This window comes from Microbacterium altimontanum (genome assembly GCF_058349865.2).
In genome coordinates this window covers 202,562-526,578 of the sequence record NZ_JBYRJB020000001.1, presented here as the reverse complement: position 1 = coordinate 526,578, position 324,017 = coordinate 202,562, and the positions used below count along the sequence as shown (strand labels likewise).

Below are 324,017 nucleotides of genomic sequence, written 5' to 3'. Positions count from 1 at the left end.
ATGATTCCGTTCGAGTGGGATATGAGAGTTTCCTCGAAGGATCACACGGTGACCGCGTCTACGTCGCATCCGACGAGCCCGGCCACCGCGCGCTACACCACTATGCAGGACTCCACTAGGGTGTCCAGTCCTGCACAGATCAGCCGAACGTCGGGACTCGCGTCAGATACCCACAGATCGCCCTCGATGGCCCCGGCCCATGTCCGGCTACGGCATCTTTGCAACGTGGATCAGAGTGCAGCAGCTTCACGAATCCTCCCGTCGACGCGAGGAGCGTTCGCTCCCGATGCAGCGCGGGCAGCGGGAAGAAGTCTGGCCCGCCTGTGCATCGGTGCCTACGTCCTCCAGGAGGAATGGGAGACGCTGTTCGTCGAGGAGCGCATCCGCACGAAGATGCACGCGGTCCGGTTCCGCGACACCCTCGACCACACCGCATACTGTCTCGCATCCGCTGCGGCGATGCATGGGCTCCCGCTGTACCGGGTGCGGGACGATCGCGTCGACGTGATCGTCTCTGGCGAACATCCCCGACACAGCGGCCGCGACGTCCACCGTCACTACATGCCGCTCCCCGAAGAGGACGTAGTGACCATCGAAGGGTTGCGTATCACGTCACTTGATCGCACCGTCTACGACGTCATCAGGAACACGTCCCTCGAAGCAGCGGTGGTCGTGTTCGATGCGGCGCTTCGTCTCATCGCGTGGGATGACACGACGAACACCTACGACACCGCAAGCGCCGAAGAGTTTCGGCAACTCGTCCGGAACCGTGTGAGCAGCCATGCTGGTGCCCGCGGCATCCGGCAAGCACGCTTCGTCACCGACCTCGCGGACGGGCGCGCCTGCCTGCCCGGGGAGAGTATCGCCCGCTTGTGGATGTGGCAACTCGGCGTACCCATGCCGGAGCTCCAGTATCGGATCGACCTCCCCGATGGCACATATGCGCTGCTCGACTTCGGCTGGCCGGCTCTGCGGCGCTGGGCGGAGTTCGACGGCCTCTTCAAGTACACCGATCAACGGATACTGGCGGGCCGCCACCCGGATGAGGTCCGTGCGGCACAGAGCCGCCGCCAGGCAATGATCGAGGCCGCGACCGGGTGGCGCTGCGACCGGTGGGGATTCGAGAAGATGTCGTCGATCGACGAGTTCGCGAAGCACATGCGCGAACTGGGCCTGCTCGGCAGCAGCCGCCCCGGCGAGCGGCCGGTCCCACCCCGAGCGTGAGAACAGGCAGGTGTCGCGGCGAACTCAGGGGCAACTCGGTGAACGGAGGGGCAACTCGGTGAACCGGGGGACAACTCGGTGAACGGAGGGGCAACTCGGCGAACCGAGGGGCAACTCGGCGAACCGAGGGGCAACTCGGCGGACAAGCCGGACGGGCGGGCGGGCCGGGCGGGCGGGCGGGGTCGGACCGAAGCGCAGGGCCACGACGGGGCGGGCCGGGGAGCAGGCCGGTGGGGGAACTCACAGGAGCGGCAGGCGTGCTCGGTTTGCGACACGCCCGGGATACACGTAGACTATTGAGGTTCCATATTCCTGCGCGTGCTTCAGCGCGCGCACGGATCACTGCCAGGGCAGTGCATAGGCAGCTCTTCCGAGCGAGATCCTAGGCCGCGGGCAGCAAGAACGAGTGCAGCATCGGTGAACCCGTCTGCTGTGCGCCAATCCCACACCCCCTCCCTCCCTGGGGAGAGGTGCGTGCGGGAGCCGGATGCCCTGCGTCCGGTCCTGACAGCAGAACAGTGGTGCAGCATCGCCGGCCCCGGCCGGTGCACGTGCCCCGGCGCGCAAGCGTCGCCGTGCGTCCAATGCGCGAGAGCGTAAGACGCGAGAAAGAGAGTGAGCAGACAATGGCGGGACAGAAGATCCGCATTCGCCTGAAGTCGTACGATCACGCCGGCCTCGACTCGTCGGCCCGCAAGATCGTCGACACCGTGACCCGCGCCGGCGCATCCGTCGTCGGCCCGGTGCCGCTTCCGACCGAGAAGAACGTCGTGTGCGTCATCCGGTCGCCCCACAAGTACAAGGACAGCCGCGAGCACTTCGAGATGCGCACCCACAAGCGCCTCATCGACATCATCGACCCGACGCCCAAGGCCGTCGACTCGCTGATGCGTCTCGACCTGCCGGCCGATGTCAACATCGAGATCAAGCTCTGAGGTTCGACATGGTTGACATCAACTCCAAGGTTTCGAAGGGCCTGCTGGGCACGAAGCTCGGCATGACCCAGGTGTGGAACGAGCAGGGCAAGCTCGTCCCCGTCACCGTCATCCAGATCGCGCCGAACGTGGTGACCCAGGTTCGCACCCCCGAGAAGGACGGCTACAACGCCGTGCAGATCGCTGCCGGCCAGATCGACCCCCGCAAGGTGAACAAGCCCCTCGAGGGCCACTTCGACGCCGCCGGCGTGACGCCGCGTCGTCACGTGACCGAGGTGCGCACGGCGGATGCCGCTGACTACTCACTCGGTCAGGAGCTCACCGTCGAGGGCACGTTCGAGTCCGGCCAGCTGGTCGACGTCGTCGGCACCAGCAAGGGCAAGGGCACCGCGGGTGTCATGAAGCGCCACAACTTCAAGGGCGTCTCGGCCTCGCACGGTGCACACCGCAACCACCGCAAGCCCGGTTCGATCGGCGCCTCGTCGACCCCGAGCCGCGTCTTCAAGGGCATGCGCATGGCCGGCCGTATGGGTGGCGAGCGCGTGACCGTCCTCAACCTCACGGTGCACGCCGTCGACGCCGAGAAGGGTCTGCTGCTCGTCAAGGGCGCCGTCCCCGGCGCGCGCGGCCGCATCGTCTACGTCCGCAACGCAGTGAAGGGTGCCTGAGTCCATGGCTGACACGACCCTTGACGTCCGCAAGGCCGACGGCAAGAAGGCCGGCTCCGTCGAGCTGCCCGCCGCGATCTTCGACGTCAACACCAACATCCCGCTGATCCACCAGGTCGTCGTCGCGCAGCTCGCGGCGGCTCGCCAGGGCACCCACTCGACCAAGCGTCGCGGTGAGGTCTCCGGCTCCGGTCGCAAGCCGTTCAAGCAGAAGGGCACGGGCAACTCGCGTCAGGGTTCGATCCGTGCACCTGAGCACACCGGCGGTGGCATCGTCCACGGTCCGAAGCCGCGCGACTACGCGCAGCGGACCCCGAAGAAGATGATCGCGGCCGCCCTCCTCGGCGTGCTCAGCGACCGTGCCCGGGGCGAGCGCCTCCACGTCGTGGAGTCGTTCGGCATCGACGGCACGCCCTCCACGAAGACCGCCGTGTCGGCCCTGAGCGCGCTCGGTGCCGTCAAGAACGTCCTCGTGGTCATCGAGCGCGACGACGAGGTGACGCTGAAGAGCGTGCGCAACCTCGAGTACGTGCACGTGCTCAGCTTCGACCAGCTGAACGCCTACGACGTGGTCGTCTCGGACGACATCGTCTTCACCAAGGCCGCCTTCGACGCGTTCGTGTCGTCGAAGACCGCCGCCACCGAGGAGGTCTCGGCATGACCGCCGCGAACGCAACCGACCAGGCGGGTCGCTCCGTCCGAGTAAACAAGGACCCGCGCGACATCATCCTGAAGCCGGTCGTCTCCGAGAAGAGCTACGGTCTGATCGACGAGGGCAAGTACACGTTCTACGTGGACACCCGCGCCAGCAAGACCGAGATCAAGCTCGCGATCGAGAAGATCTTCGGCGTCAAGGTCGCTTCGGTCAACACGCTGAACCGCGCCGGCAAGGCACGTCGCACCCGTTTCGGCACCGGCAAGCGCAAGGACACGAAGCGTGCGATCGTCACGCTGAAGTCCGGCACCATCGACATCTTCACGGCAGTCGGCTGACGGTCGGAACAGAGGACGAGAGAACATGGCAATTCGCAAGTACAAGCCCACGACCCCGGGTCGTCGCGGCTCGTCGGTGGCGGACTTCGCTGAGATCACCCGATCGACGCCGGAGAAGTCGCTGCTGAAGCCGCTGTCGAAGACCGGTGGCCGCAACAACCAGGGCCGCATCACCACCCGTCACATCGGCGGTGGCCACAAGCGCCAGTACCGCGTCATCGACTTCCGTCGCAATGACAAGGACGGCGTGAACGCCAAGGTCGCGCACATCGAGTACGACCCGAACCGCACCGCGCGCATCGCGCTGCTGCACTACGTCGACGGCACCAAGCGCTACATCCTGGCCCCCGAGAAGCTCCGTCAGGGCGACATCGTGGAGTCGGGTGCGTCGGCCGACATCAAGCCCGGCAACAACCTGCCGCTGCGGAACATCCCCACCGGTACCGTGGTGCACGCCATCGAGCTGCGCCCGGGCGGTGGCGCGAAGCTCGCGCGTTCGGCCGGTGCCGGTGTGCGTCTGGTCGCCAAGGACGGCCCGTACGCCCAGCTGCGTCTGCCCTCGGGCGAGATCCGCAACGTCGACGTGCGCTGCCGCGCCACGATCGGCGAGGTCGGCAACGCGGAGCAGTCGAACATCAACTGGGGCAAGGCCGGCCGCAAGCGCTGGAAGGGCGTGCGCCCGACCGTCCGCGGTGTCGTGATGAACCCCGTCGACCACCCGCACGGTGGTGGTGAGGGTCGCACCTCCGGTGGTCGTCACCCTGTCACGCCGTGGGGCAAGCCCGAGGGCCGCACCCGCCACGCGAACAAGGAAAGCGACAAGTACATCGTTCGCCGTCGGACCGCCGGCAAGAAGCGCAAGTAGGTAGGAACAGAAGATGCCACGCAGTCTCAAGAAGGGCCCCTTCGTCGACGAGCACCTGCTTCGCAAGGTCGTCGTCCAGAACGAGGCGGGCACGAAGAACGTCATCAAGACGTGGTCGCGTCGCTCGATGATCGTGCCGGCCATGCTCGGCCACACGATCGCCGTGCACGACGGCCGCAAGCACATCCCCGTGTTCGTCAGCGAGAGCATGGTGGGTCACAAGCTGGGCGAGTTCGCGCCCACCCGCACCTTCCGCGGCCACGAGAAGGACGATAAGAAGGGCCGCCGCCGCTGACGCGGTGGCAGAGGAGAAGAAATGGTGGAGTCCATCGCACGCGTGCGACACATCCGCGTGACCCCTCAGAAGGCTCGTCGTGTCGTCGCTCTCATCAAGGGCAAGCAGGCTGAAGAGGCCCTTGCCATCCTGAAGTTCGCGCAGCAGAGCGCCAGCGAGCCCATCTACAAGCTCGTCGCCTCGGCCGTGGCGAACGCCCGCGTGAAGGCCGACCAGGCCGGAGAGTTCCTGGCCGAGCAGGACCTGTACGTGAAGAACGCCTTCGTGGACGAGGGGACGACGCTCAAGCGCTTCCAGCCTCGTGCGCAGGGGCGCGCGTTCCAGATCAAGAAGCGCACCAGCCACATCACCGTCGTGCTGGCGACCCCCGAGGTCGCCGAGACCGGTGCAGCTACGAAGAAGGCGAGCAAGTAATGGGCCAGAAGGTCAACCCGTACGGCTTCCGCCTCGGCATCACCACCGACCACGTGTCGCGGTGGTTCTCCGACTCGACGAAGCCGGGTCAGCGTTACGCCGACTACCTTGCCGAGGACATCAAGATCCGCCGACTGCTGCAGAAGCAGCTCGACCGCGCCGGTGTCAGCAACATCGAGATCGAGCGCACCCGCGACCGCGTCCGCGTCGACATCCACACCGCCCGTCCGGGCATCGTGATCGGCCGGCGTGGTGCGGAAGCCGAGCGCATCCGCGGCGAGCTGGAGAAGCTCACCGGCAAGCAGATCCAGCTGAACATCCTCGAGGTGAAGAACCCCGAGGCCGACGCTCAGCTGGTCGCCCAGGGCATCGCCGAGCAGCTCTCGGCCCGTGTGGCGTTCCGTCGCGCAATGCGCAAGGGTCTGCAGGGCGCCCAGCGCGCCGGCGCCAAGGGCGTCCGTGTCCAGGTGTCGGGTCGCCTCGGCGGCGCCGAGATGAGCCGGTCGGAGTTCTACCGCGAGGGTCGTGTGCCGCTGCACACGCTCCGCGCGAACATCGACTACGGCTTCTACGAGGCCCGCACCACCTTCGGCCGCATCGGCGTGAAGGTCTGGATCTACAAGGGCGACCTCACCAACAAGGAGCTCGCACGCGAGCAGGCCAACCAGAAGCCTGCCCGCGGTGACCGTCCGCGTCGTGCCCCGCGCACCGAGGCGCCCGTCGCAGAAGGAGCATCGGCGTAATGCTTATCCCCCGTAAAGTCAAGTACCGCAAGCAGCACCACCCGGGACGCAGCGGCCAGGCGACCGGCGGCACCAAGGTCTCCTTCGGTGAGTTCGGCATCCAGGCCCTCACCCCCGCGTACGTGACGAACCGTCAGATCGAGTCCGCTCGTATCGCGATGACCCGTCACATCAAGCGCGGTGGAAAGGTGTGGATCAACATCTACCCCGACCGTCCGCTGACCAAGAAGCCCGCCGAGACCCGCATGGGTTCGGGTAAGGGCTCGCCCGAGTGGTGGGTTGCGAACGTCAAGCCGGGCCGCGTCCTGTTCGAGGTCGCGGGTGTCGACGAGCAGCTCGCTCGTGAGGCACTGACCCGTGCCATCCACAAGCTGCCCCTGAAGGCACGCATCATCAAGCGCGAGGAGGGCGACGCGTAATGGCGATCGGCACCAAGGAGCTCGCCCCGAGCGAGCTCGACACGTTCGAAGACCAGCGCCTCGTCGAGGAGCTGCGCAAGGCCAAGGAAGAGCTGTTCAACCTGCGCTTCCAGTCGGCCACCGGCCAGCTCGAGAGCCACGGACGCATCCGTGCGGTCAAGCGCGACATCGCACGGCTGTACACGGTGATCCGTGAGCGCGAGCTGGGGATCCGCGCCACGCCGGCTCCGGTGGAGACGACGAAGGCGAAGAAGAGCAAGGCGAAGAAGGCGGATGCCGCTGCCGACGCCGATGTGAAGGAAGAGGCTGAGTGATGGCCACTGCGAAGAAGGCTCCGGCCGAGGTCGTCGAGACCGCCGGCCACGAGCACGCTGAGCACGACGTCCGCGAAGCGGGTGCCCGCGGCTACCGCAAGGCCCGCCGCGGCTACGTCGTCAGCGACAAGATGGACAAGACGATCGTCGTCGAGGTGGAGGACCGCGTGAAGCACCCGCTTTACGGCAAGGTCATCCGCGTGACCAGCAAGGTCAAGGCCCACGACGAGAACAACACCGCCGGCATCGGCGACCTCGTCCTCATCAACGAGACCCGGCCCCTGAGCGCCACGAAGCGCTGGCGGCTGGTCGAGATCCTCGAGAAGGCCAAGTAAATGATTCAGACAGAATCCCGACTCAAGGTCGCCGACAACACCGGCGCCAAGGAGCTGCTGACCATCCGTGTGCTCGGCGGCTCCAACCGCCGGTACGCGGGCCTGGGCGACACGATCGTCGCCACGGTGAAGGACGCCATCCCCGGCGGCAACGTCAAGAAGGGCGATGTCGTCAAGGCCGTGGTCGTGCGCACCGTCAAGGAGACCCGCCGCGCCGACGGCTCGTACATCAAGTTCGACGAGAACGCCGCCGTCATCCTGAAGAACGACGGGGAGCCCCGCGGCACCCGCATCTTCGGGCCGGTCGGCCGTGAGCTTCGCGACAAGAAGTTCATGAAGATCGTCTCGCTGGCCCCGGAGGTCATCTGATCATGGCGAACATCAAGAAGGACGACCTGGTTCAGGTCCTGTCCGGCAATGACCGCGGAAAGCAGGGCAAGGTCCTCGAGGTCCTGACCGAGCAGAACCGCGTCATCGTCGAGGGCGTGAACTACGTCACCAAGCACACGCGCGTGGGCCAGACCCAGCGCGGCACGAAGACGGGCGGCATCGAGACGATGGAAGCCCCGATCCACATCTCCAACGTCGCCGTGGTCGACCCCTCGAGCAAGAAGCCGACCCGCGTCGGCCACCGCGTCGAGGAGAAGATCAAGGACGGCGAGAAGCGCACCGTCCGCGTGCGCTACGCGAAGAAGTCAGGTAAGGACCTCTGATGAGCACCACCGCTGCCGCGGAGGCTGGCAAGATCCAGCCCCGCCTGAAGCAGAAGTACCGGAACGAGATCCAGCAGAAGATGCAGGACGAGTTCGGCTACAAGAACGTCATGCAGATCCCGGGTCTGGTCAAGGTCGTCATCAACACCGGTGTCGGCGAGGCCGCTCGTGACAGCAAGGTGATCGAGGGTGCGGTCGACGACCTCACCAAGATCACCGGTCAGAAGCCGGTCGTGACGAAGGCCCGCAAGTCCATCGCGCAGTTCAAGCTGCGCGAGGGTCAGCCGATCGGCGCGCACGTGACGCTGCGCGGCGACCGGGCGTGGGAGTTCCTCGACCGCCTGATCAGCCTCGCACTGCCGCGTATCCGCGACTTCCGCGGCCTTTCGGACAAGCAGTTCGACGGCCACGGCAACTACACCTTCGGCCTCCAGGAGCAGTCGGTCTTCCACGAGATCGACCAGGACCGCATCGACCGGGTCCGCGGCTTCGACATCACCGTCGTGACGACCGCGACCACGGACGACGAGGGCCGGGCGCTGCTGCGTCACCTGGGCTTCCCGTTCCGCGCGGCCGACGCCGCGGCGTGAGCTAGGCTGGATGCTTTCGTGCGCGTTTCGGCTCGCCGCTGGTGCGGCGGGCCGAAACCGCGCGAAGAGACAACTGAATAGCAGTCATAGAAGGTCGGCCGCGGGTGTACCCGCGTCCGAAACCTTATGAACAAAGGAATCAACTCATGACAATGACAGACCCGGTCGCAGACATGCTGACCCGTCTGCGCAACGCGAACTCCGCGCACCACGACTCCGTGGCGCTGCCGAGCTCGAAGCTGAAGACGAACATCGCCGAGATCCTCAAGCAGGAGGGCTACATCTCGGGCTGGGACGTCACCGACGCCCGCGTCGGCCAGACGCTCACCCTGACCCTGAAGTACGGCCCGAATCGCGAGCGGTCGATCGCCGGCATCAAGCGCGTCTCGAAGCCCGGTCTGCGCGTGTACGCACGCTCGACCGAGCTGCCGAAGGTCCTCGGCGGCCTCGGCGTTGCCATCCTGTCCACCTCCTCCGGTCTTCTCACCGACCGGCAGGCCGAGCAGAAGGGCGTGGGTGGGGAAGTCCTCGCCTACGTGTGGTGATCGACGATGTCGCGTATCGGACGTCTTCCCATCGACATCCCCGCCGGCGTGACCGTTGAGGTCGCCGGCCAGGACGTGCGGGTCAAGGGCCCCAAGGGCGAGCTGAAGCTCTCCGTGGCCCGCCCCATCGAGGTCAAGGTCGAGGAGGGCCAGGTTCTGGTCTCCCGTCCCGACGACGAGCGCGAGTCGCGCTCGCTGCACGGCCTGACCCGCACGCTCATCAACAACAACATCATCGGTGTGACGCAGGGCTACTCCAAGGGCCTCGAGGTCGTCGGCACCGGCTACCGCGTGCAGCAGAAGGGCAGCTCGGTCGAGTTCGCCCTCGGGTTCTCGCACCCGGTTCTGGTCGACCCGCCCACCGGCATCACGTTCACGGTCGAGGGCAACAACAAGCTCACCGTGAGCGGGATCGACAAGCAGGCCGTCGGCGAGGCGGCTGCGAACATCCGCAAGATCCGCAAGCCCGAGCCGTACAAGGGCAAGGGCGTGCGCTACGCCGGCGAGGTCGTTCGGCGCAAGGCCGGAAAGGCTGGTAAGTAAGCATGGCTGTGAAGTCGAAGTCCGACGCGCGTTCGCGTCGCCACGCGCGTCTTCGCAAGAAGATCGTCGGCACCGCCGAGCGTCCGCGCCTGGTCGTGACCCGTTCGTCGCGGCACGTGTTCGTGCAGCTCGTCGACGACAGCAAGGGCCACACCGTGGCAAGCGCCTCCACCCTCGAGGTCGACCTGCGCTCGTTCGACGGTGACAAGACCGCCAAGGCCCGCAAGGTCGGCGAGCTCGTCGCCGAGCGTGCCAAGGGCGCCGGTGTGGACGAGGCCGTGTTCGACCGCGGTGGCAACCGCTACGCCGGTCGCGTCGCGGCGATCGCCGAGGGCGCCCGCGAAGGAGGGCTGAACCTGTGAGTGACAACAAGGAGACCGAAGTGACCGCCGAGCAGGCAGCGTCCGCACAGGGCGCCGAGGCCACGGCCGAGACGACGTCGGAGCGCGAGCCCCGTCGCGGCGGCCGTGACCGCAACTCGCGTGGCGACCGCGGTGGCCGCGGTTCGCGTGACCGCAACGAGAGCCAGTTCCTCGAGCGCGTGGTGACCATCAACCGCGTTTCGAAGGTCGTCAAGGGCGGTCGCCGCTTCAGCTTCACGGCCCTCGTGGTCGTGGGCGACGGCAACGGCGTCGTGGGCGTCGGCTACGGCAAGGCCCGCGAGGTGCCCCTGGCGATCTCGAAGGGTGTCGAAGAGGCCAAGCGCAACTTCTTCCGCGTTCCCCGCGTCGGCAAGACGATCCCGCACCCGGTGCAGGGTGAGGCCGCGGCCGGTGTCGTGCTGCTGCGTCCGGCAGCCGCCGGTACCGGTGTCATCGCCGGTGGACCCGTCCGCGCCGTGCTCGAGTGCGCCGGAATCCACGACGTGCTCTCGAAGTCGCTCGGCTCGTCGAACACGATCAACATCGTGCACGCGACCGTCGAGGCCCTGAAGTCGCTCGAGGAGCCCCGTGCCGTGGCAGCCCGCCGTGGCCTGGACTTCGACCAGGTGGCCCCGGCCCGTCTCATCCGCGAGGAGGCCGCTGCGGCGGCCGCCGCTCGCGACCAGAAGGTAGGTGCCTGATGGCCTCCCGTCTGAAGGTCACGCAGATCAAGTCCAAGGTGAGCGAGAAGCAGAACCAGCGCGACACGCTGCGCAGCCTCGGTCTGAAGCGGATCGGCGACTCGGTCGTCCGCCCGGACGACGCGCAGACGCGTGGTTATGTCAACACCGTCGCCCACCTCGTGAAGGTTGAGGAGATCGACTAATGGCTGACAAGGCCGAGAAGAGCGAGGCCGTGAAGGCGGAGGCGAAGGCTCCCGCCGCCAAGGCTGCGCCCAAGAAGACCGCTGCGGCCAAGGCTGCGCCGAAGAAGGATGTCGTCGACAGCCGCCCCGGTGTGCTGAAGGTGCACCACCTGCGTCCGGTCCCCGGCGCCAACACCGCCAAGACCCGTGTCGGTCGCGGTGAGGGCTCGAAGGGCAAGACCGCGGGCCGCGGTACCAAGGGCACCAAGGCGCGCTACCAGGTGCGCCCCGGCTTCCAGGGTGGCCAGCTGCCCCTGCACATGCGCACGCCGAAGCTGCGCGGGTTCAAGAACCCGTTCCGCGTCGAGTACCAGGTCGTGAACCTGGAGAAGCTCGCCGAGCTGTACCCGAAGGGCGGGGACGTCACGGTCAGTGACCTCGTCGCCAAGGGCGCGGTGCGCAAGAACGAGAAGGTCAAGGTCCTCGGGGCCGGCGACATCTCGGTCAAGCTGAACGTGACGGTCGACAAGGTCTCGGGTTCCGCCGAGCAGAAGATCGTCGCCGCCGGCGGCACCGTGGCGAACGCCACCGCGGAGTAAGACGCCGAAACGGGGCCGGAGGGAATCTCCGGCCCCGTTTCGTATCCGCTCCGAATCAGCGCGACACGCGGAGTCGGCGCGCTGCGTTACCCTGGTTGTCTGTGTGCGCCGCGCGCGCACCGGGAACCCATTCTGGAGGAATCCACTTGTTCAGCGCCCTCGTGCGGGTCTTTCGCACCCCTGATCTGCGTCGGAAGATCGGCTTCACCCTGGCGGTCATCGTCCTGTACCGCCTGGGCGCGCACATCCCGACCCCGTTCGTCGACTTCGGCAACGTGCAGCAGTGCCTCGCCGACAGCGGCGGCACGCAGGGCCTCCTCTCGATGGTCAATCTGTTCTCGGGCGGTGCGCTCCTGCAGCTGTCGATCTTCGCGCTCGGCGTCATGCCGTACATCACCGCGACGATCATCGTGCAGCTGCTGCGCGTCGTCATCCCGCACTTCGAGACGCTCTATCAGGAGGGTCAGGCGGGGCAGTCGAAGCTGACCCAGTACACCCGCTACCTGACGATCGCGCTCGCGCTCCTCCAGTCGACGACGCTCGTGACGGTGGCCCGCAGCGGCCAGCTGTTCGGCTCGTCGGCGGCCACCTCCTGCCAGGAGCTGCTCACCAACCAGGCGTGGTGGGCGCAGGGCCTGATGATCCTCACCATGACCGCCGGCACCGGCCTCATCATGTGGTTCGCCGAGCTCGTGACGGAGAAGGGCGTCGGCAACGGCATGTCGATCCTCATCTTCACGTCGATCGCCGCGACGTTCCCGGCGGCGATGTGGCAGATCCGCCAGTCGCGCGGCTTCGAGGTCTTCCTTCTGGTGATCCTCGTCGGCATCGTCATCATCGCGCTGATCGTGTTCGTCGAGCAGTCGCAGCGACGCATCCCCGTGCAGTATGCGAAGCGGATGGTCGGCCGGCGCACCTACGGCGGGACGAACACGTACATCCCGATCAAGGTCAACATGGCCGGCGTGATCCCCGTGATCTTCTCGTCGTCGCTGTTGTACATCCCCGCGCTGATCGCGCAGTTCAACCAGCCGGCGGCAGGGGAGACCCCCGCCGCGTGGACCGTGTGGATCAACAACTACCTCGTCAAGGGCGACCACCCGCTCTACTGGCTGCTGTACTTCCTGCTGACGATCGGTTTCACGTACTTCTACGTCGCGATCACCTTCAACCCCGTCGAGGTCGCCGACAACATGAAGAAGTACGGCGGGTTTATCCCGGGCATCCGTGCCGGCAGGCCGACCGCCGAGTACCTCGACTACGTGCTGACCCGCATCACCCTGCCGGGCTCGATCTACCTCGGCCTCGTGGCGCTCATCCCGCTGATCGCCCTGGCGACCGTGAGCGCGAACCAGAACTTCCCGTTCGGCGGCACGTCGATCCTCATCATGGTCGGTGTGGGCCTCGAGACCGTCAAGCAGATCGACGCGCAGCTTCAGCAGCGCCACTACGAAGGACTCCTGCGATGACCCAGACCGCTCGACTGCTGATCGTGGGCCCCCAGGGCTCGGGCAAGGGCACCCAGGGCGCCCGGATCGCCGCCGCCCTCGGCATCCCCACCGTCTCCACCGGCGACGTGTTCCGTGCGAACATCTCGGCCGGCACGCCACTCGGCGAGCAGGTCAAGGCCATCACCGCGGCCGGCAACCTCGTCTCCGACGAGCTGACGGGTCAGATCGTCCGCGACAGGCTCGCGCAGGATGACGCGGCCGACGGCTTCCTCCTCGACGGCTATCCGCGCAATCTGCAGCAGGTGAAGGACCTGGATGCGTTCCTCGGCGAGCGGGGAGAGTCGCTCGACGCCGTGATCGAGCTCGAGGTGCCGCGGGAGGAGTCGATCGCACGTCTCGCCCTCCGGGCGAAGGAGCAGGGCCGCACCGACGACACCGACGAGGCGATCGCCAAGCGCCTCGCCATCTACGAGAGCGAGACGGCCCCGATCCTCGATGTGTATCGCGAGCGCGGCATCGTCGACGTGATCGACGGCGTCGGCACGCTCGACGAGATCACCGAGCGGATCACCGCAGCTCTCTCCGCGCGCGGCATCGCGCGCCCGGCTGCCGTCTGACGTGGGTCTTCGACGCGGCATCTACAAGTCGCCGGCGCAGCTGCGCGGGATGATCGAGCCCGGGCTGATCACGGCGGCGATGCTCGAGGCCGTGCGCCCGCTGATCGTTCCGGGCACGACGACCCTGCAGCTGGATGCGGCAGCCGACGCGGTCGTGAGGGGCCGGGGCGCGCTCTCGAACTTCAAGATGGTGCGCGGCTACCGCCACACCGTCTGCGTGTCGGTCAACGACGAGGTCGTGCACGGGATCCCCGGGGAACGGGTGCTCGAGCCGGGTGACATCGTGTCGGTGGATGCCGGCGCCGAGTACCGTTCATGGAACGGCGATTCCGCGATCACGGTGGTGGTTCCGGATGCGTCGCGGCCTGAGCTGGTCGCGGAGCGCGCAGAGCTCTCCCGCGTGACCGAGGGCTCGATGTGGGCGGGCGTCGCCGCCCTGGCGACCGCGTCGCACCTCGCCGAGGTCGGCGCCGCGGTGCAGGGCTACATCGAGGCATCCGGCCATGACTACGGCATCCTGCGCGACTACGTGGGCCACGGCATCGGCCGCAAGATGCACGAATCGCCGGCGGTGTTCAACTACCGCGTCTCCGACCCCGGGCCCGAGGTCCGGCCGGGGCTCGCCGTGTGCATCGAGCCGATGGTCGTCGCGGGAAGCGATGCGACGTATGTGGCCGATGACGGATGGACGGTGCTCACCGTGGACGGCACAGTGGGCTCACATTGGGAACATAGTGTCGCCGTGCATGATGACGGTATCTGGGTGCTGACCGCACCCGACGGCGGAGCCGCGGGACTCGCGCCGTTCGGCATCGTTCCCGCCCCGATCCCTTAGCGAGGACACATGGCCACGGCTGTGCGGAAGACGAACTGGTTCGCCGTCTGGGTGAGCGTGGCGGCGGTGGTCGTGTTGATCGCGGTCACCGGCGTGGTGATCGCGATCAACAACGCGGCATCCGGCCCCGGCGCCGAGCCGAAGGGCGACATCATCAACACCGAGACCGGTGCTGTTTCGTTCGGCAAGGGCGAGAACACGATCGACACGTACATCGATTTCCTCTGCCCGTTCTGCCATCAGTTCGAGCAGGCGGAAGGCGCGCAGATCAAGGAGCTCGTTGACGCAGGCACTGCCACGCTGAACGTGCACCCGGTGTCGATCCTGGACAACAACTCGTCGCCCGCCGGCTACTCCAGTCGTGCCGCCAGCGCCTTCTTCGCGGTCGCTGCGGCAGACCCCGACAATGCCTACGCCTTCATGCAGGCGCTGTACTCGAACCAGCCCGAGGAGGGATCCGCCGGGCTCACGGACGAGCAGATCGTGCAGGTCGCGAAGGATGCCGGCGTGAAGATGACGAGCGATCTCGAGAAGGCGATCACGTCGAACCGCTATCAGAAGTTCGCGCTGTCTCGGCAGTTGCCGTCGGGCGCGACCGGGACGCCGACGCTCGTCGTGAACGGGGAGACCGTGCCTGTCACGATGGATCCGGCCAAGGACATCACCGCGCATTTGAAGTAGGCACGGGGCCGGCCCGGCGAGTTGCCGCAGCGGGAACCGTGACGTACACTATTTCTTTGGTGCCTTGCGCCATCTTCGGCGTGTCTCCTTGAAGTCCCGCTTCAGGTGATCGCGGCATCATCCACCCATCCACGCAGACCGACCGATCTGCAGAATCGATAGCGAGGCTATGGCCAAGAAAGACGGTGTCATCGAGATCGAAGGCACGATTTCCGAGGCGCTGCCCAACGCGATGTTCCGCGTTGAGCTGACCAACGGACACAAGGTGCTGGCGACGATCTCCGGCAAGATGCGGCAGAACTACATCCGCATCATCCCCGAGGACCGTGTGGTCGTGGAGCTCAGCCCCTACGACCTGACGCGCGGCCGCATCGTCTACCGCTACCGCTAGACCGGTCGAGAAGTAACACCCCGGGCACCGCTGTGCCCGCCCGGTGAAGACAGCGAAGAGGAAATCATGAAGGTTCAGCCGAGCGTCAAGCCCATCTGCGATCACTGCAAGGTGATCCGCCGTCACGGGCGCGTCATGGTCATCTGCAAGTCGAACCCGCGCCACAAGCAGCGCCAGGGTTGAGCGAGGCCGCGCGAAGCGCGACCGAGTCGAAACCTGACAAGCAACACCCGCAGATACAACTCAATACACACACAGGCAGGATCAGAACCCGCAAGGGGGACACCTCGGGGCGGAGGCCCGGGCACCGATCCTGTTCCATACCTCCACTACTCCCAGGAGAACCGCATGGCACGTCTTGCCGGCGTTGACATCCCGCGCGATAAGCGCGTGGTGATCGCCCTCACGTACATCTACGGCATCGGCCGCACCCGCTCGAACGAGATCCTCGCCGCGACCGGGATCGACGAGAACATCCGCGTCAAGGACCTCAGCGACGACCAGCTCATCGCGCTCCGCGACCACATCGAAGGCACCTACAAGGTGGAGGGTGACCTGCGCCGCGAGGTCGCCGCAGACATCCGCCGCAAGGTCGAGATCGGCTCGTACGAGGGCATCCGCCACCGTCGCGGCCTGCCCGTGCGCGGTCAGCGCACCAAGACCAACGCGCGCACCCGCAAGGGCCCGAAGCGCACGGTCGCCGGCAAGAAGAAGGCGCGCTAGGCCCGCGCCGGCGCTGACAGGATTCAGGAGAACAGCACATGGCACAGGCCAAGTCCGCTGCGCGCAAGCCGCGCCGCAAGGAGAAGAAGAACATCGCGCTGGGCCAGGCCCACATCAAGTCGACGTTCAACAACACGATCGTTTCGATCACCGACCCGTCGGGCGCCGTCATCAGCTGGGCGTCGTCGGGTGGCGTGGGCTTCAAGGGCTCGCGCAAGTCGACCCCGTACGCGGCGGGCATGGCCGCCGAGTCGGCTGCCCGCCAGGCCGCCGACCACGGCGTGAAGAAGGTCGACGTCTTCGTGAAGGGCCCGGGTTCGGGCCGCGAGACCGCGATCCGCTCGCTGCAGGCCGCCGGCCTCGAGGTGGGTTCGATCCAGGACGTCACGCCGCAGGCGCACAACGGCTGCCGCCCGCCCAAGCGTCGCCGCGTCTGACATCCCGGTGCCGGATGCTCCCCACGCCCTCTCCACGCATCGCTACGCGCTGCGCGGAGCCTCGGGGCGTGTGGGCCCATGAGGCATCCGGCACCCACTTGCGCTCGGATGCCTCGGGCCGAGGCATCCCCTGGAGAAAACTCAACACCTCACAAACTGCACGTGTCATATAGCGGGCACGTCGCATGAAAGGAACACATAGTGCTCATTGCACAGCGTCCCACCCTGACCGAGGAGAAGATCGGGGAGTTCCGCAGCCGCTTCGTCATCGAGCCGCTGGAGCCCGGCTTCGGCTACACGATCGGCAACGCGCTGCGTCGCAGCCTCCTGTCGTCCATCCCCGGCGCCGCCGTCACCAGCATCCGCATCGACGGCGTGCTGCACGAGTTCAGCACGATCCCCGGTGTGAAGGAAGACGTCACCGAGATCATCCTGAACATCAAGCAGCTTGTCGTCTCGAGCGAGCGCGACGAGCCGATCACCGCGTACCTGCGCAAGACCGGCGCCGGTGAGGTCACCGCGGCCGACATCTCCGCGCCCGCCGGTGTCGAGGTGCACAACCCCGAGCTGGTCATCGCGACCCTCAACGACACGGCGCGCTTCGAGCTCGAGCTCACCATCGAGCGCGGCCGCGGCTACGTGTCGGCCACGCAGAACCGCAACGAGTACGCCGAGGCCGGTCAGATCCCGGTCGACTCGATCTACTCGCCGGTGCTGAAGGTCAGCTACCGCGTCGACGCCACCCGTGCCGGTGAGCGCACCGACTTCGACAAGCTGGTGCTGGATGTCGAAACGAAGCCGGCGATCTCGCCGCGCGACGCCGTCGCCTCCGCCGGACGCACCCTCACCGAGCTGTTCGGCCTCGCCCGCGAGCTGAACGTCGACGCCGAGGGCATCGAGATCGGGGCCGCCCCGGTCGAGACCGTCGCCTCCACCGAGCTGTCGATGCCGATCGAGGACCTCGACCTGTCGGTGCGCTCGTACAACTGCCTGAAGCGCGAGGGCATCAACACCGTGTCGGAGCTGGTCGCCCTCTCCGAGACGCAGCTGATGAACATCCGCAACTTCGGTCAGAAGTCGGTCGACGAGGTGCGCGACAAGCTCGTCTCGCTGGGCCTGTCGCTGAAGGACTCCGTGCCCGGCTTCGACGGCGCGCACTTCTACGGCGGCTACGACGACGACGCAGCCGAGAACGCCTGATCTTCTTTCACCCTGGAGTAACTGAGAATGCCTAAGCCCACAAAGGGTCCCCGCCTCGGAGGCGGCCCCGCACACGAGCGTCTGCTGCTTGCGAACCTCGCCGCCGCGCTGTTCACGCACCGTTCGATCAAGACGACCGAGACCAAGGCGAAGCGCCTGCGTCCCCTCGCCGAGCGTCTGATCACGTTCGCGAAGCGCGGCGACCTGCACGCCCGCCGTCGCGTGCTGTCGGTCATCGGTGACAAGGAAGTCGTGCACGTCCTGTTCACCGAGATCGCGCCGCTGGTCGCCGAGCGTGAGGGCGGATACACCCGCATCACCAAGGTCGGCAACCGCAAGGGCGACAACGCGCCGATGGCGGTGATCGAGCTCGTGCTCGAGCCCGTCACCAAGAAGACGTCGTCGGTGAAGAAGTCGAGCGCGAAGAACGACCAGCCGAAGGCTGAGGAGGCACCCGCCGAGGCTGCTGCTGCGGCCGAGGACGCCGCCGCCGAGGCTCCGGTTGCGGAGGCTCCGGCCGAGGACGCTGCTGCCGAGGTTCCGGCTGAGGCCGAGGCTCCCGCGGAGGACGCTGCTGCCGAGGAGAAGGCCGAGTAACGGCTTCCCTCCTACACGAAGAGACCCGCGGACCGTTTCGGTCCGCGGGTCTCTTCGTCGTCCCAGCCGGAGCAGTCAGGATGTGAGCGCCGCGACGCGCAGGAGCATGAGTTCGCGCTCCTGGGCGTGGCGCTCCTGGGCCGCCGAGATGGCGTCGGCGATGGCACCGGCGTAGAGCCGCCCGCCCGCGGCGCCGGGGTGGATCTCATCGCCCGCCAGGAGATCGGCATGGCCGCGGATCGCACCGGCCCAGTCAGCGACGATGACGTTCGAGTGGCTGTCGGCGTAGCTGCGCAGCGAGCGGTTCACCCCGTCGATCCACGAGCGGGGTGCGTGCGCGGTGACGAGCACGATCTGCCGCTGCGGTCCCACGGCCTGAGCGACGCGGTCGAGCGATCCGGTGTCGACGGCGCCGTTCGTGCCGAGCCCGAGCACGACGTACCGTCGCAGCTGGTGCCGGTCGGCCAGGCGCTGGACGATCCCGGGCGCCGCCCACATCGAGCGTGACACCTTCGCGTCGATGCGGATGCCCGGGTAGCGCTCCATGAGCGCGGGCGCGGAGGCGAGCATGACGGAGTCGCCCACCGCGACGATCTGGCTGCCGTCGACGACCGGCGTCGACGGCGTGCCGGCGTCGGCCGTGCCCTCGGGGAGAAGCGGCGGCCGCGGCGACGTCGTCGCCTCCAGGGCCCGCTCGCCGGCCTGCACGGCCGCCTGCGCGGATGACTCGTCGGGGGCGTCCGCGATCGCCGCGGTCGTACCGCCCACGACCACCACCCCGAGGGCCAGCACGGCAGCCACGCGGAAGCGTGCGGCCGGAGGCCCGGTGAGGCGCGCCTTCATGAGCCGGAGCGAACCGCGGAAGCCGTGGCGCCGGATCGGCTGTTCCACGAACCGGTACGAGAGCGCGGCGAACGCAATGGTGAGCGCGAGCGCCGCCATCCCGAGCCAGACCGGGAGGATGTCCGACCCGGCAGTCATCCCGCTCATCGCAGCCAGGAGCACCAGCAGCGGCCAGTGCCAGAGGTAGATGCCGTAGGAGCGGTCGCCGATCCATCGCACGGGAGCGACATCCAGCAGGGGCCCCAGCCGCGATCCCGGTGCCGCCCCGCAGACGATCGCGACGGCGGCGAGTACGCTGGCGGCCAGCAGGGTGCCCGGGAACGTCAGGACGTCCGGGCTCTCGCCCAGAAGGGTGAGAGCGAATAGACCAACGACCGCCGCGCCGCCGGCGAGGACGCCGGAGACGATCGCGGTGCGGCTCAGCACCCAGGCGGGCGGGTCGGTGAACAGGCGCTGAAGCCCCACCGCCAGCGCGACGCCCAGCAGCAGGCCGAACGCGTGAGTGTCAGTGCCGAAGTAGGCGCGCGTGAGGCTTCCACCCGACGCGACGGCCTCCGCCATCCAGGCCGCCGACGCTGCGGCCGCGAGGAGGGCGACCATCGCCCGTGCCCACGCGCGGGGGATCAGCAGAAGCAGGGGGAGCAGCAGCGGCCAGACCCCGTAGAACTGCTCCTCGACGGCGAGCGACCACAGATTGCGATAGAGCTCCGGGGTGGCGGCCGAGAAGTAGTCGGAGCCGTTCGCGACGGAGACCCAGTTGTAGCTGAACGTCGCCGCCCCGAGAACCTGCCAGCCGAGCCGCACGAGCACGTCGCCGCCCAGCAGCCACGCCCACGTCGCGGTGACCGTGACGAGGAGGGCGAGGGCGGGGATCAGCCGACGCGCGCGTCGCCGCCAGAAGTCGCCGAGGGCGATTCCACCGGTGCGGGCCCGCTCACGAAGCAGCAGCGACGTGATGAGGAACCCGCTGATGACGAAGAAGACGTCGACGCCGACGAAGCCCGATCGCATGATCCAGCCGGGGAAGAGGTGGTAGGCGACCACGAGGACGACGGCGAGGGCGCGGAGTCCGTCGAGACCTGTGAAGCGGGCGCGCGGGGGCACAGGCGAACTGGTGTCGGTCATCGTCTTCCGGGGTCGGCGGGGGCGGCCCAAGTCTACGTTTCGAGCCTGAGAGCCACGGTGCGGCTCGCTAGGGTGAGAACGTGCGGATCCGCCTCGACATCGCCTACGACGGCACTCATTTCCGGGGCTGGGCGCGGCAGCCGGCGCTGCGCACCGTGCAGGGCACGATCGAGCAGGCGCTCGCACGGATCGTCGGGGGAGAACCACGGCTGGTCGTGGCGGGACGGACGGATGCGGGGGTGCACGCGAGCGGACAGGTGGCCCATCTCGACCTCGACGAGGCGCAGCGCGATCGGCTGCTCGCCCGCGCGCGCCGCGACGGAGACGCCGATCCTGTGGAACGCCTCGCACACCGCATCCGGGGAGTGCTCGGCGCCTATCCCGACGTGACGGTCCACCGCAGCGCCGTCGCGCCGGAGGGGTTCGATGCCCGCTTCTCGGCGGTGTGGCGGCGGTACGAGTACCGTGTCGCCGACGAGGTGTCGGGCTACGACCCGCTGGAGCGTGCACGCACGACGACGGTTCGTGCGGTCCTCGACGGCGAGGCGATGGATGCCGCGGCCCGCTCGCTCATCGGACTGCATGACTTCGCCGCCTACTGCAAGCCCCGCGAAGAGGCTACGACGATCCGCACGCTGCTCGAATTCGACTGGCACCGGGATTCGCACGACGTCCTCGTCGCGCATGTGAAGGCCGATGCGTTCTGCCACTCCATGGTGCGCGCTCTCGTGGGCGCGTGCGTGGCGGTGGGGGAGGGACGGCTCGGCGTCGCCGACGTCGCCGATCTCCGCGACGCGGGAGAGCGGACGAGCGCGTTCAAGGTGCTCGCGGCGCGCGGACTCACCCTGATCGAGGTGGGATATCCGTCCGCTGACCTTCTTGCCGCCCGGGCGGAGCAGACGCGGGCGCGCAGGGACGCCGAGTAACGGCATCCGCCCGAACCTGCTCGCGGACGCTTACGCTGGGATGAGGATGAAGCTCATCTCGTACAACCTGCGCAAGCACCGGGCCGCCGCCGAACTGGCCACGCTGGTCGACCGGCACGGAGCCGATCTGCTGTGCCTGCAGGAGGCCGACACGACCGACATCCCGACGGAGGTCGCAGGCCTCCGCCTCGCCGATGCCACGCACCGCAACCGGCTCGGGCTCGCGCTGTATTACCGGATCAGCATGTACCGGCCGCTGGAGGTGCGGTCGATCTCGTTGAAGAAGTCGCTCCACGACCGCGTGCTCAAACCCGCCGAGGAGCGCATGCTCGGCGTGCGGCTGCACGACATCGACCAGGGGCGAGACCTCATCATCGCCTCGTTCCACGCGGCCCCCCTCACGGCGCTCAACTCGTTGCGGCGCCACCAGATCCGCACCGCGCTGAGCGAGCTGGAGCAGATCGGTCCGGGCCTTCCGGCGCTCATGGTCGGCGACTACAACTACCCCGTGTTCAAGGAGAACCTCGGTCAGAAGGTCCGCGAGCAGGGGTACGAGCTCACCCTGAGCGATTCGCGCACCTACACGCGCTACCGCTACTTCCGCGGCCACTACGACTTCGCCACCTCCGTGGGCTTCGACATCGAGCGCATCCGGACGCTTCCGCAGGGGCTGAGCGATCACCTGCCGATCCTCGTGACGGCGCGGATGACGCATCCCGCGACCCAGGCCAACGACGACGAGTCCGGATTCAGCGCGGCATCCTGACCTCGTCCGTTCGCACCGGGCGTCGGGACGGGGTAGCCTGGGAGAAGAATCGACCTCCGGAAGGATCCGCATGTTCATCCTCTGCTTTGTGCTCTTCCTCGCAGGGTTCGCATGCTTCGGCTACGCCCCGTACGTCGACGGCTGGCAGTCGGTGATCTTCATCCTCGGCATCATCCTCGTCTCCGTCGCGATCGGCATCCCGATGCACAAGTCGCGGCACGACCACAAGAGCGGCCAGCTTCCCTGAGCTCGCGACGCGAACTGCCGTCGAGAACGCCGGGCTCCTGAGGGATGCCCGGCGCTCGCGCATTTGGCCGACGCATCCGGATGCCGTAGACTCTCCCTTTGGTGCGTCGCCCTGCCGGCGCTGCCACGAACGTGAGCCCTCCACTGGCGTGTTCTCGACGATGTCGAAGAACCACCCCGGAGTGGGATTCACGAACCTCTCCGTTCGATCAAGAAAGCAGCACTTCCGTGACGCGCACTTTCACTCCCAAGGCTGGCGAGATCCAGCACGAATGGCTGGTCATCGACGCGACTGACGTCGTTCTCGGCCGCCTCGCCTCGCACGCCGCCGCACTCCTTCGCGGCAAGCACAAGCCGACCTTCGTCAACCACCTCGACACGGGCGACTTCGTCGTCATCGTGAACGCCGACAAGGTGGCGCTGACCGGTCAGAAGCTCCAGAAGAAGATGGCCTACCGTCACTCGGGCTACCCGGGCGGCCTCACGGCGACCTCGTACTCCGAGCTGCTCGAGAAGAACCCCGTCCGCGCGGTGGAGAAGGCCGTGCGCGGCATGCTCCCCAAGAACAGCCTGGGCCGCCAGCAGCTGAGCAAGCTGAAGGTCTACGCCGGCGCCGAGCACCCGCACGCGGCCCAGCAGCCCAAGCCGTACATCTTCGACCAGGTCGCCCAGTAAGCGCCGGCCCCTACAAGCGCAGACACAAAGGACACACTCGTGGCGAACACCGACTCCACCGAACTCACCAACTACTCCACTGAGAGCACGGCCGACGTGGCCGCCGAGACGGCGCCCCGTCCCGTGCTCAGCGTTCCGGGCGCGGCCGTGGGCCGTCGCAAGCAGGCCATCGCTCGTGTGCGCCTGATCCCCGGCGAGGGCAAGATCACGGTCAACGGCCGTGACCTCGAGGACTACTTCCCGAACAAGCTGCACCAGCAGCTCATCAACGACCCGTTCACCGTGCTGAACCTGACGGGCGCGTACGACGTCATCGCCCGCATCCACGGCGGCGGCGACTCCGGCCAGGCCGGCGCGCTGCGCCTGGGCATCGCGCGCGCTCTCAACGGGATCGACGTCGAGAACAACCGCCCGACCCTGAAGAAGGCCGGCTTCCTCTCCCGCGACGCGCGCGTCAAGGAGCGCAAGAAGGCCGGTCTCAAGAAGGCCCGCAAGGCGCCGCAGTACTCGAAGCGCTGATCGAGGCCGTTTCGATGCCGCTGTTCGGCACGGACGGGGTGAGGGGGCTGGCCAACGGCCCCCTCACCGCCGATCTCGCACTCACCCTGGCCCAGGCGACTGCCGTCGTCCTGGGCCAGGGCCGCTCTGCGGACGCGCGTCGCGCCGCGGGAAAGCGCCTCACCGCCGTCGTCGCCCGTGACCCGCGGGTGTCGGGGGAGTTCCTCTCGGCCGCTGTCGCAGCGGGCCTTGCCGCCTCGGGCGTCGATGTGCTCGACGCCGGTGTCATCCCGACCCCTGCCGCAGCGTTCCTCGTCGGCTCGATCGACGCGGACTTCGGCGTCATGGTGTCGGCGTCGCACAATCCGGCACCCGACAACGGCATCAAGATCTTCGCCCGCGGGGGAGTGAAGCTGCCCGACATCGTCGAGCGGCGCATCGAGGCCGCGATGACCGGACCGAAGCTCCTGCCGACCGGCGCCGCCGTCGGCCGCATCCGGCGATTCGCCGATGCCGAGGACCGCTACGTCGTGCACCTGCTGCAGTCGCTGCCGCACCGGCTCGACGGCATCCACGTGGTGCTCGACTGCGCGAACGGTGCCGCGTCGGGCGTCTCGCCCGAGACCTTCCGCGACGCAGGTGCACAGGTGACGGTGGTCGGCGCCGATCCCGACGGGGTGAACATCAACGACGGCGTGGGGTCGACGCACCTCGATCACCTCGCCGCGCAGGTGCTGCGCCTCGGCGCCGACGTGGGAATCGCCCACGACGGCGACGCCGACCGGTGCCTTGCCGTCGATGCGGCGGGCCGCGTGGTGGACGGCGACCAGATCATGGCGATCCTCGCGGTCGCGATGAAGGAGCGGGGCGCGCTCGTGCGCGACACGCTCGTCGCGACCGTGATGAGCAACCTCGGGCTGCATCGCGCGATGGCCGAGCACGGCATCCGTGTCGAGCAGACCAGCGTCGGCGACCGCTACGTGCTCGAGCGCATGAACGACGGGGGATTCGCCCTCGGCGGCGAGCAGTCCGGCCACGTCATCATGAGCGAGTACGCCACGACCGGCGATGGCCTGCTCACGGGGCTGCACCTGCTCGCCGAGATGGCACGGCAGGGCAAGAGCCTGGCCGAGCTCGCGTCGATCATGACGATCTACCCGCAGGTGCTCGTGAATGTGAAGGGCGTCGACCGCACGCAGGTCGCGCACCCGGAGGTCGCCGCCGCCGTCACCGCCGCGGAGGCCGAGCTGGGCGAGACGGGACGCGTGCTGCTGCGCGCATCCGGCACCGAGCCGCTCGTGCGCGTCATGGTGGAGGCGGCCGAGGCCGACGTGGCCTCCGAGATCGCCGGACGCCTGGCAGACGTGGTGCGCGAACACCTCGCACTCCCGGTCTGAGACTGCAGCGGCGCCGCGCCTGCAGCAGCGGCGCCGCGTGTGCGGCCACTCCGGCGCCGGCTGTGCGGTCGTGGCATCCGTCGCGCGTGCGGCCGAGGCATCCGTCGCCCGCTACGATGGGCGCGATGTCAGCCGACGAAACCGCCGCGTATCCGGCGTCCGCTCCGACCGCCGCACCGGAGCTGTACCGCGAGATCCCGCGCGCGGAATGGGCGCGCCTGGCCGCCGGGATGGCGCAGCCGCTGACGGAGACCGAGGTCGTGCAGATCCGCGGCCTGGGCGACCGCCTCGACCTCGCCGAGGTGCGCGACGTGTACCGGCCCCTCAGCCGCCTGCTGAGCCTCTACGCGCGCTCCACGAAGCAGCTCGGCGCCGACACCGCGGGATTCCTCGACGAGAAGGACTCCACCACGCCGTTCGTCGTGGGCGTCGCCGGTTCGGTCGCCGTCGGCAAGTCCACGATCGCCCGCCTGCTGCGCGAGCTGATGAGCCGGTGGTCGGACACTCCCCGTGTCGAGCTCATCACGACCGACGGATTCCTCTATCCGAACGCCGAGCTCGAGCGGCGCGGCCTCATGGACCGCAAGGGGTTCCCCGAGTCCTACGACCGTCGCGCACTCGTCGACTTCCTCGTCCAGATCAAGAGCGGCGCCCCCGAGGCGCGCGCGCCGTTCTACTCCCACATGCGCTACGACATCATGCCGGACGCGCACGTCACCGTGCGCCGACCCGACGTGCTGATCGTGGAGGGGCTGAACGTGCTGCAGCCCCCGCCCACGCCGAACGACGTGGCCGTGAGCGACCTGTTCGACTTCTCCATCTACGTCGATGCGGACGCCGCACACATCGAACGCTGGTACGTCGACCGGTTCCTCGCCCTGCGACACGGGGCGTTCAGCAACCCGCACTCGTTCTTCAAGGTCTTCGCCGACCTGAGCGACGAGGAGGCGGTGGCGCGCGCGCTGGGGTTCTGGAACGACATCAATCTGCCGAACCTCGAAGAGAACGTGCTGCCGACGCGGCACCGTGCCACGCTCGTGCTGCGCAAGGGGCCCGACCACGCCGTCGAGCACGTGCAGTTGCGCAAGCTTTGAGTGGCGCGCCAGCTGCCGCGGGCCGGAGCAATGCCGCGCAGCGGCGTTGATGCGGTGCGACTCAAGGTTGAGCGAGCGAGCGCAGCGAGCGAGACGAAACCCGCGCGCGCTGCAGCGGGCCGGGGCGCGCACCCGCGGCATCCGTTTGTTCAGAATCCTTGCAAACAGGCCTCCGTACGATGGAGTGCATGTGTGGAATCGTCGGTTACGTCGGCTCGCGTGAGAGTCAGAGCATCCTCATGTCGGGTCTGGCACGGCTGGAGTATCGAGGGTACGACTCGGCGGGCATCGCCGTGATCTCCGATGACGGCGACCTGGAGATGCGCAAACGCGCCGGCAAGCTCGCAGTGCTGCGCGACGACCTCGAGCGCGCCCCGATGGACGGAGGCAGCACGGGCATCGGACACACCCGCTGGGCCACTCACGGCGGTCCCACCGACGAGAACGCCCATCCGCACCTCGCCGACGACGGAAGGCTCGCCGTCATCCACAACGGCATCATCGAGAACTTCGCCGAGCTCAAGGCCGGTCTGCTCGCCTCCGGTGCCGAGTTCCTGAGTGAGACCGACAGCGAGGTCGCCGCGGTGCTCCTCGCCCGCGAGTACCACGCGAACGGCGACGACCTCGAGGCGGCGTTCCGCGCCACCGTCAACCAGCTCGACGGCGCGTTCACGCTGCTCGCGATGCACGAGGACCACCCCGACCTCGTCGTCGGCGCGCGGCGCAACTCCCCGCTCGTGATCGGGCTCGGAGAGGGCGAGAACTTCCTCGGGTCCGACGTCGCGGCGTTCGTCGAGCACACCCGCCGTGCCCTCGCGATCGGACAGGACCAGATCGTCGCCATCACCCCCGACGGCGTGCGGGTCACCGACTTCGCCGGTGGGTCGGTCGAGGTCGAGCCGTTCGAGGTCACGTGGGACGCCGCCGCCGCGGAGAAGGGCGGCTGGTCGTCGTTCATGGCCAAGGAGGTCTCGGAAGAGCCGGATGCGGTGGCCAACACCGTGCGCGGGCGCGTGCACGACGGCGCGGTGGCGATCCCCGAGCTCGACGGGCTCGACGAGCTGTTCACCGGCATCCACCGCATCCTCATCATCGCCTGCGGCACCGCCGCGTACGCCGGTCAGGTCGGCAAGTACGCGCTCGAGCAGTGGGCGCGGGTCCCCGTCGACGTCGAGCTCGCGCACGAGTTCCGCTACCGCGACCCGGTGCTCGACGACGGCACGCTCGTCGTCTCGATCAGCCAGTCGGGCGAGACCATGGACACGCTCATGGCGGTCAAGTACGCGCACGAGCGCGGTGCGAAGACGCTGTCGATCTGCAACACGCAGGGTGCGACGATCCCGCGTGAGTCGGACGCGATCGTGTACACGCACGCTGGACCGGAGGTCGCGGTGGCGTCGACGAAGGCGTTCGTCGCGCAGATCACGGCGCTCTATCTGCTGGCCTTGCATGTCGGCCGCGTGCGGGGGGCGATCACCCCCGCCGAGCAGGCGCAGCAGGTCGCCGAGCTCGAGGCGGTGCCGGGCAAGATCCAGCAGATCCTCGACTCCGAGCAGGAGCACACGACGCAGCTCGCGCACTGGATGGCCGACACCCGCTCGGTGCTGTTCCTCGGCCGGCACGTGGGCTTCCCGATCGCCCTTGAGGGCGCGCTCAAGCTCAAGGAGATCTCGTACATCCACGCCGAGGGTTTCGCGGCCGGTGAGCTCAAGCACGGCCCGATCGCGCTCATCGAGCCGGGTCAGCCGGTGTTCGTCATCGTGCCGTCGCCGATCCAGTCGCCCGTGCTGCACGACAAGGTCGTGTCGAACATCCAGGAGATCCGCGCCCGCGGCGCCCGGGTGATCGTGATCGCGGAAGAGGGGGATGCCGCGGTGCTGCCGTTCGCCGACGAGGTGCTGCGCATCCCGCTGGCCGGCCCCCTGTTCGAGCCGCTTCTCGCCGTCGTGCCGCTGCACATCTTCGCGATGGGTCTCGCCACGGCGAAGGGGCTCGACGTCGACCAGCCCCGCAACCTCGCCAAGTCGGTGACCGTCGAGTAACGCTCGTTGTTCGGCGAGGTCGTACGATCTCGCCGAATGCACATGAAACCGCGCGCAGTTCGATGTGCGCTCGCGGGTGTGATGTTCAGTCGCGGGTCGCGCGCGCTCGTTGTGGTTGTGCGAGGTGCACCGCGGTCAGTCTTCTCGCGGGATCACATGAAACCGCGCACTGCACATCACTCTTGCGTCGGATTGATGTGCAACGCGCGGTTTCATGTGAATTCGAACCGGAGGGCTACTCCGTCGGGAGAGCGGCGACGACGTCGATCTCGACGAGGATGTTCGCCAGCTGCGAGCCGACCGTCGTGCGCACGGGGTAGGGCTCGTTGAAGAACTCCTTGTACGCCTCGTTGAACTCCGCGAAGTCGGCCAGGTCGGCGAGGTGCACGGTGGTCTTCACGCAGTCGTCGAGCGTGAGCCCCCGCTCAGCGAGCACCGCGCCGACGTTGCGGAGCACCTGCCGGGTCTGCTCGGCGACCGAGTCGGCGACCGCGCCCGTCGACGGGTCCTGCGGGCCGAATCCGGCAGTGTAGAAGAAGCCGTTGGCGATCACGCCCTGGCTGTACGGTCCGGCCGGCTGCGGTGCGTTCGCGGTGCGGATGGCGGTCTTCGTCATGGGAGTTTCCCTTTCTCTCGGTGAACGATGGTCTGGTCTGGTCTGGTTCTGGAGGCGCTTCACTCCCGCCGCAGCCCCCGCCCGGGCAGGGCGCCGGTGAGCTCTCCGTCAGCGAGCACCTGCACCCCTGCGACGAAGACGTCGTCGATGCCGACGGACTCCCGCAGCGGGCGGTCGTAGGTGGCTTCGTCGGCGACGACGTCGGGCTGCACGACGATGACGTCGGCGACAGCCCCGGGAGCGATGGCGCCGCGGCGCCCCAGCCCGAAGCGCTCGACCGGCCCCGCCGAGAGGTGGTGCGCTGCATCCGTCCACGACCACGTGCCGGTCTCGCGCACGTATTCGCGCAGGAACCGCGCGAACGTGCCGCGCGCCCGCGGGTGGGGGTGCGTCCCGATGAAGATGCCGTCGGAGCCGCCCATATGGGCCGGATGCGCGAAGATGCGCGCCAGCTCGCCGACCGGCCGGTCATGGCGCACCGCCATGATGATGTTCGCGCGGAGGCGGCACGCCCGCATCGCATCGAGGGCGAACGAGATCGGATCGGTGCCGGCGCGTTCGGCCGCCTGCGCGATCGTCAGCCCGTGCGCCCACGCGAGTTCGGAGGCGGCGAGGTGCGCGAACGTGATCATGTGCGGCCAGTCGGGGCCGAGGCTCGGGTTCAGCGCGACGCGGGGGAACCACTCCCGCCGCAGCCGCCCCCGCACCGCGTCGTCGCCGAGCGCCGCCACGACCTCGTCCACCGGCAGGACCGAGAGCTCGGGCGGCAGCAGCGGCATGCCGATCAGGCTGCAGCCGCGGGTGTACGGATACGCGTCGAAGGTCGCGTCGACACCGGATGCCGCCAGGCCGTCGAGCTGAGCGAGCACGATGTCGGCGTCGGCGTGGAAGTGCGAGACGTGCACGCGCAGCGGAGCGCCCGAGTCGGCGCTCGCGGCGCGGGAGATCGCCGCGATCTCGTCGATTCCCGCCGCGGCGTTGGCCTCGTACCCGCCCCGCATGTGGCTCACGTACACGCCGCCGGCGCGCGCCACCGGACTGCACAGCGCGGCGAGCTCGTCGGCGTCCTGGAACAGGCCCGGCACATAGTCGAGCCCGCTCGACAGTCCGACCGCGCCGGCGTCCATCCCCTCCTCGACGAGGGCGACCATCGCGGCCCGTTGCGACGCATCCGCCGGCTCCTGCGACCGACCGCACACGGCGAAGCGCACGGTGCCGGCCGGCACGAGATACGCGGCGTTGACCCGCGACGTGCCGTCGAGCGCCGCGAGATACTCCGCCACCCCGCCGCCGGCATAACCGGGATGGGGGCCGTTGATCGCCGCGAAATACTCGGCGGCGTACGCCCCGTCGCCCGGGGCGTACGAGACGCCGTCCTGGCCGACGATCACCGACGTGACGCCCTGGCGCAGCAGCGCCCGCTGCACCGCGGCGTCGCCGATCAGCCCGTCGACGTGCGAGTGGGCGTCGACGAATCCCGGCATGACGAGCCGCCCCGTGCACTCGATGACGACATCGCCGGGGCGCGCCGCGACGGCGCCCACCTCGGTGATCACCCCGTCGCGCACGGCGACATCGGCATCCCGTTCACCCGTGGCGTCGACCACGCGGCCGCCCCGCAGGACGGTCCGACCGGCGGGCGCTGGTTCGGTCATCATCGGTCCTCAGAAGTAGGTGCGGACGAGGTCGACCACGGCGCCGGAGCGCCACGAATCAACGACCGGCAGCACCCGCCACTTGTCGAAGGCGGTGCACGGATGCGACAGCCCGAGCGCCACCACGGACGCGACCGGCGCCGTGTCGGCGGCGGCGGTCCGCAGGTAGCTGTGCTGGTCGTTCATCGCGGTGATCGTCGCGTCGGGGAGGGGCTGCCAGTCTGCTCCGAGATCGGATGCCGCGTGCCGCGGGATCGGCAGGCCTTCGTCGTAGGGGAAGTCGCGTTTGCCGCCGTCGAGCAGGGCGAGCTCCGCCTCGGGACGGGAGACGACCCGGGCGATGCCGTGCATCGCGGTGCGGAAGCGCGGGCCGCTCTCGTCGGTGCTGCCCTCGTCGAACGGCGAGATCTCACGATAGAAGCCGTCATCGTGCACGATGTACGCGCCCGAGCGCAGCGTGAAGTGCGTGCGGTGCTCGCCCGTGTCGGCTGCCCCGGTGCCCGGCGCTGCAGCGCCGGCGGCGGCGTAGACCTCCGCGACGACGTCGAAGTACGCGCTTCCGCCGGCGGTGACGTACACGTCGCCGTCACCGTAGAGGTGCTGGATGCGTTCGTGCAGCTCGACCTGCCGCTCGAGGTACTCGCGCACCGTGCGCAGGGCAGTCTCCGAGCGCTCGTGCGCAAGGCTCCCCTCGTACCCGGCGACCCCGGCGAGGCGCAGCGTCGGCGCCTGGGCGATGCGCTCGGCCACCTCGACGGCGGCGGCGGTGGTACGGGCGCCGGTGCGCCCTCCCGGTGCACCGAGCTCCACGCAGACGTCGACGGGACGGGGAAGGTCGACCGCGTCGAGCGCGGCCGTCATCGCCGCGACGGTCTCGAGAGAGTCCGCCCAGCACACGAACCGGAACGCGGGGTCGGCGAGCTCCCCGGCGAGGTACCGCAGCGACCGTTCGTCGACGGCCGCGTTGGCCAGCATGATCGACGAGACGCCGAGGCTGCGGGCGGTGCGAACCTGACCCATCGTGGCGAGGGTGATGCCGAGCGCTCCGGCATCGAGCTGCCGCTGCCACAGCGTCGGCGACATCGTGGTCTTGCCGTGCGGCATGATGTCGAGCCCGCGCTCCGCGCACCACGTAGCCATCGTCTCGACGTTGTGCCGCATCGCCTCGTCGTCGAGCACGATGAGCGGCGTCCAGAACTCCTCGAGCCGGGGAGAGGTGGCGAGGAACTCGGCGATCGTCATTCCGATCGCTCGTTCCGGGATGCCCTTGTCGCGCGCCGTCAGCCGTTCGTCGGCGGGACCGCTCATGGTTTCGGCTCCTCGGTTCATCGATGTCACTGCGCCGACAGCAGCTGCGCGAGAGCGGGCAGCTGCGCCGGGTCTTCGAGGGCGGAGCCCACCGCGACCACCCTCACCCCGGCCTGGAGGAACGCCGGCGCCGTCTGGGCGTCCATCCCGCCCGTCGCGACGAACGTCGACTGCGGGAAGGGTCCGCGCATCGCACCGAACCATCCGGTGCCCAGCAGGGACGCGGGGAAGGCCTTGACCCACGTGAGCCCTTCCTTCAGCGCGAGCTGCAGCTCGGTCGCGGTGCCGACCCCGGGCAGGGACGGCATTCCGGCCTCGTGCGAGGCGCGGACGACCTCCGCGTCGAAGCCCGGGCTCACCGTGAACGCGGCGCCGGCGTCCTTCGCCTGCCGGACATGCTCCGTGCTCACGACGGTTCCCGCGCCGACCCGGAGGCCCCGCGCCTGCGCCGCCTCGGCGACGACGCGCAGCGCCTCGACATCCGTCGGCGTCTGCACCGGCACCTCGACGGCCTCGATGCCGAGCTCCCACGCCGTCGTCGCGACGGCGAGGCTGCGCTCGACGCCCATGCCGCGGAGGATCGCCATGAGTCGCACCTCGCCGAAGAGTTCGGCGAAGGAGGAGTTGTCAGTCATGTCCGGTACCAGCCTTCCACTGTTCGGGCTCTTTCACGGGGGACGGGGACGATGCGCGACGAACGTCGTGCGTGCGTCATGCGTCGGATTCGGCGACGAAATCGCTCGTCGACAGGAGGACGAGGTGCGCGCGCGCATGCCCCGCGGTGAGCCGCGCCTCGGCCTCGGCGCCGTCGATCAGCGCGGCGAGGTAGCCTGCCGCGAACGCATCGCCGGCGCCCACGGGCTCCACCACCTCGGTCGGGATGGCCGCGACGAACGTGGCAGTGTCGACGCCGTCGGCGCGGTGGTACTCGGTGGCCCCGACCGCGCCGTCCTTGATGACGAGGGTCGTCGGCTCGGGGATGAGCCGCCGCACGTCGTCGGCGGTCTCGCATCCCCACACCGTCGTCGCCTCGTCGAGACCGACGAACACGATGTCGGCCCGTCGGGCGAGGGCGAGGAGAACCGGGCCCTCCTCGCCGGGCTGCCACAGCGCAGGCCGATGGTTCACGTCGAAGCTCAGCAGCGCATCGCCGGCCCCAACCCGCTCGATGACGGTGTCGATGAGCGCTGCGCAGGTGGGCGAGAGCGCCGGCGTGATGCCGGAGACGTGCACGACGGCGGCGTCTTCGAGGGGCACGTCGGCGACGGTGTCAGGTCCCATGCGGGATGCCGCCGAGCCCCGCCGGTAGTAGAGCACGCCGCGCCCGGGATCCTTGAAGTAGACGCCGGTCGGGGCATCCGGATCGGTGTGCACCCAGCCGACATCAACGCCCCGGCGCGCGACATCCGCCCGGACGCGGTCGCCGAGCACGTCGGCCCCGACCGCGCTGACCCACGCCGCATCGACTCCCAGCGCCGCCGCGTGCGTGGCGACGTTGGACTCGGCACCGCCGATGTGCAGCCGCAGCTCGTCGGCGCTCGCGAGCGACTGGGCGCCGACGGGCGTGATCATCACCATGGTCTCGCCGAGGGCGATCAGGCGGGGACGGCGGGTGGGGGATGCGGCGGTCTCGGTCATTTCACGGTGGCCCTGACGTTGTCGATCTTGATGCTCTGCGTCGCGGCGAGCACATGCAGCCGGCCGGCGCCCTCGACGTCCGGCCGGACGGAGGCGACGAGCGTCGCGATCACACCGATCACCGCGATCACTCCCGAGTACACCACAACCGGCCAGAAGGCGCCGCCCGCCGCGGCGACGAGCGCCGCGCAGATCAGCGGCGCGAACCCGCCGCCCAGCGTGTTCGAGAACTGGTACCCGATGTTGACACCGGTCGTCCGCGCCTCGGCGTCGAACATCTCCACCAGCATCGTGGAGAGCGTCGCCTGCATGGCGACGCCGAACACGACGAAGCCGAGGATCTGCCCGAGCCAGATCAGCCAGAGGTTGCCGGTCGTGAACAGCATGAACGCCGGGTAGACCATCGCCGCGAAGCCGAGGCAGCCGATGATGTACACCGTGCGTCGACCGATCCTGTCGGAGATCGCACCCCACAGCGGGGCGACGACGATCTGGAGGAGCCCCACGATCATGGTCCCGGCGAAGCCCATCCACGCCGGCAGGTGCTTGTTGGTCACCATGAAGCCGAGCCCATAGGTGAGGATGACGTAGCCGGCGATCGACTGCGGCAGACCGATGAGGATGCCCATGATGGCGTTCTTGGGGTGCCGGAACACCTCGATGAGCGGGTTGGCCTTCTTTCCCGCGGCCTCGAGCTGCAGGGCCTGCGTGGCGGTGAACTCCTCGGACTCCTCGAGCTTGCGCCGCAGCAGGATCGCGACGATCGCGAGCACGATCGAGAAGACGAACGGGATGCGCCAGCCCCATTGCAGGAACCAGGACGACGGGGTCAGCCCGAGCCCCGCCATCAGGCCGCCCGAGACGACGTTGGCGATGCCCGCGCCGCTGATGAGGAACGCGCCGTAGAGTCCGTGCTTGCCGGTGGGGGCGTTCTCGACGACCATGGTCGCCGCGCCGCCCATCTCACCGCCGACGAAGAACCCCTGGAACATGCGACACAACAGCAGGAGCAGGGGAGCTGCGATCCCGATCATGTGGTCGGGCGGGATGAGGCCGATGCCGGTCGTCGCGATGCCCATGCCGACCACGGTGATCATCAGCACGGCCTTGCGACCGACCCTGTCGCCGACGATGCCCCAGACGATGCCGCCCACGGGACGCAGCAGGAATCCCACCGCGAACGTCGCGAACGACGAGAGCTGCGCGATGATCGGGTCGTCGGTGGAGAAGAACACCGTCGGGAAGACGGCCGCCGAGGCGAGGCCGTACAGGTAGTAGTCGTAGTACTCCATCAGCGTGCCGATGGAACCGCCGGCGATCATCCGCCGCTGGCGTGCCGACAGCCCGCTGCGCGTGCTCGCTCCGGTCATGAGAGTCTCCTCGGTCCGTGGCCCGGGAGGGGCCTGGGATAGCGCCGGCGTCGTCGCCGACGAGAGCAAAGGTAATGCATTCTGAACGAACTGTCTAGCGAAGATACGTTTTGTTCATGCAAGAATGGTGATCAGCGGTACAGCGGTACAGCGGGCTGCGAGGCGGGGAGCGTGACGATGAACACACACGACACCTACGAGGATGCGTCAGAGGTCCTCGAGGTCTTTCGCCCGGTCATGCGCGCCATCGCCGCGGCCGGCGGCTCGGCGTGCGAGGTCGTGCTCCACAACCTCGATGGTGCCGATGTCGACCTCGGGCACACGATCGCCGCGATCGAGAACGGGCACGTCACCGGCCGGGAGGTCGGCGGACCGTCCACCAGCCTCGGGCTCACGGTGCTGCAGAACCGCAAGGAGAACCACGACGCCTTCGGCTACCGCGGCTTCACCGCCGACGGTCGGGAGCTGCGCTGCTCGAGCGTCTACTTCCGCAACCGGGCGGGCGACATCATCGCCGCGCTCTGCATCAACGTCGACCTGAGCGCGGTGCAGCAGGCGCGCGCGCTGCTCGATGCGCTGCTGCCCGCACCCGAGCCCACCGCTCCCGCCCAGCCGGACGAGTACTTCGGCCGCGATCTCGTGTCGGTGATGGACACCATGATCGGCGAGGCGATCAACGAGGTGGGCAAGCCCGCCGCGCAGATGACCCGCGATGAGAAGATCGCCGTGCTCCAACGGCTCGATGCGCGTGGCGCCACACAGATGCGCAAGTCGGTCGAGACGATCGCGGTGCGCCTGGGCATCTCGCGCGTGACGGCCTACGCGTACCTCGACGAGGCCCGGCGCGCGGCGAACTGACGAACCGAGGCAGCTCGATTCGGCGCTCGCCGAAGAGCCGCTCTCGCCCCTTCCCGGGGCCGTGACGTCCGCCCGCGATAGAGTCGAGGGATGCGGCGACCGCCGCCGGAGGGGAGCTCGGATGATCGTCGGGATCGGCGTCGACCTTGTCGACATCCCGCGGTTCGAACGACAGCTCGCCTGTACCCCGCGGCTGCTCGAGCGGCTCTTCGCACCGGCTGAGCGGCCCCTCGCCCCGCGGTCTCTCGCCGCGCGCTACGCGGCGAAGGAGGCGCTCATCAAGGCCCTCGGCGGATCCGACGGCGTGCACTGGACCGAGATCGAGATCGTGTCGGATGCGGCGGGCAAGCCCTCGTTCTCCCTCACCGGATCGACCGCGACCGTCATCGCCGATCGCGGGATCGCCGCCGTGCACCTGTCGATGTCGCACGACGCGGGCCTCGCCGTCGCATACGTCGTGGCCGACGCACCCGGCAGCGCCGACGGTCCGATGAGTGCCGATGCAGCTGGCGCCGGCGCCGCCGTCATCGTCGACGCATCCGTCACCACCGACGCATCCGTCACCACCGACGCATCCGTCGCCACCGACGCATCCGTCACCCGGGAGCTGAAGTCGTGAGCCACCTCGGCGACGGCGTGCTGTGCGAGGCCGTCATCGACGCTTCCGCGATCACCGCGAACACGCGGCAGCTGCGCCGGATGGTGGGCGTCGACGTCATGGCGGTGGTCAAGGCCGACGGCTACGGTCATGGGGCGGTGCGGTCCGCCGCGGCGGCGGTCGCCGGCGGTGCGACGCGACTCGGGGTCACCGACGTCGGTGAGGCGCTCGAGCTGCGTCGCGGCGGCATCGACGCCCCGATCCTCGCCTGGCTTCATGCTCCCGGGACCACGTTCGACGAGGCCGCGGCGTTCGGGATCGAGCTCGGCGTGTCGAGCATGGACCAACTGCAGCGTGCGGCGGCCGCAGCATCCGCCGACCGCCCCGTGGCGGTGCACCTCAAGCTCGAGACGGGTCTCGGCCGCAACGGCATCGCCCCGGCCGAGGCGGGCGCCGTCTTCGCCGAGGCCGCTCGTCTCGAGCGCATCGGCCGCCTGCGGATCGTCGGCCTGTTCAGCCACCTGTCGAACACGTCGGCCGCCGACGATCGGGCCGCGCTCGCCCGGTTCCAGGAGGGTGTCGCGGCCGCCGCCGCAGCCGGGCTCGCTCCGCGCATCCGGCACCTCGCGGCGACGGCGGCGGCGATCGACGTGCCCGAGACCCGGCTCGACTGCGTGCGACTGGGGATCGGCGTCTACGGTCTCTCCCCGTTCGAAGACCGGACGTCGGCCGACCTCGGGCTGCGGCCCGCGATGACGCTGCGGGCAGCGGTCGCCGCGGTGCGACGGGTTCCCGCCGGGCAGGGCGTGTCGTACGGCTACACCTACCGCACGGACGGCGAGACGACCCTCGCGCTGGTCCCGGCGGGATACGCCGACGGCGTGCCGCGGCAGGCGTCGAACGCCGGGCCGGTGGCGATCGGCGGGCGGCGGTTCCGCGTGGCGGGGCGGATCGCGATGGATCAGTTCGTCGTCGACGTGGGCGACGCCGACGTGCGGGTGGGGGACGAGGCGGTGCTCTTCGGCGACCCGACGCTGGGCGTGCCCGGTGCGGAGGAGTGGGCACAAGCGGCGTCGACCATCAACTACGAGATCGTGACGCGCATCGGCGCCCGCGTCCCCCGCCGACAGATGGACGGATGAGCGGCCTGGACGCGCTGGCGGGGCGCCATGACATCGCCTCGGCCGGCGAGATGGAGGATCTCGGCCGCCGCATGGGGGCCGTGCTGCGCGCCGGCGACCTCGTCGTCCTCACGGGGCCGCTGGGTGCCGGCAAGACCACGCTGACCCGGGGGATCGGCGAGGGCCTCGGCGTGCGGGGGCCGGTGCAGAGCCCGACGTTCGTGATCGCGCGGACGCATCCGTCCCTTGTCGGCGGGGATCCGCTCGTGCACGTCGACGCGTATCGGCTCGGCTCGGCGCTCGAACTCGACGACCTCGACATCGACGCCGACGGCTCTGTCGTCGTGGTGGAGTGGGGCCGCGGCATGGCCGAGGGGCTGCGCGAGACGTGGTGGGAGGTCGAGATCGAGCGCGCCGTCGGCGGGCACAGTGCCGACTCCGCCTGCGCGCTCCCCGGTTGGGACCCGGAGGATCAGGACGCCCCCGATCCCCGCGTGGTGACGATCTCCCGGCGCCCCTGAGGCGCGGCCGGTCGGGATGCGCCGACTACCCTGGAGGGGTGATCCTCGGCATCGACACCTCCCTCGGCACGACGGTCGCCGTCATCGAGGAGGACGGCGTCATCCTCGCCCAGGCAGACAGCGCCGATCCGCTGGCCCACGCGGAGGCGATCGGCTCACTGCTGCAGCAGGCGCTGGCCGAGGCATCCGTCGCCCCGGCGCAGATCACGCACGTGGCGGCGGGCATGGGTCCCGGGCCGTTCACGGGCCTGCGCATCGGGATCGCCGCCGCCCGCGCCTTCGCGCTCGGCCGTGGTGTGCCGGTCGTGCCGGTCGTCAGCCATGACGCCGTGGCGCTGGAGCTGCTGCTGCGCGATCCGTTCGACGACCTTCCCCGATTCGCCGTGGTGACGGATGCGCGCCGCCGCGAGTTCGCGTACTCCGTCTACGACGGCGTCGACGACGACGGTCTGCCCGTGCGGGTGAGCGGGCCGCAGCTCGCCCACCGCGACGAGATCGACGAGCTGCTCGCCGAGGCCGGTGCCGAGCGGCGTGACGCGCGGGCCGCATCCGGTGCCTTCGTCGCCCTCGTCGCCGCACGGGCGGTGGCGGCCGGGCGCGACGTCGGCCTGCAGGACGCGCTCTACCTGCGCTCACCCGACGTGGCCGCGCCCGCGGCCCCGAAGCGGGTCGCGACTGCACATCATGTCGGCGAGAGCACATCGATTCGCGCGCAGGATGATGTGGTTTCGGCGGAATCGTACGATCTCGCCGAACAGCGGGGCCGCGGAGGCGCGGGGCCGGCGGAGGGCGTCGGGTGAGCGCCGTGGTGCGCATCGCCTTGGTCGAGGACCTCGACGCGATCATGGCGCTCGAGCGCCGATCGTTTCCGAGCGATGCGTGGAGCGAGCGGACGATGGCCGACGAGCTGGCCTCGCCGCACGGCCGGTATCTCGTGCTCGAGCACGACGGCGAGCTCGCCGGTTACGCAGGCCTGCGCGCCGTCGCGGGGGCGCGCGACGGCGACATCCAGACGATCGCGGTGGCCGAGGCATCCCGGGGCCGCGGCTGGGGACGACTGCTCCTGACGGCGCTCGAAGACGAAGCGGTGCGGCGCGGCGTGCGTGACCTGTTCCTCGAGGTGCGCGCCGACAACCCGGTCGCGCAGGCGCTGTACGTGTCGGAGGGCTTCCGCGAGGTGGGCCGGCGGCCGCGCTACTACCAGCCCGACGACGTCGACGCGATCGTCATGCAGGCAGACCTCAGCAGGCGCCCGGCCGAAGCGGAGCAGAAGCAGGCGGAATCGGCCGTTTCCACGCTGCCGGCGACCGCCGAGGCCGATCCGGCCTGCTCTTGCGACGATTCCGACCCGGCAGGCCCAGGAGAGGGACGCCGCGGAGATGCCGGGGAGACCCGCCGCCGGTTCCTCGAGGAGAAGACATGATGCGTGAACCGCTGGTGCTGGGCATCGAGACGAGCTGCGACGAGACCGGAATCGGCATCGTCCGGGGCCGCACCCTGCTGTCGAACACGATCGCCAGCAGCATGGACGAGCACGCCCGATACGGCGGTGTGATCCCGGAGATCGCGGCGCGGGCGCATCTGGAGGCCCTGCAGCCGTCGATCGCCGCGGCGCTCGCAGAGGCCGACGTCGCGCTCGCCGACCTCGATGCGGTCGCGGTGACCTCGGGTCCCGGTCTGGCCGGTGCGCTCATGGTGGGAGTGGGGGCGGCGAAGGCGCTCGCCGTGTCGCTCGAGAAGCCCCTGTACGCCGTGAACCACCTCGTCGGTCACATCGCCGCCGACATCCTCGACGCCGACGCCGGTCCCCTCGAGTACCCCACCGTCGCGCTGCTCGTGTCGGGCGGTCACACGTCGCTGCTGCTCGTGCGCGATCTCACGACCGACGTCGAGCTGCTGGGCGAGACGATGGATGACGCGGCCGGCGAAGCGTTCGACAAGGTCGCGCGCATCCTCGGCCTTCCGTATCCGGGCGGTCCGGAGATCGACCGCGCCGCAGCGACGGGAGACCCGAACGCGATCCGGTTCCCCCGCGGGCTGTCGCGCGCGTCCGACATGGACGCGCACCGGTACGACTTCTCGTTCTCGGGCCTGAAGACGGCGGTGGCGCGGTGGATCGAGCAGCGGGAGGCGACGGGGACGGCGGTGCCGCTGGCGGATGTCGCGGCGAGCTTCCGTGAGGCCGTCGTCGATGTGCTCGTGACGAAGGCGCTCGACGCGTGCGCGCGCTACGGCGTCCCGCGACTCCTGCTCGGCGGGGGAGTGATCGCGAACCGGCGCCTGCGCGATGTCGCGCTGCAACGCGCGGCGGCCGCCGGCGTGACGGTGCGCATACCGCCCCTGTCGCTGTGCACCGACAACGGGGCGATGATCGCGGCGCTCGCGGCGCAGCTCATCATGTCGGGACGCAAGCCGTCGACGATGGGGTTCGGGGCGGATTCGACGCTGCCGGTGACCGAGATCCAGGTCGCCGAGCGGGATGCGGAGCAGGCGGCGTGACCGACGCGGGGAAGCGGGAGGACCTCGCCGGCGGCGATGGGCGCAGCGCCGCCGCCGGTGACGCGATGGCGCACCAGCCCAAGCCCGTCGACGCGGCGACGCATCCGTCGAAGCCGGCAGACGCGATCCCGCCCGATGCCACCCCGATCAGCATGAGCGCGCCATCGCCCGACGTCGACCTCGGCGAAGACGCTCCGGCGATTCCGGGCGAGCACAGCGGCGGCTTCCACCGCCTCCCGACCGGACCGGTCGAGACGACCGTCGATTCGGGACCGTCCGAGGAGCCCGAGCCCGAGGTGCGCTGGCTCATGCCCGAACCGGAGCGCCGCAGCGGCGGCAGCCTGTCGGGGTGGGCGCTCACCGTCGCGATCCTCGGCCTCATCGCGTCGTTCTTCGTCGGCTGGTGCTTCGCGATCGGGATCGTCGCCGTCATCCTCGCCATCGTCGCGCTGCGCCGGCCGGTCGAGAGCCGCATGGTCGCAGGCTGGGCGTTCGCCCTCGGCATCCTCTCGCTCCTCTACAGCGCCGGGTGGATCATCTGGGCGCTGACCCACCCGGTGTGAGGCCGGTTCGCCCGAAGATGACGTCGATCGCTTCGGGAAGCTCGACCACAGCGGTGTCCTGCGTGAAATGACCGCGGCCGGTGAGGACGTCGAGATCGGCGCGGAGATCCGTGGCGAGTCGCATCGTCGCGGTCACCGGCACAACCGGATCGGCGTCTGACGAGAGCACCACCCGGCGGTCGATGCGGTCGCTGACGCGCCGCGCCGGAGCCGGCGCGGTGAGGTACTCGTCCAGTTCGGGCAGGCCGGCCAGGGGACCGGAGAAGCCGGCGACAAGGAGCGTCCCGCCGAGCCGCCATGGTCCCTTCACCGCGTCGAGCACGCGGAGCGCCGTGACACAGCCCAGTGAGTGCCCCACGACCCATGTCCGCTGATCGGGTCGGCCGAGAGCGCCGGCGACGGCGGTCTCCCACGCATCACGGCGCGGCGTCAACGGATCTGGCAGTGACACGACGGAGACCTCGGCGCCGCGTGTCCCGGCTTCCTTCGCGAACCAGGGAAACCAGTGGCAGCCGGGATCGGCGCCGAAACCGGGAACGACGACGACGCGATCGGTCATCGCGGCGAGCGGTCGGGATGCACGGTGAGTTCCACATCGACGAACCGCGGACGGTAGATCGTTGCGTCGCGATACACGTCCCCGACATTGTCGAAGGAGTTGACGTTGTACGTGAGCAGCAGACGGTTCCCGTGCCGCAGTTCGGGATGCTCGTGCGCGTTGTACGTGAAGACGTCGGCGTCGCCGTAGGAGCCGAGCGCTCCCGTCTCAGGCGTTCGGTACAGCTCGGCAGCGTCGGTGAAAGGTCCGGTCGGGGAGCAGGCGACCTTCGCCACGATGCGCGTGCTGAAAAGTTCCGACGTGTCCTGCGTGATCATGAGGTAGCCGTCGCGGAACGGCGCGACGCTGAACTCGTTGGCGACATATGGAGCGACGGGAGCGGCGTCCGCCTCTTCGGCCGACCAGCCGGTGCCGTCCCAGAACGTCCATCGGGCCAACAGTGCCTTCCGACCCTGCGCGCGGGCGACATACGCGGAGCGGACGCCGGCGACATCTGTGATTCCGTAGATGTAGGTGGTGTTCCCTTTCTGCAGTGTCCAGGAGCCCCAGTTGATTCCGGTCGCTGACGGCAGGTCGACGGTTCGACGCAGCTCCAGCGTCTTCCGGTCGAGGATCGCCAGACGGTTCGCCGTCCAGTGGAAATCGAAGCTCCCGGTGCCGGTCTTCTCGAACTGCAGCAACGGCAGCTGAACGGTGCCACGCGGGCCGCTCGCCGGATCGCCCACCCAGTACCACCGTCCATCGGGCTCCGGCGGGACGACGCCGCCGTCGTCCTCGCCGGCGACGGTGCGAAGGCCATGTGCGTCCTGCACCACGATCGAGTTGTTCACGAACGGCGCATCCGTCGGGCGCGAGCCGTCGGCGTTCACGGTGCCGAGGAACGTGTCGGAGAAGAACCAACCCAGCCGCCCTTCGCCCAAGGGCAGGGAGAACGTGCTGTCGCCTCCCGTCCACCCGCCACCGGCGTCCCCGTAATCGGCGAACGTGTCGGTGAGCTTCTGGTCGACGTGCGCCGTCGCCGTGATCGTGCTGCGGGCGAGTGAGCACTGGCCGTTCCGGCCTGCGTGTCCCTGGTCGGCGACGGCAGCCTGCGGCAGCGCAAGCGTCAAAGTCGCCGCCGCGACGGCCAGCGCACCCACGGCGCGCATCCTGTTCTTCGTCATGCTCGTCACTCCTTCGTGTCGGCAGGGACCGCGGCGCGGCCCCTGATCAGATGGCGTCTTCCACTCGTCCGCCGGCGTGGACGTCGACGACGCGGTCACCGATGCGCAGCCCTCGGATGACGGCGTCGGGATCGAGCTGCGCCGCGCAGCCGCCGGCCGTGATCGTGCCGTCGGCGGCCACGCCGATCCCGAAAACACCCTCGAGGATGAGCTCGATCCACGCTCCGGACGACGAGCACGCCCAATCGATGATGTAGGGCAGCTGCGGGGGCGCCTTGCGGGCGCCGCGGCCGATCGGCTGCTGGGCTTCGTCGACGAAGTGCGCCTGTCCCATCGGCCCTTGATTCGCCGTGGCGGCGAGACCCTCGAGCCAGGCCGTGAGCACGTTCGGGGCGCCGAGGGCGACGAGGGCCCGCCCGGCGTCAGCGGGCCACGCCGGGTAGGCGCCGTTCCACTGGTGGTCGGGGCGCACGCTGTAGCTCGCGTCCGGATCCCAGGGGGAGAGCGCGCGCATCCAGTTCTCGGTCTGCAGTTCGCGGCGGAAGAACGCCACCATCTCGCCGCGCACAGGCTCCGGAAGGTCGTCGGGGATCGTGGTCCCGACGACGCTGAAGTCGTAGCAGTGTCGCACCGGCACGCGTGAGCCGTCGGGCTGGCCGGCGGCGAAGAACCCCTGCCCCTCCTGGTACAGCTCGAGCACGGCGGGCACGAGCGCGTCGGCCTGCGCGGTCAGCGCCTCCGCCATGGCGGCATCGCCGCGCAGCCGGGCGAGAGCGGCGACGGTGCGCATGTTCCACACGTTCGCCGCGTTGAGACCCGCCACCTCGTGCGTGTACGAGCTGACGCACTCGAGCAGGTTGTCGATCTCGCCGTAATCGGCCAGCCCGGACCCGGAGTCGGTGCGCAGGTCCTTCCAGGCCAGCGCCCACGAGAGCAGGGCGTCGAAGACGGTGCCGGCCGCGCCGATCGCCTCATCGAGGAACGCGGTGTCGCCGGTGAAGCGCACATAGTCGTGCACGAGGCGAGTCATCGCGTAGTCGTTCACCGAGTACCACTGGCCGACCGGCTCGCCGGTCAGCGACGACGTGCCGAAGTGGGTGTGCGTGTCGCGCTGGATCCAATGCATCACCTGTCGCCGCATCTCCGCGGGGTCGAGAAGCGCGTGACTGACGGAACTGAGGCTGTAGTCCCAGATGAACGTCGTGGTTCCCCAGTAGTTCGGCATCAGCGTGTCGAAGCTGCGCCCGAGCACGTTGCCGGCGAACTCTCGGCGGAACCAGACGAGCCCGAGCGCCGCCCACCAGTAGAGCCGGCGCAAGGGCTCCGACGTGGTGTCGAGCACCGGCAGGTGGCCCGAGTACTCGCCGTCGTCGGCCGTGAACGCTGCGGCCAGCTGGGCATCCCACCAGCGCTCCGCCTCGGCGACGGCCGCGGGGACGTCGCGCGCGACCGACGCGTAGGCACGGTCGGCGTCGTCCCTGCTCGTCCCGACGGCCTGGACGTAGCCGATCCGCCGGCTCTGGCCGGCCGGCACGGTGAGCTCGGCGACGAGCTCACCGCCGCGTCCGTTCCCACCGATACCCACGTCCAACTCCGCCGCCGACGGCACGACGGCGCTCAGCCGTGCCGTCCCCGCGACATCCAGGCCCTGGATGCTCCATGCCCGCTCATCGGGGGAGTGGAACAGGATGCGTCGTTCCTCCGCCTCGGCCGTCGCGGCACCGCTCGGCGACACGGCGTTCCGCCAGGCACCATCGGCCTGGGTGATTCCCGCAGCGACCGACAGGCCGAGGCGCACCGTGCGCTCGCGGCGCGTGCGGTTCTCGACCACGATGTCGATGGCGACGGCGGTACGCCCTGCGGGACACACGGTGGTCGTGGTGATCGCCCAGTCGTCGTGAACAGCGCTGCGTACGACCCGGTCCGGTCGCCATTCGTGCGTCACGGGAACGCCGAGCGAGGTGAACAGCCGCCCGTCGACGAACAGCACCGCCGTCTGGGTGAGGCCCTGCGACACGGGTGGGAACTGCACGGCGCTGACAGCGCACAGGCCGTGGTCGACGCGCACCGTGCCGAGGAAGTTCGTCAATCCCGTCGGTGCGATCATGTCGTCGTTGTGGTGGGTGACGGCATCCGCGGCGAGATCGTCGACAGCAGGGATGAGCGGATTCACGCGGAACCTTTCAGTACTGGCCGAGGGCGAGCCCCTTGGCGAAGAACTTCTGCGTGCACAGGAAGAGGACGACGGTGGGCAGTGAGACGAGAACGGCAGCAGCCAGCACCGTCGACATCTGCGCGCCGCCGTACGTGCTCTGCATTCCGGAGAGCGTCGTGACGATGGGGCGGATGTCGTCGGACTGGCTCAGAGTCAGACCCAGCAGCAGGTCGTTCCACACGAACGTCGCCTGAAGGATGAAGATCGCGACGAGGGCGCTCGAGGCGATGGGCAGGTACATCCGCGTGAAGATCCGCCAGGTCGTGGCCCCGTCGAGCACTGCCGCCTCGAACACCGTGTGTGCGACGCCGGTGAAGAAGTTGCGCATGACGAAGGCGGAGAACGGGATCGAGATCGCCGTGTAGACGATCACCATGCCGATGCGGGTGTCGTAGATGCCGACGCGAGAGTAGCCGTCGAACAGCGGCAGCAGGATCATCTGCATGGGGAAGACGGTGCCGCCGAAGATCACGACGAACCACCAGAAGCCGTGCTTGAGTTTGAGAGCGATGATCGCGAAGCCGGCAGCGGCTCCGACCACGACGGCAATCGCCGGGGCGACGATGGCGTAGACGACGGTGCTGACGACGCTCGTTCCCAGCCCTGACAGGGTCAGTGCCTCCGCGATGTTCTGGAAGAGGTGGAAGTCGGTGGGGATCCAGCTCTGCTTCGTCGTGAAGGTGGTCGGGTCCTTCGCGGCGTTCACGACGAGCAGATAGGTCGGCAGCAGCCAGATGATCCCGAGGACGATGAGGACGGCGGTGCGGATGATCCGTGACATGTCAGATCTCGTTCTTCGGCGACAGCTGCTGACGCAGGTAGATGACGGATGCGACGAGGGTGACGACCGTGAGGAACACCGCCACCGCGGAACCGAGTCCGTAGTCGCTGTTGACGAACGTCTCCTTGTACATCGTCAGCGCCAGCGTCTCGGACACCGTGCCGGGACCGCCCTTGGTCATGCTCCAGACGATGTCGAACGTCTTGAGGCTCGCCACGATCGACAGCCCGACCACGACGGCGGTCAGCGGGCGCAGCATCGGCCAGAGGACGCTGCCGAACAGCCGCAGCCCCCCGGCGCCGTCGATGCGCGCCGCCTCGAGAGGCTCCTTCGGAATCGACTGCAGCCCGATCGTGAACAGCAGGGCGTTCACTCCCACCCCCTGCCACGCGGCGGCGATGATCATCACGACGGTGTTCAACGGCGCGTCGATGAGCCAGCGTGGCGGATCGGTGATCCCGAAGGCTGCGAGAGCCTGGTCGAGCGCTCCGCCGGAAGACAAGATGAACGACCAGATGACGCCGACGCCGATGCCCGAGAGGGCGTAGGGGATGAGGAAGGGCAGACGCAGCCAGATTCCTCCGCCGAGGTTCCAGGTCAGCAGTGCGATCCCGAGCCCGACGCCCACCGGCACGATCAGGGTGCCGACGACCCACAGCAGCGTGTTCAGCGCTGATCCCAGGAAATCCGGATCAGCGAACATCGCGACGTAGTTGTCGAACCCCACCCAGTCGGGGCTGCCGAGCCCGTTGTACTCGGTGAAGCTGAGGTACACGGTCCACAGGAGCGGCAGGTACAGGAGGACTGCGACCAGGATCACGCCCGGGGCTACGAAACCCCGGGCGGACCACTGGTAGGACGTGGCGCGCGTCGTCATGCGGATGGGTGTTCCTACTTCTGCTTCGCCCAGTACTTGTCAGCCGCATCCTGGATCTTCTGCAGGAACGGCTGCGGGTCGCCCGGGTTCGCCGAGAAGGCGCCGAACTGCTCGATCGCCACCGTGACGATGTCGGTGGGCATGGCCTCGAAGAAGCGGTCGTACAGCTGGTAGTCGTCACCTGCGAGCTCCGTGCCGATCTTCGCAAGGGCCGGATCCGTCACGGTGGCCTTCGGGTTGAACGCGACGTCGCCGTGCGCCTTGTTCCACGCTGTTTGGGCGTCGGCGGACATCCACCACTCGGAGTACTTCAGACCCATGTCCTTCTGCGATGACTTCTGCGCGACGCAGATCGGTCCGGACTCGACCGCGACGGGTGTCTTGGTGAGGGAGGAATTGACAGCGGGAATCGCGAACATCCCGTAGTCATCGGATGTCATGCCCGCACCGGCGAGGTTTCCGGCGTACCAGGTGCCGAAGTCGATCATGGCGAAGTCGCCCTGCTTCAGCCCGACAGCAGGGTCGGTGGAGCTGCCGGCGTTGCTGAACCAGCCCTTCTTCTCCTCGTCGAGCCAGGTGTTCATGACGTCGACGATGCGCGGATCGGTGTATTTGACCGAGCCGTCCTCGAGCCCCTCGTAGAGGGCCGGATCGGTCGAGGCCACGAGGTGCTGGAACCACTGGAACGTGAACAGCTGGCTGGTCTGGTAGTACGGGGTGACGCCGTTGCCCTTGAGTGTCGCGGCCACCTTGTCGAGTTCGTCCCACGTGGTCGGAATCTGCAGGTCGTACTTGTCGAAGGTCTTCTTGTTGTAGAACATGACCCAGTACGCGATGTTCATCGGCACGCAGTACTGCTTCCCGTCGAAGGTGTAGGACTTGCGGAGGTCTTCGCTGACCCAGCCCTCATCGACGGCCTTGCTCCAGATGTCGGTCGTCTCGGCGATGAGCCCTTCGTCGACGAGCTGCTTGAGCGAGTCGCCCGTATGCCAGGTGAACAGCCCGGGACTCTTCGACGTGCGGAACGACTGCTTGATGAACGCGTCGTACTGGTTGGCGTCTGAGTAGCCGGTGGTCTTCAGGCTGATGTCGACGTCCTTCTTGCTCGTCGCGTTGAGCGACTCGAAGTCGGGCTTCCAGGCCGCCTTGTCGGTGTAGAAGTTCAGTGTGCCGCTGGTCTTGCCCTCGCCACCGGACGAACCGGAGCAGCCGGCAAGCCCGATCCCGAGGACGGTGAGGGCGGCCAGTGCTGTGGCCGTGATGCGTCGTGAGGTCATGAGAACTCCCTTGTTCATCGGCACCCGGCGGCGCCACTCTTGGTATCGTTACCAACCTGCTCGGCTAGATTAGCAATGCCTTTCGTGATCGTGCAAGGGCTGTCGGGTCGGCTTTCCCGGTATCGTTATCGACCCGTGCCCTGGCGGTCGTCCCCACGTCGCGTGCCGCGGACATACGCCTTCACGGTGGCGAACCGGTCGCTGCGTGAATGCGGGGTCCGTTCGATCCGGTACCGACCGACGGCTGCCGGGACGATGAACGTCTCGGCGTAGTGGATCGTGAACGGCTCGAATGCACCCGAGGGGCTCACCACCCGGACCTCATCGCCCTCCACGAGGTTCAGCACGTTCACCGTGCCGTCGGTGTCGTGATCGGCGCTCTCGTCGAACCAGTGGCGGCGCACCTCGATGAACTCCAGTTCGTGCAGCCCGGTGCGCTCTTCCCGCACGCCCCCCTGGTCGCTGATGACGTCCACGCGATCGACGAGATTCGTTCGGATCCATTCCGTGTTGCGGTCCCATTGGATGTTGCGGGCGCCGTGGTCGAGGTGCACGGGGCGTGGGATGCCGTCGAGACCCACCCGTCCCCAGTCCCACAGCTTGAAGGTGAAGATGAACGGCGTTGCCGAGATCTCGAGGACCATCGAGTCGGCGCCGGAGCAGTGCACCGTGCCCGCCGGGATGGCGAAGTGATCGTGCTTTCGCGCAGGGAACGAGTTGATGTATTCGTCGGCGGGGAACGGGTGGCCGCCGTCCTGGGCGAGCGCAAGGTCGCGCAGCATCGCCTCGCGGTCGATGCCGCTCTTCGTGCCGAGGTAGACCACAGCGTCGTCGCCGGCATCCAGCAGGTAGTAGCTCTCGTCCTGCGTGTAGTGCATGCCGAACGTGTTCTGGATGTAATCCGTCAGCGGATGCACCTGCAGGCTGAGGTTGCCGCCCTCCATCGTGTCGAGGAAGTCGAAGCGGATGGGGAACTCGGCGCCGAAGCGGGCGAACGTCTTCGCCCCGAGCAGGTCCACAGGGCGGCTCAGCACAAGATCAAGTGCCGGGATCTCGATCACCCCGCCGTCGCCCTGCAGCAGCAGCGAGTTCTCCTCGGGCACACAATCGAAGCACCACGCGTAGTTGTCCTTGCGTGGGTCGAGGCCGATGAGGTTCTTCATCCACTGTCCGCCCCACACGCCGGGGTCGAAGAACGGCACGACCCGAAACGGCCGAGTGGTCGCATGAGCGAGCGCGGCGCGGAATGCGGCACCCGTGATCATCCCCGCCTCGGCGGCACCGGGATGTGGTTCGGCCGGTGCGATCGCGTTGCCGTCGACGAGGAAATCGATGCGGTCGAACAGGCTGCGCTTGTGTCGGTCTGCGACCCGCCACTCCACGAAGAAGCCGCGCTTGTACTTGCGCAGGTTGTCCTCGGCCGCGTTGTCCGCGTGCCAGTTCGTCCCGCCTGCGCGCTGACGCAGCTGCAGCTCCCATCGCGCCATGTCGACGAGGGCGAGCACCGGCGGCGTGCTCAGACTCCTGCCGAGCAGATCGGCGCCCCATCCGAGGACGACGACGTTCTCGGTGGCGGCGTCGACGCGTTGCGCGAGCCGGTGGAGCGCGGCGGAGTCGTAGAAGTCGGGTAGGGTCGCGTGGCTGAGCACGCCGAACACCCGGTCATCGGTGAGGTTGGCCGCGATGAGGGCATCGATCTGCTCGATCGGCAGTGCTGCCTGCTCCACGGAGATCAGCTGCCAGCCGGGGAGTGCGGCGCGGATGTCCGCTTCGAGCGTGGCGAGGTCGACGCCGGGATACGTGTCGAAGATCATGCGGGCCGGGCTCCCCGCCGCGCGGGCGACGGCGGCGTCGGCGGCCTGCCGCCAGGCCGCGGCGCCCCGCACGATGCCTGTGTCGTCGGGCAGTTCGATCGTCGGCTGCGTGTCGTACATCCCACGCGGGGTGTGACCGTCGGACATCTCGTCGATGGTGCCGTTCATGTGGTCTCCTTCCGGCGGGAACTTCGGCTCCCGGCATCTGGGGTGGGTGCCGAGCCGGAGCCCCGGGTCTCAGCTGCGAGCGCGGCCAGCCCGCGCACGACAGAGAACTCCGGAGACGCGGGCACGACGATCTTCGGTCGGTGCGACGACGACCACAGGTGCGCGGCGACGTAGTCGGAGACGGGTACCCGCACGGCTTCTCCGGCTCGGAGGATCCCGCCGGAGAGCACCACGATGTCGGGGTCGTAGGCGTGGCACATCCCGACCACGGTCGCGCCCCAGACCTGAAGACAGTGCGCGAGGACCTCCTGCAGCCTCTCCGAGTGGGGCGCGCCGGCGACGAGGTCGCTGAACCCCGTCAGTTCGGGAAGCTCGGCGCGCAGTGCGCGTGTGCTCGCCAGCGACTCGGCGCAGCCGATATTGCCGCAAGGGCACAGCGGCGCGTCGATGTCCACAGTGATGTGGCCCCCCAGGATGCCGGCGTGTCCATGTGCTCCACGGACGAGCGCGCCGCCCATCACCGCTGCGGTGCCGATGCCGGTCCCGAGGATTACTGCCACCGCATCCCGCGCCCCGTCGGCGCAGCCTCCCGCGATCTCTCCGACGAGTGCGGCACGCGCGTCGTTCTCGATCACGGCCGGTGCATCGAACGTGGCACGTGCCCACTCGACGAGATCGACGCCGTGCAGGAAGGAGTACTTGTCGTTGGCCTGGAGCATGCCACGGCCGTCGGGGGTGACGACGCCCGGAACGCCGACGCCGACCGCCGAGGGACTCGTACCGCGTAACAGTGCGTGAGCCTGAGCGGCCGCCGCCTCCAGGTCGGCCCGGGAGCCGACGATCGCCACGGTCACGGACGCGACGAGCTCTCTGCGGTCGACGACGCCGAGCTTGACGGCGGTTCCGCCGAAGTCGATGCCGAGTTCCACGTCGTCCTTTCGTTCGTGTGCTGGTAACGTTACCAATGGCAAAGCAGCCCGTCAACCGGCGAGCACATCAGCGATGACGGCGGAGCAATGTCACGGGGAGCTCGAGCTCGCGCAGGGCCGACCCCGCACCACCTTCGAGGCGGTCGAGCAGCAGTCGGGCCGCGCGGCGCCCGAGTTCCCGCGGGTCGTGGTCGATCACGCTCACCGGAACCGGCATGAGGCCGGAGAGTTCGAAGTCGTCGAAGCTCATCAGCTCGGGCAACTCGTCGGCTGCTCGTCCCTCGTCGTCGATCTGACGTCCGATCTCGGTCACGGCGCCGATCGCGTTCCGGTTGTTCGCACAGAACACCGCCGTCGGCGGATCGGCGATCTCGAGCAGCGCACGCATGGCCGTCGCGGCCTCCCCGACCTCTTGCTGACCGTCGGGCACGAGCAGGGGATCGGGATCGACCCCCCACTCCTCGTGGGCATGGATGAAGCCGCGGTAGCGCCGTTCGCCCGTGAAGATCCGGCGGATGTTGCCGAGGAAGCCGATGCGTCGGTGTCCCGCCTCGAGGAGCGCAGTCGTACCTCGGAACGCCCCGTCCTCGTCGTCCAGCACGACGCTGTCGGCCGCGAGCCCGGCGACGCGTCGCGATGCGAGCACGACCGGCACACCGCTCTGCTGCGCGTGCTCGAGGTGGGTCGCCGCGACTCCGGTCGGAACGACGATGAGTCCCTCGACGCGCCGGCCGAGGAAGTCGCCGACCAGTTGCGCCTCACGCTGCGGGTCCTCAGCGGTGTTGCCGAGCAGGATGCGGCGCCCCGTTCCCGCGGCCTCCTCCTCGACACCGAGCGCGAAGGTGCTGTAGTAGGGGTTCGCGATGTTCGTGATGGCGATGCCGATGAGACCGCTGTGCTGGCCGGGGCGGATGCTGCGCGCGTTCTCGTTCCGGTGGTAGCCGAGAGCCGAGACCGCGGCGAAGACGCGCTCCTGAAGGTCAGGTCGGACGTTCACCCCGCCCGCAAGCGTGCGCGAGACCGTCATAGGGCTCACGCCGGCATGTGCCGCGACCTCCTTGACCGTGGGGCGCCGGCGCTGGTCGCTCATGTCGTGCTCGTTCCTCGTCGCTCTTCGAGGGAACGTTATCACCCGGTCCGACTCAGGCGACCCGGTCGGCGAGGATCGCGACACGGCGCGCGCCGACGCGGGTGAGGATGAGCGTCGCCGAGGCGTCGCCGCGCAGGGTCAGCTTGCGCCGGAACGCCGCCGGATCGATGTCGACGCCGCGCTTCTTGATCTCCAGGGTGCCGATGCCGTGAGACCTGAGCGCCGCGGTGATCGCCTTCGGCGCGGCCGGCAGCGTCTCGCGCACCCGGAACGACTGCACGAACGGGCTCGTCACGGCGGCGTCGCCGGTCATGTAGGCGATGTGCGGATCGAGCATGCCCGCATCGAGTGACCGAGCGACCTCACCGATGAGACGAGCGCGGATGACGGCCCCGTCGGGTTCGTGGACGAAGGCGCCCAGCTCCCGTGGCTCCGCATCCGGCGTGTCCCCGGCCGCGGTCAGCTCATGAGCGGCCTCGCCGCGCAGCACCAGGGCCGAACGGCGCACTCCCTCGCGGGCGAGTCGCCCCGTCCACACAACGAGCTCCACGACGCTGCCGTCGGCGCTCACCCACTGGGTCTCGGCCTCCTCGGGCAGCTCGTCGCGGTCGTGCCCCGGGCCGAGCTTGATGCCGGTCGGGAGAGTCCGCGCCGTCGCGAACGCCCATTCCAACGGCGGCGAGTACTCCGCGGCACGAACCCGCTGGGTCTCCGAGTGACCCGAGGTGCGCCGCGCCGGGTCGAGCCACAGCGCATCCACGTCGCTGAGATCGGATGCCTCGGCCTGTCCGTGCGCGACAGTCACGGCATCCGCGAACGGCGCGAGGTTGAACCCGGCGATCGCCGCCGTCACCTCGTCTGCGTCGACGGCGTGCACACGCATCCCCGCGGCCGCGAATGCCAGCGCATCACCGCCGATGCCGCAGCCCAGATCGGCGACGCTCTCGACGCCCGCGGTGCGCATCCGGTGCGCATGATGCGCAGCGACCGAGAGCCGGGTCGCCTGCTCGAGTCCCGCCCGAGTGAACAGCATCTGCCCGGCGAAGTCGCCGAACTTCGCTGCAGCGCGCGAACGCAGATGCGCCTGACCGACGACGGCGGCGACGAGGTCCGGCGAGTGTCCCGCGGCACGGAGACGTGAGACCGCGTGCGCCGCATCGTCCGTCGACGTGATCGGGCCCAGTTCGTCGAGCAGAGCCAGGCCCTCGCGCGTCAGCAGCACGGCCAGTTCGGAGGGTTCCATCACCTTCACGATACGGGCCCGCCACCCCCACGCCGGTCGGCGGGACCCGTCCCACCCCCTAATCCTCCGCGGGGGATACGGGGAAGGGCCCCGATGCCGCCCCGGTCCCCGCCGTTCGACACTCGACGCAGGCCATCCGGCACGGCGAGAAGGGAACCATCATGGCTGACTCCAACGCGAACCTCCTGGGGGCGCAGGTCAACACCGACCTGCTGTCCGACAACACGGTGGATTCGCACGACACCGACAACTCCGACAACTCCGTCGACGCCTCGGCAGACGGCTCGGACAACTCGACCAACACGAACACGGACAACTCGGACAACTCGACGGATGCGTCGGCCGACGGCTCGGACAACTCGACGAACACCGACAACTCCGACAACTCGGACAACTCCGACAATTCGGACAACTCGACGGATGCGTCGGCCGACGGCTCGGACAACTCGACGAACACCGACAACTCCGACAATTCGGACAACTCGGCGGACGGCTCGGACAACTCGACGACGACGAACACCGACAACTCGGACAACTCGGACAATTCGGACAATTCGGACAACTCCACCTGGACGGACAACTCCGACCACTCGATCTGGACCGACAATTCCACGTGGGCGGACAACTCCGACAATTCGGACAATTCCGACAACTCCGACAACTCGGACAACTCGGACAACTCGAGCGGGCGCAACCAGGACTCGTTCAACGTCACCAGCTCGTTCAACACGCAGACGCTGAACGACCACTCGACCACCATCGGCGTGCGGCAGTACAACACCGGCTTCGGCGACGTCGACTTCGGTGGCGCGGGCGGCGCCGGCGGAGCGATGGCCGGGATGGCGCCGCTGGCTGCCTCCACCGGCGGGGCGGGCGTCTCGATCGACAACCGTGCGATGTTCAACGACCAGTCGGTGAGCCAGGGCATCGACGCGGGTGGCGACGTCAACCAGACGTTCGGGCAGTCGGCCGTGTGGGCCGGCGGTGACGGCTCGAACGCCGCGGGCGGCGACATCGACAACTCGCAGACGACGATCGACGTGGGTGACATCAACATCGGCAACACGAACGTCGATGTCGCGCTCGACAACGCGTTCAACGACTACTCGACGCACACCTCGTGGGATGTCGACACCGACGTCAACGACTCGTTCAACGACCAGTCGACCGACGTGGACCTGAACGCGCAGTTCGACCACTCGTTCACCGACGAGGTCGACTCGCATGACATGCAGAGCTGGGAGAACACGGGCAACATGTTCAGCCCCGCCGGCGAGACCGGCCCCGGCGACCACGCGGACATGGATCTGAGCCTCTGATCCTCTGCAGCGGTGACGACGTGCCGGATGCCCCCGGGCACCCGGCACGCTGTCGCGCGTGGGCCGGCAGGCGTACTGTGAATGCTCATCAGACCTTCGTGGGGAGGAGGTCGGCCTGGTGGAGCCGATGATGGAGCGTCATGGTGTGGCGGGCGGCGTGGTGGGGACCGCGCCGACGAGCGCCGAACAACTGCCGGCCCTGATCGATGCGGTCGGCGAGATCGTCGAGGCGGCCGGTCGTGGTGACCTTGCGGGCCGTCTCCTGCAGGCGCGCGAACGCCTGCAGGATCCGACGGTGCGCGTCGTCGTCGTCGGGGAGTTCAAGCAGGGCAAGAGCAAGCTCATCAACGCCCTCGTCAACGCCCCGGTGTGCCCGGTCGACGACGACATCGCCACGAGCGTCCCGACCGTGGTCGGGTACGGAAGCGAACCGCAGGCGTGGATCATCACGCGCCTGCCCGACGGCAGCGACAGGGGTGCGACCGACCGCACCCCCGTCGCGCTCGACGAACTCGCCTCCTATGTGTCGGAGCACGGGAACCCCGGCAACGAACAGGGGCTCGTCGCGGCGGAGGCGTCGTTGCCGCGCGAGATCCTGAAGGGGGGACTGCGGCTCATCGACTCGCCCGGGGTGGGCGGCCTCGAATCGCGCAGCGCGCTCTCGACGCTCGCCGCCCTCGCCTCGGCACACGCCGTGCTCCTCGTCTCCGACGCCTCACAGGAGTACACCGAGCCCGAGATCCAGTTCCTCCGCTACGCACAGCGGCTGTCCCCCAACGTCGCGGCTGTGCTCGCGAAGACCGATCTGTATCCGCAGTGGCGGCAGATCGAATCGATCGACCGTCGCCACCTCGGGGAGGTCGGTGACGTCCCGATCTTCGCCGTGTCGAGCGATCTGCGGCTGCTCGCGGCAGCGGGCAACGACCGCGAGCTGAACGCCGAGTCGGGATTCCCCGCGCTCGTCGCGCACCTGCGGCGTGACGTCGTGGAGCGCGCCGCGCTGCTGCACGCCCAGGCCGCCGCGCACGATCTCGGTTCCGTCGTCGACCAGATGACGGTGGCTGTGCGCTCGGAGCGGGACGCACTGCGCAACCCGTCGCAGGTGCCGAAGATCATCGCCGATCTCGAGTTCGCGACCGCTCGCGCCGAGGAGTTCCGCGGGCGCACGGCCAAGTGGCAGATCGCCCTGAACGACGGCATCAGCGACCTCATCTCCGACATGGAGCACGATCTGCGCGAGCGGCTCCGCAAGGTGCAGCGCGAAGCCGAGGACGCGATCGACGAGGGCGACCCGGGGCCGATCTGGGAGCAGATCGTGGAGTGGATCGACCAGCGGACGGCGTCGGCCGTGGCCGAGACCTTCGTGTGGACGAACGAGCGCTCGCAGTGGCTCCTCCAGGAGGTGGCCGAGCTGTTCGCCGAGGGGGAGCGCTCGCTGCCCACGATCGCCGTCGATGACACGAACGGCGTTCTGGACACCGTCGACCGGCCGAACGACCTCGATCCGGGACACATGAACGCGGCGGAGCGGATCTATATCGGCGTGCGCGGCTCGTACGGCGGTGTGCTCATGGTGGGCCTCGCCACAGGACTCATCGGCCTGACGCTGATCAACCCCATCTCCCTGCTCGCAGGAGTGCTGGTGGGACGCCGTGCCTACCGGGAGGACATGAACGCGCGGCTCGGGCGGCGCCGATTCGAGGCCAAGTCGCTCGTGCGGCGCTACATCGACGATGCGATCTTCCAATCGGCCAAGCAGCTGAAGGACCGGCTCCGCGTCGTGCAGCGCACGGGCCGCGATCACTTCGGTGGTCTGGCCGACGAGCTGCACCGGTCGCTCACCGAGGCCGTCGCCCGTGCGCGGACGGCCGCGGGGGCGTATTCCACCGATCGCGAGAAGAGACTCGCGGTGCTGGATGCGCAGGCCCAGCAGCTGGAACGCCTCCGCCGGCGGCTCGGGGCGGCCGGACTGCTGCCGGCGCGGCCCGCCGAGCCGACCGGATCCGGCCGGGCATGACGGCGGCGACCGTGGCCGACGTGGCGGGCGACGCGCTCGCGCTCGTCCATGCGGCGCGGGCGGTGTTCGCCGACGACGCGGCCGCGTGCCGCCTGCTCGACGGGCTCGAGCGCCGCCTGCGCGAACCGCTCCGCGTCGCGGTGGCCGGCATCGTGAAGGCCGGGAAATCGACGCTGCTCAACGCGCTGCTCGGGGAGCAGATCGCGCCGACGGATGCCGGCGAGTGCACACGCGTGGTGACGTGGTATCGGTACGCCGACATGCCGTCGGTCACGCTGCATCCGCACGCCGGTCGACCCGCACCCGCGCCGGTGCGACGCCTCGACGGTCGGCTCGTGCTCGATCTCGGCCCGTTCGATGCCGAAGACGTCGACCACATCGAGGTGCACTGGCCGTCGCGCACGCTGCGGTCGATGACCCTGATCGACACCCCCGGCATCGCGTCGCTGTCGCAGCACCTGTCGGCCCGATCGCTCGACCTGCTCGCGCCCGACGACTCTCCCTCATCGGCCGACGCCATCCTCTACCTGCTGCGGCACCTGCACGCCTCCGACCTGAAGTTCCTCGAGGCGTTCCGCGACACGGCGGCGGGAAGCTCGCAGACCGTCAACGCGCTCGCCGTACTCTCCCGGGCCGACGAGATCGGATCCGGCCGCATCGACTCGCTCCTGTCGGCGCGGAAGGTCGCCGAGCGCTACGAGGCCGGTGGCGCGCTCTCGTCGCTGGCGCTCGCGGTCGTCCCCGTGGCGGGGCTGCTGGCCGAGGCCGCCCGGACGCTCCGGGAGAGCGAGTTCGCCTCGTTCCGGCGACTCGCGCGGCTCGATCGCGACCAGCGTGAGCCGATGCTGGTGTCGGCCGATCGGTTCCTGAAGACGGCGCACGTCATCGAGGACGGCGCGCGCGCCGAACTCCTCGATCGGTTCGGCATCTTCGGCATCCGCCTGGCCACCTCGCTCGTGCGCGGCGGTGCCGACGACTCGTCGGCGCTGGCCGAGCAGCTCGTCGCCCAGAGCGGGCTCAACGAGCTCGTCGCCACCGTCCGGCTGCAGTTCCGCTCCCGCTCGGCCGCACTGAAGACGCGCGCCGTGGCCGCCGCGCTCACGCGGCTCCTCGACGAGAAGCCCCGCGCCGCCGCGCGCCACCTCGAAGAGGGCCTGGAGAGGATCCAGATGGGCGCGCACGACCTGCGCGAACTGGCCCTGATCGGTCGGATGAGGATGGGGCAGCCTCCGCTTCCCGCCGCCCTGATCACGGAAGCGGAGCGCATCATCGGCGGCTCCGGCGATGGGGCGGCCGTGCGCCTGGGCCTCGCCCCGGATGCCGACGACGATCTCGTCCGCGCGGAGGTGCTGGCGAGCCTCGACCGCTGGCGCGCGCTCAGCCACTCGCCGACGATGCCGCGCGAGGCCGCCCAGGCGGCGGGCGTCGTGGTGCGCAGTCTCGAGCGTGTCGCGTCAGACCTCGGCTGCGGACGCATCCTTCCCGGCACGGCGGACGTCGTGCCGGCGGGCGGTCCACGCGATCGCCCGGCTGAAGGTGCTCAATAGCAGCGCGAGCAGTACGAGCCCGCACTGCAGCAGGAGCGTCGGGCGCAGCAGCGATCCCTGCGGGCCGACGGCGACGAGCTGGATGACCACGAGGTACAGCAGCACCTGTGCGATGAACGTCGCCAGCTGCCACCACCGGATGCCGGGCTTGCGGCTCATGAACGAGACCAGGAGCGTGATCTGCGCGAGCAGCAGGCTCACCATGATCGCGAAGCTCACCCAGAAGATGATGTCGGCCGCGCTCTCGTAGGTGGCGTCCTCCCGGGCGGAGTCGACGGCGCGCACGGCGTCCTGGATCAGCGGCAGCTGCTCCTTCCGGATGATGAAGAAGTACACCACCGAGAACCCGCCCAGCACGAAGCTCAGCACCCACATGAGCTGCGACAGCCGCACCGACACCGGCGGCGGGACCTTGACCATCACCGGAGCGGCGTTGGGATTCCGCAACTGCGGTCGTGCGGGCGGGGTGCGGTCCTCGGCCGGCGCCGCCGCCCCCGGAGCAGGGGACGGCAACGGCGCCGGCACCGTCTCACGGCTCATCGAACGAGACATCCGCCGGAGACTCCGCCTCGGGGTATGCACCGCCGTCATCGCCCGCGTCGTCCAGCCCGACATCGGCCGTGTCGATGACCGTCGCTGCCGCGGCGTCTGCCGCAGGATCGGGGGCCGCATCCGCCTCCGCCGGCGCCGCCTCCGCCGGAGCCGCATCGGCCGGCTCCTGCGCGGCCGGCGCGGCGGTCGACGCATCCGTCCCACCGTCGTCGGCATCAGCAGCGGTGTCGGTCGTCGCGGCGGCCGCGAGGCCCGAGCCCTGGTCGACGGCATCGCCGGCGGCCGTGCTCGGATCGGGCTGGCTGGCGCCGTCGTCGGCCCCCGTGTCGATGGTCGTGTCGATGCTCGTCGAGGTGTCGGTCGACGAGTCGTTGTACGAGCCGTCCACGGTGATGTTCGTGTCCTTGTTGCCGATCGAGATGTCTCCCGCCGTCGTGTCGGTGGTCGAGTTGTCGACGTCGTGGCCGGCGGCGTTCGACCCGTCGCCCGACGAGATCACCGCCTCATGGTCGAAGTCCTGCGTGACGTCGCCCTCGGCCCAGATGCTCTGGTTCACCGACTGGTCGACGATCGTCGACCGATTGTCGAAGTGGAACGTCTGCGCCATCGTGCTGATCTCGCGCACGACCGGGTCGGTGTGCACGCTCGTGTAGTGCACCGAGGCGACCTGCGGAGGCGGGTCGACGCGCAGCTGCACCTGCGGGTGGTCGATCACCACGGGTTTCACAGCCTGCACGTCGGCCGCGCACACGCCGCCCAGACCGTTGCGCGCGAGCGTGCCCTCGGGATCGTCCTTGAACTCGTCGAGCGCTGCGGGATCCCGCAGCAGGCTGAGGATGAACTCGATCAGCGCATCGGCGATCGTCGTCAGCAGTGTGGTCATCATGCACGCTCCTCACGGGTGCGGCCCGCAGCGATCGTCTCCGACGCTACGCGGCCACCGGATGTCAGGGATCGGGGTTGTCCCCGATACGCTCCAGGGTTCGATAGGGGGTTGAGCGGGATGGGCCCCGTGCTGTGCTCCGGCTGCAGCACGGGGCGCAGCTTCGACAGGAGATCCGAGCGGCTCTCGGCGGCGAGCTTCTGTCTGATCCGTGCGATGTGGTGCTCGGCGGTGCGTGGCGAGATGAAGATCGCCTTGCCGATCTCGGCGTACGTCTTCCCCTGCACGACCAGGCGCGCCACCTCGATCTCGCGGTCGCTGAGCCCGGCCTGATTGAGAACCGGAGACTGCTCGTCGGGCGTCTCGACAGGGGCGGGCGGATGGCCGACGTCCTGCGGGTGCAGCCGCCGCGCGCAGGCGAGCAGGCGTGCCGCCGTCTTGCGATCCGTGGTGCGCGCGGCGCCATGACCGGCGAGGCGCGCGCCGTCCCACGCGAGTCCGCACCCGGCGAGCTCCGCAGCGGCCGCTTCGACGGCATCCGGATCGACATGCCCCGCCAGCACCGACATCCAGAGTTTGCCCGCACGCGCCATCGTCTCCGCGACGGTGCTGTGCTCGGCGGCGTTCACGAGCGCGTGAGCGTGCGGTTCGAGCAGCTCCGGGCGGTCGAGGAGGATGCCCTGCTGGATGCCCGCCCACCGCAGATGCGCCGCCCACACCGGCGGCGAGCCCAGACCGGCGAGCAGCTGGACGGCCTCGCTCATGAGCGGCGCGAGCGTGCGGTCGTCGCCGAGCCGCGCCGCTGCGCTCACGAGCGTGGCGAGCGGCAGGACGAGGAACAGGTCGATCGTCGCCTGCTGGATCTCGTCGCGCACCTGATCCCACAGCACGCGCAGGTCTTCGAGTTCCTCGTAGCGGCGAGTGAGCGCGACCGTCACGGCGATGTCGAGGAGACGGTCACGCGGCGTCCACGAATGCTCGAGGCGCCGCGCCTCGCCCAGGCGCTCGCGGGCACGGGCGGGCTGCTCGGTCTGCACGGCGATCCAGGCTCCCCACAGCAGCAGCCGGCGTCGTGCCCATCGTCCGCCCTGGCCGCCGGTGATCGCCGCGTCGATGACGTTCGTCGCCGTCGCCGTCTCGCCGAGGCCGACGGCGGCTGTCGCGGCGACGACGGCCGGCAGTTCGGGCAGGGGCGCGCCGGAGCGGGCCGAGGTGTAGAGACGGGATGCGCGTGCCAGCTCGCCGAGCACCGCCGGGTCGGCGTCGGGCTCGAGCGTGCGACGGAGGCCCGAGACGAGCATCGCGAGGGCGACAGAGCGCGTCGTGGACCCCGCGGAGACGGGGGCGTCGACTCCGGTCCGCCGGCCGTTCGCGACGGCGGTCAGGTGGGCGTTCGCGCGGCCCGTCTGCTGCGGCATGCTGCGGTAGACGGCATCGGCGGTCGACATCATCGCGCGCGCCGACCAGATCGCGGCGCGGAGGTCGGCGATGAGCGGATCGCTGCCGGCCTCGAGCATCCGGCCCAGGCGGCTCGGGCGGCCGCCGTGATCGGGCTGATCGGTCTCCAGGAGCGAGGCCGCGACGTCGATCTCGCCCGCCGCCCACGCGGCGCGGGCCCGGCCGATCGTCGCCTCGGCGGTCGCCACTCCGGCTTCCAGCGCCCGGCGGCAGAGCGCGTCGGCACGGACGGGGTCGACGTCGAGAAGTCGCGCAGACTCTGCCATGAGCGTGCGCCCGACCTCCGCATCCCGCACCGTGCCCCACGCGGGGTGCGCCGGATCCTCGGCCACGGTCGCGGCGATCTCGGCGCTGTCGTGGGAGATGTCGACGAGGCGATGGAGGGGGATCGACATGCGCACGGCATGGTGCACGATGGGGATCGCGGAGCCGTTGCGGGTGAGCAGTCCCTCTGAGAACGCGTGGGCGATCACATCGTCGGTGATCCCGGCCGGATCCGGATCTCCGAGGCAGATGCGCTCGACGGCGGAGCGCACCGCCGTGTCGACCGAGGCGAGCCGCTGGGCGACGCGGTCGCCGAGGTGATGGCGCAGCGCGGTGTGCCCGGAGTCGGTGCACCCGCCGTGCTCGTGGACGTTCAGTGCCTCGGTGACCAGCCAGGTGGTTCCGCCGGTGATCTCGATGAGCTCGTCGAGGCATGCGGCGGGCACCTCCGTGCGGTGCGCCGTGAGGTACGCGGCGACATCGTCGGTCCACAGTCGTCCGGCGACGAGCGTCGGCAAGACATGCTCCAGGGTCGTGGTGGCCTCGACGAGCGCGTCGGTGCGCGGCCAGGGGCGGACGGCGACGATGAGCGCGTTCTGCGGTGCGGCCGCGCGCGTCGCGACGGCCCTGACGACGTGCGGCGGCAGGAGGTGGAGGTCGTCGACGAACAGGACGTCATCGGCGGGAATGCCGGTGACGTCGATGGATGGATGCAGGACGCGGATCGTCGTGCCCTGGGCGGTGAGGAGCGTTCGCAGCCGCGCGAGGATGCTGGACTTCCCTGATCCGGCGCTGCCCACGATGAACGCCCGGGGCGGCCCGGAGGTCGTGGCGAGCGCATCCACCAGGCGCTGCGCGTGGCGTGCACCGGTGAACAGCGACCGTTCGGGAGCGGCCGTCTCGTCAGGCGCGATCGTCGACATCTGATGCTCGTCTCACTCTGCAGGTTCTTCGGACGCGCCGGTGGCCGACGGGGTAGCGGAGTCGGACACCGCCTCGGGGATGGGCTGGTTCGCGGGTGCCGGGTCTGGGGTGTCGGCCGGGTCGGGTGTCGGGGACGGGTCGGGCGTGGGAGCGGGGTCGGAGGCGGGAGCGGGGTCGGAGATGGGAGCGGGGTCAGACGTGGGAGCGGGGTCGGATGACGGGGCGGGGTCGGGATCGGGGGACGCGGACGGGTCGGGCGTCGGGTCTGTGGCCGGCGCGGGGTCAGTGCTCGGAGCTGGGGCGGACGCGGGATCCGGTGTCGTCGCCGGGGTCGGAGTGCTGCCCGCGTCAGGAGTGGGGTCGACGGTCGTGGATTCCTGTCCTGCGGGCGCGGGATCGGCGGCGGGCGGAGCCGGCTCCGCGCCGGGTTCGGCGACCGGCGGGGCGGCGACCGTGGTGCCGCCATCGCTCTCCCCGGTGGGCGTGCGTCCGGTGTCGGTCGGGCCGCTCAGGATCGGGATGCGTCGCGGAGACGCCGTTCGCGGCGCATCCGCTGCCAGCAGGGGCGAAGCGGGGGCGAGGGCCGGCGGATCGTCGAGGATGCGCAGTCCGGTCTTCGGCGCCGGAGGAGCCGTGAACGCGCCCGACGAACCGTGGTGCGGCGCGACCACCGAGATGGCGCTGCGCTCTGCGCGCCCGGGGAGCCGTGGAGCAGCGGATGGCGTGTCGTCGCCGGCGTCGGAATCGTCGTCGTCAGCTGCCGCGGGCGGGAAGGCCGTGTCGTCGGGCCCGAGCCGCCATCCGGCGGCCATGGACCCGCCCAGGACGATTCCGGCGGCGACGATGGCCGCGCCGGCGATCAGGGCCGCCGAGTACCAGCGACCGGCGAGGGCGGCCGGCTCGCGCGGCGCAGTGAGGCGGGCCCCCGCGACGAGGTCTTCCTTGTCCCTGCCCTCCACGTCGGTCTCCCGATCCGCGGCGACCGCCCGCTCGGCGCCGAGACCATCCGGCACCCGGCGGGTGCTGCCGGCCCTTCCGGTGCTCGTGCGCCCCCGGCCTGACAGCGCCGTGAGCAGCGGGATGTCGGTGCGCGTGGGCGCCGGGGGCTCGACGTCGGTCCGCTGGGCCTCCACTTCGGGCGGCTCCGCGGCATCCGCGAGCATCCGTGCCTGCTCGGCGCACTCCCAGCCCCAGCGGGCGGCCTCGAGGCAGACCAGGAACGCCGGATCGGCGTCGACAGCGACGGGGCGGTCGAGGTGCTGCGAGAGCCGCTGCGCGACGAGCGGCATCCGTGCGCCTCCGCCGATCGGCACGGCCCGCGCCACCTGGTCGGCGGTCAGTCCGCCGGCGGCGAGGGCGGCGTCGACGCCGTCGAGGGTGCGCTGGAACAGCGGAGCGGCAAGGGTCTCGAGCTCCGCTCGCGTCAGCCGGATGCTCGACGGCTCCGGTCCGAGGGTGATCGGGATCACCGCAGCGCTGTCGCGGGAGAGGGCCTCCTTCGCGGCGACGCAGTCGTCCCGGAACGCGCTGAGGGCTGCCTGGGCCGTGGCATCCGGTGCGGACATCGCCTCGCCGACCGTCGCCGAACACACGACGGCGTGGCGGACCACGGCGTCGTCGATGTCGGCGCCGCCGAGGTCGGTGAGGACGATCGGCTCGCCCACGATACGGAGGTTGCGGTGCTCGTCTTCGCCCACGAGCGTCGCTGCGAACGAGGTCGCCCCGAGGTCGTACACGACGAGCACCCGGTCGTCGTCGAGCTCCTGTTCGGCGGCTCCCCGTCGTGCCGCCGCGAGGGGAGCGCTGATCATGTCGACATCGGCGACGCCCGCGTCGCCGAGCGCCGCCGCCACGAGGGTGCGCCGGTAGGCGCCCCAGTCGAGGGGGCAGACGACCGTGACGCGGTCAGGGTCGCGGCCCTCGCGGCGGCGGGCGAACTCGACCACGTGGGCGACGGCGGCTGCGAACAGCGCTTCCGGTCGGATGCGCCACCCGGCGACAAGCAGGGGGACGTCGTCGCCGACCAGCCGGGGCAGACCGTCGACCCGGGCGTGCGGCTGACGCATCCCTCGTGCGCGCGCCGTATCGCCGATGAGCACGCTGCCGTCGTCCTCGACGAACGCGACAGCGGGAATCGCGTCGTCGCAGACTCCGAGGGGGACCGGCGCGGCCGACACCGCGCCGCCCGGTGCCCGGCGAGCCGCCGCCGCCGTGATCGTGCTCGCACCGACGTCCACTGCCAGCGCGTACGCATCCCCCATACGTGCTTCGCCCCCAATTGCGAGCACACGCACCCGAACCAACCAACGCAACGGTCCCCAACCGCTGCCCGCCCCAGTGCGTGGTTCCTGCTGCCGTTCCCTTGCGGCAGTCGTGTTGCTGGGAGAGTGTACGCCGGGGGCTCTGCCCCGGCAAGGGTTCGCCCCAGGTCGATTTCCGTCGGGCCGCCTCGCGCCGTCGTGATTGGCACTCGCGTTGCGTGAGTGCCAGCGCATGCCTAAACTGGGATCAGCACTCGACACGTCGGAGTGCTAACGCGTCTTAGTCTCAACAAGGAAGAGGTAGACCGTGTCGGTTTCCATCAAGCCGCTCGAGGACCGCATCGTCATCAAGCAGGTCGAGGCCGAGCAGACCACTGCCAGTGGCCTGGTCATCCCCGACACCGCGAAGGAGAAGCCCCAGGAGGGCGAGGTCGTCGCGGTGGGCCCCGGCCGCATCGACGACAACGGCAACCGTGTTCCGCTCGACGTCGCCGTCGGCGACCGCGTGCTCTACAGCAAGTACGGCGGGACCGAGGTCAAGTTCGGTGCCGACGAGTTCCTCGTTCTGTCGGCGCGCGACGTCCTGGCGGTCGTCGTCCGCTGATCGCACTTCAGACGGGCCCGGATGCTTCGGCATCCGGGCCTTCGTCGTCTCCGGCACGAATCGAGGGGAGGCAGACGTGCCGAGGGAGGATGATCCGGCACATTCCGTCCTTGCTCGGTCCCGAACCCTCCCTCCGTTGCGGCACGAGCGCCGAACCGCGGGGAAACTCCGCGAACCGCGGGGAAACTCCGCGAACCGCGGGCAACTCGGCGAACCGCGGGGCAACTCGGCGAACCGAGGGGCAACTCGGCGATGGGGCGGGGGACTCGGTGCCGGGATCTAGGCTGAGTCGGTGAGCAGGAACGACGGGAAACGCAGCGACACCGTCGTCGGCGGATTCTTCGCCTTCTGCGCGTATCTGCTCTGGGGCCTGTTCCCGCTCTACTTCCTCACGCTGCTGCCGACCGGGCCGTGGGAGGTCGTCGCCTGGCGGGTGCTGCTCTCGCTCGTCTTCTGCGCGCTCGCGTTGACCGTCACCCGCGGCTGGCCCGCGCTGGCGCGGATCGTCCGCAGCCCGCGACTCCTCATGCTGATGGCCGTCGCCGGCATCCTCATCTTCGTCAACTGGACGGTCTACCTCATCGCGACCCTCAACGGTCATGTGATCGAGGCCAGCCTGGGTTACTTCATCAACCCGATCGTCACGGTGCTGCTCGGGGTGCTCGTGCTGCACGAGCGGCTCCGCCCTGCACAGTGGACGGCGATCGGCATCGCCGTCGTCGCGGTCGGCGTGATCGTCGTCGGCTATGGGCAGGTGCCGTGGATCGCGCTCACCCTCGCCTTCTCGTTCGGCCTGTACGGGCTCACGAAGAACCGCGTCGGCTCGTCGGTCGACGCGCTCAGCGGGCTGACCCTGGAGACGGCATGGCTCAGCCCCGTCGCGGCCGGAATGCTGATCTGGGTCTCGGCGACGAGCGGCATCACGATGGGCACCGCCGGCGTGGGCCACGGCATCCTCCTCGCACTCGCGGGAGTCGTCACGGCGGTGCCGCTGCTGTTCTTCGCCGCGGCGACCCGTCGTGCCCCGCTGAGCCTCGTCGGACTGCTGCAGTTCCTCACGCCGATCCTGCAGTTCCTCACCGGCGTGGTCATCCTGCACGAGGACATGCCGGCGGAGCGCTGGGCCGGCTTCGCGCTGGTGTGGGTGGCACTGGTGGTGCTCACCGTCGACTCCCTGCGCCAGGCACGTCGCCCGCGGGGCGCCACGGATGTCGCCGACCTCGCGTGACGGGGCCCGGGAAGCTCGCCGCCTGACCGGACGCGGGACGCTCGCCGCGTGACTGGACCCGGGAGGCTCACCGACCCGCGTGACCGGCGGGATCGTTAGCGACCCGATACCTCTCCGACGCCCGCGCAGCGCGCCGTGCCCATAGGGTAGGAGCACTCATCGTGGCAGCGACTGCCACGTTCAAGCAAAGGAGCACCATGAACGGACTGAGAGGCCTGCGCCGCGGCAGAGCTATCACGGCGATCGCCCTCGCGGGGGCGGCGGCCGTGGTGATGGCTGGCTGCAGCAGCACACCCGCGGCCTCGCCGAGCGACACGAGCGGCGGGAAGAAGGGGCCGGCGACCGAACTGACGTTGAAGCTCGGCTCATTGCTGCCGCAGACCGGGTCGCTGGCGTTCCTCGGTGCGCCCATGGAGGCCGGCGTCGCGCTCGCCGTCGACCAGATCAACCAGGCGAAGGCCGGCGTGACGATCGACCTCTCGCAGGCCGACGAGGGCGACACCGACACCAAGGCGTACGAGACCTCCATCGAGAAGCTCAAGAGCCAGGGCATCACCGCTCTTGTCGGCGCAGCATCGTCGAGCGTCACCAAGCTGATCATCGACGGCAACATCGGCGCGGGCATCCTCACCGTGTCGCCGTCGAACACCTCGGCGGACTTCTCGGGCCTGAACCCGCTGTACTTCCGCACGGCGCCCAGTGACAACCTCCAGGGTGAGGTGCTGGGCAACGAGGCAGCCGAGGACGGCGCCACCACGCTCGGGATCATCTACCAGAACGACGGCTACGGCACCGGGCTGGCGAACGCGATCAAGAGCACGTTCGAGAGCACCGGCGGCAAGGTCGTCGCGGAGGCGTCGTACAACGTCGGCGACGGCCAGTTCGACGCCCAGGTCTCGACGATCGCGGCGGCGAAGCCCGACGCCGTCGCCGTCGTGTCCTACGACCAGTTCAAGACGATCGCGCCGCTGCTGGGCAACGCCGGTATCGACACCGGCAAGCTCTACCTGGTCGACGGCAACCTGTCGAACTACGCGAAGGACAACCTGTCGGTCAAGCTCAAGGGCTCGAAGGGCACTCGTGCCGGCGCCGTTCTGCCGGACGACTTCCTCGACCAGCTCAACAAGGTGTGGACGGGTGCCGGCAACAAGCCGATCAACGACGTCACGTACTCCGCGGAGGCGTACGACGCCGTGAACCTGATCGCGCTGTCGGCTCTCGCGTCCGGCTCGGTCAAGGGCACCGACATGGCCGGCAAGATGCGTGAGGTCTCGGGCGGCTCGGGCGACGGCAAGAAGTGCAAGACGTTCGCCGAGTGTGCCGAGATCATCAACGGCGGCGGAACCGCCGACTACGACGGTCTGTCGGGTGAGGTCACGTTCGACGAGAACAACGATCCGGCTGGGGCCGCCATCGGCGTCTACCAGTACGGCGACGACAACAACAACACGCGGATCAAGTAATCCCGCGTGACAGGGGGCCCGGATGCGTCGCATCCGGGCCCCTCCTCGTCGGCGCTCCGTCGCGAGTGGCGCGACGCGCGATGCGGTCAGGCGACCTCGTCCTGGCCCAGGGTGCCCAAGTACAGGCCGATGACCTTCGGATCGTTCAGCAGGTCGCGGCCGGTGCCCTCGTAGGCGTCGCGCCCCTGATCGAGGACGTATCCCCGGTCGCAGATCTGCAGGCACCGGCGGGCGTTCTGCTCGACCATGATGGTCGTGACACCGGCCTTGTTGATGTCGGAGACGCGGATGAACGCGTCGTCCTGTCGCACCGGCGACAGGCCCGCGGAGGGCTCGTCGAGCAGCAGCACCGAGGGGTCCATCATCAGGGCGCGCGACATGGCGACCATCTGCCGCTCGCCGCCCGAGAGCGAGCCGGCGCGCTGGTTCAGGCGCTTGCCCAGCTCGGCGAAGATCCCGGTGACGAACTCCAGCCGCTCCTTGTAGATCTTCGGATTCTGGTAGAGGCCCATCTGCAGGTTCTCGGCGATGCTCAGCGACGGGAAGACGTTGTTCGTCTGCGGCACGAAGGCCACCCCCCGCGCGACGAGCTTGTCGGCCTTCAGTCCGACGATGCTCTCGCCGTCGACGGTGATGCTGCCGCCGCGCACCTGCACCATGCCGAAGATCGCCTTCAGGAGCGTCGACTTGCCGGCCCCGTTCGGGCCGATGATGCCGATGAGCTCGCCCTTGCGGGCGACGAGGTTCGCTCCGTTGAGGATGTTCACGCCCGGCAGATAGCCGGCGTGCACATCCGTCAGCTCGACGACGGCTTCGGTCGACGCGTCAGCACCGATCGTCATGACTGCTCCTCCTCGGCGTCCTCGGCTTCGATCTCGGCTTCCGCCTCGGCCTCGATGACCTCGCGTGCCCTCGCGGCCGCTGCGGTGTCGGTGACCACGTCAATCCTGCCCGTGACAGCCCCGAGGTCGAGGTCCTGATGGGCGCCCAGGTAGGCGTCCACCACAGCGGGATCCTCCATGACGGTGTGCGGCGGGCCCTCGGCGACGACCTTCCCCTCCGCCATGACGACGACCCAGTCGGCGATGTGGCGGACCATGTGCATGTCGTGCTCCACGAACAGCACCGTCATCCCCAGGTCCTTGAGTTCGAGGATGTGGCTGAGCAGCGACTGCGTGAGGGCCGGGTTCACTCCGGCCATCGGCTCGTCCAACATCACCAGCGTCGGATCGCTCATGAGGGCCCGCGCCATCTCCAGCAGCTTGCGCTGACCGCCGGACAGCGACGCGGCGAAGTCCTTCTCCTTCGTGTCGAGCTTGAAGCGGGTCAGCAGCGCGTGTGCGCGCTCCTCGATCTCACGCTCCTGCGCACGCCAGACGAACGGCAGCAGGCTCGACCAGAACCGCTCGCCGCGCTGATGTGTGGCGCCGAGCTTCATGTTCTCCAGCACCGTCAGCAGCGACAGCGACTTGGTGAGCTGGAACGTGCGCACCTGCCCCATTCGGGCGACCTTGAACGAGGGGATGCCCGAGATGCGCTTGCCATCGAACGACCAGTCGCCGCTGTTGGGTCTGTCGAAACCGCAGAGCAGGTTGAACAGTGTGGTCTTGCCGGCGCCGTTCGGACCGATCAGGGCCGTGATGGCCCCGCGCGGGATCTCGAGATGGTCGACGTCGACGGCGGCGAGACCGCCGAAGCGGCGCTGCACCCCGTCGGCGACGAGGATCGGGTCGACCTTGGGCACGCCGGGTGCCGCGGGTCCCTTCGCGAGTCCCGTGGCCATCGGGCGGTGACCGGTCGGCGCTGTCTCGTGCGGCTGCTTACTTGACAAAGGTCATCTCCCTCTTGTCACCGAGGATGCCCTGCGGGCGGAAGATCACGATCAGCATCAGCGCGACACCGGCGAGGATCCACCGCACGGTCTCGGCCTGCGGTCCGCTCATCGGGAGCAGACCGTGCGTGGCCATCTGGGGGAGCAGGTTGCCGAGGAAGGCGAACAGCATCCAGAACAGCACTGCTCCGAGGGTCGGCCCGAACACCGTCGCGGCGCCGCCGAGGAGCAGCACCGTCCACAGGAAGAACGTCAGCGACGTGGAGTAGCTGCCGGGCACGACCGCCGACGGGAGCACGAAGACGATGCCGGCCATCGCGCCGATGACGCCGCCGACGACGAGCGCCTGCATCTTGTAGGCGAAGACGTTCTTGCCGAGCGAGCGCACGGCATCCTCGTCTTCGCGGATGCCCTTGAGCACCCGGCCCCAGGGGCTGCGCATGAGCGCCCACACCAGGAGGATCGCCAACGCGAGCATGATCAGGCCGAACACACGGTTCCACAGATCGACCTCGGAGTAGCGCCAGGGGCCGAACCCGTAGGTGCCCGGCGGGAACGGATTGGCATTCCAGAACCCGCCCTTCTCGCTGTACCCGCGCAGGCCCTCCGCCGAGTTCGTCCACTTGTCGAAGACCTGGGTGAGGAACAGCAGCCGCACGATCTCTGCGGCGGCGATCGTCGCGATCGCGAGATAGTCGGCGCGCAGGCGCAGGGTCGGCACGCCGAGCAGCAGGCCGAACACGGCTCCGCCGGCCAATCCGATGAGCATGCCCAGCCACCACGGCGCCCCGAAGCTGAGGACCGAGATGGCGTAGCCGTAGCCGCCGATCGCCATGAACCCGGCCATGCCGAAGTTCAGCAGGCCCGCATAGCCGAAGTGCACGGCGAGGCCGGTGGCGGCCAGCGCGTAGGCGATGGTCACCGGGCTGAACAAGTACGCGGCGGTGTTGCCGAAGATCGCTCCGAAGTCCATGCCTCAGCCCAGCCTTTCCTTGCGGCCGAACAGGCCCTGGGGCCTGACGAGCAGGATCACGATCAGCGCGACGAGCGCGCTGGCGTACTTGAGATCCGACGGGATCCACAGGGTCGACACCTCGACGGCGATGCCCACGATGATCGACCCGATCAGCGCGCCGAGCGTCGAACCGAGACCGCCCAGCGTGATCGCGCAGAACATCAGGAGGAGCATCTGCATGCCCATGTCCCACTTCACGCCGGGACGGAAGTACGTCCAGAGGACGCCCGAGATCGCGGCGAGTGTGCCGGCGAGGATCCAGACGATGCGAATGACCTTGTCGACGTCGATGCCCGACGCGGCGGCAAGCTGCGGATTGTCCGAGATCGCCCGCGTCGCCTTTCCGATCCGGGTACGGGTGAGGAAGAGGCCCATCGCGATGATCACGGCCAGGCTGACGACCATGCCGATGATGTCGATGTACGAGAGCGAGATCGGCCCGAGCTTCATCGGGGTCGGGCTTGCACCCGGCAGCTGATAGGTGCCGCCGCCGATCAGGAACTGCAGCACATACCGCAGCGCCAGGGACAGGCCGATGCTCACGATCATGAGCTGGACGACGCCCAAGCCGCGGCGCCGCAGCGGCCTCCAGAGGCCCGCGTCCAGTGCCCAGCCGAGCAGCGCCCCGCCGACGACAGCGGCCGCGATGCCGAGCCACAGCGGCAGGTTCCAGAGCGACGTGGCCAAGAGCGCGACCACACCGCCCCACGTCACCATCTCGCCATGTGCGAAGTTGGACAGCCGAGTGGTGCCGTAGATGAGAGCCGCGCCCATCGAGGCGAGCGCCAGGAGCAGGCCGAAGTTGATGCCGCCTACAGTGCGGGAGAGCAGCTGATCGGCGAACGACACGGTGATCCGCTCACCTGCGCCGAGGAACAGGTTGACGATCTTCGTGCCGGTCAGACCGAATTCGGCGTCGAACGAGCCGGTGGTGCCCGAGACCGGCTCGACGCCGGTGGGGAGCTGGGATGCGTCGACGATCACGCCCTTGGGAAGGGTGTCCTCGTCGACGCTCAGCGTGTACGAGCCCTTCTTCGGCACGTACAGACGCCACTTGCCTTCGGCGTCGGTCTTGGTCTCGGCTGTGAATCCCTCGCCGTCGACCGACACGACGACGCCCTCGATCGGCTCGCCCTTGTAGGTGACGTTGCCGCCGAAGTAGAACGAGGTCTTCGGGGCGTTCTCGTCGGCGGGCAAGATGCCCGTGGCCGTTGCCGCCACGACAGTGTCCGCGGACGCGACGGCCGAGGTCGAGTCGGATGCGGCCGAGGCCGAGAATGCCGGTTGAACGAGGAGCAGAAGAGCCGCCGCCGCGGCGCCCAGCAGCGCGATGCGCCATCTGAATGGTCGGCGAAGCGCCGCTGTCCTGTGTCTCACGCAACCTCCACATCGAGTTCGCCGCGGCGCCGTCGGGTCTCGCTGCGCCGCCCAGCGCGATGTCACGAGCGTAGCCTGACCGAAGACCGAACTCCTATCGGCGCGGCGCGATCGTGCGCGGTTCGTGATACCCGCCCCGGCCCGGCGCCGTTGCAGAGCGGCTTCCCAGTCATGCGGGAATGTCCGGGCCGCGTCGGCGCTTAGACTGTGATGACGGCACGGATCTCGCCGCTGCATCGGCCCTGTTCGCATCGGCTCTGCCTGTATGGGCTCTGTGTCGCCCCGCCGCGATCCGCCACGCGCCCCGGGCGCGAGAGGAGCCTTCATGGAACAGCCCGATCCCTTCGGCTTCGTCGGTCTCACGTACGACGACGTCCTGCTCCTGCCGGGGCACACCGACGTCATCCCCAGCGAGGCGGACACCTCCTCGCGCGTGACCCGGCGCATCACGGTCGCCACCCCGCTGATCTCGGCGGCGATGGACACCGTGACCGAGGCGCGGATGGCGATCGCCATCGCACGCCAGGGCGGGCTCGGCATCCTCCACCGCAACATGTCGATCGCCGATCAGGCGAGCATGGTCGACCAGGTCAAGCGCAGCGAGTCGGGCATGATCACCGACCCGATCACGACCAGTCCCGACGCGACGATCGAAGAGGTCGATGCGCTGTGCGCGCAGTACCGCATCTCGGGTCTTCCCGTGGTCGACGAGGAACGGCACCTCCTCGGCATCATCACGAACCGTGACATGCGGTTCGTGTCGGGCTTCGAGCGGCAGACCACGAAGGTGCGCGATGTGATGACAAGCGAGGGGCTGATCACCGGCAAGGTCGGGATCAGCGCCGGCGAGGTCATCGCCACGTTCGCGAAGCACCGCGTCGAGAAGCTTCCGCTGCTCGACGACGACGGCAAGCTCGCCGGGCTCATCACGATCAAGGACTTCGACAAGAGCGAGAAGTACCCGCTCGCCACGAAGGACGAGCACGGCCGGCTGCGCGTGGGCGCCGCGATCGGGTTCTTCGGCGACGCGTGGGAGCGGGCCGAGGCGCTGCGCGACGCCGGCGTCGACGTCGTCGTCGTCGACACGGCGAACGGCCAGTCGGCCGGCGTGATCGACATCATCGGCCGGCTGAAGGCCGACCCGAGCTTCGCGCACATCGACGTCATCGGCGGCAACGTCGCGACCCGGGAGGGGGCGCAGGCGCTCATCGACGCGGGCGTCGACGCCGTCAAGGTCGGCGTGGGGCCGGGCTCGATCTGCACGACCCGCATCGTCGCCGGCGTCGGCGTGCCGCAGGTCACGGCCGTGTACGAGGCGTTCCTCGCCGCCCGTGAGGCGGGCGTGCCGGTAATCGCCGACGGCGGTCTGCAGTACTCCGGCGACATCGCCAAGGCGCTCGTCGCCGGAGCTGACGCCGTGATGATCGGCTCCCTGTTCGCCGGGACGGATGAGGCGCCCGGCGAGATCGTGTTCCAGGGCGGCAAGCAGTTCAAGCTGTACCGCGGCATGGGCTCGCTCGGCGCGCTGCAGACGCGCGGCAAGAAGACGTCGTATTCCAAGGACCGCTACTTCCAGGCCGATGTGCCCAGCGACGACAAGCTCATCCCCGAGGGGATCGAGGGTCAGGTCGCGTATCGCGGGCCCGTCGCCGCCGTGGCGTATCAGCTCATCGGAGGGCTGCGTCAGTCGATGTTCTACGTCGGCGCGCGCACGATCGAAGAGCTCAAGGCACGTGGCCGATTCGTCCGGATCACGGCCGCCGGTCTCAAAGAGTCGCACCCCCACGACGTGCAGATCGTGGTCGAGGCGCCCAACTACAAGAAGTAGTGCGCCCGGGCCGGGGCATCCTGCTCCGATGACGACCGAGACCGACGGCCCGCCGGTCGGTCGAGGCGGCGCAGGTAGGCTGGAACCGTGAGCATGGACATCGAGCTCGGACGCGCCAAGCGCGCCCGGCGGGCCTACACGTTCGACGACATCGCCGTGGTGCCCTCGCGGCGCACGCGCAACCCGGAGGACGTGTCGACCGCCTGGTCGATCGACGCCTACCAGTTCGCGGTGCCCGTGATCGGCGCGCCGATGGACTCGGTCGTGAGCCCCCAGACCGCGATCATGCTCGGCCAGCTCGGCGGCCTCGGCATCCTCGACCTCGAGGGCCTGTGGACCCGCTACGACGACCCCGAGCCCCTGCTCGTCGAGATCGCCACGCTCGACGACGGCGACGCGACCCGCCGCATGCAGGAGATGTACGCCGAGCCGATCAAGCCGGAGCTCGTGCGCGACAGGCTCGCACAGATCCGCGAGGCGGGCGTCACGGTCGCCGGATCGCTCACTCCGCAGCGCACGCAGGACCTCTACGAGACCGTCGTCGCCGCGGGCGTCGATCTGTTCGTCATCCGCGGCACCACCGTCTCGGCCGAGCACGTCTCGTCGGTCGCCGAGCCGCTGAACCTCAAGAAGTTCATCTACGACCTCGACGTGCCCGTCATCGTGGGCGGCGCCGCGACCTACACCGCGGCCCTGCACCTCATGCGCACCGGTGCCGCCGGCGTGCTCGTGGGCTTCGGCGGGGGAGCGGCATCCACGACCCGCGCCACACTCGGCCTGCACGCCCCGATGGCGACGGCCGTCGCGGATGTCGCGGGGGCGCGCCGCGACTACATGGACGAGTCGGGCGGCCGGTACGTGCACGTGATCGCCGACGGCGGCGTCGGCACGTCGGGCGACATCGTGAAGGCGCTCGCGATGGGCGCCGACGCCGTCATGCTCGGCGTGGCCCTCGCGCGCGCGACGGATGCGCCCGGCCGTGGCTTCCACTGGGGTCCCGAGGCGCACCACCCGCAGCTGCCCCGCGGCCGCCGCGTCCACGTTGACCAGGTCGCGCCGCTCGAGGAGATCCTCTACGGGCCGGCGCCCGTCGCCGACGGGACCGCGAACCTCATCGGCGCGCTGCGCAAGTCGATGGCCACGACCGGCTACTCCGACCTGAAGGAGTTCCAGCGGGTCGAGGTCGTCGTGGCACCCTACGGCGTGGACTGACCGCCCGCCGGAATGAGCACGACCGGAATGAGTACGCAGCGAGGTCAGGTCGACGACCTGCCCGAGGTGTTCCCGCCGACGCTGCGGGAGGTCATGCTGCGGCCCCGCTGGCTCGCGATGCTCGGCCTGTGCCTCGTCGTCGCCGGGGTGTTCGCGTGGCTCGGGCAGTGGCAGCTCGGCCGCGCCCTCGACACCGTCGCGTCGGAGCCGGAGCAGACCGAGACGGTCGTCCCGATCTCCGACGTGGTCAAGCCGGGCGCCTACCTCAACGCGCCCCTGGTGGGTCAGAAGGTGCAGGCGCACGGCGCGTTCGTGCCGGGTGACTTCCTCGTCGTGTCGCGCCGCATGAACGACGACGTCGAGGGCTTCTGGGTGACCGGCCAGTTCCGCCTCGACGACGCGACGCCGACGTCGCTCGCCGTGGCGGTGGGCTGGGCCCCGACGCTGCAGAAGGCGCAGGATGCCGCAGCCGAGCTCAACGCGAAGGGCGCCGATGTCTCGACTGTCACGGGCCGCCTGATCTCCGACGAGGGCCCTGCCGTGCCCCGCCGTGACGACCCGTTCGCGCTCACCACGATGTCGCCGGCGGCACTGCTCAGCCGCTGGCACGATACCGCCGGGCTGGATGTGTACCGGCCGTACCTGACGTCCGATGCGGCGATCGGCGGCCTCGTCACGATCTCCTCGCACGTGCCCGAGGACCACAGCGGGCTCAACTGGCTGAACCTCTTCTACGCCGCCGAGTGGGCGGTCTTCGCGGGCTTCGCGTTCTATCTCTGGTACCGGCTCGCGAAGGACGCGTGGGAGAAGGAAGTCGAGGAGCTCGAGGACTCCTCCGGCGAGCCTTCTGCCGGCTGACGCACCCGTCTCCCGGCTGGCGCAGCTCTCTGCGCCGCGCGGTTCGGCGACGCATCCGTCTGGCTCATGAGAGGCAGATGAACTTTGAGCGAACGCCATTGAGGATGTCGACGGCCCTCCATAGGCTCGCAGGATGCGGCTCGCTGAGCGCTCGCTGAGAGTCGGCGATGTGCTCGCTGAAGAGCCGGTCTGCCATCCCACGAGGAGGAAACTGCATGAACTCCGTCCGCGATGATGCCGCCGCCGTGCGCGTGTCGTCCCTTCGTCCCCCGCATGGAGCGGGTCACCGGCGCGCGGCCGGCCTTGCCGTCGCGACGGTCGCGGCGCTCGCCGTCGGCGCGATCGGCGCCGCACCCGCCTTCGCCGCCGACCCACCGACGCCCACGAACACGATCGCCGAAGTGCAGGGGACGGGCGACGCCTCGCCGCTGGCGGGCAAGACCGTCACCGTGCAGGGCGTCGTCACGGCCGACTACCGCGTCGGCGGATACAAGGGCATCGTCATCCAGACGCAGGGCTCGGGCGGCGCGGAGGATGCGACGCCGGGCGCCTCCGACGGCATCTTCGTCTACCTCAATGCGCTCGCTCCGACGCTCGCGATCGGCGACCTCGTCTCGGTCACCGGCGCCGTGAGCGAGTACTTCGGTCAGACGCAGATCTCGCCGAAGGTGCTCGCCGACGTGGTCGTGGTCACCCCCGACGCGGGCGTTCCCGCGGCCACACCGCTGCCCACGAGCGTGGTGGGCAGCGACCGCGAGCAGTACGAGAACATGTTCGTCGCGCCGACCGGCTCCTACCGGCTGGCGTCGAGCCACCAGCTCTACAACTTCGGGACGCTGTGGCTCGACCCCGACGAGCTGAACGTCAAGAACACCGAGACCACCAGGCCCGGCGCCGAGGCGAACGCGATCGCGGCGGAGAACCGGGCGCGCCGCATCCTGCTCGACGACGGATGGTCGGTGCAGATCTCGAACAAGACCCATGACGGCGACCAACCGTACTTCACGAAGGACACCGTCGTCCGCAATGGCGACAAGGTCGGCTTCTCCGACCGCGGGTACATCCTGCAGTACGGCTTCGACGACTGGCGTCTGCAGCCGGTGGTCCCGATCAACGACGGGAGCCCCGCCGCCGACAAGGTCACGTTCGACCAGTCGAACCCGCGGCCGGCCGCCCCGCCGAAGGTCGGCGGCGACGCACAGGTCGCGTCGTTCAACGTCTACAACTACTTCACGACGCTGCAGAGCGAGAACCCGGATGCGCGCGGCGCGAAGACCGCGGCGCTGCTCGCCGTCCAGCGTTCGAAGATCGTCGCGGCGATCAACGGGCTCGGCGCGGAGATCGTGACGCTTATGGAGATCGAGAACTCGGTGAAGTTCGGCAAGCCCGCCGACACTGCGCTGAAGGATCTCGTCGCCGCGCTGAACGCGGATGCCGGCTCCGACGCGTGGGGATACATCCCGACGCCGGCGGCCCTGCAGAACGCCGCGACCACCGACGTCATCACGAACGCCATCATCTACAAGAAGAATGCCGTCACCCCCGTGGGCGACGCCGCCACCGTGAGCGACGAGACGGTCTGGGGCAACGCGCGCGAGCCGATTGCGCAGACGTTCGACGTCGACGGGCGCACGATCTCCGTGATCGCGAACCACCTGAAGTCGAAGTCGCCGCCGGAGGGCGGCGGCGACGAGCCGGCCGACGGGCAGGGCTTCTTCAACGCCGACCGCGTCGCGCAGGCGAAGTCGGTGCTCGCGTTCGCCAAGGACGTCCAGGATGCCTCGGGAAGCGGCGACGTGCTGCTGGTCGGCGACTTCAACTCGTACAGCGAGGAAGACCCGATCGAGGTGTTCCGCACGGCCGGCTGGTCCGACCTCGTCGCCGACAAGACCGACGGCCAGTACACCTACACGTTCGACGGCGAGCTCGGCTCGCTCGACCACGTCATCGCGTCGCCGTCGCTGACCGCGTCGATCACCGGCGCCGGCGTCTGGGGGATCAACTCCCCGGAGTGGAGCGACCGGGGCTACTCGTTCGGCGCGGCCGAGGCGGGCACGCCGTACCGGTCGAGCGACCACGATCCGATCATCGTCGGGGTCAGCAGCACGCTGCCGCCCGTCGACATCGATGTCGTGACGATCAACGACTTCCATGGGCGGATCGAGGCCGACGGCGCCTCGGGTGGGGCTGCGGCGCTCGCGACCGCGGTGAAGCAGGTGCGCGAGAGCAACCCGAACACGATCTTCGCGGCCGCCGGCGACCTCATCGGCGCGTCGACGTTCACCTCGTTCATCGACGACGACAACCCCACGATCGACGCGCTGAACGCGGCGGGGCTCGAGGTGAGCGCCGCCGGCAACCACGAGTACGACAAGGGCTGGGCAGATCTGCGCGACCGCGTGCAGGACCGCGCCGACTGGGAGTACATCAACTCCAACGTCGTGCTGCGGTCGACCGGCAAGCCGGCGCTCGCCCCCTCGTGGGTGAAGAACGTCGACGGCGTGCGGGTCGGTTTCATCGGCGCGGTGACCGAGGCGCTCGGCTCACTGGTGTCGCCCGACGGCATCGCCGAGCTCGAGGTGAAGGACATCGCCGACTCGGTCAACGCCGCCGCCGACGACCTCACCGACGGCGACGCGTCCAACGGCGAGGCCGACGTCATCATCCTGCTCGTGCACGAAGGGGCCGAGACGACCGACCTGTCGAGCATCACGCCCGACTCCCCGCTCGGCGAGATCGTGAACCGCGTGGACGACGACGTGGACGCCATCGTGTCGGCGCACACGCACCTCGTGTACAACCACGTCATCGACGGGCGCCCTGTCGTCTCGGCCGGTCAGTACGGCGAGAACTACGGGCTCATGACGCTCAAGGTCGACCCGAAGACGAAGGATCTGCTGTCGATCAGCAACGAGGTCAAGCCGCTCGCCGCCGACGGCAAGCCGCTGTACGACGCCGATCCTGCCGTGCAGCAGATCGTGGATGCGGCGAAGGCGAAGGCCGACGTGCTCGGCGCGAAGAAGGTCGGTGACATCACCGCCGACTTCAACCGGGCTCGGCAGAGCAACGGCACCACGGAGAACCGCGGAGGCGAGTCGACGCTCGGCAACTTCGTCGCCGACGTGCAGAAGTGGTCGACGGGCGCCGACGTTGCACTGATGAACCCCGGTGGGCTCCGCAAGGACCTCACGTACGCGTCGACCGGCGAGGGCGACCCCGACGGCAACCTCACCTACCGCGAAGTCGCCACCGTGCAGCCGTTCGCCAACACGCTCGTCACGATGACGCTCACCGGCGCCCAGCTGAAGAAGGTGCTCGAGGAGCAGTGGCAGCCGGCGGGAGCGAGCCGGCCGTTCCTCAAGCTCGGCGTGTCGAAGGAGCTGGCCTACACGTACGACCCGGTCGCCGCTGCCGGATCGCACATCGGCACCATGACGCTCAGCGGCAAGACCGTCACCTCCGACGGCCCGTACACGGTCGCGGTGAACTCGTTCCTCGCCGCCGGTGGTGACAACTTCACCACCCTGGCGTCGGGGACGAACAAGGCCGACACCGGAAAGGTCGACCTGCAGTCGATGGTCGACTGGTTCGAGGCGAACAAGACCGCGACCCCGGATCTGGCGCAGCGCGCCGTGGGCGTCTCGCTCAGCGCGCCCGACGCCGATGGGTACAGCGCCGGCGACACCGTCACCGCGAAGCTCTCCTCGCTCGCGTTCAGCGCGGCGGAGAAGGCGCCCGGTGACGTGTCGATCTCGCTCGGCGACACGGTGCTCGCCAGCGGTGCCGTCGATCCCACGGTCGTCGACACCACCGACGAAGTGGGTCGCGCGACGCTGACGTTCACCGTCCCTGCCGGCGTGACCGGCGCCCGGGCGCTGACGATCTCGGTCGCGGGCACGGGCACGGGCACGCAGGTGCCGTTCGAGATCACCGGGTCGGGCGGCGGCGGCGAGTTCGCCGGCACGATCGACGTCGGCAAGGGCACCGTCGCCGCGGGCAAGAAGCTCGCGGTGACCGGCCAGGGGTTCGAGGCGGGCGAGACCCTCACCGTGCAGCTGCGCGGCAAGAAGGGCGTGACGGTGCCCCTCGGCACCGTGACGGCCGACGCGAAGGGCGCGTTCACCGCGTCGCCGACGGTGCCCACGTCGACGCATCCCGGCAAGTACACCCTCGCGGTGGCGCAGGCCGACGGTGACGAGGCGACGGCGACCGTGCACGTCAACCGCGCCGGCGGCGGAGGAAACGGGCACCTGGGCGCGCTGTTCGACTGGCTGTGGGACCTGCTCTCGCGGATCTTCGGCTGACCCTCCGGTGAACCGACGGCCGACGGATGCCGAGCACGCCGCTCGCATCCGCCGGCCGTCGGCGTTCGGCCCAACGCCGGGCGGGCGCCCAGGGCCGCACGGGTAGACTTGGCCCCATGCCCCTCGCCCCGAAGCTGGCGTCGTTCCCTGCCATCCGCGGCGCCCTCAAGCTCTACCAGATCTGCTCGCTCATCACCGGTACGTTCCTGCTGCTGCTGGTCGCCGAGATGATCATGAAGTACGGCTTCCACACAGAACTGTTCCTCGGCGGCTCGAGCGGATTCCTCGCGTTCTCGCCGGTGGGCGTCGACGGGGAGTCGACGGGGACCGGCCTCAACCTCAACATGACGATCCTCGTCGTGCATGGCTGGTTCTACGTCGTGTACCTCTTCAGCTGCTTCCGGGTGTGGAGCCTCATGCGCTGGCAGTTCTGGCGCTTCATCATGCTGGCCGCCGGCGGCGTCGTGCCGTTCCTGTCGTTCATCATGGAGGCCATCGTCGCCCGCGACGTGAAGCGCTACCTCGCGGAGCGCGAGCAGTCGGCCGCATCCCAGACCACCCCCGCCCCTGAAGGAGCCCGGTGACCGAGACCACTCAGACCGCGCAGCGTCCGGTCCTCGTCGTCGACTTCGGTGCGCAGTACGCGCAGCTGATCGCGCGCCGCGTGCGCGAAGCGGGCGTGTACAGCGAGATCGTGCCGCACACCGCGTCCGCCGCCGACATCGCGGCGAAGAATCCCGTGGCGCTCATCCTGTCGGGCGGGCCCTCTTCGGTGTACGAGGAGGGGGCGCCGCAGCTCGACTCCGCGGTGTTCGACCTCGGCGTGCCGACGCTCGGCATCTGCTACGGCTTCCAGTTCATGGCGCGCGCGCTCGGCGGCGAGGTCGCGAACACGGGACTGCGGGAGTACGGGGCGACGGATGCGTCGCTCACGGGCGACGGCGGAGTGCTGCTGGCCGGCCAGCCCGTCGAGCAGAACGTCTGGATGAGCCACGGCGACCAGGTCGCGAAGGCGCCCGAGGGGTTCGAGGTGCTCGCGAAGACCGCCGCCACCCCGGTCGCGGCGTTCGGCAGCGAGGAGAAGTGCTTCTACGGGGTGCAGTGGCATCCCGAGGTGAAGCACTCCGACCACGGTCAGCAGGTGCTGGAGAACTTCCTGCACAAGGCGGCCAGGCTCGACGCATCCTGGACCAGCGACAACGTCATCGCCGAGCAGGTCGAGCGCATCCGCTCCCAGGTGGGCGACGCCCGCGTGATCTCCGCCCTCTCGGGCGGGGTCGACTCGGCCGTGTCGACGGCGCTCGTGCACAAGGCGATCGGCGACCAGCTGACCGCGGTGTTCGTCGACCACGGGCTGCTGCGCAAGGGGGAGCGGGAGCAGGTCGAGCAGGACTACGTCGCGTCCACCGGCGTGCGCCTGGTCACGGTGGACGCCGCCGACACGTTCCTCGAGCAGCTGCAGGGCGTGACCGATCCGGAGCAGAAGCGCAAGATCATCGGGCGCGAGTTCATCCGCGCGTTCGAGAAGGCGCAGCTCGACCTCGTCGCCGAGGCGAAGGCGGAGGGTGCGCCGATCAAGTTCCTCGTGCAGGGCACGCTGTATCCCGACGTCGTCGAGTCGGGCGGCGGCGCCGGCACGGCGAACATCAAGAGCCACCACAACGTGGGCGGGCTGCCCGAGGATCTCGACTTCGAGCTCATCGAGCCCCTGCGGACCCTGTTCAAGGACGAGGTGCGTCAGATCGGCCGCGAGCTCGGCATCCCCGAGGCGATCGTGGGCCGGCAGCCGTTCCCGGGCCCGGGCCTCGGCATCCGGATCATCGGTGAGGTGACGCGCGAGCGGCTCGAGATCCTCCGCGAGGCCGACGCGATCGCCCGTGAGGAGCTCAGCAAGGCGGGGCTCGACGGCGAGATCTGGCAGTGCCCCGTGGTGCTCCTGGCCGACGTGCGCTCGGTCGGCGTGCAGGGCGACGGCCGTACGTACGGGCACCCGGTGGTGCTGCGTCCGGTCTCGAGCGAAGACGCGATGACCGCCGACTGGACGCGCCTGCCGTACGACGTGCTCGCGCGCATCTCGAACCGCATCACGAACGAGGTCCGCGAGATCAACCGCGTCGTGCTCGACGTGACGAGCAAGCCCCCGGCAACCATCGAGTGGGAGTAACCCCCACCCGCTGCCCCTCCGTTCGCCGAGTTGTCCCTCGGTTGGTCGAGTTGTCCCTCAGTTCGCCGAGTTGTCCCTCGGTTCGCGAGCGTTGTCGTGCCTTGACGCCCGAGCCGGGCAGGATGGATGAATGACCTCCGGCCCGACTGAGCACGCCGCAGCGCTGCCCGACGCCGCGTATGTCGTGCTCGCGAGCCGCGTCGCTCCGGCGCTCGACGGCGGATTCGCCGTCGCGGTGCCCTGGCGCGTGCGCCAGCTGCGCGACGCCGGCGCCCGGCGCCCGCTGCTCCTGACCGTCGATGCGGCCGACCCCGCGACCCACGCGGAATGGCGCGACGAGCTCGTCGCCCACGGACTGCTGCCGGATGCCGCATCCTGGCGCAATCTCTTCGACGATGCCGCCGCCGACCCCGCTTGGCTCTTCGCCGCCGCAGAACCGGGAGACGCCGACCCGACTCTGCCGCACCGGGAGATAACGGATGCGTCGGGCCGACCGCTCGTCTCCCTCCCCGTGGTCGAAGACCCTGCCTGGCACCTCACCGATGCCCCCGTCGTGATCCATGCACCCGGCGGCCGACGCATCCTGCGGGGCTTCCGGGGTCTCTATCGCGCCTGGCTCAAGCACGTCGTCGACGAGCTCCGCGACGGAAACCCCGACCGCCTCGTCGTCGTGGTGTGTGAAGCGCGCCAGGTCGGCGAGCTGCTCGTCGATTGGGACGATCCGCGCGTGCGCATCGTCCACACCGTGCACAACTCGCACCTGCCGGCGCCCTACGACGATCCCGGCGCCGAACTCGCCCCGCCGTGGGCGCGCTGGCTGGCGCACGTGCACGACTACGACGCCGTCCTCTGGCCGACGGCCGCACAGCGCGACGAGGTCGCGGCGCGGTTCGGCGGCGACGCGTCGTTCCATGTCGTGCCGAATCCCATCGATCCGGGACCCGAGCCGACGGATGCTGCTACCCGCGCCCCCGCGAAGGTCGTGATGGTGAATCGGCTCGCCGAGCAGAAGCGCATCGACCGCGCGGTCACGGCGTTTGAGCGTGTGCTGGCCTCCGTACCCGAAGCGACCCTCGACATCTACGGCGACGGTCCTCTGCGCGCCCAGCTGCAGGAGCTCATCGACGAGCGCGGCCTCACGGCTGCCGTCCGTCTGCACGGCACGATCACTCCCACCGAGCGCGATGCAGTCTTCGCCGAGGCCACACTCATGCTCGTCTCGGCCGCATTCGAGGGGCAGGGTCTCTCGATCGCCGAAGCGCTCGCGCGGGGGCTGCCGGTCGTGTCGTTCGACGTGCGGTATGGCCCCCGCGAGGTGATCGGCGACGGCGGCGTCGTGATTCCTCCCGGCGATGTCGAGGCGCTCGCCGAAGCCGTGATCGCGCTCCTCCGCGACCCCGACCGCCGTCGTTCTCTCAGCGCCCGGGCACGGCACGCGGCCCTGGCGTACGCCCCCGAGGCGATCCGGCCGGCGCTCGTGGCGGCGATCACCGCCGGCGCGCGGCGTCCCTCGCGCCGCGCCTGACCCGGGCGGCGGAGCGCCGGCACCGCGCCAGTCGCCGTTCAGACGGGGCTGTCGCCCACCGCGCGGCCGAACACCCGCTCGCCCCCATCCGCCCACCGCAGATCCACCCACGGCGGATCCCCGCGCACAGCGCCGCTGACCGCGCGACGCTGGTGGCATGACAGACGACACGAAGCCCCGGATGTTCGGCGAAGCCGCGCGTCGCGAGCTCTACGCACAGCGCGTCATCGTGCTCGACGGCGAGCTCGACGACGACAACGGCACCCTCCTCGCCACCCAGCTGCTCGCCCTCGCCGCCGAGGACGAGTCGGCCGACATCGCCCTGTGGATCCACTCGCCGGGCGGCTCGGTGCCGGCGATGCTCGCCATCCGCGACGTCATGCGACTCATCCCCAACGATGTCGCGACGCTCGTCCTCGGGATGGCGGCGAGCGCCGGCCAGTTCCTCCTCTCCGCCGGCACGAAGGGCAAGCGCCGTGCGCTGCCGCACTCCCGCGTGCTCATGCACCAGGGCTCGAGCGGATTCGGCGGCTCCGCCGTCGAGGTCGAGGCGCAGGCCGGCGACCTGCGGCAGCTGCGCGACACCGTGCTCGGCCTCATCGCCGACGACACCGGCCAGACGCCGGAGCGCGTCTTCGAGGACTCCCTGCACGACCGCTGGTACACCGCCGCGCAGGCGCAGGAGTACGGCTTCATCGACGGCATCGTGCGCGACTGGACCGAAGTCGTCCCGCGGCGCCGCCGACCCGTGGGTATCACCAGCGAAGGAGCAGCGGCATGAGCAGCTACAGCATCCCGAACGTCGTCGCCACCAACCCGCGCGGCGACCGCATCATGGACGTCTACTCGCACCTGCTCGCCGAGCGCATCGTGTACCTCGGTACCGCGATCGACGCCGGCGTCGCCAACGTGCTCATCGCGCAGCTCCTCCACCTCGACTCCGAGAGCCCCGACCGCGACATCCAGCTCTACATCAACAGCGAGGGTGGTGATCCGTCGGCGATGCTCGCGGTGTACGACACGATGCGCCACGTGCGGCCGGATGTCGCGACCACTTGCATCGGGCAGGCGGTCGGTGTCGGCGCCGTCATGCTCGCCGCCGGGGCACCCGGTAAGCGCGCCGTGCTGCCGCATGCCCGGGTGGTGCTGCACCAGCCGGCGGGGCAGGGCCGCGGCGCGATCCCGGACCTCATCGTGCAGGCCGACGAGCTCGTCCGCGTCCGCGGCGACGTGGAGCAGATCCTCGCCACGCACACGGGGCAGGATGCTGCGCGGTTGCGCGCCGACACAGATCGCGACCGCTTCTTCACGGCACAGGATGCGGTGGCCTACGGCCTCGCCGACCGGGTGCTCGAGGGTCGCTGAGCGAGGGGCGCAGCGACGAGTCGAAACGTGACCGCCATCCCGTCAGGTCGTTGAGCGAGGAGCGCAGCGACGAGTCGAAACGCGGCCGCCATTCCCGTCAGGTCGTTGAGCGAGGAGCGAAGCGACGAGTCGAAACGCGCCGGTGAGCCGTTTCGACTCGCGGAGACCCGCGCTGAGCGAGCGCAGCGAGACGAAGCGTCGCTCAACGACCGAGACCGACCGCTCAACGACCAGACGCTCGACCCGCCCAAGGATCGTAGTCGGCCAGGAGCTTCTCCTGTCCCGGCCGATCGCCCTCGGGCACGTGCTGCAGATTGATCCGCACCCGGTACCAGAGCGAGCTCGACCCACGCATCCCGTCCACCAGGACGTCTGCCGGATGCAGCAGCGCGGCCGCGTCGGCATGTGCGTCCTTCCACTGCTCGACGGCCGCCTCGGCCTCGGGCTTGGTGCGCGTGCGCGCGATCTCGATCAGCGGCATCGTCGACTCGCGACGGCCTGACGCAGACGACCCCCGCGGCGCCTTTTCCGCCGGGCCCAACTCCTCCGCGAGCCGCAGCAGCCCCTCGAGCGAGCCCGCCGCGTCATCGAGACCCGCGTGCGGGTCGCCCACCTCGGCGAACCGCTGCGGCACGGTGAGCACGGTGAACTCGTCGGGCCGGCACTCGCGCAGCTCATCCCACGACAGCGGCGTCGACACTCGCGCATCCGGCAGCGCGCGCACCGAGTACGCCGACGCCACCGTACGGTCCTTCGCGTTCTGATTGAAGTCGACGAACACGCTCTCGCCGCGCTCCTCCTTCCACCACCGCGCGGTGGCAAGCCCGGGCGCACGCGCCTCGACTTCGCGGGCCAGCGACTCCGCGGCGAGGCGCACCTCCCGGTAGTCCCACTCGGGACGCACCCGCACGAGGATGTGGATGCCCCGAGAGCCGCTCGTCTTCGGCCACCCCACGAGCCCCTTCTCCTCCAGCACATCGCGTACGACGAACGCCACGTCGACGATCTGCCCCCAGTCGACACCGGGCATCGGGTCGAGGTCGATGCGCAGCTCATCCGGGTGGTCGAGGTCTTCGGCGCGCACGGCGTGCGGATTCAGGTCGAGGCATCCCAGATTCACGACCCAGGCCAGCCCCGCCGCATCCCGGATCACCGCCTCTTCCGCCGACCGGCCCGACGCGTACTGCAGGGTGGCTGTGTCGATGTAGCCGGGCCGGTTCTCGGGAACGCGCTTCTGGAAGAACGGCTCCGCGTCGATGCCCTTCACGTAGCGCTTCAGCACCAGCGGCCGTCCGCCGGCCCCGCGCAGCGCGCCCTCCGCGATCGCGAGGTAGTACCGCACGAGGTCGAGCTTCGTCACGCCGGGCCTCGGGAAGACCCTCTTGTCGGGGTGCGAGATGCGCACATCCTGTCCGTCGACATCGAGGTGCGTGTCTTCCGTGGCGCTCATGCCGCCACGCTAGCGGCGAGCGGATGCCTCGGCCAGCCCCTTACGCGGCGTTGACCACAGCGCCGGCCGACGCGGAGCGCAGCCCCTCGAGACGTCGCGAATTCAGGCAATGACACCGATTCAGGCGGATCGGCGCCGAATCTGCCTGATGTCGCATCGTCGCCTGAATCGGTGACGAGGAGCAGCGTTACGCGCCTTGACGACAGCGCCGGCCGACGCGGAGCGCAGCCCCTCGAGACGTCGCGAATTCAGGCAATGACACCGATTCAGGCGGATCGGCGCCGAATCTGCCTGATGTCGCATCGTCGCCTGAATCGGCGACGAGCAGCGTTCACGCGGCGTTGACCACAGCGCCGGCCGACGCTGGGCGCAGCCCCTCGGCGACCAGCGAGGTGAGGTCGAGCAGCGTCAGGTCGAGGGCTCCAGCGACGGCGGCGAGCATCTCGCTCGACGGCTCTTTGCGCCCCCGTTCCATCTCGGAGAGGTACTGCGGCGAGACCCCCGAGCGCCGCGCCGTGTCGGTCAAGCGCTCGCCGCGCTCGTGACGGGTGCGCCGCAAGACGTCTCCGACCGCTTCGCGCCACAGCGGCTCGAGCCGCGGGCTCGGGTCGGGCTCCGGGCGGCGCTGCAGCGGGATGATCTCGGCCATGCGCCCACGATAGAGCGCTCGCCGCGTCGGCGCCCGACCATTCCGCTCACAGCGGATGAGTCGATTCGAGAAGCTTTTCGGCGTGCGTGTCGATCTGCGGCTTTCTCGCTCGACGTCATGAGTGAGAGGGTCGACACACGACCCCGAACGAGGAGACAGATCATGAAGTTCATGCTCATCATGCGCGCCGACGACAGCGGTGTCGAGGCGTACAAGGACATCCCCTTCGAGCAGGTCATCGAGGCGATGGGCCGGTACAACGAATCGATGATGAAGGCAGGGGTCCTGCTGGCCGGCGAGGGGCTGACCGACGCGGCCGAAGGCTTCGTCGTCGACTTCTCCGCCGAGACGCCGCTCGTGACCGACGGCCCCTACGGCGAGACGAAGGAGCTGTTCAACGGCTTCTGGATCATCGAGGTCGCGAGCCGGGAGGAGGCCGCCGAATGGGCGTGCCGCGCGCCGCTGGGACCGGGCGCGTTCCTCGAGGTGCGGCGGGTGACCGAGCTCGAGGACTTCCCGCAGGACAACGAGTGGATCCAGAAGGAAGAGGGCTGGCGCGAGGAGCAGGAGCAGCGTGCCCGCAGCTGAGCCGGAGTCGACCGCGCGGACGAGGCGGGATGCCTCGGCCCGCGCGGTCGCCGCCGTGTGGCGCATCGAATCGGCCAGGATCGTCGCCACCCTCACGCGGATGACGGGCGACTTCGGCCTGGCCGAGGACCTCGCCCAAGACGCCCTCGCGGAGGCGCTCGCACAGTGGCCGCGCGACGGGGTGCCGGCGAACCCTGCCGCCTGGCTGACGGCGGTCGCCAAGCGGCGTGCGATCGATATGTGGCGTCGCCGGGAACGCTACGACGCGCGGCTCGCTCACCTCGCGCAGGAGCTTGCGAGCGAGCCGGTCGCAGGCGGCGATCCGTGGGATCCCGATGCGATCGACGACGACGTGCTCCGCCTGGTATTCATCGCCTGCCATCCGGTGCTCTCGCGCGAAGCTCGGGTGGCCCTCACCTTGAAGGTCGTCGGTGGCATGACATCCGACGAGATCGCGCGGGCATTCCTCGTACCGGTCGTGACCGTGCAGCAGCGGATCGTGCGCGCGAAGAAGACCCTGAGCGCGGCGCACGTGCCGTTCGAGGTGCCTCCCCGCGAAGAATACGGAGCGCGGCTGGGGGCAGTGTTGAGCGTTCTGTACCTGGTCTTCAACGAGGGGCACGCGGCGCATGCCGGCGAGGACTGGATGCGCCCCGATCTCGCTCGCGAGGCGATCCGGCTCGGTCGCGTGCTCGCCGCGCTCGCCCCGCGAGAGCCGGAGGTCCATGGGCTTCTCGCGCTGATGGAGCTGACCGCCGCCCGTTTCCCGGCGCGTGTCGACGCGAACGGCGATCCCGTTCTGCTCGCCGATCAGGATCGCAGCAGGTGGGATCGCGCGGCGATCGCCCGCGGACGGGCTGCCCTCGCCCGCGTCGACACGCTCGGGCGCGGACGCGGTCCGTACGCGTTGCAGGCGGCGATCGCCGAGTGTCACGCGGTCGCGCCATCCGTCGACGAGACCGACTGGGAGCGCATCGTCGTGCTGTACGAGGCGCTCGGCCGCATCGCGCCGTCGCCCGTGGTCGAGCTCAACCGTGCTGCGGCGGTGGCGATGGCGACCGGTCCGGCCAGCGCGCTCCGGATCGTCGATGCGCTCGTCGACGACGGCGCGCTGCGCGGATACCACCTGCTGCCGGCGACGCGAGGCGAGCTGCTGCTCAGGCTGGGGCGGACGGATGAGGCGCGCAGCGAGTTCGCGACGGCCGCCGCCCTCGCCGGGAACGACCGCGAGCGCGCCCTACTGGAGGAGCGGGCCCGCACCGGCCGCTGAACAGCACCCCCACCCCACCGGTCGTTGAGCGAGCGCAGCGAGCCGAAACGACCCGCCGCACCGCCCCACCCCTTCGGTCGTTGAGCGAGCGCAGCGAGCCGAAACGACGCCCGCCCGCGCACGCCCGCCCGCCGGTCGTTGAGCGAGCGCAGCGAGCCGAAACGACCTACGCGCGGCCATGCCGCAGCATCCCGAAACGCCGAAAGGGCCGCCCTTCCGGACGGCCCCTTCACAAGTGCAATGACTAGTTGCTTCGCGCGATCGCGATGATGCGCAGGATCTCGATGTACAGCCAGACGACGGTCACCATGATGCCGAAGCCGCCGAGCCACCCGTACTTGCGGGGAGCGCGGTTGCGCACGCCCTGCTGGATGAAGTCGAAGTCCTGCACGAGCGAGTACGCGGCCATGATGACCACGAGCACGCCGATGATGAGACCGAGCGGGATGCCGAACACCTTGGCGCTGTAGAGGCCGAAGGTGTCGGCGGCGCTCAGCACGCCGGTCCACATGAGCACGATGTTGACGAGCTGGAAGACCATGTAGCCGATGATCGCGATCATCCAGATCTTGGTCGCGCGCTTCGAGGCACGGATCTTGCCGCTCGCGAACAGCGCGAGCGTCACGCCCACGACTGCGAGCGTCGCAAGGGTCGCCTGCATCACGATGCCGGGCCAGAGGACCTCGAAGAAGGCCGAGATGCCGCCGACGAACAGGCCCTCGAACGCCGCGTAGGCGAGGATGAGGGCCGGGCGCACCTTCTTGGAGAAGGACACCACCATGGCGAGGATGAAGCCGCCGGCGAGGCCGATGATCCAGGGGAGCATCGAGACGTTCTGCGTCGCCGCGGTGAGGCCGCCGAGCGACCACACCCATCCGACGACAGCCGTGACGACGAGCACGGCGAACAGGCCGAGGGTCTTGAGGACGGTGTCTTCGACCGTCATCCGGTCGGTCTCGACGGCGCTCGCCGAGGGGCCGGCGAACTGGCCCTCGAGCTGGGCGTTGACGGCGGCGGCCTGAGCCTGCTGGCTGAAGGCGGCGTTCTGTGACTGGCCGCCGATGGTGGCTGCGTTCGCACCGCCGGGGTAGCTGCGGACGGCGCTCTGATCCTGGAACGCCGGGTTGTTGAAGGCGGGGTTTGCCGAAGGCATGCTCGCACTCTCCAAAGTGTCGGTCACAGCACGGTGCTGTTCCCCTCAACGATAGCCGGGGCGGGTATCGCGCGCACGGCTGATCACTGTGATTCCCCTTTGAGAGAACGAAGAGTCGCGCCGCGCTGCGTCGCCGAAGCCGGGGCGGGGATAGCCTGTCGGCGTGCCATCCCGCGACCCTCTCGTGATCGGCCATCGCGGTGCGCCCGGGTACCGCCCCGAGCACACGCCGTCGTCGTACGAGCTCGCCCTCGCCCAGGGTGTGGACGCCGTCGAGCCCGACATCGTGGTGTCGAAGGACGGCGTGCTGGTGGTGCGGCACGAGAACGAGATCTCGGCGACGACGGATGTCGCGGCCCGGCCCGAGTTCGCCTCGCGGCGCACGACGAAGCAGATCGACGGCCAGGGCGTGATCGGCTGGTTCACCGAGGACTTCACGTGGGAGGAGCTCGCGACGCTGCGGGCGCGCGAGCGGCTGCCCGAGCTACGGCCGGGAAGCGCCGGCTTCGACGGCCAGGAGCCGATCCTGCGTCTGCGTGATGTGCTCGACCTGGTGGCTGCCGCATCCGTCGCCCAGGGTCGCCCGATCGGCGCCGTGGTCGAGATCAAGCACGCGACGTTCTTCTCACAGCAGGGGTGGGATGTCGCGCAGCTCCTGGCTGCGGAGCTCGGAGCGGCGGGATGGGCCGATGGTCGGCATCCGCTCGTCGTCGAGTCGTTCGAGTCGACGGTGCTGTCCGCCGTCCGGGCGCAGGGGATGGTGGCGCGCTACGTGTACCTGCTCGAGGCGGTCGGTCGCCCGTACGATTTGGTGGCGACGGAGGGCGACGCCGCGCCCACCTATGAGTGGACAGCGTCGCCCCGCGGCCTGGACACGCTGGTCGGCGTCGTCGACGGCATCAGCGTCGACAAGCGGATGATCCTCGCGCCGGATCGGCTGGGGCGGGTGAGCGCGCCGTCGTCGGTCGTCGGCGACGCCCACGAGCGTGGGCTGGACGTCTTCACCTGGACGTGCCGGCCCGAGAACGCGTTCCTGGCGCGGACGTTCCGCGGCCACGGCGGCAAGGCGGCGTTCGGCGACTACGAGGGGGAGTGGCGGATGCTGCGCGAGACCGGCGTCGACGGGGTGTTCGTCGACCATCCCGACCTGGGCGTTCGCGTCTTCCGCGGCTGAGCATCACTCGGCGTCGGAGAACACGCCGATCCTGTCGCCGTCGAGCACGAACTGCAGGGAGGTGCCCGCCGGTGCCACGTTCTTGAGCTCCGCCGGCATCGACTTCTCGACCCGCAGCTGCACCGTCGGGGGGAACGAGCCGGCGCCACAGCCGTTGTACACGGGGCCGGGAAAGTATTCCGCGTCGGCGTCGGCATCTCCCGAGACGTACGCGAGGAGGCAATCGACCGGCTCATCGGAGTTGTCGAAGGGCTGGGTCATGCGGATCACCGTCAGTCCATGGAACGCATACCCGTCGCTGGTCATGTCGGGACTCCGACCGCCGAGCGCTTTGGGCCAGTCGAAGGCAGGGTCGGGAGAAAGCGTCGCGATCTGCCGCGCGTCGCCGTGCCGCGCGATCTGTGGGATCCACGTGGCGGCGAAGGTGACGCCCGCCGCGACAGCCGCGACGGCGACGAGCGAGAGCAGCCACAGCAGCGCGAAGCCGGGGGAGAGGAGCCAGCGGCGTGGGGCCGTGGCGCCGTCCGGCGCGGGCGTGGCGGCCTCGGATGCACCGGCGATGGTGACGGTCGGCTCCCTCAAGCGGTCCCGCCGGTGTGCGACGGCGGCCGCGGCCGGAACTGTGGGGAGCGGTGGCAGCGGAGCAGACGCCGCCCGCTTGTCGACCGGGGGCGCCGCCTCCGCCGCGGGGCCGACGGCCGGTGCCGAAGCCTGTGACGTCGGACCGGGTGCGGGCGGCGCGGCCTGCGCCTCCAGCTCGCGCAATCGGCGCAGCGCGACGGGATCGTCGTGGATGTCCGCCGACGGTCCGTATGCGCGGGCGCGCAGCATCCGCAGTTCGTCACGAGCCGCGGTGTTCATGACCTGCATGCTCCCACATCGGGTTCCGGTTGCGGCGGTATGGTCTCCGATCGGCCCGGCGGCCGGACGTGGTGTCGGAGGCGCCCCGTACGCTCGCACCGTGGCCACTCTCAACGATCTGCGGCGCACGGCCCTTGCCCTGCCCGGGACCGAGGAGCGGGCCATGACGGGCGGTGCTGCGTGGTTCGTGCGGCGGAAGCTCTACGCGTGGGAGTGTCATCCCTGGCCGAGCATTCCGGAGGACATTCGCGAGATCATCGCGGCCGAACTGGTGGTGGGCATAAAAGTGGGCGATCGCCTGGACGCGCTGGCGCTGGTCGAGATGGCGCCCGACGTCTTCCTGCGCACCACGACCCGTTGGAGCGAGCCGCAGGTGGCTTTCCGCATGGCGCGCATCGACCCCGACCACCTCGTCGAGCTCGTGACGGAGGCATGGCGTATTCAAGCCCCGAAGTACTTGCGCGGCGACTGAGCGGCGCGTTGGGCCCGTCGACGTGGCGGGTGGCAGGAGGATTGGTTCGCTAATGAGCTGACGATGCCATCAGTACCGCAATGCCGGTGAGCACGAGGCCAGCGAAGAAAGCCACGAGTTGGATGCCGCCGACGATCCTGAGGTTCACGGCATAAGGGCTCGGAGCGTTCTCTGTCGCTTGGTTGCCTGCCAATGCCATCAGAGTGAGCATCCCGAAGAAGACCGAGAGAAGGAATGCCCCCCAGGACACAAGCAAGACGACTCTGGAGGCGGAGGAGGCATTTGGGGCAAGGTCGTGCATGAACGTGATCGACAACGCAACAACCGCCGTTGCGAGCGTGAGAACCTGCTTCGTCAAGTCGCAGACGACGTCGAACGAGCGAGCCGACCAGTCGGTCATGTCGTTCTCCTTCGTCATGATGAGCAGCTACTTGCAGAATGGCCAGAGCGGACAGATGGAGCGGAAGAGCGCTTCAGCCTCGAGCAAGGCAACTGCCTCACCATCGCCACCAGCAAGTGCCATGAGCGGGGCAGCCGCAGCGGCGGCCTGAAGGCGCTCGAGAACTTCCGATATGCCGTCCACGAAAGCCTCGGGACGGTCCGCCTGACGGGCAACCTCATCGCCATTCCTCAGCAGTTCGAGGAGCAGCTCCTGCGCTTCGCCGTCGAGAACGACGCTGCGATCACGCATAGCCTTCACGATTTCCGCAGCGGCCCATTCAGGCGTGCGATCGTCGAGGTTCGCCATGACGGAATAGTCCCGAGTCCACCCGTGCATGTCAAGGACGACTCCGATGGGGACTCCGAGCGAGGCTGGCTGTGCAATGGCCGGACGGATCGCAACTGATCAGGGCAGGTTGATGACGATGCGTCCCTCGTCGAGCCCCTTGTCACCGGGCTTCGGCGCAGGAGCTGGCATCTCGATCTGAGCCTTCCACTGCGCGTGCGCGTCCTCCGCCGACGGTCGCCACACACCATCCAACGCCGAACCCAGTCCCCCGCCGGGCCACTTCTCCCATCGTCTACGCGTATCGCGATGGATGAATGGCGCGAGCGCGAGAACGCCTGCCGTGGCAGCCACGATGATGGCACTCACAATCACCGATCCAGCATCCACCGGGCCATTCTCCCACCGAGTGTCTTTCTGATCGGCGTGCCCAACCGCATCGCCCGCCGATATCCGTCGTGCCCCGAACCGGTGTTCACGGCGGGAGAAGCAGACGCGACGGCGGGAGTCGAACCCGCTGCACGACCGGGTATGAACCGGCGCCCGGGACCACCCGGATCGTCGCGATGGATCCACGCTATGCGGAGGCCGCGACATCCCGCAGCCGATGACGCGGCGTGAACCACCGTGACGCCCGATGACACTCAAGGGTGAGAGGCAGAACGGCCTCTCGTGAGACGCCTCTCATCTGCGGTGTCGCCCATTGACCCGCCTTCAGGTTCCTCTTAGCGTTCCCCCTGGTGCCTTTCAGTTCCGCACGACGGAGCAGGCCAGGGCACCGCTCACTGAAGAGAAGGCAGATCCTCCTGTGTACAGACGGATACTGGCCGTCGCCGGCGCTTTGGCGCTGACGATCCCGGCAACAGCCGCGATGGCCGCAACATCACCTGATTCCGATCCCGGAGCACGATTCACGCAGACGTCGGCGTCGAAGACGACGAGCGACTTCACGCCGGTCGGCGCCGACCCGGCGCGCCGCGTGAGCGTCATCGTGCAGATGACCGGCGACCCCGTCGCCGTCGTGCAGGCAGACAAGGGCCGCGACCTCACCAAGAGCGAGCGGGCGTCGATCAAGAGCAAGCTCAAGAAGGAGCAGGATGCCGTGACCGGCACCATCCGCTCCAAGGGCGGCAAGATCGAGGCGCAGATGCAGTCGGCCTACAACGGCATCCAGCTGACGATCCCCTCCAACCAGATCGATGCGCTCGAGAAGCTGCCCGGCGTCGAAGCCGTGCACGCCACCGCCACCCACACGATCGACAACACCGTCTCGGTGCCGTTCCTCGGCATCCCCGACGTGTGGCAGAACACCGGCTACACCGGCAAGAACATCAAGATCGCCGTCATCGACACCGGCATCGACTACACCCACGCCGACTTCGGCGGCCCCGGCACCGCTGCCGCCTACAAGGAGGCGCACGCCACCGAGACCCAGCCGGCCAACCCGGCCTGGTTCGGCCCGAACGCCCCGCGCGTGAAGGGCGGCACCGACCTCGTCGGCGACGCCTACGACGCCAACGACCCCAAGTCGGTCCCCAAGCCCGACCCGAACCCGCTCGACTGCCAGGGCCACGGCAGCCACGTCGCCGGCACCGCCGCCGGCAGCGGCGTGCGCGCCGACGGATCGACCTACACCGGCCCGTACGACGACACCACGGAGTCGAACGACTTCGCCGTCGGCCCCGGCGTCGCCCCGCAGGCCGACATCTACTCGGTGCGCGTGTTCGGCTGCGGCGGCAGCACCAACGTCGTCGTCCCGGCCATCGACTGGGCGGTCGACCACGGCATGGACGTCATCAACATGTCACTCGGCTCCGACTACGGCCGCTCCACCGACCCGGACGCCGTCGCCGCTGCGAACGCCGTCGGTGCGGGCGTCGTCGTCGTCGCCTCCGCCGGAAACGAGGGCCACAACCCCTACATCGTCGGCTCGCCGAGCGTCGGTGGCGGAGTGGTCTCGGTCTCGGCCGTCGACAGCACCGCATCCTTCCCCGGCGCGAAGATCGCCCTGCCGGGCGGCACGATCGACGCCATCAACGCGAATGACGCCGACCTGTCGCAGACGAAGACGATGACCGTCGTCAACCTCAAGGACGACCCGAACACGAACGAGAACGAGGCGCTCGGCTGCTCGGTCGCCGCCTACACGTCGAACGGGGTGAAGGCGGGCGCCAACCAGCTCGCGGTCTCGCAGCGCGGCACCTGTGCGCGCGTCGCCAAGGCGATCTACGCACAGCAGGCCGGCGCGGCCGGTGCCGTCATGGTCAACAGCGACGACACCTACCCGCCCTTCGAAGGCAAGGTGACAGAGAACCCCGACACGGGCGAGGCGTTCGACCTCACCATCCCGTTCCTCGGTGTCAAGAAGTCCGACGGCCCGGCACTGCTCGCGGCCGAGGGGCAGACGGCCTCCATCAGCGGCAGTACGATCGCCAACCCCGCCTTCCGGCACTACGCCGACTTCACCTCGGGCGGTCCCCGCTCGGGTGACAGCGCGGTGGCTCCGGATGTCGCAGCGCCGGGCGTCAGCATCCGTTCGGTCGCGGTCGGCACCGGCAGCGGCTCGACCGTGATGTCGGGCACCTCGATGGCGAGCCCGCACGTCGCGGGCGTCGCAGTGCTGGCCGTGCAGGCGCACCCGACATGGTCGAGCGACGACGTCGCCTCGGTGCTGACGACGACCGCCGACCCGTCGAAGGTCGTCGGCCAGGACAACACCGTCGGAGGCGTCGGTCTCGTCGACGCTGCCGCCGCGGTCTCGGCCACGGTGACGGCCGCCGGCGACACGTTCCGCACCACGAGCGGCCGCGAGTCGCAGCCGACGATCAGCTTCGGCTTCGACAGCTCGTCGCTCGGCTTCGCGAAGGCGCGCACGATCACGCTGACGAACCACGGCACGTCCACCGTGACGTACAAGGCGTCGACGGTCGCGTCGGCCTCGTCGAGCAAGGCGAAGGTCTCCGTCTGGCCCTCCACCGTGACGGTGCGCCCCGGCAAGTCGGCGAAGGTCGTCGTCACGCTGGCCGCCCGCGCGAGCGACGTCGGCTCGTCGCTGAAGAGCGAGTTCTCGTTCTACCAGTTCGCCGGCGACGTCGTCTTCACCGCCAAGTCGTCGACGCTGCACGTGCCGTACCTGCTCGTGCCGCGCGCCGACGCGAAGGTCGGAGTGACGCACGGCTCGAAGTTCTCGAAGCAGGTCACGCAGAAGGGTGGCACCGAGAAGATCACGCTGCAGAACCGGTTCGGTGCGCTCGACGCATCCGCCGACTTCTACACCTGGGGCCTGTCGGACAAGTCCGACCTCCCGAAGGGCACGGAGGACAGCGGCGTCGATCTGCGGGCCGCCGGCGTGCAGTCGTTCGACACGGCTGAGGGCAAGCTGTTCGTGTTCGCCGTGAACACCTACAAGCGGTGGTCGAACGCGGCGAACAACGAGTACGACGTGGTCATCGACGCGAACAAGGACGGCAACGCCGACAAGATCGTGTTCGCCGCCGACAACGGCCTGGTGACCGCGGGATCGGTCGACGGACGCTCGGCGGTGTTCGTGTACGACGTCGCCTCCGGCAAGACCGTCGGCCCGTACTACCTCGCGCAGGCGCCCACCGACAGCAGCACGATCCTGCTGCCGATCGACGCGAGCGTGCTCGGGATCACGGGGTCGTTCGCCTACACGGTGCAGGCGGCGTCGGTCGTCGACTCCGCGATCAGCGACGAGTTCTCGTCGTGGGCCGCGTACGACCCGACCGCTCCGGCGATCTCGAACGGACAGTTCGGCGTCGTTCCGGCGCACGGCAGGTCGGTGTCGTTCGACGTCACGGTCGACGCGCCTCAGGTCGCCAAGCAGAAGCCGCTCGGCACCATGATCGTGGTTCCCGACAACCGCGCCGGCAGCGACGAGGCTCTGCTCGTCTCGGTGCGCTGAGCGCACGGCGGGGCGGCGGTTCGTCGCCCCGCCCACAGCACGAAGGGCGGTCCGCTTCGGCGGGCCGCCCTTCCGCGCGTTCGGGATGCGTCGGGGTTGCGGTGTGCGGGATGCGTCAGGCAGCGTGAAACGCGGTGCCCGGATGCGTCAGGGCGACGTGGTCGGGGTCGACGGCCCCGGGCACAGCAGCGGAGTGTCGGTCGTGCCGAACCGGTAGTCGTACGTCGTGCCGTCGACGGTCACCACGACGCGCATGCCGTGCACGATCGCCTGCGTGTACGTCGCGCCCGGCTGCGGGCACCCGAGCGCGCCGTTCGGCCAGGTCATCGCCTCGGCCGAGACGAGGGTCGGCGTACCGGCGACTCCGCGGTCGGCGAGGTCGGCCACGATCGCGTCCCACCGGGCCGGCGGCACCGCCGCCGGAGTGCCCGACGGGGTCTGCGGTGTGGGGGACATGCTCGTGAACGGCGGACGGCTGACGGATGCGGAATCCGAGGGCGCTGTCATCGAACCTCCCGCGCAGCCGGTGAGGGCGAGCGCGAGGAGTGCCACCGCCGCGGCTGCGATTCGTGCGGTCATCGTCACTCCTTCGCCTTGGCCCCAGAATAGGCCGTTCCGCGGCCGCCGTCAGGGGCGAAGCGTGGGCCGGAGCGCCCGCGGCCCACGGGTACTATCGATCCATGACGACGGCGGGCAGGCGAGGCATCCTCGCCGTCGCCATCGCCGTTCTCCTCCTCGCCCTCGGTGCCGGTGCCGCGGCGCTGGTGGAGGATGCCATCGGCGCGCAGGCGCCGACCCTGGCGCGGGCCCCCGGTGTCGCGGCCGACAACGACCCGCTCATGGCGTGGTTCGCGCGCATCCTGCTCGTCCTCGGTGTCGCCTGGCTCACGATCGGAGCCGTCGCGGCACGCACGAGCCTCGTCCGTCGCCCCGGTGCCGCCGCCGCACGCGCCTCGTGGCTCGCCGCGACCCGGCCCTGGCGCGCCCGCGAGTCGACGCTCGGGATGCTGTCGCTCGACCGGTGGCTGCTGTTCGCCGTGCCGGTCGCCCTGCTCGTGGCCACCCGTGCGGTGCAGACGTCGTTCATGGGCTGGATCAGGCTCATCGTCGTGATCGGCGCGTGGACGGTGTTCGCCCTCGCCCTCCGCATCGTCGTGCGCGGGCGCTCGCCGTGGCCCGTGATCGCGGCTGTCGGCGGCGTCGTCATGCTGCGCTGCATCGTCACGCTCATCGCGCTGTCGTTCGACGGCCCCGGCGGCTACTGGTACGCGTTCTGGGAGCTGCCCGACCTGCGCGCCGTCTACATCACCGTCGCGTTCGCGCTGTTCCTCTGGGTCTTCGTGGCGGGCGGCTGGTCGCTGTTCGCGCAGCTCGGCGTGCGGCGCGCCGTGGGAGCGGTGCTCTGCGCGATGGGTGCCGCGCTCGCCGTCCCCGCGGCCATCGTCGGCGCCGTCGGAGTGGAGAACGCGCTCGCCGTCTGGGACGAGCGCACAGCGCTGCTGCCGTGGGGGCTCGCGCAGATCCTCGCCGTGTCGATGCGGACGCCGATCAGCGACAGCATCGTGTGGTGGGCGGCCGCGGCGGGGCTTGTGCTGCTCATCGCGGGAGTCGCCCTCGCGGTGCGCTGGGAACCGGCCCGCCGCACGGCAGCCCGCTCCTGACGCTCACGGCTCGGCGTCGGACATCCCGCTTAGACTCGAAGGGACATGACCGACGCACCCTCGCCCCTCATCGTCGGCGCCGACGCCGGGCCGCAGCGGCCCGGTGCACGCCCTGACGAAGACCTCCTGGAAGGCCTGAATCCGCAGCAGCGCGAGGCGGTGGTGTATCGCGGCTCGGCCCTGCTGATCGTCGCCGGCGCGGGCTCCGGCAAGACCCGCGTGCTCACCCACCGCATCGCCTCGCTGCTGCGCGGCCGCGAGGCGTGGCCGAGCCAGATCCTCGCCATCACGTTCACCAACAAGGCCGCGGGGGAGATGCGCGAGCGGGTGGGGCAGCTCGTCGGCCAGCACGCACAGGGCATGTGGATCTCGACGTTCCACTCGGCGTGCGTGCGCATCCTGCGGCGCGAGGCGGAGCAGTTCGGGTTCACGAAGTCGTTCACGATCTACGACTCCGGCGACTCGCGCGCGCTGATCAAGCGGCTCGTGAAGGAGCACGAAGCGGATGCGTTCGGCATGACGCCCGCCGCGGTGCAGGGCCGCATCTCCAAGCTGAAGAACGAGCTCGCCGACGCGGAGTCGTACGCGCGCCAGGCGAACATGGCCGACCCCGCCGAGCGCAAGTTCGTGGAGGTCTTCGGCGACTACCAGCGGGCGCTGCAGAAGGCCAACGCGTTCGACTTCGATGACCTCATCGCGCAGACGGTGTACCTGTTCCGGGCATTCCCGCACGTCGCCGACGTGTACCGGCGTCGGTTCCGGCACATCCTCGTCGACGAGTACCAGGACACCAACCACGCCCAGTACGCCCTCATCCACGAGCTGACGCGGCCCGTCGTGGGCAAGGCCGCCGAACCGTATTCCGCGGGCGGCATGATGATCTTCGAGCCGGAGCATGCGCCGGAGCTGGAGGGGGCGTCGCTCACCGTTGTCGGCGACTCCGACCAGTCGATCTACGCCTTCCGCGGGGCCGACATCCGCAACATCTCCGAGTTCGAACGCGACTTCCCGGGGGCGAAGGTCGTGCTTCTGGAGCAGAACTACCGGTCGACGCAGAACATCCTCAGCGCCGCGAATGCGGTGATCAGCCACAACTTCGACCGCAAGGACAAGCGGCTCTGGACCGACGTCGGCGAGGGTGAGAAGATCGTCGGCTTCACCGGGTACTCGCAGCACGACGAGGCGCAGTTCGTGGCCGACGAGATCGACGCGCTCCGCCGTGCGGGCGTCGCCTACTCCGAGATGGCGGTCTTCTACCGGACGAACTCCCAGTCCCGTGCGCTGGAGGAGATCTTCATCCGCGCGGCCGTGCCGTACAAGATCATGGGCGGCACGCGCTTCTACGAGCGCGCCGAGATCAAGGACGCCCTGGCGTACCTCACCGCCGTCGCGAACCCCGCCGACGAGATGGCGCTGCGGCGCATCATCAACAAGCCCAAGCGCGGCATCGGCGATGTGACCGTCGAGACGATCGCCCGCTACGCCGCGAGCGAGGGGATCACGTTCCGGGATGCGCTGGCGAACGCCTCGGCGCTCGGCGTGGGGCCGAAGATCCAGACAGCGATCGCACGACTCGACGCGGTGCTGGCCGAGGCATCCGAGCTCATGCTGCCGTCCTCCGGCGAGGTCGCTCCGCCGTCCGCCGTGGGCGACGGGCTCGCCCTGCTGCTCGAGCAGAGCGGCTATCGCGACGCGCTGCGGATGAGCCGCGACCCGCAGGACGAGGCCCGCCTCGAGAACCTCGACGAGCTCGTCGCGGTGGCGCGGGAGTTCGCGCGCAACAACCTCGAGGGCACGCTCCTCGACTTCCTCACCGAGGTCGCCCTCGTGTCGGACGCGGATGCGCTCGACTCGGAATCCGGCACCGTGTCGCTCATGACGCTGCACACGGCCAAGGGGCTCGAGTACGAAGCGGTCTTCATCACCGGCGTCGAAGAGGACCTCATCCCGCACCGGATCTCCGCCGGCGAGCCGGGCGGACCCGCCGAGGAGCGCCGGCTGTTCTACGTCGGTGTGACCCGCGCGCGCAAGCGGCTGTACCTCACGCTCGCGATGACCCGGGCGCAGTTCGGCGAGGTGTCGGTCGCGATGCCGAGCCGCTTCCTGCAGGAGGTTCCGGCGGATCTGATCGACTGGCGCCAGTCGCCGGGAGACGTGAATTCCCGCGGCGGCATGCAATCGAGGGCGCTCAACGCCCGTCGCCCGGGCGGCGGCTTCGGACCGCGCCGGAACGACGACCCGCCGGCGCTGAAGCCGAAGTCGACGTCGATGGAGAGGTTCCCGAACCGCATCCCGGCGAAGGTCCGCGACAACGGCGACATGGTGCTGGGCGCGGGCGACCGCATCCGTCATGAGGACTTCGGAGACGGCATCGTCGATCTCGTGACCGGCGAGGGCGCGAAGCGTGTCGCCCACGTGCGGTTCGAGAAGGCGGGCGCGAAGAAGCTTCTCATCAAGATCGCGCCCATCGAGAAACTGTGAAACTTCCATGCCGGGTTAGGGTGGCGTAATGGCACTTTTCTCCCGTGGACCGAAGGCGAACGACTCCCGCGACGACGCGGCGACGCCGCAGCCGGAGTCCGATACGGCCGCGACCGACGCGGCGGACGCCGGCACGGCGGGCGCTGGCACCGCTGACGCCGGCACCGCCGACGCTGACGCCGGCACCGCTGGCGCTGCTGAGGCGAGCACTGCCGCGGAAGGCGAGGCCAGCGACGCGGCGTCGCACGCGCCGTCGACGGAGGACGCCGAGGAGAACGTGCCCGCGGTGGGCATCAGCACGACCTCGTACGGCGGGTTCGGCGCCGACGCCCCGACCGAGCCGCAGGCCGCTCCCACGGGTGAGGCGCCGGAGCCCACGCAGTCGATCCCCGGCCTTCCCGACAACGTCGTGCTGCAGGCGTCGCTCGCCGCCCTCAGTGCGGAACCCGAGGGCCACGAGATCCTCGGCGTCGCCCGCCAGCTGCTGCAGGGCAACGTCTACCTGCGCATCAAGGGAAACGCGCAGGAGCTGGTCAGCAGCGGCGCCGAGCTGCCCCTGGCGATCGCGACCCGCGACGAGGGCCAGTTCGTCATGATCTACAGCTCCGGCGCCGCCCTCGCCGCCGCGGTGAACGCCGACGGAGACACCGAGACGTCGGCGATGGGCCAGGCCGGCCCCGCCGTGCTGCAGTACGTCCTGCAGGGCGGATTCGCCGGCGCGATCGTCGATCACGCCTCCGCCCCCGCGGCCGTCGTGCTGCCGCGCGCGCTCATCGAGCGGATGACCGCCGAGATGGACCAGCACCACACCCTCAAGCGGCTCGTCTCCGGTCCGCGCACGGCCGAGACCGCCGCCGCCGTCGCCGAAGCGCTGACCACGGCTCCGCTGTGGATCGCGGTGAACCGCACATCGGACGACGAGGCCTGGGGAGTCGCGGAATCGCGCAGCGAGAGCGGAGAACGCATCCTCCCGGTGTTCTCGCACCCGCTCGAGGTCATCGCGCTCGGCCGCGGCGACCAGCCAGTGCCGTTCAGCCCCGCGCAGCTCGGATCGGCCCTGCGCTCCGACGAGGACATCGCCGGCGTGGTCGTCGACCCGGCCGGCCCCTGGATCCGCCTGGAGCGCGACGACCTCGGGCCCGTGCTCGCGCTGCCCGAACCGGAGCCGGCCGAGCAGATCGCCGACGAGGACGACGGCGCCGACGAGGGGGATGCCTCGACCGGCGGTGCCGATGTGGCGGCGGCGGACGATGTTGCGGCCGACGACGCGTCTAGCTCCAAGGAGGGCGCGGGTACCGAAGGCGCCGCCGAGAACGATGTTCCGTCCGACGGCGGAGACGCCTCGGAGACCGCGGTGCAGGATGCGTCGGCTGACGCATCCGTCTCGGGCGAGGGTGCGAACGACGCCGCCTCTGAGGAGGGTGCGGGCGACGCATCCGTCTCGGGCGACGCCTCCGGTGACGCAGCGGTTTCGGAGGAGGCCTCGGCCGACGCATCCGGTGCCGACGGCGACCAGGCGAACGGCGACGCGACCCGCGAGGGCTGACCCGCCTTACGCGTGTCGGCGGGCCGCGATAGCGTGGCCGCATGGCCTCCGAGCGGATCACCCTGCACGTTTCCGGACCGCACGGCGACCGCGAGGTGGGGCTGTCGAACCCGAGCCGGGTGATCTGGCCCGAGGCGGGCATCACGAAGCGCGAGCTCGCCGAGTACTTCGTCGCCGTCGCCGAGCCGTTCCTCGCCGCCAACGGCGACCGCCCGGTGTCGCTGCAGCGCTACCCCGACGGCATCGAGGGTGAGAGCTTCTTCTCGAAGAATCCGCCGAAGGGTGCGCCCGAGTACGTCGAGGCCGTCACCGTCACGTACAACAGCGGGCGGCGGCATCCGCAGCTCGTCATCACCGAGATCGCGACCGCGGTGTGGGCCGCGCAGATGAACACCGTCGTTTTCCACCCGTGGGCGTCGCTGTCGTCCGACACCGACAATCCGGTGGAGCTGCGCATCGACCTCGACCCGCAGCCGGGCACGGACTTCGCCGACGCCGTCGCCGTGGCGCCCGCGCTGCACGATGTGCTCGCCGAGGCGGGGCTCGAGTCGTGGATCAAGACGAGCGGCAACCGCGGCCTGCACGTGTTCTGCCCGATCGAGCCGGCCCACGAGTTTCTGGATGTGCGGCACGCCGTCATCGCGGCCGCCCGCGAGCTCACGCGACGCATGCCCGACAAGGTGACGGTCGACTGGTGGAAGGAAGAACGCGGCAAGCGGATCTTCGTCGACTTCAACCAGGCGAACCGCGACCGGACGATGGCGGGCGCCTACAGCCCGCGTGCGCTGCCGGCGGCGACGGTCTCGACTCCGGTGACGTGGGACGAGCTCGCCTCGGTCGACCCTGCGGCGTTCACGGTGCGGTCGATCCCGCAGCGGCTCGCCGACCGCGGCGACCCGTGGGCCGAGTTCGGCACGAACCCCGGCCGCATCGACACGCTGCTCGAGTGGTGGGAGCGCGACGTCGCCGACGGGCTGGGCGAGCTGCCGTTCCCGCCGGAGTTCCCGAAGATGCCCGGTGAGCCGCCGCGCGTGCAGCCGAGCCGTGCCAAGAAGAGCGAGGACGAGGGATGAGCGCCGCTGGAGTCGTCGACCGCGCCGTCGCGCGCCTGCTGCGGACGCAGTGGCTCGTCCGCGCGCCCATCGCGGTGTACCGCGCGGGCTGGGGATGGCTGTTCGGGCGACGGCTCGTGATGATCGAGCATCTCGGTCGGGTCTCCCATGAGCCGCGGTACGTCGTCGTCGAGGTTGCCGAACGCACCCGCAACCGCATCGTCGTCGCGTCGGGCTTCGGCAAGAGCGCCCAGTGGTACCGCAACCTCAAGGCGAACGGCGTGGCCTTCCTCAGCACCGGGCGTGCGCGCCGCGTTCCCGCCCAGGTGCGGCTGCTCGACGCCGAGGAGTCGAAGCGCGAGCTCACCCGCTACGCAGCCGAGCATCCCGTCGCGTGGAAGCGGCTGAAGGGCGCGATGGACGCGGATGCCGGCGGCGACGCCGTCATCCCGCTCGTGGAGTTCACCCCGCCCCGGTCAGCGGCGGCGGGCGACGCCGTCGCAACTGCGCCTCAGACGAGCACCCGGTCGACGTCGAACGCCGAGACCGTGTCGAGCTGATCGAACGTGCACGACCGTGCTTCACGGTCGAGACGCCAGCGCTCGAACTGCACGGTGTGCCGGAACCGGTCGCCCTCGAGCTGGTCGTACCGCACCTCGAGCACCCGCTCGGGCCGCAGACGCACGAACCGCACGTCCTTGCCGCCGCTGAAGCGGGACTTGTCGGTCTCTCCGGTCACGGCGTCGCCCGACGCATCCCGTTCGACCAGTGGCTCGAGCTCGTCGACGAGTTCGAGCCGGCGCGCATTCGTGAATGCCGAGACCGCGCCGACATTCCGCAGGGCGCCGCTGCCGTCGTAGAGGCCGAGGAGCAGCGAGCCGACGCCGTTTCCGGAGGTATGGACGCGGTAGCCGATCGCAACGACGTCGGCCGTGCGGGCGTGCTTGATCTTGAACATCGTGCGCTTGCCCGGTGAGTAGGGGAGCGCGAGCGGTTTGGCGACCACGCCGTCGAGGCCGGCTCCCTCGAACTCGTCGAGCCATCGGCGGGCGACGTCGGCGTCGCGCGTGGTGCGGGTGAGGTGGATCGGATCGGGCAGGTCGCCGACGAGCTTCTCGAGCTCGGCGCGCCGCACCTCGAACGGCTCGGGCTGCAGATCTCGGTCACCGCGACGCAGCAGGTCGTACGCGATGAACATGGCGGGAGTCTCCGCGGCGAGCTTGTTCACCCGTGACGCGGCGGGATGGATGCGCTGCGTCAGCGCGTCCCAGTCGAGGCGGCGCGACCCGGCCGGTCCGGTCGGCACGGCGATCTCACCGTCGAGGAGGCACGGCTCGGGCAGCAGCCGCGCGAACGCCTCGACGAGCTCGGGGAAGTACCGGGTGAGTGGTTTCGCGCCGCGGCTGCCGATCTCGACCGACTCGCCGTCCCACGACACGAGGCCGCGGAAGCCGTCCCACTTCGGCTCGTAGCTCATGCCGCCGTCCACGCTGTCGGGGGCCGGGATCGTGGGAACGGACTTCGCCAGCATCGGCGCGGGGATGTCGTGCGTCATGCGTCTCATCCTGCCCGGCCGGACGGCGCGCCGCGAGGGGTCGCGGCGGCGCGGCGACGCGGACCGGGGGGGGGGGGGGCAACTCGGCGAACGAAGGGGCAACTCGGCGGAACCGTGGGGCAACTCGGGGAACGGAGGGGCAACTCGGCGAACCGGGGGGCAACTCGGGGAACGGAGGGGCAACTCGCGGGGACGGGCGCGGCGACGCGCGGGTCAGGAGGCGCCGGGGAGGTCGCGCTGCAGGCGGCGGGCGACCTCGGCCGCCGGCATCCGGCGCGGGAACACCGCCACGACCACGTCGTCCTCCGCCGAGGACGTGGCCTCGTCGAGAACGCCGAACCGGCGCATCGCGTCGTCGAGGGCGGTCTGCAGCACCGAGACGGGCACACGCTTCGATCCGCGGATGAGGCGCCGCAGCACGTGGTTGTGGATCGCCGTGACGACGGCCGCGAAGCCCACGGCGTCCACCGGGTCGAGCCCGGGGAGGGCCCGGCGCAGGTACTCGTCGAACAGCCGCTCGTACCGGAACACCGTGACGATCTCGCGCTCGCGCAGCGCCGGCACCTGACGGACGACCGCATACCGGCGTCGTGCCAGGTCGGGATCCGCCGCGAAATGACGGAACACCGTGATCGACGCATCCCGCACCGCCCGCCACGGGTTCTCGTGCGGCTGCGCGAGATACTCCCGCAGCATCTCCAGGAGCAGCTCGTGATCCGCGAAGACGACGTCGTCCTTGCCGCCGAACTGCCGGAAGAACGTCGACCGAGAGACACCGGCGGCCTGCGCGATCTGCTCCACCGACGTCGCCTCGAACCCCTGCCGGCTGAACAGGTCGAGGGCCGCCGCCATCACCGCCGTGTGCGGGGCGGGCGAAGTCGTGCTCATCCTCCCGAGCGTAGTCGCGTCGCGGTCCGGCGCCCCCTCGCCGTCGCGATCCGCTCTCGTGTCAAGAGCGTTGCCGCACCGCCGTCGCCGGGGTGGGGTGGGGTCATGCGCCCACTGTGGAAGACGGATGCGGCACCGCCGCCGGGAACCCCGCTCGAAGACGGATCGCACCACGACGTCGCCATCGTCGGCGCCGGTCTCACCGGACTCGCGACGGCGGTCATGCTCGCCCGACGCGGCATGGACGTGGCGGTGATCGAGGCCGGGGAGGTCGCCCAGCTCACCAGCGGCGGCAACACCGGCAAGCTCTCCCTCCTGCAGGGCTCCGTGCTCTCCACGTTGCGCCGCCACCATCCCGCGTCGCTCGTGCGCGCGTACGTGGATGCGAACCGCGACGGGATGCGGTGGCTCGCCGCGTTCGCCGACGAAGCCAGCGTCAGCTACACCCACCGCACGGCGTTCTCGTACGCGCAGACGCCGGACAGCGAGCCGACCGTCGCAGCCGAGCAGGACGCCGCCCTCGAGGCCGGACTGCTCGTGCGGAGGGCGGTGCCCGACGAGACGGCGTTCCCCGTCGCCGCCGCGATCGCGCTCGACGATCAGATCGCGATCGATCCCGTCGCCGTGACGTCCGCTCTCGCACGCGAGTTCCTCTCCGCGGGCGGGTCGCTGCACACGCACACGCGCGTCACCGGCGTCCGCACCGTGCCGCGCGGCATCCTCCAGACGGACGCCGGCACGGTGTCGGCCGAGCACGTCGTCCTCGCCACCGGCACGCCGATCGTCGACCGCGGTCTCTACTTCGCCAAGACGCACGGGCTGCGGTCGTACTGCGTCGCGTTCACCGTCGACCCGTCGGCCGCTGTGCCGGAGGGCATGTTCCTCTCCGTGGACGGACCCGCCCGGTCGATCCGCCCGGTCGCGCCGTCGGACGGGCCCGACGCGGCGCAGCTCATCGTCGGCGGGAACGGCCATCCCGTCGGACGTGCGGCGTCGGAGCGCGAGCGGGTCGAGGACCTCATCGCGTGGACGCAGCGCCACTTCCCGTCGGCCGAGCCGGTGACGTCGTGGTCGGCGCAGGACTATCAGTCGCACGACCTCATCCCGTTCGTCGGGGTCATGCCGCGCAGCCTCGGACGCATCCGCTTCGCGACCGGCTACGCCAAGTGGGGGCTCTCGAACGCCCCCGCCGCCGCTCTGCGCCTCACCGCCGAGATCGCCGGCGTTCCGCGACCCGACCGTCCGGAGTGGATGCGGGTCATCTCCACCCGGTTGACGGTGCCCGCCGACATCGGCCGCGGCGGCGTCGAGAACCTCCGCGTCGGATGGGAGGCGACGCGCGGGTGGGCCGACGCGCTGCGCGATCCGGCGCCGATTCCGCGCCCGGCCGAGGGCGAGGGCATGCTGACGAGCCGTGCCGGTCACCCGATCGGCGTCTCCACGGTCGACGGCACGACCCGGGCGGTGAGTGCCGTGTGCCCGCACCTCGGCGGCGTGCTGCGGTGGAACGACGCCGAATGCACCTGGGACTGCCCGCTGCACGCTTCCCGGTTCACGGCGACCGGATGCCGCATCGAAGGGCCGGCGACGGAGGATCTCGCGGTGCTGCCGCGGTCTCCGCGCGAGGCCCGGGACGGGGCACGCAGCGGCATCCCTTCCACAGAGTGACACCCGGGAAAAGGCCTCCCAGACTCCGGTAGTAGGCTGGGGGATCGGTCGATTTATCTCGACGTCGAGACGTTTTTCGCCTCATCACCCCACATTCGTCCCAGCGAAGGATTGCACGTGGATCTCTACGAGTACCAGGCACGAGACCTGTTCGAACAGTACGAGGTGCCGGTGCTTCCCGGCATCATCGCCGACACCCCCGAGGAAGTGAAGGCCGCAGCCGAGAAGCTCGGCGGCGTGGTCGTCGTCAAGGCGCAGGTCAAGACCGGCGGCCGCGGCAAGGCCGGCGGCGTCAAGGTCGCGAAGACGCCCGACGAGGCGTACGAGGCGGCGAAGGCCATTCTCGGCCTGGACATCAAGGGTCACGTCGTCAAGCGGGTCATGGTCGCCGGCGGCGCCCGCATCGCCAAGGAGTTCTACTTCTCCGTGCTGCTCGACCGCGCGAACCGCTCGTACCTGTCGCTGTGCTCGGTCGAGGGCGGCATGGAGATCGAGCAGCTCGCCGTCGAGAAGCCGGAGGCGCTCGCGCGCGTCGAGGTCGACCCGCTGACGGGCATCGACGAGGCGAAGGCCCTCGAGATCGCGAAGGCCGCGAACTTCGACGACGAGCTCGCCCCCAAGGTGGCCGACGTCTTCGTCAAGCTCTACAACGTCTACACCGGTGAGGATGCGACCCTCGTCGAAGTGAACCCGCTCGTCCAGACCGAGGAGGGCGACATCATCGCCCTCGACGGAAAGGTGTCGCTCGACGACAACGCCGCGTTCCGCCACCCGAACCACGAGGAGCTCGAGGACAAGTCGGCCGCCGACCCGCTCGAGGCCAAGGCCAAGCAGCACGACCTCAACTACGTCAAGCTCGACGGTCAGGTCGGCATCATCGGCAACGGCGCGGGCCTGGTCATGTCGACGCTCGACGTGGTCGCGTACGCGGGCGAGAAGCACGGCGGCGTGAAGCCGGCGAACTTCCTCGACATCGGCGGCGGCGCCTCGGCGACGGTCATGGCCGCCGGCCTCGACGTGATCCTCGGCGACCCGCAGGTCAAGAGCGTGTTCGTCAACGTCTTCGGCGGCATCACCTCGTGCGTCGCGGTGGCCGAGGGCATCGTGAAGGCGCTCGAGATCCTCGGCGACGAGGCGAACAAGCCGCTCGTCGTGCGCCTGGACGGCAACCAGGTGGAGGAGGGCCGCGAGATCCTCGCGAGCGCCAACCACCCGCTCGTGACCCTGGCCGCAGGCATGGACGAGGGCGCCGACAAGGCCGCCGAGCTGGCGAACGCCTGAGCCGCACCGACGAGACAAGGACAAGAGAATGTCGATCTACCTCAACAAGGACTCCAAGGTCATCGTCCAGGGCATCACCGGCGGCGAGGGCACCAAGCACACCGCGCTCATGCTGAAGGCCGGAACGAACGTCGTCGGCGGCGTGAACGCGCGCAAGGCCGGCACGACCGTCTCGCACGTCGACGCCGACGGCAACGCCGTCGAGCTGCCGGTCTTCGGCTCGGTCGCCGAGGCCATCGAGAAGACGGGGGCCGACGTGTCGATCGCGTTCGTGCCGCCCGCGTTCACCAAGGACGCGATGATCGAGGCCATCGACACCGAGATCCCGCTGCTCGTGGTGATCACCGAGGGCGTACCCGTCGGCGACACCGCCGAGGCGTGGGCGTATGCGCAGAGCAAGGGCAACAAGACGCGCATCATCGGGCCGAACTGCCCCGGCGTCATCACGCCGGGCGAGGCGCTCGTCGGCATCACGCCGGCGAACATCACCGGCAAGGGCCCGATCGGCCTGGTGTCGAAGTCGGGCACCCTGACCTACCAGATGATGTTCGAGCTGCGCGACCTCGGGTTCTCGACCGCGATCGGCATCGGCGGCGACCCGGTCATCGGCACGACCCACATCGACGCGCTCGCCGCGTTCGAGGCCGACCCCGAGACCAAGGCGATCGTCATGATCGGCGAGATCGGCGGCGACGCCGAGGAGCGCGCGGCCGACTACATCAAGGCCAACGTCACGAAGCCGGTCGTCGGCTACGTCGCCGGGTTCACCGCCCCCGAGGGCAAGACGATGGGCCACGCCGGCGCGATCGTCTCCGGCTCGGCCGGCACGGCGCAGGCGAAGAAGGAGGCCCTCGAGGCCGCCGGCGTCAAGGTCGGCAAGACGCCGAGCGAGACCGCTGCGCTGATGCGCGAGATCATCACCGCGCTGTAACCGCGCGAGGTGCACAGGGGGACGGATGCCGCGGCATCCGTCCCCCTTTCGCGTTCCGCGGGACTGTTCGCCTGTCGCAAATCGACCTCGATGCCGCCTCGGAAGGTCGATGTGCGACAGGTGAGCGGTCCGGCGGTTAGCCTGGGGGCATGCCGCTGACAGGAGACTACGCACCGAGCACCTCAGAGTGGGCGCGGAAGCAGGCCGAGACGTTCGAGGCGAGCGCCGGCGCCGAGGCGAACACGCTCCAGGGAAAGCCCATCATCGTGCTGACGACCCTCGGCGCGAAGACGGGAGCCCTGCGCAAGACCGCGCTGATGCGCGTCGAGCACGACGGACGCTACGCCGTGGTCGCCTCGAAGGGCGGAGCACCGGCAGAGCCGAAGTGGGCGTCGAACATGCGCAAGCACCCCCGTGTGGAGCTGCAGGACGGCGACACGAAGCGCGACTACACCGCGCACGAGGCATCCGGGGCGGAACGCGACGAATGGTGGGAGCGCGCCGTCGCGGCGTGGCCCGCCTACGACTCGTACCAGGAGAAGACCGACCGGCTCATCGCCGTGTTCGTCCTCGAGCCGGTCGAGGGCTGAGTCAGCCCACGCAGCCGATCAGCCCTCGTAGCCGATCAGCCACGTCACGCCGAACCGGTCGGTGACCTGTCCGTCGTGATCGCCCCACGGCCGCAGCTGCAGCGGATCGATGACAGTGCCGCCCTCCGACAGCGCCGCGAACCAGTGCTCGAGCACGGCCGGCTCAGCGGTGCCGAGAAGGGAGAACATCACCCCTTCGAGCCGGAGGGTCGCCTGGCCGTCCACGGCGTCCGCGGCGAACAGCGTGACCGGCCCGGTGAGCCCGCCGTGCGCCACCGCGTCGGCGGGTCCGTCGTCCCGGCCGAACTCCGCGAACGTGTTCACGCCGACGTCGCCGCCGAACACCTCCTGGTAGAACGTCAGCGCCTCGCGCGCGGTGCCGGGGAAGTGCAGATACGGCGTCAGTCCTGCCATTCCGCGATGGTAGCGCGCTCACCCGACGCGGACGATGCCCGGCCGCGCGCGACGGCCGCCATGCCACGATGACGCCATGGACGAGGACGCCGAGCTCGCGGCGCTGCGCACCCGCGTCGCCGAGCTCGAGGAGCAGAACCGCGCGCTGTCGGCGGATGCCTCGGCCGACGCGCCCCTCGAGGAGGCCCGGCCACGCCGCGGCGGGCGGGGGCGCAGCATCGTCTCCGCGGTCGCGCTCGTGCTGGCGGCGATCCTCATCCCCATCGCGGTGCTCGGCACCTGGGCGCGGCTCGAGCTCGTCGACACAGACAGGTTCGTCGCGACGTTCGCCCCGCTCGCCGAGAACCCCGACGTGCAGCGGTTCGTCGCCGACCAGGCCGTCACGGCGATCGACGAGAACCTCGACATCGACGGCACCGTCGACATCCTCTTCAACGGGCTCGCACAGCTCGACCTGCCCGACCGGGCGAAGTCCGCGATCGGGCTGCTGACAGGGCCGGCGGTCGAAGGAGTGCACTCGCTCATCTCGTCGGCGGTGGATCGCGTCGTCGCCTCACCCGCCTTCGCCGACATCTGGGAACGTGCGCTGCGGCAGACCCACTCCCGCGCCATCGCGATCATCCAGGGACAGCCCGGCACCGCGCTGCAGCTCGCCGACGACGGCACGCTCTCGATCGACGTCGGCGTCGTGATCGACCAGGTCAAGCAGCGCCTTCAGGACCAGGGCGCGGGGATCGCCGATCTCATCCCGCAGATCAGCAAGGTCGTCCCGATCACGACCTCCGACTCGCTCATGCTGGTGCGCACCCTCTACCAGCTCGCGATCGCCGTGGGCTACTGGCTGCCGTGGGCGCTGCTCGGGCTCCTCGTGGTCGGTGTGGCACTCGCCCGCAACCGGCTGCGCGCGCTGGCGTGGACCGCGCTCGGCTGCGCCGTGGCGCTGCTGCTTCTCGCGGCGGGGCTGGGCATCGGCCGGATCTTCTTCGTCGGGACGGTGAGCCCGTCGATCATGCCCGCGGCGACCGCGAACGTGATGTTCCACCAGCTGACGCAGCTCATGTTCTCGACGACGGCGGCCCTCATCCTGCTGTCGGTGATCGTCGCCGTCGGCTCCTGGTTCGCGGGCCGGTCGCACAGCGCCACCGTCACCCGGGGCGCCGCCGACGCGGCGTTCGGCCACGCCCGCGCGTTCGCCGACGCGCACGGCATGGGAACGGGCCGCTTCGGACACGGCGTCGAGCGCTGGCGCACGACCATCCTCGTCGCCGCCGCGGTCATCGCGGCGCTCGCGGTCTTCTTCACCCGCCCCGTGACGGCGGCATCCGTCATCGTCGCGGTCGTGTGCCTGATCGTCGTGGTGCTGCTCGTCGAGCTGCTGCGGCGCCCGGAGCCGGTCACCGTCGAAGAGGCGCCGACCGCCGCGGACCCGGCAGGCGCACCTGACGGCGTGCGGAGTCAGCCGCCGATGACGGCTTCCAGCGGCCCGCGCGCGAAGTAGATCACGAAGCCGGCGGCGACGATCCACAGGAGCGGGCTGATCTCGCGTGCCTTGCCCGACAGCGAGCGGATGACGACCCAGGCGATGAAGCCCGCGCCGATCCCGTTCGCGATCGAGTAGGTGAACGGCATGACGGCGATCGTGACGAACACCGGGATCAGCACCGACAGGTCGGTGAAGTCGATGCGGCGGATCTGCGACATCATCAGCGCGCCGACGATGACGAGAGCGGATGCGGCGACCTCGGTAGGCACGATGGACGTCAGCGGGGTGATGAACATGGCGAGCAGGAACAGCACACCCGTCACGAGGTTCGCGACGCCGGTGCGCGCCCCTTCGCCGATGCCCGACGCCGACTCGACGAACACGGTGTTCGAGGAGCCCGACGTCCCACCACCGACCACGGCGCCGACACCTTCGATGATCAGCGCCGACTTCAGCCGCGGGAAGTCCCCGCGCTTGTCGGCGAGGTTCGCCTCCTCGGCGAGCCCGGTCATGGTGCCCATCGCGTCGAAGAAGTTCGTGAAGACGAGCGTGAAGACCAGCATGACGCACGCGATGACGCCGATGCGGCCCCAGCTGCTCACGAGGTCGACCTGGCCGACCAGGCCGAGGTCGGGGATGCTGAACCACTGCGACGGCAACGCCGGCACCGACATGCCCCAGCCGCCTGGGTTGTCGTCGCTGCGCGGGCCGATGTGCCAGATCGCCTCGATGATCATCGCGACGACGGTGCCCGACACGAGCGCGATGAGGAGGGCGGCCTTGACCTTGCGGGCCATGAGGATGCCCGCCAGCAGCAGCGTGAGGACGAACAGCAGCACCGGGATCGTGGCGATCGAGCCGCCCACGCCCAGCCCGACCGGGGGAGAGGGCAGACCGGTGGCGGTGACGAAGCCGGCGTCGACGAGACCGATGAACGCGATGAACATGCCGATGCCGACCGTGATCGCGATCTTCAGCTCCATGGGCACGGCGTTCATGATCATGCGCCGCAGGCCGGTGGCCGACAGGAGCACGATGATGAGACCGTTGATGACCACGAGCCCCATCGCCTCGGGCCAGGTGAGCTGGCCGACGACGCTCACGGCGAGGAACGAGTTGATGCCGAGGCCCGCCGCGAACGCGAACGGCAGCCGCGCGATGAGGCCGAACAGGATCGTCATGACGCCGGCGGTCAGCGCCGTGACGGCCGCGAGCTGCTGGTTCTGCAGCACATGCCCCGCGACATCCTTCGTCCCGCCCAGGATGATCGGGTTGAGGATGACGATGTAGGCCATCGTCACGAACGTGACGATGCCGCCGCGGATCTCCGTGCCGAGGGTGGATCCGCGCTTGGTGATCTCGAAGAACCGGTCGAAGCCGTTCTTCGGCTCGCTCGTGTTCGCGGCTGTCGTGTCGGGTGCAGGGGCAGTGCTCATTGTCGGGGGACCTCCGAGAGAAACTTAGCGTCACCGGTGGCCATCGACAGCATCCGTCCAGGAATGCGCGCGCGGGCGCGCCCGGCACGGCGCGCGCCGCACCGCCGGATAGTCTCGACTGCGCCCATGCATCGTGTTCTCGTCGCCCTCCTCGCCGCCTTCGACGCCGCCATCACCGCGGCCGTCGGCATCGTCGTCGTGCTCGCTCCGCTCACGCTCCTCTGGGTGGTCGGCGCGGGTGCACCCGAGTGGTCGGCGCTGTGGCCGGCCACCGCGGCGATCTGGCAGCTCGGGCACCTCGTGCCGCTCACGGTGCACCTCCCCGTGGAGTACGTCGCCGCCGCCGGTATCCCGGAGGCCGCAGCATCCTTCACCCTCTCGCTCGCCCCGCTCGCCCTCGCCCTCATCACCGCCGTGTTCGCGGCCCGCTCCGGCGTCCGCGCCGGGCGCAGCGGACGCGCGCCGGTCGCCGTCACCGCCGGTGTCGTGGCGTTCGCCGTCGTGGCCGTCGTCGTCGCGCTCACGGGGCGGTTCGCGCCGGTCGGCGCATCGGTCTGGCAGGCGGTGCTCCTGCCCACCCTCGTGTACGCCGTGCCGGCGGCGGGCAGCGCTCTCGTCGCCGCGTGGAGCGAGGGCGACGCCGGCGGCGCGCGCTTGCGCGAGCACCTCTACGACCTCCCGGGGCTGTGGCCCGACGTGCCGGCCCTCGTCGTGCGCGGTGCGGGGATCGCGCTGACCGCGCTCGTCGGTCTCGGCGGCGTCGCCGTCGTCCTGGCGCTGCTGGTGCGCGGCGGGCAGGTCGTGGCGCTGTACCAGGCGGGCAACGTCGACACGATCGGCGTCGTGGTGGTTTCGCTCGCGCAGCTCGCGTACCTTCCGACGCTCATCGTCTGGGGGATGGCGTACCTCGCCGGCCCGGGGTTCGCCCTCGGCGCCGACACCGCCGTGTCACCCGCGGGCACCGAGGTCGGCGTCGTGCCCGGCATCCCGGTGCTCGGCGGGCTGCCCGAGTCGGGTTCGCCGTGGCTCCTCGTCCTCGTGCTGCTGCCGATCGGCGCCGGCGCGCTGGCGGGATGGATGCTGCGCACCCGCGTGCGTGCGCTGTCGCCGCATCCGGAGTATCCGCTGCGGGTCGTCCTCGCGGCGGGGATCGGGGTGCTGTCGGCGGCCGGAGCCGCGCTCCTGGCATGGGCGGCGTCCGGCGCCATCGGCCCCGGGCGGCTCGCGCACGTCGGACCTCACCCGGGCGCGGTCGCGCTGGCGGTCGGCATCGAGGTGCTCGTGGGCTGCGCGATCCTGCTGCTCGGCCCCGACGGCGCGCAGCAGCACGATGGACACGACGGCCTGAGACGGACGCCCGACGAGACGGACGACCCGACGCGGCAGCCTGACGAGGCCGCCGAGCGCTGGACGCGTGGTCGAGGCGAGGGTCCGGAGGGCGTGACGCGGGAGCAGGAGGAGCCCCCGCGTGCCGCGGACCGCGACGAGGACCAGACCGACACCGCGCCCATCGACCCGGGATTCCTCGGCGACCGCCCCTGAGCCGAGACGGGCTCCGAGCGGGAGCGCCCCAGCAGAGAAGTGCGGCGCGGCGACCGCCGACCCTGCGAAGGAGCGCCGTGCGGCGGTAGGTAGACTGGGCGCGTGCTCACGGTCGCCGTCCTCATCTCGGGCACCGGCTCCAATCTGCGTGCCCTGCTCGACGCCGCTGACGACCCCGCATACCCGGCTCGCGTCGTCGTGGTCGGCGCCGACCGCGAGGCCGACGGTCTCGCCCATGCCGAGGAGTTCGGCATTCCGAGCTTCATGGTGCCCTTCACCGGCTTCGCCACGCGCGAGGAGTGGGGCGCCGAGCTCGACGCCCAGTTGCGCACCTGGAACCCCGACCTCATCGTGCTGAGCGGCCTCATGCGGCTGCTGCCCGCGACGGTCGTGGATGCGTGGGCGCCCCGGATCGTGAACACCCACCCCGCTTACCTCCCCGAATTCCCGGGCGCCCACGGCGTGCGCGACGCGCTCGCCGCGGGAGTGACGCAGACCGGGGCGAGCGTCATCGTGGTCGACAACGGCGTCGACTCCGGACCGATCCTCGCTCAGGAGCGCGTCAGCGTGCTGCCGGGCGACGACGAGCACACCCTGCACGAGCGCATCAAACCCGTCGAACGGCGACTGCTGATCGACGTGGTGCGCCGCGTCGCGACCGGCGAACTCGACCTCGCCGCGCGTGCCGCACAGGGCGTGTGACCTTCACCGTCAACCAGCAAGGAGCACCCATGGCCGGCCCCCGTCACGATCCTTCCCTCTACCGCGAGCGCGACGTCGTGCCGATCCGGCGGGCTCTGGTCTCGGTCAGCGACAAGACCGACCTGCTCGTGCTGGCCGAGGCGCTCGCCGGAGCGGGAGTGGAGATCGTCTCGACGGGGTCGACGGCCGCGACCATCCGAGACGCGGGCTTCGAGGTGACCGATGTGGCGTCGGTGACCGGCTTCCCGGAGATGCTCGACGGGCGCGTCAAGACGCTGCACCCCGCCGTGCACGGGGGCCTTCTCGCCGACCTCCGCCTCGCGTCGCACGAGGAGCAGCTCGCAGAGTTCGACATCCGTCCGTTCGAGCTCGTGGTCGTCAACCTGTACCCGTTCGTCGAGACCGTGCGCTCCGGCGCGTCGGGCGACGAGGTCGTCGAGCAGATCGACATCGGCGGTCCGGCCATGGTGCGCGCGTCGGCGAAGAACTACGCCAACGTCGCCGTCGTGGTCTCACCCGAGTCGTACCCCGCGGTGATCGAGTCGGTGCGCGGCGGCGGCACCACCCTCGCCCAGCGCAAGGAGCTCGCGGCCCGGGCGTTCGCGCAGACGGCGAACTACGACCGTGCTGTCGCGACCTGGTTCTCCGAGGAGACGCTCGCGGAGGGCGTCGACCTGCCCCAGCACCTCACGATCAAGGCGGAGCGCCTCTCGTCGCTGCGGTACGGCGAGAACGCCCACCAGCGGGCGGCGATCTACTCGCGTGTCGGCGGACGCGGGATCGCGCAGGCCGACCTGCTGCAGGGCAAGCCGATGTCGTACAACAACTACGTCGACGCCGACGCCGCCCTGCGTGCGGCGTTCGACATGGTGCTGCCGGCAGTGGCGATCGTGAAGCACGCCAACCCGTGCGGGATCGCCGTCACCGCCCCCAACGCGCTCGACGAGATCGCCAGCGCCCACCTCCGTGCGCACGAGTGCGACCCGCTGTCGGCGTTCGGCGGGGTGATCGCGGCGAACCGGACGGTCACGCTGAAGATGGCCGAGAACCTCCGCGACATCTTCACCGAGGTGATCGTCGCCCCCGACTTCCAGCCCGAGGCGCTCGAGCTGTTCAAGCTCAAGAAGAACCTGCGCGTGCTGCGCCTGCCCGCCGACTGGCAGCAGGAGCGGATGGACGTGCGGCTCGTCTCCGGTGGCCTGCTGCTGCAGGACGCCGACCGCTTCCCCGACGACATCGAGTCGGTGGCGAACAACTGGGAGCTCGTCTCGGGCGAGCGGCCCGACCCCGCCGACATGCAGAACCTCATCTTCGCGTGGAAGTCGTGCCGCGCCGTGAAGTCGAACGCGATCGTGCTCGCCAAGGGATCCGCGACCGTCGGCATCGGCATGGGCCAGGTGAACCGCGTCGACTCGTGCAAGCTCGCGATCGAGCGGGCGGGCGACCGCGCGGCGGGCTCCGTCGCCGCATCCGACGCGTACTTCCCGTTCTCGGACGGCCCGCAGGTGCTCATGGACGCCGGGGTCAGCGCGATCGTGCAGCCCGGAGGGTCGGTGCGCGACCAGGAGACCATCGATCTCGCCCGGGAACGCGGCATCACGATGTTCTTCACGGGCGAGCGCCACTTCTTCCACTGAGCGGCCCGTCTCGGCGTCGCCTCGCGTCGCCTCGGCGCCACCTCGCCTCCGGTCGTCTCGCCTCCGCTCGCGGCCGAGTGTGGGGTCTGGTGGGGCGCGGCGGCCCGGTAGGGTCGATGCGGGAAAGGGAGGACCCGCGGGTGATCTGGGAGATCGACGAATCGACGCGCACCGTCGAGGGACTCGACGCGCACGGGCGTGCGATGCCCGAGTACGCCGCGTCGCTGGGGCTCCGCGCGGCCCGACCGGGTCAGCGCGTTCTCGCCACCGTCTGCGAGCTCGCGATCGGCGTCGTGCTGACGCTACCGCTGCTGATCGGCACCGTACCGGTGGCGGTCGCGGCGGCCACCGCATCCGACCCCGCTGCGAACCTCGCGGCAGGCTCTGGTCTGCTCGTCGGCCTGATCTGCGCCGGCGTCACGATGTTCCTGACCACGGCGTTCATCGTGGTGCAGCTCGTGCTGCACGGGCGGCTCGGCGTCACCGTCGGCAAGGCGATCGCGGGCATCCGCTCGGTGAACGTGCGCACGCTGCAGCGGCCGGGCTTCTGGCGCGGCGCCGTGGTGCGCTACCTCGTGCTGTGGGCGAGCTTCATCGTGCCGCTCCTCGGTCCGGTCTTCGTGATCATGGTCTCGCCGGCCCTCGACCGCGAACGGCGCGGCCGCGGCTGGCCCGACCAGGCCGCCGCGACGTGGTTCGTCGACGCGCGCAACGGCCTGAACCCGTACGACGCGAAGCGGATGCGGATCGCCCGCAAGACCGTCGCGACCGAGCGGCACGACGAGGTGCAGCGGCTTCCCTCGCTCGCCACCCCGGTCGACGCGGCGGTGGGACCCGCCGCGTTCCCGCTCGCACGCAGCACCGGCGGCGTGCTCGGCGCCCCGCGCGCCGGACAGGCGACGGATGCGGCGGCCGCCGCTCCGGCACCCTCGCCGGCGCCCGCGCCGGTCGCGGTCCCGCCGGCACCCGCGCTGATCCCCGCCCCTGCCGCGCCCGCCCCCTCCGCTCCCGCGTCGGGCGCGCAGTCGTCCTCCCCGAGCTCGTGGGCGCCGCCGGCGCTCATGCCCGACGACCCGCCCTCGTCGGACAGAGCACAGGATGCCGCAGCCCCCGCGACGGCGGGAGCTGCCCGCGCCGCATCCGTCCCCGGCGAGCTCGTGCTCGACACGGGGCAGCACATCCCGCTCAGCGGCGGAGGCGTCCTCCTCGGGCGCGCCCCCGCCCGCGCGGAGGGCGACGACGAGCTCACACCGATCCCCGTCGACGACGCGACGAAGTCGGTGTCGAAGACGCACCTCGCCATCATCCGGCTCGCCGACGGTTGGTTCGCCGAGGACCGCCACTCCACGAACGGCAGCGCCATCGTGCGCGACGGCGCCCAGCACGAGCTCGTCCCCGGGCGTCCTGTGCCGCTGCGCGACGGCGACGACATCCGCTTCGGAGACCGCCACGCGCGGATCGGCCTCGGCTGATCCCCACTGACCAGCATCGCCCCCTGAGGAACCGCCGATGAGACTCAAGCTGACCCTGCAGCGGCAGACCGGACACGCGACCGACATCGTCGTCACGACCGATGCGACGGCGACGGTGCAGGACGTGGCGCGAAAGATCGCCGACACCGACCCCACCCGTCTCGTCCCCGCCGCGCCGCACGACGTCCTGAGCCTCAGCGTCGCACCGCCCACCTCGGGCGAGGCGACGCTCCTCGACCCCGACACCCTCATCAGCGACGCGGCGGTGGGATCCGGCTTCGTCGCCACCGTCGTGAATCTCGGGGCCGGCTACGCCGCGGCGCGCTCGTCCGACGGCCCGGCGGTCGCGACCCTGCATGTCGTGGCGGGGCCGGCGACGGGGCAGGAGTTTCCGCTCGCCAAGGGGTCGCTCACGATCGGCCGCGCACCCGACAACGACATCGTCATCGACGACCCGCTCCTGTCCAAACGGCATGCGCGCATCGAGGTGGGCGCGGGCGTGGAGGTCGTCGACCTGAACTCGGCGAACGGCATCGTCGTCGACGGCGGCCTCGTGCAGCGGCTGCGGGTCATCCCGGGGCAGCGCTTCATGCTCGGCGACACCGAGGTCGTCGTCCGCATGCTGCACGACTTCGCCCCTGTCGTGCAGGATCCGGTGCTCGAGCGCGGCGGCACGCTGATGTTCAACCGGAGCCCGCGCGTGGAGCCGCGCTTCGCCGGCGAGGAGCTGGCCGAGCCGCGCATGCCGAAGGAGCCGGTGACGCGGCTGTTCCCATGGCCGATGCTCGTCGCACCGCTCATCCTTGGTCTTGCGATGTTCGCGATGACGGGCTCGCCGCGGTCGCTTCTCGTTATCGCGATGTCGCCGCTCATGCTGCTCGGCAACTTCGTCTCGCAGCGCACCCAGGTGGGGCAGCGGCTGCGCAAGGACGGCGAGGTCTTCGAGCGCACATTCGAGGAGCTCGAGGAGAAGCTGTACCACGAGCGCCCCCGCGAGCGCGAGGTGCGCAACGCCGAGGCACCGCCGGTCGCGGTGGTCTTCGAACAGGCCATGCAGCTCGGGCCCATGCTGTGGACGCGGCGGCCGGAGCACTGGAACTTCCTCGCCGTGCGGCTCGGCAGCTGCACCGCGCCCTCCCGCACCACGATCGCCCGCACCGAGGCGCCGGAGTCGCTGCAGGAGTATGTCGAGCGCGTCGACCGGCTGCAGGAGCGCTACCGGATGATCGACGGCGTCCCGGTGCTCGAGTCGCTGCAGAGCGTCGGCGTCGTCGGCGTCGCGGGTCCGCAGCGCGAGGCGGCGGATGCCCTGCGCGGGCTCTGTGTGCAGCTGTTCGGGCTGCACTCGCCGAACGACCTCGTTACCGTCGCCCTCACCGAACCGGAATGGGCGCAGGAGCTCGGCTGGCTGAAGTGGCTGCCGCACACGTCCAGCGAGCGCAGCCCGTTCCGCGACATGCCGCTGTCGGACTCGGCCTCCACGGGCGCGGCACTCCTGTCGGGCCTCGAAGAGCTCGTCATGCGCCGGTCGAGGGCGTCGTCGTCGCCCCGCCCGCCCTACGGCGACGACTGGGACCCGATGCGGTTCGGCACGAACGTCAAACGTGCGGCGGAGGAGGCATCCTTCCCCGGACAGACGGCCGTCCTCGTGATCGTCACCGCCGACGCACCCGTCGACCGTGCACGACTCACGCAGGTGCTCGAGCGCGGCGCCGACGTGGGGGTGTACGGGCTGTTCGTGGCCCCCGTCGTCGAGGCGCTGCCGGCCGTGTGCCGCAGCTTCGTCGACGTGACGGCCGGGCTGGAGAACGCGCGGGTCGGCACGGTGCGCAGCGGCGTCGAGTACACGGATGCGGCGATCGAGGGCGTCTCGAACGAGCTCATGGCGGTGCTCGCCAAGCGCCTGGCGCCGGTCACCGACGCGTCGACGATCGTCGAGGACGCCTCCGACATCCCGAACTCGGTCATGTTCCTGTCGCTCGTCGGTTCGGAGCTGGCGACGAATCCGTCGTTCGCCGTCGACCGGTGGCGGGAGAACAACACGATCATCGATCGGTCGGGGGGCACTCTGCCGCGGCTGAAGAAGGCCGGCAACCTGCGGGCGATCGTGGGGCACGGCGCGACCGACGCGATGGCGCTCGACCTGCGCACGCAGGGTCCGCACGCGCTCGTCGGAGGCACCACCGGCGCGGGCAAGAGCGAGTTCCTGCAGGCGTGGGTGCTCGGCATGGCCGCCGCGCACAGCCCCGACCGTGTCACGTTCCTGTTCGTCGACTACAAGGGCGGGTCGGCGTTCGCCGACTGCGTCGAACTGCCGCACTGCGTGGGCCTCGTGACCGACCTCAGCCCGCACCTCGTTCGGCGCGCGCTCACGAGCCTGCGCGCGGAGCTGCACTACCGCGAGCACCTGTTCAACCGCAAGAAGGCCAAGGACCTCCTCGAGATGGAGAAGCGGCGCGACCCCGAGACGCCGCCCGCGCTCGTGCTCGTCATCGACGAGTTCGCGGCTCTCGCGGGCGAGGTGCCCGAGTTCGTCGACGGCGTCGTCGACATCGCCCAGCGGGGGCGCTCCCTCGGCATCCACCTCATCATGGCCACCCAGCGCCCCGCCGGCGTCATCAAGGACAACCTGCGCGCCAACACGAACCTGCGCGTCGCGCTGCGCATGGCCGACGAGTCGGATTCGAAGGATGTCGTCGACGACCCGATCGCGGGCAGCTTCGATCCCAGCATCCCGGGCCGCGGCATCGCGAAGACCGGGCCGGGCCGGCTCGTGCCGTTCCAGTCGGCCTACGCCGGCGGATGGAGCACCGATGAAGCCCCCGAGGCCGACGTCAGCGTCGCCGAGCTGCGGTTCGGCTCGGTGCAGAAGTGGGAGACCGAGGACCGCGACGACGGCGACGTGCACGACGGCGACCCCGGTCCGAACGACCAGAAGCGCATCGTCGCGACGCTCATCTCCGCAGCCGCGCAGGCCGGCATCCCCGCGCCGCGCCGCCCCTGGCTCGACGATCTCGAGACGACCGTCGACGTGCGGGAGCTCGCCGCCGGACGTGCCGGGTCGATCCTGCTCGGCAAGCGCGACGTGCCCGAGCGCCAGCTGCAGGAGCCGGTGTACTTCGAGCCCGACCGCGACGGCTCGCTGCTCGTGTACGGCACGAGCGGCTCGGGGAAGTCCACCGTGCTGCGCACCCTCGCCGTCTCGGCGGCGATGGGCCGCCGCGCCGAGAACGTCGAGGTCTACGGGCTCGACTTCGGCTCCGGGTCTCTGAAGAGCCTCGAGATGCTGCCGCACGTCGGCTCGATCATCCCCGGCGACGACGCCGAGCGCGTGCAGCGCATCCTGCGCACACTGGCCGCCGTGCTCGACGACCGCGGCAAGCGCTTCAGCGCGGCGAACGCGGCGAGCATCACCGAGTACCGCGAGCTGACCGGGCGCGACGAGGCACGGGTCGTCCTGCTCCTCGACGGCCTGCCCCAGTTCCGCACGGAGTGGGAGTCGACGAGCGCGCGGATGCCGTTCTACCAGGTGTTCATGCGGATCCTCGGCGAGGGCCGCCCCCTCGGCGTGCACGTCGTGGCGACGGCCGACCGCTCCGGTTCGGTGCCCACCGCGGTGAGCTCGAACGTGTCGCGCCGGGTCGTGCTGCGCCTGGCCGACGAGAACGCCTACGCGCTGCTGAACGCACCGAAGGACGTGCTCGACGAGCGGTCGGCTCCCGGACGGGCGATCGTGGACGGCTTCGAGACGCAGATCGCCGTGCTCGGCGGCACGCCGAACGTCGCCGAGCAGACCAAGCTGCTCGAGCAGCTCGCCGCCGAGCTGCGCGCACTGGGCGTGCGGGAGGCGGCCGAGATCGGGTCGCTGCCCACGCGGCTCGATCCGGCGGAGCTGCCCACCCGAGCGGGCGAGTTCCCGGTGCTGGGCATCGCCGAGGACACGCTCGCGCCGCGCGGCTTCGACCCGGTCGGGACGTTCGTCGTGGCGGGCCCGCCCCTCGCGGGCAAGACGACGGCGATGAAGTCGCTCATCTCGGCGATGGTGCGGTTCGACCCGGAGGTGAAGCTCTTCCACCTCGGCGGCCGCCGATCGCAGCTGAAGGACTTCGTCCCGTGGGTGCGCAGCGCCACGACGCCCGACGAGGCGAAGGAGCTCGTCACAGAGCTGGCCGACCTCGTGGCCGACGAATCGATCGGGATGCGGCTGATGATCGTCGTGGAGGATGTGCCGCAGTTCGCCGACTCCCCGGCGGAGCGGCCGCTGAAGGCGCTGTTCCAGGCGGTGAACCGGAGCGAGCACTTCCTCATCGGCGACGCCGACGTCTCCCAGGTCACGAGCGGCTTCGGCCTGATCGGCGACTTCAAGGCCGGTCGCCGCGGCATCGTGCTCAAGCCCGACTCGTTCGACGGCGACGCGATCTTCAAGGTGCCGTTCCCCAAGGTCAAGCGCTCCGAGTTCCCGGAGGGGCGAGGACTGTTCGTGCAGGCGGGACGTGCCGTGACGGTGCAGATGCCGCTGACTGAGGCATCCGAGCTCGCAATCCCGGAGCCCGCGGCATGAGTCGCGCGCCGTCCGCCAGGCAGCACGAGGAGAAGGTGAACCAGGGATGAAGAACGAACCGATCCGCCTGACCGGGAGCGACCGCGACATCGCCGCGATCGCACGACGCGCGTGGCGCATCGTGGCGTCGTCGCCCGAATCCCGTGGTGTGCTGCCGGCCCTGGATCAGCTGGGGCGGGAGCGCCGCGCGTTCATGGCCCGCCTCGCGACACCGACCGTGCCGGCTGGGGGCGTCGCGCCGCCCGCATCCGAGCGCGGCCGGAGGCCGATCGGCTGGTACGTCCTGTTCGGGGTCGGCCTGCTCGCCGCTGTCATCGCGGCGGCCTTCGCGGGACCGGTGACGAAGCGGATCGTCCTCGATCCCCAGTCGACGGTGCCCCTCATCTTCACCGCCGGCGTCGTGGCGATCGTCGTGCTGGGCGCCGCGCTCGCCACGTGGCCGTGGGCGCGCCACCGGTCGAGCACCGCCGTCACGCTCGCGGTCGTCGCCGGGCTCGCCGTGCTGGCCGTCGTGGTCTTCCGGTTCGTCGTCGGGCCGCACGGCGGCGCCACCGACCTGACGGCGACGCAGTTCGCGTGGTGGCAGGCGACCGGGATTATCCTGGTCATCGAACTCGCGGCTCTGGCGCTGCTCGGTCGCCCCGCGCGGGACGACGACGACCGCAGCATCGGCGCCGGAACGCGCGCCGATGGGCGACGCCTTCGCGCCGATGCCGCACGGCTCGCGGAGACCGATGTCCCCGACGCCGTCCGGAGCACCTGGGAGCAGGAGCTCGACGCAATCGGCGACGCAGACGCCGCCACTGTCGCGCAAGCACGCGAACTCGGCCCGGTCGCCTGGCTCGTGTGGTCGTTCTACGATGGCGAGCTCGACGTCTCCGCCGTGACTCGGGGCTGAGGGGTGGGGATTTGTCCCCATCGACGGGGTGGTGGGGTGTTGTTAGGTTCGTGGTGTCGGCCCGGTGGGGGTCGGGCTTTCTGAGCGAAGCGTTCTGAGTGAAGGAGTGGACGATGGCTGATTTCGGAGCATCGTATTCGGAGATGGAGCAGGTGGCGAACTCGCTGTCGCAGGCTCGTGATGACATCCAGGGGCAGCTTGACACGCTGAAGTCGCAGGTGGACACGCTGCTGGGTGAGGACTTCAAGACGCAGCACGCGTCGGGGAAGTTCGGTGAGGGTTATGAGGAGCTCACCACGGGTCTGAAGAACGCGGTGGACGGGATCGGTGACATGTCCGATGCGCTGACCGGCATGATGCACGCGATCCAGGACCTCGACCAGCAGCTCGCCGGCAGCTGATCTTCCACGCGGCGTCCGGCGGCTCCGGCCGTCGGACGCCGCTGTGCCGTCTTCCGCACCGCACCGCCGGCGCGGAAGAGGCGACCACCGCGCGTGTCGCCGCGCACCGTTCGCACCTGAGGGGGAGGTTCTCGCATGGCCTACGACGACATCGACATCCCGATGCGGAGCATGGAAGAACTCGAGAAGGCAGTGAAGGACACGATCGACGAGTTCGAGAACGCCACGCACAACAGCGAGGCGCTCGAGGCGGCGATCGGCAGCCCGCTCGGGCGCTCGGGCCTCCGTTCCGAGGCGCAGCGCTTCGAAGAAGCGTGGGACGACAAGCGCGACACTCTCAAGGACCACCTCGCCGACCTCCTCGAGCGCGTCTCGGGGACGCGGGAGAAGTGGGCGGAACTCGACGCTGAGCTCGCGAAGGCCGTCGACACATCGGATGGAAACGACGGATGACCGAGAACGACCCGAAGTACCGCTCCTTCGAGATGCTGCACACGCCGGGCGGCGGGCATGAGCTCCGGCGGATCAGCGGCAACGCCGACGACATCCAGAAGCGCGGCGCCTCGATGAAGGACCTGGGCGAGCGGATGCAGAAGGCGGCGAACGCCCTGAGTGCGATCGCGTCGGGCACCGAGGGCAAGGGGGCCTCCATCGACAAACTGCGTGACAGCGCCGAAGACGTCTACTCCGATCTGAAGAAGGCCGGCATCCGCTATGCGCCCAGCGGTGAGGTGCTCGCGCATTACGGCTCGGTTCTGGGACAGGTGCAGCATCCGATCGATGTGATCGTGACGGAGTGCGAGAGCCTCTGGGCAACCGTCCGCACGACCTCGACCGACCTCGAGACGGCCACCCAGTCCGGCGATGACGCCGACGCGGCGCAGTCGGCGTTCGACACCGCGGTGCAGGACTGGCGCGACGAGGCCGTGAAGTACAACAGTTACTACGACTCCTGGGACGCCGCATACGAGAAGGCTCACGGCGGGCTCGAGGATGCCAACGACAACGGTGTCAAGGACTCGTGGCTCGACAACGCGCTGCCCTTCCTCGACGCCCTCAGCACGGTCCTCACGTGGGTGGGGATCGCGCTCGTCGTCGCCGCATGCATCATCGGCGGGCCGTTCGTGCTCGCCGCCGCCCTCGTCGGCCTCGCCGCTCTCGGCGTGACGCTGCTGCGCTACGCGGGCGGGAGGGCGACCATGACCGACGTGATGTTCGCGGCGATCGCCGTGTTCCCGTTCGGGAAGGCGTTCGGTGCGCTGAAGGGCATCTCCAAGGCGGCCGGCCCCCTGGGCAAGCTGACGGCGGGCCTGCGCGGCGGCAAGGGAATGCTGGGCGACCTCGTCGGCCTCGGCAGCAAGACGAGCCTGAAGAGCCTGAAGGGCGTGCTGCAGAACGGCAGGCTCGCGAAGGTCTTCCACGGCAGCGGCGCCCTCAACAAGAACGGCACCGCCGTGCTGCGCGGGCTGTTCGCCAAGACCGGCAAGCCCAGCATCCTCAGCCGCCTCACGCAGGGATTCGACAACGCCGCCGGCGCGCACATGACCGACGTCGCCGCATCCCTGTCCAACAAGGCGAAGGGGAACCTCGCGCAGTTCCTGTCCAGCACACCGGGCGGCAAGGGCCTCGCCTCCGTGATGGGCGACGCCGGCGGCGCGCTCGACAAGGTGCTGAACTTCGTCGACGCGTCGGGCAAGGGCGGGCTGAGCTTCTCGCACGACATGGGATGGGTCTGAGCATGCGGGCCGGGCTCGTGCGTCAGGTGGAGGTGCCGTTCGACGCGCGGTACTTCCTCGAGGTTCCCGACGAGGTGCGCGGCGAGGCCGCCCGACAGCGCGGGCCGTGGCTGCACGAGGTCTGCGCCGACAACATCGTCGCCGACGAATGGCAGTCAGATCCAGGCGCCCTCCTGCAGCGCCTCGAGGTGCAGGTGGGGCTGCTCTCACCCGAGGCGTTCGGCGCGTTCCTGTTCTGTCCCCGCGGACTTCCCGGCGACGTGCTCGTCGAGGTGTACATCGGCGAGGTCGACGTCGACGACCTCGATGAGCTCGACCGCCAGCCGGCGCGTGTCGCCCTGCCCGAGCGGGTGCGGCCCGTGACCTCGGCGACCCTCGGGGAGGGACGGGTGACGAGTTCGGTGTCTGCCACCCCCGAGGGCGGGGCGATCGGCGAGCTGCTGTTCGAGTTCCTGCACGACGGCGTTCTCGTCGAGGTGTGTGCGGCGACGGCCGAGCTCGCCATCCTCGGCGCGGCATACCCGCTGCTGGAGGAGTTCGCGGCGGGCATCAGCGTCACCGCAGACGAGGGGAGCATCGGATGAACTCGCTGCGTGCGGAGCTGCTCGGCGTGCGCGATGCTCCGACCATCCGCATGCTCGTGCCCGGCGGCTGGGACGTCGTCCCGCTGGAGGGCGAGGGATACGAGCGCTTCGTGCAGCGGTTCCGAGCGACGGCGAAGAAGGCCGGTCGACCGGATGTCGACGCCTACGTCTCGTCGAGGCTGAAGCGCTGGATCGGTGAGCTGCGGGACCGGGGTGGACTGTACGCGGTGGTGCCCGCGGACCTGCCGGACGGCGCCATCCTGCCGATGTCGCTCACCGTGTCGGTCGTCGGTGACGACGGCGTCGGCTCCCTGGAGGACTGGGTCGCGGCGAAGATCCGCCAGGGCACGACGGAGTTCCTCGACGAAGGCCGCACCGTCCTCGCGTGGAAGACCGCGACCGCCGGGCGCGACGAGATGGCGGGGACCGTCTCGCAGCAGTACTCGTATCTCGTCCCCGTGCCCGGAACGAAGCGGCGACGGGCAGTGCTGCTCTCGGGTACGCACCTCGTCGAGGAGAACGAACCCGAGGACGCACCGCACCGCGAAGCGGCGAACGCGCTGTTCGATGCGATGGCGCTGGCGCTCGACTTCGTGCCCGCACCGGCGTGACCGGGGTGGGGATTTGTCCCCATCGACGGGTTCATCCCCCCGTTGGTAGCTTCTTGTCATCGGCCCGGTGGGGGTCGGGCTTTCTGAGTGAAGGAGTGGACGATGGCTGATTTCGGAGCATCGTATTCGGAGATGGAGCAGGTGGCGAACTCGCTGTCGCAGGCTCGTGATGACATCCAGGGGCAGCTTGACACGCTGAAGTCGCAGGTGGACACGCTGCTGGGTGAGGACTTCAAGACGCAGCACGCGTCGGGGAAGTTCGGTGAGGGTTATGAGGAGCTCACCACGGGTCTGAAGAACGCGGTGGACGGGATCGGTGACATGTCGGATGCGCTGACCGGCATGATGCACGCGATCCAGGACCTCGACCAGCAGCTCGCCGGCAGCTGAGCCGCCGGAACTCGACTCTGGACCAGGACGGGGGATCGGTCGACAACGGTCGCCGATCCCCCGATCTGCCACCTTCGAAGGGACCACGGGGATGTCCGACGGGATCTGGGTGCACTACACCGAACTCGAGCAGGTGAACGACAAGCTCAAGAACATCGTGACCGAGCTCGACGACGCCGGCTCGCGCGCCGACGCACTCGACGAAGCGATCGCGCATCCGTTCGGCCAGAACAAGCTGAACGACAAGGCCCATGAGTTCGAGTCGCGATGGGACGACAAGCGCCGCGACCTCTCCCGCGACATCGCGAAGGTGCAGCAGCACGTGCAGGGCATCCTCGACGGGATGAAGAACTGGGATCAGGACACGGCCAAGCAGTTCGAGGTCGACGTCAGCGGGCAGCACGACCCGCGACCGGCCTGACGGGGGAGAGGACAACATGGTCATGGACACGGCGCCCTCCGGGCGGTGGATCACGTCGCTCGACGGCAACCCGGGAGCCATCGAGAAGCGCGGCAACGAGATCACGGCGCTCGGCAACCAGATGCGCGACGGATCGTCGTTCCTCAAGGGACTCGTCGACCAGGCATCCGACCAGCGCGGCAAGGCGATCGAGAAGCTGCGTGAGATCGTCGGCGACACGTACGACAAGCTCGGTGAGGCCGGCGACCTGTACCGGCCCACCGGCCCCGTGCTCGTCACATACGCGAAGGCGCTCGCCGACGTGCAGCCCAAGGTGAACGCGTCGTACCACAACTGCGAATCGCTCTGGGAGACGTACCAGAACGCCCCCGGCTACCGGCAGGGCGACCGCCCGTACTGGGACAAGCCCGACGGCGACTCTCCGGAGGCCGACGACGCCTCCACCGACGACGCCAACAAGGAGGCGGCGTACGACGACTTCGTCGCGGAGGCGAAGATCTGGGACGCGCACGTCGACACGTGGGAAGAGGCGTTCGACGCCGCCGCGGACGGCATCGGCGACGCGATGGCCGGAAAGATCAAGGACGGCTTCTGGGACAACGTCGACGGATTCGTCGGCGGAGTGCTGAAGGTGCTCCAGGTCGTCGGCATCATCATCGCGATCGCCGCGATCATCATCGGCGGCCCGATCGTCGCGCTCATCGGCGCCGTCGTCGGCGTGCTCACGCTTGCGCTGACCGCTTACCAGTACATCCGCGGCGACACCGGGCTCACCCAGCTGATCTTCGCGGTGATCGGCGTCATCCCCATCGGCAGCCTCGGCAAGCTCTTCCAGGGCAGTGCCGGGCGCCTCGCGTTCCTCGGCGAGATGGCCACCGCGTTCAAGCCGTCGAGCTGGTCGGCGGCGATCAGCCAGGGCCGCTCCCTGAGCCTCGTGGGCGGACTCGCCGGCGGTGGCTGGCGCGGATTCTCGGCCATGAGCCGCGGACTGTTCACGATGAACAACCCGAACGGCGTCGGCGACGTGATGATGCGGCTCATGTTCGGCAAGAGCGTGTCGGGGATGGAGGACACCATCACCGCGATGACCGGGGCGGCGAACGGCTACTGCCGGTCGACGACGCTCGCCGCGGGGTGGGAGTTCGCCCACGGCATGCTGTCGGGCCCGTGGAAGATGGTCAACAACATCGCCCAGTGGACCGGCAACGGTGACAAGTCGCCGGGCTCGAACATGCCGTGGGTCGGGGCGTTCCTGTGACGGTCGACTCCATCGGCGTCGAGGGAGATCCCCTCGGCGCGGAGGCCGAGGCATCCGATGGCGTGCTGACCGCCACCACCTCGCTGCCGGGCTGGCTCGCGATCCCGGCGGCCGCCGATCCCGCGGAGCGCCAGGAGTGGGTCGCCGCCCGCGGTGCCGAGCTGCGTGCGACGTGGGGTGACCGGTGGGAGCCGGTGCACGACAAGCTCGTGCCGGCGCTGCTGCAGGCCGCGCTCGATCACCGTCGCGAGGAGGACGCGCTGGCGTTCCAGGTCTGGCCCACCGACGGGCCGGTCTGCCTCTTCGTCCATGTCGCGGTCGGGACGTTCCCCGAGGACACCCGGATGCCGCAGCCGGGCGACGGCATCCTCTGCGATGCCGAGGGACTCGGCCCGGGTGTGCAGCTGCCGATCGTCGAGCAGATCGGCGAGGTCCAGGCGCTCGGCACCCAGTTCGTGTTCGCCGACGCGCGCCGCGCCGTCTCGGTCGTCGTGGAGCCCACGCTTCCCGAGCTGCTGGCCATCCTCATGCTGCAGCTGCAGGCGTTCGTGCAGTCGCTGCAGCTGACGGGCGCCGACGGCACGCTCTTCCGCGCCGACACGCCGGGCCTCCTCGAGGCCGACCCCGCCGACAGCTGGGTCGAGGTGTGGGCCGATGGTGAGGACGACGTGGACGCCGGCAGCGGCGCCGACGTGGACGCCGGCAGCGGTTCCGACGTGCACGCGGGCAGCGGTGCCGACGTGGACCCGGGCAGCGGGATTGATAGCCTGACCACGACATGAGCACCCCGTACCCCGATGCGCGCACCTGGGCGCAGGAGCACTCTCTGGCGAATGTGCCGCGCCTTGCGCGCCTCGAGGGATTCGCGTTCCAGGCGCATCCCGACATCGTCGCGACCTTCGGCTCCGACGGCGCCGCCATGGCGCGCTTCGCCGCTGAGCACCGGCGGACCCCCGCCCGCACCGCGAAGAACTGGCTGGTCGGCGTGATCGGGACTATCGTGCTGCTCGCGCCGTTCGTCGGGGTCGCGGTGTACGCCGCAGGGCCCGGGTTCACCTACGTGGGCAACATCGGGATCTTCACCACCGGCGGCCCGATCGATGCCCGGATCGCGGTGCCGATCGCCGGCATCTGCTTCGCGATCGCGGCGCTCGGTCAGCTGGCACTGTGGATCGCCTGGCTGCGCGGCGGTGCGCGATGGTCGCCGGGCATGCTCGGCGTCGCGATCATCGCGGCGGTGCTGGCCGGGTTCGCCGGGCTGGGCGTGCCCAATGTCTCCGCACGCGACGGCGTGGCGGCGGGCGGCTGGCTCATCCCCGTGTGGATCACGCTCGTGCTCGGTGCGGCGCTCGCCATCGGCATCCTGCTCCGCGTGCGGGTGCGCCCTGCCGAGCCGGCGGCGCAGGCCGAGGCATCCGTCCCCACCGTCTCCGACCGGGAGCGCTCGCTCGTCCTCGTGCAGGAGCTGCCTGCGGGAGAGCGTCGGGCGTTGCGCGAGGATCGCGACGATGCGCTGCGGATCCTCTCCACGCGCGGCCTGATCGACGACGCCACGCTCCAGCGGGCGCTCGCGGCCGACCTGGGAACGCTGTACACCCTCGACCCGATCCGCGGAGACTGACGTGACAGATGCGAACCCGTCCGAGCCGACACGTGTGAGCCTGCGCCGGGAGCTCGGCGTCGCGTCCGATCCCGACTTCACGCTCGCGCTTCCGCCCGGGTGGGAGCGTCGCGACACGACTGCCGAGGAGAAGGACCGGATGACCGCGGCGATGCGCACGCGGCTCATGGAGGTGCACCGGCCGGATCTGTACGGACGGATGCGTCAGCTGCTCGACGACGCGTTCACGCAGATGGCGGGCGCCGACACGGTCGCGATGTTCCTGCCCGTAGCAGCCGAGGCGCTGCCGCTGCCGGCGTCGCTGACCGCGACCGTGCTGCGCGCGGAGCCGGGGCGGAGCCTCGACGACCTCGTGCGGGGAGCCGTGGCGCGTGAGGGCGCGACGCCGCTGCTCGGCGACAAGCGCTTCCTCCGCGCGGAGCGCGAGACGACGCAGTCGCTCGACGGCGACACCGGCATCGTGACGACGGTGCTGTACCTCACGCCGATCCCCGGCAGCGGGCGGCGTCGTGCGCTGCAGCTCACGCTCGTGATCGTGCGTCCGCCCGACGCGCCCGCCGACGACGAGCCGATGGTGCAGATGCGCGCCCTGTTCGACCTGTGCGTCTCCACCCTGACCTGGCTCCCCGCCGCCTGACGTCCGGGGCCTGAGGGTCGAGGCCCGCCGGGCTCTCCGGCGCCCGGTGCCGTCGCCGCGGCCCGATGCGGCGAGGTCGTACGATTTCGCCGAATGCACATGAGTCTGCGCGCAGGTTCATGTGCAGTCGCGGGTCCGATGTTCAGCCGGTAGCTGCATGTGAAATCGACGGGAGGGACGGGATGCTCCGCGCGACAGGGCGGCGTGGCACGGGCAGGACGCGCCGGGCGGATCAGGCGCTGTCGCGACCGTAGGCCTCGAGCCAGCGCAGCCACACCTCGCTGATTGTCGGGTACGCCGGCACGGCGTGCCACAGCCGCTTCAGCGGGACCTCGCCGACGACGGCGATCGTCGCCGCCTGCAGCGTCTCGGCGACATCGGCCCCGACGAACGTCGCTCCCACGATCACGCCGCGGTCCTCGTCGACCACGGCACGCGCCTGCCCGGTGTAGTCGTCGGCATATGTCGCGGCGCCGGCGATGTTCGCGAGGTCGATGTCGAGGACCCGGATGCGTCGACCCGCGTCGCGCGCCGCAGCCTCCGTGAGCCCGACCGATGCGACCTCCGGATCGGTGAACGTCACCTGCGGCACCGCGTCGTGATCGGCCGTCGCGACGTGTCGGCCCCAGGGGGCGTCGTCCACCGGCGCGCCCTGGGCACGCGCGGCGATGACATCGCCGGCGGCGCGCGCCTGGTACTTCCCCTCGTGCGTCAGCAGCGCCCGGCCGTTCACGTCGCCGACGGCGTACAGCCACTCGCTGCCCGGCACCCGCATCGTGTCGTCGACCTCGATCGATGCGCCCGGCGCCAGGCCGACGGCATCGAGTCCGACGTCGGCGGTGCGGGGCGTCCGTCCCGTCGCGACGAGCACCTCGGATGCGTCCACGGTCGTGCCGTCGTCGAGGGAGAGGTGCACGCCGTCGGCATCCCGGCGCACGGCCGTCGCCTCACCGGAACGGATGTCGACTCCGCCGCCGCTCAGAGCGGTGCGGACGGCATCCTGAGCGAACGGTTCCACACGGCCGAGCAGCCCCGACCGCACGATCATGGTCACGCGGCTGCCGAGGCCCGCGTACGCCGTCGCCATCTCGCAGGCGACGACGCCGCCCCCGATGATCGCGAGCGAAGCCGGGACCTCGTGCGCCGAGGTGGCCTCGCGGCTCGTCCACGGACGGGCATCCCGCAGCCCCGGGATGTCCGGGATCGTCGCCGTCGTCCCCGTGCAGACCGCGACGGCGTGCCGGGCGTGCAGCGTGCGGGTCGCTCCGTCGGCGGTCGTGACCACCACCTCGCGCTCGCCGGCGAGGCGGCCGTGCCCGCGCACGAGGTCGATGCCGGCGCCGTCGAGCCACTCGACCTGGCCCTCGTCGTCCCAGTCGTGGGTCAACGCATCCCGGCGTCGGAACACGCCGGCGGGATCGACTGGCCCGGTCACCGCCTGGCGCGCGCCGTCGACGTCGCGGGCGGCGCGGAGGGCGGACGCCGGCCGCAGCAGGCCCTTCGACGGCATGCAGGCCCAGTACGAGCACTCGCCGCCGACGAGTTCGCTCTCGACGATCACCGCCGACAGCCCGCCCTGCACTGCACGGTCGGCGACGTTCTCGCCCACCGGTCCGGCTCCGATCACGATCAGGTCGTACGTGTCCATCCCCTCACGCTAGGCCTCCGCCTGGCCCGGGCGACAGTCCCGTGGTGTCCGGTCCGCTCCCCGGCATTCCGCCGCGCCCGTGTCTCCGGGCCTCTCTCGATGCCGCATCGGCCCCATCGCCACTGAGCATCAAACCCGCGAACGCACATCATCCCGCGCGCAGACCGATGTGCATTCGCCGGAATCGTACGATCTCGACGGTCCGGGCGCCGAGCACGGCGATGTCCGATTTCCGCGAGACCGGGGAGGCGGGACGTGTCAGGCTGGGGACATGAGCTTCCCCGCGATGACCTTCGACGAACGGTGTCGGGCGATCGACGCGCGCGATGCCCGGTTCGACGGACAGTTCATCACCGCCGTCCGGTCGACTGGCATCTACTGCCGGCCGAGCTGTCCCGCGCGCACGCCGAAGCCTGCGAACGTCACCTTCTACCCGACGGCGGCCGCGGCGCACGAGGCGGGTTACCGGGCATGCAAGCGGTGCCTCCCCGACGCGGCGCCCGGCTCGCCGGACTGGAATCTGCGGACGGATGCCGCAGGTCGCGCGATGCGTCTCATCCAGGACGGCATCATCGAGCGGGAGGGGGTGTCGGGTCTGGCGCGTCGTCTCGGCTACTCCTCGCGCCAGCTGAACCGCATCCTCACCGCCGAGCTCGGTGCGGGTCCGCTCGCGCTGGCCCGCGCGCATCGCGCCCACACCGCCCGCATGCTGCTGGTCGGAACGGATCTGCCAGCGGCCGACGTCGCCTTCTCGGCCGGATTCGCCAGCGTCCGCCAGTTCAACGACACGTTGCGCGACGTGTTCTCGATGACGCCGCTGCAGCTGCGTGCGCGACGCCACACGGTGCCGGTGTCGGCCGAGACGGGGCTCGTGCGGCTCGTCCTGGCGCACCGCACGCCGATCGATCTGCCCGGACTGTTCGCCTGGATGGCCGCTCGCGCCGTGGACGGTATGGAGGATGCGTCGGCCGACTCGTATGCTCGCACGCTGGCGCTCCCGCACGGCACCGCGTGGATGCGCATCCACGCCGACGGTGACGTGCTGCGCCTCGACGCCCGGTTGTCGCACCTCGGGGACCTGCCCGGCGTGCTCAGCCGCGCACGCCGGCTCTTCGACCTCGACGCTGATCCGATCGGGATCGATGCGGCGCTCGCGCGGCATCCGGCGCTCGTGCCGGCCGTCGCCGCGACCCCAGGAATCCGAGTGCCCGGGTCGGCAGACCCGGGCGAGATGCTCGTGCGCGCCATGATCGGGCAGCAGATCTCGGTCGCCGCCGCCCGCACCGCGCTCACCCGCCTGACGGAGGCGCTGGGGGAGCGGACCGCCGACGGCGCGCTGCTGTTCCCCACCATGGCGGCGATCGCCGAGCACGGCGCGGAGGTCCTGCGCGGTCCCGGCGCCCGCATCCGGGCGATCACCGGAGCCGCCGCAGCACTCGCCGACGGCACGCTCGAGCTCAGCGCCGGTGACGACCCGGCCGAGCAGCGAGCGGCGCTGCTCGCACTGCCGGGCATCGGTCCATGGACTGCCGACTACGTGCGCATGCGCATCACCGGCGATCCCGACGTGTTCCTCCCGGGCGACGTCGCGGCGCGCGCCGGCGCCGCCCGACTGGGGCTGCCCGGCGACGCCAAGCCGCTCACCGAATGGGCCACCCGCGCAGCGCCCTGGCGCAGTTACCTCACGGCGCACTTCTGGCGGGCCGCATCCGCTCCCGTCGCGCCGGTTCGCGCGGCGACCCGCCCCGACGCATCCCGCCCCGACGCTTCCACTCGCGTCGCGCCGGTTGGCGCGGTATCCCACCCCGACGCATCCCGACCCGGCGCATCCCTCCGCGACGCGTCCCGGCCGGACGCATCCCTCCGCGACGCGTCCCGTTCGGACGCATCCCGCACCGAAGTATCCCGCCCCGCCCCCACCGAGGAGATCTCATGACCGCCACGATCCAGACCATCGACACCCCCGACGGCGCGTTCACGCTCGTCGCCGACGAGGCGGGGCGCGTGCTCGCGTCCGGCTGGAGCGCCGACGCCGGTGCCGTGCTCGGCCGCATCCACGCCTCGCTGCGACCGACCGACGCCGCCGTCGGGCAGACGGATGCGGCGGCCGCCGTCCGTGCGTACTACGACGGCGACGTCACGGCGATCCGGTCCGTGGAGGTGCGGCAGATCGGGACGGCGCTGCAGCAGGACGGATGGCGCGCGCTGCGTGCGATCCGTCCGGGGCAGCCGCTGGCGTACGCCGAGTTCGCGGCGGAACTTGGCCGACCGAGCGCCGTGCGCGCCGCCGCGTCGATCTGCGCGCGCAACGCCGTGGCCCTGTTCGTTCCGTGCCACCGCGTGCTGCGCGGCGACGGATCGCTCGGCGGCTTCGCCTGGGGCACCGATGTGAAGCGGCGCCTGCTCGCCCGCGAGGCGGCCTGACCTCGCGGCCCGATCCGGCCGCCCACCGCCACTGCACATCAAACCGGCGAGTGCACATCATCCCGAGCGCAGTCTGATGTGCGCTCGCCGAAATCGTACGACTTCGCCGCACGAGAGGGCACAGGGAAGGGCGACGCCACCCCGGCGGGTGAATTGGTGCTTGCACCCAGGGAACGTTCAGGCATAGGCTGAAGGGCTGTCGCGTGCTGCACGCGAAGCCCCGTCCCGCGTTCCAAGGAGGAAGCCATGTACCAGGCCGTCAACGACGTCAAGCCGGTCGTCCTCCGCCTCGTCGCGGCCGGGATCCCCGCCGAGGGATAGGCCGCTCGGCCTCCGCCTCCGCCGCCGTCGACTCCGCTCGACGGCCCCGCGTCACCTCCCGGCATCCGCTGCCGCTGCTTCCGCTGCCCCATTTCCGGGCCACATCTGTCACCTCACGCCCCCAAGGATCATGACCTCCACGTCGTCACCTCAGCGCCCCTCCGCCGAGCGCCTCTCCACGCCGCGAGCGCTCGCCCGGCTCTATCCCTTCGTCAAACCCGCGATGCCGCGGATGATCGGCGGGTTCGGTGCCGCCCTCGGCGCCGCGATCATGTCGCTCGTCATCCCGCTCGTGCTCCAGGGCGTCGTCGACGGCCCGATCGCCGACCGCAACGTCACGCTCATCCTCTGGGCCTGCATCGGCGTGCTCGCGCTCGGCGTCCTCGAAGCGCTGTTCGTCTTCCTGCGGCGCGTCTTCGTGCTCGAGCCGGGCACCAAGATCGAGTACGAGATCCGTCAGACGTTCTACCAGCGGCTGCAGCGGCTCCCGGTCGCATTCCACGACCGCTGGCAGTCCGGGCAGCTGCTCAGCCGCATGATGCAGGACATCAACATCATCCGCCGCTGGCTCGTGTTCGGCCTCCTGCTGCTCATCGTGAACGCCCTCACGATCGTCATCGGCACGGTGCTGCTGTTCCGCTGGCACTGGGCGCTCGGGACCGCGTTCATCGTCATCTCGATCCCGCTGTGGGTCTTCGGCTACCGCTTCGAGCGCAACTACGGCGTGCTCGCGCGGCAGAGCCAGGACCAGGCCGGCGACCTCGCCACCGCGGTGGAGGAGTCGGTGCACGGCATCCGCGTGCTCAAGGCGTTCGGACGCGGCAAGCACGCGCTCGCGAAGTTCCGCCGCCAGGCCGACAGCCTGCGCTCGACCGAGCTGCAGAAGGCCCGCGAGGTCGGCCTGCTGTGGTTCTGGCTCGACGGCGTGCCCGTCGTCGCGTTCGCCGCGTGCCTGCTCATCGGCATCTGGCTCGCGAGCGCCGGTCAGCTCACCGTCGGCGAGCTTTTCGCGTTCTTCGCGATGGCGACGGCCCTGCGCTGGCCGCTCGAGTCGCTCGGCTTCCTCTACTCGTTCGTGGTCGACGCGCGCACCGCGAGCGACCGCATCTTCGAGGTGCTCGAGGAGCAGAACACGATCGTCGACCCGGAGAATCCGACCACGATCCCGTCGCCACGGGGAGAGCTGGCGTTCCGGGGCGCCCGGTTCCGGTATCAGGATGCCGCGGCCGGCGAGCGCGACCTGCTCGACGGGATCGACCTCGTGCTGGAGCCGGGGGAGACGATGGCGCTCGTGGGCCTCACCGGCTCGGGCAAGACCACGCTCACCACGCTCCCGGCGCGGCTGTACGACGTGACCGGCGGATCCGTCGAGCTCGACGGCGTCGACGTGCGCGACCTGCGGCTCGAAGAGCTGCGCCGTCACATCTCGATGGCCTTCGAGGACGCGACGCTGTTCTCGGCATCCGTCCGCGAGAACGTGCTGCTCGGCCGCGACGACCTCGACCTGCACAGTCCGGAGGCGCAGGCGGTGCTCGACGAGGCGCTGGAGATCGCCCAGGCGCACTTCGCGTACGAGCTGCCCGAGGGCGTCGACACGACCGTCGGCGAGGAGGGGCTCAGCCTGTCGGGCGGCCAGCGCCAGCGGCTCGCGCTCGCCCGCGCCGTGGCGGCGAAGCCGGCGGTGCTCGTGCTCGACGACCCGCTGTCGGCGCTCGACGTCGACACCGAGGCGCTCGTCGAGGCGGCTCTGCGTCGCGTGCTCGCCACGACCACCGCGCTCATCGTCGCGCACCGCCCGTCGACCGTGTCGCTCGCCGACCGGGTCGCGGTGCTGGAGGACGGCCGCGTCACCGCGGTCGGGACGCACGCCGAACTGCTGCGCACGAGTGAGCACTACCGCTACGTGATCTCGAGCTTCGAGGCCGACGATCTGCGGCAACGAGAGATGGAGGTGAACCTGTGAGCACCGTCGTCGGAACCCAGGGTGAAGACCGGAACGACTACACGAAGGCCGAGAGCCGGGCCATCCGGCGCCGCTCCGTGAGGCTGCTCGGGTCGCTCGTCAAGCCGATGGTCCCGCTCGCCGTCCTCGGCGCGATCGTGGTCGTCGTCTCGACCGCGCTGCGCGTGATCGGGCCGACCCTCATCGCGTTCGGCATCAACACGGCGCTGCCGCGCGCCATCGAGGCCGCCGACTGGATGCCGGCGTTCATGATCTCGATCGTGTACGTGCTCACCGGCGGGATCGGCGCGCTCCTGATGGGCTGGTTCGTCGTGCTCTCGGCGAAGATCACCCAGGCGATCCTGCTCGATCTGCGCACGCGGATCTTCCGCCACACCCAGCGGCTGAGCCTGGAGTTCCACGAGACGTACACGTCGGGCCGCATCATCTCCCGCCAGACGAGCGACCTCGAGTCGATCCGCGAGCTGCTCGACGGCGGCCTGAACGAGCTGGTGTCGGGCGCCCTGTACGGCGTCTTCACCCTCGTGATGCTGCTCGTGCTCGACTGGCGCAGCGGTCTCGTGCTCATCGCGATGGGCATCCCCCTCGCGTTCTTCATGCGCTGGTTCTACCTGCAGTCGCAGAAGGGCTTCCGCGAGTCGCGGGTCGTGTCGGCCAAGCTCATCGTGCAGTTCGTCGAGACGATGACCGGCGTGCGCGCCGTGAAGGCGTTCCGGAAGGAGAAGCGCAACGACGGCGAGTTCGGCGAGATCGCCTGGAACTACCGCAACGTCAACCTCAAGCTCGTGAAGCTCTACGGCATCTTCGACCCGGGCCTCATTCTGCTCGCGAACGTCACGATGGCGATCGTGCTGCTGTGGGGCGCCTTCCGCGTCGTCGACGGCTCACTGCTGATCGGCTCGCTGCTCGCGGCGGTGCTGTACATCCGTAACTTCTTCAGCCCGCTGGAGGAGGTCGCGATGTTCCTGAACTCGTACCAGTCGGCCACGGCGGCGCTCGAGAAGGTGTCGGGCGTGCTCGAGGAGGAGCCGAGCGTTCCCGACCCCGACAAGCCCGTCGACCTCTGGGAGGCACGCGGCGGCATCCGCTTCGACGACGTGCAGTTCGCCTACGGGTCGGGCAAGACCGTCCTTCCCGACTTCTCGCTCGACATCCCGGCCGGGCAGACGATCGCGCTGGTGGGCACGACCGGCGCCGGCAAGTCGACGCTCGCGAAGCTCGTGTCGCGCTTCTACGACCCGACGCGCGGCGCCGTGCGGCTCGACGGTGTCGACCTGCGCGAGCTGCACCCGAAGGACCTGCGGCGCGCGATCGTCATGGTCACGCAGGAGGCGTACCTGTTCAGCGGGACGGTGGCCGACAACATCGCACTCGGCAAACCCGACGCATCCCTCGACGAGATCCGTGCGGCGGCACGGGCGGTGGGGGCGGATGCGTTCATCGAGCACCTTCCCGACGGGTACAACACCGATGTGAACAAGCGGGGCGGGCGCGTCTCGGCGGGCCAGCGGCAGCTGATCTCGTTCGCGCGCGCGTTCCTCGCGGATCCCGCCGTGCTGATCCTCGACGAGGCGACCGCGTCGCTCGACATCCCGAGCGAGCGCCAGGTGCAGGAGGCGCTGCAGACGCTGCTGGCCGACCGCACGGCGATCATCATCGCGCACCGCCTGTCGACGGTCTCGATCGCCGATCGGGTGCTCGTGATGGAGCACGGCCGGATCATCGAGGACGACGCGCCCGAGGCGCTGATCGGCGGCGACGGCAAGTTCGCCCAGCTCCACGCCGCGTGGCGGGAGTCGCTCGTCTGACCGGCGCGCTGTGCCCCTCACCGCACGCGCGGGAGGGGCACAGGGGCCGGTGCGGGATGGGCGGACGGCGAGCCGGGATGCGTCAGACGGCGATCTCGGCGATGACCTCGCCGTACTCCGTCTCGCCGACGGGGGTGAAGCCCACCCGCTCGAAGAACTTGGCGGGACCGCCGCTGCCGGCCTCGTAGATGACGTTCACGTGGTCCATGCCGCGTGTGCGGGCCTCGTCGAGCAGCCCCGACACGGCGAACCGGCCGACGCCGCGGCCCTGCTCATCGGCGTCCACGTTGATGCGCCAGAGCACCGAGCGGAAGTGCTCCTCGGGGAAGTCCTCGTCGAAGTTCGCGCTGATGAAGCCGACGACCTCCTCGTCATCGACCACGACGCGCTGCCACGATGTCTGCGGGTTCACGACGGTCGCGGCGATGCCGTAGCTGACGGGGGAGAGGAACTCCTCCTGGCCCGGCTTGAGCGAGAAGTTGTTCACCGCCACGATCGTCGACGCCGACAGTTCCACCAGTCGCAGGTCACCCATAACGCCAGAGTAGCCACATTTCCGACGCGAGCACATGCCGACGCATCCCACCATGACGCCCGGCGTCGCACCGCGAACGACCGGAGATATCTCGATATCAAGATATTTTCGGGGTCGCGATAAGCTGGACCGAACCCACTTGGCGACAGAACGAAGAGGCGAGCGGTGACCGACTCCACCATCATCTACACGTACACCGACGAGGCGCCCGCGCTGGCCACGGCATCCTTCCTGCCGATCGTCCAGGCCGTCGCCGGCACCGCCGGTGTGGACGTCACGACGCGCGACATCTCGCTCGCCGGACGCATCCTCGCGGCATTCCCGCAGAACCTCACGCCGGAGCAGCAGGTCGGCGACGCGCTCGCCGAGCTCGGCGGACTCGCGACGCTGCCCGAGGCGAACATCATCAAGCTCCCGAACATCTCGGCGTCGATCCCGCAGCTGAAGGCCGCGATCGCAGAGCTGCAGGACAAGGGCTACGACATCCCCGACTACCCCGACGAGCCGACCACCGTCGAGGAGAAGGACATCCGCGCCCGATACGACCGCATCAAGGGATCGGCCGTGAACCCCGTGCTGCGCCAGGGGAACAGCGACCGTCGTGCGCCGCTGTCGGTGAAGAGCTACGCCCGCAAGCACCCGCACACCAACAAGCCGTTCGCGGCGGGATCGAAGACTCGCGTCGCGACGATGGGCCACGACGACTTCCGCTCCAACGAGAAGTCAGTGGTCATCCCGAACGACGATGTGCTGACGATCCGCCACATCGCTGAGGACGGGACCGAGACCACGTTGAAGGAGGGCATGAAGGTCCTCACCGGCGAGGTCGTCGACGCCACGTTCCTCTCCGCGAAGGCGCTCGACGCGTTCCTCGCTGAGACGCTCGCCGAGGCCGAGGACGAGGGCCTGCTCTACTCGGTGCACCTCAAGGCCACGATGATGAAGGTCAGCGACCCGATCATCTTCGGTCACGTCGTGAAGGCGTACTTCTCCGACGTGTTCGACCGGTACGGCGCCGAGCTCGCGAAGGCCGGCCTCAGCCCCAACAACGGACTCGGGTCGATCCTCGCCGGCCTCGACAAGGTCGACGACGGCGCCGCGATCGCCTCGGCGATCGCGGCCGACCTGGAACGCGGCCCCCGGCTCTCGTACGTGAACAGCGACAAGGGCATCACGAACCTGCACGTGCCGAGCGACGTGATCGTCGACGCCTCGATGCCGGCCCTGATCCGCAACGGCGGAAAGCTGTGGGGCGCCGACGGCGGAGAGGACGACACGCTCGCCGTCATCCCCGACTCGTCCTACGCCGGCGTCTACCAGGCGACGATCGACGACGTGATCGCGAACGGGCCGCTCGACCCCGCCACGATCGGCACCGTGCCGAACGTCGGGCTCATGGCGCAGGCTGCCGAGGAGTACGGCAGCCACGACAAGACGTTCGAGATCGCCGCGGCCGGCCGCGTGCAGGTCGTCGACGGCGAGGGCGAGGTGCTCATGGAGCACACCGTCGAGCCCGGCGACATCTGGCGGGCGACCCAGACGAAGGACATCCCGATCCGCGACTGGGTGAAGCTCGCCGTCACGCGCGCCCGCGCCACCGGCGACCCGGCCGTGTTCTGGCTCGACGCGAACCGGGCGCATGACGCGCAGCTCATCGCGAAGGTCGCGACGTACCTCGGCAAGCTCGACACCGCGGGTGTGACCACGACGATCCTGCCGCCGGCGGAGGCCGCCCGGTACTCGCTGGCCCGCATGCGCCAGGGGCTCGACACGATCTCGGTCACCGGCAACGTGCTGCGCGACTACCTCACCGACCTGTTCCCGATCCTCGAGGTCGGCACGAGCGCCAAGATGCTGTCGATCGTGCCGCTGCTCGCGGGCGGCGGACTGTTCGAGACCGGCGCCGGCGGATCCGCTCCGAAGCACGTGCAGCAGCTGCTGGCGGAGGACTACCTGCGCTGGGACTCGCTCGGCGAGTTCTTCGCGCTCGCGGCGTCGTTCGAGCACTACGCGGACGTCACGGGCAACGCGAAGGCGCAGGTGCTGGCCGACACGCTGGATGCCGCGACCGGCACGTTCCTCGAGAACGACAAGTCGCCGGGGCGCAAGCTCGGCACGATCGACAACCGCGGCAGCCACTTCTACCTCGCGATGTACTGGGCGCAGGAGCTCGCGAAGCAGACGGCCGACCCGGAGCTCGCGGCGGCGTTCGCCCCGGTCGCCGAGGCGCTCACCGCGAACGAGCAGAAGATCGTCGACGAGCTGCTCGCCGTGCAGGGGCAGCCGGTCGAGATCGGCGGCTACTACCGCCCCGACGGGGAGCTCGTGGCGAAGGTCATGCGGCCCTCGGCCACGCTGAACGGGATCATCGACGGCCTCAGCTGATCGACGGCGCGACCATGTGAGAGGGCGGATGCTGCGGCATCCGCCCTCTCACGCTGTGGCGCCGTGGGCCGGTGCGCGCACGAGCTTCGGCGAACGGCGGGGCAGCTCGGCGAACGGCGGGGCAACTCAGCGAACGGCGGGGCAACTCGGCGAACCGAGGGGCAACTCGGCGAACCGGGAGCGGGTCAGCGGCGGACGGTGACTTCCATGCCCTCCGGCGACCAGTTGTACACGGTCCGGGCGATGTCGATCGGCATGTTGACGCATCCGTGGCTCATGACGTGGCCGAAGTTGCTGTGCCAGTAGGTGCCGTGGAACCCGATGTTCGGCGCGAAGTACGTCACCCAGGGGACGTTCTTCGTGCAGTACTCGGCACCGGGATAGCAGCCCATGTCCTGCATGCCGACGTGCGCGAACACGCGGAAGTACCCGGTGGGCGTCGCGTGCTTGGCATCGCCGGTGGAGACCAGGTAGCTGTTCCAGAGCTTGCCGTTCTGATAGAAGTACGCCCGCTGCTCGCTCAGGTCGACCACCGCGCTGCGCGAGACCTTCGTCATCTTCCCGGGGGTGCTGTCGACGGTGAGCTCGTAGACGCCGTCGCCCTTCTCGAGCTGCGCGGCGAACGCCGCAGCGATCCCGGCCGTGTCGCCGAGCGTCCGGCCGTCGAGCGTCTCGGTCTCCACGCGCAGTACCTTGCCCTGCGTGTCGGTGATCGACGTGCCGTTCTGCGGCTTGCGGTCGACCTTCTTCGCCAGCCCGTCGACCGTCTTCTGGATGGCTGCCTGATCGGCGGTGACGGTCAGGCCGTCCTCGCCCGGAGCGACGGTGAGCCAGGACGCGGCGACGCTGCGCGAGACGGGAACCGTCCGCTCGTCGCCGACATAGAAGCCGATCTTCGACAGCATCGCGTTGAGCTTGTCGGCGGTCGCCTTCGCCGCGCTCGTCGGGATCGCCGGCTTCGCCGCGACGGTGGCGTCGGTCGAGACCGTGGCCGACCCCTCCGTGAACGCTGTCTGCAGCGCGTCGGTCACCGTCTTCAGGTCGGCCGTCACGCCGTCGGCGGCTGCGGTCGTGACGTACTTCGCGGATGTCTCGTCGAAGCGCACGGTCGCGTCGGTGGCGTCGGCGAACATGTCGGGGGCGACGTCGCGGAGCGCTTCGGTCGCCTTCGCCGCGTCGAGCTCGACGGGAGCGTGGAGCGCGCCGGAGTTCCACGCGCCGATGTTCCACATCGGGTGTTCGCCGTACGCCGTGTCGGCGAGCGTCTTCGCGTCGACGGTCGCACCCAGCTGCGCGCCGGTGAGGGTCGCGTCGACGCCGTCGCCCGTCAGGGTGATCGTGGTGTTGTCGAGATGCTCCTGGATCGCGGCTGCGGCGGCGCCCGCCGTCATGCCGCCGACCTGCACCCCGGCGACGGCGGTGCCGGGCGCGATCAGGACGAGCGATGCCGCGACGACGCCGACGAGGGCGATGGCCGTGGGCGTGCCGATCCACAGTCCGAGGTGGCGCTTGCGGCGCGGCTCGGCCGTCGGCGCCCATGCGTACGTGACGTCGCCGGACTGCCCTTCTGACTCCCGCGGTTCATCGGCCACGGTCCACCCCCGTTTGTGTTCCCCTAGCGCCTTATGGTAGCCGACCGGGCGAGCCGAGCCGGAAGGGGATCGGGCGGCTCCGAGCAGGCCCCTCGCCGGATCTGGCGGGAATACGCGGAACGCGCTGGATAACGTTTTTGTAAACTCGCTGAGCAAACCAGGCGGCAGGCTTGCGCGGAATCTGTTCGTAAGGTTCACTAACAAATATGTCAGCCCTGGAAGCGCGGCGCGGCCCTTCCTCTCCCGAATCGGCGCCCGCTCACTCGTCACCGTCTGCGCTCGCGACCTCGCGACACCCGCGGCACGGGGCGAAGGTGCTGCCCGAGCACGCCCGCGCGCACAACCGCTCGCTCGTCCTGCAGACGCTTTTCCACCGCGGCGCGATGAGCCGGGCCGACTTGTCGCGTGAGACGGGCCTCACACGCGTCACCATCTCCGACCTCGTCGCGGAGCTCATCGCCGACGGCCTGGTCGCCGAGAAGGGCGTCCGCGAGGTGTCGCGGCCCGGCAAGCCGGCGATGCTCGTCGACCTCGACCACAACGGCCACCGGATCGTGGCGATCGACCTGTCCGGTCCGACGTCGTTCGTCGGCGGCATCCTCACCCTCGACGGCACGATCGTCGTGCGCCGCGAGATCGCGCATCCCGGCGCGACCGGCGACGTCGTCGCGACCATCCTCGCGTTCGCGCGCGAGCTCGTCGCCGACTCGCACGCCCCCGTGCTCGGCGTCGGCGTCGGCTCTCCGGGTGTCGTCGACGACGCGGGCGTCGTGCTCACGGCCCCGAACCTCGGCCTCGCCGGCTTCGATCTCGAGGGCGCGCTGCGCGCCGAGCTCGACCTGCCCGTCGTCGTGGCGAACGACGCGAACGCGGCGGTCCTCGCCGAGTACACGTTCGGCGGCGCCGGCGACGACGTCATGCTCGTCAAGGTGGGCCGCGGTGTCGGCTCCGGCCTGCTCTCCGGCGGCCGGCCCATGGTCGGCAGCCGCTTCGCAGCCGGTGAGATCGGGCACGTCACGGTCGCGACCGACGGCGGACCGCTCTGCTCGTGCGGCAAGGTGGGATGCCTCGAGGCCTGGATCTCGGCGCCCTCCCTCACGGCGCGGCTGGCCGACGCATCCGACGACGCCGCCCGGCAGGGCGTGCTGCGGGATGCGGGAGAGCGCCTCGGCATCGCTCTGGCCCCCGTGGTCGGCGCGCTCGACCTGTCGGAGGTCGTCCTCTCCGGCCCCCCTGAACTCCTCGACGGGCCGCTCTCGGCGGCCACCGCCGAGACGCTGCGAACCCGGACCCTCGCCAAGGTGCACGAAGGCATCCGGGTGCGCATGACCGAGCAGGGCCAGGACATCGTCCTGCGCGGTGCCGCGGTCATGGTCCTGTCAGGACAACTCGGGGTGTCCTAGACCCCCACATTCCCCCCGGATGGGCCGCCCGGCCTTTCCACACCAAGAAGAACCAACAAGGAGAGACACCATGCGCACATCACGCATCGTCGCGATCGGCGCCGCGGGCATCGCAGCCGCGCTCGCCCTCAGCGCGTGCTCGAGCGGCGGTTCCGGCACCGGCGGCAGCGACGGCGGCTCGGACAACGGCAAGATCGGCAAGGTCGACGGATCGGGCCGCACCCTCACGGTCTGGTCGATGACCGGTGACCTGTCGGACGACACGATCGCGGCGATCAACAAGGAGTTCGAGTCGCAGACCGGCGCCAAGGTCAAGGTCGAGACGCAGCAGTGGAAGGACATCGCGACCAAGATCACGACGGCCCTCGCCACCGACACCCCGCCGGACGTCGTCGACATCGGCAACACCCAGGTCTCGACGTTCGCCGCCAGCGGCGGTCTCGCCGACCTCACCGCGTACAAGGACGACCTCGCGCAGGGCCAGACCTGGCTCGGCGGCCTCGCCGACCCGGCGATGGTCGACGGCAAGCTCTACGGGGTGCCGTCGTTCGGCGCCACGCGCACCGTCATCTACAACAAGACGATGTGGAAGGATGCCGGCGTCACCGCCGCTCCGACCACGTACGACGAGCTGAAGTCGGCCCTCGACAAGGTCAAGGCGAAGAACAGCAGCGCCGACTTCTCGGCGTTCTACCTGCCCGGCCAGTACTGGTACGCGGCCATGCAGTGGATCTGGGACGCCGGCGGCGACATCGCCACCCAGAAGGACGGCAAGTGGACGGCGGGCTTCTCGTCGAGCGAGGGCCAGTCGGGCCTGAACGAGTGGAAGACGTTCCAGAACACCTACTCGTCGGTCGCGAGCCGCACGCTGAACACCGACAAGCCCGACCAGGACCAGGTCTTCGCCGACGGCAAGGCCAGCGCGGTCATCGGCAACAACTGGGAGATCGGCGCGATCCAGAAGGCGAACCCGAAGATCACCGACGCCGACCTCGGCACGTTCGCGATGCCGGGCGTCTCCGGCTCGAACCAGCCGGTCATGCTCGCGGGCTCCGACTGGGGCATCGCCGCCAAGAGCAAGAACCAGGACCTGGCGCGCGTCTGGGTGAAGATCGCCGCGAGCCCCGACATCCAGAAGAACAACGTCGTCAAGGACGGCTGGATCCCCGACAGCGTCGAGGGCTCGAAGGCGGCCGTCGACGGCGGCACGCTGACCGAGCTGCAGACGGCGTTCTTCACGGCGGCGCAGAACTCGAAGGCCACCCCGGCCTCGGGCAGCTGGGCGCAGCTGGAGGACCCCGGAATGAAGCAGTTCTTCCAGTCGGTCGCGTCGGGCGCCAAGTCGCCGGCGGATGCGGCCAAGTCGTGGGACGACACGGTCAACTCCGCGCTCAACAACCAGTAACCGACCGCCTCTGACGAAGAGACAGCATGAGTACCTCCACTGCGACGATCGTCGCAGGTGAGGGAGTGGCCGCCGCCCCGGGCAACCGGGATCAGCGGCGGCCACGGCCCCCTCGCCCCTTCAGCAAGCAGTCGCGATTCGCCCCCCTGTGGCTCTTGTCGCCGGCGGGTATCGTGATCGTCGCGCTCATCGTGGCGCCCATCGTCTTCCTCGTCTACACGTCGTTCACCGACTACGACCAGCGCACCCTCTTCACCGGGGAGTACCACGGCGTCGGCTTCGCGCAGTACGCGAAGATCTTCACCGATCCGCAGTTCTGGCGGTCGACCATCCTCACCCTGCTGTTCACCGCCGCCATGGTGCTGGGCAGCCTCATCATCGGCGTCGGCATGGCGCACCTCATGACCAAGCTCGGCACCGCCATGCGGTACGTCGTGACGATCGTGCTCATCTTCGCCTGGGGGATGCCGAACGTGGCGTCCGCGCAGGTGTGGGGCTGGCTGTTCCAGCCCGGCTACGGCGTCGTGAACTGGATGATCACGCAGCTGCAGATCTTCGGCGACCAGACGAACCTCGCCTGGTGGAACAACCAGTGGCTCGCACTGCTGAACATCTGGATGCTCGTGGTCTGGCAGGCGGTGCCGTTCATCGCCCTCACCACGTACGCCGCGCAGACCCAGGTCGACGGCTCGCTCATCGAGGCGGCCCGCATCGACGGCGCCGGCGAATGGCGCATCTACTTCTCCGTCATCCTGAACGCCCTGAAGCCCACGATCCTGCTCATCACGGTGCTGTCGATCATCTGGGACTTCAACGTGTTCAACCAGATCTGGCTGACCACCCAGGGCGGGCCCGACAACGGCACCGCGACCCTCGGCATCTGGGCGTATCTGACGGCATTCAACAGCTTCAAGATCGGCAGTGGCGCGGCGATCGCCGTCGTCACGACGGTCATGCTCATGATCATCAGCGGCTTCTACATCCGGAGCCTGCTTCGCTCGGGAGAAGACCTGTGAGCGCCACCGTCACCGAAACCCAGGTCATGACCACCGCACCGGCAGACCGCGCCGTGCGCCGCCGTCGGTCCCGGAAGAGGAAGGGCGTGGCCGCGACCGTCATCGCGCTCGTCTTCTCCGTGGTGTGGATCTTCCCCGTCTACTGGATGGTGATCACCTCGTTCAAGCCGCGCGCCGACGTGATGACGCCGACGCCGCAGTTCCTCCCGCTGCATCCGACGCTGGAGAACTTCGTCAACGCCGTCACGAAGACGAACTTCCTGCTGAACCTGCGCAACAGCGTCGTGGTCGTGTTCGCGGCGATCATCTTCGCGCTGCTGATCGCGCTGTTCGCCTCCGCGGCCCTGAGCCGGTTCCGCTTCAAGGGACGCCGCACCATCATGGTGCTGATCCTCGCGGTGCAGATGCTGCCGGGCGCGGCCCTGCTCATCCCGCAGTTCCTGATCTTCAACGACCTGGGGCTGCTCAACAAGTACATCGGCCTGATCCTCGCCTACATCGCCGCGGTGCTGCCGTTCTCGATCTGGTCGCTGCGCGGGTTCTTCATCTCGATCCCGGTCGAGGTCGAGGAGGCGGCGATGATGGACGGCGCCGGCACCTGGACGATCCTGTGGCGGGTGCTGTTCCCGCTCGTGATCCCCGGTCTCATCTCGACGAGCATCTTCGGGTTCATCACCGCCTGGAACGAGTACATCCTCGCCTTCACGTTCATGAAGGACACCACGATGTACACGCTCCCGGTGTGGCTCGCCGGCTTCGCCATCCCGAACCAGCCCGTCGACTACGGCGGCCAGATGGCGGCATCCCTGCTGTTCTCCCTGCCGGTCGTCGTGCTGTTCCTCATCATCCAGCGCCACCTCGTCACCGGCATGTCGGCGGGGGCGGTCAAGGGCTGATGCGCAGCGGTGCGCGAGCCGCCTCCCACGGGGAGGGCGGCCGATGAGAGTGGGACTCGACGTCGGCGGAACGAAGACGGATGCCGTCGCCGTCGCCGACACGGGCGGAATCGTCGCACGCGTGCGCCTCGCGACCGGGTGGGGACCCGACGGCGTCGCCGACACGATCGTGCAGGCCGTCACGGCGCTGCAGCGCGAGGGCGTCGGCGACATCGACACGATCGGCGTCGGCATCCCCGGGCAGGTCTCGCCCGGCTCGACCCGCGTGCTGCACGCCGTGAACCTCGGCGTCGCCGACCTCGACATCGCCGCCGCTGTGCAGGGCCGTCTCGCCGCGCCGGTCACGCTCGAGAACGACGTGAAGGCCGCGGCCCTCGGCGCGCACGCGCTGCGTGACGGCATGCGCGGCGAGACCATGGCCTACCTCAACCTCGGCACCGGCATCGCCGCGGGCATCGTGCGGGGCGGCCGGCTCTGGCGCGGCAGCCACGGCACGGCTGGCGAGGTCGGCCACATCTCGGTCGACCCGCACGGGCCGGTGTGCCGCTGCGGGCAGCGCGGATGCGTCGAGGCGCTGTGCGGCGGGGCGTCCATCGCCCGTCGCTGGGGCCGGCCGTCGCCGCTGCCCGTCCGCGACGTGCTCGACGCCGCCGATGCCGGCGATGCGTCCGCGCTGGCGCTGCGCGCCGACCTCATGACGGGCGTCGCCGCCGCCGTGCGGATCCTCGTCCTCACCGCCGATGTCGATGTCGTCGTGCTCGGCGGGGGCCTCACCGCACTCGGCGATAGGCTCATGACGGGGGTCGCCGCCGAACTGCGCGCGAGTGCGGAGGCGTCGGCCTTCCTGCGGTCGCTGCGGCTCGGCGACCGGGTCGAGCTGCTGCCCGCAGGCTCGGCAGCCGCCGCGTTCGGCGCCGCCCTGGTCGGCGCCGGTCAACACCTCGAACACCCCGAAAGCGTGATCCATGGCTGAAGTCGTCATCGTCCCGGATGCCTCCACCGCCGGCGAGCTCGTCGCCGACGAGATCGTGTCGCTCATCGCGGCCGATCCCGAGGTCGTGCTGGGCCTTGCGACCGGCTCGACCCCGCTGCCGGTCTATCAGGCGCTGCGGCCGCGCCTGGAGGGCGTCGACGTGTCGCGCGTGCGCGGCTTCGCCCTCGACGAGTACGTCGGCATCGACCCGAACCACCCGGAGAGCTACCGCAACGTCATCCGCCGCGAGGTCGTCGAGCCGCTCGGGCTCGATCCGGAACGCATCCACGTGCCGAACGGCGCGACCGCGACGATCGAGCACGCGGGGGACGACTACGAGGGGGCCATCGCCGAAGCCGGCGGCGTCGAGCTGCAGATCCTCGGCATCGGCACGGATGGGCACATCGGGTTCAACGAGCCGGGCTCGTCGTTCGCGTCGTCGACGCGGGTGAAGACCCTGACCGAGCAGACCCGTGCCGACAACGCCCGCTTCTTCGACTCGATCGACCAGGTGCCGATGCACTGCATCACGCAGGGACTCGGCACGATCCTGCGCGCCCGTCACCTCGTGCTGCTCGCGTTCGGCGAGAGCAAGGCCGCGGCCGTCGCCGGCGCCGTCGAGGGACCGGTCACCGCGTCGCTGCCCGGCTCGGCTATCCAGCTGCACCCGCGGGTCAGCGTCGTGGTCGACGAGGCCGCGGCATCGCGGCTGCGGTTCGCCGACTACTACCGCCACACCTACGCGAACAAGCCCGCCTGGCAGGGTCTGTAGGCGGGTCCACCGGCGCCATGCTGCAGATTCCCGCTGATGCGCCTGCTTTTTGCTGTCGCATCAGCGGAGACCTGTAGCCCTCGGTGAAACGGTGCCGCATCAGCATGATGCTGTAGCACTCGAAGGAGGGTGCCGGGCGGACCGGGCTCGCCCGGGCGCAACCGGGAGGATGACGCCGGTCAGCGGGCCGGCCGGGCTCACCCCGGGCTCACCTCGGGCGCATTCACCACTGAATGACCGCAGGGGGCCACCCGGATGGCCACGGTTACGGCGCGAATACCTTGCCCGGATTGAGGATGCCGCGCGGGTCGAACAGCGCCTTGATCTGCCGCTGCAGCTCCCACTGATCGGGGCCGAGCTCATCGGCGAGCCACCGCCGCTTGAGCACCCCGATGCCGTGCTCACCCGTGAGGGTTCCGCCCAGGCGCAGCGCCGCGTGGAACAGGTCGTCCGCTGCCGCCCAGATCACGTCGGGCACCTCGATGCCGTCGAAGACGAAGTTCGGGTGCAGGTTGCCGTCGCCGGCGTGCGCGACGGTCGGGATGACGACGCCGTGCTCCCATTCGACCCGCGCGATCTCGTCGAACATCTCGGCGAGCCTGCTGCGCGGCACCGCGACGTCTTCGATCAGGGTCGTGCCGAGCGTCTCCATCGCCGGGTGCATCGAGCGGCGCACCGCGAGCAGCCGCTCACCCTCCACGGGGTCGCCGGTCGTCTCCACAGAGCCGCCCGCGTCTCGGAGCACCTCGGCAATCGCTGCGGCTTCGTCGGCGGACGCGACCCCGTCGGCCTGGATCGTCAGCTGGGCGGCGCCGGCGAGCGGCGCCGGCAGGGCGAGCAGCCGGTGCACGGCGGCCAGGCACGTGGCATCCATCAGCTCCATCACCGACGGCTGGATCCCGGCCGCAGTGACGGCGGCTGATGCGGCGGCCGCCGCCCGTACGGTCGGGAACGTCGCGGTCAGGGTGTGCACCTGGCCGGGCACGAGGCGGCGGAGTTTCAACGTCGCGCCGACCACGACGCCGAGCACTCCCTCGGACCCGATGAACAGGCTCACCAGGTCGAGGCCGGTGACGCCCTTGACACTGCGATGCCCGAGGTGCAGCAGGCGCCCGTCGGCGAGCACGACGTCGAGGCCGAGCACCGCATCCCGCACGACGCCGTACTTCGCACAGAGCAGGCCGCCGGCGCCGGTCGCGATGTTGCCGCCGACGGTCGAGATGGCGCGACTCGCCGGATCGGGCGCCCACCAGACGCCGTGCTCGGCGAGGGCGTCGTTCAGGTCGGCGTTGATGATGCCGGGCTCGACCACGGCGAGAAGGTCGTCGGGGCGCACCTCGAGCAGACGGTCCATCGAGCGCAGGGAGAGGGCGATCTCGCCGCCGCCGGTGTTCGCACCGCCGGCAAGGCCCGTTCCCGCGCCGCGGGGAACGACCGGGGTGCCGGTCTCGTGAGCGATGCGCAGCGTCGCCTGCACGTCTGCGACGGATGCCGCGTGCACGATCGCCAGGGGAGTGCCGGGCGCCGCGTGCCCCGACTTGTCGGCCCGGACGGCGGCGAGCCCGTCGGCGCTCGTGTCGACGCGGGCGCCGAGCGCTGCGCGCAGGAGCGCGACGACGTCGCTGTGCTCCGGACGCGCCGTCATGCGGCCTGTGCCGTCATGCGAAGCGGCGACGCCCGGCGATGACGCCGGCGGTCACGGCGATGACGGCGAAGACGAGGCCGACCCAGGTCTGACCCATGCTCCACCACGCGATCGTGGCGCCCGCGTAGACGAGCAGCTCGATCACCGCGCGCACGAACGGGTGCACGCGGACGACGGCGCGCGGCGAGACGAACAGTGCCCACAGGAGGATCGCGACGACCGGAGTGCCGATCCCCATCACGATGTTCCAGGGGAACGGCCATCCGGCGAAGCCCCAGAACGCGAACGTGAAGAAGGCGAACAGCTCGCACGCGAACGCGAGCAGATCGACCGCCGACAGCGGGGCGCGGGTGCCGGGAGCGGCGTCTCCGGGCAGAGCGGCGTGGTCGGGGGAGGACATGCCTCCAGTCTACGTGGCCGCGTTCACGACCGGTTCTGCGGTGGTGCCGACGCCGACGGTGTCCGGATGCGTCGGCTCGGCGTCGGGCGCGGATTCCGCTGTCGCCGCCTGATCGCATCCGGCGGCCGCGTCAGGCGTCGAGCCGTCGACCGATGGGTGGTCCCGAACCTCGTCCGCGCACGCGGCGGGTGCGTCCGGGGACGTGTCGGGCTGCGGTGTCGGGTCCGGGGCCGGCGTCGGGCCCGTGTCCGGGGCGGGCTCCGGCTCAGGCTGCGGCTGTGGCTGTGGCTGTGGCTGTGGCGCGGGCTGCGGCGCGGGCTCGGGCTGAGGACCCGGCTCCGACCCCGGCTGCGGCGCCGACGCGGGCGGCGCGACCGACTCGTCCGGTTGCGTCGCGGCGGGTCCATCCGCGGCGGGTGCGCTGACGGCCGGCTCTCGGGCGATCGACTCGTCCGTCGCCGGGAGGTCGGCGGGCGGCGCCGGTGCCGCCTCCGGCGACCGCGGCGCGGGCGCCGGAGCGCGGCGAATCGGAGGGCCGAGCGGTGCGTCCGGCGCGACGGGCGGCGGCATGCTGACGATCTCGTCGGCCACGGCATCCGTCTCCGGCTTGACGACGTGTGCGTCGACGACGCCGTCTCCGGCGGCCTCGATCGCCACCCCGTCGGGGGAGTGTGCGGGGATGAGCGAGCCGGGCAGGACGACGGCGGCGACGGCGACGGTTGCCGCGATCAGCACGCCGGCCGCGATCAGGCCGGCCATCGCTCCCACCCCCGGCGTCCCGCCCGTCCTGCGGACCGCCGACGCGGCGTCCGCGGAGCTCCCGGCGGGTTCGGCCGCGGGCGACGCGTCGGCGTGCTCGCCGTCGCGGGGGTGTCTCATCATGTCCTCGGCGCGTGGTCGGATGACGCCCGTTCGGGTCATCGGGCGCCTGACCCATTCTGGTCAATCCCGGGCGGCTCCGCCATCCCACCGACAGGCGATGCCGGCTCCGTGCGGCGAAGCGTCCGCGTGCGACACTGGAGCCCGTGACGGTCATCGGCAATGCGATCTACGCGAACGACGGGCATCGGATCGCGACGCCCGCGAGTCTCGACGCCACCTGGGAGGCGCTCGACGCGCACGGCGGCTTCGCGTGGATCGGCCTGTACCGCCCCGACGAGGCCGAGCTCGATTCGGTCGCGGCCGAGTTCGGGCTGCACGGGCTCGCGGTCGAAGACGCGCTCCGCGGACATCAGCGCGCGAAGCTCGAGCAGTACGGTGACATCAGCTTCGCGGTGCTGCGGCCCGCGCGGTACATCGACGCAGACGAGCGGGTCGAGTTCGGCGAGGTGCATCTGTTCGTGGGCGGCGACTTCGTCGTCGTGATCCGGCACGCCGAGGCGCCCGACCTCGGTCATGTGCGGGAGCGACTCGAACAGGAGCCGGAGCTGCTCGCCCGCGGTCCGCTTGCCGTGATGTACGGCATCGTCGACCGCGTCGTCGACGACTACGCGCCCGTCGTCGCCGGGCTCGAGAACGACATCGACGAGATCGAGGAGCAGCTGTTCACCGGCGATGCCGCGGTCGCGCGGCGCATCTACGACCTGTCGGGCGAGGTGATGGATTTCCAGCGGGCGGTGAAGCCGCTCGCCCAGATGATCGAGAGCGTGCGCGAGCGGCTCCCCGAGGGCGATCCCGGCGCGCTCGAGCTGCGCCGGTCGTTCCGGGATGTCGCGGACCACGTCATCCGCATCACCGAGAAGGCCGACGAGCTGCGGCAGACACTGCAGAACGCGCTGTCCGTCAACGCCACCCTCGTCGCGCAGCGGCAGAACGAGCAGATGCAGCGGCTGAGCGAGACGAGCGTCAAGCAGGCGGAGCAGGCGAAGAAGATCTCGAGCTGGGCGGCGATCCTGTTCGCCCCGTCGCTGATCACCGGCATCTACGGGATGAACTTCCATGCGATGCCGGAGCTGTCCCTGCCGCTGGGGTACCCGCTCGCGATCCTGCTCATGGTCGGCTTGAGCGCCGCGCTCTACGCGGTGTTCAAGGCGCGCAGCTGGCTGTAGCCCGGAAGACGCAGCATCGCGACTGCTCCACTTCGCGCATCCGCTCTGCCGATCGACGGCGCAGACCCCGCGAAAAGGCGCGCACGCGTCACCGCAGCGGGCCGCCGAGGTGAGCCGTCAGACCGGTGCGCCGTCGACCCACACGCGCTGCACGGCGAGGTCGTCGTCGAGCAGCACCGCGTCGGCGGCGTAGCCCGGGAGCAGGGCGCCGAACCGGTCGGCCACCCCGACGGCCGCGGCGGGCGTCGCCGTCGCGGCGGTCACGGCGTCGGGCAGCGGCATCCCGACCCGCTCGACCATGAGCCGCAGCGCGGCATCCTGCGTCAGCGTCGATCCCGCGATCGAGTCGCCCTCGACGAGCCGTGCGACGCCGTCGGCCACCGCGACCGCGAGGCCGCCGAGGTCATACCGGCCGTCGCCGCTCCCGGCGGCGGCCATCGCGTCGGTGATGAGCGCCACACGTCCCGGTGCGCTCTGCGTCAGCACCCGGATGACGTCGGGGTGCACGTGCACGCCGTCGGCGATGACCTCGAGCCGCACGCGCTCGTCGCGCAGTGCCGCCACGATCGGGCCCGGGGCGCGGTGATGGATGCCGTTCATCGCGTTGAACGCGTGGGTGAGCAGCGTCGCCCCCGCGTCGAACGCCGCCGCCGCGGTCGCCTCGTCGGCATCCGTGTGCCCCACCGCGACCGCGACCCCCGACGACGACAGCCGCGCGATCGCGTCCATCGCGCCGTCGAGCTCGGGAGCCATCGTGATCTGCCGGATCGTGCCGGCGCCCGCCGCGAGGAGGCGGTCGACGGATGCGGCATCCGGCGCCCGCAGGAGGCCCGCCGTGTGCGCGCCCTTGTGCGCGACGTCGAGGAACGGCCCCTCGAGGTGCGAGCCGAGGACCGTCGGATCCGCCGCCGTGAGCTCGGCCACCATCGCCGCGCGCAGCGCGAAATCGTCGAGCGACGCCGTCACGAGCGACAGCACCGCACGGGTCGTGCCGTGCGCGCGGTGCACCGCCCGCGCCGTCGCCACCGCTTCGGGACCGTCGTCGTACGCGGCGCCCCCGCCGCCGTGCCCGTGGATGTCGACGAACCCGGGGGTGAGCCACGCCCCGCCCGCGTCGTCCGCATCGCGCGGCGCGAGGTCGCGCCATCCGTCGCCCGTGCCGAGGCCCGCCACCCGGCCGTCGACGAACGCGACCCACGCGTCGTCCGTGATCTGCCCCTCGTCGACGAGACGGGCGGAGTGGACGACGCGGTCGACGCTCACCGCGCGGCCTCTGCCTCGGGTTCTGCCTCGACGTCGCTTGCGGCGTCGGCCCAGTCGATCTCGGGGGAGCGGAAGAAGCCGATGCCCTGCCGCTCCCACAGCGGCGCGAGACCGCCGACCCGGTCGCGGAACGACGCCCACGTGCGCTCCGGCGCCGCCGCGGCCGCCGGCGACCATGCCACCTCGGCGGCCGACGCGATGCGCGGGAACGCCTGCGCCTCGATGTCGGCGGCGGTGCGGATGGTCTCGCTCCACAGCGGCGCCTCGATGCCGAGGATGTCGTCCTCGGCGATGTCGTCGATCACGGCCTCGGGGTGCCAGGCGTACGAGCGCTGCACGCTCGTCGGGCCGTTCGCCCAGATGAGGCCCAGCTCGGCGTCGACGTCGTGCTTCATGTCGAGGTAGATCGCGTCGGCGGGGGAGAGGATGAGGCGGCCGCCGCGTCGCACCAAGGCGCGGGCCTTGTCGTCCATGTCCTCGGTGGGCGTGACGTAGCCCCAGTACTGCCCGATCGTGCCGGGCGCGAGGGCGTCGGCGGAGCCTGCCTCGTGCCACGCGATCGGCGTCTTGCCGAGGTCGGCCACGATCGCCGAGACGCGTGCCATGTAGGCCGCGAAGTCCTCGTGCGGGGTGCCGAGCGCCTCGTCGCCGCCGACGTGGAGGTAGGGGCCTGGGGTCATCTCCGCGAGCTCGCGATACACGTCGGCGAGCAGCGCGTAGGTCGCCTCGTCGCGGGTCTTGAGCGACGAGAAGCCGACGGCGAGACCCCGGTAGGGCTTGCCCGGCTCGGGCAGGCCCCCGCCGTAGATGTCCACGACCTCCTTGACGTGGTCGGTGATGACGAGCGGCTCGGCGAGCTCGGGGTGTGCGATGCCGACGGCGTGGGTGTGGCTCGGCCCGTCGATCTCGGGCACCACGATCATGTGGCGAGCCGCGGCGTACGCGACGATCCTCGCGTAGTCGTCCTGCGTGTAGAAGCCGCCGGCGTCGCCGCCGACCGCGCTGTCCGACGCGAGATCGGTCAGCTCGGGATGCGAGTCGATGCGGATGCGCCAGCCCTGATCGTCGGTGAGGTGCAGGTGCAGCGCGTTGAACTTCAGCGCGACGGCCCGGTCGATGTAGCGCTCGACGACCTCGACGGGGAAGAAGTGGCGCGCGACGTCGAGCATCACGCCGCGGTAGGCGAACCGCGGGGAGTCTTCGATCCGCATCGCCGGGACGGTGGTCGCTGCCCCGAGCAGCTGCACGAGCGTGTGTACCCCGTAGAAGAGGCCGGCCTCGTCGCCGCCGACGATCCCGATCCCGGATGCGTCCACGGTGAGCGTGTACGACTCCGGCGCGCCGTCGGCTTGCAGCTCGAGGATGACGTCGGCCTCGGCGTCCCGACGGTCGTCGGCGATCTCGAGCGTGCGCCCGGCGACCGGGGCGAGCGCCTCGGCGGCGAGCTCGGCGACGGACCGGGTGGCCGGCACCGCGACGAGGCGCGAGGACGCCGTGAGCCGGAACGGCGCGGCGGCGGCATCCGTTCGCACCGACGACGGGATCGGGACAAGTGCGGGCATTGGTGCTCTCCTCAGGGCCGCGGGGTCGTCGGCATCATCGTCGCGCCGAGACTCTGTAAGGAACGCTAACAAACTCCGGATCGTGACGCCACGCACCGGGCCGGGCCGGCGCATCCGCTATGCTCGGGATGTCGCGACTGGCGTTGAGGTGGGACACCACCGGGAAGCGACCGACCGGCATTCGACCGCACGCCTGGGCCGATGTGGAACCCTACTTTCCGTGCGCCGAGTCGAGGAGACCGCCATGACCGATCGCTACTTCAACGCCCCGCTCGCCGAGGTCGACCCCGAGATCGCGCAGGTTCTCGAGCGTGAGCTCGAACGGCAGCGCGGCTACCTCGAGATGATCGCCTCCGAGAACTTCGTGCCCGTCTCGGTGCTGCAGTCGCAGGGCTCGGTGCTCACGAACAAGTACGCCGAGGGCTACCCGGGCCGTCGCTACTACGGCGGCTGCGAAGAGGTCGACGTCGCCGAGGAGCTCGCGATCGAGCGGGCGAAGTCGCTGTTCGGCGCCGCCTACGCCAACGTGCAGCCGCACTCCGGGGCGACGGCGAACGCCGCGGTGCTGCACGCGATCGCCCGCCCCGGCGACACGCTCCTGGGCCTGTCGCTCGACCAGGGCGGTCACCTCACGCACGGCATGAAGATCAACTTCTCGGGCCGCCTGTACGACATCGTCGCGTACGGCGTGAACCCCGAGACATCCGTCGTCGACATGGACGAGGTGCGCCGCCTCGCCCTCGAGCACAAGCCCAAGGTCATCATCGCCGGGTGGTCGGCGTACCCGCGGCAGCTGGACTTCGCTGCGTTCCGTGCGATCGCCGACGAGGTCGGCGCGGTGCTGTGGGTCGACATGGCCCACTTCGCGGGCCTCGTCGCGGCGGGCCTGCACCCGTCGCCCGTGCCGCACGCGCACGTCGTCTCATCGACGGTGCACAAGACGATCGGCGGCCCGCGTTCGGGCTTCATCCTCACGAACGACGCCGACATCGCGAAGAAGATCAACTCGGCGGTGTTCCCCGGCCAGCAGGGCGGCCCGCTCATGCACGTGATCGCGGCGAAGGCGACGGCGTTCAAGCTCGCCGCCACGCCGGAGTTCGCTGAGCGTCAGCGGCGGGTGCTGTCGGGGGCGAAGATCATCGCCGACCGGCTGTCGCAGCAGGACGTAAAGGATGCCGGCATTGCGGTGCGCTCGGGCGGCACCGACGTGCACCTCGTCCTCGTCGACCTGCGCGATGCCGAGATCGACGGCAAGAAGGCCGAGGATCTGCTGCACGACATCCACATCACGGTGAACCGCAACGCGGTGCCGAACGACCCGCGTCCGCCGATGATCACGTCGGGTCTGCGCATCGGCACCCCGGCCCTCGCGACGCGGGGCTTCAGCGACGCGGAGTTCACCGAGGTCGCCGATGTCATCGCGCACGCGCTGCTGCCGGCCCCCGACGTCGAGGCGCTGCGCGCGCGGGTCGCGGCGCTCACTGCGGCGTTCCCGCTCTACCCCGACCTGCAGCAGTAGTCCGGGCCGCACCGGGGCGCGGGCACGACACGAGGAGACGACGGATGACGGCAGCACGACTCGACGGCAAGGCCGCGTCGGCGGCGATCAAGGCGGAGCTCGCCGAGCGCGTGACCGCGCTCAAGGAGCAGGGCATCACACCGGGCATCGCGACGGTGCTCGTCGGTGCGGACCCGGCGTCGCAGCTGTACGTCGGCATGAAGCACACGCAGTCCGAGACGATCGGGATGAACTCGATCCAGGTCGAGCTGCCCGCCGACGCGACGCAGGCCGATGTCGAGGCCGAGATCGACCGGCTCAACGCCGACCCCGCGTGCCACGGCTACATCGTGCAGCTGCCGCTGCCGAAGCACCTCGACACCGACGCGATCCTCGAGCGGATCGACCCCGCGAAGGACGCCGACGGCCTGCATCCGACGAACCTCGGTCGGCTCGTGCTGAACGTCAACGGCCGCATCGACACGCCGCTCCCGTGCACGCCGCGCGGCGTGATCGAGCTGCTGCGGCGGAACGACTACGACCTCAAGGGAAAGCACGTCGTCGTGATCGGCCGAGGGGTGACGATCGGCCGCTCGATCGGGCTGCTGCTCACGCGCCGCGAGCTGAACGCGACGGTGACGCTCACGCACACCGGCACCGTCGACCTGCCCTCGTACCTGCGCCAGGCCGACGTCATCGTCGCGGCGGCGGGCGTCAAGCACATCGTGCGGCCGGAGGACGTCAAGCCGGGCGCCGCCGTGCTCGACGTCGGCGTGACCCGGGAGGACGACCCGGCGACCGGCAAGTCGCGCGTGTTCGGCGACGTCGACCCCGCCGTGGCGGAGGTCGCCGGCTACCTGTCGCCGAACCCGGGCGGCGTGGGCCCGATGACGGTCGCGCTCCTCATGACGAACGTCGTCGAGGCGGCCGAACGCGTCGCCGATCGCGCGTGACCGGCGTGCGCTGAGGACGCCTGCGGCGCTCGGCGATCACGTCGCCGACCAGGCATGGGTGATCGTGTCGAGCACCGTCGCGTAGGCGGCATCCCAGTCGAGCCCTGCCGGGCCGAGGCCGGCAAGCTCCAAGCTCACGACGCCGTGCACCTGACCCCAGATGGCGGTGGTCGCCACGGGAAGCGGCACCTCGCTGAGGGTTCCCTCATGCTGCGCGGCCGAGATGGCCTCCTGCAGCGGGTGCATGGCACGCGCACTCGAATCCGGTTCATCGCCACCAGGATCGGGCGGGCAGTCGATCGAGAACATCATCCGGTACAGCTGCGGATGCGACAGTGCCCAGTCGCGGTACGCGACGCCCAGGGCGCGCAGCCCGTCGGGGGCTGCGGCGCGCTGGGAACGCCCGAACGAGGCGAAGGCGGCGTCGAGCACTGCCGCCATGAGCTGCTGCTTGCCGCCGAAGAGGGCGTACACGGCGGAGGTGGAGGTCTCGGCCGCCCCCGCCACATCGCGCAGCGCCAGGGCGTCTTGGCCGCGTTCTTCGATCACCGAGGTCGCGGCCTCGAGAAGGCGCTCACGCAGTGCCACGTCGTACAGCGGAGGTCTTGCCATGAGGACCAGGATATCGTAACGTCGTTTTCTAACACGGTTACATAACGACGTTTCAGGAGGAACGATGACGAGGACGGTCTTTCCGGGCCGCTACACGGCGCGGCCCGGGGGCGACGACGTGACGGTGTTCCTCATCGGAATGCGGGCGAACAGGTGGTGGCACACGGCGAGGGTCGCCCGGGTGGCCGGAGCGATGCCGCGCATGCTGCGGCATCTCGCCGCGCATCCCGAGGCGGGGATGCTGGGATTCGAGTCATGGGTCGGGCGCACGACGATCCTGCTCTCGTACTGGGAGAGCCCGGAGCACCTGCAGCGGTTCGCCGCCGATCCCGACGCTCCGCACCTGGCGGCATGGCGCGACTACGCGCGTCGTGCCGGCACGGGAGCGATCGGTGTGTGGCACGAGACGTACCAGGTGCCGGCGCGCGACATGGAGGCCGTCTATGTCGACATGCCGGCCTTCGGACTTGCCGCCGCGACGGGGCATGGGCCGGTCGGACCGGGGGAGCGCACGGCCCGCCAGCGGCTGGGGCGCGACGCGCCGAACGCCACAGGTGCCGCATTCCGCCCGTGAGCCGTACCGCCTACGGCGCGGGGGCCGCGAGGACGGCGTCGAGTGCTGCCCGCGCCCCCGTCGTCGGCGCGATCGCCACCAGGCCGCGGTACAGCGTGACCAGCGTGTCGCGATCGAAGACGCCGGTTCTCGCGCGGTCGCAGTGCGCCGACTGGATGGCCGCCTCGAGCTGGAAGCGGCCGAGCGGCTCGCCGAGCCGAGCGGCCCGGTGCAGCAGAGCCTCGCCCTCGGCGATGAGCGTCCGGTCCCACAGGGCAGTGTCCTGCCCGTCGAGCGGGGGCCAGGGATCGCCCGTGCGCGCGGGCGCCCGTGACTGGGCGAGGGTGAGCAGCGCCGCGAGGCCCCAGGCCTCGGCATCCGTCTCGAGGAGTGTCGCCGTCAGCACCGCCAGCCAGCGGGCCTCATCGGCGATCGAGGTGCGGATGCCGTCGCCCTGGTCGAGCCAGTCGATCGCATACGCGCCATAGATCGCCTCGAGCACGGCGGTGGTCCGGCCCGGCATGTCGCCCCGCGAGGGAACCGCGAACGGGACGCCGGCAGCGCGGATCTTGCGCTTGCCGCGCACGAGCCGCTGCGCCATCGCCGCGGCGGGGACGCCGAAGGAGGCGGCGATCTGCGCCGCGTCGAACCCGAGCACGAGCTGGAGCATGAGGGGAGTGCGGATCGCCGGGTCGATCGCGGGATGCGCACACGCGTACAGCAGCTCGAGCCGGCGGTCGGGGATCGCCTCGCCGCGCTCGAGCAGGGCTGCGACATCCGGTCCTCGCACGTCCTCGTCGAGGGGCACGGAGGTGCGGTGGGCGGCCGAGCCGAGCACGTCACGAAGCCGATTGCGCGCCGCGGTGAGAAGCCATCCTTCCGGATTGTCGGGCACCCCGGCGTCGGGCCACGTCCGCAGCGCGCGTTCGAGGGCGTCGGCGAGGCAGTCCTCCGCGAGGGCGGGGTCGCCGGTGCCGGCCGCGAGCAGCGCCACGAGTCGGCCGTACGAGGCGCGGACCGCGCGCTCGGCGGCTTCCCGCGCCTCGTCGGTCGTCATGGCGCCTACTGGACCGGCGCCGCCCCCTGCCACGCGCCGTCGGCGTAGCGGGTGGCGACGGGCCGGACCTCGACGGCTCCCCACGAGACCGCGGGGGCGCGGCGCGCCCAGTCGAGCGCGGCGTCGAGGTCGCCGACCTCGATCACGAACGTGCCGCCGAGCTGCTCCTTGGTGTCGGCATAGGGACCGTCCTGCACGAGCAGCTCGCCGTCGCGTACGAGCACGGTGGTGCTCACGTTGCTCGGCTGCAGCACCTCGGCGCTGCGCAGCACGCCGGCGGCGTCGAGCGCCGCGGCGTACTGATCGAACGCCCGCATGCCCTCGGCGAGGGCGTCGGGGCCCAGGCCGTCGGCCGACATCTCGGGGTAGTGGAGGAGAAGGGTGTACCGCATGATCGATCCTTTCGAGCGGGGATGCTGACACGAGGATGACGATCGGACCGCGCGCGGATCGACATCCGGCTCATCCCAATTCGTCGAGCATCCTGCGCTGCTCGTCGGTGAGCCCGTCGCGGAGCTCACGGCGTCCGGACTGCTCGGCATCCGTCGGCCGTCGTCCTCCGGCGGTCGACCTGCCGGAGATGCCCTCGGCGGCCCTGTCGTACAGCGAGGACGCGTGGGCCTCGACCCTGTCGTCGATCGCGTCGTACACCGCCCAGCCGACGAGAAGGATGAGCGGCGGCAGGACGTAGCCCCAGAACCAGCCGCTCACGTGCACGCCGGACAGCAGCACCGTGATGATCCAGACGACGAACGCGACGGCGACGGCGAGGAGCGCCTGCACGACCTTCTCGCCGAGCTTCGTGCGCCGGCTCGCGGAGCGCGCCGCCATCGACCGGAACCACCGCGAGACGAGCGGCTTCACCCAGATCACGAGCGCCGTCATGATGATGCCGGCCCACAGCGCCGTCCAGCCGACGCGGGCGGGAGTGAGCCATCCGATGACCAGCAGCACGACGATGTTGAACGCGAGGAGCGCGGCGAACCGCACGATCCACTTCTTCATGCGCCCAGGATCCCACGCCGCGCCCTGCCACGCGACGCTCCCGCCCGCAGCCTGATGTGCAACGCGCGATTTCATGTGAGACCGCGGAGGGGGAGGGTCAGTAGGAGGCGCGCTCGGCGCGGTCGGCGGCGGGGATGAAGCGCGCCGCGAGCGCCTCGGACGCGCGGGCGAGCATCGCCACGTCGGCGCCCACCGCGACGAAGTCGGCGCCCTGCGCGACGTACGCGTCGGCGGCGGCCGGGTCGAACGCGTTCACCCCGACCTTCTTGCCCGCGGCCTTCACGGCGGCGAACGTGCGGTGCACGGCGTCGAGGACCTCGGGATGCGTCTGCTGTCCGAGATGGCCGAGCGAGGCCGCGAGATCCGACGGCCCGACGAAGACCTGGTCGACGCCCTCGACCGCGGCGATCTCCGCTGCCGCCTCGACGCCCGCGCCGTTCTCGATCTGCACGGTGAGCGACACGTGTGCCGCACCGTCGGCGAGATACCCGTCGACCCGGTTCCAGCGCGCGCTGCGGGCGAGCGCGCTGCCGACCCCGCGCACGCCCTGCGGCGGGTAGCGCGTCGCGGCGACGGCCGCGCGCGCCTCGTCGGCCGACGACACCATCGGCACGATGATGTTCTGCGCCCCGACGTCGAGCACCTGCTTGATCGCGACCTGGTCGTTCCACGGCACCCGCACCACGGGGCAGATGGGGTATCCGGCCACGACCTGCAGCTGCACGAGCACGGCCTCGAGCGAGTTCGCCGCGTGCTCCATGTCGATCAGCAGCCAGTCCAGGCCCGAGCCGGCGTCGACCTCCGCCATCACGGAACTGCCCGAACACGCCCACATGCCGATCAGCGGGCGGGATGCGTCGGCCAGCCGTTCGCGGAAGGTCGGGGTCAGACGAAGCGACATGTGATTGTTCCCATCGGTCCGTAGTCGCACAGCACGCTGTCGCCGGCCGAGACCCACATCGGGCGGGTGAACGAGCCGGCCAGGATGATCTCGCCCGCCTCCAGGCGCGCGCCGTGCTGGTGGAACTTGTTCGCGAGCCACGCGACGCCGGTCGCCGGATGGTTCAGGACGCCCGCCGCGACGCCGGTCTCCTCGATCGTCTCGTTGCGGTACAGCAGCGCCGAGACCCACCGCAGGTCGATCTGGTCGGGCCGCATCGGCGTGCCGCCGAGCACCATCCCGCCGTACGCCGCGTTGTCGCTGATCGTGTCGACGATCGTGCGGCCCTCCAGCTCGATGTGCGAATTCAGCACCTCGAGCGCCGGGGTGACGTACTCGGTGGCCCGCAGCACATCGAACAGCGAGCAGTGCGGACCCTCCAGCGGCGCGTTCAGGACGAACGCCAGCTCCACCTCGATGCGCACGTTCGAGAAGTTCGCGGTCGAAATCGTCGAGCCGTTCTCGTACACGGTGTCGTCGAACATCACGCCGTAGTCGGGCTCGGTGATCCCCGTCGCCTGCTGCATCGCCTTCGACGTGAGGCCGATCTTGCGGCCGATCAGGCGCCGGCCGGCGGCGAGGTTCTTGTCGCGCCACACACCCTGGATCGCGTACGAGTCCTCCACCGTGGCGTCCGGATACCGCGCGGTGATGCGCGGGATCACGGTGTGCGCGCGGTCGGCGTCGGCCAGCTCATCGGCGATCTGCGCGATCGTGTCGGCGTCCAGCATCCGGTTTCTCCTTGTTGGTAATGGTGGGTGGGCCGGCCCTTCGACTCGGGCCTGCGGCCCTCGCTCAGGGAAGAGCGAGGCCCTTCGACTCGGGCTGACGGGGCTGAAGGAGCCGGACCCTTCGACTCGGGCCTGCGGCCCTCGCTCAGGGACCTCGCGGGGCGGGAAGTGCCAGGTCCCTGAGCGAGCGGAGCGAGTCGAAGGGCCGGGCCGCCCTACAGCTGGTGGCCGAGCTTGTACTCGCCCTGCTTCCACTCCGGCATCGACTGATCACCCTCGTCGGAACGCGTGTACGAGAAGCCGTCGGCGCCGATCGTGACGGCCATCTCCGACGAGTCGGTGCGAGCGACGACCGGCTGCGGGTTGCCGTCGAGGTCGAGCACGAGCGACGCATCCGTGTACCAGGACGGCACGACCGGGTTGCCCCAGAAGTCGCGACGCTGGTTGTCGTGCACGTCCCACGTGACGACCGGGTTGTCGGGGTCGCCGGTGTAGTAGTCCTGCGTGTAGATCTCGACGCGGTGGCCGTCGGGGTCGCGCAGGTAGAGGTAGAACGCGTTCGAGACGCCGTGACGACCCGGGCCGCGCTCGATCATGTCGGAGCGGCGCAGCGCCCCGAGCTTGTCGCAGATCGCGAGGATGTTGTGCTTCTCGTGCGTGGAGAACGCCACGTGGTGCATCCGCGGGCCGTCGCCGCCGGTCATCGCCGTGTCGTGGACCGTGGGCTTGCGACGCATCCATGCGGCGTACACGGTGCCCTCCTCGTCCTGGATGTCCTCCGTGACGCGGAAGCCGAGGTCCTGCATGTACTTCGTCGCGCGCGGCACATCGGGCGTGACCTGGTTGAAGTGGTCGAGACGCACCAACGCGCCCGGGGTGTACAGGTCGTAGCGCCACGCGAGACGCTCGACGTGCTCCACCTCGTGGAAGAACTCGTACGGGAAGCCGAGCGGGTCGGTCACCCGCACCGAGTCGCCGATGCCCTTCGTGAAGCCCTCCGGATTGCGGCGCACGTCGCAGCCGAGCTCCTCGTAGAACGCGACGGCCCGGTCGAGGTCCTCCGGCGTGCGCACCCGGTAGCTGAACGCGGCGACGGCGGCCACCGGCCCCTGACGCAGCACGAGGTTGTGGTGGATGAACTCCTCGAGCGAGCGGAGGTAGACGGCGTCCTCGTCCTCCTCGGTCACCGTGAGGCCCAGCACGTCGACGTAGAAGTCGCGCGAGCGCTGCAGGTCGGTCACCTGCAGCTCCATGTAGGCGCAGCGCAGGATGTCGGGCGCCGGAGCGGACGGCGTGGGGACGGGGTTCTCGCAGCTGATCGGCGCCTCCTGGGATACGAAGAAGCCCGAGGAGGTGAGCGTCATGTCTTTGCGGTCGGTCATGTCAGTGGTCCTTGTGTGTGAGGGGGGCGCCGCGCGTCGCTCGCGCGACCACCGAATGTCGGGGTCAGCGGGGTTCCGGGTCGTCCAGCTCGACCTCGGTGATGTGGTCCTGGGTGCCGAACGTCGGGTTGTGCACCTTGCCGAGCGTGATGTGCACGGCCTGCTGGTCGGTGTAGAAGTCGATCGAGCGGTAGCCGCCTTCGTGACCGAGGCCGGAGGCCTTCACGCCGCCGAACGGCGTGCGCAGGTCGCGCACGTTGTTCGAGTTCAGCCACACCATGCCCGCCTCGATGTCCTGGGCGAAGTTGTGCGCACGCTTCAGGTCGTTGGTCCACACATAGGCGGCGAGGCCGTACTTCACGCCGTTCGCGAGCTTCAGCGCCTCCTCGTCGGTGTCGAACGGGGTGATCGCCACGACGGGGCCGAAGATCTCCTCCTGGAAGATCCGGGCGTCGGGCTTGACGTCGGCGAACACCGTCGGGGCGACGAAGTTGCCCTCGGGGAAGCCCTTCGGGCGGCCGCCGCCGGCGACGAGGCGCGCCTCGGTCTTGCCGATCTCGATGTAGCTCATGACCTTGTCGTAGTGCTCGGGGTGCACGAGGGCGCCGACCTCGGTGGAGGCCTCGTGCGGGTAGCCGACCTTCACGCGCTTGGCCTGCGCGGCGTAGCGCTCCACGAACTCGTCGTACACGTCACGCTGCACGAGGATGCGGCTGCCTGCGGTGCAGCGCTCGCCGTTCAGCGAGAACACGCCGAAGATGCACGCGTCGATCGCCGCGTCGAGGTCGGCGTCGGCGAACACCACGGCAGGCGACTTGCCGCCGAGCTCCATCGAGAGCCCCTTGAGGTAGGGCGCCGCGTTCCCGAAGATGATCTGCCCGGTGCGGCTCTCGCCCGTGAACGAGATGAGCGGCACGTCGGGGTGCTTCACGAGCGAGTCGCCGGCGTAGCCCTCTTCGCCGAAGCCGTTGACGAGGTTGAACACGCCCGTCGGCAGGCCCGCCTCTTCGAAGATGCCGGGCCACAGCGACGCCGACAGCGGCGTGAACTCGGCGGGCTTGAGGACGACGGTGTTGCCCGTGGCCAGCGCCGGTCCGAGCTTCCACGACTCGAGCATGAACGGCGTGTTCCACGGCGTGATGAGTCCCGCGACCCCGATCGGCTTGCGGTTCACGTAGTTGATCTGCCGGCCGGGCACCTTGAACGTGTCGTCGGCCTGGGCGACGATCAGGTCGGCGAAGAAGCGGAAGTTCTCGGCGGCGCGGCGCGCCTGTCCGAGCGCCTGGGTGATCGGCAGGCCGGAGTCGAACGACTCGAGCTCGGCGAGGCGGGCGTCGCGCGACTCGACGATGTCGGCGATCTTGTGCAGGACGCGAGAGCGCTCGCGGGGGAGCATACGGGGCCACGGACCCTCGTCGAACGCCTTCTTGGCAGCGGCGACGGCCCGGTCGATGTCGGCCTTCTTGCCCGACGCGGCCTGCAGATAGACCTCGTTGGTCACGGGCTCGATCACGTCGAACGTGTCGCCGTCGAGGGAATCGACGAACTCGCCGCCGATGTAGTGCTGGATGCGGGTGGGCAGATCCTCGGGCGTGTGCCGGGTCTGCAGAGCGGTGTCGGTCATTGGATCCTCCGTCAGTGGTGGGAGTCGGGGTGCCGGGCGGCGAGGAACTGGTCGAGCGTGCGCAGCCGGTGGTTGCGGGCGGCCAGCTCGATCTGGAGCGCGTCGCTGCCGGCCTCGATGAGACCCAGCAGCGCGTCGTGCTCGTCGACCGAGTGGCCGGCGCGCTCGGGGATGAACGTGAACGTCGAGTCGCGCACGCCGGGCAGGCGTCGCCAGCCGCGCTCGACGAGGTCGAGGATGTGCGGGTTCGGGCAGCGCTCGAACAGGATCGTGTGGAACTGCTGATTCAGCCGGGTGAACTCGTGCGGATCGAAGTGCTCCAGCAGCTGACGCATCCGCTCGTTCACGGAGCGCGCGCGTGCCAGGTCGTCGGGCGCGAGCAGGGGGGCCGCCATCGAGATCGCGGAGCCCTCGACGAGGCCGAGCGTCTGCATCGTGAAGACGTACTCGCTCTCGTCGGCGACGGCGACCCGGGCGCCGACGTTGCGCTCGAACGTGACGTAGCCCTCGGCCTCGAGCCGGCGGATCGCCTCGCGCACGGGCACGACGCTCATGTCGAGCTCCTCGGCGATCGTGCCGAGCACGAGGCGGTAGCCGGGCGTGTACTCGTGGTGGAGGATGCGGTCGTGGATGTGCGCGTACGCGCGCTCGGATTTGCTGACGGATGCGGCGATCGTCATCGCCCCGCCTCGCTCTCGTACCGCTCGCGCCACTGCGCGTTCATCGGGAAGAGCCCCTCGATGCGATGGCCCTCGGCGACGCGGGCGGCGATCCAGCCGTCCTGCTCCTCCTGGGCGAGGGCCGCGTCGACGACCTCCTCGACCAGCGCGGGAGGGATCACGACGATGCCGTCGCTGTCGCCGACGATGACGTCTCCCGGCTGCACCGTCACCCCGCCGCAGGCGATCGTGAGGTCGTAGTCCCAGGCCACGTGCCGGCGGCCGAGCACCGCGGGGTGTGCGCCCTGCGAGTGGACGGGGATGCCGACCGCGGCGACCGCGTCGTAGTCGCGGACGGCGCCGTCGGTGACGATGCCGGCGGCCCCGGCGGCGTGCGCGCGGATCGCGAGGATGTCGCCGAGGGTGCCGGCGGATGCGTCGCCGCGCGCCTCGATCACGATGACCTCGCCGTCGCCGACCGCGTCGAACGTGCGCTTCTGCGGGTTGTAGCCGCCGCCGTGGGCCGAGAAGAGGTCTTCGCGGTTGGGCACGAAGCGCAGCGTCTTGGCGGTGCCGATGAGCTTCGCCCCGGGATGCATCGGCGTCAGGCCGTCGATCGAGACGTTGTTGAGCCCGCGCTTGCGCAGCTGGGCCGACAGTCCGGCCGTCGGAGCCTTCTCGAGCTTCGCCCGCAGCTCCGGGGTGAGGGTCGGCTCGGGCTCGGTTGCCGTCAGGCCGGCGGCCTCGGCGGAGCCCCATGCGTCGGCGCGCTGCGCGTCGTCGACGGCGGGGAGCGAGCCGAGGTCGGCGTCGAAGCCGTGGGAGCCCTGCACGACGACGGTCCGGAGCCGGCCGGAGGTGGGGGAGCCGGCCGCGGTCGGGGCGTCCACCTCGACCTCGACGACGTCGCCGGGGACGACGACCGACGAGCCGGCGGGCGTGCCGGTGAGGATGACGTCGCCGGGCTCGAGCGTGAAGTGCTGCGACAGGTCGGCGACGAACTGCGCGAGCGGGAAGATGAGCCCCGCGGTCGTGTCGTCCTGCACGACCGCGCCGTTCACCCACGTGCGCAGGCGCAGCGCGGCGGGGTCGACGGTGCGCGCGTCGATGAGGTCGACGCCGATCGGGGTGTAGCCGTCGCCGCCCTTCGATCGGACGTTCGAGCCCTTGTCGGCCGCGCGCAGGTCGTACAGTCCGAAGTCGTTCGCCGCGGTGACGTACGCGACGTGATCCCAGGCGTCGGCGAGCGAGACCCGACGCGCAGGCGTGCCGATCACGAGGGCGATCTCGCCTTCGAACGCGAGCAGCTCGGTGCCGGCGGGACGCTCGATCTCGCTGCCGGTGGCGGCGACCGAGCTCGACGGCTTGAAGAAGTACGAGGGGGCGGCGGGCCGGCGTCCACGCTGATCGGCACGGGATGCGTAGCTGAGGTGGATCGCGACGATCTTGCCGGGTCGGGCCGGCAGGCCCGCGAAACGGGGGTCCGCGGCGGCCGCCGCATCCGTCATCGAAGTGCTGTCAGTGCTCATGAGCTCCCTCGCCCTGGTGGATATCTGAAATCGTATATGATCCCTCGACTCCTGGCAAGACACCCGCGCTCCTCCTGCGGCGAGATCGTACGATTTCGCCGAACGCACATCAATCTGCCGTCGGTTTGATGTTCACTCGGCGGGATCGTACGACTTCGCCGGAGGAGCCGGGGCGTGAGGCGCCGGGCGTGAGGCGCAGGTTGGGCGAGGCCGCGGTCGGTCAGTCGGGCGGGGCGACGGCGGCGACCTCGGCTGCGGTCAGGGGACGCGCGCGGTGGCCGTGCAGCAGGAAGTGCAGGCGCGCGGTCTCCTCGATCTCCTCGGCCGCGTCCATCGCCGCCGCGACGCTCGCGCCGGCCACGATCGGCCCGTGATGCGCGAGGAGCAGCGCGCGGTGCCTCGACGCCAGCCGCTCGGCCGCGGCGGCGAGCCGCCGATCGCCGGGCGGGAAGTACGGGAGGAGCGGCATCCGGCCCACCCGCATCGCGTAGTACGCGGTGTACGGCGGAAGGCAGTCGTCGGGATCGAGGTCGGTCAGGCACGACGCCGCTGCGGCGTGCGTGGAATGCGTGTGCACGACCGCGCCGGCGTCGGGACGCGAGCGGAGGAACGCGAGGTGGAGGAATGCCTCCTTCGTCGGCGCGGGGCCGTCGAGGTGCCGTCCCTCGAGGTCGACGACCGACAGCTCGCCGGCCGCGATGGTGCCGAGGCTGCGGCCGGTCGGCGTCATCAGCACCCGGTCGCCGATGCGCGCGCTGACGTTTCCAGTCGATCCGTGGGTTAGTCCCCGCGCGAAGGCGGAGTGCGCGGCCGCGACGATGGCGTCGCGCAGCTCCGGCTCCTGCGGCGACTCAGCCATCGATCACTCCCGCCGCACGCACGAGCAGGTCGGCGTCGCCGTAATTGCCCGACTTCAGCAGCAGCGCCATGGCAGGGGAGTCGTCGCCGTCGGTGAAGATCCACGGCACCCCGGGGGCCGCCTCGGCGCCCACACGGCCGTGCGTGACGCCGAGCGCGCGGATGACCGCGCCGGAGGTCTCGCCACCGGCGACGATCAGCCGGTCGACGCCGCGCTGTCTGAGGCCGGCGGCGATGAGCCCCAGGGCGTGCTCGACGATGTCGGCGGCCCGGTCGGCGCCGAGAGCGTCCTGCGATCGGCGGAGCTCGTCGGGGTCGGCGCTCGCGCGGATCAACGGCGCCCCCTCGCGGCGGTGCTCGTCGTACCAGGCGAGCGCGGCCGCGGCCAGCGCCGCCCCGTCGGGGGTGGCGACGGGGTCGAGGCGAAAGCTGGGCCCGCGCCACCGGCCGATCTGCTCCCGCGTGCGCGCCGAGCAGCTTCCGGCCAGTGCCGCGGCCGTGCCGGCCCGGGCAAGACGCGCGGCGGTGTCATCGGGCGCGGCCCCGTCGGGAGAGGGGTCCGACACGGATGCGTCGGCAGCGGATGCGTCGCCCTGCGCCCGCGCGAGCGCCGCTGCGAGGCCCGCTGCGCCCGTGACGAGGACGCTCTCGCGCACGGCCCCCGCCAGGGCATCGAGGTCGTCGTCGTCGACGGCGTCGACGACGACGAAGTCCGTCCCCCGTTCCCGGAGCCGCGCGAGGCGTGCAACGACCGCATCCGCGCCGCCCCGCACGGCCGCATGGTCGACGAGTCCCACGTCATGCACGGTCTGGGCGCCGAGCACCCGCACGAGGTCCGCATCCCGCATCGGAGTGAGGGGGTGGTCGCGCATCGACGACTCCGAGAGCAGCGTGTCTCCGACGAAGAGGTGGCCCTGGTAGACGGTTCGGCCCTGCGCCGGCGTCGTCGGCGCGAACACGACGGTGTCGGCGTCGAGCTCGACCGCGAGCGCGTCGGCCACGGGTCCGATGTTGCCGGCAGGCGAGGAGTCGAACGTCGAGCAGTACTTCAGGTAGATCTGCCCGCATCCGCGCCTGTTGAGCGCGCGGGCGGCCGTGAGCGACTGCGCGACGGCATCGGCCGCGGGGATCGTGCGCGTCTTCAGCCCGACCACGATGACGTCGAGGTCGTCTGTCGACGCGGTGTCGGCGACGGCGCCGAAGAAGAGGCCCACACGCAGCCCCGCGGAGCGGAAGGCGGCGGCGACGTCCGTCGCACCCGTGAGGTCGTCGGCGATCGCCCCGATCATCCCTCGGCCTCCTCGTGCGCATCCCCCCGGCCGAGGAGCACGGCGCGCATCCGGGCCGCCGCGCGCGGAGGACCGGCGAGCACAGGGATGCCCAGCCGGGCCGAGAGCTCGGCGGCCGCCGGGGAGATGGAGTACTGCGCGAGCAGCACGGCGTCGAGGTCCGCGATACCGCGCACCGCCCGCTCAAGCGCGTCGACGAGAGCCGCCTCGTCGTCGACGCCCGCCGCGCCGTCGGCAAGCACTTCGACGACCTCCGGGCCATCGCTGCGGTCGCCGAGGAACGCGGCGAACCGTATGCCGGCATCGGCGAGGGGGAGGGGAAGGGATGCGACGAGCGCGATGCGACGGTACCCGCTGGACGACGCATCCTGGAATGCCGCGTCGTCGGAGGCCAGCACCGGGACCGCGGCGCGCCGGGCGACCGCGTGCGCCACGGGTCCGTACATCGAGCACGTGAGCAGCACGCCGTCGGCGCCGCCGGCGATCGCGTAGTCGATGAGCGCCGTCATCCGCTGGGCGAGCGGCGGGGTGACGCCGCCGGCGGCGAGGGCGTCGGCGATGAGGCGATCGTCGAGCACGTTCCAGGTCTGAGCTTCGCCGAACGCCTCGGCGAACGCGCGCACGGCGGGCGGCGCCGCGGCGGCCACGGCGCCCACGAGCGCGATCCTCGGCGTCGACCCGGTCATGTCAGTGGTCGACGACGACGCCGTCTTCGTCGGCGTGCACCATGGCGCCCGGACGGATGACGGCGCCGCCGATCTCGACCTCCACGTCGACCTCGCCGGCACCGCCCTTGCCGCTCTTGCGCGGATTCGTGCCGAGCGCCTTGATGCCGAGGGGAAGGGCGGCGAGCGCCGCGCTGTCGCGGACGGCGCCGTTGATGATGACGCCGCCCCATCCGTTCGCCACCGCGAGCCCTGCGATGCGGTCGCCCATCAGCGCGCAGGCGAGCGAGCCGCCGCCGTCCACGACGAGCACCGCGCCGTCGCCCGGGGTCTCGAGGAGCGTCGCCAGCACGACGTTGTCCTCGAGGCAGCGCACCGTTCGCGCGGGGCCCGAGAACGCGATCTCGCCGCCGAAATCGCGGAACTGGGTGGTGAGGGAGCTGAGCCGGTCGCCGTGGTCGTCCCACAGGTCGGCGGTGGAGGTCGTCGTCATCGTGTGTCCTGTCCTGGTCGTCATCGTCCTGATCGTCATCGGTCGTTCTCGGCGGTCCCGTCCTCGGCCGGGTCGTCGTCGGCGCCGAGGAGCCGCGTCGCGGTCGCCCCGAGGCTCGACTGGATGTGCCGGCGCATGATCTCGCTCGCTCCGTCGGAGTCGCCGGCGATCACGCACATCATGAGCTCGTGGTGCTCGGTGTCCTTCTGATGCAGTTCGTCGTCGCCGCGGTTGCGACGCAGCCCGGCGAGGCGGTAGCGGTCGGACTTGTCCCACAGGGCGTCCAGTGTGGTGATGAGCACGTCGTTGTGCGACGAGCGATAGATCGCCTGGTGGAACCGGCGGTGCCGCACGAGCTGCTCGACGCTGGGGTGGCCCGGGAGAGCCCGGATATCGGATGCTGCGCGGATCTGCGCGATGTCGTCGCGCGTGCGCCGCTGCGCGGCGAGGCCCGCCGCCAGCGGGTCGAGAGCGAGTCGCATCTCGAGGAGGTCGCGCGCCTCTTCGACGCTGAGCTGGGTGACGAGCGCGTCGCGATGCGCCCCGAGGTCGACGAGGCCTTCGGACTGGAGTTTGCGCAGCGCCTCGCGCAGCGGCGTCGTGCTGATGCCGAGCTCGGCGGCGAGGTTCGCCTGGTTGAACGAGGAGCCCGGCGGATAGTCGTTCGACAGGATGCGGCGCCGCACGACGTCGTAGGCGAAGTCGCTCTTGACCACGTAATCGGTGCGGTCGGAGGTGAGAGTCACCCTTCCGTTATAACATAGCAATCGCTTCGTTATAACGACGGGACACCGGGGAATCCCCATATTCCGCGGGCCGTGAGCAATATGCACAAAACGTCGAGAAAGATCGAGAAACCGGTGACCCCGTTGACGGCCCTTCGTTATAACCATATGCTGACTTCCCATCCGGGGTGGATCCGATGCCCCGGCATGCATCACGAGGGAGTGAAAGTATGAATCGTTCGACGCGTTCATCACAGCCGATCTCGGCGCGCCGACGCTGGTCGACCATTGCGATCGCCTCGGTCGCCGTGGCGGGCATGGCGGTCTCGCTGAGCGCCTGTGCCGGCGACAGTGCGCCCAAGGCGCCGGAGAACAAGATCTCGCAGGGGGTGTGGCCCAGCTACTACCCGTCCGACTACGGCACCATCGTCGACGCCGCCAAGAAGGAGGGCGGCGAGCTGACGATCTACTCGAACACCGACCAGGAGAACTGGGCGCCGATCTTCCGCGACTTCCAGAAGAAGTACCCGTTCGTCACGAAGATCTCCGCGAACAACCTCGATTCCGACGAGGTCTTCCAGAAGCAGCTGAGTGAGACCGCGACCGGCAACGCTCCCGCCGATATCCTCGCCACCAACGCCGTGCAGGCGTGGGCCAAGTACATGGACGAGCCGGGCCGCGTACTGGACTACAAGTCGCCCGAGCTCGACAAGCTGCCCGACTTCGCACAGGTGATGCCGAGCGTCTACGCCCTCTCGATGGACCCGGTGGGCCTCGCGTACAACGAGCAGCTCCTGGGCAGCAACCCGACGAGCATCGCCGACCTCGCCAAGACGGTGTCGGCCGACCCCGCGAAGTTCAAGAACAAGATCACGACGCGCGACGTCAGCGGCTCGTTCGGCTTCACGGTCTCGAAGGGCTTCGTGGACGGCGACCCGGATGCGTGGACCTCCCTGGAGAAGATCCTGCCGTCGGCACGCCCCGAGACCTCGTCGGGCACCCAGATCGACAAGATCACCTCGGGCGAGTACCTGGCCGGGTTCTTCATCTCGAGCGCCGTCGCGTTCCCGCAGGAGACGAAGGCGCAGGGCATCTTCAAGTTCGTCTTCCCGAAGGACGGCACCGTCGTGCTCGGCCGCGGCATCGGCATCACGCCGAAGGGCCCGCACCCGGCCACCGCGAAGCTGTTCCTCGACTTCGTGCTGTCCGAAGAAGGGCAGAACGCGGTCGCAGAGGGCGGCCTGACCGCCTACCGCGACAGCGTGAAGCAGGTCGAGGGGCGCCACACCTACCAGGAGATCGTCGACAAGGCCGGCGAGGACGCCATCATCCGCGTGCCCTACAAGATCACGTCCGACGCCGACGTGAAGGCCTTCACCGACAAGTGGAACGGCCTGCTCGGCAAGTGAGCCCGCTCACCTGCGACATCCGAAAGCGGAAATGATCTCATGACAACTCTGACCAGCGCCCCCGAAAAGGCCGCGTCAGGTCGGTCGCAGACCCTCCCGGCGCCGAAGTACCTGCGGGTCTTCGGCGTCGGGCGGGACCGCGTCGTGCAGTGGGCGGTGCTCATCGTCGTCGCGCTGTTCGTCATCGCGCCGATCGTCCCCATCCTGTACCAGTCGATCCGCAGCAAACCGCTGTACGACTCCACGGGCGCATTCACCGTCGACTCCTACGTCAAGCTGTTCACCGAGGCCGGCTTCGGCCAGGTGATCCTCAACACGGCGATCTTCGCCGTCCTCACCACGTTCCTCACGCTGCTGTTCGCCATCCCGATGGCGGTGCTCGTCGTCCGCACGAAGCTGCCCTTCGGGCGCCTCCTGGCCGGGTCGATGCAGTGGCCGTTCTTCATCTCGTCGCTGCTGCTCGGCTTCGGCTGGATCACGCTCTACGGCCCGGCGGGCTTCATCAGCGTGGAGGTCCAGCGCCTCATCGGCGTCGTGCCGTGGAACCTCTACTCGATCCCCGGCATGGCGCTCACCGAGGCCGTCGGACTCGCGCCGATCGCGTACGTGTTCTGCGCGAACGCGCTGCGCAAGTCCGATGCATCCCTGGAGAGCGCCGCGCAGGTGTGCGGATCGGGCCCGCTGCGCATCCTCTTCCAGGTCGTCGTGCCGCTGCTGCGGCCGCCGATCGTGTACGCGTCGGTGCTGATCTTCAGCATGTCGATCGAGACGCTCAGCGTTCCGCTGCTGTACGGCACACCGGTGCGCATCGAGGTGTTCTCGACGTTCCTGTACACCCACGGCCTGCAGTCGATCCAGCCCGACTACGGCGTGCTCGCCTCGGCGTCGACGATCATCCTCGCCGTGACGATCGCGACCGTGGCACTCCAGGCCAAGGTCCTGAAGAACGCGCAGCGGTTCGTGTCGGTGCGCGGCAAGGCGGTGCGCCCGCGCCGTCTCGACCTCGGGTGGCTGAAGTGGGTCGCCACCGTCCTCATCGTCATCTACGTCGTGTTCGGCGCCGCACTTCCCATCCTCGGGCTCGTGCTGCGCTCGTTCACGCTGATCTTCACGCCGCTGCAGAGCCCGTTGAAGTCGCTGACCCTGCAGAACTACCAGACGGTGTTCACCTACCAGACCTACATCCAGTCGATCACCAACAGCGTCATCATCGCGGTCGTCGGCGCGATCCTCGTCAGCGCGCTGGCGCTGGTCGCGGTCGTGGTGGCCAAACGCTCGACGTTCCGGTTCGCGCGCGCCGTCGAGTACCTCGCGCTCGCACCGCAGGCGATCCCCGGCATCATCGTCGGCATCGGCTTCTTCTGGGCGTTCGCGATCATGCCCGGCGGAAACCTCATCCAGGGGACGCTGGCGGCGGTGATCATCGCCTTCGGCCTGCGCGCTCTTCCCACGGCCTTCGGGTCGATCTCGCCCGCGCTCATGCAGATCGCCACCGAGCTCGACAACGCCGGCCGCGTCGTCGGCGCCGACTGGGTCGGAGTGTTCGTCCGCATCCTGCGCAAGCTCCTGGTGCCGGCGTTCGCGGGCGCGATGCTCCTCGTGTTCGTCACGATGCTCAAGGAGTACTCGGCTGCGCTGTTCCTCTCGTCGGCCAGCACCAACGTGATCGGCACGACGATGCTCGAGCTCTGGGTGCAGGGCAACACCGGCTCGGTCGCGGCCCTCGCGACCATTCAGATCGCCATCACCGCCGTCGTCGTCGGTATTGCGAACCTCCTCATGAAAGAGAAGAAGGATGCCTGAGATCCGCGTCTCCCACATGGCCAAGACGTTCGGCGACGTCAAGGTCCTGAACGACATCGACTTCGAGGTGAGGGACGGCGAGTTCTTCACCCTGCTGGGCCCCAGCGGCTGTGGCAAGTCGACCACGCTGAACTGCATCGCCGGCCTCGAGGACCCGACCGAAGGGTCGATCTCGATCGGCGACCGCACCCTCGTCGACCGCGCCAAGCGCGTCTACGTGCCGACCGAGGAGCGCAACCTCGGCATGGTGTTCCAGTCGTACGCGCTGTGGCCGCACATGACGATCAAGCGGAACCTCGCGTTCCCGCTGAACATCCGCAAGGCGGGTCGCGCCGACAAGGACGAGCGCATCCACGAGGCGCTCGACAAGGTAGGGCTCGCGCACCTCGAAGACCGCTACCCGCACCAGCTGTCGGGCGGTCAGCAGCAGCGCGTCGCGCTCGCGCGCGCACTCGTCTACTCGCCGAGCGTGCTGCTGCTCGACGAGCCGCTGTCGAACCTCGACGCGAAGCTGCGCGAGCAGGCCCGCGCCTGGCTGAAGCGCCTGCAGGCCGACCTCGGCATCACGACCCTGTACGTGACGCACGACCAGGACGAGGCCCTCACCCTCAGCGACCGCATCGCGGTGATGTTCGACGGCGTGATGACGCAGGTCGGCACCCCGCACGAGATCTACGAGCGGCCCGCGACAGCGGCCGTCGCGGCGTTCGTCGGGAGCTGCAACTTCCTGCTCGGCACCGTCGAGCAGATGCGCGCCGACCACGTCGACGTGCGGCTCGCCGCGACCGGCACGACGGTCTCGATCGCGACCGACACCGACTGGCTGCCCGGCGCGCCGGTCACCGTGGCGGTGCGGCCCGAGAAGCTGAAGATCGTGCACGACCAGCCGGGCAGCCGCGACCTGAACGTGCTCGACACCGATGTCGTGACGAAGGCGTACGTGGGCTCGCGCTACGAGTACATGCTGCGCCTGGGCGACGTCGTGGTCCAGGTCGTGTCGCCGGACGGCTCGCTCGACGGCGCGGTGCGCCTCGTCTTCGGCGCGGACGACGCGCATGTCTTCCCGGGCGAATCCGGCCCGGGCACGGAAGCCCTTGATCTGATGAAGGTGGCGGTATGACAACGGATGCGTACAGGATCGGCCTGCTGGCGGGCGACGGCATCGGCCCCGAGATCGTGCCGGCGGCGGTGGCCTGCGTGGATGCGGCGGCCCGCGCCGTCGGCATCGCGCCGATCGACTGGGTCGAGCTGCCGCTCGGCCGCACGGCAATCGACACGCACGGCGCGGCGGTGCCCGACGAGACCCTGGCGGCGCTCGACGGACTGGAGGCGTGGCTGCTCGGTCCGCACGACAGCGTCTCGTACCCCGAGCCGCACAAGTCGCAGCTGAACCCGAGCGGCACGATCCGCAAGCATGCGGGTCTGTTCGCCAACATCCGCCCGGCGAAGTCGTTCGCGGGAAGCCCCGCGCTCGTGCCCGGCACCGACCTCGTGATCGTGCGGGAGAACACCGAGGGGTTCTACGCCGACCGCAACACGTACGCCGGCACCGGCGAGTTCATGCCGACACCCGATGTCGCGATCGCGCACGGCATCATCACGCGGGCCGCGACCGAGAAGATCGCCCGGGCGGCGTTCGAGCTCGCGATGCAGCGCCGCAAGCACGTGACGATCGTGCACAAGGCCAACGTGCTGCAGCTGACGACCGGACTGTTCCGGGATGTCTGCCGCGAGATCGGCGCGGAGTACCCCGAGGTGCACCTTGACGATTTCCACATCGACGCGATGACGGTGCACCTGGTGCGCCGGGCACCCGACTTCGACGTGATCGTCACCGAGAACATGTTCGGCGACATCCTGTCGGACCTGTCCGGAGAGCTGGCCGGCTCGCTCGGGATCGCGCCGTCGGTGAACAGCTCGCTCACGCAGGCGATGGCGCAGGCGTCGCACGGGTCGGCGCCCGACATCGCCGGTCGCGACATCGCCAACCCGATCGCGATGATCCTCTCCGCGGCGATGCTGCTGGAGTGGCTCGGCGCCCGGCACGACGACGAGCGGCTGCTGCGCGCGGCGCAGCTGATCCGCACCGCCGTCGACGACACGGTGGCCGGTGGAACCGCGACCGGCGATCTCGGCGGATCGGCGTCGACGAGCGGATTCGGGGCGGCCCTCGCCGATGCCATCGACGCCAGCTCCGTCACCGCATCCGCCCGCGGGTGAGCGGAGTGTTCGCCGTTCTCGTGACGATCGACGTGCGGGCCGACACGATCGACGCGTTCACGGAGGGCCTGCACGCGAACGCGATCGCGACGCGCGCCGAACCGGGGTGCCTGCGCTTCGACATCCTGCGTGCGCGCGATGAGCCGAACCGGTTCCTCCTGTACGAGCTGTATGTCGACGAGGACGCGTTCTTCGTCGGGCACCGGCAGGCGGCGCACTATCCGGCGTGGGTCGAGCTGTGCGAGCGGTGCGTCGAGCCCGGGGGACGCCGCAACACCTACGGCGTCCCCGTCTTCCCGGAGGAGATGCCGGAGCATGCCTGAGACCGCCACCGATCAGCTCGTCACAGCGTTCGACACGTATCGGATCGCGCCCCTGGACGGCGTGCCCGACCGGCTGCCGTACTCGATCCGCATCCTGCTCGAGAACGTCCTGCGCAATCAGGACGGCCACCGGGTCACCGCGCAGCAGGTCGACGCGCTGCGCGACTGGGGGTCGGCGGCGTCGTTCCGCACGGCGATCGAGCTGACGCCGTCGCGCGCGTTCCTGCACGACACGAACGGCGTCCCGGCGCTCGTCGACCTCGCGACGATGCGCGACGCGATGGCGGCGCTCGGCGGCGATCCGGCGGCGGTGCGTCCCTCCATCCCGGCGGAGCTCGTGGTCGACCACTCCGTGATCGCCGATTTCTTCGGCACGGCCGACGCGCGGGAGCGCAACGTCGAGCGGGAGTACGAGCGCAACGCCGAGCGCTACCGGTTCCTCAAGTGGGGACAGCGCGCGCTCGACGGGTTCGAGGTCGTGCCGCCGGGCGCGGGGATCATGCACCAGGTGAACCTCGAACGGCTCGCCCGGGTGGTGATCGCCGAGGACGGATGGGCGTATCCCGACGTGTGCCTCGGCACCGACTCGCACACCACGATGGTCAACGGCCTGGGCGTGCTCGGCTGGGGGATCGGCGGCATCGACGCGGAGGCGATCATGCTGGGGGAGACGTTCGGGATGCTGATCCCGCGCGTCGTGGGCTTCCGGCTGACGGGAGCGCTGCCGGCGGGGACCACCGCGACCGACCTCGTGCTGACCGTGACGCAGCTGCTGCGGCGGCACGGCGTGGTCGGGTCGTTCGTCGAGTTCTTCGGCGACGGCGTCGCGCGCCTTTCGCTCGCCGACCGGGCGACGATCGCGAACATGAGCCCCGAGTCGGGCGCGACGTGCATCTACTTCGCGATCGACGACGAGACGATCCGGTACCTGCGGTTCACCGGGCGCTCACCCGAGCGGGTGGCGCTCGTCGAGGCGTACGCGAAGAGGCAGGGTCTGTGGCACCGGCCCGAGCACACCGCCGACTACACGGAGATCATCGAGCTCGACCTCGCGACGGTCACGGCGTCGCTCGCCGGTCCGCGGCGGCCGCAGGATCGCGTCGACCTCGCGCACGCGCGAGAGGGCCACCGCGCGACGCTGCCCGACCTGCTGCCGGCGGGCGCCGACCCCGGGCAGCGCTTCACCGTCGACCTCGCCGAACCGGTGCATCCCGCCGACCCCGGGCACGCCGGCGCTGCCCAGATCGGGCACGTTGCCGCCGACCCCGGGCACGCCGGCTCTGCCGAGCTCGGACACGTCGGCTCTGCCGACCTCGGACACGGCGCCGTGGCGATCGCCGCGATCACATCCTGCACGAACACCTCGAATCCGGCCGTGATGCTCGCCGCCGGACTCTTCGCGCGCAACGCCGTCGCAGCGGGCCTGCGCAGCAAGCCCTGGGTGAAGACGACGCTCTCGCCCGGATCGCTCGTGGTCACCGAGTACCTCGAGAAGGCCGGACTGACCGCTCCTCTCGACGCCCTCGGCTTCACCACCGCGGGCTACGGCTGTATGACGTGCATCGGCGCATCCGGCCCGCTCATCCCGGCGGTGCAGGACGCCGTGCGGGAACAGGGGATGGCGGTGGCCGCGGTGCTCAGCGGCAACCGCAACTTCGACGGCCGCATCAATCCCGACGTGCGGATGAACTACCTCGCCTCCCCGCCCCTCGTGATCGCCTACGCGCTCGCCGGGACGATGGACATCGATCTCACGCGCGACCCGCTGGGCTGCGATTCGTCCGGGCGACCGGTCCGGCTGGCGGACCTGTGGCCCGACGAGGACGAGATCGCCGCCCTCATCGAGCAGACCCTGAGCCCCGCGATGTTCGCGGACGCCTACCGTGACGTGTTCGCCGGCGACGACCGGTGGCAGCGGCTGGACGCTCCGGACGCCCCCGTGTTCGCCTGGGACCCGGACAGCACCTACATCCGCCGCCCGCCGTTCTTCGAGGACATGACTCCGACGGCGGAGGAGCCGCGCGACATCACCGGCGCACGCGTGCTCGTGCTCCTCGGCGACTCGATCACGACCGACCACATCTCCCCGGCGGGCGCGATCCCCGCCGCATCCGTCGCCGGCCGCTATCTCACGGCCCTCGGCGTCGCGCCGGCGGCCCTCAACACGTACGCCTCCCGCCGCGGCAACCACGAGGTGATGATGCGCGGCTGCTTCGCGAACGTGCGCCTGCGCAACCTGCTGCTCCGCGACGTCGACGGTGGCGTCGAGGGCGGCTACACGCGCAACTTCCTCGCCGGCGGTGAGCAGGAGACGATCTTCGACGCGGCCCGGGCGTACCGTGCGGCAGACGTGCCGCTCGTCGTCATCGGCGGGAAAGAGTACGGCACCGGGTCGTCGCGCGACTGGGCCGCGAAGGCCCCCGCCCTGCTCGGGGTGCGTGCAGTGCTCGCCGAGTCGTTCGAGCGCATCCACCGGGCGAATCTCGTCGGGATGGGCATCCTGCCGCTCGAGTTCCCGCCCGGGGCCGGTGCCGCCTCGCTGGGGATCACAGGCACGGAGCAGATCGACATCCTGGGCCTGGGTGACCTGGAGAGCGGACGCGTCACGGTGCGCGCCGGGGAGATCGTCTTCGAGGCGACGGTGCGGCTCGACACGCCCCGCGAGCGGGAGCTCTACCGGCACGGCGGCGTGATGAAGTACGTGCTGCGCCACCAGCTGCAGTCGGCGGGCGCCGGCGTCGACAAACGGCTCGTGCGCTGATGGCCGCCGGGCGCCGGGGAATGATCCTGCTGCTCGTGCACGCCGCGCTGATGCAGATCATCATCTTCGGGATGCGCCCGGCGCTCTCGTATGCGGCGCTCGGGGCCGGCAGCTCACCGGCGTCGCTCGGTCTGCTGTCGGCGTTCTATGCGCTGCCCGCGCTGTTCCTCGCGCTTCCCGCCGGTCGCGTCGTCGATCTCATCGGGGAGCGGCGCGGCATGGTGATCGGCGCGGTGACGGTGGCCGCCGCGGCGGGCGTCGCTGTGCTCGCCGGCGACTCGCTGATCGTCCTCATGGCGGCATCCGTACTGCTGGGATGCGGGCAGATGTTCACGGTCCTCGGCGAGCAGTCGTACGTCGGCGCGATCTCGACGGCCGGCCGCTCCGACTCGACGTTCGGCATCTACGGCTTCGCGGTCGCGCTCGGACAGACGATCGGCCCGGCCATGCTGATCCTCCCCGGCGGCACCGTCGACATGCCTCCGGTGGGGCTCATCTTCGCGGTGAGCCTCGGCTGCGCGCTGCTGATGCTCGTGATCTCGCTGCTGATCACGAGTCCGGCGCGCTCGGCGATCGCGGTGCGGCAGGGGATGCTGCGGACCGCCCGGGGAGTGCTGTCGACGCCGGGCCTGCCCGGCGCACTCGTCGCGGGGAGCCTCGTGCTCGCATCCGTCGACATCTTCATCGCGTATGCGCCGCTGATCGGCCATGACCGCGGATTCCCCGCCCTCGTGATCAGTCTCATGCTCGTCGCGCGGTCGGGCTTCTCGATGTTCTCGCGCCTGTTCCTCGGGCTGCTCGCACGCCGATTTGGGCGGCGGCGTCTGCTCGTCGGCAGCATCGTCCTCTCGGCCCTGATGCTCGGGGGATTCGCGTTCGACCTTCCCGCACCGGTGCTCATCGCCCTCGCGTGCGGCTACGGCTTCGCGATCGGCATCTGCCAGCCGATCACGATGTCGTGGATCTCGCTCATCGCCCCGCCCGGCACCCGCGGTCTCGCGATGTCGATGCGCCTCGCGGCGAACCGGCTCGGACAGACGGTGCTGCCGGCGACGCTCGGCCTGCTCGCCGCGGCAGCCGGAGCCGGCGGTGTCCTCGCCGCGAGCAGCGTCATGCTGCTCGTCGCCGCGTGGTCGGGGACCGGCGTCCCATCTGACCCGGCGACCGGCGCCGCCGAGGAGGTGGAGACGTGAGTGTGATCAGCTGTCGTCCGCGCGGTTGCGCAGCCGCGTGAGGATGGACTGCTCGACGTGGAACAGATGATGTGCGCAGGCGGTCGCTGCGCGCGCGGGCGAGCCCTCGAGGATCGCATCGCACATCTCGATGTGCTCTCGTGCCGACTCCCCGAGCCTTCCGCTGTCGGTGTGGGCGAGGCTTCTCAACCGGGCAGCGGGCGAACGCAGCGCCGCGATCTGGCGGGCGAGGAACGCGTTCGGCGTGTGCTCGACCACGAGGTCGTCGAACTGCGCCGCCAGGGCCTGGAAGTGCTCCGTGAAGCCCTCGTCTGCGGCGCTGTCGCGCACGTCGGCGAACCGGGCCTCGAGTCCCGCGAAGACGCCTCCGACGAGCGGGTCGTGCACGGCGCGCGCGGCGATCATCGACAGCGCTGCGGGCTCAAGGATGCGGCGGTCCTCGAACAGCTCGCGCGTCGTCCGGATCGAGATCTCAGCGACCACCGGAGGGCGCCGGGGCGCGATCTCCACGAGGTTGTCGGCCGCGAGGCGCCGAAGTGCTTCCCGGACGGGCGTTCGCGAGAAGCCGGTGTGGTCCGTCAGCATTTCCTCCGACAGTGGCTGCCCGGGCGAAAAGACTCCGTTCTCAATATCCCGCCTCAGTGTCAGGTATACCTGTTCTGTTCTGCTCGTCATATAAGTTCCGCCATTTCGCCTCGGATTGCCATTGTATCACTCACCAGGTATACCTAGTCTCAGGAGAAGCGACAATCGTCGTAGAAGGAGGCGTTGTGTATCGAGCTGTGGATCCCTCCACGGGGGCAGAAGTCGCCCGGTTTCCGTTCGCCTCTTCGACGGACGTGGACGATGCGCTCGAGCGGTCCAGCGGGGCGCACTTGGCGTGGCGCAGATCCGGCCATGCCGAGCGGCGCGAACTCCTCCGCTCGATCGCCCGCGAACTGCACCGACGCACGACGGAATGCGTGCAGCTGATCACCCTGGAGATGGGAAAGCCCACCACGGAGGCGACCGCCGAGGTGTCCAAGTGCATCGCAACGCTGGAGTACTACGCCGAGCACGCCGAGGGGATGCTCGCCGATGAGGTGGTCGCAACGGAGGCAGCGGCGAGCATGGTGGCATTCGAGCCACTCGGTCCTGTGTTGGCGATCATGCCGTGGAACTACCCGTTCTGGCAGTTCTTCCGCTTCCTCGCGCCGGCTCTCGCCGCCGGCAACAGCGCCGTGCTCAAGCATGCGGCGAACGTGCCGCTGTGCACCCGCGCCATCGTCGAGGTGGTCCGGGATGCGGGTGCGCCCGAGGGGCTCGTGGAGGCTCTCTTCATCGACACGGCCGACGTGGCGGACATCATCCGCGACAGCCGGATCTCCGCCGTCACTTTGACGGGGTCGACCCGGGCCGGCGCCGCCGTGGCGGCGACTGCGGGTGCGGCGCTGAAGAAGCAAGTGCTCGAGCTGGGCGGATCGGACCCGTTCATCGTTCTGGCAGATGCGGATGTCTCGGCAGCGGCCGTCGCTGCCGTGCGGGGCCGCTTCACAAACGGCGGTCAGAGCTGCGTCAACGCCAAGCGGTTCATCGTCGTGGAAGCGGTAGCCGAGCGTTTCGTCGATGCGTTCGCGGCAGAACTCGCGACGTGGCCCGTCGGTGATCCCGCGAACGCGAGCACGCGCCTTGGTCCGTTGGCTCGTGCCGACCTGCGAGACGCCATCGATGACCAGGTGCGCCGCACCCTCTCTGCAGGTGCGCGGACGGTGAGCGGCGGGCACGCACTCTCCGGCAGCGGCTGGTACTACGCGCCAACGATCCTCGATCGGGTGCCTGCCCACGCCGCCGCTCTGCGCGAGGAGACCTTCGGCCCTCTCGCAGCGGTGGCGCGGGTCCGTGACGAGGCCGCCGCCATTCGACTCGCCAACGACATCGAATACGGACTCGGCGCGTCGATCTGGACCACTGACCTCGAGCGAGCGCGCGGCCTCGCCGGCCAGATCGAGGCGGGCGCCGTTTTCGTCAACAGCATCGTGGCATCCGACCCGCGGTTGCCCTTCGGCGGCGTCAAGAGATCCGGCTACGGCCGCGAGCTCGGCTCGTTCGGCCTCCGTGAATTCGTCAACGTCAAGACCATCTCGATCGGATGAGCCCCATGACCACGCAGCATCCCTGGCCGCCGCGCATCCTCACGCCGGCCACCATGGCCGCCATCGACCGGGGGAACGGCGCCCGCACGGTCCCGCTCGTCACCCGCGAGGTCGGGGCGACGTCGTTCCTCAACGGGATCACGCGCTTCGCGCCCGGCTCGGCCATCGCCCACCACAGCCACAACTGCGTCGAGAGCGTCATGATCATCGAGGGCACGGCGATCGTCGACATCGACGGCGTCCGCACGATGCTCGGGCGCCACGACACGACGTTCGTCCCCGCCCGCATCCCGCACCACTTCGAGAACGCGTCCGCGACCGAGCCGATGGCGATCTTCTGGACGTACGCGTCCGTCGATGCCACCCGTCGCACCGTGGCGCCCGACGGATCACGCGGGGAGGAGCGCCGCGTCGATCTCGAGGCCGGAGCGGCCGCCGATGCCGACTCCTGCCGGGAGACCGCCCGCATCCGGGTGCGCCCCGGCACCGAGGACGCGTTCGAGGCCGCGTTCGCCGAGGCGGTCCCGCTGTTCCAGCGGGCCGACGGATGCCGCAGCCTCGAGCTGCGACGCGTCGTCGAGGAACCCGGCGTGTACGTGCTGTGCGCCGAATGGGACAGCGTGAGCGCGCACCTCGACGGGTTCCGGCACAGCGCCGACTATGCGCGGTGGAGGGAACTCGTCTCCGACTACTTCGCCGAACCGCCCGCCGTCATGCACGACCGGCCGGTGCTCAAGGGATTCTGAGGGGAAGAGCATGGACACGACGACGATCTCTGCAGACGAGCTGCGGGAGTTCGGCACACGGATCCTGGAGACCCTGCGGGTGCCGCACGACGATGCGGCGCTCGTCGCCGACTCGCTCGTCGTCGCCGAGCAGTGGGGCCATCCGTCGCACGGGATGCTGCGGCTGCCGTGGTATGTCGAGCGGCTGCGGACCGGCCGCATCGAGCCGGTGACGCGGCTGACGGTGCTGAACGACACCGGCGCCCTCGTCAGCGTCGACGGCAACTCCGGCGTCGGCCAGGTCGTGACGGCGCGCGCGATGGACCTCGCCGTCGAGCGCGCGAAGGCGCACGGCATCGGCGCGGTCGGGATCTGCAACTCGAACCACTTCGGCACCGCGGCCTACTTCACCCGCCGCGCCGCGGCCGCCGGCTGTGCGGCGATCCTCACGACGAACGGGTCGCCGGCCATGGCGCCCTGGGGCGGGATAGACAAGGCTGTCGGCGCCAATCCATGGTCGTTCGCCGCGCCCGACGGACGAGGGGATGCGGCGGTGCTCGACATCGCCAACACCGGTGTCGCTCGCGGGAAGATCTATGCCGCGGCCGAGAAGGGCGTGCCGATCCCGGCCGGGTGGGCGCTCGATGCCGACGGTGCGCCCACGACCGACGCGGCGGCCGCGCTCGACGGGGGCGTGGTGCTGCCGATGGCGGGGCACAAGGGCTACGCGATCTCGTTCATGATGGACGTGTTCTCCGGCGTGCTCACCGGTTCGTCGTTCGGCACCGATGTCGGCGGTCCGTGGCAGCCCGACGCGCACAGCGGAGCAGGCCACCTCGCGATCGCGATCGACATCTCGGCGTTCCAGCCGCTCGGGCAGTTCGAGGAGCGGATGCGGCAGCTCGTCGGGGAGGTGAAATCGGTGCGGCGGGCGCCCGGCGTGGATGAGATCCTCTACCCGGGAGAGCTCGAGAACGGCAACGGCGCGGCGGGGCGCGACATCCTCCTTCCCGCCAAGACGCGCGACGACCTCGAGGCGCTCGCGGACGCCTGCGGGGTGGGGCTCCCGGCATAGCCGACACATCGAATTCACCTTTGCGGCGTATTCGAAATCATATATGATCAGTGCGGACCGGCACGGCCGCATCCCCTGGCCATGCCCCCGACATCGCAGTCGCACCGACAGAGGAGTCAACAATGAGCGCACCCGGCGCGGACAACACCGCAGGGTCCGGATTCACCCCCACCGGCACCATCGCCTCGCCCGCAGATCGCAGGCGCGTCGTCGTCGCCACCGTGGTCGGCACCACGGTGGAGTGGTACGACTTCTTCATCTACGCGTTCGCCGCCGGCGTCGTGTTCGCCGAACTCTTCTTCAAGCCCATGGGCGCCGACTTCGCCCAGATCGTGTCGTTCTTCAGCGTCGGCGTGAGCTTCCTGTTCCGCCCGCTCGGCGCGTTCCTGGCCGGCCACTTCGGCGACAAGATCGGCCGCCGGCCGATGCTCGTCATCACGCTGCTGCTCATGGGCGCGGCCACAACCCTCGTCGGCCTGCTGCCGACGCACGCCGTGATCGGCGTGTGGGCGCCCATCCTGCTGATCTTCCTGCGCATCGTGCAGGGCATCTCGGCCGGTGGCGAGTGGGGCGGTGCGGTGCTCATGGCCGTGGAGCATGCTCCGAAGGCCAAGCGCGGACTCTTCGGCGCCTCGCCGCAGATCGGCGTGCCGATCGGACTCCTGCTCGCCTCCATCGTGCTCGCCGTCGTCGAGGGGCTGGCCCCCGGTGACGCGTTCCTGCAGTGGGGCTGGCGCATCCCGTTCCTGCTCTCGGTCGTCCTGATCGCCGTCGGCTACTGGGTGCGCCGACGCGTCGAGGAGAGCCCGGTGTTCACGGAGATCGCGGAGCGCAGGGAGGAGACGCGCATGCCGATCGTGCAGCTGCTGCGCCACCACCTGCTCCTCGTGATCGTCGCCGCTCTCGTGTTCGCCGGCAACAACGCCGTGGGTTACATGACCACCGGTGGCTACGTGCAGCACTACGCCACGGCGGCGAAGGGCCCGATCGGGCTCGACCCGGGTCCCGTGTTCTGGGTGGTCGCGGTCTCCGGCCTGACGTGGCTCGCCGCGACCTGGTTCGCGGGCTGGATCTCCGACAGGCTGGGCCGCCGCAACACCTACATCACCGGCTGGATCCTGCAGCTCGTGGGAGTGTTCCTGCTGTTCCCGCTCACGAACGTCGGCACGATCTGGTCGCTCATGGCGGCGCTCGTGATCCTGACGATCGGCCTCGGCTTCACGTACGGGCCGCAGGCGGCGCTGTACTCCGAGCTGTTCCCCGCGTCCATCCGGTTCTCGGGTGTGTCGATCTCGTACGCGATCGGCGCGATCCTGGGCGGCGCGTTCGCCCCGACGATCGCGCAGGCGATCTTCCAGGCGACCGGCTCGACGATGGGCATCACCTGGTATCTGGCCGGCATGACCGTGATCGGGCTGCTCGCGACGCTGCTGCTGCGTGACCGCTCGGGCATCCCGCTCGGCCCGGAGAACGAGGCCGAGCAGGCGAAGAGCCCGATCTACGGGCTCAGCAAGGCCTGATCCCACCCTTCGGGACCGCTCACCTGTCGCGAATCGACCTTCCCGCTCCGTCGGGAGGTCGATCTGCGACGGGTGAGCGGTCCTGTGCTGTACCGGTGGGCCTTCTCTCGCGCCGCGCGTGGCTCAGTCGCCGAGGGCGGCGCGGATCGCGTCGGCGGCCGAACGCAGCCGGGCGGCGACCTGCTCGGCCGGCCGGTCGTCGGCCAGCGAGACGACGGCGATCGCCGCCGGCGCCCGTCCCCGCAGGGGCAGCGGCACCGCCACGGAGTGCAGGGTCGGGATGACCTCGTCGTGGCTCACGGTGAAGCCGTGCCGCGCGGCGTCGGCCAGCTGGCGCTCGACCGACATCGAGACGTCGCCCGGCCACTGGTCGCGGGGGAGCAGGCTGAGGATCGCCTTTCCCGGGGCGCCCACGCCGATGGGATGTCGCGACCCCGGGCGCTGGGCGACGGATGCGACGGCGTGCCGCGGCTCGACGCTCACGAGTGTCACCGCCTCGTCGCGGTCGAGCACCGCGAGGAAGCACGTCATGCCGAGCTCGTTCGCCACGGCGGTCAGCTCGGGCAGCGCCTCCGACTGCAGGTCGTGCGCGACGCCCGCGGCGAGGGCCGCCAGTCGCGCGCCGAGCTCGACCTTGCCGGCGGCGTCGCGACCCACGAGCCCGTGGTCTTCGAGAGTGCGCACCAGGCGGTACGCGACGGAGCGGTGCACGTCGAGGCGCCGGGCGATCTCATCGATCGCGAGCGACTCGCGGGCGTCGCCGAGGATCTCGAGGATGCGGATGCCGCGGCTGAGCGTCTGCGACGCGGGCGCCGTGCTCGACTGCCGGCTGCGGGCCGCGGACGGGGCCGGGAACGTCGGCGCCGGGGTGTGTTCGGGCATGGTCCTCCGCTCGCCGGCATTGATCGGCATCCGTCTGTCGTATACGATGTGTTCAATAGTAGAGTGTCGCGTTCCATTATGGAATACCGTGCTGGCACCTCGACGTCGAGGAGAATCAATGCAGTTCCACCACCACGGCTACGTGTCGGGCGAGCCCCGCGTCCTTCCCGCGGCGGGCACAGGCATCGACCGCCCCGCCGACCTGCCCGACGAGATGGACGTGCTGATCGTGGGCTCGGGACCCGCCGGCATGCTGCTCGCGGCACAGATGGCGCAGTTCCCCGACGTGACCACGCGCATCATCGAGCGGCGTGACGGCCGCCTCGTGCTCGGCCAGGCCGACGGCATCCAGCCGCGCAGTGTGGAGACGTTCCAGGCGTTCGGCTTCGCCCCCCAGATCGTCGCGGAGGCCTACAACATCGGCTGGATGAACTACTGGACGCCCGATCCCGCCCATCCCGAGAACATCATCCGAACGACCCGTCAGGCCGACTACGCAAAGGACATCGGCGAGTTCCCGCACCTGATCGTCAACCAGGCCCGCGTGCTCGACTACTTCGCCGAGGCCGCCGTGCGCGGGCCGGCGCGCATCGTGCCCGACTACGGCGTCGAATTCGTCGGCCTCACCGTGCACGAGACGGGGGAGTACCCCGTCGAGGTGCAGTTGCGCTACGTTGCCGGCGAGCGCGCGGGCGAGGAGCGCACGGTGCGCGCGAAGTACGTCGCGGGTGGCGACGGCGCGCGCAGCGGCGTGCGCGAGGCGATCGGCCGCAAGCACATCGGAAAGTTCGCCGCTCACGCGTGGGGCGTCATGGACGTGACGGTGAACACCGACTTCCCCGACTGGCGCACCAAGTGCGCGATCAACTCGGAGGCGGGGAACATCCTGCACATCCCGCGCGAGGGCGGCTACCTCAGCCGCGTCTACGTCGACCTCGGCGAGGTGCCGGAGGGCGACAACCATCAGGTGCGGCACACCCCGATCGAGCGAATCGTCGAGAAGGCGAACGAGATCCTCCATCCCTACACGATCGAGGTGAAGCAGGTCGCCTGGTTCAGCGTCTACGAGGTGGGCCACCGCGTGACCGACAAGTTCGACGACGTCGATGTCGACGCCGATCACGCCCCGCACGTGTTCCTCATGGGCGACGCCTGCCACACCCACTCGGCCAAGGCCGGACAGGGGATGAACGTGTCGATGCAGGACGGCTTCAACCTCGGCTGGAAGCTCGGCCTCGTGCTGACCGGCCGCAGCCCCGAGTCGCTGCTGTCCACGTACTCCGCCGAGCGGCAGCCGGTGGCGCAGGAGCTCATCGACTTCGACCGGCAGTGGTCGAGCCTGATGGCGCGCAAGCCCGAGGAGATCGACGACCCGCAGGAGCTGGCGAACTTCTACCTCGGGACGAGCGAGTTCCCGTCGGGCTTCATGACGCAGTACACCCCGTCGATGATCGTGGCGGACGCCTCGCACCAGGAGCTCGCCACGGGCTTCCCGCTCGGCAAGCGGTTCAAGTCGGCCGAGGTGGTGCAGGTGTGCGACGGGAACATCCAGCACCTGGGGCACACCCACACCGCCGACGGCCGGTGGCGGATCTACGCGTTCGCCGACCGTCCGGCGCCGGGGGACGAATCGGCGCTCGCCGATTGGGCGCAGTGGCTGGGGAGCGACCCGGATTCGCCGCTGCTGCGGCACACTCCGGAGGATGCGTATCCCGACGCGGTCTTCGACGTCAAGGCGGTCTACCAGCAGTCGTTCGACGAGTTCGACGTGATGGCGGCGCCCGCCGTGTTCCGCCCGCACTCGGGGCCGTACGACCTGATGAACTGGGAGAACGTCTTCGCGACGGGCTCGGGCACCGACATCTTCGACGAGCGCGGCCTGTCGCGCGACGGCGTCGTCGTGGTGGTGCGCCCCGACCAGTACGTCGCGGCCGTGCTGCCGCTGCAGGCCAGGGACGAGCTCGCGGCCTTCTTCGCGCAGAACCTCCTCCCCGCGCGCTGACCCGCCATCCGGCGCTGAGCGCTGACCCGCCTGCTGTGCGTCGAGATCGTACGATTTCGCCGAGTGAACACGATTCTTCCCGCGGTTTGATGTTCCGTCGGCGAAGTCGTACGACTTCGGCGAAAGGCCGGGGGCTCAGCGCACGGAGCGGTAGCGGTGCTCGGGGCGGCCGGTCGTGCCGTAGCGCAGGCGCAGTTCGACGACGCCCTGCTGCGCGAGCGCGGAGAGGTAGCGCTGGGCGGTGGGGCGGCTGATGCCGAGCTCCTGCGCGACGTCGGAGGCCGAGACATCCGTCGGCGCGTTCCGGACGAAGTCGCGCACGAGACGCAGCGTCTCCGTTGACTGGCCCTTCGGCGGCGCGGCGATCGTGCCGGTGCGCATGAGCTGGAAGAGTCCGTCGACCTCCTGCTGGTCGGCCTCGGCGCTCCGGGAGCCCAGGTCCTCCAGCCGCCGATGCAGGTCGCGGAACGCCCCGAGTCGCTCGGCGAACGCCGCGAAGCGGAACGGCTTCACGAGATAGTGCACGGCCCCCTGCGTGATGGCCGACCGGATGTGCGTGAGGTCGCGCGCGGCCGAGATGACGATGACTCCGGGCGGCGTGGGCTCCTCGCCGAGCCGGTGCATGAACTCGAGCCCCGACCCGTCGGGCAGATACAGGTCGAGCAGGACGAGATCGGGATGCGTCGTGTGCAGCTGATCGAGCGCGTCGGTCGCGGTGTGGGCGATGCCGCAGACGGCGAAGCCGGGCACCTTCGCGACGAACTGGGAGTGGATCGTGGCGACGCGGACGTCGTCGTCGACGATGAGCGTGCGGATGGCCGACGCATCCTCGTTCACGACAGCACCGCCGCACCGCTCACCGGGTGGGCGCCGTGCGAGCCGGCGGAGTGCCGAGGCAGCGTGACGGTGAACACCGCGCCGGGCTCCGAGGTCACCTCGATCTGCCCGCCGTGCTGCACCACCACCCGGTGCACGAGCGCGAGCCCGAGCCCGCGCCGCCGCACCCCGTCGTCGGGCTTCGTCGTGAAGCCGTCCTCGAACACGAGCGCGGCGGTGTCGGCCGGGACGCCCCGGCCGCTGTCCTGCACTCGGACGCGCACGGTGTCGCCGATGCACCGGACGTCGACCTCGACCCGGCGCGGCGCGTCGCCCGACACCGCGGCGTCGATCGCGTTGTCGACGAGGTTGCCGAGAACAGTGAGCAGCGCCCGGGCGTCGGCCTCGTCCTCGCCGAGCTCGGACGCGTCGGTGAGCACCAGGGTCACTCCGCGCTCGGCCGCGACGACCGACTTCGCGACGAGCAGCCCGACGAGCTGCGGGCTCGCGATCTGCCGCTGCAGGCGGGCCGCGAGGTCGGTCGCGGTCGCGGAGAGCTCCGCCACGTACTCGGTCGCCTCGTCGATGCGTCCGAGCTCGAGCATTCCCGACAGGGCATGCACCCGGTTCGCGAACTCGTGCTGCTGCGCTCGCAACGCATCCGTCAATCCGCGCACGCTGTCGAGCTCGCGCAGGAGGCCCTCCTGCTCGGTGCGGTCGGAGATCGTGACGATGTGACCGAGGTCGCGGCCGTGCATGGTCACCGGCATCCGGTTCATCACGAGACAGTGCTCGTCGGTGAGCACGACGAGGTCGGTGCCGGCGATGGCGCCGGTCAGGATGTCGCGGATGCGGCCGGGCGGAACGAGCCCGTCGACCGACTGCCCCATCGCGGCATGGTCGGTGCCGAGGAGCCGTTGCGCCTCGTCGTTGATGAGTGCCACCCGTCCGTCGGACCCGATCCCGACGACGCCCTCGGCGATGCCGTGCAGCATCGCCTCGCGCTCCTGCAGCAGCGACGCGATCTCCCGCAGCTCCAACCCGAACGTCTGTCGCTTGAGTCGCCGGGCGAGGAGGAGGGAGCCGGTGACGCCCACTGCGAGCGCGACGCCCATGTACAGCGCGATCGACGGCAGGCGCTCCCAGAGACCCCAGGCGATCTCCTCGGCATCGGCGCCGACGGAGACCTCGCCGATGATCCGGCCCGATTCGGCGCGCAGCGGCACCTTCGCCCGCGCCGACAGCCCGAGCGTGCCCTCCTCGACGTTGACGACGGTTCTGCCGGAGAGCGGTCCGCTGGGATCGGTCGAGACCTTCTGCCCGATGCGCGAGGGGACCGGATGCGAGAAGCGGATTCCGTGATCGTCGGTGATCACGACGAATGTCGCGCCGGTGGACTTGATGATGGTCTGCGCGCGCTGCTGGAGCACGCCCCCGCGATCGTCGGCCAGCACCGCCTCCGCGATGTCGGGCTCGACGGCGACCGTGTTCGCGATCGCCAGGACCCGCTGCTCGAGCTGATGTACGACGAGGTCGTGCGCCTGCCACAGCGACAGCCCGAACCCGACGAGCAGCGCCCCGAGGAGCACCCCGATCTGGGTGCGCAGAATGCTCGTCGACAAGCGACTGCTGCGTGCCATCGGCTCTCCTGCATCGTTGCGGGCGGGTGAGTGCGGGCGCGCCGCACCGGATCGCCGGCGTGCGGGTGCGCCGTGGCAATTGTGCCACCCCGATCTGCACGCGGCGCCGCTGCGGCCGCGAGCAGAACGCACGAAACCGCGCGGCCTCGGCTCGCCGTCGACGACAGGCCGAGGAGTCAGGAGTTCACACGGATGATCTCGCGCTGGTACGGGGCGATCACGCTCGATGAGATGCGGCAGTCGAGGAGGAGGAACGGCCGCTCGTCGGCCGGGAGCCCGGCCCATTCGGCGAGACGGTCGAGGTCGGCCAGCGTGCGGACGACGACGCCCTCCGCGCCCACGGCGTCGGCGAGCCCTGCGAAGTTCACGTCGGGGATGAGCATCGGCTCGCGCGCGAGCCCCTGCAGACCGTAGAGGTTCACCTCGGCGCCGTACGCGCCGTCGTTCCACACCACGGCAAGGCCGCGACCGCCGGCCACCCGCACCGCCGACTCGAGGTCGGCGACCGCCATGAGGCCGCCGCCGTCACCCGTCGTGAGCACGATCGTCGCCTCCGGCTGCGCGAGCGCGGCGCCCGCAACCGAGGGGAAGCCGAGGCCGATCGACTGGAACGCGGTGCCGACCATCATCATGCGGTCGGGCGACGCGACGGGCCAGTACATGTTCGCCCAGCCGATGAAGTGGCCGCCGTCGGACACCACGACGCGGTCCTCCGGCAGCAGCTCGCCGATGCGGACGGCGACGGCGCGCGGGTCGAGCCGTCCGTCGGCGGCGAACTCGTCGCCGCGCTCCCGTGCGGTGAGCGCGGCGAGGTCGATCGTCTCGCGCCATCCGCTCGGCGTCGCATCCAGCGCGTCGAGCTCGGCGACGAGAGCCGCCGCCACGACCGCAGCGTCGCCGCGGACGAATCCTCCGACGTGCGGATGCGTCGCGGCGGGCGCGACGTCGACCTGGACGACCCGGGTGCCCGGGGCGAACAGCTCCCCGAAGCGCATCGTGAACTGGTTGAGGGATGCGCCGAACACGACGGCGACGTCGGCGGTGCGCACGAGCTCCATGGCGCCGTCGGCGCCGAATCCGCCGGTGACGCCGAGGTCGTACCGGGCGTCGGGGAACACCCCGCGGCCGAGTGCGGTCGACGCCGTGACCGCGCCGGTCCTCTCGGCGAGCGCGCCGAGCACCTCGCCGGCGCCGGAAAGCCACGCTCCGCGGCCGGCGAGGAGGAAGGGCCGCTGCGCCCCGGCGAGCGCCCGCGCGAGGTCGGTGATCGCCGCCGCGGCGAAGGGCCCGGTCGGCGTCAGGGGCGCCGGGAGGTGCGGCTCTGGTGCTTCCGGAACAGGGCCGGCCTCGAGCTTCGCTACGTCGTAGGGGATGGCGAGCACCGTGGGCACCCGATATGCGAGCGCGTGCTCGATCGCGATCACGGTGGTTGCAGCCGCATCCGCTCGTCCCACCGTGTAGGTGCGTGCGCCGACCGCCGAGGCCATCGCGATCTGGTCGACGTCCCAGGGGCGCGGCCCGCTGGTGGGCTCGTCGCCGACGACGAGGATGAGCGGGACGTGCGCCTGCACCGACTCCGCGAGGGCGGTCAGCGTATTGGTGAATCCGGCGCCGTAGGTCGCGGTGGCGGCGGCGATGCGGCCCGACGCGCGGAAGTGGGCGTCGGCGGCCACCACTCCGCCCGCTTCGTGGCGCACGGCCGTGTAGGACGCGTCGGTGCCCCGCACGAGAGCGTCGAGGAAGTAGGCGTTCCCGTTGCCCATCACGCCGAAGACGTGGTCGATGTGGGCAGCGAGGGTCGCGGCGACGTGCGCGGAGACGGTGGGCATGGCGGTGCCTTTCGAGACGATGACGGATGGTCGTGCTGATCCGTATGTGTCTCGCGGCGTCGCGGCTTCGCGACGGCTTCGTGCCCCTTTTTCGAGCACCGGCGGGCGCTCCCGCCGGACATGCACGAGTATAGGCGCGCCCACGCGGTGCGACGGAGCGCGCTCGGCCCACGACTCTGCGCTCTCGCGCAACCGACCGGGCCCGTGCGCGACGGAGAATGGACCCACGTGCGCGGCCGTGGGCCGCGCGGGAAAGACCTCTGAAGGAGACACCGATGTCCGATTCCCCGCTCACCGCTGAGGAGACCGCGCTCCTGGACCGTGTTCAGGCTCCCGTCGGCTCCGGTCGCGAGATCCTCGACGCCGCCACCCGCGAGGTGATCGGCCGCGCACCCGAGCAGACCGTCGCCGACCTCGACGACGCGATCGCCCGGGCGAAGGCTGCGCAGCCGGCGTGGGAGGCGCTCGGACACGAGAAGCGCTCCGCGCTGATGATGCAGGCCGCCGACGCGATCGACGCGAACGCCGAGCCCCTCGCGCGCATCCTCTCCCGCGAACAGGGCAAGCCGCTGAACGGGCCGAACGCCCGCTTCGAGGTCGGGGCCTGCTCCGCATGGCTGCGCACCGCCGCCTCCACCGTCCTCGAGCCGGAGGTCGTCGTGGACGACGGCGAGACGCATGCCGAACTGCACTACCGCGCCGTCGGCGTCGTGGGCGCCATCGGGCCGTGGAACTGGCCCATGATGATCGCGATCTGGCAGATCGCCCCGTCGCTGCGGATGGGCAACACCGTCGTCGTCAAGCCGAGCGAGTACACCCCGCTCAGCGTGCTGGCGCTGCTCGCCGTGATGAACGACGTGCTCCCCGCCGACGTGCTCATCGGCATCTCCGGCGACCGCGAGGTCGGTGCGCGGCTGGCATCCCACCCCGACATCGACAAGGTCATGTTCACGGGGTCCACCGCCACGGGCCGCAAGATCATCGAGAGTTCGGCCGGAAACCTCGCCCGGCTCACCCTCGAGCTCGGCGGGAACGACGCCGGCATCATCCTCCCCGGCACCGATCCGAAGGCCATCGCGCAGGACCTGTTCTGGGGCGCGTTCATCAACACCGGACAGACGTGCGCGGCGCTCAAGCGCCTCTATGTGCACGACTCGATCTACGACGACGTCGTCGAGGCGCTCAAGGAGATCGCCGAGAGCACCCCGATGGGCCGCGGTCTCGAGGAGGACAACGTCCTCGGCCCGCTGCAGAACAAGCAGCAGTTCGACATCGTGAACCGTCTCGTCGACGACGCGAAGGCGAACGGCGGGCGGATCGTCACCGGCGGCGCCCCCGCGCCCGAGCTGGGCGAGCTGTTCTACCCGATCACCCTCGTCGCGGATGTCGCCGACGGCACGGCGATCGTCGACGAGGAGCAGTTCGGCCCCGTCCTGCCCATCGTGAAGTACTCCGATGTGGAGGATGCCGTCGCCAGCGCGAACCGGCTCGAGGTCGGACTCGGTGGTTCCGTCTGGGGCGACCGTGACGAGGCCCGCCGGATCGCGGGGCGCATCCAGTCGGGCACCGTGTGGATCAACTCGCACGGCGGCGTGCACCCGATGATCCCGTTCGGCGGCGTCAAGGGCTCGGGCTACGGCCTGGAGTTCGGCGTCGAGGGGCTCAAGGCCGTCGCCGTCCCGCAGATCATCAACGGCTGACGGCACCGCGATGACGACTTCCGTGATCGTCGTCGGCGGCGGCTCGGCGGGCTGCGTGGTCGCCCGCCGGCTCGCCGACGCCGGCCTCGGCGTGACGCTGCTGGAAGCCGGGGGAGAGGACACGAACCCCGCGATCGACGACCCGAGCCGCGCCGGCGAACTGTGGCACGGACCCGAGGACTGGGACTACCGCACGGTGCCGCAGCCGCACGCCGCCGGACGGCGTCTGCACCTGCCCCGCGGCAAGGTGCTCGGCGGCTCGCACGCGCTGAACGCCATGATCTGGGTGCGCGGCGCCCGCAGCGACTACGACCACTGGGCGTCGGTCGCCGGTGATCAGTGGTCGTGGGATGCCGTGCTCCCGGTGTTCAAGGACATCGAGTCGTTCTCGGGCGGGGCATCCGACCTCCACGGCGGCGACGGCATCCTGCCCGTGACCGATGACTACCCGTTGCTGCCGATCCAGCAGTCGATCCTCGACGCGGCGGTGCAGGAGGGCCTCGAGCACAACCGCGACTACAACGGGGAACGGCAGGACGGGGTGTCGCAGGAGCACGTGACGCTCGTCGACGGGCATCGCGTGAACACCTGGACCGCGTACCTCAAGCCCGTGCGCGACAGGGTCGAGCTGCAGACCGGATGCCACGTCCACTCCGTGATCGTCGAGAACGGCCGCGCGGTGGGCGTGCGCTACCGGCAGGATGGAGTCGACCGCGAGGTGCGCGCCGACGAGGTCGTGCTGTGCGCCGGCGCCCTCGACTCGCCGGCCATCCTGCTGCGCTCCGGCGTCGGGCCCGCCGCCGACCTCACCGCCCTCGGGATCGACGTCGTCCGCGACGCGCCGGCGGTCGGCGAGAACCTGCACGACCATCTGCTGTCGCCCGTGGTGTTCCGCACCGACGCGAAGACGATCGGCGCGCCAACGACGGGGGTGTCGGTCACGCAGACGCACCTGTTCTGGCGGTCCCGTCCCGACCTCGACGAGCCCGACACGCAGCCGATCCACTTCTCCGTGCCGATGTACGGCGAAGACCTCGAGCCGCTCGGCGACGACGGCTTCTCGCTCATGGCGGGGATCGTCCGCCCGCGCAGCCGCGGCCGGCTCGCGCTCACCGGGCCGGGCCTCGACGACCCGGTGCAGATCGATCTGCAGGCGCTCGCCGACCCGGAGGACGTCGCATCCCTCGTCGCCAGCGTGCGACAGTGCCGCCGCATCGGCGCGCGGCCTGCGCTCGCCGAGGAGTGGGGAGCGGTCGAGGTGTATCCCGGTCCCGAGGTGTCCGATGACGACGTCGAGGAGTACGTGCGTCGCACCGCGATCACGTATCACCACCAGGTCGGCACATGCCGGATGGGCGAGGACGACGACGCGGTCGTCGATCCGCGGCTCCGGGTCCGCGGCATCCCCGGACTGCGGGTGGTGGATGCGTCGATCATGCCGCGGATCACGACGGGCAACACCAACGCGCCGTCGGTGCTGATCGGCGAGCAGGGCGCCCGCTTCCTCCTCGAGGACCTCGCCGCCCGCTGACGGCGGCGTTCACCTGGCCCGGTTGCACGTTTCCTGCTGCTTTTCCGTGCAATCGGGCCAGCTGAATGCTGTTTCGGGGCGGGTCAGTGCACCCGCCGGCCGGCGAACCAGGTCTCGAGCACCGTCGTGTCGATGATCTCGTCGGCGGGGCCGGTGACGAAGTCGCGATCGAGCACGACGAAATCGGCTGACTTGCCGACCTCGAGCGAACCCGTCACGTCGTCCAGCCCCATCGCCCGGGCGGCGTTGATCGTGAACACCTCCAGCGCCTCGACCGGCGTGATCGCCTGCTCGGGCCAGAGCGCCCCGGGCGCCCGGCCGAGCGGATCGGCGCGCGTCACCAGGCCCTGGATGCCCTCCAGCGGGTTCGGCGACTCCGACACCGGCCAGTCCGAACCGCCCGCCACGAGCGCGCCCGCGTCGATGAGCGAGCGGTTCGGCTGCAGGTGCTCCGCGCGCTCCTCGCCGAGCACCTCCGCCAGAGCCTGGGGGATCACGCCGGGGAACCAGATGAACGGCGAGATGTCGGCGGAGACGCCGAGCCGCACCATCCGTGGAATGTCCTCCTCGGCGAGGAACTGGCCGTGCGCGATCTGCACCGGGGTGTCGAGCCCCTCGCCGCGCAGCCGCTCGACCACGTCGAGGAGCAGGTGGGCGGAGCCGTCGCCGGTGCAGTGCACCTTCGCGCCGAGGCCGCGCTCGGCGACCCGGCGCAGCCACCCGTAGAGCTCGTCGGCGCTCATCGTCGTCGTGCCGTGGAAGTGCGCGCCGTGCGATCCGTCGGGAAGATACGGCTCGAGGAACGACGCCGTGCGGGCCGGCGGCACCCCGTCGAGGAAGATCTTCACGAAGTCGGGGCGGTGGTGCGTCGAGCGGTACTTCTCGCCCATCGCCACCAGCGGCTCCCCGACCACGTCGTAGCCGAAGATCTCGTCGTTGACGGTGAGGCTCGACACGACCCACGCGTTCAGCTCGCCGGCCTCGTCGAGCGATTGGAGCGAGGCGAGGATGTCGGCCGAGACGGCGGCATCCTGGAACGCGGTGATGCCGTAGCCGTTCAGCAGCTCCACTCCGCGCTGCGACGAGCGGCGATGCTGCTCGGCCGTGAGCCCGCCGGTGCGCGCGTACGCCTCTTCGACGGGGATTCCGGCGGCTTCGAGCAGGATGCCGGTGGGCTCGCCATCCTCGTCGTCGAGCAGCGTGATGCCCGACGCGGGCACGGCATCCTTCGTGATGCCGGCGAGCTGCAGCGCCCGCGAATTGACCCACCGGTTGTGCCGGCTGTCCTCCACGATGATCACGGGCCGTCCGCCGGCGGCCTCGTCGAGCCGGCGACGCACGGCGGAGCTGTTCAGCTCGGGCATCATCGTCGACGGATAGGCGCTGCCGATGATCCACTCGTCCTCGCCGAGCCCCGCCGCGTGCGCACGGACCTTGTCGAGGATCTCGTCGAGCGACAGCGACGGGCCGATTCCCAGCTCGTACAGGTCGGCGCGACCCGCCTGCGTGTGATGGTTGTGCACGTCGACGAAGCCCGGGTACACGGCACGGCCGGTGAGGTCGCGCACCTCGGTGTCGGGACCGCGGTGGGCGAGCACGTCGTCGGCCGAACCGACCGCGACGATGCGGCCGTCGGCGACGGCGAGGGCCTCGGCGACCGTGCCGCCGCCCCGGACGACGGCGCCGGTGAGGATGAGATCGGCCGTCATCATCGAGCCGGGTCGTACTCGGCCGGGTGCACGGTGTTCGACAGCAGCCGCCCGTACGCGCCGAACGTGAAGTGGGTCTGACCGGTGCCCGCCTCGTCGGTGCCGAACAGCACGCCGTGCGAACGCAGCGCGTGCTGGTCGCGGTGGTCGGCGACCGTCACCGAGCCGCAGGGGATGACCTTCTCCCGCCAGGCGAACACGTAGATGCCGGGGCGCAGCCGCCACGTGGTCTGCTCGTCGGTGTCTGCGAGGCCCCGCTCGGGGCCCGCCAGGCACTGCCACGAGTACCAGTGCGGGGAGAGGTAGACGTGCTCGTAGGCGTGCTCGCTGGAGTAGACCCACAGGGCGCGGCGGCCGAGCAGCTCGTTCGTCGGCGTCGGAGCCTCGCCGTTCTGCTCGACGCCCTCGATGCGTCCCGGTGCGAAGATCTGCTGCACGGCGGTGCGGCCGGGCGCGACTTCACCGATGTCGCTGATGACGGCGAGGGAGTGGCCCGAGCGCAGGTCGAGGAACAGCGACACCGCCTCGTGCGGCAGGTACTCGTGGTGGAACTGCACGTAGTACAGCTCGTCGTCCACTTCGAAGACCTCGCACGCATCCGTCTTCGCCGCCGCCTCGGTCGGGTCGTCGGCACCGGGCTCGTACTCCCACGACACGGTTCCGGCGGCGAACGTGTGCGAGATCCGCGTGCCGCGGTCGTCGACGACGGCGATCGTGCGGCCGTTCAGGGCGTTGGAAGTGGGGGCCTTGTTGGCGTCGAAGCCGGGGGCGAGTCCGTCCAGCGGCAGCCAGCCGGTGGTGTCGGAGAGGTTCGTCGGGGTCATTTCGTCTCCTTCAGATGGGGTCGATGTCAGAGGGGGATGGGGCGGGGATCAGGACCGGTCGGGGTCGAGTGCCGCGGAGTCGTCCGCCGGCGCCGCCTGGGCATGCACGTTGAAGCGCTCGAGGTCGGCGGCGAGGCTGTCGTACACCTCGGGCTTGCGGTTCTTGAGGAACTGGCCGTACACGATGCCGCCCACGACGGCCACGAGCAGCAGCAGCGGCAGCATCAGGATGAACACGTTGTCCGATCCGGCGACGATGTTGAAGTTGAACACCGCCAGGGTGACGATCGCGGCAAGGCCCAGGAATCCGATGCCGGGCGCCACGAACGTGCTCCACCAGCGGGGGTCGCGCTGCCGGCGGAACCAGACGACGATCGACAGCGCGGCGAGGGCCTGCAGGATCAGCACCGAGAGGGTGCCGAAGCCGAGCATCGCGGGCACGAGCGTCTCGATCGGGTTGAGGCCCGCGATCGCGAACAGACCTGCGACGATCGCGGCGAACAGGGCCTGGACGAGACCGGCGACGGCGGGAGCGCCGTTGCCGCGCGTGCGCGCGAGCGCGCTCGGCAGCACACGGGCCCGGCCGAGGGCGTAGAGATACCGGGTGGCGGAGTTGTGGAACGCGAGCATCGCCGCGAACAGGCTCACGAGCAGCAGGATCTCCATGACCGTCGTCATGGCGGGGCCGAGGTACGTCGTGGCGATGGAGAAGATGAGGTCGCCGTTCGGCAGGTGCTCGAGCGCTGTGCTCTGCGCCTGATCGACGCCCGTCGCGATCACCACGGCCCACGTGGTGATGCCGAGGATGAGACCGATCGCGATGATCGCCGTGTAGGTGGCGCGGGGGATCGTCTTCAGCGGGTTGCGGGCCTCTTCGCTGAACAGCGCCGTCGCCTCGAATCCGAGGAAGCCGGTGGCCGCCAGCAGCAGGCCGATCGGCAGCGACCCGGAGAAGACGGCGGCCGGGCCGAACGCCGAGAAGTCGAAGCCCCGCTGCACGAAGACCGAGATGTCGAAGACGACGAGCATCAGCACTTCGAGCACCAGGGAGACGCCGAGCACCTTGGAGCTGAAGTCGACACCGGTGCGCGCCATGATGAAGCAGACGGCGATCGACAGCAGACCCCACACGTACCAGTGCAGGTCGAAACCGGTCAGCTGGGCGATGATCGTCTGCATGAAGAAGCCGCTCGTGCCGATCGTGCCGACCACGAAGAAGTTGTAGCCGAGCGTCGCGATGAGACCGGCGATGAGACCGCCGGTGCGCCCGAGTCCCTTCACGACGAAGGCGTAGAACCCGCCGGCGTTGACGAGCTGCTTCGACATCTGGGCATAGCCGACGGCGAACAGCAGCAGGATGACCGCGACGATGAAGAACGACGTCGGGGTGCCGCCGCCGTTGCCGAGCGCGATCGCCAGCGAGGCGACGACCACGATGCCGGTCAGCGGCGCGACGGCGGCCAGGACGAGGAAGACGATGCCGGCAACCCCCAGGGCTCCCTGGCGCAGGTCGGTTCGGATGGTGGACACGTCGGCTCCTTTGCGCGAACAGGACGGAGCGACGGGTGCGCCCCTCCCACCGATTGTGTCGGCGCGGCGGGCCGGCGGCTTGCCGGACAGCGCGCGGTGCTGTTTCGGGCGTGCAGACCGCCGTGCCGCGCCTTCACGCGCTCTGCAGAATGTTCGTGTGCGGCAACGGCCGCGGGGAGGACCGGCATGGATCTCGGATTGCGGGGGCGGCGCGCTCTGGTCACCGGAGCCGCCGGCGGGATCGGACGTGCGACGGCACAGGCGCTCGCCGACGAAGGCGCCCGCCTTGCCTTGACCGATCGTGAGGGTCCTGCGCTGACGGATGCGGCAGCCGCCGTGGGCGCCGCGGGCCTCGCCGCGGACATCACCGACGCGGTCGCCGTCGCCGAGGCCGTGGCGGAGGCAGCGCAACGACTCGGCGGTCTCGATATCCTCGTCTGCTCCGCCGGCGTTTCGGCCCCGGTGGGCACGGCCCTGGCCGACACCGATCCCGCCGACTGGGCCCACGTCTTCGCGGTGAACGTCGGCGGCGCCTTCCACGCGCTGCGTGCGGCGGTGCCGTTCCTGCGGCGCTCCGACGCCGCATCCGTCGTTCTCGTCGCCAGCGATTCCGCGCTCGTCGCGACGCCCGGGATGGTGCCGTACTGCGCGTCGAAGGCGGCGGTGCTGCAGCTCGCACGTGCGGCGGCCACCGAGCTCGCGGCCGACGGCATCCGGGTCACCGCGGTGTGTCCGTCGATCGTCGACACCCCGATGAGCCGCGGCGACCTCGGCCTCTCCGACGGGTTCGCCGGCGTCGACTATCCGGTGCAGACGACGGCGGACGTCGCCGCGCAGATCGCCTGGCTGTGTGCGCCGGTCTCACGGGCCGTGAACGCGACCGGCGTCGTGATGGACTTCGGGTTCAGCGCCCGATCGAACTTCCCCGCCTGAGGGGCTGAGCGCCAAGGAGCGAGCATGGCATACACCGGGTCGAATGTGGCGGGCAAGGTCGTCGTCATCACGGGGGGCGGCACCGGCATCGGCGCCGCCGTGGCGGAGAGGTTCTGCGCCGAGGGCGCGCACGTGGTCATCGTGGGCCGGCGCCGCGAGCCGCTGGAGGCCGTCGCGTCGGCGATCGGAGCGACCGCGGTGACCGCCGATGCGGCGGATGCCGCCGCCGCGCGCGGCGTCGTGGAGAAGGTCCTCGCGAGCTTCGGGCGCCTCGACGTGCTCGTCGCGAACGCGGGCGGACACGGCTTCGCCCCCGTCGCCGAGACCGACGACGAAGCGTGGGAGCGCGCACTGCGGGCGAATCTGACGACGGCGTTCACGATGGCGCGCGAGGCGCTGCCTGCCCTCATCGAGACGAAGGGGCAGATCGTGATCGTCTCGTCGCTCGCGGGCCTGTTCGCCGGCCCGTCGGTCGCGGGGTACACCGTCGGGAAGCACGCCCTGATCGGCCTGACCCGCACTCTCGCCCGGGACTACGGGCGCAGCGGGGTGCGCGTGAACGCCGTGTGCCCGGGATGGGTGCAGACGCCGATGGCCGACGAGGAGATGGACGAGTTCGCCGGGCACGCGGGCCTCACCTCGCGTGAGGAGGCGTATGCCGCGGTGACCGCCGACGTGCCGCTCGGGCGGCCCGCCTATCCCGCCGAGATCGCCTCGATCATCCGGTTCCTGGGATCGGGGGAGTCGTCGTACATGACCGGTGCGGTGCTCGTCGCCGACGGCGGCGCGCATATCGTCGACGTGCCGACCCTCGCGTTCGACCACGCCGGCATGTGAGGCCGCGGCCGCCAGAACTGGTCGAGAGAAGGAGATTCTGCTCAGAGGAGGACGTTCGACCGCCGACCGTTCCTTCCCTCGACGGAATCTCCTTCACTCGATGGATGCAACCGGGATGTTTCGGCCGCTCGGCAAGGCGGCCGGTGGGACCGACACTGCGGATCAGGCGGCGCGACCCAGATACGCCTCGTGCAGGATCTCCGGCTCGTCGCGCAGTCGCGTCGCCGGGCCCTGATACGTCACGCGGCCGCCGGCGACGACGAGCGCGTCGCGGGCGAGGCCGAGCGCCAGGTTCGTGAACTGCTCGACGAGCAGCACGCCGACGCCCGACGCGGCGAGCGTCTGGACCATGGGCAGCAGCCGGGTGAACACGACCGGCGCGAGGCCCAGCGACATCTCGTCGATGAGCAGGAACCGGGGCCGCGCCGCGAACGCGCGGGCGAGCACGACCATCTGCTGCTCGCCGCCGGAGAGGAGCGCCGTCGGAGCGTCCCACCGCTTCTCGAGCTCGGGGAAGTGTTCCAGCGCGGCGCGGGCCTCGGCATCCGTCCGTGCCGTCAGCGAGAGGTTCTCGCGCACGGTGAGCGAGGGGAAGACCGCACGGCCCTGCTCGATGTGCACGATCCCGCGCCGTGCGCGCTGCACCCGCGAGAGCTTGCCGATCGGCTCGTCGCCGATCAGGATGCGGCCGTCGGTGTGGGCGATGACGCCCGAGACCGCCTCGATGAGGCTCGTCTTCCCGGCGCCGTTGGGCCCCACGAGGGCCGTCACCTCGCCCGGGTGCACCTCGAGGCTGACGTGGGAGATCACCGGACCGGCGCCGCGGCTGACGGTCACGTCGTCGAGGATCAGGGGCTCATCCATCACAGCATCTCCGTCTCGCCCATGTAGGCCTTCATCACGGCGGGGTCGTCGAGCACCTCGGCCTGCGGCCCCGAGGCGAGCACCTTGCCGAAGTCGAGCACCGTCAGCCGCGGGCACACCGACCGCACCAGGTCGAGGTCGTGCTCGATGATCACGACCGAGATCCCGAAGCGCTCCGGCAGCTCTCGGATGCGCGTGGCGAGCGCCAGGTGCTCCTCGTGCGAGAGGCCGGCGGCCGGCTCGTCGAGCAGCAGCAGCCGCGGCCGCGCCAGCACGTGCGCGGCGACCTCGACCAGACGCCGGGTGCCGACGTCCACGCTCGTGAGCCTGGTGTGCGGGCTCGGGCAGCCGAAGAACGCGAGAGTGCTCTCCACGTCCTCCCGGTCGAGCCGGCGCCGCGCCACGAAGCGCACGTAGGCGTCGACGGTGAGCAGCGGCGGCACCCGGTCCTGCTGGAAGGTGCGGCGCAGCCCGCGACGCGCCCGGGCGGTCGGGTCGAGTCCGGCGAGGTCCTTGCCGTCGAGCAGCACGCGTCCGGTGTGACCGCGGAGGAATCCGCTGATCGCGTCGACGAATGTCGACTTGCCGGCGCCGTTCGGGCCGATGAGGCCCATGATGGAGCCGGCCGGCACTTCGAGCGAGACGTCGTCGAGCGCCTTGAGGGCGCCGAACGTGACGGTGAGCCCCTCCACGGTGAGCACGGGCGCGCCGGTCGCCTCGGCCGGGTCAAGCGTGGCGACGGTCGTGGTGGTCACCGGGTCTGCGACCGGGATGGTGCCGTCGACGAGCGCGGGACGGGCCGCGCGCCGCTTGTCGGCACGCCGCCACCAGAGGTTGCGCACTCCCTGGCCGAGGTTTGTGCCGCTCGTGAGGGCCTGCACGCCCATTACGCCGAAGATCACGAATCCCCAGTTCTGGTCGATGCCCCAGCGCTTGAGCAGCTCCGGCACGAGCACCCACAGGATGCCGCCGAAGATCGCCATGTCGATCAGGTGGGCGCCGCTCATGATCGCGAGGACGTACAGCGCCAGCGACTGCAGCGGTGTGAAGCTCGCCGCGAACGGCAGGCCGACCTGGCCGGCGAGGAGACCGCCCGAGACGCCGCCGAGGGCGGCCGAGACGGCGAACGCCGTGAGCTTCGCGGTGCGCACGCTCTGACCGGATGCGGCGGTGCCGCGCTCGCTGAACGCCACGGCCTTCCAGCTCGACCCGGTGCGGCCGCGCTGCAGGAAGAACACGATGAGGCCGCACACCACGAGCACGATGATGCTGAGGAAGAAGAACGACCGGTCGGACGAGAAGGCCTCGGGACGCTCGACGCTGGTGCCGTCGGCGGAACCCGGGAACTGGATCTGCACGAGCGTCACATCGGCCGCCGCGGCGAAGCCCAGCGTGACGACGGCGAGGTTCACTCCGCGCAGCCGCAGCGCGGGCAGTCCGACGAGGATGCCGGCGACGCCCGCGGCGGCGGCGCCCAGGACGAGCCAGACGAGGAATCCTCCCGGGGCGCCGATGACGTTCAGCCCGGCGACGACCCAGGCGCCGATCGCCGCGAACGTGAGCTGGCACAGCGCGATCATCCCCGCGGACCCGGTCACGATGCCGAGGCCGAGGATCGCGATCGCGGCGGTGACCGCGCTGACCGCGAGGAACACGAAGTAGCCGCTGAGACCGACGCTGAGCGCGTAGCCGACGGCGATCCCGACGATGCCGACCGCGAACGGCCAGGCCGTGCGGAACCAGGTGCGCTGCGTCAGCGCGGGGGAGTTGTCAGCGTGCGGCATCCCACACCTCCTTGCGCTGCGTCCACAGGAGCAGCACGACGATGAACACGAAGGGCAGGAAGTTGCGGATGGCGGAAACCTGGCCGATCTGGGCCACGAGCCCGCCGAGCATCCCGAGCACGAGGCCGCCGACGACGGCGAGGTCGAGGCGCTTGAACCCGCCGAGCAGGGCGGCGGCCGCGGCCGGAACGATGAGCATCGACAGGCTCGTCGCATCGTTCGACTGCGACGGCGCGACGATGATGATGACGATCGCGCTGATCACGCCGGTGACGAACCACACGGCGATCGACAGGGGGCGGGAGCGGATGCCGAGCAGCTCCGCCGTCGTGGGCCGCTCGCTGAGCGCCCGCAGCTGCGTCCCGACTCTCGTGCGCGCCAGGAGCATGTGCACACCGATCGCGACGACGATCGCCAGCCCGACCGTGGCGGCGGTGACCTGGCTGATCACGACGCCGCCGATGCTGAACGCGGGTCCGGCGATGATGGGCGAGAACGGCTGCGGCTTGTTGCCGAACAGGATGAACGACAGCGAGATCAGCAGCAGGAGCGGCCCGACCGTCATCGCCGAGCGGGTCGTGACATCCGCCTCGCTCAGCCAGGTCGCGGCGACCCATCCGATCACCGCCGACAGCACGCCGCCGATCAGCACGCCGATGACCGAGCCCAGCCAAATCGGCAGCCCGGCGGTGATGACGAGCCACACCGCACAGAACGCGCCGAACATGCCGGTCGCCGCCTGGGCGAAATTCACGACGCGCACGAGCCGCGACATCAGGGTCAGGCACACGCCCAGCACGGCGTACAGGCCGCCGGCGGCGAGGCCGGCGAGAGCCCCTTGGATCATGTCGTTCCTCTCGGGAAGGGGGGTGGTCCGGCGCGCGCCGCCGGACCACCCGGTCTCACTTGCCTGCGGGGATGCGGAACCAGTCGTCCGCGATCTTCTCCCACTTGTGCGTGCCGCTCTTGAGCACGATCGGCCAGCCGGCCGTGTTGTCGACGCCGAACGTGTACGGCGTGCCGATCATCGGGTTCTCGATGGGCTTCATTCCCTTCAGCGCCTTCGTGACCGACTCGCGGGTGATGTCGCCCTTCATCGTCTTCAGCACGGCGAGGAAGTGCTTCGCGGCGAGGAACCCGCCCTGGCTGAACGCGGTCAGCGGGATGTTGTTCTTCGTCATGAGGTCACGCCATTCCTTGTTGATGTCGTTCTCCTCGGTGAACGGGTAGAACTCCGCCGGCACATAGATGCCGTTGCCCGCGTTGTCGATCGCCTTCGCGAAGTTCTCGCTGTAGACGCTCGTCAGATACAGCCACGTCACGTCGTTCCAGCCCTGTGCGTTGGCCGCCTTGACCTGGCCGATCGCGTCGGGCTCGACCGGGTTGATCGCGAGCGCCTTGCAGCCCTTGTCGCGCGCCTTGACGATGTACGGCGTGTAGTCGCTCGCGCCGTACGGCACGGTGTCGTCGACGTACAGCGGCTTCTCGCCGGTGATCTGCGTCCACCGGTCGATCGCCGCCTGATACGTCGGCCGGGTGGAGCCGGCGATCTCGAGCAGGATGCAGATGTCCTTGAGCTTCAGCACCTGCGTGCCGTACAGCAGCGTCAGGGTCATGTCGTTGAACGGTCCGACGTTGGCCGGCGAGATGTTCTCACTGTCGAAGCATCCGGTGTCGACGCCGATGCCGGGGATCGAGAGGATGCCCTCCTGCTTGTAGTACTTGGCGTTGAGCTCGCACTCGATGAGGCTCGCCGAGCCGACCATCGCGACGGCGTTGTCACTGCCGACGAGCTCGCGGGCGTTTGCGGTGGCGGTCGCCGGGTCCCCCTTGTCGTCGAGCGCCTTGTAGTCGATCTTGCGCCCGTCGAGGCCACCGGCCTCGTTGAACGCGTCGAACACCGCCGCCGCGGCCTGCGACGCCTCGGGGAACGTCGCGGGGCCGCTCTTCGTGTTCACCGATCCGACGACGATCGGACCGTCGCCGCCGCCCGAGCCCCCGGCGCAGCCGCCGAGCGTGAGGGCACCCGTGACGACGAGGGCCGCCACGGCGAGGATCTTGCTGTTCTTCATGCGATTCCTGCCTCTCGATCACGCCGCACCGCCGTGGTGCGACGAGGATGCCGGAGCATTCCCGGCGGGTGTGTCAGTCGTGCAGAGCCCGGTTCACGAGCTCGGTGTCGCAGAACTGCTCGAACTCGGTCACCTTGCCGTCGGTCAGCCGCCACACGTGCGCGACGCGGGCCGCGAAGAAGCGGCCGGTGCCGCGATATGTGCCGGAGTAGGTGCCCACGCCGACGACGACCTCGCCCGCGTCGAGCACCTCATCGATCGCGACGGTGTAGTCGTCCCACTCCTCCTGGATGCGGCCGAACACGTTCTCCGCGACGGCCTGCGGACCCACGTAGGTGCCCGCGTAGGGGAAGCCGGCGGCCTCGGTCCAGCGGATGTCGTCGGCGAAGGGCGCGAGCATCCCCTCCAGGTCGCCGCGGTCGCTGGCGGCGTAGTGCTCGCGGATGATGTCGGCGTTCGTCATGGTCTCTCCGGGGTGTCAGACGGGCTGGGCGTCGGGGTAGGCGACGGCGCCGAGCGGGTAGATGTGGCCGCCGGCGCGCGAGTGCTCGCTGCGGCCCTCGCCGGTGAGGCCCAGGAACACGCCGGTGGTCATGAGCTGGTAGCCGAGGTCGTGCAGCCAGACGCTCGCCACGGCGATCCGGAACTCGCGGAAGCAGAACAGGTAGAGGCCGTCGGCGAACTTCCACACCGTGGACAGGTCGGTGTCGCCGTGTCCGCGCTGCACTCCCTGCAGGCACTGCCACGAGTAGCGCTGGCTCGACAGGTACACGTGCTCGTAGAGGTGGTGCGGGCTGTACCGGTAGATGTTCCGCTTGCCGATGAGGTCGCGGCTCGGCCCGGGGACGTCGCCGGTCGGCTCGCCGGCGTCGGTGACGCCGGCGAAGAATCGCTGCGAGACCTGCGGCGTGCCCTCGACGGCCTCCTCGGCGATGTGGGAGACGACGGCGAGGGCGCGGTGGGTCGTCGTCGAGTAGACGATCGTGAGGGCCTCCCGCTCGACGCTCGTGCGCGGGAGGTTGACGAAGATCACGTCGTCGCGCACCGCGACGGCGTCGTACGGGTCGGTGGTGTCGGCGGGGACGTCGATCGCTCCGCTCGCCTGCCAGGTCACGGCATCCTCATCGAAGGAGAGCCGGATGACCGAGTCGTCGTCGAGCGTGATGGTGAGGGCGGTGCCGGACAGCGACGTGTTCGGGAGCCGGTAGGTGTCGATGCCGGCGGCGAAGTCGTCGTACGTGCGCCATTCGTCGAGCGCCGGGTCCTGTGCGATGTCGGTCATCGGGTCTCCTTCGTTGTCGTGCGCGGGTCGAGGACGGCCTTGATCACGCCGTCGGCGCGTGCGCCGATGAGGGCGAACGCGTCGGCGGTCTCGTCGAGGCCGAAGCGGTGGGTGACGAGTCGTTCGAACGGGAACTCGGCACGTGCGAGCTGCGCGATGGCGGGTTCGAATCCGCCCGCCGACAGGAAGCTGGGCAGGATGTCGGGCTCGCGGGTGAGTAGCTCCTCGTCGGCGAGGAACGTCACCGGCACGGCGGCGCCGCACGCGCCTGCGAGCACGACGCGGCCGCCGCGGCGCACGAGCCGCACGGCGTCCTGCTGGGCGGCGGCGACTCCTGCGATCTCGATCACGACGTCGGGGCGTGTGCCGCCGCACGCCGCGACGACCGCCGCGGTCAGGTCGGATGCGGCGCGGCTGTTGACGACGGCGTCCGCGCCGAACGAGCGGGCGAGCTCGAGGCGCTCGTCGCGCGTTCCCACGACGACGACACGCGCCGCGCCCGCGGCCCGCGCGGCGGCGGCGACGAGGATGCCGACCGGACCCGGGCCGATGACCACGACGGTGTCGCCGGATGCTACGCGCCCGCGGGCGATCGCCCGGTGGGCGACGCTGAGCGGCTCGACGAGCACCGCGCGCTCCCACGGCATGTCGGCGGGGAGGCGGTGGATGATCGCCTCGGCGGGCGCGTGCAGGTACTCGGCGTAGCCGCCCCACAGGCCTGGCGCGACCGTGCGCGGGATGTTGACGCCGTACTGGCGTCCGCGCTCGAGGCCGGTCGCCATGTCGTCGTGCTCGCAGAGGTTGTAGCGGCCCTCGCGGCAGCGCGCGCAGGAGCGGCACGGCAGCAGCATCTCGACGGCGACATGGTCGCCGACGGCGAGACCGCGGGAGGCGGCGGCGCGCTCGCCGAGCGCGGCGACCTCGCCGACGAACTCGTGCCCGGGGACGAGGGGGAAGGGGTCGCCGATGTGACCGGCGAGCAGGTGGAGGTCGGTCGCGCAGATGCCGACGAGCGCGATGCGCACGAGAACGTCGTCGGGCCCCGGCTCCGGGACTGGGGCGTCCTCGAGCACGATCCGGTCCCGGGCCGGGAACACGACCTGGCGGGTGGAGGCGGCGACTGCAGTCACGACGGCGAGACTCCTTCGGCGGGGCGCGGCTGCGGTGCAGCGCCCTCGAAGCCCATCGTTCGCCGCGGGTCACCGGCGGCTCAAGACGCGCCGGTCGATCCCGCGCCGAGAGTCATCCTCCGTGCCCTCGAAGGCAAGAATCCCCTCCGCCCCGCGCGGATGCTGCCGCGTTCGCGCGAATGCTGCTGCCTTCGGCCGGCGACGCGGCCGTCGCGCGTGCGACGCGCCCGCCGCTCGAGTAATCCGCCGCTCGTTCGAGTGACGCGCCCGCCGGTCAAGTCCCGTCGCGCGAGTGCTGCAGCATGCTGCTGTTGCGGCAGGTTTCGCCCTGGTGCGCCTCGCTTCTGCTGATGCGGCAGAGAAAGCTGATGCGGCAGAGAAAGACGGCAGCATCAGCGGAATCCTGGCGCCCCAGGCGCCGGGGCCGCGCTCAGCGGCGGCTCGATGAGACGCGCCAGTCGCTCGAGTGACGCGCCCTTCGCGCGAGTGCTACAGCATGCTGCGGTTGCGGCAGGTTTCGCCCTGGTGCGCCTCGTTCCTGCTGATGCGGCAGAGAAAGACGGCAGCATCAGCGGAATCCTGGCGCCCCACGCGCTGCGCGCCCGTGGGGCGCGACGGCTAATGAGAAGCGCGGTAGTCGCTCGGCGAGATGCCGTAGGCGGCCTTGAACGTGCGGCTGAAGTGCGCGGCATCCACGAAGCCCCAGCGGGCGGCGATCGCGGCCACCGGCCGGTCGGCGTAGAGCGGATCGATGAGGTCGCGGCGCGACTGCTCGAGGCGGCGTGTGCGGATCCACGTCGACACCGTCGTGCCCTGCTCCTGGAACAGTCCGTGCAGGTGCCGCGTGGAGATGAAATGCGCCGAGGCGATCGAGGCGGGCGACAGGTCGGTGGAGGCGAGGTTCCGGTCGATGTGCGCACGGATGCGTTGCATGAGCGCGCGGTGCGGATCAGCGCCGACATCGTCGAGGCCCAGCTCGCGGGTGAAGACCGTCGTCACGAGGTCGAGCGCGCTGTGCGCGAGCCGGGCACCCGTCGTGCCGGCGAGCTGATCGAGGTTCGCCGCGAGCTGCGTGAGGTACGGGCTCACGACGGCGCCGATCCCCTCCGAGCCCGAGATGCGCACCGCGGTGAGCTCGCCGACGAGGTCGGCCGGCAGCGTGATCAAGTGCCGCGGGAACATCACGACCATCGTGCGGAAGTCGTCGTCGAAGACGAGCGAATAGGGGCGGCTCGTGTCGTACACGGCCAGGCTGCCCGGCTCGAGCACTGCCTCGCGCCCGTCCTGGATGAGCAGGCCGGTGCCGGCAAGCATCAGGCTCAGCTTGAAGAAGTCGCGGTCGCCCCGGGCGATGAGCTCGGGCGTGCGCTCGACGGCGTGCGGCGTCGCGCGTAGATCGGTGACGTGCACCTCGTCGACGCCGGCGCCGCGGATCATGCCGCGGAACCGGTCGGGATGGTCGCTCGTCACCTGCAGCGGCACGAACGAGTCGCTGACGGCAGCGCGGAACTCGCTGATGTTGCGTGCGACGGTCGTCGCAACGGTTTCGGGTCTGATGGTCGCCGACACGGGCATCGTCACCTCGCACTTTCGGACCTGCAGGCATCATATACGATTTCCCGCAGGGTGGCGAGGGATGCCTGACCCGCCGATGCCGGCGGGCCAGGCGCGGGCTCAGACCGCCGTCGCGGTGAGCACCCGAGGGCTGCCCGGCACGTCGATGTAGCCCGTGAACGCCCATCCCGTGTCGGCGAGCCACTGCTTCACGGTCTCCTCCGGCCACACCACGGTGCCGTCGAAGTTGAAGTACTCGGCGGCGTGCCGAGCGTCCAGGGCGCGCTGGGTCGGCAGCGAGTCGAGGAAGAAGTCGAACAGCGCGAGCGTCGCCCCGGATGCCGCGGCCTGGCGCAGGTGCGTGAGGATCTGCCGGTTCTCCTCGTCGCCGAAGCGGTGGATGACGTGCACGGCGAGCACGAGGTCGTGGGCGCCGCCGGGAGTGGCGGTGAGCGTGTCGCCCGGGTCCACCGTGATCCGGTCGGACAGGCCCGCTTCCGCGATCGCCTCGGTCAGCATCGGCGCGGAATCGGCGGGATACACCATGCGGCTGCGCAGCGCGGGGTTGCGCTGTGCGAGCTCGATCGACCAGCCGGCCGTGAAGCCGCCGAAATCGAGCACGTTGGTGAAGCGCGACGCGTCGAACACCTCGCCGAAGAAGCGCGCGTGCAGGCCGTTGTACTGCATCACGCCGGCCATGAACATCGCCCAGCCGGCCTCGTCGAAGTCGAGCGTGCCGCCCTCGTCGGTGTCGACGGTGCGGCGATAGTGCTCGAACGCGGTGAAGCTGCCGAGTTCGAGGAAGTTGAGGAACGCCCCGAGGTCGCGCTCCCCGCCGGTGAGGTACTCGGCGGCGTCGTCGGTGAGCGTGTAGCCTCCCTCGGCACGCTCGAGGAGCCCCGACGCGGTGACGCCGTCGAGCAGGATGCGCACCTGCCGTTCGGGGTGCGACGTCGCCGCGGCGACCTCGGCGGGGGTGCGGGCGCCGTCGGCGATCGCGCGGAAGACGCCGATGCGCGCGGCGTTGAACAGCTGCTTGGACGCCATGTAGCCGGTGGCCACGTCGAGGATCCGGTCGGGGTGAATCGTCATCGAGTTCTCCTGGGAAGGTCGGTGAGCATTTACTCTACAAGTGTGGAAAATAACTCGTCAACCCGACAGGATGGGGTCATGACCTCTCCGCTGATCACCTCCACCACGTTTCCCGGCGCCGATCCGGTGCTGCTCATCCACGGCTTCGCGTCCGGCGGCCGGGCCGACTGGGTCGAGACCGGCTTCGTCTCCGCGCTCGCCGATGCGGGCCGCGGCGCGATCGTCGTCGACCTCCCCGGCCACGCCGGCGGCGCGGCCCTCGAGCGCGGCGGGGCCGTGACATCCGACCTCGCACGGGCGCTCGCCGACACGGCCGGGCCCGGTCCGTTCGATGTCGTCGGCTATTCGCTCGGCGCCCGCCTCGCCTGGGCCGTGGCGGCCACCGGCCGCGTCCGGCGGCTCGTGCTCGGCGGGCTCAGCCCGATGGACCCGTTCGCCGGCCTCGATGCCGACGCGTTGACGGCCGTCGTCGCGGGGGAGCGGGCTCCCGCCGATCCCCTGCAGGGGATGTTCGCGCAGATGCTCGCTGCGCCGGGACTGCGGGCGCCGAGCGTGATCGCGCTCATGGAGGGACTGGGTGCAGAGCCCTTCGACGCCGCCGTGGATGCGCCCGCCGTGCCGACGCTTCTGCTCGCCGGCGTCGACGACCCGATGTCGCAGGGCGTGGAGCAGCTCGCCGCCGCCGTGCCGGGCGCCCGGCTCCAGCGCGTCCCCGGCGATCACGAGGCCGCTCTCGCTTCGCCGGAGTTCCGCGACGCCGCCATCGGATTCCTCACCGCCGACTGAAGCGGTATTGTCTACGGTCGTATAATAAAAATCCGGGTCATCGCCGACCCGACGCGAGGGGAGTCGAAGATGAGCAACCGCACGGTCCTGATCACCGGGGGAGCCGGCGGCATCGGCCGCTCCCTCGCCGCCGCCTTCCGCGCCGCCGGCGACGGCGTCGTGCTCGCCGACCTGCCCGGCGAGAACCTCGACCGCGCGGGCGCCGAGCTCGACGTCGCGACCGTCGCGATCGACATCACCGATCCCACGGCCGTCGCAGCGGCCGTCGCCGAGGTGGCAGCGGCGCACGGGCCGATCGGCGTGCTCGTGAACAACGCCGGCATCCTGCACCTGCACGGCGACGTGCTCACCCTGCCAGTCGCGGACTACGAGGCCACGATCCGCGTGAACATCCTCGGCACGTTCACGATGACCCAGGCCGTCGCGCGGCACATGACCGAGGTGGGCACGAAGGGAGCGATCGTCAACATCTCCTCGATCGGCGGCCGGCAGCCGACTCCCGGCATGGGCGCCTACGAGAGCAGCAAGGCGGCCGTCGATGCGCAGACGCGCTGGGCGGCGATCGAGCTGGCGGCCCACGGCATCCGGGTCAACGCCGTCGCGCCCGGCCCCGTCGACACCCCGATGATGAAGGCCGGGATGCCGGAAGGCTCGCCCGAGCGCTCCGCGTGGATCTCACGCATCCCCCTGCGCCAGATGGCCGACCCCGACCAGGTCGCGGCGGCCGCGGTGTTCCTCGCATCCGACGGCGCCGTCGACATCACCGGCGTGAGCCTCCCCGTCGACGGCGGCCAGCTGCTGGCCTGAACCATCCCCGAAGAGAAAGGGCTCGCGATGACGCTTCCCACCTCCACCCGCGCCGCCGTGCTCACCGAGCACGGCGCACCCCTCCAGCTGCAGGAGCTGCCGCTGCCCGCCACGCTCGAGCCGGGCGCGGCGCTCGTGCGCCTGGTCTGCTCGACGCTGTGCGGCACGGACATCGAGATCTGGGAGGGCCGGATGACCTTCCCCGGCATGCTCCCGATGGTGCTCGGCCACGAGATGGTCGGCGAGGTCATCGCGACCGGCGAGGGGGCGCACGACGTGCTCGGTCGACCGCTCGAGGTCGGTCAGCGCATCGGCTGGTCGGAGTCGGTGTGCGGCCAGTGCTACGGCTGCACGGTGCTGCGCGAGCCGGTGTTCTGCGAGCGTCGCGGCTACGGGTTCCTGCAGCGCAGCGATGTGCCGCCGTACGCCACCGCCGGCCTCTCCGAGTATGCGTACGTCACGCCGGGTGCGCAGAAGCTCGTCCTACCCGACGAGGTGAAGGACACCTGGGCGGCGATGGCCGGCTGCGCGGCGAAGACCGTGCTGCGCGGTTTCGACCGCGCCGGGGGGATCCGCGTCGGCGACACCGTCGTCATCCAGGGATCCGGTGCTCTCGGCGTCTTCGCCACCGCGGTCGCGAAGATCTCCGGAGCGGCGAAGGTCATTACCGTCGGCGGCCCCGACGCGCGGCTTGAGACGGCGCGGCGGTTCGGCGCCGACGAGACGGTGAGCATCGCGCTCGGCAGCGAGGGCGTCATCGACGCCGTCCGCGACCTCACCGACGGCGTCGGCGCGAACCTCGTCGTCGACCTGGCGGGCGCTCCGAGCGTCGGTCCCGAGGCAGTGCAGATGGCGGCCGCCCGCGGCACGTTCGTGGTGATCGGCTCGACCGGCCCGGTCGGCGAGCCGTTCCCGCTCTCGGCCGTGATGGGCAAGGAGCTCACGATCGTGGGATCGATCAACGGGGATGCGTCGGACTACGCGCACGCCATCGACTTCTTCCGGGCGTTCGCCGACCGGTACGACTGGGACGCCCTCTTCGGCGAGCCGGTGGGACTGGCCGACGCATCCGCCTGCATCGCCCACATGCACGAACAGACCGAGCTCAAGGCCGTCATCGACCCGCGCCTGGGCTGAACCGGAAGGAATCCGCCATGACCACCGTTCCCCGTCGCGCCCTCGGCGACTCCGGCATCGAAGTGCCCGCGCTCGCGCTGGGCTCCTGGCACACCTACGACCGGATGGACTTCGAAGACGCCGTCGAGCTCGTCGGCACCGCGCTCGATCGCGGCGTGAACCTCTTCGACGTCGGCGTCTACGGCGTGCCGGGGATGCGTCCCCCGGCCGTCACCGACGTGCTGTTCTCGGCGATCATCCGCGCCGTCGGCGCACCGCGCGAGTCGTGGCTGCTGAGCGAGAAGGTGTGGACGGATGCGTATGACGACGGCTTCGTCGGGCAGCTGGAGCATGCCCTGTTCCGCGTGGGCGAGGAGCGGGCCGACCTCGTCGTGCTCGGCGACATCCACCGCGACGACATCACGATGCACGACATCGCCACGGCGATGCAGGAGCTCGTCGACCGCGGCCTGACACGGGCGTGGGGCGTGAACAACTGGTCGGCGGGGAACATCGCCGAGCTGCGCCGCATCGCTGCCGACGAGGGTCTCGTGGCGCCGTGCTTCGCACAGCTGAAGTACTCCGTCGCGCGGCGGTCGATCCCGGACGGCGCACCGTTCGCCGCGCTGTTCGCCGACGGGTTCGCGTTCGAGGCGTCCGACTGCCTCGAGGGCGGGTACCTGTCGGGCAACGCGAAACCCGACCGCGAGGTGGGCCGCGACCCCGGCGATGTCCGCAAGAAGATCCTCGCCGCGCTTCCCGAGTACGTGGCGCTCGCCGAGTCGCTCGGCACGACGCCGGCGCAGCTCGCGATCGCGTTCACGCTGACGCATCCGGCGAACGCCACGACGCTGTTCGGTGCGACGAAGCTGAGTCAGCTCGACGACAACATCTCCGCGTTCGACCTGGTCGAGCGCATCGGGGCCGAGGCCCTGCGCGAGGCCGTCACCCCGTTCTGGGTAGACAAGGACGTCGTCGACCCCGAGGGTCCCTGAGCTGCGCCCCTGCGCCGGGCTTGTTCGGGCTCGGCGCAGGGGCGGTGGTTCAGTGCTCGCAGGTGCAGGCGGCGCCGGTGCCGCAGCATCCGTCCGCCTGTGCGTGCGCCTGGCTCGACTCCGGCACGTCCATCGCGGGGTTCACGTCGAGGAACCCGTACGGCTTGAACCAGAATCCGGCGTAGTCCACGGGCATGATCGGCCAGTCCTCGGGGCGCGGGATGTGCGTGAGCCCGAACGTGTGCCACAGGACCAGGTCCTCGCCGTCGATCGACCGGTCGCCCGCCGAGTACGCGGGCAGCCCGGCGCCGCCGGCGTGCCCGTTGGGGTAACGGCCGCCCGGCCAGAGCTGCCCGGGCTCGTACGCCGTCGCCCAGACGTGCTTGGTCGCGAACGCCGCCCGCGCGGCGACCGACGAGGCGGGATCCGCCATCAGCAGCGCGGTCGGCTGCGGCACGAGCTGATACGCCGTGGGCCGCCCGACGTGATTCGTCTTCGACGCCGACTGCACCTCCCAGACCCGGGCGACGGATGCGTCGGCCTCGCGCTGCGCCTCCTTCTCGGTGGCCAGCACGGTCTCGTTCCACGTGAACGCGTTGCCGAACGGGTTCTGATCGCCCATCGGGATCCGCGCGGCGTCGACCTCGACGAGCCGGTTGTCCTCGCCGTCGACGGCGACGTCGAGTCGCGCGCAGAACAGGTGCTGGTGCACCGGGGCGAACACCCCGGGGGCGATCTCGCGTGCGTGCGGGTTCGCCGACCCGGGCTCGCCCGCGCCCACGAACACGATGCCGGTGGCCTTCGCCTCGACCTGGATGGAGCCGTCGAGGTAGAAGTACCAGTAGAAGCCGTAGTCGTAGTTGCCGATCGTGGAGAAGTACGAGACGACGAGCCGCCGGGAGCGGCGCACGTGGGCGCCGACCGGGCCCATCTCGGTGTGCTTCCAGCCGATGCCGTAGTCCTCCTCGTGCATGCACACGACGTTGGGGATCTGCACGGCGTGGCCGTGGTCGTCGGCGACGTAGCCGTCGAAGTAGTGGATGACGCCGAGGCAGTCGCAGCCGAGCTCGAGGTGATTGGCGTTCTTGCCGAGGAGGTACTCGCCGGCGTCGAAGTAGCTGATCCAGAAGCGGGTGGGGGAGGTGTCGCCGTACGGCACGACCATCTCGGGGATGCTCGCGCGGGTCAGCACCGGGCGGTCGTCGAACCGCACGTCGCCCAGCACGAGGCCCTCGCGGGCGTTGAACCCGACGCGCAGCGTCCAGTTCTCCCACGTCACGTGCGACCCGTCGACACGGAAGCTCGGGCCCTCGGGCTGGGTGATCTCGATGGGCTTGAGCGAGGTGCGGGCGGGACCCACGGCGTCGGGCGTGTACTTGCCGCTGCCGGCCGGCACGGGGACGTCGCCCTCGTCCTCGATGCCGATCACCTCGTTCGTCACGAGGTCGATGTGCACGATGAGGCCCTCGACGGGATGCGCCCACGGGATGTCGTCCTCCGTGTCGCGCAGGAACGTGAGGGAGCGGATGACGCGACGCCCGACCTCGTTCTCGCGGCCGACGAAGCCCGGAGCCAGGGGTGAGCAGAACGCGAGCTCCATCCGGTCCTCCAGGCCCCGGCGGCGCATCGCCGCCTGCCACTGCGGCGAGGCCTTGACGATCTGCTCGGCCCGCTCGTACTCCTCGAAGAGGTACTGCGGCTGACCGTACGGATGCTGGGCCGCGGGATGTTCGCGCCGGGAGACGATCTCGCCGCGGGTGATCGAGACCACGACCTCGGTCACGGCGCCGGTCGCCGCATCCAGCAGCGTCACGTCGACCCGGCGGTCGATGTCGTCGCCGGGCGCCCATTCGGCGAGTTCGTCCTTGGTCGGCTCGTCGGGCAGGAGCATCGGCACGCGCACCGTGTCGCCCATCAGGCCGGCGTCGGCGAGGATCTCGCGAGCCCGGTCGATCTCGGTGCCGGTGAGCGGATCGAGCGGATGCCGCGCCGTGGTCTGGTCTGTCTCGAGCGTCGTCGTCGGCTCGGCGTGTTCGTGCGCCATCGCAGTCTCCTCCATGGTTCTCCTCCAGTCTGCGCGCGATGCGGGAGGATCGGCTTGCCCGTGGATGCACGCCTCGTGCGCGGCGCTGAAGGTTCAGTCTACAATTGTAGAAGGAACTGAGGATGCGAATGACCCCACCCGACCTCCGTGGCGCCGAGGGCGCCGAACCGCGCGGCTACGAGGACTTCGGCGGCACGGTGGCGCCCCGCTCGTCGCAGTCGAGCCCGTCGTGGACGCCCCCGCTGCGCGCCCGGGAGGGCGCCCCGAACGTCATCGTCGTCCTCGTCGACGACATGGGGTTCAGCGATGTCTCGCCGTTCGGCGGCGAGATCGACACGCCGGCGGTGGCGGCGCTCGCGGCCGACGGCTACCGGCTCAGCGGATTCCATGCGACGCCGCTGTGCTCGCCCTCGCGGGCCGCACTGCTGACCGGAGCGAATCCGCACCGCGCCGGCTTCGGGCTCGTGGCGCACGTCGACCCCGGATATCCCGGGTTCCGGATGCTGCTGCCCGATGACCTGCCGACGCTCGGTGAGTCGTTCCGGCACAACGGCTATGCCACGTTCATGGTCGGCAAGTGGCATCTGACCCGTGAATCGCTGATGCACGATGGGGCCGACCGTTCCTCCTGGCCGGTGCAGCGGGGATTCGACCGGTACTTCGGCGGGATGGACGGATTCACCACGCTCTATCACCCGCATCGGATCGTGCGCGACAACTCCCCGGTGACGGAGCCGTTCGCCGACGACGAGTACCTCACGGACCGGCTCACCGACGAGGCGCTCGCGATGATCGACGCGCTGCGGGCGAACGACGCGGACAAGCCGTTCTTCCTGTACTTCGCCCATCACGGCGTGCACGGTCCCGTGCAGGCGAAGCCCGCCGACATCGAGAAGTACCGGGGCCGCTACGACGCCGGCTGGGACCGGGTGCGCGCCGCGCGTTTCGCGCGGCAGCAGGCGGATGGCCTCTTCCGTGAGGGCGCCGCACTGTCGGCATCCGGCCCGGAGCACACGCTGGGGGTGCCGGCCTGGGACGAGCTGGGCGACGAGCAGAAGGAGCGCTTCGCGCGGCATATGGAGGTGTATGCCGCTGCCGTCGACGGCGTCGACCAGTCGCTGCGGCGGATCGTCGCGCGTCTCAAGGAGCTCGGAGAGTACGAGAACACGATCATCGTCTTCACGAGCGACAACGGCGGCACCGGTGAGGGCGGGATCGAGGGCACGCGCAGCTACTTCAGCAGGTTCGTGCAGATGGCCGGGCTGCCCGACGACTGGGTCGCCGACGTGCCGCGGCCGCTGGACGAGCTCGGCGGTCCGCGGGTGCACGGGCACTATCCGACCGGGTGGGCGCATGCGTCGAACACGCCGTTCCGGTACTACAAGGGGTCGGTGCACGAGGGCGGCGTGCATACGCCGCTGATCGTGTCGTGGCCGGCCGGGCTTCCGCGTGCGGCGGGCGACGACGGCGTGCGCCGGCAGTTCGGCTACATCACCGACATCGCTCCGACGCTGCTCGAGCTGGCGGGGGCGCACCGGCCCGAGACGCTGCGGGGAGCGGCGGTGGCACCCGCCGACGGGACGAGCCTGGTGCCGGTGCTCCGGGGCGGCGCCGGGGCGCCGCATCCCGAGCAGTACCTCGCGAACGTGGCGCAGCGCGCGTACTACGCCGGGCGGTTCAAAGCGGTGGCGCCCGTGCTGCATGAGGATGACGCGACGGGGTGGGAGCTGTACGACATCGAGGCGGACCCGGCGGAGACCCACGACCTCGCGGCGGAGCATCCGGAGCTGGTGGCCGATCTCGCCGAGCGCTGGCGGCAGGCGGCGTGGCACAACACGGTCTTCCCGCTCGCCGACGACGCCTCGATCTTCGCACAGCGGCCGTCGACCGACCTCGAGTATTCGCAGCCGGTGACGATCCGGCCGGGAACGCCGACGCTCGAACGGTGGCGGTCGTCGCGGCTGGTCGGGCTGCGGTCGTTCGTCGTCGAGGTCGAGCTCGACGGGAGCATCGGGGAGGGCGTGCTGTTCTCGCACGGCGACCAGGGCGGGGGATACCTGCTGTACGCAGACGGCGGCGTCTTGACGCTGAGCTACAACGCGTACGGCGTGATGCACCGGGTGAGCACAGAACTGGCCGCTGCGCGGCGCATCGTCGCGCGGTTCGACGCGCTGCTGGATGTCGCATGGAGAGTCGCTGTGGAGGTCGACGGGATGCCGCTGCTCGCACTCGATCGGGTCCCGATGCTCGTCGGGATGGCGCCGTTCACGGGGATCAGCGTGGGCTTCGACGGGGGTGGGCCGGTGGACTGGGAGCTTCACGCCCGTCGCGGCCGATTCCCGCACTCGGGGTCGCTGCGGCAGGTGCGGTACGTCCCGGGACCTGTCGCGGAGTACAACCGCGAGGTGATCGTGGCGATCGACGACGTGAGTGCGCGCCTTCTGGATTGACGCTTCCGAGCAGTCCTCGGGTGGGCGTCACTCTCGCGCCCAGCGGGCGAGGGCGGCGATCGGCTCCCGGAGGGCGAGTCCGCGGTCGGTCAGCGCGTAGGCCCGGGTGTTGTGCCGGAGGGGCAGTCGGGAAAGGATGCCGGCCGCTTCGAGTTCGCGCAGGCGCGTCGCGAGGATGTTCGTCGGCGCTCCGAGTTCGCGCTGCAGATCCCCGTAGCGCTGGGGGCCGTCGAGCAGCCGCTCCACGATGAGGAGCGCCCATCGTGCACCGACGGCGTCGAGCGCCGCGGCAAGGTCGCTCACGCCGATGTGGCGGTGTCGGGCTTCATCCAGAACGGCGAGTAGTGGTAGCCGTCGGGGTCGTCGAACTGGCGCTGGTACATGAACGGGTAGTCGTCGGTGTCGCCGATCCGCCCGCCGGCAGCGGCGGCGCGCTCGACGAGTTCGTCGACCGCCTCGCGGCTGCCGAGGTCGAAAGAGACGGTGACCTTGGATGGGGTGTCGGGCCGGCCGACCACCGCCTCGACGCCGCCGACGCTCGCGTACATCTCATAGCTGCCGAGCATGACGTACTGCTCGGGTGCGATCGCGAAGCAGGACACGTTGTGGTCCGACATCTCGGCGTTGAGGGTCCAGCCGAGGGCCGTGTAGAAGGCGGTCGCGCGCTCGACGCTCTCGACCGGGCAGGTGATGAAGAGGCTCATGGGCTAACACTTGCAAAATGCAAGTGCACTGTCAAGGCCTCATTGCGAGGAAGGTCTTGCTGCCGGCTGCCGGCTGCCGGCTGCCGAATGCGGATGCCGCTCACCCTGCACGACCGTGCCTGGCGGCTCACGCCTGGGGAGAGGTCCGCGGTCTCACGTCGCGGAGGCGAGCCGTGCGGACGATGCCCGCCGCGCCATGGGGCAGAAACTTGCCCATGATCCCCGCTGTGTCGGAGGTCAGAAGGGTGCGGGGTCGCGTTCGAGTGCCTCACGCATCGCGTGTCCGTGTTTCGGGTCCGGGTCGAGCAGCGCGGCCATCTGGAATCTCACGGTGCCCGGTGGTCTCGTGAGGTGGGTGCGGCGGGTGGGCGCGGTCCACCGCAGGATGCCGCCGCCGAGCTGCTCCACCGACCAGTCCGTCTCGTGCTTGACGGTGTGATGGCGTTTGCACAGGTGCTCGAGATTGCACAGGCAGGTGGGCCCATTCTCCGTATATGCGATGGTGTGGTCGATGTCGCATTTCTGGGCGGGACGGCGGCATCCGGGGAATCGGCATTGCCGGTCCCGCACCTGCAGGAACAGTTGCTGCCGCTTCTTCGGCCGGTACCGGTCGACGCTGATCGGCACCCCGGTGGACGGGTCGGTGAACACCCGCACCCAGCCCGGCGCCGCCCCGGCGAGCTGCTTGGCGGTGTCGTCGTCGATGGCCCCGAACCCGGCGACCGCGGCCCCACCGATTGTCGTGCCCGCGAGGGTGGTCGCCGGGACTGTCACTTGCACGGTCGGGGCGATCGCACCGAGCGCGTCTCGGGCTTCGTCGGTGGCGCCATGCGCGTCGGGGACGCTGGTCAGCAGCAGGTCGCAGAACACGTCCGCCATGATCTGCGCCTGCGTCCGCTCATCGAACACGCGCGCCTCGGCCGCAGCATCGGTGGTGTCCGCGTGGCCGACTGCATGGCTGCCATCCGCGCCGCTTGCCACACGGGCGGCATCCGCGTCGCCGTCCGCAGCCGTGTCACCTGCGGCGGTCGCAGCGTCACCGGCCTCCGTCGTGGCGCCGCGGGCGTCGGCCATCGCCCTCGCATCTGCTTCCGCTTCCGCCTTCGCAATGGCGGCTGCTTCCGCTTCGGCCTTCTCTGCCTCGTTCTGTGCGCACAACTCGGCGGCCATGTCCCGCAAACGGTTGAACAGCCCCACCCCTTGCGCGGTCGGGACGTCGGCGGTGATCCGGGACAGGCCCGGCTCCAACTCGCGTACGGTCACCTTGCGGCGTTTCACCGCTTCCCGCACCCGCTGCTCGGTGCCTTCCGGATCCAGCCGCTGCACCAGCCCGTCCAGCACGGGCCGCAACTGCCCGGGCGTCATCTCGGCGGCCATGTCCAACGCGACAGCCTCGTATTCGCGGCGGACCGTGTCATCCTCGATCACCGCACCGGTATCGGCGATCACGGTCGCGTGCTCCGGGGAGATCCGCCCACAGGAGGCGTCACACAGGGTCTCGTCGAACTGGTGCGTCAGCGTCCACGCGAGCGACACCTTCCGCGCCACCTGCCACTCACTCAACCGCAACTCGGCGGCGACCTCGGCGAACACTTCCCGCATGCCCAACTGAGACGCCTTCGTGATCGACCCATTCCGGGCGCCCCGCTCCCGGTCCCGACGCTCCACCACCCCGGCGACACGTTCGAAGAAGAACATCTCCGCCGCGAACGCCGACGCCGCCCGCTCCCGACAGTGCGAGAGGTGATCGACGATCTCATCCAACTCGGAGATCACCGGAGACAGACCCGCGCTCGGTGTCGACATCGGTGCCACCTCCTCGTCGGATAATTTCTTTCGATACTGCCATGGTATCGAATATGCATACGGATTTCAAGGGCAAGCGTGCCTTCGGCGACCGGTCTCTCTGATTTGACAGACCGCCACTCCACGCCCGCTCAGGCAGGCGTGGCATCGCTTCCATTTCGCATGAATCCGCCTGATTCACACGATCCCTGCGCGCTAGATTCACGTCCATCCGGCGAGTTCATGTGAAATCGGCGAACTCAGGTGCCTCGTACGTATGGACGATTGCGGCACAGCGGCGCGGCGTGCCAATTCATCCTCAGGTGGGCGCCACCCGCATGTCAGAGCCACCCTCCCACGCATCCGCCTCGGCTCGCCGCGACGTCGCAGCACAAGAGCCCTGCCGCTCAGACCGCCGAAGCCTCCTCTAGCGCGCGCGACGCGGGGCGCACGGCGAACCACGCGATCGCCGCCGCCACGACCGTCGCAGACGTCATCACCACCGCCATAACGAGCGCCGTGCTGCCGTGCAACGCGGCGAGCGGCGCGACCAACGGACCGGCGGTGAAGGTCCCCACGCCCAGCAGCGCGGCCGCCGTGCCCGCCCGGGCGCCGTGGCCGGCGAGCGCGAGGGTCGAGCTGTTCGGGCCGCCGAGGCCGACGGCGAAGAGGTAGATCGCGAGTGCGATGAGAACGCCGACGAGTCCCGCCCCGCTCAGGGCGAGCACGAGGAACACGACGGCGCCGCTCATCGTCGTCAGCATCCCGGCGAAGTACATCCGCCGCGGACCGACGCGGCGCACGAGCACCCGGCTGAGCTGACCGCCGCCGATGTTCGCCAGCGCGTTCGCGGCGAACACCAGGCTGAACAGCTGCGGCGTGAGGCCGTATTCGCCTTCCAGCACGAAGCTCGACATCGACAGATAGGTGAAGAACGCGATGCCGGCGATCGTGCTGGCCGCCAGCACTGCGACGAACAGCCGGTCGGCCAGCACGGTGCGAAGCTGCCGCGCCGTCTCGGCTGCACCGCCGCCGTGCCGGGCATCAGCCGGCAGTGTCTCGGGAAGGAGGAACACCGCCACGCACAGCAGCGCCACGCCGAGTCCGGCGAGCACGCCGAACACCCCGCGCCAGTCCATGAACGTCGCCAGCTGTCCGCCCACGAGCGGCGCGACGATCGGCGCGGCGCCCGAGACGACCATCAGCAGCGACAGCATGCGGCTCAGCTCGGCGCCGCTGAACATGTCCCTCGCCACCGCGAGCGCGATGACGAGTCCCGCCGAGCCGGCGAGGCCCTGCAGGAAGCGCGCGGCGAGCAGCACCTCGATCCCCGGCGCGAGGGCGCACACCACCGAGAGAACCGCGAACGCGGCGACCCCGACGATGAGTGGACGCCGACGACCGAACCTGTCGCTGAGCGGACCGGCCACAAGCTGCCCCAGTCCGAGGCCGATCATGCACGCCGACATCGTCGCCTGCGCGAGCGCGTCGGAGGTGCCGAGGCTCGCCGCCAGATGCGGGAGCTGCGGCATGTAGACGTCCATCGACAGCGGACCGAACGCCTCGAGCACCCCCAGGACGAGCATTGCCCGGACGACGCCCATCCGCGCCGGTGCCCGGCCGGCGCGCATCCGCGCCGACGGCCGGCGCCTCATCCCGCCACGCTCATCCGTCGAGTCATCCCGCCACGCTCATCCGCCGACGTCTCACCCGATGACGCGGCGCAGCCAGCTGTCGCGGGCGGCGTTCGCCGCTCGAGACACCTCGGCGTCGGGCGCGAAGCCGCTGAACCCGTGGAACCCACCGGCCCACGCGTGCAGCTCCGCCTGGCCGCCGGTCGCCCAGATGCGCGTGGCGTAGTCCACCGCCTCGTCGCGGAACGTCTCGGCCACGCCGACCTCGATGTACGCGGGCGGCAGCTGCGACAGGTCCGCGGCCCGGGCGGGCGCGGTGTACGGCGAGACGCGATCGGTGAAGCGGTCGTCGCCGCAGATCGCATCCCATGCGGTGTCGTTGTTGTTGCGGTCCCAGGCGCCGATGCCGTCGTACTGCCGCGCGGAGACCGTCTCGTTGCGGTCGTCGAGCATCGGGCAGTTCAGCAGCTGGCCGGCGAGCGCCGGTCCGCGCCGGTCGCGGGCCATGAGGGCGACGGCGGCCGACAGCCCACCGCCGGCGCTGGCCCCCGACACGATGATGCGGGCCGGATCGATGCCCAGTTCGTCGGCGTGCTCGGCCATCCACACGAGAGCCGCGTAGCAGTCCTCCGCCTGCGCCGGTCCCGGGTGCTCCGGAGCCAGTCGGTACTCGACCGCGACGCCGACGGCGCCGTAGCGCTCGGCGAGATCGATGATCTCCGGCGTGCCGAAGAAGCGCGTGCCGAGCACCATGCCGCCGCCGTGGATCGAGAGCACCCCGGGCGCCCGGGTGCCGGATGCGGCGGCCGGCCGCACGATCGTGACCTCGACGTCGGGCGCCCCGGCCGGCCCCGGGATGACGCGGTCCTCCCACTCCACGGCACGACCTGCCGCCTGCGCGGCCATCGGCGGGATGATCGTGGCGAAGTGCTCCCGGTTGACCTGGATCGTGTCGGCGCGCAGCGGGATCCGCTCGACGAGATCGAGGAATGCGGCGAGCCCCGGCTCGAGCGCGGGGTCGTACGGGACGGGGACGGCGGTGCCGGTCATGCGTCCAGCTCCAGGATGCGTCGCAGCCAGCTCGAGCGGGCCGCCAGCGCCGCGCGGGTGAGCTCGGTGTCGGGCATGTACATGTCGAATCCGTGGCATCCGCCGCCCCAGACATGCAGCTCGGCCTGACCCCCGGTCGCCCAGATGCGGCTGGCGTACTCCACGTCCTCGTCGCGGAACATCTCCGCGGCGCCGACCTCGATGAACGCGGGCGGCAGCCCCGACAGGTCCGCCGCCCGCGTGGGCGCGGCATAGGCCGGCGCATCCGTCGAGAACGCCAGGTCGTCGCCGAGCACGCACGACCACGCGAGCAGGTTCGTCTCGCGCTGCCACGTGCCGATGCCGTCGTACTGCCGGCTGGCGACGGTCGTGTTGGTGTTGTCGAGCATCGGGCACAGCAGCAGCTGCCCGGCCATCGTCGGGCCCTGGCGGTCGCGCGCCATGAGCGCGACGGCGGCCGAGAACCCGCCGCCCGCCGATCCGCCCATCACGACGATGCGGTCGGGGTCGATGCCGAGCTCGGCGGCGTTCTGCGCAAGCCAGACGTAGCCGGCGTAGCAGTCCTCGGCGCCGGCGGGGTAGGGGTGCTCGGGAGCCAGGCGGTACTCGACGGTCGCGCCGACGACGCCGAGCTCGTCGACGAGATCGACGACACGGCCGCTCTCCCAGGTGCGATGGCCGACGATCATTCCGCCGCCGTGGATGTTGTACAGCGCGGGCAGCGGGCGATCCGCACCGCGCGGCCGGAACACCGTGATCTCGATCGCGCCGTTCGGGCCGTCGACGACGTGCTCCTCCCAGTCGATCTCACGGGCGCCGACGACCTCGTCGTTGGAGGGGAACATCGTGTCCATGCCCTCGCGGGGGAGCGTGTCGCGGGTGAGCGGCGGCTGCGGGGGCAGCGCGTCGAGCACCGCGGCGATCTCAGGATCGAAGGGCACCGGCGCGGGAGCCGTGCGGGTGGGGGAATCTGTCATCGTCGACCTTCTCTCTTCGGCGTCAGTTATATTATACGAGCGTAGAAAAACGCAATCCCCTGCGATCGGAGGCGACGATGCCCACGACATCCTTCCCACACCGCCCACTCGGCCCCGAGGGTCCACTCGTGCCGCCGCTCGGCCTCGGCTCCTGGAACACCTGGGACCGGATGAGCCCCGACGACGCCTCCGCGGTAATCGTGCAGGCTGTCGAGGCCGACGCGGGATTCTTCGACGTGGCGTACTACAACATGGGTCCGCATGCCGAGAACTCGAAGACCGACATCCTCTTCGGTCAGGCACTGCAGCGCAGCGGCGTCGCCCGCGACGAGGTCTTCCTCTGCGGCAAGCTGTGGCTGTGGGATTGGCCGGCGCAGGGGTTCCGCGGCCAGCTCGAGGAGAGCCTGCACCGAGCCGGCCTCGACCGGTTCGACACCGTGGTGGTCGGCGACTACCTGAGCGCGCCCGACATGCCGCGGCTCATCGACGACGTGCAGGAGCTCATCGACGCCGGTCTCATCGGCGGCTGGGGCATCAACAACTGGGTCATCGACGACACCCTCGACGCCCTGCGGATCGCCCGCGAGCGCGGGCTCACTCCGCCGACCTTCGCGCAGCTGAAGTACGGGATCGCGCGCCGGGCGATGGCGGAGGGCGAGCACTACGGTGCGCTCTTCGCGGACGGCACTCTCGGGCTGCAGGCGTCGGATGTGTTCGAGGGGGGAGTGCTGCTCGGGCGGGTGCCGGAGCGCAAGATCGGCGCGGACGTCGGGAGCATCCGCGGGCGGATCGCGGCACTCGCCCCCGACCTCGCCCGGATCGCCGCCGGCTTCGGCGCGACGCCGGCGCAGCTGGCGATCGCGTTCTGTCTCGCCAACCCCGCGACCGCCAACGTGCTGTTCGGCGCGTCGCGGCCCGAGCAGCTCGAAGCCAACCTGGGCGCGGTGCCGCTGGCCGCCGAGTACGGTGACGAGATCCGCGCCGCCGTCGCGGCGCTGCAGGTCGATGCGACGGTCTCCGCCGACGGCCGGTGGGCGCCCGCGGCCGCGACCGGCGATGCTTGACGGCGGCGAATGTCTACGGATGTCGGAAAAAGATCGCCGCAGGGCTTGCACTCTTTTTCCACGTATGTAGACTAACCAGCACGGCACACCGGAGTGGCGTCGCCCGGCTCTCTGCGGACGGTCACACTCCGACCCTTTTCCCTCAACCCGCACCGAGAGAAGGAATCATGACGAAGAAGACAGTGATCGCCGCGCTCGCGGCCGTCACCGCCGTGGGGCTGGCGCTGACCGGCTGCACGGGCGGCGGCGGCGGCGGCAAGGCGACCGGCGGCGACACCGGGGGCTCGGGCCCCGACGACCTGAAGATCGGCAACTTCCTCGACGTGACGTCGTGGGACCCCTCCAAGGCCGACATCGGTTTCGACGGACCGTACCTGTCGGCGGTGTACGACGCTCTCATCGCGCTCGACAAGGACGGCAACCCCGTTCCGTCGCTCGCGACGAAGTGGACCGTGGCACCCGACGACCTCAGCATCAGCCTCGACATCCAGAAGGGCGTGACGTTCAGCGACGGCGAGAAGCTCGACGCGGCCGCCGTCGTGAAGAGCCTCGAGTACCTGAAGGCCGGCCCCACCTCGGGCGAGGCCTACCTCAACGTCAAGGACTTCACGGCGGTCGACGAGGACACCGTTCGCATCGACCTCACGCACCGCGACGACACGATCCTCTACTTCATGGGTCTCGGTCGCAGCTACATCGCCGCGCCGAAGGCGATCGACGCCGGAACCCTGGCGAAGACGCCGGTCGGCTCGGGCCCGTACACGCTGGACAACAGCTCGGTCGCCGGCTCCGAGTACCACTTCACCAAGGTCAAGGACTACTGGGATGCCAAGACCTACCCGTTCTCGACGCTGTCGATCTCGCCGATCCTCGACGCCACGGCCCGCAACAACGCGATGCTGTCGGGTCAGATCAACGTCAACTACGGCGACATCACGAACCTCGACCAGGCCAAGCAGCAGAACTGGAACATCGCCGAGCGCGTCTCGGGATGGGTCGGCCTGCAGTTCACCGACCACACCGGCACGAAGAACCCCGCTCTCGGCAAGACCGAGGTGCGTCAGGCGCTGAACTACGCGTTCGATGCCGCCGGCATCCTCAAGGCCGTCGGAAACGGCGCGGGCAAGGTGACGAACCAGCTGTTCCCGGTCGGCGGTCAGGTGAACGACCCGGCTCTCGACGACCTCTACACCTACAACGTGGACAAGGCGAAGCAGCTGCTGGCCCAGGCCGGCTACCCCGACGGCTTCTCGATCACGATGCCGATGTCGCCCATCTTCCAGATGTGGCAGCCGGCCGCCGAGCAGGCGTTCAAGGCCATCGGCGTGAAGGTCAAGTGGGACAACATGCAGCAGCCGGACTACCAGCTGAGCGCCCCGAACTACCCGATGTTCATCGCGTTCCTCGCGATGGACGGCAATCCGGTCGCGACCGTGGCCCGTCAGCTCACGAGCAAGCAGTGGTACAACCCGGCCCCCGACTACGCCAAGTTCCCCGAGGTGAAGACCCTGGTCGACAAGGTGAACACGCTCAAGGGCGATGAGCAGGTCGCTGCCATCAAGGACCTGAACGCGACCCTCACCAAGATGGCGTGGTGGTCGGTCTGGTACCAGGCCGACAACGTCTACTACAGCGCACAGGGCATCAAGGTGCAGCCGATCATCGGCATGATGTTCCCGACGCTGCGCTACATCACGAAGGGCTGACCCCCACCGGGTGGGCGGCGCGCCGCCCACCCGGTCCACACCCGATTGGAGTCCCATGCTGCTGTTCACGGCGAAACGCCTGGCAAGCGGGATCGTGCTGCTGGTGGTCGTCTCGGTCGCCACGTTCTTCCTGGCGCACCTGGCGATCAAGGATCCGACCGCTGCCCTGCTGGGCACGACCGCGACGCCTGAGCAGCAGGCGGCCCTCGCCGAGCAGATCGGCATCAACCGTCCGCTCCTCGTGCAATTCTGGGACTGGTTCTCGCACCTCGTCACGGGTGATTTCGGCACCTCCTGGCGCAACTTCCAGCCCGTCGGCGAGCAGCTCGCCACCAAGGTCCCGGTGACGCTCTCGGTCGTGACGTTCGCGACCCTGCTCACCGCCGTGATCGGCACCGCGTTCGGCCTGATCGCCGGGCTCAACCCGGGCAGCTGGTTCGACCGCGCCACGAAGGCGGCGTCGGTCATCCTGTTCGCCCTGCCCGGCTTCTGGGTGAGCCTCGTGCTCGTGATCTGGTTCGCCATCGACCTCAAGTGGTTCCCGGCGGTCGGCTACGTGCAGCCGTCGCAGTCGTTCACCGGATGGCTGTCGTCGATCACCCTCCCCGCCGTCTCGCTCGCGCTCGGCGGCATCGTCATGGTGGCCGAACAACTGCGCAACGCGGTGCTGGCGACCCGTCGGCAGGACTTCGTGCGCACGCTGCGCAGCCGCGGACTGTCGTCCGGCCGGGTGATGACCCACATCCTGCGCAACGCGTCGCCGGCCGCGGTGACGGTGCTCGCGCTCATGTTCGTCGGTCTGCTGTCGGGCGCCATCGTGGTGGAGGCGATCTTCAGCCTCCCGGGCATCGGCCAGCAGATCAACACGTCTTCGCAGAACGGCGACATCCCGATGCTGCTCGGGATCACGGTGATCTCGATCGTGTTCGTCGTCATCATCAACCTCCTGCTCGATCTCGTGCTCGGGTGGATCAATCCCAAGGTGCGTGTGTCATGACCGCGACCGACCTCACCGGCAAGCTCGACGCCCGCGAGGCGCACCGCAGCGGTCTGCTGCGCCGCTTCCTGCGGCGCCCGCTCGGACTCATCCCCCTGATCGTCTTCCTCATCGTGCTGCTGGTGGCGCTCTTCGCACCGCTGCTGGCGCCGCAGGACCCGAACTTCGTCGAGCTGGCGATCACGAAGGCGCCACCGTCGGCCGAGCACTGGCTCGGCGGCGACTCGGCGGGCCGCGACATCCTCAGCCGTCTCATCTTCGGGGCCCGCACGACGCTCTGGGGGGCGCTCGTCTCGATCGTCACCGCGGTCGTGCTCGGCGTTCCCACCGGCATGGCCGCCGGCTACTTCGGCGGCACGTTCGACAAGATCGCCACCTGGATCAGCGACGCGCTGCAGTCGATCCCGGGCATGGTCATCCTGCTCGTGGTCGCCGCCGGCACAGGATCGAACTTCGAGCTGCTGATGATGACCGTCGGCGTGTTCATGGTGCCCGGATACTTCCGCATCGCCCGCTCCACGACGCTCGATGTGCGCGGCGAGACGTACATCGACGCCGCGCGGGTGTCGGGCCTCAGCGACGCGCGCATCATCCGCACCCACGTGCTGAAGTCGGTGTGGGCGCCGGTGATCATCCAGACCGCGCTCACCGCGGGCCTCGCGATGGGCATCCAGGCGGGGCTGCAGTTCCTCGGCATCGGCAACGCCAACGTGCCGAACTGGGGCGCGATGATGAACGAGGGCTTCCACCTGATGCTCTCGAACCCGCTCATCCTGCTGTGGCCGTCGGCCGCGCTCGGCATCACGATCGCCGCGCTCGCCCTCATGGGCTCGACGCTCGCCGAGCTCGTGCGCGTGCGCACCCCCGAGGCGCGCAAGACCCGCACGCTCGCACGGCGCGCGGCGAAGGGCGAGGCCAAGGTCGTCACCGCCGACGAGGTGCGGCCCGAGCCGGTGCAGCTGTCGACCGGCACGCTGCGGCACATGGCCGAGAACTCAGCGGTCCGCGTGGAGAACCTGCGCGTCACGTACGAGACGCCGGCGGGCCTGGTCGAGGTCGTCCACGGGATCTCCCTGGACGTCGCCCCCGGCGAGGTGCTCGGCATCGTGGGGGAGTCGGGGTCGGGCAAGTCGCAGACGGTGTTCTCGATCCTCGACCTGCTGCCCGAGGGCGGCACCGCCCACTTCGACGGCATGTGGCTCGGCGGAACCGACGTCGGCGGACTCGACCGCAAGGCGCGCCACGCGCTCCTCGGCCGCTCCATCGGCTACATCCCGCAGGAGCCGATGAGCAACCTCGACCCCTGCTACACGATCGGCCACCAGCTCGTCGAGCCGCTGCGCGCGGTGCACGGGCTGCGCCGCGCCGAGGCCCGGCGGGTCGCACGCGACATGCTCGTGCGCGTCGGCATCGTCGACCCGGACCGCGTGCTGCGCAGCTACCCGCACGAGATCTCCGGCGGCATGGCGCAGCGCGTGCTCATCGCCGGGGCGATCTCGGGCAAGCCGTCGGTGCTCGTCGCCGATGAGCCGACGACGGCGCTGGATGTCACGGTCCAGGCCGAGGTGCTCGAACTGCTGCGCGAGCTTCAGGAGGAGTACGGCATGGCCCTCGTCATCGTCACGCACAACTTCGGCGTCGTCGCCGACATCTGCGACCAGGTCGTCGTGATGCGCGACGGGGCGATCCTCGAGACCGGTGACGTGGAGGACATCTTCGAGTACCCGGAAGAGGACTACACCCGCGAGCTCATCGCAGCGTCGCTCGACGCAGCCGACGGCCGTGCCGAGCTCGACGCCCGCTGGCAGGACGGACCCGAGGAGGTCCCGGTCGTGCCCGTCACGGCACCCGACACGGAGGTGAAGGCATGACTGCGCCGCTGCTGCGCATCGACGACCTCGTGGTCGACTACGGGCGGGGCCGGCGCGCGTTCCGCGCGCTGAACGGCGTCTCCCTCGACATCGGCCCGGGCGAGTGCGTCGGGCTCGTGGGGGAGTCCGGATCGGGCAAGTCGACGCTCGGCAAGGCTGTGCTCGGCCTCGCGCCGGTCGCGGAGGGCACGATCGTGTTCGACGGCGACGACATCACACGGGCGTCGCGGGCGAAGCGCCGAGCGCTCGCCGCCGACATCCAGGTCGTCTTCCAGGATCCGTACGGATCGCTCGACCCGGCGATGACGATCGGCGAGACCCTCGCCGAGCCGCTCACGACGACCGGCACGAGCGCCGCAGACGCGCGGGCGCGGGTCGCCGAGATGCTCGACAAGGTCCGCCTCCCCGCACAGGCCGCCGAGCGCTTCCCGAGCGAGTTCTCCGGCGGCCAGCGGCAGCGCGTCGCGATCGCCCGCGCCCTCATGCGCCGGCCGCGGCTCGTCGTCTGCGACGAACCCGTGAGCGCGCTCGACCTGACGACGCAGGCGACGATCATCGAACTGCTCATCGACCTGCAGCGCGACACCGGTGTGTCGTACCTCTTCGTCTCCCACGACCTCGGCGTCGTGCGGCGGCTGTGCCACCGGGTCGCCGTGATGCACCGCGGAGAGCTCGTCGAGGTCGGCGACGGCGAGCAGGTGACGCGGCATCCCGTCCACCCCTACTCCGAGCGCCTGCGGCTCGCCGCGCCGGTCGCCGACCCGGCCGAGCAGCGCCGGCGGCGGGAGGCCTGGCTCGCCGTGCGCGAGGTCGACGCGGCCCCGGTGGCGTAGCACCGGTACCGTAGCTCGGAGGGGAATCCCGGGTCCTGGCGGCCCGGACGGAAGGCGGTTTTCTGAATGCCGAAGATCATCGACCACGACCAGCGGCGTCGCGAGATCATCGAGGTGGCCACGCAGATCATCCTCAAGGGTGGCTTCGAGGCGGCCACGATGCGGTCGATCGCGGCCGAGGCGGGCTTCGCCAACGGCGCGCTCAAGCACTACTTCCCGGGCAAGGACAGCATCGTCGCCGCGACGTTCGAGAGCATTCTCGGCGAGCTCGACTCGGCGATCAACGACATCGGGCTCACCGACGAGGCCGAGCGCCTCACGGCCTTCCTCCGCGCTCCGATCCCGCAGAACATCGAGCAGATCACCGCGGGCCGCGTGCTGTTGGCGCTGTGGGAGAACGCGATGTCGAACGAGGACCTGGCCGAGCTGTACCGTCGTCACCTGCAGAGCTGGCACGCGGGCATCGTGGAGCGGCTCACCCAGGCGCACGAGGCGGGCGTGATCACCGCGGAGCCGCCGTACAAGGCGTGGGCCGACGAGTACATCTCCGTCGTGATCGGCGGCATGGTGGTGAACCTCATGTACCCCGAGGGCGACCGCATCCCCGACTTCACGGGCTACGTCGACGGGTTCATCGCCCGGCTCGGCATGGCACCGCGCGGCTGACGCCGCTCAGGCCCGGCTGCGGTCGGGGATGACCTCCGACGCCGCGTCCCGGTCGAAGACCACACGCCCGTCGACGATCGTGCCCGCCACCGGAATGTCGGCGACATCCCGGCCGGTCTCCAGCGGGTCCTCGTCGAGGATGCAGACGTCGGCGGCCATCCCTGGCGCGAGGATCCCCTTGAACGAGGATGCGCCGTCCTGCCGCGCGGCATCGACGGTGAGGGTGCGCAGCAGCCGCTCGCGCACCGCCGGTCCGTCCGCGCGCCCCTGGGCGGCCAGGAGACGGCGGCCGGCGTCGAAGCTGCGCCGCCAGTCGGGCGTCGCGATCGGCGCGTCGCTGGTCACCGTCGTGAGTACATCCGCGTCGAGCATCGCGGCGAGCGGCCAGGCGTGCGCGGCCCGGTCGGCTCCGAGCTGCGCGGCCGACCAGCCGCCGGAGAGCTCGGCGATGAGCGGCTGCATCGCGATCCCCACGCCGATGCGGTGCATGCGCTCGAGGAGATCGGGAGCGACGAGGTCGGCGTGCACGACGTAGTGCCCCGGCGCGGCGGCGGGGCGCGCGTCGAGCTCCTCGAGCACCGACACGAACTCGGCGATCGAGCGGTCGCCGGTGGCGTGCACGGCGATCTGCAGTCCGCGTCCGTGGGCGAGCGTCACCATGCGGCGGAACGCGTCGAGCGGCGACCGCCCGCCGCGGGTGAGGAGCGATCCGGTCGAGCCGTCGAGGTACGGCTCGCGCACCCAGGCCGTGCGCATGGGTGGGATGCCGTCGGCGAAGATCTTCACGCCCGTGATGGCGAGCCAGCGAGGGTCGGTCCGCGGCACGGGGGAAGCGATGCCGCGCTCGAGGTCGCCGAGATCCGTCTCCCCGTCGAGCACGCCGAACAGCCGCAGCATCGTGACGCGCGCCGTCTGGCGCCCGGCGCGGTGCAGCGCGAGGTACGTCTGGAACATCGCCGAGCCGAAGCATCCCGTCTCGCCGTCGTCCTCGCCGGGGCCGATCCCCGGTTCCGTGTAGCTCGTGATCCCGAGGCCGGCGAGCAGCTCCCACGTGACGAGGAGCGCGCGGCGCCGCTCGTCCTCGTCGTGGACGAGCCGTCCCTCCGGCTCATCGTGCGTGTGCTCGCCGAAGAAGAGGCGGGGCCAGCGCGCGCCGAGCCACGCGCCGTGCAGGTGGGCGTCGTTGATTCCGGGGACGGCGGTGCGGCCGTCGAGCTCGACGACGCGCGTGCCGGGGCCGATCAGCTCGCCGGCGCCGGCGCCGAACGCGACGACGGATCCGCCGCGGACGGCGAGGGCGTCGACCACGGGCCGCTCGTCGTCGAGCGTGCGGATGCGGCCGCCGCGCACGACGAGATCGGCCGGTAGCGGTGTGCGGTCAGTGCTCACGCGGTCCCCTCAGAGGTATTTCCACCAGTGTAGACGAAAGAAGGGGCGAAGAGGTGCGGGACGCCGGATGTCGCACCCTCGAGCCAGGATGGACGGATGGACGCCGACGCCCTCATCGCCGAACGGCTGCGCTCTCACCGGCTCACTGCGCCCGCGCCGACCCTCGCCGACGCGGCCCGGCACATGCTCGCCGTGCAGGCGCAGGAGTTCTGGGGCGGCCGCTGGGCGCTCGCCGCGCGCACCCCCGGCGAGCCCACGATCGGCGACGTCGACGCCCTGTTCGACGACGGCACCCTCGTGCGGACCACGACGATGCGCGGCACGCTGCACATCGTGCCGGCCGACGACGTCGCCGCGATCCTCGCCGTGACCGGGGAGCGGCAGAGCCGGCAGGCAGCGTCGCGGCAGCGGCAGCTCGGCCTCGACGCGCCGGCGCTCGCCCGCGCCGAAGGAGCCGTGACGAAGGCGCTGCGCGGCGGCGGACAGCTGACACGGGCGGAGATCTTCGCCGTGCTCGGCCGGATCGGCGTCGACCCGGCGGGGCAGCGCGGAGCGCACGTGCTCTACGACCTCGCCGCACGGCGGGTGCTCGTGCAGGGGCCGGTCGTGCATCGCGACGGCGCCGTCGCACGGGAGCAGTACTTCGTCCTCGCCGACGAATGGCTGCCCTCTCCCCGCGTCCCCGACGACCCCGTCGCTGCGCTGTTCGTCCGCTACATCGCCGGGCACGGCCCTGCGAGCGCCGCTGATTTCGCGTGGTGGTCGGGGCTTCCCGCCACCGTGGCGCGGGGCGCGGCCGACGCATCCGCCGCACAGCTCACCGAGGTCGCCGAGGGGGTCTACGTCTCCTCGCCGCGCCCGCGGCGTCGTACACCGGAGCCGCGCGTGCTCGCGCTGCCGTCGTTCGAGGAGTACTACATCTCCTACGTCGACCGGTCGGTGGTCGCGGACGCCGCGATGCGGGATGCGGCCGGGCCGGGACGCAACGGCATGGTGCGGCCGATCATCGTCGCCGACGGGCGCCTCGTCGGCACCTGGGCGCAGTCCACGGCCGTCGGCCGGCACGCCGAAGATCCCGTCCCGGCGCTCGTCGACGAGGGTGCGGCCACCGACGCGGAGGTCGTCGCCGCCCTCGCCCGCTACGCGGGATTCGTCACCGGCTGAGACCTGCTCGGGCTCGCTACTCGCGGGCGTGCTTGTCGAGGAACGCGTAGACCTCGCTGTCGTCGACGCCCGGGAACGCGCCGCGGGGGAGCGGGCTGAACATCTGCATGTGGACGCGGGCGCTCGGCCACGCCTTGCCGTCCCACCGCGCGGCGAGCTCGGCCGCGGGTCGATGACAGCACGACTCGTCGGGGCAGGTCGACACCGCGCGCTTGGCGGTCTCTCGGCCGCGGAACCACTTCGCGTCGTCGAACGGCACCCCGACGCTGATGGAGAACTCGCCGTCCGCGCTCGTGCCCGTCTGCGTCGCGCACCAGAACGTCCCGGCCGGTGTGTCGGTGTACTGGTAGTGCTCCACCGTGCGGTTCTGCTCGGCGAACGCCGACCGCGCCGAGAACTTGCGGCAGACAGCCTGACCCTCGACCGCGCCGGTGACGTCCATGGGCAGCGGCAGATCGTCGTTCTCGTACACCCGCGAGATCGCACCCGAGCCGTCGACGCGCAGGAAGTGGAGCGAGATGCCGAGGTGCTCCGTCAGCAGGTTCGTCATGCGCATGCCGGCCGCCTCGTGGGTGACGCCGAACGCGTCGCGGAAGTCCTCCACCGCGAGGTTCCGGTCCTTCTTCGCCTGCTGCAGGAACGCGACCGACGCCGTCTCTGGCATGAGGCAGCACGCGGCGAAGTAATTGATCTCCAGTCGCTGCCGCAGGAAGTCGGCGTAGTCGGTCGGCGGCTGGTGGCCCAGCAGCCGGTGTGCCATCGCCTGCAGCGCCATCGACCGCAGGCCATGACCGCCGGGGATCGACGCCGGTGGCAGGTAGATGCGCCCGTTCTCGAGATCGGTGACGGACCGGGTCGAGTGCGGCAGGTCGCTGACGTAGATGAGCTCGAAGCCGAGCTGCTCGGCCATCACGCTCACTGTGCGGTGCGTGAGCGCTCCCGAGGAGTGGCCGGCGTTCTTGAGCTGCTTCTCGGCGAGCTTCTCGATCTCGGGGAGGTAGTTGTTCTTCGTGCGCATCGCCAGGCGCAGCTCGGTGTTGGCGCGCCGCGCCTCCTCGGGGGTGGCGATGGCCTCCCGCTCCCGGCGCTGCAGCTCGCGGTGAAGGCCGAGCACCGACTCGAGCAGCTCGTCGTTCGTCCCCTTGGTGACCTTGATGGGCGGGATCCCGAGGCGCCGGAAGGCCGGGCTCGCCTGCGCCCGGTCGAGCTCGATCTCGAGCGCCGCCCGGCGGTTCGGCGGCTCCGACGACAGCAGATCGGTGACATCCGTGCCGGTGGCCTTCGCGATCTCCTGCAGCAGGGAGAGCTTCGGCTCGCGCTTTCCGTTCTCGATGAGGCTCAGGTGGCTGCCGGCGACGCCGACCTGCGCCCCGAGCTCATCGAGCGTCAGCGCGTTCGCGACGCGGTGATGGCGGATGCGGTGACCCAGCGTAGTGAGTTCGACGGAGGAGGGCATTCCTTGAGAATAGCGAAAGATTCGGGATTCTTTGCTTCGAATTCCCGCGAAAGACCTGGATTGGTCTTGCAAGAGTGGGAACCAGCGCCGATCTGACCATCGACGCACCCCACAGCACTCCGCCAATACCGCAGGACGACACCGCAGTGCGACGAACCGCACTCCGAGAAGACTCCGAGAACAGGGAGCAGCAGCCATGGCCCTCGCCGAATCGTTCACCCGTACCGCGCCGACCGACATCCGACCTCTGCGCGATGTGCGCGACTTCGGCCGCCAGCCCGACATCACCGGCCCCGGCATGGCAGCGCTCGTCCAGTGGGTCGACGAGATCGCCGCGCTCACGCAGCCGGATCGCATCCACTGGGTCGACGGCTCGCGGGCCGAGAACGACGCGCTGATGCGTCGCATGGTCGAGGACGGCACGCTCATCAAGCTCAATCCGGAGTGGCGGCCGGGCTCGTACCTCGCGCGCTCCGACCCGAAGGACGTCGCTCGCACCGAGGCGCGCACGTTCATCTGCTCCGCCAAGGAGGAGGACGCGGGCCCGACGAACAACTGGGCCGACCCCGACGAGATGCGAGCCACGCTGAAGGGCGTGTTCGAGGGCTCGATGCGGGGCCGCACGATGTACGTCATCCCCTTCTCGATGGGCGCCGTGGGCGGACCGCTCTCGCACATCGGCGTGCAGGTGACCGACAGCCCCTACGCCGTCGCGTCCATCAGCATCATGACCCGCGTCGGCGAGGCCGTCACGCGGCTCATCGCCGACGGGGCGGACTGGGTGCGCACGGTGCACTCGGTGGGCGCGCCGCTCGAGGAGGGCCAGCCCGACGTACCGTGGCCGTGCAGCGACGAGAAGTACATCGTGCACTTCCCCGACACGCTCGAGGTCTACTCCTACGGGTCGGGCTACGGCGGGAACGCGATCCTCGCGAAGAAGTGCTTCGCGCTGCGCATCGCCTCGGTGATCGGCCGCAACGAGGGCTGGCTCGCCGAGCACATGCTCCTCATCCGCGTGATCGACCCGAACGGCAAGGCGTACCACATCGCGGCGGCGTTCCCGTCGGCGTGCGGGAAGACGAACCTCGCCATGATGCGCCCGACGATCCCCGGGTGGCGGGTCGAGACGCTCGGCGACGACATCGCCTGGCTGCGCCCGGGCGACGACGGACGGCTGTGGGCGATCAACCCCGAGGCCGGCTTCTTCGGCGTGGCGCCGGGCACCGGCCTGTCGACGAACGTCACGGCGGTCGAGACGCTGTGGGGCAACACGATCTTCACGAACGTCGCACTGCGGCCCGACGGCGACGTGTGGTGGGAGGGGCTCACCGACGACATCCCGGAGGGGCTGACCGACTGGCAGGGCAATCCGTGGACGCCGGATGCCGGCACCCCGGCCGCGCACCCGAACTCCCGCTTCACGGTGAGCGCGGCGCAGTGCCCGCAGATCGCGGAGGACTGGGAGGAGGCGGTCCCGCTCGACGCGATCCTGTTCGGCGGCCGCCGCGCCACGAACGTGCCGCTGGTGGTCGAGGCCACCGACTGGACGCACGGCGTGTTCCTCGGCTCGAACATCTCCAGCGAGCGTACCGCCGCCGCGGAGGGGAAGGTCGGCGAGCTGCGTCGCGATCCGTTCGCGATGCTGCCGTTCTGCGGGTACAACATGGCCGATTACTTCGGCCACTGGCTCAAGGTCGGTCAGAAGCTGCGGTTCGACAAGGCGCCGCGCATCTTCCAGGTGAACTGGTTCCGCAAGGGGGCTGACGGCCGGTTCCTGTGGCCCGGGTTCGGCGACAACGCCCGGGTGATCGACTGGATCATCCGTCGCGTGCAGGGCGAGGTCGGCGCCGTCGACAGCCCGATCGGTCGTCTGCCGCGCACCGAGGACCTCAACCTCGAGGGCGTCGAGGTCACGGATGAGGACCTCCGCGAACTGTTCGCGGTCGACCCCGAGACGTGGCAGCAGGAGGCCGACCTCACCGAGGAGTACTACTCCCGCTTCGACGGACGCATCCCGCCGGCTCTGCAGGCCGAGCTCGCCGCCCTCCGCTACCGCCTGAAGCAGGCTGCCGCATCCTGACCCTCCGCTGCGGCGAGGTCGTACGATTCCGCCGAGTGCACACCACCCTGCGCGCAGGATGATGTGCACTCGGCGGTTTCATGTGCAGTCGCGAGGTGAGCGCCGTCCCGCGTGACGTGTCGGCGGCCCCTGACGTCGGGCTGGGCGCGCGTCAGACGAGCAGCTGGTGCTTCGCGAGGTCGCGGTAGAGGGGCGTCGTCTCGACGAGCTCGGAGTGAGTGCCCTGCCCGACCACGCGGCCGTGGTCCATCACCACGATGTGGTCGGAGTCGACGACCGTCGACAGGCGGTGCGCGATCACGATCAGCGTGCGCCCCGTGGCCACCGCGTCGATCGCCTCGCGCATCCGCTGCTCGTTGAGCCCGTCGAGCGACGACGTCGACTCGTCGAGGAGCAGGATGGGCGGCGCCGCCAGCAGCGCCCGCGCGATCGCCAGCCGCTGGCGCTCGCCGCCCGACAGCATCACGCCGGCCTCGCCGACCTGCGCCGAAAGTCCCAGCGGACTGCGCTCGAGCACCTCGGTGAGGTTGACGGCGTGCAGCACCCGTTCGCACTCGGTATCGGATGCGTCGGGCGACGCGAGCCGGAGGTTGTCGCCGATCGTGCCCGCGAGGGTCGGCGCATCCTGCTCGACGTAGCCGAGCTGGGCGCGCAGCGCCGCCCGGTCGAGGGTCCGCACGTCCTGCCCGCCGATGAGGATCGCCCCCGCGGTCGGGTCGTAGAACCGCTCGATGAGGGCGAGGGTCGTCGACTTGCCGGCGCCCGACGGCCCCACGAGTGCGACGCGCGCGCCGCGCGGCACGGCGAACGACACGCCGTGCAGCACCTCGCCGCCGGCGGGCTCGGGCTCGTCGAGGCCCGAGGTGTCGACCCGCGCCGACTCGAGCAGTGCGAGCGCCTCCGTCTCGGTCTTGCGCCGGGCCGCCACGACGGCCGCGGGATACGCGAAGTGCACGTCGCGGAACTCGATCGCCGGCGCGGTGTTGTCTGAGGGACGGAGATCTCGCGAAAGGCGGAGCCTTTCCGGGGATTCGGCCCGCCTTTCGTCCGACCTCCGCCCTTCGTTCGCACCGGCGTCGTCGCCCACGCCCACGTCCGCGCCCACGCCCGCGGCGGCATCCGCCACCCGCGCCGCGATGGCAGCATCCTGCCCCGTCTCCACCGGGAGGTCGAGCACCTCCTGGATGCGCCCCAGCGCGCCGAGCGCCTGGTTCACCGACATGATCGCGCCGAAGAACGTGCCGAGCGGCTGGATGAGCATGAACAGGAACATCACGAACGTCACGAGCGCCGCGATCGTGATGGCACCGGACGCGACGCGGAATCCGCCGACCCCGAGCACGACCAGGAGCGACACCTGCAGGGCGATGCCGGCGATCGGAACGACGAGCGCCGACGCCTTCGCGATGCGCACCCCGACGTCGTAGGTCTCCGACGCGAGCGCCGTGATCGACTCCTGCTCGCGCTCGGAGGCACCCGACGCGCGGATCGTGCGGATCGAACCTACGGCGCGCTCGACCCCCGACGACAGCTCGCCGACCTTCTCCTGCTGGGCGCGCGTCTCGCGCCGGATGCGTCCCGACAGCGCGCCGACCACGGCGACCGACGCCCCGATCACGACGAGGATCAGCACGAGCAGCACCGGGTCGATGATGACCATGCCCACCAGCGCGCCGACGAAGATCAGCGCATTGCCGACGGCATCCGCGAGGCCCTGCGTGAGCACCGCGTAGAGCAGCGTCGTGTCGGTGCCGACGCGGGAGACGAGGTCGCCCGTACGCCGCGCGTCGAACTCGCTGATCGGCAGGTGCAGGATGCGTGCGATGAGGCGCCGCCGGCTCGAATACACGACGGCGGTGCCGGTGCGCTGCAGCAGGTAGTGCTGATACCCCGAGATGAGGGATGCGGCGACCACGAGCACGACGAGGATCCACACGAGCGAGCCGAGGGGGTCGCCCGCCTGCACGCGCGTGACGACCTGGCCGACGACCAGGGGCTGTCCGAGGCTCGCGAGGGCTCCGACGACGCTCAGGACGATCACGACGGTGATCACGCCGCGGTGCTCGAAGATGTACGGCAGCAGCTGGCGCAGGCTCGCGCGCGGTCCCTCCTTGGGGCTGCGGCGGAACGGCGAGCGGCGCACCGGGGCGGGGGACTGGGTCATGCGGGATGCCTCCTCGAGAGGCGGAGACGGATGGGGGCCGTCTTTCATCTTCGTCCGTATTTCTTATGCACCGCCTGACGGGTCACCCCCAGGGCGTCGGCGACCGCGACCCAGGAGTATCCCTGCGCGCGGGCGCGCCGCACCTGCTCGGCCTCGGTGCGGGCGATCTCGGCGCGCGCGTCGCGCAGCAGGCGGAGTGCGGCGAGCGGTTCGGACTCGCCGGCGGCCCCGATCGCGGTGTGCAACTGGTCGCTCATGACGTCAACCGTAGTTGACGACCGTCCGCTGTGTCAACCAGCGTTGACGCCCCCGCCGCCTCTCGCGGATCTGCGAGGGGCCCGGTGCCGATCAGTGCGCCATCGCGGCCAGCGCCTCGGGGTCGATCGTCGCGATGGACCGGGTGTCCTGGAAGTCGCGTACGCCCTCGATGCCCTGCTCGCGGCCGAAGCCCGAGCCCTTCATGCCGCCGAACGGCGCGCGCAGGTCGAGGCGGGTGGCCCCGTGGTCGTTGACCCAGACGTAGCCGCAGACGAGCTGCGAGCCCACCCGCTGCGCCGCCTCGGGGGAGGCCGTCCACACGGAGCCGCACAGTCCGGCCCAGGTGTCGTTCGCGAGGCGGATCGCCTCGTCCTCGTCGTCGAACGGGATGATCGGGATGACGGGTCCGAACTGCTCCTGGGTCACGACGCGCAGCGACAGACCGGGGTCGACCACGAGCGCCGGCCGCACGAAGTTCCCGCCGGCGAGGTCGCCCCCGGGCAGCGTCCCGTACTCGCGCACGTCGGCGCCGGCATCCTTCGCCTCCTGGATGATCTCCTCGACGAACGCCTTCTGCGCGGCCGAGTTCAGAGGCCCCATCGTGGTGCCCTCGTCGAGCCCGTAGCCGATCACGGCCTTCTCGAGGCGTGCGGCGAGGCCCGCGACCACCTCGTCGATCCGCGAACGGTGCACGAACACGCGCTTCGCGTTCATGCAGATCTGTCCGGTCGTGTCGAAGATCGCCGCGTACAGACGGTCGAGGTGCTCGTCGTCGACGATCGCGTCGGCGAGGAAGACCGCAGGGTCGTTGCCGCCGAGCTCGAGCGTCACGCGCGTCAGGGTCGTCGCCGCCATCTGCATCATGCGCTTGCCGCCGTTGACGCTCCCGGTGAACGACACCTTCGCGACATCCTGATTCTGGATGAGCCCCGACATGTTCTCGTCCCTGCCGCTGACGACGTTGAGGACGCCGGCGGGGAGTTTCGCGGCCACCCGCTGCACGACGCGGGTGATCGCGAGCGGCGTGGTCGGCGGTGCCTTCACGATCACGGTGTTGCCGGCGAGCAGGGCGGAGGGGAGGGATGCGCCGAGGATCGCGATCGGCCAGTTGAACGGCACGATGATCGTGACGACGCCGAGCGGCTGGTGCGCGACCTGCGTCGACACCGGAATGGCCCCGGGCACGACCGGCAGGGTCGTGACGGCGTCGACCTGGTCGGCCACCTGCAGCGCGAGGTTCCAGCGCAGCTCGAACACGAGCGCGTCGACCCACGCCTCCAGCCGGATCTTGCCGTTCTCCTGCGAGAGGATCGCGGCGTCCTCGTCGCGCTCGTCGCCGATGCCGGCGATCGCCTCGGCCATCCGCTCGGCGCGGCCGGCGGCACCCAGGGCCGACCAGGCGGGATACGCCGCCTTCGCGGCGGCCACCGCGTCGGCCACGTCCTGCGTCGACGCCGACGCGGCTTCGCCGACGATCGTGCCGGGCTTGGCCGGGTCGGCCACCGCCAGCACCTCTTCGGTGAACCGCTCGGCGCCGCCGATGTACAGACCCGTCCGCACGCCGACAGCGTCGGAGATCTCCGTCGTTCCAGACATGGCTGACACCTCTCTGTGCTCCTGCCGCCCGGCGCGGCTTCGCGTGGGCCGGCCATCGTGCCCTCACGTCCATCGGACGTCGGCTGGCTCCATCGTCCTCCACCGCCGCGGGGTATTCAAGACTCGCGACAAGATCATCGCGAATCTCGTCGACAACTTTCCGTGCGCGATATTCTCGACACGGGCGCGACGATGCCCGACGACGAGGTCAAACACGGGAGGCGGAGTGTCCACGACGACCGAGGCAGAGCCGGTGACCGAGCCGAATCTCACCCAGCGGCTGCGCGACGCGATCCAGAACGCCGAGTTCGCGCCGGATCAGCGGCTCATCGAAGCGGACCTCAGCGAGCGCTACGGCGCGTCCCGCGCCTCGGTGCGCACGGCGCTGCTGAACCTCACGAACGAGGGCCTCGTGGAACGGCTGCCGAACCGCGGCGCCCGCGTGCGCGCGATCACCGTCGACGAGGCGGTCGAGATCGTCGAGGTGCGCATGGGCCTCGAATCGCTGGTCGCCCGGAAGGCGGCGGAGAACCTGACGGCGGCGGATGCGGCGGCTCTGCGCGATCTGCGGATCCGGATCGAAGCTGCCTCCGACGCGGGGAACCTCGTCGAGTACTCCCGGGTCAACCAGGAGCTCGACCAGCGGATCCGTGAGATCGGCGGGCACGCGACCGCGACGCAGTTGCTGGAGCGGCTGCGTGCGCAGTCGGCCCGGCATCAGTTCCGGCTGGCGTTCGTGCCGGGCCGGGCCGCGACATCCGCACCGGAGCACGTCGCGATCATCGACGCGATCCTCGCCCGCGACGCGGATGCCGCCGAGCACGCCACCCGGCGGCACCTGGCCGGGATCATCGACGTGCTCCGCGGCATGGACTGACGCAGCCGCCGACGCCACACCGCGACATCCCACCGCGACTGAACACCAAACCGGCGGGTGAACACGATCCCGCGCGCAGTCTGATGTGCATTCGGCGGAATCGTACGATTTCGCCGTGCCCCGTCCGCCCGCACGGCCGGACAGGGCGAGGGCCCGGCCGGTCGGAACCGGGCCGGGCCCTCGCGCTGTGGCGGAAGGTCTACTGGAACGACGTCACCGTGTCGTAGCCCTTGCCGTTGTACTTCTGGACGACCACGGTCGACACGGCCGGCTGGCCGTCCTCGGTGGTGTTCACGGCGGTGCCCTCGAGCATGAGCGGTGCCTTGAAGTCGGAGATCGACCGCAGCGCCTTCATGAAGTTGTCGCGGGTCGGCTCCGTCGTCTTCGCGAAGGCCTGCTCCAGCGTCGCGCCGCTGATGTAGCTCCACACGCAGTGCGGGAACGCCGGCGTGTCCTTGTAGTTCGCGTACTCCTTGAGGTCCGACAGGAACTGCTTCATGTCGGCGTCGCCCGCGGTCGCCGGGCTCGACGCCGACTTCGAGAACGCCACGGAGTACACGCCGGGGAACGCGCTCGCCTTGCCCGGCTCGAGGATCGCGCCGGGGCTCGACGTGTTCGACGGCAGGAACCAGCTGGGCTTCCAGTTCAGCTGCTGCGCCTTCTGCAGCGACGTGATCATCAGCGGCGTGATCGACATCGCGTTGAAGAAGACATCGGCCTTCGTCGACGCCAGCTCGGTCAGCTGCGCGTCGACCGAGGTGTCGGTCGCCTCGTACGTGAGCTCCTTCGCGATCGTGATGTTCGACGCGCCCTCGATGCCCTTCTTGAAGCCCTCGACGTAGCCCTCGCCGTAGTCGTCGTTCTGCGACAGGATGGCGACCTTGTGCTGCCCGCTGGAGGATGCCAGGAGCTTTCCGAAGGCTTCGCCCTCGTTGATGTACGTCGGCACGAACCCGAGCTGCCAGGGACTCTCCTCCTTGTTGGAGAAGATCGGGTCGCCGGTCTCGACGAGCACCTGCGGCACCTTGTCGGCGATGGCGGCCTCACGCCACGCCCGGTTGGTCGGCGTGCCGAGGCCGATGCCCATCGCGAAGACCTTATCCTTCAGCTGGTCGTAGTTCGCCTTCGCCTTCTGCGGGTCGTAGCCGTCGTCGAGCGCCTCGATGTTGACCTTGCGCGTCTTGCCGTCGCCGAACTTGACGCCGCCGTCCTTCGCGTTCTTGGCGCCGAAGTACGCGGTGACGCCGGCGACGGTGCAGGTGCCGGGTCCCGCGGTGGCGCCGCTGAGCGGGGTGGTGATGCCGATCGTGACGCTCGTGTCGGTGATGCCGGGGCTCGCCGCCGCCGTGCCGCCGTCTCCGCCGTCACCGCCTCCGCCGCCGCGGGAGCAGCCCGCGAGGGCGAGCGCGACGACGGAGGCCATGGCGACGATGCCGACGGCGTTCCGAGCTGTTCTGCGCATGTTCATGCGTGACCTTGCCTCTCTGTTGGGATTCCCTCCGGTGCGGCGGCCGGGTCCGGCTCCGCGATCGGAGTGGTCTGATGGCGCCCTGGGTCGCCGGATCGTCCCCGGCGTGCGAGTCGCCGGATGACGCGGGGCAGCGACACGAGTCCGCCGGGCAGGACGAACAGGACGACGAGGAGGATCGCGCCCTGCAGCAGCGCCGTCGCGTTCGGGTCGACGATGTTCGTCAGCTGCGGCACGAGCACGTAGTACGCGCCGCCGATGAGCGAGCCGATGATGCTGGCTGCCCCGCCGATCACCATGGATGCCAGCAGGGTGATGGAGTGGCCGAAGCTCATCGTCTCGGGGGAGGTGTACTGCACGACCGCCATGTACAGGAAGCCGGCGACGCCGCCGATGAGCGACGCGACGGTGAAGGCCGTCACCTTGTACCAGTACGGCGAGATCCCCATCGACGACGCTACCGCCTCATTGCCCTTGACGATGGCGAATGCCCGTCCGTAGCGGCCGCGCACGAGGTTGCGGGTGAGCAGGAACACGATCGCCGTGATGAGGATGACGATGTACAGCTGCCACTGGTCGTCGTACAGCGGCGCCCAGTCGGGGGCGTCCGTGAAGCGTGCCGACATGCCCTGCGACCCGCCGGTGAGGTCGCCGAGCCGCTTCGCGAGCGGCACCCCGACGATCGGGAGGGCGATCGTCACCATCGCGATCGCCAGCCCGCCCAGGCGCGCGGCGGCCAGGGCGATGAGCAGGCCGACCACGGCGGGGCCGATGCACGCCAGGAGGAACACCAGGACGATGTTCCAGTCGTGCGTCACGCCGTAGGCGGTGATGTACGCGCCGAGGCCGACGAAGAAGATCTGGCCGAGCGACACCTGGCCCGTGTAGCCCATCACGACGTTCAGACCGAGCACCGCGACGGCGAACACGCCGATCCGGGCGATCGTCTGGTTCGCGAACTCGGGAAGCATGAGCGGGCCCGCGACGAGCAGCGCGACCACTACGACGATGAGCGCCCAGCGCACCCACGTGCGCTGGAGCAGCGGCGCGGCGGGGAGGGAGGAGAAGTTCGACATCAGACGCGCACCACGGCTTTCCGGCCGAACAGCCCTTGGGGTCGCACGACGAGCACGACGAAGATGAGGATGAACGGCACCGCGACCTTCAGGTCGTATCCGATGAACGGGATGTAGACCGCCGCGATGTTCTCGAGCACCCCGATGAGCCAGGCTGCGACGACGACCCCGACGGGGCTCGACAGGCCGCCGAGGATCACCGCGGCGAGGGCGTAGACGAGGGCGTTGTCCATCATTCCGGGGGTGAGCGTCAGCTGCGGGGCGACCAAGGCCCCGGCGACCGCCCCGAGCACCGCGGCGAGTCCCCAGCCGACCATGAGCAGCCGCCCGACGGGGAGCCCCGAGAACGAGGCCGACTGCGGGTTGACGGCCACGGCGCGCAGCGCCAGACCGAGCTTCGTGCCGAGGAACAGCGCCTGCAGGAGCACCATGATCGCCACGATCGCCAGGGTCGTGCCGATCGAGCGGATGCTGATCGACGCGCCGAGGAACTGGATGGTGTCGAGTGAGAACAGCGAGGGGAACTGCTGGTTGTTGTAGGTCCACAGCCAGCCGCACAGTCCGGTGATGAGGGTCAGCAGGCCGATCGTGACGACGACCGCCGTGTCGGGGTCGCCGCGCTCGAAGCGCCGCATCAGGTAGCGCTCGATGACGGCGCCCATCACGAACGAGACCACGATGGCGAGCAGGATCGCGAGGATGAGCGGCACACCCATCCCGGTGAACCACCACGCGATGTAGGCCGACAGCACCGCCATGCCGCCCTGTGCGAAGTTGATGAGGCCCGTCGCCTGGTTGACGAGGACGATCGCGAGGGCGAGCGCGGCGTAGATCGAACCGGTCGACAGGCCGTCGATGACGAGTTGGATGAACGTCCCCACCGGTCAGCCTCCCAGGTACGCGCGTCGGATCTCGTCCATGCCCTTGAGCTCGGCGGTCGTGCCGGTCAGGGCGTTGTGCCCGGTCTCCAGCACCGTCGCCGAGTCCACGAGCGTGAAGGCGAGGTTGGCGTTCTGCTCCACGACGACCATGGCGATCCCCGACTCGCGTCGCAGCCGCCCGATCGCCTCGTACACCGTCTTGGCGGTGCTGGGCGCGAGCCCGAGGGATGCCTCGTCCAGGAGCAGGAGCCGCGGCTTCGCCATGATCGCCCGCCCCACCGCGAGCATCTGCTGCTCGCCGCCCGACAGCGCCGAGGCATTGGAGCGGATGCGGTTCTGCAGCTGCGGGAACAGGTCGAGGCAGTAGTCGACGTCGTGAGCGACGGCCTTGCGGTCCCGGCGCAGGTAGGCGCCCACGCGGAGGTTCTCGCGCACGGTGAGATCGCCGAGCGTGCCGCGCCCCTCGGGAACGTGGGCGATCCCCAGCCCCGCCACCTTGTCCGGCCGCAGGCCACGGATGCTCCTGCCGTCGAACGTGATGCTCCCGCCGGCCCGCACCGTCCCGCTGATCGCACGCAGCGTGGTGGTCTTCCCCGCGCCGTTGGCGCCCAGGATGCCGACGGCACCGCCCTCCGGGACGGACAGCGACACGCCCTCGAGAACCTGGACCGGGCCGTAGAACGCGGTCACGTCCCTCAGCTCAAGCAGCGGCATCCGCAGCGTCCTTCCCGATGTAGGCCTCGATCACCCGCGGGTCCGACTGCGCCTCGGCGGCGGTGCCCGTCATGAGGGTGCGCCCGTGGTCGAGCACCATGACCCGATCGGTGAGGGCCGCGATGAGGCCCATGTGGTGCTCGACGATGACGACGGTGATGTCGTCGTCGTCGCGGATGCGCCGCACCGTCGCGATGAGCTGCTCGACCTCGGAGTGCGGCAGGCCCGCGGCAGGCTCGTCGAGCAGCAGCAGCCGCGGCTTCATCAGGAGAGCGCGGCACAGCTCGATGCCCTTGTGCAGGCCGTGGGAGAGTTCGTCGGCGCGGACGTCGGCCGCCCAGCCCAATCCGTTGCGCTCGAGCAGCGCCCGCGCCTCGTCGCGCAGGCGCCGCTCGGCGCGGGCGGTGTGCGGCAGGTGCAGCGCCCATTCCAACGGCCCGCCGGGCAGGCGGGTGTGCCCGCCCAGCAGCACGTTCTCCAGCACGGTCTGGTTCAGCTGGAGCGCGGGATGCTGGAACGTGCGCGCGAGGCCGTGCCGTGCGAGGGTCGCCGGGCGCGCGCCGCGCACCTCGTCGTCGTCGATCCGGATGGAGCCGCTGCTCGGCCGGTAATGACCGCTGATGCAGTTGAACAGCGACGTCTTGCCGGCCCCGTTGGGGCCCACGAGGCCGAAGATCTGGCCGGGCTCCACGTCGAGCCCGACGTCTTCGAGCACGCGGACGCCGCCGAAGTGCAGGCTCACGTCCTGCAACGTCAATCGAGCAGCCATCCGCGCCTCCTGTAGTCGTGCCGGCCGTGTCCGTGAGGCGAGCCGGCCGCGGGGCGGTGCCGACGGGTTCGCGTCCTCGCGAGCGAGGACCGACACTGTCCCTGGCATGGGACGGTACGGATCGTGGCGGGGATTGTCAACGATATTGGTGCGAGGATGGGCAGGTCTTTACCCAACCGTTGTCGACATCGGCGCGGGATTCGCAGGCCGGCACCAGGATCGCGGACGCCGACGGCGATCTCCGGGCCGCTTCCGTTGAACGGAATTCGCGGCATCCGTCCTCCCGCAGGGTGCATAACCTGCCTGGCGAACCGATACAGGAGGTCGACGATGACAACCGAATCCCTCGCCGAGGCCATCACCCGCGCCGGCGGCCCCGTCGCGCTGCTGCGCGACCAGGACTGGCCGGCATTCACGTTCCCCGTGGCCCCGGAGTTCACGAACTGGCGCGACGAACAGCGCGCGTGGAACACGACGGTCGCCCTCATGGACCAGTCGCATCACATGACGCAGCTGTTCCTCCACGGCGACGACCTCATCCCGATGCTCTCGGGGATCTCGCCGAACACCTTCGGCACGTTCCGCCCGGGCGTGGCGAAGCAGCTCATCGCGGTGAACAAGGACGGCTACCTCATCGGCGACGGCATCCTGTTCTACAACCACAGCGGTCCCGAGGGCCTCGTGCTCATCGGCCACCATCTGCTGATCGACTGGGTGCGGTACAACGCCGAGAAGGCCGAGGCGGCGGGCAAGGACGTGCACCACCGCCTGGAGGCGAATTCGCACATGCGGCAGGGGCCGCCCACGTTCTACCGCTACGAGCTGCAGGGCCCGAAGGCCGACGTGGTGATGGAGAAGGTGTTCGGGGGACCGGCGCCCGAGATCAAGTTCTTCCACATCGGCGACGTCACGATCGCGGGCCGGCCCGTCAAGGCGCTGCGTCACGGGATGGCCGGACAGCCCGGGTTCGAGTTCTACGGCCCCTGGGAGGACAACGAGATCGTGCTGAACGCCCTGCTCGAGGCCGGTGCAGAGCACGACATCCGCCGCGTCGGAGCCAAGGCGTACTCGGCATCGCCGCTGGAGTCGGGATGGGTGCCCACGCCCTTCCCGGCCATCTTCGACGACGACTTCGCAGAGTACCGCGAGTGGCTGCCGGCCGCCCGCGCCGGCTCGATCGGCGGATCGCTGTACTCAGAGGACGTGCACGACTACTACCTGACCCCGTACGACATCGGCCTCGGCAGGTCCGTGCGCTTCGACCACGACTTCCACGGGCGTGAGGCCCTCGAGAAGCATGCGGAGAACCAGCGGCGACGCAAGGTCACACTGCTGTGGAACGCCGAGGACGTCGCCGACGTCGTGCGCTCGCAGCTCGAGCCCGGGACGCCCGCGAAGTTCCTGGAGTTCCCGAAGGCGCGCTACGGGCTCTACCAGATGGACGAAGTCGTGAAGGATGGCTCGCGCGTGGGCATCTCCACCGACGCCGGCTACGTCGCGTACGACCAGCTGTACATGTCGCTCGCGACGCTCGACGCCGACATCCCCGACGGCGCTGAGGTCGAGGTGGTGTGGGGCGAGGATCCGATCTCCCACAAGCCGCAGGTGGACCAGGAGCACCGCCAGGTGCGCATCCGCGCCACCGTCGCACCCGCGCCGTACCACGAGTACGCCCGGACGGTGTATCGCGCGGACTCCTGACCCGTCGGTCGTCGCATGAGCGCCGTCGCGCGAGGCGCGCCGGACGGCGGCGCCGGCCGGTACCCTGGCGTCGAGGAGGACCGATGGCCCGGGGATCGGACGGCGAATCCGCGCTGCGCAAGCACCTGCGCGTGCTCGACGCGTTCGACGCGCTGCGCCCGTTCCTCACCCTCACTGAGATCGCGCAGGCGGCGGGGCTCGCGCCGTCGACCGCGCACCGCCTCGTGACGCAGCTGGAGGAGGAGGGGCTGCTCGAGCGGCTGCCCGATCGCACGTACCGGCTCGGCGTGCGGCTGTGGGAGTTCGCGTCGCGCACGCCCGGGGCGCTCGGCCTGCGTGAGCTCGCGCGCCCGTGGATGGGCGGCGTGCACGCCCGCGTGCGGCAGCACACGCAGCTCGGCGTCCGCAGCGGACGGGACGTGCTGTTCATCGAGCGGATGTCGACACGGGATGCCGTGATCAACGCCACGCTCATCGGCGGCCGGACGCCGCTGCCCGTCAGCTCGAGCGGACTCGTGCTGCTCGCGCACGCCGACCCGCGGCTGGTGGACGAGGTCATCGCCGCCGGCTGGCCGCGGTACACGGCGCACACGATCGACGACGGCGCGTCGCTGCGTGCGCGGCTGCGACGGGTGCGCAGCGATGGGTTCGCCGATCTCGCCGGCCACATCCACGATCAGTCGCGGGGGATCGCCGTGCCGGTGATGGGCCCTCACGGCGTCGTCTACGCGGCGCTCGGCGTCGTCGTGCCGAACGACGGGCGTGCCGCCCAGGGCATCGTCGAGCTGCTCACCGTCGCCGCCGCGGGCGTCACCCGCGCGCTCGAGGAGGCGTATCTCCCCGACGGCGCGCCGGCGCACGCGCGCGTGCATCCGCTCGTGAGCAGCTCCCTCGCGTCGCTGGACTACTTCGCGGGCCTCGGCGACGACAAGCCCGCCGTGACCCCCGCCCGGTAGCGGCGCCGCGGAGGAACCGCTCGCCTGTCGCACATCGACCTCCGCCGGCGGAAACACGGTCGATATGCGACAGGTGAGCGGTCCGGGCGCCCGGGCTCGACCGCTCGGGGGCCTACCGGGTGCCGGTCGTGCGCCAGCCGCCGTGGTACTCCTGGCGGGCGGTCTCGGCGTAGGGCACCGGGCTCACCACGGCACGCACCGCGATCTGCTCGTGCGGCTCGACGGTCGTCTTGCGCGATCCGCCGTCCGGCTCGCCCCACACCACTCGCACCTCGGCGCCGATCGGCACGTCGCGGTCGACGGTCGCGAGAGACAGGCCGCGCCGCTCGTTCGCCGTGACGCCGGTGAACAGCGACAGCCCGACGGTGTTGCCATCGGCGTCGATCACGGCGTCGTAGTTGCTCGATCCGTAGTTCGCGTTCGGCAGATCGAAGAACTGGTAGCCCGGGCCGCCGCGGTCGAGCACCGAGGCGAGGATCTTCGCGAGGTCCTCGTCGTTCCAGGCGAGCGTGACCTTCGTGCGCTGCTGCTCCGGGTCGAGCTTCTCGAGCGCGTCGCGGCCGATGAAGTCATGGTCGAACTTCACGAACGATCCGTAGCCGAGCTCCCACGGGTTGAGGTAGTAGTCCTCGATGTCGTCCGAGACGAACGATCCGGCCAGCGCGTTGATCGCCTCGTAGCTGTTCGCGGGCAGCCACTCGCGGAAGCGCCGCTCGATCTCGCCGCCCGTGTAGATCGCGGGAAGCGGCGAGGGGATCCACCCCGACTCGAGCGTGTTCGAGGAGTACGCGCGCGACCCGCACGGCTCGATCCCGAACTCCCGGCCGGCTTCGAGGATCGCGTCGCGGATCTTGCCGTGCTCCGCGTAGGGCCCCCACAGCTCGAGGCCGGGCGCGCCCGCCATGCCGTGGCGCAGCGTGCGCACCTGGGAGCCGGCGATCGTCATGTGGCCCATGTGGAAGAACCTGACCTTGTCGACGGTGCCGCCGGCGAGCTTCTCGATGATCTGCCACGCGTTCGGACCCTGGATCTGGAAGCGGTAGTAGTCGCGGTGCACCGCCTCTCCGTACGGGCGGGAGGGGGAGCGGTCGTCGTAGCGGAACTCGACGTCGTATCCGCCGGTCTCGGCGTGGAACTGCAGCCAGTTCGCGCCCGGCGCGCGGCCGACGTAGACGTACTCGTCGGGCGCCTCGTGGAAGAGGATGCCGTCGCCGATCACGCCGCCGTTCGACGCCGTCGGCACGAACTGCTTCGCGGTGTCGACGGGGAAATTGGCGAAGGAGTTGACGCCGGTGTCGCTCAGCAGCTTCAGCGCGTCGGGTCCGGACAGGAAGAAGTTCACCATGTGGTGGGTCTGGTCGTACAGCACGGCCGTCTCGCGCCACGCCTTCTGCTCGCGACGCCAGTTCGTGAACTCGGCGGGGACCACCGGGTAGATGTAGGTGCCCAATTGCGAGTCGCGGAGCATCTGCACGATGTTCCCCTTCTCGTCCAGCAGCTGCTGCAGGTTCTCGGCCATGGAATCTCCCTCGATGTCTGGCGGGTGCCGACGCGCAGTGCGCGCCGAAGCGTCGATGGCCCTCATGTTAGGCCGCTTGAGACCCTATGTCGATAGGTATTTGAGATAGTGATCCGAGGGAGCCAAGATTGTTGACAATATCTTGACCAATGTGCCGCGGTGTGTTTGTCTGGTGCCGGAACGGCCCTTCCGGGCGCGGTCACGTCGATGAGGAGTCACATGGCAGAGCGCACCCCCTCCCTCCTGGTCGTGAGCGCCCACGCGGGCGACTTCGTCTGGCGCGCCGGGGGAGCGATCGCCGCCGCGACGATGCGCGGCGAGCGCGCCGTCGTGGCGTGCCTGTCCTACGGCGAGCGCGGTGAGTCGGCCAGTCAGTGGCTCGCCGGCAAGGGTCTCGACGAGATCAAGGCCCTGCGGCGGGACGAAGCGTCGGCCGCGGCCTCCGCCCTCGGAGCCGAGATCGAGTTCCTCGACTTCGGCGACTATCCGCTCCGCGAGAGCGACGAGGCCGTCGCGGCCCTTGTCGACGTGTACCGCCGCACGCAGCCGACCGTCGTGCTGACGCATCCGCTCGTCGACCCCTACAACGGCGACCACCCGGCCGCCGCCCGCATGGCTCTGCAGGCGCGGGTTCTGGCGCAGGCGATCGGCGTGGCGAACTCCGATGGCTCGTACCCCTCGAAGGACGACATCATCGGCGCCCCGCCGGTCTTCTTCTTCGAGCCCCACCAGAGCGAGCAGTGCGACTTCAAGCCGAACGTCCTGCTCGACATCACCGATGCCTTCCCGCGCAAGCGCGCGGCGATGGAGTGCCTCCCCGCGCAGAAGCACATGTGGTCGTACTACACCGACCTCGCGGTGCGCCGCGGTGTGCAGGTCAAGCGCAACGCGGGGCCCAACCTCGGGCTGCCGCACGAGACGATGGGCGAGGCGTACATGCGGTACTACCCGGAAGTGACCGGAGTCCTCCGATGAGCGGCGTCGTCGTCACCGACATCGCGCGGACGGATGCCGCGATCGTCGACGCGCTCGCCGTGCACGGCGTCGCGACGGTCCACGAGGCGATGGACCGCACCGGCCTGGTCGGCGCGACGCTGCGCCCGATCCAGGACGGGGCGCGCGTGGCAGGCACCGCCGTGACGGTGCTGAGCTGGCCGGCCGACAACCTCATGATCCACGCCGCGGTGGAGCAGTGCCGCGCCGGCGACGTCCTCGTCGTCACGACGGTCTCGCCGTCGGTCGACGGCGCGTTCGGCGAGCTGTTCGGCACCGCACTGCACGCGCGCGGCGTGCGCGGGCTCGTCACGACGACAGGGGTGCGGGATGTCGCGGAGCTGCGCGAACTCGGATTCCCGGTGTGGTCGGCGACCGTCAACGCGCAGGGGACCGTGAAGTCGACCGGCGGTTCGGTCAACGTGCCCGTGGTGCTCGGCGGTACCATCGTGCGCCCCGGTGACGTCATCGTCGCCGACGACGACGGCGTGCTCTGTGTGCCGCGGCAGGATGCCGCATCCGTCCTCGCCGCCGCCGACGCCCGCGTGCAGAAGGAGGCCGACGACCGCGCGGCGTACCGGAATGGCGACCTGAGCCTCGACCGCAAGGGACTCCGGCAGAGCCTCACCGACCTCGGCGTCACGTATATGACGCAGCAGGAATACGATGCCCGCTGACCTCCCCCACGCCGACGCCGTCCGGGACGGCATCCGCTGCATGCTCCTGCGGGGCGGCACGTCGAAGGGCGCGTACTTCCTCGCCGAGGACGTGCCGGCCGAGGCCGCCGTGCGCGACGACCTGCTCCTGCGGATCATGGGCAGTCCCGACCCGACGCAGATCGACGGGATCGGCGGCGCGCATCCGCTGACGAGCAAGGTCGCGATCGTGTCGGCCTCGACCGACCCCGACATCGACGTCGACTACCTCTTCCTGCAGGTCGCGGTCGACGAGCCGGCCGTGAGCGACAAGCAGACCTGCGGCAACCTGCTCGCCGGCGTCGGCCCGTTCGCGCTCGAGCGCGGGCTCATCGCCGCCGCAGCGCCTGCGGCGACGGTGCGGATCCGCCTCGTCAACACCGGCGACGTGGCCACCGCAACCTTCGCCGTGCGTGACGGGCGTCCCGACTACGACGGGGCGCAGTCGATCGACGGCGTGCCCGGCACCGCCTGCCCGATCGACCTGGAGATCGCGCCGTCGCGCCCGCTGCTGCCCACGGGAAACGCCGTCGACGAGGTGGCGGGCCACCGGGTGACGCTGGTGGACGACGGGATGCCGGTGGTGCTGATGGATGCCGCGGAGTTCGGCGTCGACGGCACCGAGGCACCGGCAGAGCTCGAGGCGCGCACCGACCTGCGCGCGGAGGTCGAACACGTGCGCCGGGAGGCCGGGGAGCTGTTCGGGCTCGGCGACGTGGCCGAGCAGAGCGTGCCCAAGATGTTCCTGCTGTCGCCGCCGCGCTCGGGCGGCGCGATCGGCACCCGCGCCTTCATCCCCGCGCGCGTGCACACGTCGATCGGCGTGCTGATGGCGGCATCCGTGGCCGCCGGACTCCGGATCCCGGGGACCGTCGGCTCTGCCCTCGCCCGCGTCGACGACGCCGACGAGACGCCGATCGAGCACCCGAGCGGGGTGTTCACGGCCCGCGTCGGCGTCGAGCAGGGCGCCGACGGAGTGTGGCGGGCGACCTCGACGTCGGTGCGCACCGCACGCAAGCTCTTCGACGGGCGGGTCTTCCCCCGCCCGCGCATCTGATCCGTCCCAGCCGTCAAGGAGGAACCGTGGCACATCAGGAGAACTTCGACCTCGCGCACCTCGGCGCGATCGAGCTGTTCACGCCGAAGTTCGAGGAGAGTCTGCACTTCTTCCGCGACATCTGCGCGATGCGCGAGGTCGCCCGGATCGGCGACTCCGCCTACCTGCGCACGTGGGACGAATACCAGCTCTACTCGCTCAAGCTCACGGCGTCCGACACGAACGGCGTCGGGCGCACCCTGTTCCGCGCGACGAGCCCGGCGGCGCTGGACCGCCGGGTCGCCGCCATCGAGAACGCGGGCCTCGGGCACGGATGGCGCGACCCCGAGGTGGGAGTGGGCCGGTCGTTCGAGTTCGAGGACCCGGACGGCCACGTGATGGCGATCTACTACGACACCGAGCACTACGTGCCGGATGACGAGGACCGCCCGGCATTGAAGAACCAGGCTTCCGCGTATCCCGGCCGCGGCATCAACGCGCGCCGCCTCGACCACATCAACTACCTCGCCGCCGACGTCGATGCCGCCGGCGAGTTCTGGCGCGACGTGATGTTCGCCCGGGAATCGGAGCGGGTGCGGATGGACGACGGGCATATGGCCGCCTGGTGGTTCCGCTTCCACCAGAAGTCGTACGACGTCGTGTATTCGGAGGACTGGACGCGTGAGCGGGGGCGGTTCCACCACTTCGCGTTCGCGCCCGACTCCCGGGAGGACATCCTCAAGGCCGCCGACATCTGCCTGGAGAACGGCATCTACATCGAGTACGGCCCGTACAAGCACGCGATCAACCAGACGTTCTTCCTGTACGTGTGGGAGCCGGGCGGCAACCGCATCGAGTTCGCGAACGCGCAGGCGCGCCTGCTGCTCGACCCCGACTGGCCGGTCGTCGAGTGGAGCCAGGCCGAGCGCGCGAAGGGCCAGGCGTGGGGCATGAAGACCGTCGCCACGTTCCACACGCACGGGACGCCCTACGTCGAGAACCAGGAGGAGATCGACCGTCAGGCGCTCGCCGGCCACTGACCGCCGCGCCTACGGCGCGACGACCGGGAACCGGTGCGGCTACGGTGCGACGAAGAGACCGGCCTCGGCGTCGGCGGGAGCCTGCTCCTTCAGCTTGAAGTGCTGCTTCTTGCCGGTCGCCGTGTAGGGCAGCTCGTCGACGAACGCGTATCTCCGGGGCCGCTTGTAGTCGGCGAGCGACGCGCTGGCGCGCAGATGCTCATCGAGAGCGGATGCGGCGGCCACCGCATCCGTCACCGCACCGTCCCGTGGCAGCACGTAGGCCACGACGAGCTCACCCCACTGCGGATCGGGCAGACCCACCACGATCGAGTCGGCGACCGCCGCGTGCGTCGAGAGCACCTCCTCGACCTGCACGGGATGCACGTTCTCGCCGCCCGAGATGATCATGTCGTCCTTGCGGCCGACGATCGTCACGATCTCATTCTCGTCCCACGTCGCGAGGTCTCCCGGGTAGACCCAGCCGTCGCGGAACTTCTCGGCCTGCTCCTCGGGGTTGCCGAGATACGCGTACCCCGACTTCACCGACCTCATGATGACCTCGCCGATCTCCTGGCCATCCTTGCGGGCGTGCTCGTCGGGTGCGGAGATCCGGTCCTGCTGCACGCGCACGACGGCGACGTCGTCGTCGAGGCAGGCGCGTCCGGCGGCGCCCGCCGCCGCGGGCAGGTCATCGGGACGCAGATACGTGTTCCAGAACGCCTCGGTCGTGCCGTAGCCGTTCGCGATGCGGGGCGTGAGCACGCGCTGGTAGCGCAGTGCGGCATCGTGCCCGAGCGGCGCTCCCATCGTCACGACGCCGTGCAGGCTCGACAGGTCGCGGGGGTGCGCCTCCTGCTCGTCCGCAAGCAGCTGCAGGTTCGTGGGCGCGCCGATCACGTACGTCAGCCGGTACTGCTCGATGCCGTCGAGCACGGTGGCGGGCGTGAACTGCGGCAGCGTCACGACCTCCGCACCGACGAAGAACGCCGTGTTCGGCCCGGCGCAGTAATTGCCGCCGCGATGGAACCACGGCGACATGTTCATCGTCTTGTCGTTCGGGCCGAGCGGGAAGTGCATCACGACGTCGTGCGCGGTGAGCACCTCGTTCAGGCTCGTCAGCGGCACGGCCTTCGGCATGCCGGTCGTGCCGCTCGTGTATAGGCGCGACGTCTCATCCCACGTGCTCGCGTCGTCGGGAGCGCGGAACGAGGGAGCGTCCGCCGCCAGGAGCTCCTCGAACGGGATGGCGCCGTCGAGCAGCTCACCGCCGACGGCTGCGAGGATGCGGGGAGCGTGATCGGCGATCTGCAGAGCGGCGGCGACATTCGCCGCATCCGTCCCGTCGTAGACGAACACCGCCGGCTTCGCCTGGTCGAGGATGTGCGCAGTCTCGGCGGGCGCGAGCCGGAAGTTCATCGGCGAGCTCACGGCGCGCAGCCCCTGCGCGGCGATGTAGAGGAACGCGAACTCCGGCGAGTTCTTCAGCTGATAGCAGACGCGCTCGCCCGTGCCCACCCCGCGCGAGCGGAGTCCCTCGACGAGGCGCCCCGTCGTGTCGCCGAGCTCGGCGTACGTCCACGATCGCCCCGACGGCGGATCGGTCAGGGCCGGGCGGCTCGCGTATCGGTGGGTGTTCCGCTCGAACGCCGCGGCCCACGTGAAGTGGTGCTCGAAAACCCGCTTCAGCTCGCTCGGATCGTAATCGGTGTTGCCGACCATGCTTCCTCCTCCTCGAGGCTGTCGTCAGCATAGCGGCCGCGGTCCGGCCGACGATCGTCGGCGATGGCTCCGTCGCGCTGGTGCTGCACCTTCCCGCTCATGCGCCTGAGTTTTCCTGGCGCATGAGCGGGAAACTGCCGCCCCTGGTCGAACGAGGGCGCATCCGCAGGATGCTGCAGCATTCGCGGCGCCGCGGTTCGGCGTGTACCTGCCCCTGCCCGCTCCGAGGACTCAGCGCCAGACGTCGGCGGCGATGTCGACGACCGAGCGGATCTTCGCCCACTGCTCGTCCTCGGTGAGCGTGTTGCCCTCCTCGGTCGAGGCGAAGCCGCATTGCGGGCTCAGGGCGAGCTGCTCGAGCGGCACGTACGCCGTGGCCTCATCGATGCGGCGCTTGATCTCGTCGGGGTCCTCGAGCTCGCCGGTCTTGGTCGTGACGAGACCGAGCACGACGGTCTTGTCGCCCTTCGGCAGGAACCGCAGCGGCTCGAAGCCGCCGGCGCGGTCGCTGTCGTACTCGAGGAAGTACCCGTCGTACTGCACGACGTCGAGCAGCTGCTCGGCGACGGGCTCGTACCCGCCCGACGAGATCCAGGTGGAGCGGAAATTGCCGCGGCACACGTGCGTCGTGACGACGAGGTCGTCGGGCTTGCCGTCCAGCACGCGGTTCAGGATGTCGGCGTACCGCTCGGCGATGCCGTCGGTGGAGATGCCCCGATCGCGCGCCTTCGCGAGCTCGGCATCGCTGCACAGGTACGCCCACGCGGTGTCGTCGAGCTGCAGGTAGCGCGCGCCGGCGTCGTAGAACGCCGCGAAGGCGTCGCGGTACGCCTGTACGAGGTCGTCGACGATCGCGTCGCGACCGTCGTAGGCCGAGCCGACGATGTGCCCGGGCTCGAGGCGGAAGTCGAGAACGGTGGGCGACGGGATGCTGAACTTCGGCGTCGCACCGGTGGTGCGCGCCAGGAGGTCCTTCAGCGACGTGAAGTGCTCCAGGAACGGATGCTGCGGGTCGAACCGGATCGGACCGGAGATCTCCACGCCCCGCGGCTTGGTCTGCACGCCCTGGAACTGGATGCCGTGGTCGAGTTCGACGATCTCGACGCCGTCCAGGAATCCGAAGAAGTCGAAGTGCCACCACGAGCGGCGGAACTCGCCGTCGGTCGCGAGGCGCAGGCCGGCATCGGCCTCCTTCTGCACGAGATCGGCGATGGCGGCGTCTTCGGCGGCGCGCAGGCCCGCGTCGTCGAGCGCGCCGTCGGCGTGGCGACGCCGCGCGTCCTTGAGAGAGGCGGGACGCAGGAAGCTTCCGACGATGTCGGCACGATACGGAGGAGTGGTCACCGTGCGATGGTAATCCGGCGCCCGCGGGTCGACGCATCCGGGTGTCATCCGGCGTCATGCGGCACGCCTACGCGCCCGGCTCGCACAGCGCAACCCCCGCGACGGACCGCGCCATGCCGCCGTACCGTGGCGGACAGGCACACGGAGCGACGTTCATCGGAGTTCCACGGCGCACAGGGAGCGATGTCCGTCGTCGCCCAGGAGAGGAAGGGGTCCGGTATGACCACGGTGAGCGATTTCGTCATCCAGCGGGTGCGGGAGTGGGGAGTGAGCCGGGTCTTCGGCTTCCCCGGCGACGGCATCGGTGAGTTCGACGGCGCTCTCGAGAAGGCGCAGCGCGAGGAGAACGGACTGGACTACGTGCGGCCGACGCACGAGGAGATCTGCGCCCTCATGGCCACGGCCCACGCCAAGTTCACCGGCGAGGTGGGAGTGTGCATCGCGACATCGAGCCCGGGTGCGTTCCACATGGTCAACGGCCTCTACGACGCGAAGATGGACAATCAGCCCGTCGTCGCGATCGTCGGGCAGCAGGGGCTGAACGCCTTCGGCACCTCGAATCAGCAGGCCAGCCACCTCGAGCGCACGATGGCCGATGTCGCCGTCTACGTGCAGACGGTCGTCTCGCCGGCGCAGGCGCAGGCCGTGGTCGACACCGCGTTCCGCACCGCGCGCACCCGGCTCGGGCCGGCGGTCATCATCCTCCCGCACGACATCCAGGGCATGGAGTTCACGACGCCGACGCCGGAGAACTGGGTGTCTCGCTCGAGCGCCGTCGCCCCGTCGACGCGGATCCGGCCGCCGGAGGACGACATCACCCGTGCCGCCGCGATCATCAACGCCGGCAAGAAGGTCACGTTCTTCGTCGGGCACGGCGCCAATGGCGCGACCGACGAGGTGCTGGAGGCCGCGCGCCGGGCGGGTGCCGGCATCATCACGGCGCTGCGCGGCAAGCAGGTCGTCCCCGCCGACGTGCCGTTCCACTCGCAGCAGCTGGGCCTGCTCGGTTCGCTGCCGAGCTACCACCAGATCAAGGACTGCGACACCCTCGTCTTCCTCGGCACGAACTACCCGTACGGCCAGTTCCTGCCGCCCACCGGCCAGGCCCGCGCCATCCAGATCGACCTGAAGCCCGAGCAGATGGGGCTGCGCTATCCGACCGAGCTCAACCTGTGGGGCGACGTGAAGACCACGCTGGAGGCGCTCATCCCGCACCTCGACGTCAAGACCGACCTCGGCTGGCAGGAGAAGATCGCCGCCGAGATGGTCGACTGGGAGAAGGAGATGGAGGCGCAGGCGAAGCTCACGTACGACGACGGCGTGAACCCCCGCCGCGTCTACTTCGAGCTGAACCGGCGGCTGCCCGCGACGGCGATCGTGACGGCGGATGCGGGCACCACGGCCGACTGGTACGGCCACCACATCCGGCTGCAGCGCGGGATGATGGGCGACCTGTCGGGACGGCTGGCGTCGATGCTCGCCGCGATGCCCTACGCCGAGGCGGCGAAGTTCGCCTACTCCGAGCGCCCGGTGATCTGCACGATCGGCGACGGGGCGTTCCAGATGCTCGGGATGAACGAGCTCATCACGATCAAGAAGTACATGAAGCAGTGGTCCAACCCGCAGCTGATCATCCTGGTGCTCCACAATGACGACCTCGCCCAGGTCTCCTGGGAGATGCGCACGGAGGATGCGAACCCGGTCTGGAACGACTCGCAGGTCGTCGAGTCCGTCGACTACGCCGGCTGGGCGGAGCTGCTGGGATTCACCGGCATCAGGGTGCACAGCGACGACGAGGTGGAAGCGGCCTGGGATCGTGCGTTCGCGACGCAGGGCGTCACGCTCATCGACGCGTACACCAGCCCGAACATCCCGCCGCTGCCGCCGCACATCACATTCGAGTTCGCGAAGAACACGGGTGAGGCGCTCCTGAAGAACGACCCGCGCGCCGGCGCGGTCATCCGCGACACGGCGAAGGCGGTGCTCACCGAGGGAGTGGAGCGCGTGAAGAACACGCTGCACATCGGCGGCGACGACGACGAGAATGCCGGTCGTTGAGCGCCCTTCGACTCGGGACTTCGTTCCTCGCTCAGGAACCGGGCAGCGAGTCGAAACGATCCCGCGCTACGACACCCGGTACGCCTCGGCATCCCGCTCTCGCAGGGTCAGACCGTTCCCGGGCACGTCCGGTGAGAGGCGGATGCGCCCGCCGCTCGGGTCGGCCGTGCCGTCGAAGAACATCGCCTCGATGCGCACGTGGTCGTGGAACCACTCCGCGTGCCGGGTGTTCGGCACCGCCGCCGCGACGTGCGCGTGCGCGTTGGGGGCGCAGTGCGCCGAGACATCCAGATTCAGGGATGCCGCGACCGCGGCTCCTCGCATCCACTCGGTGATCCCGCCCACGCGGGTGACGTCCAGCTGCATGCAGTCCACCGCGCCCGCTGCGCACATCCGCTGCACGTACGGCACGTCGAACGCGTACTCGCCGGCTGCGACATCCGCCGTCACCGCATCGCGGACCTCGCGCAGGCCGGGGAGATCGTCGGAGGAGACGGGCTCCTCGAACCACCGCACATCCTGATCGGCGCAGGCGTCGAATACCCGGATCGCCTGTTTGCGCCCGTATCCGCCGTTCGCGTCGACGAACAGCTCGGCGTCGGATCCGATCACCTCGCGCGCCTGCCGGATGCGGGCGAGATCGCGCGGCACATCGTGCCCCCACGACTGCCCGATCTTGATCTTGACCCGCGGGATGCCCTGCTCGTGCACCCAGTGCCCGAGCTGCGACGCCAGCTGCTCGTGGGAGTATGTCGTGAAGCCGCCGCTGCCGTACACCGGAACCTCGTCACGGGTGCCGCCGAGCAGGCGGTAGAGCGGAAGGCTCAGCAACCGCGCCTTGAGGTCCCACAGGGCGAGGTCGACGGCCGACAACGCGCAGCCGGCGATCCCCGCGCGGCCGGTGTTCCGGATCGCCGTCACCATGGCGTGGAAGCACGCCGCGGTGTCGAGCGCCGACGCCCCCTCGACGAGCGGACCGAGCGTGTCCGAGATCACGCGTGAGCACGCCGGCGCCCCATACGTCCAGCCGAGACCCGTCACATCTCCCGACCGCGCGTGGACGAGCACCATCGTCGTCTGCGACCAGGCGATCGTCCCGTCGGCCTCGGGCGCATCCGTCGGAATCGTGTACACCCGCACCGCGAGGTCGTCGATGCGGGGATCTTCCGTGTTCACGCGAGCGCCTTCCGGTGATGCGCCGTGGACGTGCGCTGCACGAGGCGATCGGCCGCCCGCGCGGCGAGCGCCATGATCGTCAGTGCGGGGTTCGCGCTGCCCTGGGTGGGGAGCACGCTGCCGTCGGTGATGAGCAGGTTCGGCACGGCGAAGCTCACGCAGTCGGCGTCGACCACGCCCTGCGTCTCGTCGGCGGCCATGCGCGCCCCGCCGACGAGGTGCGCCGACCGGTTGATCGTGATGACGTGCGTGCCTCCCGCGGCGTTGAGGATGTCCTCCATCACGTGGCGCGCGGCATCCAGCAGCATCCTGTCGTTCTCGCAGTGCGAGTAATCGAACCGGGCGACCGGCAGCCCGTAGCGGTCCTTCTCGTCCGCCAGGGTGACCCGGTTGTCGGCCTGCGGCAGGAACTCGCACAGCGCACCGAGGCACGCCCAGTGCACGTAGTCGCTCATGTGGTGCCGCAGCGACGCGCCCCAGTGGCCCTGCGCCATCACGTGCTCGGCCCAGGTGATCGGCAGCGGCGAGACCGTCTGGATCGAGAAGCCGCGTTTGTACGGCTTCGTCGGATCGGTCTCGTAGAACTGCTCGGTGCTCACCTCGGGCGGAGGTCCCTTGAACATCCGCACCTCTTCGTCGAAGCGCCCGGCGGTCTGCGGGGCGCCCTGCACCATGAGGTACCGGCCGACCTGATCGAAGTCGTTGCACAGTCCGTCGGGGAACCGCTCGGTGGCGGAGTTCAGCAGCAGACGCGGCGTCTCGATCGAGTAGCCGGCGATCGCGACCATTCGCGCGCGCTGGAAGCGCTCCTTCCCGCGGTACAGGTAGTGCACGCCGGTCGCGTGCCCGGTGTGCTCGTCGATGCCGACCCGGCTCACCATCGCCTCGGCGCGGATCTCGGCGGCGTGCGCCAGCGCGTCGGGCACGTGGGTGACCAGCGGCGACGCCTTCGCGTTCACCTTGCAGCCCTGCAGGCAGAAGCCGCGGTAGATGCAGTGCGGGCGATGCCCGAACCGGCCGTTCGCGATCGCGACGGGGCCGACCTTCGCGGTGATGCCGAGTGCCAGTGCGCCGCGCTGGAACAGCTCGCCGTTGCCGGACACCGGATGCGGGCGGTGCGGGTAGGAGTGCGGATCGCCCCACGGCCAGTCCTCGCCGGCGACCGGCAGCTCGTTCTCGATCGCCGAGTAGTACGGCTGCAGGTCGTCGTACGCGAGGGGCCAGTCGGCCCCCACCCCGTCGGCGGTCAGGGTGTGGAAGTCGCTGGGGTGGAAGCGCGGGGTGTACCCGGCGTAGTGCACCATCGATCCGCCCACGCCCCGGCCGGAGTTGTTCGAGCCGAGCGGCACGGGATCGGTGCCGCCGATCACCCGGTTCTCACCCCAGTAGAGGTGGTGGGATCCGGCCTCGTCGCTGACCCAGTCGTGCTCCGGCTGCCAGAACGGGCCGGCGTCCATCGCGACGACGCTCCATCCCGCGCGCGCCAGGCGCTGCATGAGGGTCGATCCGCCCGCCCCGCAGCCGACGATGACGATGTCGACCTCGTCGTCGTCGTCGAACGTGCGCATCTGCTCGCGCAGCCGCGGCTCCTCCCGCGAGCCGTCGGGCGTCAGCAGCCATGCCGATTCATTGCGCTCGCGCACCGTGCTCATCGGGCGTCACCGCCGTCCGTCGGCGAGTCCGGCCCGAGGTCGGGGCGCCGGTCGTGGACCTCGAATCCCTCGAGCCGGTCGACGCCGAGGTTCTTGTACCCGCGGGGGTAGGCGGGCCCGTCGAAGCCGATCTCATCCCACGCCCAGGGGTGCGAGTAGAACGCCGTGCAGGCGTACCGGGTCCACAGCGACCAGACGCGCGACGCCGGGTAGCCGTGCCACGGGCGCTCCTCGAGGGCATGGATGTCGTTCAGGATCGCCGACTGGTCGTCCCATTCGCAGTCGGCGAAGCGCCGGTCGCACCGCGCCCGGGCGTCGTCGTCGAGATGTCGCAGGGTGGTGCGCCACGCCTCGTCGTCGGGGGGAAGCTCGGCGTAGTGCCACCCGTCGGTCTGCTCCTCGGCGAGCCGGGTGTCGACGAGCTGGAAGACCGGCACGCGGGGGTCCTCGCGCTGGTCGAGGAGCTGGTCGAAGAGGGCCCGGGCAGTGGCCTCCTCGTCGGGAGTGAAGAACCGTGGATCGGGGAGGCGCCCGATGCGCGCGGCGACGACGGCCTGCGTGGCCTGGTCCCAGTGCGCCGCGTGGGCGAGCACGTCGAAACCCGGGAACCGCCCACCGCCGGCGGAGGGGTCGAGCGGCAGCGTCGTCATTCTTCACGCCTCAGGATCGCGGCGAGCACGCCCATGCCCCCGACGAGCGTGACCAGCAGCGGCGCGAACAGCGGCGGCCCCATCTCGAGGTTGTACCGGAGGTTGCGCCATCCGCCCGGCTTCTGGTGCACGCCGCGTCCGTGCAGCCACACGCCCTGCAGTCCGTTCGCCACGATCGTGGCCGAGGCGAGGGGGAGCGCGGTCTTCGCGAGGCGCTTGCTGAACACGCCGGCGACCCCCGCGACGGCGCCCACCGGACCGAGCACGACGGGGACCCACATCCATTTGTTCCCGAAGCTGGCCTTGTCGTGCTCGAAGAAGATCTCGGCCGCCGTGGCGACGGCGCCGGCCGCGGTGAGAGCCGAGAGACTTCGCTCGAAGCGTCCGGTCTCGATGTTGTGCACGAGATGATCGATTCCGTGCAGCGTGGTCGTCGTCGGCCGTCGTCGTGACATGGGGCCTCCTCGCTCCGGGTGGGTATGGCTCCAGCATCCGCCCGCTACCGGGGGAGAGGGAAGGGGTTGCGAACTCGGGGCGACGGTGGCACCCTGCCGGCGTCCCAGGTGCGCATTAGAGTGGTCCGGTGCCCGCTCCGGTGATCAGTGCTGCGAACCTCGTCAAGGCGTACAAGGTGAAGGGTAAGCCCGACTTCCTCGCCGTCGACGGCCTCGACTTCGAGGTCGCCCCGGGCGAGTCGTTCGGCCTGCTCGGGCCGAACGGTGCGGGCAAGTCGACGACCATGAAAATGGTCGGCGCGGTGTCGACGCGCACGTCGGGGACGCTCGAGATCCTCGGGCTCGACCCCGACCGCTACGGCCCCGAGATCCGCTCGCGCCTGGGTGTTGTGCCGCAGGACGACAACCTCGACGGGGAGCTCAACGCCCGCGAGAACCTCTACGTCTACGGCCGCTACTTCGGGCTGCCCGGAAAGGTGTGCGCGCAGAAGGCCGACGAACTGCTCGCCTTCGCACAGCTCGGCGACAAGGCGAAGAGCAAGGTCGATCAGCTCTCCGGCGGCATGAAGCGGCGCCTCACGATCGCCCGCGGGCTCATCAACGATCCGCGGATTCTGCTGCTCGACGAGCCGACGACGGGACTCGACCCGCAGGCGCGTCACATCCTGTGGGACCGGCTGTTCCGGCTGAAGGAGCGCGGCACGACGCTCGTGCTCACGACCCACTACATGGACGAGGCGGAGCAGCTCTGCGACCGGCTCATCGTCGTGGACAAGGGACGCATCATGGCGCAGGGCACGCCCGCGTCGCTCATCCGCGAGCACTCGAGCCGCGAGGTGCTGGAGCTGCGGTTCGGCTCGAGCAGGAACGAAGAGGTGGCCGGGCAGCTGGCCGGAATCGGCGACCGCCTCGAGGTGCTGCCTGACCGCATTCTGATCTATGCGCACGACGGCGAGGCGGCGCTCGACCGCGTGACGACGACCGGGCTGCAGCCGCTGACGAGCCTCGTGCGCCGCGCGAGCCTGGAGGACGTCTTCCTGCGCCTGACCGGAAGGTCGCTGATCGAATGACCCTGCCACCGGCTCAAGGCGGACGGGATGTCTCGACACCGACGCATCCGTCGCTCGATGAGCTGCGCGCCGAAGCGCTCGCGGCGGGCCGCAAGCCCCGCCGACGCGGCACGCTGTACGCGACCGAGCACATGCTGCGCGCGATGCGCGCGTACGGCTGGACGATCGTCGTGGGCGCGCTCGGGCAGCCCCTGGTGTACCTGTTCGGCCTGGCGATCGGTCTGGCGGCCCTCATCCGGCAGGACATCCCGACCGCGAGCGGCGGCAGCGTGTCGTACCTCGTCTTCGTGGCTCCGGCGCTCCTCATGACGGCGACGATCGCCGTCGCATCCGAGGAGTTCACCTACCCGGTGATGGCGGGATTCAAGTGGCGACGCTACTTCTACGGCTTCAACGCCTCGGCGCTGTCGTCGCCGCAGATCGCGAACGGGGTCGCGCTCGCCGCCTCCGCTCGCATGCTGTTCGCCGGCGGCGCCTACTACCTGTTCATCTGGGCCTTCGGGGCGGTCTTCCCGCTCGTCACGGTGCCGGCGCCGCCGACCGGGTGGCTCTCCATCCCGGTGGGCCTGCTCGCGGGTCTCGCGTTCGGGATGCCGCTGATGGCGTACTCCGCGTCGCTCGAGGAGGACAAGGGACAGTTCGCCCTCGTGCAGCGGTTCCTCTTCATGCCGATGTTCCTGTTCTCCGGCACGTTCTTCCCGCTGACGTCGCTGCCGATCTGGCTGCAGTGGATCGGCTGGATCTCGCCGCTGTGGCACGCGACCGAGCTCGGGCGCATGGCGAGCTTCGGTGAGCCGGTCGATGTCGCGATGCTGATCGTGCACCTGGCGTACCTGCTCGTCCTCGCCGGCGGCGGCTATCTGTTCGCCCGCCGCATCTTCACGCGGAGGCTCGCGAAATGACCGTGGTCACCGAGGACCTCCAGCGACCGGATGCGTCGACCCGCCGCGGCGGCGTGCGCGCGCTGTGGGCAGGAAACCCCTGGGCGGTGGTGCAGCGCGGTCTCATCGCCGCGCGGTCGTCGAGCTGGGTCGTCATCCTGTCGGGCTTCTTCGAGCCGGTGTTCTACCTTCTGGCGATGGGTCTGGGCCTGGGAGCGCTCGTGGGTGATGTGCAGCTGTCGGGCGGCGCGTCAGTGCCCTACGCGGCCTACATCGCTCCGGCGCTGCTGGCGGTCTCGGCGATGAACGGCGCGATCTACGACTCCACCTGGAACGTGTTCTTCAAGCTCAACTACGGCAAGCTCTACGAAGGCATGCTGGCGACCTCGCTCGGCCCGCTCGACGTGGCGTTCGGCGAGATCCTCTACGCGCTGCTGCGGGGGCTGCTGTACGCGTGCGGGTTCATGGTGATCATGCAGGTCGCGGGGCTGAACCTGTCGCCGACGGCGATCCTCGCGCTCCCGGCGGTGCTGCTGATCGCGTTCGGCTTCGCGAGTCTCGGAATGGCCGTCACGAGCTACATGAAGACGTTCCAGCACATGGACTGGATCAACATCATCCTGCTGCCGATGTTCCTGTTCTCGGCGACGCTCTACCCGATCTCGATCTACCCGGGGTGGATCCAGGGTGTGATCATGGCGTTCCCGCTGTGGCACGGCGTCGAGCTGATCCGCGCCCTGACGACGGGAGTGTTCACCGGCGCGATGGTGTGGCACATCCTCTACTACCTCGTGATGATCGCGTTCGGCCTGGTCTTCACGACCAAGCGCCTCCGCGCCCTCTTCCTCGACTGACCTCCCCCTCCCTCCCGCTGCGTGAGGTGACAGAAGTGGCCGGTATGAGGGGCTTCTTTCCAGCCACTTCTGCCACCTCACGCGCTCGAGGGTCGCTCAGGCGGAGCGGCGGGTGATCGCGGTGCGCAGGTCCATGAGGAAATCGGCGGGAGCGTCGAGGTCGGTCTGGGTCGCCGGCAGGTAGATCCACCCGAGTGCCTCGAGGCGGCGCCGTCGCCGGAGGTCCTTGCGCCACTGCGCCTTGTCCGACCGGTGCTGGTGGCCCTCGTACTCGATGGCGATCTTCAGCTCGGGGTAGGCGAGGTCCACCCGCGCGACGAACGCGTCGCCGTCGAAGACGGCGTGGTTCGCACGCGGTGCAGGGAATCCGGCCTCGATCATCAAGACGCGCAGCTCGGACTCCTTGGGCGACTCCGCCCTGCCGTTCAACAGTTCCAGGGCGCGACAGAGCTTTCGTCGCTGCCGCCGAGCCGGATGAGCGGCGACCGCGGCCTCGAGGTTTGCACGGGCCGCCCGCCCTCCCCGGCGCACGATGGCGTCGCCGACAGCGACGAGCTGGCCGAGCGTCAGCATTGTCGCGAGGTCGCAGAATGTGCGCTCGGGCGTGGTGGCTCGCACCCGCGTGCGCCGATCGATTTCTGCGTCTCTGAGGCGCGAGTGGTGGCCGCGCACCCGCTTGATCCGTGGCGCCCGGCACTCCTGAGGAACGATGACATCGAAGACATCCTCGTTCTCGAGCGAGAGCGGCAAGGGGAGTCGGTGCAGCCGGGCGGCGGTCGCGTGGCTGAACGCCGCCCACGGGGGCAGTCGGGTCTGCAGCGCTCCGCACTCGTCGTCGAAGGCGAGGTCAATGCCGGCGGGAGAGCGCACTCCCCGGTGCGGCCGGGTGAGGTCGCTCGCCCGCGTGCGGCCGCGTGAGATTCCGTAGGCCTGTGCCGTCGCCACCGAGAAGGGCCGACCGGGGAACGGGGCGGGGAGCGGCGCCGGGCTGCGTGTCACCCACTCAGCATGTCCCTCCCCGACGCATCGTCGCCGAAGTTATCCACAGCCCGTGCCACCGACGCATCCGTCCCACCCCCTCGTCCCACCGAGCCGCCCCACCCCTCGTCCCACACAGCCGCGGTGAGGTGACAGAAATGGTCGCTATCGGGTCCCTCATAGCAGCCACTTCTGCCACCTCACGAAGGGCGCGGGGTCGACGAAGCGAGGGATGGGCGGGCGCCGCGCGGGGCGCGGCACCCGTCCGGTCAGAGCGAGGCGGTCTCGCCCATGCCGATGTTGGTGTCGTAGTCGACGTCCTTGGTCTCCTTCGAGAGCAGGAGCGCGATGAGCGTCAGCACGCCGGCGCCGCTCAGGTAGATTCCCACGAGCCACGGCGAGCCGCCCGCGGCAGCCCACAGCGCCACGGCGACGATGGGCGCGAGCGCGGCACCGAGGATCGACGAGACGTTGTACGCGACGGCCGACCCGGTGTAGCGGACGTTCGTCGGGAACAGCTCAGGCAGGATCGCGCCCATGGGTCCGAACGTTGCCCCCATCAGCGCGAAGCCGAAGATCAGGAACGCCTGCACGAGCGCGCCGGTGAACTTCGGGTCGAGCTGCGGCAGCAGGAAGACGTTGAAGACCAGACCGAACACGACGATGCCCGCCGTCACCCAGATCAGCAGCGTGCGCCGGCCGACCGCATCCGCCACCGGACCGGCGAGCAGCGTGAAGACGCCGAAGAACACGACGCCGATGATCTGCATGAGCACGAAGTCGGTGTAGCCGAAGCCGAGCCCCGGCACATACGTCGACGGGTCGAACGGCGTCCCCGCCGCGTCGGCCGCCGCCTGCGCGGTCTCGAGCGTCGCCTTCGTGCCGTACGACAGCGTGAAGTTCGTCATGAGATAGAACAGCACGTAGGTGGCCAGCATGATGAACGTGCCGAGGATGAGCGGCCACCAGTGCCGGCGGAGCGTCTCACCGAGCGGGAACTTCCGGATGGCTCCGGTGTTCGCGGCCTTCGTGAAGGACTCCGACTCGACGAGCTTGAGGCGCACCCAGAGGCCGATGATCACCATGACGGCCGAGAACCAGAACGGCACTCGCCAGCCCCAGGCGAGGAACGCGTCCGAGCGCTGCACGGCGCCGTCGGGGTGGGGCAGGGCCAAGTTGATCAGCAGGAAGATCGTGTTGGCGATGATGAAGCCGAGCGGCGCGCCCATCTGCGGGAACGTCCCGTACCAGGCGCGCTTGCCCTTCGGTGCGTTCTCGGTGGCGACGAGCGCCGCGCCCGACCACTCGCCGCCGAGGGCGAAGCCCTGTGCGAGACGAAGGATGAGCAGCAGCAGCGCCGCCCACCACCCGACGCCCTGGTAGGTCGGGAGGCAGCCGATGAGGAACGTCGCGATCCCCATCGTCAGCAGCGACGCGACGAGCGTGGCCTTGCGGCCGAACCTATCGCCGAAGTGACCGAACACGATCGCGCCGATCGGTCGGGCGACCATCGCGGCGCCGAAGACGCCGAACGAGGCGAGCAGCGCCGTCGTGTCGTCGCCGGTCGGGAAGAACAGGATGGGGAAGACGAGGACGGCCGCGGTCGCGTACGCGTAGAAGTCGTAGAACTCGATCGTGGTGCCCACCAGGCTCGCGAGGATGACACGCGAGCGGGGGTTCGCCGGAGCCGTGGAGACGGCAGTGGAAGACATGCGAAAAGGACCTTGCAATTCTGGGGGAGAGGTCCTTGTGGGACGAGCCGGTGGGCGACGCCCGGCGCAGGGGTGGTGCGTCGGGCGAGCCGACGCTGGACCACCGGAACGTCGGCGGGATGGCCGGCGCGGAAGGTTCCATTCTAGAGGATGGAGTTTCGGCTCCCGGGTCGGTGCCCGCGGCCGCGCCGCACCCGGCTCGGACCTTCAGTATGACGGAACCTTCAGTATGACGTAAGCTCAAGCCATGGGCACTGTCATGATCATCCTGCACGTCGTCACCGCCGTCTTCATCGTCGGACCGATGGCGATCATCCCGATGACCGGGCTGCGCGCACTGCGCTCCGGCAACGCCGCTCAGGTGGCGACCCTGGCGAAGTCGACCGCGATGTTCTCGTGGCTGTCGCTGATCACGTTCATCCTCGGCTTCGGAGTCGCCGGCATCTGGGGCATCAGCATGATGACTCCGTGGGTGCTGTGGTCGATCATCGCCTACGTGATCGCCTTCGTGCTGAACGTGTTCGTCGTCGTGCCGCAGATGAACAAGGCCGCCGAGGCGGCCGAGGGGGCGACGGATGCCGGAAAGCCGGCCGGCTACGGCATGATCGTCGGAACCAACGGCATCGCGACCCTGCTGCTCATCGTCGTCGTCCTGCTGATGGTGTGGCACCCGGGCTCCTGAGCTTCGACTCACGAAGGGCCGGTCTCGACATCGTGTCGGACCGGCCCTTCGGCACAGTGGGCAGGTCCTGAGCAAGGAGCGCAGCGGCGAGTCGACGGGCGCCCAGCGACCGGCCTCGGAGCGGCAACGGGTTCCGCGATCCGTCGGCGGGGGCGGCAGGGTGCGGCCGATGGCCCGCCCGACGGTCTCAGCCGCGCAGCCGGCGGGTGATGGCGACCATGCGCAGTGCCGCGTCGGCTGCCTCCGCCCCCTTGTCCTCCTGCGAGTCGGGAAGACCCGCCCGGTCGAGGCCCTGCTGCTCGTCGTCGAGGGTGAGCACCCCGAAGCCGACCGGCTTGCCGGCGTCGAGCGCCACCCGGTTCAGCCCGTCGGTGGTCGCCGCCGACACGTACTCGAAGTGCGGAGTGCCGCCGCGGATGATGACCCCCAGCGCGACGACGGCGTCGGCGCCGCCGGCGAACGCCGCCTGCGCGGCGAGGGCGAGCTCGAACGACCCAGGCACGCGCACCAGCGTGTGCCCGGCGCCCGCCGCCTCCAGCGTGCGCTGCGCCCCGGCGATCAGCCCCTCGGTGATGGTCTCGTGCCAGGTGCCGGCGACGATCGTGACGCTGACGCCGTGACCCGACGCATCCTGCGCCCGGGGCGCACCCTTACCGCTCACGCCTGGGCTCCCTCGTGCTCGGCTGCCTGTGCTGCCGGAGCCGCCTCGTGCGCGTCGTTCTCGTGCGTCTGCATCTCGTGCAGCGCCTCCTCCAGCTCGTCGGCGTCGATGAGATGCCCCATCCGGTCGCGCTTGGTCTGCAGATACTGGTGGTTGTTCGGGCCGACGCCGACCAGCAGCGGCACCTGCTCGACGATGTCGAGCCCGAGTTCGCGCAGCTGCGCGACCTTGTCGGTGTTGTTCGTGAGCAGGCGCACCCGCTCGATCCCGAGGTCGGCGAGGATGCCCGCGGCGGCCGCGTAGTCGCGGGCATCGGCGGGGAGACCGAGCGCCAGGTTCGCGTCGACGGTGTCCATCCCGCGCTCCTGCAGGCTGTAGGCGCGCAGCTTGTTGATGAGGCCGATGCCACGGCCCTCGTGCCCGCGCATGTAGATCACGACGCCGCCCTGCTCGTCGATCGCGTCGAGGGCCGCCTGCAGCTGCGGACCGCATTCGCACTTCAGCGAGCCGAACGCCTCGCCGGTCAGGCACTCGGAGTGCACGCGGACGAGCGGCGCATCGGCGCCCAGGTCGCCTGACACGATCGCGAGGTGGTCGGTGCCGGTCGTCCGGTCCTTGTAGGCGAGGAAGCGGAAGCTGCCGTGCGACGTGGGCACGTTCGCCTCGGCGCGCAGGCTCACGCGCCGCCGATGCACGACCGGCTCGGTGCGTGGGTCGTGCTCGTCGAGGTAGGCGATGAGCTGCTCGATCGTGATGACCGGGATGCCTTCGCGCTCGCCCATCTCGATGAGGCCGGGCAGGCGCATCATGCTGCCGTCCTCGGCGACGACCTCGCCGATCGCGCCGACGGGGGAGAGGCCGGCGAGCTTCATGAGCTCGACCGCCGCCTCGGTGTGGCCGCTGCGCTCGCGCACGCCGCCGTCGACGGCGCGCAGGGGGAGCACGTGGCCGGGACGGATGACCGAGCTCGGCTTCGAGTCGGGATCGCCGAGCACGTTGAGCGTGTGCGCGCGGTCGGCGGCGCTGATCCCGGTGGAGATGCGGTCGGCGGCGTCGACGCTCACGGTGTACGCGGTGCCGCGGGAGTCCTCGTTGTGGGCGACCATGGGGGGCAGGTCGAGCCGGTCGGCCCACTCCGCGGGCATCGGTGCACAGAGGTACCCGCTCGAGTACCGGATGGTCCAGGCGAGCCACTCCGGAGTGGCGAGCTGCGCCGACAGGATGATGTCGCCCTCGTTCTCGCGGTTCTCGTCGTCTGCGACGAGCACGGGGCGCCCGGCGCGGAGGCTGTCGAGCGCCTCGGGGATGGTGGACAGGCTCATCGGGAGCCTCCTTCGATCGATGCGGGATCGGCGGAGCTGCGTGCGGGGAAGGCGAGCAGACGCCGGACATGACGGGCGAGGATGTCGGTCTCCAGGTTCACGCGCTCGCCGGGCGCGCGCTCGCCGAGCGTGGTGGCCTCGAGGGTCTCGGGGATGAGGGAGACCTCGAACCACGCCTGCTCCTCGCCGGGAGCACTGACAGCGCTGACCGTGAGCGAGACGCCGTCGACGGCGATCGAGCCCTTGTCGACGACGAGGTCGGCGAGCGCGGCCGGCAGGCCGATGCGCAGCACGCGCCACTGGTCGCCGGGACGCACCTCGAGCACCTGCCCGGCGCCGTCGATGTGTCCCTGCACGATGTGGCCGCCGAGCCGGGCGCCCGCGGCGAGCGCGCGCTCGACGTTCACGCGGCGACCCGCGGCGACGTCATCGAGCGTCGACATGTCGAGGGTCTGCTTCATGACGTCGGCGATGAACCAGTCGGGCCCCTGCTCGACGACGGTGAGGCAGACTCCCGACACGGCGATCGAGTCGCCGTGCGCGGCATCCGTCACCGCCTGCGGGGCGCGCACCGTGAGGCGGGACCCGTCGCCGGAGGGCGTCACAGCGGTGACCTCGCCGATCTCCTCGATGATGCCGGTGAACATGTCAGCTGATCCTTTCAGCGGGGGCCGGGCGGGGATGCGCGACGATCAGCAGATCGTCGCCGAGCTTCTCGATCGAGGCCACCCGCAGGCGACGCGCGGCGCCGATCGTGTCGACTCCGATGTCGGTGAGGGCGAGGCGGTCGCCGCCGAGCAGCACGGGGGCGGTGTAGGCGAGGATCTCGTCGTACAGCCCGGCTCGCAGGAACGCGCTCGCGACGGTGGGGCCGCCCTCGACGAACAGCCGGTGGATGCCGCGCTCGTGCAGGTCGGCGATCGCGATGTGCAGGTCGTCGTAGAACAGGGGCGGATGCGGATGCCGCCGCACGGCGGCGTCGGCGGGCGTCTTGCGGGTGCCGAGGACGACGGGCACGGGCTGCTGGGCATACAGCGCCCCGTCGGGGCGGCGGGCGGTGAGGGCCGGGTCGTCGGCGAGGACCGTGCCGGTGCCGGCCAGGATCGCGTCGGAGGCCCCGCGCCGCTCGTGCACATCGGCGCGGGCGGCGGATCCGGTGATCCAGCGGCTGGTGCCGTCGGATGCTGCGGCCCGGCCGTCGAGGCTCTGCGCCCACTTCACCGTGATGAAGGGCCGGCCCAGCCGTGTCGCGACGAGCCAGTCGTCGATCAAGGCGACGCCCTCGTCGACGAGCACGCCGCCGGCGACGTCGACTCCGGCGGCGCGCAGCCGGTCGGCGCCGCCGCCGGAGCGCACACCCGGGTCCTCGGCGCTGTACACGACGCGCGCCACCCCGGCTTCGATGAGCGCGAGCGCGCAGGGGCCGGTGCGTCCGGTGTGGTTGCACGGCTCGAGGGTCACGACGGCGGTCGCGCCGCGGGCCTGCTCTGGAGTGAGCTTGCTGAGGGCGTCGACCTCGGCGTGGGCGGTGCCGGCGCCGCGGTGCCAGCCTTCGGCGATGATCGTGCCGTCGGGGGAGAGGATCACGGCTCCCACCTGGGGGTTGACTCCCCGGGGGCCGCGCGGGGCGAGCGCGAGCGCGCGACGCATCGCGTCAAGCTCGATCGGGCTCACCGCCATCCGCTCTCCTCACTCGCCTGAGGCTCCGGGAGAGGCGGCGGCGCACGAAAGGACGCCATGCGTGCTGCCTCCCATCCGGACTAGCGATGGCGGACCATCGCATCACCGTCGGTCCCGGAGTTCCACCGGGTCGACCGTCGGCATCCTGTCGGAGGCCGCGGCTCGCGGACTGTCACCGCCGGTTCGGATTCTCACCGACCCCGGAGCACGTTGATGCTCACGAGTCTACCCAACGCATCCGGCCCCGGTTCATTCCCGGGCACCGCGGACCGCGGCGAACCGGGCGGGGCGAGGCCGGTCCGGCGGCTGGCTCGCCTACGCTGGAAGGAGGGGAAGGGAAGCGCGATGCATGCGATCGACAGCCACGGGTTCGCGCGGCTGAAGGCTCGACCGTACGCCGACGTCCTCGTGATCGGCGGCGGAATCAACGGGCTCGCGGCGTTCCGCGACCTCGCGATGCAGGGCGTCGACGTCGCGCTCGTGGAACGCGGCGACTTCGCCTCGGGGGCGTCGGCGGCGTCGAGTCACATGATCCACGGTGGCATCCGGTACCTCGAGAACGGCGAGTTCCGGCTCGTGCACGAGGCCGTCACAGAGCGCAACATGCTCCTGCGCACGGCCGCGCACTACGTGCGGCCGCTGCAGACCACGATCCCCATCTTCTCGACGTTCTCGGGGGTGCTGTCGGCGCCGCTGCGGTTCCTGCGCCACGGCGCCGGCGCCCGCCGCGAGCGGGGGGCGGCGCTCATCAAGATCGGTCTGGTGATCTACGACTCGTTCTCGCGCGGCGGCGGGAGGGTGCCACGGCACACGTTCCACGGCCGGCGCGCGTCGCTCGAGCGGCTGCCGCACCTGAACCCCGAGGTGAAGTACACCGCGACGTACTGGGATGCGTCGCTGCGCGATCCCGAGCGTCTCGCGCTCGACGTGCTCCGCGACGGGCTCGCCGCGTCGGTGCCCGCGGGAGGAGCGGCGTCGGCCGCGGTCGACGGCGACGGGCCCGACGGTCGGGCGTCGGCCCGGGCCGCGAACTACACCGCCGCCGTGGGCGTCGACGACGGCCGCGTGGTGCTGCGCGACGTCGACTCCGGCGAGGAAGTGCCGTTCACCGCATCCGTCGTCGTGAACGCCACCGGCCCGTGGACCGACCTCACCAACGCGGCGCTGCGCGAGCAGACGCGCTATATGGGCGGCACGAAGGGCTCGCACATCGTCCTCGATCACCCCGAGCTGCTCGCCGCCACCGGAGGTCGGGAGCTGTTCTTCGAGCACAGCGACGGGCGCATCGTGCTGATCTATCCGCTGAAGGGGCGGGTTCTCGTGGGGACGACCGACCTCGAGCACGACATGGCGGAGCCCATCGTGTGCACCGAGGAGGAGGTCGACTACTTCCTCGGCCTGATCGCGCACGTGCTGCCGGACATCCCGGTGTCGCGGGAGCAGATCGTGTACCGGTACGCCGGGGTGCGCCCGCTGCCGGGGCACGGCGACCTCGCCCCCGGCTTCGTGTCGCGGGATTACCGCATCGAGAAGGCGCCGCTGCCCGGGCGGGCGGATGCGTCGATCCTGAGTCTGGTCGGCGGCAAGTGGACGACGTTCCGGGCGTCGGCCGAGCACCTGGCCGATCGCGCCCTCGAGCTGTTGGCGCGCCCGCGTCGGCGGTCGACGAAGGGCGTCCCGATCGGCGGTGGGCGCGGGTTCCCGACGACCGAGCGGGCACGGCAGCAGTGGCTCGCCGACCACGGCACCGTCGTCGGCATCGTGCGGGCGGGCGCGCTGCTGGAGCGCTACGGCACCGTCGCGGCCGACGTGATCGCCGCGATCGAGGCGGACGCCGACGACGCACCGCTCGTCACGCTGCAGCACTACTCGACCGGAGAGCTGCGGCACCTGGCGCGCACGGAGGCGGTGCGGCATCTCGAGGACGTGCTGATGCGCCGCACCTCGATCGGGTTCACAGGCGGCGTGAGCGTCGCGTCGGCGCACGAGGTGGCCGATGCGATCGGCGGAGCGCTCTCATGGGACGCGGCGACCCGCGAGGCCGAAGTCGCCCGCGCGCTGGCCGCGGCATCCGCCGCCGTGCCCGCGTCGTCGGCCGCCGCATCCTGACCCGCCCAACTTGGTCGCCGCGCGGACCGCTCATCCCGACCGGCCGACCGTCAGGGACCCTTCACCTGTCGCAAATCGACCTTTATCGGGCCGTCGAAGATCGATTTGCGACAGGCGAGCGGTTCTTGTCGCGACGATGGCACGGCGTATCGGCCGGACGGTGGTGCGCCGGTAGCCTGACGGGACAGAGAACGGAGGCAGCGTGGCGGGACATGTGCTGGCGATCGACCAGGGGACGACCTCGACCCGGGCGATCGTGTTCGACGCGGCCGGGCAGATGGTCGTGACCGCGCAGCGAGAGCACGAGCAGATCTTCCCGCGGGCAGGATGGGTCGAGCACGATCCGGTCGAGATCTGGACGAACACGGAATGGGTCGTCTCGCACGCGCTGTCGCGAGCGCGCCTCGCGGCGCGGGACGTGGCCGGCATCGGCATCACGAATCAGCGCGAGACCGCGATCGTATGGGATCGCCGCACCGGCCGCCCGGTGTACAACGCGATCGTCTGGCAGGACACCCGCACCCAGGAGCGCATCGACGCCCTCGCCGCGGCCGGCGAGGCCGGCACGCAGCGCTTCGTCGGCGTGACCGGCCTGCCGCTCGCGACGTACTTCTCGGCGTCGAAGCTCGCGTGGATCCTCGACCGGGTTCCCGGCGCACGGGAGGCCGCCGAAGCGGGAGATCTCCTGTTCGGCACCCCCGACACCTGGGTGATCTGGAACCTCACGGGCGGCACGAACGGCGGGGTGCACGTGACCGATGTCACGAACGCCTCCCGCACGCTGCTGTTCGACCTCGCGACGCTCGACTGGTCGGACGAGATGCTCGCGGTCTGGAACGTGCCGCGGGCGATGCTCCCCGAGGTCCGCTCGTCGTCGGAGGTCGTCGGCGAGGTGCGTGTGCCGTCGGTGGCCCGCGGCATCCCGGTCGCCGGGATCCTCGGCGACCAGCAGGCCGCGACGTTCGGCCAGGTCGCGTTCGGTGCCGGCGAGTCCAAGAACACCTACGGCACCGGCAACTTCCTCATCGTCGGCACGGGGGAGGAGATCGTCCGCAGCGACCACGGGCTCATCACGACCGTCGCGTACCGCTGCGGCGACGAACCGGCCCGGTACGCGGTGGAGGGATCGATCGCCGTCACCGGTTCGCTCGTGCAGTGGCTGCGCGACAACCTCGGCATCATCGCCCGGTCAGAAGAGGTCGAGACCCTCGCCGCGACCGTCGACGACAACGGCGGCGCGTACTTCGTCCCGGCGTTCTCGGGGCTGTTCGCCCCCTATTGGCGGCCGGATGCGCGCGGGGCGCTGGTCGGTCTCACCCGCTACGTCAACAAGGCGCACATCGCCCGCGCGGCGCTGGAGTCGACGGCGTTCCAGACCCGCGACGTCATCGAAGCGGTCGTCGGCGACACCGATCGCAGGCTTGAGGAGATCCGGGTGGACGGAGGGATGACGCGCAACGACGCCCTGATGCAGTTCCAGGCCGACATCCTCGGCATCCCGGTGGTGCGGCCGAAGATCGTCGAGACGACGGCCCTCGGCGCGGCGTATGCGGCCGGGCTCGCCACGGGGGTGTGGAGCGGCTTCGACGAGCTCCGCGCGCTGTGGCAGGAGGATCGGCGGTTCGAGCCGGCGATGGATGCCGCCGAGCGGGAACGCCGGTACCGGATGTGGCAGAAGGCGGTGTCGAAGTCCCTCGACTGGGTCGACGACGACGCGCGCACCCTCATGGGGACGCATGACGCCTGACGCGCACGCCGTCGACGCGGGCACATGCGGCCGGCGCTGGCCGGCGCACGCCGCCCGAGGAACGGCCTACTTCAGCAGGCGCGACAGCCGACGGTCGGCGAGGATCTTCCCGCCGGTCTGACACGTCGGACAGTACTCCAGGCTGTTGTCGGCGAAGAAGACGCTGCGCACCGTGTCGCCGCAGACGGGGCAGGTCTCACCGCGGCGGCCGTGCACCTGCATTCCGCGCCGCTTCGCGTCTTTGAGGTCGGCAGGAGGCTTCCCGGATGCGGTGGCCACCGCATCCGTCACCGTCGCGGTCATCGCCTCGTACAGGCCGGTGATCTCGTCGTCGGTGAGGTTCGCGGCGAGGGCGTAGGGCGACGTGCGCGCGGCGTGCAGGATCTCGTCGGAGTAGGCGTTGCCGATCCCGGCGATGATCGACTGATCGCGCAGCACGCCCTTGATCTGCGTGCGGCGTCCGGCGAGCAGCGCGGCGAAGGCATCGCGGGTGAACGCCGGATCCAGGGGGTCGGGGCCCAGGCGTGCGATGCCCGCCACCTCGAAGGGTTCCCGCACGACATACACGGCGAGCGACTTCTTCGTGCCGGCCTCGGTGAGGTCGAATCCGGAGCCGTCGGAGAGCGCGACCCGCAGGGCGATCGGCGTGCGGCCGGGCTTGATCACGGTGGACGGGAGCGTCTCGTACCACCGCAGCCATCCGGCCTTCGCGAGGTGGAAGACGAGATGCGCGGCATCGGTGCGGATGTCGACGAACTTGCCGTGGCGCTCGACGCCCGCGATCGATGCGCCGCGGAGCGCGTCGATCGGCGGGTCGTACGTCTTCAGCGCGGCGATGTTGGCGACCGTCGCGCGGACGATGTCGAGTCCGGTCACGCGGTCGCGCAGGAACGCGACGAGCCCCTGTACCTCCGGCATCTCCGGCATGCGCCCATCCTGCCACGGGTGCGCCGCGGCCCGCTCGCCCGGATCCGGCACCGCGGCGGCGACCCGAACGTCACCGGGATCATCGCCGGACGAACGGCCGCGCCTCGGGAGCACCGCGCAGCACCTGCGGCGGCGCCGGGCGCACCAGAATCGACTCCTCCGGGTGGTCGCGGAGTTCCTCGCCGCGCAGGCGCGCAGCGAGGACCTCGGCGAGGTGCACTCCCTGCCTGCCCACCCCCGACTGCTCGATCTGGGTGCGGCAGCTGAAGCCGTCGGCCACGATGAGAGTGCCGGCGTCCGCCGCCCGTACCGCCGGCAGCAGCTCCGTCTCGGCGCAGGCCAGCGACACCTCCAGGTGCCCCGCCTCGAATCCGAAGTTGCCGGCGAGGCCGCAGCATCCGCCGACGGCTTCGGGAACGATGCCCGCCCTTCGCATCACCTCCAGGTCGGCGTCGACGCTCAGGACGGCGTGCTGGTGGCAGTGCGGCTGCACCACGGCCGAGCGGTCGACCGCCGGCGGCGTCCAATCGGTGTAATTGAGCAGTTCGGCGAAGGTGACAGTGCGCTCGGCGAGGAGCGCGACATCGGCGTCGTGGGAGAGGAGTTCGGGCCCGTCGGATCGGAAGACCGCCGTGCAGCTGGGCTCCAGTCCCACCAGGCGGGTTCCGCCGGCCAGGGCAGGGGCGAGCGAGCGAGCCGTGCGCGTGAGCACCTTCTTCGCGCGGTCCAGCTGGCCGGTGGAGATCCAGGTGAGGCCGCAGCACAGCTCGTCCTCGGGGATCGTGACGCGGTATCCGGCATCCTCGAGCACCTCCACGGCCGAGAAGGCGACCGCCGGCTGGAGGTTGTTGGTGAACGTGTCGGGCCAGAGCATGACCTCGCCACGGCTGCCGTCGCCGTGCGGGCCGCGCCGCCGGTACCAGTCGGTGAACCGCTCCGTGGCGAAGGAGGGGATGGGCCGGCGCGGCTCGAGCCCGCCCGCGCGAGCGACGAGCCAGGCGAGCGGCCGCACATGCGTCAGAAGATTGACCAGGCGTGGTGCCACGTGCGCCACGCGGGCCCAGTACGGCAGCCAGCCCATCGAATAGTGCGCGGCGGGGCGGATCCGGCCGGCGTAGTGGTGCGAGAGGAACTCCGCCTTGTACGTCGCCATGTCGACCCCGGTCGGGCAGTCGGATCTGCAGCCCTTGCACGACAGGCAGAGATCGAGAGCGTCACGCACGGCGGTCGAGCGCCAGCCGTCCTGGATGCTGCCGCCGGTGCGCTGTCCGTCGAGCATCTCGAACAGCAGCCGGGCGCGCCCCCGCGTCGAGTGCTCCTCCTCACCGGTGGCCCGGTACGACGGGCACATCACGCCGCCGGAATGGTTGCGGCACGAGCCGACGCCGATGCAGCGCAGCGCCGCATTGCCGAACGCGCCACCGTCATCCGGGAAGTCGAACTGCTGGTGACGGACCGCGCGCGGACGGAAGCCCGCCACCCGCAGGTCGTCCGCGACGCCGTAGGGCCGCACGATCTTTCCCGGATTCAGCCGGTCGGTCGGATCGAACAGCGCCTTCGTGCGGCGGAACGCCTCCATGACCCGGTCGCCGAACATGAGCGGGAGCAGCTCGCCGCGGGACTGCCCGTCGCCATGCTCACCGGACAGCGACCCGCCGAAGCGCACGACGAGCTCGGCGGCGCGGGTGACGAAATGGTGGAAGCGCCCGATGCCGGCCAGGGTCTCGAAATCGAACGGGATGCGGCAGTGCACGCATCCCTGCCCGAAATGACCGTAGATCGTGGTGGCGTCGCGGTAGCCGAACTCGCCCAGCAGTGCGTCGAAGTCGCGGAGGTAGTCGCCCAGTCGCGCGGGCGGAACCGCCGCATCCTCCCAGCCCGACCAGCTCGATTGATCGGCCGGGGAGCCGGCCGCGGCGCCCAGGCCGTCTTCGCGCAGCCTGACGACGGCCTCACGGCTCTCGTCGTCGGCCGCGATGGCGACCGCGGGCCGTCGGCCCGTGCGGCCCAGCGCGTCGATGAGCGTCCGCACGCGCGCGTCCGCCTCGTCACGGTCGTCGCCGCCGAACTCGACCATCAGCCACGCCTGGCCGTCGGGCAGCGCCGCGATGCCGGCGGCGTTCCTTCCCCGCGCGCGTTCCCGGTCGACGAGTCGTGCGTCGAATCCCTCCAACTGCAACGGCTGGTGGGGCACGATCTGCGGCACGGCGTCCGCCGCCCGGTCCAGCGACGAGTACCCCAGCACCACCATCGACGTGACGGGCACCGCCGGCACCAGAGCGATCTCGGCGCGCAGAACCGTGACCAGGGTCGATTCCGAACCGCACAGCATCTTCGCGAGGTCGACGTCGCGCTCGGGCAGGAGGTCTTCGAGGTTGTAGCCGGACACGCGCCGGGGGATGTCGGGGAACTGCTGCCGGATGTCGTCGCCGAATTCGTCGACGATCATCCGCAGTTCCCGGTGGATCTCGCCCACGCGGCCGTCGCCGTCTCCGGTCAGCTGCTTCTCGCCGCCGGCCCAGAACCGGGTGCCGTCGGCGCAGAGCACCTCAAGTCGGAGCACGTTGTCGGAGGTCTTCCCGTACGCCTGGGCGGTGGCGCCGCACGAGTTGTTGCCGATCATCCCGCCGAGCGTGCAGTGCGCGTGCGTGGCAGGCTTCGGTCCGTACATCAGCCCGTGCTCGCCGGCGCTGCGATTGAGCTGGTCCAGGACGACACCGGGTTGCACGATCGCCGTGCGCGCCGCCGGATCGATCGACTCGATCTCGTTGCAGTACTTCGACCAGTCGATCACGACCGCCGTGTTGCACCCCTGCCCGGCCAGGCTGGTGCCGCCGCCGCGCGAGAGAACAGGCGCCTCGAACTCGGCGCACACGGCGACCGCGTCCGCACCGGCCTCGACCGTGCGAGGCACGACCACCGCGAGCGGCACCTGACGGTAGTTCGACGCATCCGTGGAATAGGCGGCGAGCGATCCCGGATCGACGCGCACTTCGCCGTCCACCCGGGCGCGCATCTCGCGTGCCAGCGCGGCGATGTCGACCGTCCGCTCGCCGGACACGAGGTCAGGCAACTGAATTGCGGCCATATCCCATCGTGCATCGGCGAACACGTGGGGGCAACGCCCCTCGGCGTCTGCGGCGTCGCGGCTACTGTGCCGTCACAGCGGGAGAGATCGGAGGCAGGAGATGCGCTACGCGGTGATCGAGGAAGATCCGAAGACCTTCGTCGTGGTCTTCGAGGCGGGCGACGACTTGGTCGCCGGGTTGGAGCGGTTCGCCGTCGAACAGGAGGTGTCAGGGGCCGGTTTCACCGCCATCGGTGCGCTCTCCTCGGTGACGCTGGCGTGGTTCGACTGGGAGACGAAGCAGTACCGGGTGTCCGTCGATCTGAGCGAGCAGGTCGAGTTGCTCTCGCTGGCCGGCGACATCGCCCTGAAGGACGACGAGCCCGTCGTGCACGCGCACGTCGTCGTGGGCCGGCGCGACGGCACCGCGCACGGTGGGCACCTGCAGGCGGCGACGGTGAGGCCGACGTGCGAGCTCATCCTGACCGAGACGCCGGTCCACTTGAGGAAGCACATCGATCCGGAGTCGGGCCTCGCGCTCATCCGGGTGTGATCCGGCCGCCTGGCCGACGCATCCGGTCAGAGGACCGGCCAGCTGACCCGGGCGCCGGGGCCGACGCGTCCCGTCAGAGGACGGGCCAGCTGATCGGGCCGCCGGGGTCGACGCGTCCGGTCGGGGGACCGGCCGGCTGACCCGGGCGCCGGGGCCGACGCGTCCGGTCGGGGGACCGGCCGGCTGACCCGGGCGCCGGGGCCGACGCATCCGGTCAGAGGACCGGCCAGTCGACGGGCGTGCGGTCGTCGTCGCGGAGGAGGCCGGCCACCCATCCGTCGTGCCGGCCGCGCGGGTCGAGGAGGCCTTGCCGAAGCGTGCCCTCGTAGCGGAAACCGAGGGCGCGGGCGGTGCGCGCCGACGGGATGTTCCCGACGACAGCGTGCCATTCGATGCGGTCGAGGTCGAGACCGTCGGGGCGGAATGCATGGTCGATCACGGCGCGGGCCGCCTCGGTGAGGTAGCCCTTGCCTCGTGCGTCGGCAGCCATCCAGTACCCGATCTCGCCGAATCCCGGGCGGTCGAGGTGCGCGAGCCCGATCAACCCGACCCACCGGCCGTCGTGCCTGATCGCCCAGTTGAGCTGGCTTCCCTCGGCCGTCCACTTCTCGCAGCTGCGGATGAAGTCCTCGGCGTGGTGCAGCTCGTACGGCGACGGGAGCGTGGTCCAGCGCGGCACCTCGGGATCCTGCGCGGCGGCCGTGATGGCCTCCGCCTCATCGAGCGAGGGGAGGCCGAGTTCGAGGCGCGCGGTGCGCAGGGGCGTGAACAGCATCAGGCCAGGTTACCGGGGACGATCGCGCTGCTTCATGGCGGGCTCTGCGGGCCGCTGCCACCGTTCACCTGTCGCACATCGACCTTCCCGGGCTCTCCGAAGGTCGATTTGCGACAGGCGAGCGGTCCCGACGGCGCAGCCGTCCGGATACCAGATCTACAGGGCGACGCGGCGGAGCAGCCCGACCTTCTCGTACACGTCGGCGAGCGTGCGCTCGGCGACCTCGGAGGCCTTCGCCGCGTTCGCCGCGAGCACCCGGTCCAGCTCGGCCGGATCGTCGAGCAGGGCGAGCGCGCGCTCCCGCACCGGGCCGAACTCCTCCACGACGACCTCGGCGAGGCCCTTCTTGAAGTCCCCGTATCCGCGGCCGGCGTACTCGTCCTCGATCGACGGGATCTGCCGACCGGTGAGAGCCGCGTAGATCACGAGGAGGTTCGACACGCCGGGCTTGTTCTCCCGGTCGTACCGCACCGACCCGTCCGAGTCGGTGACCGCACGCATGATCTTCTTGGCCGAGACCGACGGCTCGTCGAGCAGCCACAGCACTCCGGCATCCGACTCCGCGGACTTCGACATCTTCGCCGTCGGATTCTGCAGGTCGTAGATGCGCGCGGTGTCCCGCTGGATCACCGGCTTCGGCACGGCGAACGCCGCTCCGTATCGCGAGTTGAACCGCTCCGCGAGGTCGCGCGTCAGCTCGACGTGCTGCTTCTGGTCCTCACCCACCGGCACGATGTCGGTCTGGTACAGCAGGATGTCGGCCGCCATCAGCACCGGGTAGGTGAAGAGCCCCACGGTCGTGGAGTCGGCGCCGTAGCGCTGCGACTTGTCCTTGAACTGCGTCATCCGGCCGGCCTCGCCGAACCCTGTGATCGTGGAGAGGATCCACGCCAGCTCGGCGTGCGCGGGCACGTGCGACTGCACGTACAGCGTCGACCGCGACGGCTCGATGCCGGCCGCGATGTACTGCGCCGCCGTGCGACGGGTCTTCGCCCGCAGCTCGGCCGGGTCGTTCGGCTGCGTCAGCGCGTGAAGGTCGACGACCGAGAAGAACGCGTCGTACGACTCCTGCAGGGCCCGCCACTGCAGAAGAGCCCCGATGTAGTTTCCGGCCTGGAGAGAGTCGGCCGAGGGCTGCATTCCTGAGTAGAGGCGGGGTCTGTTCACCCGTCAATCCTACGGGGACGGATGCCGCGGCCCGCCGCCCCCTCATTCGTCCTCCCCTCTTCCCCGCCTCGCTCTGGCGCCGTAGAATCTGACCACCGGTCAGACCACTGGTCTGAACGGTTGGACCTCCGGCCTGAGGAGGATCGACATGAAGGTCCTGATCGTGGGAGCGGGTATCGCCGGCCCCACTCTCGCCTACTGGCTGCGTCGCACGGGCCACGAGCCGACCATCGTGGAGCACGCGCCGCAGCTGCGGGAGGGCGGCTACCTCGTCGACTTCTGGGGCGCCGGCTTCGAGGTCGCCGAGCGGATGGGGATCGTCCCGCGTCTTCTCGACGAGGGGTATCGCGTCCGGGAGGTGCGCGAAGTGTCGCGCCAGGGGCGGACGATCGCGCGCCTCGACGCGCTCCGGCTGCTCGACGGCACCGGCAACCGCTACGTCAGCATCGCCCGCTCCGATCTCGCCCGGGCGATCTACGACGCCTCGGCCGGCGAGGTGGAGACGATCTTCGACGACACCGTGCGGGCGATCCACGACGACGGCGAGCGTGTGATCGTGGCCTTCGAGCAGGGGGCCCCGCGCGAATTCGACCTCGTCGTCGGCGCCGACGGACTCCACTCCCGGGTGCGGGACCTGGTGTTCGGGCCGGAGGAGCAGTACGCGCGCGATCTCGGCATCGCGGTCGCCGTGTTCGACGTGCCGGGGTACCGCCCGCGTGACGAGCTCGTCGCGGTGACCCACACCGAGGTCGGGGCCCAGGCGCTCCGCCTCGCGCTGCGGGACGGCGCGACGATGTTTTGCTTCACGTTCCGCTACGACGGCGCGCTGCCGCTCGACGACGTGCCCGCTCAGCAGCAGCTGCTGCGCACGCGGCTACGGGGTCTCGGCTGGGAGGTTCCCGACATCCTCGACCAGATGGGTCAGGCGCGCACGTTCTACCTCGACTGGGCCAGCCAGATGCGCATGACAGCGTGGTCGCACGGACGCGTGGCGCTGGTGGGGGATGCGGCGGCGGCTCCCTCGCTCCTCGCCGGCCAGGGCTCCGCTCTCGCCATGATCGAGGCGTACGTGCTGGCCGTCGCGCTGCACGATGCCGGAGGCGACCACGCCGCCGCCTTCGCCGCGTACGAGCGGCAGCTCGCCGGCCTCGTCCGCGCGAAGCAGGACGCCGCGATCGGACTCGGCACCGCCTTCGCCCCGCGCGGCCGTGCGCAGCTCCTGCTGCGCAACGCGGTGGTCGGGCTCATGGGCATCCCGTTCGTCGCAACCCTCGCGATGGGCCGCAGCCTCCGCGATCCGATCACCCTCCCGCCGACTCCGGGGCCGGGTGACTAAGACGCATGGCACGCCCGCGATTCCAGCGCCTGTCCGGCGCCCAGCAGGACGAGATCCTGGATGCCGCGCTGCGCGAGTTCGCGGCGCACGGCTTCGGCGGTGCGTCGCTGAACCGGATCATCGGCGCCGCGCGCCTGTCGAAGGGCGCCATGTACTACTACTTCGACGGCAAGCAGGATCTGTACGCCGAGGTCCTTCGCCGGCAGCTGGAGCGACTGCTGCAGCACGGCGAGCCGCTCGTGGTCCCCGATGGCACCGACGCGGACGGATTCTGGGATGCCGTCGAGGAGTACTACCGGCGCCTGGTCCGGTCGATGGCGCACGAACCCGAGACGGGGGCGCTCCTGCGCGACTGGCTGACCGGGGCCGCCTCACCCGCGCTGCGGGCCGCGCAGCACGACGCGGAGCAGTCGATGATGCCGTGGCTGATGCGCCTGCTCGCCGCCGGGCAGCGCATCGGCGCCGTGCGCAGCGACCTGCCGCCCGAGCTCATCGTGGCCGCGGCGCTGGGCCTCGGGCAGGCGATGGACACCTGGCTGATCTCGCGGGAGCCGGCGCCGATGGGCGGGGCCGACGAGGTGCACGTGCTCATCGACATGATGCGCCGCGCGCTCCAGCCGTAGCGTCGGCCGCCCGACACGGTCGGCCGCGACGGCCCGGGCGTCGCGGGTCGGTCAGACCGCGTAGTCGACCACGACCGGAGCGTGGTCGCTCCAGCGGGTGTCCCACGAGGGAGCGCGACCGATCCAGTACCCGCGCACCCGGTCGGCGAGGGCCGGCGTCGCCAGGTGGTAGTCGATGCGCCATCCGGTGTCGTTGTCGAACGCCTTGCCGCGGCTCGACCACCACGTGTACGGCCCGTCGATCTCGCCGTGGAACCGGCGCCCGACGTCGACCCAGCCGAGACCGGTACCGCTCGTGCCGTCGACGCACGACACCGTGGCACCCGCCTCGCCGAGGAACCTGTCGAAGTACGCGCGCTCCCGGGGCAGGAACCCGGCGTTCTTCACGTTGCCGCGCCAGTTGCGGATGTCGAGTTCGCGGTGGCCGACGTTGAGGTCGCCCATGATGACGGCGAGGGATGCGTCGGAGGCCAGCTGCGGCATCCGCTTCTCCATCGCGTCGAGGAACGCCCACTTCGCGTCCTGCTTCGGCGTGCCGACGGCACCCGAGTGGACGTACGCGCTCACGACGGTGACCGGTTCGCCGCCGAACTCGAAGTCGGTCTCGAGCCAGCGGCCCGCCGAATCGAGGCCCTCCTCGCCGAGCACGGTCCGGGTCGCGACCGGAGCGGTCCGCGACACGACCGCGACGCCCGCGCGTCCCTTCGCGAGCGCCTCGTCGTTGACGATCTCCCAGCCCGGCAGCGCCTCGTGCAGCTGGTCGGCGGTGGCGCGCACCTCCTGCAGCGCCATGATGTCGACGTCGGCCTCATCGAGCCACGCGAGCATGCCGTTGCGCACGGCGGCGCGGACGCCGTTCACGTTGATCGAGGCGATGCGGACGGTGTCGGGAATGCGTTCGGGGGATGGCACGCGTTCCACCCTAACGGCGCCCGCCGACACGGGTCAGCGCTGGCCGTCAGTGGCCGGGGGAGCGGATGCCTCGACCTCCGCGAGCTCGTCCTCGGCGGCGCGCACCTGCTTGTCGGCGCGCCGGCGCCGGAACCAGGATGCCTCGGCCCGCGCCGTGCGCGCATCCCGCAGCTTCACATGCGCCGCCAACAGCAGCGCCTCATGCTCGGCCAGGGCCCGCTCCGCCTCGCTGGGCTCCGCGACCGGGATCGCGCGATCGGTCGCCGAGACCGCGATCCAGGACGCCCCGACGAGGATCACGATCCCGACGAGCCGGAACCACAGCAGGAAGCCGATCAGCACCGAGAACGTGGCCAGCAGCGGATTCGACGGCGTGTACGCGAACAGGAAGCTCAACGCGACCTGCAGCACGGCGACCGCTGCACCGGCGAGGATCGACCCCGGCCAGATCCGGCCCCAGGGCAGTGACGTGCCGGCGAGGAACCGGAACAGACCGGCCAGGGCGGCGGCGTTGACCACGAAGGCCACGACGGGGGAGAGGATCTTCACCACGACCTGCGACCAGAACGAATGCCCCTGCAGTCCGAGGGCATCGAGGACGGCGTCGAGCGTTCCGCTCGCGACACCCGCAATGGCGGCACCGCCGATCAGTCCGATCCCGAAGAGCGCCGCCGCGAAGAGGTCGCGCGCCTTGAGGAGGAAGTAGTTGCGGCTGTCGAACGGCAGACCGAAGATGTCGCGTACTGCGCGCCTGGTGAACGTCACGAACCCGATCGCCGTCCAGATCGCGACGCCCACCGCGATGGCGCCGGTGATCCACAGGACGCTGCTCGCGGACTGCGCGACCTGATTCACCGCCGCCGGCAAGATCAGCCCGCCCTCCGAGGGATCGCTGATGAGGTTCGGGATGTACTTGTTGATGAGATCGATCATCCGGTCGACGGCGCGCTCGCTGCCCCCGACCCAGATGCCGATCGCGGCGAACGACACGTACACGACGGCGAAGATCGCGAACAGCGACTGGTAGCTGATGCTCGCCGCGAGCAGGAACCCGTTGCTGCGCAGGAAGTGCCGCCACACCCGGACCGGGAACCACCCCATGGTGCGCCGGGTGAGCTCCGACGCGCGATTGATCGGTTCGTCGAAACGCTGCCGCAGCGCGGTGGCCGCCGCATCCCACCGCTCGCGCAGCGAGTCCTCCTCGCGGGGCGAGGTGTCGGGCTTCTGCTTCGCGCGCCGGCGCGCCTCGATCGCCGTCGCCTGGGCGCGCGTCTGCTTCACGATCACAGACTAGCGAGCGCCCAGCGGGCCGGCCGCAGGGCGCTCGCGAGAAGGAGAGGGATCAGCGGCCGCCGCGCAGGACCGCCTGCTTGACCTCGGCGATCGCCTGGGTGACCTGGATGCCGCGGGGGCACGCCTCGGTGCAGTTGAAGGTCGTACGGCAGCGCCACACGCCCTCCTTGTCGTTGAGGATGTCCAGACGCGTGTCGGCGTTGTCGTCGCGCGAGTCGAAGATGAAGCGGTGCGCGTTCACGATCGCGGCGGGGCCGAAGTACTGGCCGTCGGTCCAGAACACCGGGCACGACGAGGTGCACGCGGCGCAGAGGATGCACTTGGTGGTGTCGTCGAAGCGCGCGCGGTCCTCGGGGGATTGCAGGCGCTCCTTGCCCGGCGTGGGGGCGGACTTCGCCACGAGGAAGGGCTGCACTGCCTTGTATGCGTCGAGGAACGGGTCCATGTCGACGACGAGGTCCTTCTCCAGCGGCAGGCCCTTGATCGCCTCGACGTAGATCGGCTTCGAGATGTCGAGGTCCTTGATCAGCGTCTTGCAGGCGAGGCGGTTGCGGCCGTTGATGCGCATCGCGTCGGAGCCGCAGATGCCGTGCGCGCACGAGCGGCGGAACGTGAGCGACCCGTCCTGCTCCCACTTGATCTTGTGCAGCGCGTCGAGCACACGCTCCGTGGGGTACATCTCCACGTCGTAGTCGACCCAGCGGGGCTCAGCGTCGACCTCGGGGTCGTAGCGGCGGATGTTGAACGTGACCAGGAACGACTGGATCGGCGCCTCTCCGGACGGCTCCGGAGCCCCGGCCGGCTGCTCCGACTCGACGACAGCGGTCGACATCAGTACTTCCTCTCCATGGGCTGGTAGCGGGTGATCACCACGGGCTTCCAATCCAGCTTGATGTGGTCATCGGCATCCGACGAGTGCGGGTCGCCCGTCAGGTATGCCATCGTGTGCTTCATGTAGTTCTCGTCGTCGCGCTTCGGGTAGTCGTCGCGCATGTGGCCGCCGCGGCTCTCCTTGCGGTTCCGGGCGGCGTAGACCACGACCTCGGCGATGTCGAGCAGGAACCCGAGCTCGACGGCCTCGAGCAGGTCGGTGTTGAACCGGCGGCCCTTGTCGTCGACGTGGATGTTCTTGTACCGGGCCCGCAGGTCCTCGATCACCTCGAGCACGCCGCCGAGCGACTCCTCGGTGCGGAACACCTGCGCGTTGCGGTCCATCTCGTCCTGCAGCGTCTTGCGCAGGGTCGCGACGCGCTCGGTGCCCGGGTTGTCGCGCAGGCTCTCGATGAGCTCGCGGACGTCCTTGGCGGGGTCGTCGGGCAGGTCGATGAACTCCGCGGTCTTGACGTACTCGACCGCGTTGCGCCCGGCGCGCTTGCCGAACACGTTGATGTCGAGCAGCGAGTTCGTGCCGAGGCGGTTCGAGCCGTGCACCGAGACGCACGCGCACTCGCCGGCCGCGTACAGGCCGGGCACGACGTCGGTGTTGCTCTGCAGCACCTCGGCGTCGTTGTTGGTCGGGATGCCGCCCATGGCGTAGTGCGCGGTCGGCATCACCGGCACCGGGTCGGTGACCGGGTCGACGCCGAGGTACGTGCGGGCGAACTCGGTGATGTCGGGGAGCTTCGTCTCGAGCACCTCCGCACCCAGGTGGGTGCAGTCGAGGTAGACGTAGTCCTTGTGAGGGCCGGCGCCGCGCCCCTCGGCCACCTCCTGCACCATGCTGCGCGCGACGATGTCGCGGGGGGCGAGGTCCTTGATCGTGGGAGCGTAGCGCTCCATGAACCGCTCACCCGACGCGTTGCGGAGGATCGCCCCCTCGCCGCGGGCGCCTTCGGTGAGCAGGATGCCGAGGCCGTAGAGGCCGGTCGGGTGGAACTGGAAGAACTCGAGGTCCTCGAGCGGCAGGCCCTTGCGCCAGATGATGCCGACGCCGTCTCCGGTGAGGGTGTGCGCGTTCGAGGTGGTCTTGAAGATCTTGCCGAACCCGCCGGTGGCGAAGATGACGGCCTTGGCCTGGAAAACGTGCAGCTCGCCGGTGGCGAGCTCGTACGCCACGACGCCGGAGATCCGCGTCCCGCCGTTCTCGTCCTTCACGGTGAGCAGGTCGAGGGCGTAGAACTCGTTGAAGAAGTTGATGCCGAGCTTGACGCAGTTCTGGTACAGCGTCTGCAGGATCATGTGACCCGTGCGGTCGGCGGCGTAGCAGGCGCGGCGCACAGCGGCCTTGCCGTGGTCGCGGGTGTGCCCGCCGAACCGGCGCTGGTCGATCTTCCCCTCGGGTGTGCGGTTGAACGGCAGGCCCATGTTCTCGAGGTCGATGACCGCGTCGATGGCCTCCTTCGCGAGGATCTCGGCGGCATCCTGGTCGACGAGGTAGTCACCGCCCTTGACGGTGTCGTACGTGTGCCACTCCCAGTTGTCCTCTTCGACGTTCGAGAGGGCCGCGGCCATCCCGCCCTGCGCTGCGCCGGTGTGCGAGCGGGTCGGGTACAGCTTCGAGATGACGGCCGTCTTCGCGTTCGGGCCCGCCTCGATCGCCGCGCGCATCCCGGCGCCGCCGGCGCCCACGATGACGATGTCGAACTGGTGGTAGTGCACGCCGTCCTTGACGACGTCGCCGGATGTCTGGGTGCTCACGTGTCGGATGCCTCCGTGGTCAGGGGTGCTCGTTCGGACGGATCAGGCGGCGCAGACGCCGGCCAGTGCGTCGGGAACGGGCGGGATGCAGGGGTCGAAGGTGAAGACCACGAGGGTTCCGAGCAGGATGAGGAACGCCGCGACCAGCCACAGCGCCCAGACCAGCACGCGCCGCGTGCCGTTGTGGGTGACGTAGTCGTTCACGATGGTGCGCATGCCGTTCGCCCCGTGGATGAGGCCGAGCCAGAGCATCGCGACATCCCACCACTGCCAGAACGGGGTGGCGTACTTGCCCGCGACGAACGCGAAGTCGATGCCGCGCACGCCCTCGCCGGCGACGAGGTTGACGAACAGGTGCCCGAAGATGAGGACGATCAGCAGCACGCCGGAGGCGCGCATGTAGACCCAGCCCCACTTCTCGAGGTTGACGCCGCGGCGGCGGGGGGCGGGGGTGCGCGGAGCGACGATGGTGTCGGCGGCCATGGTCAGTGTCCTCCGGTGATCTCGGCCACGATGACCATAAGCTGGCGCGGCACGAAGCCGAGCATGACGATGAGCCACAGGCCCCACACGCCCCACCACATCTGGCGCTCGTACTTCGCGGCGGGCCGCCAGAAGTCGACCAGGATGATGCGCAGGCCGTTGAACGCGTGGTACACGATCGCGGCGACGAGCACGATCTCGCCGACCCCCATGACGGGGTTCTTATACGTGCCGATCACGGCGTCGTACGCGTCGGGGGCGACGCGGATGAGCGCGGTGTCGAGCACGTGCACCAGGAGGAAGAAGAAGATCGCGATGCCGGTGATCCGATGCAGCACCCACGACCACATCCCCTCATGCCCGCGGTACAGCGTTCCGCGGGGTGTACGGGATGTCGTCTCGGCTACCGTCGGTGTGACGCGTGCTGGTGCAGACACGTCCGTCCTCCCTGGTCGAACTCGAGTGGGGCGGTTCCAGGCCCCTCAAGGCCGATCGGCCTCGGCGTCGCTCGGGCGCCCGTCCATCCTATTCCCCTCGCGTCGACGGCAGCGGTTAGGCGGACCTAAGTATCTCGACGTCGAGATATCTCGCCACAGCGGGCGGGGCGGCTAGCCTGAGACCATGCCAGAGCCCGTCTCCGACTTCTACGCGATCATCCCCGCCGGCGGCATCGGCAGCCGGCTGTGGCCGCTGTCGCGCGCCGACGCCCCGAAGTTCCTGCACGACCTCACCGGCTCGGGCCACACGCTGCTGCGCGATACATGGGATCGCCTCGAGCCGCTCACCGGCCCCGACCGCATCGCGGTGGTGACCGGGCGCGCGCACCGCGCGGCGGTGGAGAAGGAGCTTCCCGGCATCCCCGACCGCAACGTGTTCCTGGAGTCGGAGCCGCGCGACTCGACGGCGGCGATCGGTCTCGCCGCGGCCGTGCTGTCGCGCCGCGAGCCCGACGTCGTGATCGGCTCGTTCGCCGCCGACCACGTCATCGCCGTGCCGCACCTGTTCGATTGGGCGGTGCGGCAGGCGATCGCCGTCGCCCGTGAGGGATACATCTGCACCATCGGCATCCCCCCGACCGAGCCGTCGATCGGCTTCGGCTACATCAGGAAGGCGGGCGAGCTGATCGTCGACGGCGCCCCGGAGGCGGCGCTCGTCGAGCGGTTCGTGGAGAAGCCCGACCTCGACACCGCACGGGAGTACTTCGCCGACCGCTCCTACCTCTGGAACGCGGGCATGTTCATCGCGCGCGCCGACGTCATCCTCGGCGAGATCGCCGAGAACCGTCCCGACCTGTACGCGGGGCTCATGGACCTCGCCGAGGCATGGGACGACCGCGACGCCCGGGGACCCGTCGTCGACCGGGTGTGGCCGAAGCTCGAGAAGATCGCGATCGACTACACCGTGGCCGAGCCCGCCGCAGCACGCGGACGCCTCGCCGTCATCCCGGGCCACTTCGACTGGGACGACGTGGGGGACTTCGCGAGCCTCGCCAAGCTCAACTCGCACGGCCGTAAGAACGACCTCGCGATCCTCGGCGAGAACGCGCGGGTGCTCTCCGACGCCGCGAGCGGCATCGTCGTGAGCCAGACGAAGCGGGTGATCTCGCTGATCGGCGTCAAGGACATCGTCGTGGTCGACACCCCCGACGCGCTGCTCGTGACCACGAGCGAGAACGCCCAGCGGGTGAAGGGCGTGGTCGACGCGCTCAAGCTCACCGGGCGCGGTGACGTGCTGTAGCAGGCCGTTCGTTGCGGGTTGGTAACCATTCGGGCGCAACCGGGTGCGAAATGCGCAAGTCGGATGACACACTGGGTAACTTCTAAGCAATGCCGCGAACGGCGCGGCTCATCATCGTGGAGGTCGAGTTGACCATCTCTTCTGCGCGCAAGCTCGTCGGCGTGACCGCCGCGGCTGGCCTGATCTTCGCCCTCGCGGGGTGCGGTGCCGCACCCGAGGCGAACACCCCGACGCAGGGCGGCAAGACCGCCGTCGCAGGCTTCAAGCCCTGCATCGTGTCGGACGACGGCGGATGGAACGACAAGTCGTTCAACGAGTCTGCCAAGAACGGCATCGACAAGGCCGCCAAGGACCTCAGCGTCAAGGCCGTCGAGGTCGAGTCGAATGCCGAGAGCGACTACGGCCCGAACATCGACAACCTGATCGGGCAGAACTGCACGCTCATCATCTCCGTCGGCTTCAAGCTCTCCGCCGATACGATCAAGGCGGCGAAGGCGAACCCCGACATCAACTTCGCGATCATCGACGACGGCGCCGACGCGAACGGCGACGGCAAGCCGGACGCCGACAACATCAAGCCCATCCTGTTCAACACGGTCGAGGCTGCGTACCTCGGCGGGTACGCCGCCGCCGCGTGGTCGCACAAGGACGGCGTCGACAAGGTCGGCACGTTCGGCGGCCTGCAGATCCCCTCGGTCGCCATCTTCATGGACGGCTTCGTCGAGGGCGTGCAGGGCTTCAACAAGGACAACAGCGCCGACGTGAAGACGCTCGGCTGGGACGTCGCGAGCCAGAAGGGCTCGTTCACCGGTGGCTTCACCGCGAACGACACCGCGAAGCAGACCGCCAAGGGCATCCTCGACCAGGGCGTCGACGTGATCCTCCCGGTGGGCGGCCCGATCTACAAGAGCGCCGCGGCCGCCATCAAGGACAGCGGCAAGGACACCGTGATGCTCGGCGTCGACTCCGACCTCGCCGAGGCCGACCCGTCGGTCGCCGACGTGACGCTCGTCTCGATCATGAAGCGCATCGACTCCGCCGTCTACGACACGGTCATGTCGGCCGCGTCGGGCGACTTCGACGTGGCGCCCTACATCGGCACGCTCAAGAACGACGGCGTCGGCCTGTCGAGCTTCCACGACTTCGAGAGCAAGCTGCCCGACGGCCTCACGAAGAAGCTGGACGACCTCAAGCAGCAGATCATCGACGGTTCGCTGACGGTCAAGTCGACCAACTCGCCGAAGTAAGACAACCATTCCGGTCGTTGAGCGAGGGTGCCGTGCGCCCTCGCTCAACGACTGTTCGCTGGATAGGGTGCACGTATGAAGCTCGAGCTGCGGGGCGTGACGAAGCGCTTCGGGAGCCTGGTGGCAAACGATCACATCGACCTCGAGCTGCGCAGTGGTGAGATCCACGCGCTGCTGGGGGAGAACGGCGCCGGCAAGTCGACGCTGATGAACGTGCTCTACGGCCTGTACCAGGCCGATGAGGGCGAGATCCTGATCGACGGGGTCGAGCAGCACTTCCGGGGGCCCGGCGACGCGATCGCCGCCGGCATCGGCATGGTGCACCAGCATTTCATGCTCATCCCGGTCTTCACCGTCGCCGAGAACCTCATGCTCGGCAACGAGGACACGAAGGCCCTCGGCATCCTCGACCTCGCGAGCGCCCGGCGGCGCGTGCGCGAGGTCGCCGACCGGTTCGGCTTCCAGATCGACCCGGACGCCCGGGTGGGCGATCTGCCCGTGGGCGTGCAGCAGCGCGTCGAGATCATCAAGGCCCTCGCGCACAACGCGAAGATCCTCATCTTCGACGAGCCGACCGCGGTGCTCACCCCGCAGGAGACCGACGAGTTCATGGCGATCATGCGCCAGCTGCGCGACGAGGGCACGGCGATCGTGTTCATCACGCACAAGCTGCGCGAGGTGCGAGAGGTCGCCGACCGCATCACCGTCGTGCGCCTCGGCAAGGTGATCGGCGAGGCGAGCCCCTCCGCCACCAACGCCGAGCTCGCCTCGATGATGGTGGGTCGTGCCGTCGAGCTCACCGTCCAGAAGGATGCGCCGCACATGGGCACCGGCGGCCTCGAGGTGCGCGACCTGCGGGTGCTCAGCGCCGATGGCGCGGTGGTCGTCGACGGCGTCGACTTCGACGTGCGACCGGGCGAGGTGCTCGCGATCGCCGGCGTGCAGGGCAACGGGCAGACCGAGCTCAGCGAGGCGCTCGTCGGCCTGCAGGAGAAGGTCACCGGCTCGATCACGCTCGACGGCGTGGAGCTCACCGGCAAGACCGTGCGCGCCATCCTCGACGCCGGCGTCGGGTTCGTGCCCGAAGACCGTCAGGAGGACGGACTCGTCGGCTCGTTCTCGGTCGCCGAGAACCTCATCCTCGACCGCAGCGAAGACCGCGGCTTCCAGAACGCCGGCACGATCCGCAGAGGGGTGCTGGATGCGTTCGCCCGCGAGAAGATCGCCGAGTTCGACATCCGCACCCAGGGGCCGTCGAGTCCCGCGGGCTCGCTGTCGGGCGGGAACCAGCAGAAGGTCGTGATCGCGCGCGAGCTGAGCCGCGACCTCAAGCTCCTGCTCGCCTCGCAGCCGACCCGCGGCGTCGACGTCGGATCGATCGAGTTCATCCACAAGCGCATCATCTCCACGCGTGACGCCGGCGTGCCCGTCGTCGTCGTCTCGACCGAGCTCGACGAGGTCGTCGCGCTCGCCGACCGCATCGCGGTGATGTACCGCGGCGGCATCGTCGGGATCGTCCCGGCCGACACGCCCCGCGATGTCCTCGGCCTCATGATGGCCGGAGAGAACCCGACGGAGGACGCCGCATGAGCGACCGTGTTCCCGGCGCGGGCCCCGAACCCACGGGTCTGCCGCCAGAGCAGCTGCCCACCGTGTCCGGTCCGCTGACCGGCCACCCCGCCGAGCCGCCGGTGGCACCGCGGTCGAACCAGCTGATCCGCGAGATGCTGCGCGGATCCGTCGTCACCACGATCCTCGCGTTCGTGCTGGCGGTCATCGTCGGCGGCATCCTGATGGCCGTCACCGACGAGAACGTCCAGAAGACCGCGGGCTACTTCTTCGCCCGCCCGCAGGACATGCTCGTCGCTGTCTGGCAGTCCGTCTCCGGCGGCTACTACGCCCTGTTCCAGGGTTCGATCGTGAACCCCGAGGCGAACTCGTTCACGAAGTTCATCCGGCCACTCACCAACACGCTCGGGTTCGCCGCGCCGCTGATCGCCGCCGGCCTCGGCGTCGCGCTGGCGTTCCGGGCGGGGCTGTTCAACATCGGTGCCCGCGGTCAGATGCTCGTCGCGTGCGCGGCCGCCGCGCTCGTGACGTTCAACCTCGACCTGCCGTTGTGGATCCACCTGCCGCTCACGCTCATCGCCGGCATCGCCGGCGGCGCGATCTGGGGCGGAATCGCCGGCATGCTGAAGGCGCGCACCGGCGCGCACGAGGTGATCCTCACGATCATGCTCAACTTCGTGGCGCTGTACCTCGTGCGCTGGATGATCCGCACGCCCGATCTGCTCCAGAAGCCGGGCACGAACCAGCCGATCTCCGCGCCGACGCCGGAGACGGCGCAGTTCCCGTCGCTGTTCGGCCCGCAGTTCCCGCTGCTGAACTGGGGCTTCCCGGTGGTCATCCTCGCCACCCTCATCGTCTGGTGGCTGATCGAGCACTCGAGCCTCGGCTTCCGGCTGCGCGCCGTGGGCGAGAATCCGCACGCCGCTCGCGCCGCGGGCATCAGCGTGCAGCGGATGTACGTCTACGCGATGCTGTTCGCCGGAGGCCTCGCCGGTCTCGCCGGGATGAATCAGATCCTCGGCTCGGTCACCTCGGGCTTCGGCGACGGCATCGACGCCGGAATCGGCTTCGACGCGATCACCGTCGCGCTGCTCGGCCGCAGCCGCGCGTGGGGCACGTTCTGGGCCGGGCTGCTGTTCGGCGCGCTCAAGGCCGGGTCGTTCACGATGCAGGCGGCGCAGGGCATCCCGGTCGACATCGTGCTCGTGGTCGAGTCGCTCATCGTGCTGTTCATCGCCGCGCCGCCGCTGGTGCGCGCGATCTTCTTCCTACCCAAGGACGACGCCGACCGGTCGGCGAAGGGACGGGCGAAGGCCGCGCGCAAGCGCGCCGCCGCCGACGACAGCAAGGCGGTGGCCTCATGACGACGATCACAGCCGACCAGGCAGCCTTTGCGCCGACGATCGTGCGCACCCGGCACCTGAAGCTGCCCATCACGCTGTCCCTGGTGACCGTGCTGCTCGGCATCCTGTTCCTCGCGTCGCCCGTGACCGGCGACAGCATCTTCCGCCTCGGCGACCGCTCGGCCGTCGCGATCAGCGACATCCAGCTGCCCTCGGCCTCGACGATGTGGGTCACGTGGGCGATCCTCGTGGTGCTCACGGCCTGGACCTGGTGGGATGCGGTCGGCTACCGCCGCACCCGGCTGTGGCTGCCGATCGTGTACGCGGTGCTCGCGATGTTCGCGTTCCTCACCTGGGCGGCGCAGGACGGCGGCGTCGTGCCCGTGGCAGGCACCCTCGCCGGGGCGCTGTCGCTGTCGGTGCCGCTCGTCTACGGTGCGCTCGCCGGCGTGATCGGCGAGCGCGGCGGCGTGGTCAACATCGCGATCGAGGGACAGCTGCTGCTCGGCGCGTTCACCGCCGTCATCCTGTCGAGCCTCACGCACAGTCCGTTCGTCGGCCTCATCGGGGCGGCGATCGGCGGGGTGCTCGTGGCGTTCGTGCTCGCGGCGTTCGCCATCCGCTACCTCGTCGACCAGATCATCGTCGGCGTCGTGCTCAACGTGCTCGTGTCGGGCCTCACCGGCTTCCTGTACGGGGCGCTGCTGTCGCCGAACGAGGCGCTGCTGAACACGGCGTCGTCGTTCCCGCGCTGGCCCGTGCCGCTGCTGGCCGACATCCCGGTGATCGGTCCGGTGTTCTTCAACCAGACCTTCATCGTCTACCTCATGTACGTCGTGGTGGCGGTCGTGGCGTGGGGGCTGTACCGCACCCGCTGGGGGCTGCGCCTGCGCGCCGTGGGCGAGCACCCGAAGGCCGCCGACACGGTGGGCATCAAGGTCAACCCCACCCGGTTCTGGAACGTGCTGCTGGCCGGTGCGATCGCCGGCATCGGCGGCGCGTACTTCACGCTCGTGTCCGTGCCGCAGTTCACGAAGGACATGACCGCCGGGCTCGGCTTCATCGCCCTCGCCGCCGTGATCTTCGGCGGCTGGGACCCCATCAAGGCGACGCTCGCGGCCCTGCTGTTCGGCTTCGCCACGAACCTGCAGAACCTGCTCACCGTGCTGAAGACGCCGATCCCGAGCGAGTTCATGCTCATGCTGCCGTACGTCGTGACGATCCTCGCCGTGGCGGGCTTCGCGGGCAAGATCACCGCGCCGGCCGCAGACGGCAAACCGTACATCAAGGGCTAGTCGCCGCATCCAGGAGGAAGAAGGACCGTGACTGACATCGACTGGGATGCGCTGCACGCCGAGGCGCGTCTGGCGTCCGAGCGCGCGTACGTGCCGTACTCGCGCTACCGCGTCGGGGCGGCGGCGCTCGCGACCGACGGGCGCATCGTGTCGGGCTGCAACGTCGAGAACGCGTCGTACGGGCTCACCCTGTGCGCCGAGTGCGGGCTCGTCTCCGAGCTGCACCGCTCGGGCGGCGGCCAGCTCGTCGCCTTCGTGTGCGTGGACGGCGACGGCGCGACGATCATGCCGTGCGGCCGCTGCCGTCAGCTGCTGTTCGAGCACGCGGTGCCGGGCATGCTGCTCGACACCGTCTCCGGCATCCGCTCCATCGACGAGGTGCTGCCGGATGCGTGGGGCCCACGCGATCTGGAGACCGTGCGGTGACTGAGCCTTTTGACGCGGTCGATGTCATCCGCGCGCAGCGCGACAAGACCGGCCTGAGCGAGGATGCGCTGCGCTGGATGGTCGACGCGTACACCCGCGAGTACGTCACCGACGCGCAGATGGCGGCGTTCGCGATGGCGGTGCTGCTGAACGGCATGGAGCGCGACGAGATCCGGGTGCTCACCGACGCGATGATCGCGTCGGGGGAGCGGATGAGCTTCGCGGGTCTCGGCAAGCGCACGGTCGACAAGCACTCCACGGGAGGGGTCGGCGACAAGATCACGCTGCCGCTCGCGCCGCTCGTGGCGACGTTCGGCGTGGCGGTTCCGCAACTGTCGGGTCGCGGGCTCGGACACACCGGCGGCACGCTCGACAAGCTCGAGTCGATCCCCGGCTGGCGTGCGGCGCTGTCGAACGACGAGATGCTCGCCCAGCTACGCGACCTGGGCGCCGTGATCTGCGCGGCAGGATCGGGCCTCGCGCCCGCCGACAAGCGGCTGTACGCGCTGCGCGATGTGACCGCCACGGTGGAGGCGGTGCCGCTCATCGCCTCGAGCATCATGTCGAAGAAGATCGCGGAGGGGACCGAGGCGCTCGTGCTCGACGTCAAGGTCGGCACCGGCGCGTTCATGCGCGACATCGACAAGGCGCGCGAGCTGGCCCGCACGATGGTGCAGCTCGGCACCGACTCCGGCGTCGCCACCACGGCGCTCATCACCGACATGGACACTCCGCTCGGGTCCGCGATCGGCAACGCGAACGAGGTGCGCGAGTCGGTCGAGGTGCTCGCCGGCGGCGGCCCTTCCGACGTCGTCGAGCTGACGGCGACGCTTGCCCGGGAGATGCTGGCCCTTGCCGGCAAGACCGACGTCGACGTCGAGGCCGCCCTCGCCGACGGCCGCGCGATGGACGTGTGGCGCCGCATGATCGCCGCGCAGGACGGCGACCCCGACGGCGCCCTGCCGACCCCGCGCGAGACGCACACCGTGACCGCCGACGCCGACGGCGTCGTGCAGCGGATGGATGCGTGGGACTTCGGCATCGCCGCCTGGCGGCTCGGCGCCGGCCGGGCCCGGCCGCAGGACCCGGTGGTGCACGCCGCAGGCATCGACCTGCACGTGAAGCCGGGTGATACCGTTGCCAGCGGCCAGCCGCTGTTCACCCTGTCGGCCGACGACGAGACCCGCTTCCCCCGTGCGCTGCAGGCGCTCGAGGGCGCGTGGCGCATCGGGGCGGAAGCCCCGGCCGCCGTGCCGATCGTGCGTGAGCGCATCACCGGCTGAGCCATCCGTTTCCGCACACCTCGTAGGGAGCCCCACATGCCCATCGACCAGAACGGCGACGCGCGCGTCGACGGCGTCTCGCTGCGGAGCCTGCCGAAGGTGTCGCTGCACGACCACCTCGACGGTGGGGTGCGGCCCGCCACGATCGTCGAGCTCGCCGACGCCGCCGGCGTCGCCCTTCCAGAGACCGACGCGGCGGCCCTCGGCGACTGGTTCGCCCGGCAGAGCGACTCCGGGTCGCTCGTCGAGTACCTCAAGACGTTCGATCTCACGATCGCGGTGATGCAGACCCGGGAGGGCCTGACGCGCGTGGCCCGCGACTTCGTAGAGGACCTCGTCGCCGACGGCGTCGTGTACGGCGAAGTCCGCTGGGCCCCCGAGCAGCATCTGGCCGGCGGCCTCAGCCTCGACGACACGGTGGCGGCCGTGCAGGAGGGCCTCGAGCAGGGCGAGGATGCGGCGGCCTCCGCCGGGCACGACATCCGCGTCGGTCAGCTCATCACCGCGATGCGGCACACCGACCGGTCGCTCGAGATCGCGAAGCTCGCCGTGTCGTGGCGCGACCGGGGTGCCGTCGGATTCGACATCGCCGGCCCCGAGGACGGGTTCCCGCCGTCGCGGCACCGCGACGCGTTCGACTACCTCGCGTCGCAGTTCTTCCCGGCCACGGTGCACGCGGGGGAGGCAGCAGGGCTCGACTCGATCCGCTCGGCGCTCCTCGACGGGCGCGCGCTGCGGCTCGGCCACGGCGTGCGCATCGCATCCGACCTCGAGTTCGCCGGCCGCGACGGCGACGACGTGCAGGTGCGCTTCGGCGACCTCGCGCGGTGGGTGCGCGACCGGGAGATCCCGCTCGAGCTGTCGCCGTCGTCGAACCTGCAGACCGGTGCGATCGCGGCGTGGGGCACGGAGCTGGCCGACCATCCGTTCGACCTGCTCTACCAGCTGGGATTCGCCGTCACGGTGAACGTCGACAACCGCACGATGAGCCGCACCTCGCTCACTCGCGAGCTCGCGCTCCTGGCCGAGACATTCGACTACGGGCTCGACGACCTCGAGGCGTTCCAGCTCAACGCTGCGGCCGGCGCCTTCCTCCCGGTCGAGGAGCGCGAGGAGCTCATCGAGGTGGTCGCCGCCGGCTTCGGCGGCTGACGGCATCCACACTCTCGCCGCATGACGGCGGCGACGCATCCGCCGCCTTCTTCCGCGCTGTTTGCCCGCTTCCCGTGACACTGGGTTTCGGACGGATGCGGGAATACCGGCAAACGGTGCCACGCTGGTATCTACCGGACGAAAGAGGACACATGAGACGACACGTCACCGCGGCGATCGCCGTGGCAGCCGCAGCGACACTCGCTTTGACCGCCTGCTCGGGCGGCGGCGGAGGAGGCGCAGCCACCACGGGCGAGAAGGGCGGCACGCTGACGATCCTCACCTCGGCGACGCAGATCAACCTCGATCCGGCGAAGAGCCAGAACCTCGCGATCACGACCCTCGGTCTCATCGAGCGGCGCCTCACGACCTGGGACATCAAGGAGGGCCAGCCGGCCAAGGTCGTGCCCGACCTCGCCACCGACACCGGCACGGCGTCCGACGACGGCAAGACGTGGACCTACACGCTCAAGGACGGGCTGAAGTTCGCCGACGGCACCCCCATCACCTCGAAGGACATCAAGTACGGCGTGGAGCGTTCGTTCGCGCCCGAGCTGTCGGGCGGTCTCGGCTACCACAAGTCCCTGCTGGTCGGCGCCGCCGACTACAAGGGCCCCTACTCCGGCGGCGACCTCGCCTCGATCTCCACCCCCGACGACAAGACCATCGTCTTCCACCTGAACTCGTCGTACGGCGACTGGCCGTGGATCGCGTCGATGCCCGCGTTCGCGCCGGTGCCGAAGGCCAAGGACAACCCGCAGACGTACGGCGAGAACCCGATCGCGACGGGGCCCTACAAGGTCTCGTCGAACAAGCAGGGCACCGCGCTCGAGCTCGTGCGCAACACGAACTGGGACAAGAGCACCGACCCCGTGCGCACCGCGGGTCCCGACAAGATCGTGTTCAAGGAGAGCCAGGATGTCTCGACCAGCACGCAGACGCTGGTCAGCGACGCAGGAAGCGCGAAGACGTCGTTCCTCGCGACCTACCTCGGCGCCGCCGAGCTCAACCTCGTGAACAAGAACCCCGACGCCAAGAAGCGTCTCGCCACGAGTGACGCCGGCCCGATCAACTACCTCGCGATGAACACCCAGCGCGGCGCGCTGAAGGACCTCAAGGTGCGTCAGGCGATCGAGTACGCCGTCGACCCGAAGGCGTTCATCATCGCGCAGGGCGGAAGCCAGGCCGCCATCCGCGCGACGACGCTCATCACCCCCGGCATCCCGGGCCGCCAGGAGTACGACCTGTATCCCGCCGGCGATGACGGCGACGTCGCGAAGGCCAAGCAGCTGCTGAGCGAGGCCGGCCACGCATCCGACCTGTCCCTCGTCCTGTGGGCCGCCAACGACAGCTCCAGCCAGGCGCAGGCGCAGGCCCTGCAGCAGGGCATCGAGCGCGCCGGCATCAAGGTCACGATCAAGCCGCTCGACGTCAACACGATGTACACCGACGCGACCGGCGACAACCCCGACTACGACCTGATTCTCGGCGGATGGCAGCCTGACTTCCCGAGCGCGAACGGCAACATCCAGCCGCTGTTCGACTCGAGCCAGATCGGCGGCGGCGGATACAACCTCGCCCGCTACTCGAACCCCGACGTCGACAAGCTGATCGCCCAGGCCACGGCGGAGGTCGACCAGGAGAAGGCGCAGGCCCTGTGGGCACAGGCCGACAAGCGCATCATGCAGGATGCGCCGGTCGTGCCGCTCACCTACTCGAAGCAGTCGTTCCTGCGCGGCAGCGACGTGGAGAACTTCTTCGTCGCCTCGTTCCCCGCCTATCCGAACTACCTCACGGTCACGCTCAAGCAGTGACGGACGAGAACATGCCGGTGCTGTCGGCGGATGCGGTGCACATCGCATTCGCCGACAGCACCGACACCCGTGCGGCCGCCCGCACCGTCGTCGACGGTGTGGGCTTCGACCTGTATCCGGGCCGCGTCCTGGCGCTCGTCGGCGAGTCGGGCTCGGGCAAGTCCGTCACGGCGATGTCGGTGCTGGGACTGCTGCCCTCGACGGCGCGTGTGGGCGGCAGCATCCGCCTGAACGGAGAGGAGCTCGTCGGCGCGTCGGCGGCGACCCTGCGCGCCGTGCGCGGTGGGAGGATCGGCACGATCTTCCAGGAGCCGATGAACGCGTTCGACCCGGTCTACACGATCGAGTGGCAGATCGCCGAGGCGCTCACCGCGCACACCCGGATGCCCCGCGGCCATGTCCAGGAGCGGGTGCGCGAGCTGCTGGCCGCCGTGGGGATCCGCGACGTCGACCGCGTGGCGCGCTCGCATCCGCACGAGCTCAGCGGCGGGCAGCTGCAGCGCGCGATGATCGCGATGGCGATCTCGTGCGACCCGGCCGTGCTGATCGCCGACGAGCCGACCACGGCACTGGACGTGACGGTGCAGGCCGGAATCCTCGACCTCATCCGCCGGCTCTGCGACGAGCGCGGCGTGGCGGTGCTGCTGATCACGCACGACATGGGCGTCGTCGCCGACATCGCCGACGACGTCGTCGTGATGCGCGCCGGCGCCGTGGTGGAGCGGGCCGACGCCGAGACGCTGTTCCGGGCACCGCAGGCCGCCTACACGCGTGAGCTGCTGAGCGCCGTGCCGCGCCTCGACCGGAGCGAGCAGCTGCCGGGGGACGGCGGCGGGGCCGCCGCATCCGTCGTCGCCGTCCGGGACGCCTCGATCGTGTACGGCGCGACCGGCTGGGGCCGCCGCACGGTGCACGCCGTCGAGGACGCGAGCTTCACGATCGACGCGGGCCGCACGTTCGGACTCGTCGGCGAGTCGGGATCGGGCAAGTCGACGCTGGGCCGGGCGCTCGCCGGCCTCGTGCCGGTCGCGTCGGGCTCCGTGGTGGTCGGTGGAGTCGACCTCGCCACGGCATCCCGTCGCACCCTGCGCCGGGTGCGGCGGGGGATCGGGTACGTGTTCCAGGACCCGGCCTCGTCGATCAACCCGCGCTCGACGATCGGCCGCGCCATCGCCGAGCCGTTGCGGCTGCAGGGGGAGCTGTCGCCCGAGCGGCAGCGAGCGCGGGTCGCGGAGCTGCTCGACGCCGTGCGTCTTCCCGCGTCGTTCGCGGAGCGCTACCCGCACGAGCTGTCGGGCGGGCAACGTCAGCGCGTCGCGATCGCGCGCGCCATCGCCCTGCGCCCGGTGCTGCTGATCGCCGACGAGCCCACGAGCGCGCTCGACGTGTCGGTGCAGGCGCAGGTGCTGCAGCTGTTCGTCGAGCTGCAGCACGAGTTCGGCTTCGCCTCGCTGTTCATCAGCCACGACCTCGCCGTCGTGCAGGAGGTGGCGCACGACGTCGCCGTCATGCGGGCCGGCCGCATCGTCGAGGCCGGACCGGCCCGCGAGATCCTCGCGCACCCCGCCGACCCGTACACGCAGCGGCTGCTGGCCGCGGCCCCCGTGGCCGACCCCGTGGTGCAGCGTGAGCGCCGCAGGGCGTTCCGGCTGCTGACGGATGCGGAGGCCGTCGCATGACCACGGCGAACACGATCGAGGGCACGGGCATCCCGTCGCGGCGCACCGGCTTCCGGCACATCGCACGCTCCGTGCTGCGCGACCCGTGGGCGTGCGCGGGGGCGGTCATCATCGTGATCTTCGTGCTGGCAGCGGTGTTCGCCCCGGCGCTCGCCGGCATCACCGGCCAGAACCCGTACACCTACCATCTCGACCGTCTCGACGACTCCGGCGCCCCGATCGGCTGGGGCGGTGGGATCAGCCCCACGCACTGGTTCGGCGTCGAGCCGCTCACCGGACGCGACCTGTTCTCGATCGTCGTGTACGGCGCGCGCATCTCGCTGCTCGTCGGCATCAGCGCGACGGTGCTCTCGGTGCTGATCGGCGTGCTCGTCGGCGTCACGACCGGCTTCTTCGGTGGGTGGTACGACAAGCTCGCGAGCCGCGTCGTCGACGTGATGTTCGGCTTCCCGGTGCTGGTGTTCATGATCGCGTTGACGGCGATCGTGCCGACGGCCTTTCCGCGGCCGCTGTTCATGATCCTCATCATCGGGTTCTTCGGCTGGCCGTCGATCTCCCGTGTCGTGCGCGGCCAGGTGCTGTCGCTGCGCGAGCGCGCGTTCGTCACCGCGTCGACCGCGATGGGCGCCGGTGGGTGGCGGGTGGCGTTCACGCAGGTGCTGCCGAACGTGAGCGCGACCATCATCGTCTACACGACGATCATGGTCCCGTCGATGATCGGATTCGAGGCGGCGCTGTCGTTCCTCGGCGTGGGCGTTCCGCCGCCGACGCCGAGCTGGGGCCGCACGATCGGCGAGGCCGTGGGCTGGGTGCAGATCACGCCCCTGTACCTCGTGTTCCCCGGTGCAGCGCTGTTCCTCATCACGCTGGCGTTCAACGTCCTCGGCGACGGGCTGCGCGACGCGCTCGATCCGAAGGGGGCGACCCGATGACCCGGTTCGTGCTGCAACGCCTGGCGGGCATGATCATCGTGCTGGTCGTGGTCGCGGTGATCTCGTTCGCCGTGTTCTATCTGCTTCCCACCAACCCCGCGCAGCTGAGCTGCGGCAAGCCCTGCACGCCCGAGAACCTCGAGCGTGCGAAGGAGTTCATGGGCACCAACCTGCCGTGGTGGCAGCAGCTCGGCGACTTCCTGTGGGGGATCGTCGCGGGCCGGACCTTCGGGTCGGGGGATGCCGCGGTGGTGTGCGACGCGCCCTGCTTCGGCTACTCGTTCCAGCAGAACGCGTCGGTGACGGAGTTGATCGCGTCGCGCTTCCCGGTGTCGGCGTCGATCGCCGTCGGGGCGGCGGTGCTGTGGCTGCTCATCGGCGTGGCCGGGGGAGTCGTCTCGGGGCTGCGGCGCGGGACGTGGATCGACCGCACGGTCATGACCGGGGCCATCGCCGGCGTGTCGGCGCCGAGCTACCTGGTCGGGCTGCTGGCCATCCTGCTCTTCGGCTTCACGCTGCAGTGGCTGCCCACCGGAGGGTATGTGCCGTTCACCGAGGACCCGGTGCAGTGGTTTCTGCATCTCGTGCTGCCGTGGTGCACTCTGGCGTTCATCAGTGCCGCGATCTACGCCCGGCTGACCCGTGGCGAGATGATCGAGACGATGGGGCAGGACTACATCCGCACGGCACGGGCCAAGGGGCTGCGCGAGAGTCGCGTCGTGATGCGGCACGGTCTGCGCAACGCCATCATCCCGGTCGTGACGATCTTCGGCCTCGACCTCGGCGGGCTTCTCGGCGGCACGGTGATCGCCGAGAAGGTGTTCTCGATGCAGGGCCTCGGGGCGCTGCTCATCGACGGCGTGCACACCGTGGACCTGCAGCTCGTGATCGGGTTCACGCTGTTCTCGGCGTTCCTCATCGTCTTCGCGAACTTCGTCGTCGACCTGCTGTACGGCTTCGTCGACCCTCGGGTCAAGGCCGCCTGACCCGCCCGGCCGACCCGTCGTCGCGCTCGAGCCGCCCGTCTTGACCATCCACTCCGCTCGGTTTGGGGCGCTCCTCTGCGTTCGGGGCGGATCTGTGCGGGGTGTTATGCAGAGATCCGCCCCGAACGTCGACTGGCGGCGCTGATCGGCGCCTCCCCAGGTCGAGAGGATGGCGCCGTAGTGATTGACTTCCCACAGATCAGGTTGACGGTGACCGAGGCAGCTTGGGCGTCTGCAGGCTATGGTGATGGCGAGCTCACGGATCCTCCTCAGCAGCAACATGGGTGTCGTGCGCTCCCATCGGGGCGCGTATCGTGCCGACGGCTCCCCCGACGCACTCGTGCGGTTAAGAGCCGGCGTCTACACGCCAGCGGATGATTGGCGTGCCACAACGCCCGAGGAGCGGGTCGTGGCGAGGGCCCGAGCACTGCAGCTCATCTCGGCGGGCGACGTCGTCTTCTCGCACGAGACAGCGGCGGCGATCCACGGTCTGCCGCTGTATCGGAGCGACCCAGACCGGGTGCACATCATCGTCAGCACGACACGTCCGGGTGCCGCCATGGGCACCGTGCGACACCGTGGAGAACTGTCGCCGGAAGACGTTGTCGTCGTGCAGGGGCTTCACTGCACGACGCTAGCGCGAACGGTGGCTGATATGGCAAGAACGGCGACAGCGGAACAGGCCATCGTGACGGCGGATGCAGCCTTCCGCCGCATGTCGGTTCCCCGTAACGGTGTGTATCTGAGCGACCGCGCTGAGGAATTCCGAAGCGCTGCGCGCGCAATCGCGCACAGGTCTGCGCACGGAGCGCGGCGTGCCGAGCGCGTTCTGGAATTCGCCGATGGCCGCGCACAGCTGCCGGGCGAGAGCATCAGCCGGATTCGGATCGCTGAACTCGGCTTCACGCGGGTGCGATTGCAAGTGGGCGTCCGAGGGCCGCAGGGTCAGTGGTACTGGGTCGACTTCGCTTTCGACGACGTGGAAGCCGAGGGCCTGGGTGAATTCGACGGCACCATCAAGTACATCGACGGGAAGATGCTCGACGGGCGCACGACGGCGCAGGTGTTCGACGCGGAGAAGCAACGTGAGGACTGGATCCGCGGAACGACGCAGCGTCGATTCGCGCGGTGGGGATGGGCCCATCTTCGCACCGCCGAGACGCTGGGACGTCGGCTCGCGGCGTTCGGCATCGTCCCGCCGAGCGTGTCGTGAAATGCGACGCTGTCCCTTCTGCTGGGCGGCCACTCCCCGGTTTGGGGCGGATCCATGCATTCGGGGCGGTTCCCTGCACACGCTGGCACAGAAAGCCGCCCCAATCCGGCCGGCCGGCCGACGCATCCCTCCGGTGAATCGACCGACGCGCGCCAGCCAGCGGACGCACCGCAGACGCGACCAGAGCCTGCCCGGCCTACAGCGCGGCCTGACGGGCCACCACCACCTCGCGCACCCGGGGGTAGAGCGGGTCGGACGGCTCGAGGCCGGTCACCTCGGCAGTGAAGTCGTCGGCGTCCTGCTCGCGCAGCATGCGCTGCAGGTCGACGGCCTGCACGTCCTCGGGATCGGCGAACTCCAGCGCCGCCGCGACCGCCGCCAGCAGCGCGTCGACGGCGAGCCCCTGCTCGGCCGCGGCCGCCGCCGGGCCGATGAACCGCTCGTGCCGCGAGAGCTTGCGCAGCGGCTGGCGTCCCACCCGCCACACCGTGTCAGGCAGCGCCGGGTTGCGGAACCGCTCCAGGATCGTCGCGCGGTACTCCGCCAGCTCGGCCGGGTCGAGCCCGTGCTTCGCGGTGAGGAGCGCCGACGTCTCCTCGAGCGCCGCCGCGACGGCCGCCTCGATCTCCGGAACGGCGAGCGCGTCGGAGATGCGCTCCACCCCGGCCCGCGCGCCGAAGTACGCGGTCGCAGCGTGGCCCGTGTTCACGGTGAACAGCTTCCGCTCGATGTACGGCGCGAGCTCCGGCACGAAGTGCGCGCCGGGGATGTGCGGCGGGTTCTCGCCGAACGGCGGGCGCTCGATCGCCCACTCGTAGAACGGCTCCACGGTGACGTCGACGCCGCCGCCCTCCGGCTGGCCGGGCACGATCCGGTCGACCGCGGTGTTCGCGAACACCGCCCGCCCGGCGAGCGTCGACCAGTCGTCTCCGGCGGCCGCCTCGATCTCGTCGCGCAGCACGTCGGTCGCCCCGATCGCGTTCTCGCACGCCATGACCTGCAGCGGCGGTGCGTCCGGCGAGCGGCGCCGGAGCCCCTCCAGCACGAGCGGTGCGACGAAGCGCAGGATGGTCGGCCCGACCGCGGTCGTCACGACCTCTGCCGTCGCGACCTCGTCGGCCACGGCATCCGGGTTCTCGGCGCTGTTGATCGCGCGGAACCCGGTGACCTCGACATCCCGCCCCTGGGTGCCGACCTCGTGCACGACATAGGAGTCGACGGCGTTGATCGCGTCGACCAGGCCGGCTGCGACATCAGAGAACACGAGCTCGTAACCCCCCTCGTGCAGGAGCAGCCCGACGAATCCGCGCCCGATGTTGCCGGCGCCGAAGTGCACGGCCTTCATGATTCGTTGACGCTCGACAGCAGGGCGAAGAGGTCTTCCGGCGTCGTCGCCGCCTTCAGCCGGGCGACCTCGTCGTCATCGGAGAACAGGATGGCGATCTGCGAGAGGATCTCCAGGTGCTCGTCGCCCTTGCCGGCGATTCCCACGACGAACGTGACGGGTTCCCCGCCCCAGTCGACGCCGCCGTCGTACCGGACGAACGACAGCGCCGAGTCGAGGATGGCATCCTTCGTCTCGTTCGTGCCGTGCGGGATCGCCAGCTCGTTGCCCATGTACGTCGACACGGTCTGCTCGCGCTGCTGCATCGCGTCGAAGTAGGCGCCGGTGACGGCGCCCGCAGCCTCGAGGATGTCGGCGGCCTCTTTCATCGCCTCCTCCTGCGTCGCGCTCGCCGCGTGGATGCGCACCTGCCCGAGGGCGAGGACTTCGCGTGCCATGTCCGTTCTCCTGTCCTGTCGTTGTTGCCGAACCGGATGTCTCGACCCGACGCCCGGATCCAGGGGGTCGGCCCTCGATCGTCTCGAACCCCATGGTCGGAACGGATGCCGCGGCCGAGAGCCGAAGGGCCGCGGGATCGGGGGCATCGCGCCTGCCCGACCCCGCGGCGGTCTCGGTTACTCCTGCGACCGGTGCTGCTCGCGCACCAGGTCGACGACCTCGTCGTACTTCGGCGAGTTCATGAAATTGTCCACCGACACGTGGATCGCGTCCGGCGCCTTCTGCCGTGCGCGGTCCGTGAGCTGGTTCTGCGTGATGATCAGATCGGCCGAGTCGTCGAGGTTCGCGATGGCCTTGTTGACGACCGTCACGCCCTCCACACCCGCCTTCTTCATCTTGTTGCGCAGCACGCTCGCGCCCATCGCCGACGACCCCATTCCGGCGTCGCAGGCGAACACGACGTTGTCGACGCGCTTGCCGGTGAGGACCGCCCCGGCGGCCACACCACCGGCCGTCACCTCGTCGGGCACGGTGGTGCCCGTCGCCGCAGCGGTGCTCGTGGCAGACGCGCGCAGCCCGGCCAGGGCATCGGACGACTTGCCCTTGTTCGCCTCGGTCTGTGCGATGGCGGCCGACAGGTCGCCGGCACCCTCCGTGGCGAGGTCGCGCTTCCGCGTGCGCAGCAGGAACAGCGCCGACACGAGGAACGACACGAGCGCCGCCAGGATCACCGAGAGGACCACCCCGACGTATCCCCATCCGGGCCCGAAGTTGCTGTCGCTCGAGGTCTGGATGAGCACGGCGATGATCGATCCCGGCGCCGCGGGCGCGCGAAGGCCGCTGCCGAAGATCGCGTTGGTGGCGACGCCCGTCATCCCGCCCGCGATGGCCGCGATCACGAGGATCGGCTTCATCAGCACGTACGGGAAGTAGATCTCGTGGATGCCGCCGAGGAACTGGATGATGATCGCACCCGGTGCCGACGCACGCGCGGTCCCGACCCCGAAGAACGTGAAGGCCAGCAGGATGCCGAGACCCGGGCCGGGGTTCGCCTCGACGAGGAACAGGATCGAGCGGCCGAACTCCAGCGCCTGCTGCGTGCCGATCGGCGTGAACACGCCGTGGTTGATCGCGTTGTTCAGAAACAGGATCTTCGCGGGCTCGACGATGATCGACAGCAGCGGCAGCACGCCGTGCGCGACGAGGAAGTCGACGATCGCGCCGAGGCCGTTGCTCAGCCAGGTCATGACCGGTCCGAACACGAAGAACCCGAGTGCGGCGAGGATCATGCCGAGGCCGCCGGCCGAGAAGTTGTTCACCAGCATCTCGAACCCGGGCTTGATCTTGCCGTCCCAGATCCGGTCCATCCACTTGGTCAGCAGGGCCGCGAGCGGTCCCATGACCATCGCGCCGAGGAACATCGGGATGGTCGTGCCGACGATCACACCCACCGTCGCGATCGACGCGACGACGCCGCCGCGCTCGCCGTAGACCATCCGGCCGCCGGTGTTCGCGATCAGCAGCGGGAGCAGGTAGGTGATCATCGGGGAGACCAGGCCGACGTACTGCGGGAACGTCGCCCCGCCCTCTGCGGCCTGGGCCAGTTGGGTCATCGCGTGCTGCCAGCCGACCTCGTTCGCGTTGCCCCAGCCGCCGAGGATCGGCGCGACCGGGCTCCACCATCCGAGCCATCCGGTGGTGATGAAGAACGCGGTGATGAATCCCCAGGCGATGAACGCCGCGATGTTCGGCATGATCATGCCGGACAGGAAGGTGCCGAAACGCTGGATGTGGACTCGTGCCCCACCCCTCTGCGTTGCGGGAACGGACGCCGTTGTCATTGCCGTGTCTCTTTCTCTTGGGTGCGACGGCTCGCGCCGTCGTCGGGGGAGGATGCGGCGGCCCGGGCGGCCGCGCGCGCCGAGGCCGCGTCCTCCGCGGCCAGGGCTGCCTGTGCGACGCGTCGAGCGTCGTCGAGTGTGTGCTGGGCGAGCAGGGCGCGCACGTCAGCGAGCGCCGCGGGCGCCATCGACAGGCTCGTCGCGCCGAGGCCGACGAGCACGAGCGCGAGGAGCGCGTCGGCGGCGGCCTCGCCGCAGATGCCGACGGGCTTGCGCAGCGAGCCGCCGGCCGCGCCCACGTCGTGCACGAGGCGCAGCACCGCGGGATGCCACGGATCCTGGTATCCGGCCACCGATCCCAGCACGCGATCGGCGGCCATCGTGTACTGCGTGAGGTCGTTCGTGCCGATCGAGGCGAAGTCGGCCTCGGCGAGCACCAGGTCGGCGAGCAGGGCCGCCGCGGGGATCTCGATCATGACGCCCGCGGTGGCGATGCCGTGCTCGTGCGCGAGGTCGGTGAAGTAGCGGGTCTCCTCGACGGTGGCGACCATCGGCGCCATGACCCAGAGGTCGGCGCCCTCGCCGCGTTCGCGGGTGGCGGCGTCGGCCTGGGCGAGCGCCGTGAGCTGGTCGCGGAGGATGTTCTCCCGCGCCCGCAGCGCCCGAAGGCCTCGCACGCCGAGGGCGGGATTCTCCTCTTCGGCGTCGTTCAGGAACTTCAGCGGCTTGTCGGCGCCGGCATCCAGCAGCCGCACGACGACCTTCGTTCCGGCGAACCCGGCGAGCAGCTGTTCGTACTCCGCCTGCTGCGCCGCGACGGACGGCGCCTCGTCCGCGCTCAGGAACAGGAACTCGGTGCGGAACAGACCGACGCCCTCGGCGCCGAGCGCGCGTGCCGCCTCGGCGTCGCCCGGCTTGCCGAGATTCGCGAGCAGGGGCACCGCCGTGCCGTCCTTGAGCGCGCCGGGCGCGAGGGGGGCCGCCGCTGCCGCCGCACGCTCCGCGACCCGGCGCTCGGCGTCGGCCAGCTGCTCGGCGCTCGGTTCGGTGATTACAGCGCCGGCCGCGGCATCCACGATCACCGTCTGGCCGTCGGCCAGTTCTGCGGCGTCACGCGCGCCCACGACGGCGACGATCGACTTCTCGCGGGCGAGGATCGCGGTGTGCGAGGTCGGGCCGCCGTCGGTGGTGACGAGGGCGAGAACGCTGTCGAGGTCGAGCAGCGCGGTGTCGGCGGGCGCGAGGTCGCGCGCGACGAGGACGAACGGATGGCCCGGCTCTGGCACGCCCGGCGCGGGCAGGCCGCCGAGCGATGCGCGGACCCGCTGGGCGACGTCGTCGAGATCGGCGGCGCGCTCGCCGAGGTAGCCGCCCATCGCGGTGAGGGTGTCGCGGAACGAGGCGAACGCGTCGTGCACCGCCCACTCCCCGGTCTTGCCCTGGGCGATGCGGGCGTCGATCTCGTCGGCGAGCGACGGATCCTCGGCCATCATCGCCTGCGCCTCGAGAACCTCCTGGGCGAGCCCGCCGGCCTTCTCGCCGCGTTCGGTGAGCTCGCGGGCGACCGCCGCGAGCGCCTCGTGCACGCGTGCGGTCTCCTCGTCGGTGGTGCGCGTGCTCGCTTCGTCGACCGGCGCGGGAAGCGGGTCGGCCATGCGCGCGACCGGGCCCTGGGCGATGCCCATCCCGATTCCCACGCCGCTGATCGTGCCCATGTCGGTCACTGCGCGTCGTGGTCGGTGGTCAGCAGGTCGGCGAGCGTGTCGAGCACGCCCTCGGCGCCGTCGCCGTCGGCGGTGAGCGTGACCTCGTCGCCCTGTTCGACGCCGAGCGAGATCACGCCGAGGATGCTGGCGGCGTTGACCGGCTTGGCGTCGCCCTTCGCGACCGTCACCGGGATGCCGGCCTCCTTCGCCGCCTGTGCGAAGAGCTTGGCGGGGCGGGCGTGCAGCCCGTGCGCCGATCCGATCCGGACCGTCCTCGTCGCCTGTGTCATCTCTCGTTCCTCTCGTCGTGCGTGAGCGGGATGCGTACCGGTTCGATGGGGCCTCCGGCACCGGCGCCGGCGTCGGCCGCGGCCTGCAGCGCCCGGTGGCCGTCGCGATCGCCGAAGATGTCGGCCGGGAGCACCGCCACTGCCACCCCGTGTGCGGCGGCCTCCCGTGTGATGGCCTCGGCCTGGGCGGCAAGATGCGGACCGATGAGGAGGACGTCGGCGTCGTCGAGGCATCCCGGCATGGAGGACAGCGGAACCGCCTGTGCCGTGTCCGCGCGGCCACTCTCGGCGATCGCGCCGCGCAGCCGCTGTGCGACGAAGGTGCTCGACGCGCCCGCCGCGCACATCACGATGATCCTCATCGACCGTCCTCCTGCCGTCATTCTGGCGAGGCGGTTCTGCCGGCGGCAACCAGATCTGTTTCCGCAGGGGCGGAAACCCCGCAGCTCCGCTGCACGAGAGCTCGCGCGGCGCTCCACCGCACCGAAACCCCCGCGGCGCCCCGTCGCACGGAAACGCGAGCGGCGCCCGGCCGTCCGCCGCCGGGGGCATGGTTGACTGGGGCCAGCCACAACAGGGAGGTCGGCGGTGACGAGGGCACGACAGGATCGCCTGATGGCGCTGCTCGTGCGCGACGGCGACTGGGTCACCGCCGCACGCCTCGCCGATGTGCTCGGCGTCACCCCGCGCAGCGTGCGTTCGTACGTCACCGCGCTGAATGCGCGGGTCGGGGCGGGATCGGCCGTCGAGTCGGGGCCCCTGGGCTACCGGGCCGGGACCGACGGCGCGCTCGCGCTGCGGGTGGATCCGGATGCCGGGACCCCGCGCGATCGCCTTCACCGGCTCGTGCGCCGGCTGCTCGACGCCCCCGACGGCATCGATGTGCATGCGACGGCCGACGCGCTGCACGTCTCGGATGCCACGCTCGAAGCCGACCTGGCGCGCGTGCGGGGGCTTCTCGGCGGAACGTCGCTCGTGCTCGAGCGCTCGGCTGCGCGGGCGCAGCTCAGCGGCACCGAAGGCGCGCAGCGCCGGCTGCTGAGCCGCCTCGTGCACGAGGAGACGGAGGCGGGCGGCTTCGATCCGCGGGCGCTGCGGCGTGCCCTCGGCGACGACTCGCCCGGCGCCGACGCGTTCGGGCCCTTCGAGGCGGCGCTGCGCGCCGAGATCGGCCGGCGCGGGTACTTCGTCAACGAGCTCGGCATCGCCGACGTCCTGATGCACATCGCGATCGCCGCCGACCGGGTCGCCCAGGGCAGGCCCCTCGAGGGCGCCCACGCCGACACGGCGCCGGCGGTCGAGGAGATCAGCGCCGTGCTCGGCGACCTCGTCGCGGACTACCTCGGCGTGCGGCTGGGAACCGGCGACCGACAGCACCTGGCGACGCTCGTGCTGACCCGGTTCGTCACTCCCGGACCGGCCGTGCCCGACGCATCCCGTCCACCGCTGGACCCCGAGGTGGAGCAGACGGTGCGGGACCTCGTGACCCAGGCGGCCGAGGAGTTCCTCGTCGACATCGTCCACGACGACTTCATCCGGCGGCTGGCGATGCACGTGCAGAACCTGAGACAGCGGGCCGAGGAGGAGGCGTGGTCGCGCAATCCGCTCACCCGGTCGCTGAAGTCGGCGTATCCGATGATCTTCGACATCGCAGTGTCGATCGCGAGCGGCCTGCGCGATCGGCTCGGGATCACCGTGCCGGACGACGAGATCGCGTACATCGCGATGCACGTGGGCGGGCGGCTCGAGCGGAGCCGCCGGGCCGAGCAGCTGCTCACCGCGACGATCGTGTGCCCCGGCTACTACGAACTGCACGAGCTGCTGCGCTCGAGCGTCGACCGGTCGCTCGGGCAGGCGATCGAGGTCGTCGGACTCGAGTCGCGGATGGACCCGGACTGGGACGCGATCGACACCGATCTCGTGCTCACCACGATCGATGCCCCGCTCGCGGGGGAGCGGGTGGTGCGCATCCAGCCGTTCCTCACCGAGGCCGACGTCGACCGCGTGCAGGCCGCCGCATCCCGCATCCGCCGGTCACGGCGTCTGGCGCGGCTGCGCCGGGAGCTCGAGCGCTACTTCGATGCCGCGGCGTTCGTGCCGCAGCTGCGCGACCAGTCTGCCGAGGACGCGATCCGCACGCTCGGGGTGACGCTCGTCGAGCAGGGCGTGATCGACGACGACTACGTCGAGCGGACCCTCGAGCGGGAGCGGCTGTCGTCGACGGCGTTCACGGATGCGCTGGCCGTTCCGCATGCGATCGGGATGACCGCGACCCGCACCGTGATCGCGGTGGGCATCGCCGATCCGTCGATCGCCTGGGGCGACACGCGGGTGCAGGTCGTGGCGATGGTCGCGTTCTCGGAAGCCGACCGGGAGGCGTTCCAGACGGTGTTCGAGCAGCTGGTCGAGGTGTTCAGCGAGCACGACTCGGTGCAGCGCATCGTTCGGCGCGGCACCGACTTCTCGTCGTTCCTCGACGAGCTCGTCGCCGTGATCGACGGCTGAGCCCCGGTCGAGCGGCTCGTCCGGCCCGTCGGGTCGGCTTTTCTGCGTCCGGGGCGGCTTCCTGCGGCCTCCCGTGCAGCGACGTGCCCCGAACGGGTGGCTCAGCGAGGTCGACGGGTGCCCTGCGTTCGGGGCGGGATTCTGCATCCGGGGCGGCTCCCTGCGGCCTTCCGTGCAGCGATCCGCCCCGAACCGGAAAGGTCAGTGGCGCTCGAGTCGGGCGAGCAGGCCCATCCGTACGGCCGGCCACTCGTGCGGCAGGATCGAGTACATCACGGTGTCGCGCAGCGAGCCGTCGGGCATCATGCGGGCGTTGCGACGCACGCCGTCGAACTTCGCCCCGAGGCGCTCGATCGCCGCCCGCGACTGACGGTTGTGCCAGTGCGTGCAGAACTCGACGGCGATCGCGTCGCACCGCTCGAACGCGTGCGCGAGCAGCAGCAGCTTCGCGGCCGGGTTGACCTCCGTGCCGTGCGAGTCGGGGGAGATCCACGTGTAGCCGATCTCGACGTGGCGGTTCGGCTGGTCGATGTGGCAGAACGTCGTCATGCCGACGACGCGTCCGGTCGAGAGTCGGCGTACGGCGAACGGGTTCATGTGCCCCTCGGCGTGCCACGCGAGCCGCTGCGCGATCTCGTCCGGCACGCCGTCCGGCGTCGGGATGGACGTGTACCAGGCTCCCTCGAGTCCGGCAGCCGCCTGTGGGAGGTCGTCGGTGTGCTCGGCGCTCAGCGGCTCGAGCCGCACGTACGCGTTCTCCAGGGTGATCGGCTCGGCGAAGTCCACGGACCGAGCCTATTCCCCGAGTTGCCCCTCGGTTCGCTGAGTTGTCCCTCGGTTGGCCGAGTTGTCCCTTGGTTCGCCGAGTTGTCCCTTGGTTGGCCGAGTTGTCCCTCGGTTGGCCGAGTTGTCCCTTGGTTGGCCGAGTTGTCCCTTGGTTGGCCGAGTTGTCCCTTGGTTTGCCGAGTTGTCCCTTGGTTGGCCGAGTTGTCCCTTGGTTTGCCGAGTTGTCCCTCGGTCAACCGGTGCAACGCGG

The 324,017-nt window shown here is 70.2% G+C and carries 292 protein-coding genes, 1 tRNA gene, 1 pseudogene and 2 riboswitches; of the genes and pseudogenes, 169 read left to right on the top strand and 125 right to left on the bottom strand.

Annotated features, from left to right (window positions below):
- The 31 genes from AC3RX1_RS02325 to rplQ all read left to right on the top strand — a co-directional run.
- Window positions 1–1,224 (top strand): hypothetical protein (locus AC3RX1_RS02325; protein ID WP_491499608.1); only part of this gene is annotated, 1,224 nt, incomplete at its 5' end.
- Window positions 1,225–1,850: 626 nt separating this feature from the next.
- Complete coding sequence (gene rpsJ / locus AC3RX1_RS02320; protein WP_029145857.1) at window positions 1,851–2,159, top strand: 30S ribosomal protein S10; 309 nt, start codon at window positions 1,851–1,853, stop codon at window positions 2,157–2,159.
- A gap of 8 nt (window positions 2,160–2,167) precedes the next feature.
- Window positions 2,168–2,827 (top strand): 50S ribosomal protein L3, encoded by a 660-nt coding sequence (gene rplC / locus AC3RX1_RS02315; protein WP_491499607.1) that lies wholly within the window; start codon window positions 2,168–2,170, stop codon window positions 2,825–2,827.
- A gap of 4 nt (window positions 2,828–2,831) precedes the next feature.
- Window positions 2,832–3,488: a 50S ribosomal protein L4 gene (gene rplD / locus AC3RX1_RS02310; protein WP_491499606.1), complete on the top strand. Its 657-nt coding sequence runs from the start codon at window positions 2,832–2,834 to the stop codon at window positions 3,486–3,488.
- Entirely contained in the window at window positions 3,485–3,820 is a 336-nt protein-coding gene (rplW, locus tag AC3RX1_RS02305) for a 50S ribosomal protein L23 (protein ID WP_491499605.1), read from the top strand. The genes rplD and rplW overlap by 4 nt, the downstream gene beginning before the upstream one ends.
- A gap of 25 nt (window positions 3,821–3,845) precedes the next feature.
- Complete coding sequence (gene rplB, locus AC3RX1_RS02300) at window positions 3,846–4,685, top strand: 50S ribosomal protein L2 (RefSeq protein WP_491499604.1); 840 nt, start codon at window positions 3,846–3,848, stop codon at window positions 4,683–4,685.
- A gap of 13 nt (window positions 4,686–4,698) precedes the next feature.
- The gene (gene rpsS, locus AC3RX1_RS02295) at window positions 4,699–4,980 is read left to right on the top strand and encodes a 30S ribosomal protein S19 (protein ID WP_417561563.1); all 282 of its coding nucleotides are present in this window, start codon (window positions 4,699–4,701) and stop codon (window positions 4,978–4,980) included.
- Between the two features lie 21 nt (window positions 4,981–5,001).
- The gene (rplV, locus tag AC3RX1_RS02290) at window positions 5,002–5,394 is read left to right on the top strand and encodes a 50S ribosomal protein L22 (protein ID WP_491499603.1); all 393 of its coding nucleotides are present in this window, start codon (window positions 5,002–5,004) and stop codon (window positions 5,392–5,394) included.
- Complete coding sequence (gene rpsC / locus AC3RX1_RS02285; protein ID WP_491499602.1) at window positions 5,394–6,137, top strand: 30S ribosomal protein S3; 744 nt, start codon at window positions 5,394–5,396, stop codon at window positions 6,135–6,137. The genes rplV and rpsC overlap by 1 nt, the downstream gene beginning before the upstream one ends.
- A complete protein-coding gene (rplP, locus tag AC3RX1_RS02280; RefSeq protein ID WP_025102402.1) occupies window positions 6,137–6,556 on the top strand; it encodes a 50S ribosomal protein L16 in 420 nt (139 codons plus the stop codon). Before rpsC ends, rplP begins: the two co-directional genes overlap by 1 nt.
- A complete protein-coding gene (gene rpmC, locus AC3RX1_RS02275; protein WP_491499601.1) occupies window positions 6,556–6,870 on the top strand; it encodes a 50S ribosomal protein L29 in 315 nt (104 codons plus the stop codon). The genes rplP and rpmC overlap by 1 nt, the downstream gene beginning before the upstream one ends.
- Window positions 6,870–7,205 carry a 30S ribosomal protein S17 gene (rpsQ, locus tag AC3RX1_RS02270; RefSeq protein ID WP_491499600.1) on the top strand — a complete coding sequence of 112 codons (336 nt, stop codon included), beginning with the start codon at window positions 6,870–6,872 and terminating at the stop codon, window positions 7,203–7,205. The genes rpmC and rpsQ overlap by 1 nt, the downstream gene beginning before the upstream one ends.
- Window positions 7,206–7,574 carry a 50S ribosomal protein L14 gene (gene rplN, locus AC3RX1_RS02265; protein WP_491499599.1) on the top strand — a complete coding sequence of 123 codons (369 nt, stop codon included), beginning with the start codon at window positions 7,206–7,208 and terminating at the stop codon, window positions 7,572–7,574.
- A gap of 2 nt (window positions 7,575–7,576) precedes the next feature.
- The gene (gene rplX, locus AC3RX1_RS02260) at window positions 7,577–7,918 is read left to right on the top strand and encodes a 50S ribosomal protein L24 (protein ID WP_491499598.1); all 342 of its coding nucleotides are present in this window, start codon (window positions 7,577–7,579) and stop codon (window positions 7,916–7,918) included.
- Window positions 7,918–8,508 (top strand): 50S ribosomal protein L5, encoded by a 591-nt coding sequence (rplE, locus tag AC3RX1_RS02255; protein WP_491499597.1) that lies wholly within the window; start codon window positions 7,918–7,920, stop codon window positions 8,506–8,508. The genes rplX and rplE overlap by 1 nt, the downstream gene beginning before the upstream one ends.
- Window positions 8,509–8,654: 146 nt before the next feature.
- On the top strand, window positions 8,655–9,053 hold the full coding sequence (rpsH, locus tag AC3RX1_RS02250; protein ID WP_491499596.1) for a 30S ribosomal protein S8: 399 nt from the start codon (window positions 8,655–8,657) through the stop codon (window positions 9,051–9,053).
- 6 nt (window positions 9,054–9,059) lie between these two features.
- Window positions 9,060–9,596: a 50S ribosomal protein L6 gene (gene rplF / locus AC3RX1_RS02245; RefSeq protein ID WP_491499595.1), complete on the top strand. Its 537-nt coding sequence runs from the start codon at window positions 9,060–9,062 to the stop codon at window positions 9,594–9,596.
- A gap of 2 nt (window positions 9,597–9,598) precedes the next feature.
- A complete protein-coding gene (gene rplR, locus AC3RX1_RS02240; RefSeq protein ID WP_491499594.1) occupies window positions 9,599–9,958 on the top strand; it encodes a 50S ribosomal protein L18 in 360 nt (119 codons plus the stop codon).
- Window positions 9,955–10,659, top strand: a complete 705-nt coding sequence (rpsE, locus tag AC3RX1_RS02235; RefSeq protein ID WP_491499593.1) for a 30S ribosomal protein S5 — start codon at window positions 9,955–9,957, stop codon at window positions 10,657–10,659. Before rplR ends, rpsE begins: the two co-directional genes overlap by 4 nt.
- Entirely contained in the window at window positions 10,659–10,844 is a 186-nt protein-coding gene (gene rpmD / locus AC3RX1_RS02230) for a 50S ribosomal protein L30 (protein ID WP_491499592.1), read from the top strand. The genes rpsE and rpmD overlap by 1 nt, the downstream gene beginning before the upstream one ends.
- The gene (gene rplO / locus AC3RX1_RS02225; RefSeq protein ID WP_491499591.1) at window positions 10,844–11,422 is read left to right on the top strand and encodes a 50S ribosomal protein L15; all 579 of its coding nucleotides are present in this window, start codon (window positions 10,844–10,846) and stop codon (window positions 11,420–11,422) included. The genes rpmD and rplO overlap by 1 nt, the downstream gene beginning before the upstream one ends.
- A gap of 146 nt (window positions 11,423–11,568) precedes the next feature.
- Window positions 11,569–12,891: a preprotein translocase subunit SecY gene (gene secY / locus AC3RX1_RS02220; RefSeq protein ID WP_491499590.1), complete on the top strand. Its 1,323-nt coding sequence runs from the start codon at window positions 11,569–11,571 to the stop codon at window positions 12,889–12,891.
- Complete coding sequence (locus AC3RX1_RS02215; protein WP_491499589.1) at window positions 12,888–13,490, top strand: adenylate kinase; 603 nt, start codon at window positions 12,888–12,890, stop codon at window positions 13,488–13,490. Before secY ends, AC3RX1_RS02215 begins: the two co-directional genes overlap by 4 nt.
- A 1-nt stretch (window position 13,491) precedes the next feature.
- On the top strand, window positions 13,492–14,325 hold the full coding sequence (gene map / locus AC3RX1_RS02210) for a type I methionyl aminopeptidase (RefSeq protein WP_491499588.1): 834 nt from the start codon (window positions 13,492–13,494) through the stop codon (window positions 14,323–14,325).
- A gap of 9 nt (window positions 14,326–14,334) precedes the next feature.
- A complete protein-coding gene (locus AC3RX1_RS02205) occupies window positions 14,335–15,006 on the top strand; it encodes a DsbA family protein (protein WP_491499587.1) in 672 nt (223 codons plus the stop codon).
- A gap of 169 nt (window positions 15,007–15,175) precedes the next feature.
- On the top strand, window positions 15,176–15,397 hold the full coding sequence (infA, locus tag AC3RX1_RS02200) for a translation initiation factor IF-1 (RefSeq protein ID WP_116648310.1): 222 nt from the start codon (window positions 15,176–15,178) through the stop codon (window positions 15,395–15,397).
- Window positions 15,398–15,463: 66 nt separating this feature from the next.
- Window positions 15,464–15,580 carry a 50S ribosomal protein L36 gene (rpmJ, locus tag AC3RX1_RS02195; RefSeq protein WP_084516090.1) on the top strand — a complete coding sequence of 39 codons (117 nt, stop codon included), beginning with the start codon at window positions 15,464–15,466 and terminating at the stop codon, window positions 15,578–15,580.
- 165 nt (window positions 15,581–15,745) lie between these two features.
- Window positions 15,746–16,120 (top strand): 30S ribosomal protein S13, encoded by a 375-nt coding sequence (rpsM, locus tag AC3RX1_RS02190; RefSeq protein WP_491499586.1) that lies wholly within the window; start codon window positions 15,746–15,748, stop codon window positions 16,118–16,120.
- A gap of 38 nt (window positions 16,121–16,158) precedes the next feature.
- Window positions 16,159–16,557 carry a 30S ribosomal protein S11 gene (rpsK, locus tag AC3RX1_RS02185; protein WP_129385805.1) on the top strand — a complete coding sequence of 133 codons (399 nt, stop codon included), beginning with the start codon at window positions 16,159–16,161 and terminating at the stop codon, window positions 16,555–16,557.
- A gap of 201 nt (window positions 16,558–16,758) precedes the next feature.
- Window positions 16,759–17,757 (top strand): DNA-directed RNA polymerase subunit alpha, encoded by a 999-nt coding sequence (locus AC3RX1_RS02180; RefSeq protein WP_491499585.1) that lies wholly within the window; start codon window positions 16,759–16,761, stop codon window positions 17,755–17,757.
- Between the two features lie 27 nt (window positions 17,758–17,784).
- Entirely contained in the window at window positions 17,785–18,354 is a 570-nt protein-coding gene (gene rplQ, locus AC3RX1_RS02175) for a 50S ribosomal protein L17 (RefSeq protein WP_491499584.1), read from the top strand.
- Window positions 18,355–18,429: 75 nt separating this feature from the next.
- Here rplQ and AC3RX1_RS02170 read toward each other — a convergent pair whose 3' ends face one another.
- Window positions 18,430–20,322, bottom strand: a complete 1,893-nt coding sequence (locus AC3RX1_RS02170; RefSeq protein ID WP_491499583.1) for an acyltransferase family protein — start codon at window positions 20,320–20,322, stop codon at window positions 18,430–18,432.
- 80 nt (window positions 20,323–20,402) lie between these two features.
- On the opposite strand from AC3RX1_RS02170, the gene truA reads away from it, so the two are divergent.
- The 8 genes from truA to glmS all read left to right on the top strand — a co-directional run bounded on the left by truA (window position 20,403) and on the right by glmS (window position 27,966).
- On the top strand, window positions 20,403–21,248 hold the full coding sequence (gene truA / locus AC3RX1_RS02165; protein WP_491499582.1) for a tRNA pseudouridine(38-40) synthase TruA: 846 nt from the start codon (window positions 20,403–20,405) through the stop codon (window positions 21,246–21,248).
- Window positions 21,249–21,294: 46 nt separating this feature from the next.
- The gene (locus AC3RX1_RS02160; protein WP_491499629.1) at window positions 21,295–22,014 is read left to right on the top strand and encodes an endonuclease/exonuclease/phosphatase family protein; all 720 of its coding nucleotides are present in this window, start codon (window positions 21,295–21,297) and stop codon (window positions 22,012–22,014) included.
- 70 nt (window positions 22,015–22,084) lie between these two features.
- Window positions 22,085–22,261, top strand: a complete 177-nt coding sequence (locus AC3RX1_RS02155) for a hypothetical protein (RefSeq protein WP_491499581.1) — start codon at window positions 22,085–22,087, stop codon at window positions 22,259–22,261.
- A gap of 227 nt (window positions 22,262–22,488) precedes the next feature.
- Complete coding sequence (gene rplM, locus AC3RX1_RS02150; RefSeq protein ID WP_491499580.1) at window positions 22,489–22,935, top strand: 50S ribosomal protein L13; 447 nt, start codon at window positions 22,489–22,491, stop codon at window positions 22,933–22,935.
- A 39-nt stretch (window positions 22,936–22,974) separates the two neighbouring features.
- Window positions 22,975–23,454 (top strand): 30S ribosomal protein S9, encoded by a 480-nt coding sequence (gene rpsI / locus AC3RX1_RS02145; RefSeq protein ID WP_491499579.1) that lies wholly within the window; start codon window positions 22,975–22,977, stop codon window positions 23,452–23,454.
- A gap of 14 nt (window positions 23,455–23,468) precedes the next feature.
- Window positions 23,469–24,830 carry a phosphoglucosamine mutase gene (gene glmM, locus AC3RX1_RS02140; protein ID WP_491499578.1) on the top strand — a complete coding sequence of 454 codons (1,362 nt, stop codon included), beginning with the start codon at window positions 23,469–23,471 and terminating at the stop codon, window positions 24,828–24,830.
- Window positions 24,831–24,955: 125 nt separating this feature from the next.
- Entirely contained in the window at window positions 24,956–25,924 is a 969-nt protein-coding gene (gene coaA, locus AC3RX1_RS02135) for a type I pantothenate kinase (RefSeq protein ID WP_491499577.1), read from the top strand.
- A gap of 188 nt (window positions 25,925–26,112) precedes the next feature.
- Window positions 26,113–27,966 (top strand): glutamine--fructose-6-phosphate transaminase (isomerizing), encoded by a 1,854-nt coding sequence (glmS, locus tag AC3RX1_RS02130; protein ID WP_491499576.1) that lies wholly within the window; start codon window positions 26,113–26,115, stop codon window positions 27,964–27,966.
- Window positions 27,967–28,201: 235 nt separating this feature from the next.
- Here the strand turns inward: glmS and AC3RX1_RS02125 are convergent, their stop codons facing one another.
- From AC3RX1_RS02125 to AC3RX1_RS02100, 6 genes are all read right to left on the bottom strand, one after another.
- Window positions 28,202–28,582 carry a RidA family protein gene (locus AC3RX1_RS02125; RefSeq protein WP_491499575.1) on the bottom strand — a complete coding sequence of 127 codons (381 nt, stop codon included), beginning with the start codon at window positions 28,580–28,582 and terminating at the stop codon, window positions 28,202–28,204.
- Window positions 28,583–28,641: 59 nt separating this feature from the next.
- Window positions 28,642–30,237 (bottom strand): N-acyl-D-amino-acid deacylase family protein, encoded by a 1,596-nt coding sequence (locus AC3RX1_RS02120; protein WP_491499574.1) that lies wholly within the window; start codon window positions 30,235–30,237, stop codon window positions 28,642–28,644.
- Between the two features lie 9 nt (window positions 30,238–30,246).
- Window positions 30,247–31,545 (bottom strand): alanine racemase, encoded by a 1,299-nt coding sequence (locus tag AC3RX1_RS02115; protein ID WP_491499573.1) that lies wholly within the window; start codon window positions 31,543–31,545, stop codon window positions 30,247–30,249.
- 26 nt (window positions 31,546–31,571) lie between these two features.
- The gene (locus tag AC3RX1_RS02110; protein WP_491499572.1) at window positions 31,572–32,180 is read right to left on the bottom strand and encodes a bifunctional 4-hydroxy-2-oxoglutarate aldolase/2-dehydro-3-deoxy-phosphogluconate aldolase; all 609 of its coding nucleotides are present in this window, start codon (window positions 32,178–32,180) and stop codon (window positions 31,572–31,574) included.
- 76 nt (window positions 32,181–32,256) lie between these two features.
- On the bottom strand, window positions 32,257–33,183 hold the full coding sequence (locus tag AC3RX1_RS02105; RefSeq protein ID WP_491499571.1) for a sugar kinase: 927 nt from the start codon (window positions 33,181–33,183) through the stop codon (window positions 32,257–32,259).
- Window positions 33,180–34,553, bottom strand: coding sequence for an MFS transporter (locus tag AC3RX1_RS02100; protein ID WP_491499570.1), 1,374 nt, complete (start codon window positions 34,551–34,553; stop codon window positions 33,180–33,182). The genes AC3RX1_RS02105 and AC3RX1_RS02100 overlap by 4 nt, the downstream gene beginning before the upstream one ends.
- Window positions 34,554–34,730: 177 nt before the next feature.
- On the opposite strand from AC3RX1_RS02100, the gene AC3RX1_RS02095 reads away from it, so the two are divergent.
- The 8 genes and pseudogenes from AC3RX1_RS02095 to AC3RX1_RS02060 all read left to right on the top strand — a co-directional run bounded on the left by AC3RX1_RS02095 (window position 34,731) and on the right by AC3RX1_RS02060 (window position 40,713).
- Window positions 34,731–35,411, top strand: coding sequence for a helix-turn-helix transcriptional regulator (locus AC3RX1_RS02095; RefSeq protein ID WP_491499628.1), 681 nt, complete (start codon window positions 34,731–34,733; stop codon window positions 35,409–35,411).
- A 121-nt stretch (window positions 35,412–35,532) separates the two neighbouring features.
- Window positions 35,533–35,880: pseudogene (locus tag AC3RX1_RS02090) on the top strand (holo-ACP synthase); the annotation flags it as partial.
- Window positions 35,881–36,026: 146 nt separating this feature from the next.
- Window positions 36,027–37,151 (top strand): alanine racemase, encoded by a 1,125-nt coding sequence (alr, locus tag AC3RX1_RS02085; protein ID WP_491499569.1) that lies wholly within the window; start codon window positions 36,027–36,029, stop codon window positions 37,149–37,151.
- Window positions 37,148–37,651, top strand: a complete 504-nt coding sequence (gene tsaE / locus AC3RX1_RS02080; protein ID WP_491499568.1) for a tRNA (adenosine(37)-N6)-threonylcarbamoyltransferase complex ATPase subunit type 1 TsaE — start codon at window positions 37,148–37,150, stop codon at window positions 37,649–37,651. The genes alr and tsaE overlap by 4 nt, the downstream gene beginning before the upstream one ends.
- Window positions 37,652–37,689: 38 nt before the next feature.
- Entirely contained in the window at window positions 37,690–38,451 is a 762-nt protein-coding gene (gene tsaB, locus AC3RX1_RS02075) for a tRNA (adenosine(37)-N6)-threonylcarbamoyltransferase complex dimerization subunit type 1 TsaB (protein ID WP_491499567.1), read from the top strand.
- On the top strand, window positions 38,448–39,074 hold the full coding sequence (gene rimI / locus AC3RX1_RS02070) for a ribosomal protein S18-alanine N-acetyltransferase (RefSeq protein ID WP_491499566.1): 627 nt from the start codon (window positions 38,448–38,450) through the stop codon (window positions 39,072–39,074). The genes tsaB and rimI overlap by 4 nt, the downstream gene beginning before the upstream one ends.
- Window positions 39,071–40,150, top strand: coding sequence for a tRNA (adenosine(37)-N6)-threonylcarbamoyltransferase complex transferase subunit TsaD (gene tsaD, locus AC3RX1_RS02065; protein ID WP_491499565.1), 1,080 nt, complete (start codon window positions 39,071–39,073; stop codon window positions 40,148–40,150). Before rimI ends, tsaD begins: the two co-directional genes overlap by 4 nt.
- Window positions 40,147–40,713, top strand: a complete 567-nt coding sequence (locus tag AC3RX1_RS02060; protein ID WP_491499564.1) for a hypothetical protein — start codon at window positions 40,147–40,149, stop codon at window positions 40,711–40,713. Before tsaD ends, AC3RX1_RS02060 begins: the two co-directional genes overlap by 4 nt.
- Here AC3RX1_RS02060 and AC3RX1_RS02055 read toward each other — a convergent pair.
- From AC3RX1_RS02055 to AC3RX1_RS02010, 10 genes are all read right to left on the bottom strand, one after another.
- Complete coding sequence (locus AC3RX1_RS02055) at window positions 40,685–41,272, bottom strand: RBBP9/YdeN family alpha/beta hydrolase (RefSeq protein ID WP_491499563.1); 588 nt, start codon at window positions 41,270–41,272, stop codon at window positions 40,685–40,687. The two genes, AC3RX1_RS02060 and AC3RX1_RS02055, sit on opposite strands and share 29 nt — an antisense overlap.
- Complete coding sequence (locus AC3RX1_RS02050) at window positions 41,269–42,435, bottom strand: DUF5005 domain-containing protein (protein ID WP_491499562.1); 1,167 nt, start codon at window positions 42,433–42,435, stop codon at window positions 41,269–41,271. Before AC3RX1_RS02050 ends, AC3RX1_RS02055 begins: the two co-directional genes overlap by 4 nt.
- Before the next feature lie 46 nt (window positions 42,436–42,481).
- Window positions 42,482–44,608: a glucosidase family protein gene (locus AC3RX1_RS02045; protein WP_491499561.1), complete on the bottom strand. Its 2,127-nt coding sequence runs from the start codon at window positions 44,606–44,608 to the stop codon at window positions 42,482–42,484.
- A 10-nt stretch (window positions 44,609–44,618) separates the two neighbouring features.
- Complete coding sequence (locus AC3RX1_RS02040) at window positions 44,619–45,431, bottom strand: carbohydrate ABC transporter permease (RefSeq protein WP_491499560.1); 813 nt, start codon at window positions 45,429–45,431, stop codon at window positions 44,619–44,621.
- A 1-nt stretch (window position 45,432) separates the two neighbouring features.
- Window positions 45,433–46,308, bottom strand: coding sequence for a carbohydrate ABC transporter permease (locus AC3RX1_RS02035; protein WP_491499559.1), 876 nt, complete (start codon window positions 46,306–46,308; stop codon window positions 45,433–45,435).
- Between the two features lie 14 nt (window positions 46,309–46,322).
- Window positions 46,323–47,585, bottom strand: a complete 1,263-nt coding sequence (locus AC3RX1_RS02030; protein ID WP_491499558.1) for an ABC transporter substrate-binding protein — start codon at window positions 47,583–47,585, stop codon at window positions 46,323–46,325.
- 125 nt (window positions 47,586–47,710) lie between these two features.
- Window positions 47,711–49,567 carry a class I mannose-6-phosphate isomerase gene (locus AC3RX1_RS02025; protein ID WP_491499557.1) on the bottom strand — a complete coding sequence of 619 codons (1,857 nt, stop codon included), beginning with the start codon at window positions 49,565–49,567 and terminating at the stop codon, window positions 47,711–47,713.
- On the bottom strand, window positions 49,564–50,496 hold the full coding sequence (locus AC3RX1_RS02020; protein ID WP_491499556.1) for an ROK family protein: 933 nt from the start codon (window positions 50,494–50,496) through the stop codon (window positions 49,564–49,566). Before AC3RX1_RS02020 ends, AC3RX1_RS02025 begins: the two co-directional genes overlap by 4 nt.
- Before the next feature lie 67 nt (window positions 50,497–50,563).
- Complete coding sequence (locus tag AC3RX1_RS02015) at window positions 50,564–51,586, bottom strand: LacI family DNA-binding transcriptional regulator (RefSeq protein ID WP_491499555.1); 1,023 nt, start codon at window positions 51,584–51,586, stop codon at window positions 50,564–50,566.
- A 52-nt stretch (window positions 51,587–51,638) separates the two neighbouring features.
- Window positions 51,639–52,829, bottom strand: a complete 1,191-nt coding sequence (locus tag AC3RX1_RS02010) for a class I SAM-dependent methyltransferase (RefSeq protein WP_491499554.1) — start codon at window positions 52,827–52,829, stop codon at window positions 51,639–51,641.
- Between the two features lie 161 nt (window positions 52,830–52,990).
- Here AC3RX1_RS02010 and AC3RX1_RS02005 point away from each other — a divergent pair, with 161 nt between their 5' ends.
- From AC3RX1_RS02005 to AC3RX1_RS01995, 3 genes are all read left to right on the top strand, one after another.
- Window positions 52,991–54,148 (top strand): hypothetical protein, encoded by a 1,158-nt coding sequence (locus AC3RX1_RS02005; RefSeq protein ID WP_491499553.1) that lies wholly within the window; start codon window positions 52,991–52,993, stop codon window positions 54,146–54,148.
- 127 nt (window positions 54,149–54,275) lie between these two features.
- The gene (locus AC3RX1_RS02000; protein WP_491499552.1) at window positions 54,276–56,165 is read left to right on the top strand and encodes a dynamin family protein; all 1,890 of its coding nucleotides are present in this window, start codon (window positions 54,276–54,278) and stop codon (window positions 56,163–56,165) included.
- Window positions 56,162–57,712: a dynamin family protein gene (locus AC3RX1_RS01995; RefSeq protein ID WP_491499551.1), complete on the top strand. Its 1,551-nt coding sequence runs from the start codon at window positions 56,162–56,164 to the stop codon at window positions 57,710–57,712. The genes AC3RX1_RS02000 and AC3RX1_RS01995 overlap by 4 nt, the downstream gene beginning before the upstream one ends.
- Here the strand turns inward: AC3RX1_RS01995 and AC3RX1_RS01990 are convergent.
- The 4 genes from AC3RX1_RS01990 to AC3RX1_RS01975 are packed head-to-tail and all read right to left on the bottom strand — an operon-like array spanning window position 57,620 to window position 64,054.
- Complete coding sequence (locus AC3RX1_RS01990) at window positions 57,620–58,252, bottom strand: hypothetical protein (protein ID WP_491499550.1); 633 nt, start codon at window positions 58,250–58,252, stop codon at window positions 57,620–57,622. The two genes, AC3RX1_RS01995 and AC3RX1_RS01990, sit on opposite strands and share 93 nt — an antisense overlap.
- Window positions 58,242–59,150, bottom strand: a complete 909-nt coding sequence (locus AC3RX1_RS01985; protein WP_491499549.1) for an IniB N-terminal domain-containing protein — start codon at window positions 59,148–59,150, stop codon at window positions 58,242–58,244. The genes AC3RX1_RS01990 and AC3RX1_RS01985 overlap by 11 nt, the downstream gene beginning before the upstream one ends.
- The gene (locus AC3RX1_RS01980; protein ID WP_491499548.1) at window positions 59,147–61,792 is read right to left on the bottom strand and encodes a helix-turn-helix transcriptional regulator; all 2,646 of its coding nucleotides are present in this window, start codon (window positions 61,790–61,792) and stop codon (window positions 59,147–59,149) included. The genes AC3RX1_RS01985 and AC3RX1_RS01980 overlap by 4 nt, the downstream gene beginning before the upstream one ends.
- Before the next feature lie 12 nt (window positions 61,793–61,804).
- Window positions 61,805–64,054 (bottom strand): Hsp70 family protein, encoded by a 2,250-nt coding sequence (locus AC3RX1_RS01975; protein ID WP_491499547.1) that lies wholly within the window; start codon window positions 64,052–64,054, stop codon window positions 61,805–61,807.
- A gap of 307 nt (window positions 64,055–64,361) precedes the next feature.
- Here AC3RX1_RS01975 and groES point away from each other — a divergent pair, with 307 nt between their 5' ends.
- The 3 genes from groES to AC3RX1_RS01960 all read left to right on the top strand — a co-directional run bounded on the left by groES (window position 64,362) and on the right by AC3RX1_RS01960 (window position 67,349).
- Window positions 64,362–64,658 (top strand): co-chaperone GroES, encoded by a 297-nt coding sequence (gene groES / locus AC3RX1_RS01970; protein ID WP_017203655.1) that lies wholly within the window; start codon window positions 64,362–64,364, stop codon window positions 64,656–64,658.
- Window positions 64,659–64,950: 292 nt separating this feature from the next.
- The gene (rarD, locus tag AC3RX1_RS01965; protein WP_491499546.1) at window positions 64,951–65,886 is read left to right on the top strand and encodes an EamA family transporter RarD; all 936 of its coding nucleotides are present in this window, start codon (window positions 64,951–64,953) and stop codon (window positions 65,884–65,886) included.
- A gap of 197 nt (window positions 65,887–66,083) precedes the next feature.
- The gene (locus AC3RX1_RS01960) at window positions 66,084–67,349 is read left to right on the top strand and encodes an ABC transporter substrate-binding protein (protein WP_491499545.1); all 1,266 of its coding nucleotides are present in this window, start codon (window positions 66,084–66,086) and stop codon (window positions 67,347–67,349) included.
- Between the two features lie 86 nt (window positions 67,350–67,435).
- Here the strand turns inward: AC3RX1_RS01960 and AC3RX1_RS01955 are convergent, their stop codons facing one another.
- From AC3RX1_RS01955 to AC3RX1_RS01940, 4 genes are read right to left on the bottom strand one after another with little or no spacing between them, the layout of a single operon-like run.
- On the bottom strand, window positions 67,436–68,191 hold the full coding sequence (locus AC3RX1_RS01955) for an ABC transporter ATP-binding protein (protein WP_491499544.1): 756 nt from the start codon (window positions 68,189–68,191) through the stop codon (window positions 67,436–67,438).
- The gene (locus AC3RX1_RS01950) at window positions 68,188–69,132 is read right to left on the bottom strand and encodes an ABC transporter ATP-binding protein (RefSeq protein WP_491499627.1); all 945 of its coding nucleotides are present in this window, start codon (window positions 69,130–69,132) and stop codon (window positions 68,188–68,190) included. Before AC3RX1_RS01950 ends, AC3RX1_RS01955 begins: the two co-directional genes overlap by 4 nt.
- Window positions 69,133–69,169: 37 nt before the next feature.
- Complete coding sequence (locus tag AC3RX1_RS01945; RefSeq protein WP_491499543.1) at window positions 69,170–70,153, bottom strand: branched-chain amino acid ABC transporter permease; 984 nt, start codon at window positions 70,151–70,153, stop codon at window positions 69,170–69,172.
- A gap of 3 nt (window positions 70,154–70,156) precedes the next feature.
- Window positions 70,157–71,416, bottom strand: coding sequence for an ABC transporter permease subunit (locus AC3RX1_RS01940; RefSeq protein WP_491499542.1), 1,260 nt, complete (start codon window positions 71,414–71,416; stop codon window positions 70,157–70,159).
- Between the two features lie 481 nt (window positions 71,417–71,897).
- On the opposite strand from AC3RX1_RS01940, the gene guaB reads away from it, so the two are divergent.
- From guaB to AC3RX1_RS01895, 9 genes are all read left to right on the top strand, one after another.
- Window positions 71,898–73,400, top strand: coding sequence for an IMP dehydrogenase (gene guaB / locus AC3RX1_RS01935; protein ID WP_491499541.1), 1,503 nt, complete (start codon window positions 71,898–71,900; stop codon window positions 73,398–73,400).
- A gap of 93 nt (window positions 73,401–73,493) precedes the next feature.
- On the top strand, window positions 73,494–74,612 hold the full coding sequence (locus AC3RX1_RS01930; RefSeq protein WP_491499626.1) for a GuaB3 family IMP dehydrogenase-related protein: 1,119 nt from the start codon (window positions 73,494–73,496) through the stop codon (window positions 74,610–74,612).
- A gap of 27 nt (window positions 74,613–74,639) precedes the next feature.
- Window positions 74,640–75,470: an SURF1 family protein gene (locus AC3RX1_RS01925; protein ID WP_491499540.1), complete on the top strand. Its 831-nt coding sequence runs from the start codon at window positions 74,640–74,642 to the stop codon at window positions 75,468–75,470.
- A 215-nt stretch (window positions 75,471–75,685) separates the two neighbouring features.
- Window positions 75,686–79,774, top strand: a complete 4,089-nt coding sequence (locus tag AC3RX1_RS01920) for an ExeM/NucH family extracellular endonuclease (RefSeq protein WP_491499539.1) — start codon at window positions 75,686–75,688, stop codon at window positions 79,772–79,774.
- Between the two features lie 116 nt (window positions 79,775–79,890).
- Window positions 79,891–80,358: a DUF3817 domain-containing protein gene (locus AC3RX1_RS01915; protein ID WP_491499538.1), complete on the top strand. Its 468-nt coding sequence runs from the start codon at window positions 79,891–79,893 to the stop codon at window positions 80,356–80,358.
- The gene (gene guaA / locus AC3RX1_RS01910) at window positions 80,355–81,938 is read left to right on the top strand and encodes a glutamine-hydrolyzing GMP synthase (RefSeq protein ID WP_491499537.1); all 1,584 of its coding nucleotides are present in this window, start codon (window positions 80,355–80,357) and stop codon (window positions 81,936–81,938) included. Before AC3RX1_RS01915 ends, guaA begins: the two co-directional genes overlap by 4 nt.
- Window positions 81,939–82,068: 130 nt before the next feature.
- Window positions 82,069–83,463: a glycosyltransferase gene (locus tag AC3RX1_RS01905; protein ID WP_491499536.1), complete on the top strand. Its 1,395-nt coding sequence runs from the start codon at window positions 82,069–82,071 to the stop codon at window positions 83,461–83,463.
- Window positions 83,464–83,620: 157 nt separating this feature from the next.
- Window positions 83,621–84,244, top strand: coding sequence for a ClpP family protease (locus AC3RX1_RS01900; RefSeq protein WP_491499535.1), 624 nt, complete (start codon window positions 83,621–83,623; stop codon window positions 84,242–84,244).
- On the top strand, window positions 84,241–84,828 hold the full coding sequence (locus AC3RX1_RS01895; RefSeq protein WP_491499534.1) for a ClpP family protease: 588 nt from the start codon (window positions 84,241–84,243) through the stop codon (window positions 84,826–84,828). Before AC3RX1_RS01900 ends, AC3RX1_RS01895 begins: the two co-directional genes overlap by 4 nt.
- Before the next feature lie 223 nt (window positions 84,829–85,051).
- On the opposite strand, the gene ligD (AC3RX1_RS01890) is transcribed toward AC3RX1_RS01895, so the two are convergent.
- Together ligD (AC3RX1_RS01890) and AC3RX1_RS01885 are read right to left on the bottom strand one after the other, a co-directional pair.
- A complete protein-coding gene (gene ligD, locus AC3RX1_RS01890) occupies window positions 85,052–86,278 on the bottom strand; it encodes a non-homologous end-joining DNA ligase (protein ID WP_491499533.1) in 1,227 nt (408 codons plus the stop codon).
- A 331-nt stretch (window positions 86,279–86,609) separates the two neighbouring features.
- Window positions 86,610–86,927: a helix-turn-helix domain-containing protein gene (locus AC3RX1_RS01885; protein WP_491499532.1), complete on the bottom strand. Its 318-nt coding sequence runs from the start codon at window positions 86,925–86,927 to the stop codon at window positions 86,610–86,612.
- A 162-nt stretch (window positions 86,928–87,089) separates the two neighbouring features.
- Here AC3RX1_RS01885 and AC3RX1_RS01880 point away from each other — a divergent pair, with 162 nt between their 5' ends.
- Window positions 87,090–87,515, top strand: coding sequence for a YciI family protein (locus AC3RX1_RS01880; RefSeq protein ID WP_491499531.1), 426 nt, complete (start codon window positions 87,090–87,092; stop codon window positions 87,513–87,515).
- Window positions 87,502–88,785: an RNA polymerase sigma factor gene (locus AC3RX1_RS01875; RefSeq protein WP_491499530.1), complete on the top strand. Its 1,284-nt coding sequence runs from the start codon at window positions 87,502–87,504 to the stop codon at window positions 88,783–88,785. The genes AC3RX1_RS01880 and AC3RX1_RS01875 overlap by 14 nt, the downstream gene beginning before the upstream one ends.
- A gap of 244 nt (window positions 88,786–89,029) precedes the next feature.
- Here the strand turns inward: AC3RX1_RS01875 and AC3RX1_RS01870 are convergent, their stop codons facing one another.
- Window positions 89,030–89,938 carry a Bax inhibitor-1/YccA family protein gene (locus AC3RX1_RS01870; protein WP_491499529.1) on the bottom strand — a complete coding sequence of 303 codons (909 nt, stop codon included), beginning with the start codon at window positions 89,936–89,938 and terminating at the stop codon, window positions 89,030–89,032.
- A gap of 163 nt (window positions 89,939–90,101) precedes the next feature.
- Here AC3RX1_RS01870 and AC3RX1_RS01865 point away from each other — a divergent pair, with 163 nt between their 5' ends.
- Entirely contained in the window at window positions 90,102–91,112 is a 1,011-nt protein-coding gene (locus AC3RX1_RS01865; RefSeq protein WP_491499528.1) for a glycerophosphodiester phosphodiesterase family protein, read from the top strand.
- A 3-nt stretch (window positions 91,113–91,115) separates the two neighbouring features.
- Here the strand turns inward: AC3RX1_RS01865 and AC3RX1_RS01860 are convergent, their stop codons facing one another.
- Window positions 91,116–91,973 (bottom strand): hypothetical protein, encoded by an 858-nt coding sequence (locus AC3RX1_RS01860; protein ID WP_491499527.1) that lies wholly within the window; start codon window positions 91,971–91,973, stop codon window positions 91,116–91,118.
- Between the two features lie 100 nt (window positions 91,974–92,073).
- Between AC3RX1_RS01860 and AC3RX1_RS01855 the strand changes: the two genes are divergently transcribed.
- Window positions 92,074–92,445, top strand: a complete 372-nt coding sequence (locus AC3RX1_RS01855) for an MmcQ/YjbR family DNA-binding protein (RefSeq protein WP_491499526.1) — start codon at window positions 92,074–92,076, stop codon at window positions 92,443–92,445.
- Between the two features lie 49 nt (window positions 92,446–92,494).
- Here AC3RX1_RS01855 and AC3RX1_RS01850 read toward each other — a convergent pair whose 3' ends face one another.
- From AC3RX1_RS01850 to AC3RX1_RS01835, 4 genes are all read right to left on the bottom strand, one after another.
- A complete protein-coding gene (locus tag AC3RX1_RS01850; RefSeq protein WP_491499525.1) occupies window positions 92,495–92,845 on the bottom strand; it encodes a hypothetical protein in 351 nt (116 codons plus the stop codon).
- 27 nt (window positions 92,846–92,872) lie between these two features.
- Window positions 92,873–93,193 carry a hypothetical protein gene (locus AC3RX1_RS01845; RefSeq protein WP_491499524.1) on the bottom strand — a complete coding sequence of 107 codons (321 nt, stop codon included), beginning with the start codon at window positions 93,191–93,193 and terminating at the stop codon, window positions 92,873–92,875.
- 99 nt (window positions 93,194–93,292) lie between these two features.
- A complete protein-coding gene (locus tag AC3RX1_RS01840; RefSeq protein WP_491499523.1) occupies window positions 93,293–93,562 on the bottom strand; it encodes a hypothetical protein in 270 nt (89 codons plus the stop codon).
- 103 nt (window positions 93,563–93,665) lie between these two features.
- A tRNA-Met gene (locus AC3RX1_RS01835) sits at window positions 93,666–93,738 on the bottom strand.
- A gap of 305 nt (window positions 93,739–94,043) precedes the next feature.
- On the opposite strand from AC3RX1_RS01835, the gene AC3RX1_RS01830 reads away from it, so the two are divergent.
- Complete coding sequence (locus tag AC3RX1_RS01830) at window positions 94,044–97,097, top strand: S8 family peptidase (protein ID WP_491499522.1); 3,054 nt, start codon at window positions 94,044–94,046, stop codon at window positions 97,095–97,097.
- Between the two features lie 147 nt (window positions 97,098–97,244).
- On the opposite strand, the gene AC3RX1_RS01825 is transcribed toward AC3RX1_RS01830, so the two are convergent.
- Entirely contained in the window at window positions 97,245–97,676 is a 432-nt protein-coding gene (locus AC3RX1_RS01825) for a DUF8738 domain-containing protein (protein ID WP_491499521.1), read from the bottom strand.
- 101 nt (window positions 97,677–97,777) lie between these two features.
- Between AC3RX1_RS01825 and AC3RX1_RS01820 the strand changes: the two genes are divergently transcribed.
- The 5 genes from AC3RX1_RS01820 to AC3RX1_RS01800 are packed head-to-tail and all read left to right on the top strand — an operon-like array spanning window position 97,778 to window position 104,397.
- The gene (locus tag AC3RX1_RS01820) at window positions 97,778–98,758 is read left to right on the top strand and encodes a hypothetical protein (protein WP_491499520.1); all 981 of its coding nucleotides are present in this window, start codon (window positions 97,778–97,780) and stop codon (window positions 98,756–98,758) included.
- A gap of 45 nt (window positions 98,759–98,803) precedes the next feature.
- Window positions 98,804–101,239, top strand: coding sequence for an ATP-dependent helicase (locus AC3RX1_RS01815; protein ID WP_491499519.1), 2,436 nt, complete (start codon window positions 98,804–98,806; stop codon window positions 101,237–101,239).
- A gap of 28 nt (window positions 101,240–101,267) precedes the next feature.
- On the top strand, window positions 101,268–102,785 hold the full coding sequence (locus tag AC3RX1_RS01810) for an SseB family protein (protein ID WP_491499518.1): 1,518 nt from the start codon (window positions 101,268–101,270) through the stop codon (window positions 102,783–102,785).
- Window positions 102,786–102,826: 41 nt separating this feature from the next.
- On the top strand, window positions 102,827–103,858 hold the full coding sequence (ligD, locus tag AC3RX1_RS01805; protein ID WP_491499517.1) for a non-homologous end-joining DNA ligase: 1,032 nt from the start codon (window positions 102,827–102,829) through the stop codon (window positions 103,856–103,858).
- Entirely contained in the window at window positions 103,855–104,397 is a 543-nt protein-coding gene (locus AC3RX1_RS01800) for a nitroreductase family deazaflavin-dependent oxidoreductase (protein WP_491499516.1), read from the top strand. Before ligD (AC3RX1_RS01805) ends, AC3RX1_RS01800 begins: the two co-directional genes overlap by 4 nt.
- On the opposite strand, the gene AC3RX1_RS01795 is transcribed toward AC3RX1_RS01800, so the two are convergent.
- Together AC3RX1_RS01795 and AC3RX1_RS01790 are read right to left on the bottom strand one after the other, a co-directional pair.
- Window positions 104,349–105,392 carry an ATP-dependent DNA ligase gene (locus AC3RX1_RS01795; protein WP_491499515.1) on the bottom strand — a complete coding sequence of 348 codons (1,044 nt, stop codon included), beginning with the start codon at window positions 105,390–105,392 and terminating at the stop codon, window positions 104,349–104,351. The genes AC3RX1_RS01800 and AC3RX1_RS01795 overlap by 49 nt on opposite strands.
- Window positions 105,393–105,605: 213 nt before the next feature.
- Window positions 105,606–106,280: a TetR/AcrR family transcriptional regulator gene (locus AC3RX1_RS01790; protein ID WP_491499514.1), complete on the bottom strand. Its 675-nt coding sequence runs from the start codon at window positions 106,278–106,280 to the stop codon at window positions 105,606–105,608.
- A gap of 105 nt (window positions 106,281–106,385) precedes the next feature.
- Between AC3RX1_RS01790 and AC3RX1_RS01785 the strand changes: the two genes are divergently transcribed.
- The 4 genes from AC3RX1_RS01785 to AC3RX1_RS01770 all read left to right on the top strand — a co-directional run bounded on the left by AC3RX1_RS01785 (window position 106,386) and on the right by AC3RX1_RS01770 (window position 110,750).
- The gene (locus tag AC3RX1_RS01785; protein ID WP_491499513.1) at window positions 106,386–107,948 is read left to right on the top strand and encodes an FAD-dependent oxidoreductase; all 1,563 of its coding nucleotides are present in this window, start codon (window positions 106,386–106,388) and stop codon (window positions 107,946–107,948) included.
- 117 nt (window positions 107,949–108,065) lie between these two features.
- Complete coding sequence (sucC, locus tag AC3RX1_RS01780; RefSeq protein WP_491499512.1) at window positions 108,066–109,229, top strand: ADP-forming succinate--CoA ligase subunit beta; 1,164 nt, start codon at window positions 108,066–108,068, stop codon at window positions 109,227–109,229.
- A 28-nt stretch (window positions 109,230–109,257) separates the two neighbouring features.
- Complete coding sequence (sucD, locus tag AC3RX1_RS01775) at window positions 109,258–110,160, top strand: succinate--CoA ligase subunit alpha (RefSeq protein ID WP_491499511.1); 903 nt, start codon at window positions 109,258–109,260, stop codon at window positions 110,158–110,160.
- A gap of 149 nt (window positions 110,161–110,309) precedes the next feature.
- The gene (locus AC3RX1_RS01770; protein ID WP_491499510.1) at window positions 110,310–110,750 is read left to right on the top strand and encodes a nitroreductase family deazaflavin-dependent oxidoreductase; all 441 of its coding nucleotides are present in this window, start codon (window positions 110,310–110,312) and stop codon (window positions 110,748–110,750) included.
- Window positions 110,751–110,768: 18 nt separating this feature from the next.
- Here AC3RX1_RS01770 and AC3RX1_RS01765 read toward each other — a convergent pair whose 3' ends face one another.
- On the bottom strand, window positions 110,769–111,164 hold the full coding sequence (locus tag AC3RX1_RS01765; RefSeq protein ID WP_491499509.1) for a VOC family protein: 396 nt from the start codon (window positions 111,162–111,164) through the stop codon (window positions 110,769–110,771).
- Between the two features lie 76 nt (window positions 111,165–111,240).
- Between AC3RX1_RS01765 and AC3RX1_RS01760 the strand changes: the two genes are divergently transcribed.
- Window positions 111,241–112,662, top strand: coding sequence for a hypothetical protein (locus tag AC3RX1_RS01760; RefSeq protein WP_491499508.1), 1,422 nt, complete (start codon window positions 111,241–111,243; stop codon window positions 112,660–112,662).
- On the opposite strand, the gene AC3RX1_RS01755 is transcribed toward AC3RX1_RS01760, so the two are convergent.
- Window positions 112,620–114,083, bottom strand: coding sequence for an NCS2 family permease (locus AC3RX1_RS01755; RefSeq protein ID WP_491499507.1), 1,464 nt, complete (start codon window positions 114,081–114,083; stop codon window positions 112,620–112,622). The genes AC3RX1_RS01760 and AC3RX1_RS01755 overlap by 43 nt on opposite strands.
- A gap of 126 nt (window positions 114,084–114,209) precedes the next feature.
- Here AC3RX1_RS01755 and AC3RX1_RS01750 point away from each other — a divergent pair, with 126 nt between their 5' ends.
- The 17 genes from AC3RX1_RS01750 to AC3RX1_RS01670 all read left to right on the top strand — a co-directional run bounded on the left by AC3RX1_RS01750 (window position 114,210) and on the right by AC3RX1_RS01670 (window position 132,554).
- Window positions 114,210–115,625, top strand: a complete 1,416-nt coding sequence (locus AC3RX1_RS01750; RefSeq protein WP_491499506.1) for a cell division protein PerM — start codon at window positions 114,210–114,212, stop codon at window positions 115,623–115,625.
- Window positions 115,626–115,727: 102 nt separating this feature from the next.
- Window positions 115,728–116,327, top strand: a complete 600-nt coding sequence (gene purN / locus AC3RX1_RS01745) for a phosphoribosylglycinamide formyltransferase (RefSeq protein WP_491499505.1) — start codon at window positions 115,728–115,730, stop codon at window positions 116,325–116,327.
- 29 nt (window positions 116,328–116,356) lie between these two features.
- Window positions 116,357–117,964, top strand: coding sequence for a bifunctional phosphoribosylaminoimidazolecarboxamide formyltransferase/IMP cyclohydrolase (gene purH / locus AC3RX1_RS01740; protein WP_491499504.1), 1,608 nt, complete (start codon window positions 116,357–116,359; stop codon window positions 117,962–117,964).
- 140 nt (window positions 117,965–118,104) lie between these two features.
- On the top strand, window positions 118,105–119,436 hold the full coding sequence (locus tag AC3RX1_RS01735; protein WP_491499503.1) for an RDD family protein: 1,332 nt from the start codon (window positions 118,105–118,107) through the stop codon (window positions 119,434–119,436).
- 37 nt (window positions 119,437–119,473) lie between these two features.
- Complete coding sequence (locus AC3RX1_RS01730) at window positions 119,474–123,997, top strand: type VII secretion EssC family protein (RefSeq protein ID WP_491499502.1); 4,524 nt, start codon at window positions 119,474–119,476, stop codon at window positions 123,995–123,997.
- A 46-nt stretch (window positions 123,998–124,043) separates the two neighbouring features.
- On the top strand, window positions 124,044–124,895 hold the full coding sequence (locus AC3RX1_RS01725; RefSeq protein WP_491499501.1) for a hypothetical protein: 852 nt from the start codon (window positions 124,044–124,046) through the stop codon (window positions 124,893–124,895).
- A 113-nt stretch (window positions 124,896–125,008) separates the two neighbouring features.
- Entirely contained in the window at window positions 125,009–125,296 is a 288-nt protein-coding gene (locus AC3RX1_RS01720) for a WXG100 family type VII secretion target (protein WP_259612460.1), read from the top strand.
- Window positions 125,297–125,431: 135 nt separating this feature from the next.
- Complete coding sequence (locus AC3RX1_RS01715; protein ID WP_491499500.1) at window positions 125,432–125,749, top strand: hypothetical protein; 318 nt, start codon at window positions 125,432–125,434, stop codon at window positions 125,747–125,749.
- On the top strand, window positions 125,746–127,032 hold the full coding sequence (locus AC3RX1_RS01710) for a hypothetical protein (RefSeq protein ID WP_491499499.1): 1,287 nt from the start codon (window positions 125,746–125,748) through the stop codon (window positions 127,030–127,032). The genes AC3RX1_RS01715 and AC3RX1_RS01710 overlap by 4 nt, the downstream gene beginning before the upstream one ends.
- Complete coding sequence (locus tag AC3RX1_RS01705; protein ID WP_491499498.1) at window positions 127,023–127,616, top strand: hypothetical protein; 594 nt, start codon at window positions 127,023–127,025, stop codon at window positions 127,614–127,616. The genes AC3RX1_RS01710 and AC3RX1_RS01705 overlap by 10 nt, the downstream gene beginning before the upstream one ends.
- Window positions 127,613–128,227 (top strand): hypothetical protein, encoded by a 615-nt coding sequence (locus AC3RX1_RS01700; protein WP_491499497.1) that lies wholly within the window; start codon window positions 127,613–127,615, stop codon window positions 128,225–128,227. Before AC3RX1_RS01705 ends, AC3RX1_RS01700 begins: the two co-directional genes overlap by 4 nt.
- 102 nt (window positions 128,228–128,329) lie before the next feature.
- Entirely contained in the window at window positions 128,330–128,617 is a 288-nt protein-coding gene (locus AC3RX1_RS01695) for a WXG100 family type VII secretion target (protein WP_259612460.1), read from the top strand.
- A gap of 91 nt (window positions 128,618–128,708) precedes the next feature.
- Window positions 128,709–129,038, top strand: a complete 330-nt coding sequence (locus AC3RX1_RS01690) for a hypothetical protein (protein ID WP_491499496.1) — start codon at window positions 128,709–128,711, stop codon at window positions 129,036–129,038.
- Between the two features lie 22 nt (window positions 129,039–129,060).
- Complete coding sequence (locus AC3RX1_RS01685; protein WP_491499495.1) at window positions 129,061–130,296, top strand: hypothetical protein; 1,236 nt, start codon at window positions 129,061–129,063, stop codon at window positions 130,294–130,296.
- On the top strand, window positions 130,293–131,078 hold the full coding sequence (locus AC3RX1_RS01680; RefSeq protein WP_491499494.1) for a hypothetical protein: 786 nt from the start codon (window positions 130,293–130,295) through the stop codon (window positions 131,076–131,078). Before AC3RX1_RS01685 ends, AC3RX1_RS01680 begins: the two co-directional genes overlap by 4 nt.
- The gene (locus AC3RX1_RS01675; protein ID WP_491499493.1) at window positions 131,075–131,917 is read left to right on the top strand and encodes a hypothetical protein; all 843 of its coding nucleotides are present in this window, start codon (window positions 131,075–131,077) and stop codon (window positions 131,915–131,917) included. Before AC3RX1_RS01680 ends, AC3RX1_RS01675 begins: the two co-directional genes overlap by 4 nt.
- A 1-nt stretch (window position 131,918) precedes the next feature.
- Window positions 131,919–132,554, top strand: coding sequence for a hypothetical protein (locus AC3RX1_RS01670; RefSeq protein WP_491499492.1), 636 nt, complete (start codon window positions 131,919–131,921; stop codon window positions 132,552–132,554).
- Between the two features lie 232 nt (window positions 132,555–132,786).
- Here the strand turns inward: AC3RX1_RS01670 and AC3RX1_RS01665 are convergent, their stop codons facing one another.
- Complete coding sequence (locus tag AC3RX1_RS01665; protein WP_491499491.1) at window positions 132,787–134,202, bottom strand: dihydrolipoyl dehydrogenase family protein; 1,416 nt, start codon at window positions 134,200–134,202, stop codon at window positions 132,787–132,789.
- Window positions 134,203–134,473: 271 nt separating this feature from the next.
- Between AC3RX1_RS01665 and AC3RX1_RS01660 the strand changes: the two genes are divergently transcribed.
- The 4 genes from AC3RX1_RS01660 to AC3RX1_RS01645 all read left to right on the top strand — a co-directional run bounded on the left by AC3RX1_RS01660 (window position 134,474) and on the right by AC3RX1_RS01645 (window position 140,718).
- The gene (locus tag AC3RX1_RS01660) at window positions 134,474–136,138 is read left to right on the top strand and encodes a DNA-3-methyladenine glycosylase 2 family protein (protein ID WP_491499490.1); all 1,665 of its coding nucleotides are present in this window, start codon (window positions 134,474–134,476) and stop codon (window positions 136,136–136,138) included.
- On the top strand, window positions 136,135–136,626 hold the full coding sequence (locus AC3RX1_RS01655) for a methylated-DNA--[protein]-cysteine S-methyltransferase (RefSeq protein WP_491499489.1): 492 nt from the start codon (window positions 136,135–136,137) through the stop codon (window positions 136,624–136,626). Before AC3RX1_RS01660 ends, AC3RX1_RS01655 begins: the two co-directional genes overlap by 4 nt.
- A gap of 451 nt (window positions 136,627–137,077) precedes the next feature.
- Window positions 137,078–138,910, top strand: coding sequence for an ABC transporter ATP-binding protein (locus AC3RX1_RS01650; RefSeq protein WP_491499488.1), 1,833 nt, complete (start codon window positions 137,078–137,080; stop codon window positions 138,908–138,910).
- The gene (locus AC3RX1_RS01645; protein ID WP_491499487.1) at window positions 138,907–140,718 is read left to right on the top strand and encodes an ABC transporter ATP-binding protein; all 1,812 of its coding nucleotides are present in this window, start codon (window positions 138,907–138,909) and stop codon (window positions 140,716–140,718) included. The genes AC3RX1_RS01650 and AC3RX1_RS01645 overlap by 4 nt, the downstream gene beginning before the upstream one ends.
- Before the next feature lie 82 nt (window positions 140,719–140,800).
- Here AC3RX1_RS01645 and AC3RX1_RS01640 read toward each other — a convergent pair whose 3' ends face one another.
- Window positions 140,801–141,253 (bottom strand): GNAT family N-acetyltransferase, encoded by a 453-nt coding sequence (locus AC3RX1_RS01640; protein ID WP_491499486.1) that lies wholly within the window; start codon window positions 141,251–141,253, stop codon window positions 140,801–140,803.
- Window positions 141,254–141,418: 165 nt separating this feature from the next.
- Between AC3RX1_RS01640 and AC3RX1_RS01635 the strand changes: the two genes are divergently transcribed.
- Window positions 141,419–143,638 carry an NADP-dependent isocitrate dehydrogenase gene (locus AC3RX1_RS01635; RefSeq protein WP_491499485.1) on the top strand — a complete coding sequence of 740 codons (2,220 nt, stop codon included), beginning with the start codon at window positions 141,419–141,421 and terminating at the stop codon, window positions 143,636–143,638.
- Window positions 143,639–143,823: 185 nt separating this feature from the next.
- On the opposite strand, the gene AC3RX1_RS01630 is transcribed toward AC3RX1_RS01635, so the two are convergent.
- Window positions 143,824–145,230, bottom strand: a complete 1,407-nt coding sequence (locus tag AC3RX1_RS01630) for a L,D-transpeptidase (RefSeq protein ID WP_491499484.1) — start codon at window positions 145,228–145,230, stop codon at window positions 143,824–143,826.
- Window positions 145,231–145,436: 206 nt separating this feature from the next.
- Here AC3RX1_RS01630 and AC3RX1_RS01625 point away from each other — a divergent pair, with 206 nt between their 5' ends.
- From AC3RX1_RS01625 to AC3RX1_RS01600, 6 genes are all read left to right on the top strand, one after another.
- Window positions 145,437–146,633: an ROK family transcriptional regulator gene (locus tag AC3RX1_RS01625; protein ID WP_491499483.1), complete on the top strand. Its 1,197-nt coding sequence runs from the start codon at window positions 145,437–145,439 to the stop codon at window positions 146,631–146,633.
- Between the two features lie 70 nt (window positions 146,634–146,703).
- Window positions 146,704–148,038, top strand: a complete 1,335-nt coding sequence (locus tag AC3RX1_RS01620) for a sugar ABC transporter substrate-binding protein (RefSeq protein WP_491499482.1) — start codon at window positions 146,704–146,706, stop codon at window positions 148,036–148,038.
- A 26-nt stretch (window positions 148,039–148,064) separates the two neighbouring features.
- Window positions 148,065–149,054: a carbohydrate ABC transporter permease gene (locus AC3RX1_RS01615; protein WP_491499481.1), complete on the top strand. Its 990-nt coding sequence runs from the start codon at window positions 148,065–148,067 to the stop codon at window positions 149,052–149,054.
- Between the two features lie 26 nt (window positions 149,055–149,080).
- Window positions 149,081–149,950 (top strand): carbohydrate ABC transporter permease, encoded by an 870-nt coding sequence (locus tag AC3RX1_RS01610; protein WP_491499480.1) that lies wholly within the window; start codon window positions 149,081–149,083, stop codon window positions 149,948–149,950.
- A gap of 43 nt (window positions 149,951–149,993) precedes the next feature.
- Complete coding sequence (locus AC3RX1_RS01605) at window positions 149,994–150,923, top strand: ROK family protein (protein ID WP_491499479.1); 930 nt, start codon at window positions 149,994–149,996, stop codon at window positions 150,921–150,923.
- Complete coding sequence (locus AC3RX1_RS01600) at window positions 150,916–151,695, top strand: glucosamine-6-phosphate deaminase (RefSeq protein ID WP_491499478.1); 780 nt, start codon at window positions 150,916–150,918, stop codon at window positions 151,693–151,695. Before AC3RX1_RS01605 ends, AC3RX1_RS01600 begins: the two co-directional genes overlap by 8 nt.
- 265 nt (window positions 151,696–151,960) lie before the next feature.
- Here the strand turns inward: AC3RX1_RS01600 and AC3RX1_RS01595 are convergent, their stop codons facing one another.
- Genes AC3RX1_RS01595 through AC3RX1_RS01585 form a run of 3 tightly spaced genes read right to left on the bottom strand, consistent with a single transcriptional unit; the run spans window position 151,961 to window position 154,661 of the window.
- Complete coding sequence (locus AC3RX1_RS01595; RefSeq protein ID WP_491499477.1) at window positions 151,961–153,340, bottom strand: FAD-binding oxidoreductase; 1,380 nt, start codon at window positions 153,338–153,340, stop codon at window positions 151,961–151,963.
- 13 nt (window positions 153,341–153,353) lie between these two features.
- Complete coding sequence (locus tag AC3RX1_RS01590; RefSeq protein WP_491499476.1) at window positions 153,354–153,740, bottom strand: YrdB family protein; 387 nt, start codon at window positions 153,738–153,740, stop codon at window positions 153,354–153,356.
- 9 nt (window positions 153,741–153,749) lie between these two features.
- A complete protein-coding gene (locus tag AC3RX1_RS01585) occupies window positions 153,750–154,661 on the bottom strand; it encodes a prolipoprotein diacylglyceryl transferase (protein ID WP_491499475.1) in 912 nt (303 codons plus the stop codon).
- 104 nt (window positions 154,662–154,765) lie between these two features.
- On the opposite strand from AC3RX1_RS01585, the gene AC3RX1_RS01580 reads away from it, so the two are divergent.
- Complete coding sequence (locus AC3RX1_RS01580) at window positions 154,766–155,788, top strand: magnesium and cobalt transport protein CorA (protein ID WP_491499474.1); 1,023 nt, start codon at window positions 154,766–154,768, stop codon at window positions 155,786–155,788.
- 117 nt (window positions 155,789–155,905) lie between these two features.
- Here AC3RX1_RS01580 and nagA read toward each other — a convergent pair whose 3' ends face one another.
- On the bottom strand, window positions 155,906–157,051 hold the full coding sequence (gene nagA, locus AC3RX1_RS01575; protein WP_491499473.1) for an N-acetylglucosamine-6-phosphate deacetylase: 1,146 nt from the start codon (window positions 157,049–157,051) through the stop codon (window positions 155,906–155,908).
- Window positions 157,048–158,613: a beta-N-acetylhexosaminidase gene (locus AC3RX1_RS01570; protein ID WP_491499472.1), complete on the bottom strand. Its 1,566-nt coding sequence runs from the start codon at window positions 158,611–158,613 to the stop codon at window positions 157,048–157,050. The genes nagA and AC3RX1_RS01570 overlap by 4 nt, the downstream gene beginning before the upstream one ends.
- A 123-nt stretch (window positions 158,614–158,736) precedes the next feature.
- Window positions 158,737–158,819: riboswitch (ZMP/ZTP riboswitch) on the top strand.
- A gap of 38 nt (window positions 158,820–158,857) precedes the next feature.
- Between AC3RX1_RS01570 and glyA the strand changes: the two genes are divergently transcribed.
- Together glyA and AC3RX1_RS01560 are read left to right on the top strand one after the other, a co-directional pair.
- Window positions 158,858–160,132, top strand: a complete 1,275-nt coding sequence (glyA, locus tag AC3RX1_RS01565; protein ID WP_491499471.1) for a serine hydroxymethyltransferase — start codon at window positions 158,858–158,860, stop codon at window positions 160,130–160,132.
- 44 nt (window positions 160,133–160,176) lie between these two features.
- On the top strand, window positions 160,177–161,064 hold the full coding sequence (locus AC3RX1_RS01560) for a bifunctional methylenetetrahydrofolate dehydrogenase/methenyltetrahydrofolate cyclohydrolase (protein ID WP_491499470.1): 888 nt from the start codon (window positions 160,177–160,179) through the stop codon (window positions 161,062–161,064).
- Window positions 161,065–161,100: 36 nt separating this feature from the next.
- Here AC3RX1_RS01560 and AC3RX1_RS01555 read toward each other — a convergent pair whose 3' ends face one another.
- A complete protein-coding gene (locus tag AC3RX1_RS01555) occupies window positions 161,101–161,676 on the bottom strand; it encodes a TetR/AcrR family transcriptional regulator (RefSeq protein WP_491499469.1) in 576 nt (191 codons plus the stop codon).
- A gap of 64 nt (window positions 161,677–161,740) precedes the next feature.
- Between AC3RX1_RS01555 and AC3RX1_RS01550 the strand changes: the two genes are divergently transcribed.
- Window positions 161,741–162,250, top strand: a complete 510-nt coding sequence (locus AC3RX1_RS01550) for a DUF4188 domain-containing protein (RefSeq protein WP_491499468.1) — start codon at window positions 161,741–161,743, stop codon at window positions 162,248–162,250.
- A 10-nt stretch (window positions 162,251–162,260) separates the two neighbouring features.
- Here AC3RX1_RS01550 and AC3RX1_RS01545 read toward each other — a convergent pair whose 3' ends face one another.
- The 14 genes from AC3RX1_RS01545 to AC3RX1_RS01480 all read right to left on the bottom strand — a co-directional run bounded on the left by AC3RX1_RS01545 (window position 162,261) and on the right by AC3RX1_RS01480 (window position 175,207).
- The gene (locus AC3RX1_RS01545) at window positions 162,261–163,286 is read right to left on the bottom strand and encodes an RNA polymerase sigma factor (protein WP_491499467.1); all 1,026 of its coding nucleotides are present in this window, start codon (window positions 163,284–163,286) and stop codon (window positions 162,261–162,263) included.
- 5 nt (window positions 163,287–163,291) lie between these two features.
- A complete protein-coding gene (locus AC3RX1_RS01540; protein WP_491499466.1) occupies window positions 163,292–163,678 on the bottom strand; it encodes a YciI family protein in 387 nt (128 codons plus the stop codon).
- A 70-nt stretch (window positions 163,679–163,748) separates the two neighbouring features.
- Window positions 163,749–164,291, bottom strand: a complete 543-nt coding sequence (locus AC3RX1_RS01535; protein ID WP_491499465.1) for a hypothetical protein — start codon at window positions 164,289–164,291, stop codon at window positions 163,749–163,751.
- A gap of 97 nt (window positions 164,292–164,388) precedes the next feature.
- Window positions 164,389–165,192, bottom strand: coding sequence for an aldolase/citrate lyase family protein (locus AC3RX1_RS01530; protein WP_491499464.1), 804 nt, complete (start codon window positions 165,190–165,192; stop codon window positions 164,389–164,391).
- Window positions 165,177–165,962, bottom strand: a complete 786-nt coding sequence (gene hpaH / locus AC3RX1_RS01525) for a 2-oxo-hept-4-ene-1,7-dioate hydratase (RefSeq protein WP_491499463.1) — start codon at window positions 165,960–165,962, stop codon at window positions 165,177–165,179. Before hpaH ends, AC3RX1_RS01530 begins: the two co-directional genes overlap by 16 nt.
- Before the next feature lie 215 nt (window positions 165,963–166,177).
- Entirely contained in the window at window positions 166,178–167,344 is a 1,167-nt protein-coding gene (hpaD, locus tag AC3RX1_RS01520; RefSeq protein ID WP_491499462.1) for a 3,4-dihydroxyphenylacetate 2,3-dioxygenase, read from the bottom strand.
- Window positions 167,345–167,408: 64 nt separating this feature from the next.
- Window positions 167,409–168,968, bottom strand: a complete 1,560-nt coding sequence (hpaE, locus tag AC3RX1_RS01515) for a 5-carboxymethyl-2-hydroxymuconate semialdehyde dehydrogenase (RefSeq protein ID WP_491499461.1) — start codon at window positions 168,966–168,968, stop codon at window positions 167,409–167,411.
- Window positions 168,969–168,979: 11 nt separating this feature from the next.
- Complete coding sequence (locus AC3RX1_RS01510; protein ID WP_491499460.1) at window positions 168,980–169,648, bottom strand: GntR family transcriptional regulator; 669 nt, start codon at window positions 169,646–169,648, stop codon at window positions 168,980–168,982.
- Window positions 169,645–171,135, bottom strand: a complete 1,491-nt coding sequence (locus AC3RX1_RS01505; RefSeq protein ID WP_491499625.1) for a fumarylacetoacetate hydrolase family protein — start codon at window positions 171,133–171,135, stop codon at window positions 169,645–169,647. The genes AC3RX1_RS01510 and AC3RX1_RS01505 overlap by 4 nt, the downstream gene beginning before the upstream one ends.
- 241 nt (window positions 171,136–171,376) lie before the next feature.
- Window positions 171,377–172,015 carry a 3-oxo-tetronate 4-phosphate decarboxylase gene (gene otnC, locus AC3RX1_RS01500; RefSeq protein ID WP_491499459.1) on the bottom strand — a complete coding sequence of 213 codons (639 nt, stop codon included), beginning with the start codon at window positions 172,013–172,015 and terminating at the stop codon, window positions 171,377–171,379.
- On the bottom strand, window positions 172,008–173,303 hold the full coding sequence (otnK, locus tag AC3RX1_RS01495) for a 3-oxo-tetronate kinase (RefSeq protein WP_491499458.1): 1,296 nt from the start codon (window positions 173,301–173,303) through the stop codon (window positions 172,008–172,010). Before otnK ends, otnC begins: the two co-directional genes overlap by 8 nt.
- Window positions 173,300–173,989 (bottom strand): aspartate/glutamate racemase family protein, encoded by a 690-nt coding sequence (locus AC3RX1_RS01490; RefSeq protein ID WP_491499457.1) that lies wholly within the window; start codon window positions 173,987–173,989, stop codon window positions 173,300–173,302. Before AC3RX1_RS01490 ends, otnK begins: the two co-directional genes overlap by 4 nt.
- A 1-nt stretch (window position 173,990) precedes the next feature.
- Window positions 173,991–174,461: a ribonuclease E activity regulator RraA gene (gene rraA, locus AC3RX1_RS01485; protein ID WP_491499456.1), complete on the bottom strand. Its 471-nt coding sequence runs from the start codon at window positions 174,459–174,461 to the stop codon at window positions 173,991–173,993.
- 35 nt (window positions 174,462–174,496) lie between these two features.
- Window positions 174,497–175,207, bottom strand: a complete 711-nt coding sequence (locus AC3RX1_RS01480) for a GntR family transcriptional regulator (RefSeq protein ID WP_491499455.1) — start codon at window positions 175,205–175,207, stop codon at window positions 174,497–174,499.
- A 209-nt stretch (window positions 175,208–175,416) separates the two neighbouring features.
- Here AC3RX1_RS01480 and AC3RX1_RS01475 point away from each other — a divergent pair, with 209 nt between their 5' ends.
- The 7 genes from AC3RX1_RS01475 to AC3RX1_RS01445 are packed head-to-tail and all read left to right on the top strand — an operon-like array spanning window position 175,417 to window position 184,895.
- Window positions 175,417–176,595 (top strand): ABC transporter substrate-binding protein, encoded by a 1,179-nt coding sequence (locus AC3RX1_RS01475; RefSeq protein WP_491499454.1) that lies wholly within the window; start codon window positions 175,417–175,419, stop codon window positions 176,593–176,595.
- 39 nt (window positions 176,596–176,634) lie between these two features.
- Window positions 176,635–178,398 carry an ABC transporter permease gene (locus AC3RX1_RS01470; RefSeq protein WP_491499453.1) on the top strand — a complete coding sequence of 588 codons (1,764 nt, stop codon included), beginning with the start codon at window positions 176,635–176,637 and terminating at the stop codon, window positions 178,396–178,398.
- Window positions 178,391–179,518, top strand: a complete 1,128-nt coding sequence (locus AC3RX1_RS01465) for an ABC transporter ATP-binding protein (protein WP_491499452.1) — start codon at window positions 178,391–178,393, stop codon at window positions 179,516–179,518. The genes AC3RX1_RS01470 and AC3RX1_RS01465 overlap by 8 nt, the downstream gene beginning before the upstream one ends.
- Window positions 179,515–180,618 carry an isocitrate/isopropylmalate dehydrogenase family protein gene (locus AC3RX1_RS01460; protein WP_491499451.1) on the top strand — a complete coding sequence of 368 codons (1,104 nt, stop codon included), beginning with the start codon at window positions 179,515–179,517 and terminating at the stop codon, window positions 180,616–180,618. The genes AC3RX1_RS01465 and AC3RX1_RS01460 overlap by 4 nt, the downstream gene beginning before the upstream one ends.
- Window positions 180,615–180,941 carry an antibiotic biosynthesis monooxygenase gene (locus tag AC3RX1_RS01455; protein WP_491499450.1) on the top strand — a complete coding sequence of 109 codons (327 nt, stop codon included), beginning with the start codon at window positions 180,615–180,617 and terminating at the stop codon, window positions 180,939–180,941. The genes AC3RX1_RS01460 and AC3RX1_RS01455 overlap by 4 nt, the downstream gene beginning before the upstream one ends.
- The gene (gene acnA / locus AC3RX1_RS01450; protein WP_491499449.1) at window positions 180,934–183,702 is read left to right on the top strand and encodes an aconitate hydratase AcnA; all 2,769 of its coding nucleotides are present in this window, start codon (window positions 180,934–180,936) and stop codon (window positions 183,700–183,702) included. The genes AC3RX1_RS01455 and acnA overlap by 8 nt, the downstream gene beginning before the upstream one ends.
- Window positions 183,702–184,895 (top strand): MFS transporter, encoded by a 1,194-nt coding sequence (locus AC3RX1_RS01445; protein ID WP_491499448.1) that lies wholly within the window; start codon window positions 183,702–183,704, stop codon window positions 184,893–184,895. Before acnA ends, AC3RX1_RS01445 begins: the two co-directional genes overlap by 1 nt.
- Before the next feature lie 6 nt (window positions 184,896–184,901).
- On the opposite strand, the gene AC3RX1_RS01440 is transcribed toward AC3RX1_RS01445, so the two are convergent.
- Window positions 184,902–185,570, bottom strand: coding sequence for a GntR family transcriptional regulator (locus AC3RX1_RS01440; protein ID WP_491499447.1), 669 nt, complete (start codon window positions 185,568–185,570; stop codon window positions 184,902–184,904).
- A 95-nt stretch (window positions 185,571–185,665) separates the two neighbouring features.
- Here AC3RX1_RS01440 and AC3RX1_RS01435 point away from each other — a divergent pair, with 95 nt between their 5' ends.
- The 4 genes from AC3RX1_RS01435 (at window position 185,666) to AC3RX1_RS01420 (ending at window position 190,347) form a co-directional block, all read left to right on the top strand.
- Window positions 185,666–187,027 carry an NAD-dependent succinate-semialdehyde dehydrogenase gene (locus tag AC3RX1_RS01435; protein ID WP_498238973.1) on the top strand — a complete coding sequence of 454 codons (1,362 nt, stop codon included), beginning with the start codon at window positions 185,666–185,668 and terminating at the stop codon, window positions 187,025–187,027.
- 5 nt (window positions 187,028–187,032) lie between these two features.
- Window positions 187,033–187,773, top strand: a complete 741-nt coding sequence (locus AC3RX1_RS01430; RefSeq protein ID WP_491499445.1) for an antibiotic biosynthesis monooxygenase — start codon at window positions 187,033–187,035, stop codon at window positions 187,771–187,773.
- A gap of 10 nt (window positions 187,774–187,783) precedes the next feature.
- On the top strand, window positions 187,784–188,827 hold the full coding sequence (locus tag AC3RX1_RS01425; RefSeq protein ID WP_491499444.1) for an Ldh family oxidoreductase: 1,044 nt from the start codon (window positions 187,784–187,786) through the stop codon (window positions 188,825–188,827).
- A gap of 122 nt (window positions 188,828–188,949) precedes the next feature.
- Entirely contained in the window at window positions 188,950–190,347 is a 1,398-nt protein-coding gene (locus AC3RX1_RS01420; protein WP_491499443.1) for an MFS transporter, read from the top strand.
- A gap of 123 nt (window positions 190,348–190,470) precedes the next feature.
- Here the strand turns inward: AC3RX1_RS01420 and AC3RX1_RS01415 are convergent, their stop codons facing one another.
- Window positions 190,471–191,229 (bottom strand): IclR family transcriptional regulator, encoded by a 759-nt coding sequence (locus AC3RX1_RS01415; protein ID WP_491499442.1) that lies wholly within the window; start codon window positions 191,227–191,229, stop codon window positions 190,471–190,473.
- Between the two features lie 118 nt (window positions 191,230–191,347).
- Between AC3RX1_RS01415 and AC3RX1_RS01410 the strand changes: the two genes are divergently transcribed.
- Window positions 191,348–193,231 (top strand): FAD-dependent monooxygenase, encoded by a 1,884-nt coding sequence (locus tag AC3RX1_RS01410; protein ID WP_491499441.1) that lies wholly within the window; start codon window positions 191,348–191,350, stop codon window positions 193,229–193,231.
- Between the two features lie 135 nt (window positions 193,232–193,366).
- Here the strand turns inward: AC3RX1_RS01410 and AC3RX1_RS01405 are convergent, their stop codons facing one another.
- From AC3RX1_RS01405 to AC3RX1_RS01395, 3 genes are all read right to left on the bottom strand, one after another.
- The gene (locus AC3RX1_RS01405) at window positions 193,367–194,068 is read right to left on the bottom strand and encodes a response regulator (RefSeq protein WP_491499440.1); all 702 of its coding nucleotides are present in this window, start codon (window positions 194,066–194,068) and stop codon (window positions 193,367–193,369) included.
- Window positions 194,065–195,687, bottom strand: a complete 1,623-nt coding sequence (locus AC3RX1_RS01400; RefSeq protein ID WP_491499439.1) for an ATP-binding protein — start codon at window positions 195,685–195,687, stop codon at window positions 194,065–194,067. Before AC3RX1_RS01400 ends, AC3RX1_RS01405 begins: the two co-directional genes overlap by 4 nt.
- 176 nt (window positions 195,688–195,863) lie before the next feature.
- Entirely contained in the window at window positions 195,864–197,516 is a 1,653-nt protein-coding gene (locus AC3RX1_RS01395) for a thiamine pyrophosphate-binding protein (RefSeq protein ID WP_491499438.1), read from the bottom strand.
- 275 nt (window positions 197,517–197,791) lie between these two features.
- On the opposite strand from AC3RX1_RS01395, the gene AC3RX1_RS01390 reads away from it, so the two are divergent.
- Window positions 197,792–199,216, top strand: a complete 1,425-nt coding sequence (locus AC3RX1_RS01390) for an aldehyde dehydrogenase family protein (protein WP_491499437.1) — start codon at window positions 197,792–197,794, stop codon at window positions 199,214–199,216.
- Between the two features lie 10 nt (window positions 199,217–199,226).
- Entirely contained in the window at window positions 199,227–200,747 is a 1,521-nt protein-coding gene (locus AC3RX1_RS01385; RefSeq protein ID WP_491499436.1) for a GMC family oxidoreductase, read from the top strand.
- Window positions 200,748–200,830: 83 nt separating this feature from the next.
- Here AC3RX1_RS01385 and AC3RX1_RS01380 read toward each other — a convergent pair whose 3' ends face one another.
- From AC3RX1_RS01380 to AC3RX1_RS01370, 3 genes are read right to left on the bottom strand one after another with little or no spacing between them, the layout of a single operon-like run.
- Window positions 200,831–202,459, bottom strand: a complete 1,629-nt coding sequence (locus AC3RX1_RS01380; protein WP_491499435.1) for an amidohydrolase — start codon at window positions 202,457–202,459, stop codon at window positions 200,831–200,833.
- Entirely contained in the window at window positions 202,456–203,280 is an 825-nt protein-coding gene (locus AC3RX1_RS01375) for a molybdenum cofactor biosynthesis F family protein (protein WP_491499434.1), read from the bottom strand. Before AC3RX1_RS01375 ends, AC3RX1_RS01380 begins: the two co-directional genes overlap by 4 nt.
- A 48-nt stretch (window positions 203,281–203,328) precedes the next feature.
- Window positions 203,329–204,810 carry an APC family permease gene (locus tag AC3RX1_RS01370; protein WP_491499433.1) on the bottom strand — a complete coding sequence of 494 codons (1,482 nt, stop codon included), beginning with the start codon at window positions 204,808–204,810 and terminating at the stop codon, window positions 203,329–203,331.
- A 186-nt stretch (window positions 204,811–204,996) separates the two neighbouring features.
- On the opposite strand from AC3RX1_RS01370, the gene AC3RX1_RS01365 reads away from it, so the two are divergent.
- Window positions 204,997–205,743, top strand: coding sequence for an SDR family NAD(P)-dependent oxidoreductase (locus AC3RX1_RS01365; protein ID WP_491499432.1), 747 nt, complete (start codon window positions 204,997–204,999; stop codon window positions 205,741–205,743).
- Between the two features lie 24 nt (window positions 205,744–205,767).
- A complete protein-coding gene (locus AC3RX1_RS01360) occupies window positions 205,768–206,580 on the top strand; it encodes an SDR family NAD(P)-dependent oxidoreductase (RefSeq protein WP_491499431.1) in 813 nt (270 codons plus the stop codon).
- 162 nt (window positions 206,581–206,742) lie between these two features.
- Here AC3RX1_RS01360 and AC3RX1_RS01355 read toward each other — a convergent pair whose 3' ends face one another.
- The 9 genes from AC3RX1_RS01355 to AC3RX1_RS01315 all read right to left on the bottom strand — a co-directional run bounded on the left by AC3RX1_RS01355 (window position 206,743) and on the right by AC3RX1_RS01315 (window position 216,358).
- Entirely contained in the window at window positions 206,743–207,444 is a 702-nt protein-coding gene (locus tag AC3RX1_RS01355) for an ABC transporter ATP-binding protein (RefSeq protein WP_491499430.1), read from the bottom strand.
- The gene (locus AC3RX1_RS01350; RefSeq protein WP_491499429.1) at window positions 207,444–209,228 is read right to left on the bottom strand and encodes a branched-chain amino acid ABC transporter ATP-binding protein/permease; all 1,785 of its coding nucleotides are present in this window, start codon (window positions 209,226–209,228) and stop codon (window positions 207,444–207,446) included. The genes AC3RX1_RS01355 and AC3RX1_RS01350 overlap by 1 nt, the downstream gene beginning before the upstream one ends.
- Window positions 209,215–210,075: an ABC transporter permease subunit gene (locus tag AC3RX1_RS01345; protein ID WP_491499428.1), complete on the bottom strand. Its 861-nt coding sequence runs from the start codon at window positions 210,073–210,075 to the stop codon at window positions 209,215–209,217. Before AC3RX1_RS01345 ends, AC3RX1_RS01350 begins: the two co-directional genes overlap by 14 nt.
- A gap of 55 nt (window positions 210,076–210,130) precedes the next feature.
- Window positions 210,131–211,300 (bottom strand): ABC transporter substrate-binding protein, encoded by a 1,170-nt coding sequence (locus AC3RX1_RS01340; protein WP_491499427.1) that lies wholly within the window; start codon window positions 211,298–211,300, stop codon window positions 210,131–210,133.
- Window positions 211,301–211,373: 73 nt separating this feature from the next.
- On the bottom strand, window positions 211,374–211,763 hold the full coding sequence (locus AC3RX1_RS01335; protein WP_491499426.1) for a nuclear transport factor 2 family protein: 390 nt from the start codon (window positions 211,761–211,763) through the stop codon (window positions 211,374–211,376).
- 15 nt (window positions 211,764–211,778) lie between these two features.
- Window positions 211,779–212,582 (bottom strand): MoaF C-terminal domain-containing protein, encoded by an 804-nt coding sequence (locus AC3RX1_RS01330; RefSeq protein WP_491499425.1) that lies wholly within the window; start codon window positions 212,580–212,582, stop codon window positions 211,779–211,781.
- Window positions 212,579–213,712, bottom strand: a complete 1,134-nt coding sequence (locus AC3RX1_RS01325; protein WP_491499424.1) for a zinc-dependent alcohol dehydrogenase — start codon at window positions 213,710–213,712, stop codon at window positions 212,579–212,581. The genes AC3RX1_RS01330 and AC3RX1_RS01325 overlap by 4 nt, the downstream gene beginning before the upstream one ends.
- 618 nt (window positions 213,713–214,330) lie before the next feature.
- Window positions 214,331–215,287, bottom strand: coding sequence for an AraC-like ligand-binding domain-containing protein (locus AC3RX1_RS01320; protein ID WP_491499624.1), 957 nt, complete (start codon window positions 215,285–215,287; stop codon window positions 214,331–214,333).
- A 99-nt stretch (window positions 215,288–215,386) separates the two neighbouring features.
- A complete protein-coding gene (locus AC3RX1_RS01315) occupies window positions 215,387–216,358 on the bottom strand; it encodes a methyltransferase family protein (RefSeq protein ID WP_491499423.1) in 972 nt (323 codons plus the stop codon).
- A gap of 78 nt (window positions 216,359–216,436) precedes the next feature.
- Between AC3RX1_RS01315 and AC3RX1_RS01310 the strand changes: the two genes are divergently transcribed.
- The 4 genes from AC3RX1_RS01310 to AC3RX1_RS01295 all read left to right on the top strand — a co-directional run bounded on the left by AC3RX1_RS01310 (window position 216,437) and on the right by AC3RX1_RS01295 (window position 220,062).
- Entirely contained in the window at window positions 216,437–217,144 is a 708-nt protein-coding gene (locus tag AC3RX1_RS01310; protein WP_491499422.1) for an alpha/beta fold hydrolase, read from the top strand.
- 69 nt (window positions 217,145–217,213) lie between these two features.
- Entirely contained in the window at window positions 217,214–217,951 is a 738-nt protein-coding gene (locus tag AC3RX1_RS01305; RefSeq protein ID WP_491499421.1) for an SDR family NAD(P)-dependent oxidoreductase, read from the top strand.
- Window positions 217,952–217,978: 27 nt separating this feature from the next.
- Window positions 217,979–219,088: a zinc-binding dehydrogenase gene (locus tag AC3RX1_RS01300; protein ID WP_491499420.1), complete on the top strand. Its 1,110-nt coding sequence runs from the start codon at window positions 217,979–217,981 to the stop codon at window positions 219,086–219,088.
- Window positions 219,089–219,105: 17 nt separating this feature from the next.
- A complete protein-coding gene (locus tag AC3RX1_RS01295; protein ID WP_491499419.1) occupies window positions 219,106–220,062 on the top strand; it encodes an aldo/keto reductase in 957 nt (318 codons plus the stop codon).
- Between the two features lie 49 nt (window positions 220,063–220,111).
- On the opposite strand, the gene AC3RX1_RS01290 is transcribed toward AC3RX1_RS01295, so the two are convergent.
- Window positions 220,112–222,106: a primary-amine oxidase gene (locus AC3RX1_RS01290; RefSeq protein WP_491499418.1), complete on the bottom strand. Its 1,995-nt coding sequence runs from the start codon at window positions 222,104–222,106 to the stop codon at window positions 220,112–220,114.
- Between the two features lie 128 nt (window positions 222,107–222,234).
- Between AC3RX1_RS01290 and AC3RX1_RS01285 the strand changes: the two genes are divergently transcribed.
- Window positions 222,235–224,556, top strand: coding sequence for an arylsulfatase (locus tag AC3RX1_RS01285; protein ID WP_491499417.1), 2,322 nt, complete (start codon window positions 222,235–222,237; stop codon window positions 224,554–224,556).
- Window positions 224,557–224,583: 27 nt separating this feature from the next.
- Here AC3RX1_RS01285 and AC3RX1_RS01280 read toward each other — a convergent pair whose 3' ends face one another.
- The 6 genes from AC3RX1_RS01280 to AC3RX1_RS01255 all read right to left on the bottom strand — a co-directional run bounded on the left by AC3RX1_RS01280 (window position 224,584) and on the right by AC3RX1_RS01255 (window position 230,706).
- Window positions 224,584–224,859, bottom strand: a complete 276-nt coding sequence (locus tag AC3RX1_RS01280; RefSeq protein ID WP_491499416.1) for a winged helix-turn-helix transcriptional regulator — start codon at window positions 224,857–224,859, stop codon at window positions 224,584–224,586.
- A complete protein-coding gene (locus tag AC3RX1_RS01275) occupies window positions 224,856–225,260 on the bottom strand; it encodes a VOC family protein (protein ID WP_491499415.1) in 405 nt (134 codons plus the stop codon). The genes AC3RX1_RS01280 and AC3RX1_RS01275 overlap by 4 nt, the downstream gene beginning before the upstream one ends.
- A 237-nt stretch (window positions 225,261–225,497) precedes the next feature.
- On the bottom strand, window positions 225,498–226,958 hold the full coding sequence (locus AC3RX1_RS01270) for an HNH endonuclease signature motif containing protein (RefSeq protein ID WP_491499623.1): 1,461 nt from the start codon (window positions 226,956–226,958) through the stop codon (window positions 225,498–225,500).
- A gap of 494 nt (window positions 226,959–227,452) precedes the next feature.
- Entirely contained in the window at window positions 227,453–228,700 is a 1,248-nt protein-coding gene (locus AC3RX1_RS01265) for a multidrug effflux MFS transporter (protein ID WP_491499414.1), read from the bottom strand.
- A gap of 51 nt (window positions 228,701–228,751) precedes the next feature.
- Window positions 228,752–229,729 carry an alpha/beta hydrolase gene (locus tag AC3RX1_RS01260; RefSeq protein WP_491499413.1) on the bottom strand — a complete coding sequence of 326 codons (978 nt, stop codon included), beginning with the start codon at window positions 229,727–229,729 and terminating at the stop codon, window positions 228,752–228,754.
- Entirely contained in the window at window positions 229,726–230,706 is a 981-nt protein-coding gene (locus AC3RX1_RS01255) for an alpha/beta hydrolase (RefSeq protein ID WP_491499412.1), read from the bottom strand. The genes AC3RX1_RS01260 and AC3RX1_RS01255 overlap by 4 nt, the downstream gene beginning before the upstream one ends.
- A gap of 77 nt (window positions 230,707–230,783) precedes the next feature.
- On the opposite strand from AC3RX1_RS01255, the gene AC3RX1_RS01250 reads away from it, so the two are divergent.
- The 6 genes from AC3RX1_RS01250 (at window position 230,784) to AC3RX1_RS01225 (ending at window position 237,843) form a co-directional block, all read left to right on the top strand.
- Window positions 230,784–231,770, top strand: a complete 987-nt coding sequence (locus AC3RX1_RS01250; RefSeq protein WP_491499411.1) for an aldo/keto reductase — start codon at window positions 230,784–230,786, stop codon at window positions 231,768–231,770.
- Window positions 231,771–231,937: 167 nt separating this feature from the next.
- Window positions 231,938–233,476 (top strand): ABC transporter substrate-binding protein, encoded by a 1,539-nt coding sequence (locus tag AC3RX1_RS01245; RefSeq protein ID WP_491499410.1) that lies wholly within the window; start codon window positions 231,938–231,940, stop codon window positions 233,474–233,476.
- 55 nt (window positions 233,477–233,531) lie between these two features.
- Window positions 233,532–234,473 carry an ABC transporter permease gene (locus AC3RX1_RS01240; protein WP_491499409.1) on the top strand — a complete coding sequence of 314 codons (942 nt, stop codon included), beginning with the start codon at window positions 233,532–233,534 and terminating at the stop codon, window positions 234,471–234,473.
- A complete protein-coding gene (locus AC3RX1_RS01235; RefSeq protein ID WP_491499408.1) occupies window positions 234,470–236,344 on the top strand; it encodes a dipeptide/oligopeptide/nickel ABC transporter permease/ATP-binding protein in 1,875 nt (624 codons plus the stop codon). The genes AC3RX1_RS01240 and AC3RX1_RS01235 overlap by 4 nt, the downstream gene beginning before the upstream one ends.
- Window positions 236,341–237,177, top strand: a complete 837-nt coding sequence (locus AC3RX1_RS01230) for an ATP-binding cassette domain-containing protein (RefSeq protein ID WP_491499407.1) — start codon at window positions 236,341–236,343, stop codon at window positions 237,175–237,177. Before AC3RX1_RS01235 ends, AC3RX1_RS01230 begins: the two co-directional genes overlap by 4 nt.
- A gap of 66 nt (window positions 237,178–237,243) precedes the next feature.
- Window positions 237,244–237,843 (top strand): TetR/AcrR family transcriptional regulator, encoded by a 600-nt coding sequence (locus tag AC3RX1_RS01225; RefSeq protein ID WP_491499406.1) that lies wholly within the window; start codon window positions 237,244–237,246, stop codon window positions 237,841–237,843.
- 6 nt (window positions 237,844–237,849) lie between these two features.
- Here the strand turns inward: AC3RX1_RS01225 and AC3RX1_RS01220 are convergent, their stop codons facing one another.
- On the bottom strand, window positions 237,850–239,232 hold the full coding sequence (locus AC3RX1_RS01220; protein ID WP_491499405.1) for an amidohydrolase: 1,383 nt from the start codon (window positions 239,230–239,232) through the stop codon (window positions 237,850–237,852).
- Between the two features lie 96 nt (window positions 239,233–239,328).
- Between AC3RX1_RS01220 and AC3RX1_RS01215 the strand changes: the two genes are divergently transcribed.
- Window positions 239,329–240,396 carry a winged helix DNA-binding domain-containing protein gene (locus AC3RX1_RS01215; RefSeq protein WP_491499404.1) on the top strand — a complete coding sequence of 356 codons (1,068 nt, stop codon included), beginning with the start codon at window positions 239,329–239,331 and terminating at the stop codon, window positions 240,394–240,396.
- Between the two features lie 16 nt (window positions 240,397–240,412).
- On the opposite strand, the gene AC3RX1_RS01210 is transcribed toward AC3RX1_RS01215, so the two are convergent.
- A complete protein-coding gene (locus AC3RX1_RS01210) occupies window positions 240,413–241,852 on the bottom strand; it encodes a helix-turn-helix domain-containing protein (RefSeq protein ID WP_491499403.1) in 1,440 nt (479 codons plus the stop codon).
- 196 nt (window positions 241,853–242,048) lie between these two features.
- Between AC3RX1_RS01210 and AC3RX1_RS01205 the strand changes: the two genes are divergently transcribed.
- Window positions 242,049–243,932 (top strand): phosphoenolpyruvate carboxykinase (GTP), encoded by a 1,884-nt coding sequence (locus tag AC3RX1_RS01205; RefSeq protein ID WP_491499402.1) that lies wholly within the window; start codon window positions 242,049–242,051, stop codon window positions 243,930–243,932.
- A 151-nt stretch (window positions 243,933–244,083) separates the two neighbouring features.
- Here the strand turns inward: AC3RX1_RS01205 and AC3RX1_RS01200 are convergent, their stop codons facing one another.
- From AC3RX1_RS01200 to AC3RX1_RS01190, 3 genes are all read right to left on the bottom strand, one after another.
- Complete coding sequence (locus AC3RX1_RS01200) at window positions 244,084–246,096, bottom strand: ABC transporter ATP-binding protein (RefSeq protein ID WP_491499401.1); 2,013 nt, start codon at window positions 246,094–246,096, stop codon at window positions 244,084–244,086.
- A gap of 44 nt (window positions 246,097–246,140) precedes the next feature.
- A complete protein-coding gene (locus AC3RX1_RS01195; protein WP_491499400.1) occupies window positions 246,141–246,353 on the bottom strand; it encodes an AsnC family protein in 213 nt (70 codons plus the stop codon).
- A 91-nt stretch (window positions 246,354–246,444) separates the two neighbouring features.
- On the bottom strand, window positions 246,445–247,950 hold the full coding sequence (locus AC3RX1_RS01190; RefSeq protein WP_491499399.1) for an aldehyde dehydrogenase family protein: 1,506 nt from the start codon (window positions 247,948–247,950) through the stop codon (window positions 246,445–246,447).
- A gap of 226 nt (window positions 247,951–248,176) precedes the next feature.
- On the opposite strand from AC3RX1_RS01190, the gene AC3RX1_RS01185 reads away from it, so the two are divergent.
- Complete coding sequence (locus AC3RX1_RS01185) at window positions 248,177–248,827, top strand: GntR family transcriptional regulator (protein WP_491499398.1); 651 nt, start codon at window positions 248,177–248,179, stop codon at window positions 248,825–248,827.
- 199 nt (window positions 248,828–249,026) lie between these two features.
- On the opposite strand, the gene AC3RX1_RS01180 is transcribed toward AC3RX1_RS01185, so the two are convergent.
- Genes AC3RX1_RS01180 through AC3RX1_RS01160 form a run of 5 tightly spaced genes read right to left on the bottom strand, consistent with a single transcriptional unit; the run spans window position 249,027 to window position 253,735 of the window.
- The gene (locus AC3RX1_RS01180; RefSeq protein ID WP_491499397.1) at window positions 249,027–250,289 is read right to left on the bottom strand and encodes an ABC transporter substrate-binding protein; all 1,263 of its coding nucleotides are present in this window, start codon (window positions 250,287–250,289) and stop codon (window positions 249,027–249,029) included.
- Between the two features lie 2 nt (window positions 250,290–250,291).
- A complete protein-coding gene (locus AC3RX1_RS01175; RefSeq protein ID WP_491499396.1) occupies window positions 250,292–251,371 on the bottom strand; it encodes a branched-chain amino acid ABC transporter permease in 1,080 nt (359 codons plus the stop codon).
- Window positions 251,371–252,252: a branched-chain amino acid ABC transporter permease gene (locus tag AC3RX1_RS01170; RefSeq protein WP_491499395.1), complete on the bottom strand. Its 882-nt coding sequence runs from the start codon at window positions 252,250–252,252 to the stop codon at window positions 251,371–251,373. Before AC3RX1_RS01170 ends, AC3RX1_RS01175 begins: the two co-directional genes overlap by 1 nt.
- A gap of 3 nt (window positions 252,253–252,255) precedes the next feature.
- Window positions 252,256–252,966, bottom strand: a complete 711-nt coding sequence (locus tag AC3RX1_RS01165) for an ABC transporter ATP-binding protein (protein ID WP_491499394.1) — start codon at window positions 252,964–252,966, stop codon at window positions 252,256–252,258.
- Window positions 252,953–253,735 carry an ABC transporter ATP-binding protein gene (locus tag AC3RX1_RS01160; protein WP_491499393.1) on the bottom strand — a complete coding sequence of 261 codons (783 nt, stop codon included), beginning with the start codon at window positions 253,733–253,735 and terminating at the stop codon, window positions 252,953–252,955. Before AC3RX1_RS01160 ends, AC3RX1_RS01165 begins: the two co-directional genes overlap by 14 nt.
- 330 nt (window positions 253,736–254,065) lie before the next feature.
- Between AC3RX1_RS01160 and AC3RX1_RS01155 the strand changes: the two genes are divergently transcribed.
- On the top strand, window positions 254,066–255,436 hold the full coding sequence (locus AC3RX1_RS01155) for an aminomethyl transferase family protein (protein WP_491499392.1): 1,371 nt from the start codon (window positions 254,066–254,068) through the stop codon (window positions 255,434–255,436).
- 83 nt (window positions 255,437–255,519) lie between these two features.
- On the top strand, window positions 255,520–256,392 hold the full coding sequence (locus AC3RX1_RS01150; RefSeq protein ID WP_491499391.1) for an IclR family transcriptional regulator: 873 nt from the start codon (window positions 255,520–255,522) through the stop codon (window positions 256,390–256,392).
- Window positions 256,393–256,504: 112 nt separating this feature from the next.
- Here the strand turns inward: AC3RX1_RS01150 and ligM are convergent, their stop codons facing one another.
- Window positions 256,505–257,911 carry a vanillate/3-O-methylgallate O-demethylase gene (ligM, locus tag AC3RX1_RS01145; protein ID WP_491499390.1) on the bottom strand — a complete coding sequence of 469 codons (1,407 nt, stop codon included), beginning with the start codon at window positions 257,909–257,911 and terminating at the stop codon, window positions 256,505–256,507.
- 219 nt (window positions 257,912–258,130) lie between these two features.
- Between ligM and AC3RX1_RS01140 the strand changes: the two genes are divergently transcribed.
- Genes AC3RX1_RS01140 through AC3RX1_RS01125 form a run of 4 tightly spaced genes read left to right on the top strand, consistent with a single transcriptional unit; the run spans window position 258,131 to window position 261,675 of the window.
- Window positions 258,131–258,886, top strand: a complete 756-nt coding sequence (locus AC3RX1_RS01140; protein ID WP_491499389.1) for a PIG-L deacetylase family protein — start codon at window positions 258,131–258,133, stop codon at window positions 258,884–258,886.
- Window positions 258,883–259,581, top strand: a complete 699-nt coding sequence (locus AC3RX1_RS01135) for a 4-carboxy-4-hydroxy-2-oxoadipate aldolase/oxaloacetate decarboxylase (protein ID WP_491499388.1) — start codon at window positions 258,883–258,885, stop codon at window positions 259,579–259,581. Before AC3RX1_RS01140 ends, AC3RX1_RS01135 begins: the two co-directional genes overlap by 4 nt.
- The gene (locus tag AC3RX1_RS01130; RefSeq protein ID WP_491499387.1) at window positions 259,571–260,656 is read left to right on the top strand and encodes a PrpF domain-containing protein; all 1,086 of its coding nucleotides are present in this window, start codon (window positions 259,571–259,573) and stop codon (window positions 260,654–260,656) included. The genes AC3RX1_RS01135 and AC3RX1_RS01130 overlap by 11 nt, the downstream gene beginning before the upstream one ends.
- A gap of 26 nt (window positions 260,657–260,682) precedes the next feature.
- Window positions 260,683–261,675 carry a VOC family protein gene (locus AC3RX1_RS01125; protein ID WP_491499386.1) on the top strand — a complete coding sequence of 331 codons (993 nt, stop codon included), beginning with the start codon at window positions 260,683–260,685 and terminating at the stop codon, window positions 261,673–261,675.
- 39 nt (window positions 261,676–261,714) lie between these two features.
- Here the strand turns inward: AC3RX1_RS01125 and AC3RX1_RS01120 are convergent, their stop codons facing one another.
- Complete coding sequence (locus AC3RX1_RS01120; protein WP_491499385.1) at window positions 261,715–263,376, bottom strand: class I adenylate-forming enzyme family protein; 1,662 nt, start codon at window positions 263,374–263,376, stop codon at window positions 261,715–261,717.
- A 231-nt stretch (window positions 263,377–263,607) separates the two neighbouring features.
- Window positions 263,608–264,720 carry a 5-methyltetrahydropteroyltriglutamate--homocysteine S-methyltransferase gene (locus tag AC3RX1_RS01115; protein ID WP_491499384.1) on the bottom strand — a complete coding sequence of 371 codons (1,113 nt, stop codon included), beginning with the start codon at window positions 264,718–264,720 and terminating at the stop codon, window positions 263,608–263,610.
- A 219-nt stretch (window positions 264,721–264,939) separates the two neighbouring features.
- Here AC3RX1_RS01115 and AC3RX1_RS01110 point away from each other — a divergent pair, with 219 nt between their 5' ends.
- Entirely contained in the window at window positions 264,940–266,778 is a 1,839-nt protein-coding gene (locus AC3RX1_RS01110; protein WP_491499383.1) for a thiamine pyrophosphate-requiring protein, read from the top strand.
- A gap of 66 nt (window positions 266,779–266,844) precedes the next feature.
- Here AC3RX1_RS01110 and AC3RX1_RS01105 read toward each other — a convergent pair whose 3' ends face one another.
- The 4 genes from AC3RX1_RS01105 to AC3RX1_RS01090 are packed head-to-tail and all read right to left on the bottom strand — an operon-like array spanning window position 266,845 to window position 270,711.
- Window positions 266,845–267,954 carry an enolase C-terminal domain-like protein gene (locus tag AC3RX1_RS01105; RefSeq protein WP_491499382.1) on the bottom strand — a complete coding sequence of 370 codons (1,110 nt, stop codon included), beginning with the start codon at window positions 267,952–267,954 and terminating at the stop codon, window positions 266,845–266,847.
- The gene (locus AC3RX1_RS01100; protein ID WP_491499381.1) at window positions 267,951–269,606 is read right to left on the bottom strand and encodes a GMC family oxidoreductase; all 1,656 of its coding nucleotides are present in this window, start codon (window positions 269,604–269,606) and stop codon (window positions 267,951–267,953) included. Before AC3RX1_RS01100 ends, AC3RX1_RS01105 begins: the two co-directional genes overlap by 4 nt.
- Window positions 269,603–270,256 carry a gluconate 2-dehydrogenase subunit 3 family protein gene (locus AC3RX1_RS01095; protein WP_491499380.1) on the bottom strand — a complete coding sequence of 218 codons (654 nt, stop codon included), beginning with the start codon at window positions 270,254–270,256 and terminating at the stop codon, window positions 269,603–269,605. Before AC3RX1_RS01095 ends, AC3RX1_RS01100 begins: the two co-directional genes overlap by 4 nt.
- Window positions 270,253–270,711: a hypothetical protein gene (locus tag AC3RX1_RS01090; RefSeq protein ID WP_491499379.1), complete on the bottom strand. Its 459-nt coding sequence runs from the start codon at window positions 270,709–270,711 to the stop codon at window positions 270,253–270,255. The genes AC3RX1_RS01095 and AC3RX1_RS01090 overlap by 4 nt, the downstream gene beginning before the upstream one ends.
- A 128-nt stretch (window positions 270,712–270,839) precedes the next feature.
- On the opposite strand from AC3RX1_RS01090, the gene AC3RX1_RS01085 reads away from it, so the two are divergent.
- The 3 genes from AC3RX1_RS01085 to AC3RX1_RS01075 are packed head-to-tail and all read left to right on the top strand — an operon-like array spanning window position 270,840 to window position 273,516.
- Window positions 270,840–271,781, top strand: coding sequence for an ABC transporter ATP-binding protein (locus tag AC3RX1_RS01085; RefSeq protein WP_491499378.1), 942 nt, complete (start codon window positions 270,840–270,842; stop codon window positions 271,779–271,781).
- Window positions 271,778–272,683, top strand: coding sequence for an ABC transporter permease (locus tag AC3RX1_RS01080; protein WP_491499377.1), 906 nt, complete (start codon window positions 271,778–271,780; stop codon window positions 272,681–272,683). Before AC3RX1_RS01085 ends, AC3RX1_RS01080 begins: the two co-directional genes overlap by 4 nt.
- Window positions 272,680–273,516 carry an ABC transporter permease gene (locus tag AC3RX1_RS01075; RefSeq protein WP_491499376.1) on the top strand — a complete coding sequence of 279 codons (837 nt, stop codon included), beginning with the start codon at window positions 272,680–272,682 and terminating at the stop codon, window positions 273,514–273,516. The genes AC3RX1_RS01080 and AC3RX1_RS01075 overlap by 4 nt, the downstream gene beginning before the upstream one ends.
- Window positions 273,517–273,612: 96 nt before the next feature.
- Here the strand turns inward: AC3RX1_RS01075 and AC3RX1_RS01070 are convergent, their stop codons facing one another.
- Together AC3RX1_RS01070 and AC3RX1_RS01065 are read right to left on the bottom strand one after the other, a co-directional pair.
- Window positions 273,613–274,515, bottom strand: coding sequence for a hypothetical protein (locus AC3RX1_RS01070; RefSeq protein ID WP_491499375.1), 903 nt, complete (start codon window positions 274,513–274,515; stop codon window positions 273,613–273,615).
- A gap of 248 nt (window positions 274,516–274,763) precedes the next feature.
- On the bottom strand, window positions 274,764–276,206 hold the full coding sequence (locus tag AC3RX1_RS01065; RefSeq protein WP_491499374.1) for an MFS transporter: 1,443 nt from the start codon (window positions 276,204–276,206) through the stop codon (window positions 274,764–274,766).
- Window positions 276,207–276,453: 247 nt separating this feature from the next.
- Between AC3RX1_RS01065 and AC3RX1_RS01060 the strand changes: the two genes are divergently transcribed.
- Window positions 276,454–276,888 (top strand): DUF2269 family protein, encoded by a 435-nt coding sequence (locus tag AC3RX1_RS01060; protein ID WP_491499373.1) that lies wholly within the window; start codon window positions 276,454–276,456, stop codon window positions 276,886–276,888.
- 187 nt (window positions 276,889–277,075) lie between these two features.
- On the opposite strand, the gene ribH is transcribed toward AC3RX1_RS01060, so the two are convergent.
- Genes ribH through ribD form a run of 4 tightly spaced genes read right to left on the bottom strand, consistent with a single transcriptional unit; the run spans window position 277,076 to window position 280,551 of the window.
- Window positions 277,076–277,549, bottom strand: coding sequence for a 6,7-dimethyl-8-ribityllumazine synthase (gene ribH / locus AC3RX1_RS01055; protein ID WP_491499372.1), 474 nt, complete (start codon window positions 277,547–277,549; stop codon window positions 277,076–277,078).
- Window positions 277,546–278,871 carry a GTP cyclohydrolase II gene (gene ribA, locus AC3RX1_RS01050; RefSeq protein WP_491499371.1) on the bottom strand — a complete coding sequence of 442 codons (1,326 nt, stop codon included), beginning with the start codon at window positions 278,869–278,871 and terminating at the stop codon, window positions 277,546–277,548. Before ribA ends, ribH begins: the two co-directional genes overlap by 4 nt.
- Window positions 278,868–279,518 carry a riboflavin synthase gene (locus tag AC3RX1_RS01045; RefSeq protein WP_491499370.1) on the bottom strand — a complete coding sequence of 217 codons (651 nt, stop codon included), beginning with the start codon at window positions 279,516–279,518 and terminating at the stop codon, window positions 278,868–278,870. Before AC3RX1_RS01045 ends, ribA begins: the two co-directional genes overlap by 4 nt.
- A 1-nt stretch (window position 279,519) precedes the next feature.
- Window positions 279,520–280,551 carry a bifunctional diaminohydroxyphosphoribosylaminopyrimidine deaminase/5-amino-6-(5-phosphoribosylamino)uracil reductase RibD gene (gene ribD / locus AC3RX1_RS01040; RefSeq protein ID WP_491499369.1) on the bottom strand — a complete coding sequence of 344 codons (1,032 nt, stop codon included), beginning with the start codon at window positions 280,549–280,551 and terminating at the stop codon, window positions 279,520–279,522.
- A 57-nt stretch (window positions 280,552–280,608) separates the two neighbouring features.
- A riboswitch (FMN riboswitch) is annotated at window positions 280,609–280,764 on the bottom strand.
- Window positions 280,765–280,896: 132 nt separating this feature from the next.
- Between ribD and AC3RX1_RS01035 the strand changes: the two genes are divergently transcribed.
- Window positions 280,897–282,660, top strand: coding sequence for a glycerol-3-phosphate dehydrogenase/oxidase (locus tag AC3RX1_RS01035; RefSeq protein WP_491499368.1), 1,764 nt, complete (start codon window positions 280,897–280,899; stop codon window positions 282,658–282,660).
- Between the two features lie 202 nt (window positions 282,661–282,862).
- Window positions 282,863–284,407, top strand: a complete 1,545-nt coding sequence (gene glpK, locus AC3RX1_RS01030) for a glycerol kinase GlpK (RefSeq protein WP_491499367.1) — start codon at window positions 282,863–282,865, stop codon at window positions 284,405–284,407.
- Between the two features lie 66 nt (window positions 284,408–284,473).
- Here the strand turns inward: glpK and AC3RX1_RS01025 are convergent, their stop codons facing one another.
- Both AC3RX1_RS01025 and AC3RX1_RS01020 read right to left on the bottom strand, forming a co-directional pair.
- On the bottom strand, window positions 284,474–285,334 hold the full coding sequence (locus tag AC3RX1_RS01025; RefSeq protein ID WP_491499366.1) for an Fpg/Nei family DNA glycosylase: 861 nt from the start codon (window positions 285,332–285,334) through the stop codon (window positions 284,474–284,476).
- Window positions 285,335–285,413: 79 nt separating this feature from the next.
- Entirely contained in the window at window positions 285,414–288,422 is a 3,009-nt protein-coding gene (locus AC3RX1_RS01020; RefSeq protein ID WP_491499365.1) for an FAD-binding and (Fe-S)-binding domain-containing protein, read from the bottom strand.
- 100 nt (window positions 288,423–288,522) lie between these two features.
- Between AC3RX1_RS01020 and AC3RX1_RS01015 the strand changes: the two genes are divergently transcribed.
- Window positions 288,523–288,954: a PPC domain-containing DNA-binding protein gene (locus tag AC3RX1_RS01015; RefSeq protein ID WP_491499364.1), complete on the top strand. Its 432-nt coding sequence runs from the start codon at window positions 288,523–288,525 to the stop codon at window positions 288,952–288,954.
- Between the two features lie 214 nt (window positions 288,955–289,168).
- On the opposite strand, the gene AC3RX1_RS01010 is transcribed toward AC3RX1_RS01015, so the two are convergent.
- Both AC3RX1_RS01010 and trpS read right to left on the bottom strand, forming a co-directional pair.
- Window positions 289,169–289,729 (bottom strand): GNAT family N-acetyltransferase, encoded by a 561-nt coding sequence (locus AC3RX1_RS01010; protein WP_491499363.1) that lies wholly within the window; start codon window positions 289,727–289,729, stop codon window positions 289,169–289,171.
- Window positions 289,730–289,885: 156 nt separating this feature from the next.
- Complete coding sequence (gene trpS, locus AC3RX1_RS01005) at window positions 289,886–290,896, bottom strand: tryptophan--tRNA ligase (RefSeq protein ID WP_491499362.1); 1,011 nt, start codon at window positions 290,894–290,896, stop codon at window positions 289,886–289,888.
- A gap of 148 nt (window positions 290,897–291,044) precedes the next feature.
- Here trpS and AC3RX1_RS01000 point away from each other — a divergent pair, with 148 nt between their 5' ends.
- Together AC3RX1_RS01000 and AC3RX1_RS00995 are read left to right on the top strand one after the other, a co-directional pair.
- Window positions 291,045–292,232 carry an FAD-binding domain gene (locus tag AC3RX1_RS01000; RefSeq protein WP_491499361.1) on the top strand — a complete coding sequence of 396 codons (1,188 nt, stop codon included), beginning with the start codon at window positions 291,045–291,047 and terminating at the stop codon, window positions 292,230–292,232.
- A gap of 5 nt (window positions 292,233–292,237) precedes the next feature.
- Complete coding sequence (locus tag AC3RX1_RS00995; RefSeq protein WP_491499360.1) at window positions 292,238–292,855, top strand: TetR/AcrR family transcriptional regulator; 618 nt, start codon at window positions 292,238–292,240, stop codon at window positions 292,853–292,855.
- Window positions 292,856–292,906: 51 nt separating this feature from the next.
- Here the strand turns inward: AC3RX1_RS00995 and AC3RX1_RS00990 are convergent, their stop codons facing one another.
- The 6 genes from AC3RX1_RS00990 to sdhC all read right to left on the bottom strand — a co-directional run bounded on the left by AC3RX1_RS00990 (window position 292,907) and on the right by sdhC (window position 298,617).
- Window positions 292,907–293,749: an exodeoxyribonuclease III gene (locus AC3RX1_RS00990; RefSeq protein WP_491499622.1), complete on the bottom strand. Its 843-nt coding sequence runs from the start codon at window positions 293,747–293,749 to the stop codon at window positions 292,907–292,909.
- Window positions 293,750–293,800: 51 nt separating this feature from the next.
- Window positions 293,801–295,048 carry a YihY/virulence factor BrkB family protein gene (locus AC3RX1_RS00985; RefSeq protein ID WP_491499359.1) on the bottom strand — a complete coding sequence of 416 codons (1,248 nt, stop codon included), beginning with the start codon at window positions 295,046–295,048 and terminating at the stop codon, window positions 293,801–293,803.
- 61 nt (window positions 295,049–295,109) lie between these two features.
- Complete coding sequence (locus AC3RX1_RS00980) at window positions 295,110–295,892, bottom strand: succinate dehydrogenase iron-sulfur subunit (protein WP_491499358.1); 783 nt, start codon at window positions 295,890–295,892, stop codon at window positions 295,110–295,112.
- The gene (gene sdhA, locus AC3RX1_RS00975) at window positions 295,892–297,697 is read right to left on the bottom strand and encodes a succinate dehydrogenase flavoprotein subunit (RefSeq protein ID WP_491499357.1); all 1,806 of its coding nucleotides are present in this window, start codon (window positions 297,695–297,697) and stop codon (window positions 295,892–295,894) included. The genes AC3RX1_RS00980 and sdhA overlap by 1 nt, the downstream gene beginning before the upstream one ends.
- Before the next feature lie 42 nt (window positions 297,698–297,739).
- The gene (locus AC3RX1_RS00970) at window positions 297,740–298,180 is read right to left on the bottom strand and encodes a succinate dehydrogenase hydrophobic membrane anchor subunit (RefSeq protein WP_491499356.1); all 441 of its coding nucleotides are present in this window, start codon (window positions 298,178–298,180) and stop codon (window positions 297,740–297,742) included.
- A gap of 2 nt (window positions 298,181–298,182) precedes the next feature.
- Complete coding sequence (gene sdhC / locus AC3RX1_RS00965) at window positions 298,183–298,617, bottom strand: succinate dehydrogenase, cytochrome b556 subunit (RefSeq protein WP_491499355.1); 435 nt, start codon at window positions 298,615–298,617, stop codon at window positions 298,183–298,185.
- 184 nt (window positions 298,618–298,801) lie between these two features.
- Between sdhC and AC3RX1_RS00960 the strand changes: the two genes are divergently transcribed.
- From AC3RX1_RS00960 to AC3RX1_RS00900, 13 genes are all read left to right on the top strand, one after another.
- Complete coding sequence (locus tag AC3RX1_RS00960) at window positions 298,802–299,917, top strand: mannose-1-phosphate guanylyltransferase (RefSeq protein WP_491499354.1); 1,116 nt, start codon at window positions 298,802–298,804, stop codon at window positions 299,915–299,917.
- Between the two features lie 128 nt (window positions 299,918–300,045).
- Entirely contained in the window at window positions 300,046–301,164 is a 1,119-nt protein-coding gene (locus tag AC3RX1_RS00955) for a BMP family lipoprotein (RefSeq protein WP_491499621.1), read from the top strand.
- Between the two features lie 75 nt (window positions 301,165–301,239).
- Window positions 301,240–302,754, top strand: a complete 1,515-nt coding sequence (locus tag AC3RX1_RS00950) for an ABC transporter ATP-binding protein (RefSeq protein ID WP_491499353.1) — start codon at window positions 301,240–301,242, stop codon at window positions 302,752–302,754.
- Window positions 302,751–304,097: an ABC transporter permease gene (locus tag AC3RX1_RS00945; RefSeq protein ID WP_491499352.1), complete on the top strand. Its 1,347-nt coding sequence runs from the start codon at window positions 302,751–302,753 to the stop codon at window positions 304,095–304,097. The genes AC3RX1_RS00950 and AC3RX1_RS00945 overlap by 4 nt, the downstream gene beginning before the upstream one ends.
- Window positions 304,094–305,371: an ABC transporter permease gene (locus tag AC3RX1_RS00940; protein WP_491499351.1), complete on the top strand. Its 1,278-nt coding sequence runs from the start codon at window positions 304,094–304,096 to the stop codon at window positions 305,369–305,371. The genes AC3RX1_RS00945 and AC3RX1_RS00940 overlap by 4 nt, the downstream gene beginning before the upstream one ends.
- 27 nt (window positions 305,372–305,398) lie before the next feature.
- Entirely contained in the window at window positions 305,399–305,797 is a 399-nt protein-coding gene (locus AC3RX1_RS00935) for a cytidine deaminase (protein ID WP_491499350.1), read from the top strand.
- A complete protein-coding gene (locus tag AC3RX1_RS00930) occupies window positions 305,794–307,080 on the top strand; it encodes a thymidine phosphorylase (protein WP_491499349.1) in 1,287 nt (428 codons plus the stop codon). The genes AC3RX1_RS00935 and AC3RX1_RS00930 overlap by 4 nt, the downstream gene beginning before the upstream one ends.
- Before the next feature lie 36 nt (window positions 307,081–307,116).
- Window positions 307,117–308,232: an adenosine deaminase gene (locus AC3RX1_RS00925; protein WP_491499348.1), complete on the top strand. Its 1,116-nt coding sequence runs from the start codon at window positions 307,117–307,119 to the stop codon at window positions 308,230–308,232.
- A 152-nt stretch (window positions 308,233–308,384) separates the two neighbouring features.
- Window positions 308,385–310,046 (top strand): ABC transporter substrate-binding protein, encoded by a 1,662-nt coding sequence (locus AC3RX1_RS00920; protein WP_491499347.1) that lies wholly within the window; start codon window positions 308,385–308,387, stop codon window positions 310,044–310,046.
- Between the two features lie 11 nt (window positions 310,047–310,057).
- Window positions 310,058–311,725 carry a dipeptide ABC transporter ATP-binding protein gene (locus tag AC3RX1_RS00915; protein ID WP_491499620.1) on the top strand — a complete coding sequence of 556 codons (1,668 nt, stop codon included), beginning with the start codon at window positions 310,058–310,060 and terminating at the stop codon, window positions 311,723–311,725.
- On the top strand, window positions 311,722–312,657 hold the full coding sequence (locus AC3RX1_RS00910; RefSeq protein WP_491499346.1) for an ABC transporter permease: 936 nt from the start codon (window positions 311,722–311,724) through the stop codon (window positions 312,655–312,657). Before AC3RX1_RS00915 ends, AC3RX1_RS00910 begins: the two co-directional genes overlap by 4 nt.
- Entirely contained in the window at window positions 312,654–313,643 is a 990-nt protein-coding gene (locus AC3RX1_RS00905; RefSeq protein ID WP_491499345.1) for an ABC transporter permease, read from the top strand. The genes AC3RX1_RS00910 and AC3RX1_RS00905 overlap by 4 nt, the downstream gene beginning before the upstream one ends.
- A 520-nt stretch (window positions 313,644–314,163) precedes the next feature.
- Window positions 314,164–314,856, top strand: coding sequence for a hypothetical protein (locus AC3RX1_RS00900; protein WP_491499344.1), 693 nt, complete (start codon window positions 314,164–314,166; stop codon window positions 314,854–314,856).
- Window positions 314,857–315,052: 196 nt separating this feature from the next.
- On the opposite strand, the gene AC3RX1_RS00895 is transcribed toward AC3RX1_RS00900, so the two are convergent.
- The 6 genes from AC3RX1_RS00895 to AC3RX1_RS00870 form a co-directional block, all read right to left on the bottom strand.
- The gene (locus AC3RX1_RS00895) at window positions 315,053–316,201 is read right to left on the bottom strand and encodes a mannitol-1-phosphate 5-dehydrogenase (RefSeq protein ID WP_491499343.1); all 1,149 of its coding nucleotides are present in this window, start codon (window positions 316,199–316,201) and stop codon (window positions 315,053–315,055) included.
- Window positions 316,198–316,638 (bottom strand): PTS mannitol transporter subunit IIA, encoded by a 441-nt coding sequence (locus AC3RX1_RS00890; protein ID WP_491499342.1) that lies wholly within the window; start codon window positions 316,636–316,638, stop codon window positions 316,198–316,200. Before AC3RX1_RS00890 ends, AC3RX1_RS00895 begins: the two co-directional genes overlap by 4 nt.
- Before the next feature lie 177 nt (window positions 316,639–316,815).
- Complete coding sequence (locus AC3RX1_RS00885) at window positions 316,816–318,480, bottom strand: PTS mannitol transporter subunit IIBC (protein ID WP_491499341.1); 1,665 nt, start codon at window positions 318,478–318,480, stop codon at window positions 316,816–316,818.
- The gene (gene ptsP, locus AC3RX1_RS00880) at window positions 318,477–320,195 is read right to left on the bottom strand and encodes a phosphoenolpyruvate--protein phosphotransferase (protein ID WP_491499340.1); all 1,719 of its coding nucleotides are present in this window, start codon (window positions 320,193–320,195) and stop codon (window positions 318,477–318,479) included. Before ptsP ends, AC3RX1_RS00885 begins: the two co-directional genes overlap by 4 nt.
- Window positions 320,196–320,200: 5 nt before the next feature.
- Complete coding sequence (locus AC3RX1_RS00875) at window positions 320,201–320,476, bottom strand: HPr family phosphocarrier protein (RefSeq protein ID WP_491499339.1); 276 nt, start codon at window positions 320,474–320,476, stop codon at window positions 320,201–320,203.
- Complete coding sequence (locus AC3RX1_RS00870; protein ID WP_491499338.1) at window positions 320,473–320,838, bottom strand: PTS sugar transporter subunit IIB; 366 nt, start codon at window positions 320,836–320,838, stop codon at window positions 320,473–320,475. Before AC3RX1_RS00870 ends, AC3RX1_RS00875 begins: the two co-directional genes overlap by 4 nt.
- 253 nt (window positions 320,839–321,091) lie before the next feature.
- On the opposite strand from AC3RX1_RS00870, the gene AC3RX1_RS00865 reads away from it, so the two are divergent.
- Window positions 321,092–322,981 (top strand): BglG family transcription antiterminator, encoded by a 1,890-nt coding sequence (locus AC3RX1_RS00865; protein ID WP_491499337.1) that lies wholly within the window; start codon window positions 321,092–321,094, stop codon window positions 322,979–322,981.
- Window positions 322,982–323,182: 201 nt separating this feature from the next.
- Here AC3RX1_RS00865 and AC3RX1_RS00860 read toward each other — a convergent pair whose 3' ends face one another.
- A complete protein-coding gene (locus tag AC3RX1_RS00860; RefSeq protein ID WP_491499336.1) occupies window positions 323,183–323,767 on the bottom strand; it encodes a GNAT family N-acetyltransferase in 585 nt (194 codons plus the stop codon).
- Window positions 323,768–324,017: the final 250 nt, after the last annotated feature.

Bases quoted from the DNA above. Each gene is read 5' to 3' on its own strand.
- AC3RX1_RS01355 (WP_491499430.1), bottom strand. From the start codon at position 207,444: ATGGATGAGCCCCTGATCCTCGACGACGTGACCGTCAGCCGCGGCGCC.
- AC3RX1_RS02010 (WP_491499554.1), bottom strand. From the start codon at position 52,829: ATGGAACCCTCCGAACTGGCCGTGCTGCTGACGCGCGAGGGCCTGGCT.
- AC3RX1_RS01985 (WP_491499549.1), bottom strand. From the start codon at position 59,150: ATGATGACCACACTGCTGACGACGATCGCCGATGCGCTGATCGAGTTC.
- AC3RX1_RS01990 (WP_491499550.1), bottom strand. From the start codon at position 58,252: ATGAGCCGTGAGACGGTGCCGGCGCCGTTGCCGTCCCCTGCTCCGGGG.
- AC3RX1_RS00915 (WP_491499620.1), top strand. From the start codon at position 310,058: ATGCCGGTGCTGTCGGCGGATGCGGTGCACATCGCATTCGCCGACAGC.
- AC3RX1_RS01270 (WP_491499623.1), bottom strand. From the start codon at position 226,958: ATGTTCTTCTTCGAACGTGTCGCCGGGGTGGTGGAGCGTCGGGACCGG.
- AC3RX1_RS01595 (WP_491499477.1), bottom strand. From the start codon at position 153,340: ATGACGGCGCGTCCGGAGCACAGCGACGTCGTCGCGCTCCTGCGCGCA.
- rplC (WP_491499607.1), top strand. From the start codon at position 2,168: ATGGTTGACATCAACTCCAAGGTTTCGAAGGGCCTGCTGGGCACGAAG.
- AC3RX1_RS01400 (WP_491499439.1), bottom strand. From the start codon at position 195,687: ATGGCACGCAGCAGTCGCTTGTCGACGAGCATTCTGCGCACCCAGATC.
- AC3RX1_RS01390 (WP_491499437.1), top strand. From the start codon at position 197,792: ATGTCCGATTCCCCGCTCACCGCTGAGGAGACCGCGCTCCTGGACCGT.
- AC3RX1_RS01560 (WP_491499470.1), top strand. From the start codon at position 160,177: ATGACGGCAGCACGACTCGACGGCAAGGCCGCGTCGGCGGCGATCAAG.
- AC3RX1_RS01945 (WP_491499543.1), bottom strand. From the start codon at position 70,153: ATGGACTTCGGAGCGATCTTCGGCAACACCGCCGCGTACTTGTTCAGC.
- rplN (WP_491499599.1), top strand. From the start codon at position 7,206: ATGATTCAGACAGAATCCCGACTCAAGGTCGCCGACAACACCGGCGCC.
- AC3RX1_RS01620 (WP_491499482.1), top strand. From the start codon at position 146,704: ATGCGCACATCACGCATCGTCGCGATCGGCGCCGCGGGCATCGCAGCC.
- sucD (WP_491499511.1), top strand. From the start codon at position 109,258: ATGTCGATCTACCTCAACAAGGACTCCAAGGTCATCGTCCAGGGCATC.
- AC3RX1_RS02205 (WP_491499587.1), top strand. From the start codon at position 14,335: ATGGCCACGGCTGTGCGGAAGACGAACTGGTTCGCCGTCTGGGTGAGC.
- AC3RX1_RS01755 (WP_491499507.1), bottom strand. From the start codon at position 114,083: ATGAGCACTGCCCCTGCACCCGACACGACAGCCGCGAACACGAGCGAG.
- ptsP (WP_491499340.1), bottom strand. From the start codon at position 320,195: ATGGGCACGATCAGCGGCGTGGGAATCGGGATGGGCATCGCCCAGGGC.
- AC3RX1_RS01695 (WP_259612460.1), top strand. From the start codon at position 128,330: ATGGCTGATTTCGGAGCATCGTATTCGGAGATGGAGCAGGTGGCGAAC.
- AC3RX1_RS01895 (WP_491499534.1), top strand. From the start codon at position 84,241: ATGAGCAGCTACAGCATCCCGAACGTCGTCGCCACCAACCCGCGCGGC.
- AC3RX1_RS01110 (WP_491499383.1), top strand. From the start codon at position 264,940: ATGACCACGGTGAGCGATTTCGTCATCCAGCGGGTGCGGGAGTGGGGA.
- AC3RX1_RS01100 (WP_491499381.1), bottom strand. From the start codon at position 269,606: ATGAGCACGGTGCGCGAGCGCAATGAATCGGCATGGCTGCTGACGCCC.
- AC3RX1_RS02120 (WP_491499574.1), bottom strand. From the start codon at position 30,237: ATGACCGAACCAGCGCCCGCCGGTCGGACCGTCCTGCGGGGCGGCCGC.
- AC3RX1_RS01960 (WP_491499545.1), top strand. From the start codon at position 66,084: ATGAACGGACTGAGAGGCCTGCGCCGCGGCAGAGCTATCACGGCGATC.
- AC3RX1_RS01200 (WP_491499401.1), bottom strand. From the start codon at position 246,096: ATGACCCAGTCCCCCGCCCCGGTGCGCCGCTCGCCGTTCCGCCGCAGC.
- AC3RX1_RS01230 (WP_491499407.1), top strand. From the start codon at position 236,341: ATGACTGCGCCGCTGCTGCGCATCGACGACCTCGTGGTCGACTACGGG.
- AC3RX1_RS02215 (WP_491499589.1), top strand. From the start codon at position 12,888: ATGACCCAGACCGCTCGACTGCTGATCGTGGGCCCCCAGGGCTCGGGC.
- rpsH (WP_491499596.1), top strand. From the start codon at position 8,655: ATGACAATGACAGACCCGGTCGCAGACATGCTGACCCGTCTGCGCAAC.
- AC3RX1_RS01815 (WP_491499519.1), top strand. From the start codon at position 98,804: ATGACCGACGCACCCTCGCCCCTCATCGTCGGCGCCGACGCCGGGCCG.
- AC3RX1_RS01720 (WP_259612460.1), top strand. From the start codon at position 125,009: ATGGCTGATTTCGGAGCATCGTATTCGGAGATGGAGCAGGTGGCGAAC.
- ligD (WP_491499533.1), bottom strand. From the start codon at position 86,278: ATGAGCGCCACGGAAGACACGCACCTCGATGTCGACGGACAGGATGTG.
- AC3RX1_RS01135 (WP_491499388.1), top strand. From the start codon at position 258,883: ATGAGCGGCGTCGTCGTCACCGACATCGCGCGGACGGATGCCGCGATC.
- AC3RX1_RS01075 (WP_491499376.1), top strand. From the start codon at position 272,680: ATGACCGTGGTCACCGAGGACCTCCAGCGACCGGATGCGTCGACCCGC.
- AC3RX1_RS01255 (WP_491499412.1), bottom strand. From the start codon at position 230,706: ATGACAGATTCCCCCACCCGCACGGCTCCCGCGCCGGTGCCCTTCGAT.
- AC3RX1_RS01490 (WP_491499457.1), bottom strand. From the start codon at position 173,989: ATGACCGGGTCGACGCCGAGGATCGCGCTCGTGGGCGCCGTGGCCGCC.
- tsaE (WP_491499568.1), top strand. From the start codon at position 37,148: ATGAGCGGCCTGGACGCGCTGGCGGGGCGCCATGACATCGCCTCGGCC.
- AC3RX1_RS01015 (WP_491499364.1), top strand. From the start codon at position 288,523: ATGCGCTACGCGGTGATCGAGGAAGATCCGAAGACCTTCGTCGTGGTC.
- AC3RX1_RS00875 (WP_491499339.1), bottom strand. From the start codon at position 320,476: ATGACACAGGCGACGAGGACGGTCCGGATCGGATCGGCGCACGGGCTG.
- AC3RX1_RS01060 (WP_491499373.1), top strand. From the start codon at position 276,454: ATGGGCACTGTCATGATCATCCTGCACGTCGTCACCGCCGTCTTCATC.
- AC3RX1_RS02025 (WP_491499557.1), bottom strand. From the start codon at position 49,567: ATGAACGGCACCATCGACGAGATGTCCGACGGTCACACCCCGCGTGGG.
- AC3RX1_RS00995 (WP_491499360.1), top strand. From the start codon at position 292,238: ATGGCACGCCCGCGATTCCAGCGCCTGTCCGGCGCCCAGCAGGACGAG.
- rpmC (WP_491499601.1), top strand. From the start codon at position 6,556: ATGGCGATCGGCACCAAGGAGCTCGCCCCGAGCGAGCTCGACACGTTC.
- AC3RX1_RS01980 (WP_491499548.1), bottom strand. From the start codon at position 61,792: ATGTCGACGATCGCGCCTGACGAGACGGCCGCTCCCGAACGGTCGCTG.
- AC3RX1_RS01065 (WP_491499374.1), bottom strand. From the start codon at position 276,206: ATGTCTTCCACTGCCGTCTCCACGGCTCCGGCGAACCCCCGCTCGCGT.
- AC3RX1_RS00970 (WP_491499356.1), bottom strand. From the start codon at position 298,180: ATGGCCGCCGACACCATCGTCGCTCCGCGCACCCCCGCCCCCCGCCGC.
- AC3RX1_RS01010 (WP_491499363.1), bottom strand. From the start codon at position 289,729: ATGCTGTTCACGCCCCTGCGCACCGCGCGCCTCGAACTCGGCCTCCCC.
- AC3RX1_RS01195 (WP_491499400.1), bottom strand. From the start codon at position 246,353: ATGAGCGACCAGTTGCACACCGCGATCGGGGCCGCCGGCGAGTCCGAA.
- AC3RX1_RS01950 (WP_491499627.1), bottom strand. From the start codon at position 69,132: ATGGCCACGGGACTCGCGAAGGGACCCGCGGCACCCGGCGTGCCCAAG.
- AC3RX1_RS01665 (WP_491499491.1), bottom strand. From the start codon at position 134,202: ATGGACACGTACGACCTGATCGTGATCGGAGCCGGACCGGTGGGCGAG.
- AC3RX1_RS01210 (WP_491499403.1), bottom strand. From the start codon at position 241,852: ATGCCCTCCTCCGTCGAACTCACTACGCTGGGTCACCGCATCCGCCAT.
- AC3RX1_RS01275 (WP_491499415.1), bottom strand. From the start codon at position 225,260: ATGAGCCTCTTCATCACCTGCCCGGTCGAGAGCGTCGAGCGCGCGACC.
- AC3RX1_RS01165 (WP_491499394.1), bottom strand. From the start codon at position 252,966: ATGCCGCTGCTTGAGCTGAGGGACGTGACCGCGTTCTACGGCCCGGTC.
- AC3RX1_RS01430 (WP_491499445.1), top strand. From the start codon at position 187,033: ATGACCACGCAGCATCCCTGGCCGCCGCGCATCCTCACGCCGGCCACC.
- AC3RX1_RS01715 (WP_491499500.1), top strand. From the start codon at position 125,432: ATGGCCTACGACGACATCGACATCCCGATGCGGAGCATGGAAGAACTC.
- AC3RX1_RS01590 (WP_491499476.1), bottom strand. From the start codon at position 153,740: ATGTCCTCCCCCGACCACGCCGCTCTGCCCGGAGACGCCGCTCCCGGC.
- AC3RX1_RS00865 (WP_491499337.1), top strand. From the start codon at position 321,092: ATGGCGCTGCTCGTGCGCGACGGCGACTGGGTCACCGCCGCACGCCTC.
- otnC (WP_491499459.1), bottom strand. From the start codon at position 172,015: ATGGCTGAGTCGCCGCAGGAGCCGGAGCTGCGCGACGCCATCGTCGCG.
- AC3RX1_RS01130 (WP_491499387.1), top strand. From the start codon at position 259,571: ATGCCCGCTGACCTCCCCCACGCCGACGCCGTCCGGGACGGCATCCGC.
- AC3RX1_RS01975 (WP_491499547.1), bottom strand. From the start codon at position 64,054: ATGGGGGATGCGTACGCGCTGGCAGTGGACGTCGGTGCGAGCACGATC.
- tsaD (WP_491499565.1), top strand. From the start codon at position 39,071: ATGATGCGTGAACCGCTGGTGCTGGGCATCGAGACGAGCTGCGACGAG.
- AC3RX1_RS02125 (WP_491499575.1), bottom strand. From the start codon at position 28,582: ATGACGAAGACCGCCATCCGCACCGCGAACGCACCGCAGCCGGCCGGA.
- AC3RX1_RS01905 (WP_491499536.1), top strand. From the start codon at position 82,069: ATGACCTCCGGCCCGACTGAGCACGCCGCAGCGCTGCCCGACGCCGCG.
- coaA (WP_491499577.1), top strand. From the start codon at position 24,956: ATGTCAGCCGACGAAACCGCCGCGTATCCGGCGTCCGCTCCGACCGCC.
- AC3RX1_RS01240 (WP_491499409.1), top strand. From the start codon at position 233,532: ATGCTGCTGTTCACGGCGAAACGCCTGGCAAGCGGGATCGTGCTGCTG.
- ribA (WP_491499371.1), bottom strand. From the start codon at position 278,871: ATGAGCCTGTCCACCATCCCCGAGGCGCTCGACAGCCTCCGCGCCGGG.
- rpsK (WP_129385805.1), top strand. From the start codon at position 16,159: ATGGCACAGGCCAAGTCCGCTGCGCGCAAGCCGCGCCGCAAGGAGAAG.
- AC3RX1_RS01385 (WP_491499436.1), top strand. From the start codon at position 199,227: ATGACGACTTCCGTGATCGTCGTCGGCGGCGGCTCGGCGGGCTGCGTG.
- AC3RX1_RS00870 (WP_491499338.1), bottom strand. From the start codon at position 320,838: ATGAGGATCATCGTGATGTGCGCGGCGGGCGCGTCGAGCACCTTCGTC.
- AC3RX1_RS01460 (WP_491499451.1), top strand. From the start codon at position 179,515: ATGACAACGGATGCGTACAGGATCGGCCTGCTGGCGGGCGACGGCATC.
- AC3RX1_RS01750 (WP_491499506.1), top strand. From the start codon at position 114,210: ATGCATCGTGTTCTCGTCGCCCTCCTCGCCGCCTTCGACGCCGCCATC.
- AC3RX1_RS01470 (WP_491499453.1), top strand. From the start codon at position 176,635: ATGACAACTCTGACCAGCGCCCCCGAAAAGGCCGCGTCAGGTCGGTCG.
- AC3RX1_RS00945 (WP_491499352.1), top strand. From the start codon at position 302,751: ATGAGCGACCGTGTTCCCGGCGCGGGCCCCGAACCCACGGGTCTGCCG.
- AC3RX1_RS01925 (WP_491499540.1), top strand. From the start codon at position 74,640: ATGAGTACGCAGCGAGGTCAGGTCGACGACCTGCCCGAGGTGTTCCCG.
- AC3RX1_RS01730 (WP_491499502.1), top strand. From the start codon at position 119,474: ATGAGACTCAAGCTGACCCTGCAGCGGCAGACCGGACACGCGACCGAC.
- rplV (WP_491499603.1), top strand. From the start codon at position 5,002: ATGGTGGAGTCCATCGCACGCGTGCGACACATCCGCGTGACCCCTCAG.
- rpsS (WP_417561563.1), top strand. From the start codon at position 4,699: ATGCCACGCAGTCTCAAGAAGGGCCCCTTCGTCGACGAGCACCTGCTT.
- AC3RX1_RS01410 (WP_491499441.1), top strand. From the start codon at position 191,348: ATGCAGTTCCACCACCACGGCTACGTGTCGGGCGAGCCCCGCGTCCTT.
- AC3RX1_RS01860 (WP_491499527.1), bottom strand. From the start codon at position 91,973: ATGAACACCGCGGCTCGTGACGAACTGCGGATGCTGCGCGCCCGCGCA.
- AC3RX1_RS01505 (WP_491499625.1), bottom strand. From the start codon at position 171,135: ATGACGGATGCGGCGGCCGCCGCGGACCCCCGTTTCGCGGGCCTGCCG.
- AC3RX1_RS01000 (WP_491499361.1), top strand. From the start codon at position 291,045: ATGAAGGTCCTGATCGTGGGAGCGGGTATCGCCGGCCCCACTCTCGCC.
- AC3RX1_RS01425 (WP_491499444.1), top strand. From the start codon at position 187,784: ATGGACACGACGACGATCTCTGCAGACGAGCTGCGGGAGTTCGGCACA.
- AC3RX1_RS01705 (WP_491499498.1), top strand. From the start codon at position 127,023: ATGGGTCTGAGCATGCGGGCCGGGCTCGTGCGTCAGGTGGAGGTGCCG.
- AC3RX1_RS01685 (WP_491499495.1), top strand. From the start codon at position 129,061: ATGGACACGGCGCCCTCCGGGCGGTGGATCACGTCGCTCGACGGCAAC.
- AC3RX1_RS01340 (WP_491499427.1), bottom strand. From the start codon at position 211,300: ATGAAGAACAGCAAGATCCTCGCCGTGGCGGCCCTCGTCGTCACGGGT.
- rplB (WP_491499604.1), top strand. From the start codon at position 3,846: ATGGCAATTCGCAAGTACAAGCCCACGACCCCGGGTCGTCGCGGCTCG.
- rplP (WP_025102402.1), top strand. From the start codon at position 6,137: ATGCTTATCCCCCGTAAAGTCAAGTACCGCAAGCAGCACCACCCGGGA.
- AC3RX1_RS01825 (WP_491499521.1), bottom strand. From the start codon at position 97,676: ATGACCGCACGAATCGCAGCCGCGGCGGTGGCACTCCTCGCGCTCGCC.
- rpsQ (WP_491499600.1), top strand. From the start codon at position 6,870: ATGGCCACTGCGAAGAAGGCTCCGGCCGAGGTCGTCGAGACCGCCGGC.
- AC3RX1_RS01690 (WP_491499496.1), top strand. From the start codon at position 128,709: ATGTCCGACGGGATCTGGGTGCACTACACCGAACTCGAGCAGGTGAAC.
- AC3RX1_RS01710 (WP_491499499.1), top strand. From the start codon at position 125,746: ATGACCGAGAACGACCCGAAGTACCGCTCCTTCGAGATGCTGCACACG.
- AC3RX1_RS01250 (WP_491499411.1), top strand. From the start codon at position 230,784: ATGCCCACGACATCCTTCCCACACCGCCCACTCGGCCCCGAGGGTCCA.
- AC3RX1_RS01675 (WP_491499493.1), top strand. From the start codon at position 131,075: ATGAGCACCCCGTACCCCGATGCGCGCACCTGGGCGCAGGAGCACTCT.
- AC3RX1_RS01830 (WP_491499522.1), top strand. From the start codon at position 94,044: ATGGCCGCAACATCACCTGATTCCGATCCCGGAGCACGATTCACGCAG.
- AC3RX1_RS01535 (WP_491499465.1), bottom strand. From the start codon at position 164,291: ATGAAGAAGTGGATCGTGCGGTTCGCCGCGCTCCTCGCGTTCAACATC.
- AC3RX1_RS01765 (WP_491499509.1), bottom strand. From the start codon at position 111,164: ATGGCAGGACTGACGCCGTATCTGCACTTCCCCGGCACCGCGCGCGAG.
- AC3RX1_RS01160 (WP_491499393.1), bottom strand. From the start codon at position 253,735: ATGGCTGCTCGATTGACGTTGCAGGACGTGAGCCTGCACTTCGGCGGC.
- AC3RX1_RS01920 (WP_491499539.1), top strand. From the start codon at position 75,686: ATGAACTCCGTCCGCGATGATGCCGCCGCCGTGCGCGTGTCGTCCCTT.
- AC3RX1_RS01650 (WP_491499488.1), top strand. From the start codon at position 137,078: ATGACCTCCACGTCGTCACCTCAGCGCCCCTCCGCCGAGCGCCTCTCC.
- AC3RX1_RS01585 (WP_491499475.1), bottom strand. From the start codon at position 154,661: ATGACCCGAACGGGCGTCATCCGACCACGCGCCGAGGACATGATGAGA.
- AC3RX1_RS02155 (WP_491499581.1), top strand. From the start codon at position 22,085: ATGTTCATCCTCTGCTTTGTGCTCTTCCTCGCAGGGTTCGCATGCTTC.
- AC3RX1_RS01395 (WP_491499438.1), bottom strand. From the start codon at position 197,516: ATGCCCACCGTCTCCGCGCACGTCGCCGCGACCCTCGCTGCCCACATC.
- rplR (WP_491499594.1), top strand. From the start codon at position 9,599: ATGGCTGTGAAGTCGAAGTCCGACGCGCGTTCGCGTCGCCACGCGCGT.
- AC3RX1_RS02105 (WP_491499571.1), bottom strand. From the start codon at position 33,183: ATGACCGAGACCGCCGCATCCCCCACCCGCCGTCCCCGCCTGATCGCC.
- AC3RX1_RS01045 (WP_491499370.1), bottom strand. From the start codon at position 279,518: ATGTTCACCGGCATCATCGAGGAGATCGGCGAGGTCACCGCTGTGACG.
- AC3RX1_RS02095 (WP_491499628.1), top strand. From the start codon at position 34,731: ATGAACACACACGACACCTACGAGGATGCGTCAGAGGTCCTCGAGGTC.
- ligM (WP_491499390.1), bottom strand. From the start codon at position 257,911: ATGGCCGAGAACCTGCAGCAGCTGCTGGACGAGAAGGGGAACATCGTG.
- AC3RX1_RS01380 (WP_491499435.1), bottom strand. From the start codon at position 202,459: ATGATGACGGCCGATCTCATCCTCACCGGCGCCGTCGTCCGGGGCGGC.
- AC3RX1_RS00960 (WP_491499354.1), top strand. From the start codon at position 298,802: ATGCCAGAGCCCGTCTCCGACTTCTACGCGATCATCCCCGCCGGCGGC.
- AC3RX1_RS01605 (WP_491499479.1), top strand. From the start codon at position 149,994: ATGAGAGTGGGACTCGACGTCGGCGGAACGAAGACGGATGCCGTCGCC.
- glmS (WP_491499576.1), top strand. From the start codon at position 26,113: ATGTGTGGAATCGTCGGTTACGTCGGCTCGCGTGAGAGTCAGAGCATC.
- rpsC (WP_491499602.1), top strand. From the start codon at position 5,394: ATGGGCCAGAAGGTCAACCCGTACGGCTTCCGCCTCGGCATCACCACC.
- AC3RX1_RS01300 (WP_491499420.1), top strand. From the start codon at position 217,979: ATGACGCTTCCCACCTCCACCCGCGCCGCCGTGCTCACCGAGCACGGC.
- AC3RX1_RS01800 (WP_491499516.1), top strand. From the start codon at position 103,855: ATGAGCGCCGCTGGAGTCGTCGACCGCGCCGTCGCGCGCCTGCTGCGG.
- AC3RX1_RS01885 (WP_491499532.1), bottom strand. From the start codon at position 86,927: ATGGCCGAGATCATCCCGCTGCAGCGCCGCCCGGAGCCCGACCCGAGC.
- AC3RX1_RS01995 (WP_491499551.1), top strand. From the start codon at position 56,162: ATGACGGCGGCGACCGTGGCCGACGTGGCGGGCGACGCGCTCGCGCTC.
- AC3RX1_RS01225 (WP_491499406.1), top strand. From the start codon at position 237,244: ATGCCGAAGATCATCGACCACGACCAGCGGCGTCGCGAGATCATCGAG.
- acnA (WP_491499449.1), top strand. From the start codon at position 180,934: ATGCCTGAGACCGCCACCGATCAGCTCGTCACAGCGTTCGACACGTAT.
- AC3RX1_RS00980 (WP_491499358.1), bottom strand. From the start codon at position 295,892: ATGTCGACCGCTGTCGTCGAGTCGGAGCAGCCGGCCGGGGCTCCGGAG.
- AC3RX1_RS01335 (WP_491499426.1), bottom strand. From the start codon at position 211,763: ATGACGAACGCCGACATCATCCGCGAGCACTACGCCGCCAGCGACCGC.
- rpmD (WP_491499592.1), top strand. From the start codon at position 10,659: ATGGCCTCCCGTCTGAAGGTCACGCAGATCAAGTCCAAGGTGAGCGAG.
- AC3RX1_RS01510 (WP_491499460.1), bottom strand. From the start codon at position 169,648: ATGACGATCGCCGCATCCGTCAGCAAATCCGAGCGCGCGTACGCGCAC.
- rpsJ (WP_029145857.1), top strand. From the start codon at position 1,851: ATGGCGGGACAGAAGATCCGCATTCGCCTGAAGTCGTACGATCACGCC.
- AC3RX1_RS00950 (WP_491499353.1), top strand. From the start codon at position 301,240: ATGAAGCTCGAGCTGCGGGGCGTGACGAAGCGCTTCGGGAGCCTGGTG.
- AC3RX1_RS01155 (WP_491499392.1), top strand. From the start codon at position 254,066: ATGACAACCGAATCCCTCGCCGAGGCCATCACCCGCGCCGGCGGCCCC.
- AC3RX1_RS02050 (WP_491499562.1), bottom strand. From the start codon at position 42,435: ATGACGAAGAACAGGATGCGCGCCGTGGGTGCGCTGGCCGTCGCGGCG.
- AC3RX1_RS01790 (WP_491499514.1), bottom strand. From the start codon at position 106,280: ATGAGCACGACTTCGCCCGCCCCGCACACGGCGGTGATGGCGGCGGCC.
- AC3RX1_RS02170 (WP_491499583.1), bottom strand. From the start codon at position 20,322: ATGACCGACACCAGTTCGCCTGTGCCCCCGCGCGCCCGCTTCACAGGT.
- otnK (WP_491499458.1), bottom strand. From the start codon at position 173,303: ATGATCGGGGCGATCGCCGACGACCTCACGGGTGCGACGGACGTCGCC.
- AC3RX1_RS01290 (WP_491499418.1), bottom strand. From the start codon at position 222,106: ATGGCGCACGAACACGCCGAGCCGACGACGACGCTCGAGACAGACCAG.
- hpaE (WP_491499461.1), bottom strand. From the start codon at position 168,968: ATGACCGACACCGCTCTGCAGACCCGGCACACGCCCGAGGATCTGCCC.
- guaB (WP_491499541.1), top strand. From the start codon at position 71,898: ATGGAACAGCCCGATCCCTTCGGCTTCGTCGGTCTCACGTACGACGAC.
- rplO (WP_491499591.1), top strand. From the start codon at position 10,844: ATGGCTGACAAGGCCGAGAAGAGCGAGGCCGTGAAGGCGGAGGCGAAG.
- rplE (WP_491499597.1), top strand. From the start codon at position 7,918: ATGAGCACCACCGCTGCCGCGGAGGCTGGCAAGATCCAGCCCCGCCTG.
- AC3RX1_RS00940 (WP_491499351.1), top strand. From the start codon at position 304,094: ATGACGACGATCACAGCCGACCAGGCAGCCTTTGCGCCGACGATCGTG.
- AC3RX1_RS01475 (WP_491499454.1), top strand. From the start codon at position 175,417: ATGAATCGTTCGACGCGTTCATCACAGCCGATCTCGGCGCGCCGACGC.
- AC3RX1_RS01660 (WP_491499490.1), top strand. From the start codon at position 134,474: ATGAGCTTCCCCGCGATGACCTTCGACGAACGGTGTCGGGCGATCGAC.
- AC3RX1_RS01345 (WP_491499428.1), bottom strand. From the start codon at position 210,075: ATGATCCAAGGGGCTCTCGCCGGCCTCGCCGCCGGCGGCCTGTACGCC.
- AC3RX1_RS02160 (WP_491499629.1), top strand. From the start codon at position 21,295: ATGAAGCTCATCTCGTACAACCTGCGCAAGCACCGGGCCGCCGCCGAA.
- rplQ (WP_491499584.1), top strand. From the start codon at position 17,785: ATGCCTAAGCCCACAAAGGGTCCCCGCCTCGGAGGCGGCCCCGCACAC.
- AC3RX1_RS01640 (WP_491499486.1), bottom strand. From the start codon at position 141,253: ATGGGTGACCTGCGACTGGTGGAACTGTCGGCGTCGACGATCGTGGCG.
- AC3RX1_RS00910 (WP_491499346.1), top strand. From the start codon at position 311,722: ATGACCACGGCGAACACGATCGAGGGCACGGGCATCCCGTCGCGGCGC.
- AC3RX1_RS01315 (WP_491499423.1), bottom strand. From the start codon at position 216,358: ATGACGATTCACCCCGACCGGATCCTCGACGTGGCCACCGGCTACATG.
- glyA (WP_491499471.1), top strand. From the start codon at position 158,858: ATGACCGATCGCTACTTCAACGCCCCGCTCGCCGAGGTCGACCCCGAG.
- AC3RX1_RS01610 (WP_491499480.1), top strand. From the start codon at position 149,081: ATGACCACCGCACCGGCAGACCGCGCCGTGCGCCGCCGTCGGTCCCGG.
- AC3RX1_RS01845 (WP_491499524.1), bottom strand. From the start codon at position 93,193: ATGGCGAACCTCGACGATCGCACGCCTGAATGGGCCGCTGCGGAAATC.
- AC3RX1_RS02115 (WP_491499573.1), bottom strand. From the start codon at position 31,545: ATGAGCGGTCCCGCCGACGAACGGCTGACGGCGCGCGACAAGGGCATC.
- AC3RX1_RS00890 (WP_491499342.1), bottom strand. From the start codon at position 316,638: ATGGCACGCGAAGTCCTCGCCCTCGGGCAGGTGCGCATCCACGCGGCG.
- AC3RX1_RS01190 (WP_491499399.1), bottom strand. From the start codon at position 247,950: ATGTCTGGAACGACGGAGATCTCCGACGCTGTCGGCGTGCGGACGGGT.
- AC3RX1_RS01880 (WP_491499531.1), top strand. From the start codon at position 87,090: ATGAAGTTCATGCTCATCATGCGCGCCGACGACAGCGGTGTCGAGGCG.
- AC3RX1_RS01305 (WP_491499421.1), top strand. From the start codon at position 217,214: ATGAGCAACCGCACGGTCCTGATCACCGGGGGAGCCGGCGGCATCGGC.
- hpaD (WP_491499462.1), bottom strand. From the start codon at position 167,344: ATGACCGACCGCAAAGACATGACGCTCACCTCCTCGGGCTTCTTCGTA.
- AC3RX1_RS01245 (WP_491499410.1), top strand. From the start codon at position 231,938: ATGACGAAGAAGACAGTGATCGCCGCGCTCGCGGCCGTCACCGCCGTG.
- rpmJ (WP_084516090.1), top strand. From the start codon at position 15,464: ATGAAGGTTCAGCCGAGCGTCAAGCCCATCTGCGATCACTGCAAGGTG.
- AC3RX1_RS01330 (WP_491499425.1), bottom strand. From the start codon at position 212,582: ATGACCGACATCGCACAGGACCCGGCGCTCGACGAATGGCGCACGTAC.
- AC3RX1_RS00905 (WP_491499345.1), top strand. From the start codon at position 312,654: ATGACCCGGTTCGTGCTGCAACGCCTGGCGGGCATGATCATCGTGCTG.
- AC3RX1_RS01150 (WP_491499391.1), top strand. From the start codon at position 255,520: ATGGCCCGGGGATCGGACGGCGAATCCGCGCTGCGCAAGCACCTGCGC.
- AC3RX1_RS02005 (WP_491499553.1), top strand. From the start codon at position 52,991: ATGGCTGACTCCAACGCGAACCTCCTGGGGGCGCAGGTCAACACCGAC.
- AC3RX1_RS01555 (WP_491499469.1), bottom strand. From the start codon at position 161,676: ATGGCAAGACCTCCGCTGTACGACGTGGCACTGCGTGAGCGCCTTCTC.
- AC3RX1_RS02015 (WP_491499555.1), bottom strand. From the start codon at position 51,586: ATGAGCGACCAGCGCCGGCGCCCCACGGTCAAGGAGGTCGCGGCACAT.
- AC3RX1_RS01120 (WP_491499385.1), bottom strand. From the start codon at position 263,376: ATGGTCGGCAACACCGATTACGATCCGAGCGAGCTGAAGCGGGTTTTC.
- AC3RX1_RS02035 (WP_491499559.1), bottom strand. From the start codon at position 46,308: ATGACGACGCGCGCCACGTCCTACCAGTGGTCCGCCCGGGGTTTCGTA.
- AC3RX1_RS01700 (WP_491499497.1), top strand. From the start codon at position 127,613: ATGAACTCGCTGCGTGCGGAGCTGCTCGGCGTGCGCGATGCTCCGACC.
- AC3RX1_RS02030 (WP_491499558.1), bottom strand. From the start codon at position 47,585: ATGACCTCACGACGCATCACGGCCACAGCACTGGCCGCCCTCACCGTC.
- AC3RX1_RS01295 (WP_491499419.1), top strand. From the start codon at position 219,106: ATGACCACCGTTCCCCGTCGCGCCCTCGGCGACTCCGGCATCGAAGTG.
- AC3RX1_RS00920 (WP_491499347.1), top strand. From the start codon at position 308,385: ATGAGACGACACGTCACCGCGGCGATCGCCGTGGCAGCCGCAGCGACA.
- AC3RX1_RS01235 (WP_491499408.1), top strand. From the start codon at position 234,470: ATGACCGCGACCGACCTCACCGGCAAGCTCGACGCCCGCGAGGCGCAC.
- rplW (WP_491499605.1), top strand. From the start codon at position 3,485: ATGACCGCCGCGAACGCAACCGACCAGGCGGGTCGCTCCGTCCGAGTA.
- AC3RX1_RS01570 (WP_491499472.1), bottom strand. From the start codon at position 158,613: ATGCCCGCACTTGTCCCGATCCCGTCGTCGGTGCGAACGGATGCCGCC.
- AC3RX1_RS01360 (WP_491499431.1), top strand. From the start codon at position 205,768: ATGGCATACACCGGGTCGAATGTGGCGGGCAAGGTCGTCGTCATCACG.
- AC3RX1_RS01445 (WP_491499448.1), top strand. From the start codon at position 183,702: ATGGCCGCCGGGCGCCGGGGAATGATCCTGCTGCTCGTGCACGCCGCG.
- AC3RX1_RS01080 (WP_491499377.1), top strand. From the start codon at position 271,778: ATGACCCTGCCACCGGCTCAAGGCGGACGGGATGTCTCGACACCGACG.
- AC3RX1_RS01215 (WP_491499404.1), top strand. From the start codon at position 239,329: ATGGACGCCGACGCCCTCATCGCCGAACGGCTGCGCTCTCACCGGCTC.
- AC3RX1_RS01285 (WP_491499417.1), top strand. From the start codon at position 222,235: ATGACCCCACCCGACCTCCGTGGCGCCGAGGGCGCCGAACCGCGCGGC.
- AC3RX1_RS01820 (WP_491499520.1), top strand. From the start codon at position 97,778: ATGACGACGGCGGGCAGGCGAGGCATCCTCGCCGTCGCCATCGCCGTT.
- AC3RX1_RS01175 (WP_491499396.1), bottom strand. From the start codon at position 251,371: ATGTCGAACTTCTCCTCCCTCCCCGCCGCGCCGCTGCTCCAGCGCACG.
- AC3RX1_RS00895 (WP_491499343.1), bottom strand. From the start codon at position 316,201: ATGAAGGCCGTGCACTTCGGCGCCGGCAACATCGGGCGCGGATTCGTC.
- AC3RX1_RS02100 (WP_491499570.1), bottom strand. From the start codon at position 34,553: ATGACCGGAGCGAGCACGCGCAGCGGGCTGTCGGCACGCCAGCGGCGG.
- ribD (WP_491499369.1), bottom strand. From the start codon at position 280,551: ATGGCGGTGAGCCCGATCGAGCTTGACGCGATGCGTCGCGCGCTCGCG.
- AC3RX1_RS02040 (WP_491499560.1), bottom strand. From the start codon at position 45,431: ATGTCACGGATCATCCGCACCGCCGTCCTCATCGTCCTCGGGATCATC.
- AC3RX1_RS01365 (WP_491499432.1), top strand. From the start codon at position 204,997: ATGGATCTCGGATTGCGGGGGCGGCGCGCTCTGGTCACCGGAGCCGCC.
- AC3RX1_RS00885 (WP_491499341.1), bottom strand. From the start codon at position 318,480: ATGACAACGGCGTCCGTTCCCGCAACGCAGAGGGGTGGGGCACGAGTC.
- AC3RX1_RS01785 (WP_491499513.1), top strand. From the start codon at position 106,386: ATGCGCCCACTGTGGAAGACGGATGCGGCACCGCCGCCGGGAACCCCG.
- AC3RX1_RS01310 (WP_491499422.1), top strand. From the start codon at position 216,437: ATGACCTCTCCGCTGATCACCTCCACCACGTTTCCCGGCGCCGATCCG.
- AC3RX1_RS01900 (WP_491499535.1), top strand. From the start codon at position 83,621: ATGACAGACGACACGAAGCCCCGGATGTTCGGCGAAGCCGCGCGTCGC.
- AC3RX1_RS01260 (WP_491499413.1), bottom strand. From the start codon at position 229,729: ATGACCGGCACCGCCGTCCCCGTCCCGTACGACCCCGCGCTCGAGCCG.
- AC3RX1_RS01795 (WP_491499515.1), bottom strand. From the start codon at position 105,392: ATGACGCACGACATCCCCGCGCCGATGCTGGCGAAGTCCGTTCCCACG.
- rpsM (WP_491499586.1), top strand. From the start codon at position 15,746: ATGGCACGTCTTGCCGGCGTTGACATCCCGCGCGATAAGCGCGTGGTG.
- rraA (WP_491499456.1), bottom strand. From the start codon at position 174,461: ATGACGACGACCTCCACCGCCGACCTGTGGGACGACCACGGCGACCGG.
- AC3RX1_RS01810 (WP_491499518.1), top strand. From the start codon at position 101,268: ATGGCACTTTTCTCCCGTGGACCGAAGGCGAACGACTCCCGCGACGAC.
- AC3RX1_RS01350 (WP_491499429.1), bottom strand. From the start codon at position 209,228: ATGCCGCACGCTGACAACTCCCCCGCGCTGACGCAGCGCACCTGGTTC.
- AC3RX1_RS01600 (WP_491499478.1), top strand. From the start codon at position 150,916: ATGGCTGAAGTCGTCATCGTCCCGGATGCCTCCACCGCCGGCGAGCTC.
- AC3RX1_RS01915 (WP_491499538.1), top strand. From the start codon at position 79,891: ATGCCCCTCGCCCCGAAGCTGGCGTCGTTCCCTGCCATCCGCGGCGCC.
- AC3RX1_RS01025 (WP_491499366.1), bottom strand. From the start codon at position 285,334: ATGCCGGAGATGCCGGAGGTACAGGGGCTCGTCGCGTTCCTGCGCGAC.
- AC3RX1_RS01090 (WP_491499379.1), bottom strand. From the start codon at position 270,711: ATGTCACGACGACGGCCGACGACGACCACGCTGCACGGAATCGATCAT.
- AC3RX1_RS01035 (WP_491499368.1), top strand. From the start codon at position 280,897: ATGCATGCGATCGACAGCCACGGGTTCGCGCGGCTGAAGGCTCGACCG.
- hpaH (WP_491499463.1), bottom strand. From the start codon at position 165,962: ATGCTGGACGCCGACACGATCGCGCAGATCGCCGATGAGCTGGCCGAC.
- AC3RX1_RS01320 (WP_491499624.1), bottom strand. From the start codon at position 215,287: ATGCCCGTGTCGGCGACCATCAGACCCGAAACCGTTGCGACGACCGTC.
- infA (WP_116648310.1), top strand. From the start codon at position 15,176: ATGGCCAAGAAAGACGGTGTCATCGAGATCGAAGGCACGATTTCCGAG.
- AC3RX1_RS00925 (WP_491499348.1), top strand. From the start codon at position 307,117: ATGCCCATCGACCAGAACGGCGACGCGCGCGTCGACGGCGTCTCGCTG.
- AC3RX1_RS01550 (WP_491499468.1), top strand. From the start codon at position 161,741: ATGACGAGGACGGTCTTTCCGGGCCGCTACACGGCGCGGCCCGGGGGC.
- AC3RX1_RS01615 (WP_491499481.1), top strand. From the start codon at position 148,065: ATGAGTACCTCCACTGCGACGATCGTCGCAGGTGAGGGAGTGGCCGCC.
- ligD (WP_491499517.1), top strand. From the start codon at position 102,827: ATGGCCTCCGAGCGGATCACCCTGCACGTTTCCGGACCGCACGGCGAC.
- AC3RX1_RS01020 (WP_491499365.1), bottom strand. From the start codon at position 288,422: ATGGCCGCAATTCAGTTGCCTGACCTCGTGTCCGGCGAGCGGACGGTC.
- AC3RX1_RS01415 (WP_491499442.1), bottom strand. From the start codon at position 191,229: ATGCCCGAACACACCCCGGCGCCGACGTTCCCGGCCCCGTCCGCGGCC.
- AC3RX1_RS01955 (WP_491499544.1), bottom strand. From the start codon at position 68,191: ATGACGATCGGTGCTGACGCGTCGACCGAAGCCGTCGTCGAGCTGACG.
- rplD (WP_491499606.1), top strand. From the start codon at position 2,832: ATGGCTGACACGACCCTTGACGTCCGCAAGGCCGACGGCAAGAAGGCC.
- AC3RX1_RS01760 (WP_491499508.1), top strand. From the start codon at position 111,241: ATGGACGAGGACGCCGAGCTCGCGGCGCTGCGCACCCGCGTCGCCGAG.
- AC3RX1_RS01440 (WP_491499447.1), bottom strand. From the start codon at position 185,570: ATGACGAGCAGAACAGAACAGGTATACCTGACACTGAGGCGGGATATT.
- AC3RX1_RS01540 (WP_491499466.1), bottom strand. From the start codon at position 163,678: ATGCGGTACACCCTTCTCCTCCACTACCCCGAGATGTCGGCCGACGGC.
- AC3RX1_RS01655 (WP_491499489.1), top strand. From the start codon at position 136,135: ATGACCGCCACGATCCAGACCATCGACACCCCCGACGGCGCGTTCACG.
- AC3RX1_RS01095 (WP_491499380.1), bottom strand. From the start codon at position 270,256: ATGACGACGCTGCCGCTCGACCCCTCCGCCGGCGGTGGGCGGTTCCCG.
- AC3RX1_RS01870 (WP_491499529.1), bottom strand. From the start codon at position 89,938: ATGCCTTCGGCAAACCCCGCCTTCAACAACCCGGCGTTCCAGGATCAG.
- rplF (WP_491499595.1), top strand. From the start codon at position 9,060: ATGTCGCGTATCGGACGTCTTCCCATCGACATCCCCGCCGGCGTGACC.
- glmM (WP_491499578.1), top strand. From the start codon at position 23,469: ATGCCGCTGTTCGGCACGGACGGGGTGAGGGGGCTGGCCAACGGCCCC.
- rplX (WP_491499598.1), top strand. From the start codon at position 7,577: ATGGCGAACATCAAGAAGGACGACCTGGTTCAGGTCCTGTCCGGCAAT.
- AC3RX1_RS01205 (WP_491499402.1), top strand. From the start codon at position 242,049: ATGGCCCTCGCCGAATCGTTCACCCGTACCGCGCCGACCGACATCCGA.
- AC3RX1_RS01850 (WP_491499525.1), bottom strand. From the start codon at position 92,845: ATGACCGACTGGTCGGCTCGCTCGTTCGACGTCGTCTGCGACTTGACG.
- AC3RX1_RS01420 (WP_491499443.1), top strand. From the start codon at position 188,950: ATGAGCGCACCCGGCGCGGACAACACCGCAGGGTCCGGATTCACCCCC.
- AC3RX1_RS01770 (WP_491499510.1), top strand. From the start codon at position 110,310: ATGCCGCTGACAGGAGACTACGCACCGAGCACCTCAGAGTGGGCGCGG.
- AC3RX1_RS01180 (WP_491499397.1), bottom strand. From the start codon at position 250,289: ATGCGCAGAACAGCTCGGAACGCCGTCGGCATCGTCGCCATGGCCTCC.
- AC3RX1_RS01375 (WP_491499434.1), bottom strand. From the start codon at position 203,280: ATGACCCCGACGAACCTCTCCGACACCACCGGCTGGCTGCCGCTGGAC.
- AC3RX1_RS02110 (WP_491499572.1), bottom strand. From the start codon at position 32,180: ATGACTGACAACTCCTCCTTCGCCGAACTCTTCGGCGAGGTGCGACTC.
- AC3RX1_RS01545 (WP_491499467.1), bottom strand. From the start codon at position 163,286: ATGACGACCGACGAGGCGCGGGAAGCCGCCGAGCGCGCGGTCCGCGCC.
- AC3RX1_RS01465 (WP_491499452.1), top strand. From the start codon at position 178,391: ATGCCTGAGATCCGCGTCTCCCACATGGCCAAGACGTTCGGCGACGTC.
- AC3RX1_RS01530 (WP_491499464.1), bottom strand. From the start codon at position 165,192: ATGTCGCTTCGTCTGACCCCGACCTTCCGCGAACGGCTGGCCGACGCA.
- AC3RX1_RS01140 (WP_491499389.1), top strand. From the start codon at position 258,131: ATGGCAGAGCGCACCCCCTCCCTCCTGGTCGTGAGCGCCCACGCGGGC.
- AC3RX1_RS01625 (WP_491499483.1), top strand. From the start codon at position 145,437: ATGTCAGCCCTGGAAGCGCGGCGCGGCCCTTCCTCTCCCGAATCGGCG.
- AC3RX1_RS02000 (WP_491499552.1), top strand. From the start codon at position 54,276: ATGATGGAGCGTCATGGTGTGGCGGGCGGCGTGGTGGGGACCGCGCCG.
- AC3RX1_RS02055 (WP_491499563.1), bottom strand. From the start codon at position 41,272: ATGACCGATCGCGTCGTCGTCGTTCCCGGTTTCGGCGCCGATCCCGGC.
- AC3RX1_RS01265 (WP_491499414.1), bottom strand. From the start codon at position 228,700: ATGAGGCGCCGGCCGTCGGCGCGGATGCGCGCCGGCCGGGCACCGGCG.
- purH (WP_491499504.1), top strand. From the start codon at position 116,357: ATGGCCGGCCCCCGTCACGATCCTTCCCTCTACCGCGAGCGCGACGTC.
- AC3RX1_RS01930 (WP_491499626.1), top strand. From the start codon at position 73,494: ATGGACATCGAGCTCGGACGCGCCAAGCGCGCCCGGCGGGCCTACACG.
- AC3RX1_RS01725 (WP_491499501.1), top strand. From the start codon at position 124,044: ATGAAGAACGAACCGATCCGCCTGACCGGGAGCGACCGCGACATCGCC.